406 protein-coding genes, 3 tRNA genes and 24 pseudogenes (2 of these 433 cut by a window edge) are annotated in these 456,030 nt (G+C 69.9%); 182 read left to right on the top strand and 251 right to left on the bottom strand.

What is annotated here, in order from left to right:
* On the bottom strand, positions 1 to 3,688 hold the 5' portion of the coding sequence (locus PBV52_RS27265) for a BTAD domain-containing putative transcriptional regulator (RefSeq protein WP_274249604.1). Its footprint begins 572 nt before the window's first position; the window shows 3,688 of its 4,260 coding nt (coding positions 1-3,688); the start codon lies at positions 3,686 to 3,688; its stop codon lies off the left edge, out of view.
* A gap of 475 nt (positions 3,689 to 4,163) precedes the next feature.
* Complete coding sequence (locus tag PBV52_RS27260; RefSeq protein WP_274241715.1) at positions 4,164 to 4,565, bottom strand: DUF3052 domain-containing protein; 402 nt, start codon at positions 4,563 to 4,565, stop codon at positions 4,164 to 4,166.
* Positions 4,566 to 4,797: 232 nt separating this feature from the next.
* On the opposite strand from PBV52_RS27260, the gene PBV52_RS27255 reads away from it, so the two are divergent.
* From PBV52_RS27255 to PBV52_RS27235, 5 genes are all read left to right on the top strand, one after another.
* Positions 4,798 to 7,170 carry a SpoIIE family protein phosphatase gene (locus tag PBV52_RS27255; protein WP_274241714.1) on the top strand — a complete coding sequence of 791 codons (2,373 nt, stop codon included), beginning with the start codon at positions 4,798 to 4,800 and terminating at the stop codon, positions 7,168 to 7,170.
* A gap of 2 nt (positions 7,171 to 7,172) precedes the next feature.
* On the top strand, positions 7,173 to 8,375 hold the full coding sequence (locus PBV52_RS27250; protein ID WP_274241713.1) for a LacI family DNA-binding transcriptional regulator: 1,203 nt from the start codon (positions 7,173 to 7,175) through the stop codon (positions 8,373 to 8,375).
* A gap of 62 nt (positions 8,376 to 8,437) precedes the next feature.
* Positions 8,438 to 9,673 carry a sugar ABC transporter substrate-binding protein gene (locus PBV52_RS27245; protein WP_274241711.1) on the top strand — a complete coding sequence of 412 codons (1,236 nt, stop codon included), beginning with the start codon at positions 8,438 to 8,440 and terminating at the stop codon, positions 9,671 to 9,673.
* The gene (locus tag PBV52_RS27240; RefSeq protein ID WP_274241709.1) at positions 9,673 to 10,656 is read left to right on the top strand and encodes a carbohydrate ABC transporter permease; all 984 of its coding nucleotides are present in this window, start codon (positions 9,673 to 9,675) and stop codon (positions 10,654 to 10,656) included. Before PBV52_RS27245 ends, PBV52_RS27240 begins: the two co-directional genes overlap by 1 nt.
* Positions 10,653 to 11,480, top strand: coding sequence for a carbohydrate ABC transporter permease (locus PBV52_RS27235; protein ID WP_274241707.1), 828 nt, complete (start codon positions 10,653 to 10,655; stop codon positions 11,478 to 11,480). Before PBV52_RS27240 ends, PBV52_RS27235 begins: the two co-directional genes overlap by 4 nt.
* Positions 11,481 to 11,695: 215 nt before the next feature.
* Here PBV52_RS27235 and PBV52_RS27230 read toward each other — a convergent pair whose 3' ends face one another.
* Entirely contained in the window at positions 11,696 to 13,117 is a 1,422-nt protein-coding gene (locus PBV52_RS27230) for a Tat pathway signal sequence domain protein (RefSeq protein WP_373922027.1), read from the bottom strand.
* A gap of 319 nt (positions 13,118 to 13,436) precedes the next feature.
* On the opposite strand from PBV52_RS27230, the gene PBV52_RS27225 reads away from it, so the two are divergent.
* Positions 13,437 to 15,401, top strand: coding sequence for a serine/threonine protein kinase (locus PBV52_RS27225; protein WP_274241704.1), 1,965 nt, complete (start codon positions 13,437 to 13,439; stop codon positions 15,399 to 15,401).
* A 79-nt stretch (positions 15,402 to 15,480) separates the two neighbouring features.
* Here PBV52_RS27225 and PBV52_RS27220 read toward each other — a convergent pair whose 3' ends face one another.
* From PBV52_RS27220 to PBV52_RS27195, 6 genes are all read right to left on the bottom strand, one after another.
* Positions 15,481 to 16,110 (bottom strand): LUD domain-containing protein, encoded by a 630-nt coding sequence (locus PBV52_RS27220; protein ID WP_274241702.1) that lies wholly within the window; start codon positions 16,108 to 16,110, stop codon positions 15,481 to 15,483.
* A gap of 219 nt (positions 16,111 to 16,329) precedes the next feature.
* Positions 16,330 to 18,024: a multicopper oxidase family protein gene (locus PBV52_RS27215; protein WP_274241700.1), complete on the bottom strand. Its 1,695-nt coding sequence runs from the start codon at positions 18,022 to 18,024 to the stop codon at positions 16,330 to 16,332.
* Positions 18,017 to 18,490: a hypothetical protein gene (locus tag PBV52_RS27210; RefSeq protein ID WP_274241699.1), complete on the bottom strand. Its 474-nt coding sequence runs from the start codon at positions 18,488 to 18,490 to the stop codon at positions 18,017 to 18,019. Before PBV52_RS27210 ends, PBV52_RS27215 begins: the two co-directional genes overlap by 8 nt.
* Before the next feature lie 90 nt (positions 18,491 to 18,580).
* Positions 18,581 to 18,952: a hypothetical protein gene (locus PBV52_RS27205; RefSeq protein WP_274241698.1), complete on the bottom strand. Its 372-nt coding sequence runs from the start codon at positions 18,950 to 18,952 to the stop codon at positions 18,581 to 18,583.
* A gap of 12 nt (positions 18,953 to 18,964) precedes the next feature.
* Complete coding sequence (locus PBV52_RS27200) at positions 18,965 to 19,423, bottom strand: SDR family oxidoreductase (protein WP_274241697.1); 459 nt, start codon at positions 19,421 to 19,423, stop codon at positions 18,965 to 18,967.
* Positions 19,424 to 19,446: 23 nt separating this feature from the next.
* Complete coding sequence (locus PBV52_RS27195) at positions 19,447 to 19,878, bottom strand: SgcJ/EcaC family oxidoreductase (RefSeq protein WP_274241696.1); 432 nt, start codon at positions 19,876 to 19,878, stop codon at positions 19,447 to 19,449.
* Positions 19,879 to 19,950: 72 nt separating this feature from the next.
* Between PBV52_RS27195 and PBV52_RS27190 the strand changes: the two genes are divergently transcribed.
* Positions 19,951 to 20,862 (top strand): LysR substrate-binding domain-containing protein, encoded by a 912-nt coding sequence (locus PBV52_RS27190; RefSeq protein WP_274241694.1) that lies wholly within the window; start codon positions 19,951 to 19,953, stop codon positions 20,860 to 20,862.
* A 267-nt stretch (positions 20,863 to 21,129) separates the two neighbouring features.
* On the opposite strand, the gene PBV52_RS27185 is transcribed toward PBV52_RS27190, so the two are convergent.
* From PBV52_RS27185 to bldG, 12 genes are all read right to left on the bottom strand, one after another.
* Positions 21,130 to 21,206: transfer RNA gene (locus PBV52_RS27185), tRNA-Thr, on the bottom strand.
* 170 nt (positions 21,207 to 21,376) lie between these two features.
* Positions 21,377 to 23,002 carry an alpha/beta hydrolase gene (locus PBV52_RS27180; RefSeq protein WP_274241693.1) on the bottom strand — a complete coding sequence of 542 codons (1,626 nt, stop codon included), beginning with the start codon at positions 23,000 to 23,002 and terminating at the stop codon, positions 21,377 to 21,379.
* A 132-nt stretch (positions 23,003 to 23,134) separates the two neighbouring features.
* Positions 23,135 to 24,340, bottom strand: coding sequence for a DNA polymerase III subunit delta' (locus PBV52_RS27175; RefSeq protein ID WP_274241691.1), 1,206 nt, complete (start codon positions 24,338 to 24,340; stop codon positions 23,135 to 23,137).
* 290 nt (positions 24,341 to 24,630) lie between these two features.
* Entirely contained in the window at positions 24,631 to 27,933 is a 3,303-nt protein-coding gene (gene tmk / locus PBV52_RS27170) for a dTMP kinase (RefSeq protein ID WP_274241689.1), read from the bottom strand.
* Between the two features lie 167 nt (positions 27,934 to 28,100).
* Positions 28,101 to 30,950, bottom strand: coding sequence for a type I DNA topoisomerase (gene topA, locus PBV52_RS27165; protein ID WP_274241688.1), 2,850 nt, complete (start codon positions 30,948 to 30,950; stop codon positions 28,101 to 28,103).
* A 248-nt stretch (positions 30,951 to 31,198) separates the two neighbouring features.
* Positions 31,199 to 31,396 (bottom strand): hypothetical protein, encoded by a 198-nt coding sequence (locus PBV52_RS27160; RefSeq protein WP_274241686.1) that lies wholly within the window; start codon positions 31,394 to 31,396, stop codon positions 31,199 to 31,201.
* 176 nt (positions 31,397 to 31,572) lie between these two features.
* The gene (locus PBV52_RS27155; RefSeq protein ID WP_274241685.1) at positions 31,573 to 31,743 is read right to left on the bottom strand and encodes a hypothetical protein; all 171 of its coding nucleotides are present in this window, start codon (positions 31,741 to 31,743) and stop codon (positions 31,573 to 31,575) included.
* A gap of 176 nt (positions 31,744 to 31,919) precedes the next feature.
* On the bottom strand, positions 31,920 to 33,449 hold the full coding sequence (locus tag PBV52_RS27150) for a class I SAM-dependent methyltransferase (RefSeq protein WP_274241684.1): 1,530 nt from the start codon (positions 33,447 to 33,449) through the stop codon (positions 31,920 to 31,922).
* A 37-nt stretch (positions 33,450 to 33,486) separates the two neighbouring features.
* On the bottom strand, positions 33,487 to 34,083 hold the full coding sequence (locus PBV52_RS27145; RefSeq protein ID WP_274241682.1) for a small secreted protein: 597 nt from the start codon (positions 34,081 to 34,083) through the stop codon (positions 33,487 to 33,489).
* 212 nt (positions 34,084 to 34,295) lie between these two features.
* Positions 34,296 to 36,701 (bottom strand): sodium-translocating pyrophosphatase, encoded by a 2,406-nt coding sequence (locus PBV52_RS27140; RefSeq protein ID WP_274241681.1) that lies wholly within the window; start codon positions 36,699 to 36,701, stop codon positions 34,296 to 34,298.
* Between the two features lie 307 nt (positions 36,702 to 37,008).
* The gene (locus tag PBV52_RS27135) at positions 37,009 to 37,446 is read right to left on the bottom strand and encodes an ATP-binding protein (protein WP_274241680.1); all 438 of its coding nucleotides are present in this window, start codon (positions 37,444 to 37,446) and stop codon (positions 37,009 to 37,011) included.
* A 121-nt stretch (positions 37,447 to 37,567) separates the two neighbouring features.
* Entirely contained in the window at positions 37,568 to 37,909 is a 342-nt protein-coding gene (gene bldG, locus PBV52_RS27130) for an anti-sigma factor antagonist BldG (RefSeq protein WP_003975386.1), read from the bottom strand.
* A gap of 81 nt (positions 37,910 to 37,990) precedes the next feature.
* Between bldG and PBV52_RS27125 the strand changes: the two genes are divergently transcribed.
* Positions 37,991 to 40,594, top strand: coding sequence for a DEAD/DEAH box helicase (locus PBV52_RS27125; protein WP_274241671.1), 2,604 nt, complete (start codon positions 37,991 to 37,993; stop codon positions 40,592 to 40,594).
* Between the two features lie 403 nt (positions 40,595 to 40,997).
* On the opposite strand, the gene PBV52_RS27120 is transcribed toward PBV52_RS27125, so the two are convergent.
* From PBV52_RS27120 to PBV52_RS27095, 6 genes are all read right to left on the bottom strand, one after another.
* Positions 40,998 to 41,402: an Rv3654c family TadE-like protein gene (locus tag PBV52_RS27120; protein WP_274249602.1), complete on the bottom strand. Its 405-nt coding sequence runs from the start codon at positions 41,400 to 41,402 to the stop codon at positions 40,998 to 41,000.
* A gap of 482 nt (positions 41,403 to 41,884) precedes the next feature.
* Positions 41,885 to 42,313: a TadE family type IV pilus minor pilin gene (locus tag PBV52_RS27115; protein ID WP_274241670.1), complete on the bottom strand. Its 429-nt coding sequence runs from the start codon at positions 42,311 to 42,313 to the stop codon at positions 41,885 to 41,887.
* The gene (locus tag PBV52_RS27110; protein WP_274241669.1) at positions 42,300 to 42,509 is read right to left on the bottom strand and encodes a DUF4244 domain-containing protein; all 210 of its coding nucleotides are present in this window, start codon (positions 42,507 to 42,509) and stop codon (positions 42,300 to 42,302) included. Before PBV52_RS27110 ends, PBV52_RS27115 begins: the two co-directional genes overlap by 14 nt.
* 105 nt (positions 42,510 to 42,614) lie before the next feature.
* On the bottom strand, positions 42,615 to 43,403 hold the full coding sequence (locus PBV52_RS27105; RefSeq protein ID WP_274241668.1) for a type II secretion system F family protein: 789 nt from the start codon (positions 43,401 to 43,403) through the stop codon (positions 42,615 to 42,617).
* A gap of 119 nt (positions 43,404 to 43,522) precedes the next feature.
* Positions 43,523 to 44,389 (bottom strand): type II secretion system F family protein, encoded by an 867-nt coding sequence (locus PBV52_RS27100; RefSeq protein WP_274241667.1) that lies wholly within the window; start codon positions 44,387 to 44,389, stop codon positions 43,523 to 43,525.
* 164 nt (positions 44,390 to 44,553) lie between these two features.
* A complete protein-coding gene (locus tag PBV52_RS27095; protein ID WP_274241666.1) occupies positions 44,554 to 45,765 on the bottom strand; it encodes a TadA family conjugal transfer-associated ATPase in 1,212 nt (403 codons plus the stop codon).
* Between the two features lie 76 nt (positions 45,766 to 45,841).
* On the opposite strand from PBV52_RS27095, the gene PBV52_RS27090 reads away from it, so the two are divergent.
* The gene (locus tag PBV52_RS27090; protein WP_274241665.1) at positions 45,842 to 46,141 is read left to right on the top strand and encodes a hypothetical protein; all 300 of its coding nucleotides are present in this window, start codon (positions 45,842 to 45,844) and stop codon (positions 46,139 to 46,141) included.
* Positions 46,142 to 46,190: 49 nt separating this feature from the next.
* Here the strand turns inward: PBV52_RS27090 and ssd are convergent, their stop codons facing one another.
* Positions 46,191 to 47,303 (bottom strand): septum site-determining protein Ssd, encoded by a 1,113-nt coding sequence (gene ssd / locus PBV52_RS27085; protein ID WP_274241664.1) that lies wholly within the window; start codon positions 47,301 to 47,303, stop codon positions 46,191 to 46,193.
* A gap of 573 nt (positions 47,304 to 47,876) precedes the next feature.
* Between ssd and PBV52_RS27080 the strand changes: the two genes are divergently transcribed.
* Positions 47,877 to 48,710 (top strand): HAD family phosphatase, encoded by an 834-nt coding sequence (locus PBV52_RS27080; RefSeq protein ID WP_274241663.1) that lies wholly within the window; start codon positions 47,877 to 47,879, stop codon positions 48,708 to 48,710.
* A gap of 489 nt (positions 48,711 to 49,199) precedes the next feature.
* Here the strand turns inward: PBV52_RS27080 and PBV52_RS27075 are convergent, their stop codons facing one another.
* Positions 49,200 to 50,024 carry an oxidoreductase gene (locus PBV52_RS27075; RefSeq protein WP_274241662.1) on the bottom strand — a complete coding sequence of 275 codons (825 nt, stop codon included), beginning with the start codon at positions 50,022 to 50,024 and terminating at the stop codon, positions 49,200 to 49,202.
* Between the two features lie 101 nt (positions 50,025 to 50,125).
* Between PBV52_RS27075 and PBV52_RS27070 the strand changes: the two genes are divergently transcribed.
* On the top strand, positions 50,126 to 51,160 hold the full coding sequence (locus tag PBV52_RS27070) for an ATP-binding protein (RefSeq protein WP_274241661.1): 1,035 nt from the start codon (positions 50,126 to 50,128) through the stop codon (positions 51,158 to 51,160).
* Here the strand turns inward: PBV52_RS27070 and PBV52_RS27065 are convergent.
* Positions 51,150 to 52,424, bottom strand: coding sequence for a hypothetical protein (locus tag PBV52_RS27065; protein WP_274249599.1), 1,275 nt, complete (start codon positions 52,422 to 52,424; stop codon positions 51,150 to 51,152). The two genes, PBV52_RS27070 and PBV52_RS27065, sit on opposite strands and share 11 nt — an antisense overlap.
* 370 nt (positions 52,425 to 52,794) lie before the next feature.
* Between PBV52_RS27065 and PBV52_RS27060 the strand changes: the two genes are divergently transcribed.
* The 6 genes from PBV52_RS27060 (at position 52,795) to PBV52_RS27035 (ending at position 61,209) form a co-directional block, all read left to right on the top strand.
* Positions 52,795 to 55,377, top strand: a complete 2,583-nt coding sequence (locus PBV52_RS27060; protein ID WP_274241660.1) for a bifunctional SulP family inorganic anion transporter/carbonic anhydrase — start codon at positions 52,795 to 52,797, stop codon at positions 55,375 to 55,377.
* Positions 55,378 to 55,661: 284 nt separating this feature from the next.
* Complete coding sequence (acs, locus tag PBV52_RS27055) at positions 55,662 to 57,662, top strand: acetate--CoA ligase (protein ID WP_274241659.1); 2,001 nt, start codon at positions 55,662 to 55,664, stop codon at positions 57,660 to 57,662.
* 281 nt (positions 57,663 to 57,943) lie between these two features.
* Positions 57,944 to 59,383: a Na+/H+ antiporter NhaA gene (gene nhaA / locus PBV52_RS27050; RefSeq protein ID WP_274241658.1), complete on the top strand. Its 1,440-nt coding sequence runs from the start codon at positions 57,944 to 57,946 to the stop codon at positions 59,381 to 59,383.
* Positions 59,384 to 59,460: 77 nt separating this feature from the next.
* Entirely contained in the window at positions 59,461 to 59,964 is a 504-nt protein-coding gene (locus PBV52_RS27045; protein WP_274241656.1) for a phage holin family protein, read from the top strand.
* Positions 59,961 to 60,899 carry an alpha/beta fold hydrolase gene (locus tag PBV52_RS27040; RefSeq protein WP_274241655.1) on the top strand — a complete coding sequence of 313 codons (939 nt, stop codon included), beginning with the start codon at positions 59,961 to 59,963 and terminating at the stop codon, positions 60,897 to 60,899. The genes PBV52_RS27045 and PBV52_RS27040 overlap by 4 nt, the downstream gene beginning before the upstream one ends.
* Positions 60,900 to 61,026: 127 nt before the next feature.
* Complete coding sequence (locus tag PBV52_RS27035; protein ID WP_274241654.1) at positions 61,027 to 61,209, top strand: hypothetical protein; 183 nt, start codon at positions 61,027 to 61,029, stop codon at positions 61,207 to 61,209.
* Positions 61,210 to 61,222: 13 nt separating this feature from the next.
* Here the strand turns inward: PBV52_RS27035 and PBV52_RS27030 are convergent, their stop codons facing one another.
* The 3 genes from PBV52_RS27030 to nth form a co-directional block, all read right to left on the bottom strand.
* Positions 61,223 to 62,422 (bottom strand): MarP family serine protease, encoded by a 1,200-nt coding sequence (locus PBV52_RS27030; protein WP_274241653.1) that lies wholly within the window; start codon positions 62,420 to 62,422, stop codon positions 61,223 to 61,225.
* A gap of 99 nt (positions 62,423 to 62,521) precedes the next feature.
* Positions 62,522 to 63,217: a CoA pyrophosphatase gene (locus PBV52_RS27025; protein WP_274241651.1), complete on the bottom strand. Its 696-nt coding sequence runs from the start codon at positions 63,215 to 63,217 to the stop codon at positions 62,522 to 62,524.
* Positions 63,218 to 63,368: 151 nt separating this feature from the next.
* Complete coding sequence (gene nth / locus PBV52_RS27020) at positions 63,369 to 64,352, bottom strand: endonuclease III (protein WP_274241650.1); 984 nt, start codon at positions 64,350 to 64,352, stop codon at positions 63,369 to 63,371.
* Between the two features lie 366 nt (positions 64,353 to 64,718).
* Between nth and PBV52_RS27015 the strand changes: the two genes are divergently transcribed.
* From PBV52_RS27015 to PBV52_RS27005, 3 genes are all read left to right on the top strand, one after another.
* A complete protein-coding gene (locus PBV52_RS27015; protein WP_015658871.1) occupies positions 64,719 to 65,393 on the top strand; it encodes a Crp/Fnr family transcriptional regulator in 675 nt (224 codons plus the stop codon).
* A gap of 130 nt (positions 65,394 to 65,523) precedes the next feature.
* On the top strand, positions 65,524 to 66,390 hold the full coding sequence (locus tag PBV52_RS27010; protein WP_274241647.1) for an NUDIX domain-containing protein: 867 nt from the start codon (positions 65,524 to 65,526) through the stop codon (positions 66,388 to 66,390).
* A 148-nt stretch (positions 66,391 to 66,538) separates the two neighbouring features.
* Positions 66,539 to 67,369, top strand: coding sequence for an MBL fold metallo-hydrolase (locus tag PBV52_RS27005; RefSeq protein WP_274241645.1), 831 nt, complete (start codon positions 66,539 to 66,541; stop codon positions 67,367 to 67,369).
* Positions 67,370 to 67,376: 7 nt separating this feature from the next.
* On the opposite strand, the gene PBV52_RS27000 is transcribed toward PBV52_RS27005, so the two are convergent.
* The 3 genes from PBV52_RS27000 to PBV52_RS26990 all read right to left on the bottom strand — a co-directional run bounded on the left by PBV52_RS27000 (position 67,377) and on the right by PBV52_RS26990 (position 68,913).
* The gene (locus PBV52_RS27000) at positions 67,377 to 68,204 is read right to left on the bottom strand and encodes a nucleotidyltransferase domain-containing protein (protein WP_274241644.1); all 828 of its coding nucleotides are present in this window, start codon (positions 68,202 to 68,204) and stop codon (positions 67,377 to 67,379) included.
* A gap of 83 nt (positions 68,205 to 68,287) precedes the next feature.
* Complete coding sequence (locus PBV52_RS26995; protein WP_274241643.1) at positions 68,288 to 68,755, bottom strand: RidA family protein; 468 nt, start codon at positions 68,753 to 68,755, stop codon at positions 68,288 to 68,290.
* Entirely contained in the window at positions 68,752 to 68,913 is a 162-nt protein-coding gene (locus PBV52_RS26990) for a DUF4177 domain-containing protein (RefSeq protein WP_010986011.1), read from the bottom strand. Before PBV52_RS26990 ends, PBV52_RS26995 begins: the two co-directional genes overlap by 4 nt.
* A gap of 74 nt (positions 68,914 to 68,987) precedes the next feature.
* On the opposite strand from PBV52_RS26990, the gene PBV52_RS26985 reads away from it, so the two are divergent.
* The 3 genes from PBV52_RS26985 to PBV52_RS26975 all read left to right on the top strand — a co-directional run bounded on the left by PBV52_RS26985 (position 68,988) and on the right by PBV52_RS26975 (position 71,853).
* Entirely contained in the window at positions 68,988 to 69,215 is a 228-nt protein-coding gene (locus tag PBV52_RS26985) for a hypothetical protein (RefSeq protein ID WP_274241641.1), read from the top strand.
* Between the two features lie 153 nt (positions 69,216 to 69,368).
* On the top strand, positions 69,369 to 70,346 hold the full coding sequence (locus PBV52_RS26980; RefSeq protein ID WP_274241639.1) for an ArsA-related P-loop ATPase: 978 nt from the start codon (positions 69,369 to 69,371) through the stop codon (positions 70,344 to 70,346).
* 109 nt (positions 70,347 to 70,455) lie between these two features.
* Complete coding sequence (locus PBV52_RS26975; protein ID WP_274241637.1) at positions 70,456 to 71,853, top strand: ArsA family ATPase; 1,398 nt, start codon at positions 70,456 to 70,458, stop codon at positions 71,851 to 71,853.
* A 68-nt stretch (positions 71,854 to 71,921) separates the two neighbouring features.
* Here the strand turns inward: PBV52_RS26975 and wblA are convergent, their stop codons facing one another.
* Positions 71,922 to 72,260: a transcriptional regulator WblA gene (gene wblA, locus PBV52_RS26970; protein WP_274241636.1), complete on the bottom strand. Its 339-nt coding sequence runs from the start codon at positions 72,258 to 72,260 to the stop codon at positions 71,922 to 71,924.
* A 505-nt stretch (positions 72,261 to 72,765) separates the two neighbouring features.
* Here wblA and PBV52_RS26965 point away from each other — a divergent pair.
* Positions 72,766 to 75,054, top strand: coding sequence for a transglycosylase domain-containing protein (locus tag PBV52_RS26965; RefSeq protein WP_274241635.1), 2,289 nt, complete (start codon positions 72,766 to 72,768; stop codon positions 75,052 to 75,054).
* Between the two features lie 170 nt (positions 75,055 to 75,224).
* Here PBV52_RS26965 and PBV52_RS26960 read toward each other — a convergent pair whose 3' ends face one another.
* Positions 75,225 to 75,689, bottom strand: a complete 465-nt coding sequence (locus PBV52_RS26960) for a GatB/YqeY domain-containing protein (protein WP_274241634.1) — start codon at positions 75,687 to 75,689, stop codon at positions 75,225 to 75,227.
* A gap of 132 nt (positions 75,690 to 75,821) precedes the next feature.
* On the opposite strand from PBV52_RS26960, the gene PBV52_RS26955 reads away from it, so the two are divergent.
* The 3 genes from PBV52_RS26955 (at position 75,822) to PBV52_RS26945 (ending at position 77,855) form a co-directional block, all read left to right on the top strand.
* On the top strand, positions 75,822 to 76,748 hold the full coding sequence (locus PBV52_RS26955) for a metallophosphoesterase (RefSeq protein WP_274241633.1): 927 nt from the start codon (positions 75,822 to 75,824) through the stop codon (positions 76,746 to 76,748).
* A gap of 190 nt (positions 76,749 to 76,938) precedes the next feature.
* Positions 76,939 to 77,748, top strand: coding sequence for a Pr6Pr family membrane protein (locus tag PBV52_RS26950; RefSeq protein ID WP_274241631.1), 810 nt, complete (start codon positions 76,939 to 76,941; stop codon positions 77,746 to 77,748).
* 33 nt (positions 77,749 to 77,781) lie between these two features.
* Positions 77,782 to 77,855: transfer RNA gene (locus PBV52_RS26945), tRNA-Pro, on the top strand.
* Positions 77,856 to 77,937: 82 nt separating this feature from the next.
* Here PBV52_RS26945 and xerC read toward each other — a convergent pair.
* The 16 genes from xerC to PBV52_RS26865 all read right to left on the bottom strand — a co-directional run bounded on the left by xerC (position 77,938) and on the right by PBV52_RS26865 (position 89,801).
* A complete protein-coding gene (gene xerC, locus PBV52_RS26940; protein ID WP_274241630.1) occupies positions 77,938 to 79,140 on the bottom strand; it encodes a tyrosine recombinase XerC in 1,203 nt (400 codons plus the stop codon).
* A 74-nt stretch (positions 79,141 to 79,214) separates the two neighbouring features.
* Positions 79,215 to 79,424, bottom strand: coding sequence for a helix-turn-helix domain-containing protein (locus PBV52_RS26935; protein WP_274241628.1), 210 nt, complete (start codon positions 79,422 to 79,424; stop codon positions 79,215 to 79,217).
* A 469-nt stretch (positions 79,425 to 79,893) separates the two neighbouring features.
* Positions 79,894 to 81,369: an ATP-binding protein gene (locus PBV52_RS26930; protein WP_274241627.1), complete on the bottom strand. Its 1,476-nt coding sequence runs from the start codon at positions 81,367 to 81,369 to the stop codon at positions 79,894 to 79,896.
* A 2-nt stretch (positions 81,370 to 81,371) separates the two neighbouring features.
* A complete protein-coding gene (locus PBV52_RS26925) occupies positions 81,372 to 82,238 on the bottom strand; it encodes a bifunctional DNA primase/polymerase (RefSeq protein ID WP_274249597.1) in 867 nt (288 codons plus the stop codon).
* 136 nt (positions 82,239 to 82,374) lie between these two features.
* Positions 82,375 to 82,824 (bottom strand): hypothetical protein, encoded by a 450-nt coding sequence (locus PBV52_RS26920; protein WP_274241626.1) that lies wholly within the window; start codon positions 82,822 to 82,824, stop codon positions 82,375 to 82,377.
* 15 nt (positions 82,825 to 82,839) lie between these two features.
* Positions 82,840 to 83,133, bottom strand: coding sequence for a hypothetical protein (locus tag PBV52_RS26915; RefSeq protein ID WP_274241625.1), 294 nt, complete (start codon positions 83,131 to 83,133; stop codon positions 82,840 to 82,842).
* Positions 83,130 to 83,732, bottom strand: a complete 603-nt coding sequence (locus PBV52_RS26910) for a hypothetical protein (protein WP_274241624.1) — start codon at positions 83,730 to 83,732, stop codon at positions 83,130 to 83,132. The genes PBV52_RS26915 and PBV52_RS26910 overlap by 4 nt, the downstream gene beginning before the upstream one ends.
* 14 nt (positions 83,733 to 83,746) lie before the next feature.
* Positions 83,747 to 83,941 carry a hypothetical protein gene (locus tag PBV52_RS26905; RefSeq protein WP_274241623.1) on the bottom strand — a complete coding sequence of 65 codons (195 nt, stop codon included), beginning with the start codon at positions 83,939 to 83,941 and terminating at the stop codon, positions 83,747 to 83,749.
* 15 nt (positions 83,942 to 83,956) lie between these two features.
* Complete coding sequence (locus PBV52_RS26900; RefSeq protein ID WP_274241622.1) at positions 83,957 to 84,214, bottom strand: hypothetical protein; 258 nt, start codon at positions 84,212 to 84,214, stop codon at positions 83,957 to 83,959.
* A 141-nt stretch (positions 84,215 to 84,355) separates the two neighbouring features.
* Positions 84,356 to 86,584, bottom strand: coding sequence for a cell division protein FtsK (locus PBV52_RS26895; protein WP_274241620.1), 2,229 nt, complete (start codon positions 86,582 to 86,584; stop codon positions 84,356 to 84,358).
* Positions 86,585 to 86,899: 315 nt separating this feature from the next.
* The gene (locus PBV52_RS26890) at positions 86,900 to 87,217 is read right to left on the bottom strand and encodes a hypothetical protein (protein ID WP_274241619.1); all 318 of its coding nucleotides are present in this window, start codon (positions 87,215 to 87,217) and stop codon (positions 86,900 to 86,902) included.
* A gap of 2 nt (positions 87,218 to 87,219) precedes the next feature.
* Complete coding sequence (locus tag PBV52_RS26885; RefSeq protein ID WP_274241618.1) at positions 87,220 to 87,621, bottom strand: RRQRL motif-containing zinc-binding protein; 402 nt, start codon at positions 87,619 to 87,621, stop codon at positions 87,220 to 87,222.
* A complete protein-coding gene (locus PBV52_RS26880) occupies positions 87,621 to 88,628 on the bottom strand; it encodes a DUF2637 domain-containing protein (RefSeq protein WP_274241617.1) in 1,008 nt (335 codons plus the stop codon). Before PBV52_RS26880 ends, PBV52_RS26885 begins: the two co-directional genes overlap by 1 nt.
* Positions 88,625 to 88,915, bottom strand: coding sequence for a hypothetical protein (locus tag PBV52_RS26875; protein ID WP_274241616.1), 291 nt, complete (start codon positions 88,913 to 88,915; stop codon positions 88,625 to 88,627). Before PBV52_RS26875 ends, PBV52_RS26880 begins: the two co-directional genes overlap by 4 nt.
* 230 nt (positions 88,916 to 89,145) lie before the next feature.
* Positions 89,146 to 89,328, bottom strand: coding sequence for a hypothetical protein (locus tag PBV52_RS26870; RefSeq protein WP_274241615.1), 183 nt, complete (start codon positions 89,326 to 89,328; stop codon positions 89,146 to 89,148).
* Between the two features lie 92 nt (positions 89,329 to 89,420).
* Entirely contained in the window at positions 89,421 to 89,801 is a 381-nt protein-coding gene (locus PBV52_RS26865) for an RNase adapter RapZ (RefSeq protein WP_274241613.1), read from the bottom strand.
* Between the two features lie 519 nt (positions 89,802 to 90,320).
* On the opposite strand from PBV52_RS26865, the gene PBV52_RS26860 reads away from it, so the two are divergent.
* From PBV52_RS26860 to PBV52_RS26845, 4 genes are all read left to right on the top strand, one after another.
* Complete coding sequence (locus PBV52_RS26860; RefSeq protein ID WP_274241611.1) at positions 90,321 to 90,671, top strand: GntR family transcriptional regulator; 351 nt, start codon at positions 90,321 to 90,323, stop codon at positions 90,669 to 90,671.
* A 234-nt stretch (positions 90,672 to 90,905) separates the two neighbouring features.
* Positions 90,906 to 91,922 (top strand): AAA family ATPase, encoded by a 1,017-nt coding sequence (locus PBV52_RS26855; protein WP_274241609.1) that lies wholly within the window; start codon positions 90,906 to 90,908, stop codon positions 91,920 to 91,922.
* A complete protein-coding gene (locus tag PBV52_RS26850) occupies positions 91,919 to 92,506 on the top strand; it encodes a guanylate kinase (RefSeq protein WP_274241608.1) in 588 nt (195 codons plus the stop codon). The genes PBV52_RS26855 and PBV52_RS26850 overlap by 4 nt, the downstream gene beginning before the upstream one ends.
* On the top strand, positions 92,503 to 93,354 hold the full coding sequence (locus tag PBV52_RS26845; RefSeq protein ID WP_274241607.1) for a DUF1932 domain-containing protein: 852 nt from the start codon (positions 92,503 to 92,505) through the stop codon (positions 93,352 to 93,354). The genes PBV52_RS26850 and PBV52_RS26845 overlap by 4 nt, the downstream gene beginning before the upstream one ends.
* Here the strand turns inward: PBV52_RS26845 and PBV52_RS26840 are convergent.
* The 4 genes from PBV52_RS26840 to PBV52_RS26825 form a co-directional block, all read right to left on the bottom strand.
* On the bottom strand, positions 93,351 to 93,992 hold the full coding sequence (locus tag PBV52_RS26840; protein WP_274241606.1) for an HAD family hydrolase: 642 nt from the start codon (positions 93,990 to 93,992) through the stop codon (positions 93,351 to 93,353). The genes PBV52_RS26845 and PBV52_RS26840 overlap by 4 nt on opposite strands.
* 44 nt (positions 93,993 to 94,036) lie before the next feature.
* Entirely contained in the window at positions 94,037 to 95,158 is a 1,122-nt protein-coding gene (locus PBV52_RS26835; RefSeq protein WP_274241605.1) for a macro domain-containing protein, read from the bottom strand.
* The gene (locus PBV52_RS26830) at positions 95,142 to 95,735 is read right to left on the bottom strand and encodes a DUF4433 domain-containing protein (protein ID WP_274241604.1); all 594 of its coding nucleotides are present in this window, start codon (positions 95,733 to 95,735) and stop codon (positions 95,142 to 95,144) included. The genes PBV52_RS26835 and PBV52_RS26830 overlap by 17 nt, the downstream gene beginning before the upstream one ends.
* Before the next feature lie 750 nt (positions 95,736 to 96,485).
* Positions 96,486 to 97,382, bottom strand: a complete 897-nt coding sequence (locus tag PBV52_RS26825) for a LysR family transcriptional regulator (protein ID WP_274241603.1) — start codon at positions 97,380 to 97,382, stop codon at positions 96,486 to 96,488.
* Between the two features lie 104 nt (positions 97,383 to 97,486).
* On the opposite strand from PBV52_RS26825, the gene PBV52_RS26820 reads away from it, so the two are divergent.
* From PBV52_RS26820 to PBV52_RS26780, 9 genes are all read left to right on the top strand, one after another.
* Entirely contained in the window at positions 97,487 to 98,020 is a 534-nt protein-coding gene (locus PBV52_RS26820; RefSeq protein WP_274241602.1) for a nuclear transport factor 2 family protein, read from the top strand.
* A 2-nt stretch (positions 98,021 to 98,022) separates the two neighbouring features.
* Positions 98,023 to 98,442 (top strand): VOC family protein, encoded by a 420-nt coding sequence (locus PBV52_RS26815; RefSeq protein WP_346283440.1) that lies wholly within the window; start codon positions 98,023 to 98,025, stop codon positions 98,440 to 98,442.
* A gap of 192 nt (positions 98,443 to 98,634) precedes the next feature.
* Positions 98,635 to 99,132, top strand: a complete 498-nt coding sequence (locus PBV52_RS26810) for a cupin domain-containing protein (RefSeq protein ID WP_274241600.1) — start codon at positions 98,635 to 98,637, stop codon at positions 99,130 to 99,132.
* A gap of 264 nt (positions 99,133 to 99,396) precedes the next feature.
* Positions 99,397 to 99,954 (top strand): DUF5994 family protein, encoded by a 558-nt coding sequence (locus tag PBV52_RS26805; RefSeq protein WP_274241599.1) that lies wholly within the window; start codon positions 99,397 to 99,399, stop codon positions 99,952 to 99,954.
* A 4-nt stretch (positions 99,955 to 99,958) separates the two neighbouring features.
* Positions 99,959 to 100,162 carry a hypothetical protein gene (locus PBV52_RS26800; protein WP_274241598.1) on the top strand — a complete coding sequence of 68 codons (204 nt, stop codon included), beginning with the start codon at positions 99,959 to 99,961 and terminating at the stop codon, positions 100,160 to 100,162.
* A gap of 162 nt (positions 100,163 to 100,324) precedes the next feature.
* Positions 100,325 to 100,570, top strand: coding sequence for a hypothetical protein (locus PBV52_RS26795; protein WP_274241597.1), 246 nt, complete (start codon positions 100,325 to 100,327; stop codon positions 100,568 to 100,570).
* Positions 100,571 to 100,615: 45 nt separating this feature from the next.
* Positions 100,616 to 100,885, top strand: coding sequence for a hypothetical protein (locus tag PBV52_RS26790; protein WP_274241595.1), 270 nt, complete (start codon positions 100,616 to 100,618; stop codon positions 100,883 to 100,885).
* A 256-nt stretch (positions 100,886 to 101,141) separates the two neighbouring features.
* Complete coding sequence (locus PBV52_RS26785; RefSeq protein ID WP_274241594.1) at positions 101,142 to 102,110, top strand: STAS domain-containing protein; 969 nt, start codon at positions 101,142 to 101,144, stop codon at positions 102,108 to 102,110.
* A 159-nt stretch (positions 102,111 to 102,269) separates the two neighbouring features.
* A complete protein-coding gene (locus PBV52_RS26780; RefSeq protein ID WP_274241593.1) occupies positions 102,270 to 102,722 on the top strand; it encodes a DUF5994 family protein in 453 nt (150 codons plus the stop codon).
* A gap of 81 nt (positions 102,723 to 102,803) precedes the next feature.
* Here PBV52_RS26780 and ectB read toward each other — a convergent pair whose 3' ends face one another.
* From ectB to PBV52_RS26705, 15 genes are all read right to left on the bottom strand, one after another.
* Positions 102,804 to 104,054, bottom strand: coding sequence for a diaminobutyrate--2-oxoglutarate transaminase (gene ectB / locus PBV52_RS26775; RefSeq protein ID WP_274241592.1), 1,251 nt, complete (start codon positions 104,052 to 104,054; stop codon positions 102,804 to 102,806).
* A 104-nt stretch (positions 104,055 to 104,158) separates the two neighbouring features.
* Entirely contained in the window at positions 104,159 to 105,385 is a 1,227-nt protein-coding gene (locus PBV52_RS26770) for an amino acid:polyamine antiporter (RefSeq protein ID WP_274241591.1), read from the bottom strand.
* Positions 105,385 to 106,686 carry a lysine N(6)-hydroxylase/L-ornithine N(5)-oxygenase family protein gene (locus PBV52_RS26765; RefSeq protein ID WP_274241590.1) on the bottom strand — a complete coding sequence of 434 codons (1,302 nt, stop codon included), beginning with the start codon at positions 106,684 to 106,686 and terminating at the stop codon, positions 105,385 to 105,387. Before PBV52_RS26765 ends, PBV52_RS26770 begins: the two co-directional genes overlap by 1 nt.
* Entirely contained in the window at positions 106,683 to 106,880 is a 198-nt protein-coding gene (locus tag PBV52_RS26760) for a hypothetical protein (protein WP_274241589.1), read from the bottom strand. The genes PBV52_RS26765 and PBV52_RS26760 overlap by 4 nt, the downstream gene beginning before the upstream one ends.
* A gap of 79 nt (positions 106,881 to 106,959) precedes the next feature.
* Complete coding sequence (locus PBV52_RS26755) at positions 106,960 to 108,084, bottom strand: FAD-binding oxidoreductase (RefSeq protein ID WP_274241588.1); 1,125 nt, start codon at positions 108,082 to 108,084, stop codon at positions 106,960 to 106,962.
* Positions 108,081 to 109,991: a class I tRNA ligase family protein gene (locus PBV52_RS26750; RefSeq protein ID WP_274241587.1), complete on the bottom strand. Its 1,911-nt coding sequence runs from the start codon at positions 109,989 to 109,991 to the stop codon at positions 108,081 to 108,083. Before PBV52_RS26750 ends, PBV52_RS26755 begins: the two co-directional genes overlap by 4 nt.
* A 398-nt stretch (positions 109,992 to 110,389) precedes the next feature.
* On the bottom strand, positions 110,390 to 110,944 hold the full coding sequence (locus tag PBV52_RS26745; RefSeq protein WP_274241586.1) for a DUF3291 domain-containing protein: 555 nt from the start codon (positions 110,942 to 110,944) through the stop codon (positions 110,390 to 110,392).
* An 81-nt stretch (positions 110,945 to 111,025) separates the two neighbouring features.
* On the bottom strand, positions 111,026 to 112,012 hold the full coding sequence (locus PBV52_RS26740; protein WP_274241584.1) for a DMT family transporter: 987 nt from the start codon (positions 112,010 to 112,012) through the stop codon (positions 111,026 to 111,028).
* A gap of 41 nt (positions 112,013 to 112,053) precedes the next feature.
* The gene (locus PBV52_RS26735) at positions 112,054 to 113,277 is read right to left on the bottom strand and encodes an NAD(P)/FAD-dependent oxidoreductase (RefSeq protein WP_274241583.1); all 1,224 of its coding nucleotides are present in this window, start codon (positions 113,275 to 113,277) and stop codon (positions 112,054 to 112,056) included.
* Positions 113,278 to 113,358: 81 nt separating this feature from the next.
* Positions 113,359 to 114,054 (bottom strand): rhodanese-like domain-containing protein, encoded by a 696-nt coding sequence (locus tag PBV52_RS26730; RefSeq protein ID WP_274241582.1) that lies wholly within the window; start codon positions 114,052 to 114,054, stop codon positions 113,359 to 113,361.
* Between the two features lie 2 nt (positions 114,055 to 114,056).
* The gene (locus tag PBV52_RS26725) at positions 114,057 to 115,670 is read right to left on the bottom strand and encodes an AMP-binding protein (RefSeq protein ID WP_306801494.1); all 1,614 of its coding nucleotides are present in this window, start codon (positions 115,668 to 115,670) and stop codon (positions 114,057 to 114,059) included.
* A gap of 111 nt (positions 115,671 to 115,781) precedes the next feature.
* On the bottom strand, positions 115,782 to 116,678 hold the full coding sequence (locus tag PBV52_RS26720; RefSeq protein WP_274241579.1) for an alpha/beta hydrolase fold domain-containing protein: 897 nt from the start codon (positions 116,676 to 116,678) through the stop codon (positions 115,782 to 115,784).
* Positions 116,671 to 118,332, bottom strand: coding sequence for an amino acid adenylation domain-containing protein (locus PBV52_RS26715; RefSeq protein WP_274241578.1), 1,662 nt, complete (start codon positions 118,330 to 118,332; stop codon positions 116,671 to 116,673). Before PBV52_RS26715 ends, PBV52_RS26720 begins: the two co-directional genes overlap by 8 nt.
* Positions 118,329 to 118,802, bottom strand: a complete 474-nt coding sequence (locus PBV52_RS26710) for a GNAT family N-acetyltransferase (RefSeq protein WP_274241577.1) — start codon at positions 118,800 to 118,802, stop codon at positions 118,329 to 118,331. Before PBV52_RS26710 ends, PBV52_RS26715 begins: the two co-directional genes overlap by 4 nt.
* The gene (locus PBV52_RS26705) at positions 118,799 to 119,275 is read right to left on the bottom strand and encodes a hypothetical protein (RefSeq protein WP_274241576.1); all 477 of its coding nucleotides are present in this window, start codon (positions 119,273 to 119,275) and stop codon (positions 118,799 to 118,801) included. Before PBV52_RS26705 ends, PBV52_RS26710 begins: the two co-directional genes overlap by 4 nt.
* Before the next feature lie 1,748 nt (positions 119,276 to 121,023).
* Between PBV52_RS26705 and PBV52_RS26700 the strand changes: the two genes are divergently transcribed.
* The 3 genes from PBV52_RS26700 (at position 121,024) to PBV52_RS26690 (ending at position 126,813) form a co-directional block, all read left to right on the top strand.
* Positions 121,024 to 125,061, top strand: a complete 4,038-nt coding sequence (locus PBV52_RS26700) for an AAA family ATPase (RefSeq protein ID WP_274241574.1) — start codon at positions 121,024 to 121,026, stop codon at positions 125,059 to 125,061.
* A gap of 415 nt (positions 125,062 to 125,476) precedes the next feature.
* Entirely contained in the window at positions 125,477 to 126,046 is a 570-nt protein-coding gene (locus PBV52_RS26695) for a GntR family transcriptional regulator (protein WP_274249595.1), read from the top strand.
* Positions 126,043 to 126,813 (top strand): glycosyltransferase, encoded by a 771-nt coding sequence (locus PBV52_RS26690; protein ID WP_274241572.1) that lies wholly within the window; start codon positions 126,043 to 126,045, stop codon positions 126,811 to 126,813. Before PBV52_RS26695 ends, PBV52_RS26690 begins: the two co-directional genes overlap by 4 nt.
* A gap of 22 nt (positions 126,814 to 126,835) precedes the next feature.
* On the opposite strand, the gene PBV52_RS26685 is transcribed toward PBV52_RS26690, so the two are convergent.
* From PBV52_RS26685 to PBV52_RS26675, 3 genes are all read right to left on the bottom strand, one after another.
* Positions 126,836 to 128,065, bottom strand: coding sequence for an amidohydrolase family protein (locus tag PBV52_RS26685; protein WP_274241571.1), 1,230 nt, complete (start codon positions 128,063 to 128,065; stop codon positions 126,836 to 126,838).
* A 514-nt stretch (positions 128,066 to 128,579) separates the two neighbouring features.
* Positions 128,580 to 129,311 carry a TIGR03943 family protein gene (locus PBV52_RS26680; protein WP_274241569.1) on the bottom strand — a complete coding sequence of 244 codons (732 nt, stop codon included), beginning with the start codon at positions 129,309 to 129,311 and terminating at the stop codon, positions 128,580 to 128,582.
* A complete protein-coding gene (locus tag PBV52_RS26675; protein ID WP_274241567.1) occupies positions 129,308 to 130,345 on the bottom strand; it encodes a permease in 1,038 nt (345 codons plus the stop codon). The genes PBV52_RS26680 and PBV52_RS26675 overlap by 4 nt, the downstream gene beginning before the upstream one ends.
* 168 nt (positions 130,346 to 130,513) lie before the next feature.
* Here PBV52_RS26675 and fxsT point away from each other — a divergent pair, with 168 nt between their 5' ends.
* Complete coding sequence (gene fxsT, locus PBV52_RS26670) at positions 130,514 to 133,171, top strand: FxSxx-COOH system tetratricopeptide repeat protein (RefSeq protein WP_274241565.1); 2,658 nt, start codon at positions 130,514 to 130,516, stop codon at positions 133,169 to 133,171.
* A 126-nt stretch (positions 133,172 to 133,297) separates the two neighbouring features.
* Positions 133,298 to 135,232: an NAD-binding protein gene (locus tag PBV52_RS26665; protein WP_274241563.1), complete on the top strand. Its 1,935-nt coding sequence runs from the start codon at positions 133,298 to 133,300 to the stop codon at positions 135,230 to 135,232.
* Positions 135,233 to 135,320: 88 nt separating this feature from the next.
* On the opposite strand, the gene PBV52_RS26660 is transcribed toward PBV52_RS26665, so the two are convergent.
* A complete protein-coding gene (locus tag PBV52_RS26660; RefSeq protein ID WP_274241561.1) occupies positions 135,321 to 137,159 on the bottom strand; it encodes a prolyl oligopeptidase family serine peptidase in 1,839 nt (612 codons plus the stop codon).
* 70 nt (positions 137,160 to 137,229) lie between these two features.
* Here PBV52_RS26660 and PBV52_RS26655 point away from each other — a divergent pair, with 70 nt between their 5' ends.
* Positions 137,230 to 138,054: a bifunctional 2-polyprenyl-6-hydroxyphenol methylase/3-demethylubiquinol 3-O-methyltransferase UbiG gene (locus tag PBV52_RS26655; protein WP_274241560.1), complete on the top strand. Its 825-nt coding sequence runs from the start codon at positions 137,230 to 137,232 to the stop codon at positions 138,052 to 138,054.
* Positions 138,055 to 138,153: 99 nt separating this feature from the next.
* The gene (locus PBV52_RS26650; protein ID WP_274241559.1) at positions 138,154 to 138,990 is read left to right on the top strand and encodes an SURF1 family protein; all 837 of its coding nucleotides are present in this window, start codon (positions 138,154 to 138,156) and stop codon (positions 138,988 to 138,990) included.
* A 54-nt stretch (positions 138,991 to 139,044) separates the two neighbouring features.
* On the opposite strand, the gene PBV52_RS26645 is transcribed toward PBV52_RS26650, so the two are convergent.
* The 4 genes from PBV52_RS26645 to PBV52_RS26630 form a co-directional block, all read right to left on the bottom strand.
* Entirely contained in the window at positions 139,045 to 140,091 is a 1,047-nt protein-coding gene (locus PBV52_RS26645) for a hypothetical protein (RefSeq protein WP_274249593.1), read from the bottom strand.
* Between the two features lie 119 nt (positions 140,092 to 140,210).
* Positions 140,211 to 140,894, bottom strand: coding sequence for a SigE family RNA polymerase sigma factor (locus PBV52_RS26640; RefSeq protein WP_274241558.1), 684 nt, complete (start codon positions 140,892 to 140,894; stop codon positions 140,211 to 140,213).
* A gap of 399 nt (positions 140,895 to 141,293) precedes the next feature.
* Positions 141,294 to 142,358 (bottom strand): aspartate-semialdehyde dehydrogenase, encoded by a 1,065-nt coding sequence (locus tag PBV52_RS26635; RefSeq protein ID WP_274241557.1) that lies wholly within the window; start codon positions 142,356 to 142,358, stop codon positions 141,294 to 141,296.
* Complete coding sequence (locus PBV52_RS26630; RefSeq protein WP_128433729.1) at positions 142,358 to 143,635, bottom strand: aspartate kinase; 1,278 nt, start codon at positions 143,633 to 143,635, stop codon at positions 142,358 to 142,360. Before PBV52_RS26630 ends, PBV52_RS26635 begins: the two co-directional genes overlap by 1 nt.
* A 324-nt stretch (positions 143,636 to 143,959) precedes the next feature.
* On the opposite strand from PBV52_RS26630, the gene PBV52_RS26625 reads away from it, so the two are divergent.
* The 4 genes from PBV52_RS26625 to PBV52_RS26610 all read left to right on the top strand — a co-directional run bounded on the left by PBV52_RS26625 (position 143,960) and on the right by PBV52_RS26610 (position 148,021).
* A complete protein-coding gene (locus tag PBV52_RS26625) occupies positions 143,960 to 144,697 on the top strand; it encodes a tRNA-dependent cyclodipeptide synthase (protein ID WP_274249592.1) in 738 nt (245 codons plus the stop codon).
* A complete protein-coding gene (locus tag PBV52_RS26620; RefSeq protein ID WP_274241556.1) occupies positions 144,687 to 145,883 on the top strand; it encodes a cytochrome P450 in 1,197 nt (398 codons plus the stop codon). The genes PBV52_RS26625 and PBV52_RS26620 overlap by 11 nt, the downstream gene beginning before the upstream one ends.
* 90 nt (positions 145,884 to 145,973) lie before the next feature.
* On the top strand, positions 145,974 to 146,672 hold the full coding sequence (locus tag PBV52_RS26615; protein WP_274241555.1) for a response regulator transcription factor: 699 nt from the start codon (positions 145,974 to 145,976) through the stop codon (positions 146,670 to 146,672).
* The gene (locus tag PBV52_RS26610) at positions 146,669 to 148,021 is read left to right on the top strand and encodes a HAMP domain-containing sensor histidine kinase (RefSeq protein ID WP_274241554.1); all 1,353 of its coding nucleotides are present in this window, start codon (positions 146,669 to 146,671) and stop codon (positions 148,019 to 148,021) included. Before PBV52_RS26615 ends, PBV52_RS26610 begins: the two co-directional genes overlap by 4 nt.
* On the opposite strand, the gene PBV52_RS26605 is transcribed toward PBV52_RS26610, so the two are convergent.
* Together PBV52_RS26605 and PBV52_RS26600 are read right to left on the bottom strand one after the other, a co-directional pair.
* Positions 147,987 to 148,487 (bottom strand): SgcJ/EcaC family oxidoreductase, encoded by a 501-nt coding sequence (locus PBV52_RS26605; protein WP_274241553.1) that lies wholly within the window; start codon positions 148,485 to 148,487, stop codon positions 147,987 to 147,989. The genes PBV52_RS26610 and PBV52_RS26605 overlap by 35 nt on opposite strands.
* Before the next feature lie 162 nt (positions 148,488 to 148,649).
* Positions 148,650 to 148,835, bottom strand: a complete 186-nt coding sequence (locus tag PBV52_RS26600) for a hypothetical protein (RefSeq protein WP_274241552.1) — start codon at positions 148,833 to 148,835, stop codon at positions 148,650 to 148,652.
* A 179-nt stretch (positions 148,836 to 149,014) separates the two neighbouring features.
* Between PBV52_RS26600 and PBV52_RS26595 the strand changes: the two are divergent.
* A pseudogene (locus PBV52_RS26595) lies at positions 149,015 to 149,124 on the top strand (sulfite exporter TauE/SafE family protein); the annotation flags it as partial.
* A gap of 31 nt (positions 149,125 to 149,155) precedes the next feature.
* Here PBV52_RS26595 and PBV52_RS26590 read toward each other — a convergent pair.
* The 6 genes from PBV52_RS26590 to PBV52_RS26565 all read right to left on the bottom strand — a co-directional run bounded on the left by PBV52_RS26590 (position 149,156) and on the right by PBV52_RS26565 (position 152,844).
* Positions 149,156 to 149,566 carry an SsgA family sporulation/cell division regulator gene (locus PBV52_RS26590; protein WP_274241551.1) on the bottom strand — a complete coding sequence of 137 codons (411 nt, stop codon included), beginning with the start codon at positions 149,564 to 149,566 and terminating at the stop codon, positions 149,156 to 149,158.
* A 133-nt stretch (positions 149,567 to 149,699) separates the two neighbouring features.
* Positions 149,700 to 150,278: a Uma2 family endonuclease gene (locus PBV52_RS26585; RefSeq protein WP_274241550.1), complete on the bottom strand. Its 579-nt coding sequence runs from the start codon at positions 150,276 to 150,278 to the stop codon at positions 149,700 to 149,702.
* 50 nt (positions 150,279 to 150,328) lie between these two features.
* On the bottom strand, positions 150,329 to 151,324 hold the full coding sequence (locus tag PBV52_RS26580) for a hypothetical protein (protein WP_274241549.1): 996 nt from the start codon (positions 151,322 to 151,324) through the stop codon (positions 150,329 to 150,331).
* Positions 151,325 to 151,588: 264 nt separating this feature from the next.
* The gene (locus PBV52_RS26575) at positions 151,589 to 151,771 is read right to left on the bottom strand and encodes a DUF397 domain-containing protein (RefSeq protein WP_274241548.1); all 183 of its coding nucleotides are present in this window, start codon (positions 151,769 to 151,771) and stop codon (positions 151,589 to 151,591) included.
* Positions 151,764 to 152,519 carry a helix-turn-helix transcriptional regulator gene (locus PBV52_RS26570; RefSeq protein ID WP_274249590.1) on the bottom strand — a complete coding sequence of 252 codons (756 nt, stop codon included), beginning with the start codon at positions 152,517 to 152,519 and terminating at the stop codon, positions 151,764 to 151,766. The genes PBV52_RS26575 and PBV52_RS26570 overlap by 8 nt, the downstream gene beginning before the upstream one ends.
* A gap of 154 nt (positions 152,520 to 152,673) precedes the next feature.
* Positions 152,674 to 152,844 carry a hypothetical protein gene (locus tag PBV52_RS26565; protein WP_274241547.1) on the bottom strand — a complete coding sequence of 57 codons (171 nt, stop codon included), beginning with the start codon at positions 152,842 to 152,844 and terminating at the stop codon, positions 152,674 to 152,676.
* A gap of 186 nt (positions 152,845 to 153,030) precedes the next feature.
* Here PBV52_RS26565 and PBV52_RS26560 point away from each other — a divergent pair, with 186 nt between their 5' ends.
* Positions 153,031 to 157,653 (top strand): hypothetical protein, encoded by a 4,623-nt coding sequence (locus PBV52_RS26560; RefSeq protein ID WP_274241545.1) that lies wholly within the window; start codon positions 153,031 to 153,033, stop codon positions 157,651 to 157,653.
* Here the strand turns inward: PBV52_RS26560 and PBV52_RS26555 are convergent.
* The 3 genes from PBV52_RS26555 to PBV52_RS26545 all read right to left on the bottom strand — a co-directional run bounded on the left by PBV52_RS26555 (position 157,604) and on the right by PBV52_RS26545 (position 159,314).
* Positions 157,604 to 158,266: a DUF5063 domain-containing protein gene (locus PBV52_RS26555; protein WP_274241544.1), complete on the bottom strand. Its 663-nt coding sequence runs from the start codon at positions 158,264 to 158,266 to the stop codon at positions 157,604 to 157,606. The two genes, PBV52_RS26560 and PBV52_RS26555, sit on opposite strands and share 50 nt — an antisense overlap.
* Positions 158,259 to 158,858, bottom strand: a complete 600-nt coding sequence (gene recR, locus PBV52_RS26550) for a recombination mediator RecR (RefSeq protein WP_274241543.1) — start codon at positions 158,856 to 158,858, stop codon at positions 158,259 to 158,261. Before recR ends, PBV52_RS26555 begins: the two co-directional genes overlap by 8 nt.
* 93 nt (positions 158,859 to 158,951) lie before the next feature.
* The gene (locus PBV52_RS26545; protein ID WP_274241542.1) at positions 158,952 to 159,314 is read right to left on the bottom strand and encodes a YbaB/EbfC family nucleoid-associated protein; all 363 of its coding nucleotides are present in this window, start codon (positions 159,312 to 159,314) and stop codon (positions 158,952 to 158,954) included.
* A 299-nt stretch (positions 159,315 to 159,613) separates the two neighbouring features.
* Here PBV52_RS26545 and PBV52_RS26540 point away from each other — a divergent pair, with 299 nt between their 5' ends.
* Entirely contained in the window at positions 159,614 to 160,375 is a 762-nt protein-coding gene (locus PBV52_RS26540; RefSeq protein WP_274241541.1) for an SLATT domain-containing protein, read from the top strand.
* Positions 160,376 to 160,429: 54 nt separating this feature from the next.
* Here the strand turns inward: PBV52_RS26540 and PBV52_RS26535 are convergent, their stop codons facing one another.
* The 4 genes from PBV52_RS26535 to PBV52_RS26520 form a co-directional block, all read right to left on the bottom strand.
* The gene (locus PBV52_RS26535; RefSeq protein WP_274241540.1) at positions 160,430 to 161,833 is read right to left on the bottom strand and encodes a M20/M25/M40 family metallo-hydrolase; all 1,404 of its coding nucleotides are present in this window, start codon (positions 161,831 to 161,833) and stop codon (positions 160,430 to 160,432) included.
* Positions 161,834 to 161,952: 119 nt separating this feature from the next.
* Positions 161,953 to 163,932 (bottom strand): serine/threonine-protein kinase, encoded by a 1,980-nt coding sequence (locus PBV52_RS26530; protein ID WP_274241539.1) that lies wholly within the window; start codon positions 163,930 to 163,932, stop codon positions 161,953 to 161,955.
* Between the two features lie 90 nt (positions 163,933 to 164,022).
* On the bottom strand, positions 164,023 to 164,481 hold the full coding sequence (locus tag PBV52_RS26525; RefSeq protein ID WP_274241537.1) for a MarR family winged helix-turn-helix transcriptional regulator: 459 nt from the start codon (positions 164,479 to 164,481) through the stop codon (positions 164,023 to 164,025).
* On the bottom strand, positions 164,478 to 165,119 hold the full coding sequence (locus tag PBV52_RS26520; RefSeq protein WP_274241535.1) for a type 1 glutamine amidotransferase family protein: 642 nt from the start codon (positions 165,117 to 165,119) through the stop codon (positions 164,478 to 164,480). The genes PBV52_RS26525 and PBV52_RS26520 overlap by 4 nt, the downstream gene beginning before the upstream one ends.
* A gap of 158 nt (positions 165,120 to 165,277) precedes the next feature.
* On the opposite strand from PBV52_RS26520, the gene PBV52_RS26515 reads away from it, so the two are divergent.
* The 4 genes from PBV52_RS26515 (at position 165,278) to PBV52_RS26500 (ending at position 170,868) form a co-directional block, all read left to right on the top strand.
* Complete coding sequence (locus PBV52_RS26515) at positions 165,278 to 166,633, top strand: aspartate aminotransferase family protein (protein WP_274241534.1); 1,356 nt, start codon at positions 165,278 to 165,280, stop codon at positions 166,631 to 166,633.
* A 274-nt stretch (positions 166,634 to 166,907) separates the two neighbouring features.
* Entirely contained in the window at positions 166,908 to 167,609 is a 702-nt protein-coding gene (locus PBV52_RS26510; RefSeq protein ID WP_274241532.1) for a GntR family transcriptional regulator, read from the top strand.
* Between the two features lie 26 nt (positions 167,610 to 167,635).
* Positions 167,636 to 170,152: a dolichyl-phosphate beta-glucosyltransferase gene (locus PBV52_RS26505; protein WP_274241531.1), complete on the top strand. Its 2,517-nt coding sequence runs from the start codon at positions 167,636 to 167,638 to the stop codon at positions 170,150 to 170,152.
* A gap of 65 nt (positions 170,153 to 170,217) precedes the next feature.
* Entirely contained in the window at positions 170,218 to 170,868 is a 651-nt protein-coding gene (locus tag PBV52_RS26500; protein ID WP_274241529.1) for a hypothetical protein, read from the top strand.
* Between the two features lie 19 nt (positions 170,869 to 170,887).
* Here the strand turns inward: PBV52_RS26500 and PBV52_RS26495 are convergent, their stop codons facing one another.
* Together PBV52_RS26495 and PBV52_RS26490 are read right to left on the bottom strand one after the other, a co-directional pair.
* On the bottom strand, positions 170,888 to 171,178 hold the full coding sequence (locus PBV52_RS26495; RefSeq protein WP_274241527.1) for a hypothetical protein: 291 nt from the start codon (positions 171,176 to 171,178) through the stop codon (positions 170,888 to 170,890).
* 93 nt (positions 171,179 to 171,271) lie between these two features.
* On the bottom strand, positions 171,272 to 171,658 hold the full coding sequence (locus PBV52_RS26490) for a hypothetical protein (RefSeq protein ID WP_274241526.1): 387 nt from the start codon (positions 171,656 to 171,658) through the stop codon (positions 171,272 to 171,274).
* A gap of 235 nt (positions 171,659 to 171,893) precedes the next feature.
* Here PBV52_RS26490 and PBV52_RS26485 point away from each other — a divergent pair.
* Positions 171,894 to 172,613: pseudogene (locus PBV52_RS26485) on the top strand (DUF5753 domain-containing protein); the annotation flags it as partial.
* Entirely contained in the window at positions 172,610 to 172,807 is a 198-nt protein-coding gene (locus tag PBV52_RS26480) for a DUF397 domain-containing protein (RefSeq protein WP_274241524.1), read from the top strand. The pseudogene PBV52_RS26485 and the gene PBV52_RS26480, both read left to right, overlap by 4 nt.
* Before the next feature lie 16 nt (positions 172,808 to 172,823).
* On the opposite strand, the gene PBV52_RS26475 is transcribed toward PBV52_RS26480, so the two are convergent.
* Positions 172,824 to 173,276: a hypothetical protein gene (locus PBV52_RS26475; RefSeq protein ID WP_274241523.1), complete on the bottom strand. Its 453-nt coding sequence runs from the start codon at positions 173,274 to 173,276 to the stop codon at positions 172,824 to 172,826.
* Positions 173,277 to 173,554: 278 nt separating this feature from the next.
* Here PBV52_RS26475 and PBV52_RS26470 point away from each other — a divergent pair, with 278 nt between their 5' ends.
* On the top strand, positions 173,555 to 174,172 hold the full coding sequence (locus PBV52_RS26470; RefSeq protein WP_274241521.1) for a CDP-alcohol phosphatidyltransferase family protein: 618 nt from the start codon (positions 173,555 to 173,557) through the stop codon (positions 174,170 to 174,172).
* Positions 174,173 to 174,268: 96 nt separating this feature from the next.
* Here PBV52_RS26470 and PBV52_RS26465 read toward each other — a convergent pair whose 3' ends face one another.
* Positions 174,269 to 175,552, bottom strand: a complete 1,284-nt coding sequence (locus PBV52_RS26465; RefSeq protein ID WP_274241520.1) for an adenylosuccinate synthase — start codon at positions 175,550 to 175,552, stop codon at positions 174,269 to 174,271.
* Between the two features lie 196 nt (positions 175,553 to 175,748).
* Here PBV52_RS26465 and PBV52_RS26460 point away from each other — a divergent pair, with 196 nt between their 5' ends.
* Positions 175,749 to 176,651, top strand: coding sequence for a diacylglycerol kinase family protein (locus tag PBV52_RS26460; RefSeq protein ID WP_274241518.1), 903 nt, complete (start codon positions 175,749 to 175,751; stop codon positions 176,649 to 176,651).
* A gap of 101 nt (positions 176,652 to 176,752) precedes the next feature.
* Here the strand turns inward: PBV52_RS26460 and PBV52_RS26455 are convergent, their stop codons facing one another.
* Complete coding sequence (locus tag PBV52_RS26455) at positions 176,753 to 177,250, bottom strand: GbsR/MarR family transcriptional regulator (RefSeq protein WP_274241516.1); 498 nt, start codon at positions 177,248 to 177,250, stop codon at positions 176,753 to 176,755.
* Between the two features lie 74 nt (positions 177,251 to 177,324).
* Between PBV52_RS26455 and PBV52_RS26450 the strand changes: the two genes are divergently transcribed.
* Together PBV52_RS26450 and PBV52_RS26445 are read left to right on the top strand one after the other, a co-directional pair.
* Positions 177,325 to 178,221, top strand: coding sequence for an ABC transporter ATP-binding protein (locus PBV52_RS26450; RefSeq protein WP_274241514.1), 897 nt, complete (start codon positions 177,325 to 177,327; stop codon positions 178,219 to 178,221).
* Entirely contained in the window at positions 178,218 to 179,813 is a 1,596-nt protein-coding gene (locus tag PBV52_RS26445) for an ABC transporter permease (protein WP_274241513.1), read from the top strand. The genes PBV52_RS26450 and PBV52_RS26445 overlap by 4 nt, the downstream gene beginning before the upstream one ends.
* A gap of 94 nt (positions 179,814 to 179,907) precedes the next feature.
* On the opposite strand, the gene PBV52_RS26440 is transcribed toward PBV52_RS26445, so the two are convergent.
* The 9 genes from PBV52_RS26440 to PBV52_RS26400 form a co-directional block, all read right to left on the bottom strand.
* On the bottom strand, positions 179,908 to 181,113 hold the full coding sequence (locus tag PBV52_RS26440) for a cytochrome P450 (RefSeq protein ID WP_274241512.1): 1,206 nt from the start codon (positions 181,111 to 181,113) through the stop codon (positions 179,908 to 179,910).
* A gap of 66 nt (positions 181,114 to 181,179) precedes the next feature.
* Positions 181,180 to 181,614, bottom strand: a complete 435-nt coding sequence (locus PBV52_RS26435; RefSeq protein WP_274241511.1) for a VOC family protein — start codon at positions 181,612 to 181,614, stop codon at positions 181,180 to 181,182.
* A 24-nt stretch (positions 181,615 to 181,638) separates the two neighbouring features.
* Entirely contained in the window at positions 181,639 to 182,304 is a 666-nt protein-coding gene (locus PBV52_RS26430) for a response regulator transcription factor (protein WP_274241510.1), read from the bottom strand.
* A complete protein-coding gene (locus PBV52_RS26425; RefSeq protein WP_373921909.1) occupies positions 182,301 to 183,638 on the bottom strand; it encodes a sensor histidine kinase in 1,338 nt (445 codons plus the stop codon). Before PBV52_RS26425 ends, PBV52_RS26430 begins: the two co-directional genes overlap by 4 nt.
* A gap of 128 nt (positions 183,639 to 183,766) precedes the next feature.
* Positions 183,767 to 184,441 (bottom strand): response regulator transcription factor, encoded by a 675-nt coding sequence (locus tag PBV52_RS26420; RefSeq protein ID WP_274241509.1) that lies wholly within the window; start codon positions 184,439 to 184,441, stop codon positions 183,767 to 183,769.
* Between the two features lie 16 nt (positions 184,442 to 184,457).
* On the bottom strand, positions 184,458 to 185,804 hold the full coding sequence (locus tag PBV52_RS26415; RefSeq protein WP_274241507.1) for a sensor histidine kinase: 1,347 nt from the start codon (positions 185,802 to 185,804) through the stop codon (positions 184,458 to 184,460).
* The gene (locus tag PBV52_RS26410) at positions 185,797 to 187,014 is read right to left on the bottom strand and encodes an acyltransferase (protein ID WP_274241505.1); all 1,218 of its coding nucleotides are present in this window, start codon (positions 187,012 to 187,014) and stop codon (positions 185,797 to 185,799) included. The genes PBV52_RS26415 and PBV52_RS26410 overlap by 8 nt, the downstream gene beginning before the upstream one ends.
* The gene (locus tag PBV52_RS26405; RefSeq protein WP_274241504.1) at positions 187,007 to 188,050 is read right to left on the bottom strand and encodes an alpha/beta hydrolase; all 1,044 of its coding nucleotides are present in this window, start codon (positions 188,048 to 188,050) and stop codon (positions 187,007 to 187,009) included. Before PBV52_RS26405 ends, PBV52_RS26410 begins: the two co-directional genes overlap by 8 nt.
* 179 nt (positions 188,051 to 188,229) lie before the next feature.
* Positions 188,230 to 189,156 carry an alpha/beta hydrolase gene (locus tag PBV52_RS26400; protein WP_274241503.1) on the bottom strand — a complete coding sequence of 309 codons (927 nt, stop codon included), beginning with the start codon at positions 189,154 to 189,156 and terminating at the stop codon, positions 188,230 to 188,232.
* A 256-nt stretch (positions 189,157 to 189,412) separates the two neighbouring features.
* Between PBV52_RS26400 and PBV52_RS26395 the strand changes: the two genes are divergently transcribed.
* Entirely contained in the window at positions 189,413 to 190,027 is a 615-nt protein-coding gene (locus PBV52_RS26395; RefSeq protein WP_274241502.1) for a TetR/AcrR family transcriptional regulator, read from the top strand.
* Here the strand turns inward: PBV52_RS26395 and kynU are convergent.
* The 10 genes from kynU to PBV52_RS26345 all read right to left on the bottom strand — a co-directional run bounded on the left by kynU (position 190,024) and on the right by PBV52_RS26345 (position 200,374).
* Positions 190,024 to 191,232 (bottom strand): kynureninase, encoded by a 1,209-nt coding sequence (gene kynU / locus PBV52_RS26390; protein ID WP_274241501.1) that lies wholly within the window; start codon positions 191,230 to 191,232, stop codon positions 190,024 to 190,026. The genes PBV52_RS26395 and kynU overlap by 4 nt on opposite strands.
* The gene (locus PBV52_RS26385) at positions 191,225 to 192,055 is read right to left on the bottom strand and encodes a tryptophan 2,3-dioxygenase family protein (RefSeq protein ID WP_274241500.1); all 831 of its coding nucleotides are present in this window, start codon (positions 192,053 to 192,055) and stop codon (positions 191,225 to 191,227) included. Before PBV52_RS26385 ends, kynU begins: the two co-directional genes overlap by 8 nt.
* 169 nt (positions 192,056 to 192,224) lie before the next feature.
* Complete coding sequence (locus tag PBV52_RS26380; protein WP_274241499.1) at positions 192,225 to 192,638, bottom strand: DUF3151 domain-containing protein; 414 nt, start codon at positions 192,636 to 192,638, stop codon at positions 192,225 to 192,227.
* A 222-nt stretch (positions 192,639 to 192,860) separates the two neighbouring features.
* Positions 192,861 to 194,342 carry an MFS transporter gene (locus PBV52_RS26375; RefSeq protein ID WP_274241498.1) on the bottom strand — a complete coding sequence of 494 codons (1,482 nt, stop codon included), beginning with the start codon at positions 194,340 to 194,342 and terminating at the stop codon, positions 192,861 to 192,863.
* Between the two features lie 92 nt (positions 194,343 to 194,434).
* Complete coding sequence (gene fbaA / locus PBV52_RS26370) at positions 194,435 to 195,457, bottom strand: class II fructose-bisphosphate aldolase (RefSeq protein WP_274241496.1); 1,023 nt, start codon at positions 195,455 to 195,457, stop codon at positions 194,435 to 194,437.
* A 184-nt stretch (positions 195,458 to 195,641) separates the two neighbouring features.
* Positions 195,642 to 196,190 (bottom strand): orotate phosphoribosyltransferase, encoded by a 549-nt coding sequence (pyrE, locus tag PBV52_RS26365; protein WP_274241495.1) that lies wholly within the window; start codon positions 196,188 to 196,190, stop codon positions 195,642 to 195,644.
* Between the two features lie 10 nt (positions 196,191 to 196,200).
* A complete protein-coding gene (locus tag PBV52_RS26360) occupies positions 196,201 to 196,998 on the bottom strand; it encodes an aldose 1-epimerase (protein ID WP_274241494.1) in 798 nt (265 codons plus the stop codon).
* A 73-nt stretch (positions 196,999 to 197,071) separates the two neighbouring features.
* Positions 197,072 to 197,977, bottom strand: a complete 906-nt coding sequence (locus PBV52_RS26355) for an SRPBCC domain-containing protein (RefSeq protein WP_274241492.1) — start codon at positions 197,975 to 197,977, stop codon at positions 197,072 to 197,074.
* 99 nt (positions 197,978 to 198,076) lie between these two features.
* Complete coding sequence (locus tag PBV52_RS26350; protein WP_274241490.1) at positions 198,077 to 199,720, bottom strand: polyamine aminopropyltransferase; 1,644 nt, start codon at positions 199,718 to 199,720, stop codon at positions 198,077 to 198,079.
* Between the two features lie 78 nt (positions 199,721 to 199,798).
* On the bottom strand, positions 199,799 to 200,374 hold the full coding sequence (locus PBV52_RS26345; protein ID WP_274241488.1) for a DUF2617 family protein: 576 nt from the start codon (positions 200,372 to 200,374) through the stop codon (positions 199,799 to 199,801).
* A gap of 810 nt (positions 200,375 to 201,184) precedes the next feature.
* On the opposite strand from PBV52_RS26345, the gene PBV52_RS26340 reads away from it, so the two are divergent.
* Positions 201,185 to 202,384: a pyridoxal phosphate-dependent aminotransferase gene (locus PBV52_RS26340; RefSeq protein WP_274241487.1), complete on the top strand. Its 1,200-nt coding sequence runs from the start codon at positions 201,185 to 201,187 to the stop codon at positions 202,382 to 202,384.
* A 188-nt stretch (positions 202,385 to 202,572) separates the two neighbouring features.
* Here the strand turns inward: PBV52_RS26340 and PBV52_RS26335 are convergent, their stop codons facing one another.
* Positions 202,573 to 203,106, bottom strand: coding sequence for a YbjN domain-containing protein (locus PBV52_RS26335; RefSeq protein WP_274241486.1), 534 nt, complete (start codon positions 203,104 to 203,106; stop codon positions 202,573 to 202,575).
* A 158-nt stretch (positions 203,107 to 203,264) separates the two neighbouring features.
* The gene (gene clpB, locus PBV52_RS26330) at positions 203,265 to 205,862 is read right to left on the bottom strand and encodes an ATP-dependent chaperone ClpB (protein WP_274241485.1); all 2,598 of its coding nucleotides are present in this window, start codon (positions 205,860 to 205,862) and stop codon (positions 203,265 to 203,267) included.
* 120 nt (positions 205,863 to 205,982) lie between these two features.
* Between clpB and PBV52_RS26325 the strand changes: the two genes are divergently transcribed.
* Entirely contained in the window at positions 205,983 to 206,396 is a 414-nt protein-coding gene (locus tag PBV52_RS26325; protein ID WP_274241484.1) for a pyridoxamine 5'-phosphate oxidase family protein, read from the top strand.
* Between the two features lie 182 nt (positions 206,397 to 206,578).
* Here PBV52_RS26325 and PBV52_RS26320 read toward each other — a convergent pair whose 3' ends face one another.
* Positions 206,579 to 206,914 carry a hypothetical protein gene (locus tag PBV52_RS26320; RefSeq protein ID WP_274241483.1) on the bottom strand — a complete coding sequence of 112 codons (336 nt, stop codon included), beginning with the start codon at positions 206,912 to 206,914 and terminating at the stop codon, positions 206,579 to 206,581.
* Between the two features lie 295 nt (positions 206,915 to 207,209).
* Between PBV52_RS26320 and PBV52_RS26310 the strand changes: the two genes are divergently transcribed.
* From PBV52_RS26310 to PBV52_RS26300, 3 genes and pseudogenes are all read left to right on the top strand, one after another.
* Positions 207,210 to 208,247, top strand: a complete 1,038-nt coding sequence (locus tag PBV52_RS26310; protein WP_274241481.1) for a helix-turn-helix transcriptional regulator — start codon at positions 207,210 to 207,212, stop codon at positions 208,245 to 208,247.
* Positions 208,244 to 209,213 (top strand): annotated as a pseudogene (locus PBV52_RS26305) (LuxR C-terminal-related transcriptional regulator). Before PBV52_RS26310 ends, PBV52_RS26305 begins: the two are co-directional and overlap by 4 nt.
* Positions 209,210 to 210,181, top strand: coding sequence for a helix-turn-helix transcriptional regulator (locus PBV52_RS26300; RefSeq protein ID WP_274241480.1), 972 nt, complete (start codon positions 209,210 to 209,212; stop codon positions 210,179 to 210,181). The pseudogene PBV52_RS26305 and the gene PBV52_RS26300 overlap by 4 nt, the downstream one beginning before the upstream one ends.
* On the opposite strand, the gene PBV52_RS26295 is transcribed toward PBV52_RS26300, so the two are convergent.
* Positions 210,153 to 211,199 carry a LuxR C-terminal-related transcriptional regulator gene (locus tag PBV52_RS26295; protein WP_274241479.1) on the bottom strand — a complete coding sequence of 349 codons (1,047 nt, stop codon included), beginning with the start codon at positions 211,197 to 211,199 and terminating at the stop codon, positions 210,153 to 210,155. The genes PBV52_RS26300 and PBV52_RS26295 overlap by 29 nt on opposite strands.
* Positions 211,200 to 211,553: 354 nt before the next feature.
* Between PBV52_RS26295 and PBV52_RS26290 the strand changes: the two genes are divergently transcribed.
* Positions 211,554 to 211,970, top strand: coding sequence for a hypothetical protein (locus tag PBV52_RS26290; protein WP_274241478.1), 417 nt, complete (start codon positions 211,554 to 211,556; stop codon positions 211,968 to 211,970).
* 79 nt (positions 211,971 to 212,049) lie between these two features.
* Positions 212,050 to 213,474, top strand: coding sequence for a VanZ family protein (locus tag PBV52_RS26285; protein ID WP_274241477.1), 1,425 nt, complete (start codon positions 212,050 to 212,052; stop codon positions 213,472 to 213,474).
* Between the two features lie 234 nt (positions 213,475 to 213,708).
* Here PBV52_RS26285 and PBV52_RS26280 read toward each other — a convergent pair whose 3' ends face one another.
* Complete coding sequence (locus PBV52_RS26280) at positions 213,709 to 213,894, bottom strand: DUF397 domain-containing protein (RefSeq protein ID WP_274241476.1); 186 nt, start codon at positions 213,892 to 213,894, stop codon at positions 213,709 to 213,711.
* 5 nt (positions 213,895 to 213,899) lie between these two features.
* Entirely contained in the window at positions 213,900 to 214,781 is an 882-nt protein-coding gene (locus PBV52_RS26275) for a DUF5753 domain-containing protein (protein ID WP_274241475.1), read from the bottom strand.
* Positions 214,782 to 215,046: 265 nt separating this feature from the next.
* On the opposite strand from PBV52_RS26275, the gene PBV52_RS26270 reads away from it, so the two are divergent.
* The 6 genes from PBV52_RS26270 to PBV52_RS26245 all read left to right on the top strand — a co-directional run bounded on the left by PBV52_RS26270 (position 215,047) and on the right by PBV52_RS26245 (position 219,648).
* Complete coding sequence (locus PBV52_RS26270; protein ID WP_274241474.1) at positions 215,047 to 215,493, top strand: ATP-binding protein; 447 nt, start codon at positions 215,047 to 215,049, stop codon at positions 215,491 to 215,493.
* A 64-nt stretch (positions 215,494 to 215,557) separates the two neighbouring features.
* On the top strand, positions 215,558 to 215,905 hold the full coding sequence (locus tag PBV52_RS26265) for a hypothetical protein (RefSeq protein ID WP_274241473.1): 348 nt from the start codon (positions 215,558 to 215,560) through the stop codon (positions 215,903 to 215,905).
* Complete coding sequence (locus PBV52_RS26260; RefSeq protein WP_274241472.1) at positions 215,902 to 216,156, top strand: type II toxin-antitoxin system RelE/ParE family toxin; 255 nt, start codon at positions 215,902 to 215,904, stop codon at positions 216,154 to 216,156. Before PBV52_RS26265 ends, PBV52_RS26260 begins: the two co-directional genes overlap by 4 nt.
* A gap of 162 nt (positions 216,157 to 216,318) precedes the next feature.
* Entirely contained in the window at positions 216,319 to 217,863 is a 1,545-nt protein-coding gene (locus PBV52_RS26255) for a circularly permuted type 2 ATP-grasp protein (RefSeq protein ID WP_274241470.1), read from the top strand.
* The gene (locus PBV52_RS26250; RefSeq protein WP_274241469.1) at positions 217,860 to 218,792 is read left to right on the top strand and encodes an alpha-E domain-containing protein; all 933 of its coding nucleotides are present in this window, start codon (positions 217,860 to 217,862) and stop codon (positions 218,790 to 218,792) included. The genes PBV52_RS26255 and PBV52_RS26250 overlap by 4 nt, the downstream gene beginning before the upstream one ends.
* 1 nt (position 218,793) lies before the next feature.
* Complete coding sequence (locus PBV52_RS26245; protein WP_274241468.1) at positions 218,794 to 219,648, top strand: transglutaminase family protein; 855 nt, start codon at positions 218,794 to 218,796, stop codon at positions 219,646 to 219,648.
* Positions 219,649 to 219,784: 136 nt separating this feature from the next.
* On the opposite strand, the gene PBV52_RS26240 is transcribed toward PBV52_RS26245, so the two are convergent.
* Entirely contained in the window at positions 219,785 to 220,903 is a 1,119-nt protein-coding gene (locus PBV52_RS26240; protein ID WP_373922026.1) for a sugar ABC transporter substrate-binding protein, read from the bottom strand.
* A gap of 304 nt (positions 220,904 to 221,207) precedes the next feature.
* Here PBV52_RS26240 and PBV52_RS26235 point away from each other — a divergent pair, with 304 nt between their 5' ends.
* The 3 genes from PBV52_RS26235 to PBV52_RS26225 all read left to right on the top strand — a co-directional run bounded on the left by PBV52_RS26235 (position 221,208) and on the right by PBV52_RS26225 (position 225,665).
* Entirely contained in the window at positions 221,208 to 222,950 is a 1,743-nt protein-coding gene (locus PBV52_RS26235) for a PA14 domain-containing protein (protein ID WP_274241464.1), read from the top strand.
* 30 nt (positions 222,951 to 222,980) lie between these two features.
* Entirely contained in the window at positions 222,981 to 223,517 is a 537-nt protein-coding gene (locus tag PBV52_RS26230) for a hypothetical protein (RefSeq protein ID WP_274241463.1), read from the top strand.
* Between the two features lie 105 nt (positions 223,518 to 223,622).
* Positions 223,623 to 225,665 (top strand): PA14 domain-containing protein, encoded by a 2,043-nt coding sequence (locus tag PBV52_RS26225; protein WP_274241462.1) that lies wholly within the window; start codon positions 223,623 to 223,625, stop codon positions 225,663 to 225,665.
* 95 nt (positions 225,666 to 225,760) lie between these two features.
* Here PBV52_RS26225 and PBV52_RS26220 read toward each other — a convergent pair whose 3' ends face one another.
* The 5 genes from PBV52_RS26220 to PBV52_RS26200 form a co-directional block, all read right to left on the bottom strand.
* Positions 225,761 to 226,207, bottom strand: a complete 447-nt coding sequence (locus PBV52_RS26220; RefSeq protein WP_274241460.1) for a heat shock protein transcriptional repressor HspR — start codon at positions 226,205 to 226,207, stop codon at positions 225,761 to 225,763.
* A gap of 5 nt (positions 226,208 to 226,212) precedes the next feature.
* Positions 226,213 to 227,394 (bottom strand): molecular chaperone DnaJ, encoded by a 1,182-nt coding sequence (gene dnaJ, locus PBV52_RS26215; RefSeq protein WP_274241459.1) that lies wholly within the window; start codon positions 227,392 to 227,394, stop codon positions 226,213 to 226,215.
* Between the two features lie 33 nt (positions 227,395 to 227,427).
* Positions 227,428 to 228,078 carry a nucleotide exchange factor GrpE gene (grpE, locus tag PBV52_RS26210; protein WP_274241458.1) on the bottom strand — a complete coding sequence of 217 codons (651 nt, stop codon included), beginning with the start codon at positions 228,076 to 228,078 and terminating at the stop codon, positions 227,428 to 227,430.
* Positions 228,075 to 229,931, bottom strand: a complete 1,857-nt coding sequence (gene dnaK / locus PBV52_RS26205) for a molecular chaperone DnaK (protein ID WP_274241457.1) — start codon at positions 229,929 to 229,931, stop codon at positions 228,075 to 228,077. Before dnaK ends, grpE begins: the two co-directional genes overlap by 4 nt.
* 94 nt (positions 229,932 to 230,025) lie before the next feature.
* On the bottom strand, positions 230,026 to 231,090 hold the full coding sequence (locus PBV52_RS26200) for an MraY family glycosyltransferase (protein ID WP_274241456.1): 1,065 nt from the start codon (positions 231,088 to 231,090) through the stop codon (positions 230,026 to 230,028).
* 218 nt (positions 231,091 to 231,308) lie between these two features.
* Between PBV52_RS26200 and PBV52_RS26195 the strand changes: the two genes are divergently transcribed.
* Positions 231,309 to 233,591 carry a (Fe-S)-binding protein gene (locus tag PBV52_RS26195; RefSeq protein WP_274241455.1) on the top strand — a complete coding sequence of 761 codons (2,283 nt, stop codon included), beginning with the start codon at positions 231,309 to 231,311 and terminating at the stop codon, positions 233,589 to 233,591.
* Between the two features lie 142 nt (positions 233,592 to 233,733).
* On the top strand, positions 233,734 to 234,030 hold the full coding sequence (locus tag PBV52_RS26190; RefSeq protein ID WP_274241453.1) for a zinc-ribbon domain-containing protein: 297 nt from the start codon (positions 233,734 to 233,736) through the stop codon (positions 234,028 to 234,030).
* 11 nt (positions 234,031 to 234,041) lie between these two features.
* Here the strand turns inward: PBV52_RS26190 and PBV52_RS26185 are convergent, their stop codons facing one another.
* From PBV52_RS26185 to PBV52_RS26175, 3 genes are all read right to left on the bottom strand, one after another.
* Positions 234,042 to 234,779 (bottom strand): DUF2637 domain-containing protein, encoded by a 738-nt coding sequence (locus tag PBV52_RS26185; RefSeq protein WP_274241452.1) that lies wholly within the window; start codon positions 234,777 to 234,779, stop codon positions 234,042 to 234,044.
* 310 nt (positions 234,780 to 235,089) lie between these two features.
* A complete protein-coding gene (locus PBV52_RS26180; protein WP_274249586.1) occupies positions 235,090 to 236,232 on the bottom strand; it encodes an MFS transporter in 1,143 nt (380 codons plus the stop codon).
* Positions 236,233 to 236,288: 56 nt separating this feature from the next.
* Positions 236,289 to 236,462: a Chromate resistance protein ChrB gene (locus tag PBV52_RS26175; RefSeq protein WP_274241451.1), complete on the bottom strand. Its 174-nt coding sequence runs from the start codon at positions 236,460 to 236,462 to the stop codon at positions 236,289 to 236,291.
* A 104-nt stretch (positions 236,463 to 236,566) separates the two neighbouring features.
* Here PBV52_RS26175 and PBV52_RS26170 point away from each other — a divergent pair, with 104 nt between their 5' ends.
* The gene (locus tag PBV52_RS26170; protein WP_274249584.1) at positions 236,567 to 237,007 is read left to right on the top strand and encodes a GNAT family N-acetyltransferase; all 441 of its coding nucleotides are present in this window, start codon (positions 236,567 to 236,569) and stop codon (positions 237,005 to 237,007) included.
* A gap of 31 nt (positions 237,008 to 237,038) precedes the next feature.
* On the opposite strand, the gene PBV52_RS26165 is transcribed toward PBV52_RS26170, so the two are convergent.
* Complete coding sequence (locus PBV52_RS26165) at positions 237,039 to 237,371, bottom strand: hypothetical protein (RefSeq protein ID WP_274241449.1); 333 nt, start codon at positions 237,369 to 237,371, stop codon at positions 237,039 to 237,041.
* 12 nt (positions 237,372 to 237,383) lie between these two features.
* A complete protein-coding gene (locus PBV52_RS26160; protein ID WP_274241448.1) occupies positions 237,384 to 238,112 on the bottom strand; it encodes an SDR family oxidoreductase in 729 nt (242 codons plus the stop codon).
* Positions 238,113 to 238,347: 235 nt separating this feature from the next.
* On the opposite strand from PBV52_RS26160, the gene PBV52_RS26155 reads away from it, so the two are divergent.
* A complete protein-coding gene (locus PBV52_RS26155; protein ID WP_274249582.1) occupies positions 238,348 to 238,827 on the top strand; it encodes an Rrf2 family transcriptional regulator in 480 nt (159 codons plus the stop codon).
* A 74-nt stretch (positions 238,828 to 238,901) separates the two neighbouring features.
* On the opposite strand, the gene PBV52_RS26150 is transcribed toward PBV52_RS26155, so the two are convergent.
* Positions 238,902 to 239,567: a DUF5701 family protein gene (locus tag PBV52_RS26150; RefSeq protein WP_274241447.1), complete on the bottom strand. Its 666-nt coding sequence runs from the start codon at positions 239,565 to 239,567 to the stop codon at positions 238,902 to 238,904.
* A 256-nt stretch (positions 239,568 to 239,823) separates the two neighbouring features.
* On the opposite strand from PBV52_RS26150, the gene PBV52_RS26145 reads away from it, so the two are divergent.
* Both PBV52_RS26145 and PBV52_RS26140 read left to right on the top strand, forming a co-directional pair.
* Positions 239,824 to 241,158 (top strand): FG-GAP repeat domain-containing protein, encoded by a 1,335-nt coding sequence (locus PBV52_RS26145; RefSeq protein WP_373921908.1) that lies wholly within the window; start codon positions 239,824 to 239,826, stop codon positions 241,156 to 241,158.
* 141 nt (positions 241,159 to 241,299) lie between these two features.
* Complete coding sequence (locus PBV52_RS26140) at positions 241,300 to 241,977, top strand: HNH endonuclease family protein (protein ID WP_274241444.1); 678 nt, start codon at positions 241,300 to 241,302, stop codon at positions 241,975 to 241,977.
* A 136-nt stretch (positions 241,978 to 242,113) separates the two neighbouring features.
* On the opposite strand, the gene PBV52_RS26135 is transcribed toward PBV52_RS26140, so the two are convergent.
* Positions 242,114 to 243,148 (bottom strand): glycoside hydrolase family 5 protein, encoded by a 1,035-nt coding sequence (locus PBV52_RS26135; RefSeq protein WP_274241442.1) that lies wholly within the window; start codon positions 243,146 to 243,148, stop codon positions 242,114 to 242,116.
* A 212-nt stretch (positions 243,149 to 243,360) separates the two neighbouring features.
* Here PBV52_RS26135 and PBV52_RS26130 point away from each other — a divergent pair, with 212 nt between their 5' ends.
* Positions 243,361 to 243,927, top strand: coding sequence for a hypothetical protein (locus tag PBV52_RS26130; protein WP_274241441.1), 567 nt, complete (start codon positions 243,361 to 243,363; stop codon positions 243,925 to 243,927).
* Positions 243,928 to 243,943: 16 nt separating this feature from the next.
* Positions 243,944 to 244,202, top strand: a pseudogene (locus PBV52_RS26125) (IS110 family transposase); the annotation flags it as partial.
* Here the strand turns inward: PBV52_RS26125 and PBV52_RS26120 are convergent.
* Positions 244,175 to 245,059, bottom strand: a complete 885-nt coding sequence (locus PBV52_RS26120; RefSeq protein ID WP_274241439.1) for an esterase family protein — start codon at positions 245,057 to 245,059, stop codon at positions 244,175 to 244,177. The pseudogene PBV52_RS26125 and the gene PBV52_RS26120 overlap by 28 nt on opposite strands.
* A 308-nt stretch (positions 245,060 to 245,367) precedes the next feature.
* On the opposite strand from PBV52_RS26120, the gene PBV52_RS26115 reads away from it, so the two are divergent.
* Together PBV52_RS26115 and PBV52_RS26110 are read left to right on the top strand one after the other, a co-directional pair.
* The gene (locus PBV52_RS26115) at positions 245,368 to 246,006 is read left to right on the top strand and encodes a hypothetical protein (RefSeq protein ID WP_274241438.1); all 639 of its coding nucleotides are present in this window, start codon (positions 245,368 to 245,370) and stop codon (positions 246,004 to 246,006) included.
* A 407-nt stretch (positions 246,007 to 246,413) separates the two neighbouring features.
* Positions 246,414 to 247,031: a hypothetical protein gene (locus PBV52_RS26110; RefSeq protein ID WP_274250025.1), complete on the top strand. Its 618-nt coding sequence runs from the start codon at positions 246,414 to 246,416 to the stop codon at positions 247,029 to 247,031.
* Positions 247,032 to 247,084: 53 nt separating this feature from the next.
* Here PBV52_RS26110 and PBV52_RS51830 read toward each other — a convergent pair.
* The 3 genes and pseudogenes from PBV52_RS51830 to PBV52_RS26100 all read right to left on the bottom strand — a co-directional run.
* Positions 247,085 to 247,411 (bottom strand): annotated as a pseudogene (locus PBV52_RS51830) (transposase); the annotation flags it as partial.
* 31 nt (positions 247,412 to 247,442) lie between these two features.
* Positions 247,443 to 247,505: pseudogene (locus PBV52_RS51825) on the bottom strand (hypothetical protein); the annotation flags it as partial.
* Positions 247,506 to 247,652: 147 nt separating this feature from the next.
* Positions 247,653 to 248,810, bottom strand: a complete 1,158-nt coding sequence (locus PBV52_RS26100; protein ID WP_274241437.1) for an FAD-dependent monooxygenase — start codon at positions 248,808 to 248,810, stop codon at positions 247,653 to 247,655.
* Positions 248,811 to 248,887: 77 nt separating this feature from the next.
* Between PBV52_RS26100 and PBV52_RS26095 the strand changes: the two genes are divergently transcribed.
* Positions 248,888 to 249,520 carry a TetR/AcrR family transcriptional regulator gene (locus PBV52_RS26095; protein WP_274241436.1) on the top strand — a complete coding sequence of 211 codons (633 nt, stop codon included), beginning with the start codon at positions 248,888 to 248,890 and terminating at the stop codon, positions 249,518 to 249,520.
* 23 nt (positions 249,521 to 249,543) lie between these two features.
* Here the strand turns inward: PBV52_RS26095 and PBV52_RS26090 are convergent, their stop codons facing one another.
* Both PBV52_RS26090 and PBV52_RS26085 read right to left on the bottom strand, forming a co-directional pair.
* Positions 249,544 to 249,726 carry a DUF397 domain-containing protein gene (locus tag PBV52_RS26090; protein ID WP_274241434.1) on the bottom strand — a complete coding sequence of 61 codons (183 nt, stop codon included), beginning with the start codon at positions 249,724 to 249,726 and terminating at the stop codon, positions 249,544 to 249,546.
* An 11-nt stretch (positions 249,727 to 249,737) separates the two neighbouring features.
* On the bottom strand, positions 249,738 to 250,580 hold the full coding sequence (locus PBV52_RS26085) for a Scr1 family TA system antitoxin-like transcriptional regulator (protein ID WP_274241433.1): 843 nt from the start codon (positions 250,578 to 250,580) through the stop codon (positions 249,738 to 249,740).
* Between the two features lie 179 nt (positions 250,581 to 250,759).
* Here PBV52_RS26085 and PBV52_RS26080 point away from each other — a divergent pair, with 179 nt between their 5' ends.
* The 6 genes from PBV52_RS26080 to PBV52_RS26055 all read left to right on the top strand — a co-directional run bounded on the left by PBV52_RS26080 (position 250,760) and on the right by PBV52_RS26055 (position 257,273).
* A complete protein-coding gene (locus PBV52_RS26080; protein WP_274241431.1) occupies positions 250,760 to 251,155 on the top strand; it encodes an ATP-binding protein in 396 nt (131 codons plus the stop codon).
* A gap of 209 nt (positions 251,156 to 251,364) precedes the next feature.
* Positions 251,365 to 252,852 (top strand): VCBS repeat-containing protein, encoded by a 1,488-nt coding sequence (locus PBV52_RS26075; RefSeq protein ID WP_274241429.1) that lies wholly within the window; start codon positions 251,365 to 251,367, stop codon positions 252,850 to 252,852.
* A gap of 132 nt (positions 252,853 to 252,984) precedes the next feature.
* Positions 252,985 to 254,421, top strand: a complete 1,437-nt coding sequence (locus PBV52_RS26070) for an FG-GAP-like repeat-containing protein (RefSeq protein WP_274241428.1) — start codon at positions 252,985 to 252,987, stop codon at positions 254,419 to 254,421.
* A gap of 91 nt (positions 254,422 to 254,512) precedes the next feature.
* Complete coding sequence (locus tag PBV52_RS26065) at positions 254,513 to 255,538, top strand: Yip1 family protein (RefSeq protein ID WP_274241427.1); 1,026 nt, start codon at positions 254,513 to 254,515, stop codon at positions 255,536 to 255,538.
* A 173-nt stretch (positions 255,539 to 255,711) separates the two neighbouring features.
* Positions 255,712 to 256,119, top strand: coding sequence for a YciI family protein (locus tag PBV52_RS26060; protein ID WP_274241426.1), 408 nt, complete (start codon positions 255,712 to 255,714; stop codon positions 256,117 to 256,119).
* An 8-nt stretch (positions 256,120 to 256,127) separates the two neighbouring features.
* The gene (locus PBV52_RS26055; RefSeq protein WP_274249578.1) at positions 256,128 to 257,273 is read left to right on the top strand and encodes an RNA polymerase sigma factor; all 1,146 of its coding nucleotides are present in this window, start codon (positions 256,128 to 256,130) and stop codon (positions 257,271 to 257,273) included.
* Positions 257,274 to 257,299: 26 nt separating this feature from the next.
* On the opposite strand, the gene PBV52_RS26050 is transcribed toward PBV52_RS26055, so the two are convergent.
* Together PBV52_RS26050 and dcd are read right to left on the bottom strand one after the other, a co-directional pair.
* The gene (locus PBV52_RS26050; RefSeq protein ID WP_274241425.1) at positions 257,300 to 257,842 is read right to left on the bottom strand and encodes a phosphoribosyltransferase; all 543 of its coding nucleotides are present in this window, start codon (positions 257,840 to 257,842) and stop codon (positions 257,300 to 257,302) included.
* Between the two features lie 20 nt (positions 257,843 to 257,862).
* Positions 257,863 to 258,438, bottom strand: a complete 576-nt coding sequence (gene dcd, locus PBV52_RS26045) for a dCTP deaminase (protein ID WP_274241424.1) — start codon at positions 258,436 to 258,438, stop codon at positions 257,863 to 257,865.
* 561 nt (positions 258,439 to 258,999) lie between these two features.
* Between dcd and PBV52_RS26040 the strand changes: the two genes are divergently transcribed.
* Positions 259,000 to 259,073, top strand: a tRNA-Gly gene (locus PBV52_RS26040).
* Positions 259,074 to 260,536: 1,463 nt separating this feature from the next.
* Here PBV52_RS26040 and PBV52_RS26035 read toward each other — a convergent pair.
* The 5 genes from PBV52_RS26035 to PBV52_RS26015 form a co-directional block, all read right to left on the bottom strand.
* Positions 260,537 to 261,016: an ASCH domain-containing protein gene (locus PBV52_RS26035; protein WP_246890211.1), complete on the bottom strand. Its 480-nt coding sequence runs from the start codon at positions 261,014 to 261,016 to the stop codon at positions 260,537 to 260,539.
* A complete protein-coding gene (locus PBV52_RS26030; protein ID WP_274241423.1) occupies positions 261,013 to 263,070 on the bottom strand; it encodes a GNAT family N-acetyltransferase in 2,058 nt (685 codons plus the stop codon). Before PBV52_RS26030 ends, PBV52_RS26035 begins: the two co-directional genes overlap by 4 nt.
* A 199-nt stretch (positions 263,071 to 263,269) precedes the next feature.
* Positions 263,270 to 264,421 carry a site-specific integrase gene (locus PBV52_RS26025; RefSeq protein ID WP_274241421.1) on the bottom strand — a complete coding sequence of 384 codons (1,152 nt, stop codon included), beginning with the start codon at positions 264,419 to 264,421 and terminating at the stop codon, positions 263,270 to 263,272.
* The gene (locus PBV52_RS26020; RefSeq protein ID WP_210551118.1) at positions 264,421 to 264,633 is read right to left on the bottom strand and encodes a helix-turn-helix domain-containing protein; all 213 of its coding nucleotides are present in this window, start codon (positions 264,631 to 264,633) and stop codon (positions 264,421 to 264,423) included. Before PBV52_RS26020 ends, PBV52_RS26025 begins: the two co-directional genes overlap by 1 nt.
* 141 nt (positions 264,634 to 264,774) lie before the next feature.
* Positions 264,775 to 265,032, bottom strand: a complete 258-nt coding sequence (locus tag PBV52_RS26015) for a helix-turn-helix domain-containing protein (protein WP_274241419.1) — start codon at positions 265,030 to 265,032, stop codon at positions 264,775 to 264,777.
* A gap of 479 nt (positions 265,033 to 265,511) precedes the next feature.
* Here PBV52_RS26015 and PBV52_RS26010 point away from each other — a divergent pair, with 479 nt between their 5' ends.
* From PBV52_RS26010 to PBV52_RS25995, 4 genes and pseudogenes are all read left to right on the top strand, one after another.
* Positions 265,512 to 266,387, top strand: coding sequence for a helix-turn-helix domain-containing protein (locus tag PBV52_RS26010; RefSeq protein ID WP_274241417.1), 876 nt, complete (start codon positions 265,512 to 265,514; stop codon positions 266,385 to 266,387).
* A pseudogene (locus tag PBV52_RS26005) lies at positions 266,374 to 267,063 on the top strand (hypothetical protein). Before PBV52_RS26010 ends, PBV52_RS26005 begins: the two are co-directional and overlap by 14 nt.
* A gap of 639 nt (positions 267,064 to 267,702) precedes the next feature.
* Positions 267,703 to 268,203: a plasmid mobilization relaxosome protein MobC gene (locus PBV52_RS26000; protein ID WP_274241415.1), complete on the top strand. Its 501-nt coding sequence runs from the start codon at positions 267,703 to 267,705 to the stop codon at positions 268,201 to 268,203.
* Positions 268,200 to 269,873, top strand: a complete 1,674-nt coding sequence (locus PBV52_RS25995) for a mobilization protein (RefSeq protein ID WP_274241414.1) — start codon at positions 268,200 to 268,202, stop codon at positions 269,871 to 269,873. The genes PBV52_RS26000 and PBV52_RS25995 overlap by 4 nt, the downstream gene beginning before the upstream one ends.
* A 48-nt stretch (positions 269,874 to 269,921) precedes the next feature.
* Here PBV52_RS25995 and PBV52_RS25990 read toward each other — a convergent pair.
* From PBV52_RS25990 to PBV52_RS25970, 5 genes and pseudogenes are all read right to left on the bottom strand, one after another.
* A pseudogene (locus tag PBV52_RS25990) lies at positions 269,922 to 270,113 on the bottom strand (flavoprotein); the annotation flags it as partial.
* Positions 270,114 to 270,336: 223 nt separating this feature from the next.
* Positions 270,337 to 271,038, bottom strand: a complete 702-nt coding sequence (locus PBV52_RS25985; RefSeq protein WP_274241413.1) for an SDR family oxidoreductase — start codon at positions 271,036 to 271,038, stop codon at positions 270,337 to 270,339.
* Positions 271,039 to 271,094: 56 nt separating this feature from the next.
* A complete protein-coding gene (locus tag PBV52_RS25980) occupies positions 271,095 to 271,757 on the bottom strand; it encodes an NAD(P)-dependent oxidoreductase (protein WP_120051525.1) in 663 nt (220 codons plus the stop codon).
* A gap of 25 nt (positions 271,758 to 271,782) precedes the next feature.
* Positions 271,783 to 272,427, bottom strand: coding sequence for an FMN-dependent NADH-azoreductase (locus tag PBV52_RS25975; RefSeq protein ID WP_274249577.1), 645 nt, complete (start codon positions 272,425 to 272,427; stop codon positions 271,783 to 271,785).
* Positions 272,428 to 272,468: 41 nt separating this feature from the next.
* The gene (locus tag PBV52_RS25970; RefSeq protein WP_274241411.1) at positions 272,469 to 273,182 is read right to left on the bottom strand and encodes a DsbA family protein; all 714 of its coding nucleotides are present in this window, start codon (positions 273,180 to 273,182) and stop codon (positions 272,469 to 272,471) included.
* 107 nt (positions 273,183 to 273,289) lie between these two features.
* Between PBV52_RS25970 and PBV52_RS25965 the strand changes: the two genes are divergently transcribed.
* The gene (locus PBV52_RS25965; protein WP_162952060.1) at positions 273,290 to 273,706 is read left to right on the top strand and encodes a helix-turn-helix domain-containing protein; all 417 of its coding nucleotides are present in this window, start codon (positions 273,290 to 273,292) and stop codon (positions 273,704 to 273,706) included.
* A 33-nt stretch (positions 273,707 to 273,739) separates the two neighbouring features.
* Here the strand turns inward: PBV52_RS25965 and PBV52_RS25960 are convergent, their stop codons facing one another.
* The 5 genes from PBV52_RS25960 to PBV52_RS25940 form a co-directional block, all read right to left on the bottom strand.
* Complete coding sequence (locus PBV52_RS25960; protein ID WP_274241410.1) at positions 273,740 to 273,889, bottom strand: hypothetical protein; 150 nt, start codon at positions 273,887 to 273,889, stop codon at positions 273,740 to 273,742.
* 111 nt (positions 273,890 to 274,000) lie between these two features.
* The gene (locus tag PBV52_RS25955; RefSeq protein ID WP_274241409.1) at positions 274,001 to 274,750 is read right to left on the bottom strand and encodes a trans-aconitate 2-methyltransferase; all 750 of its coding nucleotides are present in this window, start codon (positions 274,748 to 274,750) and stop codon (positions 274,001 to 274,003) included.
* Entirely contained in the window at positions 274,747 to 276,219 is a 1,473-nt protein-coding gene (locus PBV52_RS25950; protein WP_274241408.1) for an asparagine synthase-related protein, read from the bottom strand. Before PBV52_RS25950 ends, PBV52_RS25955 begins: the two co-directional genes overlap by 4 nt.
* A gap of 443 nt (positions 276,220 to 276,662) precedes the next feature.
* Complete coding sequence (locus tag PBV52_RS25945) at positions 276,663 to 276,791, bottom strand: hypothetical protein (RefSeq protein WP_274241407.1); 129 nt, start codon at positions 276,789 to 276,791, stop codon at positions 276,663 to 276,665.
* Between the two features lie 135 nt (positions 276,792 to 276,926).
* Positions 276,927 to 277,298, bottom strand: coding sequence for a hypothetical protein (locus PBV52_RS25940; protein WP_274241406.1), 372 nt, complete (start codon positions 277,296 to 277,298; stop codon positions 276,927 to 276,929).
* Positions 277,299 to 277,464: 166 nt separating this feature from the next.
* Between PBV52_RS25940 and PBV52_RS25935 the strand changes: the two genes are divergently transcribed.
* Positions 277,465 to 278,721 (top strand): helix-turn-helix transcriptional regulator, encoded by a 1,257-nt coding sequence (locus PBV52_RS25935; protein WP_274241405.1) that lies wholly within the window; start codon positions 277,465 to 277,467, stop codon positions 278,719 to 278,721.
* Between the two features lie 14 nt (positions 278,722 to 278,735).
* Entirely contained in the window at positions 278,736 to 279,101 is a 366-nt protein-coding gene (locus tag PBV52_RS25930) for a hypothetical protein (RefSeq protein WP_274241404.1), read from the top strand.
* 620 nt (positions 279,102 to 279,721) lie between these two features.
* Here the strand turns inward: PBV52_RS25930 and PBV52_RS25925 are convergent.
* The 3 genes from PBV52_RS25925 to PBV52_RS25915 all read right to left on the bottom strand — a co-directional run bounded on the left by PBV52_RS25925 (position 279,722) and on the right by PBV52_RS25915 (position 282,419).
* Positions 279,722 to 280,081, bottom strand: a complete 360-nt coding sequence (locus PBV52_RS25925) for a hypothetical protein (RefSeq protein WP_274241403.1) — start codon at positions 280,079 to 280,081, stop codon at positions 279,722 to 279,724.
* Between the two features lie 408 nt (positions 280,082 to 280,489).
* Entirely contained in the window at positions 280,490 to 281,476 is a 987-nt protein-coding gene (locus PBV52_RS25920; protein ID WP_274241402.1) for an NAD-dependent epimerase/dehydratase family protein, read from the bottom strand.
* Between the two features lie 286 nt (positions 281,477 to 281,762).
* Positions 281,763 to 282,419: a TetR/AcrR family transcriptional regulator gene (locus PBV52_RS25915; protein ID WP_274241401.1), complete on the bottom strand. Its 657-nt coding sequence runs from the start codon at positions 282,417 to 282,419 to the stop codon at positions 281,763 to 281,765.
* 117 nt (positions 282,420 to 282,536) lie between these two features.
* Between PBV52_RS25915 and PBV52_RS25910 the strand changes: the two genes are divergently transcribed.
* Positions 282,537 to 283,547, top strand: a complete 1,011-nt coding sequence (locus PBV52_RS25910) for a hypothetical protein (protein ID WP_274249575.1) — start codon at positions 282,537 to 282,539, stop codon at positions 283,545 to 283,547.
* Positions 283,548 to 283,613: 66 nt separating this feature from the next.
* Here PBV52_RS25910 and PBV52_RS25905 read toward each other — a convergent pair whose 3' ends face one another.
* A complete protein-coding gene (locus PBV52_RS25905) occupies positions 283,614 to 284,231 on the bottom strand; it encodes an HAD family hydrolase (RefSeq protein ID WP_274241399.1) in 618 nt (205 codons plus the stop codon).
* 820 nt (positions 284,232 to 285,051) lie between these two features.
* Between PBV52_RS25905 and PBV52_RS25900 the strand changes: the two genes are divergently transcribed.
* Entirely contained in the window at positions 285,052 to 286,923 is a 1,872-nt protein-coding gene (locus PBV52_RS25900; protein WP_373921907.1) for an RICIN domain-containing protein, read from the top strand.
* A gap of 357 nt (positions 286,924 to 287,280) precedes the next feature.
* Here the strand turns inward: PBV52_RS25900 and PBV52_RS25895 are convergent.
* From PBV52_RS25895 to PBV52_RS25885, 3 genes and pseudogenes are all read right to left on the bottom strand, one after another.
* Positions 287,281 to 287,787 (bottom strand): annotated as a pseudogene (locus tag PBV52_RS25895) (non-reducing end alpha-L-arabinofuranosidase family hydrolase); the annotation flags it as partial.
* A gap of 20 nt (positions 287,788 to 287,807) precedes the next feature.
* Complete coding sequence (locus PBV52_RS25890; protein ID WP_274241398.1) at positions 287,808 to 288,590, bottom strand: hypothetical protein; 783 nt, start codon at positions 288,588 to 288,590, stop codon at positions 287,808 to 287,810.
* On the bottom strand, positions 288,587 to 289,117 hold the full coding sequence (locus PBV52_RS25885) for a SigE family RNA polymerase sigma factor (protein WP_274241397.1): 531 nt from the start codon (positions 289,115 to 289,117) through the stop codon (positions 288,587 to 288,589). Before PBV52_RS25885 ends, PBV52_RS25890 begins: the two co-directional genes overlap by 4 nt.
* A 514-nt stretch (positions 289,118 to 289,631) precedes the next feature.
* Between PBV52_RS25885 and PBV52_RS25880 the strand changes: the two genes are divergently transcribed.
* Positions 289,632 to 289,931 (top strand): hypothetical protein, encoded by a 300-nt coding sequence (locus PBV52_RS25880; protein WP_274241396.1) that lies wholly within the window; start codon positions 289,632 to 289,634, stop codon positions 289,929 to 289,931.
* Between the two features lie 789 nt (positions 289,932 to 290,720).
* On the opposite strand, the pseudogene PBV52_RS25875 reads toward PBV52_RS25880, so the two are convergent.
* Positions 290,721 to 290,863 (bottom strand): annotated as a pseudogene (locus PBV52_RS25875) (site-specific integrase); the annotation flags it as partial.
* A 280-nt stretch (positions 290,864 to 291,143) separates the two neighbouring features.
* Between PBV52_RS25875 and PBV52_RS51820 the strand changes: the two are divergent.
* A pseudogene (locus tag PBV52_RS51820) lies at positions 291,144 to 291,310 on the top strand (RICIN domain-containing protein); the annotation flags it as partial.
* A 23-nt stretch (positions 291,311 to 291,333) separates the two neighbouring features.
* Positions 291,334 to 292,779, top strand: a complete 1,446-nt coding sequence (locus PBV52_RS25870; RefSeq protein ID WP_274241395.1) for a family 43 glycosylhydrolase — start codon at positions 291,334 to 291,336, stop codon at positions 292,777 to 292,779.
* A gap of 559 nt (positions 292,780 to 293,338) precedes the next feature.
* On the opposite strand, the pseudogene PBV52_RS25865 reads toward PBV52_RS25870, so the two are convergent.
* The 5 genes and pseudogenes from PBV52_RS25865 to PBV52_RS25850 form a co-directional block, all read right to left on the bottom strand.
* Positions 293,339 to 294,115 (bottom strand): annotated as a pseudogene (locus PBV52_RS25865) (LysR family transcriptional regulator); the annotation flags it as partial.
* Positions 294,116 to 294,144: 29 nt separating this feature from the next.
* The gene (locus PBV52_RS25860) at positions 294,145 to 295,284 is read right to left on the bottom strand and encodes an ABC transporter substrate-binding protein (protein ID WP_274241394.1); all 1,140 of its coding nucleotides are present in this window, start codon (positions 295,282 to 295,284) and stop codon (positions 294,145 to 294,147) included.
* A gap of 178 nt (positions 295,285 to 295,462) precedes the next feature.
* Positions 295,463 to 295,957, bottom strand: a complete 495-nt coding sequence (locus PBV52_RS25855) for a MarR family winged helix-turn-helix transcriptional regulator (protein ID WP_274241393.1) — start codon at positions 295,955 to 295,957, stop codon at positions 295,463 to 295,465.
* Between the two features lie 298 nt (positions 295,958 to 296,255).
* Positions 296,256 to 296,346 (bottom strand): annotated as a pseudogene (locus tag PBV52_RS51445) (VapC toxin family PIN domain ribonuclease); the annotation flags it as partial.
* Between the two features lie 15 nt (positions 296,347 to 296,361).
* Complete coding sequence (locus PBV52_RS25850; protein WP_274241392.1) at positions 296,362 to 296,604, bottom strand: hypothetical protein; 243 nt, start codon at positions 296,602 to 296,604, stop codon at positions 296,362 to 296,364.
* 398 nt (positions 296,605 to 297,002) lie between these two features.
* Here PBV52_RS25850 and PBV52_RS25845 point away from each other — a divergent pair, with 398 nt between their 5' ends.
* The 7 genes from PBV52_RS25845 to PBV52_RS25815 all read left to right on the top strand — a co-directional run bounded on the left by PBV52_RS25845 (position 297,003) and on the right by PBV52_RS25815 (position 305,462).
* The gene (locus PBV52_RS25845; RefSeq protein WP_274241391.1) at positions 297,003 to 298,247 is read left to right on the top strand and encodes a sensor histidine kinase; all 1,245 of its coding nucleotides are present in this window, start codon (positions 297,003 to 297,005) and stop codon (positions 298,245 to 298,247) included.
* A 518-nt stretch (positions 298,248 to 298,765) separates the two neighbouring features.
* A complete protein-coding gene (locus tag PBV52_RS25840; RefSeq protein ID WP_274241390.1) occupies positions 298,766 to 299,431 on the top strand; it encodes a (2Fe-2S)-binding protein in 666 nt (221 codons plus the stop codon).
* A gap of 12 nt (positions 299,432 to 299,443) precedes the next feature.
* Positions 299,444 to 300,424 (top strand): xanthine dehydrogenase family protein subunit M, encoded by a 981-nt coding sequence (locus PBV52_RS25835; RefSeq protein ID WP_274241388.1) that lies wholly within the window; start codon positions 299,444 to 299,446, stop codon positions 300,422 to 300,424.
* Complete coding sequence (locus tag PBV52_RS25830; RefSeq protein ID WP_274241387.1) at positions 300,421 to 302,670, top strand: xanthine dehydrogenase family protein molybdopterin-binding subunit; 2,250 nt, start codon at positions 300,421 to 300,423, stop codon at positions 302,668 to 302,670. Before PBV52_RS25835 ends, PBV52_RS25830 begins: the two co-directional genes overlap by 4 nt.
* Positions 302,671 to 302,810: 140 nt before the next feature.
* A complete protein-coding gene (locus tag PBV52_RS25825; protein ID WP_274241386.1) occupies positions 302,811 to 303,965 on the top strand; it encodes an XdhC family protein in 1,155 nt (384 codons plus the stop codon).
* Positions 303,966 to 303,973: 8 nt separating this feature from the next.
* Complete coding sequence (gene moaA / locus PBV52_RS25820) at positions 303,974 to 304,963, top strand: GTP 3',8-cyclase MoaA (protein ID WP_274249571.1); 990 nt, start codon at positions 303,974 to 303,976, stop codon at positions 304,961 to 304,963.
* A gap of 34 nt (positions 304,964 to 304,997) precedes the next feature.
* Positions 304,998 to 305,462 carry a molybdenum cofactor biosynthesis protein MoaE gene (locus tag PBV52_RS25815; protein ID WP_274241385.1) on the top strand — a complete coding sequence of 155 codons (465 nt, stop codon included), beginning with the start codon at positions 304,998 to 305,000 and terminating at the stop codon, positions 305,460 to 305,462.
* A gap of 31 nt (positions 305,463 to 305,493) precedes the next feature.
* Here PBV52_RS25815 and PBV52_RS25810 read toward each other — a convergent pair whose 3' ends face one another.
* Positions 305,494 to 306,381 (bottom strand): helix-turn-helix domain-containing protein, encoded by an 888-nt coding sequence (locus tag PBV52_RS25810; RefSeq protein ID WP_274241383.1) that lies wholly within the window; start codon positions 306,379 to 306,381, stop codon positions 305,494 to 305,496.
* A 138-nt stretch (positions 306,382 to 306,519) separates the two neighbouring features.
* Here PBV52_RS25810 and PBV52_RS25805 point away from each other — a divergent pair, with 138 nt between their 5' ends.
* Together PBV52_RS25805 and PBV52_RS25800 are read left to right on the top strand one after the other, a co-directional pair.
* Positions 306,520 to 307,344 carry an SDR family oxidoreductase gene (locus tag PBV52_RS25805; RefSeq protein WP_274241382.1) on the top strand — a complete coding sequence of 275 codons (825 nt, stop codon included), beginning with the start codon at positions 306,520 to 306,522 and terminating at the stop codon, positions 307,342 to 307,344.
* 357 nt (positions 307,345 to 307,701) lie between these two features.
* The gene (locus PBV52_RS25800; RefSeq protein ID WP_274241381.1) at positions 307,702 to 308,328 is read left to right on the top strand and encodes a TetR family transcriptional regulator; all 627 of its coding nucleotides are present in this window, start codon (positions 307,702 to 307,704) and stop codon (positions 308,326 to 308,328) included.
* A 548-nt stretch (positions 308,329 to 308,876) separates the two neighbouring features.
* On the opposite strand, the gene PBV52_RS25795 is transcribed toward PBV52_RS25800, so the two are convergent.
* Complete coding sequence (locus tag PBV52_RS25795; RefSeq protein WP_274249569.1) at positions 308,877 to 310,013, bottom strand: sensor histidine kinase; 1,137 nt, start codon at positions 310,011 to 310,013, stop codon at positions 308,877 to 308,879.
* Entirely contained in the window at positions 310,013 to 310,690 is a 678-nt protein-coding gene (locus PBV52_RS25790) for a response regulator transcription factor (protein WP_274241380.1), read from the bottom strand. Before PBV52_RS25790 ends, PBV52_RS25795 begins: the two co-directional genes overlap by 1 nt.
* A 326-nt stretch (positions 310,691 to 311,016) precedes the next feature.
* On the opposite strand from PBV52_RS25790, the gene PBV52_RS25785 reads away from it, so the two are divergent.
* Complete coding sequence (locus tag PBV52_RS25785; RefSeq protein WP_274241379.1) at positions 311,017 to 311,544, top strand: hypothetical protein; 528 nt, start codon at positions 311,017 to 311,019, stop codon at positions 311,542 to 311,544.
* A 142-nt stretch (positions 311,545 to 311,686) separates the two neighbouring features.
* Positions 311,687 to 312,937, top strand: a complete 1,251-nt coding sequence (locus tag PBV52_RS25780; RefSeq protein WP_274241378.1) for a DUF418 domain-containing protein — start codon at positions 311,687 to 311,689, stop codon at positions 312,935 to 312,937.
* Between the two features lie 636 nt (positions 312,938 to 313,573).
* Here the strand turns inward: PBV52_RS25780 and PBV52_RS25775 are convergent.
* From PBV52_RS25775 to PBV52_RS25720, 12 genes are all read right to left on the bottom strand, one after another.
* A complete protein-coding gene (locus PBV52_RS25775) occupies positions 313,574 to 315,379 on the bottom strand; it encodes an ABC transporter ATP-binding protein (protein WP_274241377.1) in 1,806 nt (601 codons plus the stop codon).
* Positions 315,380 to 315,532: 153 nt separating this feature from the next.
* Positions 315,533 to 315,715 carry a hypothetical protein gene (locus PBV52_RS25770; RefSeq protein WP_159029287.1) on the bottom strand — a complete coding sequence of 61 codons (183 nt, stop codon included), beginning with the start codon at positions 315,713 to 315,715 and terminating at the stop codon, positions 315,533 to 315,535.
* A gap of 103 nt (positions 315,716 to 315,818) precedes the next feature.
* Positions 315,819 to 317,114, bottom strand: coding sequence for a sodium:proton antiporter (locus tag PBV52_RS25765; protein ID WP_274241376.1), 1,296 nt, complete (start codon positions 317,112 to 317,114; stop codon positions 315,819 to 315,821).
* Between the two features lie 127 nt (positions 317,115 to 317,241).
* The gene (locus PBV52_RS25760; protein ID WP_274241375.1) at positions 317,242 to 318,102 is read right to left on the bottom strand and encodes an NlpC/P60 family protein; all 861 of its coding nucleotides are present in this window, start codon (positions 318,100 to 318,102) and stop codon (positions 317,242 to 317,244) included.
* A 313-nt stretch (positions 318,103 to 318,415) separates the two neighbouring features.
* Entirely contained in the window at positions 318,416 to 318,898 is a 483-nt protein-coding gene (locus PBV52_RS25755) for a poly-gamma-glutamate biosynthesis protein PgsC/CapC (RefSeq protein ID WP_274241374.1), read from the bottom strand.
* The gene (gene pgsB, locus PBV52_RS25750) at positions 318,895 to 320,154 is read right to left on the bottom strand and encodes a poly-gamma-glutamate synthase PgsB (RefSeq protein WP_274241373.1); all 1,260 of its coding nucleotides are present in this window, start codon (positions 320,152 to 320,154) and stop codon (positions 318,895 to 318,897) included. Before pgsB ends, PBV52_RS25755 begins: the two co-directional genes overlap by 4 nt.
* Before the next feature lie 6 nt (positions 320,155 to 320,160).
* Complete coding sequence (locus tag PBV52_RS25745) at positions 320,161 to 322,407, bottom strand: HAMP domain-containing protein (protein WP_274241372.1); 2,247 nt, start codon at positions 322,405 to 322,407, stop codon at positions 320,161 to 320,163.
* Positions 322,408 to 322,744: 337 nt separating this feature from the next.
* Positions 322,745 to 324,661: a glycosyltransferase family 39 protein gene (locus tag PBV52_RS25740; protein ID WP_274241371.1), complete on the bottom strand. Its 1,917-nt coding sequence runs from the start codon at positions 324,659 to 324,661 to the stop codon at positions 322,745 to 322,747.
* Between the two features lie 232 nt (positions 324,662 to 324,893).
* Positions 324,894 to 326,162, bottom strand: a complete 1,269-nt coding sequence (locus tag PBV52_RS25735; protein ID WP_274241370.1) for a DUF418 domain-containing protein — start codon at positions 326,160 to 326,162, stop codon at positions 324,894 to 324,896.
* A gap of 493 nt (positions 326,163 to 326,655) precedes the next feature.
* Entirely contained in the window at positions 326,656 to 326,871 is a 216-nt protein-coding gene (locus PBV52_RS25730) for a hypothetical protein (RefSeq protein WP_274241369.1), read from the bottom strand.
* A 174-nt stretch (positions 326,872 to 327,045) separates the two neighbouring features.
* Positions 327,046 to 327,936: an XRE family transcriptional regulator gene (locus PBV52_RS25725; protein ID WP_274241368.1), complete on the bottom strand. Its 891-nt coding sequence runs from the start codon at positions 327,934 to 327,936 to the stop codon at positions 327,046 to 327,048.
* Positions 327,933 to 328,730 (bottom strand): peptidoglycan-binding protein, encoded by a 798-nt coding sequence (locus PBV52_RS25720; RefSeq protein WP_274241367.1) that lies wholly within the window; start codon positions 328,728 to 328,730, stop codon positions 327,933 to 327,935. The genes PBV52_RS25725 and PBV52_RS25720 overlap by 4 nt, the downstream gene beginning before the upstream one ends.
* Before the next feature lie 323 nt (positions 328,731 to 329,053).
* Between PBV52_RS25720 and PBV52_RS25715 the strand changes: the two genes are divergently transcribed.
* Positions 329,054 to 329,500, top strand: a complete 447-nt coding sequence (locus PBV52_RS25715; protein ID WP_274241366.1) for a peptidoglycan-binding protein — start codon at positions 329,054 to 329,056, stop codon at positions 329,498 to 329,500.
* A 223-nt stretch (positions 329,501 to 329,723) separates the two neighbouring features.
* On the top strand, positions 329,724 to 330,812 hold the full coding sequence (locus tag PBV52_RS25710; protein ID WP_274241365.1) for a peptidoglycan-binding protein: 1,089 nt from the start codon (positions 329,724 to 329,726) through the stop codon (positions 330,810 to 330,812).
* A gap of 694 nt (positions 330,813 to 331,506) precedes the next feature.
* Here PBV52_RS25710 and PBV52_RS25705 read toward each other — a convergent pair.
* Positions 331,507 to 332,385 (bottom strand): alpha/beta fold hydrolase, encoded by an 879-nt coding sequence (locus PBV52_RS25705; RefSeq protein ID WP_274241363.1) that lies wholly within the window; start codon positions 332,383 to 332,385, stop codon positions 331,507 to 331,509.
* Between the two features lie 28 nt (positions 332,386 to 332,413).
* Positions 332,414 to 333,115 (bottom strand): SDR family oxidoreductase, encoded by a 702-nt coding sequence (locus PBV52_RS25700; RefSeq protein ID WP_274241362.1) that lies wholly within the window; start codon positions 333,113 to 333,115, stop codon positions 332,414 to 332,416.
* Between the two features lie 550 nt (positions 333,116 to 333,665).
* Between PBV52_RS25700 and PBV52_RS25695 the strand changes: the two genes are divergently transcribed.
* From PBV52_RS25695 to PBV52_RS25685, 3 genes are all read left to right on the top strand, one after another.
* Positions 333,666 to 334,790, top strand: coding sequence for a 4Fe-4S binding protein (locus PBV52_RS25695; RefSeq protein ID WP_274241361.1), 1,125 nt, complete (start codon positions 333,666 to 333,668; stop codon positions 334,788 to 334,790).
* The gene (locus tag PBV52_RS25690) at positions 334,787 to 336,085 is read left to right on the top strand and encodes an SNG1 family protein (protein WP_274241360.1); all 1,299 of its coding nucleotides are present in this window, start codon (positions 334,787 to 334,789) and stop codon (positions 336,083 to 336,085) included. Before PBV52_RS25695 ends, PBV52_RS25690 begins: the two co-directional genes overlap by 4 nt.
* Before the next feature lie 190 nt (positions 336,086 to 336,275).
* Complete coding sequence (locus PBV52_RS25685) at positions 336,276 to 336,845, top strand: TetR/AcrR family transcriptional regulator (RefSeq protein WP_274241359.1); 570 nt, start codon at positions 336,276 to 336,278, stop codon at positions 336,843 to 336,845.
* 25 nt (positions 336,846 to 336,870) lie between these two features.
* Here PBV52_RS25685 and PBV52_RS25680 read toward each other — a convergent pair whose 3' ends face one another.
* Complete coding sequence (locus PBV52_RS25680) at positions 336,871 to 337,395, bottom strand: TetR/AcrR family transcriptional regulator (protein ID WP_274241358.1); 525 nt, start codon at positions 337,393 to 337,395, stop codon at positions 336,871 to 336,873.
* 93 nt (positions 337,396 to 337,488) lie between these two features.
* Between PBV52_RS25680 and PBV52_RS25675 the strand changes: the two genes are divergently transcribed.
* Positions 337,489 to 338,304: an oxidoreductase gene (locus PBV52_RS25675; protein ID WP_274241357.1), complete on the top strand. Its 816-nt coding sequence runs from the start codon at positions 337,489 to 337,491 to the stop codon at positions 338,302 to 338,304.
* Positions 338,305 to 338,368: 64 nt separating this feature from the next.
* Positions 338,369 to 339,343, top strand: coding sequence for an NmrA family NAD(P)-binding protein (locus PBV52_RS25670; protein ID WP_274241355.1), 975 nt, complete (start codon positions 338,369 to 338,371; stop codon positions 339,341 to 339,343).
* A 451-nt stretch (positions 339,344 to 339,794) separates the two neighbouring features.
* Here PBV52_RS25670 and PBV52_RS25665 read toward each other — a convergent pair.
* The 3 genes and pseudogenes from PBV52_RS25665 to PBV52_RS25655 all read right to left on the bottom strand — a co-directional run.
* A pseudogene (locus PBV52_RS25665) lies at positions 339,795 to 339,938 on the bottom strand (site-specific integrase); the annotation flags it as partial.
* Positions 339,910 to 340,170: a transposase gene (locus tag PBV52_RS51815; RefSeq protein ID WP_373921906.1), complete on the bottom strand. Its 261-nt coding sequence runs from the start codon at positions 340,168 to 340,170 to the stop codon at positions 339,910 to 339,912. The pseudogene PBV52_RS25665 and the gene PBV52_RS51815, both read right to left, overlap by 29 nt.
* Positions 340,171 to 340,214: 44 nt before the next feature.
* Complete coding sequence (locus PBV52_RS25655; protein ID WP_274241354.1) at positions 340,215 to 341,408, bottom strand: helix-turn-helix transcriptional regulator; 1,194 nt, start codon at positions 341,406 to 341,408, stop codon at positions 340,215 to 340,217.
* Between the two features lie 124 nt (positions 341,409 to 341,532).
* On the opposite strand from PBV52_RS25655, the gene PBV52_RS25650 reads away from it, so the two are divergent.
* From PBV52_RS25650 to PBV52_RS25635, 4 genes are read left to right on the top strand one after another with little or no spacing between them, the layout of a single operon-like run.
* A complete protein-coding gene (locus PBV52_RS25650) occupies positions 341,533 to 342,159 on the top strand; it encodes a toll/interleukin-1 receptor domain-containing protein (RefSeq protein WP_274241353.1) in 627 nt (208 codons plus the stop codon).
* A 14-nt stretch (positions 342,160 to 342,173) separates the two neighbouring features.
* Positions 342,174 to 344,408, top strand: a complete 2,235-nt coding sequence (locus tag PBV52_RS25645) for a PQQ-binding-like beta-propeller repeat protein (RefSeq protein WP_274241352.1) — start codon at positions 342,174 to 342,176, stop codon at positions 344,406 to 344,408.
* 16 nt (positions 344,409 to 344,424) lie between these two features.
* On the top strand, positions 344,425 to 344,856 hold the full coding sequence (locus PBV52_RS25640) for a hypothetical protein (protein WP_274241351.1): 432 nt from the start codon (positions 344,425 to 344,427) through the stop codon (positions 344,854 to 344,856).
* On the top strand, positions 344,853 to 348,809 hold the full coding sequence (locus PBV52_RS25635) for an NACHT and WD repeat domain-containing protein (RefSeq protein ID WP_274241350.1): 3,957 nt from the start codon (positions 344,853 to 344,855) through the stop codon (positions 348,807 to 348,809). The genes PBV52_RS25640 and PBV52_RS25635 overlap by 4 nt, the downstream gene beginning before the upstream one ends.
* A 204-nt stretch (positions 348,810 to 349,013) precedes the next feature.
* Here the strand turns inward: PBV52_RS25635 and PBV52_RS25630 are convergent, their stop codons facing one another.
* Entirely contained in the window at positions 349,014 to 349,502 is a 489-nt protein-coding gene (locus PBV52_RS25630) for an Lrp/AsnC family transcriptional regulator (protein WP_274241349.1), read from the bottom strand.
* Positions 349,503 to 349,720: 218 nt separating this feature from the next.
* Between PBV52_RS25630 and PBV52_RS25625 the strand changes: the two genes are divergently transcribed.
* Positions 349,721 to 350,017 carry a hypothetical protein gene (locus PBV52_RS25625; protein WP_274241348.1) on the top strand — a complete coding sequence of 99 codons (297 nt, stop codon included), beginning with the start codon at positions 349,721 to 349,723 and terminating at the stop codon, positions 350,015 to 350,017.
* A gap of 98 nt (positions 350,018 to 350,115) precedes the next feature.
* Here the strand turns inward: PBV52_RS25625 and PBV52_RS25620 are convergent.
* A pseudogene (locus tag PBV52_RS25620) lies at positions 350,116 to 350,316 on the bottom strand (hypothetical protein); the annotation flags it as partial.
* A gap of 83 nt (positions 350,317 to 350,399) precedes the next feature.
* Between PBV52_RS25620 and PBV52_RS25615 the strand changes: the two are divergent.
* The 4 genes from PBV52_RS25615 to PBV52_RS25600 all read left to right on the top strand — a co-directional run bounded on the left by PBV52_RS25615 (position 350,400) and on the right by PBV52_RS25600 (position 355,850).
* Positions 350,400 to 351,281: a LysR family transcriptional regulator gene (locus PBV52_RS25615; RefSeq protein WP_274241347.1), complete on the top strand. Its 882-nt coding sequence runs from the start codon at positions 350,400 to 350,402 to the stop codon at positions 351,279 to 351,281.
* A gap of 234 nt (positions 351,282 to 351,515) precedes the next feature.
* Entirely contained in the window at positions 351,516 to 353,888 is a 2,373-nt protein-coding gene (locus tag PBV52_RS25610; RefSeq protein WP_274241346.1) for an arylsulfatase, read from the top strand.
* Between the two features lie 86 nt (positions 353,889 to 353,974).
* Positions 353,975 to 354,805 (top strand): formylglycine-generating enzyme family protein, encoded by an 831-nt coding sequence (locus PBV52_RS25605; protein ID WP_274249567.1) that lies wholly within the window; start codon positions 353,975 to 353,977, stop codon positions 354,803 to 354,805.
* 73 nt (positions 354,806 to 354,878) lie between these two features.
* Positions 354,879 to 355,850: an ABC transporter substrate-binding protein gene (locus PBV52_RS25600; protein ID WP_274241345.1), complete on the top strand. Its 972-nt coding sequence runs from the start codon at positions 354,879 to 354,881 to the stop codon at positions 355,848 to 355,850.
* A 22-nt stretch (positions 355,851 to 355,872) separates the two neighbouring features.
* Here PBV52_RS25600 and PBV52_RS25595 read toward each other — a convergent pair.
* Positions 355,873 to 355,986 (bottom strand): annotated as a pseudogene (locus PBV52_RS25595) (FMN-binding protein); the annotation flags it as partial.
* 13 nt (positions 355,987 to 355,999) lie between these two features.
* On the opposite strand from PBV52_RS25595, the pseudogene PBV52_RS25590 reads away from it, so the two are divergent.
* The 3 genes and pseudogenes from PBV52_RS25590 to PBV52_RS25580 form a co-directional block, all read left to right on the top strand.
* Positions 356,000 to 356,446 (top strand): annotated as a pseudogene (locus tag PBV52_RS25590) (Tn3 family transposase); the annotation flags it as partial.
* A 205-nt stretch (positions 356,447 to 356,651) separates the two neighbouring features.
* Entirely contained in the window at positions 356,652 to 357,164 is a 513-nt protein-coding gene (locus tag PBV52_RS25585) for a DUF6232 family protein (protein ID WP_274241344.1), read from the top strand.
* A complete protein-coding gene (locus PBV52_RS25580; protein ID WP_274241343.1) occupies positions 357,161 to 357,511 on the top strand; it encodes a hypothetical protein in 351 nt (116 codons plus the stop codon). Before PBV52_RS25585 ends, PBV52_RS25580 begins: the two co-directional genes overlap by 4 nt.
* Positions 357,512 to 357,617: 106 nt before the next feature.
* On the opposite strand, the pseudogene PBV52_RS25575 reads toward PBV52_RS25580, so the two are convergent.
* Together PBV52_RS25575 and PBV52_RS25570 are read right to left on the bottom strand one after the other, a co-directional pair.
* Positions 357,618 to 358,501 (bottom strand): annotated as a pseudogene (locus PBV52_RS25575) (tyrosine-type recombinase/integrase).
* 389 nt (positions 358,502 to 358,890) lie between these two features.
* Positions 358,891 to 359,379 (bottom strand): annotated as a pseudogene (locus tag PBV52_RS25570) (ferric reductase-like transmembrane domain-containing protein); the annotation flags it as partial.
* Between the two features lie 569 nt (positions 359,380 to 359,948).
* Between PBV52_RS25570 and PBV52_RS25565 the strand changes: the two are divergent.
* Positions 359,949 to 362,048 carry a bifunctional polysaccharide deacetylase/glycosyltransferase family 2 protein gene (locus PBV52_RS25565; RefSeq protein ID WP_274241341.1) on the top strand — a complete coding sequence of 700 codons (2,100 nt, stop codon included), beginning with the start codon at positions 359,949 to 359,951 and terminating at the stop codon, positions 362,046 to 362,048.
* Positions 362,049 to 362,062: 14 nt separating this feature from the next.
* Positions 362,063 to 363,241, top strand: coding sequence for an LCP family protein (locus tag PBV52_RS25560; protein ID WP_274241340.1), 1,179 nt, complete (start codon positions 362,063 to 362,065; stop codon positions 363,239 to 363,241).
* A 382-nt stretch (positions 363,242 to 363,623) separates the two neighbouring features.
* On the opposite strand, the gene PBV52_RS25555 is transcribed toward PBV52_RS25560, so the two are convergent.
* Together PBV52_RS25555 and PBV52_RS25550 are read right to left on the bottom strand one after the other, a co-directional pair.
* Positions 363,624 to 364,775 carry a Glu/Leu/Phe/Val dehydrogenase gene (locus PBV52_RS25555; RefSeq protein ID WP_274241339.1) on the bottom strand — a complete coding sequence of 384 codons (1,152 nt, stop codon included), beginning with the start codon at positions 364,773 to 364,775 and terminating at the stop codon, positions 363,624 to 363,626.
* Positions 364,768 to 367,710, bottom strand: coding sequence for an FAD-binding and (Fe-S)-binding domain-containing protein (locus tag PBV52_RS25550; RefSeq protein ID WP_274241338.1), 2,943 nt, complete (start codon positions 367,708 to 367,710; stop codon positions 364,768 to 364,770). Before PBV52_RS25550 ends, PBV52_RS25555 begins: the two co-directional genes overlap by 8 nt.
* Positions 367,711 to 367,864: 154 nt before the next feature.
* Between PBV52_RS25550 and PBV52_RS25545 the strand changes: the two genes are divergently transcribed.
* Positions 367,865 to 368,788 carry a LysR family transcriptional regulator gene (locus PBV52_RS25545; RefSeq protein ID WP_274241337.1) on the top strand — a complete coding sequence of 308 codons (924 nt, stop codon included), beginning with the start codon at positions 367,865 to 367,867 and terminating at the stop codon, positions 368,786 to 368,788.
* A 72-nt stretch (positions 368,789 to 368,860) separates the two neighbouring features.
* Here PBV52_RS25545 and PBV52_RS25540 read toward each other — a convergent pair whose 3' ends face one another.
* Complete coding sequence (locus PBV52_RS25540; protein ID WP_274249565.1) at positions 368,861 to 370,261, bottom strand: amino acid permease; 1,401 nt, start codon at positions 370,259 to 370,261, stop codon at positions 368,861 to 368,863.
* Between the two features lie 298 nt (positions 370,262 to 370,559).
* Complete coding sequence (locus PBV52_RS25535) at positions 370,560 to 371,474, bottom strand: LysR family transcriptional regulator (protein WP_274241336.1); 915 nt, start codon at positions 371,472 to 371,474, stop codon at positions 370,560 to 370,562.
* A 132-nt stretch (positions 371,475 to 371,606) separates the two neighbouring features.
* Here PBV52_RS25535 and PBV52_RS25530 point away from each other — a divergent pair, with 132 nt between their 5' ends.
* From PBV52_RS25530 to PBV52_RS25515, 4 genes are all read left to right on the top strand, one after another.
* Positions 371,607 to 372,806, top strand: a complete 1,200-nt coding sequence (locus tag PBV52_RS25530; protein WP_274241335.1) for an FAD-binding oxidoreductase — start codon at positions 371,607 to 371,609, stop codon at positions 372,804 to 372,806.
* 26 nt (positions 372,807 to 372,832) lie between these two features.
* A complete protein-coding gene (locus PBV52_RS25525; RefSeq protein ID WP_274241334.1) occupies positions 372,833 to 374,242 on the top strand; it encodes a 2-oxoadipate dioxygenase/decarboxylase family protein in 1,410 nt (469 codons plus the stop codon).
* A complete protein-coding gene (locus PBV52_RS25520; protein ID WP_274241333.1) occupies positions 374,239 to 375,771 on the top strand; it encodes an aldehyde dehydrogenase family protein in 1,533 nt (510 codons plus the stop codon). The genes PBV52_RS25525 and PBV52_RS25520 overlap by 4 nt, the downstream gene beginning before the upstream one ends.
* A 369-nt stretch (positions 375,772 to 376,140) precedes the next feature.
* Positions 376,141 to 377,049 carry an aminoglycoside phosphotransferase family protein gene (locus PBV52_RS25515; RefSeq protein ID WP_274241332.1) on the top strand — a complete coding sequence of 303 codons (909 nt, stop codon included), beginning with the start codon at positions 376,141 to 376,143 and terminating at the stop codon, positions 377,047 to 377,049.
* A gap of 242 nt (positions 377,050 to 377,291) precedes the next feature.
* On the opposite strand, the pseudogene PBV52_RS25510 reads toward PBV52_RS25515, so the two are convergent.
* Both PBV52_RS25510 and PBV52_RS51810 read right to left on the bottom strand, forming a co-directional pair.
* Positions 377,292 to 377,576: pseudogene (locus tag PBV52_RS25510) on the bottom strand (VOC family protein); the annotation flags it as partial.
* 19 nt (positions 377,577 to 377,595) lie between these two features.
* Entirely contained in the window at positions 377,596 to 377,829 is a 234-nt protein-coding gene (locus PBV52_RS51810) for a hypothetical protein (RefSeq protein ID WP_373921905.1), read from the bottom strand.
* Between the two features lie 27 nt (positions 377,830 to 377,856).
* Between PBV52_RS51810 and PBV52_RS51805 the strand changes: the two genes are divergently transcribed.
* On the top strand, positions 377,857 to 378,183 hold the full coding sequence (locus tag PBV52_RS51805) for a hypothetical protein (RefSeq protein ID WP_373921904.1): 327 nt from the start codon (positions 377,857 to 377,859) through the stop codon (positions 378,181 to 378,183).
* A complete protein-coding gene (locus PBV52_RS25500) occupies positions 378,180 to 378,530 on the top strand; it encodes an ASCH domain-containing protein (protein WP_274241331.1) in 351 nt (116 codons plus the stop codon). The genes PBV52_RS51805 and PBV52_RS25500 overlap by 4 nt, the downstream gene beginning before the upstream one ends.
* A gap of 142 nt (positions 378,531 to 378,672) precedes the next feature.
* On the opposite strand, the gene PBV52_RS25495 is transcribed toward PBV52_RS25500, so the two are convergent.
* On the bottom strand, positions 378,673 to 380,022 hold the full coding sequence (locus tag PBV52_RS25495) for an NAD(P)-binding domain-containing protein (protein ID WP_274241330.1): 1,350 nt from the start codon (positions 380,020 to 380,022) through the stop codon (positions 378,673 to 378,675).
* Positions 380,023 to 380,131: 109 nt separating this feature from the next.
* Here PBV52_RS25495 and PBV52_RS25490 point away from each other — a divergent pair, with 109 nt between their 5' ends.
* Positions 380,132 to 380,500 (top strand): helix-turn-helix transcriptional regulator, encoded by a 369-nt coding sequence (locus tag PBV52_RS25490; protein ID WP_274241329.1) that lies wholly within the window; start codon positions 380,132 to 380,134, stop codon positions 380,498 to 380,500.
* A gap of 341 nt (positions 380,501 to 380,841) precedes the next feature.
* On the opposite strand, the gene PBV52_RS25485 is transcribed toward PBV52_RS25490, so the two are convergent.
* From PBV52_RS25485 to PBV52_RS25475, 3 genes are read right to left on the bottom strand one after another with little or no spacing between them, the layout of a single operon-like run.
* Positions 380,842 to 381,897 (bottom strand): ArsO family NAD(P)H-dependent flavin-containing monooxygenase, encoded by a 1,056-nt coding sequence (locus tag PBV52_RS25485; RefSeq protein ID WP_274241328.1) that lies wholly within the window; start codon positions 381,895 to 381,897, stop codon positions 380,842 to 380,844.
* Positions 381,894 to 382,670: an MIP/aquaporin family protein gene (locus tag PBV52_RS25480; protein WP_274241327.1), complete on the bottom strand. Its 777-nt coding sequence runs from the start codon at positions 382,668 to 382,670 to the stop codon at positions 381,894 to 381,896. Before PBV52_RS25480 ends, PBV52_RS25485 begins: the two co-directional genes overlap by 4 nt.
* A 56-nt stretch (positions 382,671 to 382,726) precedes the next feature.
* A complete protein-coding gene (locus PBV52_RS25475) occupies positions 382,727 to 383,041 on the bottom strand; it encodes a helix-turn-helix transcriptional regulator (protein ID WP_274241326.1) in 315 nt (104 codons plus the stop codon).
* A 99-nt stretch (positions 383,042 to 383,140) separates the two neighbouring features.
* Here PBV52_RS25475 and PBV52_RS25470 point away from each other — a divergent pair, with 99 nt between their 5' ends.
* Together PBV52_RS25470 and trxB are read left to right on the top strand one after the other, a co-directional pair.
* Positions 383,141 to 383,572, top strand: a complete 432-nt coding sequence (locus tag PBV52_RS25470; RefSeq protein ID WP_274241325.1) for an arsenate reductase ArsC — start codon at positions 383,141 to 383,143, stop codon at positions 383,570 to 383,572.
* A gap of 7 nt (positions 383,573 to 383,579) precedes the next feature.
* Positions 383,580 to 384,581 carry a thioredoxin-disulfide reductase gene (gene trxB, locus PBV52_RS25465; protein WP_274241324.1) on the top strand — a complete coding sequence of 334 codons (1,002 nt, stop codon included), beginning with the start codon at positions 383,580 to 383,582 and terminating at the stop codon, positions 384,579 to 384,581.
* Positions 384,582 to 384,646: 65 nt separating this feature from the next.
* Here the strand turns inward: trxB and PBV52_RS25460 are convergent, their stop codons facing one another.
* From PBV52_RS25460 to PBV52_RS25450, 3 genes are all read right to left on the bottom strand, one after another.
* Entirely contained in the window at positions 384,647 to 385,321 is a 675-nt protein-coding gene (locus PBV52_RS25460; RefSeq protein ID WP_274241323.1) for an ATP-binding cassette domain-containing protein, read from the bottom strand.
* Complete coding sequence (pstC, locus tag PBV52_RS25455) at positions 385,309 to 387,033, bottom strand: phosphate ABC transporter permease subunit PstC (RefSeq protein ID WP_373922025.1); 1,725 nt, start codon at positions 387,031 to 387,033, stop codon at positions 385,309 to 385,311. The genes PBV52_RS25460 and pstC overlap by 13 nt, the downstream gene beginning before the upstream one ends.
* A gap of 137 nt (positions 387,034 to 387,170) precedes the next feature.
* Positions 387,171 to 388,094, bottom strand: coding sequence for a phosphate ABC transporter substrate-binding protein (locus tag PBV52_RS25450; protein ID WP_274241321.1), 924 nt, complete (start codon positions 388,092 to 388,094; stop codon positions 387,171 to 387,173).
* Positions 388,095 to 388,337: 243 nt separating this feature from the next.
* Here PBV52_RS25450 and PBV52_RS25445 point away from each other — a divergent pair, with 243 nt between their 5' ends.
* Entirely contained in the window at positions 388,338 to 388,748 is a 411-nt protein-coding gene (locus PBV52_RS25445) for a metalloregulator ArsR/SmtB family transcription factor (protein WP_274241320.1), read from the top strand.
* 45 nt (positions 388,749 to 388,793) lie between these two features.
* Here PBV52_RS25445 and PBV52_RS25440 read toward each other — a convergent pair whose 3' ends face one another.
* The 5 genes from PBV52_RS25440 to PBV52_RS25420 are packed head-to-tail and all read right to left on the bottom strand — an operon-like array spanning position 388,794 to position 393,204.
* On the bottom strand, positions 388,794 to 389,501 hold the full coding sequence (locus PBV52_RS25440) for a hypothetical protein (protein ID WP_274241319.1): 708 nt from the start codon (positions 389,499 to 389,501) through the stop codon (positions 388,794 to 388,796).
* Positions 389,498 to 389,842 carry a hypothetical protein gene (locus tag PBV52_RS25435; RefSeq protein WP_274241318.1) on the bottom strand — a complete coding sequence of 115 codons (345 nt, stop codon included), beginning with the start codon at positions 389,840 to 389,842 and terminating at the stop codon, positions 389,498 to 389,500. The genes PBV52_RS25440 and PBV52_RS25435 overlap by 4 nt, the downstream gene beginning before the upstream one ends.
* A complete protein-coding gene (gene gpmI, locus PBV52_RS25430) occupies positions 389,839 to 391,362 on the bottom strand; it encodes a 2,3-bisphosphoglycerate-independent phosphoglycerate mutase (RefSeq protein WP_274241317.1) in 1,524 nt (507 codons plus the stop codon). Before gpmI ends, PBV52_RS25435 begins: the two co-directional genes overlap by 4 nt.
* Entirely contained in the window at positions 391,359 to 392,660 is a 1,302-nt protein-coding gene (gene aroA, locus PBV52_RS25425) for a 3-phosphoshikimate 1-carboxyvinyltransferase (protein WP_274241316.1), read from the bottom strand. Before aroA ends, gpmI begins: the two co-directional genes overlap by 4 nt.
* Positions 392,661 to 392,694: 34 nt before the next feature.
* Positions 392,695 to 393,204 (bottom strand): hypothetical protein, encoded by a 510-nt coding sequence (locus tag PBV52_RS25420; protein WP_274241314.1) that lies wholly within the window; start codon positions 393,202 to 393,204, stop codon positions 392,695 to 392,697.
* Positions 393,205 to 393,554: 350 nt separating this feature from the next.
* Between PBV52_RS25420 and PBV52_RS25415 the strand changes: the two genes are divergently transcribed.
* Positions 393,555 to 394,526 carry a helix-turn-helix transcriptional regulator gene (locus PBV52_RS25415; protein ID WP_306801447.1) on the top strand — a complete coding sequence of 324 codons (972 nt, stop codon included), beginning with the start codon at positions 393,555 to 393,557 and terminating at the stop codon, positions 394,524 to 394,526.
* A 103-nt stretch (positions 394,527 to 394,629) separates the two neighbouring features.
* On the opposite strand, the gene PBV52_RS25410 is transcribed toward PBV52_RS25415, so the two are convergent.
* The 3 genes from PBV52_RS25410 to PBV52_RS25400 form a co-directional block, all read right to left on the bottom strand.
* Positions 394,630 to 396,210 (bottom strand): GNAT family N-acetyltransferase, encoded by a 1,581-nt coding sequence (locus PBV52_RS25410; protein WP_274241312.1) that lies wholly within the window; start codon positions 396,208 to 396,210, stop codon positions 394,630 to 394,632.
* A 56-nt stretch (positions 396,211 to 396,266) separates the two neighbouring features.
* On the bottom strand, positions 396,267 to 396,521 hold the full coding sequence (locus PBV52_RS25405) for a hypothetical protein (RefSeq protein WP_274241311.1): 255 nt from the start codon (positions 396,519 to 396,521) through the stop codon (positions 396,267 to 396,269).
* A gap of 234 nt (positions 396,522 to 396,755) precedes the next feature.
* Positions 396,756 to 397,124, bottom strand: coding sequence for a metalloregulator ArsR/SmtB family transcription factor (locus PBV52_RS25400; RefSeq protein WP_274241310.1), 369 nt, complete (start codon positions 397,122 to 397,124; stop codon positions 396,756 to 396,758).
* A gap of 89 nt (positions 397,125 to 397,213) precedes the next feature.
* On the opposite strand from PBV52_RS25400, the gene PBV52_RS25395 reads away from it, so the two are divergent.
* Entirely contained in the window at positions 397,214 to 398,302 is a 1,089-nt protein-coding gene (locus PBV52_RS25395; protein ID WP_274241309.1) for a permease, read from the top strand.
* A gap of 87 nt (positions 398,303 to 398,389) precedes the next feature.
* Here the strand turns inward: PBV52_RS25395 and PBV52_RS25390 are convergent, their stop codons facing one another.
* The gene (locus PBV52_RS25390; RefSeq protein ID WP_274241307.1) at positions 398,390 to 398,740 is read right to left on the bottom strand and encodes a helix-turn-helix transcriptional regulator; all 351 of its coding nucleotides are present in this window, start codon (positions 398,738 to 398,740) and stop codon (positions 398,390 to 398,392) included.
* A gap of 131 nt (positions 398,741 to 398,871) precedes the next feature.
* Here PBV52_RS25390 and PBV52_RS25385 point away from each other — a divergent pair, with 131 nt between their 5' ends.
* Both PBV52_RS25385 and PBV52_RS25380 read left to right on the top strand, forming a co-directional pair.
* Positions 398,872 to 399,042, top strand: a complete 171-nt coding sequence (locus PBV52_RS25385) for a hypothetical protein (protein WP_274241306.1) — start codon at positions 398,872 to 398,874, stop codon at positions 399,040 to 399,042.
* Positions 399,043 to 399,047: 5 nt separating this feature from the next.
* The gene (locus tag PBV52_RS25380; protein WP_274241305.1) at positions 399,048 to 400,274 is read left to right on the top strand and encodes a pyridoxal phosphate-dependent aminotransferase; all 1,227 of its coding nucleotides are present in this window, start codon (positions 399,048 to 399,050) and stop codon (positions 400,272 to 400,274) included.
* A 254-nt stretch (positions 400,275 to 400,528) separates the two neighbouring features.
* Here PBV52_RS25380 and PBV52_RS25375 read toward each other — a convergent pair whose 3' ends face one another.
* Both PBV52_RS25375 and PBV52_RS25370 read right to left on the bottom strand, forming a co-directional pair.
* A complete protein-coding gene (locus PBV52_RS25375) occupies positions 400,529 to 401,062 on the bottom strand; it encodes a hypothetical protein (RefSeq protein ID WP_274241304.1) in 534 nt (177 codons plus the stop codon).
* 587 nt (positions 401,063 to 401,649) lie between these two features.
* Entirely contained in the window at positions 401,650 to 402,468 is an 819-nt protein-coding gene (locus PBV52_RS25370) for a hypothetical protein (RefSeq protein ID WP_274241303.1), read from the bottom strand.
* Positions 402,469 to 402,757: 289 nt separating this feature from the next.
* Between PBV52_RS25370 and PBV52_RS25365 the strand changes: the two genes are divergently transcribed.
* Positions 402,758 to 403,360 (top strand): peptidase inhibitor family I36 protein, encoded by a 603-nt coding sequence (locus PBV52_RS25365; RefSeq protein ID WP_274241302.1) that lies wholly within the window; start codon positions 402,758 to 402,760, stop codon positions 403,358 to 403,360.
* Between the two features lie 60 nt (positions 403,361 to 403,420).
* On the opposite strand, the gene PBV52_RS25360 is transcribed toward PBV52_RS25365, so the two are convergent.
* The 3 genes from PBV52_RS25360 to PBV52_RS25350 all read right to left on the bottom strand — a co-directional run bounded on the left by PBV52_RS25360 (position 403,421) and on the right by PBV52_RS25350 (position 405,600).
* Positions 403,421 to 404,398, bottom strand: coding sequence for a CU044_5270 family protein (locus PBV52_RS25360; RefSeq protein ID WP_274249563.1), 978 nt, complete (start codon positions 404,396 to 404,398; stop codon positions 403,421 to 403,423).
* Positions 404,399 to 404,432: 34 nt separating this feature from the next.
* The gene (locus PBV52_RS25355; protein WP_274241301.1) at positions 404,433 to 405,005 is read right to left on the bottom strand and encodes an RNA polymerase sigma factor; all 573 of its coding nucleotides are present in this window, start codon (positions 405,003 to 405,005) and stop codon (positions 404,433 to 404,435) included.
* A gap of 268 nt (positions 405,006 to 405,273) precedes the next feature.
* Complete coding sequence (locus tag PBV52_RS25350; protein WP_274241300.1) at positions 405,274 to 405,600, bottom strand: hypothetical protein; 327 nt, start codon at positions 405,598 to 405,600, stop codon at positions 405,274 to 405,276.
* 108 nt (positions 405,601 to 405,708) lie between these two features.
* Between PBV52_RS25350 and PBV52_RS25345 the strand changes: the two genes are divergently transcribed.
* From PBV52_RS25345 to PBV52_RS25335, 3 genes are all read left to right on the top strand, one after another.
* A complete protein-coding gene (locus PBV52_RS25345) occupies positions 405,709 to 409,035 on the top strand; it encodes a BTAD domain-containing putative transcriptional regulator (protein ID WP_274241299.1) in 3,327 nt (1,108 codons plus the stop codon).
* 311 nt (positions 409,036 to 409,346) lie between these two features.
* A complete protein-coding gene (locus tag PBV52_RS25340) occupies positions 409,347 to 411,410 on the top strand; it encodes a BTAD domain-containing putative transcriptional regulator (RefSeq protein WP_274241297.1) in 2,064 nt (687 codons plus the stop codon).
* A 73-nt stretch (positions 411,411 to 411,483) separates the two neighbouring features.
* The gene (locus tag PBV52_RS25335) at positions 411,484 to 412,407 is read left to right on the top strand and encodes a peptidoglycan-binding protein (RefSeq protein WP_274241296.1); all 924 of its coding nucleotides are present in this window, start codon (positions 411,484 to 411,486) and stop codon (positions 412,405 to 412,407) included.
* A gap of 906 nt (positions 412,408 to 413,313) precedes the next feature.
* Here the strand turns inward: PBV52_RS25335 and PBV52_RS25330 are convergent.
* Positions 413,314 to 414,432, bottom strand: coding sequence for a hypothetical protein (locus tag PBV52_RS25330; protein ID WP_274249561.1), 1,119 nt, complete (start codon positions 414,430 to 414,432; stop codon positions 413,314 to 413,316).
* Between the two features lie 262 nt (positions 414,433 to 414,694).
* Between PBV52_RS25330 and PBV52_RS25325 the strand changes: the two genes are divergently transcribed.
* Positions 414,695 to 415,489 (top strand): polysaccharide deacetylase family protein, encoded by a 795-nt coding sequence (locus tag PBV52_RS25325; protein WP_274241295.1) that lies wholly within the window; start codon positions 414,695 to 414,697, stop codon positions 415,487 to 415,489.
* A gap of 60 nt (positions 415,490 to 415,549) precedes the next feature.
* On the opposite strand, the gene PBV52_RS25320 is transcribed toward PBV52_RS25325, so the two are convergent.
* From PBV52_RS25320 to PBV52_RS25310, 3 genes are all read right to left on the bottom strand, one after another.
* The gene (locus PBV52_RS25320; RefSeq protein WP_274241294.1) at positions 415,550 to 416,353 is read right to left on the bottom strand and encodes a calcium-binding protein; all 804 of its coding nucleotides are present in this window, start codon (positions 416,351 to 416,353) and stop codon (positions 415,550 to 415,552) included.
* An 88-nt stretch (positions 416,354 to 416,441) separates the two neighbouring features.
* On the bottom strand, positions 416,442 to 417,737 hold the full coding sequence (locus PBV52_RS25315; RefSeq protein ID WP_274241293.1) for a hypothetical protein: 1,296 nt from the start codon (positions 417,735 to 417,737) through the stop codon (positions 416,442 to 416,444).
* Between the two features lie 176 nt (positions 417,738 to 417,913).
* A complete protein-coding gene (locus PBV52_RS25310; protein ID WP_274241292.1) occupies positions 417,914 to 418,186 on the bottom strand; it encodes a hypothetical protein in 273 nt (90 codons plus the stop codon).
* Positions 418,187 to 418,401: 215 nt separating this feature from the next.
* Between PBV52_RS25310 and PBV52_RS25305 the strand changes: the two are divergent.
* Positions 418,402 to 418,641 (top strand): annotated as a pseudogene (locus tag PBV52_RS25305) (hypothetical protein); the annotation flags it as partial.
* A gap of 112 nt (positions 418,642 to 418,753) precedes the next feature.
* Here PBV52_RS25305 and PBV52_RS25300 read toward each other — a convergent pair.
* The 7 genes and pseudogenes from PBV52_RS25300 to PBV52_RS25275 form a co-directional block, all read right to left on the bottom strand.
* A pseudogene (locus PBV52_RS25300) lies at positions 418,754 to 418,909 on the bottom strand (GNAT family N-acetyltransferase); the annotation flags it as partial.
* Positions 418,910 to 418,980: 71 nt separating this feature from the next.
* Entirely contained in the window at positions 418,981 to 419,856 is an 876-nt protein-coding gene (locus tag PBV52_RS25295; RefSeq protein ID WP_274241291.1) for a geranyl diphosphate 2-C-methyltransferase, read from the bottom strand.
* Positions 419,857 to 419,929: 73 nt separating this feature from the next.
* Positions 419,930 to 421,225 carry a family 2 encapsulin nanocompartment cargo protein terpene cyclase gene (locus PBV52_RS25290; RefSeq protein WP_274241290.1) on the bottom strand — a complete coding sequence of 432 codons (1,296 nt, stop codon included), beginning with the start codon at positions 421,223 to 421,225 and terminating at the stop codon, positions 419,930 to 419,932.
* A 5-nt stretch (positions 421,226 to 421,230) separates the two neighbouring features.
* Entirely contained in the window at positions 421,231 to 422,661 is a 1,431-nt protein-coding gene (locus PBV52_RS25285) for a family 2B encapsulin nanocompartment shell protein (RefSeq protein WP_274241288.1), read from the bottom strand.
* A 459-nt stretch (positions 422,662 to 423,120) separates the two neighbouring features.
* Positions 423,121 to 423,345: a zinc finger domain-containing protein gene (locus PBV52_RS51800; protein ID WP_373921903.1), complete on the bottom strand. Its 225-nt coding sequence runs from the start codon at positions 423,343 to 423,345 to the stop codon at positions 423,121 to 423,123.
* A gap of 202 nt (positions 423,346 to 423,547) precedes the next feature.
* Positions 423,548 to 423,721: pseudogene (locus tag PBV52_RS51795) on the bottom strand (DNA-formamidopyrimidine glycosylase family protein); the annotation flags it as partial.
* Between the two features lie 27 nt (positions 423,722 to 423,748).
* Positions 423,749 to 425,146 carry a M1 family metallopeptidase gene (locus PBV52_RS25275; protein WP_274241287.1) on the bottom strand — a complete coding sequence of 466 codons (1,398 nt, stop codon included), beginning with the start codon at positions 425,144 to 425,146 and terminating at the stop codon, positions 423,749 to 423,751.
* Positions 425,147 to 425,566: 420 nt separating this feature from the next.
* Between PBV52_RS25275 and PBV52_RS25270 the strand changes: the two genes are divergently transcribed.
* The 4 genes from PBV52_RS25270 (at position 425,567) to PBV52_RS25255 (ending at position 431,577) form a co-directional block, all read left to right on the top strand.
* Positions 425,567 to 426,901 (top strand): phosphatase PAP2 family protein, encoded by a 1,335-nt coding sequence (locus tag PBV52_RS25270; protein WP_274241286.1) that lies wholly within the window; start codon positions 425,567 to 425,569, stop codon positions 426,899 to 426,901.
* A 190-nt stretch (positions 426,902 to 427,091) separates the two neighbouring features.
* Positions 427,092 to 430,145 (top strand): FG-GAP-like repeat-containing protein, encoded by a 3,054-nt coding sequence (locus tag PBV52_RS25265; RefSeq protein WP_274241285.1) that lies wholly within the window; start codon positions 427,092 to 427,094, stop codon positions 430,143 to 430,145.
* A 103-nt stretch (positions 430,146 to 430,248) separates the two neighbouring features.
* Positions 430,249 to 430,602 carry a VOC family protein gene (locus tag PBV52_RS25260; RefSeq protein ID WP_274241284.1) on the top strand — a complete coding sequence of 118 codons (354 nt, stop codon included), beginning with the start codon at positions 430,249 to 430,251 and terminating at the stop codon, positions 430,600 to 430,602.
* Between the two features lie 201 nt (positions 430,603 to 430,803).
* Positions 430,804 to 431,577: a polysaccharide deacetylase family protein gene (locus PBV52_RS25255; protein ID WP_274241283.1), complete on the top strand. Its 774-nt coding sequence runs from the start codon at positions 430,804 to 430,806 to the stop codon at positions 431,575 to 431,577.
* On the opposite strand, the gene PBV52_RS25250 is transcribed toward PBV52_RS25255, so the two are convergent.
* The 5 genes from PBV52_RS25250 to PBV52_RS25230 are packed head-to-tail and all read right to left on the bottom strand — an operon-like array spanning position 431,550 to position 437,239.
* On the bottom strand, positions 431,550 to 432,227 hold the full coding sequence (locus PBV52_RS25250) for a hypothetical protein (protein WP_274241282.1): 678 nt from the start codon (positions 432,225 to 432,227) through the stop codon (positions 431,550 to 431,552). The two genes, PBV52_RS25255 and PBV52_RS25250, sit on opposite strands and share 28 nt — an antisense overlap.
* The gene (locus PBV52_RS25245) at positions 432,224 to 433,702 is read right to left on the bottom strand and encodes a HAMP domain-containing sensor histidine kinase (protein WP_274241281.1); all 1,479 of its coding nucleotides are present in this window, start codon (positions 433,700 to 433,702) and stop codon (positions 432,224 to 432,226) included. Before PBV52_RS25245 ends, PBV52_RS25250 begins: the two co-directional genes overlap by 4 nt.
* Positions 433,699 to 434,382: a response regulator transcription factor gene (locus tag PBV52_RS25240; protein ID WP_274241280.1), complete on the bottom strand. Its 684-nt coding sequence runs from the start codon at positions 434,380 to 434,382 to the stop codon at positions 433,699 to 433,701. The genes PBV52_RS25245 and PBV52_RS25240 overlap by 4 nt, the downstream gene beginning before the upstream one ends.
* A 32-nt stretch (positions 434,383 to 434,414) precedes the next feature.
* Positions 434,415 to 436,019, bottom strand: a complete 1,605-nt coding sequence (gene murJ, locus PBV52_RS25235; RefSeq protein ID WP_274241279.1) for a murein biosynthesis integral membrane protein MurJ — start codon at positions 436,017 to 436,019, stop codon at positions 434,415 to 434,417.
* Positions 436,020 to 436,027: 8 nt separating this feature from the next.
* A complete protein-coding gene (locus PBV52_RS25230) occupies positions 436,028 to 437,239 on the bottom strand; it encodes a peptidoglycan bridge formation glycyltransferase FemA/FemB family protein (protein ID WP_274241278.1) in 1,212 nt (403 codons plus the stop codon).
* A 214-nt stretch (positions 437,240 to 437,453) separates the two neighbouring features.
* Here PBV52_RS25230 and PBV52_RS25225 point away from each other — a divergent pair, with 214 nt between their 5' ends.
* The 6 genes from PBV52_RS25225 (at position 437,454) to PBV52_RS25200 (ending at position 442,518) form a co-directional block, all read left to right on the top strand.
* Positions 437,454 to 438,671, top strand: a complete 1,218-nt coding sequence (locus tag PBV52_RS25225; RefSeq protein ID WP_274241277.1) for an Ig-like domain-containing protein — start codon at positions 437,454 to 437,456, stop codon at positions 438,669 to 438,671.
* Between the two features lie 421 nt (positions 438,672 to 439,092).
* Positions 439,093 to 439,296 carry a cold-shock protein gene (locus PBV52_RS25220; protein WP_030939356.1) on the top strand — a complete coding sequence of 68 codons (204 nt, stop codon included), beginning with the start codon at positions 439,093 to 439,095 and terminating at the stop codon, positions 439,294 to 439,296.
* 176 nt (positions 439,297 to 439,472) lie between these two features.
* Positions 439,473 to 440,963 (top strand): DEAD/DEAH box helicase, encoded by a 1,491-nt coding sequence (locus PBV52_RS25215; protein ID WP_274241276.1) that lies wholly within the window; start codon positions 439,473 to 439,475, stop codon positions 440,961 to 440,963.
* Positions 440,964 to 441,037: 74 nt separating this feature from the next.
* Positions 441,038 to 441,313, top strand: coding sequence for a CBS domain-containing protein (locus PBV52_RS25210; RefSeq protein WP_373921902.1), 276 nt, complete (start codon positions 441,038 to 441,040; stop codon positions 441,311 to 441,313).
* A gap of 47 nt (positions 441,314 to 441,360) precedes the next feature.
* On the top strand, positions 441,361 to 441,684 hold the full coding sequence (locus PBV52_RS25205) for an SCO5918 family protein (protein WP_274241275.1): 324 nt from the start codon (positions 441,361 to 441,363) through the stop codon (positions 441,682 to 441,684).
* Positions 441,685 to 442,167: 483 nt separating this feature from the next.
* Entirely contained in the window at positions 442,168 to 442,518 is a 351-nt protein-coding gene (locus tag PBV52_RS25200) for a helix-turn-helix domain-containing protein (RefSeq protein ID WP_274241274.1), read from the top strand.
* 24 nt (positions 442,519 to 442,542) lie between these two features.
* On the opposite strand, the gene PBV52_RS25195 is transcribed toward PBV52_RS25200, so the two are convergent.
* On the bottom strand, positions 442,543 to 445,551 hold the full coding sequence (locus tag PBV52_RS25195; RefSeq protein ID WP_274241273.1) for a hypothetical protein: 3,009 nt from the start codon (positions 445,549 to 445,551) through the stop codon (positions 442,543 to 442,545).
* Positions 445,552 to 445,607: 56 nt separating this feature from the next.
* Between PBV52_RS25195 and PBV52_RS25190 the strand changes: the two genes are divergently transcribed.
* Together PBV52_RS25190 and PBV52_RS25185 are read left to right on the top strand one after the other, a co-directional pair.
* Positions 445,608 to 445,775 carry a hypothetical protein gene (locus PBV52_RS25190; RefSeq protein WP_274241272.1) on the top strand — a complete coding sequence of 56 codons (168 nt, stop codon included), beginning with the start codon at positions 445,608 to 445,610 and terminating at the stop codon, positions 445,773 to 445,775.
* Between the two features lie 41 nt (positions 445,776 to 445,816).
* Entirely contained in the window at positions 445,817 to 446,614 is a 798-nt protein-coding gene (locus tag PBV52_RS25185; protein WP_274241271.1) for a maleylpyruvate isomerase family mycothiol-dependent enzyme, read from the top strand.
* 54 nt (positions 446,615 to 446,668) lie between these two features.
* Here the strand turns inward: PBV52_RS25185 and PBV52_RS25180 are convergent, their stop codons facing one another.
* Together PBV52_RS25180 and PBV52_RS25175 are read right to left on the bottom strand one after the other, a co-directional pair.
* The gene (locus tag PBV52_RS25180; protein ID WP_274241270.1) at positions 446,669 to 447,313 is read right to left on the bottom strand and encodes a response regulator transcription factor; all 645 of its coding nucleotides are present in this window, start codon (positions 447,311 to 447,313) and stop codon (positions 446,669 to 446,671) included.
* Entirely contained in the window at positions 447,301 to 448,551 is a 1,251-nt protein-coding gene (locus PBV52_RS25175; protein ID WP_274241269.1) for a sensor histidine kinase, read from the bottom strand. The genes PBV52_RS25180 and PBV52_RS25175 overlap by 13 nt, the downstream gene beginning before the upstream one ends.
* Positions 448,552 to 448,684: 133 nt before the next feature.
* Here PBV52_RS25175 and PBV52_RS25170 point away from each other — a divergent pair, with 133 nt between their 5' ends.
* Both PBV52_RS25170 and PBV52_RS25165 read left to right on the top strand, forming a co-directional pair.
* Positions 448,685 to 449,158: a hypothetical protein gene (locus PBV52_RS25170; protein WP_274241268.1), complete on the top strand. Its 474-nt coding sequence runs from the start codon at positions 448,685 to 448,687 to the stop codon at positions 449,156 to 449,158.
* Positions 449,159 to 449,330: 172 nt separating this feature from the next.
* Positions 449,331 to 450,440, top strand: coding sequence for a sugar ABC transporter substrate-binding protein (locus PBV52_RS25165; protein ID WP_274241267.1), 1,110 nt, complete (start codon positions 449,331 to 449,333; stop codon positions 450,438 to 450,440).
* A gap of 102 nt (positions 450,441 to 450,542) precedes the next feature.
* Here the strand turns inward: PBV52_RS25165 and PBV52_RS25160 are convergent, their stop codons facing one another.
* On the bottom strand, positions 450,543 to 451,019 hold the full coding sequence (locus PBV52_RS25160) for an SRPBCC family protein (RefSeq protein WP_274241265.1): 477 nt from the start codon (positions 451,017 to 451,019) through the stop codon (positions 450,543 to 450,545).
* A gap of 122 nt (positions 451,020 to 451,141) precedes the next feature.
* Here PBV52_RS25160 and PBV52_RS25155 point away from each other — a divergent pair.
* The 3 genes and pseudogenes from PBV52_RS25155 to PBV52_RS25145 all read left to right on the top strand — a co-directional run.
* A pseudogene (locus tag PBV52_RS25155) lies at positions 451,142 to 451,531 on the top strand (ornithine decarboxylase); the annotation flags it as partial.
* Between the two features lie 133 nt (positions 451,532 to 451,664).
* Positions 451,665 to 452,219 (top strand): cysteine hydrolase family protein, encoded by a 555-nt coding sequence (locus PBV52_RS25150; protein ID WP_274241263.1) that lies wholly within the window; start codon positions 451,665 to 451,667, stop codon positions 452,217 to 452,219.
* 152 nt (positions 452,220 to 452,371) lie between these two features.
* Complete coding sequence (locus tag PBV52_RS25145; RefSeq protein WP_274241261.1) at positions 452,372 to 453,238, top strand: hypothetical protein; 867 nt, start codon at positions 452,372 to 452,374, stop codon at positions 453,236 to 453,238.
* A 134-nt stretch (positions 453,239 to 453,372) separates the two neighbouring features.
* On the opposite strand, the gene PBV52_RS25140 is transcribed toward PBV52_RS25145, so the two are convergent.
* Together PBV52_RS25140 and PBV52_RS25135 are read right to left on the bottom strand one after the other, a co-directional pair.
* Positions 453,373 to 454,248 carry an MOSC domain-containing protein gene (locus tag PBV52_RS25140; protein WP_274241260.1) on the bottom strand — a complete coding sequence of 292 codons (876 nt, stop codon included), beginning with the start codon at positions 454,246 to 454,248 and terminating at the stop codon, positions 453,373 to 453,375.
* A gap of 19 nt (positions 454,249 to 454,267) precedes the next feature.
* Entirely contained in the window at positions 454,268 to 454,936 is a 669-nt protein-coding gene (locus PBV52_RS25135; protein WP_274241259.1) for an O-methyltransferase, read from the bottom strand.
* A gap of 92 nt (positions 454,937 to 455,028) precedes the next feature.
* Here PBV52_RS25135 and PBV52_RS25130 point away from each other — a divergent pair, with 92 nt between their 5' ends.
* Positions 455,029 to 455,922: a winged helix-turn-helix transcriptional regulator gene (locus PBV52_RS25130; RefSeq protein ID WP_274241258.1), complete on the top strand. Its 894-nt coding sequence runs from the start codon at positions 455,029 to 455,031 to the stop codon at positions 455,920 to 455,922.
* Here the strand turns inward: PBV52_RS25130 and PBV52_RS25125 are convergent.
* Positions 455,919 to 456,030: the 3' end of an ABC transporter ATP-binding protein gene (locus tag PBV52_RS25125; protein WP_274241256.1), read on the bottom strand. 1,688 nt of this gene lie beyond the right edge of the window; only the last 112 of its 1,800 coding nucleotides appear in the window; its start codon lies beyond the right edge, outside the window — the gene reads right to left on this strand; its stop codon occupies positions 455,919 to 455,921. The two genes, PBV52_RS25130 and PBV52_RS25125, sit on opposite strands and share 4 nt — an antisense overlap.

Raw genomic sequence — 456,030 nt, 5'->3', positions numbered from 1 at the left:
CCCGGGGGTCGGTGTGCTCGTACAGGTTGCCGAGGTGCTGGTACGTCACGGCCTCGCCGTAGGGGTCGTCCAGCTGCCGTGAGTACTCCAGGCTCTGGTGCAGCGCCTGCCCGGACTCGGAGTACCGGCCGAGGTTCTCGAGCAGCAGGCCCCGGTTGTTGAGGCAGCGCCAGATCCGGGAGGCCACATCGAGGCGCCGCCAGATCGCCAGGGACCGGTCGTTGAGGGTGAGGGCCTCGTTGTTTCGGCCGGTCAGGAAGTGCAGGCCGGCGAGGTCGCCCAGCGCGTACGCCTCGGCGGCCTCGTCTCCGAGCCGTCGCGCCACGCGCAGGGCGGCCCGGCCGAGCACCTCCATCTCGGCGACGCGGCCGGCGCGTTGGACGCAGGGGAAGAGGAGGCGGATGAGGGTGGAGACGTGGGCGGCGGTGCCGTCGCCGACGGCGTTCGCATACCGCTCGACCAGCACGACGACGTTCTCCAGCTCCAGGTCGCCCCAGGCGAAGGCCTCTTCGGCACTGTCGAAGGGAGCGGCGGTGAGCACATGGGCCGTGTGCTCCGGCGGCTGTGCGGACGTCGGCCTGCAGCGGTCGTCCTGGTCGAGGCCGGGTTCGACGATGGCGGTGAGGGTGCGTTCGGCGACGGCGGCGTACCAGCGCAGGGCGGTTTCCGCGGTGTCCGTCTCACCGTCCGTTCCCACGGTATCCGTCTCACCGTCCGTTCCCGCGAGTTCACGGGCGAAGTCGCGCACCAGGTCGTGAGGGGCGTAGCGGCCGTACGCGATCTCCTCCAGGAGGGCCACGTCGACGAGTCGGTCGAGGGCGGCCTCGGCACGGCGCTCGTTGGTGCCGGTCAGGCGGGCCAGCAGGGGTGCGCCGTACGCGGGCAGGTCGACGGCGCCGATGCGGCGCAGGGCGAGCGCCGCGTCCCGGTCGGCCTCGTGGTCGGAGGCGGCGAGGGCGTCGTGGGCGACGGCGAGGGAGCGGCGGACGCTGAGGTCGTCGTACTCCAGGTGGTGCAACCGGCTCTCGGCGGCGGCCAGTTGATCGGCGAGCACGTCGAGGGTGAGGGCACGGCGGGCGGCCAGGCGGGCGGCGACGACGCGGAGGGCGAGCGGGAGGCGGCCGGTGAGCTCGATGAGGGGGTGGGTGGCGTCGAGGCCGTCGTGATCGGCACGGGGGTCTGGTCCTGTGTGGGGGTCTCGTTCGTCGGGGTGGTGCTGTGCGCGGGGGTGGTGCTGTGCGCGGGGGTGGTGGTGCTCTGCGCCGGGGTGGTGCTGTGCGCCCTGCTCGTCCTGTCGGGTCCGTCCGCTCTGCCGGCCCCGCGTGTTCAGCACGTCCGGGCCATCCTGCCCGTCTCGCATGTCGCGTCCCGACGCCGCCCTCAGCAGGGCCGCGCTGTCCTCCGCGGTCAGGGGCGTGAGCGGGAAGCGGCGGGCGCCGTCCAGGGCCGTCAGCGGGGAGCGGCTGGTGACGATCACGGCGCAGCCGGGGCCTGCCGGGAGCAGCGGGCGTACCTGAGCGGCGTTCGCGGCGTCGTCCAGGACCATGAGGGTGCGGGTCGGGGCGAGCAGCGAGCGCAGCAAGGCGGCGGCCGCGTCCGGGTGTTCGGGGATGGAGCGGGGGTCGGCGCCGAGGTCACGGAGCAGTGCGGCGAGCGCCTGGCCGGGGGTGAGCGGGGGCATGCCGGGAGTGGCGCCGTGCAGGTTGACGTAGAGCTGACCGTCGAGGAAACGATTCGCCAGCCCGTGCGCGGCCTGCAGCGCGAGCGCGCTCTTGCCGACGCCGGCCATGCCGCTGATCACGGCGACCGCGACGGTGGGTTGACGCGTGGGAGCGAGGGCGAGGGTACGGCGCAGGTCGGTGAGTACTGCGGTACGGCCGGTGAAGTAGGCCGGGGGTGGGGGGAGTTGGGCGGGGCGGGGTGGTGGTGGCGGCGCGGGCTGCTGGGGTGGGGTGGGTGGTGTGTCCTCCGCTTGGTGGGGGGCTGGGGTGGAGGGAGCGGCGGGGGTGGCGGGGATGGCGGGGGCGCCGGGGGTGGCGGGGGCGCCGGAAGTGGCGAGGGCGCCGGAAGTGGCGAGGGCGCCGGAAGTGGCGAGGGCGCCGGGAGTGGCGGGTGTGGCGGGCGCGGGAAGTTCCTGGAGGGGTGGGGTGGTCGACGTATCCGTCGCGCGGAGGGCTGGGGCTGGGCCTGCGGCTGCGGCTGCGGCCGCGGCCAGCGGGGGCGATTCCCGGAGGGCCTGGGCAGGCAGGGCGTCCGTGTCGCGGAGGGCCGAGGTCGCGGGCCCGTCCGATTCCGGGACCGGCCGGGCAGCGAGGACGTTCGTCTCGCGAGGGGCCGAGCCGACGGGCGCATCCGAATCCCGGACGACCGCAGCAGCCAGGGTGTCCGGCTCACGTAGGCCCGGAACGGCCGACGCGTCAGTCTCGCGGAAGGCGTCGGCGGGCGTGGGGCGCCGGAGGGCGTCGTCATCGCGCGTAGCTTCAGGGGCGGCGGTGCTGCGGAGCGCGTCGCCTGCGGGGGAGGTGGCGGCGTGGGCGGTGCCCCGGAGGGCGTCATCGTCACGGCCGGCTGAGCCCTCCGAGGGCCTTTGCAACTCAGGGTCGGCCGAGCCGAACGTCTGCCTCGCCAGCTCAGGGTCGGCCGAGCCGACCGCGTGCCTCGGCAGCTCAAGGTCGGCCGAGCCCATCGCGGCCTGCTGCAGCCCGCGATCAACCGCCCCCTCCTCAGCCCCACGCACCTCGCGCCCGCCAGAGCCCGCAGCTACACCACGCACCCCACGACCGGCCCCGTCCCCCGCGACCGACCCCACGGCGCGCTCCGCACCACCGACATCCCCCGCCCCCCGCAACACCTCCATATGCGCCTCTCGCACCCCAACCCCCGGCTCCACACCAAGCTCCTCGACCAGGCGCGTACGCAGATCGCGGTGGACGGCCAAGGCCTCGGCGCGTCGGCCCGTTCGGTGCAGGGCGAGCATCAGGTGGCGTTGGAAGGACTCCCGTAGGGGGTGCTCGGCGGCGAGTGCGGCCAGTTCGGGTACGAGGGCGTCAAGTCGTGGGCCGGCCACGGTCAGCTCGGCGTCGTAGCGCCACTCCAGGAGCAGCAGCCGGGCCTCGTGCAGGCGCTGTACCAGCGCGTAACCGCCCACCTCGGCGGGCAGGCCGGACAGGGGCGTGCCCCGCCACAGCGCGAGCGCTGCCGTGCACTCGCGCACCGTGCGCTCCCAGTCCCGCGCGACGTGCGCGGCGCGGGCCGCAGCGACGCGGCTCACGAAGACGTCGACGTCCAGCTCGCCTTCGTCGACGCGCAGCACATAGCCGGGCGGCACCGCCCGCAGCCGTTCGGGGTCGTCGAGCAGTCGCCGCAGCCGGGCCACGTGGTTGTGCAGCGAGGCACGCGCGGACGCGGGCGGCGCCCCGCCCCACAGCACGTCCGTCAGCGATTCCACGGAGACGACCCGGCCGCCTTCGAGCAGCAGCGCGGCGAGCAGGGCACGCACCTTGGGGCTGCGGATGGTCCGGACAGCGCGGTCGGTCGCCGCCGACGAAGCACCGTGGGAGTCCCGGCCGTCGAAGTCCCGGCCGTCAGGGTCCTGACCGTCAGAGTCCCGGCCGTCGCAGGACCCGCTCTCGACCTCGTACACAACCGGCGGCCCCAGCAGTCCGAACCGCAGCCCGCACCGCTTCACGCCGCCCACTGCCTTCCCTCGCGGCGGGCCCGCACTCGCACCCACCCTCGCGCTCCACGACGAACATCCACACGGCACGGAAAAACGCCGCGCCTGGCGGAGATACGCCCCTTGCACGACGGTTTCCCGCCACCCTTCTCGACGCCCCTGACGGGAAAACCGTTCCCCGCCGGGCCATTTCCCGTTATCGTCCGTCGACTTCGCGCCAACCGAACGACCTCGAAACGGAGCGCCGTTGGCCACATGTTAGCGATCCGTTGGTGCGACCTGATGTGATCACTTCATCGGATCTGGCCCGACGGCGCGCGCGTACAACGCGTAACTCGGGGGAGTGTCGCCGCCGCGGCCGGATCCGGGGACGCATGCGGGTCCCGGTCGGCGGAGGTGAGCGACCGGGACCCGCGTCCCTTCCCTCCTCCCCCTCCTCCCCCCTCCTCCCTTGTTCTCCCTCCCCTCCCCCTCTCCCCCCGACGGGTTATGCGCGGCGGTTCTCCCTGCGCCGTACGAACTTCAGGCCCGACCAGCTCTCCCCCAGCGCCGCGACCTTCACGTCGACCACGCCGAGCGGGAGGAAGAGGTCCCGCAGCGCGTTCTCGGTGATGTCGCTGACGTGGCCGGCCGCCCGGCGGGGCCAGGCGATCCAGAGCATGGCGTCGTCGGCGAGTTCGCCGACCAGCCCCGGGCCTTCGGCAACGAGATCGCCGTACGACCGATAGAACGCGACGGCGACGTCCGCGCCCCGCGGGCTTCCCTCAGCCACGTCGCAGCCCTCCGGCAACCCGGGAATGTCCCAGCGTGCGGGCGCGTGACAGAGCCGGACCCGGTGGCCCGGCTTGATGCCGATCTTCCTGGCGAGCGGCGTACCGGAATAACCCATCGCGAACTCCTCCACCCGTCTCCGCACCATCTCCGCGCCGTCTTCCCGCGGTCCTCCCGCAGTCTTCCCACCGCCGTCCAGCGGCCTTCCCACCGTCGTCCAGCTGTCGTCCCGCCGTCTCCGCCCCGGCCCTCAGGGCAGAAATTCATGCACGGGAATCCGACTTGTCCGATTCTCGCGCAACGCGCACGCTGGAACCGTGAGTAACATCACCACCGCGAATTGAGCCATAATGACCACTTTTGATCAGAACCTCGGTCACTACGGGTGGTCACCAGATGCCGCGACAGCCACCATCGGCGTCGAGGGCATCCTCACGGGGTGGAGCGAGGGTGCCCGGCGGCTGCTGGGGTACCGCGCCTCCGAGGTCGTGGGGCGGGCCGCGGCCGACCTCCTCGTGGACCGGGGGGCGACCGGCTTCTCCCCCGTCGGCTCCCAGGAGTGGAGCGGCACGGCGGCGCTGAGGCACCGCGACGGCCACCACGTCGAACTGACCCTGCACGCCCAGCCCTCCCTGGACGGCGACGGCGCGACCCAGGCGTTCGTCGTCACCGCCACCACCGGAACGCCCGCGTCGCAGCGCGACCGGTGGATGGTGGAGTGGGCCTTCGCCCAGTCCTCGATCGCCCTGTCCACCTACAGCGCCGCGTCGGGATCGTGGCGGCTGAACGCCGGCGCGGAGGCCGACCCGCTCGGCGAGGCCCGCTCCGACGAAGGATTCCTCAGGTGTGTCCGGCGGGTCGCCGAGGAGGCCATGCCGATGCGGTACGAGGGGTTCGCCCCGGCGCCGGCCGCGGCCGCCCGGCAGCGCTCCTGGATCGTCGAGCTGTGGCCCGTGCGGGACCCCGAGTCCGGCGAGGTCGCCGGGGTCGGCACCGCCGCCTTCGACAGCAGCGAGCAGTACGCCGCCCGGCAGCGGCTGGCCCTGCTGAACGAGGCGGGCACCCGCATCGGCACCACCCTGAACGTCAGCCGCACCGCCCAGGAGCTCGCCGATCTGGCCGTCCCGCGGCTCGCCGACTTCGCCAGCGTGGACCTGCTCGACTCGGTGATCCGCGGGGAGGAGCCGGTGCCGGGGCCGGTCGACGCCGCCGTGGTGCTGCGCCGGGTCGCCCACCAGTCGGCCGCCGAGGGCGGGGGCGTTCCGGAGGCAGCCGTCGAACTCGGCGGGATCGACACCTATCCCCCGTTCTCGCCGCCCGCCCGCTCCCTGACCAGCGGGCGACCGGTCCTCAGCGGCAAGGGGGACCCCGACTTCCAACGGTGGGTCACCGAGCACGAGGCGCGGGGTGCCATCGTCCGGGAACACGGCTTCCACTCGGTCATGGCCACCCCGCTGCGGGCCCGCGGCATCACCCTCGGGGTCGCGGTCTTCGTCCGCAGCAAGAACTCCCCGCCCTTCCAGCAGGACGACCTGATCCTCGCCGAGGAACTCGCGGGCCGGGCGGCCGTCGGCGTGGACAACGCCCGTCGCTACACCCGCGAGCGCACCAACGCGCTCACCCTCCAGCGCAGCCTGCTCCCCCGCGACCTGCCGAAACAGGCGGCCGTCGAGGTGGCGTACCGCTATCTGCCGGCCGGCACGGGGGCCGGCGTGGGCGGCGACTGGTTCGATGTCGTCCCGCTGTCGGGCACCCGTGTCGCGCTGGTCGTCGGCGATGTCGTCGGGCACGGCATCCACGCCTCCGCCACCATGGGCCGGCTGCGTACCGCCGTGCGCACCCTCGCCGACGTGGACCTCCCCCCGGACGAGCTGCTCACCCACCTCGACGACCTGGTCACCCACCTCACCTCGGACGACGACAGCACCGTCCGCGACCTGCCGTACACCGGTGGGATCGGCGCGACCTGCCTGTACGGCGTCTACGACCCCGTCTCCCGGATCTGCACCCTCGCCAGCGCCGGCCACGTCCCGCCCGCCGTGCTGCTGCCCGACGGGTCGGTCAGCGTGGTCCACCTGACGCCCGGTCCGCTGCTCGGCGTCGGCGGGCTGCCCTTCGAGGCGACCGAGCTGGAGCTGCCCGAGGGCAGCCTGCTCGCCTTCTACACCGACGGTCTGATCGCCCGTGAGCGCGATGTCGGCGTCGGCCTGGAACGGCTCTGCGCGGCCCTGGCCTCCCCGGTGCCGTCGCTGGAGGTCACCTGCGACGCCATCCTCAAGACCATGCTCCCGGAGAGCCCCTCCGACGACGTGGCCCTCCTGCTCGCCCGCACCCGCGCCCTGCACGCCGACCAGGTCGCCGCCTGGGCCCTGCCGTCCGACCCCGCGATCGTGGCCGACGCCCGCGCGCAGGCCTCCCGGCAGCTCGCCGCCTGGGGCCTTCAGGAGGCGGCGTTCGTCACCGAGCTGGTGGTGAGCGAGCTGGTCACCAACGCCATCCGCTACGGCGACGTACCGATCGGGCTGCGCCTGATCCGGGACCGCACCCTGATCTGCGAGGTGTCCGACGCCAGCAGCACGGCCCCCCATCTGCGCCGGGCCCGGACCTACGACGAGGGCGGCCGAGGGCTGCACATGGTCGCCCAGCTCACCCAGGGCTGGGGCACCCGCCAGACCCCCACCGGCAAGACGATCTGGGCCGAACAGCCCCTCCCCGTCGGCTGACCATGACCGAGCGCACGGGCGAGGCGACGACACCGCCGACCGGGGGCGGGGCCACCACACACACGCTCGGGCTGCTCTACCCCCCGGCCGGGCGGGGCCGGGTCTACACCACCATGCAGCTCGCGTTCATCGGCGGCGTCGCCGAGGCCGCGACGCCGTACGGCTACGACGTGCTGCTCTCCCCCGCCGGCACGGACGCCGACGCCTCGTTCCGGCGGATGGTCGGGGAGCGGCCGGTGGAAGGGGAGGGGCCCGTGGATGGGGAGCGGCCGGTGGACGGGGGGCGGCCGCTGGACGGGGGGCGGCCGGTGGAAGGGGAGGGGCCGGTGGAAGGGGAGGGGCCGGTGGACAGGAAGCGGCGCGAGGACGGCCGGCCTCGTGCGGGCGGCGAACGGCCCGGGACCGGCGAACAGCGTGCGGGCGGCGAACGGCGCGGCGACAGCCGACCCCGTGTGGACGACGAACGGCGCGGCGACAGCCGACCCCGTGTGGACGGCGTGATCGTGATGGAGATCCGCCGCGAGGACGACCGGGTGGAGCATCTGGCCGAGGCGGGCTTCCCGTTCGTGGCCATCGGCCGCAACCACCGCGCCGACGAGGTGGGCTGGGTCGATCTGGACTTCGCCGGGCTGGCGATCGGATGCGTACGGCACCTCGCCGACCTGGGGCATCGCCACATCGCCTTCGTCAACCGGTCGGAGCAGCTCTACAACAGCGGTTACGGGTTCGCCCGGCTCGGCCACGAGGGCTACGTCACCGCGATGACGGACCTGGGCCACGAGCCGCACGCCTACCTCTGCGGCGACGACCTCGCCTCGGGCGAGGAGGTCGTGGCACGGATCCTGGCCGACGAGCCGGCCACCACCTCGCTGGTCACCATGAACGAGGCGGCCCTGGAGGGCGTCTACCGCGGGCTGACTCGCCACGGCCGCAGCGTGCCGCGCGACTTCTCGGTCGTCGGCGTGGCGGCGAGTCCCTGGGCCGAGCGGGTGACGCCACAGCTCACCGCCGCCGAGATCCCCGCCAAGGAGATGAGCCGGGTCGCCGTCGAGCTGATGGTGGAACGTCTGCGCTCGCCCGGTTCGACACCCCGGCACGTCCTGCTGAAACCCCTGATCACCCTGCGCTCCAGCACGGGACGGTGCCTTCCGGTGCCAGGTTCGGAACCCGAGCCGGAATTCCCCGATTTCGACGTGAATTTCTGATACGCCGGTTCCGCCACGCCCGCTGATTCCACGTCCCCCGATCACACCCCCGGGAGGGGAGCATGCCGTACCCGCTCGACCGCCGCGGCTTCCTGCGTACCGCCGGCGCGGGAGTCGCTGCCCTCGGCCTCGGCGGGGCCCTGGCCTCCTGCGGCTCCGACGAGCCGAGCACGACCACCCTCACCTGGTGGGACTACTTCACGCTGGACAACTTCCAGGAGGGCATGACCCGTCTGATCAAGGACATCGAGGCCGGGGTGCCCGATGTGAAGATCGAGCGGCGGACGTTCCCGTTCGCGGAGCTCGAACGGCAGATCACCCTGGGCGCGATCTCCGGCGACCTGCCCGACATCGCGATCGTCGACAACGTCTCCATGAACACGCTCGGCGGCAGCGATCTGCTCGCCGACCTCACCGACCGGGTCGAGCAGTGGGGCCAGGCCGACCAGTACTACAAGGGCCCCTGGGACGGCTGCCAGGTCGACGGCAGGACCCTGGGCATCCCCAACCAGAGCAACTGCCTGGCCCTGTACTACAACACCCGGATGCTCCAGGACGCCGGCGTGCGACCGCCCACCACCTGGGACGAGCTGGCCTCCGCGGCCGAGCGGCTGACCAGCGGGGACCGGTTCGGCCTTGCGCTGAGCGCGATCAGGACGGAGGAGGGCGTCTTCCAGTTCCTGCCGTTCCTGTGGCAGGCGGGCGGTGACCTGGACACCTTCGCGACGGACGGCGCCACCGCCCTGTCGTTCCTGGACGACCTGATCGCCAAGGGCTCCCTGTCCGAGCAGTGCGTGGGCTGGACGCAGCAGGACGTCAACACCCGGTTCCTCAACCAGCGCGCCGCCATGCAGATCAACGGTCCCTGGCAGATCCCCGCGCTGAAGGAGGCCGACTTCGACTGGGCCGTCGTCGCCCTGCCCCGCGACAAGGAGGCGGCCACCTGTCTGGGCGGGGAGAACTGGGTGGTGATGGCGAGCAGCGACCATCTGGACAAGGCGTGGGAGGTGCTGGAGTACACCCAGCGCCCGTCGGTCCTGACGCCGTACCTCGTCTCCTTCGGCAACCTGCCCGCCCGCAAGGACCTCGCGGACCGGGGCACCTGGGCGTCCGACCCGGCGCTGCGGCTCTTCCTGAGCCAACTCCCCCTGGCCCGTCCACGCCAGTACGGCGCACACTACGCCGACGCCTCCCAGGCCGTCGCGGAGGCGGAACAGGCCGTACTGACCGGCTCCGCGTCCCCCTCGGCGGCGGCGAAGACGGCGGCCGGCAAGATCGACAAGGCGCTGAGCGGGTGATGCGAGGGCGCCAGGGCCTCGCGTTGGAGGTCCACCGCAGAAGGGACCGCCGCAGAAGGGACCGCCGCCCGCCGGCCCGTCTCTCCCCCTCCGCGCGCCGCGGCCGCGCCGGCTATCTCTTCTGCCTCCCGGGGCTGGCCTTCCTCGCCCTCTTCCTGGCCTACCCGCTCTTCTACAACGTCTGGACGTCCGTCCACGACGTGCGGCTGAGCGGCCTGCTCGGCGGGGCCGAACGCTTCAACGGCCTCGACAACTACCGGGCGGTGCTCGACGACCCGGCGTTCTGGCACTCCGTACGCCTGTCGCTGGTGTTCACCCTGGGCTCCCTGGCGTGCCAGTTCGTGCTCGGCTTCGCCCTGGCCCTGCTCTTCGCCCGCCCCTTCCCCCTGAACGGCCTCCTGCGGTCCCTGCTCCTGGTGGCCTGGCTGCTGCCTCCCATCATCAGCGGCACCCTCTTCCGCTGGCTGCTGGACGCGGAGTCCGGTGCCTACAACGCCCTGTTGCAGGCGGTCGGCCCGGACAGCCTCTCCCACGACTGGCTCACCGACCCCTCCACCTCCCTGGCCGGGGTGATCCTCGCCAACGTCTGGGTCGGCGTGCCCTTCAACATGCTGCTGCTCCTGGTCGGCCTGCACACCATCGATCCCGAGCTGCACGAGGCCGCCGCGATCGACGGCGCGAGCGCCTGGCAGCGCTTTTGCCGCATCACCCTGCCCCTCATGCGCCCGGTCTCCGTGACGGTCCTCCTGCTCGGCCTCATCTACACCTTCAAGGTCTTCGACCTCGTCTTCGTGATGACGGGCGGCGGCCCGGTCGACGCCACCCTCGTGCTCTCGCTCTACGTCTACGAGGTCTTCTTCCGGTTCTTCCGGTTCGGCGAGGGCGCCGCGGCCGGCCTGCTGCTGCTCGTCGTACCGCTGCTCACGGGTGTGTTCTACGTACGACGGCTGCACCGCGAGGACGCGGTGGGAGGTTCCACGTGAGACATCCCCAACGCCCCTGGCTGCTCACGGCGTTCGCCGCACTGATCACCGCGGCCTTCCTGCTGCCGGTGTACTGGATGGCCAAGACCAGCCTCACCCGCCCGGACCGGATCCTCACCCCGACCCCGCAGTGGCTGCCCGCCCCGCTCACCGGCGAGAACTACCGGGCGGCGCTGGACTACGAAGGCCTGCCCCGAGCCCTCCTCAACAGTGTGGTGATCTCCAGCGGAGTCGTGGCCCTCACGCTCCTGCTCGGCGTCCCGCTCGCCTACGCGCTCGCCCGCGTCCGGATGCGCGGCTCGGGAGCGATGGTGCTCGCCCTGCTGGTCGCCCAACTCCCGCCCGCCATCGTGCTGGCGGCACCGCTGTTCATCCTCGAACGCCGGGCCGGTCTCGACGACACCTACCTCGGCCTGATCGCCGCCGACACCACCCTCACCCTCCCCTTCGCGGTGATCGTGCTGCGCCCCGTGCTGCGGTCCTTCCCGCCGGAGTTGGAGGAGGCCGCGCTGGTCGACGGCTGCGGGCTGCCCGGCGTACTGCTGCGGGTCGTCCTGCCCCTCACCGCGCCGAGCCTGGTCGCCACGGCCGGGCTGTGCTTCCTGATCGGCTGGGGCGAGTTCCTGTTCGGCCTGACGCTGGCCGAGGGTCCGGACGTCCAGCCCGTCACCGTCCTGCTGAACGCCTTCGTCGGCCAGCACGGCACGGCGTGGGGCGCCCTGATGGCGACGGCCACCCTCATCAGCGTCCCGGTGGTCTGCGTGTTCGCCCTGTTCCAGCGCTTCATCGTCGGCGGGCTGACCGCGGGGAGCGTGCGGGGCTGAGCAGCCGGCAGTGTGTCGGGCTGAGTAGCCGGCAGTGTGTCGGGCTGAGCAGCCGTCTGCCTGCGGAGCTGGGAGCGGTCTGCGGGCGGGGATGAGACGTCGGCAGTGCCGGGCTGAGCAGCCCGGAGAAGCCCTGTCCCCCTCACTTCGCCGTGGCCACGTCGTTGGCTGGGCGAAGCCGGCCCGCGATCGGCACCTTCGGCGCGACCGCCCTTTCAGACCCCGAGCGGATTGGAGCGCGTCGCCGCCATCAGGTACCAGGCGGTCGCCCCCGTATGCCGATAGGGGTAGTAGCCGAACCCGAACCCGGTGTCGAGCGGACTGCTGGCCGCCACCACCCCCGCCCGCTCGGGCAGCGCCTGCCCACCGACGGTCTGCCCGCCCCCGAGCAGATCCTGAGCCCGCTCGATGGAGTCGATCAGCCGCCGGGCCTGCGCCTCGTCACCCCGCCCGTGCCGCTTCCGCAGGGCGAGCGCGAGATGAGCGGTCCCCTCGAACCACACACCGTTGCGGTCCGGCTTTGGCTGGGAGTCGGCGATCGGCGCGTCCTCGTTCGCGAGAACACTGGCCGAGCTGAAGGTGACACCTTCGTACGACTGCCCGGCCGGCACCGTGCTGTTGCGCCGCTCGGCATGGTCGAGAACGGCCAGCCCACGCGCCGCCCAGTCCAACGAACCGGCGTGGGCACGGGAGTCGAGGGCGAGGTGGGTCCAGGTCTGGGTGTCCTCGGGGATGGGTGAGGTGTTGATCGTCACCCCGTCATTGGTCCCGGTGTAGAAGAAACCACCGTCCACGTCCCACATCTTCTCGACAAAGTCCCGGGCACGAGCACGCCGCTCCAGCCACACCGCGTCTCCCGTGAGCCGGGCGAGCCGCCCGAAGAGACAGACGAGATCGGTGTTGTGCTCGGTGGAGGTGAAGGGAAGCTTCTCGTTGGCTCCGTCGACCCCGAACTTGTACCCCCCAAGCGGTTCCTCGGTACGCCCGTTCCGCTCGATCCACTCCCCGATCCGCACGGCCCCGGCGAGGAACCGCCGCTCTCCGGTCCGCCGCGCGAGCGCACTGAGCGCGATCCCGGCCCAGGCCATGTCACCCACGGCCGTCCCCGTGAACCCGAACTGCGTCCCGACGTTGACGGTCCCGTCCGCCCGCACGAATCCGTCCGGCTGCCGCGAGCCGTCGTAGAAGGTGTACGGCCCCACGTTGTAGGCCTGCCGCAGCCGACCGTCGCCATGGACCGGGTCATGCTCCTGCGCGTACACCAGCGCATCCCCGAGCGCGACGGCCCGGGCGCGTCCGTCGGCGGTGCGGGTGGCGAGGAGGGCGAGGACCGCGAGGGCGTTGTCGTAGGTGAAGGCGGTACTGAACAGCCCCGCCTGGTCGCTGTAGCTCTGCGCGAGCCGGACGCTGCCATGCTCCGGGTAGGCATCCATGGCGGCGGCGAGGAAGGCGTGGGCGCGACGCTGGGCGGGGGCAGCGGAGGCGTAGGCGGATGCGGCGGAGGCATCACCTGCGGCCGCCCGAGCAGCACCGGCACCGGCCGCGGTGAAGCCAGCGACACCGATACCGATACCGAGACCGAAACCGGCACCGATGAGAGTGCGACGGGTCAGCGCCGGACCTTGCTTGCCGGTCATGCCGGTCGTGCCGCTCATGCCGCCGGTCATGGGTCTCCCTCGGTCTTGAGAGCGCTCTCACGAATGCGCGCTCATTCTGATGGCACACATGGGTCGGGTCAACAACCTTGAGATGTACAGCAGTTGATGACAAGTCGACGAGCACCTGACTCGGGAACGAAAACCCCAGTTAGGGACCGGTGCCCAGGGCCAGATGGCTCGTCGCCGGTTCACCGAGCCGCGGCATGGAGGTGCGGGGACCCGTCAACTCACCAGTCTCGAATAGCCCGTTAGGCTGCCATTCGCACAAGTGAAACCAACCTCGAGGCGGGCAGTGGCAGTGACGGGGGAGAGTCGTGCGAACGGTGACGGCAGGCTGATCGCCGGCCGCTACCGCACAGTGGAGCGGCTGGGACGCGGTGGCATGGGCACCGTATGGCGGGCCGTCGACGAAACCCTCGGCCGTCAGGTCGCGGTGAAGGAACTCCGTGACTTCGCCGACGAGCACGACGGAGACAGACTGGCCGGGCTGCGGTTGCGCATGCAGCGCGAGGCCCGTGCGGCGGCGCGGATCCATCACCCCGGAGTGGTGGCCGTGCACGACGTCACCGATCACGACGGCCACCCTGTCATCGTCATGGAGCTGATCGAGGGCGCTTCGCTGGACGACGTGATGCGCCGGCAAGGCGCTCTCGACCCCCGGCACGCGGCCGAGATCGGCGCCAAGGTCCTCGAGGCCCTGGCCGCCGCACACCGGGCCGGCGTACTCCACCGCGATGTGAAGCCCGCCAACATCCTGCTCGAACACGGCGGTCGGGTGGTGCTGACCGACTTCGGCATCGCGGCCATCGACGACCCCGGCGACGACGCCGACACCAACCTCACGCGCAGCGGTGAACTCGTCGGCTCCCTCGACTACCTCGCGCCCGAACGGGCCCGCGGAGAGCAGCCGGGCCCCCCTTCGGACGTCTGGTCGCTGGGCGCCACCCTCTACGCCGCCGTCGAGGGCGGTACCCCCTTCCGCCGCACCTCCACCTGGTCGACCATCACCGCGATCGTCACCGAACCGCTGCCCGAGCCGCGCCAGGCCGGCCCGCTCACCCCTGTCCTGCGCGCGCTGCTGGCCAAGGACCCCACGTCCCGTCCGGACGCGGCGCAGGCGGCACAGCTCCTCACCGCGATTGCCACGGACCAGCCCCTGCCCATGCCCCCCGACGCCCCCGGCACCGTGCGGCGCGACCCAGCAGGCACGGTGCGCCTCGGCCGCCCGGCCCCGTCGGCACACACCCCCGCGACACCCGAGACGCCCACGGCACCGCCCGCGCCTCCGACGCCTGAGCGGGACCTCCGTCCTCCGGCACCGGCGGGAGCGTTCGGCCCGCCGCCCGCCCTGAACCGAGATGCCGCGCCGTTCCCGGCACAACCCCAGGGGCAACCGCAGGGGCACCCCCAGGCAGCGAACGCCGACGAACGATCCTCCGCCGCCCCTCGGTCGCGCCGCAGCCGCACACTGACGATCGCCGCGGCCGCAGTTGCGGTGCTCCTCATCGGTGGCGGCGTCACCTACCTGACCATCGGCGCCGACTCCGACGACAACGGCGGCAAGGGCACGGCCGCCGCCTCCGCGTCCGACGGCGCATCGTCCCAGGGAGACGACAACACCCCGTCGCAGCAGCCCAGCAGCGCTCGCGCAAGCAAGTCCGGCGACAAGGACGACAAGGAGGGGAAGGAAGGGAAGGAGGCGGGAGACCAAGGCAAGTCAGCGACAGACCCCGCGCAGAGCCAGGTCCCTCCGGCCAATTCCCCTGCCCCCTCCGCCTCCCCCGACGGGACGGAGGCAGCCCCGAGCGCCTCGGCCTCCGGGTCGACGGGGAGCGGACCCACGTACCGGCTCATCAACACGAAGAGCGGGAAGTGCCTGTCCCTCGACAACGGCGGCAGCGCTGCCAACGGCACCCGCGCCGTCCAGTGGGCCTGCAACGGGGGTGACGAGCAGCGGTGGTACTGGTCCGGCCCCTCGTCCAACATGCTCAAGAACGTCAAGACCGGTAAGTGCCTGTCCATCGAAGGCGGCGGCAGCACCGCCAACGGCGCGCAGGCCGTCCAGTCCACCTGCGTCACCGAATGGGACGCCCCCGAACAGCGATGGGCCCATGCCACGGCCGGCCAGCTCAAGAACGCCAAGAGCTCCAGGTGCCTGTCGATCGAAGGCGGCGGCAGCACCGCCAACGGCGCGGGGGCCATCCAGTCCACCTGCATCACCGAATGGACCGCCCCGGAACAACAGTGGAAGCTGACCAGCTGACCACGCCCAGGAACCACCCACCTGATCGCCGCAGGCTCCCCGCTCACACCGCCGGGGACTGCGTTTTGTCCGGGAGGCCTCAGAATCCGATGGCCTCGCGGAGCAGCAGCACGGTGCCGCGCCCGGGTTCGGTTTCGGCGTTGAGGATGAGCACGCGGTTGAGGGCGCTGGGCTTCCCGTATGCCTTCTTGGCGCGCTCGTTTTCCAGCGGGAGGCAGTGCTCCTCGACGCGGCGCAGCGCGGCGGGCAGGTCGGGAACGATCTTTTGCGCCCCGACGACCCAGATCGCGCGGGCGGCGGCGCCGGCGTAGCCGGGCAGCTGGCTCCCGCTGGCGGAGCCGGCCACCAGGGAGCCGGTTTCGGTGACCGCAGCGACGCTGCCCACGATGAAATCGGGGACCGACAGCGCTCGCCAGATGTCATTTCGTTGGGTGGCCCGGTCCATGCGCACCCCGCGTGCCTTGACGGAGTCGTACCGCCCGCTGGTGTTGATGTCGTCATCGATGCCGGACAGGCGAAGCGTCTCGCTGGCCCCGGTGAATACGGCGGCACCCTCGGGGATCAGCTCTTGGATGCGGGCCCGCGCGGCGGGGACGTCGTCGAGGATCTCGACGACGAAGCCGTGTTCCGTCAGCGCGGCGGCCGCCCGCTCCAGGCGCTGCGCGGGCGCCGGGTCGGTGGACAGCGGCGTCGGGATCGGGGTGGTCATGGTGTCTCCTGTTCGCTGGATGGCGTGCTGGGGTCTTCATCAGCAGGAAGGGGAGGGACGAAACGGCAGGCGCTGTTCTGGGACGGCCAGCGGGTCGACGCGCACCTCGTGGCGATACTCGCCAACGCCTGGTGGGAATCGACGGAATCGGGACCCTGGAATGTCAGCCCTTCATCCTCAGTAGCGGTCTACAACTCCCGCCGAGGGCACGCCGGCGGGTCAGCTGATCTCGAGGTTGGCCATCATCCCCATGTCCTCGTGTTCCGCGTTGTGGCAGTGGAAGAGGTAGCGGCCGCGGTAGCCGTCGAAGCGGGAGATGATCTCCGCCGATTCGCCGGGCCGCAGCGAGATGGTGTCCTTCAGGCCCGCGTCGTGCGCGAGCGGTTGCCTCCCGCCGCGGGAGAGCACCTGGAAGCCGACCAAGTGCAGGTGGACGGGGTGGTGGACGTCGGCGATCAGTCGCCATACCTCGATGTCGCCCAGGCGGACGGTCACGTCGGTGCGGGCCGGGTCGAACGGCCGGCCACCGATCAGCCAGCCGTGGCGGCCGTGCATCTGCCCGGCCCGGAAGGCGAACTCGCGTACCCGGACCGCATCCGACCGGCGCAAGGACGGCAGGTCGCGGGCGAGGACGGGCGGGATGCGGCTGTCGTCGGCGGCTTTGCGGACGACGCGGAAGGCCATCACGTCGCGGGTGCGGCCGGAGCCTAGCCGGTTGCGCAGGCGCACGAGGCCGCCGACGGGGACCTGCGCGAAGTCGACGATCAGGTCGTAGCGCTCGGCGGGGGCGATCGGCAGGGACCGGTGGGTGACCGGCGCCGCCAACAGGCCCTGGTCGGCGCCGATCTGGACGAGGCCCAGTCGGCGTCCGTCATCGGTGACGGCCTCGAGCTCATAGTGCCTGGCGTTGGAGGCGTTCAGGACGCGCAGCCGGTACCGGGCGGCGTCGACCTCGTGCAGCGGCCAGGGGGCGCCGTTGACCAGGATCACGTCGCCGAGGACTCCGGCGAGGAAGGGCTCGCGGACTCCCGGCCGGTCCCGCAGGGCGGGGTCGAGGGCGGGGTATCGAAGGTTGCCGGAACCGTCGAACGCGCGGTCGGCGATCATCAGCGGCAGCTCACGTGGACCGGCGGGCAGGCCGAGCGCCTCTTCCGCGTCGTCACGCACGAAGTGCAACCCGGCCAGTCCCCGCCAGATCGCGGGTGCGGTGAAGTCCATCCGGTGGTCGTGGTACCAGAGCATCGTCGGCCGCTGGTCCGTCGGGAACGTGTAGTCCCGGGTCAGCCTGCTCACCACCGCTCGCGGGTCGCGCATCCCGGCCATCTCAGTCATGCCGGTCATGCCGGTCATGCCGGTCATGCCGGTCACGCTCGGGCCGGCCATGGAGTCCACGCCGTTCATCCCTGGCATGTCAGGCATCTGATGTGTGGCCGACGTCCCTCCGGCCGGGTCCGGCCAGCCATCGGGCAGGACGAGATCGGTCGGATACCCGTCGGAGCTCGGCGTGTTCCGTCCGCCGTGCAGGTGCACGACCGTGGGGACGGGGAGTTCGTTGCGGTGCGTAATAGTGATCGGCCGACCGCGCCGCGCCTCGATCGTCGGCCCGGGGAACGTCCCCTCGTATGTCCACATCGGTGTCCTGACACCGGACAGGATCTCCACCTTCGTCTCGCGCTGCGTCACCTGATACCGGTCGACGCCGTCGGCCGTACTCACCGGCTTCAACACCGAGGGAAGCGGCAACGGCGCGCGGTACGCGGGCGGCAGCGGAACGGCGCTGCGCAACTCGGCGCCGGTGGCCGCCGGTCGGTGCGACAGCGCGGCCGCGGTCGACAGCCCGGCGGCCGCTGTCAGCCCGAGCGCGCCGCCGATACCCAGCAGCCGGCGCCTGGATATTCCAGGGTGCTCACTCACTGTCGCCCTCCTCACTGGTGGTCGGCGTGGCCGGCCCGGTCGATATGGTCGGCCCGATCGGCCGGATCCACACGGCGATGAACTGCACGACGATCCCGACGATGGTCATCACCCCCAGCGGAAGGTGCAGCCACAGCGCCCCGTCCATCCCGGCGAAGTACTGCACCGTCTCGGCCGCCACCAAGGTCAGCGTGGACAGACACGGCCAGGCCAGACGCAGCCGGACCCAGACCACGATCGCCGCGATCAGCTGCAGGTAGCCGAGGGAGGTGACGATGTCAGCGCCGACCTGATGCCAGAGCAGGCCGTCGAAGTTGCCGCTGAGATAGATGCCGGCGAACACGGGTTGCCCGAAGATCGCCACCACGTGCGCGCTGACGATGCCCCGCAGGACCCGCCCGCCAGGGCTCATCCGGCGCGCGGCATCGGCGCGGGCCGGGCCGACGTGCTCGGCTGTGGTCGCCATGAGGCGGCCTCCTGATTCCGTTCTCGATTCGGTCGATGGGACGATCGCCCCCGGGAGGGTGAGCCAGGGCGCGATCCGCTGCGGTGGCCGTCAGACCAGTGCCGGGCCGAAGGCCGCCGCGCGGTGGGTGGCCCACTGCGCGTAGGTAAACGCCCGTCGCCCGGTGATCTCCTCGACCGCTGGTGAGATGTCCGCGGCCTTGCCGTCCCGGTCGGCCAACCCGACGATGAGCTGGTCGATCACGGAGGCGAGCATGCCGTGGTGCAGCATCTGCTCCCGGTACTGCTCCGGGGGCACCTCCTCGAACCGCAGCGGGCGCCCGATCGCGTCGGCGATGGTTTGCACGCGCTCGATCTGGGTCAGCGACTGCGGCCCGGTGAGCTCAGGGGCCTCGCCGACGCGCTGTTCGAGAAGGGCGCGGACGGCGACCGCGGCGATATCGCGCGGATCGACCGGCGCCATTGCGGCGTTCCCCTACACACCGCGGACGACTGCGCCGTTGCTGATCTGCGGCGCCCAGGCCAGGTCGTTGGTCATGAACGCGCCGGGCCGCACGAAGGTCCACGGCAGCCCGGAGTCCAGGACGGCCTTCTCCAGGCGCTGGTGCTGTTCGCCGATGAATCCGGCGGTCTCGGCCAGGACGCTCGCCGAGGACAACAACACGACATGCCGCAGACCAGCTCGCCGCGCCGCGTCGAGGAAACCGCCGACGCCGACGAAGGCCGGGGACATCAGGAACGCCCGCTCGACGCCGAACAGCGCCGCCGGCAGGGACTCCGGCCGGGTCAGGTCGCCGGGCACGGCCTCGACACCATCCGGGAAGGAGCGGTCGCCGGGTGCGCGGCGCAGAACACGTACGTCCTCGCCCGTGCCGAGAAGTTCGCGAACGACGTTGGCGCCGACGTTTCCGGTGCCGCCGGTGACAAGGATCATGATGCCAGTCCGCCCCTCCTGGCTCAGGGCTCCAGGTCGACGACGCCGTTGCCGCTGCGGATGTCGAGCGGCACGGAGACGTGGTCGTGCGTGATGAGCCAGGCGCCGTCGGTCTTGCGGAAGCAGTAGGTGACGCGGACCCACATGCCATTCGTCGTCGGCCCGTTCTTCAGCGTTCCGCTGAGGCGGCCGAAGGCGTGTCCGAACGCGAGGTCGTCGCCGAGCACGACGGCCACATCGCGGATTTCGTACCTCACGCGGTCGAATACCGAGAACACGTTCGCCCAGTTCTTGAGCTTCGCCTCGATCCCGACGTGCTGAAGCGGCGGGTCGATGTCGTAGGACACGACATCCACGGCGTAGATCTGCCTCAGGCCCTCAAGATCCTTGGCTCCGACCGCCTCGACCAGCGTGTCGATCTGGCGGCGGATCGCATCTTCTTCGTGGTTTCCCATGCCAGGAACACTATGACTCCGAAGTTATGCTGTCTAAGATTAATATTGCTATGACGTTATGTCAGTGGGGGCATGATGGACCTGAACTCGCTTCGGCAGTTCCTGGTGGTGGCGCGGCTGGAGCACCTGAGTCGGGCGGCCGACGAGCTGCGCGTGGCCCAGCCGTCGCTGAGCCGCACCATCGCCCGCCTGGAGAGCGACCTGGGTGCGCCGCTGTTCGATCGGAGCGGACGGCTCCGGTTGAACGACACCGGCAGGCTCTTCCGCGATCACGTCGAACGCGCCCTCGGCGAACTCGACGCCGGTCGACGCGCCGTCGCCGAGGCCACCAGCGAGGGCCTGGGCGCCGTGCGACTCGCGTCGGAGACCTTCCTCACGCTCACCGGTCCGCTGGCGGCGTTCAAGCGCGAGCATCCGGCCATCGAGATCGAGCTCCACTGGTCGTCGTCGGAGGACATGGGCCGCCGCCTGCGCGCCCAGGACGTCGATCTGTGCATTGCCTCGCAGCCGATCCACGCCGAGGGCCTGGAATCGGCGCACCTGTTCGACGAACCGGTGTCAGTGGTCGTACCGCTCGGCCATCCGCTCGCGGGCCGCACGACGGTGACCGTCGAGGAACTCGCCGACCAGCCCTTCATCACCGCCCGCCAGGGACATTGGCTGCGTCGGCTGCTCGACCGCCTGTTCGCCGCCCATGGCCTCACCCCCCACATCGTGTGCGAAAGCGACGAACACAGCGCCATCGCCAGCCTGATCAGCGCCGGACTCGGTATCGGCCTGGTCCCTGCCTTCGCCCGCCACACCGCCCCGCACGCCGCCGTCTCCTGGATCACCGTCGACAGCGCCGACTGCCGCCGCACCGTCACGCTCTACTGGGGCGCCGACAGCCACCTGCCGGCCGCCGCCCACTTGATGCGCACCACGATCACCCGCTGGGACTGGACAACCGGCGCACCCCAAGGCGAACAATCCAGCGTCGGCTAGTGCCGTGGCGTGGAGCGTCGGCGTGCTCGGGCGCCGCATCCCCAAAGCCCGGCCCCTGCCGCGCCTGTGACGCGCCTTGCCGTTGCCGGAACGGCACAGCCCCACCGCACGCGTACGCAGTCCCGCGATCAACCAAGAGATCACAGCTTCCGAGGGCGACGAGAAAGCAACTGACAAGGCGTCACGCACAGCTGTCCGATTGGCCCGAGTTCCAAGACCACCGAACGAAAGAAACCCCAGGTCAGAGTTCCGACCTGGGGTTCACCATGGAGCCGCCTTCGGGATTCGAACCCGAGACCTACGCATTACGAGTGCGTTGCTCTGGCCATCTGAGCTAAGGCGGCACGCCGTCCGCACTATGGTGCGATCAGCAACGTCGGTAAGTCTACACAGTTTCCGGGAGTGCTCCGTACCACCCCCGTTCCGCCCTGCCCAGGCCCCCTCCGGGCCCGGAGCAGGGCCAGAGCAGGGCCAGAGCAGGGCCGGGGCAGGCCGGGGCAGGCCCGGCGAGAGGCTACGAGCAGCGCTTGTCGCGGGTGGGCGGCGTTCCCCGGAGGAGATACGCGTTGATCGTGTTGTCGATGCACCTGCTGCCCCGCCCATACGCCGTGTGGCCGTCGCCGTCATAGGTGAGCAGCCGGGCCGAGGAGAGCTGGCCGGTGAGGGCGCGGGCCCAGCGGTAGGGGGTCGCCGGGTCGCGGGTGGTGCCGACCACGATGATCGGGGCCGCGCCCCTCGCCTCGATGCGGCGCGGCTCACCGGTGGGCGCCACCGGCCAGTACGCGCAGTTCAGGGTGGCCCAGGCGAGGCCCTCACCAAAGACGGGGGACGCCTTTTCGAAGGCGGGGAGGGCTTCACGGACATCGTCGGGGGTGGCGAAGGCCGCCGGGAGGTCCAGGCAGTTCACGGCCGCGTTGGCGAACATCAGGTTCGTGTAGCGGCCGTCGGCGTCGCGCTCGTAGTAGCTGTCGGAGAGGGCGAGGAGACCCGCACCGTCGTTCTCCTTCATCGCCGCGGACAGCGCGTCCCGCAGTTGCGCCCAGGCACCCTCGTCGTACATCGCCGCGATCACGCCGGTGGTGGCGAGGGACTCGCCCAGTGCGCGGCCGTCCGGATCGCCCGTCGGAATGGGTCGCGCGTCGAGCTTCCGGAAGAAGGCCTTGAGGTTCTTGCCGACGCCGCTCGCCTTCGTGCCGAGCGGGCAGTCCCGCTGCCGCACGCAGTCCCTCGCGAACGCCTGGAACGCCGTCTCGAAGCCCGCCGTCTGATCGAGGTTCATCCGGCGGGCCGGCAGGGAGGGGTCCATCGCTCCGTCCAGGACCAGCCTGCCCACCCGGTCCGGGAAGAGCCCGGCGTACGTCGCCCCGAGGAAGGTGCCGTACGACGCCCCCACGTAGGTCAGCTTCTTGTCGCCCAGCGCCGCCCGCAGGATGTCCATGTCCCGGGCGGCCTCGGCGGTGGAGACGTGGCGCAGGAGGCTGGGCGCATCCGCTCCGCACCCTTCCGCGAACCTCTTGTAGGTGGCGACGAGTTCGCGGGCCTCGTTCTCGTCGTCCGGCGTGAAGTCCGTCTGCGTGTACCTGTCCATCTGGCGGCCGTTGAGGCATTCGACGGGCTCGCTGCGGGCGACTCCGCGCGGGTCGACCGCGACCATGTCGTACCGGGCGCGCACGCCGGCCGGGTAACCGATGCCCGCGTACTGCTGGAGGTAGGCGATCGCCGAGCCGCCCGGGCCGCCCGGGTTCACGAGCAGCGACCCGAGCTGCCTGCCCGGCCCCGTCGCCTTCTTGCGGGCCACGGCGAGCCTGATGTCCCCGGCGCCCGGCTCCGCGTAGTCGAGCGGCGCCTTCATCGTGGCGCACTGGAAGCCGGGCGTCCCGCAGCTGCGCCAGGTCAGCTTCTGCCCGTAGTACGGCGTGAGCGCGGCCGGCGTCGACCGCGGGAGCGCGGCCAGCGCCGCCTCGGCCGCCGGGTTCCCCGCGCGCGTCGACGTACCGGAGGTGCAGGCGGAGACGAGCAGTGCGGTGGCGGCGAGGAGGGTGCCGACCGCGCGGGCTCGCCGGGGGTTCGGGCGGCGGGTGCGTGGGCCGTGCCCGGTCGGGCTCGGGTCTGTGCTGACTGGAGTGCGCCTGGTGTGCATCTGGCGAGCGTAACTGTGCGCAGTGACTCGGATGCAGTGCGTGCACGCCACAGCTCGTACGAGTTACATGGTCGCCCTCCTGTTGATCACTTGCGGGTGAGAGGGGTGGGACGAGTGGACGCGGGCGACCGGTCAGCCGGCTCTGAGTGCCATGGTCATCGCTTCCACCGCCAGCAGCGGCGCCACATTGCGGTCGAGGGCGTCACGGCAGGCGGCGATCGCCTCGATCCGGCGCAGCGTGGACTCGGGGGCGCTGTCGCGGGCAAGGCGCTCCAGGGCGTCCTCGGCATCAGTGTTGGCGAGGGCGACGCGGGAGCCGAGCTGGAGGGCGAGGACATCGCGATAGAAGGCGGTGAGGTCGGTCAGCGCAAGGTCGAGGCTGTCGCGCTGCGTCCGCGTACGGCGCCGCTTCTGCTTGTCCTCCAGCTCCTTCATCACGCCCGCCGTGCCGCGCGGCATCCTGCCGCCCTGGCCCGCGCCCAGCGCCGCCTTCAGCTCCTCGGTCTCCTTGCCGTCCGTCTCCTCGGCGAGCTGCTTGGCGTCCTCGGCGGCGGCGTCGACGAGCTCCTGGGCGGCCCTGAGGCAACCGCCGACGTCGCCGACCCGGAGGGGCAGCTTGAGGACGGCGGCCCGGCGCTCACGGGCGGCCGGGTCGGTGGCCAGGCGCCGGGCCCGGTCGACGTGCCCCTGCGTGGCGCGGGACACGGCGACGGCGACCTCAGGCTCGATACCTTCCCGCCGTACGAGCATGTCGGCGACGGCGTCGACCGAGGGCGTGCTCAGGTTCAGGTGGCGGCAGCGGGAGCGGATGGTGGGCAGCACGTCCTCGATGGAGGGGGCGCAGAGCAGCCAGACCGTGCGGGGGGCGGGCTCCTCCACGGCCTTCAGGACGGCGTTGGCGGACTTCTCGTTCAGCCGCTCGGCGTCCTCGACGAGGATGACCTGCCAGCGGCCGTTCGCCGGCGAGGTGAACGACTTGCGGACGGTGTCCCGCATGTCGTCGGCGAGGATCTGGGTGCCGACGGCGGCAACGGTGGTGACGTCGGCATGCGTGCCGACGAGCGCCGTATGGCAGCCGTCGCAGAACCCGCATCCGGGGGCGCCACCCAGCGCCCGATCAGGGCTGACGCACTGCAGCGCGGCGGCGAAGGCCCGCGCCGCCTGATTGCGCCCCGCCCCGGGCGGGCCCGTGAACAACCAGGCATGCGTCATCTTGGACGCCTCGGGCGGTGGTGCGTCGGCAGCGGCGGCGGTGACGAGGGCATCGGCGTCCCGAGCGGCAGCACCCAGCTGCTCGCTCACCCTCTCCTGCCCCACCAGGTCGTCCCACACGCTCATGGGTCCCGCCGCCCTTCCGTCACATCTCGCGTCGCGGATTCCATTGTGAGGGGCGGCACTGACAACGGGCTCCGGCCGGCCAGGCAGTCACGCGCCGGACAGCTGATCCACGGCCGACCGCACCGACTGGCCGGACAAACCCGCAGATGCCGCGGCCAACAGCGACGCAGCCCAGCTCGTCAAGCCATGCTCGAAGAGCTGGGGCGGCACCCCACAAGCGCGGGCCAGTGACCCAACCCCGCGCCGACCAGAGCACCGCGCGCCTCAGCGGCCGACCTCAGTGACCGGCCTCAGCGCCGCCGGCCCCGCCCTCGGCCGCCCTCGTCGTCGTACTCGTCCTCATGCGGACCCAACAGCTCATCCGCCAGCGTCGGCAGATCATCCAGCGGCGTCTCCTCGGCCCAGTCGGACCGCGCCCTGCGCCGGGGCGCACCCGACTCGTCGACCTGGGGCATCTCGCGCGTACGTTCCTCGTCCCGGAAGTACCCCGGCGGAACCCGATGCGCAGACTCCTCGCCCGCCCCCGATCCCGACCCCGAGACGGGAGGCAGCACCGCCGTCTCCTCCACGGTCCCCGGCACCACCGGCGGAAGCACCGCAGTCTCATCGGCCGCACCAGGCGTCACCGGCGGGAGCACAGCGGTCTCGTCCGCCGCACCAGGCGTCACCGGCGGAAGCACCGCCGTCTCGTCCGCCGCCCCCGAAGGCACCGGCGGCTGGGGCAGCTTCGCCGTCACCTCGGAGTCGGACTCCCCGGAAGCACGGGAGCCGGAAGCCCGGTCACCGGAAGCGCGCTCACCGGCAGGGCCGTCATCGGAAGCACGGTCACCGCCGCGCTCCTCACCCCGCACCGGCCGCAACACAGTCGTCTCGTCCGAAGCCCGGCCCGAGGCCTGCCCCGGCGTCACCACCGGCGTAGGAACCGTCACCGCGTCCCCGGGGGCAGCCCCGGCCGCAGGCCCGGTCGGCCTCGGCCCCGCCTGCGCCGACGCCGCCGCCTGCTCGGCCAGCCGCCGCGCCTCCTCGGCACGCAGCAGAGCCTCCTCGGCCTTGCGCTGCTTCTCCAGGCGGAGCGCCTCCGCCTCCGCACGCAGCCGGGCCTCTTCCTCGGCCTGCTTGCGGCGCCGTTCCTCGTCGGCCTTGCGGCGCGCTTCCTCCTCGGCGCGCACCTTCTCCTCCGCGAGGAGCCGCTGGCGCTCCTCCTCGGCACGCCGACGCGCTTCCTCGGCCCGCTGCCGGGCCTCCTCCGCCTGCCGTTCGGCCTCGCGCCGCTGCGCCTCCTCCAGCTCGCGCCGCTTGCGCTCCTCCTCCTCGGCGCGCAGCCGGGCGAGCTGCTCCTGGCGCTCACGCTCCAGGCGCTCCTCCTCGGCCTTGCGGGCGGCCTCTTCCTCGGCCTTGCGCCGGGCCTCCTCCTCGGCCTTGCGCCGAGCCTCCTCCTGCGCCTGGATCTCCGCCTCGGACAGCGGCAGCATCTGGTCGAGCCGGTGCCGGACGACCGTCGTCACCGCCTCGGGTTCCTGGCCCGCGTCCACCACCAGGTACCGCCCGGGGTCGGCCGCGGCCAGCGTCAGGAATCCGGAGCGCACGCGCGCGTGGAACTCGGCCGGCTCCGACTCCAGCCGGTCCGGCGCCTCGGTGAACCGCTCGCGGGCGATCTCCGGCGAGACGTCCAGCAGCACGGTCAGATGCGGCGCGAGTCCGTTCGTCGCCCAGCGGTTGATGCGGGCGATCTCCGTCGGGGACAGATCCCGGCCGGCCCCCTGGTAGGCGACCGAGGAGTCGACGTAGCGGTCCGAGATCACGACCGCGCCGCGCTCCAGCGCGGGCCGGACCACCGTGTCCACGTGCTCGGCGCGGTCCGCCGCGTACAGCAGTGCCTCGGCCCGGTGCGACAGCCCGGCGCTCGACACGTCCAGCAGGATCGACCGCAGCCGCTTGCCGACCGGCGTCGCCCCCGGCTCGCGCGTGACGACGACCTCGTGGCCCTTGCCCCGGATCCACTCGGCGAGCGCCTCGGCCTGGGTGGACTTCCCGGCGCCGTCGCCGCCCTCCAGGGCGATGAAGAAGCCGGACGTCGCGGGCACCTGCTCCGGGTCGTCCCCGCCGAGCAGCGCATCCCGCAGGTCCTGCCGCAGTGGCACGCCGGAACGGTCGTCGACCTTGGCCAGCACCAGCACGGCCACCGGCAGCAGCAGCGCCCCGACCAGCATCAGCGTGAACGCGGCACCGCCGTGCGCGAAGACGAACTTGCCGCTCTCCAGCCGGTGCGGCCCGATGAGCGCGGCCACCAGCGGCGCGATCACCGCGCCGAGCGCCACACAGACCCGTACGACCGCGTGCAGATGCTCGGTCGTCCGCGGCCGCCGGAATTCCTCGGCCTCCTGGTCGAGCAGCGTGTGCCCGCTGTTGGCGGCCACGCCCGCGCCGACCCCGGCCAGCGCGACGATCAACAGCACGGTGGTGACGTCCGGGACGAGTCCCGCGGCCAGCAGCGCGACGCCGGTGAAGGCGATCGCCAGCGCCAGCAGCCGGCGCCGCGACAGGGCGGGCAGCACGGAGGGCGCCGTACGGATGCCGACGACCACTCCTCCGGTCAGCGCGAGCACGAGCAGGCCGTACAGCACCGGCCCGCCGCCCAGGTCCTTGGCGTGCAGGACGGCCACGGCGACCGCGGCGGACACCGCCCCGGCGACAGCCGCGCATGCCGTCACCAGCAGCGGGATGGCACCGGTACGGCCCTTGTCGACGCCCGAGCCCGTCTTGGGGCGGCGCAGCCCCTCCAGCGGCGACCGCGCGCGCGGGGTGCGCGTGTCGGGCAGCTCCAGGAAGGTCAGCACGGACAGGGACGCGGCGAACAGACCGGCCGCGACATACGACGCGAGAGCCGCCTGGTGCTGGTCGAACCAGTCGAGTCCGGCACCGAGCAGGTTGTTGAGCAGAGCGGCGACGACCAGTGCGGCGGCGGCCAGGGGGACCGCCACGAAGCCCGTACGCAGTGACAGGCGGCGCAGGGCGTCCAGGTGATCCGGCAGCGGTCGTACCGTCGCGCCCTCCGGGGGCGGGGGCGGCAGCAGGGCGGGCGCCGCGCTCTCCCGGCACACCGTCCAGAAACGCTCGGCGACGCCGGTCACGAAGGCGGTGACCAGGAGGACGGCCAGCGCGTTGTCCGGCATCCAGTCGATCCACAGGGGCGCGACGATCAGCAGAGCGACCCGCAGGCCGTCCGCGCCGACCATGGTCCAGCGCCGGTCGAGCGGGCCTTCCTGGGAGGTCAGCGACGTCAGAGGGCCGAGGAGGACGGCGCCGAAGAGCAGCGTCGCCAGGATGCGCACGCCGAAGACGGTCGCCACTGCGAACGCCACGCCCCGGTACCCACCGCCGAACGACCCCTCGGCGATCGCCGCCTGAAGGGCCAGCAGGACCAGGACCAGGAGGGCGAGCATGTCGCCGACACCGCCCACCAACTGCGCGCTCCACAAGCGCTTGAGCTGCGGTCGCCGCAGCAGGGCGCGGACGGCACGCTCGCGGGAGTCCGCGGCAAGGGCGTCGTCGGAGGCGGGGTGGGGGGCCGTTGGCTGCTCGGCTCGCGTCATGCTTTCAGCCTATCGGGACCCACCGACAGCCCGACGCGCGCGCCCGAACGTACGCCCGCCCCGACACCAAACTGATGCCGAGGCGTTCGTTTTGCGAACCGGACGTGAAGAACCGGACCCTCAACCGGGCTCAGAAAGAGCCCCGTTGCGAGTCCGGTCCTCCTGGCTCAGTCCTCGCTCGCCGACTTCGAAGCCGTCGCCTTCTTCGCGGTCGTCTTCTTCGCCGTCGTTTTCGCGGCCGTCGTCGTCTTCTTCGCCGCGGTCTTCTTGGCGGCCGTCTTCTTGGCGGGGGCGGCCTTCTTGGCGGTCGTCTTCTTCGCGGGAGCCTTCTTCGCCGTCTTCTTGGCGGGCGCCTTCGCGCGCTTCTCCGCGAGCAGCTCGAAGCCGCGCTCCGGGGTGATCGTCTCAACGCTGTCGCCGGAGCGCAGGGTCGCGTTGGTCTCCCCGTCGGTGACGTACGGCCCGAAGCGACCGTCCTTGACCACGACCGGCTTCTCGCTGACCGGGTCGACGCCCAGCTCCTTCAGCGGCGGCTTGGCGGCGGCCCGGCCGCGCTGCTTGGGCTGGGAGTAGATCTCCAGCGCCTCTTCGAGGGTGATCGTGAAGAGCTGGTCCTCGGTCTGCAGCGAGCGCGAGTCCGTGCCCTTCTTCAGATACGGCCCGTAGCGGCCGTTCTGCGCGGTGATCTCCTGGCCCTCGGCGTCGGTGCCCACGACACGCGGCAACGACATCAGCTTGAGCGCGTCCGCGAGCGTCACCGTGTCCAGGGACATCGACTTGAACAGGGAGGCCGTACGCGGCTTGACGGCGTTCTTGCCGGTCTTCGGGGTGCCCTCGGGGAGCACCTCGGTGACGTACGGGCCGTAGCGGCCGTCGCGGGCGATGATCTGGTGGCCGGTCTGCGGGTCGGCGCCGAGTTCGAAGTCGCCGCTCGGCTTGGCGAGCAGTTCCTCCGCGAGCTCGACGGACAGCTCGTCCGGGGCCAGGTCCTCGGGCACGTCCGCCCGCTGGTGGTTCTCGGAGTCCTTCTCGCCGCGCTCGATGTACGGGCCGTAGCGGCCGACCCTGAGCACGATGTCGTTGCCCACCGGGAACGACGACACCTCGCGCGCGTCGATCGCGCCCAGGTCGGTCACCAGTTCCTTGAGGCCGCCGAGGTGGTCCCCGTCGCCGTTGCCGGCGTCGGCCGCGCCGCCCGCGGCGGCGCCGCTGTCCGGCAACGTCGCACCGAAGTAGAAGCGCCTCAGCCACGGCACGGACTGTGCCTGACCGGCCGCGATGCGGTCGAGGTCGTCCTCCATCTTGGCGGTGAAGTCGTAGTCGACGAGCCGCCCGAAGTGCTTCTCCAGGAGGTTGACCACGGCGAAGGACAGGAAGGACGGGACGAGTGCCGTGCCCTTCTTGAACACATAGCCGCGGTCGAGGATCGTGCCGATGATCGACGCGTACGTCGACGGGCGGCCGATCTCGCGCTCTTCCAGCTCCTTGACCAGCGAGGCCTCGGTGTAGCGGGCCGGGGGCTTGGTGGCGTGCCCGTCGACCGTGATCTCCTCGGCGCTCAGGGCGTCGCCCTGGCCCACCTGCGGCAGCCGGCGCTCGCGGTCGTCCAGCTCGGCGTTCGGGTCGTCGGCACCCTCGACGTAGGCCTTCAGGAAGCCGTGGAAGGTGATCGTCTTGCCGGACGCGCTGAACTCGACGTCCCGGCCGTCGGCCGCCGTGCCGCCGATCTTGACCGTGACCGAGTTACCGGTCGCGTCCTTCATCTGGGAGGCGACGGTCCGCTTCCAGATCAGCTCGTAGAGCTTGAACTGGTCGCCGGTCAGCCCGGTCTCGGCAGGCGTGCGGAAGCGGTCGCCGGAGGGGCGGATCGCCTCGTGCGCCTCCTGCGCGTTCTTGACCTTCCCGGCGTACGTCCGCGGGGACGGCGGCAGGTAGTCGGCGCCGTACAGCTGCGTGACCTGGGCGCGGGCGGCCGCGACGGCGGTGTCGCTCAGTGTCGTGGAGTCCGTACGCATGTAGGTGATGTAGCCGTTCTCGTACAGCTTCTGCGCGACCTGCATGGTGGCCTTCGCGCCGAAGCCGAGCTTGCGGCTCGCCTCCTGCTGCAGCGTCGTCGTACGGAACGGGGCGTACGGCGAGCGGCGGTACGGCTTGGACTCGACGGACCGGACGGAGAACTGCGTCTGCTCCAGGGCGGCGGCCAGGGCGCGGGCGTTCGCCTCGTCGAGGTGGAGGGTGTTCGCGCTCTTGAGTTGTCCCAGGGAGTCGAAGTCGCGGCCCTGCGCGACCCGCCTGCCGTCGACGGTCTGCAGGCGGGCGACCAGCGACGACGGGTCCGACGGATCTCCCGCGCGGCCGGTCGCGAAGGTGCCCGTCAGGTCCCAGTACTCAGCAGAACGAAACGCGATGCGCTCGCGTTCCCGCTCCACGACGAGTCGTGTGGCGACCGACTGGACACGGCCGGCCGACAGGCGCGGCATGACCTTCTTCCACAGGACCGGCGAGACCTCGTAGCCGTAGAGGCGGTCGAGGATGCGGCGGGTCTCCTGGGCGTCGACGAGCTTCTGGTTGAGCTGGCGCGGGTTGGCGACAGCGGCCTGGATCGCGGCCTTGGTGATCTCGTGGAAGACCATCCGCTTGACCGGGACCTTGGGCTTGAGCACCTCCTGGAGGTGCCAGGCGATCGCCTCGCCCTCGCGGTCCTCATCGGTGGCGAGGTAGAGCTCGTCGGAATCCTTCAGCAGGTCCTTGAGCTTCTTGACCTGGGCCTTCTTGTCGGCGTTGACGACGTAGATCGGCTCGAAGTCGTGCTCGACGTCCACGCCGAGGCGGCGGACCTCGCCGGTGTACTTCTCCGGCACCTCCGCGGCACCGTTGGGGAGGTCGCGGATGTGCCCGACGCTCGCTTCGACTACGTAGCCGGGGCCCAGGTAGCCCTTGATCGTCTTCGCCTTGGCAGGCGACTCGACGATGACGAGTCGGCGGCCGCCCTGTGCGGTCTCGCTGGTCGGGGACAACTTCGCTCTTCTCTCCGGTCGACGCTGGGGCCTCCCCAGGGTCGATTGGGCCCGGGGTCGGGTGGTGGTGACGCTGCGGAGTGTGACGGTACATCCCGCCCTGTTGTCAAACGGGAAAAGCCCGCAACGGCCACTCGAACGGTAACCCGACTTCCGCCATTCCTGCCGCCCGGAGTGCCCACCGGCCTTTTCGAGCCTTTCCGGAAGAGGGGCTCCCAATTATCCGCCGCGCAGCTCGTGGGCCGTTCTCAGAGGCGGGAGAAGCACCACGTTCCGAAGATCAACGCGATCACCGAGACAAGGCCCGCAAGCGTCGCCGATGCGACGGGGCTCACACTGTGGGCGACAGGCTGGCGCTGCCGCACCCGGACCGCGGTCCACACGAGCAGCCCACCTCCGAACAGGGCGAACACGACCCCAGCGAAGATCGCCGGTCCCCTTTCCATGGTTCCGCTTGCCCCTTTTCTCCCGTCAGCGAGTGCCCAGCCCGGCGAGGCTGACACGCGCGGACGGCGCACAGGCGAACCTCAGGTGAACGCGGGGCCGACGCGGCTGTGGACTCCCGGACCGTGCGGACCCAGCTGCCACGCAGGCCCCACCGGACCCGCCGCCCTCACCGCCTTCACCACCCTCGTACCGCCTCGCCTGCCTCGCCCGCCTCAGCCACCTCGGAGCTCGCCCGGCCGCGAGTATCTTTCCGGTCGTCTTCTGTCGTGGGCCTGATGACCGTGATCGACTCGAATTTGTCGCCGCACGGCTCGGTGACGTTGTCGGCGCCCTTCTTGTGGCTCATTTCACCGTGTGCCTGAACAGTGCCCAGGACCTGGTCGGTGCGCGGTTCGGCACAGTCGATCGACGGGTGTTGTAACCGTCGTCATCGCCTCCTCTTCCCCGCAGACGCAGCAGTGGCTTGAACGGGTGTCAGCGGCCCCGAACGCCGTACGACCGCTGGAGATCAACCCGTCGGGTTCACCGCGCCGGTTCGAGGAATCCCTGCTCCACCAGCAGCCGGATCTGCGCGGGCGTGCGGTCGCGCAGCAACACCGGATCCTCGCCCATCAGTTGGGCGATCGCGTCCAGAATGCGGCCCGCGCTCAGCGAACCGTCGCACACGCCCGCGAACCCCGCGCCGACCGTGTCCACCCGAGTGGCCCGGCGCATTCCGCGGTGCTGGCGCAGTACGACGTGCTCCGGGTCCTCGGCGCCGGGCATTCCGACCTGCTCCTGCACGACCTCGCCGACGAGCTTGAAGTGGTCCTCCAGCAGGGCCGCGTCGTCGCGGGCGCGCAGGTAGTCGAGCCGGCCGAAGTGCGCCCGGACCGTGTCGCCGAGCGGCTGCTCGACCGGATGCGGCCACTCCTCCACCGTGATCGAGGGCACGGCCGCCGACGCCTTCCGCAACGTGATCCACCCGAAGCCCACGGCCTTCACCTTGCGCGCCTCGAACTCGTCCAGCCACGCGTCGTACCGCGCCTGGTACTCGGCCACGTCACCCCGGTGGTCACCGGCGTCCCTGAGCCACAGCTCGGCGTATTGCGTGATGTCCTGGACCTCGCGCTGCACGATCCACGCGTCGCACCCGCGCGGCACCCACGACCGCAGCCGGTCCTGCCAGTCCTCCCCTTCCACGTGCTGCCAGTTGGCGAGGAACTGCGCGAACCCGCCCTCGTTCAGCCGCTCCCCCGCCCCCTGAACGATCGACCGGCACAGATCGTCCCCGCCCATCCCGCCGTCGCGGTACGTCAGCCGCGCGCCCGGCGAGATCACAAAGGGCGGGTTCGACACGATCAGGTCGTACGTCTCGCCGTTCTTGAGCGGCTCGAACAGCGAGCCCTCCCGCAGGTCCACGGCCGGGGAGCCGGACAGCGCGAGCGTCAGGGCGGTGATGTGCAGCGCGCGCGGGTTGAGATCGGTCGCCGTCACGCGCGTGGCGTGCTGTGCGGCGTGCAGCGCCTGGATGCCGGAGCCGGTGCCGAGGTCGAGGGCGGAGGCGACGGGCGTACGGACCGTGATGCCGGCGAGGGTCGTGGAGGCGCCGCCGACGCCGAGGACGACGGCTGTATCTGCCTGGCGGCCATTGCTGCCGCTGCCGCCCGCCCCGCCGACCGCGCAGCCCAGGTCGGACACGATGAACCAGTCCTCGCCCTCGGGCCCGCCGTACGGCCGCACGTCCACGGTCGCCGCGAGGTCGTCGCCGACCCGGACCAGCCACCCGCTCTCCAGGCATGCGTCGACGGGCAGAACGCCCGCCACGCGCGCGTGCGGCACGGGTTGCTGCAACAGGAACAGCCTGACGAGCGCCTCTAGCGGCGTGTCTCCGCGGGTCGCCCGGAGCGCGGGCACGGTCTCGCTCCGGGCGAGCGCCGTGTACGCGGGCGCGCCGAGCAGCTCTAGCAGCCCGTCGGCGGTGAAGGAGGCCCCGAGCAGGGCATCCCTCAGCCGGGCGGCGACATCGGGACGGTCGGAGGCGGGCAGGGCAGACAGGCTGGAGTCACTCACGCCCTCATTGTGACCCGCGCCCGCCCCTGAGGGTGGTTCAGCTGTCGGTGGCCGCGGCCGACGTGGACGCCGAAGCGGCCGCCTTGCAGCCCTCCTGCGACGTCAGCGCCTTCTTGGTGTCGCCCGACTCCAGCTTCTTCAGCGCCTTGATCGCGCTCTTGCGCTGGGTCTCCACCTGCTTCATCTCGGCCGACACGTCCTTCAGGCCGGACGCGAACTTCGCCTGGTCCTTCGTGTTCAGCCCGTCGACCCGCTTCTTCAGGTCGCCGTATGCCGCGGAGAGGGCGGTGAGCTTCTTGACGACGTCCTGCTGGACCTGCGCGCCGTTCTCGACCCCCGGAGGCGCCCCGGCGTCGCCGATGAGGCTCGCGCGCGCCTTGTAGCCGTCGGCCAGGTCCTGGAAGGCCTTGGAGTCGGCCTGCTGGAGCTCCTTGGGCGTGCTGGTGGTGTCCTTGGCAGCCTTCGTGATCGCGACGTAGGCCGCCGAGATCTTCGCGTTCTGGGCGGGCACGGCGTCGCAGACCTGCTTGGCCCAGGCGTCCAGCTCCGGGTTGCCCTCGTCGCTCGTGCATCCCGTCAGCGCCAGTACCAGTACCGCACCGCCGGACAGTGCGGCCGCGAGCTTCTTGTTCACCGGTTCGGTCCCTTCCGTGGCTCTCGGCCACCGGACCTTACACGTCGGGCGGCGGACGGCCATGCCCCCAATGGCATATATGCGGCTCTTAGTGCGATTTACACCAAGTGAGAGAAGGGTCACGGCCCGGCGTGAACAAGCACGAGGCGGGCGGGCGGCACGTCAATGCGCGCCGCCCGCCCGCCTCTTGAGCTGGGCTGTCGTAAGACCGCCTACGAAACCACCGCGGGATCGACCGGTTTGGCCACCCTGTCGGCGTTGCCTTCGTCACCCATGGCGATGCCTCGCCGCTTGGAGACGTAGACCGCGCCGACGATCACGAGGAGCGACAGCACGGCGATCGTGACCCGTACGCCGACGTTCTTGTCCTCGCCGTAGCTGAACTGGATGACCGCGGGCGCGATGAGCAGCGACACCAGGTTCATCACCTTCAGCAGCGGGTTGATCGCGGGACCGGCGGTGTCCTTGAAGGGGTCACCGACCGTATCGCCGATCACCGTGGCGGCGTGGGCCTCGCTGCCCTTGCCGCCGTGGTGGCCGTCCTCGACGAGCTTCTTGGCGTTGTCCCAGGCGCCGCCGGAGTTGGCGAGGAACACCGCCATCAGCGTGCCGGCGCCGATGGCACCCGCCAGGAACGCGCCGAGGGCGCCGACGCCGAGCGTGAACCCGATGAAGATCGGCGCCATCACGGCCAGCAGACCAGGAGTCGCCAGTTCCCTGAGCGCGTCCTTCGTGCAGATGTCGACGACCTTGCCGTACTCCGGCGTCTCGCTGTAGTCCATGATCCCGGGCTTCTCACGGAACTGCCGCCGCACCTCGTACACCACGGAACCCGCCGACCGCGACACGGCGTTGATCGCGAGCCCCGAGAAGAGGAAGACGACCGCCGCGCCCGCGATGAGGCCGACGAGGTTGTTGGGCTGCGAGATGTCCATGATCAGGCTCATCGGCGCTCCTTCGCCGCTGAGTTTCTCGCCCACGTCCCGCGCGCCGGTGGTGATGGCGTCGCGGTACGACCCGAAGAGCGCCGCTGCCGCCAAGACGGCGGTGGCGATGGCGATGCCCTTGGTGATGGCCTTGGTGGTGTTGCCGACCGCGTCCAGGTTGGTGAGCACCTGGGCGCCCGCACCCGTGACGTCGCCGGACATCTCGGCGATGCCCTGCGCGTTGTCGGAGACCGGCCCGAAGGTGTCCATGGCGACGATCACGCCGACCGTGGTGAGCAGGCCGGTGCCGGCCAGCGCCACCGCGAACAGCGCCAGCATGATCGACGTACCGCCGAGCAGGAACGCCCCATAGACGCCGAGGCCGATCAACAGGGCGGTGTAGACGGCCGATTCGAGACCGACCGAGATACCGGCGAGGACGACGGTGGCCGGGCCGGTCAGCGAGGTCTTGCCGATGTCCATGACCGGGCGCCGGTTGGTCTCGGTGAAGTAGCCGGTCAGCTGCTGGATGACGGCGGCCAGCAGGATGCCGATGCCCACGGCGACGAGCGCCAGGATCCGCGGGTCGCCGTCCTTGCCCGCGATGGCGGCGTCGGTGACGCCGTCGAGGTCGGCGTAGGACGACGGCAGGTAGATGAACACCGCGATCGCGACCAGCACGATCGAGATCACCGCGGAGATGAAGAACCCACGGTTGATCGCCGTCATGCCGCTTCGGTCGGAGCGGCGCGGGGCCACTGCGAAGATGCCGATCATCGCGGTGATCACGCCGATCGCGGGCACGATCAGCGGGAAGGCGAGCCCGGAGTCACCGAACGCCGCCGACCCGAGGATCAGCGCGGCGACCAGGGTCACGGCGTACGACTCGAACAGGTCGGCCGCCATGCCCGCGCAGTCGCCGACGTTGTCGCCCACGTTGTCGGCGATGGTCGCGGCATTGCGCGGGTCGTCCTCCGGAATGCCCTGTTCGACCTTGCCGACCAGGTCGGCGCCGACGTCGGCAGCCTTGGTGAAGATGCCGCCGCCGACACGCATGAACATCGCGATCAGCGCGGCACCGAGACCGAATCCTTCGAGCACCTTCGGCGCGTCGGCCGCGTACACCAGCACCACACAGGAGGCGCCCAGCAGACCGAGCCCCACCGTGAACATGCCGACGACGCCACCCGTTCGGAAAGCGATCTTCATTGCTTTGTGCGAGACGGCGGTGAGATCCCTTTCCGGCTCTCCAGGCGCCGGGGTCGCTTCGCGTGCGGCCGCGGCGACGCGCACATTGCTGCGTACGGCGAGCCACATGCCGATATAACCGGTGGCCGCCGAGAACGCGGCGCCGATCAAGAAGAACACCGATCGGCCGATGCGCTGATTCCAGTCGTCCGCGGGCAGCAGCATGAGCAGGAAGAACACGACGACGGCGAACACGCCGAGCGTGCGCATCTGCCGTCCCAGATAGGCGTTCGCGCCTTCCTGGATCGCCGACGCAATCTTCTTCATGCTCTCGGTGCCCTCGCCCGCCGCGAGCACCTGGCGCACCAGGACGCCGGCGACCACGAGCGCTGCCAGTGCCACGACGCCGATGACCGTGATGATGATCCGGTTGTCGTCGGTCAGCACTGCCGCTGCGAGGGTTGTGGGATGGTCCAACTGATGAGGGGTAGAAAGCCCCGCCATTCGTCCTCCTTGACGCTTGGGCTGAGCTCAAGATGTGGACGGATTCTAGGTACCGGAACCTGATCAAAACAGAGCGCGGTAAACGGAATTGGCCTTCACATGCCGTTCAGCAAATGATCGACGTCAAGCCACTGAACCCGAAAGTGCTAATGCCTCAAAACCATTGACGTGAGCATTGGCTCTTGATCGAATTATCGGGAGATTGATCGTGAATTGCTTCACGAATTCTCCGGCGCCGACCCAGGAAACGCGAAAGGGCCCTGCTGAGCAGGGCCCTTTCGCGATGAGGTCGCCTTGGCGGGGTCGTTCAGGGAAGCACCACGGCCGGCGGCGTGGTCGGCCAGGTCATACGGATCAGCCCACCGTGTTCCCCTGCGGAGACCTCCACGTCGTCGACGAGACCGCTGATGACCGCGAGGCCCATTTCGTCCTCTTCGGCCTCGATCTCGCCGTCGTCGCCCGCGGCACCGGCTGCCCGATCGCCGGGGGCGGAGTGCGGCGCCTCGTCGCCGACCTCGATGGAGAACTGTTTCTCCTCCTCGATCAGCGCGACCTTCACCGGCGCCGTGATGCCGACGCTCTGGTGCAGTCCGACGGCACGGGTGCAGGCCTCGCCGACAGCGAGTCTGACCTCGTCGAGTACGGCCTCGTCCACTCCGGCCCTGCGCGCCACCGCTGCCGCCACCAGCCGGGCGGTCCTGACGTGCTCGGGCAGCGCGCTGAAGCGGAGTTCAACGGTGGCCATGCATCCCCCTCGGAACTACGGGCGTGCTGTCCGGAGGGCCGGGCTGCCGAAAGCCCGGTCCCCCTTCTCTTTCAACTTCCGCCGCCCCGGGCACGCTCAGCGGCGGGCCCGGGTCCGGTGATCAGTCGGTCGCCGCAACCGCTTCCTCGACCGAGGTGTGGATCGGGAACACCTTGGTGAGGCCGGTGATGCGGAAGATCTTCAGAATGCGCTCCTGGTTGCAGACCAGGCGCAGTGAGCCCTCATGGGCACGCACACGCTTCAGGCCGCCGACCAGCACGCCGAGCCCGGTGGAGTCGAGGAAGTCCACGCCCTCCATGTCGACGACGAGGTGGAAACTCCCGTCGTTCACCAGCTCGACCAGCTGCTCGCGCAGCTTGGGCGCGGTATATACGTCGATTTCGCCACCGACCTCGACGACCGTACGATCGCCGACGGTACGGGTCGACAGGGACAGGTCCACGGATCCTCCAGCACCTTGCTATCGAGCGGTCGCCCCTCGGGGACCTCGGCTTGCAGCCCCTTGGACGGTTCGCCAGCCGCGATGGCATTCAATCACTTACCGGCAGGCGTGCACGACGCCTTGGTCCCATTGTCCGTCACGCCAGTGACACACTCGGTGCCGATGGCCAAGAATCACCGATCCGATCGATCCCCGACGGGCCCCGTTTCCCGGGTGGACCCGGGCACGGTGCTGGGCCGACTCGCCTCGGGGCCGAGCCGGGCTTCGCGCATCACTCATACGGAGCATGTGCCCCCGCGGGAGGGTCGCCATGCCGTCTGGCCTGACCGGATCCGCGCGGAGGTCATCGCCGCAGTGCAGACGGCAGGAATCGAACACCCCTGGGCCCACCAGGCACGCGCCGCCGAGCACGCGCTCGACGGCGAGTCGGTGGTCGTCGCGACGGGCACGGCGTCCGGCAAGTCGCTGGCCTACCTCGTGCCGGTCCTCTCGACGCTCCTGGACGGCTCCGAGGCCCCGAACGGCCGTGGTGCCACCGCGCTCTACCTGGCCCCCACCAAGGCCCTTGCGGCGGACCAGTGCCGTTCGGTGAAGGAACTTTCACATCCGCTGGGCAATTCCGTACGCCCAGCTGTGTACGACGGCGATACTCCGTTCGAGGAACGCGAGTGGATCCGCCAGTACGCCAACTACGTCCTCACCAACCCCGACATGCTGCATCGCGGCATACTCCCGTCCCACCCCCGCTGGTCCTCCTTCCTGAAGGCGCTGAAGTACGTCGTCATCGACGAGTGCCACACCTACCGCGGTGTCTTCGGCTCCCACGTGGCCCAGGTCCTGCGCCGTCTGCGCCGCCTGTGCGCCCGCTACGGCGCCTCTCCGGTCTTCCTGCTGGCCTCCGCGACCGCCGCCGAGCCCGCGGTGGCCGCAGGCCGCCTCACGGGCCTGCCGGTGGTGGAGGTCGCCGACGACGCCTCCCCGCGCGGGGAACTGGTCTTCGCCCTCTGGGAGCCCCCGCTCACCGAGCTCCAGGGCGAGAAGGGCGCCCCCGTCCGCCGTACGGCAACCGCCGAGACTGCGGACCTCCTGACGGATCTGGCGGTGCAGGGTGTGCGGTCGGTCGCCTTCGTACGCTCCCGGCGCGGCGCCGAGCTGATCTCGGTCATCGCCCAGGAGCGCCTCGCCGAGGTCGACCGCTCCCTCGCCCGGCGTGTCGCGGCCTACCGCGGCGGCTACCTCCCCGAGGAGCGCCGTGCCCTGGAACAGGCCCTCCACTCCGGCGAACTCCTCGGCCTGGCCGCCACCACCGCCCTGGAACTCGGCATCGACGTCTCCGGCCTGGACGCCGTACTCATCGCCGGCTACCCGGGCACGCGCGCGTCCCTGTGGCAGCAGGCGGGCCGGGCCGGCCGCTCCGGGCAGGGCGCGCTGGCCGTCCTGGTCGCCCGGGACGATCCGCTGGACACCTACCTCGTCCACCACCCCGAGGCCCTGTTCGACCGGCCGGTGGAGTCGACGGTCCTCGACCCCGACAACCCGTACGTCCTGGCTCCGCACCTGTGCGCGGCAGCCGCGGAAGTCCCGCTGACCGACGAGGATTTGGCGCTTTTCGGTCCCGAGACCGAGGGACTGTTGCCGCAACTGGAGGCCGCGAAACTGCTGCGCCGCCGCACGAAGGCCTGGCACTGGACGCGCCGGGAACGGGCCGCCGACCTGACCGACATCCGCGGCGGGGGCGGCCGCCCTGTCCAGATCGTCGAGTCCGGCACCGGCCGCCTGCTCGGCACGGTCGACGCGGGCGCCGCACACACCACCGTCCACGAGGGCGCGGTCCATCTCCACCAGGGCCGCACGTATCTCGTCCGCACCCTCGACCTGGAGGACTCGGTCGCCCTTGTCGAGGAGGCCGTACCGCCGTATTCGACGGTCGCCCGCGACACCACGTCCATCTCCGTCCTGGAAACGGACATCGAGGTCCCGTGGGGCGACGGCCGCCTGTGCTACGGCTCCGTCGAGGTCACCAACCAGGTGGTCTCCTTCCTGCGCCGCCGACTGATCACCGGCGAAGTACTGGGCGAGACGAAACTCGACCTCCCTCCTCGTACGCTGCGCACACGCGCGGTGTGGTGGACGGTCACCGAGGACCAGCTGGACGAGGCCCGCATCAACCCCGAGATCCTCGGCGGCGCCCTGCACGCCGCCGAGCACGCCTCGATCGGCCTGCTGCCCCTCTTCGCAACCTGCGACCGCTGGGACATCGGCGGCGTCTCGATCCCGCTCCACCCCGACACACTGCTCCCGACGGTCTTCGTCTACGACGGCCACCCGGGCGGCGCGGGCTTCGCGGAGCGCGCCTTCCACACCGCCCGCGCCTGGCTCACCGCCACCCGCCAGGCCATCGCCTCCTGCGAGTGCGACGCCGGCTGCCCGTCCTGCATCCAGTCCCCCAAGTGCGGCAACGGCAACGATCCGCTGCACAAGCGGGGGGCGGTGCGGTTGCTGACGGTGCTGTTGCGGGGGGCGCCGGAGGAGGCGGGGGAGGTTGCCGTGGGCGGAGCGGGGGAGGTTGGTGCGGGTGGGCAGGGGGATCTTGGTGCGGCTGGAGAGGGGGAGCCTGTCCCTGCGAGGAGTGGGGGGCATGGCCCAGCTGGGGACGGCGCCCCGGCGAACGACGTCGGGCACTGACCCAGCTGGGGACGGCTCGCGCGCCTGGGCGGGGAATGGAGGGCTTGCCCTGGCCGGGAAGGGGAGACTGCCCCGGTGGGCGACGGAGAGCTTGCCGCGGCCGGGGAGGGGAGCGGTGGGGAGCATCGCTCCGGCAGGCAACGGAGAGCGTGCCGCGGCTGGGGAGGGGGAGCATTGCCCTGGCTGGCGACGGAAAGCGTGCCGCCAGCGGAGAAGGAAGCTGCCCGGCTGGGATGGGGGAAACTTCCCTGGCTGAGGACGGCGAAGAGAAGCCGCCGTCGGCCGCAAACGGTCACGGAGCCGACGTCAACTGCAAACGGTCATGGTGCCGCCGTCAGCGCGAACGGTCATGGTGTCGGCATCTGCCGTAACCGGTCACGGAGCCGGAGTCAGCCGCAACCGCTCATGGAGCCGGCGTCGGCCGGTCCGTCCCCGCAGCGCCGCCCGACGGAGGCCCCGTCGGCAGGGTCGCCCCCTCCGGGCCAGCAGGCCCCGCCCGCGCCCTGACCTCCGCGGCGAACGGCCCCCGGCCCGACGCCGCCGTCACGTCCGAGATCTCGCCCACCACCACGCATCGCACCAGACGCACGCCCTGCGCCCCGGCCACCCGTTCCGCACGGGCGCAGGCCGCCGTACCGCCCTCCGCCCAGTGATCGGCCGCCGCGAGCGCCGCGAGATCCGCGCCGCCGGCCGCACGGTGCCGGGCTACGACGGCTTGCCCCAGGGCGAGTACGACGCCGAAGACGACGCAGAGCACAGCGATGGCGCCGAGGCTCCAGACGGTGGCGGAACCGCGGTCGGAGCGCAGGCCGACGGCAAGTACCCGGGCCGTATGCCGGGCGTCGACGGGTCGGCTGGCCGTATGCCGCTCGATGACGGGACTGCGTCCGGAGCTCCGACCGGCGATGGGCGCGCGGCCAGGTTCTCGGCCAGTGGCGGACCTGTGACCGGTTCCCCAGTCGGTGGTGGGCGCGCGGCCAGACTCTGCGCCAGTGGCGGACCTGCGGCCAGATCGCCGGTCGGCGACGGGCTTGGGGACAGATCCTCGCCCAGCGACAGGCTCGGGCCCAGACCCCCGCCCAGCGACAGGCTCGGGATCAGACCCTCGCCCAGCGACGGGCTCGGGCCCAGACCGCCGACCAGCGATCGGCCTGCGGCCAGTACTCCAGCCCCTGAGAGAGCTACAGCCCCAGCCAGCGACAGAGGCGCGGGCAGAAGAACGGCCGCCTGCCGTCTCGCACCCAGATCGTCGACCGGTGATAAACCCGAGCCCCCCTGCGATACCCCCGCTCATGTCCCCGCCCCCACCATCGCGCCCACCATCTCCTCCGCCGACGCCACGGCTTCTTCCCGTACCTCGAAAGGAAGCCCGCGCAGCACCGGCGGCTTGGCCACGACGACCACGCGGACTTCGTCTCCCTCCCGGCCGACCGTGACCGTCGCGCCGCGCGGTGCCGCCTCACGGGTCACCTCGATGACCGCGTCGGCCGGATCCTGCCGGGCTGCGGCGCGGGCGCCCGTCCGGGCCGCGTCCACGCACTGGATCTGCGCGGCCACCACGAGCAGCCCCCACACCAGCGCCATCGCGAACATCACCAGCACGGGCAACACGACAGCCGATTCCGCCGTTACGAACCCTTGGTCCGATCCCCGACGGGGCCCCCGACCGGCACCCCGGTCCGACCACCCCAGCTCAATGTCCCGCTCACATCCGCGCATCGAGCGCCTGCTTCACGATGGCCTGCAACTCCGCGCTGACCTGCCCGCTCGTCACGACCTTGTAGAGCACCACGGCGAACGCCACCGCCGCGACGATCCCCATCGCGTACTCGGAGGTGACCATCCCCGCGTCCCTCCGCGCCGCCCGCATCCTGCACACCAGGGCACGCATCCGTGCCCGTACCGCCTTGCACATCTCAACCCCCGTAAGGCTCAGTCCTGTTGAAACCAGCTGTTGAACGTCTCGCTGCCGAACTCCCACTCGTCTACCGACCGACGGCCGTCGCCGCCCCTCACCCCGTCATCCGCCACCCCCTCCCAGCACCCCGCCCGCAAGCCCGATCACCACAGGCGCCACGCCCACCGCGATGAACGCGGGCAGGAAGCACAGCCCCACCGGCGCGGTGACCATGACAGCCGCCCGCCTGGCCCGTTCCGTCGCGGTGCGCCCCCAGTCGGCGCGAGCCTCCGCGGCGAGCCGCGCGACCGGTCCGGCCGCAGGAAGCCCCGACACATCTGCCCTTTCGAGCAACCGCGCCAGCGCGCCGGCCCTCGGCATCGACGCCAGCCGCTGCCACGCCTCGCCCGGTTCACCGCCGAGCCGCACCTCCGCCGCCCCTCGCGCCAGCCCGTCCCCAACGGGGCCGCCCAGGGCCTCGCCCACAGCCTGCGCCGCGATCACCGGACCGGCTCCCGCCGCGATGCAGGCCGCCAACAGATCGGCGGCGAGCGGCAGCTGGCGAGCCACCTCACTGGCATCGGGCAGCTCCTCCGCGCCAACGGCCGCCTGCCGACGCCGCCACATCCACAGCCCGCCCGCGACGATCAGCCCCACCGCCAGGCCGACGACGCCGCCGACCAGCGCCCAACCGGCGCCCACGACCGCCGCCGAGGGCAGCCCCTGCCGCATGCCCTGCCGGACGTCGAACCGTCGGCTTATCGGCGTCACCACGGCGGTCGTCATCAACTCGGCCAGACGTCGCCGCACCCTCCGCTCGTGCCGCACCGCCACGGGCCACCGCAACAGCCACCCGACGACCAGCGCCGCCCCCACGGCCGCCCCCAGCCTGTGGACAACCTCCGCACTCACGCCGTCACCTCCCCCTCACGACCCAGACCCGCCCGAGTCCTCACGCCGCCACCTCCTTCGCACGTCCCGGCCCACCCCACGTCCTCACGCCGCCCCTCACGCCCTCGCCGCCCAATTCCTCACGCCGCTTCCGCTCCCCGCACGATCCGCAGCGCCCACCACATCCCCAGCGCCTCCAGCACCCCGCCGACCAGCACGCACCCGAGCCCCGCCCCGGTATGCAGCAGCACATGCAGCGGGTCGGCCCCCATCGCGGCACCGAGCAGCAGGCCCAGGACCGGCAACCCGGCGAGCATCACCACCGTCGACCGAGCTCCCGCCAACTGGGCGCGTAGATCGGCGCGTTGGTCCCGCTCGGCGCGCAACGCCCCTTCCAGCCGGTCGAGTCCGGCCGCGAGCCCCGCGCCCTGGTCCACGGCCACCCGCCAGCAAGCCGCCAGGCCCGACAGCCCCTCGGCACCCGGCTGCCGTGCCGCGGAGGTGAGCGCGCCCGGCACATCCCCGCCGAACCGCGCCGCCGCCAGCACCGCGGCCTGCGCTTCCCCGAGCCCACCGGAGTCCCGCGCCACCCGCAGCAACGCCTCACCCGGCTGCCGCCCGGCCCGCACTTCCCCGGCCAGCGCCCCGCACAGCGCGATCACCGCGTCCCCGCAACGCTCCCGCGTCCGGCGCGCCTCCCGGGCCAGCCGCACCCTCCGCAGCAACGGCACCCCGGCCGCCCCCGCGACGACCGGCAGTAACGACGCCCCCAGCACAGCCAGCACCAGCCCGACGGCCGGCGCCCACCACTCGGCCCGCAACCGCCCCCGGAGCCGACGCAGCTCCCCGGCCATCTGCCGCCAGTCGGGCGGCCCGGCTCCCACCACCCCACCACCCGCAAGCAGCAACTGCGCCCGTCGAGTCCCGGAGTTGCGCCCGCCCACCAACCAGACCGCCGCCCCGAGACACGCAACTGCCGCGCCCGACGACAACGACATCTCACCCATTCAGACCACCGAACCCCTCACGTCACCGATTCCTGACGTCACCGATTCCTCACGTCGCCGATTCCTCACCGCTCCGGAACCCACCACGTCACCGCACCGCCACGTCACCGCACCGCCACGTCACCGCACCGCCACGTCACCGCACCGCCACGTCACCGACTCCCTCACGTCACCGGACCCCTCGCCCCCTCGCGATCCCGGCACGCCCCCTCATCGCCCGCACCCCGTAGCAGCCCCCGCAGCCGCTCCCACCCCCGCTCATACGCGAACGCCTCCGCGCCCCAGCGCAGCGCCGGCACCGTCCGCACCAGGCCCGACGGGTCCCGCTCCAGCACATGCACCTCCGAGATCCGCCGCCGTCCGGTCCGGTCGCGCGCGAGATGGAGTACGACCGACAACGCGGCCGCCAACTGGCTGTGCAGCGCGGCCCGGTCGAGCCCGGCCGCCGTGCCGAGCGCCTCCAGCCGGGCCGGCACGTCGGCCGCCGCATTCGCGTGGACGGTCCCGCAGCCTCCTTCGTGACCGGTGTTCAAGGCGGCCAGCAGATGGACCACTTCGGATCCGCGCACCTCGCCCACGACCAGCCGGTCCGGCCGCATCCGCAGCGCCTGCCGCACCAGGTCCTCGAGAGTGACGAGCCCGGCCCCCTCCTGGTTGGCGGGTCTGCTCTCCAGCCGTACGACATGCGGATGGTCCGGCCTGAGCTCCGCCGAGTCCTCAGCGAGCACGATCCGCTCGCCCGGCCCGGCCAGCCCGAGCAACGCGCTCAACAACGTGGTCTTGCCGCTTCCGGTCCCGCCGCTGATGAGGAAGGACAGCCGCGCGTCGACCAGTGCCCGCAACACCCGGTCCCCGCCCGGCGGCACCGTGCCCGCCGCGACCAGCTCGTCGAGCGTGAACGCCCGCGGCCGTACAACTCGCAGCGACAGGCAGGCACAGCCGACGGCGACCGGGGGCAGCACGGCGTGCAGCCGGGTCCCGTCGGGCAGCCGGGCGTCCACCCAGGGCCGCGCGTCGTCCAGGCGCCGCCCGGCGACCGTGGCGAGGCGCTGGGCAAGGCGTCGTACGGCCGCCGCGTCCGGGAAGGACACGGAGGTCAGCTGCAGGCCGCCGCCCCGGTCCACCCAGACCCGGTCCGGCGCCGACACCAACACATCCGTCACCGAAGGATCGGCGAGCAGTGGCTCCAGCGGGCCGCTCCCGACCAGCTCGGACCGCAACTGCTCGGCCGCTCCGAGGACTTCGGCATCCCCCAGCACCCTGCCCTGCTCCCGCAGGGCTTGCGCAACGCGCGCGGGCGTGGGCTCGGCCCCGCTCTCGGCCAGCCACTGCCGCACCCCGTCGAGCAGCCCCGTCGGCATAACCGCCTCGGCCATCCCTCCGGCCATCGCTCCGGCCGAGGACCACCGTCCAGCCGACGGACCGGCCCGGTCGACCGGCGCCCACCGCCCAATGGCCGTGCTCCCAGCGCCCTCCACCACCCGCGACACCACAGCGGCGCTCGCCGAGCCGTCCGACACTCGCGCGACACCAGCACCCACCGAAGCGTCTGACACCCGCCGCACCACACCGGCACTCGCCGAACCGTCCAACGCCCATCGCGGCGTGGCCCTACGCACCCTCCCGTCCGCCGTCCCGCTCGACCGCCACCGCTCAGGGGACGCCCGCACCGAACCACCCGCGCCACCACTCACCCGGTCGATCCCCGAAGCCGTACCGACGCCGTCACTCACGCCCCTGCGCACGCCGTAACTCATGCCACTGCGCATACCGTCACTCGTGCCACTGTTCCCGCCGTCACTCATGCCGCCCTCGCCTCAACCAACGCGCGCTCCCAGAACTCCCGGCAGAACCGCGCCAGCGGCCCCCGCCCCACCGTCCCCGGCGGAGCCTTGGTCTCGTGCGGTCGCAGCAGCCCCGACTCGACCGGCACCTCGCCCACGAGCGGCAGCTCCAGCAACCGGGCCACCTCGCGGTCGTCGAGCCCGGGCGCGTACGGCCCGCGTACAGCCACCCGCAGATCCCGCAGGACCATCCGGACCGCTGAGGCCACCTGCCGAGCGGCAGTGAGGGCGCGCAGTTCGGCGGGGACCACGAGGATCCCCACGTCGAGCTGGGCGAGGGCCTCCGCGACGCCGTCGTCGATACGGCGGGGCAGGTCGACGACGACGGCGCCTCCCCGTCGCCGGGCCGCCGCGAGCACCGCTCGCATCGCCGGCGGCGGGACGGCGAGGCAGTCGCCGCGATCCCAGCTCAGGACCCGTAGGGAGTGCAGCTTCGGCAAGGACTCCTCCAAGGCTCCGCTCCCGAGCCGCCCGCGCGAACCGGCGAAGGAGGGCCAGCGCAGACCCTCGGCGGCCTCGCCGCCGAGGAGGACATCGAGTCCGCCGCCCAGCGGATCGGCGTCCACGAGCAGCGTGCGCAGCCCTTCACGCGCGGCGGTGACGGCGAGGGCACACGCGAGCGTGGACGCTCCGGCCCCGCCGCGGCCGCCGATGACCCCGACGGTGAGGGCGGGCCTGCCGACACCCTCGGCGACGTCGGCGATGCGGTCGACCAACCACTGTTCGCCGTCGGGCAGCATCAGGACGTGGTCGGCGCCGATCTCGACGGCCCGGCGCCAGACGCCCGAGTCGTCCTGGTCCCGGCCGACCAGCACCACTCCACGTCTGCGTCCGGCCCCGCGCACGCGGCGCGCGGCGTCGTCGCCGACCAGGACGAGCGGCGCGGCCTCCCAGCTGCCTCGGGGCTCGGGCACCCCGTGGTGGACCTCCGGTGTGGCGCCGGCCGCCGCGCACAGGCGCAGCAGGTCGTCGAGCAGATCGGCGTCCTCCGTGACGATCAACGGTTTGCCCGGCCGCCCGGAGGCTGCGGGCGGCGGATCGTGTGTGACGGCTGCGGTCACGGTTTCCATCCCCCTTCGCTGCATCACTCGCGCAGCCCTGCGGCCCCGCGATTCCCAAACGTGTGAAGAACCGGCAACCGGCCTCCATATGAACGGCCGATACGAACCGGCCAAACACGCCCGACTAACCAGAACCGGCCATGAAGTCGGCCCGAGCGGGACGTGCTGGAATCACGGTGCAGCGATCCCGGAAATCGTGTGGATCTTGGTCGATAACTGTGGACAACTCGGCGGTTGTGAATATGGCCTTCACCCATACCGGTGACCCCCGCACCGACCTCTGTGCGACTTCCGCAGAGCAGCGCGACAGCTACACACAGTCACGGATCATGAACATGCGGAAGAGGCGGCCGCAGCCGCCTCGCCTCGGCCTCGCGGCCGCGTTCAGAAGAGGAAAACCCACCCGGACATGCGACGACCCCCGCCGGGGGGGAGAGCGGGGGTCGTCTCCACGGCCGACTCGGGGGGGGAGGAGTCGGACCGGGTTAGCACGGTCGCGAACGATCCGTGACTTCCATGGTGTACCCGAGAGCCCTCTCAGGCAAACCCACGCGCCCACCTTACGCCGAATGGGCTGCCCCTATGCTCAGGGTTGTGGAAAACCACTCCTTGCCCCGCACAGCGGCCTTCTTTGACCTGGACAAGACGGTCATTGCGAAGTCGAGCACGCTCACGTTCAGCAAGTCCTTCTACCAAGGCGGTCTGATCAACCGCAGGGCCGCCTTGCGGACCGCATACGCCCAGTTCGTCTTCCGCCTGGGCGGTATGGACCATGACCAGATGGAGCGCACGCGCGAGTACCTCTCCGCGCTCGTCCGCGGCTGGAACGTCCAGCAGGTCAAGGAGATCGTCGCCGAGACGCTGCACGACCTGATCGACCCGATCATCTACGACGAGGCCGCCTCCCTCATCGAGGAGCACCACGCCGCCGGCCGCGACGTCGTGATCGTTTCCACGTCGGGTGCCGAGGTGGTCGAGCCGATCGGGGAGTTGCTCGGCGCCGACCGCGTGGTGGCCACGCGCATGGTCGTGGGCGAGGACGGCTGCTTCACCGGGGAGGTGGAGTACTACGCCTACGGCCCGACGAAGGCCGAGGCGATCAAGGAGCTGGCCGAGTCCGAGGGCTACGACCTCTCCCGTTGCTACGCCTACAGCGACTCAGCCACCGATCTGCCGATGCTTCAGTCCGTAGGCAACCCGCACGCCGTGAACCCCGACCGCACGCTGCGCCGCGAGGCACTCGCGCGCGGGTGGCCGATTCTCGACTTCCACCGCCCGGTCCGACTCAAGCAACGGATTCCCTCCTTCTCCGTGCCGCCGCGACCCGCTCTTGTCGCGGCGGCGGCCATAGGAGCCGCCGCGGCCACCGCAGGGCTGGTCTGGTACGCGAGTCGACGCCGTACGGCTCTCGCCTGACCTGCGCCCTTCGGATTCCGTGCGCCCAGTTCGCCCCATCGACGCCCGTTTGACGCAGTTTTGAGAGTAAAAGTAAAGAACTGCAGCCAGGCCTTCCGCTTGGTTGGGTCCTGGAGTACAAAGGACTCAACGGCCCGCGAGACCAAGGACATCCGCGAGGATCACCTTTAATACGCATTTGGCCCCACGGACCGAGCATGAACATCGAGCACCCACGCGACGTCGACCCGTCGATTACGGGCCAGCCGCACCAGGTGACGGGCAGAGTTCCCGACCTGATGGGCAATATATCGAGGACGCTTGGTAACCCGGTGAACATGCCAGCGGCGGTACGAATCCTCGTACCGCCGCAACTTATATGAGCCCCGCGCGCGGGGCCTTTTCGTGCCCTACGACTCCCGAGCCGCGGCATGACGCTTCACACACGCGCGCGCCTTCACACGCGCGCGGCTTCACGCACGCGCTACGGCTGATCCGCACTCGCGCGCGTTACGCCGCCCCGCGCTGCAGCGCCTCGCACACCGCCGTCGACTCGCGTGCGCCGAGCTCGATCGCCTTGCCGCAGTGGGCGATCCATGCGGCCATGCCCTCGGGGGTGCCGGAGACGTAGCCGTCGAGCGCCGCCAGATAGGCCGCGCGGCCCAGTTCGCCGTGACCGACCTCCGCCGGGCAGACGGACTTCGGGTCGAGGCCGCTGCCGACCAGGACGATGCGCTCGGCCGCGCGCGCGACGAGGCCGTTGCGGGACGTGAAGGGGCGCAGCGCGAGGATTTCGCCGTGCACGACGGCGGCCGTCACCAGGGCGGGCGCCGACCCGCCGGCGATGATCAGCTCGGACAGCCCCTCCAGACGGCCGTGCACCTCCGCCGCGCTCGGCAGCGGCAACTCGACCAGGGGCTCGTCGACGGGCTCGCCCTCCTGGCGCGGTCGCCCGACCGTGTCGTCCTTGCTCGCCGCCGCCACCAGGTGCAGCCGGGCCAGCACCCGAAGCGGTGACTGCCGCCAGATGGACAGCAGTTGGCCCGCTTCGGCCGTGAGCCGCAGGGCCGCACCCACGACGCGTGCCTCGTCGTCACCGCTGAAGTCGGTGCGCCGACGCACCTCTTCGAGCGCCCAGTCGGCACCCGACAGCGCCGCGGAGCCGCGGGCGCCGCGCAGGGCCGCCTCGGAGGTGATCTCGTTGCTGCGACGCCGCATGATCCGGTGCCCGTAGACCCGGTCCACGGCCTTGCGCACGGACTCCACGGACTCGGGCACACCGGGCAGTGAACCGAGGGCTGCGAGCGGATCGGCGGTCGCACCTGTCGTACTCATGAGTACGACATTACGCACCCCGGCCCCGCACCCCACGATCGAGTGGCCTTCTTCACGCACGCCTGCCACATACAGCAACCGTCCGACTACTCTTCGTGAACATGAAAATTGCTTTCGTCGGGAAGGGCGGCAGCGGCAAGACCACCCTGTCCTCCCTGTTCGTCCGCCACCTCGCCGCCACCGGCGCGCCGGTCCTCGCCGTCGACGCCGACATCAACCAGCATCTGGGAGCCGCGCTCGGCCTCGACGAGGGGGAGGCCGCCGCACTGCCCGCGATGGGTGAGCGGCTGCCGCTGATCAAGGACTACCTGCGCGGCTCCAATCCGCGGATCGCCTCCGCCCAGACGATGATCAAGACGACGCCGCCCGGCGAGGGTTCGCGGCTGCTGCGGGTGCGCGAGAACAATCCGGTGTACGACGCCTGCGCCCGGCCGGTGGAACTCGACGGCGACGCCGTCCGTTTGATGGTCACCGGCCCCTTCACGGACTCCGATCTGGGAGTCGCCTGCTACCACTCCAAGACGGGGGCGGTGGAGCTGTTCCTGAACCACCTGGTGGACGGCCCCGACGAGTACGTCGTGGTCGACATGACGGCGGGCTCGGACTCCTTCGCCTCCGGCATGTTCACCCGCTTCGACATCACGTTCCTCGTCGCCGAGCCGACCCGGAAGGGGGTCTCCGTCTATCGCCAGTACAAGGAGTACGCCCGCGACTTCGGAGTCGTCCTGAAGGTCGTCGGCAACAAGGTGCAGGGACAGGACGACCTCGACTTCCTCCGCGCCGAGGTCGGGGACGACCTGCTGGCGACCGTCGGGCACTCGGACTGGGTGCGCGCCATGGAGAAGGACCGCCCGCCCCGGTTCGAGCTCCTGGAGGACGCGGGCCACCTCGCCCTGCGCCGGCTGCGCACGGCCGTGGACGCGACGTACGAGCTGCGGGACTGGGAGCGCTACACGCGCCAGATGGTGCACTTCCATCTGAAGAACGCCCGGTCCTGGGGAAACGAACGCACCGGGGCCGACCTGACGGCTCAGATCGACCCCGGGTTCGTGCTCGGTGAGGTACGCGGTGAGGTGCGCGGCGAGAGCGTCACCGGCCTGCGTGAGGGCAACTCGCCTCTGACTCCTACCGCTTGATCGCCGGCGCCCCGGGAACCCCCTTCGGGGCCGGGGCCGGGCGCCCGGAGAGGAAGGACGTCCAGCCCTGCTTCGGGGCCTCGCCGACCCCTAGCGTGCGCAGCTTCTTCAGGGCCGCCGGGTCCTGGGCGTCCAGCCAGTCGGCGAGCTGACGGAAGGAGACGCAGCGCACGTCGGGTTTGTTGCAGACGGCCTCGACGACGTCCTCGACGGCGCGCATGTAGGTGCCGCCGTTCCAGGACTCGAAGTGGTTGCCGATGATCAGGGGTGCCCGGTTGCCGTCGTAGGCCCGGCGAAAGCCCATCAGCAGGCCGTCCCGCATCTGGTCGCCCCAGAAGGCGTGCTTGGCGGGGTCGCCCTGGCTCGTGGTGCCCGACTGGTTGACCATGAAGTTGTAGTCCATGGTGAGCTGCTCGTAGGAGTGCCCGGGGAACGGCACGAGCTGCATCGACAGATCCCACAAGCCCCCCTTCTTCGCGGGCCAGAGCTGGTTGTTGACGCCGCTCGAGTCATAACGGAAGCCCATCTCGCGGGCGGCCCTGACGAAGTTCTTCCGGCCTTCCAGACAGGGCGTGCGGGCGCCGATGAGCTCCTTGTCGTAGTCGAAGGGCAGGGGGGCCGCCTCCGTCAGGCCGGTATTGGTCTTCCAGGACTTCACGAACCTCTTCGCCTGGGTGATCTCGTCCTTCCACTCCTCCACCGACCATTCGCCGACTCCGCCGCCGCTGCCGCAGAAGTGGCCGTTGAAGTGGGTGCCGATCTCATTGCCCTCGAGCCATGCCAGACGCAGTTGCTTCGCGGTGTCGGCGATGCCCTCCGCGTCGTTGAAGCCGATGTCCGAGCGGCCCGGGGAGTGCTGCGGGGGGCGATACAGGTCGCGCTTGTGGTCCGGCAGCATGTACACGCCGCTGAGGAAGTACGTCATCGTCGCGTTGTTCGCCTTGGCGACCTGGCGGAAGTGGGAGAACAGCTTCTGGCCGTCCTCGCCGGCGCCGTCCCAGGAGAACACCACGAACTGCGGGGGCTTCTGACCTGGCTTCAGGCGTTCGGGTCTGGCCAGGTGCGGCTGCACCCCCGTGTACGCGGTGGACCCGTCGCCGATCAGGCGGACCACGCTCTGCGGCGCGGGCGCCGCCGGCTGCGGCTTCTGCGGTCCGGACGCCCCGTGCCGGATCGGGTCGGTACCGGTCGCGCAACCGGCGAGCGATACGGCGCAGACCGCGGCGATCGCGGTACCCGCGGCGATCCGGTGCGTCACAACGATCCGGTGCGTCACGACGATCCGGTGCGTCACGGAAATCCTGCGGGGGGCGGCGAACCTGCGGGTGGCGGCCATCTTCCGTCCACCTTCTTCCTTCTCTCGGGTGCCGACGGCGCCGCCAAGGTCGCACGGGACCGAGAAGGAATTAGTACGACAAGCCGACTAATCAACCACTTCACTCTTCAGAGGGATTTATTAGTCCATTTGCTCGGAAAATCTATTCCGGTCCTTTACTCTGCATTACGATCCGTTTACCTACTGTTGATGCATCCCGCCGCTGCATGCCGTGACCACACGGCCGCGACCCGACCCTCGCCCCTGAGCGGGGGACCGCCAGATCCGCGACCGCGCTGCCCCGGAGGAGACGGGAATCATGTCTGCCTGCACCCCCACCCGCGCCGACGACCCACGTCGAGAGACGCGCATCCACGAGCCCCACAGCCCGCCCCCGGCCCGGCCACGCCGCTACCGCATCGCGGGCGCCGACCTATCGGCATCGATCGCGGTCTTCCTGATCGCGCTCCCCCTGTCCCTCGGCATCGCCCTGGCCACCGGCGCACCCCTCCAGGCCGGCCTGGTCGCCGCCGCCGTCGGGGGAATCGTCGCCGGATGGCTCGGCGGCTCCCCCCTCCAGGTCAGCGGCCCCGCCGCCGGGCTCACCGTCGTCACCGCCGACCTCATCCACCGCTACGGCTGGCGGACGACCTGCGCCATCACCGTCCTGGCCGGCCTCGCCCAACTGGGCCTGGGCTGCCTGCGCGTGGCCCGCAGCGCCCTCGCCGTCAGCCCCGCCATCGTGCACGGCATGCTCGCCGGCATCGGCGTCACCATCGCCGTGGCGCAGCTGCACATCGTCCTGGGCAGCACCCCGCAGAGCGCGGTCCTCGACAACCTCCGGGCGTTGCCCGCCCAGTTGGCGAACGTGCACCCGGCCGCCGTGTCGATGAGCGCGCTGACGCTGGCCCTGCTGCTGCTCTGGCCGCGGATCCCCGGCCGCGTCGGACGCCTCCTGCACAAGGTCCCCGCCGCACTCGTCGCCGTCACCGGCGCCACCGTCACCGCCTCGCTCACCGGGCTCACCCTGCCCAAGGTCGACCTGCCGTCCTGGAGCAGCCACGCCCTGGCCGGGCTCCCCGAGGGCCCGGTGCTCGGGCTCGCCGCCGCCGTGCTCACCATCACGCTGGTGTGCAGCGTGCAGTCACTGCTCGGCGCGGTCGCGGTGGACAAGCTGGTCGCCTCGCGCCCCGATCTGGTCGCCCCCCGCCCCGGCCAGCCCGCTCGCGTCAGCCGCTCCAATCTGGACTGCGAACTGCTCGGACAGGGCGCCGCGAACGTCGTCTCGGGCACGCTCGGAGGACTGCCCGTGGCCGGTGTGGCGGTGCGAAGTTCGGCGAATGTGCAAGCCGGTGCCGTGAGCCGGAACTCCACGATGCTGCACGGCGTTTTCGTAGTAGTCGCCGCACTGCTGATGGTCCCGATTCTGGAGCTCATCCCGCTGGCCTCACTCGCCGCCCTGGTGATGGCCGTCGGCATCCAGATGGTGTCCCTGCACCACATCCGCACGGTGACCCGCCACCGAGAGGTGCTGGTGTACGCCGTCACCACCCTCGGCGTGGTGCTCTTCGGCGTCCTGGAGGGCGTGGCGCTGGGGATCGCCATGGCCGTCACCGTCGCCCTGCACCGCCTCACCCGCACCCGGATCACACATGACGAGAAGGAAGGAGTCCATCACGTACATGTACGAGGACAGTTGACGTTCCTCGCGGTGCCACGGCTCAGCCGGACCCTGCATCTCGTACCCCAAGGCGCCGACGTCGTCGTGGAGTTGGACGGGTCGTTCATGGACCACGCGGCGTACGAGTCACTGCAGGACTGGCAGAACACGCACACCGCGCACGGCGGCTCCGTCGAGCTGATCGGCCGCAGGGCCGGGGTCCGGATCGGCGAGCCGACGGGACCGGTCGGCCTCCATCTCGACGCCGGGACGAGCACGGCCGAGTCGGCCGACTGCCGGTGCCACCCCTGGACGCCCTGGCGCAACCACCAGTGCGAGATCCCGGAGTCCGTCACATCCCAGGACGGACGCCCCGGCGAGGCGCGGGCGACCGCGTCCGGCGACGGCGAGACCGACAGGACCGGCGACACGCCCTTCGACACCGACGCCTCCAGCACCACGGGCGAGCTGGACACGGTAGGCGAGTCCGGCGGAGTCGACGGGCCCACCGGGTCCGGCCGCCCCGGCGGTAGCAGAGCCGACGGGTCCGGCGGAGCCGAGGGGAGCCGACCGAGCTCGCATCAACTGGCCCGCGGCATCAGCGCGTTCCAGCGCAACACCGCGCCGCTGATGCGGAGCGAGCTGGCGCGGCTGGCGCGGGAGGGGCAGCAGCCTTCCCAGCTGTTCCTGACCTGCGCAGACTCGCGGGTGGTCACGTCGATGATTACCTCCAGTGGTCCGGGCGACCTGTTCGTGGTGCGCAACGTCGGCAACCTCGTTCCGCTGCCCGGCCAGGAGAGCGGGGACGACTCGGTGGCGGCGGCGATCGAGTACGCGGTGGACGTGCTGCAGGTGCGGTCCATCACGGTGTGCGGGCACTCCGGGTGCGGGGCCATGCAGGCGCTGCTCAACTCCGAGCCCGGTGGTCCGCAGACCCCGCTGCGGCGGTGGCTGCGGCACGGGCTGCCGAGCCTGGAGCGGATGTCCGACGAGAGCCGGCCCTGGGCCAGACTCGCAGGGCGGGCGCCGGCCGACGCGGTCGAGCAGCTCTGCCTGACCAACGTGGTCCAGCAGTTGGAGCACCTGCGGGCCCACGAGTCCGTGGCCCAGGCCCTGCGGGCGGGGGCGCTGGAGCTGCACGGGATGTACTTCCACGTGGGCGAGGCACAGGCGTACCTGCTCGGGGAGGGGGACGAGGACGAGGTGTTCGACGACGTGGGAGTGGCGGATCTGTCGGCGTGACGCGGAGAGGTGCGCGCGGCCCCGTTCGGCGCGGGGCCGCGCTTCGTGTGCGGGGCCCGACAGCCCTGAACATGAGGAACGGCGTTTCACCTGCGCCGGGTCGGAGTGCGGAAGGGAATGTGAAAGGGATTACAGACCTGAACCGCGTCCGTCCGGCGTCCGTGGGAACGGATGACCCCGGCGTCGTAAGCGCCTCCGGGTCGCCCCCGGGGCCCACCCCCGCCGACAGGTCTAAACCAATTTTCCGTCGACCCTTGTCATCGGACCCCCGGGTCTGATGAGCTGTGGCCTGGGACACAACGGACACCCTGGGAAAGGGAGATGTCGTGAGCAACGAAAGCCTGGCCAACCTGCTGAAGGAAGAGCGCAGGTTCGCACCCCCCGCCGACCTGGCCTCCGACGCCAATGTCACGGCGGAGGCGTATGAGCAGGCCAAGGCTGACAGGCTCGGCTTCTGGGCCGAGCAGGCCCGTCGGCTGACCTGGGCCAAGGAGCCGACGGAGACGCTGGACTGGTCGAACCCGCCGTTCGCCAAGTGGTTCAAGGACGGCGAGCTGAACGTCGCGTACAACTGCGTGGACCGGCATGTGGAGGCAGGGCTCGGCGACCGGGTCGCCATCCACTTCGAGGGCGAGCCCGGTGACAGCCGCGCCCTCACCTACGCCGAGCTCAAGGACGAGGTCTCCAAGGCCGCCAACGCCCTGCTGGAGCTGGGCGTTCAGAAGGGCGACCGGGTCGCCGTCTACATGCCGATGATCCCCGAGACGGCGGTCGCGATGCTGGCCTGCGCCCGCATCGGCGCCGCGCACTCCGTCGTCTTCGGCGGCTTCTCGGCGGACGCCCTGGCCACCCGTATCCAGGACGCGGACGCCAAGGTCGTCATCACCTCCGACGGCGGCTACCGGCGCGGCAAGCCGGCCGCGCTCAAGCCGGCCGTCGACGAGGCGATCGGCAAGGTGGACAACGTCGAGCACGTGCTCGTCGTACGGCGCACCGGCCAGGACGTCGCCTGGGACGACAGCCGTGACGTGTGGTGGCACGAGATCGTCGAGCGGCAGTCCGCAGAGCACACCCCCGAGGCCTTCAACGCCGAGCAGCCGCTGTTCATCCTCTACACGTCCGGGACGACGGGTAAGCCGAAGGGCATCCTGCACACCTCCGGCGGCTACCTCACGCAGGCCGCGTACACCCACCACGCGGTCTTCGACCTCAAGCCGGAGACCGACGTCTACTGGTGCACCGCCGACGTCGGCTGGGTCACCGGCCACTCGTACATCGTGTACGGGCCGCTGGCGAACGGCGCGACGCAGGTCATGTACGAGGGCACGCCGGACACGCCGCACCAGGGCCGCTTCTGGGAGATCGTGCAGAAGTACGGGGTGACCATCCTGTACACGGCGCCGACCGCGATCCGTACGTTCATGAAGTGGGGCGACGACATCCCCGCGAAGTTCGACCTCAGCAGCCTGCGGGTGCTGGGTTCCGTGGGCGAGCCGATCAACCCCGAGGCGTGGATCTGGTATCGCAAGCACATCGGGGCCGACCGGACGCCGATCGTGGACACCTGGTGGCAGACCGAGACGGGCGCGATGATGATCTCCCCGCTCCCGGGCGTCACCGCGACCAAGCCGGGTTCCGCGCAGACGCCGCTGCCCGGCATCGCCGCGACCGTCGTCGACGACGAGGCGAACGAGGTGCCCAACGGCGGTGGCGGCTACCTGGTCCTGACCGAGCCGTGGCCGTCGATGCTGCGCACCATCTGGGGCGACGACCAGCGGTTCCTCGACACCTACTGGTCACGCTTCGAGGGCAAGTACTTCGCCGGTGACGGGGCGAAGAAGGACGAGGACGGCGACATCTGGCTGCTGGGCCGCGTCGACGACGTCATGCTCGTGTCGGGGCACAACATCTCCACCACGGAGGTCGAGTCGGCCCTGGTCTCCCACCCGTCCGTCGCCGAGGCGGCCGTGGTCGGCGCCGCCGACGAGACCACCGGGCAGGCCATCGTCGCCTTCGTCATCCTGCGCGGCACAGCGAACGCCGAGGACGAGGGCCTCGTCAACGAGCTGCGAGGCCACGTCGGCGCCACCCTCGGCCCGATCGCCAAGCCCAAGCGGATCCTGCCGGTGGCCGAGCTGCCCAAGACCCGCTCCGGCAAGATCATGCGCCGTCTGCTGCGGGACGTCGCCGAGAACCGCCAGCTCGGTGACGTGACGACGCTGACCGACTCGACGGTCATGGACCTCATCCAGGCCAAGCTCCCCGCCGCACCCAGCGAGGACTGATTACGGCCGAGACTGAGTACGGCCGAGACTGAATTCGGCCGAGACTGAATTCGGCCGAGACTGAATTCGGCCGAGACTGAATTCGGCCGAGACTGAATTCGGCCATCGAGGGCACCCGGCGACCAGCGCGCCGGGTGCCCTTCGCTTACGTACGGTGGAGATCGACGGATGCAGCCCGGCGCGTTCTTAGGTAAACTAATCAAAACAACTTCACCCTGAGGTGCGCCGGGAAGTCTGGTCGGCATGTGCTTTGTCCTGCCCACCGACCGGAGGTCTCCCCCGTGGCCGCGCCCCGCACCACCACCCCCGCCCGCAAGGTCTTCGGACGGCTGTCCCTGCCCGAGCGGAACTTCGTCGCGGAGGCGCTGCGCACCGAGACCGTCGGTGGCGTGCTCCTACTCATCGCCGCGATCGCCGCGCTGGTCTGGGCGAACGTACCCGCACTGCACGACAGCTACGAGAGCGTCGGCCACTTCCACCTCGGCCCCGAGGCCCTCGGCCTGAACCTGTCCATCGAGCACTGGGCCGCCGACGGGCTCCTCGCGATCTTCTTCTTCGTCGCCGGGATCGAGCTCAAGCGTGAGCTGGTCGCCGGCGATCTCAAGGACCCCAAGGCGGCCGCACTGCCGGTCGTGGCCGCGCTGTGCGGGATGGCGGTGCCCGCGCTCGTCTACACGCTGACCAATGTCACCGGGGGTGGTTCGTCGGCGGGCTGGGCCGTCCCGACCGCCACCGACATCGCCTTCGCGCTCGCCGTCCTGGCCGTCATCGGCACCTCCCTGCCCAGCGCCCTGCGCGCCTTCCTGCTCACGCTCGCCGTCGTCGACGACCTCTTCGCGATCCTGATCATCGCGATCTTCTTCACCGACCGGATCAACTTCGCCGCGCTAGGCGGCGCGGTCGTCGGCCTCGCCGTCTTCTGGCTGCTGCTGAGGAAGGGCGTACGGGGGTGGTACGTGTACGTCCCGCTCGCCCTCGTCATCTGGGGGCTGATGTACAACAGCGGCGTCCACGCCACCATCGCCGGCGTGGCGATGGGTCTGATGCTGCGCTGCACTCGGCACGAGGACGAGCCGCACTCCCCCGGTGAGCACATCGAGCACCTCGTACGTCCCCTGTCGGCGGGCCTGGCCGTGCCGCTGTTCGCGCTGTTCAGCGCCGGTGTGGCCATCTCCGGCAGCGCGCTCGGCGATGTGTTCGCCCAGCCGGAGACGCTCGGTGTCGTCCTCGGCCTTCTCGTCGGCAAGACGGTCGGCATCTTCGGCGGTACGTGGCTGACGGCACGTTTCACCAGGGCCTCGCTCAGCGACGACCTGGAGTGGGCGGACGTGTTCGCCGTCGCGACCCTCGCCGGCATCGGCTTCACCGTCTCGCTGCTCATCGGCGAGCTCGCCTTCGAGGGCGACGCCGCGATGACCGACGAGATCAAGGCGGCCGTACTCGTCGGCTCCCTCGCCGCGGCGACCCTGGCGACGGTGCTGCTGAAGATACGGAACGCCAAGTACCGCAGGATGGTCGAGGCCGAGGAGCGCGACGAGGACGCGGACGGCATTCCGGACATCTACGAGGAGGACACGCCGGAGTACCACCTGCGGATGGCCGCCATCCACGAGCGCAAGGCCGCCGAGCACCGCCGTATCGCCGAGGAGCAGACCGCAGCACGCCACGCGCTTGCCGAAGTGGCGGGCGGGGCAAGCGAGGAGGAGCACCGTCGGGCATGATCTGACGGGACGGTACAAAAGACGGAACCGTACGCAGTCAGGCAGAAGACGGAACCGTAACTACGAGGGAGACCGCGATGAGCGCACCCGACGGCAGCCCGGTCGGCGCCGAACGCAGCATCGGCCAGCTGTTCGCCTCGGCGACGACCGAGATGTCGGCACTGGTGCACGACGAGATCGCACTGGCGAAAGCGCAGCTCAAGCAGGACGTCAAGCGCGGCGCGACGAGCGGCGGCGCGTTCACGCTGGCCGGCGCGGTGCTGGTGTTCTCCCTGCCGATGCTGAACTTCGCCCTGGCGTACGGCATTCGGACGTGGACCGACTGGAACCTCGCGATCTGCTTCGTTCTGTCCTTCGCGGCGAACGTCCTCGTCGCCGGGGTCCTCGCGCTGATCGGCGTCGTCTTCGCGAAGAAGGCCAAGAAGAGCAAGGGTCCGCAGAAGGTCGCCGCCTCGGTGAAGGAGACGGCGGGCGTCCTGCAGAAGGCCAAGCCGCATCCCCGTCCGGCCCCGGCGACGAGGCCGGAGCTGGAGGACCGGGCGCCCGCGGCCATCGAGGCTGTGGCACGCTCGTCGTCATGACGGATCCCGCCACCCCTTCGGCCCAACCTGCCTCAGTCGTACGACTGGATGGTCCCTGGACACACAGGGACGTGGCCGCCAATGGTGCGCGCTTCCACATCACGGAGATGGGCGACGGCCCGCTGGTGCTGCTGCTGCACGGCTTCCCGCAGTTCTGGTGGACCTGGCGGCACCAGCTCGTCGCCCTCTCCGACGCGGGCTTCAGGGCCGTCGCGATGGACCTCAGGGGCGTCGGCGGCAGCGACCGTACGCCGCGCGGTTACGACCCGGCCAACCTCGCCCTCGACATCACCGGCGTGATCCGCTCGCTCGGCGAGCCCGATGCCGCACTGGTCGGCCACGACCTGGGCGGATACCTGGCGTGGACGGCGGCCGTGATGCGCCCCAAGCTCGTACGGCGGCTCGCGGTCGCGTCCATGCCGCACCCCCGGCGCTGGCGCTCGGCGATGCTCTCGGACGTCAAGCAGACGGGTGCGAGTTCCTATATCTGGGGGTTTCAGCGGCCCTGGATTCCCGAGCGGCAGCTGACGGCGGACGACGGGGCACTCGTCGGCCGCCTGGTCCGCGACTGGTCGGGCCCGCGCCTGCCGGACGACGAGGCCGTGGAGACGTACCGCCGCGCGATGTGCATCCCGTCGACGGCGCACTGCTCGATCGAGCCGTACCGCTGGATGGTGCGCTCGCTGGCCCGCCCCGACGGCATCCAGTTCAACCGCCGCATGAAGCGACCGGTGCGCGTCCCGACGCTGCACTTGCACGGCTCCCTCGACCCCGTGATGCGCACGCGCAGCGCGGCCGGCTCGGGCGAGTACGTCGAAGCGCCGTACCGCTGGCGGCTGTTCGACGGGCTCGGGCACTTCCCGCACGAGGAAGACCCGGTCGCTTTCTCCACGGAACTGATCAACTGGCTGAAAGACCCCGAACCCGATCGGTGACCGCGCCGATGCGCCCGGTATCCGGAACTGAACACGTGTCCCACGAACAGCCAATTGCCCGGCGCATAGGCCAATTGGGGGCCCTGGGGGCGGTTATCGACCTTGGGGCAGGGGCAGACGTCGGGGTATGGGCTGGACGCACGACTACAGTGACGCAGCACGCAATCGCCGCTCGGCCGGCGGGCTGAGCTCCCACCAGCGAGGCAGCGCCCCGCAGATGCAGGGCGAAGACCCCCGGGTGGGCATTCCGCGCATTCTGCGCCGCCGGGCCCGCTGGGTCTCGGTGCGCCTGCGCCACCCGCGCGGCTGACCTCGACCGACCGTCAGAGCGCGCAGCTGTCGCTGTCCACCTGCTGGTTGGCGGTACGCCCCTTGACGATGTCCTCCTGGATCTCGTCCGCGGTGAGCGCGTAGCCGGTGTCGGCGTCGTCGAGGGACTTGGCGAAGACCACGCCGTACACCTTGCCCTCGGGCGTGAGCAGCGGGCCGCCGGAGTTGCCCTGGCGGACGGTCGCGTACAGCGAGTAGACATCACGGTGCACGGTGCCGCGGTGATAGATGTCCGGGCCGTTGGCCGGCAGGCGCCCGCGCACTCGCGCGGCACGCACGTCGTACGAGCCGTTCTCCGGGAAGCCCGCGATGATCGCGCTGTCGCCGCTCTCGGCGTCGGTCGCCGTGAACTGCAGAGCGGGCGCCTTCAGGTTCGGCACGTCGAGCACGGCGATGTCGCGCTCCCAGTCGTACAGGACGACCGTCGCGTCGTACCTCTTGCCCTCACCGCCTATCTGGACGGTGGGTTCGTCGACGCCGCCGACGACATGGGCGTTGGTCATGACGCGGCGGTCGGCGAAGACGAAGCCGGTGCCCTCCAGGACCTTGCCGCAACTCGTCGCCGTGCCCATGACCTTGACGATGGAGCGCTGGGCGCGGGTCGCCACCGGACTGTTGGCCAGGGCCGGGTCGGGCGGCGCGACCTCCTTGATCGGCTCGTTGGCGAACGGGCTGAAGACCTGAGGGAAGCCGTTCTGCGCCAGGAACGAGGTGTAGTCCTTGAACCAGGTGTCGGCCTCGTCGGGCAGGGCCTCGGAAACGCCCAGCAGCACCTTGGAGCTGCGGACCTCCTTGCCCATCCCCGGCAGTGTGGTCTGCCCGAGGGCGGAGCCGATGAGCCAGGCCACCAGCAGCATGGCGAGGACGTTGACGAGGGCGCCGCCGGTCGCGTCCAGGGCGCGGGCCGGGGACCAAGTGATGTAACGGCGCAGCTTGTTGCCGAGGTGGGTGGTCAGGGCCTGGCCGACGGAGGCGCAGATGATGACGACGACGACCGCGACCACGGCGGCGGCCGTGCTCACCTCCGCGTTGTCGGTCAGGGCGTCCCAGATGACCGGAAGGAGGTACACGGCCACGAGGCCACCGCCGAGAAAACCGATCACCGAGAGGATGCCGACGACGAAGCCCTGGCGATAGCCCACGATCGCGAACCACAAGGCGGCGACCAGCAACAGGATGTCCACCACGTTCACTGCTTCAGGCCTCGCCTCGTCACTTTCCGATCACCACAGAACGGCCGGGGGGACCCAGGTCAGGCGCACCCCGGCCAACACAGCACGGCAGACACCCTGTCATGACCGCCAGTCGAGCGGGACCTGCTTCCCCCGGTCCCAAGGTCGCTCCCAGCCCGAGAAATGGAGCAGACGGTCGATGATCCCGGCCGTGAAGCCCCAGACCAGGGCCGATTCGACCAGAAATGCCGGACCTCGGTGGCCGCTGGGGTGGACGGTCGTGGCGCGGTTGTCCGGATTCGTGAGATCCGCCACGGGGACGGTGAAGACGCGCGCCGTCTCGTTCTGATCGACGGCGTCGACCGGACTCGGCTCGCGCCACCAGCCCAGCACGGGCGTCACGACGAAGCCGCTGACCGGGATGTACAGCTTGGGCAGCACGCCGAAGAGCTGGACGCCGCCCGGATCGAGCCCGGTCTCCTCCTCGGCCTCGCGCAGAGCGGCCCGCAGCGGCCCGTCGGCCTTCGGGTCACCGTCCTCGGGGTCGAGGGCGCCGCCCGGGAAGGAGGGCTGGCCGGCGTGCGAACGCAGTGAGCTGGCCCGCTCCATGAGCAGCAGCTCGGGCCCGCGCTCACCCTCGCCGAAGAGGATCAGTACGGCGGACTGGCGCCCCGCGCCGCTCTCCGGCGGCAGGAAGCGGCTCAGCTGCAGTGGCTCGACCGTCTCCACGACCCGCACCACCGGCTCCAGCCAGGCCGGCAGCCCGTCCTTGCTCAGCACCACCGGCCCGTCCTGCGTACCACTCGCGCGCGTCATCGCCACCCCCGTCGTCCTGCCGATTCCAACGCCCGACGACACCTGGATCGTTCCGCCCCGGCTGTACGACCACACGCTGACCAGCACCCGGACCGTTCCGCCCGGACCGTACGGCCGCGTCGCGGCGCCCCGGCCACTCCGGTTCCCACCGTCATCCGGCCCCCAGGGGCGGGGCCGGCTTGCCGCCCGCGTCCAGGTAGGACTGCGGAGGCTTGAGGCGTTGGCCGGGGAAGCCGCCCTTCTCGTACTTGAGGAGCTTCTTCGCCTTCTCCGGGTCCGTCTCGCCCTCGCCGTACGCCGGGCAGAGCGGCGCGATGGGGCAGGCGCCGCACGCGGGCTTGCGGGCGTGGCAGATACGGCGGCCGTGCCAGATCACGTGGTGCGAGAGATCCGTCCAGTCGCTCTTGGGGAACAGCGCGCCGATCTCGGCCTCGATCTTGTCGGGGTCGGTCTGCTCGGTCCACTGCCAGCGCCGCACCAGCCGCTGGAAGTGCGTGTCCACGGTGATGCCGGGGTGGCCGAAGGCGTTGCCGAGGACGACGAAGGCCGTCTTGCGGCCGACGCCGGGCAGCTTGACCAGGTCCTCGAGGCGGCCCGGGACCTCACCGCCGTGGTTCTCCACCAGCGACTTCGACAGGCCCATGACCGACTTGGTCTTGGCCCGGAAGAAACCGCACGGACGGAGGATCTCCTCGACCTCCTCGGGGTTGGCGGCGGCCAGGTCCTCGGGAGTGGGGTACTTGCCGAACAGCGCGGGAGTCGTCTGGTTGACGCGCAGGTCGGTGGTCTGGGCGGACAGGACGGTGGCGACCAGGAGCTGGAAGGGGTTGTCGAAGTCCAGCTCGGGGTGGGCGTACGGGAAGACCTCGGCAAGCTCGCGGTTGATACGGCGGGCTCGGCGCACGAGGGCGGTGCGGGACTCGGCCGTGGGGGGCTTCGGAGTGACGGTTTTGACGGGGGAAGCGCCCTTTACTGCGGCGGTGGCCTTTATCGGGGCGATGGCAGGTTTCTTGGTGATCGCCTTCTTTGTGGACACCTTTTGCGCAACCGCCGACTTCTTCGCAGGCGAGGCCTTCTTCCCGGCCGCCGTCTTCTTCACAGGCGTCGTCTTCTTCGCGGCCACCGACTTCTTCACCGCCGCTTTCTCGCCACTCGCCGACGCCTCACCCGGCGCCCCTTTCGCCGCTTTTGCCGTTTTCCCTCCGCCACCGGGGACCTGTTCGCCCACAGCGGAATCGCGACGTACAACCACCCGCCCAGCCCCCTTGGCCTGTGCTCTCACCGGCGATTTGGACACCCGGCCAGCCTAAAGCCCGACACTGACATCCGCCCCGGACCCTGAAGATCGGCCCCCAATTGGACCCCTGCCGCTTACCTCGGGACACCTGTGCGGCATCCTTGTGACAGATCACACTGTTTGGACCGTCCGGCAAAATGGGGAACACGGTCCCCTGGTACGCGGGGGAGCCATCCCCTGAGCAGGTCGACAAGGAGAGAACTCGTGGACGACGTTCTGCGGCGCAACCCGCTCTTCGCGGCGCTCGATGACGAGCAGTCCGCGGAGCTCCGCGCCTCCATGAGTGAGGTGACCCTCGCACGCGGTGACTCCCTGTTCCACGAGGGCGACCCCGGTGACCGGCTCTACGTCGTCACCGAGGGCAAGGTGAAGCTCCACCGCACCTCACCCGACGGCCGCGAGAACATGCTGGCCGTCGTCGGCCCCGGCGAGCTCATCGGCGAGCTGTCCCTCTTCGACCCGGGCCCGCGCACGGCGACCGCCACCGCGCTGACCGAGGTCAAGCTGCTGGGCCTCGGCCACGGCGACCTCCAGCCCTGGCTGAACGCCCGCCCCGAGGTGGCCACCGCGCTGCTGCGCGCCGTCGCGCGCCGTCTGCGCCGCACCAACGACGCGATGTCCGACCTCGTCTTCTCGGACGTCCCCGGTCGTGTGGCCCGCGCGCTCCTCGACCTCTCCCGCCGCTTCGGCGTGCAGTCCGAAGAGGGCATCCACGTCGTCCACGACCTCACCCAGGAGGAGCTGGCCCAGCTGGTCGGCGCCTCCCGCGAGACGGTCAACAAGGCGCTGGCCGACTTCGCGCAGCGTGGGTGGCTCCGCCTGGAGGCGCGTGCGGTGATCCTGCTCGACGTGGAGCGGCTGGCCAAGCGGTCGCGCTAGGCGCTTTCCAGCCACGCGTCCGGTCAGCGTCCAGTCATACGACGCCGGGGTCCCGTCTCACTGCGAGGCGGGACCCCGCTGCGTTCGGCCACCCCTCGAACATCCACGCACCAAGAGATAGCCTCCGCCCATGGCAAACGGGCAGTGGTACCCACCGGAGTGGCCGGACCGCATCCGTGCGCTCGCGGAAGGAAGCCTCACCCCCGTCGTTCCGAAGCGGGCGGCGACGGTCATGCTGCTCAGGGACACCGGCTCCGGCCCGGCCGTGCACATGCTGCGCCGCCGCGCCTCCATGGCCTTCGCCGGCGGGGCCTACGCCTACCCGGGCGGCGGCGTCGATCCCCGCGACGAGCATCGGATCCGCTGGGCGGGCCCCACGCGCGCGTGGTGGGCGCAGAGGCTCGGCGTCGATGAGGCGGCGGCGCAGGCGATCGTCTGTGCGGCCGTACGGGAGACGTACGAGGAGGCGGGTGTCCTGCTCGCCGGGCCCACCGACGATTCCGTCGTCGGCGACACCACCGGCGAGGACTGGGAGGCCGACCGCGCCGGCTTGGTCGCCCGGGACCTGTCGTTCGCCGAGTTCCTGGACCGTCGGGGGCTGGCCCTCCGCTCGGACCTCCTGGGCGCCTGGACCCGCTGGATCACCCCGGAGTTCGAGCCCCGCCGCTACGACACGTGGTTCTTCGTCGCCGCCCTCCCGGAGGGTCAGCGCACCCGCAACGCCTCCACCGAGGCCGACCGTACGGTGTGGATCCGGCCCGCCGACGCCGCCGCCTCGTACGACAAGGGCGAGCTGCTGATGATGCCGCCCACCATCGCGACCCTGCGCCAGCTGACCTCCTACGACAGCGCCGCCCACGCCCTCGCCGCCGCCCCCGACCGGGACCTGACCGCCGTACTGGCCCAGGCCCGCCTCGATGACGGCGCGATCGTGCTCTCCTGGCCGGGACACGACGAGTTCACCAAGCACATCCCGTCCGGCGGAGCCCCCGCATGACCCTCCCCGCCGTCCCCGCCGTCCCCGCCGTCCCCGCCGTCCCCGCAGTCCCCGCAGTCCCCGCAGTCCCCGCAGTCCCCGCAGTCCCCGCAGTCCCCGCAGTCCCCGCAGTCCCCGCAACGCCCTCAGCCCCGGAAGGCCCCTTCGTATGACGGACGCAGCAGCCCTCCCCGGCCAGCCGCGAGGCGGGGTCCTCTCCGGCCCCGCCACCCCCCGCGCCGTCAACGTCCTCGCGCCCAACCCCTCCGCGATGACCCTGGACGGCACCAACACCTGGCTCCTGGCCGAGCCGGACTCCGACCTCGCCGTCGTCGTCGACCCGGGCCCGCTGGACGAGGGACACCTGCGCAACGTCATCGACACGGCCGAGAAGTCCGGCAAGCGCGTCGCCCTGACCCTGCTCACACACGGCCACCCGGACCACGCCGAGGGCGCCGTCCGCTTCGCCGAGCTGACCGGCACGCGCGTGCGTGCCCTCGACCCGGCGCTACGGCTGGGCGACGAGGGGCTGGCTGCCGGGGACGTGGTGACCGTCGGCGGCCTGGAGCTGCGGGTCGTACCGACCCCCGGCCACACCGCCGACTCCCTCTCCTTCCACCTCCCGGCCGACCGCGCCGTCCTGACCGGCGACACGATCCTGGGCCGCGGCACGACGGTCGTGGCGCACCCCGACGGCCGCCTGGGCGACTACCTGGACTCGCTGCGGCGGCTCAGGTCGCTCACGGTCGACGACGGCGTGCACACCGTCCTCCCCGGCCACGGCCCGGTCCTGGAGGACGCCCAGGGCGCCGTCGAGTTCTACCTCGCCCACCGTGCCCACCGCCTCGCCCAGGTCGAGACGGCCGTCGAGGACGGCTACGGCACGCCGGCCGAGGTCGTCGCCCACGTGTACGCGGACGTGGACCGCTCCTTGTGGCCGGCGGCGGAACTGTCGGTGCGGGCGCAGCTGGACTACCTGGAGGAGCACGGCCTCATCTAGCCCGTGACTACGCCTCCCGGGGCCGCGGCGCTTTGACCCCGTGCACGCGCGCGTACTCGTCCACGAGCCACGGCCCGAGGTCCTCGACGTACGACCGGAGGATGCCCGCGTCGCCCGTCGGCTCGTACCCGAGCCCGGCCGCCACCCGCATCTGCTCGGCCTGTGCCGGGTAGTACGACGCGAAGGCCCCCGCCATCTCCCGCAGATCGCTGGTCCACCCGCCCCAGCGGGGCATGACGAGGGTGAACCCTGTCCGCACCAGACGCCGCGACATGAACCGCACGAGCGGCCTTCGTGCGTCCTCGCTGTCGTCGGCGTCGGCGATCCGCTCGCGCCACCGAGGCAGCAGGAGGCCAAGATCGCCGTTGGTCTCGCGCGCGAGCAGCGTGTCGGGGCGGTAGCGCGGCAGATATTCGGCGAGGTCCTCCCCCAGCAGAGGCGTACAGAGGCAGGCGACGAACCACCCGAGGTCGTACGTCTCCAGGTCGCTCAGCAGCCTCCTGCGACTGTCCAGCAGCGTCCCGGCCCCGTCGATCTGCGCGAACTCCTTGTCCAGCGCCTCGTCGAGCACGCGCGCGTCCGCCCGGTCCGCCTCGGTCGGCTCCGCGCGCAGGGCGACCAGCAGATCCAGGTCGCTGCGCCCCACGCGCGCGGTGCCGCGCGGAATCGAGCCGTAGAGGTAGGCGCTGTGCATCCGCGCCCCGAACACATCCAGCAGGCCGTCGCGCGCGGCGGCGACGACCGGCCGGAAGTCGTGGGGAACGCGCGCGAGGGAGCCTTCGCGCGCGATGTACCCCTGAGCGTCGAGCCCTCTGCGGAGAGCGATTTCGGCCATGGGGCCACTGTGCCCTGCCGGGAGGCACGGGGGCGGCTCATTTTTTACGGCTGGGACAGGCCGCCGCCCCCACCACCAAAGGCCTACGCCTCCGTCAGCTCCACCTGGACCTCGACCTCCACCGGCGCGTCCAGCGGAAGCACGGCCACGCCCACCGCGCTGCGCGCGTGGACGCCCTTGTCGCCGAGGACCTCGGCCAGGAGTTCGCTCGCGCCGTTGATGACGCCCGGTTGGCCGGTGAAGTCCGAGGCCGAGGCCACGAAGCCCACCACCTTCACCACGCGCGCGATGCGGTCCAGGTCGCCCGCGACGGACTTGACGGCGGCCAGTGCGTTCAGCGCGCACGTACGCGCCAGTTCCTTGGCCTCCTCCGGCGTCACCTCCGCGCCCACCTTGCCGGTGACCGGAAGCTTGCCCTGCACCATGGGGAGCTGGCCGGCGGTGTAGACGTACACGCCCGACTGCACGGCCGGCTGGTACGCGGCCAGCGGAGGCACGACCTCCGGGAGCGTCAGGCCCAGCTCGGCAAGCTTCGCCTCGACGGCGCTCATGCCTGCCTCTCCCGCTTCAGGTAGGCCACGAGCTGCTCGGGGTTGTTCGGCCCGGGCACGACCTGGACGAGCTCCCAGCCGTCCTCGCCCCAGGTGTCCAAAATCTGCTTCGTGGCGTGGACGAGCAGCGGCACGGTTGCGTATTCCCACTTGGTCATGTGGCCGACTTTATCCGCTGCCGGCCGGGCGCCTAGCTTTGCCGGCTGTTCGATTGCGGGCGCAAGGAGCTTCGGTGGACGTGGTGCGGGTCATGGAGTCGTTGGCCGAGCAGGGGGTCACGGTCCTGTTCAAGGCTGATGCCGAACGCATGCGCGAGGGCAGGAAGCCATGGACGTTCGTCGCGAGCGGAGCCCCGTTCCACGAGGACCTGCTCGTGCGCACGGACGCTGTCTCCGTCCAGGCATGCCTGGACGTCTGCTTGCCACGGCTGCGCGAGTTCGGCCTGGTTGTCCCGGAATGAGGGCTCGGGCTTCTGCGACTACGCGGCGGCCGACTTGAGTTTTCCCGGCGCCCACAAGACCGCCACCACGCGTCACGGGCCTCACCACTCGAACACCCCGGTGATCCCACCCGGAGCCACCGGTGTGCCCAAGAAGGAATTAGGCTCGAAGGCGTGAGCAGGCTCCAGGTCGTCAGCGGCAAGGGCGGGACCGGAAAGACCACGGTCGCCGCCGCGCTCGCGCTCGCTCTCGCCACCGAGGGGAAGCGGACGCTTCTCGTCGAGGTCGAGGGCAGGCAGGGCATCGCGCAGCTCTTCGAGACAGAGGCGCTGCCCTATGAGGAGCGGAAGATCGCCGTCGCTCCAGGGGGCGGGGAGGTGTACGCCCTCGCCATCGACCCCGAACTGGCCCTTCTGGACTACCTCCAGATGTTCTACAAGATGGGCGGCGCCGGCCGGGCACTGAAGAAGCTCGGCGCCATCGACTTCGCCACCACCATCGCGCCGGGGCTGAGGGACGTCCTTCTGACCGGCAAGGCGTGTGAGGCCGTGCGGCGCAAGGAGAAGAGCGGGCGGTTCGTCTACGACTACGTCGTGATGGACGCGCCGCCCACCGGGCGCATCACGCGCTTCCTGAACGTCAACGACGAGGTGGCGGGGCTCGCCAGGATCGGGCCGATACACAATCAGGCGCAGGCCGTGATGCGGGTGCTGAAGTCGGCGGAGACGGCCGTGCACCTGGTGACGCTGCTGGAGGAGATGCCCGTCCAGGAGACCGCGGACGGGATCGCCGAGCTGCGCGGGGCGCGGCTGCCGGTGGGGCGGATCATCGTGAACATGGTGCGGCCCGAGGTGTTGGACGCGACCGACCTGGAACTCGTCCGCAGTGTGCCGCGCGCCGCCGTGGCCAAGTCGCTGTCCTCGGCCGGGCTCGGCGGGGCGCGGCGCGGCGGGAACGCCGCGCGGCTGGTGGACCCGCTGCGGGCGCAGGCCGACGAGTACGCCGAGCGGCACGCGCTGGAGTACGAGCAGCGGGCGGTCCTTCAGGAGTTGGGGCTGCCGGTGCACGAACTGCCCCTGCTGTCCGAGGGCATGGATCTGGCGGGCCTGTACGAACTCGCGGGCGAACTGCGGGAACAGGGCCAGTCATGAGTCCGTTCTCAAGGCAGGGGCAGTGCGCGGCACGCCGGGAGCGGCCCGTCGTACGGCGGGACCGGCGCGCCGTACGTCAAGAGCGTCAGCGTCGGAAGCAGGGGATGTCATGAGCCGTCCGGAAGCCGCCCACGCGCACGACGCCGCACGTCAGCATCCCCCTCACCTCTCCCCCGCGCGCGTGCTCGACCTCGACCCGCTGCTCGACGACCCGGGCACCCGCATCGTGGTGTGCTGCGGCTCGGGCGGCGTCGGCAAGACCACGACCGCGGCGGCGCTGGGGCTGCGGGCCGCCGAGCGGGGGCGGAAAGTGGTCGTGCTGACCATCGACCCGGCCCGCCGGCTCGCCCAGTCCATGGGCATCGACTCGCTGGACAACACCCCGCGCCGGGTGAAGGGCGTCGAGGGCGTCGGCGAGCTGCACGCGATGATGCTCGACATGAAGCGCACCTTCGACGAGATCGTCGAGGCGCACGCGGACCCCGAGCGGGCGGCCGCGATCCTGGGCAACCCCTTCTACCAGTCGCTCTCGGCGGGCTTCGCGGGCACGCAGGAGTACATGGCGATGGAGAAGCTGGGGCAGCTGCGGGCCAGGGACGAGTGGGACCTCATCGTCGTCGACACGCCCCCGTCCCGCTCGGCGCTGGACTTCCTGGACGCGCCCAAGCGGCTCGGGTCGTTCCTGGACGGCAAGCTGATCCGCGTACTGCTGGCCCCGGCGAAGGTCGGCGGGCGCGCGGGGATGAAGTTCCTGAACGTCGGCATGTCGATGATGACGGGAGCGCTCGGCAAGCTGCTCGGCGGGCAGTTGCTGAAGGACGTACAGACCTTCGTGGCGGCCATGGACTCGATGTTCGGCGGTTTCCGTACGCGCGCGGACGCGACGTACAAGCTGCTGCAGGCGCCCGGCACGGCGTTCCTGGTGGTGGCGGCGCCGGAGCGGGACGCGCTGCGCGAGGCCGCGTACTTCGTGGAGCGGCTGGCCGCCGAGGACATGCCGCTCGCCGGTCTGGTGCTCAACCGGGTCCACGGCAGCGGCGCCGACCGGCTGTCCGCCGAGCGGGCGCTCGCCGCCGCGGAAAATCTTGAAGAGCCCCGCATTGTGGATCAGGACGGCGGGAAAGCTGGACTTCGTAACTCCCCCGACACGTACGACAGTTCAGAATCGGCCGCTTCCGAGGCACCGGCTCCTGACGAAGGCTCCCCCGCCGTCACGGACACGGAGCGAACCGCAGCCACGGACGAGCCACAGCCCGACACCCCGCATCTGGAGCGGTCCGTGGACCAGCTCACGGCAGGCCTGTTGAGGCTGCACGCCGAGCGGATGCAGTTGCTCTCCCGCGAGCAGCGCACGCGTGACCGCTTCACCGCGCTCCACCCCGAGGTGGCGGTGGCCGAAGTGGCCGCGCTGCCCGGCGATGTGCATGACCTCATGGGCCTGCGGGACATCGGAAACCGGCTCGCGGCCAATCGGCCGGAGCTGCCTGATCCCGCGGTCGGCGCCTGAGGGAGTCCTCTCGGGCCCGCCCGAGGGCAGACCCTGTCCGCAGTGTGCGGGAGACCTCGTGGGCCCCCTCAGCTCACCGCCGCGAAGTTCTCGTACACCTCGTCGTCGTCGAGCGGCAGGATGCCCGCCCCGCGCTCGTACTCCGTACGCGCCGTCTCCAGCAGCCGGCGCCACGAGGTGACGGTCGGCCGCCTGCGCAGCAGTGCGCGGCGCTCCCGCTCCGTCATGCCTCCCCACACGCCGAACTCGACGCGGTTGTCCAGCGCGTCGGCCAGGCACTCCGTGCGCACCGGGCATCCGGTGCACACCGCCTTGGCCCTGTTCTGCGCTGCTCCCTGAACGAACAGTTCATCCGGATCGGTAGTGCGGCAGGCCGCCTGCGCACTCCAGTCGACTACCCAGCCCATACCGGCGCCGTCCTCTCCCGAATCGAGGCTCCCCCACGGCGGCAGCGGCATATTCACCGCCGCCAGTTGAGGACGTTACGGAAGGTGGGCACAGCGCAACACCCCCTTCGGGCCCAATCTTGAATGGCCCGAACGGACTATGCGTAAGCGGCAGATCACCCGGGGGAGTGAGCTGGCGACATGCGTGACTTTCCCGGCAAACCGGGACAGTTCAGTTGAGTCACAACGGACGCCGGATGACACACAAGGCGGATTCGGACACGCGCCCACCAAAAAAGTGGGGAACCTCCGCAACGATTCGGGGTCGCCGGACGTATTGATACGTGGCCGCACTGCTGTGACAGTTGAGAGCAGCTTAGGCCAAGGCCTGCGCGCCTGTCCGGGAAACGGGAAGGTGGACGCCTGACTTTGCCGTGCCATGGCTCACGTCGGCTCACCGTGCCCATCGCACGCTCCCGCACGGTCGGCCCTCGGTTCGCTCATCTCTACGGTTTAGGCTGCCCCCATGCCAAACAAGCGCTCAGGCGGTGGTCTGTCGGCCACTCAGCAGGCCGCCAAGTTCCTCGGTGTCAGTGTGCTCGCGGGAGCCGTGCTGGCCGGCATCGCGCTGCCCGCCGTCGGCGCGCTGGGACTTGCCGCCAAGGGATCGGTCGAGAGTTTCGACGAGCTCCCGGCCAACCTCAAGACCCCGCCGCTGAGCCAGCGCACCACGATCCTGGACGCCAAGGGCGGCACGATCGCCACGGTGTACTCGCGCGACCGCACGGTGGTCGACCTCAAGGACATCTCGCCGTACATGCAGAAGGCGATCGTCGCGATCGAGGACGCCCGCTTCTACCAGCACGGCGCGGTCGACCTGAAGGGCGTCCTGCGTGCCCTCAACCGCAACGCCCAGAGCGGCGGCGTCAGCGAGGGCGCGTCCACGCTCACGCAGCAGTACGTGAAGAACGTCTTCGTCGAGGAGGCCGGCGACGACCCGACGAAGGTCGCGCAGGCCACCCAGCAGACCATCGGCCGCAAGATCAAGGAGCTGAAGTACGCGATCCAGGTCGAGGAGGAGCTCGGCAAGAAGAAGATCCTCGAGAACTACCTGAACATCACGTTCTTCGGCCAGCAGGCGTACGGCGTCGAGGCCGCCGCCCACCGCTACTTCTCCAAGTCCGCCAAGGACCTCAAGCTCCAGGAAGCCGCGCTGCTCGCCGGCATCGTCCAGTCGCCCAGCCGCTACGACCCGGTCAACGACGAGGCCGAGGCCACCAAGCGGCGCAACACCGTCCTGCAGCGCATGGCCGACCTCGGCGACGTCTCCCAGGCGGAGGCCGACAAGGCCAAGGAGACCCCGCTCGGTCTGAAGGTCAGCAAGCCCAAGAACGGCTGCATCACCGCGGCCAAGGGCGCCAGCTTCTTCTGCAAGTACGTCGAGAAGGTCTTCAAGAGCGACCCGGTCTTCGGCAAGAACCGTGAGGCCCGCGCCAAGATCTGGAACCAGGGCGGCCTGACCATCACGACGACCCTCGACCCGCAGGCCCAGGACTCGGTCCAGGCCTCGCTCAAGGACCACGTCAACCAGACGGACAAGGTCGCGGCCGCGGCCACCCTGGTCGAGCCCGGCACCGGCAAGATCCTCGGCATGGGCCAGTCGAAGCCGTACGGCTACGGCAAGAACGAGACCGAGCTCAACTACTCGGTCGACTCGGCGTACGGCGGTTCCAACTTCGGCTTCCCGACCGGTTCGACGTTCAAGCCGTTCGTGGCGGCGGCCGCGCTGGAGGAGGGCCGGCCGCCGACGCAGGAGTACTCGTCACCGTACGAGATGGCGTACCCGAGCCCGGTCCAGACGTGCGAGAGCACGCCGTGGACCAACCGCAACAACGAGAAGCTGGAGAACGAGAGCAAGTCGGAGCACGGCCCCTACCGCCTGAAGAAGGCGATGGAGCTGTCGGTCAACACCTACTTCGTGCAGATGATCGCCGACATCGGTCTGTGCCCGGTGGTCAACATCACCGACAAGCTCCAGGTCCGCCAGGGCAACGGCACCAAGCTCCCCGAGCGCCCCGCCATCGCCCTCGGCTCGGTCGGCCTCTCCCCCCTGACAATGGCGAGCGCGTACGCCGCCTTCGCCTCCCGCGGCATGTACTGCACGCCGATCGCCATCGAGTCGATCTCGCAGAAGGTCGGCGGCAAGCAGCAGTCGCTGGAGGTGCCGAAGTCGACGTGCTCGCGGGCGATGTCCGAGCAGACCGCGGACACCATCAACAACCTGCTGCAGGGCGTGGTCGACTCCGGTACGGGCAAGGAGGCCGGTCTCACCGACCGCGACAGCGCCGGTAAGACGGGTACGACGGACGAGCGCCGCAACGCCTGGTTCGTCGGCTACACGCCGAACCTCTCGGGCGCCGTCTGGGTCGGCAGTGCCACCCAGAAGGTCAAGATGCGCAACATCTACATCGGCGGCGAGTTCCACGACCTGGTCTACGGCGGCCGGGTCCCCGGCCCGATCTGGCGGGACGCCATGACCGGCGCCCTCGAGGGCAAGCCCGTCGAGCAGTTCAACTTCGTCCGCATCCCCGACGACGAAGACCGTGACCGGGGTGACGGAGACGGCGACGACAACGGGAACCAGAACGGCGGCAACGACGGGGACAACGGCGACGACAACCTGATCGGCGGCCTGGTCGGCGGCGGAAACACCGGCGGCACGGACGGCGGCACGTTCCCGAGTCCGACCTTCTCGATCCCCGAGGGCTGGTGGCAGGGCCAGACGAACGGGAACGGCAACGGCGGACGCGGCTGACGCGGTGCCCCCTTGAGACAGGGACGGTCCCTGTCCCTTCGTACGAAGACTTCGTGTCGGTCGTACGAAGGGACAGGGACCGTCTGTCGTATGGGGGCCGGTCGCACCGGGCGTTCACACGGGGCGTTCACACGGGCGTTCGCTGGCGTCGGCTGCCCGTGCCGAGGGTCTCAGCCGGCCAGCAGCTTCTTGACCGCCGCTGCCACGCGGCCGCCCTCCGCCTGACCCGCGACCTTCGGGTTCACGATCTTCATGACGGCGCCCATGGCCCGCGGGCCCTCGGCGCCGGCCGACTTGGCCTCTTCCACGGCCTGGGCGACGATCTGGTTCAGCTCGTCGTCGCTGAGCTGCTTCGGCAGGTACGTGGCGAGGACCTCGCCCTCCGCCTTCTCCCGCTCGGCCTGCTCGGGACGACCACCCTGCGCGAAGGCGTCGGCCGCCTCACGGCGCTTCTTCGCCTCGCGGGTGATCACCTTCTGCACCTCGTCGTCGGAGAGCTCGCGCTTCTCCTTGCCCGCGACCTCCTCCTTGGTGATCGCGGCGAGCGTCAGCCGGAGCGTCGAGGAGCGGAGCTCGTCGCGCTCCTTGATCGCGGCGTTGAGGTCTTCCTGCAGCTTCGACTTGAGCGTGGTCATGGTGTTGATTGTCGCAGGTGTGGGGCGCGGAACGCCCGTTGATTTCAAGGGACCTGCGCGCCGACGTCGTACCGGAAGCGGTCGAGGACGGCCCGTCAGGTGACACTCCCCCGGTCTGACACGATGGGTGGCATGCACGCGCGATACGGAGTACCCCTGGGCATCGCGGCGGTCGGCGCCGCCGGTCTGCTGTATTCGGCGGGATTCGAGGCCCGTTCCTTCCGCCTGCGACGGGTGACGATCCCCGTCCTGCCGGCCGGCATGCGTCCGCTGCGCGTGCTCCAGGTCTCCGACATCCATATGGTCGGCGGCCAGCGCAAGAAGCAGCGCTGGCTGCGCTCGCTGGCCGGCCTGCGCCCCGACTTCGTGATCAACACCGGCGACAACCTCTCCGACCCGGAGGCCGTGCCGGAGGTCCTGGACGCGCTGGGCCCGCTGCTGGAGTTCCCGGGCGCGTACGTCTTCGGCTCGAACGACTACTACGGCCCCACGCCGCGCAACCCCGCCCGCTACCTCCTCGAGAAGGCCCAGGGCCGCCACGGCCTGAACGGCAACCCGCCCGTCGTCGGCGCGATCCACAACCCGTGGGAAGACCTGCGCGACGGCTTCGACGCCGCGGGCTGGCTCAACCTGACGAACACGCGGGGGACGCTGAAGGTCGAGGGCGTGTCCGTGGAGCTCACCGGCCTGGACGACCCGCACATCAAGAGGGACCGCTACGAGCAGGTGGCCGGCGGCCCGTCCGGCACCGCCGACTTCGCGATGGGCGTGGTCCACGCGCCGTACCTGCGCGTCCTGGACGCCTACACGGCCGACGACTACTCCCTGATCCTCGCCGGCCACACCCACGGCGGCCAGCTCTGCATCCCCTTCTACGGCGCCCTGGTCACCAACTGCGACCTGGACACGGACCGCGTGAAGGGCCTGTCCACGCACACGGCGGAGGGCCGTACGGCGTACCTGCACGTGTCGGCGGGCTGCGGCACGAACCGCTACACCCCGTTCCGCTTCGCTTGCCCGCCGGAGGCGACGTTGCTGACGTTGGTGGGGCGGGAGTAGGTCGTAACCAGTAAGGCGGGAGTACGGGAGTCGGTAGTGCAGGAGTAGGGGAGTGCAGGAGTAGGGAGGCGGCGAGGAGAGGCAGCGCGGAGCCCCAGGCGGAAGCTGCGCGATATAACCCGCGTAGTCCACATAACCCGCATGGACCAGCCATATCGCCCATTCCGCCCACGCTCCTTAGCGTGAGGGCATGACCGCCCCGATACCCAGGGACATCCCGGACCTCCCCGCGATACCGGGCATCCCCGCGCTGCTGCCCTCCCACGTCCCCGCCACGGCCGTGATGCCCCCCGTACGCCGCCCCTGGGCCGCCGTGTACCGCCTGCTGGTCGCCCTGGCCGCGGGCGCGGCGGTGGCCGTGGAACTGACCCTCGGCAGCCCACTGCGCACCCTGAGCCACTTCGCGATCCAGGCCAACATCCTGCTGGTCCTGGTCTTCACCCTCGCGGCCCGCCGCGCCTGGACCGCACGTCGCCCCCTCCCATCGGCACTGACGGGCGCCACGCTGCTCTACGCCCTGGTCACGGGCCTGGTCTACCACCTGCTCCTGGCGAACGAGTCGAGCCCCTTCGCGCTGCCCGGCGTACTGACGGGCGAGGCCACCGACCCGACAGGCTGGCACGCGCTCACCACCCAGGTCCTGCACACGGCGACCCCCGTCGCGGCCCTGCTGGACTGGCTGCTCCTGACGACCCCCGGCCTGCTGCACCTGCGCCAGGCGGCGACCTGGCTGCTCTACCCCCTCACCTACCTGGCGCTCACCCTCGCCCGAGGCGAGCTCCTCGTCCCCGGCACGCCGGCCCGCTACCTCTACCCGTTCCTCGACGTGGGCCGGCACGGCTACCGCAGCGTCCTGGGCAACGCCCTCCTCATCGGCCTCGCCATCTACGCCCTGGCCATCCTCCTCGTGGCCCTCGACCACGCCCGCCCCAACCCGATCCGCCACCGCGCACACCACCGCGCGAAAACCGGATTTCGTCTCCAGCCACCGGTGGGCTAAAGTAAACGTCGTCGCCGCGACAAGCAGCGACATCGGGGTGTAGCGCAGCTTGGCAGCGCGCTTCGTTCGGGACGAAGAGGTCGTGGGTTCAAATCCCGCCACCCCGACGCTGGTCAGAGGGCAGGTACGAGTTTCGTACCTGCCCTCTGTCGTGCCTGGGGGGCCAAACGGGGGGCCAAACGAATTTGATCAGGCCACCGCGTCGCCCTCTTCGTCGTCCTCCACGGCCTCCCCTTCCTGATCCTCGGCAAAGATGTCATCCATCGCTTCGGCACCCTGCGTGATCACAGGCCGGAGCTGCTTGCGGTAGACCGCCTCCGTGGTCGCCTGACTGCTGTGACCGACCAAGAGCGCGATCCGCTCCAAGGGGATGCCATGGTCGGAGAGCAGGGACACGAAGCTGTGCCGGAGCTCCCGCGGCGTCCACTCAGGCTTCAGTCCGGCCTTCTTCACGATGGCCTTGAAGTCTCGCCGGACGTTGGCTGCGTCCAGCGGCTCACCGCTCCGAGTCGTGAAGACACGGCCGGTCGGGCTCCACTCCATCCCTCTCGATGCCCGCTCCTGCTTCTGCCACCGCATGTGTTCTTCGAGGACGTCGACCACTTGCTTCGGCAGAGCTATGGTCCGGCGGCTCTTCCTGGTCTTGGTCTCACCGTGCTTGCGCACCGAACGCCACACCGCGACGTGAGGCGGGATGCCGTCCGTCGTCTCCAGGAAGACGTGATCCCAGGTGAGGGGCCGCGCCTCTTCCGTGCGCACACCGCTGAGGAGCGAAAGCACGAGGTAGGCGTAGAGCCGTGACGGACGCGCGGCGGTGAGCACGGCTTTCGCCTGGTCCAAATTCAGCGCCTTGCTCGGACGGCCGGGGCGTCCCTCCGGTGCGATGACGAGTAGGGCGACGTTCCGCGCCGCCTTGTCCCTGCGCTGAGCGTGCTCGATGGAACGGCGCAGAATGGCGAGCAGGTCACGCAGGCTCCGGGTCGCGAGCACTTCGGCCCGGTCGTCCAACCAGTCGTCGACATCGTCCGCGCTGAGCTCCTTCAGCTTGGCCTTGCCGATGAACGGGATCAGGTGCTTGTTCGCCATCGAGCGGTTCTTGCCGATGGTGGCCTTCTCGTCGCGCCCCTTGAGTCCACGCTCCAACCAGTCGTTCACCGCGTCGGCCACGGTGTAGTTGGCCGGCGCTTTGACGCCGGTCTGCATCTCCTTCTTAAGATCCCGGATCTTCTGGCGGACTTCGGTCTTCGTCTTGCCGTACACCTTCGGTCGACGGCGCTTGCCGTTTGGGGCGTACCCCAAGGAGACGGCTCCCACGTAGCTCTTCTTGACGGGGTCCCAATAGATCGTGTCCGCGCCGTGACCAGCCCGGGTGCGCTTCGGAGTCTCGCTCATCTTCTGTTGTGCCTCCATAGGACAGGGCCGCGCCCTGGTGGGCGCGGCCCTGTGGAACTGGGGTGATCGGGAGTTCAGGCGGTGGCCTCTGCCTCGTACTTGAGGAGTTCGACGTACTGCGCGATGTACTCAGGCGGCACGAGTCGGCGTCGGCCGATGCGGACGGTCTGGAGACGTCCGAGGCGTATCTCCTCGTAGACCATCGAGCGTCCGATCCTGAGGGCCTTGGCCGCCTCTTCAGGGCGGTAGAGGAGTTGTCCGGCAGCTTCAGCAACGGTGGTCATGCGGTGGTGCCTCCTAGGCAGGGTTCCGGGGGCCCTTTTCGGGAGTCCGCGTGTGTCCGAGGTGCGGATTTCTGCGTCATCGCGTCACGCACGTCATTTGGGGCTCTGACCAGCGGTTGTGCGGTGACGCGGGCAGCTCGGGGCGTGTCACAGGGCGGGGCGAAGTTCTGTCACCTGTGACGCGGGTGACGCGGGATGACGCAGGTTTGGCCGTCTGCGTCACCGCTGTAGCCGCAGGTCAGGGGCCGCGTTCGGGTGGCTGCTGACGTGGGTGACGCAGGATCTCTTCTCTTAGGAAAAAGAGAAGGGGTGGTGTCTGTGGTCGTGCGGTGCGGCTCAGGACATGAAGAAGGAGCCGCTTCGCGGCGCGTCCTCGGGCGGCGGCAAGCCGCCGGAACAGCAAGAGGAGCACCGCGTGGGCGCGGGGTGCTCCTCTTGCTTGTTCGGTGTGGCTGCGTGGTGGCGCGGGTCAGAACGCCGCTTCCTGCTCGCTTGATGGCGGGAGCGGGGGGCGGGTCATCTCGATGTAGCGGGCGGCGCTGGTGCGGCCCCAGTCGATGAGGACACCGCGGGCGGCGAGGGTCGGCTGTAGCCGCTTGAGCCGGTCGGAGAGGACCCTGCCGGTGGTGGGCCAGCCCTTGGGCAGGGGACGGCACTCCTCGCCGCTGTAGAGGCCGGTGAGGCAGTGCAGCCACTCCGAGGACGCCATACGGACTTCCGCGCCCGCGTCGAGTCCGGCAGCGTGCTTCAGGACCGTCTGCGCCAGCAGGTCTCCTTCGATGACGTCGTCGTTGAGGTCATCGAGACAGGCCCGGTACGCGGCCAGCGAGCCGAAGCCGGTCGCCGCATCCAGCTGCGCGCACAGGTGGGCGAAGTCGGCCATCCGCAGATCGGTGGGAGTCTCCGCCTCGGCGGCCCGCACCTTCACGGTCAGGTCCAGCAGGGAGCCGAGCACGACCGGCAGGATCTCCGCGTATTCCCTCCACAGCTCTGCCTCGGTCCGCCGCACCCGGGGCCGCACCAGACGGAGCGGGAGGAGCCGTTCGGCAAGGTCGGGCCGGATGACGCCGACGTCGATGCCGGTCAGCAGCATGGGGCGCCGGTAGCGGGAGCGGACGACGTCGCCGTCGGTGAAGAGCGCGCGTTTGATGCTCTCGGCGCCGGTCACGATGCAGCACATGAGGTCGGACAGGTCCGGGGGCAGGTGGGAGAGGTTGTCCAGGGCGGTGACCCACCCGGCGGCGACCGCCGTGATCATGTTCTCTTCGTCCTTCGGCGCCCGGCGCAGGTCGCCGCTCATCCCCTCGATGATCCGCACCAGCATGCGGCCACCGGTGGACTTGCCCGCCCCCTGTGGGCCGGTGAGGAACGGGGCGGGCACGGGCACGGACGGCTCCAGGCAGCCGATCAGCCAGGCGATAGCCAGGCACTCGGTTTCGGCGCTGGCGAAGTTGCACAGGCGGAGCAGGAGGTCGATGCCCTTGCCGTTGGTGTCCTTGGCCGGCAGGGGAAGTTCGCCGGTGAGCTGGGTGCGCCGCCAGCACACTTCCTGCGGGTCGGGGGTGAGGATGTCCCAACCAGTGGGGTGGATGCGGACGGACGTGCCGTCGTCACGGCCCAAGTCGAGCCAGGTCGCCCCGTCGAACCCGGGGGCGACGCGGATGTGGGTGGGCTGTACTGCCTCGGTCAGCGCGAGTGCTTCGATCAAGTCCAACGCCTCCTTGAGTGCCGTGCCGTTGAACACGCCGACCCCGTCCTTGAACAGGCCGACCATGAGTTCCTGCCGGTGGCTGCCCGTCGTGCCCTGGGAGCGGATGGGCCGGGCGACGGGGTGACCGTTCCGCTGCGCGTAGACGGTCCCGTCGATGGTGCGGAAGTACCGGAAGTGCGCTTGCGCGTAGTCGGTGATGATCTGGCGAGCCGGTGTCTTCTCGTCCTCGGACACGGCTACATCCCCAGTGCGGCGCGGGCGTTGGCCCACGCGTCGGTGCAGTGCCGGGGCGATTCGCCCTTGGCTTGCGCGGCGGTGAACAGGCGCGCGATGTGGGCGTCGGTGAGGCAGCCGCACCGGCCGTGGGCGGACAGCACGGCGAGGAAGGTGCGGTACACCGTGGTGTGCACCGCGCTGCGGGCTTCGGTGATGCGCTGTTCGGCCATGGCGATGCCACGTTCCAGGTAGGCGGGCGTGCCGTGACGGCACTCCCCGCCACCGGCCAATGCGGGCGCGGTGAGGGACTGCGTCACCGGCCGGACCGGGGAGGGCTTGCTCACGGCCAGCGCGCGCACGGCATCCGGCAGGTAGGCCATGGTGCCGGTACCGAACCCGCGCCAGCGGGCGTAGGCCATCGTGGACTTGATGTCCACGCCGGGGCGGACCGCGTTCGCAGACTGCATCCGACCGAGGTAGAGCCAGTGCTCACCCCGGGTGGTGGGTACGGTCTGCGTGGTCGGCAGGTTCTCGCGAGCCCACGTGATCGCGTCGGCGTTGTCCAGGTCCACGACCGTCAGCCCCGCCCCGCCCGGGTGATAGGCGACCGCGCTCGCGCACAGCCATGCCCGGCGCCAGATACCGGAGTTGATGACGTCCGGGTCGGTGGTCGCTGCGGCCCATGCGTGGCAGGGCCCGGGGCAGGTGCACGGTCCTGCGTTCTTCATGTTCGGTCGGCCGCCGCACACGTTGTCCGCGCAGCGGCGGCAGTTGCCGAACGGGATCTTTCCTGCCCGCAGAGGCAGGACGGGGATCTGTGAGGCGGCGAGTTCGAGGGCGGTGCGCAGGTGCTCGCTCAGGCGCGGCCGGGGGCCACCGTGCCTCATGGGAGTGGCGTGGGACGGGTGGCCCTCGCCGAATGACGCTCGTTGGGTCATGCTGGATGTCTCCTGCTCTCTTGGAGGGACGGGAGAACCGGGGCGGGCGCGGCTTGTGGTGAGACGGCGCCCGCCTCGGGCGTGGCTACTGGTTGTTGATCCAGTGGGCGTACTGCTGACGGACGTAGTGCCGCGGCTCGCAGATGACGCCGGCGTCGTCCAGGCTCATCAGCCGCTCTGCCTCCCAGGTCGCCGCCTCGGCTGCGTCGTCGCTGACGTCCTGGAGGGCGATGCGGTCCAGCAACGCCGCCTTGCGGAGCCAGAAGTCACGCGGCGCCCGGCCGTACGGCTGGTTGGCGGCTTGCCCGCCGGTCCATCCGATCTCGCTGAGGATGCTCGGTGCGAGCGCGTAGGCCTCTTCCGGGCTGGGCCACGGGCCGGTGTTGCTGTGGTGATCGGCCGTGACGTACAGGCGTAGCCGCTCGCTGCCGCGGGTGGGGTACTTGTGGACGGGGCCGATGGTGAAGGCCTGCGACAGCGCGTCGGTGATGCGGTCGGTGTCGGACCGGTCGCAGATGATGCGGATCTCGAACATGGTTTCCTCTCCGGTTCAGAAGGGGGGTTCGTCGCTGTAGCCGGACGGCCCCCACGAGCGGAAGCCGCGGCGCAGCCAGCGGGGGCGGTGGGGCAGGGGCAGCAGCAGCCAACGGCGCTGTTCGTTCCAGCAGGTGCAGGGCTCCCAGTCGGTGCCGGCGTACTCGCCGTTGTGGTCGCCGTAGTCGTGCCCGATCCCGCCGTCGCCCTCGCAGTCCGGGCAGTCGGGGTCGGGGGTGTCGGTCAGAACCAGCGCATAGCGCGGCCAGCAGGTGACCTGGATGCGCAGGCGGGGAAGCGTGCGCGTCATAGGGACTTCCTGTCTGCGGTGGGGAGTTCGGGCAGTCCCGCGGATTCCAGGGCGGTGGGGTCGAAGCCGGGCAGTGCGGCGCGGTGGACCAGGGCGGCGGCGAGCTGTTCGGCGTAGGCGGCGCCGGTGCGGGCCACCTCGATTTGGGTGGTGGCGCGGAGGGTTTCGACGCGTTCGATGTGGGCGTACTCCTCGCGCCGCTCGCTCGTCTGCCGCTCGAACGCCACGGTTTCACGGCGGTCGTGGCGCCAGTAGCGGGCAGCGAGTCCGTAGGCGCCGGCGGTGGCAAGGGACCACAGCAGCAGGGGCAGGGACAGTCCGTCGGAGTATCCGGCGACCCCGGCGAAGGCGAGCGCGCCGGAGGCGGCGAAGGCGGTGCCGACGATGACGGAGTCGCTGGTTGCGTTGCCCGCGGCCACGCCCGCCGCGGCGGCCCCGAGGGACAGGGCGGCCATCAGGACGGCGTTGCCGACGGAGTGTTCGGCGCCGTTTGCGTTCCAGATCCGGGCGAGGGCGAGCACTGTCGTGGTGGCGATGGCGGGTGCGGCCTTGGGCGCGGTGGCAGCGAGCCAGTGCCGGGCGGTGGTGGGGTCGTTCACGAGGATCTCTCCCGTCACTTGCCGAGCGCGGAGAGGGCGTCGGCGGACGCCTGCACGAGGTTGTGGATGGGCTCGTACGCGCCGGTCCCGGCGGCGAAGAACCCGAACAGGAACAGCACCACGGCGGCGCCGCCCCCGGCGGACCCGCTCTTGACGGCGAGGACGGACGCGGCGCCGAACAGCAGCACGGCGGAGATGCTGAGGACCATCGGGAAGCCTTTCGGTCAGGGGGTGTTGGTGCCTGCGCGGTAGATGCGGGCGAAGCGGTTGTAGAGCCAGCGGCCGATGCGTATGCGCTTGCCGGTCGCGTGGCAGCGTCGGCAGTCCTTGCCGCGCTTCATGCGGCCCTTGCGGTCGGTCTTGAACGCGAAGCCCCAGCCGGAGCACTTGCGGCAGGTGCCGAACGGCGAGGCAGCACACACGGCGACGTAACACAACGTGACGCAAACGAGCAGGGTGATAGCGAGCAGGGTCAGGGGCATGAGGGGCCCTTCGAGGCGGGTTTCAGGGGTTTCCGCAGGTGGGCCGCTATCCGCTAGCGGCCTGATCAGACCGGGTTTGGGGCGCTAGCGGGGCCGCTAACGTTAGCGGGGTGTGCCGCTAGCGCTAGCGGCCCCGGATACTCATCCCGCGTCCCGGTTTCCGTCACGCTCCGCAATCGCTGCGGTGATGTGGGAGCGGTCAATGCCGCGCCGGTTGACGACCTTGCCGTTGACCCGGCGGCCCACCTGGATGGTGGAGATGCCGTGCGGCTTCAACGCTGCGGCGAGCCCTTCGGGGTCCCAGCCGTCGTAGACGTCCTCACGCAGGTCGGCGAGCCGGGCGACGACCGTCTCGGACCACACCTTGGGCTCGTCGGCGGGGACGACGGCGAGGATGTCGCGCAGCAGGTCATACGCGCTGGACTCGTCTGCCTCGGGCTCTTCCCCGAGTGCGTGCCCGGTGAGGGTGCCGGCGAGTTCGCGGGCCTTGCGGGCGCGGGCGCCGATGGCTTCGGCGGCCGGGGCGTCCACGTAGACGGAGCCCACGATGCGGGCGTCCGCGCCCTCACCGACGAAGTAGTGGATGCCCTTGTCACCCCAGCTGAACATGGTGGCCCGCACGCCGCGCTTGTAGGCGGACGTACCGAGGACCATGTCGTTCTCCAACTGGCCCATGACCTTCAGGCAGAACCGGGCCGACGCGTTCGCGGAGATGCCGGTGGGCAGCGCCTTCGCGTCCGGGCGCTGCGTGGCGAGCAGCAGCACGATCCCGGTAGCCGGACCGCGTTTGACCAGGTCAGTGCAGATCTCTTCGAGTTCCTTGCCGTACTTGTCGTGCTCGAACCAGACCTGGCACTCATCCACCCCGACCACGATCGGGTGCAGCCCCAGCTGCTTCATGTCCGCGAGCTGGGAGGTCACCTTGGACTCGGGGCAGATGTCCCGCGGCAGGGTGCGGATCATCTTCGCCCGGCGGCGCAGTTCCTCGCGCAGCGCGCGCAGGTCCCGCACCGCGTACTCGATGTCCTCCTCTTCGTCCCCGGCGCGGTGCCGGTGCGAGACGGCGTTACCGACCGGGTCCAGGTCGCCGGTGCCCTTCAGGTCGTAGGTGTGCAGCTCAGCGCGCGGATCCAGAGCGGCAATAAGCAACAGCAGCCTGAGCAGGAAGGTCTTGCCCATGCGCGGGATCGCGCCGATCACGGCCGCGATGTACATGAGCGTGATCTCGACCCAGCGTCCGCGCTGGTCGGTGCCGAACGCGACCGGCTTGAACAGGTCCGTGCTGCCGGACTTCAGCAGCGGCCATGCGGGCTTCTTCGCCTGGGACATGTCCTGGTCGCCGACCCACAGCACGAGGTGACCGGTGTGCTCGTTCGGCACCGCCTCGGGCCACACACAGCCCAGCGGACGGCGCAGACCCGAGGCGAGCCGCTCGCGCCGCTCGATGATGTCCGTCACCGTCACGCCGTACGGCAGGTTGCCCTCCGCGCGCCAGCCGGGTCCGTCACGGGTGATGGGGGCGGTGAACTCGAACCCGTCACGGCCCTTGCCCTGCGCCTGGTTGATGGCGGGGATGCCGAGCGAGCCGAGCGCCCGCAGCACGATGTCCGAGGTGAGCTTGACAGCCGCGGGCAGTTCCACCGCCCGGTGGATGACCGGGTCGTCCGCCTTGCGGCCGGCGGCCCCGAGCGCGAGCACGACCGCCCCGACCGACAGGTCCTGAAGCCAGTCGGGGGCGAGCACGTAGACGGCGAGCGCGGAGCCCAGCCCGACGAACATCGCCAGCACGGCGACCAGGGTCCGGAGTCGGACCCGACCATCGCGCTGCCGGGACAGCTTCAGGTACTCGGCAGCGTCCTCGCGGCGGACCGCGGCGAGCCGGACCGGCTCGCCCTCACGGTCGGCCACCCACCGCATGGCGCCGCCCACGAACTTCGCGGCACCCGACGGGGCTTGCAGGGTCAGGCGGAGGGCGTAGACCGGGGAGCGCAGCGCGTGGTAGCCGAGCGAGTGGGCGTAGTGGCGGGCCACCCACGCCGACGCGGTCTTCAGCTCGCCCACGGACTTCAGCCACACAGGGACGACCGGGCGGCGCTTCGCGGCGAGCAGCCGACCGAGGTAGCCCGGACCGGACGCGGTTGGGGCCGACTGGTCGACCATCACGCGCGCGGTCGGGTCGCCCGACTCACCACCCGACCGGTCCGCGCCGGAGTCGGCAGGCCCGTCGGAGTCGGGTCGGGTGCTCGGGTCGGCCGACTCCGCGCGGGCCGACCGCGCCTTGTCGAGGTCGACTACCTCGCCCCCGGAGTCGGCGTTCATCTCGGCTTCCAGCCGGTTGAACAGTTCGTTGTCGTCGTCGGGGTGCTTCACTGAGGGTCCTTCCACTTTTCGGGTGTGAGGGAGAGCGGGTCCGGCCGAACGCTGTAGGAGGTGAGCGGCCGGGCCCGTGGGCTTACATGCCGGGCGGGAGTGTGCTGATCCGTTTCAGGTGCATGCCTGAATTCCTTCTCGCGGGGCGGTCACCGCCAGCGGGACGGCTTCTTGGGCACGACGTTCGGGCAGCCGTTGCGCATGTGGTCCACGCACTGCGGGCAGTCCCCTCGGAGGTTGCGGGGGCGCGCCGATCGTGCGCGTGCTGCCAGCACTGCGGGCACTCGCCGGGCGGCGTGTCTGTGCGGGGCATGGTCACCACCACCCGGAGGACTTCTTGGAGGCCTTGGCGGTGGCGGCCTCGCTCACGATCCGCTGCCGCTCCGTCTGCAGGGCGGTGAGATCCGAGCTCAGTCGGGTCTGGACCGAGGTCCACAGCGTCTCCAGCTTGCGTTCGGCGCGGCCGGGGCTCTTGCCCCGGGCGACCTTGTACGAGCCGCCCGCCAGAGCCCGGACTACCGCCCGCTTCTCGGCACCGGTCAGGGGCCACATCTCGCCCTTACGGGCCGCTTCGAGCTTGCGGGTCGCCTGCTGGATTTCGCGGTCCAGACGGCGGGTGTTGGGCTTGCCCATGGTCAGGTACTCCTCGGGGTGTCGTGCACGGTGGTGGGGGTGTCAGGGAAGGCGCAGGGCACACACATGCCGAGCGAGCTGGGGATGACGTAGCCCGCGTCGGTGCGGCAGTTCGGGCAGGTGCGGCGGGCGCGCATCGCCTTGGCGAGCGCGGCCCGCTTGCCCGGCGTCATCGGCCGTACGGGCTTGGCGCGGTCGACGCGGTAGAGGTAGGCGACCAGCGGGCCGCGCCGGTAGCGCGGGCGCAGCACCTGAGCCGCGATCGACTGTCCGCCCGGACGTAAGCCGCGGGCACGGAGCTGGCGGCGCGTGGCGAGCCCTTCGGGGGCGTAGCGCCACGGGTAGGTGGGGATGCCGTACTGGCTGCCGGAAGGGTCGAAGCACTTGCCGAATGCGCCGGGCATCAGGCGGCCTCAGCCTCGGGCTCCTGGCCTTCCGGGGCGTCCACCGCGTGCAGCGGGCGGCCCTCAGCGCGCTCGCCCTTCAGGGTGTCGCGCAGCTTTCGGGCATTGGCCTGCGAGACATGCAGCGTGGTGCGCAGACGGTCCGCGGTCAGCTCCCCGTCCGTCCAGTCCACGGTGACCTTGCGGGCCTCGGTCAGCGCGTCCTCGAAGGTGCGCTGAGCCTTGCCCTTGCCCTTGCCCTTGGCCGGAGTGCGGCGGGGCGGGCGCGGCTTCGGGTCGACCGAGGGCTCCGGCGGAATCTTCGCCGGCGGCTCAGCGGGCGTCTCCTGCTCGGTGGCGGGTGCGAGTTCGCCCATGCGCAGCATCACGCGATCACGCCGTGGCGTCTTCCAACGCCACTTCCAGCCGTACGTCTCGTGCAGGTCCGCACGAGCCAACAGTCGTTCCCGCTCGCAGGTGAGCGCCAGGCTGTAGGAGGTGACCTCCCACAGCGTCATACGCCGCCACAGCGCGAACGTGGACAGCGGAGCCATCAGCCAGCGGGACCAGCGGATCTTCTCCATGCGGCGGCCGGTGGCGGCGCCGATGCGGACGGCGTAGATGTGCGCGCCGATCTCGGAGAAGACGACCCACAGCAGCGGCATCGTGCCGTGCGCGACCTTGGCCCACACGCCGTGTCCGGCGGCGACGTTCAACCCGCAGGTGACCAGGGTGAGCAGCCAGGGCACGAACCGCACCCACGCCAGCGCCATATCCATCCGGATCAGCAGCAGGTTGGCGACGGTGAACACCGGGATGGCCACATCGATACCGACCGGCAACATCCACGGCTCACCGAAACCCCAGCGGGCCGCGGCCTCGGACACGGCATCGAAGGAGGCAATCAGACCGAGCGCGCCGACACCGGCCGCGGCGAGCGCGCCGACTCCCGCAAGACCCATCTCCGGCTTCGTCAGCGGCGGCACCGCGGACGCAGGCGCCTGCGGTGCGGGGGTCGTGGTGGTCATGCCGCGACCCCCTTGCGTGCCGGGCGGCGGCGCCGGGCGGGGCGGGTGAGCGGGGTGACGTTGAACAGGTCCGGGTGCTCCTCGATGACCTGCGCGGCCATGCGGACCAGGTCGTCGGGCATCTCGGGGTTGTCGGCGAGGATGTCGCGGGCCGCGTCCTCACGGGCCGCGCGCTCTTCGTCGCTCTCGCCCTCCACCCCGAGCCACAGCTCAACCGGGGTACCGAGCGCCAGTTCCGCGAAGTCTTCGACAGAGACGGCCTGTTGGCGACCGATGTACGCACGCATGAATGCTCCTGAAGTGGGAGGGACGGGAGCCGGAGCAGCCGCAGGCGTGTTGGTGAGACGACGGCTGCTCCGGAAGAACCCGAGCCGCGAGCGCGGCAAGGGAGAGTGCCCCGGGCCGGATTCGATCCGGCGCCCTTCACGGCTGGATGCCGGGGCGATGCTGCGGGAGTACTGGGTGTCCAGGCCGTAGATGGCCCCCGGCGGTGCGAGACGGGTGCGGCGGGCGGAGATCAGAAGGTCTGCTGGATGCCGCCGTGGTTGTCGCCGTTGACCACGATGCTGCCGGGGCCCTGGACGACCGTGTGGGTCTCCGTGTGGGTGCGGCCGTTGGCGTCGGTGGTGGTGTGGCTGGAGTGGATGACGGTCTCGCCGGACGTGGTGGTGCCGTTGGTGTCGCTGTTGTGCTTGCCCATGAACGGCGCTCCTTGGGTCGGTGAGTTGGGCCGGCCGCTCTGGCCGACTCCCCTTGCCGCAGGCACTCGGGGTCCTGCGGCGCGGGCAGTCGTCAGCGCTGGACGACGTCCTTGGCCATGTCGCGGTGGGAGACCGTGACGCTGTGCCCGGCGGCGGCGAGCCGCTCCGCGAGGAGGCGGGCGAAGGTCGGGGCGCGGTGGCGTCCGCCGGCGCATCCGTCGGCGACGGTCACGGTCCCGGCGCTGGGACCGGACGCGAACGCGGCGACCGCCGTGGCCGTGGCCGCGACCAGGTCCGTGATGCCGGGGGTGTTCTCCACGGCGGTGCGTACCGGCTCGTCGTCGGCGGTCATGTACCGCAGTTCCGGCGACATGTGCGGGTCCCGGAAGTGGTGACGCAAGTCGATGATCAGGTGCGCGGCGGGCGGTGCGTCGTGCAGGTAGCCGAACGAAACGATCTCAACAGCAGCCATAAAGCGCTCCTAGGAAGCGAAGGGGTGTTCCGGCTCCCCTCAGCGCTGCTCGTACGCGACGAGCAGCGGAGGCAGCCGGCCGCCGCGACAAGCACGGCGGAGGGTGAGATTCGAAGCGCGGCAGATGCCGCGGAAGGTTCTGTGGATGTCAGATCACGCAGTGCCAGTCACCGCCCCGTAGGGCGGATCCGGGCAGGTCACCCGGCCCGACATGGGCGGTCGGGGTGGTGACCCGCACCCATCGACCACCCGTGTTCAGGTGGCTGGGTCGGCACTCTGTTGAGTTCTTCGTAGCGCTTGCTCCGGGCCATACATCCGGGCGCTATTCGTGCAGGTCAAACGGGTTGTTCCAGCGCTCCGCCCTTTCGGGGGTGAGCCGCTTTTTCAACTCTGCCTCAGAGTGCACTGTGAGGCACAGTGCGTCAAGTCCCCTTGCGGAGCAAGCAGCCTGGAACCCTGGTTCTACCTCTGCGGCTGAGGCACTATGAGGCAGAGACCGAGACGAGACTTGAGGTGCAGATGGTCGAGTGGACCGGCAAGCCGGCCTATCAGCAGGTGGCCGATGACCTGCGACGACGTATCGCGGATGGTGAGTTCGCCGACACGAGACAACTCCCCTCGCTCGCACAGCTCCAGGAGACGTACGAGGTCACGGTGACCGTCGCTCGCGACGCCATCCGTCAGTTGAAGACGGACGGCCTCGCAGTGAGCCACCAGGGCAAGGGAGCCTTCCTGACCCCCAATGCGGACCGCGCCGCACAGCTCGCCGATCCGATCGGGATCGTGGCCGAACTGCGCGAGGAAGTCGCCCAACTGCGGAACGAGGTCGGGGAGCTGCGCCAACGCGTCGCGACCCTGGAAGGGAAGTGACCTTCCGGCAAGCTGGTGTGGGGCCTGAATCATCGCGCCGCGGGGCATCTGAACCTCCTCGTTCGGTGTGTGCACTACTTCACAGCCACGGCACGAAAACCGGTATCACGTCCCGCTACCTGAGAAAGTCCAAGCGGTTTTATACATCCGCTTACACATGCACTATCACGAATTTCCATAGGCCTAGCCGAGCCGCTACACTCGCGGCTCCGTCTAGCTATCTAGGAGGGGCAGATGGCTCGGAAGCACCCAGATTGGAAGCCTGATCTCCTGCGAATGCATCGCGAGGAAATAGGGCTCACCCTGGAAGACACGGGGGAGAAGCTCCGAGAAATCGCGGAGCGTCACGGCTTCAACATTGCCGCAAACTTCCAAACGATCTGGGGCCACGAAAAGGGTTCGGTATATCCCGGTCCGCATTACCGCCGGGCGTACTGCCGTCTCTATCGTCGCAACGAAGCTCAACTTGGCTTCCGCAAGGCACTGCCCGGAGAGGATGCCCCTGTGGAATCCGTACCGGCGCCCGATTCCGCTGAGCGAAAGCTCCCCAACCAACCGGACGCAGTACGTCAAGCGCTCAGCAGCATCCGCGAAGGCACTGACAACGTGGACAGTGAGGCTCTGCGCAATCGCGTGGTCGACGCATGGCGTCGCCACACCGCAGGGGGAAACGTCGACGGGCCCACCGTGATCCTGGTCGGAGGGTATGCGGGGTCGGGAAAGTCGGAGTTCGCAAAGTTCCTCGGAGGGCTCACCGGCTGGCCCATCCTGGACAAGGACTCACTGACACGTCCGTTGGTGGACCAACTCTTGGTCGCATTGGGCGGAGAAGCTCACGACCGAAGTTCGGCACTTTACCGCGAAAAGGTTCGACCGCTCGAATATCGATGCCTCATGGAAGCCGCATGGGACAACGTAGATTGCGGAATCTCAACGATCCTGGACGCCCCATTCATCACCGAATTCTCTCAAGCCGAATGGATGCAGCGCTTCCAGAACCGCTGCCGATCAAAGCGCGTATCCGTCGCGACCATATGGGTTGAGTGCGACCCTGAGTCCATGCGCGAGTACATTGAATTCCGCGGGGCGGCACGCGACGCCTGGAAGATGGAGTCCTGGGATGAATACGTGTTGGGGCTTGACTTGAAGATGCGGCCACAGGGCCCGCACTTCGTGGTCGACAACCGGCTTGGCGCCGCCGTGGCCCTGGTCGATGAAGCCCGCGACGTACTGAGTGGAGGCGGACTATGAGCCCTTCCGGCGTCATCCTCTACGGTCCTCCGGGGTCTGGCAAGGACACGATCACAGCCGAACTATCCGCCCTGAGGCCGGAGTTCGTTCTCTTTCAGCGGCTCAAAGCGGGCCCCGGACGGACTGCCGGGTACCGGCTCACGACAGCCGAGCACGTCGAGGAACTGGCACAGGCCGGAGAGATCCTTTACCGCAACAGCCGGTACGACGCGGAGTACGCCATCGACCGCGGCGAGGTTTCCGCGCTTGTCGACGCGGGACGTATCCCCGTCCTCCACGTGGGCCAGGTCACCGGAGCCCACGCCGTCGCGGCCCACCCAATCAACTGGGCGCGGGTGCTCCTGTGGTGCCCCGAAGACGTGACGCGTCAGCGCTGCCAGGGCCGCGGAGACAAGGACTTGGACACTCGTCTCAAGGTCTGGCACGAGACCCGGCAAGATCTCTTGGACCATGCCGCGGAGCCCTGGTCACTCGTCATCCGAACCGACCAGCTCAGCGCAGCTCAGGCAGCACAGGCCATCGACAAAGCGCGGTTGGCCGGCGCGCCACCCGAAGTGCGCGATATCCCCGGGCTCGTCGGATGACCGTCGTCGGAGTCCTGCACCCGGGCAGCATGGGCGCCGCGGTGGCAGCACAGGTCCGGCTCAGCGGAGCCGAGGTTCTGTGGTGCCCGACCGGGCGCAGCTCCGCGACGAAAGAGCGGGCTCTCAGATATGGACTGACCTCAGCGACCGATCTGCGGGAGCTGGTCGACGCGGCGGACGTGATCCTCAGCATCTGCCCGCCGGCGTACGCGGAGGATGTCGCAACAGAGGTCGCGGCTCACGCGTTCGCGGGGATCTACCTGGATTGCAACGCGATTTCTCCGGCCACGATGGCACGCGTCTACGCCATCGTGGCTCGTGGCGGGGCGATCGTGGTGGACGGGTCCATCATCGGCTCGCCTCCGTCCGACTCGAAGTCTCCCCGCCTCTACCTGTCCGGGCCGAAGGGTGCACTGGCGTCTGTGGCGCCGCTCTTCTCTGGGTCGGCGGTTCACGCGCACGCACTCTCCGGCGGAGTCGGCCGCGCCTCCGCGCTCAAGCTCTCGTACAGCAGCTTCCAGAAGACGAGTCGCGTACTCGCTGCGGTCTCGTACGCCCTGGCCCGTGACTACGGAGTGGAGGAGGAGCTACTCGACATCGCGCAGGGGCGCACCATCAGCTACCTCGCGGAGACCAACTACATCCCCAAGGTGGCCGCGCGGTCATGGCGCTGGGGCCCCGAGCTGGAAGAGGCCGCGGCCACCCTGCGGGAAGCCGGGCTTCCCGCAGAACTCGCGGAGGCAGCGGCCACGATCATGAGCCGGTGGGACGACCTCAGGGATTCGTCCCTGGGCACCCCCGAGGTGCTTGAGCATCTGCACGATGCTCCCGAGCGGCAACCTGACTAGGCCATCGCCTGCCGCATCGCCACTATGGCCTTCACGACGTCTGGCGCCGCGATGTCGGGTTCGCGAAGGCCATCGGTCCATGTACGGCCATTGGTCACCCACGCCGTACGAAGCCCTGCCGCGCGGGCTCCTTCCATGTCCGTCTCGGGGCTATCTCCGACCATCCACCCTCCAGCGCTCGGTCGGAGGCCGCACAGGGCAACGGCAGCCTCGAAGTGCTCGCGCGCCGGTTTCCTGGCTCCGACCTCCTCTGAGACACAGATGCCATCGACGTACGCCGCGAGTCCAGACGCGGCGAGCTTGGCCCGTTGGATGTCCCCGGCGCCGTTCGTCGCGATGCCGAGCGTCCACCCCTCGCCGCGCAGCGCTTCTAGACCCTTCCGTACCCCCGGGAAGCAGCGCACCGACCGAGCGACGCCATCGACGTACTCGCGCCAGAGGTCACCCGGGTCATCGCGGAGCCCGAGCGCCTCCCGCAGATGAACGAAGTCCGCCGGGTAGGCCCGCGCCCGGAGCCGCTCGCAGATGACGGCCTGCGCTCCCCCTGGCAGTCGCCGCGACCGCACAAAGCCGCGGGCCCACTCCTCCAGGCCCCCGCGCCGGTCAACCAAGGTGTTATCGAGATCGAAGAGTGCCATCACACAGCGACGCTACATGACGGATAGCGGGGGCCTCACGGTCGCTAAATCAGGCTCAGCTCCTCAGCAGCTTCCTGGATAGATTCATCAGGAAGTACCCGAATCCATTGCCGTGTTGCGAGGTTAGCGATAGCGCGAAGAATATCTTCACGCTTCAACGGGGGCACGCGCCTAACCTTCCAAGCCTCCACCGCATTCAGAACTTCCGTAGCAGTCGGAAGATCACCATTCCTGCGGTAGAGATGATAGGCCGTGTAATGGACGGTAGCCGCGATCTCTGCTTGTGTCGTATCGAATCGCGCGACCAGGTCGCACGTCGAATCGATGACTTGATCCCACTTCTCAATTTGGGAAGTGAATTCCTTGCGAGCAGCCTCGTAGGCGTCACCCACTCGAACTTCGAACATCCTCCCGCGCTGCCGTTCATCGAGCAAACCGTTATTTTGAAGCTTCGCGATTGCTGGCTTCAATTGCGATGAGAACGGCCCAAAGCTAGCTCGCTCATACTCGAACCCTGTCGGCAATCCGGCCACCGTTGCAAAGTACGCGAGCTTCTGAAGCATTACGCGACCGACTGGCCATCGGTACGGCTGATCTTCAAGGCGATGCAGGATTTCGACCAGCGCAATCAGCGAAGGATCAATTTTCCTCTGCGGCTCATCTCTCTGCTCATCATCCCAGAGATTGAGTTGGCCGCCCGCTACGTCAACTCCATGCGGAGCGTAAAGCTCCACAGGAATGTTGAGCTGCGCAAGGTGGTCGATCAGGATAGGACCAACTACCGCCCATTCAAGCTGACCATTGCCGCAGCCCAGGGGCGGTACAGCGATGGAACGCAAGCCCCACGCACGGTAGTTCGCCTTGAGGTATTCGAGGCCGTCAACGATGTCCGATAGCTTGCTCACACTACGCCAGTGAGCTTTCGTCGGGAAGTTGATAACTACATGCCCATCAACCTCAAACGGGTACGGCTGCCCTAGGTGAACTTCTTTCGCATCACACCGGCGAACATAGTCCGCAAACATGTCCGGATATCGCTTCTTGAAGGCAAGGGCGATCCCCTTGCCCATCACTCCAACAGTGTTGACCGTGTTCACGAGTCCATGCATAGAAGATTTCAGCAAATCACCTTGAACGATCCGCACGTTGTCAGCGGAAGTAGACACGTTTATTCACCTCCACCTTCCAATGAGGCTGTGCAGCCCTGCAGATTTCCGCATGCTCGCTATTCGAAGTATAACAGCCGACGATGTAATTAGGCAATACAGAATTAGGCACCAGAACTTCGGCACACCGCGCACGCTTCTGCTCAACATACTGCCAGTAGTCGTTGCTATTCCAGCTGTCAGAATATACAAGCTTGGCTTCCAAGAAGGACAAACCTGACGGCGAGGCAAGGAAGCGGGTCGTATCGGCAGCCGCATTCCCATCCGTTACAACGGCACCCGAAATATCCAAAACGCTCGGAGCAACTCTCACAACAATCAGGTCATCGTGCCCGTGTCGCGTCAAGTAATACATCATCGGATTTCGCGCATCGAAGTACAGGTTTGCGTAAGAGTGCAGCGGCCCGCCATTCGGAACGACTTTGCGTGCACGCCTGTCCTGTACATCAGGTAAGGCAACCGACAGGTGGTCTACAGCCTCCGCAGCGTGGTGGCTCAACAGGCCATGAGTTCCTATGGAGGCGAGATTAGAAATGGGGGTAATGTAATGAAGCTCAGCGACCCTCTCACGCTCCACCTTCGCTCCTATCTGCGGAGACGTCTCCGTGTCCCAGCCGCAGAGAGCTACGCCAGGACCCCGGCGGCTCGTCAGCGGATGCCATAGGAACATCATGCAGGCTGGCACTGACATCGACCCCAGACATGCTCAGTTGCCGCACCAGACGCCCGGCGGACTCGGCAGGGCATGCGCTGTCAGCTCTCTGTACCGCGAGGGTCATGCGGTTGCTCGCCGACGACAGCGCACCAACACGATCGGTTCAGTACGTGCTCCCCGCAGCAAGCCCACTACCAGCCCAGACGCGGCCTGAGTGGTGGACACTCGGGGGCCAAACGGGGGGCCAAACGCAGCAGCCGACCCGAAACTGTCGCGGACTGTAGTGGACAGTGCCGGAGCCGAACGAGCAAGTCAGTTAGCCGGAACCCAAGGTCACAAAGGGGCCTGATCGCGTTCGGGACGAAGAGGTCGTGGGTTCAAATCCCGCCACCCCGACAGTGAAGTACCAGGTCAGGGGCCTGATCCGTGAGAGCGGGTCGGGCCCCTGACTCGTTCCCCGGCCCTCTTGGGAGCCAATTGGGAGCCAACTTCGGAATCCGGCTCCCGGGCGGCTTCCCATCCCTCCCCCCACAGAGGCAGCGCGCGCTCACCGCGGGGAAGCGGTCGAGCACAGGCTCCAACCCCCAGATCAGCACGTGCTGGAGATGCCCGCGCCGGTCGTCGCGGAGGCTAGAGCTACCACCGGGTCACCACGGACCGCACGAAACGGGCTCAGCGGTGGCTGCGGGTCAGGTTGAACGCGGCCTGGCTGAAAGCTCGCACGCGGGCGGTTTCCGCATCCACGCGCCACAGCAGACCCCACTCCACCGGCGGGGCGTCATGGAACGGCAGGTACGTCACATCGGGGCGTGCGTGGTAGCGCCTGGCATGCGCACCGACGGGGAATGCGCCCTGGTCGGCGCCGACGAGGGTCAGGGCCTCCTGGAAGGTCACGGCCGACGGGCCGGGCTCGATCGGCCGTCCGGCGGGTGTCGTATCCGGGGTGTGCACATCGCGCCAGGAATCCGGCACCGCACCGGTGACCCGCAGGATCCTGATCCGGGCCATGTCCTCGACGGAGACGGACTCCTGACGGGCGAGGCGATGCCCGGCGGGGAGGGCCAGGAAGCGGGCTTCGCGCACCAGCACCGGTCCCATGGCAATGCCTGGATCTTGGACGGGAAAGCCGGCCAGTACGACGTCCACCTCGGCGTCGCGCAGCCACCGTACGACGTCGGACATCCGCGCCTCCCGGATGTGCACATCGCAGTCGGGATGGCGGACGCGGAACACTTCACTGGCCCCGACCAGCAGCTGCCCTCCGGCCGCGTCGACGAACCCGACGCGCAGCAGGCCGGTGATGCCCCGCCCGGCGTCGATCGCCCGTTCAAGGGCCGCCGTGATCCGGGCCCACGTGGGCCTCAGGTCTTCGTCGAGTTGCCGCCCGATCGCGGTCAGTTCCACTCGTCGGCTGGTGCGGTTGAAGAGCGGAGCCCCGACGCGTCGCTCCAGGTTCCTGATCGTCTGGCTGACCCGGGCCGTGGACAGGTGCAGCCGCTCGGCCGTGCGGCCGAAATGCAGCTCTTCGGCGAGCGTCAGAAACGCCTCGAACTCGTGCCGCTCCAGCATGCCCCCTCCATCGTTAAGTGTGGGTTCACGATCCTTGCACAAGCTCTCGTTGATCAGGCAGTCGGCCGGGCGGAGGCTGAAGGTGCTCGAACACCACGGTCTGCATGGGGAGTTCACACACGATGTACGTCACCGACGACCACGCCCTGTCCGCCCCGGCCTCGGACATCGCGGCAGTCACCAAGGAGCTGCGGGACCGCACGGAGATCACGGATGCGCTGTACCGATTCGCCCTCGGCCAGGACCTCAAGAACCGGGAATTGTTCGCCTCGGCCTTTGCCGAGGACGCCGAACTGGACTTCCGGCCCGCGGCCGCGAAGTGGGGCGCCAAGCCCCCGCTGATGGCCGGCCGCGAGACGATCGTGACCACGATCCTGGGCCTGTTCACCGGCCAGGTCGACACCACCCACCAGATCACCAACCCGCGCGTCGCCGTCGACGGCGACACCGCCCGCCTGACCGCCCTCGTCGAGGCCCAGCACCTGCTCACCGCCGACCACAGCAAGCACGCCCTGCTGAAGAACCACTACGCCGTCGACCTCGTCCGCCACGGCGACTCCTGGGTCATCCAGCACCTGCACATCGACACCGCCTGGTACACCGGCGACCCCGCCGCCATCTTCGGCAGCGGAGACTGAGCATGGTCGGCGCTCCTCATCCGATAGGCACAAACACGCGGATCCGCATCGCACGACCTTCCAGGGATCTCGCCGCCGCCATGCGCTTCTACGTCGAAGGGCTCGGCCTCGAGGTGCTCTGGCGCACCACCGAGCACGCTCCGGGGGAGCACGACCTGCTCATGATCGGTCCGCGCGGCGGAGTCTGGCACCTCGAACTCACTCACGACCCCGAGCAGCCGCTCGAACCCGCCCCGACCGTCGACGATCTCTTCGTCGTCTACCTGGGGGAGGCCGTCGGCGAGGATCTGGTGAGCCGTCTGCTCGCCGTCGGTGGCACCCGCGTGGCCGCCCACAACCCGTACTGGGACGAGCACGGCGTGACCGTCGCGGATCCCGACGGCTACCTTCTCGTCCTTTGTTCCCGCACCTGGAGCGAGTGAAATCCGAGGCTGCGAGCCTGCCCCGCCGGACCGTCCGCGCCGGTCAGGGCCAGCCCCTGCACACCAGACGCCGGCTCCGGCGCTCTCCAGGACCTGCTCCCCCGTCGAATCCGTGCCCGCGTCCCGTGGGCACCGGCAAACGCATCGGCCGGCCATCTCCGGGCGGCCCCCCTTCCCTGCAGGAGAACAGTCATGTCATCGCACGTCTCACGGTCCGCGCTGCTCGTCCGTGCCTCCGAAGCGGAGCGCCTGGCCGACGGTCCTTCCAGCCTCATCACGCTCTTCGCCGACTCGGACGACACACACGGCGCGCTGACGGCCAATCGCGCGACACTCCAGACGGGCTCTCCCGGAGCCCCCGCCCACTTCCACACCCTCGCCAGCGAACTCCTCTTCGTCCTCGGCGGCTCCATGATGGTTCTGGCCGGAGAGGAGGTGCATACCTTGGAGGAGGGTGACTTCTTCCTGGTTCCTCCGAGGGTTCCCCATGCTTTCGCCCCTGCCTCGGGCCGGGACGCCGACGCGCTGGTGCTCTTCACGCCGGGGCTGGCCAGGTTCGACTACTACCGGCTGCTGGAGCGTGTCGCCAAGGGCGAGGCCAGCGTGCAGGAGATCCGCGACTCCTCGGAGCACTACGACAACCACTACGTCGACAGCCCCGCATGGCGGGAGGCACTGGCCGCCCGCTGACATCGCCCACCAAAGAGCAGATCGTCCAGTTCCGCCCGCACAGCCCTGGCCGTCGCAGCACGGGCCGTACCGGTGCCGCTCACCAGCGGCACCGGGCCCGCCTTCTCGGGAAAATGCCTGGTCACGTGCGCGTCCGGGGGCCTCGCAACGGCGTAGAGTGAAAGCACCAGGAGTACTTCGCGCACCGGCCGCCATGTCGGTGTCGTTCCTGGCGAGCAACAACACCGGGACGTCGAAGACCAGCCCCGGGGACGGGTCCGCGTCATGACCGCGACCATCGACCGTACGATCACCAAAGAGCGCCTGTCCTCAGCGCCGGCCCGGCTGTCCCTGACCCCGTCGGCCTCGCAGGCCTCGGCTTCAGGTCTCCTGGACGGTGCCTGGTGGCCCCGTTCCCGCGATCTCCTCCGGGAGATCCCCGCTCTGACGGACGCGCTGGACGCGTGCTGGGGGCGGATCACCCGCGTCATCGTGAACCCGGCGCACTGGCCCGTCATCCCGCGCAAGGTGCCTGTCACCGGGCACATCGTGCACGTCGGCTGGTTCGCCGCCGAGCAGGACCCGAACAAACTGATCGTCCTCTCCTACACGGTGGGCCGCCTGGACCTGCTGGTGATCCCGCCGGAGACGGAGACGGCCACCGCCGCCCGGCTGATGGCGGCAGCAGCCGTTCCGGGAGGCCTGCGCACCGCCAGCGCTCTGATGGCCGACGAGGCCATGAGCCGCGACGCGGCCGAGGTCCGGGACCGGGAAGAGGAATGGGAGACCGACGGCGGAGCCGCTTCGGCAGCTGGGCCCGTGAGTTCCGCCCCGAGGAGGTGAGGACGTGGAGACAGTCGTCACGGCCGCCGTGATCATCGTTGCGATCGTCGCGGGAATGTTCCTGATCCACCGGCTCAACGCGCAGCATGACGAAAGGATCGGGGCGTTCCCCTACAGCGACGCCCTACCGGGAATCCGTCGGCGGAACCGGAAGAGGCCGGGGACGGCCGCCTCGGATGAGCCCCCTTGGCGACGCCACACTCCGTGAGGATCGAGAGGGCGAACGCCGAGGACGCAGACCTTCTTCCGGTCGAGCGCGGTGGGTGTGAGGCGGCGGCCGTCACACCCATCGACGCATTGCCCATCGACGCACCGTCCCATCGCCCTATCGCCCCTGATGCACGTCGTCCCGAATGAACGAGGCAGCACCATGAAGTCACCGGAACTGCCGCCGAGCGGGCACGCGCAGGTCCACATCATCGCCGCGAGCCCGGAGGCGGCTCGCCATGTCGCGGAGGTCCTCCGCCGTTGCTTCGACGCCACCGAGCAGCGCAGTTACCCGGCAGGCGCCGACGGCGGAACACGTCTCGACCTCACCGTGGACACCACGCACATGCCGGAGCCGGCGCGCTCCTGGCTGGTGACCAGCCAGTCCGCCCCGGGCGATCACGCTTAGCCGGACGGTGTGCGGAGGTGCCGGCGCGCAGAAAGGCAGGCGGCCATGGCGACACTGCACGAGCGGAAGCACTACCGCGAGGCGATCATGCAGACCCTGTACGAGGCCGTGGAAGGCAATCGTCTCCTCGGCATCACCGGGGCGAAGCTGTGCCACGATCTGTCCATCCCCGCGGAGGACTTGGCAGCGGCCTGCACGTACTTGGCGGTCGAGGGGCTGATCGAGGTCGACTGGGCACGCGGAAACACACCCGCGATGGTCACACTGACGCACAAGGGGATCCAGTTCATGGAAGCCGACGAGGCGCGGGGCTGACGCGGCACTCGGTGCGCGCAGCAGGTCGAGGAGGGCTGCGGGCGGCGTACGGTGGAGGTACCGAGGGCATCGCGCATTCCGGCCGCCACGCCGGGTCGTCCTCGGCGAGAGAAGAGCCCGGGCCGTCCGATCGGTCGGTGCGGAGACGGGTCGACATCATGTCCGCCGCGGTCGAAGCAGGTTCGCGCAGGTTCATCACGGCTGCGCTCGCTCCGCGTGCCCTTGTCGGTCTGCGCTCCCGCCGAGGGGAGGCGTGATGGTCCTTTCCCGGCTGGACATCCACCGGCGGAACCGAGGGGAGCAGACGCTCGTCACGCTCGTCGGTACGATCGGACCGGCCACGGTGCCGCTGCTGCGGGCCGCACTGGAGCAGTGTCTGCGCGACGGCGTCACCGTCATCGACGTCGACCTGGCCACGGTCGGCTCCTGCGATGCCAAGGGCCTGGACGTTTTCCTGGGCGCGTCCCGGCGCGCCGACCGGGTCCACGCCTCCCTGCGGCTGCACCACCCGTGCGCGCAGATCACCCGGCTCCTCTCCGCCACCGGCTCCACCCCCGCGCTCCTCGCGGCCCCCACGAGTCCCGCGCCGCCCGAGCTGTTCGGCGACCTCAGGCGTACCGGGACACGGACGCCTGATGAGCCCGTTCGTGGGTCGGATCAGCCGGTCCTCAAGGACGGGATCCGTCTGCGCCGACTGAGCCGTTGGCAGGTCGAGGGGGTGCGGGAGGACATCGCGGACCTGGCCATGGCGTCCGTCGCGGGCACCCCCGGCGAGGCGTTCCACGACCGTGCGGACTTCGTGCGCCGCCTGGCGGTCAGCGCCCACCGTCCCGGCTTCGCGCTGCTGGTCGCCGAGACGACGGTGCTGGTCGGCTGCGCCTACGGCTTTCCGGTGGGCCCTGACGGCTCCGGCCGCCGGGGGTTCGACCGAACGCTGCAGGAGAGCATCCAACGGCTCACCGCCTGCGCACGGTTCGTCGTACTCACTCAGGTCGTGGCCCATCCGCACGCTCAGCACCGCGACATCGCCCGCCGCCTGCAGCAGCGTCTGCTCACCGACCGGCGCGCCGTCCTGGGGGTCGCCCTGCTCCATCCGTTCGACCAGGCCGGGCAAGCCGCCTTCGAGTCCTGGGGCTGGCAGAACTTCGGAGAGATCATCGGGCTGCCCGGCCCGGTCGCCCCCTGCGTGCTGGTCCTGCCGTCTGCCACGGCCGGAGTAGGCTGATGTGTGCCGAGAGCTGTTCGGCCGCGCGACCACGGCGGAGCCGTTCCCGGCGAGCGACAGACACGGGCAACCGCAGGCCGCCCGGGACGGGATCGCACGATGGACCCCATCAGCAAACCCGCCGAAGGTACGCCACCGGGTGACGCGCATACCTATCGGATGCCCTTGCCCCGGCTGAGTGTCACGCCGAATGTCAGCCACGGCCCGCTGGACGGTGCGTGGTGGCCGCGCTGTGACGCGCTGGAGCTGGAGTTGCCCGCGCTGGTCGGCTGCTTGGACCCGGCTGTCGGCACCGTCACCCGCGTCACCGTGGACACCGCGTCCTGGCCCGATGCCCCGCAGAAGGTGATGGCGCCCGGTCACACGATCGAGGTGGTCCGGACCGACCTCGACGCCAAGGCGCATGCCATCACCCTGGACTGTGGCACCACGGGACGCTGGGAGCTGCTGGTCATCCCACCCGACGAGCCGGCCGCGACAGCCGCCCGCCTGCTCACCGCGGCCGCCGACCCCGAGAACCCGCTGTCGGCTCCGCGCATCCTGGCCCTCGCCGAGAACGGCTCCGCCGGAGAAGCCGCAGGGGAGTCGGAGGGGCGACCCGGGCTCAGGTGAGAGCCGCGGTCCGACCCTCCGGTAGGAGCCATCGGCGGCGGATGTCGGCGACAGCCCCCGCCCATGGCTCTGGGGGCGTGCTCAGCCGCCCACGGCTGATGTCACCGAGTCCCGCAGGATGCCGAACCCCTCGTCCAGCTCTTCGTCCGTGGAGGTCAGGGCCGGCATGAGCTTGACCACCTCGTCGTAGGAGCCCGCCGTCTCCACCAGGAGCCCGCGGGCGAAGGCCGCGTCAGCGACCTGCCTGGCCATGCTCGGCTCCCGGAAGGCCAGACCCCACACCAGGCCACGGCCGCGCGAGTCCGCTACATGCGCCGCGTGCCGATCGGCGAGCTCGGCCAGCCTCTCCTCGAACAGCAGGCCCCGTTCTTGGGTCCGCTTCTCCAGGGTGCTGTCCGCCCAGAACTCCCGCAGGGCGGCGGCTGCCGTCACGAAGGCCGGGTTGTTGCCGCGGAACGTGCCGTTGTGCTCGCCCGGTTGCCACACGTCCAACTCGGTGCGGAAGAGCGTGAGGGACATCGGCAGGCCGTATCCGCTGAGGGACTTGGACAGGCAGACGATGTCCGGGGTGATCCCGGCGGCCTCGAAGCTGAAGAAGGGCCCCGTGCGGCCGCAGCCCATCTGGATGTCGTCGATGATCAGGAGGATGTCTCGGCGGCTGCACAGCTCCGCGAGGTCGGCGAGCCAGGTCAAGCCGGCCGGGTTGACGCCGCCCTCACCCTGCACGGTCTCCACGATGACGGCCGCGGGGAGGTCCAGGCCGCTGCTGCTGTCGGCCAGCATGCTGTCCAGCAGCGTCAGCCCGGACACCTGGCCGCCGGAGAACCCGTCGTAGGGGATGCGCACGGTGTGTCCGAGCGGAACGCCGGCACCCGCGCGCTTGGCGGCGTTTCCCGTGGCGGCCAGTGACCCCAGCGACATGCCGTGGAAGGCACCGGTGAAGGCGACGATCGTCTGACGTCCCGTCACCTTGCGGGCCAGCTTGAGCGCGGCCTCCACGCTGTTGGTCCCGGTGGGGCCGGGGAACTGCACCCGGTAGTCCAGCTGGCGAGGGCCGAGCACCCGCGCCGCGAACTCGGTGAGGAAGTTCTCCTTGGCGGCGGTCAGCATGTCCAGGCTGTGGGTGACCCCGTCCTGCTCCAGGTAGTCGAGCAGGGCCCGTTTGAGGACGGGGTGGTTGTGGCCGTAGTTCAGGGCGCTGGCACCCGCGAAGAAGTCCAGATAGACGCGGCCGTCGCGGTCGTACATGCGGCTGCCGCGCCCCTGGTCGAACACCACGGGCCAGTTCCTGCAGTAGCTGCGGACTTCGGACTCGATTGTGGGGGCGATCATGATGTCTCCTCGGAGCTGGAGATGAGCTGGAGATGGAGCTGGAAAAGGGAGCCGTGGTGGAACGCCGGATCTGGCGGACAACTGCGTAAGTGCCTGGCCATCGCTCATTCACCGAGCAGGTAAGGCACGGCGAGGACCGCCATGCCCACGAGCACGAGCAGTGCCGAGGCCCCGGCCCACCGCAGGAGCGGCCCGCCGCGGCGGACGGCAGCGGCGGCTGCCAGGGCGTAGCCGATCAGTGCGGCCGCGGCCGGTCCCAGCAGCAGGAGGGGGACGGCACCGTCCCGAGCCGCCCCCGCACAGGCGAAGGCGCAGCAGGCGATGCCGACGGCCGCGATGAGGGCCTTGCCGGGGCCTCGTTCGGAGGGACCCCGCTCGCCGGGGCGCAGGCGCGCGGCGATCCGGGCGGCGGTGCGCACGTTGGTGAAGCAGTAAGAGGTCAGTACGGCAGCTGTCGCGACGGCGAGCACCCAGCGCAGGGGTGCGGAGACCGGGTCCTGGGCTGCTGGTGCCCCGGCGGCCAGACCGTAGACCGCGGCCAGCCCCAGGTAGACGACGGCCACCGCGGCCACCCCCAGGGCCACGCCCGCGGCCGTGCGCCTCGGCCCGGCAGCGGCCGCGGGGACGACGGTGGTGACCGCTTCCCATCCGACACCGGCGAAGAACAACGCCGCGAGGGCCAGCCAGTGAGCACCCTCGGCAGAGAGACCGGACGGCGCGAACGGCGTGTGCGAACCCGCCGCGGGTGCGGCGGGCCAGCCCCATGCGGCGCAGGCCAGCGCCACCGCCCCGGTGGCCCACAGACGCAGCCGGAGCACCGTGGCCGGAAGCGACAGCGGACTCAGCGCCGCGAGTACGGCCACCGCGAGAATGCCGAGGGCGAGCAGGAGACCGTCCGTCCCCGGACGCGGCAGCGAACCGTCCGCGGCCGTCAACAGGCAGGTCGCGGCGAACCATGCGATCGCCGCCTGCCCGGCGGTGAAGGCGATGGCGAAGGCGCCGTCCACCGCCCGTTGCGCCCATAAGCCCAGCAGGGCCCCGACGGCACCCGCCAACCCGGTCGACCGCACCCTCGCGCGGACCAACATGGCCAGCATGAGGCTGACCGATCCACCGAGCAGGATGTGGGCCGACCAGACCAGGAGGCTGTGTCCGCCCGTCAACGCTGCGACGACGGGCGGCATGACCAGCATCCCGGCTCCGAGGACACCGCCGGAGAGGTGTGCGGCGATCTGCAGCTGCGGCCTTCGCGCCGTCCGGTCGCCCGTATCCGTTCCCGCTTCGCGCGGCGCGACCGCCGCGCCGGGGACAGAGGTGGCTGCCGGCTCCATTACGGCAGACGCTTCCGGAGGCTCTCCGCGATGACCTTGGCCCTGAGCGACAGAAGGCTGAACGAACCCGCGTCACCGATTCCGTGGCTGGACTCGCACAGGCCGTTGAGGAAGAGCGTGGGCGTGTCGGCGCCCAGCGTCTGCACCTCGTAGTCCGGGCCGACGGCCAGGTAGCCGTGGCTGTCGAAGAGGAAGTCGTCGGCGATGCCACGCATGAGAGCGGGGACGCGCTCCTGGTGGGCAGCCGGGCCGAGATCGCGGAATCCGGTGGCCAGGACGACGAAGTCGGCCTGGTGCTCCTCGGACTGACCGGTGTTCAGCTCCTCGACACCGAGGTGGACGCCGTCGTCCAGCACCTTGAGCTCACGCACCTGGCGGCTGCCGCTGACGAACACCTTCTGGTCGCCGTCCAGGCGCTGCTCGTAGATGAGCCGGTACAGCTCGCGCAGCACGTCGCCGTCGGCGGACGAGTAGTTCGTCAGGCGCATGAACGAGTCGATGTCCTGCTTGCGCTCGCGGGAAGCCCGGTAGTAGTAGTCGGTGAAGTCGGGGAAGTACCCCTCCTCGCTGAACGGACTGGTGTCCTTCTGACGGAGCGTCAGCGAGCGTACGAGGGTGGTCACCTGGGTGCGGGGGAAGCGCCGCGCGAGGTCGAGGGTGAGTTCGACGGCGCTCTGGCTGCCCCCGATGACCGTCACGGCGCGCGGCGACTTCTCGCCCTCGCCGGCCACGCCCAGCTCCTCCAGCTGCTGCAGAGCCGGCAGGTAGCGCGTCAGGTGGAAGACGCGCGGGGAGTCCACCGTGTCGAACGGTTCCGGGATGAAGGGGGCCCGCCCGGTGCCGATCACGAGAGCGCGCGCCTGGAGGGTGTCCCCGGTGGAGGTGGTGACGGTGTAGAGCGGGCCGCCCTCGGCATCGCGGTCGACGGCGACGCCGGTGACATGCACGCCGTAGTCGACCAGGGGGCTGAAGTGACCCGCGGCCCAGGAGACGTACTGCGCGTACTCCTTGCGCAGCGGGAACTCCATCGGGACGTTGAGGTGATCGAGCAGCCGCCCGGTCTCGAAGAGGAAGTTGATGAAGCTGTAGCGACTGCGCGGGTTGCGCAGGGACACGAGGTCCCGCACGGGGTGGTTCTGGATGTCCGACCCGGGGAGCATCATGGCGCTCTGCCAGGACGGGCCCGGCCTGGCTTCCAGGAAGCGTACGTCGAGGTCGTGGCCCTCTTCCTCGAGTGCGATGGCCAGAGCCAGGTTGGCCGGACCGAAACCTATGCCCAGCAGATCGTGGCAGCGAGTCATTGTTCCCCCTTGATGGAAAGCGGACGGTCGTACAGTGCTTGCGCCGACAGTTCTCCGAAGAACCGTCGGTTTGCGGAGTCGTCGGGCTCTCGGCCGTAGAACTTCTGGTATTCGGCGATGAGCGGCAGGGTCGCTTCGAAAGTGGACGCGTCCACGCGCTCGATGAGGAGCGGTGGAGCGGCTGCGTCCGGCATGGAGCACCTCACTGCTGTGTTGAGGGGGCGGCGTGGGGAGGGGCGCCAGGGGGTGTTGGTCCCGCTGGGCGGGCGGCTGTCAGGCGGCGTCGGAGAAGGCGTCGGCCATACACGCCTCCGCGATACGGCGGCCGGCCTCCGGTGCCGTCTTGACGCCGCCGCCGTTCCAGCCCCGCACCGACCACACGTGCGGCACGCCGGTGCCCTCCAGCAGCCCGGACGCCGGCCCGCCGCCCCCGGGTGAGCCGTATGCGTCCGCGGCGCGGACCGAGCTGAGGTGCACCGCTGTCGTGAGCCACGGGAAGTGGGCGGTGAGCGCGGCAACGGTGGCCTCGGCGTGCTCGGGATCCGGCTGCGCGTCGAAGGCGGAGTCCCACACGAGGTGCGGCATGCCGATCAGCGTCCGGTCCGAGCCGACCGGCTTGGCGTACAGCCCGGTGCGCAGGTCGATGAAGGTCGCGTGGGAGGGCGCGGGAGGGCGGCGCTCAACGATGCTCACCTGGATCGATCGCGATCGGACCGGTGAAGCCGGCCGCAGGCCGGGCACCGGGTCGGCCGCCCAGGGCCCGACCGCCGCGACCACGGCCCCGGCGCTGATCACACCCGCGTCCGTGAGCACCGCCGGACGTCCGCCGCGTGCCTGCACTTCACGCACGCGCACCCCGTGGCAGACCACGGCACCGTCGACACGTGCCTGCACCAGCCAGTCCGCGGTGACCTCCGTCGGTGCCACCCAGCCCGCCTCCGGCTCGACAAGGGCGACGCCGCCGGCCAGGCGTATCCCCGCCGCCTCCGCACGCTCGGCCACCACATGCGCCGAGGCCCGCAGAGCGCCGTTGATCCGCCCGGCGGCCTCCCGCAGGGCGGACTCCTGGGCAGGGTCGGCCGCGGTCACGGCCCCGACGGCGTGCAGCGGAGCCCGCCCCGACGCCCAGCACCCGGGGTCCCGGTACGTGGCCAGGCTCGACAGCGCCAGTTCCGCGATCGCCGGGTCGAGGTCGTAGGCACGCACCATGCCGCCGGAGGCGCCGGTGGCCCCGGCAGCCGACTGCGGCGACTGCTCGACCACGACGACCGACACACCCCGGCGGGCCAGGTGGTGCGCGATGGAGGCGCCGGTGATCCCGGCGCCCACCACCACGACGTCCGCACTGGCGGGCAGGTCCCCGCCAGGAGGGGACACTGTCGTGCCGACCTGGCTCACGACCGCTCGCCCGCGGCAGGGGCGGCCGCCGCCCCGAGGTCGGGCGCGGCCGACACGTACCGCGTGCCGGACGGCAGGAAGGACCAGTCGGCCTCGCGAACCGGCTGGGCGGGCAGGCCCAGCCAGTCCCAGACCCGCTGGGCCAGCTCAGGGACGACCGGCCAGGCCAGCGCGGCGAACACCTTGGCCGCCAGGTACTCCAGGGCCAGGCTCGTGCGCGCCTCCTCCGCCAGTGACGGGACCCGGCGCAGCGCCTCCTCCGTCGCGCGGAACTCGGCGGCGCGTGCCACGAAGGACTCCAGCAGGCGGACGTATCCACGCGCGCTGAACGACTCCGGGAGCAGCAGACCGTCGAGCTGCTGGGTGGTCAGGTTGAGGTAGCGGTAGAACTCGCGGTGCGCGTCCGTCCAGGCACCGGTACCCGGCACCTGGCCGCCGGACTGCTCGGTCAGGGCCGCGAAGCCGGCCAGCCACTCCTGAGCGTCGAGGTACAGCGGGTCCTGCGCGAGTTGGCCGGCGCGCTCCTGGGTGATCGACGTGACGCGCCCTTCCGGGGCGTTGCGCAGCAGGGCCAGGCGTACGGCGTCCGGTCCCGCCGCGGCGAGCGCGTCGTCGGCCCAGACCGCGTGGCCCCGGCTGGTGGAGAACTTCGCGTCCTCCAGGTGCAGGAACTGGTTGGTGACGAACGCGGCGGGCAGGTGCTCGGTGAGGTCGGCCGCGATGGCCAGGATCGGCAGGAGCACCGCGTAGTAGAAGCTGTTGTCGTAGCCGAGGAAGAGCGTGATCTTCGCCGGGCCCCCCTGCTCGGACTCGGTCCGGGCCGCGTCCAGGAATGTCAGCGCGAGGTCCGCCCAGGCGTCGATGGCCTGGCCGTCCCCGACGGCGACGCCCCACTCGGTGCTTCGGGCGAGCCGGTACGGGGGCAGCCCCTCCTCCAGCAGCCGCTCCACCAGGGTCTGCAGGTCGGGCGAGGTGTAGGCGCTGCGCAGGTAGTCCCGCAGCTGGTCGGCGTAGGCGTTGAGGTCCAGCCACAGCGCCTGCTCCGGGCGGGTGACGGCCGCGGTGCCGCAGATCCGGCACTGCAGGCCGGTGAGCTCCCGGGCCTCGTTGGGCCGGCCGCAGGCCTCGCAGATCTCCCCGTCGCTGGCCGCGCCGCAGTGCGCGCAGGCCCCGCGCGCGAACGCCTGGTGCAGCGACAGGTCGCAGGTCGGGCAGTAGGCCGTCTCCCGCTTCTCCTCCGTGACGGAGGGCGCCGACGCGACCCGGGCGAACAGCTCCCGCATCCGGTCGGCGTGCTCGGGGTCCCCGGCGGGACGAGTGAGCCGGTCGCAGCCGACGCCCGCCGCGCGCAGGGTCGCGAGGATGGCGTCGCCTTCGGCCGTGGCCACCTCGGCCGGGTCCGTACCGCGCAGTCGCGCGGCGGTGGCGACATACGACTGGTGGTCATCGGTGCCGGTCACGTACCGGGCGTCGCGGCCCATGCTGCGCAGCGCCCGCACCAGCATGTCGGCCCGGACGTAGGGGCCCGCGAGGTGGCCCAGGTGCAAGCCGCCGTTGGGCGTGGGCGGGGGGCAGAAGACGAGCGACCGCGCGGGGAGCGCGCCGCGCGGAGGGGCTTCTTCGAGAGCCTTGACGGCGCTCGGTATGTGCTCCCAGTAGATCGAGACGATGTCGAACGGCTCGTCGGACTCGTTGCGGATCTCGTGGTAGCCGAAGGGCGACAGGTAGACGACCCCGCCGGGTGCCAGCTCACGCTCCTCGTCGCCGAGCACCACGAAGGCCTTGCCGGCCAGGACGATGAACATCTCGCCGTCCTGGTGGGCGTGTCGCTTCGAGACGGTGTGCGCGGGGACGCTGCCGAAGACGGACCCGAACGGCAGCCCCTCGATGTCGGCTGCGGACAGCATGGATTGAAGGTGCATCTCATAGGACCAGCTCATCGCCGACCTGTCGAAGGCACGCGTGATCACAGAAGAATCCCTGGGTGGTGTGGAGTGGATGAGGGGGCTCAGCGCGCCGGCGAGGAAGACTCCCGGCCCGCTGGGCGAGCGGACGGCCTGTTCAGGCGGTCGGGATGAGCCGTGCGGTCTTCGAGGCCGGCTCTTGTGGCGAGGTGCGACATGGACTCGGCGGGTGGGCAGCGCGGCTCGGTGCCCGCCCACGCCGACGGCAGTGCGGGCGCCGAGGCGGGCCGCCTCGGCGTCGCGCTTCGATCACCACCGGTCCGCCGGAGGTGAACTCGGGCTCCGCGTACGTCACTTCGTGAGGGAGCCGAGCGTCCTACGGGCGCGGCCCAAGAGGCCGATCAGGCGTCGGCCCCGCGCCGCTCGGCCATGCCGCGCAGCTGAGTCGGAGTGCCGTCGGGGGCGAAGGGCTGGCGGAGGGTGAACGAGACGGCAGTCGCACCGTTGTCGTGCAGGTGCTCCAGCCGATGACAGGCGTCCGACCAGGTGGGGATGGTGTCATCGGAAACCCACCACACCGCGTAGGTGGGCCACTCGGGCTTGAGGAACCACTCGTGCCGCCTGCGCAAGGTGCTGCGATGCAGGCCGGAGTAGACGAAGGAGAAGACGGACTCCAGATCGCTCCACAGCGACAGAGTGGAGGCACGGCTGTCGGTCTCGTTGGTCCGGCCGCCCGTGTAGAAGCGCGGTACGTCGAACTTGCCCCACTCCCCCCAGTCCCGCTCGAAGTTGGTTATGTGACTCTGGCCAGGGTCTTCCTTCGCCCGAGCGATGAATCCCGGGCTGCCTTCCGCTTCTTCGAACGTGGGCGGCGTCAGGTCGTCGAACTCCTGGACTTCAGGATTCCCGTACGGCTTCTTCAGGATCGCGAAAGTCGTGAACGCAACGCGTGGCATCAGTGCCTGTCCTCCCCTTGTGTATACCCTGTCGGGTTTCGGCCCTAAAGGTCGCTCTTTACCGTCGTAGCGCCCCGCGATTCATGAACTCACCTCGGCCTTTTCGGTGAGTGAGGCTCGGGTGGCCGGCGGAGTTTTGCGGGTACGTCGCAGGGCCAGCAGCACGCCACCGATGAGCAGTGCGATTCCGGCCAGCTCCAGCGGCGGTGGCATACGGCCGTCCCACGTGAAGACGTAGATCAGTCCGGAGATCACCTGGATGACGACGAGTTGCCCCGCGATGGAAATAGGCACCAGTCCCGAGGAACGGTTCCACAGCACCGTTCCGACCCAGGAGACGAGCAGCCCGAGAACCACGCTGCCGATGAGCAGCGGGACGAGCGAGTCCGCTCCGTCGATGTGCACTCCGCCGGACATGGCGGCGATCGGCAGGGCGAGCAGTGAAAGTGCCAGGTTGCACACGCCCATGAGCGTGGACCAGGTGGACGGCTGGATCTCCGGGTGCCTTCTGAGGAAGGCGGCATTGGATACCGCGTACCACGTCCACAGTCCGAGCGCCGTCAGCGCCGACGCGAGGCCGATCGCCCAAGTCGTTCCGTCGTGGCCGCTGAGGGCCGTGTCCCAGTCGACCTCCATGAGATTGACCAGGACCAGACCCACCGTGATGAATCCGAGAGGGACCAGCAGGCGCGAGAACGGAAACTCCTTGCGGACCAGGTTTCCCGTCACCGCAACGGTCACGGGGAGCGTCCCGATGATCACGGTGGTGATGGGCGCCCCGGTGTGCCTGATCCCTTGCACCAGGAAGAAGTAGTAGCCCACGTGGCCGGCGAAGGCGAACGCCAGGCCCGTGAACCATATGTGCCGGTCCAGGCCGCGCATCCCGGCGCCGCGTGTGAAGATCACGATGCTGAGCGATACCAGTCCGAAGACCAGGTACCGCCCCAGCGCAAGTGTGACTGCGTCCGCGTCGGGGAGCAGCACCGGCATCAGAAATGCCAGACCCCAGATCAGGTTGGCGCTGACGCCGCACAGCACCCCGATGAGAAGTGACGGAGCTTGTTTCATACGCATATCACTGTTTCTTGACTCGCGGCACATGGGTCGGGCTAGCGTTTGAGACCAGCCGCACCTCTGGACATCAGCGCACGCACGAGGTCTCTTTGGAATTCGTTCGGCATCAGCATGCGGCCGCTGAGGGCCAGATACTTCTGGCTCAGTTCCTCATTGCCGCTGATGACCTGGAACATCCTCTGCCGGGACGCCTCGTTCTTCTCGACGAGGGAGTCCCCGCATATGGTCTCGACGTGCGGGAGGAGGACGTCTTCGAAGCGCTGCCGGTATTCGGCCAATCCATCGGCGAGATCAGCCTTGTCCAGCGATCGCTCGGCGAAGGAACGAGCCAGCAGATCGGCCGACACCAACGCGAATCCACAGCCGACGCCACTCATGGCATCCACGGACAGGGCCGCGTCTCCGACGAAGGGGACCGAGCCCACCACCGGCTGACGAACCTGGCTCGGATAGTCGTTGTAGCCCAGCAGGCCCGTCTCCAGGACCGCGTCGGACATCGAGGGCGCGTCCGGCAGGTCATGGAAGTAGTTCAAGAACTGCTGGAGCCGGCCCTCCGCCCCCTGCCAGCCCTCGACCCGCGACTTCTCCGCGAAGAGGACCAGCTGAGTCCTGCCCTCGACGAGCGGATATACGCAGGCCAGGTCCCGTTCGTTCATGATGAAGACCGAGCGGTTGTCCTCTCGGGTCTTGATCCCCGAGAAGTAACCGAAGAGGGCTGCGCGCTCGTTGGGGTGTTCTTCGGTCGTGTTGCCGAGTTCCTTGGCCAGCCGCGAACGGCGCCCGTCCGCGGCCACTACCAGCCGGGCCCGGAAGCGTTGGGATTCACTCTCCCCGCGGGTATGGAGGATCCAGCCGGACTCGTCTTCTTCGATGCTCTCCACGGCGGTGGAGTCGATGTACTGAACGCCTTGCTTCTGCGCGGCTGTTCGCAGTGCGGGGTCGAGCACGCGCCGTTCCAGATTGAGCGCGTACGAATCCGGCGGCCCGGGGACATAGCCTCCGGGTCCCTCGACCAGGCCCCCGGGCGTGACGAAGATGGCCTTGGTGGGCACAGACCAGGCGGGCTCGTACAGGTGGGCCAGCCCGAGATCGGCCAGGAGCGGCACCGCGTGCGGCTGAATGAAATGGGTGCAGAGCCGTTTGTGGGACTGGTCGTTCATCGCCTTCTTGTCGAAGATCCCGACCCGATATCCCATCTGGCTGAAGCGGATCGCGGTGGCACAGCCGGCGATGCTGCCACCCACCACCGCGACATCCAACTGCGACTCGTCGAACTTCGGAGTACTCACAGGTTGACTACCATCTCTCTGCTCTGCTCGGGCTGACTGTCTCCCTGCTGCCTAGCCGGCACACCCGCAGTCGACGTGGGCGTGGACATCGCATTGAGAGGCGTGCGTCCCTTCGGTGGCGTAGCCGTCCCGCTTCCACCAGTCCAGACCGCCGAGCAGTTCCTTGACCCGGAAGCCCGCGGTCGCCAGCTTGATCGCCGTCTTGGTGGAGGCGTTGCAGCCGATGCCGTCGCAGTAGGCGACGTACAGCGGGGACTTGGAGAGACCGGCCAGCGAATCCTGAGAGATCGAGCGATGAGGAATGCTGATCGCGCCGGGGATGTGCTCCCTCTCGTACGCCTCGCTGCTGCGGCCGTCGACAACGACCAGGTCCTGGCCGTCTTCGAGAGCCGCCTTCAGGTCCGCGGCGTCGGTCTCGTAGGCCAGCTTCTCCTGGTAGTAGTCCAACTGCGATCGTTGTTCCCGGGACATGCCGCTGTCGTCCGGGGTCGCGTCCTCGTCTGCCATGAACCGGGCGGCGACGGCGTAGAGATCGCCGAGGGTGCTCGGAGTGACCAGCGAGTCCGCGTGCTCTCCCAGGTCCACGCCGCAGTCCTCGAGGAGCGTGACCAGGACACTGATGGTCAAGAGGGAGTCCAGACCAAGGGTGTTGAGTGGTGTGTCGTCGGGCAGCGGGTCCAGGTCCACCGGCTTGCCCGTCGCCGTCTCCAGGTATTCGGCGACCTTATCCTTCACCGCTTCAGACATGGCTATACCTTTTCCATAGGCTCGACGGCGCCATCGGCCGACAGTGCGAAATAGTTGGAGTTCGACTGCTGAGCTGCTGTCGTGAGCCGCTCGATCAGTTGGCGTTCAGCGGTCTTCGCAGTCGATGGGGCTGATACGGGGGGCGACCAGGCGATCAGGGTCGGACGCATGTAGTCGGGGAGCAGGTCGCGCAGGTGCGCCTCCACGTCGGCCACCGCCTGTCGTTCCTCCGACGTGACGACGAGCGCGACCACGTCGCGTTGGCCGCGCCGGATCACGGCGACAACCGCCCGCTCGACGCCGGTACAACTCAGGGCAGCCCGACGGACCTCACTCAGGTGGGTACGGCGGCCCGCCAACCACCTGATCTCCTCGTCGCCGTGACGGTGGAACACGAGGTTGCCGTCCTCCGCGAAGCTGCAGATGTCCCCGGTCCGGAAGTAGGGCGTCCCCTCCAGATCGACGACGAGGCGCGCGGTTTCCTCGGGGTGGTCGAAGTAGCCGCGCATGACCTGGTCGCCGCCGATCCACAGCTCCCCCTGCGCACCGGGCTGCTGGAGTTCGACCCCGTCCTTCATGATCTTCGCGTCCATGCCCCGCAGAGGCCGGCCGATGGGATACGCGGTCGTGCGCTCCGTATCCGCGTGCTCGATCTCGTAGGTCAAGGAGAAGATCGTGGCCTCGGGCGGGCCGAAGGCGTGGATGACCCGGGTCTCCGGCAGCTGCTGCTTCCAGATGTTCATGACGGCGGGGTCGCAGACCTGGGCGCCCGTCATCACCGTTTCCAGGCTGGGCAGCTTGGCCCGGGTGAGCTGACGCCCATCCCCGGTGATCATGGCCAGGAGCATCGAGACCGCGATCAGATGCGTGATGCGCTCACGGCCGAGTACGGCGCGCATGACGGCACCGGCGGGCAGACTGCGGAATTGATGGACGAAGGCTCCCAGCGACAGGGGGAGCAGCGTGTCCTCAATCGAGACATCCACATTGAATGGCGACAGGCTCAGCACGCGGGATTCCGATGTGAATCGGAGGACCTGGTTGTGGTTGCCGAAATAGGCGACCAGGCTGGCGGCGCTGTTCTCGACCCCTTGCGGCTCGCCCGTCGAACCGGACGCGAAAATAATGTATGCGGCCTGTTCCGGTCCATGGGCCACAGTGGAATGAGTCGCCGCCGGCCCGGAAAGAATCTTGGCCAGTTGTTCCCTGTCCAGCCGGCAGCCGGCCGGAGCGACCGGGTCCCGGTCGTCCAGCGCGATGACCGCCACCGGCTGCAGTCGCGTGAGGAGTCCTCGCAGCCGGCCCGCCGGCTCGGCGGCGTCGAGGGGGACGTAGACGGCCCCGCACTTCCAGATGGCGAGGGCGAGTATCGGCATGACCGCGCGTTTCTCGGTCAGGACCGCCACGCGATCCCCCGCGCCGACCCCCTGCTCGGTCAGCCAGGCCGCGACCGTCTGGGCGCCCTGCTCGAGTTCGGCGAACGTGTAGGCGACGTCTCCGTCGTCGATCGCGACGCGATCCGGCCACTTGCGGGCGGGAGCCGCCAGGAGATCACCGAGAGCGGGTGCCGGGTTGGCCTGGTGGGCAGGATCGATAGACCATGGAGGTAATGCCATCGCTTCAGCTTTGACTACCACTCTTCTTAATCCTGCCTTTCCGTTCGCATTTCCGTTGCCGATGTTATTGAACGGTAACATTGACCGTCAACCCATTTCAGCGACTCCATTTCAGCCACTAAAAGCGGTCCTGGCGATCTCAGTGACGGCATTTTTGGCTGAATTCAGCTTGCCGGTATACAGACAGAAGTCATGCGGGAGATCCGGGAAGTGCTGATGCCGCAGTCCGGCCGGCCGATCGGCCAGCTGCTCCGCCCAGGCGAGTCCTTCGTCACGGAGTACGTCGCAGCCGGCCGTCACGATCGAGCAGGCCGGCAGCCGGGCCAGGTCGCTGTCCGACAGGGCGAACGGATCGAAGTCGCGCCCCGAGAAGAAAGGTTTCAGTATCGACTTGAACAGCCGCATGCTGTCGCTGTCGAGGAAGTAGCCCTCACCGTACGTCCGGTAGGACTCGCGCTCCGTCCCGAGTTCGAGGACCGGGTAGATCAGCACGATGCGCGAGAAGACCCCGGGCAGGACGCGCAAGCTGAGGTAGAGCGAGAGCAGTCCGCCGACGCTGTCACCGGCGAGGACGAGCGGCCGGTCGCCCAACGTGCGGCACCGTTCGGTGATGTGCCTCCCCAGCCGCTCCACCGCCTCCTCGACGGTGTGTTCCGGCGCCTTCGGATACTCGAACGCCTCCACGGGCGCGTGCAGGGTGTTCGCCAAGTCCCGCAGGAAGGGCCGGAAGACGGCCGTCGAGTAGTAGACCATCCCGCCGCCGTGGATATACAGGACATACGGTCCTGCCGCGTCCTCCTGCGCCGGGCGGATGATCACCGAGTCCTCGCTCGCGTCGATCGACGCGTCGTCAGGCTCCTCCGTGCTTCCGAAGCGCGCGATCCAGCGCTCGGCGTTCACCCGGTCGTCCGCGAGCGAGCCGGTGGACCCCCGCACCGCCATGATCTTCCTGGCGGCGGCCAGGCGCCCGAACTCGACGTTCAGGGACCGCACTTCCACGTCAGACATCGCCGTCCCCGTCGACGGGCTCGACGTCCCCGGCGGGCGTGAACGCGAAGTGGGTCGCGCTCGACTCCCGAGCCGCCTCGGCGAGCCGTCGCATCAGCAGCTTCTCGTCCGTCTTGCCGGTCGAGGACACCGTGAGCTCGGGTGACCAGGCGACGACGGTCGGGCGCATGTATGTGGGCAGCAGGTCCGCCAGCCGCTTCTCGACATCCGCCACCACCGCCCGGTCCGGCGCCATCACCACGAGGGCGATCACGTCGTGGCCGCTTCGCGCGACCAGCGCGACGGCCGCCCGCTCGACGCCCGGGGAGCCCAGCACGAGCTGTCGGATCTCGCCCAGGTGGATCCGACGGCCGGCCAGTTTCACCTCGTCGTCGTTGCGGCCGCGGAAGACGATGTTGCCGTCCTCGTCGTAGCTGCACATGTCGCCGGTGCGGTAGTAGCGGACGCCGTCCACCTCGATCACCCGGCGGGCGGTCTCCTCCGGCTGGTCGAAGTAGCCGAGCATCACCTGCTCGCCGCCGATCCACAACTCGCCGATCCGGCCCTGCTCGTGGATCTCGGCCCCGTCCTCCACGAGCCGTGCCGCCACGCCGCGCAGGGGCCGGCCGATCGGGTAGGAGCTCACCCGCTCCGGGTCGGCCCGTTCGATCTCATGGGCGACGCAGACGATCGTCGCCTCGGTCGGCCCGTAGACGTTGATGACGCGCACCTCGGGCAGGCCGTTCTTCCAGACGTTGATGACACCGGGGTCGCAGACCTCCGCGCCCGTCATCACCATCTCCAGGGCGGGGAAGTTCTCCCTGGTGACGTGGCGCCCGTCCTCCGTGATCATGGTCAGGAGCGTGGACACCGCGATCAGGTGCGTGATCCGCTCGCGCTTGATGATCGCGCGCATGATCGCGCCGGCGTGGACGCCGCGGAACTGGTGGACGAACGCGCCCAGCGACAGCGGCAGCAGCGTGTCCTCGATCGACACGTCGAAGTGGAACGGGGACAGACTGAAGACCCGTGACTCCGGCGTGAACCGGAGCACCTCGTTGTGGTTCCCGAAGTACGCGACCAGGTTGGCGACGCTGATCTCGACGCCCTTCGGCTCTCCCGTCGACCCCGACGTGAAGATGATGTACGCCGTGTCCTCGGGCCGATGCGCCACGGTGGGCTGTTCCGGAGCCGGCCACGAAAGGATCGCGTCCAGCCGCGCCCGGTCCACCCAGCTGACGTCGGCGACCGCCGGCTCCCGGTCGTCCAGCGCGATCACGACACTCGGCCGCAGGCGGCCGAGCAGGCTGCGCAGGCGGGGAACCGGCTGCGCGGCGTCGAGCGGGACGTAGACCGCGCCGCACTTCCAGATCCCGATGGCCAGGACGGGCATGATCGCGCACTTCTCGGCCAGGATCGCGACCCGGTCCCCGCGACCGATGCCCTGCTCGCGCAGCCAGCCCGCGAGCGCTCGGGCCTGCCGCTCCAGTTCGGCGAAGGTGAGGCCGATGCGTCCGTCGTGCAGCGCCGGGCGGTCCGGCCAGTTGCTCGCGGCCGCTCGGACGATGTCGCCGAGCGCCGGCGGTGGGACGGCCTGGTCGGCGGGGTCGAGCGACCAGGGAGGCAGCGATGTCAGCGATGGCGGCGACGCCACCGGTATCGAAGTCTCCGTCACTGGACGCCCTTCCCTTCAACCTCGTAGTGGAAGCGAACCTTGGGCTTGGCCCCGGCGCCCATGCGCCGGTAGAAGCCGATGCCGAGCTCGTTGTGCGGAGGGGTCTGCCACTCGGCCCAGCCGCAGCCATGGGCGACGGCGAACTCCCGCAGCCGCTCGAAGAACGTGCGGCCGAGCCCCATCCCGCGATACGGCTCCTGGAGGTAGAGGCAGTCCATGTAGACGAACGGTTCGGCGCCCCAGGTGGCGAAGTCGATGGTGACGGTCATGAAGCCGCAGGGCTCCCCGTCGTCCGTCGCGATCCAGCCGTACAGCGCCGGCTGCTCCGAGAACAACGCCGAACGCCAGCGCTCGACCTGGCCGTTCTCACGGAAGTCCGCCTTCTCGTACGCCGCGTGCTCGCGGCACAACGCCAGCAGTGCCTCCAGGTGGCCCGGCTCGATCGGCTGCACCTTGATGTCGCGGCTCATACCCACCCCGAGAAGGTCGTGGCCAGGTAGGCGTCGAGCGAGGCCTGGTCGAGCCGGCCTTGCGCCAGCACGGTGTTGACCCAGGCGTCGCGTTCGAAGTTGATGACCTCGAGCTCCCAGACACAGGCGATCAGGTCACGCTGGGCAAGGGGGGCGACCGTGGTGTTCCCCTCGGCGTCGACCGTCGTGCCGCGCACCCAGTGCTTGAGCATGTTGGCGTCGTACCACTGGCTCACCAGCAGGTAGTCGCCTTCCTCTCCGTAGTGCAGGATCAGGAAGCCGACGGGGTGGTCTCCCCCTTGCGGAGGCTCGCGCAGCACCGAGGCGGCCTGCTCCCGCAGCCATTCGGGCGCCGGGAGGGTGGAGGAGCGCTCCGGCTCCGCGAACATCCCGTACACCTTCAGAATTCGGCCGCACACATCCACCGGCGGGAGCGCCTTGACCAGGCGCGGCGAGTACGTCAGCGGGTTCATGTAAGTGCTTTCCCCGCCCGCAAGTAATTGGCCAATTTCCATCATGCGCTCGTTCGCCTCCGAACTGCCCTCAGATCGTCGATGCGGAAGGCATCCATCCGCTTCACGGCTCGTGCGGTATTCAATCTGGCCTCTCTTGGCTGTACCCAGAGCGGCGATCCATGGGTAACTACTCTTCTGTCCGTTTCGGCACTAATGGCTTGGACTGTCAAAGTATTTGGTCGCCGTTAACCTGAATCGCTCAGGCGCCTTGAGGTCTGGTCACGGTCACCGATCGCACCGGAGGCCGGACTTCCGGCCATGCCGGGGCGCCCCCCTCCTGTCACACGTGTCATTACTGCTGGTCAGACGGTTATTGGCAGGGCGATGCGCCGCTGCCGACAGACGAGGTCGGCCTCGGTGGAAATGTGCGTCAGATGGCCTTGCGTCGGCCATGACGAGACATAAAAACAACCCCAGAGGGGCGGAAGCTCTCGGCGTTCATCCCGGCGAGAAGCTACAGAGTTCAACATTCAGCGGACGCCGCGGTAGAACCGCGCCACGCGCCCCGTAATTCGCTCAAGGCGTCCAAAAAAGCTCCCCCCGTATATCAAGCAGTGATCGTCCGGCCGTCGTGGCCAGATGAACACCCTTGCGGCTCTCAACAATTCGAGGATGCCTACTGACGTTCGATCATGTCAAGGGGAGTCCGAGTGTTGATCCGCCCCAATTGGGCCGAAAGTCGACCATGAATGACAGAGGTCCGACATTGGCCGTGCCGAGCCCGGTTCGCATATCACCTTTCCCTGAAGTCCTTCTAGTCTCCTGGGCAAAATTTTGCCGCTTGACGCCCGCTGATGATCATTGGCAGCATCCTGGGCGGACGCTCAGCGCACTGCGGGGAGTCCCGGCACAGCGAGAGCTACACGGACTCGCCGGCTCAAACGGGGGAATGAAATGGGATGCGGCGTTTCTGCCGAATGCGTCAGGCAATTGGTTGAATGTGGGACTGGCTTGGCCCGTTCGGGCTGTTAGGCCGGCGTCGGTGCCCCATCTCTGACGCGGGCCCTGCCAACCATCCGTCGGGCCGGCGGCTTCCCCGCGCCCCACGGCCTGTGGAACTCCCTGATGACGCTCCAGATCGTGCTGTTCGCCCACCAGGGCGTGGAACTCGTCGGAGTCACCGCGGGCCAGACCAACGCGGCATCCGCGACGTGGCGTAGAGACCGCCCGCGTTGCAGGAGGAGAGTGCCGAGGTAGAACAGTGCCGTGGGCCTCAACGGCGACGGCCCCCGGGCGCTGGCCCGCCTCTCCGCCCGGGGTGTTCCGCGGACGGCGCCGACACCGGCAGGCTGCGCCTTTGTGACGGTGCTCGTCGGGTGGGACGCCTCGACGCGCGTAGCCCTCTACGCCCCAGGACAGCAAAAACGCATCGGGCCCGGTTTCCGGAGACGGAGACCGGGCCTGATGGGTTTGGTGGGTGTCACGGATACCGCGTCGTCCGGAACCGGTCCCTCCCCTCGTGGGGACCGGTGCCGGACAACGGGGGTGGTGTCGATCCGGTGCCTGCCGTGGCGGGTCGGTGCGGATCGAGCTCTGGGCTGGTGGCCTGCCTGAGCGACGCGCGAGGATGCGCATTTGCGTCGTGATCCTGCCAGTCGAGGGTGCCGGGGAGGAGCATCCGGTCTCCGGAACCCGCCTTTACCGCAGGTCAGCCGTATAAAGTGAGTTTTCCGGTCCGGATGTCCAGGTGCGGCGGAGGTAAGGGAGTGGAGGCCTTGAGTTCCCATGCGGGGGCGCGCACAGCCTTCGCGGAACGGCTCGCGCTGCTCTACAAGGAGGCCGGCAATCCTCCGCTGAAGAGTGTGGCCGAGGCGGTCGTCCGGCTTCAGCGGGTCGACGAGCGCGGGCGGCCCGTACGGGTGTCCGCCCAGCGGATCAGTGACTGGCGCCGGGCCAAGAACGTGCCTGCCCAGTTCGCCGCCCTGCAAGCCGTACTGCATGTCCTGATCCCCCAGGCCCGGCGCGCCCGGCCTGTGCCGGTGTCCGCCGGGCTGTACGACCTGGGCCAGTGGCAGCGGCTGTGGGAGCGGGCGACCGCCGGGGAAGAGGAGGAGCAGACTCCGGTCGAGGCCCCCGCGGTTGCCGGTGCGGTGTGTCCGTATCGGGGGCTGGCCTCGTACCGGCAGCAGGACGCCGGGTGGTTCTTCGGCCGGGAGCGGAGTACGGATTCCCTGGTGGCCCAGCTCCGCGCGGCAGGGCGGACGGGCGGTCTCGTCATGCTCGTCGGTGCCTCGGGCGCCGGTAAGTCCTCCCTGCTGAACGCCGGCCTGGTGCCTGCCCTGCAGAACGGTGCGCTGAGCGGTGAGAGTGGCCGGTCGAGCGCGGTGGTGCAGCTCGTACCGGGCGCCGATCCGCTCGCCGAGCTGACCCGCTGCATTCCGGAACTCGCGGACGTCGTCTCCTCCGACTCCGACGTGGAGGGGCCGGGCCGCCCGGAGGAGGCGGAGGAATCCGGCGCGCAAGAACTCGGCACGGACTTCGTGCAGGCCGCACGTGACGCCGTCCTCGCCTGGGCCCGGCGTGAAGCCTCCTCCGCCTCCAGCACTCCCGTCCCTCCCGTCCCTCCCGTCCTCATCGTCGACCAGTTCGAAGAGACCTTCACCCTCTGCGCCGACGAAGCGGACCGCCGTACCTTCATCCAGCTCCTGCACGCCGCCTGCACGCCCGTGGAACCCGGCGGACCGGCTCCCGTGCTCGTCGTCCTCGGTATACGCGCCGACTTCTACGAGCAGTGCCTGGGGCATCCGGAGCTGGCCGACGCGTTGCAGCACCGGCACATGGTGCTCGGACCGCTCACCACCGCGGAGTTGCGGGAGGCGGTGACCGGGCCGGCCAAGGCTGTGGGGCTGGAGTTGGAGCCGGGGCTGGCGGAGCTGATCGTGCGGGAGGTGAGTGCGGACGGGCCGCGTGGGACACATCACGCGGGGGTGTTGCCGTTGCTGTCGCACGCGCTGCTCGCGACCTGGCAGCGGCGGAAGGCGGGGCGGCTGACGCTGGCCGGGTACCGCGCGGCCGGGGGGATTCAGGGGGCCGTCGCCGCTACCGCCGAGCGTGCCTGGTCCGGGCTCGATCCGGCGGCGCGTACGGCCGCGCGGCTGCTGCTGCTCAGGCTGGTGCGGCTGGGCGAGGACACACAGGCGACGCGGCGGCGCGGGACGCGGCGGCAGCTGGCGTCGGAGTCGACGGATCCGGGCAAGACGGAGGAGTCGCTCGAGGCGCTGGTGCGGGCCCGGTTGGTGACGCTGGACGCGGAGACCGTGGAGATCACGCACGAGGCGCTGCTCCATGCCTGGCCGCGGCTGCGGGACTGGATCGACGAGGACCGGCAGGGCAACCTGCTGCGTCAGCGGCTGGAGGAGGACGGCCGGGCCTGGGAGGAGTCGGGGCGTGACTCGTCGCTGCTCTACCGGGGCTCCCGGCTGGGGCAGGCCCACAGCTGGGCGCGGTCGGCCGGGGACATCTTTCTGACCCGGAGCGCGGTGGAGTTCCTGGCCGCCGCGGTCCGGCTGCGCAGGCGCACGGTCTGGATCATGCGCGGCGCGGTCGCGGCGCTGGTCGCGCTGGCGATGCTGGCCGTCGGTGCCGCGGTGGTCGCCTGGCAGCAGCGGGACGACGCCGTGTTCGCGCAGGTGCTCGCGGAGGCCGACCGCTTCCAGTACTCGGACCCGTCGCTGTCCGCCCAGCTCGACCTGGTGGCACACCGGCTGCGCCCGGACGACGAGGACACCAACAGCCGGCTGATCTCGATCGTGAACGCCCCGCTGGCCACGCCTCTGCGCGGCCACTCCGGCGCCGTCTACCTCACCACCTTCAGCCCGAACGGACGGCTCCTGGCCACCGCCAGCTACGACCGGACCGTACGGCTGTGGGACGTCGCCGACCGGGCGCGGCCCAAGCCCCTGGGCAAGCCCCTGACCGGGCACAAGAGCTGGGTGAGCAGTGCGGTCTTCAGCCCGGACGGCCACACCCTCGCGAGCGCCTCGGACGACGGCACGGTCCGGCTGTGGGACGTACGGGACCCGAGCCGGCCGCGTCCCCTCGCCGCGCCCCTGACCGGACACGACGGCACGATCTACCTGGTCGCCTTCAGCCCGGACGGCCGCACGCTGGCCTCCGTCAGCGAGGACCGCACCGTGCGGTTGTGGGACGTGGCCGACCCCGAGCGGCCCAAGGCGCTGGCCACGCTGAAGGGTGCCGAAGCCGCCGTGCGGTCGGTGGCGTTCAGCCCCGACGGCAGGACGCTGGCGGCCGGGGGTGACGACGAGACCATCCGGCTGTGGGACGTGGCCGACCGGGGCCGGCCGAAGGAACTCTCCGAGCTGACCGGACACACCGCCCTGGTGCACTCCGTCGCCTTCAGCCCGGACGGCCGCACCCTCGCCAGCGGCAGCTCGGACGACACGATCCGGCTGTGGGACGTCTCCGATCCCCGCCACGGCACCCAGCTCGGCGCCCCGCTCACCGGGCACACCGGCCCCATCTGGTCGGTGGCCTTCAACCCCGCCGGCACCATGCTCGCCGCCGCCAGCGCCGACAGCACGGCGAGCCTGTGGAACGTCAGGGATCCGGCGTACGCCTCGCAGGTCGGCGAGCCCCTCGCGGGTGCCAGCGGGGAGATGTACGCGCTCGGGTTCAGCCCCGACGGCCGTACGCTCGCCACGGGCAGCGGCGACAGCAAGGTGCGGCTGTGGTCGATCCCGACGTCGGACATGATCGGCGGCAACGGGGCGTTCCGCCCGGACGGCAAGGTGCTCGCCACGGCCGCGCGCGACGGACAGATCCGGCTGTGGGACGTACGGGATCCCGCCCGGCCGGTGGCGCTGAGCAAGCCGTTCCTGCCCGGGGACACCGGCCAGCGCTCCCAGGTGTTCTCCCCCGACGGCCACACGCTCGCGGTGACGACGGGCGAGCAGAGCGTGCGCCTGTGGAACGTCAGCGACCCGGCGCACCCGGTCTCCTACGACTCCCCCATCCTGCTGCGCACCCGGTTCATGGGCCCCGACGCGCTGGCGTACAGCCCGGACGGGCGCACGCTGGCCACCGCCTGGGACGACCGCACCATCCGGCTGTGGAACGTCAGCGACCCCGCCCATGTCGTGCCGCTCGGCCCGCCCATCACCGGGCACACCGGCTACATCAACTCCCTCACCTTCAGCCCGGACGGCCGCACCCTGGCCAGCGGCAGCGCGGACGCCACCATCCGGCTGTGGAAGGTGACCGACCCCCGCCGTCCCACCCTGCTCGGCGCCCCGCTCACCGGTCACACCGGGCCCGTCAACGCGCTCGCCTTCAGTCCGGACGGCCATTCGCTGGCCAGCGGCAGCGACGACGACACCGTACGGCTCTGGGACGTCACCGACCCGCACGAGGCGACGTCGCACGGCGAACCCCTCACCGGCCACACCGAAGCGGTCGTCTCGCTGACGTTCAGCGAGGGCGGGCACTACCTGGCCAGCGGCGGCAACGACAACACGGTCCGGCTGTGGAACGTCACCAACCCGGCCGACGCCTCCGCCATCGGCCAGGCGATGAGCCCCAACGCCAAGACGGGCAACTTCCTGTCGTTCAGCCCGACGAGCCACATGCTCGGCGTCTCCAGCGGCACCGACACCATCCGGCTGTGGAACCTGGACGTCGACCAGGCGATCCGCCGCGTCTGCTCAAGCACCCAGGACGTGCTGACACGGGAGAAGTGGCATGAGTATCTGCCTCGGCTGTCCTACGAGCCGCCGTGCACGAGGTAGCAGCGAGCACGCGTGAGTCCTCTCAAGTCCCTCGGTGAGTCCCTCGGTAGGCCTCTCGGTAAGCCCCCGGTAAGTCCGTGCACCCGTGGCTCCATGCGCTCAGTGACGGGCCGGAGACGCAAGTGGCATGACGGGGGTTCGACGGACAGCGGTTTCCGTGATCCCGATCACAACCCCGCGTCACAGCCGATCGGGCGGCTCCCGCAAGGCAGACAGCCTTGTTACTGTGGGGCTCAGCCCGATCGCTGGTGCATCCCCCGTCGCCAGCGATCGGGCCTTCTCATGTCCGCGGCGCCACCGTCCCGGCCCGCGCGGCCCGCCCGGCCCGGCGAGGCCTGTGGAGGAGTCGTACGCTGATCCTGTGCCAAAGGCGTACGAAGTGATCGCGGACGACCTGCGACACCCCCGCACGCCCATGCTCCGCGACAACAACCGGCACCAGTGGGAGAAGGACCGGGCCCGCCGCCCGCTCGCCGCGCGGGCCGCGACCGGGGCCACGGAGCACGAGACCGGCCTTCAGGTGCGGGACCTCGTCTTCCATGCGCGCTACCGGGAGGTCGCCGCACCCCCCGAACTGGCGGACGCGTTCGGCGTGCCGGAGGGGACCGTGCTCCTGGAGCGCACCTACCGGACGCGGTGCTCGGCCGAGAGCGCCCCGTTCAGCCTCGTCACCTCCTACCTCGTCCGCGCCATGATCGCCGCGAACCCCGATCTGCTGGACGACTCCAACGAGCCCTGGCCGGGCGGCACACAGAACCAGCTCCACACGGTCGGCATCGAGGTGAGCCGGGTCCAGGAGCGGGTCACCGCGCGGCCGCCGACGCCTCGGCAGGCGCGGGAGCTGGACCTGCCGCCGGGGGCGCCGGTGATCCTGCTGCGCAAGACGTCGTACGACATCACCGACCGCGTCGTGGAGATCTCCGAGGTCACGCTGCCCGGCGACCGCGCGGAGCTGGTCTTCACCACTTCCCTGGAAAGGTGGTGAGTGCCGCAGTGGGTCGGCGCGTCATCATCGTCACCGCTGTCCACGGCCCTTCGGCGGCGTTCCTGCCGGATGCCCACAAGTCGCTGCGCGAACAGGAGTTGCCGGCGGGCTGGGAGTGGCACTGGGTGATCCAGGAGGACGGGAAGACGGACGAGGTCCGCCCGTACGTCCCCGATGACGCACGCGTGACCTTCCGTCAGGGCCGGCCCGGGGGCCCCGGCGTGGCGCGCACCATCGCGCTCGCGCACGCCGAGGGCGAGTACGTGAAGATCCTGGACGCCGACGACCAGCTCACGCCGGGTGTCCTCGCCCGTGACCTGGCGGTCCTCGAAGCCGACCGCACCATGGGCTGGACGACCTCCCGGGTGCTGGACCTCCTGCCGGACGGCACGACGGCCGGATTCCCCGGCGACCCCGACGACGGGCCGATCGAGCGGGGCGCCGTACTCGACTTCTGGAAGGCGAACGACTTCCGTGCCCCGGTCCACCCGGCGACCCTCTGCGTGCGCCGGGACCTCCTGCTCGCCCTCGGCGGCTGGATGGCGCTCCCCGCGTCCGAGGACACGGGCCTGCTGCTCGCGCTCAACTCCGTGAGCCGGGGCTGGTTCTCGGCGGAGGTGGGGCTGCTCTACCGCAAGTGGGAGGGCCAGGCGACCGGTCAGTCGGCCCACCTGGACCCGGCGGAGCGGGCGGCGCGCATGGCGGTGGCGGAGGCCAGGGCGCGGGCGCTGGGCTCCTTCGGCTGGCGGTACCCGTCGGGCCGTTGACCGCCGCTACCCGGTGAGGCCCTCACTGATCGAAGGACAGGTCGAGCATCCGGATCGCGTTGCCCCGCAGCAGCTTGTAGGCCACCTCGTCGGAGAGCCCGCCCACATGCTCCGCGGCCACCCGCTTCGTCTCCGGCCAGGTCGAGTCGACGTGCGGGTAGTCCGTCTCGAAGGTCGCGTTGTCGACGCCGACCGTCTCGATCGCCTCGATGCCGTGCTTGTCCCGGAAGAAGCAGCAGAAGATCTGGCGGTAGTAGTACGTCGACGGCGGCTCCGGGATCAGGTCCTTCACGCCGCCCCAGGCCCGGTGCTCCTCCCACACGTCGTCCGCGCGCTCCAGGGCGTACGGGATCCAGCCCATCTGGCCCTCGCTGTACGCGAGTTTCAGCCGCGGGAACTTCACCAGCACCCCGGAGAAGAGGAAGTCCATCATCGACGCCATGGCGTTGTTGAAGCTCAGCGAGGCCTGGACGGCGGGCGGGGCGTCCGGGGACGCGGCCGGCATCTGGGAGGAGGACCCGATGTGCATGTTGACGACGGTGCCGGTCTCCTCGCAGGCCGCGAAGAACGGGTCCCAGTAGCCGGAGTGGATGGAGGGCAGCCCCAGATACGTCGGGATCTCGCTGAACGTCACCGCGCGCACCCCGCGTGCCGCGTTCCGGTGGATCTCGGCGACCGCGAGGTCGATGTCCCACAGCGGGATGAGGCACAGCGGGATCAGCCGGCCGCCGCTGTCGCCGCACCACTCCTCGACCATCCAGTCGTTGTAGGCGCGCACGCAGGCCAGCCCGACCTCCTTGTCCTTGGCCTCGGCGAAGGTCTGGCCGCAAAAGCGCGGGAAGGTGGGGAAGCAGAGCGAGGCCTCGACATGGTTGATGTCCATGTCCTCCAGCCGCGCCTTCGGATCCCAGCAGCCGCGCCGCATCTGCTCGCGGGTGATGCCGTCGAGCGTCATCTCGTCCCGGGAGAAGCCGACGGCCGCGATGATGCGCTTGTACGGGAAGAGGTCGCCCTCGTACTCCCACCAGTCGGTGATCTGGCCGTCCGGGTCGGTGGTGAACCGGTACTTCCCGCCGATGTACTCGAGTTCGCCGATACCGGCGGTGAGGGGCTTCGGGCCCCGGTCCCGGTACTTGGCCGGAAGCCAGGTCTCGAAGAGGTGCGCGGGCTCGATCACGTGATCGTCCACGCTGATGACCTTGGGCAGATCCTTGGTGCTGCTGTCGGTGGTACTGCGGTTGGCGGTCGCCACGTCTGGCCCCCTCGTGCCTGCCGGCGGACCGCCGGAAGTGAATCTGACGGTCCATCAGATTTGTGGTTCACAGTAGGGGGACTCCCCGGCGACGGCAAGGGGCCATCCGGTCAGCGGTGAGGCGAGTGGCGCGCAGGCGGAGTCGTCACGAACCCATCGGATCAGCCTCACCCTGCAGCCCGGACTGGTCGCACCGGACGGAACGCGGCGCACGGTGCTGGTCTCCGCCGGCGGGACCGGGACAACGACGTGGGACGCCGCCTTGCGATCTGTGGTTCCGTACCGGGCCGGACGTGTACCGCGTACGCATCCGCGCCCCGCACGCCTGGCCGGCCACCCTGGACTGGGAGTGGGAGTGGGAGGAGCGCGAGGTCCCGGCCGGATTACGGGACGCCGACGAGTCCGAGGCCGACGCCGTGGTCGTCCCCGTTCTCGCCCTGACCCACCGTTCGGCGGAGTCCCTGGTCCGACTGGTGGCCGCGGCGGCGCCCGAATGGCGGGATCTGTCCGCGACTCAGTTGTTCCAGCTCTCGTCGTACGGGTCCGTCGGCTCCGCCACCGGTTTCGCCTCCGTGACCTCGATGAAGGGGATCGGGCCGCCGTTGACCGGGTCCTTGGTGCGGCGCGGGCTGTAGGTGCCGGTGATCCGGAGCCAGGTGTCCGGCTGGAGGACCGGGGGGATCCGGCCAGTGAGGGCGACCTTGACCGGCTGGGCGTCGGCGGCACAGCAGTTGAGGGCCATGCGGACGAGGTAGGGGGTGCCGTCACGGTCCAGGGCCAGGAAGCCGGTGAGCTGGACGCGGCGGTCGTGGAGGGTGCGGCCGTGGTCGTAGACGGCGCGGCCCGCGTAGTCGACCACGCTGAGGGGCAGGGGGTCGGCGGCGGGGAGGGACGGGTAGGCGAGGGGTTCCTGGAGGGCCGTGCCGGCGCGGGTCGCGCTGTAGGAGCCGAGGGCGGGCGGGGCTACCAGGATCAGGGCGAAGAGGGGGAGGACGAGGAGCCAGGCGACTCGGGGTTCGCGGTGGGCGTGGGCATCCTGATCGGCCGCGCGCTGCTTCTGCGCCCGCGTCCGCTTCCGCTCGTACCAGACCGTCGCCGTCGCCGCCGCGATCAGCACCGCGCCGGACACCAGCACCAGCGGGCGCAGTCCCTGTTTGACGTAGCGCAGATAGAGGTCGGTCGTGGCGGCGTGCAGGAGGGACGCTCCCAGCAGGAACAGGACCGCGGCCTGGGCCTGACGGTTCACAGGATCACCGCCCCTGTGAGCGCCGACACGGCCACGGCCAGCGCGAACGTGGCCGGTGCGAAGCGCAGGGCGAAGGCGCGGCCGAAGGTGCCCGCCTGCATGGCGAACAGCTTCAGGTCGATCATCGGGCCCACGACCAGGAAGGTGAGCCGGGCCGTGAGCGAGAACTGCGACAGCGACGCCGCCACGAACGCGTCCGCCTCCGAGCAGATCGACAGCACCACGGCGAGGACCGCGAGGGCGAGGACCGCCAGCACCGGGTTGCCGGCCGCCGTACGCAACCAGCTCTCCGGGGCCACCGCCTTGAGGGTCGCCGCCGCCATCGCGCCGACCACCAGGAAGCCGCCCGCGTGCATCACGTCGTGCCGGACGGAGCCCCAGAAGGCCTCGCCCTTGCTCTGGCCGTCGTAGGACAGGTGGGAGGGCGGTCGCAGCCAGTCGGTACGGCCGAGGCGCAGCCACAGCCAGCCCATCGCGCAGGCCACCAGCAGGCTGGCGACCAGGCGGGCGAGGACCATCTCCGGATGGCCGGGGAAGGCCACGGCCGTCGCCGTCAGCACGATCGGGTTGATGGCGGGGGCGGACAGCAGGAATGTCAGCGCCGCGGCCGGGGTGACTCCGCGCCGCACCAGCGCTCCGGCCACCGGCACCGACGCGCACTCGCAGCCGGGCAGCACCGCGCCCGCCGCGCCGGCGACCGGGACGGCGAGGGCGGGGTGGCGGGGCAGGGCGCGGGCGAAGAAGGACGGCGGCACGAACACCGCGATCGCCGCCGACAGCAGCACGCCCAGCACCAGGAACGGCAGCGCCTGGACCATCACCGCGACGAACACCGTCGTCCAGCTCTGCATCACGGGTGCGGCGAGGGCGCGGCGGATCGGGCTCTGGAGCAGCACCAGCACGAGCATGAGCATGGTGAGGAGGAGGGGGGAGTTGAGGTGCCGGCCCTCGTCCCCATCCCCGGCCCGCTCCCCCGATGTCCGGCGGTCTTCGCGGTCGTCGGTCCCCTGCGGGGCCGCTTTGGTGATCGCCACGGGCGAGGTACCTCCGGGCCTGCTGGTCATTGCCTTCCCTCTCATACGCCGGTTCCGGCGCCGCCGTTCACACCGTCTTCGGCAATCGGCTGTCACGCCTGTGCTCCGCGCAGGATCATTGCCGCACAATGTCAGGCACGGGGTGAATCGTGACTCGGGGGGCGCGGGATGAGCGACGACGACACCACGCATCGGTTCTTCATCAGCTACGCGGGCGTGGACCGGCCCTGGGCGGAGTGGGTGGCCTGGTATCTGCGGGAGGCCGGGCACGAGGCCATGCTCGACGTGTGGGACTGGCGTGCCGGGGACGACTTCGTCGAGCGCATGGAGGAGGGTCTCGACCGGGCCGACGCTGTCGTGGCCCTCTTGTCCAAGTCGTACTTCGATCCCGGGCGTTGGACGAAGGAGGAGAAGAACTCCACGATCGCCCGCCGTGGACGCGTCGTCCCTCTCGCGGTCGAGCCGCTCACAAACGCCGACGTCTCACCGCTCCTGGCGGCGCTGGTCCGCACGGAGATCCACGGCATGGACGAGGCGGACGCGCTCGCCGCGCTGCTGAAGGCAGTCACCGGAAGCGCAGGACAGCCGAACACCCCGCCGACGTACCCGGACGCAGCCGCCAAGGAGGCGCCGCCGGAGGACGGTTCGAAGCCCAGGCTTCCCGGAAGCGGCGTCAGGCGCGACCTCGTCTCCAACTTGCCCCGCCGCAACCCCGACTTCTCCGGACGCGAGACCGAGCTGGTCCGCCTGCGCGACGGCCTGGTCAGCGGCCGGCAGGCCGTGGTGCACGCCGTGCACGGCATGGGCGGCATCGGCAAGACGCAGATCGCCTTGGAGTACGCGCACCGGTTCGCCGAGCAGTACGACGTGGTGTGGTGGATCGACGCCGAGCAGGCCGGCCAGATACCCGTCCACTACACCGAGTTGGCCGCGCGTCTCGGCATCGCCAGGCCGGAGGCGGGCACCGAGCACGGCGCGCGTGCCCTGCTGGACCACCTGCGCGACCGGCAACGCTGGCTGATCGTCCTCGACAACGCCGAGGATCCCGAGGACATCAAACCCTGGCTGCCAGAGGGACCCGGCCATGCCCTGATCACCTCCCGCAACCCCGAGTGGCGCGGTGTCGCCCACCGGACGGGGCTGGACGTCTTCGACCGGGCCGACTCCGTCTCGTATCTCACCGAACACATCCCGACCCTCACGGCCGAGGACGCGGACCTCCTCGCGACGGACCTCGGGGACCTTCCGCTGGCGCTGGCGCAGGCAGTGGGCGTCATCGGCAGCGGAACGACGTTCGACCTCTATCGAGAGCTCCTCACCACGAACACCGGGCAGGTTCTGGACGGCGGCTCCACTCCTGGATATCCGGCGTCGTTCCCCGCGGCGGTGGAAATCGCGACGAACCGGCTGGAGGACGAACATCCGGACGCGGCAGCCGTGTTACGGCTCGGCGCCTTCTTCGGGCCCAATCCGATTCCCACGAAGTGGCTGGAGAGGGCACGGGCTCGGCTCACCACGGTGGGTGGCGATTCGGGCGACGTGATGTGGCCGGGGAGCGCGCTGCAGCCGCTGAGTCGTTTCGGGCTTGCGCGTATCGGCCATGAGACCTTTCAGATCCACCGGCTCACTCAGGCGGTGCTGCGCGACCGGATCCGAGGGGAGGAGGCCGAGGCCATCCGGGCGGACACCGCGACCGTCCTCACCGGTGCCGTCCCGGGAGACCTGAACTCGCCGGAGAACTGGCCTGCCTGGGCCGCACTGGCCTCGCACCTCGTCACCGCCAGCGTCGATCGCACTGAGCACCCCGAGTTGCGGTCGACGCTGCTCAAGGCTGGTCGGTTCCTCCTCGGCAGAGGTCAGGCGCACACCGCCAGAAGACTGGCCGATGCGTTGAGCACGTCGTGGGCCGTCTCGTTGGGAGAAGACCACGCCGACACCCTCAGCTGCAAGGCCCTCCACGGGCGCGCCGTATTCCATACCGGCAATGTCAACGAAGGTCTGAGCATTCTCCAGGACACGTTTGTCCGTCGCCGAAGCGTCTTCGGTGACGATCACGTGAGCACCCTTGATTCCGCCAACAGTCTGGGAGCCGTTCTGGCGGATCTGGGGAGGCTGCCAGAAGCGCTCAACGTCATCGAGGACGCCCTGCGGCGCAGCAGGCGTGTGCTCGGCGAGAGCCATTGGCAGACCATTCAGATCTCCGCCAATCTCGCCACCGTCCTGGGCCAACTCGGGGATTACGAGGAAGCCCGCCGCATGCACGACGAGCTTCTCCAGCACCAAAGACGCGCCCACGGTGACGACCACCCGGAGTGTCTGCACTCCGAATACGGTGTCGCCACCGCCCTGTTCGAGCTCGGCAGGTACGAACAGGCACGTCGTATGTTCGAGGACATTCTCCCGCGCCAGCGACGGATCCTCGGCGACAACCACCGGAGCACACTCGCCACCGCCCACAACTACGCCTCCGCCCTGACCAAGCTCGGCGAGCACGAGCAATCTCGCCGCATCCACGAAGACGCCCTCCGCCGCAGGCAGAACACCTTGGGCCCGCACCATCCGGACACGCTCGGTTCGGCGCACGGCCTGGCGCTCAGCCTTTTCAAGCTCCGCAGGTATCCAGAAGCGGTCGAACTCTTCGAGAGCGTATGCCGCACCGCAGGAGAGGTGCTCGACGACGACGCCCCGCTCATGGCGACCGCCACCCGGAACCTGGCCGCGGCTTTGATCGCCATGGGCAAACCCTTCGAGGCCCACCGGCTGCTCAAGAACCAGCGAAAGACACCCAAGCGCCCGTCCAACAAGAAGAAGAGGAGGCGGCACTGACCCACCGGCCACCGGCCAGCCGGTCGTGGGACCACCCGGTCATGGAACCACCCGTCACATGAGGCAGTCTTTCCCCTTGTGGCGAGCGTTCCGAATCAGGGCTTAGGGAGTGACACGGCCGCGCACATGGTCGTGTGCGGCGACGACGGGCTCGCGCACCGGCTGGCCGCCGAGTTGCGCGGGGTGTACGGCGAACAGGTCACGCTCGTCGTGCCGCCCTCCGAGCGTACGGTCCGGCCGCCGGTCGTGGGCCGGGCCCGGGCCGCTTCGGCGGCGCTGCTGGACCGGGTGGTGACCGCGGCCGTCAACCGGGCGGGCGGCGGGGTCGGCGGCGTCGGCGAACCCGCCGGGAGCGTACGGGTGGTGGAGGCCGCCGAGGCCACCGAGGAGGCGTTCGCCGACGCGGGCGTGGAACGGGCCGCCGCGCTCGCCCTCGTCTATGACGACGACGAGACCAACATCCGCGCCGCGCTCACCGCCCGCCGCCTCAACCCCCGCCTCCGGCTCGTCCTGCGTCTCTACAACCGCCGGTTGGGCCAGCACATCGAGGAACTCCTCGACCAGGCGGCCACGTTGGCGACGGGTATCGGCGACGCCGGTCTGGACGCCTCCACGACCGTCCTGTCCGACGCCGATACGGCCGCCCCGGCACTGGCCGCCTCCGCCGTCGCCGGCACCACCAAGGTCGTGCAGACGGACGGCCTGCTGCTGCGCGCGGTCGAACGCCCGCCGCTGCGGCCCGGTCAGGCGTCTCCTGCCGGGCTGGCCACGCTGGCCCTGCTGTCCACGACCGGCAACGACCCGGCCGGAGCGGACGGTTCGGAGGGCAACGGCGAGCAGGGCCCGCTGCTGCTGCCGGACGCGGCTGCGGTGCAGGGGGTCAGGGGGCGTGGGACGGTCGTCCTGGAGCAGGTGTCGTACGCCGGCCCGTCGATGCCGTCGAACCGCGGAGGGCGGGGCGTCGTACCGTCGTTCGCGTCGCTGTTCTCGCGGCGGTTGCGGTGGTCGCTGGCCGGACTGGTGGGGTGTGTGGCGGCGCTGGCCGTGGCGCTGATGGTGGTGACCGGGGAACACCCGCTGTACGCCACCTACATGACCCTCCTCGACCTCTTCGCCATCAACGAACCCGCGCTTCACCAGAGCCTGGCCCGCCAGATCCTCCAGCTCCTGTCCGGGCTGATGGGTCTGCTGCTGCTTCCGGTACTGCTGGCGGCGGTGCTGGAGGCCCTGGGCACGTTCCGTACCGCGTCCGCCCTGCGCAAACCGCCGCGCGGGCTGGGCGGCCACGTGGTTCTGCTCGGACTGGGCAAGATCGGCACCCGGGTGCTGACGCGGCTGCGGGAACTGCACATCCCCGTGGTGTGCGTCGAGGCCGACCCCGACGCGCGCGGGCTGGCGACGGCGCGGCGGCTGCGGGTACCGGTGGTGCTCGGGGACGTCACTCAGGAAGGCGTCCTGGAGGCGGCCAAGATCCACCGTGCGCACGCGCTGCTGGCCGTGACCAGCGCGGATACGACCAACCTCGAAGCCGCCCTGTACGCGCGCTCCGTCCGCCCCGACCTCCGCGTGGTCCTGCGCCTGTACGACGACGACTTCGCCACCGCCGTCTACCGCACCCTGCGTGCCGCGCACCCCTACGCGTCCACCCGCAGCCGGAGCGTGACGCACCTGGCCGCGCCCGCGTTCGCCGGGGCGATGATGGGGCGCCAGATCCTGGGTGCCATTCCGGTCGAGCGGCGGGTGCTGCTGTTCGCGGCGATGGACGTGGCCGGTCATCCGCAGCTGGAGGACAAGACCGTCGGCCAGGCCTTCCGGGCGGGTGCCTGGCGGGTGCTGGCGCTGGACCGGACCGGGCGGGACGAACGCCGCGACGATCGCCGGGAGGAACCGGCGGTGGAGGAGGCGTACGACGACGGCCGGGTGGGTGGTGCGTCGGGGTGGGTGTGGGACCTGTCCGACAACTACGTCCTCCAGAAGGAGGATCGGGTGGTACTGGCCGCCACGCGGCGGGGGTTGGCGGAGCTGCTGGGGAGGCGGTCGCGGGAGCGGGCGGGGGCTTAGGCCGGGGGCCCGCGGCGGAGCCGCTGATGGATGCAGCGCCCCCTGGGGGCCTGCGGCCCCCAGGCCCCCGCTTCGGCCCTGAACCGGGCTAGGGCTGGTGCGGAGCCTTCAAGTGGCGCTCCGCGAAGTCCAGTTCCAGCCGCACCTGCTTGATCCGCTCGTCCACCACCAGCGAGCCGTGCCCGGCGTCGTAGCGGTACACCTCGTGGACCGCTTCCCGGGCCTCCAGCCGCCTCACATAGTTGTCGATCTGCCGGATCGGGCAGCGCGGGTCGTTCACGCCTGCCGAGATGTAGACCGGTGCCGTGACGTGGTCGACGTACGTCAGCGGTGACGACGCCTCGAAGCGCTCCGGCACCTCCTCCGGTGTGCCGCCCAGCAGCGTGCGGTCCAGGGCCTTCAGTGACTCCATCTCGTCGTGGTACGCCGTGACGTAGTCGGCGACCGGGACCGCCGCGATGCCCAGAGTCCACGCGTTCGGCTGGGTGCCGATGCCGAGGAGGGTGAGGTAGCCGCCCCACGAACCGCCGGTCAGGATCAGCCGGGACGGGTCGGCCAGGCCGGAGGTCACCGCCCATTCCCGGACCGCCGCGATGTCCTCCAGCTCGATCAGCCCGACCCGGTGCTTGAGCGCGTCCGTCCACGCGCGCCCGTAGCCCGTCGAGCCTCGGTAGTTGACCCGCACCACCGCGTACCCGTGGTCCACCCAGGCCGCCGGGCCCGCCGCGAACGAGTCGCTGTCGTGCCAGGTCGGGCCGCCGTGGATGTCGAACACCGTCGGGAGCGGGCCCTCGGCGCCCGCAGGCCGCTGCACGAGGGCGTGGATGCGGCCGCCCGGGCCCTCCACCCACACATCCTCCACCGGAACCGAGCCGGGCGACTTCATGCCGGGCGGGTCCAGCACCACGCGCCCGTTCGTCGACCGCACCGCCGACGGCTGCGCCGCCGACGACCACAGGTACTCCACACTGCCGTCCGGACGGGCCGACGCCCCCGACACCGAGCCCGCCGGGGTCGGGATCCGCACCAGCTCGCGCCGGGCCAGGTCGTAGCGGAACAGCTCGCTGCGGGCCTCGAAGCTGTGCGCGATCAGCAGACCGGCGCCGTCGGGATACCACTCGGCGCTCACGTCACCGGGAAGCTCCAGCGCGAGGTCCGTCTCCTCCCCCGTCGCCACGTCCCACACCAGCGGCTCCCAGCGGCCGCGCCTCTGGTGACCGATGAGCAGGCGCGCGTCGCCCTCCACCGGGGCGAAGCCCAGGACCTCCAGGCCCAGTTCCTTCGCGCCGCCCTTGGTGTCGTCGAGTTCCGCGACCGTCGTGCCGTCGGGGCGCACCACGCGCAGCGCCGAGTGCATCGCGTCGCCGTGCTCGGTGTGCTCGACGGCGATCAGCGTGCCGTCGTGCGAGAGGTCGCCGACGCCCGCGGACTCGCGGTGGCGGTAGATCTCCAGCGGAGGCTCGCCGGTGCGGGCCAGGTGGATCGTCGTGCCGTCCTCGTCCGTCGAGCGGCCCACGATCGCCGTACGGCCGTCCCGGCCCAGGGCGAGGCCCGCCGGGTACGACGGGTCCAGGCCCGGCGCCGCGAGCTCGTCCTCGCCGCCGCCGAACCGCTGGCGGCGCCAGACGCCGAACTCGTCGCCGTCCTTGTCGTCGAACCACCAGATCCACGCGCCGTCCGGGGTGAGCACGCCGTCCGTCGTGCCGTTCGGCCGGTCCGTCACCTGGCGCTGCTCGCCCGTCGACCGGTCCCAGGCGTACAGCTCGTACGTCCCTGTGGCGTTCGACACGAACAAGGAGCGGTCCGGGGCGTCCTCCGCCCAGTCGGGCAGCGACACCCGAGGCGCCCTGAAGCGCTTCTCCCAGTCCGGCATGTCCTTGTCGTGCTTGTGGTGATCCCGCGAATCGGACCCGTGGCTCTCAGTCATGGCCCCATAGTGCCTGGCCCGGCCGACAATTCGCTGGCGAGGTCCCCAGCCTGTGGATAACTTCGCGACCATGCACTCCGCCATACCCACAGACTGGAATGATGCCAACCGCGCGCTCTGGGACGAACGTGTCCCCCTGCACGCGGCCGGCTCCTTCTACGACCTCGACGGCTTCCGCGCCGGCGCCGACGCCCTGCGCGACTTCGAACGGGCCGAGGTGGGGGACGTCACGGGCAGATCGCTGCTGCATCTGCAGTGCCACATGGGCCTCGACACCCTGTCCTGGGCCCGGCACGGCGCCGCCCGCGTCGTCGGCCTCGACTTCTCCGAACCCGCGGTGGACGTGGCCCGCTCCCTCGCCGCCGACCTCGGCCTCGGTCAGGACCGGGCGGCCTTCGTCGCGGCCGACGTGTACGACGCGGTGGAGGCGGTTCCGGACCCCGCGTACGACATCGTGTACACCGGCGGGGGCGCCCTGTGCTGGCTGCCCGACATCCGCCGCTGGGCCGAGACGGCGGCCTCGCTCGTCGCGCCGGGCGGGTTCCTCTACCTCGCCGAGTTCCACCCCTTCACCGACGTCCTCGACGACGAGACGGGCTCCCGGATCGTCCGCGACTACTTCGACCGCGACGCCCAGGTGTACGACTTCCCCGGCACGTACGGGTCCGACAGAACCGACACGGTCAACAACCGCAGCGTCGAGTGGCAGCACCCGGTCGGCGAGGTCGTGACCGCGCTCGCGGCGGCCGGGCTGCGCATCGAGTTCCTGCACGAGCACGACGTCTCGATGTTCCGCCGGTTCGAGATCTTCGAGGCGCGGGACGGCTACTACCGCTTCCCGGCGGACCGGCCGCGGATTCCGCTGATGTATTCGCTGAAAGCCTCCCGGAACTGATGTTTTCCACAGTCGGGGGACGAGCGGCCGCATATCCACCGTCACGGGCACCGGACCCCGCGGCCAGGCCCGCCGCAGGAGCCCCGTACCGTTGAGGGCGTGTACCGGTTTCTGCTGACGCCCCGTTGGTGGGGAATCAACGTCTTCGTGCTGCTCGCCATCCCCTTCTGCGTGTTCATGGGGTCGTGGCAGCTGAGCCGGTTCGAGGCGCGGGTCGCGGACCATCGCAGCGCCGGTGAGCAGGCCGCGGAGAACAAGCACGAGGCGGCCCGTCCGCTCACCGAGCTGCTGCCCGTGGACAAGGCGACGGTGGGCAAGAAGGTCACCGCGAGCGGCCGGTACGGCAAGCAGTTGCTCGTCCCCGACCGGGAGCTGGACGGCAAGCAGGGCTACTACGTCCTGACGCTGCTGCACACCGACGAGGACAAGGCCCTGCCGGTCGTGCGGGGCTGGCTGCCCGGTGACGCCGACCGCGCCGAGGCCCCCGCCGCACCCACCGGCGAGGTCACAGTCACGGGCTCGCTCCAGGCGTCCGAGGTGCCCGGCGAGAACGGCGTGCCCGCACAGGGCGGCCTGCCGTCCGGCCAGACGGCGGCGATCAGCGCGGCGTCGCTGGTGAACCTGGTGCCGTACGACGTCTACGACGCCTGGGTCACCCTCGGCAAAGCCGACTCCGGCATGAAGCCCGTGCCGGTGGCCACCGCCAACGACACCGGCCTCGACCTGAAGGCGTTCCAGAACCTCGGCTACACCGGCGAGTGGTTCGTCTTCGCGGGCTTCGTGGTCTTCATGTGGTTCCGCCTGCTCCGCCGCGAGGTGGAGTTCGTACGGGACGCGGAGCTGGGCCTGGTACCGGACGGAGCGGCCGACGGGGGCGAGTCGGCCCGGCCCGAGGAACCGAGCGAGGGTCCGACGCAGGAGAAGGCGAACGCCTAGAGGGGACGGCACCACCGCGGCAAGCGCCCGCTCCGCCGCGGGCGCCGCCCGCCGCTACGCCCCTGCCAGCACGCCCGTCCAGTACACGATCCCGGCGCAGGCGTTGGACACCGTCACCGAGGCCGTAGGCCCTGCCGCCTCCGTCGTGTTGGAGACGGTGACGCTTCCCTCCGCCGTGGTGTCCTCGGTCATCAGCTGGGTGGTGGTGCCGGTGTCGCCGCCGGTGGACGTGCCGTCGGTCGTGCCGGCGTTGTCCTCGGTCGGGGTCGGGGTGGGTGAGGGGTCGTTGCCGCCCGTGCCGCCGCTGCTGGGGTCACTCGTCGTGGGGCAGGTCTCCGAGGGGACCCAGGCGAACTTCACCTGGTACGAGTCGCCCGGCTTGAGGACGAGGGAGGTGAGCTCCTGGGCCGGGTCGGGCAGGCCGGCCGCCGCGTCGCCGGCGACATGCCGAGCGTCGGTGACCTTGCCGTCCGCCGCTCCTGCCGTGGCCAGGGTCACCGAGCCGGGGCTGCTCACCGTGCAGTCGGCGGTGGAGACGTTGCTGAAGGTGAAGGTGCCGTAGACCGCGCCGGACGGGTCGGGGAGGTTCGTGGTCCCGCCCGATGTGCCGAGCTGGTCGGCGGTACACGCGGCTGTGCCGACCGGGCTGGTCGCCAAGGGGTCGGCGGAGCTTCCGGAGCCGGTACCCGGACCGGTGCCGGTGCCCTTGTCCTCGTCCTTCTCGCCCCCCTTGCCCTGGTCCTCGGTCTTGCCGGAGGAGCCGCCGGAGGTGCTCTCGCCGCCTTCGGTCTCCTTGCCCTGACCGGATCCGCCCTGCGCCTGCTCGCCGTGGCCGGCGACAGACGGGTTGACGTCGGAGCCGGTGGAGTTGGACACGTGCACCAGGGCCGGGACGGCGGTGCCGACGAAGAGGGCCGCGGCCGCCACGCCGACGAGGGCCTGCCGCTTGCGCGCCCGCCGCGCGGGCACCGCCCGCCGCAGATGGTCCAGCGTGCCGTCGCGCGGCTCGATCTCCTCGACCGCGTGTTGCAGCATGCGGCGCAGTGCCAGCTCGTCCGAGTCGAGCCCCTCGGGGCCCTGGTCGTCGGGGCCGTGGTTCACAGTTCCGTTCCCAGCGTGCGATTGCTTCGACTGTTGCTTGCCCGGCCGCCCTGTCGGCTCACGCCAGTCATACGGCTCGTGGGGGACGCGCAGATGGCGCCGCCCCTCATGGTCCTCACTCATGCCGGCGCCTCCATGGCCACCCGCAGCGCCGCGATGCCGCGCGAGCCGTAGGCCTTCACCGAGCCCAGCGAGATGCCGAGCGTCTCGGCGACCTGCGCCTCGGTCATGTCCGCGAAGTAACGCAGGACCAGCACCTCGCGCTGCCGGCGCTGCAGGCCCTTCATCGCCTTGATGAGGGAGTCGCGCTCGAGCTGGTCGTACGCCCCCTCCTCCGCGCTCGCCATGTCGGGCATCGGCTTGGACAGCAGCTTCAGTCCGAGTATGCGGCGACGCAGGGCGGAGCGGGACAGGTTGACGACGGTCTGGCGCAGATAGGCCAGTGTCTTCTCCGGGTCCCGCACGCGCTTGCGCGCGGAGTGGACGCGGATGAACGCCTCCTGGACGACGTCCTCGCAGGAGGCGGTGTCGTCGAGGAGAAGTGCCGCGAGACCCAGCAGCGAGCGGTAGTGCGCCCGGTAGGTCTCGGTGAGGTGGTCGACGGTCGTGCCGGCCGCCGCGGTGTTCTCGGCGTGCTCGGAGCCGTCGCGCTGACTGGGAATGCGGGCGGGCCGCGCTGCGGGCATGGGCGCGATCACCGGCATGCCGCCGGGCGTGCCGGGCATGCGGGGTCGGACGGGCCGGCGGGGCGGCCGTAGGGCCGTACCGCGGGGCGCCGCACTGAAGTCGAGTACCTCTGCCACGCCAGTTGGACACGCTTCCCCCCGGGAGGGTTGTACGTGCCGGACGTCACTTTTGCGTCAGTCCCAACAGCCGACCCTCTCGTGCCAGGCAGCACAGCTGACCGTGCGTCAAACGCCCACATGCCTACCCGCTCTTCCCTTATGTCCAAAATGAACGGAGCGTCCCCACGCCCCGCTCATGGCGTCCCCACGCCAGAAAAACGCGTCTTCACGCCCCATAAGGGCGACCGCAAAGACGCTCCCCGCCCTGCAAGCGGTTGCAGGGCGGGGAGGAAAATCTTCGGCTGCCGCCGGGGCCTGGCTCAAGTGGTCCGGACCATCGATCGGCTCACACTTTTCACATAGATCCTACAAACGATTCAACCAAATCCCAGGAGTTTTCCGGCGCCAGGGGACGTCTCACGCAAACTCCGCCGCCACGAGCTCGGCGATCTGCGCGGTGTTGAGGGCCGCGCCCTTGCGCAGATTGTCGCCGCAGACGAAGAGTTCGAGCGCCGTCGGATCGTCGAGCGCGCGCCGCACCCGCCCGACCCAGGTCGGATCCGTGCCCACCACGTCGGCGGGCGTCGGGAACTCCCCGGCCTCCGGGTCGTCGTAGAGCACGACCCCCGGTGCCGTGGCCAGGATCTCGCGCGCCTTGGCGACCGTGACCTCGCCCTCGAAGCGGGCGTGCAGCGTCAGCGAGTGCCCGGTCAGCACCGGCACCCGCACACAGGTCACCGCGACCGGCAGCCGCGGCAGGCCGAGGATCTTGCGGGACTCGTCCCGCACCTTCATCTCCTCCGACGACCAGCCGTCCTCGCGCAGCGACCCGGCCCACGGCACGACGTTCAGTGCGACCGGCTCCGGGAACGGCCCGGTGTTCTCGCCGATGGCCCGCCGTACGTCACCGGGACTGTTCCCCAGATCCGTACCGGCGACCAGGGACAGCTGCTGCCTGAGCGTCTCCACACCGGCGCGGCCGGCCCCGCTCACCGCCTGGTACGAGGAGACCACCAAGGAGCGCAGCCCGAACTCGGCGTGCAGCGCGCCCAGCGCCACGATCATGGAGAGGGTGGTGCAGTTGGGGTTGGCGACGATGCCGCGCGGCCGCATCCGTACGGTATGCGGGTTGACCTCGGGAACGACCAGGGGCACATCCGGGTCCATCCGGAAGGCGCCCGAATTGTCCACCACCACCGTGCCCTTGGCGGCGGCGATCGGCGCCCATCGGGCGGCCACGTCGTCGGGGACGTCGAACATCGCGACGTCGACCCCGGCGAAGGCCTCCTCGGTGAGCGCCACCACCTCGACCTCCTCGCCGCGCACGGCCAGCTTGCGGCCGGCCGAACGCGGCGAGGCGACGAGACGGATCTCACCCCAGACGTCGGCACGCTGGGAGAGGATCTGGAGCATGACCGTGCCGACGGCCCCGGTCGCTCCCACGACCGCGAGCGTCGGGCGGCGGGACTCCCTCCCCGCCATCAGCGTCCGGTGCCTCCGTACACGACAGCCTCGTCGCTGTCGGAGTCGAGACCGAAGGCGCTGTGCACGGCGCGGACGGCCTCGTTGACGTCGTCGGCGCGGGTGACGACCGAGATACGGATCTCGGAGGTCGAGATCAGCTCGATGTTCACGCCGGCGTCGGACAGCGCGGTGAAGAAGTCGGCGGTGACGCCGGGGTTCGTCTTCATGCCCGCGCCGACCAGGGAGATCTTGCCGATCTGGTCGTCGTAGCGCAGCGAGTCGAAGCCGATGCCGCTCTTGTTCTTCTCCAGGGCGTCGATGGCCTTGCGGCCCTCGGCCTTGGGGAGCGTGAAGGAGATGTCCGTCAGGCCGGTGGAGGCCGCGGACACGTTCTGCACGATCATGTCGATGTTGATCTCGGCGTTCGAGATCGTCCGGAAGATCGCGGCGGCCTCGCCCGGCTTGTCCGGCACACCGACGACGGTGACCTTGGCCTCGGAGGTGTCGTGCGCGACACCGGAGATGATGGCCTGCTCCACCTGCTTGTCCCCTTGATCGATCGGCTCGCTGCTGACCCACGTGCCCTGCAGTCCGCTGAAGCTGGACCGGACGTGGATCGGGATGTTGTAGCGGCGGGCGTACTCCACACAGCGGTGGAGCAGCACCTTCGAGCCGGACGCAGCCAGCTCCAGCATGTCCTCGAAGGAGATCCAGTCGATCTTCTTCGCCTTCTTCACCACACGCGGGTCGGCGGTGAACACGCCGTCGACGTCGGTGTAGATCTCGCACACCTCGGCGTCGAGGGCGGCGGCCAGCGCCACGGCGGTCGTGTCCGACCCGCCGCGCCCCAGGGTGGTGATGTCCTTCGAGTCCTGGCTGACGCCCTGGAACCCGGCCACGATGGCGATGTTGCCCTCGTCCACCGAGGTGCGGATCCGGCCAGGCGTGACATCGATGATCCGGGCTTTGTTGTGGACCGAGTCGGTGATGACACCTGCCTGGCTGCCGGTGAAGCTCTGGGCCGAGTGGCCCAGGTTTTTGATCGCCATGGCCAGCAGTGCCATGGAGATCCGCTCTCCGGCGGTCAGCAGCATGTCGAGCTCGCGCCCGGCAGGCATCGGGGATACCTGCTCGGCGAGATCGATCAGCTCGTCCGTCGTGTCGCCCATCGCGGAAACCACGGCGACCACCTGGTGGCCGTTCTTCTTGGCTTCCACGATCCGCTTGGCGACGCGCTTGATGCCCTCGGCATCGGCTACGGAGGAGCCTCCGTACTTCTGCACGACAAGGCCCACGTGCGCTCCTCGCTCAGTCCGTGTGTGTCGGCTCAGTTTAACGAGCGTCCGAAAACGACCTTGGGGTTCCCAGATGGTGAGATTCCGGCGCTCCGGGATGGTGTCTGCCCCATCGAGGGTGGGGCAACCGGGTTAGTGGTGCAGGTCACTCGGGTCGACGCAGCCCACTCACGTGCCCGACGCCGACGAAGGAACCGCTGGTCGCGATCTTTGCCATTGACGCTCTCCGTAGTCGAACGCTAACTTCGCGTCGTCGTCGCCACACCAGGAGCACAAGGCTCCATCGGGACTCGCGACGCGAAGGAATCTCTTCCTTTGACGACTGTGACCGATTCAGAGATCCAGCACGTCACTCGAGCCGATACGGATTCCCCGGCCGGCCTCTTCAAGATCCAGCCCTTCACGCCGCACTGCGAAGTCATCCGCATCGCGGGCGACCACGCCGTCATCGGCGTCTCCCCCGGCAACAGCTACTTCTCCGCCCGCCGCGTCCACGACCTCGCCCGCTGGGGCCTCGCCCTCTTCGAGCGCGTGGACTTCGTCTACACGGACCTGTACGTGGCCGAGATGTACGCGGCGTCCGGCTATCCGCCCGACGACGCGCGCCGCAAGGCGGTGAAGAACCTGCGCGGCGTGCGCGCCAAGGTTCTCGGCGCCGTCGAAGCCGTCGACCCCGGCGGCACGCGCCTGCACGCCCACGCCATGTCCGACTTCCGCGGCAACACGGCGTACCGCGAGATCCACGACCGCCTGCAGGCCCGGCTCGCCACCGACGAGGAGTTCCGCACGACCTGCGAGAAGCTCGTCGACACCTTCCTGGCCGGCAAAGAGGGCCGCGTGACCGAGGCGCAGCGCGAGGTCTGCCTGGCCTACGTCTGTGCCGAGGCGCCCCTCTTCCTGGACACGCCCGCCATCCTCGGCGTCCCCTCCTCCCTCAACTGCTACCACCAGCTCCTGCCGATGGCCGAGCTCCTCTACTCCCGCGGTGCGGGCCTGCGCGCCTCCCGCAACCAGGGGCACGCCATCGTGACGCCGGCAGACAGGACCACCGATGCTCACTGAAGCCACTGAAGCCCCCCTCGACTTCCCCTTCTCCTGGCGCGGCGACCAGATCCCCGCCGAGGTGGAGGAGTTGCGCGTCGGTAGTCCCGTGCGTCGCGTCCGCACCATCGCCGGTGACGAGGCCTGGCTCGTGTCGTCGTACGAGCTGTGCAAGCAGGTGCTCGAAGAACCGCGCTTCAGCCTGAAGGACACCTCGGCCCCGGGCGTGCCCCGCCAGTACGCGCTGACGATCCCGCCCGAGGTCGTCAACAACATGGGCAACATCACCGGAGCGGGGCTGCGCAAAGCCGTACTGAAGGCGCTGAACCCGAAGAGCCCCGGCCTCGCGGAGTGGATGCGGTCCTACGCCGCCGAGCTGGTCGACGGGCTGATCGGCGAGGGCGCCCCGGCGGACCTGCGCGGCGGCTTCGCCGACCCGTACTCGGCGGGCATGCACTGCCGCATCCTCGGCATCCCGCAGGCGGACGCGCCCAGGCTGATGCGGAGTCTGGACATCGCGTTCATGAACTCGGCCTGCCCGGTCGCGGGGGCGCGGCTGAACTGGGACCGGGATATCGCGTACATGACGGAGCGGCTCGACGACCCGGCGACCACCGGCCTGATGGCGGAGCTCGCCGCCCTGCGCGCCGACCCCGACTACAGCCACCTCACCGACGAGATGCTCGCCACGGTGGGGGTGACGATGTTCGGCGCCGGTGTCATCTCCACGGCCGGCTTCCTGACCATGGCGCTGGTGTCGCTGATCCAGCACCCCGAGCTGCACGCCCGCCTCCTGGCCGACCGCACCCTGGTCCCGGCCGCCGTCGACGAGCTCCTGCGCATCAACCTGTCCATCGGCGACGGGCTGCCGAGGCTGGCGACGGAGGACGTACTCCTCGGAGATGTACAGATCAAAGCGGGTGAGCTGGTCCTCGTCCTGGTCGAGGGCGCGAACTTCGACGCGGCCGCCTTCCCCGACCCGTACACCGTCGACCTGACCCGCGAGAACAGCACCGCCCACCTCTCCTTCGGCGGCGGCCGCCACTACTGCCCCGCCACCGCCCTCGGCCGCAAACACGCGGAGATCGCCCTGGAGACCTTGCTGGAGCGGATGCCCGGGCTGCGGCTCGCGGTGCCGATCGAGCAGCTCGTGTGGCGGACCGGGTTCATGAAGCGGCTCCCGGAGCGGCTGCCGATCATGTGGTAGCGGCCGCATAAAAGCCCTTTCGCCCGCTTATCGCCTGCTCACGGGCTCGGCGACCGGCCGTCTTTAAAGTTCAACCACTATGGTTCGCCTGTGCGCGTACTGCTGGTGGAAGACGACGAACCGGTCGCCGAGTCGCTCCGGCGAGGACTCCTGCGTTACGGCTTCGAGGTGGCATGGGTCAGCACGGGTGCCGGGGCGCTGAGCCACGACGACCCCTACGACGTCGTACTCCTCGATCTCGGCCTGCCCGACACCGACGGTCTCGACGTCTGCAAGGCGCTGCGCGAGCGCGGTGACGTGCCGATCATCGTGATCAGCGCGCGCAGCGACGAGACGGACCGGGTGGTCGGGCTGGAGCTCGGCGCGGACGACTACGTGTCCAAGCCGTTCGGGGTCCGCGAGGTCATCGCGCGGATACGAGCGGTCATGCGCCGTATGCAGCCGCGCACTCCCGCCGCTGCCGCTGCCCCCGAGGCCGGCCCGGACCGGTACGGCCCCCGCCTGACCATCGACCGCAAGGCGGCCCGCGTCCGGCTGGACGGCGAGGAGGTCGCCCTCGCGCCCAAGGAGTACGACCTGCTGGCCTTCCTCACCGAGGAGCCCGGGGCGCTGATGTCGCGCGAGCAGATCATGGAAGCGGTCTGGGACGCGAACTGGTTCGGCCCGACGAAGACGCTGGACGTGCATGTGGCGGCGCTGCGGCGCAAGCTCGCCGGGGCGATCACGATCGAGGCGGTGCGGGGGGTCGGTTTCCGGTTGGAGATCGCCGGAAGCAGTGACGTCTCATGAACCGCCAGCTCATCCGCAGTTACATCCTGCTCGTCGCGGTCGCCGTGCTCCTGTTCACCGTGCCGGTCGCTTTCACGCTCACCAAACAGCTGCGGGACGACACCAAGCTGTCCGTGTTGCGCGAGGCCAACACGATGGCGCTGCTGCTGGGCAACGGCGACGACACCTCGTGCGACGCCTTGACGGAGGTGGCCAAGGCGTACAGCGAGAACACACCCGGCGACGTCGAGGTGACCCCCACCGGCAGCTGCGTTCCCGACCTGCCGACGCCCGCGGCGGACGCGGCGCTGACCCGGGCCGTGCAGAAGAACGAGTCGACGACCGACTGGGGTTCCGACTTCATCTGGGGCAAGCACCTGATGGTCACCGTCCCCGCCAAGGGGGACGCGGCCGTACGGATCGTGTACTCGACCTCGGACATGACCAGGCGGCTGTGGCAGATCTGGGGCTTCCGGGCCGGCCTGGCCGTGCTCGTACTGGCGGCGGCGGCCGCGATCGGCGCGTACGCCGCGCGCCGGATCACCGCACCGCTGCGCGAACTCAACGCCATGGCGAGCAAGTTCAGCGACGGCGATCTGACCGCGCGCTCCCCGGTGACGGGCCCGCCGGAGACCCAGACCCTGGCCCGCACCCTGAACCAGGGCGCGGAACGCCTGGACACGCTGGTCGCCTCGCAGCGGATCTTCGTGGCCGACGCCTCGCACCAACTCCGTACTCCCCTCACGGCGCTGCGCCTGTCCCTGGACAACATCGCGGACGGGGTGGACGACGAGTTCGTACGGGAGGACGTGGAGCAGGCGACGGCCGAGGTCGTCCGGATGAGCCGGCTCGTCAACGGCCTGCTGGTCCTCGCCCGGGCAGAGGCGAAGGTCACGGCCGCGGAGCCGCTGCCCCTCAGGGACATCGTGGACGAACGGCTGACGGTATGGAGGCCGGCCGCCGACGAGCGCGGAGTCACCATCGCGCTCAGGGGGAGTGCCGACGGCCGGCTGCTTGTGCTGACCAGCCCCGGTCATCTGGACCAGGTGCTGGACAACGTGCTCTCGAACGCCCTGGAGGTGTCACCGGACGGCGGCACGATCACGGTCCGGGTGGAGCCGAGGGGCGACGAGGTGATCCTGTCGGTGGACGACGAGGGCCCCGGCATGTCGGACGCGGAGAAGTCCCGCGCCTTCGACCGCTTCTGGCGCGGCCAGGGCCTGACCGGGAAGGCCGGCTCCGGCCTCGGCCTCGCCGTCGTCAAGCAGTTGGTGACCGACGACGGCGGGACGGTGGCCCTGGGCGACGCTCCCGGGGGCGGGCTGTCCGTGCGGATCAGCCTTCGGGCATCAACGAGGAGTGGTGGTTGACGATCTTCCACTCGCCGTCCCGCTTCTCCCACTCGTAGGTGTAGCGGGCCTTGGCGATGCTCTTCTTGCCCGTGTCGTGGTCGGTGAGCGCGAACTCGTAGAGACCCGCGTCCAGCACCGAGTTCGAGTCGAGGACGTTGATGTGCGTCTCGATCTTCTTGCCGACCGGCTTGTTCGCCAGGAAGTGCTCGAAGTAGTCGATGCGGCTCTCGCGGTCGGCACGGACCTGGTTGGAGAGGGTGGGCAGCAGGACCGCGTCGTCCCAGTAGAGGTCGGCGACCTTCTCCGGGTCCTGGGTCTTCAGCGCCGCGTTCCACTCGTCGAACAGGGCGGCCACCTGCTTCTCGGTGGGCTTCGCCGCCTTCTCCGACCCGGCGACGGCGCCGCCTGCGGCAAAGGTGCCGACGGCGACGAGGGCGGCGGCGGTGACGACGGCTACGCGCTTGCCTATGGAACGACGGGTCATCGCGAACTCCCAGTGCTGTGCGATCGGGTGGGTCTCCCTCCGCTTTCTGTGTTCTCTGCGGTGGAGGTGACTCCAGATTCGCGTGGCACCGGTTAGGGCCCGTACAAGGCAGATACAGGGCCGGGACAGCACATGCCCAATTCACGCCGGGCGACTGGGCGATTACGCCACGTTCGCATTCCGTCGGCGCAGCAGGGCGGAACCGGCCCCGAGGGAGACTACGCCCATGCCGACGCCGGTCGCGATGCCCTGGGCGCCGTCCACGGCGAAGGGGGCGGCTGCGGCGACGACGGCGTTGAAGAGGAACAGGAACCACAGGACGGGGCGGGAGGAGAGCAGGGCCTTCATGACGGTTTCCTTCGGGGCGGGGCCGCTGCGGCGGCCGTTGACCTGGCGAGATCAACGATCCCGTTTTCCGAGGTGGGCAACGAGGTAGTGAGCTCCCGAAGAGGCGGTGTAGCGGGCTACACCACCGACCTCACCGGGAAGGGCTTCGCCCTGGTCGCCGTACCCGCCCTGGTGCTGCTGCTCTGTACGCGGTCAACGCGGGGTGGGCGTACGGGAGTTCGTGCCGAACGCGCAGTTCTACGGGGTGGTCGTCAACGCGTTCTCGGTGGCGGCGAACGGGGTGCCACAGCCCACCCGGTGCCGCGTCGACGCCGGAGTCCTCACACCCCGAACAGCGCCACCAGACCGTGGTCCAGCTCGGCCCCCACGGTCTCCTCGCCCGGCGCGATCACGGTGTACGTGCGGGCCAGGAAGCGGATCAGATCCGCCGAGCCGAAGCGGAGCACCGCCGTGCCCTCCGGCGCGTGGAACTCCACATACGTGTGGGACGACCCGCACGGCCGGACGCGAACGCGGCCGAGCCCGGCCCGGGCACGCAGGCCCTCGCTCAGCAGCACACGGGCGAACGTCCAGGTCGTGACCTCGCCGTCGAGCGTGACATGCGGCGGGAAGTCGAGGTGCACCGCCAGCGGGTCGGCGGAGGTGTAGCGGAGGGTCGCGGGTATCGCGATCTCCTGGTCCGAGGCCGTGATCAGACGGGCGCCGGTCGGCTGCTCAAGGGTGACGTACATGGTGGGGGGCTCCGATTCGGGCGGGGCAACCGGCCGGGGTGACCGTTGTGCAGATGAGACCGCGCGAGGGGGCCGTGCATTACGCCGCTTCAGGAGCCTTCTTTTGTAACCCGCGTCACACCACCGCGTTGGCTCAGTCGGCCAGTTCCTTGAGAGACTCGGTGTCCAGAGTGAAGTTCACGGGATCCGGGAGCTTCACGGAGGCGCCGAAGGGCAGCTTCTCCTCGTGCCGGTACCGGCCGTCCTCCGGCTGATTGAAGACCACGACCGAGCAGTCGTCGCGGTCGATGAGGAGGTAGACGGGGATACCGGCGGCGGCGTAACCATCGGGCTTTTCGACTCGGTCACGCTGATGTGTATCGGAGTCGTACGAGGTGATCTCCACCGCCATCAAGGCACCATCGGCTTCAGACCACTCTCCCTGCCCCTTGAGGCCGCCCACTCGGACCAGCACCCCGTCGGCACGAGCGCGCCCCTTGCGGTACCGCTCGGTCTTCAGGCCGCTCTCGGCGTGCAACCACAGATCCGGGCGATGCTGCATGCACACCCGTTGCAGCCACGCGATCATCTCGCGGTGGTTGCCGTCCGCCATGGGCTTGACCACGACCTTCCCGTTGATGAACTCCAGCCACACGCTCTCCGGGGCATGGCGTTCCAGCTCCTCGAACTCCTCGACGGACATCTGTGGCCGGTCTTCGATCCTGGGGGTCATGGCGTCGCCTCCTCGACACCATGTTGCCCCGACCGGCGCCTCCTGCACGCTCACAACAGCCCCGCAGCCCGACGAAGAGCGTCGACGCGCTCGGTGACGTCGATGACCTCGTCCGCGCCGGGCAGGCCGCCGCCGTCGCGCGGACCAGGCAGGAAGGTGTCCGGGACGGGGCCGTACCCCAGCCCCTCCGCCTCGATCTCCGCCAGGCATTCCCGGCACAGGCCGCTCACGATCTCCGTCGTCCGCTCATCCGCGTCGCACAGACCGCAGGCCGTGATCACGCGGGTCACCCGGGCACGACGCGCGGCCTTCTGCCGGACCTTCGCCTTCTTCGGGGGCATCTTGTTCTCCAATCGGTTGCGGGCAAATCCGCCCGGGTTGGTGACGTCGGGCGGCAGCCCGTCGGTCAGGGCCTTGGTGATGTCGCGGGGCGTCGCGCCACGGGACATCCACTCGTTGGCGAGGGATTCGAGGGAACGGCAGTCCCTGTCGGAAAGCGGCATGCGGGCGTCGGCGGCGCGCAGTTCGGCGAGGGTCTGGTAGGCGGTGCTGGGCTGATCGGCAGGCTGCTCAGCGGGCTGCTCGTCCGGCACGGGCTCCGCAGTCGGCTCCTCGGCCTGCTCCTGCTCTTGCTCGGCACGAGCAAGGCCCGGCATGTGGTCCTCGGTGACGTCCTTGCCGTGGCGCTCCCGCGCGAAGTCCGCCCACCACTCCTCCGACCTCCGCGTACGCGACCAGTACGTCCGCGTGACCCACCGCATCGAGTTGTCCTCGACGGTGATGTGCTCTTTGATCCAGCGCAGGTGACCGGCGAGCGTGATGCGGCCCAGCGAAGTGCGCACGGCCTGCTGGCCGTAGCGGGGGTGCACCGCCGCGATCGACTTGTAGCCCATCGCGTGGCCGTCTTCGAGGTGGTCGACGAAGACGGCGATCTCGCGGTCTCGGGGGCTCAGATGTGCGAAGTCCGGGTCGGCGTGCGGGTCTTCGTCACCCGCGAAGCGTTTGCCGTAGCCCGTTTTGGCCACGGGGTGCTGCGGGGACGGCACGGCAGGGCTAGGGTAAGTGCAAGCCACGATCGAGTCTCTTTCGATCCGTAGGTCTAGGCCTCGGTGCCGGTGCTGGTAACACCGCCCGAGGCCGATCTATTTGCCGCGAACCTAAAGTGACTTTACGTTCCGACGCAAGCCGATCACGGAACGTCACCCATTCGGAGTACGCCGCCTCAACTCACGTTCAGACTTGGTTAGTTGGGTTGGATTTCAACCAAACCAAAACCCAAAAACCCATGGGAAGGGCTCGAAGCCCAAGGCTCAAGCCCCGGGCTGAACTGCGGAAATGAACGCCGCCCAGGCGGGGGCGGTGAGGTGGAGCTCGGGGCTCGCGGGGTTCTTGGAATCACGGACGTGAATGCCGGTGGAGAGCGCCACCTCGACGCAGGCGCCGCCCTCGTCGTCGCTGTGGCTCGACTTGAACCACTTCCGCTGGTCACTCACGGCTGTCCACCATCCGCTCGATGAAACGGGCCGACTCCTCGGGTCCGAGAGCCTGCGTCCGGATCATGCTAAGCCGCTCAGTGACACGGCTGACAACCCCCGGTTCGGCCGAAAGCTCGCTGGCGAACTGCCCTTCCATGAAGGCGAAACGCTCGTGGTCACGGGTCTCCAGCAGCACCATTGGGCCCATGAGTGCGGCAGGGATGGCCCGTTCGAAGGGGAGCACCTGCAACACGACATTCCGCAACCGCCCCACCTCCAGCAGGCGGCGCAGCTGTTCGGCATCCACCTGCGGGGCGCGCAGCACGGCCTCGTAGAGGACGAAGCTCAAACCCACCGGCGGCTTCCGTTCGGTGAGGATGGACTGCCGCTCCATGCGGCCCGCGATGCGCTCCTGCACCGTCTCCTCGTCCAGGGGCGGAATGCGGTTGTCGATGAGAGCGCGGGCGTACCCCTTCGTCTGCAACAGTCCCGGCACGACGGAGACGTCGTACCACCAGATGCTGGTCGCCTCCTTCTCCTGCTCCATAAAGTCCAGCGCCCTCGGCGAGTACCGCTCCCGGTCCAGGAACTCCTTTGCCGCGCTCAACATGCCCTGCGCACCGCACAGTTCGTCGGCCACGTCGACCACGCGTGGCGTCGGCCTGCGTACACCGCGCTCCATGGACGTGATGGTGTCCGGGGAGTAGTTCGTGGCGGAGGCCAGTTGCTCGCGGCTGACGTCCGCCTTGGTCCGCCAGCGTTTCATCTGGTCGCCGCTGTAACGCCACGCGACTGGCCGCTGGGAGTTGTTCTGGCTCGGCACCGCGGCCACCTCCGGTCGATACACCACGACGAGCATCACCTCAGCAATTACCGAGCGTAGCTCGACACCCCTCCCAGTGTGACCGGTTTCACGGCGTTCAACGCTTCCCCCGCAGCGCCCGGACCAGTTCGGCCGCGGCCACCAGAATGCGCGGCCTGTCCTCCGAGTCGGCCTCGTCGAGGGCGACTCGGGCGATCAGCACGGCGGCAGTGGCGACGATGAACAGGGACAGAACGCAGCACAGGGCAACAGCGAGAACCGGATCCATTGAGACTCCTTCGGGACGTCAGACGATGACGTCGACGACAGTGCCCGGGTCGGCATGGCTGCCGTCCCGTCCTGTCTCCGCAATCGGCGGTGGTTCCGCAGGTCAGAGCAGTAACTTGGGTCTTTACGAGTCGGCCGAGTCGGCCCGACTCGGGGCACGGGACCGAGGTCGCACGGGCGGGGAGCCATGGCGGAGAAGTACTGGACAGCGCTGAGCACGCTGCTGGAGCAGGCCGGACATCCCGAAGCGGCCGCCGTCCGCGCGGAGATGAGAAGGGATCTGCCACGCGGCGAAGAGCCACCGGCCGACAGCACCATCTCGGAATGGCTGGGTGGGACGATTCCCCGCCAGAACAAAACCCTGGACCCGTTCCTGTCCGCGCTGTACGGAATCGCGCGCAGACGCTCACAGTCGGTTCGACGACGTCCGAACCAGGAGTGGCACGACATGGCGACGCAGGCCCGGAAAGCCCGGCGCAGCGGAGGCACCGGACCGGACGCCGGCCTCGCCGCCTCCAGCTCGCCCCGCACTGCCCATCACCGCCTGGACTGGCGGAAGGAGGTCGCGAAGTCCTTGGCGTGGCAGTGTCTCGACTCCGATGAAGAGGGGCACGGCTCGTCCCTTCGGGAACAGGCGGAAGACGTCGCCGACCGTCTGGCGGAGTTGTACGACGAAGCACGGCGCACCCTCGCCGACGACCCCTGGCACGACGGACACCTGGCACGACGGATCTCCTCCAGTGCCAACAAGCTCATGCATCTGCTCCGCAAGGACAAGGAGCGTTTCCTCGCCCCGGGCGAGGCCGCGCTGATCGCGTTGCTGCCGTTCCTGTACCAGGTGCACCGGTCGCGCACGGCGGCTGAACTGTCCCACGTCGGCCCTACGGATCTTGGGCAGCGGACAGAGCCGGACGAGGAGCGTCGGATGTACGAGGTGCTGGTGCGGGGGCACGAACGGCTGGTCAGGCGTGTGGAGCTGGGCAGGCTGAAGGACCGTCGGGACGGGCGGCGGGAGATCGGATGGTGGCTGTACCACCAGTGGGCGGACCAGCAACCAGGACGGCTCGCGGAACTCCTGTCGGCCGTGGACACAGCTGGCGCCGGACTCAGCGACGTCGATGTCGTACTCGATCCGGAACTCCTGTCCCGGCTGCTGGCCTGTGCGCACGCAGGACCGGCGGAGCTCTACGATCCCGCGCGCGCCGAGCATCTGCGCGAGGAGGCCTTCCCCCTCGACTTCCACGGTCATGACTTCCAGGACATGCGGGAGCGGCTGGTGGGGTCGTTGTTCGCCATCGCCCACGGCATGGCGGCCGAGGTCACGAGTCTGCCCTCGGTGGTCGTCCGGCATGTCGGGATCCCGGAGGCGCTCGTTCCCGCCACGCTACTGGCCACGGTCGGCAAGGCGTCCTGGCGGTTCGGTCGGGGCAGCGTCGGGCTCAAGGCCGACTGCGACCACCCGGCCGTCGTCGCCGCCCTGACCGAACACAGCCGACGGGTCGAGTCACTGCTTCAGTCCGTACGGCACGTCGGCGCCCCCGAACTCGACGCCCTGCCGCTGTACACCCGTGCCGACGGCGTACGCGAGGTCGATGACAAGGGCAGCCCCGTTCCGGTCGGCGGGGTCATCCGCTTCCGGCTCGACGAGGAACGGGTCCAGGAACTCCTCATGGGCGAGAACCTCTACCGCGACCGCTCCCTCGCCATTCGTGAGCTCTACCAGAACGCCCTGGACGCCTGCCGCTACCGGCAAGCTCGCGCCCAGGCGGCCGACAGATTCAACTCGTACCTGGGGCGGATCGAGTTCGCCCAAGGATTCGACGAGGAGGAAGGCCGGTACTACCTGGAATGCCGGGACAACGGCGTCGGCATGGACGAGCTCACGCTGTCCGAGGTCTTCTCCCAGGCCGGGGTGCGCTTCACGGACCTGCCTCGCTACCAGGAGGAACGGCAGGAGTGGCAGGGCCGTGGCGTCACCATGCATCCGAACAGCCGGTTCGGCATCGGGGTGCTCAGCTACTTCATGCTCGCGGACGAAGTGCGGGTGACGACCTGTCACATGGACTCCGTCGACGGCCGGTTGCGGGAGATCACCGTCCTGATCACAGGGCCCGGGCATTACTTCCGGGTACGGCCCAGCGGCCGGGCGGGGACCATCGGCACCACGGTGCGGCTGTATCTGCGGGAGGGAGAGAAGGCGCCTTCCTGTGTCAGGGAGTTGCGGCGATTCCTGGGGATCGCGGAGTTCGGGACGACCGCCGTGCATGGGGCGCAGACCGCGGAGTGGGAGGCGGGTGTGCTGCGCCCGCGAGAGTCCCCGGGGCTGCAGGCCAACGGTTTCGAAGCTCATGGCCGTCTGGTTTCCTGGAACGCCGCCCCCCTGGGGAGGGACGGCCAGGTGGTCTGGTGCCGACACGGCGGAGGACTACTGGTCGATGGGATTCATGCCGAACCCCGCAGGCGAAATGGCGTCCTGAGCGGTCATGGTGACCTGCGCGAGCTTCGCGGCGTGGTGGTCAACCTCTCCGGAGCGACCCGCCCCCGCCGGCTGTCGGTGGACCGTACAGAAATCCTGGACGACGACGTGTGCGCGGACGTCGAACGGCTCGTAAGAGACGCACTGCCGGCGCTCCTGTCCGCCGATCCTCCCCTCCTGGACTACGAGTGGCTCTCTCACATCGCCGAGCAGAACCCCCGGCTCGCGGACATCGTGACAGAAGCGGCTGGATCCGCCGGGTACGAGCTGGAGTTATGTGACCGTTCCTCATCCATGGCGGTCACCGGATTCTTCGCGCCGGATGTCGAAATCATCCGAGGAAGCGACCTCGATGAGGGGTACCCCAAGACGAGCACATATGTCTCCCCAGACGATTCCACACGTCTTTGGAGATTGCTCGCCCACCGCCCCAACACCATGCTGACCGCCCTGGCCGAGATTGTTCCGGAATTGAGTCGGGTCGAGCGGGTCCTTCCGGCGCTCCCCTCTGACGCCCTCACTCGGGCCGCGCGCCGCAAGGCCGCCGGCCCCCCGCCCAGAGGAATGTCCCGTAAGGCGACGCTTCCGGGCCACGCACTCTTTGTGGCAGGAGTCTGCGGGATGCCATTCCGTGACGTCATGAGCCGTATGGCCGAACTGTGCTTCGAGTATCCGGACCTGCCCGAAGTCGATCCCCTCGTCGATGAGATCAACTTCGCGCTCCTGAGCAATGATCTGCACGGTGTGCGACTGGAGGATCCCAAGTCGATCCGGCGTTGCACTGACAGGGCTGTGCCTCCCGGACATCTACTCAAAGCCCACTTCGAGTTCGGCATCAGCCTCATCGAGGCCGCTCGAAGAATGAAGGCGTTTGGCTTTACTCTTCCGGAACTGGCCCCAGTGGCGGACGAAGCGGACGAGCTGGCACTCAAGCTGCTCAGCCGTCAATTGAACGGCCAGCAGCCGTGGTGCGATGTCAGTAGTCCGGTTCCTCCGGGCCACCTCCTCAGGGCCCACTTCCAGCTCGGCATCGACATCGGGTTGGCCATGCGGTGGATGAAGGCGTTCGGTTTCACTGTTGTGGGTGAGAACCAGCTGGTGAGCGCGACAAAGGAGACCCTTCACCTGGTGAGCCTCGGCGTGGGCCGCAGGCGATTGCTGAGCCTTGAGGAACCTGTCTCGGCAGGCCATGTACTCAAGACCAGTGCCGAGTTGGGGCGCTCGGTGTCAGATGTAGTGCGAGAGCTACGCGCACTCGGCTTCCGCGTGGACACCGCCCCCGTTCACGAACGGTTGACCAACGCAGCGCTCGCCGAAAGTACGGGATGGGGCTGGAACCACAACGACTGGGAGAAGCTCCGCGATGACAAAGCGATTCCTCCCCGCCTGCTCGTCCGAGGCTCGTCCCGTCTGGGTATTTCCCTCCACGAGATGGCCGAGCGCATCAGGGCCCTGGCACTCACTCCTCCCTCCACGCTGCCGGAACATGCGGAGGACACGGACGCGGTGATCCTCGACACCGTCCCGGCGCATTCCTCGATCTCCGTTGCTGACGTGGTGGTGGCATCTCTGGACAGCGGGCTCTCACCATGTGCGGTGGCCTCTCGGCTCCGTGCTTATGGCCTTGTACCACCGGACACGAAGCTTCCTTCCGTGGTCGAGGACAATGACGTGAGCCTCTTGGAGTGGCTGAGGTCCGGCAGTATCCGTCTGTCGCCGGACCAGCCGGTACCCGTGAGCCATGTACTTGAGGTTGCCGATCGCCTCCGGGTTCTCCCGAGTGCGGTACTGGACCGCTTGGCCCAGTACGGTCTGGCCACCCGGTTCGAAGCAGCCCCCGAGGAACTGGACACGTTCGATCTTCGTCTCGTCGACGAAGTCTTTGTGCGTCTCGCTGACGAAACCCCTGTGCCGCTCCACAAGTTGGCGGCGGCCTCGTGGAGGTTCTCCAAGGACCTGGGCGAGCTTGCGAAGCAATGCACGGCGCTCGGCTTCCAGATCCGCGGCGACGGCGTGAGCCACCTGGACGACATCGACTACCGCCTGAGTGAGTGGCGCAGCCGGACCTCTTCGGGGTACCACACCCCGCTTTCCCTCAACGCGCCCATCGCCGACTTCCTGCGCATCGTCAGGTCCGAAATACCTGCCGACGGACTCCCTCAAAGGCTGGAACGCCTCGGCGTAGACCTGGACCGCGTCCGCGAAGCCGTCCGGACCGCCCTCCCCAAGGTGCCCGGGCTCGTCATGAAGCCCGAGCACGCTTCCACAGCGGACAAGCCGGAGGCTACTTCGCCGGCCGCATCCCCAGCGGCTCCCCGATCTCCTGCTCCATGACCCTGCCGGCCTCGAACTCCAGCGTCTCGTCGCCCATCATGCCCTGGTCCGTGTCCAGGCCGTCCAGCTCCTCCAGGGGCTGGTTCAGGCGGACGTGGGCCAGGACCGAGTGCAGGGCGCGCAGGGTCGCCGAGGCCGTCGTACCCCAGTTGGAGAAGTACGAGAACTGCCACCACCACAGGGCCTCCGTGGTGCGGCCGGCGCGGTAGTGGGCCATGCCGTGGCGGAGGTCGGTGATGACGTCGGCGAGGTCGTCGGAGATACGGGCCGGGACCGGGGCCTTGCGGGGCTCGTAGGGGTCGAAGACCTCGGAGTAGACGTCCACCGGGTCCAGCAGGCGGGCGAGGTTCTCGCGGAGTTCGTCGACGTCGGGCTCCGGGCCCAGGTCGGGCTCGTAGCGCTCGTCGGGGACGATGTCCTCGTGGGCGCCCAGGCGGCCGCCGGCCAGGAGGAGTTGGGAGACCTCCAGGAGGAGGAAGGGCACGGTCGAGCCCGGCTCGTCGCCCTTCGCGACCTCCGTGACGGCGACCAGGAAGCTCTCGATCTGGTCCGAGATCTGGACCGCGAAGTCGTCCGGGTCCGGCTCGGTCGCGTGCAGCGTGGCGTCAGACATCTAGGAGTCGTCTCCCCTCGAAGGCGCGGCCGAGGGTGACCTCGTCCGCGTATTCCAGGTCGCCACCCACCGGGAGGCCGCTGGCCAGGCGGGTGACCTTCAGGCCCATGGGCTTGATCATGCGTGCGAGGTACGTGGCCGTGGCCTCGCCCTCCAGGTTCGGGTCGGTGGCCAGGATCAGCTCCGTGACCGTCCCGTCGGCCAACCGCGCGAGAAGTTCTCGTATACGCAGGTCGTCCGGCCCGACACCCTCGATCGGGCTGATCGCGCCGCCGAGGACGTGGTAACGGCCGCGGAACTCGCGGGTCCGCTCGATCGCCACGACGTCCTTCGGCTCCTCGACCACGCAGATCACCGCCGGGTCACGGCGCGTGTCCCGGCAGATGTTGCACAGCTCCTCCTGCGCGATGTTCCCGCACGTCGCGCAGAAGCGGACCTTCGCCTTGACCTCCATCAGGGCCTGGGCGAGGCGCCGTACGTCCGTCGGCTCCGCCTGCAGGATGTGGAAGGCGATCCGCTGCGCGCTCTTGGGACCGACGCCGGGCAGCCGTCCCAGCTCGTCGATGAGGTCCTGGACCACGCCTTCGTACAACGGACTGCCGTCCCTTCCTGGGGTTCCTTACGGTACGTACGGTAGTTGGCCGCGGCCCGTCTTAGAAAGGCAAGCCGGAGAACGCCGGGAATGTCAGAAGGGCAGGCCCGGGATGCCGCTGCCGCCGCCCAGGCCCTGGGCCAGCGGGCCCAGCTTCTGCTGCTGGAGGTTCTGCGCGTTCTCGTTGGCCGCCTGTACGGCCGCGATGACCAGGTCGGCGAGGGTCTCGGCCGTCTCTTCAATGGATGCAGTCTCCGGGTCCACCGCCTTCGGGTCGATCTTGAGCGCCCTGAGTTCGCCGGAGCCCGTCACGGTGGCCTTCACCAGACCGCCGCCCGCCTGGCCCTCGACCTCTGTCTGAGCCAGTTCCTCCTGCGCCCTCGCCAGGTCCTGCTGCATCTTCTGGGCCTGCTGGAGCAGCTGCTGCATGTTGGGCTGGCCACCACCGGGGATCACGATCAGCTCCTTGTGTTCGTACGGGGATTTCCGCTCGGATTTCCCGTTCAGCACGAGCCTACGTGGTCGGCGCAGCCGTCGCCCCAGCACTCTTTCGAGTGAGAGGAACTGGAGTCCGATACCTGATCAAGACCCTCTTCCGGGCGGAAAAGAGGCGAAAGGCATCTCTTCGTCACCCATGGGGCGCTAGGAAGGGTCCGGCGCGTCAGCCTCAGGTGCTGCGTGACGTTCCGTGCGGCGTGGGGGTCGTACCCGGGTCGTACGTGGTGTCACGCACCGTGATCAGTAGGGAGTGCCGGGTGGGTCAGCCGGAGATGCAGCCCGAGAGGTCGTCTCAGCACGGGCGGGGCGTCGGGGGCGGCGAAGGGGCGGCCGGGATCCGGCCGGGCGATCTGAGGGGGCGGGCGTTTCCGCTCGGGGACTGGGGGGAGCCCGCGGTGCGGTTGCACGAGTTGTACCGGTGGGTGGAGCGGGGGGCGCTGGACACGGCCGCGTGGTATCTCGCGGATCGCGTGTGGAAGCGGCGGGGGGCTCGGGCGTTGCGGGGTGGGGCCGCGGTGGGGGCGGTGGTGGGGGCCGCGCTGCCGCTGCTGGATCTGACGGGGGTCGCGAGCGGGGTGGCGCCGTGGGGGTATCTGGCGCTGCTGCTGGCGGTGGCGTGTATGGCGGTCGATCGGTTCTTCGGGGTGACGTCCGGGTGGATAAGGGACGTCGCCACGGCTCAGGCGGTGCAGCGGCGGCTTCAGGTGTTGCAGTTCGACTGGGCGACGGAGAGTGTGCGGGAGGTTCTGGGACCGGCCGAGGGGACCGCGAGTGAGGCGGCGGAGCGGTGTCTGGGGGTGCTGCGGCGGTTCTCGGAGGACGTGACGGAGCTGGTGCGGGCGGAGACGGCGGACTGGATGGTGGAGTTCCGGACGGGGTCGGCGCCGATGGGAATTCAGTCGGCTGTGGCCGGCGGGGCTCGGCAGGACGTGGGGGTGGGGCAGGGGCGGCTCGCTGTGCCACCGGGGAACGGGGCGCGACCGAACATGCCCAGGCAGCGCCCGCCCGAGCCTCGGTAGGGGCCCGCGGCCCCCGGACGGGCCGGACAATGGGCACTGGCGATGCGGACCGGCTTACGACTGCGGGGCCGGGAAAGCCACCGGCCCCCGCAGGCCCGCTGTGTTCACCGCTCTCACCCCGACGAACACGTTGTCCTTCGACAGGTCCACCTCGTGTGTCGTCACGTCGCCCGCCGGCACCACATGGGTCCACTCGGGGGCCGTCGTCTCGCGCCAGACGATCTCGTAGCCGGCGAGGTCCGGTTCCGGGCCCCTCGTCCACACCAGTTGCGTGGTGTTCGTGAGGGTGGTCGTGATGATCTTGGCGCCGGTCGGGGCTCCGGGGGCCTGGGACAGGGTCCACAACGCCGCCGCGTTGACCTTCGCCACCCGCGCCGTGAAGTCGAAGTCGCAGAACTGCGGCAGGTCGCCGTACTGCTTGCCGGTCTCGTCGACGCGGACGTCCTGGTGCTGGTGGGCGAAGTCCTCGGCCGGCTCGGTGAAGCGGGCGGCCGGGTAGCCGCGTTCGAGGAAGGGGATGTGGTCGCCGCCCCGGCGGTAGCGGTCGCGGCGGTAGACCACGCGGATCCGCATGCCGGTGGCGTCGTTCTCGGCCACGTCCCTGACGAATCTCGCCAGTTGGCGGGTCGCGGAGTCGTTCTCGCCGCCCACCGAGCGGCGGATCGCCGCCTGTTCGGGGGTTTCCGAGGAGGGGACCCCCTCCGCGAACAGGCGGATCGTGTACGGGTCGCGTGTGCCGTCGTCCGCGGTCGAGCTGCCGACTATGTCGTTCGTGAACATGGCCTGGACGTCCGCGCCCGCCGCCTTCAGCTGCTGTGCCATGTACGCCGATCCGTACAGGCCCTGCTCCTCCCCCGCCACCGCCGCGAACACGACCGTCGACGCAGGGCGGCGCTTCGCCATCACCCGGGCCAGTTCCAGCACGACGGCCACACCCGAGGCGTCGTCGTCCGCGCCCGGCGCGTCGGAGGTGGCGTCCATGACGTCCGTGACGCGGGAGTCGTAGTGGCCCGAGACGACGTAGACGCGCTCCGGCGTGAGCGAGCCGCGGAGGGTCGCGACGACGTTCGTGATGCGGGTCGCGGTGGGGATGCGCGGGGCGGGTTCCTGGACGTACGACTGGAGTTCGACCGTCATCCGGCCGCCGGAGGCCGCCGCGTACGACCTCAGCTCCGCGGCCAGCCAGTCGCGGGCGGCGCCGATGCCGCGCGCCGGGTCGTCCTGGACGGAGAGGGTGTGGCGGGTACCGAAGGAGACCAGTTTGCGGGTCGTGGCCTCGATGCGGGCGGGGTCGATCTCGCGGAGGAGGGCGCGCAGTTCGCGGGTGGGGCGCTGGGCGGTTGCCGGGGGGCGGTTCGCCGACGCGGGCGCCGCCTCGGCCGTACCGGTTGCCGTCATCGCCGCCGCGGTCGCCGCCGTAGCCGTGAGGACCGTTCTCCTGGTGGGGCTGCGACGCATGGGTCCTCCCGGGGCTGCCGATGCCGGCCGACCCCGCCATGGTTGTGGACATGGCAACCGACGGCAAGGGCGCCTCAGTTGCCGGCGTCAGGCGGTCGCCTGCGCTCAGCCACTTGGGGTTACTGCCTGGTGTACGTCAGCTTCTCCCCGCTGCTCGTGTTCACCCGCTCCAGCCTGCCGTCCGACAGCACCGTGACCTCGGTGGCGTCCCCCGGCGAGCAGGCGGTGGCCGGCTCGCCGGCCGTCACGGTGGACGGGCCCATCGCCAACGGGCCGTTCTCGCCGGGCTCTTCGGTCAGTTCCGCATCGAACTCGCAGTGGTAGGTGCCGGTGCCGGCGGGGCCCTCGGCGACCAGGGTCAGGACAGTGTCGCCCACGTCGCCCTGCCGGATGGTCAGCCGACGCGTGTTCTCGCCGCCGCCGTTGTCGATCGAGGCCGTCCAGGTGCCCAGGTAGTCCGCCGGGATCACGCCGTCCGACGCGGACGGAGACGGGGACGGGGAAGCGGAGGGGGCGGTCGGGTCGCCGGTGGGGGGCTCGGTGGTGGCGGTCTTGGCGGTCGGGTTGGCGGTCGGATCACCGCCGGTTCTGTCGTCGCCGCCCCCGTTCATGAGGGCGTACACCGAGCCACCGGCGGCGAGCGCCACGACCAGCGCGACGACGACGAGCGCCGCCGTGGAACGGCCGCTTCGGCGGGGCTCTTCGGGTGGGGTGGTGGGGAGGTAGGGCAGGGGTGGGTCGTACGCCGGGGTGGGGGCGTACGGCGAGTTCGGGCCGTAGGGCGGAGTCGGGCCGTAGGGCGGAGTCGGGCCGTAGGGCGGGTTCGCGGAGTACGGGGGTGGCGAGGTCGGGCCGGGTGGCGGGTAGCCGTACGCCGGCTGCTGCGGGTGCTGTTGTGGGGTGCCGTACGCCGGGTGGGGCGGGGTGGCCGGTGTCTGCGGCGCAGGCCGGCCGCCGCTCTGCGTCGCGGCCACGGTGGGGAGTTGGTCCGGCGGCGTCGCTCCGGCGGCCGGGGCGTGTTCGGGGGAGGCCGCGGGAGTCGGCTCCACGGGGGCCGGGGCACCCGAGCCCAGCTCCGGCGAACCCACCGGCGCCGGGCCACCCGGATCCACCGGTCCGCCAGCCGAAGCCTCAGGCCCCGCCGAATCCGCCGGACCCGCCGGACCCGTCGGCCCCGCCACCGGATCCTCCGCATCCAGCAACCGCACCGCATGCCGCCCCAGCTGCGCCACCAGCGCACCCGGCAGCCACGGATCCCGGGACCGCCCCCCGGAGACGGTGCCCTCGGCCCCCGTGCGCTCCAGGATGCGGTCCAGCGTCGGCCTGGCACCCGGGTCCTTGCGCAAGCAGTCCCGTACCAGGTCGGCGATCGTCTCGGGCACCCCCTCCAGGTCGGGTTCCTCCTGGGCGATCCGGAACATCACGGCGTGGGCGCCGCTGTCGACGGAGCCGAAGGGCAGCGTGCCGGTCGCGGCGTACGAGAGCACCGAGCCCAGGCAGAACACGTCGCACGCGGGCGTGATCCGGTCCCCGCGCACCTGCTCGGGCGCCATGAACCCCGGCGACCCTATGAGCGCGCCGGTGCGCGTGAGCCCGCTCTCGCCCACCGTCTCCAGCGCGCGGGCGATCCCGAAGTCGATGACGCGGGGACCGTCGATGGTGATCAGGACATTGGACGGTTTCAGATCCCGGTGCACTATCCCCGCGGCGTGGACATCCTTGAGCGCATGCGCGAGGCCGGCCGCCAGGATCCGTACCGACCGCTCGGGCAACGCCCCGTGGTCGCGCCCGACGACCCGCTGGAGGCTGGGCCCGGCCACATACCCGGTGGCGACCCAGGGCACGTCGGCCTCGGTGTCCGCGTCGAGCACCGGCGCGGTCCAGAACCCGCCTACCTGCCGCGCGGCCTGCACCTCCTGCCGGAACCGGGCCCGGAACTCCTCCTGGGCGGCCAGCTCCCGCCGTACGAGTTTGACGGCGACGGTACGGCCTCGGTCCGACCGGGCGAGATACACGTCCCCCATGCCGCCCGCGCCCAGCCGCGCCAGCAGCCGATAAGCCCCGATCTGCTGCGGATCGCCCGGCCCCAGCTTCTCCATCGCACGCCCCCAACCCCGCCTACGCAAACCCCCGCTTACGCGAACGGCCCCACGATAGTGCGGCATATGGCGAGGTGAGCGGGGCTGCGTCTACGGTTCCGTAACAGGAAGGGCGATCTGGTCGAGCACCTTCGACAACCGTTCCAGGACCCGTACCGCATCGGCGAGCTCCGCCTCCCCGAGGGCCTGCGCCAACCGGTCCGCGAAGGCCGCGTGGCCGGGGTTGATCCGGGAGATCGCCGCGCGCCCCTCCTCCGTCGGCGCGAGAAGCTTGGCCCGCCGGTGGGCCGGGTTGGGCCGGTACTCGGCGAGGCCCTTGTCCACCAGCAGATCGGCGATGCGCTGCACGCTCTGCCGGGTGATGCCCATGGCGCGGGCGATGCCGGAGACGGGGAGGGGTTCGCCGAGCACCGCGCCCAGCACCTGCCACCACGCCGCCGTCAGCCCGGACGGACGGGCCAGTTCCTCGGCGACCGCGAGGAACTGGCCGTTGAGCCGGAAGACACCGAGCGCGCTGCGGCTGAGCAGATCCTGGCGTTCGCGGCTCACAGAACGCCGGCCTTCTCGAGTACGGCGTACGCCTCGGCGTCGGAGTCGTGGAACAGGCGGTACCAGGCGTCGACGGCCTCGTCGTCGTACACCTTCAGCAGCCGCAGGATCTCCCGGGCGAAGGCGACGGGTTCGGTGGGGCCGGCGGTGACGAGCCCGGCGTCGGTGACGGCGTCGGCCTCGACGTACCGCTCGCCGCCGCCGTACCCGGTCGCGGCCAGGTAGAAGGAGACCGCGCTGGTGTGGTCCCGGTCGTCGAGCAGGCCTTCGCGGGCCACCCCGGCCGTCGCCCCGCAGATCGCGGCCACCGGCACGCCGACGTCCAGGAAGGCGCGGGCCAGGCGGGCGAAGGGGGCGAGTTCGTCGCCTGCGTCCCAGAGATCGGCGCCCGGGAGGATCAGCAGGGACGCGTCGGACGGCCGTACGTCGTCCAGGGCCAGGTCGGGCTGGATGCGCAGGCCGCCGACGGTGGTGACGGGCTCGCGGGTGGGGCCGACGGTGCGGATCTCGTATCCGGCGCGAGCAAGCTGCGCGGTGGCGTGGCCCGGCTCCCAGTCGGCCAGGGTGTCGTAGACGGCGAGGTACACGGGCTTGCGGGCAGTGCCGGTGCCGATGCTGGCGCTGGTCTCGGTGCTCATCGCTCCTCCTGAAGACCCGAAGATGACAATATGCTGTCACTTAGACAGCTTGCTGTCAACCTGCCCATACGGCTGTCGACAGGTTGTCGCGGAAACCCCCCGACGACAGACATGACGCCGCTACCTCGCCCACACCGCCGACTCCTACGCTCGCCCGCATGACCCCTCAGCCAAATCCCGAGATCGGCGCAGCCGTGAAGGCCGCGGACCGTGCGCATGTCTTTCACTCATGGTCCGCTCAGGAGCTCATCGACCCGCTCGCCGTCGCCGGCGCGGAGGGGTCGTACTTCTGGGACTACGACGGCAAGCGCTACCTCGACTTCAGCAGCGGGCTCGTCTACACGAACATCGGCTACCAGCACCCGAAGGTCGTCGCCGCGATACAGGAGCAGGCCGCACACCTGACCACCTTCGCGCCCGCCTTCGCCATCGAGGCACGGTCGGAGGCGGCGCGGCTGATCGCCGAGCGGACGCCGGGTGACCTGGACAAGATCTTCTTCACCAACGGCGGCGCGGACGCCGTGGAGCACGCCGTACGGATGGCGCGGCTGCACACGGGACGGCCCAAGGTGCTCTCGGCGTACCGGTCGTACCACGGGGGCACGCAGCAGGCCGTGAACCTCACCGGCGACCCGCGCCGCTGGGCCTCCGACAGTGCCGCGGCCGGTGTCGTGCACTTCTGGGCGCCCTTCCTCTACCGCTCCCGCTTCTACGCGGAGACCGAGGAGCAGGAGTGCGCGCGGGCGCTGGAGCACCTGGAGACGACGATCGCCTTCGAGGGGCCGTCGACCGTCGCCGCGATCATCCTGGAGACGATCCCCGGGACGGCCGGGATCATGGTGCCGCCGCCCGGCTACCTCGCCGGCGTTCGCGAGCTCTGCGACAAGTACGGGATCGTCTTCGTCCTGGACGAGGTCATGGCGGGGTTCGGGCGGACCGGTGAGTGGTTCGCGGCGGATCTCTTCGACGTGACCCCGGACCTGATGACCTTCGCGAAGGGCGTGAACTCCGGTTACGTGCCCCTGGGCGGCGTGGCCATCTCCGGGGCCATCGCCGAGACCTTCGCGAAGCGCCCGTACCCCGGCGGTCTGACCTACTCCGGTCACCCGCTGGCCTGCGCGGCCGCCGTCGCGACGATCAACGTCATGGCCGAGGAGGGCATCGTCGAGAACGCCGCCCGGCTGGGCACCGACGTGGTCGAACCGGGGCTGCGTGAGCTGGCCGAGCGGCACCCCTGCGTCGGCGAGGTGCGCGGTACCGGCATGTTCTGGGCGGTCGAACTGGTGCGGAACCGGGAGACCCGTGAGCCGCTGGTGCCGTACAACGCGGCCGGCGAGGCGAACGCCCCCATGGCGGCGTTCGGCTCCGCCGCGAAGGCCGCGGGCATCTGGCCGTTCGTGAACATGAACCGCACGCATGTCGTCCCCCCGCTCAACGTGAGCGACGCCGAGCTGAAGGAGGGGCTGGCGGCGCTGGACGCCGCGCTGACGGTGGCGGACGAGTACACGGAGTAACAGAGCCGCCGTCCGTCCCGCCGCATCTCAGCCTGTCCGGCGTTTGAGGACGAGGCCCGTTCAGGGCCGAAGCGGGGTCTGGGGGCCGCAGGCCCCCAGGGAGCGGGGTCGAAGGGGCGGCAGCCCCTGGAGGACGGGACGGGTAGGGGCGGCGGGGGCGAGGAAGCGGTGTTCCCCGCAGAAACATCGCTCGGCACCCGAACGCGTAAGGTGGCGTGCTCGTAGACATATACGTGCACGCCACCTCATCGCGACGACGGGAGACGCCCTGACCATGCCCGGCATCGGCAGCAACGGCTCCGTTACCCGGAGCACCCTGCGGCAGCAGATCGCGGACGCGCTGCGGGACGAGGTGCTGGCCGGGCGGTTGCAGGCGGGCCGGGAGTTCACGGTCAAGGAGATCGCCGAGCAGTACGGCGTCTCCGCGACGCCCGTCCGCGAGGCACTCGTCGATCTCTCCGCGCAAGGGCTCCTGGAGGCCGACCAGCACCGCGGCTTCCGTGTCCACAAGTACTCCGTCGAGGACTACCGCGGCATCATCGAGGCCCGCAGCCTGGTCACCACCGGCATGTTCCGGGTCCTGGCCACCGAAACCGCCCGCCACCGGGACCCCGACGACCCCCGCGTCCACGCCGCCGTGGTCGGGGTACGCCGCCGTGCCGAGGAGGCGCAGCGCGCCGCCACCGCAGGCGACCTCACCGTGCTCATCGGCTACGACCTGCGCTTCTGGCGCGAGCTCGGCACCCTCTTCGGCAACGCCTACCTCGCCGACTTCCTGCACCGGCTGCGCGTGCAGTCCTGGGTCTGCACGGTCCAGCATCTGCGCCGCCTCGACGATCTGCGCGGCCACCTGTGGTCCCGGCACACCGAACTGGTCGACGCCCTGATGCGCCGCGACCTGTCGACGGCCCGCTCGATCATCGCCGCCCACGACGCGGACTCCCTCGCCCTGATCGAGCGGCTGGCGTCCGGATGAGCCAGGAGCGGGAGTTACCGGAGGCCATGGAGCTACCGGGCGCACCCGAACCACCGGACGCACCCGAACCACCGGACGCCCCCGCGCTACCGAACACCCCCGAACCCACCCCCTCCCCCGGCACCCCCGCCTACGACCTCTCCGTCGTCATCCCCGCCTACAACGAGGAACACCGCCTCACCCCCACCCTCGACGCCATCACCGACCACCTGGCCGCCCACCACGCCCGCTGGCCCGAGTGGGAGATCGTGGTCGCCGACGACGGTTCCACCGACGCCACCGGCGATCTGGTCACCGCCCGCCAGAACCCCCGTATCCGCCTGGTCGGCTCTCCCCGCAACCGCGGCAAGGGCCACGCCCTCCGCCTGGGCGTCGCCGCCTCCCTCGGTCGCCGCGTCCTCGTCACGGACGCCGATCTCGCGACGCCGATCGAGGAGCTGGAGCGGCTCGACAAGGCGCTCGCCGAGGGCAACTCCGCGGCGATCGGCTCCCGTTCGGTCCCCGGCGCCACGATCGGCGACCGCCAGCACCGGATGCGTGAACTCCTGGGCCGCGCAGGGAACTTACTGATCCGCCGGACGGCCGTGCCCGGCATCCGCGACACCCAGTGCGGCTTCAAGCTCTACGACGGCGACCGCGCCCGCGAGGCCTACGCCGCCTCCCGCGTCAACGGCTGGGGCACAGACGTCGAGGTCTTACGCCACTTCCACCGTGCGGGCCTGCCCGTCACCGAGGTCCCGGTCCGCTGGTCCCACCAGCCCGGCTCGAAGGTCGGCCCCCTCGACTACGCCCGCGTCCTCACCGAGATAGCCCGCATCGCCCTGCGCTCCCTGCGCCCCGCAGACCTCTTCGCCCTCTTCCTCTTCCTCCTCATGTCGGTGGCCCTCTACTCCGGCCGCTTCTTCGACCCGGCCCACCGCTACCTCCCCGACTCCCTGCGCGACCAGAACCAGTGGGAGTGGTTCTTCGCGGTCACGGCCGACAACGTCGCCCACTTGCGCAACCCCCTCTTCTCCGACCTCCAGGGCTTCCCCGACGGCGTGAACCTGATGGCCAACACGGTCATGCTCGGCCTCTCCGTCCCCCTCACACCGCTGACCCTGCTCGCCGGCCCCGCGGTCACCCTCAGCCTGGTGATGACGCTGGGCCTCGCCGCCACCGCGGCCGCCTGGTACCGGCTGATCGTCAAGTACGTCGTACAGGGCCGGATCGCGGCCTTCCTCGGCGCGTTGCTCGCCGCCTTCGCCCCGCCCATGGTCAGCCACGCCCACGCGCACCCGAACTTCGTGGTCCTCTTCATGATCCCGCTGATCATCGACCGCGCCCTGCGCCTGTGCACGGGCACCCGGGTCGTACGGGACGGAGTGGTGCTGGGCCTGATGGCCGCGTACCAGATCTTCCTCGGCGAGGAGCCGTTGCTGCTGGCGGCGCTGGGCATGCTGCTGTTCGCCGCCGCGTACGCCGTCGTACGCCCGGATGCGGCACGGCAGTCCTGGCGCCCGCTGCTCACAGGCCTGCTCATCGGCGCCTCCGTCTGCCTGCCGCTGGTCGTGTACCCACTCGTCTGGCAGTTCGCCGGCCCGCAGAGCTACACGGACATCGAGCACAACCCCCGCTCGTTCAACAGCCCCCTCGCCCTGCTCTCCTTCGCCGAGCGGTCCTGGCTCGCGGGCGACGCGGACACGGCGAACGCCCTGGCCTTCAACACCACCGAACAGAACGCCTTCTACGGCTGGCCGCTGGTCCTCCTCGCCTTCGCGATTCTCGTACGGCTGTGGGAGCAGGCCCTGGTCAAGGCGCTGGCGTTCACGGCGGTGGCCGCCGCGTTCCTGTCCCTGGGGCGGGAGCTGCGCATTCCGCTGACGGACATCGCCGTGCCCGGGCCGTGGAGACTCCTCGCCGACCAGCCGTTGTTCGAGGCGGTCATCGAGGGCCGCGTCGCGATGATCTGCGCCCCCGCGCTGGGCATGCTGCTCGCGCTCGCCCTGGAGCGGCTGCTCGCGGTGCGTGCGCCGAGCACGCGGTACGTCGGACTGCTGGGCGTCGGCCTCGCCCTGCTCCCGCTCGTCCCGGCCCCGCTGAAGGCCGTCGACCGCGTCGACGTGCCCGCCTTCGTCGCGGACGGGACCTGGACGTCGTACGTCCGCGAGGGCGAGTCTCTCGTGGCGGTGCCGCTGCCCGACCCGGGCAACGCGGAGGCGCTGCACTGGCAGACCGAGGCCGGCCTCGGCTTCAAGCTCGCGGGCGGCTACTTCAACGGGCCCTACGGCGACGAACGCGTCGGCATCTACGGCGCCGAGCCCCGCTTCACCTCCAACCTGCTGCGCGACGTCCGCGACTCGGGCCGGGTCCCGCCGATCAACGAGTCCTGGCGGGAGCAGGCCCGGGCGGATCTGGCGTACTGGCGGGCGGGCGTACTGGTGCTGGCGCCGCAGCCGAACGACGGGGCGCTGCGGGAGACCGTGGCGAAGCTGGTGGGCGGCTCGGGTAGGTGGGTCGACGGAGTGTGGGTATGGGACCTGCACGAGCGGGGACTTGCATGAGGGGATCCGTCCCGGCGTCGCACCGATTACCCTTCCCTGACCACCGTGCTGTGAGGAGCCCTCTTTTGGCCTGTGACCTGTGGCTGGTACCGCTCGTCGACGTGTTGTGCCACACCCCCGACAACCCCTTCGCCGAGGAACTCGCGCAATACAACAAGGTGCTCGCCGAGGCCGGCCTGCCGCCGGTGCCGGTGTACCAGTACATGCCGGGCCTGTCCGGCGACGTCGCCCCGGTCGCGGGCTTCGACTACGACGCGCTGCACTTCCTGCGCCGCGCGTACCTGCTCCAGGTGTGCCAGCTGCCGGTGACGCCGGTCGACGAGCTGGGCGGCGACTACGAGCAGCTTTTGGAGATGTTCGAGACGACGGCCCAGCAGTCGCACCTGGTCTGGCACTACGACCACGCGGGCGCGTACGTCCCCGTCGACTTCCCGAACCCGCTCTCCAGCGAAGAACTCCTCGCGGGCGGCGGCCCCTTGGGCTCCTCCCAGTCGCTGCTGCGGGAGCTGGAGTTCGTGGCCCCGGTCATCGGCATCGACCCGGCCAACCCTCCGATGGCCCCCCAGCCCCCCCTCGTACCCACGGACCTGGAGGAACCGGCGGTCCCCGCCCCCTACGACCCGAGCCCCTTCGCCCGCGAACGGCATGTGTGGCTGGGGCTGCACGCGGCGGCGACGCGGAGCCTGGCGCAGGGTTCGATGATCGTGTTCAGCTGACCTGCTTCCCTCAGCCGGCCTACTTCAGCTGGGACAGCCCCTTCTGCACGTCGTCGAGGTTCATCACCGGCGTGTAATCCACCTCGGCGCCGAACTTCTCGAAGAGCGGCTCGGTGAGCGGGGGCATCTGGGCGGGGTCCTGCATGTCGAAGAACACGAACATCGTGCGGACCCCGTGGTCAGCGGTGAAGTAGGACGCCTCCGGCTTGAAAGCCTCCATGATCTCCTGCATCACCTGGGGCATCTTGCCACTGCGGATGACGTCGTTCGTCTTCTCGGTGTCGAGATGGGCCTGGAGCAGCACGCGCATGACACTCACCTTCTCTTCTGATCGCCCCCTATAGACCGCACGCTAGGGGCGCCGCGCGCACTTCGCCCGTTCACAGCTCCATCGGGTGTACCGCTAGCCGCCGAACGTGAGGGGCCCGTTGATGTCCCGCGCCTGGACGACGGGCCCCTGGAACGTCCCCCCGGAGATCTCGTTGCGCACGTCGCCCGCGCCGGTCCGCGCGTCGTCCCACGCCTCGGCCTGACGGCGCCAGGTTTCCAGGGCCTGGGCGAAAGCCGGATCCTGCCCGGCCCGCTGCGCCAGCACCCGGGCAAGCTCCCTGGCCCGTTCCCCGTCGCCCGCCGCCGCGCCGAGGGCCGTCAACTCGGCTTCCCCGTCAGGGGTTTGCCCGGACGGCCGACGCCTGACGAGGTCCCGCAACGAGGCCCAGATCTGCTGGCCGGCGGCACCGGCGGTGCCTCCGGCGAGGGCCATGAGCAGTTCAGGTGCGATCTGGTCCATGCGCACACTCCCCCATCGCTCCAGTGGTGCACATCGGGCATCGAGCGTAGACGTATACGGGCGTCGGTCCGCGGTCTTGTACCGGGCGCGTCAGTTCCGCTCGACGATACGGATGGTGCGGATGCCTGTACCCCGATAGCGCGTCGGCGTCCTGGTCAGGACGGGACGTCCGCGCGGCCACCCGACAGTGGGCAGCGCGAGGTGCAGCACATGTACGCCGCTCCAGTCCGGCTCTGGCTACACGGCAGCGGCGATCAGTGCCATGGAGACATGCGCGCAGCCCGCGAGCGATCAGATGCTGATGGGGTTGGAGCAGGCGATCGGGGGCGGGCTGGGTGTCTTCGAGGAGGCGCGCAAGTGGATGCTGCTGGAGAAGTATCCGGCTCGGTTCCGTGGGTTCTCTGGGCTTGAGGCCGGAGCGATCACGTTGTGCTCGTACCAAACACTGATCGTCGACGGCCTGTTCCAGACCGAGGATTACGCTCGGGCGCTGATCGGCGGCAGTTATCCGCCGGTGTCGGAGCAGAGGCGCGAGGAACTGGTGGAGGCCCGCCTCGCCCGCCGGGCGCTCTTCGACCGGCAGCCGAGCCCATTGATCGAGCTGATCCTCGAAGAGAGCGTGCTGCGGCGGCCGTTCGGCAGCTGGGAGATCACGCGCGGGCAGTTGCGCTCGCTCGCGGAGGACGCCCGGAGGGACAATGTCTTCGTACAGGTGCTGCCCCTGGATCGTGGGCTGCGCGGCACGTACGCGGGCGATCGCGGCGCCATGCAACTCGTGGAGACCAGCGACCACCAACACGTCGCCTACATGGAGATCGAAGACCAGGGCATTCTGATCAGCGACCCGGCGGAGGTGTCCCATCTGTCGCACCGCCATGCGAGGATCCGTGCACAGGCCCTGAGCCCCGACGAATCGCTGGGCCTCATCGAACAGTTGGCAGGAGAGGAACGATGAGCGGCACCGGAACCCTCCGCTGGTTCAAGTCGAGCTACAGCGACAGCGGTGGCGGAGCCTGCGTCGAAGTCGCCCCCTGCCCCCAAGCCCCCACCACCATCCACATCCGCGACTCCAAAAACCCCGGCGGCCCAAACCTCACCGTCTCCGGCAACGCCTGGGCCGCTTTCATCGCGCTATCGACGGGGGCTTAAAGCAAGCCCCTGGAGGTCAGCTCCAACGCTGGTACTTACCGCCGTTGTCGGGCTTCGTGTAGACAGACCCGGATGCATTGCTGTCCAGGATGCGTCCGGTCGCCTTGTTCTTCAGGCGCCACCCGGTAGCGGTCTTCGTTTCGATCCACTTCTGGTTGTTTCCGCCATTGCAGGAAATCCCGTAAACGGATCCCGAAGCGTTACTGTCCAGGCAGTGGGATCCCGTGCTGTAGCCGTCCCACTCAAGCGTGAACGAGCCGTCGGAGTTCTTGGACTCGTTCCATCCGCCGGCGTTCCGATTACCCGTGAGCACCTTGGTTCCGGTGCCGGTGATTCCGGTGTCCATACCGAGCCAGCGGCCGGTCGCTACGTTTTTCCACGTGACTTCCCGGTCGGCGGCGACGGCGCTGCCCGAAGTGGCCAGCAGGACGGCGGAAGTAAGCGCGGTGGTCGACAGGACCACAGTCAAGCGCCTCATGTTCATTAAAAATCCCCCTAGGAAAGATCCGGCCCCTGCCCCTTCCCTTGCGGCAGGCAGACCGTCGCGTCGCTGGTCAGGCGGCGCATGAGCAACCTAACAGAGGGTAATTGCATGCCGCTAGATCATAAACTATGCCCAGCAATGTCCCAGAATGTCTGGTCGCGACCTAAATGCTCGAATGATGTGGAGGCTCTGGTAAGATCAGGTGTTGTCTATTTTTAGAATCAAAATTCCGGGCTTCGGGCGCCCCGGTTGGAGGCAGGGAAGTGGAAAGGGAAGTGGGAAAGGATCACCTTGACAAGGTGTTGACCATCCCGAACGCTTTGAGCGCCCTACGCGTCGCCGGGGTTCCGGTATTTCTGTGGCTCGTTCTCCAGCCCTATTTCGGCAACCCCAGTCTTGATGGGTGGGCGATTGCCCTTCTGGTGGTCAGCGGTATCACCGACTACCTTGACGGGAAACTGGCCCGCCGGTGGAATCAGATAACCCGCCTCGGCCAAATACTGGATCCCGCAGCTGACCGACTGTACACGATTTCTACGCTGCTCGCGCTGGTCCTGCGGGACATCATCCCTTGGTGGTTCCTGGCCCTGCTTCTCGCACGTGACGTATTCATGGCACTCAATATCGCCACGCTACGGAGAATGGGATACGGCCCCCTCAAGGTGAATTTCATCGGGAAAGCGGCCACCTTCAACCTCATGTACGCATTCCCTCTGCTCCTTTTGGCCGACGGCGGGGATTCGTTGGCGCACTTTGCCGGCGTATGTGGATGGGCGCTGGCGATCTGGGGGGCCGGGTTGTACTGGTGGTCCGCGGCGCTCTACACGACTCAGGTGCGCGGGCTGAGGTCGTCCGGCGTCCGCGTGGGCGAGAAGGCGTAGCGAACTGCGCCGCGCCCGGGAGCCGGACGCGGCGCAGTTTTCGAACTACCCGGATTACCGGGACTATCAGGCCTACGGGCCTACGGGCCTACGGGCCTAGAGGAACGAGTTGATCTCGATCGTCTCGTCCCGGCCCGGCCCCACGCCGATCGCGGAGATCGGCGCGCCGGACATCTCCTCCAGCGCCTTGACGTATGCCTGGGCGTTCTTCGGCAGGTCGGAGAAGGACTTGGCCTTGCTGATGTCCTCGCTCCAGCCCGGCAGCATCTCGTAGACCGGCTTCGCGTGGTGGAAGTCGGTCTGGGAGTACGGGAGCTCCTCGACGCGCTTGCCGTCGATCTCGTACGCCACGCAGACCGGGATCTGCTCCCAGCCGGTCAGGACGTCCAGCTTGGTGAGGAAGAAGTCGGTCAGGCCGTTCACACGGGTCGCGTACCGGGCGATCACCGCGTCGAACCAGCCGCAGCGGCGGTCACGGCCGGTCGTCACGCCCCGCTCGCCACCGATGCGGCGCAGCGCAGCGCCGTCCTCGTCGAAGAGCTCGGTCGGGAACGGGCCGGCGCCGACGCGGGTCGTGTACGCCTTGAGGATGCCGATCACGCGGCTGATCTTCGTCGGGCCCACGCCCGCACCCGTGCAGGCGCCGCCCGCGGTCGGGTTCGAGGAGGTGACGAAGGGGTACGTGCCGTGGTCGATGTCGAGGAGGGTGCCCTGGCCGCCCTCGAAGAGGACCACCTTGTCGTCCTCCAGCGCCTGGTTGAGGATCAGGACCGTGTCGGCGACGTACGGCTTGATCTTGTCGGCGTAGTCCAGCAGCTCCTCGACGACCTGGTCGGCGGCGATCGCACGGCGGTTGTAGAGCTTGCTGAGGATCTGGTTCTTGGCGTCGAGAGCCGCCTCGACCTTCTGGGTGAGGATCGACTCGTCGTACAGGTCCTGGACGCGGATACCGACGCGGTTGATCTTGTCGGCGTAGGTCGGGCCGATGCCGCGACCGGTGGTCCCGATCTTCCGCTTACCGAGGAAGCGTTCCGTCACCTTGTCCACCGTCACGTTGTAAGGCGTGATGATGTGCGCGTTTCCGCTGATGAGGAGCTTGGACGTGTCGACGCCGCGCTCGTTCAGACCGCTCAGCTCGGAGAGCAGGACCGACGGGTCGACGACGACACCGTTGCCGATGACCGGGGTACACCCCGGCGAGAGGATTCCGGAAGGGAGCAGGTGCAGGGCGTACTTCTGATCACCCACGACTACCGTGTGGCCGGCGTTGTTGCCGCCCTGGTAGCGCACCACATAGTCGACGGATCCGCCTAGCAGGTCCGTCGCCTTTCCCTTGCCTTCGTCACCCCACTGAGCACCGAGCAGCACAAGTGCGGGCACGCGCGTACACCCCTTCCGGGCGGGGCATGTCCAAGGTCAGGGGTGTACACGGAGGGTCTTAACCGTGTACACCACGACAGGTCGCGACCGTCGTTGGCCGTGAACCGTCGGACCGGATGGCCCCGGAATAGACGAAGCCCCTGGCGCAATAGCGCAAGGGGCTCTTGCACAAAGATGCTACCCGAGGAAGCGAGGCATGGCCGAGGTGGCGACTTTCGCGATGTCCGATCAGCTGCTGGTGGTGATCGATCCGGTCGCCCTGAGGACGGACGGGGAATCTGTCAGGATCGCGAAAGACGTGCTCAGCGCGGGTGCGGCGACGAAAGTGTGCCTGCCGGAGGGGCCGGAGGAATTTGCCCGGGCACTGGCTCGGCGCGGGTCCCGACGGCCCGTGGTCATCGGCGACGACCGGGCGCTGATGCAGGCCGTGTCGCTGCTGCACCGGCAGCGGCAGCTGGCCGAATGTGTGCTGTCGGTGGTGCCGGTCGGAGCCGCGCTGTCGCTGGCCGGATCCCTCGGGGTGCCGACGGGGGCGGTGGCGGCGGCCCGGGCGGTGCTGGACGGGGAGGAGCGGCGGCTGGATCTGCTCGTCGACGACAGCGACGGAGTGGTCCTGGGCGCGCTGCGGATCCCGCCGATACGGGACCCTGCCTCGGAGGCCGGGACGAACGGGATGAACGGCGCGACCGGAGCGAACGGGGCGAACGGGGCGACCGCGGTGGGGCCGTTCGCAGGGCGGCCTTGGCTGCGGACGTGCCAGTCGCTGGTACGGACGCTGGTGCCGGTGCGGGGCACACCCGCTGCCGAGTCCGGCCCGTCGCGGCTGCGGGTCGAGGTCGACGGAACAACGCTGGTGGACCTCGACCAGCCGGTGGAGGCGGTGTCGGTGGCGCCGGGGATCGCCGGTGTGGCCGAGGTGGAGGTACGGCCGGCCTCGGTGGGCGCGGAGGCCACGCCCCTGCGGGCCGAGGGGCGGACGGTGACCGTCTCGGGGGCGCACTTCCGGTACCGGGCGGATGAGGTGGTGTCGGGGCCGGTGCGCAGGAAGACGTGGACCGTGGGGGAAGGCGGGCTGCGGCTGGTGCTGCCGGGGCGGTGAGCGGGGAGCGGTGAGCAGCGAGCGGGAGCGGTTGATCCGGGCGCCTTCGGGCAGGCCCGGTTACGCTGCCCAGCTGCTGCTGGACTCCGTGAGGCCCGGGGTCAGCCCTGGCCGAAGGTCTTCTCGCGGTGCTCCCGCCAGCGCTCCATCATGGCCGCGACCTCGCCCTCGACGAACTCGAAGAAGGCGAGCGTCTCGGCCAGGCGGCGCCCTGCCGGGGTGTCCCCGCCGAGGCTGTTGACGCCCTCGCGCAGAGCCGCCTCCCACCGCTTGAGGACGGCCTCGCGGTTGGTCAGGGCCTCGTACCACTGGTCGCCGTGCACCCGGTAGCGCTCCCGGCGCGAGCCCGGCTCCCGCTCGCGCGAGACCATGTGCGTCTGGGCCAGGTAGCGCACCGCGCCGGAGACGGCGGCGGGGCTGATCTGCAGCTGTTCGCTCAGTTCGGCGGAGGTCAGCACGCCCTTGTCGGAGGCGAGGAGCGCGGCGAAGACGCGGGCTGCCATGCGCTGCATCCCGGCCTCGACGAGCTGCGCCGCGAACGACTCCACGAACTTCGACACGGACTCCGCGTCACGGCCGGCCCCGACTGATTCCGTCATGTCGCCCATCCTAAAGGGCCTTCATAGACTTCCTTAACTTCACAAATTTCTGAAAGAAGCGTACGTTCTGAACCATGACGAAGGCAATCACCGTCTCCGGACTGCACAAGTCGTTCGGCAAGACGCACGCGCTCGACGGCCTCGACCTGGACGTCGAGACCGGCGAGGTCCACGGCTTCCTCGGCCCCAACGGCGCCGGCAAGTCCACCACCATCCGCGTCCTGCTCGGCCTGCTGCGCGCCGACACGGGCGCCGCGCAGGTGCTCGGCCGCGACCCCTGGACGGACGCGGTGGAGGTGCACCGCCGCATCGCCTACGTGCCGGGTGACGTGACCCTGTGGCGGAACCTGTCCGGCGGTGAGGTCATCGACCTCTACGGCCGTCTGCGGGGCGGCCTCGACGCCGGGCGCCGTGCCGAACTGATCGAGCGGTTCGAGCTGGACCCGACGAAGAAGGGCCGCACCTACTCCAAGGGCAACCGCCAGAAGGTCGCCCTCGTCGCCGCGTTCGCCTCGGACGTGGACCTGCTGATCCTCGACGAGCCGACCTCGGGCCTGGACCCGCTGATGGAGGAGGTCTTCCAGCGCTGCGTCGAGGAGGAACGCGAGCGCGGCCGTACGATCCTGCTCTCCTCGCACATCCTCAGCGAGGTCGAGGAACTCTGCGACCGGGTCAGCATCATCCGCAGGGGCCGCACGGTCGAGAGCGGTTCGCTCGCCGACCTGCGCCACCTGACGCGGACGAGCGTCACGGCCGAACTGGCCGGTCCGCCCAACGGGTTGTCCCGTCTTCCGGGCGTCCACGACCTCGACGTACAGGGCCGCCGCGTCCGGCTCCAGGTCGAGACCGACAAACTCGACGCCGTACTGCGCTCGCTCAGCGAGTCGGGCGTGCGGTCGCTGACGTCGACGCCGCCGACGCTGGAGGAGCTGTTCCTGCGGCACTACCAGCAGGAGGCGGCGGCCCGATGACGACGCTCGCGGTACCGAGGTCCGGCCGCCAACTCGCGGGCACCGGCACGCTGTTGCGCTTCGCGCTGCGCCGGGACCGGGTGATGATCCCGGTCTGGGTCGGGGTCAACGCGCTCATGGTCCTCTCCATGCCGAACACGCTGAAGAACTTGTACGGAACCCCGGCCGAACGCGCCGACCTGATCCACCAGGTGGCGACCAACGCCTCCTTCCGCGCCCTGATCGGCCCGGTCTTCGACACCTCGATCGGCGCCCTGACGGCCTGGCGCGTGGGTGTGTACGCGGGCGCGCTCGCCGCGGTGACAAGCCTGCTCGTCGTCGTACGGCACACCCGGGACGAGGAGGAGAGCGGCCGGCAGGAACTGGTGGCGTCCGGCATGGTAGGCCGCCGGGCCTCCCTGACGGCGGCGCTGCTGGCGGCGGGGGTCGCGAACGCCGTACTGGCTCTGCTCGTGACGGCGGGCCTGGCCGCCCGGGGCGCCGTGGGCGCCCTCGCCCTCGGCCTCGGCCTCGCGGCCGTCGGCATGGTCTTCGCCACGATGGCGGCGATCGTCGCCCAGCTGACGGAGAGCGCGCGGCTGGCCCGCGGCCTGACGGCCGGGGTGCTGGGCGCGGCCTTCGTCCTTCGCGCGGCGGGCGACTCGGCGACGGACGACGGCTCGTCCGCCCTGACGTGGCTGTCCCCGCTGGGCTGGCTGGAGAACCTGCGGCCTTACGCCGACGAACGCTGGTGGGTGTTGCCGCTGTTCGCGGCGGCGATCCTGCTCCAGGGCGCGGTGGCCTACGAGCTGGCGGGCCGCCGGGACGTCGGCATGAGCTTCCTGCCGACCCGCCCGGGACCCGCCTCGGGCCGCCTGCGCACGGCGGGCTCGCTGGCCTGGCGGCTGCAGCGGGGCAGCGTGTACGGCTGGAGCATCGCCTTCTTCGTCGTCGGCGTCGTCTACGGCGGTCTGGCGGACGGCGTGACCGACCTGGTCGGCGACAACGACAACGCCCGGAAGATCTTCGAGCGGATGGGCGGCCAGAGCGGTCTGACGGACGCGTTCCTTGCGTCGATGGTCGGGATGATGGGCCTGATCGCGGCGCTGTATGTCGTCGGCTCGGTGCTGCGCCTGCACGGCGAGGAGACGTCCGGCCGGGCGGAACCGGTGCTGGCGAACGCGGTCGGCCGCCTGCGCTGGGCCGCCGGACACCTGGTCATCGCCTTCGGCGGCGCCGTCCTGATCATGCTCCTGACCGGCCTCGGCTTCATCGTCGGCTACGGCAAGGAGGCCGGGCCCCTCCTGGGGGCGTGCCTGGTGCAGCTCCCCGCGGTGTGGGTGATCGGCGGGCTGGCGGTGCTGCTGTACGGGGTACTGCCCCGGGCCGCGATGGCGGCATGGGGCGTCGCGGGCGCGGTGCTGCTCATCGGCTGGGTGGGGCCTGCGCTGGACGCTCCGCAGGCGGTGCTGGATCTCTCGCCGTTCGGGCATCTGCCGAAGCTGCCGGGCGGGTCGATGGAGTGGGGCCCGGTGTCGGTGCTGCTCGGGCTGGCGGTGGCGCTGGTGGCGGCCGGCCTGGCGGGGGTGCGGCGGCGGGACATGACGACGTGAGCGGCGGTGCGGTCGCCGCCGCGTGCGACTCGCCCCCGCCGCCCCTACCCGTCCCCTCCTGAAGGGGCTCCGCCCCTTCGACCCCGGCCCTGGGCTACGCCGGCTCGACCCTCAGCCCCTCCAACCCCCGGATCACAAAGTTCGGCTTCCGATCCGGCTCCGTCGCCAGGCGCAGGATCGGGGCCCGTTCCAGCAGGGCCGTCATCGATGCGGCCAGTTCGATGCGGGCCAGGGGGGCGCCGATGCAGTAGTGGATGCCGGCGCTGAAGGAGATGTGCGGGTTTTCCTTGCGGGTGAGGTCGAGCCGGTCGGGGTTCTGGAAGACCTCTGGGTCGTGGTTCGCGGAGCCGAAGAGCATCGCGATCTCCGCGCCCCGCGGAATCGTCGTGCCGTCGATCTCGATCTCGTCCAGGACCCAGCGCTCGAAGAGCTGGAGCGGGGTGTCGTAGCGCATCAGCTCCTCGATCGCGGACGGGATCAGGGAGTGGTCGGCGCGCAGGGCGGCCAACTGCCCCGGGTTGCGGAACAGGGCGTACCAGCCGTTGACCGTAGCGTTGACGGTCGCCTCGTGGCCCGCGTTGAGCAGCAGGACGGCCGTCGAGATCATCTCCTGCTCGGTCAGCCGGTCGCCTTCGTCGTGCGCGGCGATGAGCCCGGAGATGAGGTCCTCGCCCGGCTCCTTGCGCCGCTCGGCGATCAGCTCCCGCAGGTAGTCCGAGAACTCGACCGAGGCCTGCACCGCCTTGCGTGCCGTCTCCTGCGAGGGGTTCAGCTCGTACATCCCGCAGATGTCCGCCGACCAGGGGCGCAGAGGGGCCCGGTCGGACTCCGGGATGCCCAGCATCTCGGCGATGACGGCCACGGGCAGCGGCTCGGCGACATCCGCGAGCAGGTCCCCGCCGCCGGCCTCGACGAGCCGGTCCACCAGCTCCCCGGCCAGCTGGGCCACGTACGGCTTGAGCTGCTCGACCGTACGCGGCGTGAACGCCTTCGACACCAGCCGCCGGATCCGGGTGTGGTCCGGCGGCTCCAGGTCGAGCATCCCGTGGTCGTTGAGGGTCTGGAACGGCTCGTGCTCCGGCGGCGGCGCGGTCCGTCCGAAGTCCTCGTGCGTGAACCGGTGCTGATAGGTCCGGCCGAGGCGGCGGTCGCGCAGCAGCGCGGATACGTCCGCGTGGTGCGGGACGAGCCACTGGTTGGTGGGCTCGAAGTAGTGCACGCGGCCCTTGGCGCGCAGCTCGGCATAGGCCGGGTAGGGGTCGGCGAGGAACGCCGGGTCCCAGGGGTCGAAGGCTGCCATGCACGGACGCTAGCCCGGCGTCCCCCTGTCTGACCAGGGGTGTCTGACCGGCCCGCCGGGAAGGTCCTAGTCCTTGCCGAAGTCGGGAAGCGTGATCGAGCCGTCCTCGGCGAGGGGGAACCCGGGGTTGTGGGCGACCTCCCAGGCGTGGCCGTCGGGGTCGACGAAGGCACTGGAGTAGAACCCGATCGCGTTCACCGCCGCCGGTTTGGTGACCGTCCCGCCGGCCCGCTCCACGGCCGCGAGCAGCGCGTCGACCTCCGCCTCGGACCGGACGTTGTGCGCGAGGACGATCCCACCGAAACCGTCCGCCTGCCCGGGCTCCAGACCGCAGTCCCGCGCCAGCTTGTCCCGGCCCCACAACACCAGTCCCAGGCCGCCCGCCTGGAAGAAGACGGTCTCCTCGACCTCTTGCCCCCGCCAGCCCAGGGCCTCGTAGAAGGCCTTGGACCGGGCGAGGTCGGCCACTCCCAGCGTGATCAGAGTGATGCGCTGTTCCATGCCCTCACCGTAGCCCCGGCGCCCTCAGCCCGGCGTGACCAGCCGCGCCTCGTACGCGAACACCGCCGCCTGCGTACGGTCCCGCAGCCCCAGCTTCACCAGGATCCTGCTGACGTGGGTCTTGATCGTCGACTCGGCGACCACCAGCCGCTCGGCCATCTCCGCGTTCGACAGGCCCTGCGCGATCAGCACCAGCACCTCCGTCTCCCGCTCGGTCAGTTCCCCGTACGCCGCGTGCGCGGAGGACATCAGGCGCGGGGAGTCGGACAGCTTCGAGAACTCCGTGATGAGCCGCCGGGTGACGGAGGGGGCGAGGAGGGCCTCGCCGGCCGCCACCACCCTTACTCCGTCGGCGAGTTGGCGTGCCGAGGCGTCCTTCAGCAGGAAGCCCGAGGCTCCCGCGCGCAGCGCCTGGTACACGTACTCGTCGAGGTCGAAGGTGGTCAGCACCAGCACCTTGGACGTGCTGTCGGCCGCGACGATCTCCCGGGTCGCCTCGATGCCGTTCAGCTCCGGCATGCGGATGTCCATCAGCACGACGTCCGGGGTGAGGTCGCGGACCCGGTCCACCGCTTCCCGTCCGTTGACGGCCTCGCCGACGACCTCGATGTCCGGCATCGCGTTCAGCAGGACCGAGAAGCCTTCGCGCACCATCATCTGGTCGTCCGCGATCAGCACGCGGATGGTCATGAGCCGTCCTCTGTCGTCGTGGTGGCCGGCAGGAACACCGTCACCTCGTAGCCGCCCTCGTCCGTCGGGCCCGCCGTCATCTCGCCGTTCAGCATGGTGACGCGCTCCCGCATGCCGGTGATGCCGTGCCCGGCGCCGGGCGAGGGCTTCACCAGGGCCGGCGCGGGCGGCGGGCCGTTGACTATGCGCAGGCCGAGGCCGCCCAAGACGTACCCGATCTCCACTCCGGCGCTCGCGCCGGGCGCGTGGCGCAGGCTGTTGCTGAGCGCCTCCTGCACGATGCGGTACGCCGACAGCTCCACGCCCTGCGGAAGTGCGCGCACCGCTCCCGTCACCGTCTTCTGAACGTTCAGGCCCGTGTCCCGCACGTTCGCCAGCAGCGCGTCCAGGTCGGCGAGCGTCGGCTGCGGGGCGTCCGGCGCTTCGTAGTCCTCGGCGCGCACGACGCCCAGCACGCGGCGCAGCTCGGTCAGGGCCGCCACCGCGTTCTCCCGGATGGTGGCGAAGGCCCGCTCCAGCTCCGGCGGCGGGTTCTCCACCCGGTAGGGCGCGGCCTCGGCCTGGATGGCGACGACCGACATGTGGTGGGCGACCACGTCGTGCAACTCGCGGGCGATGTTCGTGCGCTCTTCCAGCAGGGTGCGCCGGGAGCGCTCGTGCGCGGTCACTGTCTGCTGCGCGGTCACCTCCTGCCGGGCCTCCTTGCGGGTGTGCCAGACGGCGACGACGAGCAGGATCAGCGCGGAGAAGACCAGCATGGGGGCGGTGTCGTCGCCGTAGTAGTGCCCCGGGCCGAACAGCACGGTCGCCACGAAGCCGTACGCCGCGGTGACGGCCCACATGTACCCGGCCGTGCGCGGCCTGGTGCGTATGGCCACGACCGTCAGCACGGTCAGATGGCAGGCGAAGCTGGCGGGCAGCCAGGGCCAGCCGTCCCAGGAGCTGCCGAAGACCTGGCTGACCGGGGTGGCCGCCATGGACAGCCAGAACGCTCCGACCGGCCGGATCATGGTCAGCAGGATCGGGATCACGGCGAGCGGACCGAGCAGCACGACCGCGCGTTCGTTGTCGACGGTGGCCATGAGCAGCGTGAACAGGGCGGCCGCGGTGATCACGGCGTGCGGTGTCCAGGCCGCGTACTCCCGCAGGCGGCCCGGCAGCCGGCGGGTCAGCGGGCCGTCGACGCTCATCCGCGGCAGCGGGCGGTAGGCGAAGGCGTCATGGGACAGGTCCTGCCGCAGCCCGCGCAGGGCGCCCGCGGCCAGCCGGAGCTCCGGGCTGCGCTGCTTGGCCGCGTCCCCCGGCGGGGTCGGCATCTGAGTCGTCTCGGTCACATACAGAACGGTAGGCGCAGGGCCCTGTCGCGGTCGTCCCCATGGAGAGGGGTTCCCGCAGGTCCATCTCAGGTACTACGGGTATCCCCGCTGGTCGTGCCCGGCGCGGGTGCCGCCAGGACCCGCGTTCAATACCCGGCGGGCCGCACCAGTCCCGACTCGTAGGCGAACACCGCCGCCTGCGTCCGGTCCCGCAGCCCCAGCTTCACCAGGATGCGGCCCACGTGGGTCTTCACGGTCTGCTCGGCCACGACGAGGCGGTCGGCGATCTCCGCGTTCGACAGGCCCTGGGCGATCAGGGCTAGGACCTCCGTCTCCCGTTCGGTGAGGTCGCCGACGCGTGCCTTGAGCGGGGCACGGGGCCGTTTGTCCAGGCGGGAGAACTCGGAGATGAGCCGGCGGGTGATCCCGGGCGCGAGCAGCGCGTCGCCGGCCGCCACGACCCGTACCGCCTCGGCCAGCTGATCGACGGAGGCGTCCTTGAGGAGGAAGCCCGAGGCTCCCGCGCGCAGCGCCTCGTACACGTACTCGTCGAGGTCGAAGGTGGTCAGCACCAGCACCTTGATCTGCGGTGACTCGGCGGTGATGCGGCGGGTGGCCTCGATGCCGCCGAGTTCGGGCATGCGGATGTCCATCAGGACGACGTCGGGGGTGAGTTCGGCGACCTTCGCGACCGCGTCCAGGCCGTCGACCGCCTGGCCGATCACGTCGATGTCGGGCTTGGTGTTGAGCAGCACGGTGAATCCCTGCCGGACCATCTGCTGGTCGTCGGCGATGACTACGCGGATGGGGCTGCTCGTCATGGGGTCGGTTCTCCTGTCAGGGGTGGGCAGTCGGCGGGGTGTCGCCCCGCGGGAGGAAGGCCGAGACCGCGAAACCGCCGTGCTGGGTGGGGGCCGCGGTGAGGTGGCCCCCGAGCATCGTCGCCCGCTCGCGCATGCCTAGCAGACCGTGTCCCGCGCCGGGGGAGGGCGGAACAGGTTGCTGCGGGCGGGAGTTGACGACGCCCAGGTGCAGGCCGTGGAAGTCGTGGGAGACCTCGACGCGCACTTCCGAGCCCGGCGCGTGCCGCAGGGCGTTGCTGAGCGCCTCCTGGATGATCCGGTACGCGGACAGCTCCACGCCCGTGGCGTACTGGGGAGCCTCGCCCCTGATGTCGGTGACGACGTCCAGTCCGGCGGCACGGGTGTTCTCGATGAGGGCGTCGAGCCGGTCGAGCATGGGCTGGGGGGCGTCGGGGGCGGCTCCGGTGCCGGGTTCGCCGAGGCCGTAGGGGTCTTCCCGGTTCTCGGAGCGCAGGACGCCCAGCACGTGGCGCAGTTCGGTGAGCGCGTCCAGGGCGTTCTGCCGGATGCCCGCGAGGTTCTCCTTCAGCTCCTGCGAGGGGTTCTCCACCAGATGCGGGGCCACCTGGGCCTGGATGGAGATCACCGACATGTGGTGGGCGACCACGTCGTGCAGCTCGCGGGCGATGTTCGTGCGCTCCTCCAGCAGGGTGCGCCGGGCCCGCTCCTCGGCGGTGATCGTGGTCTGCCGGCCGAGTTCGGCACGGGCTTCCCTGCGGCCCCGCAGCGCCATGCCGAGCACCACGACGACCGCGAACAGGGTGATCGCGAGCACTCCGGTGGGCTGGTAGTCGCGCGCCCCCCACAGCCCCTGGATGACGTAGGTGACGAGCACGGTCAGCGCCAGCGTCTCAAGGGACACCCGAGCGCGTACCCGCAGGGCGAGCAGCAGCATCACGGCCATCTGGCCGATGATCCCGGCCGCGCTCCAGGGCCAGACGAAGTCGTGCGCGCCACCGGCCAGCAGGTGGCGACGCACCTCGACGGCACCCGCCACCATGGCTGCCGTCGACAGCCACCACCCGGCGACGGGCCGCCACAGCGCGAGGACCACCGCGCCCCCCTGGGCGAGCCCGATCAGGAAGGCCACCTGGGCGCCCGCCCCGCCGTTGTCCCGCAGTTGAGCCACGGCGCCGATGGTGACGCCGAACGCGACCAGGGACAGCACGCCGTGCGGCAGCCAGCGCAACCACACGGAGGGCGGCAGCGGGTCCGCCCCGAAGGTCCACAGGTCCTCGCGCAGCACGCGCAGCCAGCGGCGCACTCGGCTCGCGAACGAGTGCTGGATCCCCGTCTCCGTCACGCGGCCAACCCTAGGCATGGTGGTGTTCCTTCGCTGCACTGCTCCGAGATGCCGAGTGGGACCGGACGACCCTGGACCGGCGGCCGGTCGAGCGGCGAGGGCCCTGTTCATAGACGCGGAACGTCGTCCAGCACAGGGCCAGGGCCAGGGTGAACAAAGGGAGCCAGGCCAGGCGGGCCGCCACCCAGCCGAGGTTGTCGGGGAGGGTGTGCAGGCCGGGGAGGTGGCCTGCCGTCAGGCCCGTGGCCGTGGTCGCCATCAGGGCCGTCTGGTGCCAGAGGAAGACCGTCATCGCCGAGAGGTTGAGCAGGGCCACCGCCGCCCAGGCCAGGGGGCGGCGCATCGTGCGGCGCAACGGCCCGCGCAGGAGCAGGGCCAGGCCGCACTGGGCCAGACCGAAGGTGACGGCGGCCAGCGTGGGTGGGTTGAGGTTGGAGACTCCTTCGCCGGGGACGCCGACCATGGACGCCGGGTAGCCCGCCCAGGCGACCAGTGCGGCCGTCGCCGACGCGCCGCCCGTCAGCAGGATCCAGCCCGCGCGGCGGCGCTCCAGCTCGCCCCGGGTCCAGGCCGCGCCCAGGGTGTACGGCACCAGCCAGCCGGCCGCCACGTTCACCCAGCCGAGCCACGCGGGGCCGCCCAGGCCGAAGCGGATGAGGTCCACATGGAGGACGACCGCGAGCGGCCAGAGCGGGTTGAGCCGGAGCAGCAGGGGCGTCGCCGCCGTCAGCGCGGCGAAGACCAGGAGGAACCACAGGGGGGACAGGGCCAGTTTGACCAGGGTGTGGACGGTGTCGGCGTCCGTGCCGGACAGGAGCAGCAGGACCGACGCCACCGTCCACAGGCTGAGGACCGCCGCCACCGGCTTGAACAGGCGGGACAGACGGGACGTCAGCCATTGGCCGTACGTCGTGCCGCGCGCTCGGGCCGAGGCGTAGCCGCGGGTTGCCACGTGGCCGCCGACCAGGAAGAACACGGCGAGGGTCTGGAAGGCCCACGAGATCGGGGCCAGCCAGGGCATGTAGTGGAGCGGGCTCGCGGTGCGCAGGCCGGCCCCGCCGTCCGCCACCAGGGCCGTCACCAGCCAGTGGCCGAGGACGACACCGACGATGGCGAGGGCCCGCAGCGCGTCGACGGCCCGGTCCCGGTCGGCGGGGGTGACGGCCTCGACGCGGGCGGCGCCCCGGCGTATGCCCTTCCACGCGCCGCGCATGCTGACGTCAGCCATGGCTCACCTCCGGCCTCTCGCCCAGGACGATGCGGGTCAGGTTCGTCAGGGACGTCGAGCCCGGCCTGAAGTAGTCGCTGTGGCCGCCGTCGCCCGCCGCGAAGACCCGGGCGCCGAAGGACGGGGACATCGGGTCGGTGCCGAAGCCGACGGTCGTGCCGAGCAGGTCGAGCCTGACGTGCGGCACCTCCGCGACCCAGTCGTCACTGCCGCGGGCCGCCCAGACGCGGGCCGGGGTGTGCAGGGCCGTCGCGCTGTCCGCGCCGGTGCCGGGGCTGCCGACCAGGGCGATGTCGTCCACGTCCAGGTGGGGGGCGGCACGGCCGCAGACCACCGAGCCGTAGGAGTGGCAGAGGAGGGAGATGTGCGGCTTGCTCGGCTTCCTGCCGGCCGACCCGTTCGACTCGGTATCCGCGAGGGCGCGCAGCTGCCGTATGAACTCCCGCAGCTTCGGGGCCGCCTCCTCGGCTCGGCCCGCCGTCGTGACCGTGGTGCTGACCGTGGCCGGGGTTTCGTAGCCGAGCCAGGCGACCACCGCGGTGCCGGTGCCCTGCGGGGCCTCCCGGGTGAGGCGGTCGTGCAGGGCCCAGGCGGCGTCACGGAAGCGGCCGTAGGTGTCGATGGATGTGTCGGAGCCCGGCACCAGGACCGCGATGCGGTCGGCGTGGGCCAGGTCGCCGAAGACCTCCGTCGCGAGACCGGGGCCGCTGCCGTCGAAGGAGAGGAAGCGGCGGGACGGGTCGGCCATCGCGCGGTCCGCGGCGGCCCGTTCGCGGTTGCCGTGGGCCGCGGCCATGCGGGACGCCTCGGCGGCGTTGGCCCGGTTGGCCGCGTATGCCTCGTCCAGGGTCGCCGCCGTCACCGGTGCGAGGGCGGCCGGGGCCGGGGCCGGGATCTCAGGGCGGGCGGCGCCGGACAGCGGGACGACCACGGCAGCGGTGATCAGGCTGGCGAGCACAGCTCGGCGCCATCGGTGAGTGCGCTGGGTCTTCTTCTTCGGCTCGCTCGCCCCGGCTGCCCCCGTGGTACGCCCCATGGTCGTCTTCCCTTCCAGTCCGCCCGGCCATCGGGCTTGTCTGGAGGGGAAATTACGGATCCGGCTGCGTCGTCCGCGTCCCGCCAGGGAGCTCACCTGCGACGTAGCTCTCAGGTATTACGGGTATTAAGGGGGCGGGTGTCAAAGGGGCGGGTGTCAAAGGGGCGGGACGAAACGTCTCACCACGCCAGCTGCGCGATCTCCTCCACCACCACCGCGCACGCGTCCGCCGCCGGATCGATCAGCGGAAAGTGCCCGACGTCCTCCAGCAGCGTCAGACCGATCACCTCTCCCGCCTTCGCCGCCGCATCGGCGTACGCCTCGGCGACCGCCTGCGGGACCACGACGTCCGCGCGGCCCTGCACGAGCGTCGTGGCGATGCCGGTCGGGAGCAGGAGCGCGGGGTCGGCGTAGGGCTGGCGCTCGGCGAACTCCACAGCGCCGCCCAGGAGTTGCCGCGCGGCACCCCCGCAGACGTCCAGCTTGTCGGCGACCGTGAAGTCGGCGATCGGGGCCAGGGCGACCACGCCCCGCAGAGGCACGGGACGGGCGGTGCGCCAGGGGGCGTCCGCGGGGAGGACATGGCGGGCGGCCGCCCAGAGGGCCAGGTGGCCGCCGGCCGAGTGGCCGGTGAGCACCATGCGGCGCGGATCGGCCTGCGGGAGGGCCTCCCGTACGAGCGCGGGCAGCGCGTCCAGCGCGGCGGCCACGTCGTCGAAGGTGTCCGGCCAGCGTCCGGCGACCGGACCGCCGCCCGCACGCGAATCCGCCGCGCTGCCAGCGCCCTGCGCACCTTCCGCCTCATCCGCCTCATCCGCCCCCCGCCGATACTCCACATTGGCCACGGCGAACCCCCGCCGAGCCATGAAGTCCGCGAACGGCGTGACATGCCGCCGGTCGTACGGAGCCCGCCACGCACCGCCGTGCAGGACGACGACCAGCGGGGCCGGGCCGCCCGGACCGGCCTCGCCGCGCGGCGCGTAGAAGTCGATCACCTGGTCGGGGTGGTCGCCGTACGAGGCGATGGCGTCGGGATCGACGGGCGGGTGCGAGAAGGCCGACTGCTCTTCGGCGACGGCCCGGGCTGCTGCGACGTCGTCCGGCATGCTCCAACCTCTCAGCGACGGAACGGATTTGAACGAATGCGGGGTGACGGGTGGGGACAAGGCAGGGTGGGGGGGTGGGAACAAAGCGAGGTGACGGACCAGGGGGGAATTCGGCCGTTGGCGGGGACGGTATCAGGCTGGTGACGTGCGCCAACACACGGATGTCACGCTCGGTGAGGGTTAAACGGTTCTGTCGTTTCGTTACGCTGGCAGCGCGCATCGCACCGCACCCCGTACGTGCACCAAGGAGGCCGATATGTCCGCCGAACCCGGCACCGTACGTCCCGGAGGGCGCACCGCGCGTGTCCGTGCGGCCGTTCTGCGGGCGGCCGGAGATGTGCTCGCGGAGCAGGGTTTCGACGGCCTCGACCTCGCGGACGTCGCCCGGCGCGCCGAGGTGGGCAAGACGACCGTGTACCGGCGGTGGGGCTCGGTGACGGGGCTGGTGGCCGACCTGCTCGCCGACATGGCCGAACAGTCGCTGCCACGCGAGGAGACCGGGTCCGTGCTCGGGGACCTGCGGGCCAACGCGGCGTTGGTGCGGCGGACGTTGGCGGACGCCCGGCAGGGCGCCCTGTTCCGCGCCGTCATCGCCGCGGCGACCTGCGACGAACGTACGGCGCAGGCGCTGCGGCGGTTCTACGAGGCGAGGGTCGCGGAGTGGGCGCCGTGTGTCGAACAGGGCGTCGCCCGAGGGGAGTTGCCCGCCGGGACGGACGCGGAGGCGGTCGTACGGGCGGTGTCGGCGCCCCTGTACTACCAGTTGCTGACGACCGGGGTGATCCCCGACGCCCCCGCCGCGGAGCGCGCCGCGCGGGCCGCGCATGCGGCTGCCGTGGCGGGGGTGTACGTCACCGGGGATGAGCCCTAAGGGGCTGGCGCCAGCACCTCCGCGAGCACCCGCGCCGCCCGCTCCACGTCCGCGAACCCGACGTACAGCGGCGTGAACCCGAAGCGCAGTACGTCCGGGCGGCGGAAGTCGCCGACCACGCCCCGTTCAATGAGCGCCTTCATCACGTCCCCGGCGCCCTCGCAGCGCAGCGCCACCTGGCTGCCCCGCTCCGCGTGGGCCGGCGGAGTCACCGACTCCACGCGTCCCTGCCCCACATAGGCCCCGACGCACTCCAGGAAGAAGTCGGTCAGCGCGAGCGACTTGGCCCGCACCGCCTCGATCGACACGCCTTCCCAGACCTCCAGCGCGGCCTCCAGGGCGAGCATGGAGAGGATGTCCGGCGTGCCGACACGCCCACGCAGCGCGCCCGCCGCCGGTTCGAACTCGCCCCGCATGCCGAAGGGATCGGCGTGGGAGTTCCAGCCGGGCAGGGGTGAGTCGAATCGGTCCTGCAGGTCATGCCGTACATACAGGTACGCCGGTGAACCCGGCCCGCCGTTCAGGTACTTGTACGTGCAGCCGACCGCCAGGTCGACCCCGTGCTCGTCCAGCCCCACCGGCAGCGCGCCCGCGCTGTGGCAGAGGTCCCAGACGGCGTACGCCCCCGCCGCGTGCACCGCGGCCGTGAGCGAGGGCAGGTCGTGCAGCCGGCCGGTGCGGTAGTCGACGTGGTTCAGCAGGACGGCGGCCGTACGGCCGGACAGCGCGTCCGGCACCTGCTCCGGGGTCACCGGCCGTAGCGCACACCCCGTCATCCGCGCCGCCGACTCGGCGATGTAGCCGTCCGTGGGGAAGGTCGTCGCGTCGACCAGGATCTCGTCCCGGGCCTCCCCGCCTCCCACGGCGTTCGCCATCCGCACGGCCGCCACAACCGCCTTGAAAACATTGACACTTGTCGAGTCGCCGACCACGATCTGGCCGGGCGCCGCGCCGACCAGGGGAGCGATCCGGTCGCCGATCCGCTCGGGCGCGTCCCACCAGCCGCTCTCGTCCCAGGAGCGGATGCGCAGCTCGCCCCACTGCCGCCGTACGACGTCCTCGACCCGCCCCGGCACGTTCGCCGGCAGGGCGCCCAGGGAGTTGCCGTCGAGGTAGACCACGTCGTCGAGTACGAACTGCTTGCGGGCGCCGGCCAGTTCGTCGGCCGCGTCCAGCATCCCCGCCTTGGCTGCGAGCTCAGACATGGGACCTCGCCGTCCACAGCTCCGGGAACACGTTCTTCTGTGCCCGCTTCTCCAGCCAGGCCACCCCGGCCGAACCGCCCGTACCGGCCTTGGCGCCCATCGCGCGCCGGGTGGCGACCAGGTGGTCGTTGCGCCAGCGCCACACCAGCTCGGCCACGTCGGTCAGCGCCTCGCCGAGGCGGGCGAGTTCGGAGTTCTGGTCGCCGGCGTAGATCGCGGTCCAGGCGGCCTCGACCGCGTCCGACGGCTCGTACCGCTGCGAGACGTCGCGCCCCAGCACCGCCTCGGGGATCGAGCAGCCGTGCCGGGCGAGGAAGCGCAGCACCTCGTCGTACAGGCTCGGCTCGTGCAGCGCCTTCTCCAGTTCCGCGTGGACGCGCGGGGCGCCGCGGTGCGGGACGAGCATGGACGCGGACTTCTCGGCGAGCAGGAACTCCATGCGGCGGTACATCGCCGACTGGAAGCCGGAGCCCTCACCGAGGGCGCTGCGGTACGCGTTGAACTGGGCCGGCGTGAGCTGGCCGAGCGGCTTCCAGGAGGCGTTCAGCGCCTCCAGTTCCCGTACGGAACGCTTGAGCGCGTCGATCGCCACCGGCACCCGGTCCTCGCGCAGCGCGTTCGCCGCCGTCTCCCACTCGTGGACGATGACCGTGAACCACAGCTCCATCACCTGGGTCGTGACCAGGAAGACCATCTCTCCGGGGTCGTCGGAGAGGGTGTGCTGGAGGTGGGTGAGGACGTCCGCCTGTACGTAGTCCTCGTACGGCGTGGTGCCTGCGAAGTCGAGATGCGGGGTCTCGGGCTCGTGAGCCTCGTCGGACATCGCTGTCTCCTGTTGTAACTCCGGGTAGCGGTCCGCCCCTGCCGTTATCGACACGGGGGCCCCGGTCCCCGCCGGGCATCTTCTTCGATGGTCCGCCGAAAAGGCAAGGCCCGCCTGATCACACAGGCGGGCCCGAGGGGGGGAGGTGGAGCTGATTCCCCCACGACGACTAACCCAGGGTCTGGGCCGCCGTCGGCGAGGAGTCCTTCAGGAACTGCGTGCAGCGCTCGTACTCCTCCTGCTCGCCGATCGCTCCGGCGGCGCGGGCGAGGCCGTGCAGGGCGCGCAGGAAGCCGCGGTTCGGCTCGTGCTCCCAGGGAACGGGGCCGTGGCCCTTCCAGCCGTTCCGGCGCAGGGAGTCCAGGCCGCGGTGGTAGCCCGTACGGGCATAGGCGTACGACTCCACGACGCTGCCCCGCTCGAACGCGTCGTCGGCCAGCTGTGCCCAGGCCAGCGAGGAGGTCGGGTACTTCGCGGCGACGTCGGCGGGCGCGGTGCCGCCGGCGAGCAGCTCACGCGGCTCGGGGTCGTCGGGGAGGTGGGTCGGGGGCGGGCCCCCGAGGAGGTTCTCGTGAATCGTCATGGGTTCCAGTCTGAGGCATCGGAGGCCGCGACCACGGGCCCAGGTCCCACCGCCACCCGCCCGCGCGCCACCCCACCGGGATGCCTACGCCGCCAACCTCCGGCGGCCGTGTGCCGAACAGCCCCCGACCATCTGGGAAGAGCCCCTTCAGGATGGGACAGGTAAGAGCAGCGGGGGCGAGAAGCCTCCCGTCGCGCACCCGGCCCCCGTCGCGCACCCGGCCTAGGAGCCCCCGCCCTCAGGCACCCGCCCCCGCACCGGCCGGCCCTCCAGTGGTGGCGCCGTGATGCCGCCGTGTGTGCGGCACTCGGGGTGGGTGCACTCCGGGGGCAGGCGGCGTACGGACGCGAAGGCGATCACCGCGCCGGCCGCGAGCAGGCCCGCGCACAGGACCATCGCCTGGCCGAAGGCGTCGTCGAAGGCGGTCGGCGAGCGGTACGCCTCCTGGCCCATCCCGGTCAGCAGGGGCAGCGCGGCCACGGCGACGAGGCCGGCCGCGCGGGCCGCCGCGTTGTTGATGCCGCTGGCCAGGCCCGCCCGCGCGACGTCCACGGAGGCGAGGACGGTGGCGGTCAGCGGGGCGACCAGGGTGACCAGGCCGAAGCCGAGGACGAGGACGGCCGGCAGGACGTCGGCGGCGTACGAGGCGTCCGGCCCGACGCGCAGCATCAGCAGCATGCCGACCGCGCACAGCAGGGGCCCCACGGTGAGCGGGATGCGCGGCCCGATCCGGTCGGCGAGGGCGCCGGAGCGGGCGGAGAGCAGCAGCATCAGCACGGTCGTCGGCAGCAGTGCCGTACCGGCGCCGAGGGCCGAGTAACCGGCGACGACCTGGAGCTGGAGGGCGGCGAGGAAGAAGAACCCGCCGAGGGCCGCGTACACGCACAGGGTGACGACGTTGACCGCGGTGAACTGGCGGGACGCGAAGATGTCGAGCGGCATCATCGGGTCGGGGCGCCGCTTCTCGACGAGCACGAAGGCGATGCCGGCGGCCACCCCGGCGACCGCGGACACGGCGACGACCACCGAGCCCTCACGGGCCTCGATCAGCGCATACGTCACCAGGGCGAGGGACAGCGCACCGAGCGCCGCGCCGAGCACGTCGAAGCGGCCGTGCTTACGGCCGTCCCCCGACTCGGGGACATGCCGCAGGGCCACCGGCACACACAGCAGGGCCAGCGGGACGTTGAGCAGGAACACCCACCGCCAGCCCGGCCCGTCGACCAGCCACCCGCCCACAAACGGCCCGACCGCCGCGCCGACGCCCCCGAAACCCGACCAGAGCCCGACCGCCCGCCCCCGGTCGTCGGGGTGGAAGGACGCCTGGATGAGTGCGAGCGACCCCGGCGTGAGGAGGGCCCCGCCGATCCCCTGCAACGCCCTGGCGGCGATGAGCACCCCGGCGTTCGGGGCGATCCCGCACAGCAGCGAGGCCACCGCGAACCACACGACCCCCACGACGAAGACCTTGCGGCGCCCGTACCGGTCCCCCAGCGACCCGCCGAGCAGGATCAGCCCGGCCAGCGTCAGCATGTACGCGTTGACGGTCCACTGGAGCGCCGCGAGGTCGGCGTCGAGGTCGCGGCCGATGCGCGGGAGGGCGACGTTGACGACGGTCGAGTCCAGCAGGGCCATGCTGGAGCCGAGGACGGTGGTGAGCAGGATCCACTTGCCCTGCGGGGAGGCCAGCCGGACGTCGGGCATGCCCCCAGGTATACAGCGAGCCCGGCGCCGTAGACAGGCGCCGGGCTCGGAAGTTCCCTGAGGGATACCCGCAGAACTGCAGAACCGCAGGGCTACTTGATCTTCGTACCCGTGGAGCGCAGGTTCGAGCAGGCCTCCGTCACCCGCGCGGCCATGCTCGCCTCGGCGAGCTTGCCCCAGGTCCGCGGGTCGTAGGTCTTCTTGTTGCCGACCTCGCCGTCGACCTTCAGGACACCGTCGTAGTTCTGGAACATGTGGGCCGCCACCGGACGCGTGAAGGCGTACTGCGTGTCGGTGTCGATGTTCATCTTGACGACGCCGTTGTCCAGCGCGGTCGCGATCTCCTGCTCGGAGGAACCGGAGCCGCCGTGGAAGACGAAGTCGAACGGGGACGCCTTGCCGTACTTGGCGGCGACGCCCTCGTTCAGCTCCTTGAGCAGCTCGGGGCGGAGCACGACGTTGCCCGGCTTGTAGACACCGTGGACGTTGCCGAAGGAGGCGGCCAGCAGGTAGCGCCCCTTCTCGCCGAGACCGAGGGCCTCGACCGTACGGATGGCGTCGTCGACCGTGGTGTACAGCGAGTCGTTGATCTCGTGCGAGACGCCGTCCTCCTCGCCACCGGTCGGGGTGATCTCGACCTCGAGGATGATCTTCGCGGCGCGGGCGCGCTCCAGCAGTTCCTGCGCGATGGACAGGTTGTCGGCGAGGGTCTCGGCCGAGCCGTCCCACATGTGCGACTGGAACAGCGGGTTCTCGCCGCGCGCGACGCGCTCCTCCGACACCGCGAGCAGCGGCCGTACGTACCCGTCGAGCTTGTCCTTCGGGCAGTGGTCCGTGTGCAGGGCGACGGTGATGTCGTACTTCTTGGCGACGATGTGCGCGAACTCGGCCAGGGCGACCGCACCGGTCACCATGTCCTTGTTGTGCTGACCGCCCAGGAACTCGGCGCCACCCGTCGAGATCTGGATGATGCCGTCGCTCTCCGCCTCCGCGAAACCGCGCAGGGCCGCGTGCAGGGTCTGGGTCGACGTCACGTTGATGGCCGGGTAGGCGAACTTGCCTGCCTTCGCCCGGTCGAGCATCTCGTTGTAGACCTCGGGGGTTGCGATGGGCATCTGTCCGCTCCTTGGAGTGTGCGGGTTGACGTACTGCGTACGTAACTGCGTACGGCGTTCTTCTTACGGCCCTGACCTAGACCTTGGGGGGTTGCGACGTCGTCGTCGGCCCCATCTTTCCAGACGAACCGGGATGGTCCGAGCGTCTGTCATCAGCCGAGACGGCTGTCATTCGGGACCGCGGTCAGTCCAGCCCGAGCTCGTCCTTGGAGTACGCGAAGAGGTACGGCACCCCCGCACCCGCCTGGATCTTCTCGGCGGCGCCGGTGGCCCGGTCGACGATGGTCGCGACGGCGACGACCTCGGCGCCCGCCTCACGCACGGCCTCGACGGCGGCGAGCGGCGAACCGCCGGTGGTGGAGGTGTCCTCGACGACGAGAACCCGCCGCCCCGCGATGTCCGGCCCCTCGACCCGCCGCTGGAGCCCGTGCGCCTTGGCTGCCTTGCGCACGACGAAGGCGTCGAGGCGCCTGCCGCGCGCGGCGGCGGCGTGCAGCATCGCGGCGGCGACGGGGTCGGCGCCCATGGTGAGCCCGCCGACCGCGTCGAACTGAAGCTCCGCGGTCAGGTCGAGCAGCACCTGCCCGACCAGCGGAGCCGCCTCCCCGTCGAGGGTGATCCGCCGAAGGTCGACGTAGTAGTCGGCTTCCAGCCCCGACGAAAGGGTCACCTTGCCGTGCACCACGGCCTTGTCCTTGATCTGCTGCAGCAGCTCGCCACGTACGTCAGTCATGCCGCCCAGCTTAGAGGCGCCGCCAGCTCCAGACGGTGGTGGCTTCGAGCGGCTCCAGGGGCGTGACCAGGCGAGGCAGGCTGTTGAGCCCGTTGGGCGGCCCGGTCTGCGGCTCGACACACACGGCGGCGTCCTGCTCGTCGTACACGACGACCCACTCCTCCCGGCTGGCCACCTTCAGCTCCAACTGCCCCGGCCAGGTGAGCGTGACGTCGACGCCGCCGGGCATGCCGAAGCAGTCGTCCCAGGGCCCCGGCTTCGGCTCGATGCGATGGCCGGTGGGGAGGTGGTCGTCGCCGCGCTCCTCCTGCCAGGCCGGGCTGAAGTCGAGCCGGACGTCCTGGGCGCCGTCGCCGCCGAGGTTCCGGTTGAACCAGGGGTGCCAGCCGATCTGGGCCGGGAAGGACGCCTCGTACGTCTCCACGGACATGGTGAGGCTGAGGCTGTCCGGGGTGAGCGCGACGACCTGCGTGACGCGGCCGGCGTAGGGCCAGGGCTCGACCAGGTCGTACGTGATGACCGCCTCGCCGTCGGCGACCCGGGCGACGCGCCAGGCGCCGTCCCGTACGGTGCCGTGGATGGCGTTCGGCGGGGCGTTGAGCGGCATCTGCCGCACCACGGCCCCGTCCAGGAACCGCCCGTCCCGGACCCGCCCGCACCAGGGAACCATCGGGAAACACCCGAACCGCTCCCCCTGCCGCAACAACTCGGTTCCCCCGACGCGCAGCCCCCCGACCCGCCCGCCGTTCCCCGGCAGCACGTCCACCTCCGCGTCACCCGCGGTCAGCGTGATGTGTTCGTTACTCACGGGACGACCCTACTGGGGCGATCAAGGGCGCCTGAAGAGGTCACTCTCCCACCCACCCGCAGGGGGCTTCGCCTCACCGGCGCCGACGAAGCATCCGGCCCACCACGATCGCCGACGCCACCACCAGCGCCGCCGCCGGAGCCGCCCACCGCAGCGCAGAACTCGGCGCCACCGTCTGCGGCGCCGGAACCGGCGCATAACGCCCCCGCGGCGGGGCATGGTCCACTTCTTCCGCACTACGCCCGATCATCGTCCGCCGGGCATGAGCCGCCTCAGCGACGGCAGCCTCCCCGGCCCCGGCATCCCCGTCCTCGGTGTCCGGGACACCCTCGGCGCCCTCGGGCTCATCGGCCACCGGCTCGACCGGCTCCGGCGCCGGCTCCGGCGTCGGCGTCGGCGTCGGCGCCGCAGCGTCATCCGCGTCCGGCGTCGTCTCGAAGTCACTGGTGACCCGCGTTTCGAACTCCCCAGGAGCCAGGGTCTCCAAGGTCTCCAAGGTCTCCAGGGTCTCCCCGGCGTCCCCCGCCTCTTCCTGCCCGACCGTCGCGGAGGTCTCCCCCGCCACCACCCCGAGCTGCTCCCCGAACCGGCTCAGCAGCCGAGTCACAGCCGAACCGACCGCCTCCGCCGAGAACTCCGCGATCCGGCCGTCCGCCGAAGCAGTCCCCTCGAAGGTCACGGCGGAGCCACCGTCGGCCTCCCGGACCCGCACCGTCAACGCGAGTTTCACGGAACCGCTGCCCCGCGCCTCGGTCGCGTCGCCCGCCACGGCGTACGAACCGTCCTCGTGCCCGGACACCCGCACAGCACCCCGGTAGGTGATGGTGTGACCGCCGACGCGCACTTTCAGCCGCCCGGCGACAGGCTCGGCCCCGGCGTCCTGCTGGAGCCCGGGGACCGCCCGGGCAACCCGTACGGGATCGGCCAGCACCTCCCTGAGCCGCTCGGCCGCAACCGGAACGAACACCTCATGCTCCATGAGGCCCGAGCCTACCCAGCATGGCGTGAAGCGCACCCACACATCCGGGGATTCTCACCGGGCGCCCTCCCGCCGGGCGTATCCTCCCGGCCCCGCCCCTCAATACCGCGGATGCACCAACGTCGACACCCCGAGCCCCCCGACCCGAGTCCCCTCCGCCGCCCACGCGTCCGCCGCCAGCCCCTCCTGCGTCAACGTCCCCAGACGCGGCGCCCCCTCCCCCGCCCCGAGCCGCAGCGCCGGCCGCTCCCCCCGCGCCGCCAGGATCAACCCCCAGTCGTGCGGTGCCCGCGTCGGGCCTGCCGAGCGGTCGGGGCCCGGGGCGAAGCCGGACTCGCGGCCCCTGACGCGGTACGGGGCCGTGCGCAGGCCCGCCGCGCGGAGTGTGGTGTCGACCGTCCAGAACAGGCGGGGGCGGGAGGAGACCGGGCCGGCGTGGACCGCGAGGCGTCCGCGTGGGGTCAGGGCGCGGCGGACGAGGCCGTAGAACTCCTGTGAGTACAGCTTCGTGCTGGCCGTGATGCCGGGGTCGGGCAGGTCCGAGATGACGACGTCGTACGTCGCCGGCGGCGCCGCCCGCAGCCGGCAAAAGGCGTCGCCCGTCATGACGTGGAGGCGGGGGTCGTCGTAGGCGTGGCGGTTGAGCTTGGACAGGGGCGGGTCCCGGCGCGCCAACCGCACCACCCCGGCGTCGGCCTCGACCAGGTCGATCCGCCGCACCCCGGCATAGCGCAGCACCTCGCGCGCCGCCAGCCCGTCCCCGCCGCCGAGGATCAGTACGCGTGTGTGCTCGCCGTTCATCGCGGGGTGGACCAGCGCCTCGTGGTAGCGGCGTTCGTCGCGGCCGCTGACCCGCAGGCGGCCGTCGAGGAAGAGGTCGAGGGGGCGGCCGTGCGTGCCGCCGGTGATGACGACCTCCTGGACGTCCGTCTGGAGCGCCACGCGTACGTCCCGCCCGTACACCGCGTGCCGGGCTGCCCGTTCGAAGTCGTCGACGAGTACGGCGGCCGCGGCGAGGATGCCGAGCACCGTGAGGTTGGCGATCACCAGCAGCCAGCGGGCGCGGCGGGTCAGGTCCCCGCGGAACAGGCCGAGGACCAGCGCGCCGCCCGCGACGGCGTTGACGGCGCCGGTGATCAGGGTCGCGGTCAACTGGCCCAGCAGGGGCAGGAGAAGGAAGGGGAAGGCGAGGCCGCCGACGAGGGCGCCGACGTAGTCCGCGGCGAACAGGTCGGCCACCGCGCCGCCGGCGTCCTGGCGCCGGATGCGCTGGATCAGCTCCATCAGCAGCGGCACTTCGGCGCCGATCAGCAGGCCGATGGTGAGGGAGAAGGCGACGAGGAGACAGCGGGGGCCGTTGGCCCACAGGCCGCCCCAGTCGCCGGTCCAGGCGAAGACGGCGTACAGGGCGAGTGCGCTGCAGCCGCCGACGAGGGCGAGTACGGCCTCGACGGCCCCGAAGCCGGCCGCGGCCAGCGGGCGCAGGCGCTTGGCGCAGAGGGAGCCGATGCCCATCGCGAAGACCATGACGGACAGCACGACGGAGGCCTGGGTGACCGAGTCGCCGATCAAGTACGAGGCGAGGGCGACGAGTTCGAGTTCGTACACGAGTCCGCAGGCGGCGCAGACGAAGACGCCCGCGAGGACCAGGAACCGCCCCGTGCCCGGCCGGACCGGAAGCCGCGCGCAGCCGGCCCGGGACGGCGCTGTGCCGGGTGGGGCGGGGGCGTGCGGCTCGATCACGTTGCCGACGGTACGTTACGCCTGCGGCACGCTGGGTCACCCACACGTGTGTTGTTGATGCGGGGGACGTTTGCGTCCTCAATCTCCTCCAGAGGGGGCGCCCCCGGACGGGCTGAAGGATCCTGACCGGCGCCGAGGTGCGCCCGTGACCACCCGCACCCCCACCCGCGTCCGCGTGGCCACCAACTGCCCGTCCTGCGGATACGCGTGCCACGTCCGCCAGTGCATCTGGCCTTCGTGGTGCTGGGCCAGCAGCGCGGTGAAGGCGTGCGGGCTGCCGGGGAACACGCCGGCGAGGCCGTGCGGGTGGTCGGCCACCAGTGCCAGCAACTCCTGGGCACGGCCCGCGAACTGACCCGGTGACAGGACCTCCACCCGGGCCGCGAACTCGTACTCCCAGTCGCCCACCCGCTTGGCCACGCCGAGCGGAAGCGGCGTGCTGCTGCCCGGCATGCATGCCACGGTCTCCGAGCAGATGCCCCGCTCCTCCTGCAGAAGGACCTGGTGGGACGCGCCGAGCAGTCGCAACTCAAGCTTTGCGCCGGTCAGTTCGAGGTCGAGTGTGGCCAGTGCGGGCAGCGGGTCCCGCCCCAGGGCCCAGGCGAGGTCGGCCGCGCGCGTGTCGGTATAGGCGGTGTTCAGGGTCGTGAGCATGGATGGGCTCCGCTAGCACGCAAAGAAAGGGAGGTTTCGGTCTCCGGCGCACCCCCGGCCGACACCGGGAGGTCGGCCGGGTCAGCCCAGTCGGCCGGTCAGAAGGGGTGTCCGCGGGACGTCCGAGGGGCTGCGTTGGTGAATTTCACTGAATCATGAACGGTGGCGCTACCACAGCGTTTTTACCCAAGTTCGTAGGGTTTCCATCCCTCAGAGGGCTTATCAGCTCAACTGTTCAACTCCGGCGTGCGCCGGGGCGCACCTTCCCTCGCCGAAAGCCGTGCGAAAGCCGTGCGAAAGCCGTGCGAAAACAGCAAAGCGGGGCCGGTCCAGGCACCGGCCCCGCTCCCTGCGGATGCGGTTCCCCCTCGGGGAACTCAGCTGCCCCGTGTCAGCTGCCTCCGCCACCGCATCCGCCCCCGCCCCCGCCCCCTCCGCAGGACGACCCGCCTCCGCAGGACGAGCCGCCTCCACACGACGAGCCGCCGCCCCCACAGGACGACCCACCGCTGCTTCCCCCGCCGGCCCACCAGCTGCCGCTTGAGCTGCCGTGCGAGCCGCTCCTCCGGCTGTGCGTGCGGTGGGCCGTACCTCCGCCGGCGCGTGCGACGGTCACGACGATCACTACGAACACCACTGCGACCAGCGCCCCCACGATGACTGTGGTCATGGCGTCAGCCTCCTTCCGTTCCCCCGAAGCGGACCGAGGCGTCCCCCCGTGGGCGCCTCCCGCTCGGTGCGTGGGAGTCAGATGCCCGGCCGTCTCACGTCCCAAAGCAGAGTTGAGCAACTCCAGAGCTTGGGCGCAGGATGACCGGCATGACCTCCACCTCCCGCCCCCTGCTCAATCGCCGACTCGCCGAGTTCGGGACGACGATCTTCGCCGAGATGTCCGCACTGGCCCTGCGGACCGGGTCCATCAACCTGGGCCAGGGCTTCCCCGACACCGACGGCCCCGAGGAGGTCCGCGAGGCGGCCGTACGGGCCCTGCGGGACGGGCGCGGCAACCAGTACCCGCCGGGTCCCGGCGTCCCCGAGCTGCGCGGCGCCGTCGCCGCCCACCAGGAGCGGCGCTACGGGCTGTCGTACGACCCGGACACGGAGGTCCTGGTCACCGCTGGCGCCACCGAGGCCATCGCGGCCACCCTGCTCGCGCTGCTGGAGCCCGGCGACGAGGTGATCGCCTTCGAGCCGTACTACGACTCCTACGCGGCCTGCATCGCCATGGCGGGTGGCACGCGCGTGCCGGTCACCCTGCGTCCGCACGTCGACGAGGGCGCGAGCTTCCGGCTCGACCTCGACGAGCTGCGCGCCGCCGTCACCGACCGCACCCGGCTGCTGCTCGTCAACACCCCGCACAACCCCACCGGCACGGTCCTCACCCGCGAGGAGCTGGCCGCGATCGCCGAGCTGGCCGTCGAGCGGGACCTGCTCGTGGTGACCGACGAGGTGTACGAGCACCTGGTCTTCGACGACGCCGAGCACCTGCCGCTCGCCGGCTTCCCGGGCATGCGGGAGCGGACGGTGACCATCGGGTCGGCGGGCAAGACGTTCTCCTTCACCGGCTGGAAGGTCGGCTGGGTGACCGCGCCGTCCGGCCTGGTCACGGCGGTGCGGTCGGCGAAGCAGTTCCTGACGTACGTCTCGTCGGGGCCGTTCCAGTACGCGGTCGCCGAGGCCCTCGCCCTTCCCGACAGCTACTTCGCGGCCTTCCGCGCGGACATGCTGGCCAAGCGGGACCTGCTGGCGGCGGGTCTGACGGAGGCGGGGTTCGAGGTCTTCAAGCCCGCGGGCACCTACTTCATCACCACCGACATCCGGCCCCTCGGCGAATCGGACGGCTTCGCCTTCTGCCGCGCGCTGCCGGAGCGGGCCGGGGTGGTGGCCATCCCGAACGCGGTCTTCTACGACCACCGGGAGGCGGGGGCGCCGTTCGTGCGGTTCGCGTTCTGCAAGCAGACGGCGGTCCTGGAGGAGGCGGTGCGGCGGCTCAAGTCCCTGGCGGGCTGATCCCTCCTTGCCGGGAGGTTCACCGGTTTACCCACAGCCTGTGGACAGACCCCGGCACGGACGGCGAGAGCCCGGCCCCGGCACGCGGCCGTGGTGGCCGGTGCCCTGGCCGGGCTCTCCCACACCCACGGCGCGTATCCGGTCGTGATCGCCGGTACGCCGCCGTAGGCCACGCCTGCTGTCGCGGCTTACTCGCCGTCTTCTTCCTCGGGCTTCTCCGCCTCGTTGATCTCCTGCTCCAGGCCGAGCTGCTCGACGAGCCACTTGTCGAACTCGATCGCGGCCCGCACCCAGCTGACCGTCGACGAGACGAAGTGCTCCAGGGCCACGCCCGTGCCGATCAGCATCTGCGCCTCGCCGATCAGGCGGACGGTGCCGTCGTCGTGCGTGTGGCTGTAGACCTTCGGCCACAGCGTCCGGCGGTTCCAGTCGTCGATCGACTCCAGAAGCAGGGGCTTCTCGTCGATCTTGTGGGGCCGGTCGTAGAACGTCCGCACCGAGAAGACCTGCTGGTCACCCTCACCACGGAACATGAAATACGTACGGAACTGCTCCCACGGCGCCGCGAGGTCACCCTCGTCGTCGACGACGTACTTCAGCTCCATCTGGTCCAGGAGCTGCTTCACGAGGTCCTGATCCGGGACAACGGGGCCGGGCGGCGGGCCGGGCTGCGGCTGCTGCTGACCCCCGAAGTTCGGAATCGAGGACGGGTCGATGCTCACCGTGATTTTCCCTTCGTACGGATTCCGCCATCCTCCCCCATCCGGGGAGGGGGGTGGCAAGCCCCGCCGGGGCTGTCAGCCCTCGGCTGACTCGATCCGGTCACTCCTGACGGGGACCCGGACCTACCGGGTACCCGCGAGCACGGCTTCTTTCCGGGTCAGAGCGTCTTTCCGGTCACCGGCCCCACGATCAGGCCGTCCCCGAAGGCGTCCACCCGGACCGTGTCGCCGTCCTTGACCTCGCCGGAGAGGATCTCCTTGGCCAGGCGGTCGCCGATCGCGGTCTGGATGAGGCGGCGCAGGGGGCGGGCGCCGTAGGCCGGGTCGTTGCCCTCGTCGGCGAGCCAGGCCAGGGCCGCGGGGGTGACCTCCAGGGACAGCCGGCGCTCGGCCAGCCGCCCCGCGAGGCGGTCGATCTGGAGCTGCGCGATCCGCGCCAGCTCGTCCTTCGCCAGGGCCGAGAAGACCACCAGGTCGTCCAGGCGGTTGAGGAACTCCGGCTTGAAGGAGGTCCGGACCACCTCCAGCACCTGCTCCTTCTTCTCCTCCTCGCTGGGGATCGGGTCGACCAGGAACTGGCTGCCCAGGTTCGACGTCAGCACCAGGATCGCGTTGCGGAAGTCGACCGTACGTCCCTGACCGTCCGTCAGCCGCCCGTCGTCCAGCACCTGCAGCAGGATGTCGAAGACCTCGGGGTGCGCCTTCTCCACCTCGTCGAGCAGCACGACGCTGTACGGCCGCCTGCGCACCGCCTCCGTCAGCTGGCCGCCCTCCTCGTAGCCGACGTAACCGGGGGGCGCGCCGACCAGCCGGGCCACGGTGTGCTTCTCGCCGTACTCCGACATGTCGATGCGGACCATGGCCCGCTCGTCGTCGAAGAGGAAGTCGGCGAGGGCCTTGGCGAGTTCGGTCTTGCCGACGCCGGTTGGGCCGAGGAAGAGGAAGGAGCCGGTCGGGCGGTCGGGGTCGGCGATGCCGGCGCGGGTGCGCCGTACGGCGTCGGACACGGCCCGCACGGCCTCGGTCTGGCCGATGAGCCGCTTGCCCAGCTCCTCCTCCATACGCAGGAGCTTCTGGGTCTCGCCCTCCAGGAGGCGGCCCGCGGGGATGCCGGTCCAGGCGGCGACGGTGTCGGCGATGTCGTCCGAGCCGACCTCCTCCTTGACCATCGTGCTCTTGGCGGCTTCCTCCTCGGCCTGCGAGGCCTCCTCCAGGTCCCGCTCCAGGGCCGGGATCTCGCCGTAGAGCAGCTTGCTGGCGGTGTCGAAGTCGCCGTCGCGCTGGGCGCGTTCGGCCTGGCCGCGCGCCTCGTCGAGCCGTTCCTTGAGCTCGCCGACGCGGTTGAGGGACTGCTTCTCCTTCTCCCAGCGGGCGGTCAGGCCCCGCAGCTCCTCCTCCTTGTCGGCGAGATCGCGGCGCAGTCGCTCCAGGCGCTCACGGGAGGCCGGGTCGGTCTCCTTCTCCAGGGCCAGCTCCTCCATCTTCAACCGGTCGACGGCACGCTGGAGTTCGTCGATCTCGACGGGGGACGAGTCGATCTCCATACGGAGGCGGGAGGCCGCCTCGTCGACGAGGTCGATGGCCTTGTCCGGGAGGAACCGGGAGGTGATGTAACGGTCGGAGAGCGTCGCGGCCGCGACCAGCGCGCTGTCCGCGATCTGCACCTTGTGGTGCGCCTCGTAGCGCCCCTTGAGCCCGCGAAGAATCGCGATGGTGTCCTCCACCGTGGGCTCGGCGACCAGCACCTGCTGGAAGCGCCGCTCCAGCGCGGGGTCCTTCTCGATCCGCTCGCGGTACTCGTCGAGCGTCGTGGCACCGACCATGCGCAGCTCACCGCGGGCGAGCATGGGCTTGAGCATGTTCCCGGCGTCCATGGCGGAGTCGCCGCCGGCACCGGCGCCCACGACCGTGTGCAGCTCGTCGATGAAGGTGATGATCTGCCCGTCGGAGTCCTTGATCTCCGCGAGCACGGTCTTCAGCCGCTCCTCGAACTCGCCCCGGTACTTGGCCCCGGCGACCATGGCACTGAGGTCGAGCGCGACGAGCCGCTTGTCCTTGAGGGACTCGGGCACGTCCCCCTTGACGATCCGCTGGGCGAGCCCTTCCACGACGGCGGTCTTGCCGACGCCGGGCTCACCGATGAGGACGGGGTTGTTCTTGGTCCGGCGGGACAGCACCTGCACGACGCGCCGGATCTCCTGATCCCGCCCGATGACGGGATCGAGCTTTCCTTCCCGCGCGGCGGCCGTGAAGTCGGTGCCGAACTTCTCCAGCGCCTTGTACTGCCCCTCGGGGTCGGCGGTGGTCACCCGGCGCCCGCCGCGCGCCTTGCGGAAGGCGTCCAGCAGCTTCTTCGCACTGGCGCCCTGCTGGGCGAGCACGTCACCCGCCTGGCCGCCCTTGGCGGCGATGCCGATGAGGAGGTGCTCGGTGGAGAGGTACTCGTCCCCGAGCTCCCTGGCCCGCTCCTGGGCGTCCGCGATCACGGCGAGCAGCTCACGGTTGGGCTGCGGGGGCGCGACGGTGGACCCGGTCACGCTGGGCAGCGAGGCGAGCACCTTCTCGGCGCCGATGCGCACGGCCGCCTGATCGGCATCCACGGCGGCCAGCAGATCGACGATGTTCTCGTTGTCCTGCCCCTGGAGCAGAGCAAGGAGCAGGTGGGCAGGGGTGAGGTCCGCGTGCCCCCCGGTGAGGGCCCGGTTGCTGGCCGCGTTGATCGCGTCCCGGCTCCTGTTGGTCAGCTCGGCGTCCACGTTGGCTTTCTCCTCCTGGCGTCAGCGTCTCCCAGTGCTGACTGAGTCAGCGTACACAAAGTTGAGTCTATTCCACTCAAGGTGGTCGAGGGAGGCTTGCGGCGGCTAGGTTTCCCGACCATGGCCGCATACCCCCAGGATCCGGGCGCGCCGGACGCGCCGTACCTCACCTTCTGGCAGGAGAGGCACCTGTGCACCCTGACGACCCTGCGCCCGGACGGCACCCCGCATGTCGTACCCGTCGGCGTCACATACGACCCCGAGGCGCGACTTGCTCGGGTGATCACCAACAAGTCGAGCGCGAAGGTGGGCCACGTCCTGGCCGCCGGCCCGGAGGGGGCGCGGGTCGCGGTGTGCCAGGTGGACGGGCGGCGGTGGGCGACGCTGGAAGGGGCGGCCTACGTCCGCAGCGAGCCCGAGCGGGTCGCGGAGGCGGAGCGGCGGTACGCGCAGCGGTACGGGCGGACGCCGGCGCCGAATCCCGACCGGGTGGTGATCGAGATCGAGCTGCGGCGGGCGATGGGGCGGGGGTGACCCGAGGGTGAGCGGGGCGCCGGGTTGGCCGGATACCGGGCGCCCGGTTTCAGCCACCGCCGGAACAGGCGGATACGGGGAAATGTCCCCCGAAAACTGCAGCGGCGTCACCGTGTTCAGGTCACGGTGACGCCGCTGCGGGGGGAAGCACCTGAGCGATGTGTTACGACGGGGGAATCGCGTCAGGCACTGCGGGGGGTGGCTGAGATGGTCGTTTGGGCCGGGGCCTCCGGCTCCACCAGGCGGTGGTCGCGCTGATCAAGGTTGACGAAGATCATTCCGTACCGGATGGCACACCGCACGGGCTGCGGCGCCCCCCGAGGCCGCCGCAGACACCGGTAAGCCCGTACGTCCTCATCCTCGTCCCGCGTGACGACGACCGGCTCACCGAAGACGGTCACCATCAACGAGTCACCGGGGTGGGGGATCGCGGTGACCAAGTCGATGAAGTGCCAGCCGGAGCGGTAGGCGGTGGCCATTTCCCTGCGGAAGGAGCGGTCGTCGGGTGGGGTGGTCACATCCGCTCCCCCGAGTCACCGTCCGCGGAGGTCACCGACACATCCGCGCTGCTGGAACTCACGGCGGTGCTCGGCCAGTGAGTGTCAGCGCTGACGACACTCTCCGCGTCGGACTGCCCGCTTAGCGCTCCGAAGGTCACGACGACGGAGAAGGCGGCGACAAGTACCGAGCGAAGCATTCTCTTGCGCATAGTCGGCTTCGTCCTCACTTGAAAGTCTCCTCTTCCCCCGTCGGATAAGACGATGGCTCATTCAGGCACGTGCTGGCCACACAATCGGTGCATCATGTTCCTGCATGTTCAGGACCCTGGGGGGTGGAGATTTCGTGGCAAATCCGACTAAGGCGACGCATCCCCATGCGGAGACCGAACTGTGTGACGAGGGTGGCCGACTATATGCGCATGCCCTGCGCACCGGGCGTATCGCTCGCGTGGACGTGGAGTCGGCTCCCTGCCTGCTGGAGTTCGCCCTCCTCCACCCCGACCCCGACGACGCGAACTGGTTGCGCCCGGTTCCCCCGTCCGTCGCCCTGGCCGAGCGACTCCATCCCATAGAGCGCGACATCGCGGATCGCCGGCGGTTGTCCATCAGACTCACTGACATCTTCGAGCCGTTCTTGGCTCTCGCGCACGACGGCGAGACCGATCACTCGATCACTGTGCTGGAGGGCAGCGCCCGGATCAACGCGGCACTCAACCTGGCCACGGCCCAGTGCCAGACCGATGTGCTCACGGTCCAACCCAGCGACGACCGCTACTCGGAGCGCAGCCTGCTCCAAGGGCTGGAACGGGACAAGCCGCTGATCGAACGCGGTGTGCGCATCCGGACGCTCTATCAGCACACCGCCCGGTACAGCCCCGAGAAGCTGGCGTACGTGGCCCAGCTCTCGAAAGGCAAGGCGGAGTACCGGACGATCGACGAGCTTGTGGAGCGCCTCATAGTCTGCGACGAGGCCGTCGCCTTCATCCCCACCCGCGACGACCAGCAGGTAGCTCTGGAGCTACGCCATCCCGGCCTCGTTCGGTACCTGATCAAGGTCTTCGAGTTCATGTGGGTGCGATCCGTCCCGTTGAGCGCCGGCGCCCCGTACGAGGCGGCCGCAGGCGGCATCACGGATATTCAGCACTCCATCGCGAAGCTCCTCGTCGAGGGACACGTCGACGAGGCCATCGCCCGGCGCCTCGGGATGAACGTCCGGACGTGCCGCGCCCACATAGCCAAGCTCGCCGCGACCCTTGGCAGCGGCAGCCGCGCCCAGCTCGGCTACCTCATAGCCCAGTCAGGGATCCTGGAAAAGGACCACACGCCAACGGGAGGAGACAGCCAACCGTGACCAAGGGGCACACGCATGGACTGGGCGAGCTGTGCGAGGCAGGTAAGAGCTTGTACGCCCAGGCCCTGCGTGAAGAGCGCGCGTGGGCGAAGGATGCCAACGACGTTCCGTGTCGGGCTGCTGCAGCCCATGGTCGAGGACCTGGACTGGATGGAGCTGGTCTCGCCGAATGTCGCACTGCATCGGCTGCTGCGAGCGTCTGAGGAACGTATCGCGACGGAACGGCGGCACGAAGAGCGGCTGGCGGCCGCATTCGAACCACTGGTGAGGCTCGGCACCCCGCAGACGACTACGGACTCATCGGCGATCAGCGTCGTCAGCGGGCTCGACCAGATCGGGCTCAGTGTCGCCCAAGCCATGGCCACTGCTTCCCAGGAACTCCTCGCCATCCAGCCCTACTACGGCCAGGCCATCTCATCGCGTATGTCGGAGTCCTTCGAACGCGACCAGGCCCTGCTGGACAGAGGTGGCCGTATCCGCACCCTCTACCAGCACACCCTGCGCCACTCGCCCGCGGTGATCGCCCGTTACGAGCAGCTGACGGGCGATGCGGAGGTTCGTGCCCTCGACGAGGTTCCCGAGCGCCTTCTCGTCATCGACCAGACCGTCGCCTTCATCCCTGCCAGCAAGGACCGCACGCTCGCCCTGGAAATCCGCCACCCGAGCCTGATCACCTACCTGGTCACCAACTTCGACCGCCTCTGGCGCCTCGCCTCTCCCGTGTACCCCGAGGCGGTCCAGAAAGCCTCCGTCAACGGCATCACCCCCCGCCAACGCGCCATCGCCGGCCTCCTCATCGAAGGCCATACGGACGCCGTCATAGCCGACCGCCTCGGCATGAACATCCGCACCGTCCGCGTCCACATCGCCAAACTCGCCGCCACACTCGGAAGCGAAAGCCGCGCCCAACTCGGCTACCTCATCGCGGGGTCAGGAATCCTCAAGCAGGAGACACCCAATCCATGAGCATGACGTCGCATCGGGAGCACGGCGCCGAAGACCTGTGCCCGGAAGGCATGCAGCTGTACGAACAAGCCCTGCGTGAGGAGCGCGTGGATGCGCGCAACGCCGACGACGCACCGTGTCTCGTCAGGCTCGGGCTACTCCAGCCTGACCTCAGCGACCTGCGCTGGCTGGAACCGGTCGCCCCGGCCTACGCCCTCCAGCGTTTGCTCCGCACTGCCGAGGAACGCATCGCAGACGAGCGGCGACGTGAGGAACGGCTGGCGGCGGTGTTCGAGCCGTTGATACGCATACACCGCCAGCCGACGGCTTCGGTGAGTCATCCATCGATCAGCGTCCACAGCGGTCTCGGCCAAATCAACCGTGCCATCAGCGAGTCGATGGCGGACGCCACCACGGAAGCCCTCGCTATCCAGCCCCATAAACCCAAGGCGGTCATCGCCGTCCGAGATGCCTCCGTGGTGCGAGACCAGGCTCTGCTCGACCGTGGCGGCTGCATTCGCACCCTCTACCAGCACACCTTCCGTCATTTGCCCGAGCTGATGGCCCGCTATGAACACCTCCAAGGCGACGTAGAAGCTCGCACCCTCGACGAGGTCACCGAACGCCTCCTCATAATCGACCGCACCGTCGCGTTCATCCCCGCGAACAGGGACCGCACCCTCGCCGTCGAGATCCGCCACCCGGCCATCGTCGACTACTTCGTCACTACCTTCGACCGCCTCTGGCACCTGGCCACCCCCATGTACCCGGAGGCTGTCCAACAACCTTCATTGAACGGCGTCACCCCCCGCCAACGTGCCATCGCCACACTCCTCATCGAAGGCCACACCGACGCCGTCATAGCCAACCGCCTCGGCATGAACATCCGCACCGCCCGCGCCCACATCGCAAAACTCGCCGCCACACTCGGAAGCGAAAGCCGAGCCCAACTCGGCTATCTCATCGGGCAGTCGGGGATCCTTGATTAGGCAGGCTGAGTGATGCTGGCGACGCGGCGCGCGTAGCCTGCGGCGGGCCGTCCAAGCCCACTTGGGCGATGCGGACGCCCAGTTGCGTACGACTCGCCGCCCCCAGCGTCTCCGAAAGCCGCGCGATGTGGGCACGGCACGTGCGGACACTTATGCCGAGCCGTTCCGCAATCACCGCGTCCTGGTGTCCCTCCGCCAGAAGCGCGGCGATGGACCGCTCCCGGTGGGAGATGCCCTCGATACCGGTGTCAGGGAGGGGAGCCGTGAGTGGGATCGCCAGGCGCCAGAAGCGTTCGAAGACTGTCAGCAAGTACTGGACCAGAGCCGGGTGGCGCAGTTCCAGCGCCACCGTGCGGTCCGCGTTCGCCGGGATGAAGGCCACCGTACGGTCGAAGAGGATCAGCCGGTCGATCACCTCGTCCAGCGTGCGCGCTTCCACCGACTCACCCATCAACTCCAGGTAGTTGAGCAAGCCCTGGCCGTGCCGGGCCACGTGTGTGTACAGGTCTCGCATCCGCACGCCTCGGCCCCGTAGCGCCAGCGCCCGGTGCAGCCCCTCCGTCAGCTCGTGCTCGGGACGAATGCCGCCGGGCTGCACGGTGAGCACCTCCGTCGTGCACGCCTGAGTCGCCTCGTCCAGCGCTGCCTGGATGCGGTGATCACCATCCAGGACTCGAATCGCCGAGCCCTCCGCGCCGGGCGCCTGGGGCTGCAGCCCGAGCCGGGTGTACCACTCGAACGCCGCCACCGCTGAGCCCATCCGCCGCTGGCTCGCGCTGACTTCGTCGTACACCCCGCGCAGCAGCCGCGTCATGACCTCCTGCGGCGACGTCGGCACCAGCCAGTCCATGTCGTCAGGATCCGGATGCAGCAGGGCAAGTTCCAAGAGGCAGGGCACCTCATCGGCATCCCGGCGCGGCACTCTGCCCCGCCGTACGGCCCGGGAATACACGCGATCCCCGACCTCGCACAGGCGGTCGGCACCGTGTGGATGCTCGCCCACTCCGCGCTCGGTCATCTTCCACCCCCGGCTACCGTCCCTGCCGCACACGACCGGTACGCCCGCGCAGCACGCTCACAGCATCAACGGGCATCAGCCCATGACTTCCGCAGCGCAACTATGCGCAGTGGGACCTGTCACCGCAACACGGCCCGGATTCCGCCTCCGCGCGGCCTTGCCAGCTTCATGAGCCAAGAGAGCCCATAAACATACGGTTGTGCACCTTTTCACCCCCCTCCGCTTCAGGCAGGAGCAGCATCATGAGGCTACCTACACGTATGCATGCCACGCAGGATTGATCAAGCGGCAGCAAATACAAGCTTCATGAGCAGGCCGCATTCTTCTGCAGTCCTCGACTAATGGGGGTTTCCTATGCGCACCAAGACCAGTGCTGCGCTGATCGCTTGCGCCATCGCGGCTGGTTCCGTCATGTTCAGCGCGCCCGCCGCCTCAGCCGCCGCCTACTGCGACTCCTCCGGCTACACCGCGATCGGCCTGCCCATTGAGCGGTGCACCAGCCTGTCCAACGGGGTCCTGGTCCACAAGAAGGACTACAACAACCCGACCAAACTGTGGACCCATTACGGCAAGACGGGCGGATCCACCGTCAGTGTCCGCCTTGGCTACAGCCTGTCCGGCTCTACCACCTACTCCTCCTACTTCTCCATCAGCTCCGGCCAGACCGTGACGAAATATTGGGAAAAGTCGGGAAGTTACATGTGTTACAACAGCGTCGGCGTGCTGAACTACAGCGGCGGCACCGACCAGACGCCGGCCGCGCACTGCTGAGGCCAGCAGCATGATGGCCCCGTCCGCCAGGGCGGGGCCCCTGTTGTGCCATCTAGCCTGACCCTGTCAAGGACCTCCCGTGTTTACCGCGATCTTCGAAAACCATTACGACTACCTGGTCGCATGTACGTTGACCGCCCTCGTTCTGGGCGGCGCGGCATGGCTGGTTTCCCGCCGCCTCGGCAGCCCGTACGGCGTGTGGTGGGCCGGGCTGGCCGGCGCGCTCACCGGCGTGCTGGGCGTCACCTTCATGGGCAGCGGCCCGGCCACCGGCCAGTGCGTCATCAACCACAACCTCGCCGAGCCGTTTCACACCACGCAGGGCCTGTGGAACCTCCTCATGACGGTGCCGCTCGGGCTGTTTACCCTGCTGGCCCTGCGTCGCTTGCTCCCCGCGCTCGTCGGCGTCGTTGCGCTGCCCTTGGCCATCGAGTTCACCCAGGCCACGGCAAACGGGCTGGGACGTGTATGCGACAGCGCGGACGCTGAAATGAATATCCTCGGCGGCCTGGCTGGGCTCGCCATTGCTGCGGGGGTACTTGCCAGGCGCGGTGCGCTCCACTTGCAGGCCGGTGCCAAGGCGTCAATGATCGCGTTCGCGGTGCTGCTGATCCTGGGCACCGGCGTCGCTCGCCCGATGCTGAGCTTTACCAATTTGGACGGTACCGGCCTGTCGGCCGCAGGATCTTCGGAGCGCGAGGCCGTCGAACAAGTGGTGCAGGAGGCGTTCGGAGACCGGTACAAGCTGGGACACGTTTATGTGCAACCGTGTGTGGGAGCGCCATGTACCAATATCGCCTTCACCCTGCTCAGCCGTGACGGAGGACATCCGGAGGCATTCAGCAACGGCAGCCTGTCGTGGCCGGACAAGAAGCATTTGAATGTGCTCTTGGAAGACAGCGACCGTCCCAGCGTCATGGGGTATCCCGTGGCTGGAGCGAAGGCGCCGTCTACGGAGCAGGAGGCGTACAGGATTGCGCAGACGTACATGAACGAGCACTACCCCTGGGCCAAAGACGCGGTCACGCACCGGACATATCAGGTGGGGGAGAAAGCAGAACTGGGGTGGATGACCAGCTGGCGCTGGCTCAACGACGACGTGCTGATGCCCAGGATGCTGGATGTGCAGGTCGACAGGGCCGGACGCGTATCGCAGGTGGATGTGACCCTCGGTCCGAAGCGCATGAAAACCACGAAGGCCAAACTGGACGCCGGTCAGGCCGAGGAGGCGGTGCGAGAGGGATTGGTCGCGCAGAACCGGGCCAATGGAGGTGGTGATCTGGACAGGTCGGAGGTGAAAGCGAAGTACCAGATCGATGCTTTCACCCTCAAAGCGGTTGAGAGGGAAGGCGCTTGGAGGCCTGAGTGGCTGGTGAACGTGTCGATGCGCGCCGAGAAACCGGGAGCCGATCCGCAGGAGTCAGGCGGGGCGGACATGTGGCGGGTGGATGCGGTGAACGGACAGGTCTACGACGGCACCGATGCGCCGGTGAAGGCCGACTGACGCAGTGGCTGCTTGCCTGCAGAAGGCCCTTTGAACCGAAGGCTCATCGATCTTGAGCGGAATCCAGGCATCTGCAGCCTCACCGTGTGACGCAGCGTGTGCGTGGGCGCTGGTTGGCGGCATTGACGAAGCCGTGGGCGCATCGGGTAGTGAGCCTGACGACACGCCCACATCCCGCGAAGCGCGACCTACGGCCATCACGTGTCGATGGTGCGAGTGGGGCTTGCCGTCGGGCTAACGCCTTCCTACGAACGCGGCGAACTCCACCCACGTCACCGCAGTGAGCCGAAGTATCGGACCGTCCACGACCTTGGAATCACGGACGGCGACGGTGCCGGGGACGTTGCAGGCGACTTCGACGCATTCGCCGTGGGCGTCGCCGCTGCTGTGCGTGGACTTCTGGAAGTCGAACTCGAACACTCGGCCTACATCTCCTTGCGGATGCTGTCGATGAGGTTGAGGGAGTCGCGCTGCGCCAACCCCAGCCGCGTGATGCGCTCGAAGATCGCATTGTGGCGTGCGGCATCGGCCTCGCTCTCCAGCCACACCTTGGTCGAGAGAGTATCCGCCTGCACGAGATCCAGGGCGCCTGGCTCGGCGAAAGAGACCACGGTGAAAGCACTGGTCATCCCGGGATGGGCGCCCGCACCGAACGGAACAACCTGCACGCACACGTTGGAGAGCCGAGCCGCTTCGAGAACGTGGTCCAACTGGGCCCGCATGACGTCCCGTCCACCAACCAGCTGGCGCAGCACCCCCTCGTGCAGCACCGCCACGAGCGACAACGGGCGCTCACCGGTCAACCGCGCCTGACGGGCAATCCTCGCCTCCACGAAGGGCTCGATCGCCTCGGGATCTTCCCAGGTTCCATTGCCCACCGCGAGGGCGCGGGCGTAGTCGGCGGTTTGCAGCAGGCCTGGGACGAAGGAGAGTTGCCAGGTGCGGAGCTGCGTGGCGATGTCCTCCAGCGCGACGTACTCCATCTGCGCCTTCAGCTGGGGGTACTGATGCCACCATCCCTGGACCTTGCGTCGATCTCGGTCGGCTTTCGCAAGAGCCAGCAACTTCTCGATCACGGCTTCATCGGTCTCGGCGTACAGATGACATAGCGCCCTGATATCAGGGTCACGCAACGGCACCTGCCCGCGCTCGATCTTCGCCACCTTCGCGGTCGACGCCGTGAGCGCCTCAGCGGCATGTGATTGAAGGAGGGAACACGACTCCCGCATCCGCAGCAATTCTCCGCCCAGCCTGCGGCCCAGAACCGTTGTGACCGTCTTCCCGCGGTTCGGGTCTCTGCCTGCCATGTCGCACTCCCTCCCGATGAGCTGCCCCAGTCTGAGGGCCGGACGCAGTCAACCTCAACTCTAGGGCCAGTATATTTTCTGGCCGAATCAGTTGCTGGCCATCACCTCAGGACGCTACGTTCGGTACTCAATCGCCCACCCAGCGACACCAGCTGGCGGAAGTGCACCATGCTGCCCAAACCAGGGCCGTACAGCAGAGCCACCTCCCCCACCCACCTGGCGTCCACCCCGGGCACTCCGGCCTCGCTCAAGGAGGTGCGCTCCTGTGACCGATTCCTGTCCTCCCCACCACGCCAAAGCCCTCAAGACGTACGACCGTTACGACGCCGTCAGCTACACCCCGTTCCCCCTCAACGTCCCCCTCGCCCGCAGACACGTCGCCCGACTCGCCGTGGACTGGGGACACCCTCACGCCGCCGGCGACGCGGCCCTGCTGGCGAGCGAGTTGTGCACGAACGCCCTGCTGCACGGGTGTCTGCGGGACCGCCTGTTCCGGGTGGAGACGTCCCTCACCGGCACTGCCCTGCGCGTCGCCGTGACCGACCCGCGAGGCGAGCGGCTCCCGTACTCCCACCCCTCCACCACCGATGACCAGTTCGGCCGGGGCCTGCTCATCGTCCGCACGCTCGCCGACCGCTGGTCCGTGGAGAAGCTCACCGTGGGCAAGACGGTTTGGGCGGAGCTGGACGTTCGGGGAGCGGCGGATGCGTAGTCTGCTCAGCCGTCTGCGAAGGTGCCGCAGCGGTACCTTGGCCGCACGGCGAAAGGAGACGCACATGGCGATCGAGTGGCGGGAAGCGGTGGCCGAGGCTCGGGACGCCATCGGCTTCACGGGCGAGGTCGTCCAGCGGACCGTCGACGGAATCGGGGCTGCCCTGCGCCTTGACCATCGCGCCGACTTCTACACGGAGCTGGGCGCCCTGGCCGACTCCAGCGGCTTCGACGCGTTCCTCAACCACTGGTGGATCCAGGCACTCGCTGACTCGGCGGTGGACGGGGACGCACGCGAGCAAGCGATCGACTTCGCCGACGTGGCCGTGTCCCTGTACGCACGAGCAACGGGCGGCCCCACGTCCACCCAGGCCGAGATCGAAGCCCTCGTCAACGGAGCGAAAGCCTCTTGAGCCACACCATCATCTGGGAAAGGCCCGCTTCCGACGGCCTCAAGCGGCTCAGGACCCGTGACGGGGACGCCGTGAAGCCACTCCTCAAAGCGATCAACGCGCTCGCCGACGATCCGGAGCCCGCCGCGAGCAGCAAGCTCGGCGGCACCAGCCTTCGGCGGTTACGCGTCGGTGTCTACCGGGCCACGTACGAGATCGACGGCTTCACGGTGTCGATCAAAATCCTCATGGTCGGCAGCACACCTCTCTGAACACACCAGGGCACGGGCTCCCCACCGCGAGAGTTGAACCGGGGGCAGCCCTCACATCAAGCCCGACAGCGGCGCTCCGCTTCCCTGGACGTGCACAACCGCGCGACATCCCGGAAATCCCAGGGTGATCGCCGTGTTACACACCCCACTTAACGTCAGGTCATGGCGGACATATTTGACGCGTACGCGTTGGCCGACGCGTGGGACGAGATGTTTGAGCGGCCGGGTGAGGTCAGGACCGCCTATGAGCCGGTGCTGGCTGCACTTCAGCCGATCGAGCCGAGTGAACTGCGCTTCCGGGCCGACCAGATGGCCCGGGCGTTCACCGACAGGGGCGTGACGTACGCCTTCGCGGGCGAGGAGCGGCCCTGGCCGCTGGATCTCGTGCCCAGGATCCTCGACGCGCTCGAGTGGGATCTCATACAACGCGGGGTGAGTCAGCGGGTCAGAGCGCTGGAGGCCTACCTCGCCGACGCCTACGGGCCCGCCCGCGCCTTCGAGGACGGCGTCGTGCCCTGGCGGCTGCTGCTCAACTCCCCGCACTTCCACAGAGCGGCCCATGGGGTCGAGCCACCGGGCGGGGTTCGGATTCATGTCGCCGGGATCGACCTCGTACGCGACGAGGCCGGGGACTTCCGGGTGCTGGAAGACAATGTGCGCGTCCCCAGCGGGGTTTCGTACGTCATCGAGAACCGGCGGGCGATGACCCGGATCTTCCCCTCCCTCTTCGCCGAGCAGCACGTCCTGCCCGTCGACGGTTACGCCCAGCGGCTCCTTGCCGCACTGCGCGCCGCCGCGCCCGACGGGGCCGACGATCCGCGCGTCGTCGTCCTCACCCCGGGCCCCAGCAACGCCGCCTACTTCGAACACGCCCTGCTCGCCCGGCTGATGGGCGTGCAGCTCGTCGAGGGGCACGACCTCGTGTGCCGCAACAACCGCGTGTGGATGCGGACGACGCGCGGCGAGGTGCCCGTCCACGTCGTATACCGGCGCCTCGACGACGACTTCCTCGATCCCCTCCACTTCCGGCCCGACTCGGTGATCGGCTGCCCGGGGATCATGGGCGCCGCCATGGCGGGCACCGTCACACTCGCGAACGCGGTGGGGAACGGCATCGCCGACGACAAGCTCCTCTATACCTACGTCCCCGCTCTCATCCGGTACTACCTCGGCGAGGAGCCGATCCTCCCGAACGTCGAGTCCTACCGGCCCGACGAGCCGGGGCAGTTGGACGCGGTCCTCGACCAGATCGAGCAGCTCGTCATCAAGCCCGTCGACGGCGCAGGCGGCCAGGGCATCGTCATCGGCCCCAAGGCAGACCGCGAGACGATCGAACGCACTCGCAAAGCCGTCATCGCCGACCCGCGCGGCTTCATCGCCCAGCGGCCCGTCGCCCTGTCCACCTCCCCCACCCTCGCGGGCGAGCGCATGGCACCGCGCCACATCGATCTGCGGCCCTTCGCCGTCAACGACGGCAACGATGTCTGGGTGCTGCCCGGCGGCCTCACGCGAGTCGCCCTCCAGGAGGGCAACCTGATCGTCAACTCCAGCCAGGGCGGCGGCTCCAAGGACACCTGGGTGCTGGCCGAGGGGCCGGCGGAGTCGCCCGTACCGCTGAGCGCCGGCGATCCGCTCGCCGTCGCGCCGCGTCAGCTCGGACCCGACGGCACCCCCACCGTCGTACAGGAAGGGACGCAGCAGCAGTGAACGACGTGATCCTCTCCCGTATCGCCGAGGCCCTGACGTGGACCGGACGGTATGTCGAGCGTGCCGACGCCACGGGCCGCATCCTCGACGCCTATCTCCACCGCATGCTGGAGGACCCCTGGCGCGACGAGGACGTGGCCTGCCGGTCGTTGTACGCGATCCTCGGCATGGACGCCGGCGGTGCGCCCGTCGACATGCAGCAGGTCCTCGACCAGCTGGCCTTCGACGCCCGCTCGACGGGCTCGATCGAGGGCGCCCTCGGCGCCGCCCGGCTGAACGCGCGCAGCGCCCGCGAGGCGGTGTCGTCGGAGATGTGGGAGTGCCTCAACTCCACCTGGCACGCCCTCGCCGACCAGCGGCTCGCGGCCCGGCGGACCGGCCCGTACGCGTATCTGGAGCTGGTGCGCAGGCGCGCGGCGCTGTTCTTCGGGCTGGCCGACTCCACCATGAGCCGGGACGACAGCTGGCGTTTCGTCGTGCTGGGCCGCAGCCTTGAGCGGGTGGACATGACCGTACGGCTGCTGTCGGTGCGGGTGCTGGACGCCGCGCACGCGCCCGACTGGCCGACCCTGCTGAGCGCGTCCGGCGCGGACGAGGCGTACGCGCGCGTGTACGGCGGCTTCGGGGACACGCCGCGGGTGGCCGAATTCCTTCTGCTGGACCGCGACTTCCCGCGCTCGGCGCTGCACGCGCTGACCACGGCGGAGGAGTGTCTCACGGCGCTGGGCCGCCCCCGCCAGGACCCGGCCCGGCGCCCGATCGGCCGGATGCGCACCCGCCTCGAATACCTGGACACACACACGCTCGAAGACCAACTGCCCCTGCTGCTGGAGGACTTGCGGCAGGCCTGCATGGCCTCGATGGACGCGGTGGCCGACCGGTTCTTCCCGTACCAGGGGCCCGTCGAGTGGGCCCAGGAAGGAGCGTGAGATGACCGCCCAGGGAACTCGCCGTCTCCGTATCAAGCACACCACGCACGTCTCGTACGCCCAGCCGGCCGCGTCCTCGCACAACGAGGTCCGCATGACCCCGCTGACGCTGCCCGGCCAGACCACGCTGGACGCCCGGGTCACCGTCAGCCCGACGGCCACCACCTGGGCGTACTGGGACTACTGGGGCACCCAGGTCACCGGCTTCGACCTGATGGACCCGCACGCCGACCTCACCATCACGGCCTCCAGCCTGGTGGAGACCCACCCCCCGGGCCCGCTCCCCGAGGCGCCCACGTGGCGGGTGCTGGCGGAGGAGGTGGCGTCCTCCCGTCTGCTGGAGTTCGCCGGCCCGACCTCCCGTACGACCGTCCCCGACCTGCTCCTCGAAAAGGCGCGGGAAGCGGCGGCCGGTCTCGATCCGCACGAGACGGCGCTCGCGGTGTCTACGCTGGTCGCCGACCGGGTGTCGTACCTCCCCGGCACCACGAGCGTGAACACGTCCGCCGCCGAGGCCTGGGAGCAGGGCGCGGGCGTCTGCCAGGACATCACCCACCTCACGATCGCGCTGCTGCGCTCAGTGGGCCTGCCCGCCCGCTACGTCTCCGGCTATCTCCACCCCGAGCGGGAGGCGGAGCTGCACCGGCCGGTCGCGGGGCAGAGCCACGCCTGGATCGAGTACTGGGCGGGCGACTGGTGCGGCTACGACCCCACCAACCGGACGCGGGCCGACGAGTCCCACGTCGTCGTCGGCCGCGGCCGCGACTACGACGACGTCACCCCGCACAAGGGCATCTACCGCGGCGTGCCCGGCGGGCCGCCGGAGGTGACGGTGGAGTTCACGCGGGTGGCGTGAACGAAGCGGTGCAGAGGCAGCGGCCGGGAGGGGGCCGGCGGAGTGCCGGCCCCCTCCCGGCCGTTTCGTGTGCCTGTCAGCGGGCGACCATGAACTCCAGCGAGGAGCTCTGCTCGCCGACCCGCCCGTAGGGGCCTTACTTCAGCCCGATGGACGTGCAGTCCGCCTTGTACTTGGCGGTGCAGATCTCGGACAGCTGGTAGATCCCGTCGGCGACGACGGTCTCCTCGATGTTGTCCTGGGTCAGGGCGACCACGGGGACCAGCAGCGCCCGGATGTCCTGGTCGGTCGGGCTGTCGACCTGGTCCTGGGTGAGGGAGTCGAACTGGATGTCGTGGCCCTGGACCTTGGCCACGGCCATCTCCGCGGCGCTCTCCGCCTCCTGCGGGTACGACTTGTACACGCTCATGTACTGCTCGCCGCTCACGATCCGCTGGACGCCGTCCAGTTCGGCGTCCTGCCCGGTAATCGGCGGCAGTTCGGTCACGCCCGCTGCCTTCAGGGCCTTGATGACGCCGCCGGCCATGCCGTCGTTGGCGGAGTAGACGCCCTTGATGTTGTTCACGCCGATGGACTTGATCGCCTGGGCCATGTTGGCCTGGGCGTTCTCCGGCTTCCAGTCCTTGGTGTCGTAGGACTTGGCGACGTCCACCGAGCCGTTGAGCTCGGAGAGGGCGCCCGCCTTGAACTGCTTGGCGTTCGGGTCGGTGGGCGAGCCGTTCATCATCACGATCTTGTCGGACGAGTCGACGTCCGGGCCCATGGCCTCCAGCAGGGTGCGGCCCTGCACCTCACCGACCAGTTCGTTGTCGAAGGAGACGTAGGCGTCGATCGGTCCCTCGGCCAGGCGGTCGTAGGCGATGACCGGGATCCCGGCGTCCTTGGCCTTCTGCACGCCGTCGGCGATGGCGTGCGCGTCGACGGCGTCCAGCAGGATCACGTCGACCTGGTCGTCGATCATCTTCTGCAGCTGGCTCGCCTGCTTCTTCGCGTCCGCGTCGGCGTTCAGGTAGACGACCTGGCCCTGCTTGTCCGTGAGCTCCTGGACCTTGCTCCTGATGATGGGGTAGTCGAACTTGTCGTAGCGCGTGTTCGCCGTCTCCGGCAGCAGCAGCCCCACGGTGATGTCGTTGCCCTTGGTCGGGCTCGCCTCACTGCTGTCCCCGGTGACGCCCAGTGCCCCGCACGCGGCCAGCGAAAGGGTCATCGTCGACGCGGCGGCCACGGCTGTGGCGGTACGGCGCAGGGGGCGCATGGGACGCATAGAGGAGCTCACTTCTGGTGCCTTCGGGACACGGACGCGCCATTGCGCCCAGATGTCTGAAAAGACAACGCGGCGACGACCCTCAGCGTCAAGCGGAACTACTTAACGAGTGCGCAACACCACGCTCCGCTGAGCATGTGAAGACATCACGGATCGCCTCCAAACGGCCATTACACCCCCTCCACCGAACCTTGGTCGAAGAGTCGACCAAGATCCGTACAACCAACGCCATTCCTCGCGAGTCGTGATCAGGACAGCTCCCTGACCGCTGTTCCGCACCCGACCAGAGGATCGAATGAACCCAGCCAGACGTACGACCGCCGCTGCTGCCACGACGGTCGTGCTCGCCACCGCGGGCACCCTGCTCGCGACGGTCCCCGCGTCCGCCGCCGTGACCTGCGCCTCACCCGTCTTCAAGCGGCAGTTCTTCGCGAATACGACCCTTTCCGGCACCGCGAAGAAAACGGACTGCGACAGCGCCATCGACCAGAGCTGGAGCGGGGCTCCCGTCACCGGTCTGCCGAAGGACAACTTCTCCGTCCGCTGGACCGTGACGCGGGACTTCGGCTCCGGCGGCCCCTTCTCCTTCGCGGCCTCGGCCCAGGACGGCATCCGCGTCTACCTCGACGGCATCCGCAAGATCGACCTGTGGAAGAACGTCTCCTCCACGGTGTCCAAGACGGTCAACGTCACGATCCCGTCCGGCCAGCACACCCTGCGCGTCGACTTCGCCAACTGGACCGGCACGGCCAACGTCAGGTTCGGCTACACGCCCCGCACCACGGCGTCCGTCGACACGGTCAAGCCCCTTGCCCCGACCGGCACTTCGGTGGCGTACGACCAGGCGACCGGCAAGGCCAAGCTGACCTGGGCGAAGAACAAGGAGATGGACCTCGCGGGATACCGCGTCTACCGCCGCCTCAAGGGCGCCGCCTTCCCCGGCACGCCCCTCGCGACGACCGCCTCCACCACCTATACCGACAGCACCCTGCCGGTGACCGGCGCGACGTACTACTACGAGATCCGCGCCCACGACAAGGCCGGCAACGAGTCGGCCGGTACGGCGGACCAGGCCGTCACCACCGTCGACCGGGTCGCGCCCGGCGTGCCCACCATCACGAGCGCGACGGGCGAGGTGACCCCGACCGGGGGTACCGGCGGGCTGCTGGTCGGCTGGGACAAGGTCGCGGACGCGGCGACGTACCGCGTCTTCCGGGCGGCGAGCGAGAACGGCACGTACACCGAGGTCGCGAGCACGGACCAGCTCTCCTACCTGGACACCTCGGCCGTCGAGAGCACCGTGTACTACTACCGGGTGTCGGCCGTCGACGCGGCGGGCAACGAGTCCGCCCGGACCGAGCCCCAGCGGGGCAGGATCTGGGACAACGATCCGCCGCCGCTCGTCACCGGCCTGAGCGTCACCCCGACCGAGTACGGCTTCCAGCTGGACTGGGACAAGAGCCCGGCCCAGGACTTGCGGCACTACACGATCCACTGGGGCGAGCTGTGGGGCGATGAGGGCGAACAGGTCTGCGCCGCAAGCCTGGTGGACTACGTCTCCCCCGACGAGACCTCCTACGCGTACACCACGCTCCCGGACGGCGACGAGGTCTGCTTCTTCGTCGACGCCGTGGACGACGAGGGGAACTCCGCCAACAAGTGGAGCGACGATCCGGTCGAGGCCGTGCGGGTCACCGAGCTCGACATGACGCCGAGCGTGGCGACGCCCGAGGGCTCACCGCTGCGCCTGACGGCCACGGGCGCGGAGGGCGACGAGGGCAACCAGCTTGAGTGGTCCGGGCTCGGCGCGGGCGAGGAGGAGTCCGCCGACCCCGCGGAGAGCTTCCGCGTCTACCGGTGGAACCCGGCCTCCTCGACGTACGAGAAGATCGCCGAACTCCCGGCCGCCGCGTTCACGTACTTCGACACCGGCGCGCGGCGTGGCACCACGTCCTACTACTGGGTGACCGGTGTGCAGGCCGACGGCACCGAGTCCGTGCCCGCGGGCGACTGGACGGTCACCGCACCCGCCGCCTGACCCGGCCGGCGGCCTGCGAGGATCATCCGCATGACCGTCACCGAAACCCCTGTCGAGGACAGCCTGTTCGGCCCGCTGACCGTCCGCCTGGACACCGAGCGCGGCGAAGTCGTCGTCGAGGGCGAGGCGATCCCGCTGATCGTGCTGAGCCGTGCCGCCGGTACCGAGACCGACGACCACATCCCCGTCGGTACCCGGGACGGCGGCCGGCTCACCCTCACCGTCGCCGGCGAGGAAGCCTCCGTGTACCCCGCCAAGGGCCGGCTGACCCGGCGTTCGTTCCGGGTCGACGTCCGGCATGCGGGCCACGTCTGGCGGCTGGTGCCCGACTCGTTGCCGGGGAGCCGATTCCTGCGGGACGGGCGCCGATTGGGGGACTTCTTCTCCGAGGGCGACGGGGAAGTGACCGCCGAATGGCGTCCGGAAACCGGGCCGGACATCGAGCCGGGCATCGAGCCGGACTCCACGGACGCCGCCCTGGGCTACGCCCTCGCCGCGGCGTTCGGCACGGGCGCACAGCCGATGTGGATGCTGGTCGGCGATGCGATCGGTGACCTGATTCCCTGACACCGGTACAGCCGACGACATGGGCCGTACAACCAATCGGCGTTCCGGCCGGTCTGTTCGGCGACGGTTGATCACCGCCGTCGCCGAACAGGACTGAAGGACCGCATGAACCCAGCCAGACGCACGACCGCGGCCACCGCGACCGCCCTCGTGCTCGCCACCGCGGGCGGCCTGCTCACGGCCCTCGCGACCCCCGCCTCAGCCGCCGTGACCTGTACCTCGCCGGTCTTCAAACGCCAGTTCTTCGCGAACACCACCTTCTCCGGTACGCCGAAGAAGACCGACTGCGACAGCGTCATCGACCAGAACTGGGGGACGGGCGCCCCGGCATCCGGTCTCCCCGGCAACTATTTCGGCGTCCGCTGGACCGTCGCCCGCGACTTCGGCTCCGGCGGCCCCTTCACCTTCACCGCCTCCGGTCTGGACGGCATCCGCGTCTACCTCGACGGCGTCCGCAAGATCGACCTGTGGAAGAACACCTCCACCACGGTCTCCAAGACGCTCAACCTCACCATCCCGCAGGGCAAGCACACCCTGCGCGTCGACTACGTCAACTGGACCGGCACGGCCAACGTCAAGTTCGCCTACACGCCGCGCACTTCGGCGACCTACGACAAGGTGGCGCCGCTGGCGCCGACCGGGGCCACCTGGAAGTACGTCTCAGGCACCACCGGCAACACGGCTGCCCTCAGCTGGGCGGCCAACAAGGAGATGGACCTCGCGGGTTACCGCGTCCACCGGGCGCCGGCGGGCACCGGCACCTGGACCCGCGTCGGTACGACCACCAGCCGCACCTTCTCCGACACGCCGCCGTCGACCGGGCAGTCGTACGTCTACCAGATCCGCGCCTACGACAAGGCGGGCAACGAGTCGGCGGGCACCGCCGCCCTGGGCCCGGTGCCCACGCCCGACTTCACCGCGCCGGCCGCGCCGGTGCTGACGGTCACGAGCACCGCGGACGCCAACAACCTGTCCTGGACGGCCCCCGCGGACGCCGTCGCCTTCTCCGTCTTCAGCAAGAAGAGCTCGGAGACCGCCTGGACCGAGCACCCCGAGACCACCGAGACGAACTGGTCCGACACCTCGGCGCTGTACGGCGTGTCGTACGACTACAAGGTCCTCGCCTACGACGCGGCCTGGAACCAGACCTACTCCACCGTCGTGAGCGGTGTCCCGACCATCGCCCCGCCGCAGAAGGTCACCGCCACCACCCCGTCGTACGGCGCGGTGATCAGCTGGAGCGAGCCCGCGGACAACGACACCGAGACCTACGCGGTCCTGCGCTCGCCCGCCCCGGCCGACGGCACCCGCACCTGGACGGGCGTCAACTGCCGCGACCGCGCCACGAGCACCGACGCCGCCGGCAACACGGTCCGCAGCTGCACCGACTACGACGGCGAGCAGGGCGCCACCTACGCCTACGTGGTGAAACGGAAGGACATCCACGGCCGCTGGTCCGTCGCCTCCCAGGAGATCCTCGTCACCCGCCCGGGCGACGAGATCGCCCCGCCGGCCGTGACCAACCTGACCGCGCAGGCCCTGGAGTACGGCGTCAAGCTCGACTGGGACCCGAGCCCGGTGGAGGACCTGGCCGAGTACCGGATCTACGAGCAGTCGCATCCGTCCCAGCACCCCGACTACATCGGCACGGTGGACGCCACCAAGTCGGAGACGCTGCTGCGCATGCCGGCGGACGGCGAGGAGAAGTACTACGTCGTCGTCGCCGTGGACCGCTACGGCAATGTCGCGGAGTTCATCGGCGACCCCGAGGGCGACGGGACCTACTGGAGCGACCCGGTCTCCACGGTCTCCGTCACCGAGCTCGACCTCCGCCCGACGACCGCCGCCCCCGCGGCCACGGCGTGCGATCTGGGCTCTTTCGTCGACCAGTCGGGCCACGTCCAGGTGGACCCGTACTGCTACGGCACGTCCTTCACCGAGGCCGACGGCTACCACGTCCACCGCTGGGACCGCGCGACGAACACCTGGGTCCGTCTGACTCAGACGCCCGCGACGACCCCGTACTGGACCGACACCACCGCGCCGGCCGGGACCACCGTCTACTACCTGGCCTCCTTCACCAAGGAGGACGGCACTCAGGCGTACACGGACGTGGCCACCGCCGTCACCCTGCCCAGCGGCAGCTGAGTCGAGGCAACCCGCAGGCCGCCGATGCCTGACGGCATGCCGAGGGGCCCGGAGGTTCACGCCGAACCTCCGGGCCCCTTCGCCTGAGTGCCTGCCTAGTCCTTGGACTTCTTCGGCCGCCACACCACCAGCGCGCTGGTCTGCTGGACCTCCTGGTACGGCACCAGATCCCGGCGGTACGACGCGTGCACCGCCGCCTCGCGCTGCTGCATCGCCGCCGCGGCCCCTTCGACGGCGGCCTGAAGCTCGGCCACTCGGGACTGCAGCGCGGCGACCTGGTTCTCCAGTTCGATGATGCGCTTGATGCCGGCCAGGTTGATGCCCTCGTCCTGCGACAACTGCTGGACCGTGCGCAGCAGTTCGATGTCGCGGGCCGAGTAGCGGCGGCCCCGGCCGGCCGTGCGGTCCGGAGACACCAGGCCCAGACGGTCGTACTGGCGCAGCGTCTGCGGGTGCAGGCCGGAGAGCTGGGCCGCCACCGAGATGACGTAGACCGGGGTCTCCTCGGTCAGTTCATACGGGTTGCGTCGACGACCGTCCATCTGACTCATGCTCCCTTCGCGGCCTGGAACAGCTCCGCCCGCGGGTCCTCGCCCGCGGTCGCCTCGCGATACGCCTCGAGTGCGTCACGAGCCTTCCCCGTCAGGTCCGTCGGAACACTCACCTCGACGGTGACCAGGAGGTCGCCGCGGGTGCCGTCCTTGCGGACCGCGCCCTTGCCCCGCGCCCGCATGGTGCGGCCGTTGGGCGTGCCGGGCGGCAGTTTCAGGGTGACCGGCGGTCCGCCCAGGGTGGGGACCCTGACCTCGCCGCCGAGGGCCGCCTCCGTGAAGGTCACGGGGACGGTCACCGTGAGGTTGTCCTCCTTGCGGCCGAACACCGGGTGCGCTTCGACGTGCACGGTCACGTACAGGTCGCCGGCCGGGCCGCCGCGCTCACCGGGTGCGCCCTTGCCGCGCAGGCGGATGCGCTGGCCGTCCGACACCCCGGCCGGGATGCGGACCTGCATGGTCCTGGACGACTTCGCGCGGCCGCTGCCCTTGCACTCCAGGCACGGGTGCTCGGCCATCAGACCGCGCCCCTTGCAGTCCGGGCAGGGGTCGGTGAGGGAGAAGCCGCCACCGGAACCCCGGGCCACCTGGCCGGTGCCGACGCAGGTCGGGCACACCCTCGGCGTGCCGTTCTTGTCGCCGGTGCCCGCGCACGCCTTGCACGGCGACTGCGAGGACATGCGCAGCGGGACCGTCGCGCCCTCGATCGCCTCGGTGAAGCTGAGGCTGACCTCGGTGTCGATGTCCTGGCCGCGCCGGGGCTGGGTCCGGGTCGTGCCCGTACCGCCGCGATTGAACAGGCCCCCGAAGACGTCACCGAGTCCGCCGCCGAAGCCGCCGGCTCCCCCTTGGCCGCCCTGGGCGCCGCCTCCGAAGAGGTCGCCCAGGTCGAAGTTGAAGGAGCCGCCCGCGCCGCCCGGCCCCGGACGGAAGCCGCCGTTGCCGAAGAGGGCGCGTGCCTCGTCGTACTCCTTGCGCTTCTTGGGGTCACCGAGGACGTCGTTCGCCTCGGAGATCTCCTTGAAGCGCTCCTCCGCCTTGGCGTTGCCCTTGTTGGCGTCCGGGTGGTACTCGCGAGCGAGTTTGCGATACGCCTTCTTGATCTCGGCCTCGGTGGCGTCCTTGGGGACGCCGAGGACCTTGTAGAAGTCCTTCTCGATGAAGTCCTTGGTGCTCATCCTCGACGCCCCTCCTCTCTCCTCGGTTCAACGTCAGCCCTCGTCCGGGCCACCGCTCTCCTTGTCGTCGGCCGCCTCGGTCGCCTCGTCGGCCTTGACCGTCTGCGCGCCCGGCTGGGGCTCGGCGACGGCCACCCGCGCGGGGCGGATGGTGCGCTCGCCGATGCGATACCCGGGCTGCAGGATCGCCACGCAGGTCGTCTCGGTGACGTCCGGCGCGTATGAGTGCATCAGGGCCTCGTGGATCGTCGGGTCGAAGGGCTCGCCCTCCTTGCCGAACTGCTGCAGACCCATCTTCGCCGCGACGGTCTCCAGCGACTCCCCGACGGACTTGAATCCGCCGACGAGTTCGCCGTGGTCCCGCGCGCGGCCGATGTCGTCGAGCACGGGCAGGAGCTCGGTCAGGAGGTTCGCGATGGCGATCTCCTTGACCGTGATCCGGTCGCGCTCGACGCGGCGGCGGTAGTTCTGGAACTCGGCCTGGAGCCGCTGGAGGTCCGCGGTGCGCTCTTCGAGCGCCTTGCGCACCTGGTCCAGCTGGGCCGTCAGACCGGTGATCTGCGCTGATGCGTCCCCGGCCGGGGCCGCCCCCTCCTGGGGAGCGGCCGCCGGCTCGGCGTCTTCAGAGGTGGCGCCGGAGGGGACGTCAGGCTTCTCGTCGAAGCCCGGGGTCTCCTCCGTCACGCGGCACCGTCCTTGCGCTCGTCGTCCACGATCTCGGCGTCCACGACGTCGTCGTCAGCGGCCTTGGCACCGGCACCACCCTGGGTGGCGCCCTCCGGACCGCCGGCGGCCTGCGCGCCCTGGGCGTCGGCGTACATGGCCTGGCCGACCTTCTGCGAGACCGCGGCGACCTTCTCGGTGGCCGTGCGGATCTCGGCGGTGTCCTCGCCCTTGAGCGCGGTCTTCAGCTCCTCGACGGCGGCCTCGACCTCGGTCTTGACCTCGCCGGGGACCTTGTCCTCGTTGTCCTTGAGGAACTTCTCCGTCTGGTAGACGAGCTGCTCGCCCTGGTTGCGGGTCTCGGCGGCCTCGCGGCGGCGGTGGTCCTCGTCCGCGTACTGCTCGGCCTCCTGGCGCATGCGGTCGACCTCGTCCTTCGGCAGCGAGGAGCCGCCGGTGACGGTCATCTTCTGCTCCTTGCCCGTGCCCAGGTCCTTGGCGGTCACGTGCATGATGCCGTTGGCGTCGATGTCGAAGGACACCTCGATCTGCGGGACGCCACGCGGCGCCGGCGGCAGACCGGTCAGCTCGAACATCCCGAGCTTCTTGTTGTACGCCGCGATCTCGCGCTCGCCCTGGTAGACCTGGATCTGCACGGACGGCTGGTTGTCCTCGGCCGTGGTGAAGATCTCGGACCGCTTGGTCGGGATCGTGGTGTTGCGCTCGATGAGCTTGGTCATGATGCCGCCCTTGGTCTCGATACCGAGGGACAGCGGGGTCACGTCGAGGAGCAGGACGTCCTTGACCTCACCCTTGAGGACACCGGCCTGGAGCGAGGCGCCGATGGCGACGACCTCGTCCGGGTTCACACCCTTGTTGGCGTCCTTGCCGCCGGTCAGCTCGCGCACGAGCTCGGCGACGGCGGGCATACGGGTGGAGCCACCGACGAGGACGACGTGGTCGATCTCGTTGATGGAGACGCCGGCGTCCTTCATGACGTTGAAGAACGGGGTCTTGCAGCGCTCCAGCAGGTCGGCCGTCAGCTGCTGGAACTGAGCCCGGGTGAGCTTCTCGTCCAGGTGCAGCGGGCCCTCGGCGGAGGCGGTGATGTACGGAAGGTTGATCGAGGTCTCGGTGGAGGAGGACAGCTCGATCTTGGCCTTCTCGGCGGCCTCGCGGAGGCGCTGGAGGGCCATCTTGTCCTTGGCGAGGTCCACGCCGTGACCGGACTTGAACTGCTGCACCAGGTAGTCGACGACGCGCTGGTCCCAGTCGTCACCACCGAGGTGGTTGTCACCGTTGGTGGCCTTCACCTCGACGACGCCGTCGCCGATCTCCAGCAGGGACACGTCGAAGGTGCCGCCACCAAGGTCGAAGACGAGGATCGTCTGGTCGTCCTTGTCGAGGCCGTACGCGAGCGCGGCCGCGGTGGGCTCGTTGACGATGCGCAGGACGTTCAGACCGGCGATCTCGCCGGCCTCCTTCGTCGCCTGACGCTCGGAGTCGTTGAAGTACGCCGGGACGGTGATGACCGCGTCGGTCACCTTCTCGCCCAGGTAGGACTCGGCGTCCCGCTTCAGCTTCTGGAGGATGAAGGCGGAGATCTGCTGCGGGTTGAAGGGCTTCCCGTCGAGCTCCATCTTCCAGTCGGTGCCCATGTGGCGCTTCACGGACCGGATGGTCCGGTCCACGTTGGTGACCGCCTGACGCTTGGCCACCTCGCCGACGAGCACCTCGCCGTTCTTGGCGAAGGCGACGACGGACGGCGTGGTCCTGGCGCCCTCTGCGTTGGTGATGACGGTGGGCTCGCCGCCTTCAAGAACGCTGACGACGGAGTTAGTCGTGCCCAGGTCGATGCCGACCGCACGTGCCATGGTGAATTCCTCCAGCTGACTTGAGTGGAACGGACTCAAGTGTGCATGACGGCCCCCGCCCGGTCAACAGAGCTGAGTCGACCCCACTCAACTCTTATCCGTTCCTTACACGCAACTGGGCTCTGACCTGCGTAGATGTGGCCTGTGTCGGCGGCCGAACAGAACCCCCTACGGGAAAAGAGGGTTGACGGCGAGGCGCGTACGGCTTGATGAGCAGGAGTCCGAATACGGCGATGAGGGCACCCGCCCCCACCCAGAACACCCCCGACTCGGCAATCCATCCCATGTGCACGAGGACGCCGACGAGCACCCCGGCGAAGGCCGCCAGACCCAGGAGGGCCGTCGCGGCCGGCGGGGTGAGGCCGACCCGGCGCAGGCGATGAGCGAGATGGTCGGGCCCGCCCCGCAGCAGCGGCCGCCCGGCCAGCCGACGGGACAGCGCCACCAGGAGGACGTCGGCGGTGGCCAGCGCGGTGACCGCGTAGAGCACGCCCGCGCTCGACACCGGATCGTGTCCGGTACGGGTCATCACGGCCGTCGACGCCAGCACGAACCCGACGAACAGGGACCCGCACGCCCCGAGCCCGATCCGCGCGGGGTGCCAGTTGTGCATGAGGAAACCGGTCAGGGCGGCGGCCAGCACGCTGAGCAGCACGGCCAGTTCGTCCATCACCTCGGCCGCCGCCAGCAGCCCGACACCGAAGGCGGTGACGACCCCGACGGTGCCGGCCAGCCCGTCCGCATGGTCGAGCGCCTTGAAGCCGACGGCGACGAGGACGATCCAGCCGACGGCCGGCAGGCCCAACAGGAAGCCCGTCTCGGCGTACGGCACCACGCAGGCCGCCGCCACGGCCGTACCGCCGACCAGGAACCGCGCCTTCACCCGCCGCACGTCGGCGACCAGCCCGAGCACGGCGACGGCGCCGGCGGCCATCAGCAGCCGCTCGATCTCGGGACCCAGCGGGGCGAAGCCCGTCCACTCCCCCGCGGCGACGACCAGGCAGGTCACGAGCACGACGCCGGCACCACCGAGCAACGGCAGCGGCCGCTGGCGCCGACGGTCGACGATGCCGAGGCGCAGGGCGGGCAGCCGGAGCAGCGCCGCGAGGAAGGCGGCGAGGAGAAGAGAGGTGGTGGCGGCTGCGATCCCGTAAAGCACCAGGCTAGGTTAGTGCCGTATATACCATTTCGGGACGAATAACACGATCGGTTCTTAAGGCAACCCTCAGCGACTCACATCACTCCGCACCTGGCTACAGTGCGACAGAGGATGCGGGTAGTCTCAGACGGACTGATTAAGTTACCGCTTAGTAATGTCCGCTCAGTAATGTCGAGGACCCCCTCGAACCACCCCTCGCAGGCCCGAGGAGCCCCGAAATGCAACTCGCCGCGATCATCGTGTCGCTGGTGCTGACCGTGGTCGGCGTTGCGCTGCTCGCACGCGCCATCGGCCAGTTCGTCCGGTACTTCAAGCTCGGCCAGCCCGTGCCCGCCGGCACCCGGACCGACAACCCCTACCAGCGCAGTGTGACCCTGGTGCGGGAGTTCCTCGGCCACACCCGGATGAACAGGTGGGGCATCGTCGGCTTCGCCCACTGGTTCGTGGCCGTCGGCTTCCTGACGCTGCCGCCGACGATCATCACCGCGTACGGCCAGCTCTTCGAGGCCGACTGGACGCTGCCGGTCATCGGCGGCTTCCTGCCGTACGAGCTGTACATCGAGTTCATCGCCGCGATGACGACCCTCGGCATCGTCACACTGATGGTGATCCGCCTGCTGAGCCTGCCGTCGCGGGCGGGCCGCAAGTCGCGGTTCGCGGGCTCGAAGATGGGCCAGGCGTACTTCGTCGAGTACGTCATCTTCACCATCGGCCTCGCCATCTACGCCCTGCGCGGGCTCGAGGGCGCGCTGCACCACGTGGACCACTTCGAGGCCGCGTACTTCGCCTCGTACCCGCTGGTCCTCGCCTTCAAGGGCCTGAGCGTCGCCACGCTCCAGAACCTCGTCTACCTGTTCGCGATGATCAAGCTGAGCACGACGATGATCTGGATGATCACGGTCTCGCTCAACACCAACATGGGTGTGGCCTGGCACCGCTTCCTGGCCTTCCCGAACATCTGGTTCAAGCGCAACGCGACGGGTGAGACGGCCCTCGGCGCCCTCCAGCCCATGACCTCCGGCGGCAAGCCGATCGACTTCACCGACCCCGGTGACGACGACGTCTTCGGTGTCTCCCAGGTCGAGCAGTTCTCCTGGAAGGGCCTGCTGGACTTCTCCACCTGCACCGAGTGCGGCCGCTGCCAGTCGCAGTGCCCCGCCTGGAACACCGGAAAGCCGCTCTCCCCCAAGCTCCTGATCATGTCGCTGCGCGACCACGCGCACGCCAAGGCGCCGTACCTGCTGGCCGGTGGCGGCAAGACGATGGAGGGCGAGGAGAAGGCGTCCGAGGAGCAGCTCAAGGACGTCCCCGCGGCCGCCCTCGCGGAGGCCGAGCGCCCGCTGATCGGCACCGTGGAAGAGAACGGCGTCATCGACCCGGACGTGCTGTGGTCCTGCACCACCTGCGGCGCCTGCGTCGAGCAGTGCCCCGTCGACATCGAGCACATCGACCACATCGTCGACATGCGCCGCTACCAGGTGATGATCGAGTCCGCGTTCCCGTCCGAGGCGGGCACGATGCTCAAGAACCTGGAGAAGAAGGGCAACCCCTGGGGCCTGGCCAAGAAGCAGCGCCTGGAGTGGCTCAAGGAACTCGACTTCGAGGTCCCGGTCGTCGGCAAGGACATCGAGGACCTCACCGAGGTCGAGTACCTGTACTGGGTCGGCTGCGCCGGCGCCCTGGAGGACCGGGCCAAGAAGACCACCAAGGCCTTCGCCGAGCTGCTGCACATCGCGGGCGTGAAGTTCGCGATCATGGGCGGCGACGAGAAGTGCACCGGTGACTCCGCCCGCCGCCTCGGCAACGAGCCCCTGTTCCAGGAGCTCGGCATGGAGAACGTCATGGCTCTGAACATGGCGTTCGGCGAGGAGATGGACGACGAGGGCAACGTCACGCCCGAGTCGAAGAAGCCGAAGTCGGCGAAGAAGATCGTCGCCACCTGCCCGCACTGCCTCAACACGATCGGCAACGAGTACCCGCAGATCGGCGGCGACTACGAGGTCATCCACCACACCCAGCTGCTCCAGCACCTGGTGGACGAGGGCAAGCTGGTCCCGGTGACCCCGGTCGAGGGCATCATCACCTACCACGACCCCTGCTACCTGGGCCGCCACAACAAGATCTACACGCCCCCGCGCGAGATCATCGCCAGCGTCCCGGGCATCCGCAACGAGGAGATGCACCGCCACAAGGAGCGCGGCTTCTGCTGTGGCGCCGGTGGTGCGCGGATGTGGATGGAGGAGCGGATCGGCAAGCGCATCAACAACGAGCGTGTTGATGAGGCTCTCTCGGTCAACCCGGACATCGTCTCGACGGCCTGCCCGTTCTGCCTCGTCATGCTGACCGACTCGGTCAACGGCAAGAAGAACGACGGCAAGGCCAAGGAGTCCATCCAGGTCGTCGACGTCGCCCAGCTGCTGCTGGACTCGGTCAAGACGCCGGTCGACCCCGAGGACGCGGCGGAGGCGGAGAGCGAGCCGGAGCCCGAGCCGGTGAAGTAGCCCTACGGCCGCCCCGGCGCCCCCTGTCCACATCGGGCAGGGGGCGCCGTCGCGTTCCACCCCGCCGTCGCATTCCACCCCGCCGGCGCGCACAGCCGTACGATCCACTACACGGCAGGAACTGATCAGGAAGGACCCAGGCGTGATCATTTTCGGTACCAAGGGCTACCTCTACCAGCTGGCGATACTCACGCTGGTGTGCGGCCACTGCGGGAACCCCTCCGCGCACACACTCAGGAAGCGCGTCACGAAGTTCACGCTGTTCTTCGTGCCGCTGTTCCCGATCTCGACGAAGTACGCGACGCAGTGCACCTTCTGCGGCGCCGAGCAGAAGGTGACCAAGGAGCAGGCGGAGCAGCTCCAGACGCAGGCCGTCGCCGGCGGCGGTCACGGCGGTCAGCAGCAGTACGGGCAGCCGCAGCAGCCGTACCAGTCCTGACCCCTGCGCGGTTACGACCTCGGCTGCTTGGGCCCGTTCACCGTGTCAGCGGCATGCCGGGGGCCGGGCCGCGACGAGAACTGGCCGACGAGCTCGCGAAAGCAGACCAGGGCGGTGATCGGCGGAATTCCGACGACCACCATCGCGAGCAGAGAATGCGGCGACTGGCCGATGCACAGAGCCACCGCCGTGCCGGAGGAAACGAGCATGACAGCCCAGGACCGGCGAGCGGTTCGGCGCTGAACGGATGCTCGCAGAATGGAAAGCCCTGCCAGCAGCCACGGCCCGTACACCGTCAACGGCCACCAATGGGCCAGCTTCGGGGAGACCACGAGCAGCGCAATGGAACGCAGCTGATCGTACGAATACGAAATTGACCAGGTGAGCATCGTGCCCGCACACAGGGTGATGAGTGTGACCAGGACCGCGACGGTGATGATCTTCGGGTTTCTGGGAAGGACGTGAGCGCTGGGCTGAGGCCGCCGTCGATGGACCGGGCGGGGCAGGGGCCGGTCACTGTCCGGCGAGGGTGGGGCGGGAGCCGGAGCAGGAGCAGGATCCAGGCCCTGCGCCGACAGCCCCGGAATCGTCAGGCCCTGCGTCGTGTTCAGCATCTGGGCCAGCTCTTCGTCCAGATCCCAGCCGCCCGACGACGAGATCGTCGAATCAGGGACGTGCCAGAGGTTCTGCATGTCGAGCTGCTGCGTGTAATGAGGCTGTTCGTCGACCGCCTCGTAGTCGGTGCGCATTCCTAGAACCTCTCCCCCTCCATCGCCGCCCGAAGATATTCACTCTCCATACGGCTGATGGTTCTGAGAAAGTCATCGAGCAGATCAGAGCAGTGCGTGATGCCTTCCGCAGCGGTCTGATCAACTGCCTGCCGCAAGCGGAACGGATGATCCTCATCTACATGTGTTTCCCGCCAAGTCACGCCACATCAACGAGCGCCACGCCGTGCAGGACATCTGGCATTCGGGGGAATATCCGTCAACGGTGATTATCTGGAATATCCAACGACAGGGCCCGGACGATGAAATTCGGAATATGTGTGATGCGCTGTTATTGATATCCGGCAGTTCGGTTCCGGCGGGCCACGGCGAGGGCGGGGCCGGTGGCGAGGAGGACGGCAAGGGCGGCGTAGCCCCAGGTGAGGGTGGCCGCCGAGGCGACGGCGGCGACCAGCAGCGGGCCGCCCGCGTCGCCGAGTTCGCGGCCCAGTTCGGCGGAGCCCATGGTCTGGCCGAGCCGCTCGGCAGGGGTGGAGGCGGCCAGGGCGGCGAAGCCGAGCGGGGTGATCAGGCCGGTGCCGATGCCGATCAGGACGGCGGCGAGGAGGACGCCCGCCAGGCCGGGCAGCATCGCGCAGGCCAGCCCCGCCGCCGTGATCAGCAGCCCGGCGGTCAGGCCGGCTCGGGCGGTGAGGCGGCCGTCGTCCAGGGCCCGCCCGGCCTTCGGCTGTACGACGGCCGCGCAGGCCGCCAGCACCGACACCGCGGCGCCGGTCGCGACCGTGCCGAGCCCGGCGGTGGCGCCGGAGACCGGCAGGAAGCCGACGCCGACGGAGAGCGCGGCGGTGGCGCCGGCCAGGGCGGCCGTGGGCCGCAGGAAGGCCGGGTCGGCCAGGCGCCGGGCCAGGTCCAGTACCGTCTGCCGCTGCTTGGGCAGCGGGGGTACGTGCGGGACGGCGAGCGCGGCCCAGAGTGCGACCGCCGCGCCGAGCACCGCCAGCACCGTGAACAGCAGCCGCAGGCCACCGGCCCAGACCAGGACGCCGCCGAGCAGCGGGCCCAGGGTGTAGCCGATGGACTTGTAGAAGCCGTAACCGCCGAACGCCCGCCCGTGCTTGGCCGCCGGGTTCAGCCGGGCGACCAGTGCGGACGCGGACGGCGAGAACGCGGAGGCCGCGGCGCCCTGACCGAGACGGGCGGCCCAGAGCCAGCCGGGGCTGTCGGCGACGACGTACGCGGCGGAGGCCACGGCGAACGCGACGAGGCCGCCGAGCAGCACGGGACGCGCCCCGATCCGGTCGGCGAGCGTGCCGAAGAGCGGTTTGAGCACCACCTCGGCCCCGTCGTACAGGGCGAGCAGGCCGCCGAGGACGAGGAGGGAGGTCACGGCGTCCTCGGAGTACCCACCGAGGTTGGCGGCGATGCCGTGCGCACCGAAGGCGGTGGTGAATCCGGCGGCGTAGAGGGGCCACATCTGGGACGCGGGGGCGGGGGCTGGGGCGGGGGCGGCTTGCCGGTCGGGCGTTGCGGTCATCTGTCCTCGCCGTCCTTGGGGGCTGGGTTGGCGGGGGCTCTGCCCAGCTCACGCTCGAACTTGCCGCAGTCGGCGAGGAACTCGCCCCAGTCCGCGGAGCGGGCAGCCGTGAACATCGCCCGCAACCGCCACCCGTCCTGCGCCCCACGCCCGGTCGCCGCCGACGACACCGCCTCGCCCCGGCCCGCACACAGGAGAACGTAGCAACCGTCGCATCCGCCACGGTAGGAGGCGGCCGGGCAGGAGCCCTCGCGTGCGCGCTAGCGTGGTGATCATGGCGGACTGGGGCATTCGGCAGGCATCGGTGGCGGACGTCGAGGCGGTGGCCGAGTTGCGTGCCGTGGTGCTGCGGGCGGATCTGCAACGGCTCGGCCGGTACGACGAGCAGCGGGTGCGGCAGCGGCTGCGGGACGGCTTCGATCCGTCCCACACCTGGGTGATAGAGGTGGGCGGTGCGTTCGCCGGCTGTGTGGCGCTGCGACCGGCCGAGGACGCCCACTGGCTGGAGCACTTCTATCTGGCCCCGCACCTTCAGGGCAGCGGCATCGGCTCGGGCGTGCTGCGCGAGCTGCTGGAGCGGTGCGACCGCCGCGGCGTCCTCGTCCGGTTGAACGTGCTGCGGGGCAGCGCGGCCCGACGGCTGTACGAGCGGCACGGGTTCACCGTCGAGACCGAGGACCCGGTGGACGTGTTCATGGTGCGTGAGCGGGGCTGATGGGCGGCAACGGGGCCGAGCAGTGGTGCCGTCAGGTCAGTTCCCACATCGCGAAGATGTACAGCGCCGCCTCGATCTGTGCCTTGGTGCGGTCGTCGGGCTCTCCTGCGAACCTGACGAAGACCACGCTGGATCCCGGGTCGGCCGCGACGAACAGGGTCAGCGGCACCCGGCCCGACAACGGGCAGTCGTACCAGTCGGACCGCTCGACGTCCGTCCCCGGCAGGGCGGTCTCGACGGCCTGCCAGTCCGAGTCGTCGAACTCGTATCCCGCGAACCCGGCGACCGATTCACACAACGGCCGCAGATTGACGTCGATGATCCAGCCGCCGTCGAACGCGCTGTCAGGATCCGGAGCAGTCATCTGTGAGCGCCCTCAGGAGAGCCAGTCGGCGTAGCGCGTGGGGGCGAGTCGGGCGTCCTTGTCGGTGAGGACGTCGCCCTGGACGGCGGCGAACATGCCGGCGGTGGGGTCGGTGACGACCGTACGGCTGTCGCCCTTGTGGGACAGGGTGATCCGGCCCAGCTCGTCCAGGGGGAAGATCTCGGGGCCGCCGATGTTGCGGATGCCGTTCAGCGGGGCGCCCGCGGCGACCTCCGTCACCGCCTGGGCCACGTCCGCGGCGGCGATGGGCTGGATCGGCGTGGCGGGCAACCGGACGGTGTCGCCGTCGGCGGTCCAGGACAGCACGGCGTCCATGAACTCCATGAACTGCGTCGCCCGGACGATCGAGTAGGGGATCGGCCCGGCCGCGAGGATCTCCTCCTGGAGCGTCTTGGCCCGGTAGTAGTCCAGCTCCGGCACCTGGTCCACGCCGACGATCGAGAGGACGACGAAGTGGCCGACGCCCCCCTTCCGGGCCGCGGCCAGCAGGTTCTCCATCGAGGTCTGGAAGAAGGCCGGGGAGGCGTCGTCGAAGGTCGGGGAGTTCGTCAGGTTGACGACGACGTCCGCTCCCGCCACCGCCTCGTCCAGTCCCTGGCCGGTGATGACGTCGACTCCGGTGGACTGCGAGTGCGGTACCGCCTCGTGCCCGGCGGCGTTCAGATTCCTGACGACTTGCGACCCGATGAGTCCGGTACCGCCGATGACCGCGAACTTCATGACATGCCTTTCGTCGGTGGGATATCCGCAATGTGGCATATGAACCACCGCATGGGTGCGGCATCCACCACCAAACTCGGACACGCTCTATCCGAGACTATACTCGGACATCACCTGTCCGAGTCAACCGGTCGGGAGGAGAGAGCCTGGTGGAGAGCCTGGTGGAGAGCCTGACGGCGGGGCCCGGCCACGGGAGAGCCTCGCGGGAGAGCCTGATTAGAGTGGTCGAGTGAAGATGTCCGGCGGAGTCGAGTGGGCCCTGCATTGCTGCGTCGTGCTCACGTCGGTCGACGAGCCCGTCCCGGCGACCAAGCTGGCGGAGCTGCACGACGTGTCGCCGAGCTACCTGGCCAAACAGCTCCAGGCCCTCTCCCGGGCCGGGCTCGTCCGCTCGGTCCAGGGCAAGGCGGGCGGCTACGTGCTCACCCGGGAGGCCGCCTCGATCACCGTGCTCGACGTGGTCGAAGCGGTCGACGGCCCCGGCCCTGCGTTCACCTGCACGGAGATCCGCCAGCGCGGCCCGCTGGCCACCCCGGCCGAGGCGTGCACCACGCCTTGCCCCATCGCCCGAGCGATGGCCGGGGCGGACGCGGCCTGGCGAGAAGCGCTGCGGGCCGTCTCGATCGCCGACCTGGTCCAGGACGTCGGCGCCACGTCCGGCCCCGCCGCACTGCCCCGCGTCGGCGCGTGGCTGACCACGGCGTCGCAGGGCTGAGAGCGCGGGCGGAGACCGAGGTAGTAGCTGGGAGCAGCTGGTAGTAGCCAGTACCTACTGGTAGTGGCTACTACCTAGGAGCTACGGCCCGTACCGGACGCGAAGCCCAGCCACGTGTGGCGGTTGCCCCACCAACACCAGCCGACCTTCGGGGCGTTGCGCCGCTCGCGGCCGTCGCGGCCAGTGCCGTTGCTGATCCAGATCGCCGGGGTACGGGCGTCCAGGGCGCCGTTCGTCTTGCGCAGCCGGGAGCCGATGGTCATGAAGCAGCGGTTGCGCTCAAGGATCGGCGGCTGCTGGAGCACCCAGTGGATGCCTTCGGTGAGCAGCAGCGGGGTGCGGTCCTCTTGGGCCAGGGCGGGCAGCGCCTCTTCCGGGCTCCAGTTGGCCATGCGGTCGCCGCGGTCGAGGCCGGTGACGACGTAGAGCGGGGCGTCGGAGGCGTCGGGCAGCTCGACGGTGTCGGGCGCGAAACCGTCGACGTCGGGCATGTCGACGACCACGAAACCGGGCTTGCCGTCGTGACGGAGCAGCGGGGCGAGGGCGGACGCGGGGGCGCGGTCCGGATGGACGGCGAGCAGCGTGTCGCCGCCTCCGCCACCGGCGTCCTGCGCGAAGGTGCGCAGCTCGTCGGCGGGTATCCCCGCGAGCTCGTGCACCCCGAGCTCGATCAGGCGCTCTGCCTGGGTGGTGAGCGGCGGGAGCGAGGTCACGGTGGCGTGGGACGAACTGTCGGTCACAGGACTCCTCGGTTCACGGTTCGCGGTTCGCGGTTCGCGGTTCGCGGTTCGCGGTTCGCGGTTCGCGGTTCGCGGTTCGCGGTTCGCGGTTCGCGGTTCGCGGCAGCGGGTGGACCTGAGGTCAACGGGTCGTTCTGCCGGAATGTTCCCGTTGGCCACACCCGCACATCACTCATCCCGGCACAGGGACTGTCGCCCCCTCTCGAACGCGTGCATGATTACCCAGTTGTTGACCCTGGTGCTGGCGAGGTGAGCGGTGCGCGCGCGAAGAAGCGGGAAGTGTACGGCGGCCAGGACCAGCACGCTCGGCACTCTCGGCGCCGTCGGCATCCTCGCCCTGGCCGCCTGCGGCCCCACCCAGCACAGCGACAACGCCGAGCCGACTCCGCACACTTCCGTCCAGATAGCCGACGCCCCCGCCCGACTCCCCGTCCCCCACGGCAAGGGCAGCAAGACCGCCGACGACTTCAACGGCGACGGCCACCGCGACCTCGTCCTCAACGACCTGGTCAAGTCCCAGGCCCACGCCGACGACCCGGGCATCGGCATCGTCTACGGCGGCGAGCGCGGACTCACCCCGGGCGCACGGCAGTTGCTCAGCCCGCAGCGGCAGGCGGCCCCGACGAAGGGCCAACTCCCCGCCGTCTTCGACGCGGAGGCGACCTGCGACCTGAACGGCGACGGCTTCACGGACCTGGTCATCTCCACCGACCCGCCCTACGACGGCCAGGGCCAACCCCCGGTCCCTCTCCAACTCCTCTTCGGCTCCCCGAACGGCCTCACCGGCAAGGCGGTCAAACTCACCATCCCCGCCGCCGCCCGCGCCGGCAACGACTGGCCCGACCAGCCGGTGTGCGGCGACTTCGACGGCGACGGCGCGCAGGACCTGGTCGTCCACGCGTCGGACGTCCAACTGTCCTTCCTCCAGGGCCCGTTCACCCGCAAGGGCAAGCCCAAGGCAGCAGCCGCCCCCATCCCGGCACCCGGCAACGCCCCCACGGGCCCGGCGGCCGACGTCGACCGCGACGGATACGACGACCTGGTGGTCCGTACGGCACAGGGCACAGGAAAATCAGCGGTGGTCCTCGGCGGCCCGGCCGGACCCACCCGCACCGGAGTCGTCCTCCCCGCCGGCATCGACGTAGCCCTCGGCGCCTTCGGCAAGGGCAAGGGCGCCCTCGACGCGGCGATCGGCACGATGGACGGAACATCCCTGCGCTACGACCTCCCGGCAACGGCCGCACGCGGAACCCTCGCAGTCCCCGGCTCCGTGCTCGACGCCGCCGACTTCGACGGCGACGGGCTGAGCGAACTCGTCTCCAGCGGCTCGCAGTTGCGTGTCTTCCGAGGCCGTACGACAGGGATCGCGGCGGCGGGCATGGTGACCGTGCAGCCGCCCGCACAGGGCACCACGCGCGTCGTGGCGGTCGGCGACTACGACGGGGACGGGCGGGCGGACCTGGTGGTGCGGACGTTCGCCGGCGAGACGAAGGACACGGTGGCCGTGTACCCGGGGACGGCGCGGGAGGAGGGACTGGTGGCGGCAAAGCCGTCGGTCAGGTTCTCCAGCTCGGAGTTCCTGGCGCGGTAGCCCCCGCCGAACACATGTACAACCATGTCCCCCCATTGGATGCCCCATGGCACACCTGTCCGGTGAACTAAGACATCCACTTGGCTCATTCGTTCGAGTCGAATCCCTCGAACGAGTTATGTGCAGTCAATTCTGCGATGCGTGATCAAGAAACTCAGACGAGCCGCCACCGCGGCCGCACTCCTCCTCGCGCCCCTCGCAGCACCCGCACCGGCTCATGCACATGACCGCGCCCTGGAGACCTCCACGCTCCCGATGGCGGCCTCCGTCCACCTCCTCCCGCTCGCGGCAGAGGTGCGGGACGGCTACCAGCGCACGAGCTTCAAGCACTGGAACGCGGGCCAGAACCCCACCGACGGCTGCAACACCCGAGCGGAGGTGCTGCTCGCCGAGGCGGTCGAACGCCCCCAGGTCCTCCCCGGCTGCAAGCTCTCCGGAGGCCGCTGGTGGTCGTACTACGACGCCAAGTGGCTCACCTCGGCCTCCGCCCTGGACGTCGACCACATGGTTCCGCTCGCCGAGGCCTGGGACTCCGGAGCATCCCAATGGACCGCCCAGCGGCGTGAGGCATACGCCAACGACCTCGCCGTCCACCCCTCCCTCGTCGCCGTCTCCGCGGCCTCGAACCGCAGCAAGGCCGACCAGGACCCGGCCCAATGGCTGCCGCCGGCCGTCGAGGTCACGTGCCGCTACACCTCGGAGTGGATCGCGACCAAGCTCCGCTGGGGACTGACCGCCGACGCCGCCGAACTCGAAGCACTCACCCAGCTCGCGGAAGCGTGCCCCAGCACGACCGTGACCTACCAACCCGCGGCGTAGAGCCCAGAGCTCGGGAAGCCCGTGCCGCGCGCCGGGACTGGCTGACCATCCGCTCTCCCCACGCCGGAGCGCCCTCGCGGCTCAACCACGAGGGCGCTCCTGGGGGTCCCTGGACCCGGGACTCGGGACCCGCCGGTTACTGCCTCCAGGCCCAGTGCAGGCGGTCCAGCCCGCTCTGGTTGTTCAGCTGCAGGCTGAGGTTGGTGCCCGTGCCCTGGAGGGTGGTGAGGGAGTAGGTGTCTCCGCTGCGCAGGCCGGGCCAGTAGACCGAGCCGAGGCCCAGTTCACGGATGGTGTCGGTCGCCGCCTGGATGTAGGCGATCTCGCTGGAGCCGTTGATCGGCCCGGTGTAGTTCAGGCCGGAGGTCATGGTGGCGCCGAACTCATCCAGGATGGTGCGCGAAGCGCAGTCGCCGATACGCGCCTTGAAGTCCTGCTTCCACTGGTCGGAGCTGGTCCAGTCGGTGTGCCAGAAGCCGTAGTTGTGCAGGGCCAGCCGCGTGCCGTTCAGCCGGCTGTCGGCGCACACGGGCTTGACGTCCTCGCTGTACTTGACCCCTCCGACGAGGATCCGGTCGCGGGGCACGGCACGGTGGGTCGTCACCCAGCGGGCGGCGATGTCGCGCCACTCCTGGGAGGTGTAGCCGAACGGCTCGTTCATCGGCTCGAAGTACACCCGGGAGTTGCCCACGTAGGCGGAGGTGATCCGCGCCCACATCTGGTCGTAGGCGGCCTGGTTGTCGATCTTGCCGTCCTTGGCGTTGTCGGCCTCCCAGTAGCCCAGGATGACCTTGAACCCCTTGTCGGTGGCGGCGTCGATCGCTCCCTTGTACGACTTCCAGAAGGGGCCGTTGACGGAGGTCGGGTTGACCGGCAGCCGGACCGTGTTGGCCCCCAGCTTGGCGAACCCGCCGATGATCGCCTTGGACTTGGCGTAGGTGGTGGCGTAGCTGTCGGAGGTCGACAGCCCCGAAGGCACGACGGCGTCATCGGCGTAGTTGTCGCGCGGATCCGCCCAGTTGACCCCGTGGAAGTCACTGACGGGGATCACGGCCGCCGCGCCGGACGTGGCGGAGGCGGACGCGGGGGAGGCGAGTGCTCCCCCGAACGCCGTGGCGCAGGCCAGCAATGCACCGAGGCAAGCTGTCCGGCGGTGGTTCTTTCGTGACACGGCGTCCCCTTCTGATCGGTTGCGTTCGCGAAAACTCGCAGACACGGTCGATGGCTGGATAGCTCCCGCAAACTAGAAGATGATCCGAACAGAGGTCAACACATCTGCACACAAAGTTTCAACATGAATCTCGACGACCGCGCCAGGACCGTCGACGTCGACGGTCCTGGCGCGGGTATGGAGTCCCCAGATGTCTCAGGACTGGGGGGCGTATGAGCGGGATCCTTGATCAACTACCCACGCTGCTGGGCGTAGTGGTGGGTGGCCTGATGTCCTATGTGGTGGGGGCACTCGCCGAACGCAGCCGTTGGCGCAGGCAGCAGGAGATCCGCTGGGACAGCCAGCTCCTGCAGGCGTACAGCGAATACGGGTACGCGGTGAAGGAGTGCGCTACGCGCTACCAACGGCTTGCCGCCCACCGCGGACTCACCAACCATCCGGCACCTGTGGAACCGACCGAGGCGGAGTTGGAGCAAGCCGCGAATGCCGAAGGCCGTCGGGCGGCCATGGTGGAGGGCCTCACTCTCCTGACCAACGCTGCGACCGCTGAGGCGGTGCAAAAGCTCAACAGGTGTGTGTGGCACCTTGAGTGGCTCGCTCGTGGTCAGTTGGCAGGCACCCCCTCATCGTGGGCTCTGGCTTTCAACGACTACCGAGCTGCCCGGGCCGAGTTCTACCAGCATGCTCGGCGGAGCCTGCAGATAGCCGAGCTGGGTCCCGTGCGCGAGGCGCCTTGGCCTCCGCCGTGGCGGCCTGCTCAGGAGCCTTCTGATCCGTAGCTCTACAGAACTGCACGATTCCGGGAAGCGGAACGGCAACCTGCACCCGCCGCGCCGCTACCACCTGGGGCTCCAGCGCGTCTTCTACATGTCCGCCCTGCCGAGCGTGCGCTACGACCCCAACTCCCGGACGTATGACGACCACAAGCGCGCCGAGCACAAACGCCATATGCCATTCCCAGGCCGTGTTCGCCCTTGCCCGCCGCAGAGTCAACGTCCTGTGGGCCCTGATCCCGGACGGCCGCTTCTACGAAGTCGCTCCGCCCAAGCCCACCGGCTGGTTCGGGCGATCATCAGACCGCCACAACCAGCGCAGGGCATCGGGGAGCAGGACACCACCGTGGTTGGGGCTGTGGCCGCCATCACCCAGGACGAGGCGGAAGTCGTATCCGGCTTCTGCGAGCGCTGCCGCGACCCGCAAGTTGTCGGCGAGCCAGTTCGCCTCGGGCTCGTTCCAGCGCAGGTCACGATGGCCCGCCTGCAGGAAAATCCGCAGCGGCTTGCGGGGAACGCGGGGAATGACTTCGGGGTACGGGTTGCCGTCCGGCATCTGCGCGAAGCTGGACAGGTACCCGATGACGCGGCGGAACTTGTCCGGGCGCAGCCACGCCGCGGTAAAGGCGCAGTTGCCGCCGCTACTGCCACCGCAGATGCCCCACTGATCGGGGTCCTCGGCGATCGAGTAGTGCTTCCTGACCTCGGGGATGATCTCGTTCAGGAGGAAGCCGACATACGAGTCGTCGTATGCGTCGTACTCGGTGTTGCGGTTCTTCGGATCCTCAGCGTCGGGGAAGACGCCGGGATCGACGAACACGCCGATGGTCACCGGGATGTCCCCGCGGTGGACGAGGTTGTCCAGGACTATCGCGCCGCGGACCTCCCCACCGGGGTCCAGGTACCACCATCCGTCCTGGAACACCATCAGCGACGCCGGCTCGGCGGGGTCGTACCGCGCGGGCACATGGACCCAGAACTTCCGTGACGTGCCCGGGTAGATCGCGCTGTCGTTCCAGTCGAACTCGATCGTCTTCCCGACAGGTACGCCCGGTTGTAGAGCCGAGTCGGGGCCGTGGGCGTAGCGAACGTCCGACTGGTCAACCGGAATTGGCTGGTAGGGCACCTCGATCGTCACCCGGGCCAACCTAGGAGAGATCGCGAACCGTCTCAAAGGGGTTTAGGGCCTATCCCAGACGGCCTGACTTCTCCATTGGGAAGCCACCTGAGCATCCCAATGAGCATCCCAACTGGCCACGATAAGCTCTCGCCTCGCGTCCTGTGCGGCAAAGCGCTGGCGCCGAGTCTTGTGCGAACGGGGCCGTAATGAGAAGAGGCTGCTTACCCTGGGTGGTGATCGGGTTTCTGATCATCCTTACCTATGGGGCGTACACGGTCCTGCAGGAGGAGGACGACGGGTGTGGCGCGTGTGTGGAAGGGCCGCCCATGCGCGCGCAGGAAGCCTACGTCGAAGAGATTGAGCTGGCGCGCCAGGACCTATATGAGGTCGCCGTTGTCCATACGAACCCGCTGGTCCTGGATCTCAGAGCGGACACGCGACCCCGCGAGTTCAAAGTCACGATCCCGCATGGACGGGTCCGGCCCCGGGCCGGTGAGTCGCAGTCCGTGGTGGACGCGGGTGCGCAGATCGGAATGAAGCTCCGTTGCTCGGGTGGCGGCGTGCGGTGCGCGCCGCTGTCGTCGGAGCGACAGAACGTCCTCTCCAAGGGCGACCAGGCCACCTGGGTGTGGGAGGTGAGCGCCCAGCGTCCAGGGCTGATCAGCATGGCTCTCACCATGACCTCCTACTTCCGCGACAGCGACACTGTGCTCGCCGAGAGACCGCCCTTGACATGGCAGGTCGACGTGAATGCACCGCCGGCCAGTGACAGCGGCTGGTCTTCCTGGGCCAAGGATCTGTGGCAACGGGTGACCAGCGCAGTCAACGGGTTGGGCGGGCTGGCCGTATCCGTCAGCGCCATCGCTGCCGTGATTGCCATGGTGGTGCGCCGCAGGCTTCCATCTGGCGACGCGGATGCCTCGGGGGATACGGAGCCTGTGGGCGACGACCGCCGACGACAGTGAGCACGACTGTGTGGGCCCATGAGCAGGGTGCTTGTCGGCTGTCCGAACGAGTGTCGTGTGCGCCAGTGCTGGCATGCCTCCCGCAGTGAACAGGTGATCCACGACCAACCGTTGGGTCAAGCAGACATACTCGATCGCCACCGGGTCGCGGAGCGGACAGTAAACGTCAGCGGGAGATTGAGGTTCTCAGCTTGGGAAGCTGAGGCGACTCGTAGCGGTTCACTGGCTGAGCTGCGGCAGGGCAGTGCTGGCGCTTGGCGGGCGGCGGGCTGGTTCCCCGGTGTTCCCCGTGAGCCCAGGCCCGTTCTGGCACGAGAGTGGCACGGTCCTACGGTGGCGGTGAGGCAACTGACTCTTGTCGCACCCGGGCGGGGCTTTCGCTGTCCGGCCTGGAGTTCACTAGGCGCATGACAGTCGGTTCAGAGCAGCACCCCTTGAGAAGTGCGATCTCTGCCCTCAGCGATGCTGTCCCCGGAGATCTTCGACGGTCTCCCCTCGGCTGGGCTGGCGTACGGGCGTGGGAAGCCGCTCACGGCATCGAGCTACCAGAGCCCTACCGTACGTTCGCCGCGGAGGTTTCCAACGGTTCGTCGGAGGGTGCATCCATGGCTCACCGGCTCCTTCCGTTGGGAAACCTGCCTGAGAACTGGCAGAGCTGGAAGGCCGATTGTTGGCTCAGCCCCGAACCATTCGATGGAACGACTGAGCGCAATTTCACCGAGCCGTTCCCGCTGGCGGAGGAGTGGCAGTGGGAGTACGACTACTACGACCACGATGAGCACTCACCTCTACTCCACGGCATCTACCAGAACGGCTCGGTTCTCCTGGGTGGCAACCGCGACTGCGAGTTCTGGGTACTCGTGGTCACGGGGTCTCAGCGAGGCCGGGTCTGGTGGCTAGGGGATGGATGCGCGGCTCCGTACGCGGATGTGGGGCAGGAAAACGAGCCTGAGGCCGACTTCGTGGCCTGGTTCCAGGAGTGGCAAGCCGACCGAGGCTGGTGGTCCGAGCACGTCGACGGGTAGGTCTCATCGGGCGGTTGCCTGATCTGATCGGCCGAAGGGCCTGCTCTGCCCCGGTCCGCGTACAGGCGCCGGGGCTTGCGGCGGGGCCGTCCTCGCAGGCCCCGGACCGGTGGGACCGAGTCCAGCAGCGGCATGAGCTGGGTGACGTCGTGGCGGTTGCCGCCGGTGAGTGTGACGGCAGGCGGGGTCCCGTGGCGGTCGACGATCAGATGGTGTTTGGAGCCGGCACGAGCGCGGTCGACAGGTGAGGGGCCGACGTGATCCCCCCTTGAGGGCCCGGACGTGCGACCCGTCCACGGCACAGTCGTCCAGGTCCAGCCGGCCGGCGCCTCGCAACTCGGCCAGCAGGGCCGCGTGCAGACGCGGCCAGACGCCGGCATTGGTCCAGTCCCGCAGCCGGCGCCACGCCGTCATCCCGGAGCAACCTACGGTCTCCGTCGGGACGTTGCGCCATGCGACACCACTCCGCAGCACGTACACATGACGCCAGCGAGCGCCGTCCGGTCGGGAACACGCAGGCGACCGGGACAGCGGTAACTGCGTTCGGGAGCACGCGGCAACAGTGAAGCCACCCGCTCCCACAGGTCGTCCGGAACGAGATCAATACGCACTTGGACCGGATCAGCTCAGTTGTGGTGGGACCCAGGTGTGGTGCCGCAGGATCATGCGCGTTGCGGCGCGGGAGGGGGTCAGCCGCATTGCCGTGTTCCGCAGGGCGACGGCCAGTGGGTGGGAGAGCTGCTGACCCATCCGCCCTGCCTGCCGGGCGGCCCGCGCGACGGCCTGGCTGCGCGGTCGGCGCTCGGCGTCGTAGCGGGCGAGTGCGGCCTCGACGGTGGGCTCGGTGGCGAGCGCGGCGGCCAGGGTGACCGCGTCCTCCAGTGCCTGGCAGGCGCCTTGTCCGAGATTGGGGGTCATCGCGTGTGCCGCATCGCCGAGCAGCGCGGTCCGGCCGACCGTGTATGAGGGGAGCGGCGTGCGGAGTTCGTTCACGTCGTGGTGCAGCACGGCGGCGGGCCGGGTCGCGTCGAGCAGGGCGGGGATCGGGTCGTGCCAGGCGTGGAATCGTCTGCGCAGTTCGGCCAGCGGGTCGGCGAACCGCGTCCTGGCGGGGAGGCTGAGGACGGCGTGCCACTCGGCCCGCCCGTCGCGGAAGGCGATGTGCCCGAACTCGGCCCCGTGCCCCCAGGCCAGCTCGAAGTCTGTGCGCAGGTCGACCGCCTGCTCGGTGATGGCGCGCAGCACCGTGGAGCCGCTGTAGACCGGGCCGGGGTGGGCTGGGAAGAGATGGCTGCGCACTGTGCTGCCGACGCCATCGGCCGCCACCACCAGATCGGCATCCAGGACCGTGTCGCCGCAGCGGACTCGAACCGTCCCGGGGCCGAGTTGCTTGACCGAGTCCGCCTCGGAGCCGGTCAGCAGTGACTCGGCGGGCAGGGAGTCGCGAAGCAGTCGGTGCAAGGTGAAGCGGGGGATGCCCATGATCGGCGTGCCCACCGCCTTCTCCAGCGCCGAGCCGTCCATCCTGGCCAGCCAACCACCCTGTGGCGTGCGGGTGCCGCCGCTGTACTGGCCTCGCGAGGCACCCCGGACCACCTCGCCGACGCCGAGTTCGTCCAGTGCCCGCAGGCCGTTGGCTGCCAGCGAGATGCCCGCTCCCGCGTCCTCAAGCATGGCCGCACGCTCGACGACCGTTACTTCCCATCCGATGCGGCGCAGGCCGATCGCCGCAGCCAGCCCGCCGATGCCCCCTCCGACCACCACTGCCGTGTTGCCCATACCGAAGCCCCCATCCCTTCTACACCTGTAGAAGGCGTAAACCCTACCCCGAGGCTCTACAGGTGTAGAAAGGAGCCATGACTTCCGATCGGCGCACCCTCCTCGCGGACGCGGCTCTCGACGTACTCGCCGACGAAGGGATCCGCGGCCTGACCCACCGTGCAGTCGATCGCAAAGCGGCCATGCCGCCCGGCACCACGTCGGCCTACTTCCGCACCCGTGCCGCACTGCTCACCGCACTGGTCACACGCCTGGTCCAAGTCGACCAGGCAGAACTGCAAACGATGGCCGAAGAACTTCCACCCCTGCGCACCGTCGAGGAACTCGTGGACGGCATCGCGCTACTCACCCGGCAGCGACTCACCGGCGAGGGCCGCCGCCGCTCGCTCGCCCGCTACGCCTGCGCCGTCGAGAGCGTGCGCGACCCTGAGCTGCGCGAGATCCTCGTACCTCGCGAGAACGCCGGCCGCGAGGCCGTCCGGCTGTTCCTCACCGCGCATGGGGTGACAGACGTCGAGAATCGCACCCACATCCTGCTGACCTGCATTGACGGACTGGTCTTCGACCAGCTGGTGAACGGCGGCGAAGTACCGCGCGAGGCCCTCGAAGGACTGGTCGGCGCTGCGCTACGTGAAGACCCGGGCGTCCACGGTCCCGCTCGAACCGGCCTGCGGCCTCATCTGCCCGCGCCGCCCACGCCCTCATTCTGAAACGATCAGTCAGGAACGACCGGTCACGCAGTGCGCAGGTGGCGTATGAGGGCCGTGACTTGGGGACGGGAGGCTTCGAGTACGGTCCCGGGATCGTCGCTCTCCCGGAGGAGGACGGCGCCTTGGCGCGCGGCGAGTTCGACGCAGTCGGAGGAGTCACCGCCGCCGGAGAAAGAGGACTTCTGCCAGACGGTGTCCTGTGCCATGTCGGGACCTTTCACATCTGCTGAGCGAGGCGATGGATGAAGTCCCTCGACTCTACGACGCCCAGAGCCACCTCCTCGATCGCGCCGAGGATCGCCCGATACCGGTTGAGCTGCGCCTCCGCGTCCAGCAATGCACCGCCATGGGGCGTGTCCGCGAGGACCGTGTCCAACTGGGGAACAGGACCTCTCGCATACACCAACGGCGTGTCGATCCCAGCGAATCCGTCCACATCGAACGGGACCACGCGGACGGTGACTTGTTGCCGCTCGGACTGCTCCAGGATGTGCAGCAGCTGAGCGCGGGCGACCTTCTCATCAGCCGCTCGGATCCGCAGTGCGGCCTCGTGAACTACGGCCAGGTAGCCGATCCCGCCCAGGACGCCCTGGCGCCGCAGCCGGAAGCGCGTCCGCACGTCGATCTCCTCCGGAGACAGCTTCGGCACCGTTGAGGTGAAGATCGCCCGGATCTGTTCCTCGGTCTGCAACAGCGCAGGAATGAGCACACTCTGGAAGGTCCTCAACTCGAGGGAGTGATGCTCCAGTTCGGCTACGTCCAGGTAGCCCGACGGCACTCGCCCCCGGTACTCCTCCCACCAACCCCGCCCGCGCTCCGTTGCCATGGCCGCCAGGGCGTCGACAAGAGCGGCGTCAGCACACGCGTACCGGCTGGCCCAGTGCCGTACGCGCTCAGCACTCACCCCAACCCGCGCAACCTCCGTCGCGGAGAGCTTGCTCTCGGCGATCCCCAACGTACGGGCCGCCTCCCGGCCGCTGAGCCCTGCCCTCTCTCGGAGTTTGCGCAGCTCAGCGCCAAGCCGCTCCTGGCGAGCCGTGATGACGCTCCGTGCCGGCATATCCCCGTCTCCTTCTGAGAGTTGAGGACCCCAGTATCCCGTTGCGCTTGACGGGGTTCAATTGAACCCCCTACCGTCAGTGACGCACCAACCACTCCCCGGAACGGAAGTGCATCACCGCGCCCTGCCTCCGCGCGGCTGACGGAGCCACCGCCCGGCCCCACACCACAGGGAGAACCATGCCCCCCACCTGGGAATACACCCTCTACATCCCCCACGACCCCCGAGCCGTAGCCATCTCCCGCCGCACCCTCACCGACATCCTCACCACCCACCACCTCCCCACCCTCGTCGAGCCGGCCCAGCTCCTCGCCTCCGAGCTCCTCGGCAACGCCATCAGACACACCAAGGGCCCCGCCGCTCTGAAACTCCGCCAGTCCGGCCCCTCCTTCCGCCTCGGCGCCTGGGACACCGACCCCACACCACCGACCCAAGCCCCCGCAGACGACGAAGCCGGCCGCGGCCTCCAGCTCATCCACGCCTACGCCGACGACTGGGGCTGGTTCCAGGTCAACGGCGCTCAAGGCGGAGAAGGCAAATACGTCTGGTGCGAACTGGACGCCAAGCCACGATGAGCAGAGGAGCAGATGCGCAGACGAGCAGCCCCCAGCGAACCCAAAGATTTACCGAACTCACGTACAACCCTTGAGCCCCACCACCGGTCTCCTGATCGCCGACCGCCACGTGAACCCGAGGACAACTCCCGGCGAACACGAAACGGTCCGCACCCCACCGAACTGCGGATGCCCCGCCAGGCATCCCCGCATGCAGCAGGAGAACCCGCATGCACAAGCACCACCCGCGCCGCACCGCACGACTCGCCCTCGCGACGGCCACCGCGGCCGCGCTCACCGGCGGTCTGCTCTCGTTCGCGGCGTCCACGGCGACCGCCGCCGACTCCACCACCGTCCCGCACGCCGACTTCAACGGCGACGGCATCGGCGACGTGGCCTTCTCCGCCGACGGCGCCTATGTGAGCGGCAAGAAGGAGGCCGGCCAGCTCGTCGTCCTCTACGGCACCGCGACCGGCGTCTCGTCCGCCAAGCGCCACACGATCAGCCAGAACACCACCGGATCGCCCGGTACCGCCGAAGCCGGGGACCACTTCGGCTACGACACCGCCTACGCCGACTTCAACGGCGACGGCTACGACGACATCGCCGTGGGCGCGGCGGGCGAGGACGTCGGCAGCGACGTCGACGGCGGTGGCCTGGCCATCCTGTGGGGCTCCGCCTCCGGCATCACCGGCAAGGGCGTCACGATCGCCGACCCGGCCCCCTCCTCGCACGACCGCTGGGGCAAGAACCTCGCGGCCGGCGACTTCGACGGCGACGGCAAGGCCGACCTGGCCGTCGGCAGCAACAACGCCACCCTCTACGTCTTCAAGGGCGGCTTCAACTCCTCCGGCGTCGCGGGCGGCCGCTACACCATCAAGCCCCCGATCATGGGCTCGGACGCGAACGGCCCGCTGAACCTGAGCGCCGGTGACGTCAACGGCGACGGCCGCACCGACCTGGTCGTCGACGGCTACGAGTACCAGACCGACTACGGCTGGAACCAGAACTACTACATCCCCGGCGCCTCCAGCGGCCTGGCCATGGCCAACATCCAGACCATCAAGCCCGGTGTGATCACCGCGATCGGCGACATCAACGGCGACGGCTTCGGCGACATCGTCAGCGGCGCCCAGTGGAACGCCACCACCAGCGACGGCACCTCCATCCCGGACTCCGCCAAGGGCGGCAAGGTCTGGGTGACGTACGGCACGGTGAACGGCCCCGGCTCGGTCACCGGCATCACCCAGGACACCGGCAACGTCCCCGGCGCCTCGGAGACCAACGACTGGTTCGGCTACGAGCTCGACCTCGGCGACATCAACGGCGACGGCTTCCTCGACCTCGCCATCGGCGTCGCCGGCGAGAACATCGGCAGCGCCGCGAACACCGGCGCCGTCACCGTCCTGTACGGCAGCGCGAGCGGTCTGAACACCTCCGCCGGCGCGCAGTCCTTCGCGCAGAGCACCGCGGGCGTCCCCGGCGACGACGAGGACGACGACATGTTCGGCATCGACCTCAAGCTCGACGACGTCACCGGCGACGGCAAGGCCGACCTGATCGCGGGCTCCGCCGAGAACGACGGCAACGGCGGGGTCACCTACCTGCCCTCCGACGGCTCGAAGATCACCACCACCGGCTCCCGTTCCATCGCCCCGAGCACCTCGGGCGTCTCGACGACGGGCACGCCGTACTTCGGCGCCAACTTCGCGGACTGAGCGCACCGAGACGCCGTACTGCTCGGTCGTACGGCTCGGTCGTACGGCCGGTCGTACAGCTCGACCGGCCGGGCCCGTTCGTCCCCACGGGCCCGGCCCCAGTCCGCCGCCCCCCTTCCCAGGAGCACCACCTTGCGCAAGCGCCCCCTCCTCCTCGCCGCCGCCCTCACCACCGGCCTGCTCACCGCCCTCCCGGCCGCCTCCGCCTCCGCCGCCCCCTCGGGCCTGTCCGGCGACTTCAACGGCGACGGCTACCGCGATGTCGCCATCGCCGCCCCCATCGCCAAGGTCGGCGGCAAGACGGGCGCCGGTTACGTCGCCGTCGTCTACGGCACCGCGAGCGGCCTCGACACCGGCAAGCGGCAGATCATCAGCCAGGCCACCGACGGCATCCCGGGCGTCCCGGAGTCGTACGACTACTTCGGCGACCGTCTGACCACCGGCGACCTGGACGCCGACGGCTACACCGACCTGATCGTGGGCGTGCACGCCGAGCGGATCGGCTCGACCGGCGACTCCGGAGTGCTGACGGTGATCTGGGGCGGCTCCACCGGCCTGAAGACCGCCACAGACATCTCCTCGCCCCTCCCCGAGAACCGCAACGAGCTCGGCTGGTCCATCGCCACCGGCGACTTCGACGGCGACGGGGACACCGACCTGGCGGCCGCGAACATCGCCTACCCGGACCTGAACATCTTCCACGGCCCCATCTCCCGTACCGGCGCGGCCAGTTACGCCGAGTCCATCGGTGCGTCCGCCGAGGCGGGCATGGGCGTCGACAAGATCGTCGCGGGCAGGGTCAACGGCGACGGCGCCACCGACCTCCTCATCATGGGCCAGGAGGACACCGACTCCGGCTACTACCGCACCCGCAGCGCCCTCTTCATCGGCGGGGCGGACGGTCTGCAGCTGCGCGGCGAGCTCGCGGGCGGCTACGACGCGGTGATCGCCGACGTGAACAAGGACGGCTACGGCGACATCGTCACCGGCAACTTCATGGAGAAGTCGCCGGCCGAGCCCGACGGCGGCCTCGGCGGCGCGGTCACGGTGACGTACGGCGCCGACACGGGCCTGTCCACCCGCACCCCGGTCAAGATCACCCAGGACACGACGGGCGTCCCGGGCGCCGCCGAGAAGGGCGACGGCTTCGGCTGGAGCCTCGCGGCGGGCGACACCAACGGCGACGGGTACGCGGACATCGCGGTCGGCATCGAGAACGAGGCCGTCGGCTCGGTCTACAAGGCGGGCTCGTTCGCGGTCCTGCGCGGTTCGGCGTCCGGTCTGACGGGCAGCGGCGCCAAGGTCTTCAGCCAGGACAGCTCGGGTGTCCCCGGTACGGCCGAGCGGCTGGACAACTTCGGCAGCGCGGTCCACCTCACGGACATCGACGGCAACGGCCGCGCGGAGCTCGTCGCGAGCGCGGTGAACGAGAACACCGGTGACGGCGCCGTCTGGCTCTTCAAGTCCAGCACCTCCGGTATCACCGCCACCGGCGCCAGGACCTTCGGCGCCGCCACGGTGGGCGGCCCGGCGGGCGACGCGTACTTCGGCGACGTACTGGCGGGCTGACCCGCGCATTCAGCCCTGGCGGCGTTTCCCCGACCGCTCCCCGACCGCTCCCTGACCGTTCCCTGAGCTGTCCCCCGGCTTCCCTTAGGGGATGTCACAGCTCGGCCGCAAAGCCGGGCCCGAACCGGAGGGCCCGGCACGCGATTCTCCGGGACCAGGTACGTTCGAAGACGTGGCTGGATTCAGGATCGGACGGGGCAGCCGGAACAACGGCACCCCGCAAACGCGCCCCCAACAACCTCCGTACGGGCAGCAGGCGCCCCAGGGACCGTCGTACGGCTATCCCCCGCCGCCGCAGCAGCCGTACGGCGGCTCGGGCGGCGGCGCAGGCGGTTGGCCGCAGGCGAACGGCGGCGCAGGCCACGGCGGTTACGGCGCCGGCGGCCACGGTGGTCAGGGTGGTCACGGCGAGCCGGAGTACTTCGGCGACGGCGGCTACCCGCACGGCCAGGGCGGCGCCCCGGACCCGTACGCGGCGAACAACCCGGGCCACACCCAGGCCTTCTCGGTCGGCGAGGACCCCTACACCCAGGGCGAGACCTACCAGGCGGGCGCGGCCCCGGCCGGCCCGGTCGGCCCCCGACTGCACTGGAAGGCCCTGCTGCGGGGCATCGTCCTCTCCCCCGGCCAGACCTTCCTCCAGATGCGGGACTACACGATGTGGGGCCCCGCCCTCGTCGTGACCTTCCTGTACGGCCTGCTGGCGGTCTTCGGCTTCGACGGCGCGCGGAACGACGCGATCAACGCGACCCTGTCGAACGCGGTCCCGATCGTCCTGACGACGGCCGTGGCGATGGTCCTGTCGTCCTTCGTCCTGGGCGTGGTCACCCACACCCTGGCCCGCCAGCTGGGCGGCGACGGGGCCTGGCAGCCCACGGTCGGCCTGTCCATGCTGATCATGTCCCTGACCGACGCGCCCCGCCTGGTCTTCGCGATGTTCGCCGGCGGCGACGCGACGTTCGTCCAGGCCCTGGGCTGGGCGACGTGGGTGGCGGCGGGCACCCTGCTCACCCTGATGGTCTCCAAGTCCCACGACCTGCCCTGGCCGAAGGCGCTGGGCGCGAGCGCGATCCAGCTGGTCGCGCTGCTGTCGATCGTGAAGCTGGGCACGTTCTAGAGCCCACCGGGTACGTTCCAGATCCCATCGACATACGTAAGGGCCCCCGGCGTCCGCGCCGGGGGCCCTTCGTTTCAAAAAATCTTGGACGACGATGTCGAGAACCCGCACCTGGCTCCGTCCCCGGGGTGAACGCGACCACAATGGGTCGCACCAGACCGAGGAGAACCCCGATGGCCAAGTACCTGCTGCTGAAGCACTACCGCGGCGCTCCGGCTCCGGTGAACAACGTGCCGATGGACCAGTGGACGCCCGAGGAGATCTCGGCGCACATGCAGTACATGAACGACTTCGCGGCCCGGCTCGAGAAGACCGGCGAGTTCGTCGACGGTCAGGCGCTCGCTCCCGAGGGGACGTGGGTCCGGTACGACGGTGAGGGGCGCCCGCCGGTCACCGACGGCCCGTTCGCCGAGACCAAGGACCTCATCGCCGGCTGGATGGTGATCGACGTCGACAGCTACGAGCGCGCGGTCGAACTGGCCGGGGAGCTGTCGGCCGCCCCCGGGGCGGGCGGGAAGCCGATCCACGAGTGGCTCGAGCTGCGCCCGTTCTACGGCGTGTCGCCCACCATCACGGAGTGACCTCTGCGATGAACGAGGTCCTGCTCCGGAGCCTCACGCCCAGCGTGCTCGCCATCCTCGTCCGCCGCGGAGCCGACTTCGCGGCGGCCGAGGACGCCGTGCAGGACGCGCTGGTCGAGGCGGTCCGCGTCTGGCCGGCCGACCCGCCGCGCGACCCGAAGGGCTGGCTGGTCACCGTGGCCTGGCGCAAGTTCCTCGACCAGGCCCGGGCGGACACCGCCCGCCGACGGCGCGAGGACCTCGTCGACGAGGAACCTGCGCCCGGACCCGCACCCGCCGTCGACGACACACTCCAGCTCTACTTCCTGTGCGCCCACCCGTCGCTGACGCCGTCGTCCGCCGTCGCGCTCACCCTGCGTGCCGTCGGCGGACTCACCACCCGCCAGATCGCCCAGGCCTACCTGGTGCCCGAGGCGACCATGGCGCAACGCATCAGCCGGGCCAAGCGCACCGTCTCCGGCGTACGGTTCGACCGGCCCGGCGACGTCGCCACCGTGCTGCGCGTCCTCTACCTGGTCTTCAACGAGGGCTACTCCGGTGACGTCGACCTCGCCGCCGAGGCCATCCGGCTCACCCGGCAGCTCGCGGCCGCGATCGACCACCCCGAGGTGGCGGGGCTGCTCGCCCTCATGCTGCTCCACCACGCCCGGCGCGCGGCCCGGACCGCGCCCGACGGCAGCCTGGTGCCGCTGGCCGAGCAGGACCGCGGCCGCTGGGACACGAAGTTGATCGCCGAGGGCATCGAGATCCTCCAGTCGGCCCTGGCCCGGGACCGGCTGGGCGAGTTCCAGGCCCAGGCCGCCATAGCGGCCCTCCACGCCGACGCGCCCGCCGCCGAGGAGACCGACTGGGTGCAGATCGTCGAGTGGTACGACGAGCTCACGCGCCTGACGGACAGCCCGGTCGTCCGGCTCAACCGCGCGGTAGCCGTCGGCGAGGCCGACGGACCCCGCGCCGGCCTTGCGGCACTCGCGGAGCTGGACGCCTCACTGCCCCGCCACGCGGCAGTGGCGGCGTACCTGCACGAGCGCGACGGCGACCTGACGACGGCGGCACGTCTGTACACCGAGGCGGCCCACAAGGCCCCCAACCTCGCCGAACGCAACCACCTGACCCGCGAGGCCGCCCGCCTCAACGCCCGCCGGCACCACTGACCATGCCCCGGGCGCGGGTCAGAGGGTCAGATGGCTTCCTTGTTCTCCCTGAGCGCCTCTCCCGGCTTCTGCACGGGAGGCAGCACACTCCACGGGAAGTTGATCCACTCATCGGTGCGCTTCCACACGTACTCGCACTTCACGAGGGAGTGGGACTTCTCATAGATCACGGCGGACCGCACCTCGGCGACATGGTCGAGGCAGAAGTCGTGCACGAGCTTCAGCGTCTTGCCGGTGTCGGCGACGTCGTCGGCGATCAGGACCTTCTTGTCGGTGAAGTCGATCGCGTTGGGGACGGGAGCGAGCATGACGGGCATGTCGAGGGTGGTCCCCACGCCCGTATAGAACTCCACGTTCACGAGGTGGAGGTTCTTGCAGTCGAGGGCGTAGGCGAGACCGCCGGCGACGAACACGCCACCGCGGGCGATGCTGAGCACGATGTCCGGCTCGTACCCGTCGTCGGCGATGGTCTGCGCGAGCTCGCGGACGGCGACACCGAACCGCTCGTAGGTCAGATTCTCCCGCACACCCACGGCATCGCTCGTACCGCTGCTCATCTCGCTGCTCATCCCGCCACTCCTACCGCCGCTCACACCTGAGTCCGATGGAAGTTCTTGAAGGACCGGGAGGCGGTCGGCCCGCGCTGCCCCTGGTACCGGGACCCGTACCGCTCGCTCCCGTACGGGAACTCGGCGGGCGAGCTGAGCCGGAACATGCACAGCTGGCCGATCTTCATGCCGGGCCAGAGCTTGATCGGCAGGGTGGCGAGGTTGGAGAGCTCGAGGGTGACATGGCCACTGAACCCCGGGTCGATGAACCCGGCGGTGGAGTGGGTGACCAGCCCGAGCCGCCCGAGCGAGGACTTCCCCTCCAGCCGGGAGGCAAGATCATCGGGGAGCGTGATGACCTCGTACGTAGAGGCCAGAACGAACTCCCCGGGGTGCAGGATGAACGGCTCGTCGCCCTCGGGCTCCACGAGCCGGGTCAGGTCAGCCTGCTCGACGGAGGGGTCGATGTGCGGGTACCGGTGGTTCTCGAACACCCGGAAGTAGCGGTCCAGCCGCACATCGACGCTCGACGGCTGCACCATGGATTCGTCGTAGGGATCGATCCGTACCCGCCCGGCGTCGATCTCGGCCCGGATGTCCTTGTCTGAGAGAAGCACGCCCCGAGGATACGCAAGGCGCGCGGAACGGCCACAATCGTGACCGCCCGCGCGCCCGGCACTGCACCTGCTGTTACTGCTGCGGCACCTGCTCCCGCTGCCGCTCCCGTTACCGTTACCGCTTCTCCAGCGTCACCGGCACCACACTGCGGAGCCGAGCACACCGGGGACACCGGAGGAGCCGGCCCGGGCCGAGTCGCTCGGCCTGCTGCATCGGGAACGAAGTGGTGCTGAACACGTGCCCATCGGCACAACGGACGACGGTGCGCTCCATCAAGTCCTAGAGTCCCTTCCCCAAGAGCCGCGTCGGCTGCTACCTGCCTGACGACGAGAGGCCACATTACGGGATCAAAGGGACGGCCCTCCAGGCGGCACTCCGCCCCCGCCGAGACCCTCTCCCACCCCTCCACCGTACGCCCCAACTCCGTTCCCCCGCAGCCACATCCCGCCCCCCTGAAACGCACTCAGGCCCCACGGCGTCAGCGCCGGGGGCCGGTGATGGGGTACAGTGACCAGGCGATCGGACACCGCCTCCGGATGATCACGGGGCGGGCGTCTTACGCGGGTGTAGTTTAATGGTAGAACATCAGCTTCCCAAGCTGAGAGCGCGAGTTCGATTCTCGTCACCCGCTCCATGATGAAACCCCAGGTCAGTGGCCTGGGGTTTGTTTGTTGCATAGACCAATTTTAGGGCGGCGTGCCCTCTGCGCGCCCTAAGTCGAGGTGAAACGCCCATTCCGGGACCTCCAGGTTCGAATTCAGGGCCTATGGTGCCGCCGCGTCTCAAATAGCGAGATCCATTTTCGGTGATCTGAGTCACACGTTGAGCAAACGGCGGCCAAGTCGCACGCGCAAAGGGCGACTTGATGAGCGGTGAACATCCCTAGCTTTGGCCGCGTTCGGTCCGGGGCCTGAGCCGGTGCCTCACAATGCGCGCCATGTCCACCAGGTACGGCCGCTCTCGAAGACCGCGGGCGGAAGCAACGGACGGTCCGCGCCGGCCTTGCGCTTGCGCCCTGGCCTCTATTGACCGGCTTGGATTCGTGCGCCTGGAACACCTGACAGGAAGACCAGGACGAGGCCACGTGCCGGTCCAACCGGACAGAGGCCCTCGCGCTGAGCGACCAGGCTCGCGCAGTGCGCGTTCCTCGGGCCCTCGTCGGAGACCCGAGCATCCCGCAGCGCGGGAAGCCCGTCCCCGATGATCTCGGAGACCTCAGCGCCACGCCCGCCACCGAGTTGGACCGATCTACGGCGTACTCCGAGAAGGGCGACCTCGTCGGACAGGCCGCACGAGTCGCCCCCGAATACCGGGAGTGCTTCGACGACGACTTCATCGCCGAGGCTTCTCGCGTAGAACAGGCGCCTACGGAAGCCAGCCGGCGGACATGCCCTCAGCCGCTCACTGCAGTGACAGCTGGCCGTCGACCTCCATCGGCCGACAAGGCACATGCGCCCACCACGGAGACGTGGTGGCTGCACAGCCCTGGGCCACCCTGATTTTCGACTGAGCGTGGCATGGAGCGCCTCGGCGGACACGCCTTAGCGGACCCCGGCCATGACACCGCCGACTTCCAGCCAAGCCGATGCGCACGATTCTTCCGTTTCGCGTCGACCGCCCGGTACAACCTTCCAGTCGACAGGGATATCCCTCTGTCATATGCCACAGCATAGACGTATCCCATGACGAGGTGGGGTGTCGGCCAAGTATGGCAGCTGGAGCACCCCGATGTGAGCCGGAATCAATTCCGCCTGGAAACGGGCTAGTCAGAGGGTTGCTAGGTTCCCGCCCGGAGCAAGGCCCTGCGCTTTTCCGACTGCCATGGGCCTACCTGAAGCCGCCACCAGCAGCCGTTACGGCTGCAGCGCACAGCGAAGGACCACCATGACACTTCCCGACCCACCTGAGAGCGAGCCTGGTGACGAAACCCACCGCAAGGTCAGCATGTGGCTGTCCGGAATCACCGCAGTCGCAGGCTTGATTGCGGCAATAGCCGCCGTGATCTCTGCGGTTCGCGGGTGACGTGATCAGACCGGCAGACCATCCATTGACCCCTGTGCCCCGGACGATCGAATAGGACGGAGGCCGACCTTCGCGTTACGCAGGCACCAGGTCTCCCAGCGCCTCGCGCAGGGCGATGCCTGCGACAGGCCCCGCCACAGCCACCTGCCGCAGGTCATCACTCTTCATGTAGCGGTAGCTCTGCGGAGGGTGGAAGGTGCCCGCAGCACGCAGGGCACTGAGGGGCACGGGTTGCTCGAAGGACACGGGGGCCTCCAGTGTGAGGCCGCTCGCCTGAGTGGCGCCGCTCATATAGGCGTCGTACTCGCGCCGGGTGATTCCCGTCTGGGTGCGATGGGCCGACCAGACATCCTTCGGGGAGGCGACATGTACCGCGGCGATGCGCGCCATGCCCACCAGGGCCATGGTGGGCGCGGTCGCGTAGAGCAGAACTGGGGTTCCGGGAGGCGCGGCGACGCGTTGGCGGCGGACCTCCACCGTCTTGCTGCCGGCCAGGATCGCGGTGGCGAAGCGCGGGTGGACGGACAGCAGCATCGCGCGTTCCGGATCGTTCACGTCGTTCGGTGCCCCTCTTTGTAGACCGCCTGGAACAGCTCGTTGCTGATCTTCGACAGCGAGATCAGCGACAACGGTAGTCCCAGCTCCTTGGTGAGGGAGGTCAATCGCCGCAGCGTCACCGGCTTGGGGAAGATCTCGGTATCCGAGAACCTCAGCGCCATGGCTCGGCCCGAGGCGTCAGCGGCTGCTTTAACCTCACCCCGACCATATACGCCCAGGTGTTCGAATTTCGAGAAGAGGGTGTCAGGTGTGTCGATGAGCACCTCGTCGAGACGCGAACTGCCCACCACCATCTGGCCGTCCACACCTGCAGTGCCCTTGCTGACGTACCAAAGCAGACGGGCGGGAACGCTCTCGCCTCGGTGCCCGGAAGACCGGTAGTAGACGTGCTCCCGACTGATCCCCAGTACGTCGCTGCGAGGCAGCAGCATGGCCGGGACGTTGAACAGTTCAGTGGACCAGCGCGGTTCAATCGGCACCAGGAAGGACGGCAGCTCTGAATCGATGACCTTCGCCGGCCACCAAGCGCGCTCCACCACAGAGGCCACCTCGGCCGGCATCCCAGCGTGAAGTGAGGCCGCTTCCACGGTCAGTTCGCGGGCGAGTCCGCCGGCCACCGCCTCCACCTCGGCTGCCGTACCGCACACGTTCACCAGGAGGGCCACGAACTTGCCGTCATGCTCGAAGAAGCCGTCGTCCCCAGCGGCAGCCTTGGCTGCGGCGGAGAGGTGCGGGTCGCTGATGCGCATGATCTCCGCCCCGCAGTCGCGCCCATGGCGCTTCAGCAGGAAAAGAAGCTGCCTGGCCAGGGTCTCTTCCAGCGGATAGCCTGCGGTGCGCAGTACGGGGACGATCAGAGTCCGACCGTCCAACGCCCATGCGTAGAGGGCGACCGGATGGCCCTGCCCGTCCCTCAGCAGCTCTCGACGCCACACGACTGTGTCATCGGTCAGCGACCGAAGACGCTCGGCGAAAGCCGAGCCGTCGTCGCCGCCCGACTGGTTGAAGAAGGCGACCAGCTCGTCCTCCCCACCTGGTGCCACCTCGCTCGACCGGAACTCCGTGCCCATCAGATCGGCCGGGCGATACACCTGGGCTTGCCGCAACTCGTCCACGTGGAGCGTCACGGTGGAGGGCGATACGACGCGGACTCGGGCGACTTCCCAAGCCACGTCGGCGAGACGGGACAGGAGCGGGTTCCGGGTGGCCAGGACTTGGAGGCCGGCGCACGATGTCTCGGCCACGTAGTGCAGGCAGCGTCGGAGTGTCGCGTCGACGGGGAGGTCTGCAAGTGACTCCGCGGCTGCCTTCAGCAACTCAGCCGTTCGTTCGGCCACAGCCTCGGAGGCAGGGGTGAGCTGGCGTAGGCCGTGGAGCGCTGCCCGCTGGTGCTGACGCTCGGCGGTATCGCCGACGTCCCGGATCTGGTGGACCAGTTGGGGCGTGTAGGCGAGTTCGACGAGGTCCGTCATCCAGCCCGCCTCCAGCGCGCGGGACTCCTCCGCATCGGCCGTTTCCGCGAGTCCGCGCAGATCGGCGAAGACACCGTGGTCGACGGTCACCACCAGCAGCGCGTCGCTCTCCACCTCTGTGAACAGGTCCGGGTGCCCGAGGTCCAGCCACCATCCGTCGAGGATCTCTCCATCCCGGCCGCGTCCGCGCACCTCACCGTTCGGGACGAACCCCAGGCTCGTCCACATGTCGCTGAGTTCGTAGTCCCGTCGGCATTTGGCCTTGATGCCGAGCCGTTGGGGATAGCGCTGCTTGATGGCCTCCACCAGCAGTCGGGCGATACCCCGGCCGCGCTGTTCCTCCGCCACGCACAAGTGGGCAAGACGTATATGGGCACTCCTCTTGGGGAGCCCGAACAGCGCGTAGCCGATCACTTCGTCCGCTTCGATGGCGACCAGGAGCCCTCCGTTCTCCGCCGCCTGTCGATACGCGGGAGGCGTCAGCAGCCCCAGCGTCTTTGTGTAGCGATCACCCAGCGCCACGGCCTTGTCGATCAACTCGACCTGCGCAGGCGACGCGGGAAGAACCTTGACCGCCATCGTTCCCCCTCCAGAAAGGTCGGCCAAGGCCGACCTCAACTCCCCTGTCAGTACATACAGGGAAAGCTGATCTCAACCGAGGCCAACCCTCAAGGGGGCACGAGGGGCGCACGGTACTGCAGAGGCTGTCACGGAGCGGCTACTGCCGTACGGACCCCGGCCAGGACCTGTCCAACCGGGATCCGTACGGTCACGGTTGTCACGCTTCCTCGGCGTGCTGCCCCTCAGCGTCAGGGCTTCGCAACTGCTGCCGTACCTCGGCGTCGATGCCTTGTGCCAGCCTCCGCTGGTGCTTCACCGTCGAGTGCTGATAGATCAGCTGGGCCCGCTCCGAGGACTGGCCGGCGCGGACCATGAGGTCCTTCAGCTTGGCGCCGGTGTCGGCGGCCAAGGTGTTGCCGGTGTGGCGCAGGTCGTAGAAGCGGAAGTTGTCCGGCATGCCGACCCTGGTCCTCGCCTTGCGCCATTTGCGGCCGAAGGTCGAGCGGCGGAAGGGAGCGCCCTTCTCGCCGATGAAGAGGAGGCCGTCCGGTCCCTTCTCGGCGAACCACTGCAGGTGGCGACGCAGTTCCGGGAGCAGGAAGTCCGGCAGGTAGACGGTGCGCTTGCCCGCCCGGGTCTTGGGGTCACCGGTAACGCGCCTGCCGTTGGTCAGCTCCGGCGAAGCCTGTGTCACACGCAGGGAGCATTCGTCGAGATCGACACTGTGACGGCGGAGTTCGGCCAGTTCCTCCGGGCGGAGGGAGGCGAAGGCTCCGAGCAGGACCATCAGACGCCAGCGTGGGCCCATGGCATCGGCGAGGTCGAAGACCTGCTCGATGGCGGCGGTGGGACGTTCGTCGGCCTCCTCCTTGCCTGCGCCCTTGATGCGGCATGGGTTGCTGCGGAGCATGTCGTCGTCGACCGCCGTCTGCAGGATGGCTTTCAGCAGCCGGTACGACTTGGCGACCGTGGTGGCGCCAGTCGCCTTCAGGCGGTCGGCTCGCCATGTGCGGACGGAGGGCGGGGTGATCTCGTCCAGGTTCTTGCCGCCGAAGGTCGGCAGGATGTGGAGACGGAGAAGCCCGTCGTAGCGGTCGACGGTGGTGGGAGCCAGGCCGCGTTCCTCCAGCCAACGGAGTGCGTACTTCTCGAAGTTGACCGCGCCGGCGTCCGGGTCACGCCATGTGCTGCGCTCGATGTCCGCGCGGACGAGGTTGAGCCAGTCCTGGGCGTCAGACTTGGTCTCGAACGTCTCCGGTGCTTTGTGCCGTTGGCCGTCCGGTCCGAGGTAGCGGGCCTGCCATCGGCCGGAGGCGAGCTTGCGTACCGTGCCGAACTCGCGCCGCCGCTGCGGCTTGCGTGCCGCCATCAGGCCGCCTTGCCGTAGCGGGCACGGATGCGGCGGACTGGCTCGACGGTGCGCGCCTCGACGTACTCGGTGATCGCGCTCTCGGGGATGCGTACCGGGCGGCCGAGCTTCACGTAGCGGATGCGGCGCTCGGCGATCAAGCGGCGGACGAAGCGCTCGCCCGTGCCGAGCATGTCGCCGGCCTCGGCCACGGTCAGGAGGCGGTCAGCCATGAGCGGTCACCTCCTGCGCGGTGTACGCGGTGCGCTGGGAGCGGGGAAGGGCAGGGGGTATTGCGGGTCGGCGCAAGGGCGTTGGGTCCTTTACTCGGGGTGGTGCGGTGTGGCAGGCCGCTCGGTGGGCGTCGCCTGGGACTACGCGGCGCGGATGCCGTGGAGGAGGGTCAGGGGCGGGACCCGAAGAGCCTGGGCGAGGGCGACGAGGTCGTCGATGTCGCAGCGGCGTTGGGCACGTTCGATGCGGGACAGCATCGTGTTGGTCATCGGACGGCCGAGGGCGGTGACGCGGGCGGCGAGCTCGCGCTGGGCGAGGCCGCGTTCGGTGCGGAGGATTTCGATGGTCCGAGCGGCCCGTATTCCGGCCGGTCCGATTTCCAGGGATCGTGCTGCCATGGCTCCATTTGTAGCTTCCATTCGCCGGTTTGGTTAACCGGCGATCGTCGGCTATGTTGCGCCGGCGAACGGGCGGGGCTTACCTCTGGGCTGGGTTCCGAGTATCCGGTTGGCGGTGTCTTCGCCAGCTCGATTACATGCTCTGACGTGGGATGTTGTGTTGTAGCTTGCACTCTCAGCGGGAGTCAACGGGTTCCCGATGTGATGCTTCTGGCTTCACCTGACGGAGCATTATTTCGGCAACCGGCGATCCGGGTTTATGGTTTTGTTCCTGCCTCGCAGCACACGTTCGCCGTCAGCTGTCTGATTTCCCGGTGGAATGCTGGACTTGTGTGGCACGGGTGTGGCTGTCTTGGCCATACGACGCCACCAGCCCTCCCCCGCGCCTTCGGACCGGGGCTGTGTGCAACCCCCTCCCTGTGCACCGCCCGACGAGGGCCGATCGCACCTCCCCGTCCTGACCTAGGAGCCGCCGCCCGATGAGCTACGACGCCCGCGAATGGGTGTGGGACCACAGCCGCAGCAAGGGAACCGCCCGTATGGTCCTCGCCCTGATCGCCGACCGGTGCCGTGACCGGCGCTGCGTCGCGTACGCGTCCGTGCCCACCCTCATGAAGCGCGCCAACGCCTCCCGCACCGCCGTACGCGACGCCCTGGCCAAGTTGATCGCCAGCGGCGAGCTGGTGCAGCTCCCCGACCGCAAGGGGCCACGGGGAGAGACGTACTACGTCCTCCCGGTCGCCGCCCGATTCCTCGCCGATCAGGCCGAGGAGGGGGACCAGAATGCGGCCCCGCGGGGGGATCGGATTCCGGCCCTCTGGGGGCCGGAATCCGACCCTGCCGAGCATGTCGAGGGGGAAACGGATTCCGACCCCGGGGAACGGAATCCGGCCCCCAGGGGGTACGGAAACCGACCCGGTGGGGGTTCGGATTCCGACCCCCAGAACAGAAGAGAACCGAAGGTGAACGGTAAGAGCAGCAGCAGCTCTGCCCCACTCATCTCCGCGCTCGAATGGCAGATCGACGACGATGCCCGTGCCTGGCTCCAGCACCACGGCCACCTTGACCGACTCGGCGAGCACGCCCTGCACGCCGCCGACGGGAAGTGGCGCGCCTACCGGACTCCGTGGGCGCCCCGCACCGCCGCCGCGTGGGCCACCGACTGGCGCGCGTGGATCGCCCGGGAACACACCCCCGCCCCTGGCCGCCCCACCCTCTACGCCCTACCCGGCGGCACCCACCGCACCCACACCGCAGCCACCGGCATGACGCGCTCCGAAGCGCACATGGCCGCCCTGCTCGCCGCCCTCGACGAACCGACCGGAACGGAGTATCCCGCCCTTGGACCGACGTGAAGTCGCCGCCGTCCTCGCCTACATCGGGCGCCTCGACCCCCGCACCATCCGCACCGGCACGGGAGAGGCCCGTGACCAGATCGCCCAGTGGCAGGAGCTGCTCGACGACGTGCCCTTCGCCACCGACCACGGCTGGGACGTCCGCGAGGCGATACGGTCGCACGTCCTCGACTCGCCGTACCCGATCCTGCCCGTGGACGTCGTCCGTAGATGGCGTGCCCACCGACGCGACCGTCTCGATCGGCACACCGACCCCACTCCTGACGCCGACCCGGACGACCCTGTCGCCTGGCGTGCCGAGCTGCTCCGGTCCCGGAACGCTGTCGCGACCGGGGTGACCGCCCCTTCGACGTACCGGCACATCACCAGCGGTGGCCGGCCTCGCGACGTCGAGGAGCGCCTGCGCGAGGTCGGGTCGTGCATCCCGCCGGCCGTACGCGCCGACCTGGCCCGCTACCGTCCGGCCCGCGCCGCGCGCGAGACCGCCGTCGCCGCGGGCGTCCCGGACGCGCTCGGCGTGCGGTGCGACTGATGCCACGCGGCCGTGGGCTCCCCGTGCCGTCAGCGCAGGGCGAGCCCTGACGGAACCGCCCGGGGCAATGCCGTACGTGCCACTCCCCATCCGTCGCGCGTCGACCTCGCCGCTGCCCGGATGGACCGACACCGAGCAGCGTGACGCCGTCCCGTTTCACTCCTCGCGGCAGTTGCGTGGGCTGGGACCGGCTCGGTCCCCAACCGGTCGTACACGGTCCCGACGTTGCGCTGGGGGACCATGTCCCGGGGACCGCGTTTTGAGGACCGTGCCGACGGCTGCCGGGGACCGGTCCCGCTGAACATGCAGCTCAGAGGGCCTTTATGCCGGTCCCCTGAGGCGTCCCGGTAACCGGGACCGTCCCCACGGCAGCCTCTTCGGTCCCCGCGGGGACCGGGACCGTGCAGCGGAACGGGACGGTCCCCGTGACGGCGTGTCAGGGGGACCGTCCCCGATGAGCGTCGCATCCCGTCCCCCGTTGTCTGGGGACCGTATGCCTCAGCGCTTGGGGACCGGTCCCCGTTGCGCTCCTCGCAACCACAGCCCTGCCCCTGACGGCACCTACCGCAGCTCCCGCGACCGTCGAACCGCTCGGCCACTGGCCTCATCTGCCATCGCTCGGCGCTTCGGCGGCTCAGCTCCTCTACCGACCACACCCCCGGAGAACCACACGTGCACGACCGACGCCACGAAGACACCAACCAGCAGGAGACGCCCGTCGCCCCGGACAACCGCGCAGCAAGTTGTCGGGTAAGGAGTCCTTACCCGGCCTCCGCCCCTGGGGTGGCGGAGGCACCCGGCGCCGAGGGGGCGCCGGGTGCGGTCGGCCCGGGGGTGCCGACCGATACGGGAGACACCAGACCGTCGCCCCACGCCGCACAGACGCCGACGCCGCAGCGCCGTCTGCGTCAGCCGCGCCTGCGTGAGCGCCGCGTCCACCCCCGTTACAGCGACAGCGAGTTCACCGACCTCGCCCACGCCGCCGCGCTCAGCCGTATGCAGATCGGCGGATACGTCGCCGAGGCGTCGCTCGCCGCAGCCCGCGCCGAGGACCCCACCGCCGCGATCGCCGACTACCGCGCCACGGTGAAGGCACTGATGGCCGCCAACCGCCAGCTGGGCATGATTGGCAACAATCTCAACCAGCTCACCTGGCACCTGAACAAGGACGACGCCTGGCCCGAGCCGGACGCCGTCCACCGGCTCCTGGCCCGTGTCGAAGCGTCGATCGACGACGTGGACACTGCCGTCGCCCAGGTCACCGAGGGAAGGCAGGGCCGGTGATACCGAAGATCATTACGGGCAAGGGCAGCACCCGCCGCCTGATCGCCTACCTCTTCGGCAAGGGCGACGCCAACGAGCACGTCGACCCCCACCTGCTCGCGTCCTGGAACGACTTCGCCCCCGACCCCGGCCGCAGCCCACACCGCGACCCCAAGGAGGTGGAGAAACAGCTCTACACCCAGCTCGACCAGCCGGTGGCCATGCTCGGCCGCCGAGCTCCCCAGACCACGGTCTGGCACTGCCCGGTCCGCGCCGCCCCCGAGGACCCCATCCTGTCCGACGCCCAGTGGGCGGAGATCGCCCGCCGGATCGTGGCCGCCGCCGGCATCGCCCCCGCCGGAGATAACGAAGCCTGCCGCTGGGTGGCCGTACGCCACGCCGACGACCACATCCACATAGCCGCCACCCTCGTCCGCCAAGACGGCCGCCGCCCCCGCCGGGACTACGACATCCGGGCCGTCCAACGCGAAGCCCGCCAGATCGAAATCGACTACGGGCTGAGGCGGTTGAAGCCCGGCGACGGCACCGCCGCCAAACGCCCCACCAGCAAGGAACACTTCAAGGCCAAGCGCCTGGGCCAGGACGCCACCGCCCGCGAGATCCTGCGCCGACGCGTCCGCCGCGCCATGGCCGCCGCCCCTACGGAGACCGAGTTCTTCGCCTTCCTAGAGGCGTCCGGCGTGGTGGTGCGGTCGAAGACAGAGCCGTCGGGAGATGTGTCCGGCTATAGCGTCAGCCTGCCCGGCGACGTCAACAAGCAGGGCGAACCCATCTGGTACGCCGGTTCCACTCTCTCCGGCGACCTCTCCCTGCCCCAGATCCGCAAGCGCCTCGCAACGACCGCTCCTGAAGCGGTCGCCGTCCGACCGGGCAACCCGTGGCACCAGGCCACCGCCGCCACCGAACGCATCCCCCACCACCTCACCCACAGCGGCGACGGCATGGCCCAGGGACACCTTTCAGCGCTCGGCGGAGCGCTCGACCTGCTCTCCCTCACCGCCCCGGCCGCAGCACGGGCCGAGCTGGAACGAGCCGCCGCGGCTTTCGAGCGGGCCACTCGCTCCCGCATCGCCGCCGACCACGCCAGTGCCCGTGCCCTGCGCCGCAGCGTCCAGGCGATCTGGAACGACCCCGTACTCCACGGCGACGGCACAGGACTGGCGATGCTGATCGACGCCGCGCTCACCGCCGTCGCCTACGCCGTGCACTGGCACCGCACCCGCCGGCACGCCCAGCAGGAGGCCGCAGCAGAACAGGCCCTGGTCCATCTGCAAGCGGCGTACGCGCAGGTCGCGGAACCCGTCTTGGTGGGGCTGGCCCACCGCTCACCGGGTTTGCAGAGCAAGCGCCGCTATGCCCGCCACCTCCAGCAGGCGGTTCCCGAGCACGCCGAGCGCATCCTCAACGACCGTGCCTGGGATGCCCTGGCCACTGTGCTCGCTGAAGCGGAGGCGGCAGGCCACAATGCCTCCGCCCTCCTCGACCAGGCCGTCCGCCAACGCACGTTGGACGACGCCCGCAGCCCCGCCCGCGCCCTGACCTGGCGCATCCATCGCCTCGGCCAGCGCCACGCACCCGGCCCACAGGCACAGGCAGCCAACGCCCGCCACACCGTGCAGCGCCCGGCCGCGCCCTCGCTCTTTCCGGAGGCCAAGGGACGACAGCGCTGATCACGTCGCCACGGACACCACAGGGTCGAGGAGTTCCGATGCCTCCTCTCACCGGTACCGGTCGGCTCCGCCGCCGGCCTTGGGCTTGTGGGGCTCGTACGCGCCGATCAGAACGCCCATCTCGCGCAGATGCTCCAGACTCCGGCGGTAGGGGGGGTGGGCGGCCTGGGCCGAGTTCAGGTACGGCAGGACAGCGGTCAGGATGCCCATGCCGTACGCCTCGCACAGGATGCCCAGAGCGGGTTCTCGTCTCGGTTGGCTGGGATCAGCGAGAACGGCCAGGGTGCTGCCGGTTGGTGAGGTCCGGGGCGCGGCGCAGCAGGCCCCGTTTCTCCAACCTGGCCGCGACCGTCGCGGTGCCGTGCGGGCCAGCGGGTTTTCACCGCCACGCCGCGCAGCTATGCGGTGTTGCAGTCGGTGTCAGGAATGTGTTTCCAGATCGGCGGCCCACCGCGGAGCGGGGTTACGCCTGTGGGTAGACCTCCTCGACCCGGTCGCGCTTGGTGTACATCTCCCAGTAGAGCGAGGCGAGGTCGGCCGGGTCTACGACCGGGAACTCGCTCGCGGCCCCCGACGCCCCGGCAGCCTTCGCAGCCTCGCTACCGCCGATGAACGCGGCGACCGACAGGGTGCCCGCGTAGACCCCGGACTCGGCGAGTTCGCCGTTGAGGGAGTACAGCCAGTTGCGGGCGGCGGCCATCAGCGGGCCGACGCCGCTGGCGTTGGCCATGGGGTGGACCGCGGTCGCTCCGGTGGTCATCAGCAGGGCGCCGTCGCCGCGCTCGGTCCACTCGGGCAGCACGGCCTGGACGATGGCCAGCGGGGTGAGCACGAGCAGCGGCATGTCTTGGATCAGGGTGGCCGGTTCGAGCCGCGCGGCCGGGGTGAAGCCAACGCTGGGGATGGGGCCGTACTCGATGACATCGATCCGGCCGAACCGCTCGCGGATGGACTCGATCACCGTGGGGATCTCCTCCGGCGCGGACAGGTCGGCGGTGAAGCCTGCCGCCTCGATGCCCTCGCCGCCCAGCTGGTCGACCAGCGCGTCGAGGCGGTCCTTGCGCCGGGCCACCAGAGCGACGCGGAAGCCCTCGCCGGCGAATCGACGGGCGACGGAGGCGCCGAGGCCGGGGCCGGCACCGAAGATCACGATCACTTTGGGCATGGGTACTCCTCCAAGTGCCGTCACAGTGACGGTGGATGACGGATGAGGTGGTTGGGTCAGCCCTTGGCGTTCCACACCAACGGCGCCTTGCGAATCCAGGTGGCCTGCTCGATGGCATCGAGAAGGAAGCCGGCGAGATCGGCGCGGTTGATCCGGGGCCCCGGCTTGGTCTTGCCGGTCTCGGCGGCCTTCAGCGGGCCGCTGGCGGGCTTGTCGGTCAGTGCGACGGCCCGTGCGAGGGTCCAGTCGGCGCCGGAGGCTCGGACCAGGCGGTCGACGCCGTCGTGGTCGGCGAAGCTGACCTTGAGGTTGGACAGCTTGATCGCGGCCTTGACCGCGGGGTTGAGCCGGTCCCAATCGTCTCCGGCGCCCTGGGTGGAGGTCAGGACGATCCGGCGGATGCCCTGCTCGCCCATCACGGTCAAGGTGTCGCGGGCCGCGTCGCTCATGAAGTGCGGCGGGCTGATCGGCTTGGCCCAGGGGTTGTCGGAGGCCCGGGCGTTGTTCAGGACGCTGATGACCGCGGTCGTGCCTTGGGCGGCCTTGCGCAGGTCGTCGATGTTGGCGGGTGTGCCCTGGATCAGCTCGACGCCGTCCGGGGCCTGGACGGCGCCGGGGTTGCGCACCAGAGCGCGGACACGGTGCCCACGCTCGGCGGCTTGGGCGAGCACGTGCGTTCCGGTGCGGCCGCTGCCGCCGAGCACGAGCAGGTCAGTCATGGGAATCACCTGGAGTGAAGAGAGGTCAGGCGGCACTCGGGGTGCCGAGGGCGGCGGCAAGACGGCGGGCCTGGTCGTGGGCGTCGGCCAGGGATGCCTCGTGCAGCGGGATGAGCGAGGCCAGCGCCGGGGCGTGGGGCGCCATGGTCAGGTCGGCTGTCACCGCGGTCACGTCCAGGCCGAGGAGGTTGGGGTTGCCCAGGACCGCTTCCAGCGCGGGCACCACGTAGTCCAGGCCGTGATTGGGTGTGCCAGGCCCGTAGCCGCCGCCTCGGGCGGAGATCAGCACGGCCGGCCGTCCCTCGGCGGGAGAGGGACCGGCGTGGTTCAGGGTGCGGCCGTCGACGATGATCTGGTCCAGCCACGCCTTGAACACCGATGGCATCGAGAGGTTGTACATCGGCACCGTGAACAGGTAGGCGTCGGCGCCGAGGAACTCCGCGATCAGCTCGTCCTGGAGCGCAGCCGCCTTCGCCTGCTCGGGGGTGTGCTGGGCCGGGTCGGTGATGCGGGCCGTGATGCCCGCGGCGCTCAGGTGGGGCACCGGCGAGACGGCGAGGTCGCGGTGGACGACCGGGCCCTGCCACTGGTCGCGGAAGGACTGGGCGACCTGGCGGGAGACGGAGGCTTCGCCAAGCGAGGACGAGTCGATGTGCAGCAGATACGACATGGTGGTGGTGCCTTTCAACGAGACGGGGGAATGGTGAGGGGTCAGGGACGGGCGGGGACGGCGCAGCCGTCGGGGCCGCAGCCCGGGGCGTCGCCCACGGGGGTGAGGATGATGGGGTGGGTTTCGTCCCAGGCCGTTTGCAGCAGGTCGAGCAGGGTGTCGCTGTCCTGCGCGCCGGGGACGCCGTAGCGGCCGTCGACGACGATGAACGGAGCGCCGGTGGCGCCCAAGCCCTGAGCGCGGCGGGCGTCGTCCTTCACCTGGGTGCGGTAGCGGCGGTCGGTGAGGACCTGGCGCGTCAGGCTGCGGTCGAGGCCCAGCTCGTCGGAGAGGTGGAGCAGGTCGTCCAGGGCGAAGACCGGCTCGGCCTTGCCGAAATAGGTACGGAAGATCGTGTCCCAGGCTTCGCGGTTCTTGCCCTCGGCGGAGGCGTGGGCCAGGAACTCGTGGGCCAGCTCGGTGTTGCCGACGACGTTGTCCAGCACCCGGTAGGGGCTCAGGCCCTCGGCGCCGGCGAGCGTCTCGATCTGCCGGGTCGCCGCCTTGGCCTGCGTGCCGCTGATGCCGTGCTTGCTCAGCAGGGCCTCGCTGACGCTGACCGTGCGGTCGGCGGGAAAGCCGCCAGCCAGCGGGAAGGAGCGGTGGACCACGTCCACTTGGTCGCTGTGCTCGAATCGCTCCACGGCCCGGTCCAGACGGTGGCTGCCAAGCCCGCACCAGGGGCAGGTGACCTCGGCCCAGATCTCTACTTTCATAGCCCCGACCTCCAATTCCTCTTATTTGTTCGTAACGCCATGATGCGCCAGTATGGAAGGCGGTACAAAAGGCACATCGGTGTGCGTGACAGAGAGGAATGGGCGCCATGCAGGACAGCGCGGAGACCGGGATGGCGGCGGCGGTCGGGCCGTGCGCGAGCATCCCCGCCGATCACATGGCCTTCATCCGCCAGGTCCTCGACCGCGTGGGTGACAAGTGGAGCATGTTGATCATCGCCGTCCTGGAGGTCGGCCCGATGCGTTACACCGACTTGCAGCGCCAGATCCCGGGCATCTCCCAGCGGATGCTGACCCACACCCTGCGCCAGCTCACCGAGGACGGCCTGATCAGCCGCACCGCCTACGCCGAGGTGCCGCCGCGCGTCGAGTACGCCCTCACCCCGCTAGGCGGCGGTCTGAACGAGATCGTCAAGCAGCTGATCGGCTGGGCGGCCCACCACCACGACGAGATCCGCGCCAACCGCTCCCGCCCGGGCGCCGCAGCATCCCCGTCACGGTCCTGAACCGCGGCGCCCACCGCCTCGGCCGGCTCGGCGTCAGCAGGCCGTGGCCGAGGGGGCCACGGTCCAGCCGTTGCCACCGACGGTGGGGCTGCCGCCGCTGAAGACCACGACCGGAAAGAAGCCGACTTGCTCGTCGGTGATCTGGCACTTTTCGTTGTGCGGCACCGGCACTCTTTGGCTCATACCGCTGGTCCTTTTCGGATGCCCTCGATGCTGTGCGGTTGGGGGTTCAGCACGTGCTGGAGGGCGGCCCCGTCTCCTTCCCGCCATGTCGCGGCGGCATTGGCCGGAGCCTTACCCCTGATAGCGAGCCACCGTGTAGGCGCCTGGACCCAGGACAGGCAGTGCGCCAGCTTCGTTGACGATCTCAAAGACCTCGAAACCGGCGAGGAGCGCATGCAGCTCCAGTTCGCGAGGGCCGAGAACACGCCGCCGGATGGCATCGTGGCACTCCTCGCCCGAGTCGAATACCCAGTGTCGGCGCATGGTGTTGATCTGTGTTCGCAGGTCCCACTCGTAGCTGATGGTCACCGTGGCGGCCCCGAGGCGGGTGTCGACGCGGGCCTGTTGAGAGCTGCGGGACTCGATCGGGGCCACTGGAGAGCACAAGACGAGCAGGGTGTCCGGGTGCGCGTGCGCGGCGAAGGTCTGGAACGCTGCCCGGACGTCCGCGTTGTCGTGCACGTAGGCGAGCGAGTTGCCCAGGCACACCAGGACGTCGGCGGTGTGGCCGAGTCGGACGGAGCGCATGTCCCCGACCCGGACGTCGAGTCCGGGGCGCGTGCGGCGGGCGTAGTCGACCAGGCCGGGCTGGAGATCAACGCCGACGCAGTCGAAGCGCCGGGCAAGCAGCTCCAGGTCTCTTCCGGTGCCGCAGCCGAAGTCCAGCAGCGTCCGGGCTTCCGGGCAGTGCCGGTAGATGAGTTCCCGGCAGATGCTCGCACTGTCGCTGGCGGACTGCACGTCGTCGTACAGCGCGGGGTCCCGGTAGAAAAGGTTCGACGCTTCGAGGCGTTCTGCCTCCACGATGTCCAGGCTGCTCATGCAAGGCTCCGGAGTCCGACTTCCAGGGCGAGTGTGTCGCACAGCAGGTCAGGCACCACGGGGGCTCGCTCGGCGTGCTCCCGGGCTCGGGCCAGGGCGACGGGATCAACGTAGCCGAGGTCGACCAGCAGCGACTCGCGGAGCATGTCGTCCAGGAGCGGAAGGCCGTAGCTTCGCAGGCCCGACTCCATGACCGCGAGGAAGTTCTCCGGTTCGGTCGGGGCCGCGACGGACTCGGGCAGTCCCGCGCGCCGCAGGCGGTCGCGGAACATCACCTTGCCCCGCTTGTGCTCCTGCGGCAGCTGCTCCATGAAGCGGACGACTCGGGGGTGGACGAGTGGAGCGACGGGCCAGATTCCGAGCCCTAGGTAGGCAGGGTTGTGCAGGCCGAATGCCATGAGCGTGGGTACCGGGAGCACGGGGATCGGGGCGAGGTCCTCGTCCACCTGGGGCAGGGCTTCGGTTGCCGTATCCCCGAGCCACGGGACGGGCTCCGCCGCGGGGAGTTCGGCGCCTGTACGGGAGTGACAGGCATTGACTTCGTCTCCACCACCCCCCGTGAAGATCACCTCGCAACCGTGGGCGGCCACGTGCCCGCGCAAGACGTCGAACGCCTCCTGATAGAAGGCTCCCGCCGGGTCGTGCGGCAATCCGCGCTCCCGTACTCCACCGGGCACGAACGGCGGGTACTGCATGGCCGGGACAGCGGTGTCCCACAGCCCGAAGTGATCCACCAACCTGCGGCGACGGTCCTGCTGAAGCCGACCGATTCGTCCGCCTATGAGCAGCCCGAACGTGTGGACGGAGCCGAAGCCGGCCGCGGCGGCCGAGAGAGCCACGTTGCCCGAGTCGGCCCCGCCGGACACCTCCACGCCGACGCAGCTCACCGTAGAACGCCACCCGGCCACGGCCTCGGTCAGCAGCGCATCGAACGCCTCCACCGGGTCAACACCCGCGCGCAGCCTTCGAGGCTCCAGCACGTGCTGCGCGGGCTCGGGGTAGAGGAGCGTGAGTCCCGCGGTCGTGAAGAGGGCCGTGGCGCGTTCCGTGAGCCGGTACACGCCGTCAAAGAGGGTGTCGGGGCTGTAGCGATGTCGGCGAGTCAAGGTGCGCGCCATGGCCCGGGGATTGAGTCGGTCGGGTCGCAGGTGGGGTCGTAGGTCAGCTAAGTCCCATGAGCCGTACAGGTCTTCTCCGGCCGCGACGAGGTACAGCGGCGCGGTGCCGAACACACCCGCTGAAACCTGAACCTCGTCCGGGCGCAGGAACAGGGACGTGAAGTCCACCTCCCCGCCCTTGTCCTCCCTCACCAGCGCGTGGACGCCGGATCCATCGCCCGGCACAAGTTCGGCTTCCAGGGCGGCTACGTGAGCGGGTCTGATCCAGCTCTGCCCGTTGACCCACCGGTCTGTGTCCCAGCGCCAGGCTGTGCTTCGGGTGTCGGCCAGCCGCACACGAAACGAAAGCACCTGCTTCCCCCTCGGTCATGGGGCGGTGGAGCAGGGTGCTCAACCCTGCTCCACCGCGTTCATGGGCTGATCAGCTGCAGTGGTCGCCGTTGTTGTCGCCACCGCCGGGCATCTTGTCGAGCAGCGCTGCGTCCATGCTGGGGACGCCGGTGATCAGGTGGCCGGTGAACAGGTCGTCGATGTTCATGGTCGTTCCTCTCCTACGGAGTGAGTGGATGAGCCCCGCGAAGTGCGGAGCCCTGGACCCGTCCCGGCCGCGGGCAGACCCGGCGGCCAAGACGGGGGTTCATCGGGTGCTGCTGCCACGGCGGCAGGGCGCCGGTGTGCCGTGGTGGGATCCCGCCCTGGCCGCTGGGGAGTTGTTGAGCCCGCCCCGGTGGGGAGCCGGGTCTCCCTGAGGGCTCGCGCAGCCAGAGCGGGAGTCAGTGAGTGCCCGTCGAGGGCTAGGAGCGGTCGAAGTACCAGAAGGCCCAGGCGACCGGTGCGGTGGAGGCGATGATCAGAGCTGACAGCAGCCACTGGCGCCAGCCATAGGGGCCACGGCGCCGGTTGCTGCGCTGGCTGTTCTTCATTGTTCGCGGTGACCCTTCTCGGGTTGCCGGACGACGGGCGGGAGGCCGGGTGAACTGATGAAGAGGCGCCTTGCCCGCTTCTGGTCAGGCAGGGTCGCTCCGGGTGGACGCATGGGCAGTTCGATGGGGGCTTCGTCAGGCATCGGCTTCGTCCTGTTCCTGCGACTCGCGGTAGACGTCGGCGAAGCGCCTGGTGAGCAGGCCGACTTCACGCATGTACTGGTAGGCACCGAAGTGAGTGGACTCCGCGGTGGGCCGGCGCGTCAGGTCGAGAACCCGGTAGCCCTCCCGGAACAGCGCCTGCACGGCCGGGTCCTCGTCGAAGCCCAGGTCCTCGGCCATCAGCGCTCTGAGGTGACCAACCAGATCCCGGGTCGTCGCGTCGATCATCGGGCGCTCGGGCATCGCCAGCCCGACGGCAAGCGCGGTGGCCACGCTCTCGTCGACCGCCTCCATGACGATCGGGAGCTGCGCAGCCTCGGACGACATGGCGCTCTGTGTTCCCATGCCCGCACCCCTTCTCCGGTGTCCACCGTTGTCGTGGCTGACAACGTCCAGAAAACCGGAGCGGGTTGGCGCGGACCACGGCATCCATGAGGCACTCCTGGGACACTCATGGGACAGATCAGCGCCGCCAGGGTAGACACGGACGGGAACGTGGAAAGGGGGTGGCATGGGGCTTGCGGAGCGGCGCAGGGCGCTGGGCTACAGTCAGGAAGAGCTCGCGCACGCCCTCGGCGTCGACCGGCGCACGATCGGCCGCTGGGAGACCCGGACCACCACACCCCAGCCGCCCTTACGGCCACGGCTGGCCGAGCTGCTGCACCTCGACCTTGATGAACTCGACGCCCTGGTGGGACAGCCACAAGCAGCCCGTCCGGAGTCGGCAGGGTCGCCGCCTCGCGACCACCACGGCTCAGGGGACCCCGACGACATGATCCGACGCCAGTTTCTGCGCGCCATAGCCGTCACCAGCGCCCTCGTGGCCCTGCCCGCCGACGACAGCGCCGCCCTCACCGACGGAGCCCACCGCGGGACGTCCGAGGACTTCCTGCGCATGAACGGCCACCTGTGGCAGGTGTATCAACTCGCCCGCGCCAAGGGCTCCGTGTACCCGATCGTCCGCGACCAGCTCACCACGCTCAACGACACCCTCGACGGCCAGCCGGCATCTGAATCCCAGGCCCTGTGCGGCGCGGCCGGCGACCTCTTCCAGCTCGCCGGTGAGCTGGCCTTCGACGGCAACCGCTACACCGACGCAGCGGCGTCCTACACGCTCGCCGCCTCCGCGAGCAAGGAAGCCCAGTCGTACGACCTCTGGGCATGCGCCCTGGTCCGACACGCATACGTCGATCTGTACGAACGGCGTTACGCCGAGGCCGCCACCGCACTCTCGGCGGCTGAGCGGGTGGCGCGGCGAGGAGACAGCTCCCTGTCCACCCGCCACTGGGTCGCCTCCGTTCAAGCCGAGGCGTATGCCGGACTCGGGAACCTGTCCGCCTGCGAGCGCGCCTTGGACGAGGCGGAGAAGGTCACGGACCTGGGCGGCCCGTTCCACAACGGCGGCTGGCTCCGCTTCGACGGCTCCCGCCTCGCCGAGGAACGCGGCGCCCGCTACCTCCAACTCGGCCGCCTCGACCTCGCCGAGAAGGCCCTCACCGCTGCTTTGCGCCAGGACGTACTCGCCTCCGGGCAGTCCTTCCGGCGCCGCGGCGCCGTCCTGACCGACCTCGCGTCCATCGGCGCCAAGCGGCACGACCCGGACCAGGTCCTCACCTACGGCCGCGAGGCCCTGCAACTCGCCCGAGCGACGTCCTCCGGCTACGTCGCCCGTAAACTCCAGGGGCTACGAACCGACCTCGGCCCCCTCGCCCGCGACGCTCGTGTGGTCGAACTGGGCGCCGAGATCGACGCACTGTGCACGACGTGACGAGAGGGGAAGGCATGTCGCAGATCGAGGGCGCACGCGTGTTCCGCGAGGCTTGGATCACCGGCGTTCGAAAGCACTTCCCTGGCGAACCGAAGCCCGGCTACATCACCCCCTGGGAAGAGACACCGGAGTGGGAGCGCCAGGCCGCCGGGGCCGTGTACGAGCAGGTGCGCCAGTTCCTCGACCTCAGCGACCGCCACGCCTCCCGGCTTACCCGCGAGCAGAAGAGCCGCTTCGTCGCGACCTGCTGGACCGCGCAGATGTACAAGCACTTCGACGACCCCAAGCCCGGCTACGTGGCCGACTGGCCCGACCTGCCCGACTGGCAGAAGGAAACCGACGCCGACATCTTCGAGGCCATCGAAGACGCCTCGAAGTAGCCCCGCACTCGCTGGAGGGGAATCGCCCCTGGGTGCGCTGCCTGCGATGGTGCTGGTGCCGACCCTTCGTCCCGTGGCCTAGGACATGAGCGCCCGACCGCAGTCACCGGATTCTGCTGGCGCATCAGGTCGCCGTCGCGGCAGATGCTGTCCGGCTGGCCAGCGTTGACGGCGAAGACGAAGGTGCGCATGCAGAAGATCCCGGCTCCTGCGCCCGGGCAGACGGTTAACGGAGTCGTTGTGCCGGAGTAGCAGACCTCTCAGCCACTCTTGACCCGCCACGCACGACCGGGACATCGATGATTCCATGTGCTCCTGCAACGGCACCTTGCCGACCGAGGCTCGTCTCCGGAAGCCGGCTTTCCGTCAGCCCGTGAGAAGCGCTCCCCGCACCTCCGAGCCAACCGCGTGCCCATAGCGTGCCCATAAGACCGGTAAACCACGGTCAACAGCGGTGCGATCCCGCACCCTCGGACGTCACGTCACAGCACATACACCCAGGTCAGAAGCTATTCGCCTCCGCAAGCGCCGTCGCTTCCCAAGCTGAGAGCGCGAGTTCGATTCTCGTCACCCGCTCCATGATGAAACCCCAGGTCAGTGGCCTGGGGTTTGTTTGTTGTCTAGTCCAATTTGGGCGTTGCGTGCCCTCCGCGGGCACCGGCGACGCGGACCAGTTCGGACAGGGGCACTTCGGTGGGTGACCAGCACAGGTGGAAGGCGAGTTCGCCGGTGGTCTGGTTGCGTCGGATCAGCAGGTGGTGGTGGCTGTCGGTGCCGGTGTGGATCCAGGCCCAGTCGTGGTACCGCGGCCCCTTCGTGCCGTTGCCGGCGCTGTGCCGCTGCCAGGCCGTGGCGGGCAGTCGGGCGGCGACGGTGTCCGCGCGGACGGCAGTGCGGCCGTGGTTGATTCCCACTCGCATCGAGCAGGCGACGGCCAGCACGTAGCCGGTGCCGCCTGCCGCGTGCCTCGAGGGCAGCACCGATCACCTCCAGGGCAAACGGGGCTTGGTGGCGAATTGCACCGCCTCGGGTATCCCAGCCGCGCTGCGGCGTTCGGGGTCATGGGACCAGGTGGGCCACGCCGTTGCCTCTGCACCCCGCCGAGGACTGGCCCTTCGCCCGAGCAGGTAGGAACAGGCCGCGGCCCGGGGCTCAACTCGCCCGAACCGGCCCGCGATTCGGGCCATAACCTGGTCGAACATCGCCCGCCAGCGGGCAGGGTCCACGCTATGGCCTGTGAGCACCGCACGATCTTCAGGAGTCCACACAACCCTCGATGATCACGCGGTGGCCGTACCGGTTCTCGGCCGGGCCCACCACGAGATCGGGAAGTCAGAACGGAAGGCGCCTGTACAGACGCTCGGGTGTGCGAGACCGGTCCAGCGCCGTCAGCCGAGGGCGTCGAGCAACTCGCGCTCGCGCTGCGCGCTGAGGCCTGCGCGCCTTTCCCGGTCCAGCCCCTGCTCGCGTTCCCAGCGCAGCGTGTCGGCCAGCATCTCCGCCGGGGGCCGGTGACGCAGCCCCGCGGCGCGCGCCGAGGACCCGTCCCGGGCCGACCACCCTTCCCAGCCCGGCTCAACCAGCCACATCGCCAGCGATTCGGACCCCATGTACTGGGCCACGCCGTTGGCGAGCAGCCACGCCGATTCGGCGGTGACCACCGGACCGGTGTGCCCGCCGGCGGCGCGGGACAGCTCGATCCACTCTTCGAACGGAACGACCGGGCCGACAGCGTTGTATGTGCCGGTGGTTCCCGTCTCCGCGGAGTCGAGCAGCCAGGAGGTGAGGTCCCGCACGTCGACCACCTGGGTGGGCACGGCCGGTGTGTCGGGGACCAGCATCGGCCCTCGCGGATCGCGTGCGGCGCGGGCGACCCAGTAGCCGGAACGCCCGCTGTGATCGCCCGGGCCGCCGATGAGCCCGGCTCGTGCGATGAGGAGGCGGTCGCCCACAGCGGCCGTCGACGCCTGCTCGCAGGCGACCTTCGCCTCGCCGTACAACTCGCGGTCGACCTCGCCCTGGTCGGTCGGGGTGAGCAGGGCCGCGGACTCGTCCGCCCCCAGCGTGGCGTGGGAGGCGTAGGCGTTGCCGGACGAGACATACGCCCAGTGCCCGGCCTTGCTGCCCAGCACGTCGAGCGCTCCACGAACGAAGCCCGGCTGCCATGACACCTCGACGACCGCGTCCCATACGCGGTCGAGCAGGGGCTCGTACGCCGACGGATCGCGCCGGTCGGCGGCGACCAGTGTCGCTCCGTCCGCGACTTCTCCGCTCTCGCCACGCGCGAGGCAGGTCACCCGATGGCCGCGTTCGATCGCCTGCCGCGACAGCTCCCGAGCCACCCATGCCGTTCCGCCCAGAACCAGGATCTCCATACCGACACACAAGCACCGGGATCACCGCCCGGCCAGGCGGATTCGCTGACAGCAGATGGTCAGCCGTCAGATCGATCTCAACCCTCGGGCAATAACGTCGCCCCCGCCGAGGCATCCAAACACCCGATCACGAAGTCGCACTGGAGTACTGGTACTTCAGTCGTAGATCGCGAGCTGACGCATCGTCATCTACGGTTGCATCGGCTGACGAGGATGATGACGGCCGGGCGCATCGGCATGTTCCGGATCTACTGTTTGTCCAGCAGATGCCCCAGTCGGGTCGACTTCACGGCTGGGCGCGTCGCTCGGCGGCGTCGAACGCGGGCGTGAGCGGGGACAGTGCCGCGCGGAGCTGGTCGGGCAGTGAGCCGGAGGGCACGACCAGTCCTCCGGCACCGAGACTCCCGGCGGCCTCTGCGTTCTCGGCCGGCTGGAGCCAGCCTTCCAGCGCGATGCGCACCGCTGCGGCCACGCTTGCCGCGAGAACGCGGGCTGTGTGCGCTCCGGCGTCACCGATGCGTTCGGCGATCACCGCCGTGAGAGGGGGCTCGATGCCGGCGGTGGCGTCGAGGAACGCGTCGAGCAGCGCGGTCCGGGTGGTGATCAGCAGCAGCGCCCGGTGTTCGTGCTCACCGGTGTTCGTGTACTGCTCGACCACTGCTTCGGTGACGGCGTCAGCCAGGCGCACTTCTGCGGGCCGGGCCGCCACCGCCGCCGCGATCTGCGCCTCCCGGTCCGCGGTGACAGCGGAGACGATCGCCTGCTCGCGGCTGGCGAAGTAGTTGTTGTAGGTGCGCGGCGAGACCCCGGCCGCCTCGGCGATGTCCTCGACCCGCACCTGGTCCGGTCCGCGCTCCACGGCCAGGCGCAGGGCCGCCTCGCGTAGCGCCTCGCGCGTGGCCTGCTTCTTCCGCTCCCGCAGCCCGGGTGGTGGCGTCGTCACGGTGTCAGCGTTCCACACTGGTGCGTGCACGCAAACTTGCGTGCACGCACTTTTCCTGTCAGCGTCGGCCCGACCGAGACCGACAGGGAGGACGTCACCACGATGCGAGCAAGAGGAATGACCTACGACACCGGATTCGTCGTGCACGGCCGGATATCCCGCGAGCACTTCGACCCCGCGGTGGTCCGGCGCGAGCTCGCCGTCATCCGCGACGACCTGCACTGCAACGCGGTCCAGATCATCGGCGGTGCCCCGGACCGCTTGGAGCTGGCCGCCGGTGCCGCCGCCGGGCTCGGCCTGGAGGTCTGGTTCTCGCCCTATCCGCTGGAGCTGGACCCGGAGCGGATCCTCACGCTGCTCCGCGACTGCGCCGAGCGAGCGGAACGGCTCCGGCAGCAGGGGGCCACAGTCGTGTTCGTCGCAGGGGTCGAGCTGAGCGTGATGAACCGCGGGTTCCTGCCCGGGGAGAGCCCCGAGGAACGGGTCGAGCAGCTGATGAGCCAACCCGAGCGGCGGGCCGAAGCGATGCGTGAGCTGGGCGTGCGCATCAACGCATTCCTCGGCGACGCCGCGGCCACGGTCCGCGCGTGCTTCCAGGGCGAGCTCACCTACGCATCCATCCAGTTCGAGCAGGTCGACTGGACTCCCTTCGACCTGGTGACGTTCGAGCTGATCCGCTCCGCCGGGGTCGCCGACCGGTTCCGGGACGCGGTGCGCTCCCTGGCCCAAGGCCCGAAGCCGCTCGCCATCACCGGGTTCGGCACCGCGGCCTACCGCGGCGCGGGAGACCGCGGTGGGCGGGTGCTGGAAGTGGTCGAGTACGACCCGGAAACCAAGGCACCAGTACGGCTGAACGGCATATACGAGCGTGACGAGGCCGGCCAGGCCGCATATCTGAGCGAACTGCTGGAGATCTTCGAGACCGAGGGCGTGGACAGCGCGTTCGTGTTCCTGTTCGCCTTGCCCGGCTACCCGCACCGCCCCGACGGCGATCCCCGGGACGACTTGGACCGGGCCGGCCTGGGCATCGTCAAACTCCTCGAAGGGCGCCGGGGGCAGACCTACCCCGACATGGAATGGGAACCCAAGGCCGCCTTCGCGGCAGTGGCGCAGCGGTACCGGAGATGACAGGTGGTTGTGTCGGTGAGGAGCAGCAACACTCGAAGCCAGCGTCGTAGGGGGGCGGGTGGCCGGTCAGTCCAGTAGCGGTGCGGCCGCGGCGCGCAGTTGCTTGATGTGCTGGTAGTGCACGCCGGTCGCCCCTGCCGCCTGTGTTGCGGTGACATGGGCGGCGGTGTCATCGACGAACAGACAACGCTTGAGATCGGCTCCGACCCGCTGGGCGGCTATGTCGAAGACGCGCCGGTCGGGCTTGGCCACCCCGATCCGGGCTGTGTTGATCACTACGTCGAACGCCTCGTCCAACCCGATCGCGGAAAGATATGCCTCCAGCCGGGTCGTCGCGTTGGAGACCAGGACCACCGGCACCCTCGTGCGGAGCACGGCGAGCAGATCCACAACGTCAGGGTCGACCCGGCCGGTGAGCCCGCTCCATGCCTCGACGAGCCCCCGGGCCCGTTCCGGTGATCCGCAGACCGGGGCCAGGGCCTGGGCGACCTGGCCCCGCCACTGTTCGTCGCTCAGACGTCCCGTGACGGCTGCCTGCAGAAGCTCGCCATCGAACGCTGCTGCTGCGAGCGTGCCCTCGGTCAGGCCCCAGGCCCGGTCCAGCGAGGCCATCCCGTCGGGATCCCACAGGTGCACGACTCCGTCGAAGTCGCACAGCACCGCGTCGAACGGCAGCGTGTCCATGAACGGCGATCATGCCATCTGTCAGATCAACCGCCAACGCTGTTCGAGTTGTTCGGTCGCCGCTGAGCCGTCCTTCATGTGCTCCTGCAACGCGCTCTTCCGGCCAACGCTCGCTTTCAAGGCACGGCCGCTCGCCAGCCACCAAGAGGGGCCTTCCACGCCTTCGAGTCGACGGCGTGCCCATAGCGTGCCCGTAAGACCGGTAAACCACGGTCAACAGCGGTGCGATCCTGCGCTCCCGAGCCCCACAGCAGAGCGCATATGCCCAGGCCAGAAGCTATCCGACTCCCCAAGCGCCGTCGCTTGCCAAGCTGAGAGCGCGAGTTCGATTCTCGTCACCCGCTCCATGACTAAGGCCCAGGTCAGAGACCCGGGCCTTTTTGCTGTGTGGGGTGATCAGCGGTCGCGTTTCCAGTACATGCCGTACCCCTCGCACAGGATGCCCAGGGCGAGGGTGTCGGAGATGCCGGCGGTCACGGGTGGGGTCCAGGATGGTGGGCTTCTCGTTGGGCGGCCAGGTGGTCCACAAGCGCATTGGGTGTGGAAGGGCAGCACGGGAATGCCCTGCCGCAAGGTCGGCGAGGCGCTCGGAGCGGCCTTGCCGGGTCGGGATCGCGCTGCTGTCCCCCACCTTCCCCGACCAGCCATCAGGCGTTCGCCACCACCGGCGTCAGGCGTGCCGTGCTCCGCAGCGAACGGGAAGCGGTCAAGGCGAAAAAATCTGTGGATCTTCGCGGCAACCTTTTCGGCCTCTCGGACCACTAAGCGTTGTCCGGCCAAGTGGTCCGGTCAGATGCAACGGCTGAAAGAGAGCACAGGCATGTCCCTGGAACGAGAGCACAGACATGTCCCCGGCCCACCCACGTCATCGGTGGCGTCCCGCGTCGGCGGCCACCGTGCCGACGGCGGCGCGCGCGGTGACCGCCCGAAGCATCGTGGCCGTCGGTTGCTCGCGCGTCGGGGTTTCTGGGCGGGTCTCGCCATGGTGGTCGTGGCCGGCTCGGCTGTCGTGGTCAACCAGGCTTCGGCGCAGCAGAAAACCCTGGATCTGAAGAAGTGGTACGTGCTGGTCAACCGCAACAGCGGCAAGGTGCTGGACGACCGCGGCTCCGCCAAGAACGACGGCGCGGCGGTGGTGCAGTGGAGCCGTCACGGCGGGGCCAACCAGCAGTGGCGGTTCGTCGACTCGGGTGACGGGTACTACCGGCTGCAGAACCGGACCTCCGGCAAGGTGCTGGACGACTTCGGCTGGTCGAAGACCGTCGGCTCCGCCATCGTGCAGTGGAAAGACCTGAACGCCACCAACCAGCAGTTCAAACTGGCCAAGTCGTCGGACGGCTACGTGCGTTTGGTCAATCGCTTCAGTGGCATGGCTGTCGGTGTCAAGAACGCCACCAAGGCCAACGGGGGCGACGTCGTCCAGAACCGCGACCGGGGCGGTGCCAACCAGCAGTGGAAGCTCGTCGCGGCCGGTAGCGTCGCCGGCGGCACCGGGAAGCCGGGGAACTCCGGCAGCACGCCCGCGCCCGGCGGCAGCACTCCGGCGAGCCCGGCTCCGAGCGGCAGCGCTCCGGCGTCGCCGCCGACGTCTCCGACCCCCACCAACGGCAGCTCGACGACACGTTTCATGGGCAGCGACAAGGTGTTCATCGGCGGTTCGATGACTGACGCCTCGGCGAACGCCGCGCCGTTCGACGTGCGCTACGCCTATATACACAGCCAGCCCGCGCCCACGTCGGCCGCCTATACGGCGTCGCGTTGCAAGGATGAGTGGTCGGGCTGGTGGGGCTGCTGGGGCGGCAGCAGCACGGCGCCCGGAAACCAGGTGACCTGGCAGGACAGCGTGGCGGCCAAGGCGACGTACCAGGGCAAGTCGCGACCGCAGAAGTATCTTTGGACCTGGTACTCGTTGCGCGACCTCGGGGACATGGCAGGCGAGGGTGACGGCCCGGGCGAGGTCAAGGCCATCAACAGGCGTGACCTGCTCACCATGTACCTGAACGACTACCGGTTCTTCCTCCAGAAGATCGGCAAGTCCCACGACATGATCGACCTGGAGCCCGACTTCTGGGGCTTCGCCCGGTCGCTCGGCAATCTGCACCAGGTTCCCTCGCAGGTCTCGGGCGCCAACCCGACGGACTGCGGATCGCAGGAGAACAGCGCCGCCGGACTCGCCCAGTGCCTGATTCACATGGCGCACAAGTACGCGCCGAACGCCGCCGTGGGGCTGCACCTCTCCTGCTTCGACTGGGAGAGCAACCTCCAGAAGTGCGTCAAGGACTACGCGGACCTCGGGGCGAAGAACGCCGACTTCCTGGTCACCGATGTGTCGGACCGCGACGCGGGCTGGTACGCACAGCCGGCCCACGGCAGCCGTGACACCTTCTGGACCGACCAGAAGGCCGCCGCCTCGCTGAAGTTCTGGAAGACGATGGCCGAGTCCGTGGGCAAGCCGGTGGTCCTGTGGCAGATCCCCGTGGGCAACATGGCGGGGAACAACACTCCCGGCCACTTCAAGGACGACAAGGTGGACTGGCTCTTCGGCCACATGGACCAGGTGGCGAACGCCCACATCGCCGGCCTGCTGTTCGGTGCGGGGTGGACGGAGCAGACGACGCCTGAGACCGACGGCGGAAACCTGATCCGCAAGACGATCGCGTATCACAACTCGGGTGGTACACGACTCAAGTAGGCGAAGCCGGCGAATGCGCCCCCATCTCTTCGATGGGGGCGCATTTCGTCGTCTGCGTCGGGCTGAGGCCTTCTCCCGTCGGCGCCGGCCATGCCGCCGTCGGTGCGGGCGCCGATCGAGGCAGCCTTGGCGAAGGGGATGATCGTGCTGACGCAGGACCAGGAGCCCACCCATCAGCCCGACAAGCCTCGCCGAGCCTCCGCCTGGTCCCCAAACGATTGGAACCCCAGCCGGCGCACGGCTGGGGTTCCTCGAGGCGGTGAGCAGCGGTCAGCGGGTGGAGGTGCCCACGCCGTAGACCGCTCGTCTACGCGCCGGTGCACCGCACCCGATCGCCATCACCGTGGATCAGGCGGGTCAGCGCTGCAGGGTGAGGACACCCGGCCGCCACGGCAGTCGGTCGTAGGGGCCGATCGCGGTGGGGGACTTGCCCTGGTAGAGGAACTGCAGGTGGCAGGGGTCGATGGTCATGGTCTGGTCGGGGTTGTTGCGGACCAGGTCGCCGTGGCTGATGTCGTTGGTCCAGGTGGCACCGCTGTTGGCCTTGCCCGCGAAGGGTTTGCTCTCGCCGGCGGCCTGCGGGGTCCAGGAACCACTCAGGCTGGAGGCGGTGAACGAGCGGAAGTAGCGCTGCTCGTTCGCACCCCGAGCCTCGACGATCATGAGGTACTGGTTCTGGCCCTGAACCTTGTAGACCTGCGGCGCCTCGAACAGGTTCTTCGTCGAATCGCTCATGACCGTCGTGTACGACGAGCCGAAGTTGCCCGGGAAGTTCCCGATCGGCATGCTCGCCCGGTAGATCTTGCCGTTGTCGCCGGCGAAGAACAGGTACATGTTCTGGCCGTCAGCGATCAGGGTCTCGTCCCCTTGCCGCACAGCGGCGTTCACCGGGTCGGGACGAACCCTCCCCGGACCGACACGGAGCCGCCCGAACCCTGCGCGTCGACGCGGTAGCCGTCGCGCGCGGCACTGCGCACGCCGGTGCCGTTGTCGAACTGGGCGGCAAACTCATAGCTCCCGGCTGGCACGGTCAGGCCCGGTTTGAGGACCCAGCGGTAGACCAGCGTGCCGTCGGCCTCCTGGGCGGTGACGGTGAAGTCACCACTCGGCGAGGTCTGCCAGGTGCCGGTGTTCTTCACCCCGCCGGTCTGCACGATCCGCATCTCGATCGTGAGCGAGGTGAGCGGCCGGGTCGTCTTGAGGGCGAGGTTGTTCTGCGTCCAGTAGACGGTGCTGTGCGGGTCCACCGAGCCGGCCGACCACAGCGGCCCGTTCTGGCTCTCGCCGGCGGTCGGCAATGGACTGGTGGCCGGCGGAGTCGGGCGCGCCCTGCCCGGGGTGGCCGGGGCCGGCGCAACAGGGGTGGGGCGGCCCGATGTCGGGTGCGGGGAGCTGACGGTCGGGGACGGGGTGGCAGGCGTGGTCACGGTGGCCGACGGCGACGGGGTCACGACGATGGCGGCGACGGCGAGGCCGCCGGTCGCCAGGATGCCGACGGTGGCGAGCCCGGCGAGCGCGACCCTGGTCCCAGACCTCGCGAACGGCCGCGCGCGGTGACGGACGGCGGGGCCGGCCATGCCGCGTTGCACCCGGGCCAGCATCCTCGCGCGGTCGGGCCGGTGCGCCTCGGCGGCCTCGCGCAGCCGACGTGCGATCTCGTCGTTCACCGGTTCCTCCTCCCTGCCACCAGGTCCCCGACCGCTCGTGCGCCCAGTATCCTTTCCAGCTCGGCCATTCCCTTCGAGGTCTGGCTCTTCACCGTGCCGACCGATATGCCCAGCGCTGCCGCCGTGTCCTTCTCCGACAGGTCGAAGGCGTGCCGCAGCACCACGCAGGCACGCTTGCGGAACGGCAGCCGGGCGAGCGCCGCGCGGACGTCCAGCACGGCCGCCATGTCCGGCCCGTCCACCTTCTCGGGGCTGCGGGACCAGAACAGCGTGATCCGGCGTCGCTCGCGCACCGCGCTGCGGATCCGTCCGCGCGCCAGGTTGGCCACCACACCGCGGGCGTAGGCGAGCGGGTGGTCGGCCTGCCGCAACCGGTCCCAGCGCTGCCACAGGGCGACCAGGGCATCCGCCGCGAGGTCGTCCGCCGCGTCGGTCTCGCCGGTCAGGAGGTGTGCCAGACGGGCGAGTTCGGCATAGTGGCGTTCGAAGAATTCGTGGAACTCCGCGGACGCGCCGTCGACGAGCATCCCTCCGTCGCCCTCTCCTGGCGATGATGTGCGCGTTAGTTGCATGTTTAACAACAGGGGGCGCAGCCTAACAGTGCGCGGCCCGGGATTCGAACGGCGGTCGTGCTCGGTTGCGGACCGGTGAAGGCTGTCCGGCGGGCTGGTCAATGCCGGGCGAACTGGACGCCCGTCGGCTGCGCGACGTCCGGCTGCACGGCGGTGCCGTCGACGGTCAGCCGCTCCCCGTAGATGTCGGTGATCATGACACCGGTCCCGCTCCCGGGGGGACGGCACGCCGGCACCCGACGACCAGCAGCGCCAAGGGAATGCCCGTGACCAGTCCGCGCCTACGGTTGCGGCGCGGCGTGCTTCGTTTGCCCTCATGCCCGTCCATCCGGTAGTTCGACTCGGCCTTCCGGCTCCCAGTTGCCGGCCGCTTGCGCCTGTGCTCTCCCGCAGTTGGCGATCGCTGCGACATGGTGATCGGCCGTGCTGCTGCGACTGGCACCATTTCGGCGTCACGAACGCGTTCGCCATGCTGCGTCTGCTGGTGATGAGCGACAGGGACAAGGACGTCGAGATCCTCGTCCTGCGCCATCAGATCACCGTCCTGGACCGCCGACTCGGCAAGAAGAGGGTGCGGTTCCACCCGGGTGATCGGGCATTCATGGCGGCGCCGCTGCACCAGCTCCCGAAGGACGTGCCGCCCAGGCTGCGGTTGCTGATGCGTCCGGACACGGTGCTGCGGTGGCACCGCGACCTGCTCGCGCGCCGCCACGCCGCCGCCTCCCAGCCGCCTCATGGGGCTTATCGGGTCGTGAGTGAGACTCGATGAGTGGCCGCCAGCAGGTGAGCACTCCTGATCAGTCCCGAACCCCCAGACGAACATTTGGACAGCGTGTTGAGGGTTGCCCCTTGCTGCCGAGGCGTCCGCGACGGAGCGTCATGCGCGGGATTGAGTGCACGGCCCGCATGTTGCTGACCAGGGAAAACAACATCAGATAGCACCGACGAGCGCACCCGGCAAGGATTCGATCCCACTCCCAAAGCGGGTGTCGAACTCTGTCGAGGCATTGGATGAGGGCAGCGCAGAGGATCTTCGACGCCTCCGCACTGACCCGGCTGCTCTGCTCGGCCGAACGTGGCCGCCCACTGGGCCACCGCTGCCCTCGGACCGCATACGCTGTCACAGGAGTGTGCATCTGCAATGCCAACACGTCAGGCACATCCCGCACCCGCAGGTGCAGTACCGCAACTGAGCGGTCGAGCCCCCGCACACCGTCCCCCTGTGGGTCCGTGCCCAAAGCGTGCCCATAAGACCGGGCAACAACGGTAAACAGCGGCACGAAGCCAGCCCTCCGAAGCCGCTTTGCGGCAACATAACTGCAGGTCAGAAGCAGTACCACCATCCAAGCGCCGTCGCTTCCCAAGCTGAGAGCGCGAGTTCGATTCTCGTCACCCGCTCCATGCGAAACCCCCAGGCCAGCGGCCCGGGGGTTCTTTGTTGTCTAGATCGGTGGGTGAGTGGCGCACCACAACCGCGCCATTAGCTCTTGGCAGCCTCCTCGTTGCGGTGCGCGGGTAGGGATGCGGGGTCGTCGTGGTTCGCACGCTCCGCGCGCACCAGGCCGTCGAGGCCGACGTCCCGGCGGCGAAGACCGGCGAGTTCCTCGGGTCGCGTCGGGCCATACACGCCGAGGTAGACCATGAGGCGCCAGCGGATACCGATCGCTCGGCGAGGGCATCGACCTGGGCAACGGTGGCAATATCTGTTCCGGCGCCGGCAGCAGTTTGAAGCGGCCCTGGTCCGTCCGGGTCCCGCGGCAGGGGCCGGGCAGGCCGCGCAAGCGCCCGGACCGGGTTCGGGCCGACCAAGCGTACGACTCGCCGCGGGGCGCGGCCTGGGCTTGTCGTGTGGCTGACAATGGTTTTTCGGGTGGTCGGCGGCGTTCGGGATATCGGTTTCATTCGCCCCATTGACGCCGCCCCTGAGCCGCCTTTACGTTTCGTCCGCAGTTCCGCACGCCGTTCGTAGCGTCGAACACCATTCGGCCTGGTCTGCCTCGGCGGCGACTACGCCCGCATCGTCAACGCCTCCACCGGCAAGGTCATGGACGTCGCCGACCGCGGCACGCCAACGGTACCGACGTACGCCGGTGGAGCTGGCTCAGCACCACCTGCCAGCAGTGGCGGCTCGTCCCCACGGCCGCCTGATCCCGAAGGGCCGCAACAGAAACATGAGACATCTCGCCAGACGGGTTCTGGTGGCTGCGGCGGCCGCGCTCGCCGTGCTCACCACCGTGACCACCCCTGCCCAGGCTGCCGTGCCCGCGTCCCCCGCCGTCACCTTCACCAACCCGATAGCCGAGCAGCGCGCCGACCCGCACATCTTCAAGCACACCGACGGCTTCTACTACTTCACCGCCACGGTCCCCGCGTACGACAGGATCGTGATGCGCCGGGCCACCACCCTCCAGGGCCTCGCCACGGCCCCGGAGACCACGATCTGGACCAAGCACCCCACCGGTGAGATGGGCGCCCACATCTGGGCCCCGGAGATCCACTTCATCGACGGCAAGTGGTACATCTACTTCACGGCCGGCTGGTCCAACGACATCTGGCGGATCCGCCCGTACGTCCTGGAGACCAGCGCCGCCAACCCGATCACCGGCACCTGGACCGAGAAGGGCAGGATCAGCCTGCCCATGGACACCTTCTCGCTGGACGCCACCACCTTCACGCACAACGGCACCCGCTACCTGAGCTGGGCCCAGGAAGACCCGGCGTTCGGCAAGGGCACGCAAATTTACCTGGCGAAGATGGCCAACCCCTGGACCATCGAGGGCAGCCCGGTCATGATCTCCAAGCCCCAGTACGCCTGGGAGACCGCCGGCGCCCGCGTCAACGAGGGCCCGGCCGTGATCCAGAAGAACGGCAAGGTCTTCATGACCTTCTCGGCCAGCGCCACCAACGCCAACTACTGCCTCGGCCTGCTGACCGCCGACGCCACCGCCGACCTGATGAACCCGGCCTCCTGGAGCAAGACTCCCACGCCGGTCCTCAAGAGCAACGACAAGACCAGCCAGTACGGCCCCGGCCACAACACGTTCACGGTCTCCGAGGACGGCAAGTCGGACATCCTCGTCTACCACGCCCGCAACTACAGGGACATCGTCGGCGACCCGCTCAAGGACCCCAACCGCCGCACCCGCTACCAGAAGATCTACTGGAACGCCGACGGCACACCCAACTTCGGCATCCCCGTCGCCGACGGTGTCACCCCCGTCCGCTTCTCCTCGTACAACTACCCGGACAAGTTCATCCGGCACTGGGAGTTCCGGGCCAAGACCGAGTCCAACGTCACCGAACTCGCCGACTCGCAGTTCCGCGTCGTCCCCGGCCTGGCCGGCAACGGCACCGTCTCCCTCGAATCGGCCAACTTCCCCGGCTACTACCTGCGCCACAAGAACAACGAGGTGTGGGTGGAGAAGGACGACGGCACCACCCTGTTCGACAATGACGCCTCGTTCCACGAGCGGGCCGGTCTCGCCGACCCCGCGGCTGTGTCGTACGAGTCGTACAACTTCCCCGGCCGGTACATCCGGCACTACAACCACCTGCTCTACACCCAGCCGGTGACCACCACCGTCGGCCAGCAGGACGCCACCTTCTACAAGGAGTAGGACCGGCCGGACGCACCGATCCGGTTTCAGTGAGGGACCGGAACCGGGCGACCGGGCTACGCGAAGAGCTATGTGATCAGTGAGCCATCGGCGCGTCACCTCAGGGCGGCGCGCGGGTGGCTCACTGTCATGAATCGGCGCCCCTTTCGCAACAGACCCTCATCAGGGGCATGGGAGGTACCCCCAGGTCGCCCGCTTTCGCTCCGCGTCCGGGCGGCACGCATCTGGTGCGTGGTCCAGGAATGCGGGGGCGGCCCGCGGCTGGAGGCCGCTGATGGGCAGAGCCTCACGCCCCTGGGGTGTCCGGTCGGGCCTGGACAGTCCGATGCCCGTACCCCCCTTCCGAGATTCCGTGACCTCCACGTGCCCGTAAGAACGGAAAACCACGGTCAGCAGCGGTGCGAGCCAGTCAGCAGCGGTGCGAGCCAGCCCACACGACCACCCCAAGGTCCACGTAACTGTGCCGGTCAGAGCCGTGGAGCCTGTGCAAGCGCCGTCGCTTCCCAAGCTGAGAGCGCGAGTTCGATTCTCGTCACCCGCTCCACGATGAAACCCCAGGTCAGTGGCCTGGGGTTTGTTTTTTGTCCAGGCCAATTTGGGGGTGGCGTGCAGGGCACAGCCCAACGCTCATTTCGGCGGACCGGAGATCGTGGGCCGACCGGCCTTCCCGCAGCCACATGTGCGCCGCGTCGTGCATGTGGACCGGATGCCACCACAGGGCCTGCTGGATCGGCACGGCGTCATAGGGCGGTTCCATGATGCGGACGGGTGCGAGTCCGTCCAGCTCGTCGGCGAGACGCCTTTGAAGGAGAGCTACCCGGCGGGTGCCCGCGACCAGGAGTGGCATCAGCTGGAAACTGTCGATGGAGACCGCCACGCGCGGCTCGATGCCGAGCATGGCGATCTGGCGGGCGGCGGGGGCGTCGTAGGCTCGTTGGTACGTCACCCATGGCAGTCGGGCCAGGTCGTCGAGGGTGAGCTGCCCGTCCACAGTGCTGAGCAGCGACCCGGTGTCGTCGATGATTTCGTTCGGTACCTGTTTGAACCTGAGCCGGATGCCCGGCGCCTCGGCTTGGATGGTGCGGGCGAGTTCGGTGCCGAAGACGGCAACCGCGTAGTCCGAGGCGATCAGCGTGAACTCATGTTCCTCGCGGGAGGGGTTGAATTCGGCCTGACTGGCGAAGACGCGCTCCAGCAGGTCGCACGCGGTGGTGGTCCGGTCGAGGAGGGCCCGCCCGAGGGCGGTCAGTTCGTACCCTCCGCCCACCCGGGCGAGCAGGTCATCGTCGAAGTGGCGGCGCAGCCGGGCCAGGGCCGCGCTCATCGCGGGTTGACTGGTGGGGAGCAGAGGGGTGGAAAGGGCCGTCAGCCCTGGGTGCCGTCCTGGTTGACGGGGTACAGGCCGAGCACGCCCTGCGGGTCGGAGGGGTTCGCGCCCTTGACGTCGCCGACATAGAGGTTGATGCGGGCCTTGTAGCGGTCGAGGGCGGTGCGGTTGCCCATGAACTCGCCGAGACCGAGCGGGTTCATGTTCTCGTAGTCGAAGATGCCCTTGCGGCCCGCCGGCGCGGCGACGTCGGTGCGGGCGCTCCAGGTGCCTATGGAGTCGTGTTGGGCATCCTTGGACAGCAGCCAGCTCAGGTAGAGCTTGGCGGCGGCCTTGTGCGGGGCGTTCTTGAGAATGGCGCCGGTCTGCGGCCAGGCGACCCATGGCGACTTCTTCGGCAGGGTGGTCTCAGCGACACCCGGGACGCCTCCGCTTGTGCCGAAGCTCGCCACGTAGTCACCGGAGCCGACCAGGTCGGCGGAGTCCTGGGTGCCGCGGACGAACTTCGGGTTCTGGGCGAGCAGCTTCTTCAGGTAGTCGAAGCCGTACTTGTCGGTGAGCTGTTTGAAGTAGTAGAGGACGGCGTCGTCGTCGTTCGGGTAGGTGAAGACGAGCTTGTTCTTGAACTCGGGCTTGAGGAAGTCCTTGGCCTCGACGGGCGCGTCGTCGCCGAGCTTGGTGGCCGTGACGTTGGAGAAGGCGAAGAAGAACAGGCCGGTGTAGTAGCCGTCCTTGTCCTTGATCTGGTCGAAGACCTTGTCCCAGCCGACCGGCTTGTACTTCTGCAGCACGCCTTCCTTCTTCCAGCGCGGGAAGTCGTCGACGGTCTGGAGGTGGACGACGTCGGCAACCACGTGGTGCTCGGCGATCTGGTTGTCGACGCGGGCGTCGTGGTTCTTGCTGAAGTCGACGACGATGTCGACCTTCATCTTGGGGAACTTCTTGACGAACGCGTCCTTGAGGTAGTCCGCCTGGCCCGGCTTGTCACCGCCGGCGTAGACGACCAGACGGCCGCCCTCGGCCACGGCCTCCTGGTACAGCTTCTGCAGCTGGTCTTCTTCACTCGTGGGCTTGGGGGCGGACTTCGGGGAAGGCGTGGCGGCGGCGACGGTGGCACCGCTCGCGGCCAGGACGCCCAGGGCGACGGCGACGGCCCATGCCTTGTGGGGGGACTTCACACTCGACTCCTTCGTGGTGGGGCAAGAAGGGGAAGGTTGACACTTCAACCATCTGCTTTCACCCTAGGACAGGTATTGCAAATCTGCAAGATATTGGGATGAGTGCCTGGGGTGGTCGCGCAGAGAAGTCGGGGGGGTGTGGGAGTTCGGCAGGCTCGCCTCTGCCTCTGGAGGGAGGTCAGCGGCGCCAGGGGAGGTCGGCGGGGAAGGCCGGGCGGTCCGGGCCCGTGAGGCCGGCGAGGATGATCTCGCATGCTTCACCGAAGGCGCGCGCCTGCTCGGGCGTCAGCCGGTCGAAGACGGCAGCCCGGACGGTGGCGACGTGACTGGGGGCGGCCTGCTCAAGGGCGGTCATCCCCTCCTCCGTCAGCACGGCGAGCTGGGCCCGCCCGTCCCCCGGCGCGTCCTCGCGGCGCACCCAGCCGCGCTCCTCCATGCGGCTGACGGTGTAGGAGAGCCGTGTCCGGGCGATCTTCAGCTGTTCGGCGAGGTCTGTCATGCGCAGCCGTCGCTCGGGGGCCTCCGAGAGGAACACCATCACCGAGTAGTACAGGTGGCTGAGGTCGGCCTTGTGTCGCAGTTGCTGGTCGAGAGCGTCTTCCAGTACCAGGCTGAGGTCGCGGTAGGCGCGCCAGGCGCGCTGCTCCTCGGGGGAGAGCCAACGGGGTTCCATGGATCGCACTCTAGTGAGAGCTGCTTCGAGGGCCGTCTCTCCGACCGGGTTCCGGGGGCCTCACAGCGCCAGCAGTCAGCCAGCAGTCAGGTGGTCTCCGTAGTGAATGAGGCGAGTCGGCGACCAGCGCGCGGCTTTGAGAGGCAGGCGGTGCCTACTGGGTACTGCTGCCATCACCCGGCAAGGGCCCTACGTCGCCCGTCCCGAACGGCGCCGGACACCTACCGCGCATCGCATCTCGGCAGGAGGGGGCCAAGCCCCTTGCGGGAGAGGATGCTTGGCCACGGAGGATCTCGTGTCAGAGCGGGAGGTCGTCGGGGAGAACCCGGAAATGCCTTGTGCCGGCCCAAAAGGCGTACGGCGCGGAAGTCCCGTCGGTCGAGGGTGATGGTGGGTGTGAGGGCTCACGGGAGAAGGTGCCGCGTGTCGGCCTCTGACGTTTTCGCGATGGTGCTGGTGTGCGGTACGGCCGCCGGCGCCTCCGGGTGCGCGTACGCCCGGAGGGCGTGGATGATCGCGGTGGCGACGTTCATCGCACGACGACGGTCGGTCCCGGCTGCCCCCGTTGGCCGGACCAGGAAGGCGCCGGGGAGTGATTGCCGGAACGCGCGGAAGAGCCGGATCTTGTCGTCGGATGCTTGGCCCACACCTGCCGGGTGACTCGGCCGGACCCTGCCTCGTACCGAGCCGCCGCCGTGCGAGCCAGGCCTGAGTGGCCTGCCGCGGCCGACGACGTCACGTCCTGGGTGGCCGGCCTGCTCCAGCAGCGCCTGAGCACACACCGCTCGGGCCGTGCGGACGGCCTGCCGGAGCACCAGGGGAGCCGGGTGCGACAGGCGGTGCGGTCGGTACGGTGGCTGCGCCCTGCCGGACGGCGAGCAGTACCAGCGCGCGGAGGACCGCACCTGAGACGGACATCGCCCGCCTTCCTCGCGGGATCCCGCGCGCGCCTCGGTCATTCGGCCACTGTTGAGGCGGCCCCGCTCGGGCGGCGATGGCCGTTCGGCCGAATCCTGCCGGGCCGCAGGATGCTTACTCTGGCGCCGTGAACCTTGTGCCCGTGATCGACGGACCGGCCGTGCCAGGCGGCCGTCGGCGCAGAGGGCTGCGTGCGGTCGGCGTGGCCCTGATGATCCTGGCGGCCGGCACGGACCTGCTGGAAGCGGGCCTCATGGCGGCACTGGGACCGCAGGACGGGTATGGCGTGACGCCGTGGCTGCAGCCCGCCACCGTGCTGCCGCTGTGCCTGGCCGCGGTGCTCTGGCCCATGGCCAGGCGGCCTGCGTGGGTCAGCCCCGCCCTGCGCATCGCCGTACCCGCCGGGGCCTCGGTGGCGTTGACGGTGGTCGCTGTCCTGACCGACTGGCCGATGGCGTTCGGCCTGGGGGAAATCGCGACACTGCTGTACCTGTTGCTGGTTGCCGTCCGTTCCTGCCCCGGGTGGTGGGCGACGGCGTTCGTGGGGCTGTGCGGCGTGGCCGTCGTCATCCTGCCTGCCAGGATTCCCGTCCCCGACGTGCCTGCCGGAGGAGTCGGGCTGGGGCTCCTGTTTCCGGTCATGGTGGCCGCCGGACTGGGCGGCTACCTGCGCTTCCTCGATCACCGCCGCCGCGCGATGGTCGACAGGACCCGCCGGAGCGAACGCCTCGCGATGGCCGCCGACCTGCACGACTTCGTCGCCCATCACGTCACGGGGATCCTGGTGCAGACGCAGATGGCCCAGATGATGGCGACCGACCCGGACCAACTGCGCCCCGTGCTGCGGAACATCGAAACCTCCGCCACCGAGGCCCTGGCCTCCATGCGGCGCACCGTCGGCCTGCTGCGCGAGGCCCCGGACCACACCACCGCAGCCGACGGCACGAGCCGTCCGCTCGGCGATCTGGCGGCGCTCCCGAGCCTGGTCGAGGGCTTCAGCGGTCCCGTCGGCCCGAAGGTCGTCGTGTGCCGCGACCCCGCCGTACCCGACGACCTCCCGCCCGAGGTGCAGACAGCCGCATACCGCGTCGTCCAGGAGGCCCTGACCAACGTCCGCCGCCACGCCGCCGACGCCGACGAGGTCACCGTGGACCTGGTCCACGACGGCCGCGCCCTGACGGTGACCGTGCGCGACGACGGCCGCGGCGGCACCCGGATCCCGCAGGCCGCGCGGGGCGGCGGCTTCGGTCTCGTCGGCCTCACCGAACGCGTCACCGCCCTCGGCGGCGAACTGCGCACCGGCCCCCGTCCCACCGGCCAGGGCTGGGAGGTCACGGCGGTGCTGCCGACGGCTTGGCCGACCAGGGCGTGACGTGTCGGCGGCCCGATTGACGTGACGCGGGCTGGGGGGGTGCGGGGAAAAGGGGGCATGACCGGGGCGGACTTCCGTCGCGTGCGCGGTTCATGCCACGCACCTTGTTCTTTGAGCTCCGGGCTGAACAGGCAGTCACGCAGAGGCCTTTCGTTTGTGGCACCCGCGTCGCGCAAGACGACATCAGCGCCGCCGACGGGTGGACCGCTGCGGCTGCCACGGGACGACCGCTCTGACTGCTACTGCCAGACGTACCAACGGCAGTCGTAGCTACCGGAGTCGTCCCAAAACTGCTTGCTCGTTGTATCGCGCCGCATGCAGCACAGTGGATGCCATGCCGCACCGAGGGCCTGGTGAGGCGGCTGCCGACCGTGTTCGACCCCCGGTCGCCACCATCCTCGCGGGCCGAGGGCCCGGCTCGTCCACCGCGGCGTGAACCGTCTCCCGTACTCACGCCGATTCGTGCACATGACGGTGGTCGGTACGCCATCCGTCTTCCGTCGACCAAGAGAGTGGGCATGTCCATCGAACCCCCCGAGTCAACTGTTTCTCCCTCCGAAGGATATTCGGAGGGAGATTCCGAGGGATCTTCGTCCGCCCCGTCCCGGCGCACGTTCATCGCGACCACGGCCGTCGGCGGTGCTGTCGTGGCGGGTGGCCTGATAGGCGGGCCGTCCGTGTTCGGCGTCGAGCCGGCGGACGCCGCCACCCAGGCGCCGCCCACCAGCAGCGTCTCCGTGACCGTCAACGGCGAGCGCCGCACCGTCACGGTCGACAACCGGACCTCGCTGCTGGACCTGCTGCGCGAACACATGGGGCTGACCGGATCGAAGAAGGGCTGCAACGCCGGTGCCTGCGGCGCCTGCACCGTCCTGGTCGACGGACAGCGGGTCAACTCCTGCCTGACGCTGGCGGTCCGGCTGGACGGCGCCGAGGTCACCACCATCGAGGGCCTGGCCAAGGGCGAACGGCTGCACCCGCTGCAGCAGGCGTTCATCGACCAGGACGCCTTCCAGTGCGGTTTCTGCACCTCCGGCCAGATCATGTCCGGCGTCGGCTGCATCAAGGAGGGCCACACCGGCTCACCGGAGGAGATCCGGGAGTTCATGAGCGGCAACATCTGCCGCTGCGGCTGCTACGTGAAGATCGTGCGCGCGGTCGAGCAGACCGCGCACGGGAAATGAGGCACGGCCCCCATGCATCCCTTCTCCTACACCAGGGCCACCGACACCCGGCAAGCCCTCCACGCCGGCCGCGACGGCGGCCGTTACATCGCCGGCGGCACCACGCTGGTCGACCTGATGCGCGAGACCGTCGAACGCCCCCGCACGCTGGTCGACATCAGCGCCCTGCCGCTGCGCGACATCATGGTCACCCGGCGCGGGGGCCTGCGCATCGGCGCACTGGTGCGGATGTCCGAGGCCGCCGCCCACCGGGGCGTGCGCGCCCTGTACCCGGTGATCTCGCAGGCCCTGGAGCTGAGCGCGTCCGCGCAGCTGCGGAACATGGCGACCATCGGCGGCAACATCATGCAGCGCACCCGGTGCACGTACTTCCGCGATGTGACGGCCGCCTGCAACAAGCGGGAGCCGGGCTCCGGTTGCGCGGCCCTGCACGGCGTCAACCGCACCCACGCGATCCTCGGCACCTCCGACGACTGCGTGGCCACGCATCCCTCCGACGTGGCCGTGGCCTTCGCCGCCCTGGAAGCGAGCGTGCACCTGATGGGGGCGGACGGCGAGCGCACCGTGCCCTTCGCCGACTTCCTGCTCAAGCCGGGCAGCACCCCGAACCGTGAACAGGCCCTGCGCCCAGGCGAGTTGATCACCGCGGTCGAGCTTCCGGCCCTTCCGCGCCCGCTGAGGTCGGGCTATCTGAAGGTCCGCGACCGGCAGTCCTACGAGTTCGCGCTGACCTCGGCGGCCGTCGCCCTGCACATCCGGCACGGGGTGATCCGCGAGGCGAAGGTGGCTGCCGGAGGCGTGGGCACCGTGCCCTGGAAGCTCACCGCCGTCGAACGGCAGCTGATCGGGCGGCGGCCGTCCGACGCCCTGTGGACCACGGCCGCCGAACACGCCGCCGACGGGGCACGGCCCCTCCAACACAACCGTTTCAAGGTCGAGTTGCTCAAACGGACCGTCGAGCGCCAGCTGCGCATCGTGGGAGGTGGCAAGTGAGCCCGCAGCCGCAGGCAGCCGTCGGCGCCCCGCTGTCCCGGGTGGACGGACGGCTGAAGGTGACCGGCCAGGCCAAGTACACCGCCGACCTCCCCCACGCTCGAACAACCTCGCGCGGGGGGACCCCCATCATCGACGGAGTCGTGCACGCCGTCATCGTCGACAGCAGTGTCGCGCGCGGACGGATCACCGGCATCGACACCCGCGCCGCCGACGCCCAGCCCGGCGTCCTGGGCGTCATCAGCCACCTCGACAAACCCGCGCTGGCCTACCGCGACAACCCGGGCGCCTGGTTGGACCCCTTCGTCGGCGAACGGCTGCACGTCTTCCAGGACGACAAGGTCCGCTTCCTGGGGCAGCCCGTCGCCGTGGTCGTCGCCCGCACACTGGAGGTCGCCCAGCACGCCGCGGACCTGGTGAAGGTCACCTACGACGCCGACAAGCCGTCGACCGACATGTCGGCACCCGGAGTCCGGGAGAACGACCCCCTGCCGCCGCAGAACTACGTGCGCGGCAACCCCGAAGACGCGCTGGCGTCGGCGGAGGTCAAACTGGAGGGCACCTACCGGCTCACCCGTAACCACCACAACGCGCTGGAGCCGCACGCCACCATCGCCCGCTGGGACGGCGACAAGCTCACCGTGTGGGACAAGAGCCAGTGGGTGGTGGGCGCGCGGGACGAACTCGCCGCCGTGTTCGGCATGCCGGCAGAGAACGTGCGCGTCATCTCGCCGTTCGTCGGCGGCGCGTTCGGCAACGCGCTGCGTACCTGGCCGCACACCACCATCGCGGCCCTCGCCGCCCGCCAGATCCGCCGCCCGGTCAAGCTGGTACTGACCCGCGAGCAGCTGTACTACGGGGTGGGCTACCGGCCCGCCTACGAGTACGAGCTGCGTCTGGGCAGCACCCGAGGCGGACGCCTGACCGCGGCGCTCCACCGGATACGGGCCGAGACGTCCTCGTACGAGCACTACGTCGAGGGCGTGATGAACCCGGGGCAGATGCTCTACGCCACGCCCCACGTCCGCCAGGCGCTTCGGACCGTGCCGCTGGACGTGAACACACCGACGTTCATGCGGGGCCCCGGCTGGTCCAGCGCCGCCTTCGCCATCGAGTCGTCCATGGACGAACTCGCCCACGAGACCGGCATCGACCCGATTGAGCTGCGGCTGCGCAACGAACCGCAGGAGGACCCTGCCAACGGGCTGCCCTGGTCCACCCGGCGCCTGAGCGAGTGCCTGCGGACCGGAGCCCGCGAGTTCGGCTGGCACCGGCGCAACCCCAAGCCCCGCTCCCGGCGGGACGGCGACTGGCTGATCGGCATGGGCATGGCCAGCGGTATCTACGACACCCTGCGCATGCGGTCCGAGGCACGGGTCAGGCTGGACGCCGACGGCACGGCCCTGGTCCAGGCGTCGACCAGCGACATGGGCCCCGGAACCTACACCTCCATGACCCAGGTCGCCGCCGACGCCCTCGGCCTGACCATGCGTACGGTCCGCTTCGAACTCGGTGACTCCACCTTCCCGCCGTCCCCGCCGCACGGCGGATCGCAGACCATGGCCGGCGTCGGCTCCGCCGTCCAGGACGGCTGCGACAAGCTGCGACAGGAGGCGATCAAACTCGCCGTCGAGGACGAGCGGTCACCGCTGCACGGCGTCGACGCCGCCGACATCGTGGTCCGCGGCGGCCGGCTGCACGTCAAGGGCAACCCCGCGCGCGGGGAGACCTACCGGCAACTGCTGGCCCGTAACAGCCGTACGCACCTGGAGACGCGCGGGATCTTCACCCCGAGCGGCGACGACCGGTACTCCATGAACGCCTACAGCGTGACGTTCGCCGAGGTGGCCGTCGACCAGCGGCTGGGCCTGGTGCGGATGCGGCGCATGCTGGGCGTCTACGACGTCGGGCGGATCATCAGTCCCAAGCTCGCCGACAGCCAGGCCCTCGGCGCCATGGTGGGCGGCGTCGGGCAGGCCCTGCTGGAGCACACGGTCACCGACCACCGCGACGGCCGGATCGTCAATGCCAACCTCGCCGACTACCTCGTGCCCGTCAACGCCGACATCCCCGACATCAAGGCGATCTACCTGGACGGGGAGGACCTCCACGCCGACCCCATCGGCGTCAAGGGCCTCGGCGAGATCGTGAAGGTCGGGGTCGCGCCTGCCATCGCGAACGCGGTCTTCAACGCCACCGGCCGCCGCGTCCGCGACCTGCCCATCACCGCCGAAGCCCTGCTCTGAACCCCGGGCGGCAGGGCCCCTCCCGCCACCCGGGCGGGGCTCTGAGAGCCGTCCCACTGATCGGCCCGCCGCCGTGTCTCCGATCCCCCGATGCCGGCGCGGCGGCGGGCTTCCCAACCACCCACCGAAGGACACCTCTCATGCTGAACATCGCGGACACGCTGCACCGCTGGTGCCGCGAGGACCGCCCCTTCGCCCTCGCCACCGTGATCCGGGTCAGCGGCAGCGCACCCCTGCCACCCGGCACCGCACTGGCCGTGGGCACCGGCGGCGAGGCGGTCGGCAGCATCTCCGGAGGATGTGTGGAAGGCGCCGTCTACGAGCTGTGCCGACAGGTGCTGGAGACGGGCGAACCCCCGATACGGGCCTCGTTCGGCTACTCCGACGACGACGCCTTCGCCGTGGGCCTGACCTGCGGCGGCGAGATCGAGGTCCTGGTCCAGCGGGTCGACCCCGCCGACCAGTCCCACCTCACCACCGCCCTGGAACACGTGTCGGCCGGTGTGCCCGTCGCCGTGGCACAGGTGATCGACGGGCCGCAGCGCCTTCTCGGCCGCACCCTGTCCGTTCTCGGGGGCGGCAGCGCGTACGACGGGACCCTGGGCAGTCGACAGCAGGACCGTACGGTGGCCACCCAGGTCCGCGCGCTGCTGCGGGCAGGCCGGACCGCCCACGTCGAAGTCGGCGGGGACGCCGACACCTGCCCTCAGAAGCTGACACTCCTGGTCCACACCCACGCAGCGCCGCCCCGCATGCTGATCTTCGGCGCCGTCGACTTCGCCGCCGCCCTCAGCCAGGCCGGACGCTTCCTCGGCTACCGGGTCACCGTCTGCGACGCCCGCCCCGTCTTCGCCACCCCGGCCCGCTTTCCGTACGCCGACGAGGTCGTCGCCGACTGGCCGCACCGCTACCTGGAGCGCGCCGAGGTCGACGCCCGTACCGCGATCTGCGTCCTCACCCACGACGCCAAGTTCGACATCCCCCTGCTCCGCCTGGCCCTCGACCTTCCGGTCGGCTACATCGGCGCGATGGGCTCCCGCCGCACCCACGAACACCGCCTGGAACGTCTGCGTGAGGCCGGCGTGCCCGAGGAACACCTCGCCCGCCTGCGCTCACCGATCGGACTCGACCTCGGCGCCCACACCCCCGAAGAGACGGCGATCTCCATCACCGCCGAGATCATCGCCCACATCAACGACGGCACCGGCCTGCCCCTGTCCCACATCCCGGGCCCCATCCACCGTTCCGGCCCCATGGCCCAGGTGTCGTCGCCGGCCGAACTCCTGGCCGTATGAGGCCCCACGTGCTCATCGACACCTACGGCCGAGTGGCCACCGACCTGAGGGTCTCACTGACCGACCGCTGCAATCTGCGGTGCACGTACTGCATGCCCGAGGAGGGTCTGCAGTGGCTGGCCAAGCCAGACCTGCTCACGGACGACGAGATCGTCCGCCTGATCGACATCGCCGTCGCCTCCCTCGGCATCGAGGAAGCCCGCTTCACCGGCGGCGAGCCCCTGCTGCGGCCCGGCCTGGTCGGCATCGTCGAGCGCATCGCCGCCCTCGACCCGCGCCCCCAGATGTCGCTGACCACCAACGGCATCGGCCTCAGGCGCACCGCGCCCGCCCTGAAGGCGGCGGGCCTGGACCGGGTCAACGTCTCCCTGGACACCCTCCGCCCGGACGTCTTCGAGGCCCTCACCCGCCGTGACCGCCACGAGGACGTCATCGAGGGCCTCGACGCCGCCCGCGAGGCCGGCCTGACGCCCGTCAAGGTCAACTCCGTCCTGATGCCGGGCCTGAACGACGACGAGGCCCCGGACCTGCTCGCCTGGGCGGTGGCGCACGACTACGAACTGCGCTTCATCGAGCAGATGCCCCTGGACGCCCAGCACGGCTGGAAGCGCGACGGCATGATCACCGCCGGGGACATCCTGACCTCCCTGCGCACCCGCTTCGACCTCACCCCCGAGGGTGAGCAGAAGCGCGGCTCGGCCCCCGCCGAACGCTGGCTGGTCGACGGCGGCCCTCATGTCGTCGGCGTCATCGCCTCCGTCACCCGCCCCTTCTGCGCGGCCTGCGACCGCACCCGCCTCACCGCCGACGGCCAGATCCGCACGTGCCTGTTCGCCCAGGAGGAGACCGACCTCCGCGCCGTCCTGCGCGCCGGAGCCCCCGACGAGGAGATCGCCCGCATCTGGCGCCTGGCGATGTGGGGCAAGAAGGCGGGAGCGGGCCTGGACGACCCGTCCTTCGTGCAGCCGGACAGGCCGATGTCGGCGATCGGAGGCTGACGCTGTGACAGGCAGGTCAGGAAGGTATGGAGGCGTGGCAGCTGACCGAGCCCGCGAGCACCGCGGTGAGCGGGCGCATCCGCAGCCGGTCAGGCTGCTCGCGATACGGCGGACACCGCTCTCCCTGGAGGAGGTCTTCCAGGCCGTCGGCGACGAAGCGGCAGGCGGGATCGCGCTGTTCGTCGGCACGGTGCGCAACCATGACGCGGGCGCGGACGTGAACGGACTGGGGTATTCGTGCCACCCGACAGCCGAGGCCGAGCTGCGGCGGATCGCGCAGAAGGTCGTGGCGAACCACCCGGTGCGCGCCCTCGCCGCGGTGCACCGGGTCGGAGAACTGGCGGTGGGCGACACAGCGGTCGTGGTCGCCGTGGCATGTCCCCACCGGGGAGATGCCTTCGCAGCCTGCAGGCAACTGATCGACGACCTCAAGCACGAAGTGCCCATCTGGAAACACCAGAAGTTCTCGGACGGGACCGATGAATGGGTCGGCGCGTGATGCCGTCACAGGCCCTGGCCGGACCCGCGTCTCAGCGCTGCGGCTCCAGCTCCCAACTGGCCAGCATCCGCAGGGCCTCCTCCGACCGGGAGCCCGGCTCGGCGTGGTAGGTGACCAGCCGCATCGGGGCGCCCCCGCGCAACGCCATGGGCTCGTGGACGAGGTCGAACTCTCCCACCAGCGGGTGCCGCATCCGCACGATGTCGCCAACGGTCCCGCAGCTCACCTCATGCCGTGCCCACAACCGCCGGAACTCCTCGCTCTTCTGCGACAACTCCTCGAACAGCGAAGAGAGGTAGGAATCCTCGGGGCTTTTACCGGCGTTCATGCGCAGAGCGCCGACGGCTGTCAGAGCCGTCCGTTCCGGGTCGGCGAACCGGTCGCGTGTCTCAGGCGAGAGGAAGATCAGCCGGACGATGTTGCGCTCCTCGGGCATCAGTTGGGCCCAGTCCCCGAAGACGGTGGCGGCGAGCCGGTTCCACCCCAGGATGTCCAGGCGCCGGCTGACAACGTAGGCGGGCACGCCGAGCCCGTCGAGCAGATGCTGGACGCTGGGCCGCAGCCGCTGCGGCGGAGGCGCGGCCTGCGGGGTGCCCTGCCGTTCGGGCTGGGCCAGCCGGACCAGATGCTCCCGCTCCTCCTCGCTCAGGCTCAGGGCGTGGGCGACGGCGTCCAGCACATCGGCCGACATCGTCTCGCCGTGTCCCTGCTCCAGGCGCGCGTAGTACGCGTACGACACCCCCGCAAGCTGCGCCAGCTCCTCGCGCCGCAGTCCGGGAACCCGCCGCCGCCCGTACGACGGCAGGCCCACGTCCTCGGGCCTGAGCCGGGCCCTGCGCGACCGCAGGAACTCCCTCAGCTCGCTACGCCGGTCAAGTCCGGACGTCGCTTGGTCATCGGGCGCCACATGTGAAGACATCTCTGTCCTCCAGTTGTCCAACGTGCCTCGCCGTTGCAGGGCAGCGTACAGCATCGACCCCATGGCTCATCTTGATACTGAATCTCATATCGGTGTAGAGTCTCCCCATAAGACTTCACCTCGAACGGGAGTGTTCTCGTGCGCAAGATCTGGTTCATCACCGGCTCATCCCGCGGCTTCGGCCGCCAGTTCGCCCAGGCGGCCCTGGAGCGCGGCGACAAGGTCGCGGCCACCGCCCGCGACACCGACTCCCTCGCGGACCTGGTGGCCGCCCACGGCGAGGCGATCCTTCCCCTCACCCTGGACGTCACCGACAAGGCCGCCGTCACCGAGGCCGTCCAGCGGGCGCACGACCACTTCGGCCGCCTGGACGTCGTCGTCAACAACGCCGGCTACGGACTGTTCGGCGCCGTCGAGGAACTGACGGAACAGCAGGTCCGCAACCAGATGGAGACCAACTTCTACGGCGCCCTGTGGGTCACCCAGGCCGCCCTGCCCCTCCTGCGGGCCCAGGGCAGCGGCCACATCGTGCAGATCTCCAGCGTCGGCGGCGTCACCGCCTTCCCCAACCTCGGCGTCTACAACGCCTCCAAGTGGGCCCTGGAGGCACTGAGCGAGGCCCTCTCCCAGGAGGTCGCCGGATTCGGCATCAAGGTCACCCTCGTCGAGCCCGGCGGCTTCGCCACCGACTGGTCCGGCCCCTCCGCCACCTTCGCCGAGCAGCTCCCCGCCTACGACGACCTGCGCACGGCCCTCGCCGCCTACTGGAGCACCACCCAGCCCGGCGACCCTGCCGCCACCGGCGCGGCCCTGCTGAAGATCGTGGACGCCGACAACCCGCCCCTGCGGGTCTTCTTCGGCACCTCCCCGCTCCAGCTCGTCCCCCAGGTCTACGCCGAACGCCTGAAGACCTGGGAGGAATGGGCCGACGTCGCCACCGAGGCCCATGGCAGCGCCGCGTAACCGTAGGGCACAGGCGTCGGCCAGAGCCGGCGCTCGTCGCAGCAGCCCCGGGAACACTTCGATCAGCGACTCGACCGCAGCGTCCACGATCTGTGCCCTCGTGGCGTCGCGCTGTTCGTCACGCCTGTTCATGGCCGCCTCCACCTCTTCACAGTCAGCATTGACTGCGACGGCGGTGAGGCGCCTCGGGTCCGCCTTCCTCGTCGTGGACACGGAGGACGACCTGCGGTGAAGGCCGTGCACCCGGCATCGATGCCTGCTCGCGGCGCTTACCGTCGGCGGCGTAGAAGGATGGGTAACTGCGCTCCACACAATGATACTCGGTATCAGATTGAGTCTTTGCTGTACCCTCCTGGTATGTCCGAGAGCGCCCGTACCGCCGACCAGTCCGCACGCAAGCCGCCCGGCCTGCGCGAGCGTGTGCGTGCGACGGTTCAGGCGGAAGTGGTCGAGGTGGCGCACCGGCTCTTCACCGAGCAGGGGTTCGACAAGACGACCGTCGACCAGATCGCCGCCGAGGTGGGCCTGTCACGCGCCAGCCTGTTCAGGTACTTCGGCACCAAGGAAGACATCGTCCTGGGACGCCTGGAGGAATCCGGCCGCCGAATCGCGGAGGCACTCGCCGCCCGCCCCGACGACGAGCAGCCCTGGGAGGCACTGCGCCGGGCCTTCGACGTCCTGACGCGGATGAACGAGGCAGCGCCGCCCGAGCAGGTACTCAGCTATCTGCGCATGCTCCAGGAGACCCCGTCCCTGCGCGCCCGGCACTACGAGAAGCAGCTGAGCTGGCAGAAGCTGTTGGTGCCGGAGATCGCCCGGCGGCTGGGGGCAAGCCAGGACCGGCCCGAGGACACCAGGCCGAGCGCTCTGGCCGCCGCCGCGCTCGCCTGCCTGGACGTGGCCTCCACGGCGTGGGTGGCCTGTGAGGGCACTGTCCCGCTGGCCGTGCTGCTCGACCGGGCGATGGGCGCGTTGACGAAGTGACGTACGTGACATCCAGCGTCAGGACTCACACGGCGTTTCCGTAGATTCCCGTTCCGCCACTCGATTCCGGACACAGGGCGGCGAGCACTGCGCTCTTGACCACCGTCGTCCCGGCCGGCGAGGGTGGTCGCCGTGCTGACCGGGATGTCGCGGTCAGTCCTGCGCGATGGACATCCGGCCACGCCGACCGACGGACGCGTCACCGAGAGCTTCCAGGACCCACTGACTTTCCGCCGGTCGTGCCCATAGCGTGCCGTTAAGAGCGGTCAACCACGGTCAACAGCGGCGCGAACTCGCACCCTCAGGCGGCACGCCAGCGCACATAAGGTCAGGTCAGCAGCTATCCGGCTCCGCAAGCGCCATCGCTTCCCAAGCTGAGAGCGCGAGTTCGATTCTCGTCACCCGCTCCATGCGAACCCCAGGTCAGCGGCCTGGGGTTTGTCGCGTCTGGGCCATTCTGAGGGCTTCATGCCCTCTGGGTGCCCCAAGTCGAGGCGAAATGGCCACCTCAGGGGTATTCACGCCGATCCGCGTCGGACGGGTTGTGCTCAGGCGGGCCGAGTGGAGGCCCGTAGTTCGATCTTGTATCCGCCCTGTGGGACGGGCTCGGCGGTGAGGGTGCCGTCGAGCAGTTCGGCGCGTTCTCTCAGGCCGATCAGGCCGTGCCGGGCGCTGGGCAGGGCGACGGACGGGCGGGTGGCGGCGGTGTTGGTGACGGTGACGCCGAAGTGCTGCGCGTCATGCCACAGGCGCACCTCCGCGCGGGCGCCCGGGGCGTGCTTGCGGACGTTCGTGAGGGCTTCTTGGACCGTTCGGTAGACGGTGCGTTGGGCGGTTGTGCTGATGCTGGGCGGGAGCTCCCCGGTCAGGGTGGTCTCGATGCCGCTGTTGGCGATCAGCTGCTGGAGGTCGGCGAGGGTGGGCTGCGGGGTGAGTTCGGTGTCGTTGCCGCCGGAGGCGCGCAGCAGGGTGACCATGTGGCGGAGTTCGTCGAGGGTGTTCACGCTCAGGGTGCGGATGGTGCGGGCGGCGTCGCGGGCGTCGGGGTCCTTGGCGGCGACCTGCAGGGCTCCGGCCTGCACGGCGATGAGGCTGACCTGGTGGGAGACCACATCGTGCATCTCGCGGGCCAGTTGGGCGCGTTCGCGGGCGAGGACGGTCTGGGCGTACAGGGCGCGTTCGTGTTCGCGGGCCACTTCGACCTCGACGAGCTGGCGGGCCACGTCGTGTCTGGCCTGCACGAGCTGGCCGAACAGGATCGGGGCGAAGGCCGTGGCCAGCGTGTAGACGAACTGGATGAGCGTCCAGGTGCGGTCGCCGGGAAACGTGTCGCCGGAAAACGTGTCGGACAGGGGCCAGGCGAGGGTGCCCGCCGCCGCGTTCAGCAGGGCGCAGCCGGCCAGCAGGGGGCGGTTGCGGGTGCGCGTGGCCAGTGTGTACAGGGCGGCGATCGGCGCGACCGCCACGTCCATGAACAGGGTCATGGGCAGGGTCAACAGGAAGACGGTCAGTGGAAAGCGCCTGCGCAGGAGCAGTCCGGCGCAGCCGAGGGCGGCGCAGGCCCATATGAACGGTGTCGCCTCGCCGTAGAGGTTGATCCAGGCGTCGAGGGCGGCCAGCACGACGAGGCCCGCGTCGACGGCCCAGGGCGGCACCCGCCGCCACCGTTCCTGAGCCGTGCTCATCATCCGTTGCCCCCTGCCTTGTTGGCGCCGTCGTCGCCGAGCAGCCCGGCCCGCTCCGCGAGGAGCGCCGCCTGGACGCGGCTGGAGACCCGGAGCTTGGTCAGGATCGAGCTGACGTGGTCCTTGACGGTGCCCGCGCTCAGGTGGATGCGGGTGCCGATGTCGGCGTTGGACAGTCCTTCCGCGATCAGGACGAGGACGTCACGTTCGCGGTCGGTGAGCAGGTTCACGCGCGCCACGTCCGCGTCCTGGGGCGCGTTCGCCCCCGGATGGCCGCGCAGCAGAGCCCGCGAGGCTTTCGGGGACATCACCACCCCGCCCGCGGCCAGGGTGCGTACGAGTTGGGCGAGCTGTTCGGGCTCGGTGTCCTTGAGCAGGAAGCCCGCGGCTCCCGTGCGCAGCGCGGTCAGGATGTACTCGTCGGTGTCGAAGGTGGTCAGCATGGCCACCGTCGGCGGCTCGGGCAGCGTCTGGATCTCCCTCAGGACGGTCAGGCCGTCCACGTCCGGCATGCGGATGTCGAGGAGCACGACGTCCGGATGCTCGCGCCGGATCGCGTCGGCGGCCTGCGCTCCTTCCGCGGTCGCCACGACCTGGATGCCGTCGGACGCGTTCAGGATCAGCTCGAACCCGGACCGCACCAGCGCCTCGTCGTCCACCACCACTACCCGGATCACCGGCGTTCCGCCTCACACTCGTCTGCTCTGTCCAGCTTCTCGGCGACCAGTACACCCCGCATCGGGGCGTCCACGTTCCCGCACGGTGATCGCTCGCTGTCGACAGTACGTCCGGCCAGGTGCGCGACGGTGCGGCCGTTGTGGACTCCCGCCACCCGGCAGGCCGGTTCCAGCCGTTCGGGGGGAGCGCTCCGGCCCGGCGGCGGGCGGGTGGGCGAGGCTCGGCGGATGGTGTCGGCGGCTCTCGTCCGGTGGGATCGCTCCGCGGGCCCGACCGGGTCTGCCGGCCGCCGTCGTTTTCCGCACCGTTCGAGGATCACCCAGCCATGCCCGAGTTGTACCTTCGTCAGCCTGTCCGTGCTCTGCGCCGCTGTGCGGCGCGGCCCCATGTGCTGTTCGGGGGCGTGTACGGGGCGGTACTGGCCAGCTCCATGGTGGCCGCCCTGACGGAGCAGGGTGAGACTGCGCCCGCCGACCGGTTCAGCAGCGCCCAGTGGCTCCTGGTCACGGCCGCCGCATCGGCCTTGGCGCACGGTTACGCACATCTGATCGCCCTGCGCGGCGACCGGACCCATCACGGTGTGCGCGCCGCGTTGCGGCTGTTGCTGGCCGAGTGGCCGTTGGTGGTGGCGACGGTGCCGACAGTGGTCCTGCTGCTCGGCGCGGGCTGGGGGTGGTGGCCCTCGGAGGGCGTCGAGTACGTGGCCTTCGCCGTGAACGTGGTGCTGCTGTTCGCCTGGGGCCTGCTCGCGGCCCGCGCCGCAGGTCGCACGTGGGGCTCCGCCTTGAAGATCGGCACAGTGGACGCGTTGCTCGGGCTGGCGGTCGTGGTGGCCAACGCCCTCATCAAGTAGGGCAGTTGGCCGTCCGGGGCCCGCCGAACGGCCGACGCGGCGCTGTTCCGCCGGTCGGCGGGGCAGACCCGGCCGGTCGGCGGGGGTGCTACCGAAGCCTGCCGGATGGTCCGCCTCCTGACGGCACCGAAGGATTTTCCGTATGACACAGATACAGCCGCCCCAGGAGACACCGGCTCCGCAGGAGAGCGCGCCTGCACGGTCCCGAACCTCGCCCGACTCCGCCGGGCAGACCCCCGGCGGTCCCTCGATGGGACGCCTGGTCGGGGTGGACCTGGCCCGCGCGCTGGCGGTGTTCGGCATGTACGTCGTGCACATCGGCCCGCCGCTGTCGGCCACACACGGCGTCGGCAGCTGGGTCCGGTACATCGCGGACGGCCACTCGTCGGTCCTGTTCGCCACCCTCGCCGGGTTCTCGCTGATGCTGATCGCGGGCCGCTTCGAGCCGAAGACCGGCCTGGCGGGCCGGCAGGCGAAGGCCCGGATCGCGATCCGCGCCGTGATCCTCCTGGCGCTGGGCACCGTGATGGCGATGGAGTACGGGGGCGTGATCATCCTCGGCTTCTACGGCGTCTACTTCCTCCTCGCCCTGCCCCTGGTGCGACTGAGCGCGGGGACCCTCGCGATGATCGCGGCGGGGCTCGCGCTCGTCATGCCGCAGCTGGCGTTCGTCCTGACCACGGGGCTGAGCGAATCCGTCCAGCAGAGCATCAACGCCTACGACCCGCTCCGCCACCTCAGCGAGGTGGGAGTGCTCGATCTGCTGCTCACCGGTTTCTACCCGGCGCTCACCTGGATGCCGTTCGTGATCGCCGGCATGGCGCTGGGTCGCATGGACCTGTCGGCGGCCGCCGTCCAGCGGCGCCTGGCGGCGATCGGCGCCGGCCTCGTCGTGGGGGCTTACGGCTTGTCCCTGCTGCTGGCGGGCAAGAACGCGTTGAGGAGCATGGCGGAGGACGGGGCGTCGTCCAGTGGCTCCGGGTCGGCGTCCATGGGCAGTGGGTCCATGAAGCCCCAGCTGTCGTTCTCGGATCTGTTGTCCGCCGGGCCGCACAGCGGCACCACGTTCGACATCATCGGCAGCGTGGGCGTCGCGATCCTCGTGATCGTGGGCGCGACGGTGGTGATGGACCGCCTGCCGCGGCTGCGGCGCCTGGCGAAGCCGGTCATCGCCGTGGGCACCATGTCCCTGACCGCCTACGTCGGCCACTTCGTCGCGCAGTCCGTGCTGTCCACGCCCGCCGGGACAGGGACCCAGCAGTCCTGGGTGCCGCTGCTCATGTACGTCCTCGGGGCGATCGTGTTCGCCACCGTCTGGTCCCGCTTCTTCCGCCGCGGCCCTCTGGAGCACGTGCTCAACACCGCCACCAAGCCCGCCAAGTACGTCCGGTGAGGTCCGGCCGGGGTGGCTCGGCTTCCTGCCCCATCCCGGCCTGAACGGTCTGCCGAAGCCCGCAGGGGGATCGCCCCTGCGGGCTTCGGCTGTTGTTCTTGACCGACTGATGTCGGGGACATGCGTGGGCAGGGTGCCGGCGCGGCCCGGGGGCGATCGTCAGTACTGGCAGGCGCGCAGGGAGCGTTGATCACGACGTGGCGTACGTGTGCGTCGGCTCGCGCCTGGCGCACGGTGCACCGCGCGCACGATCCCCTTCGCCCGAGGGTGTACTCCACCCTGAGAGCCTGTGTCATATCTCCGGTCGGATCAGCGCGCGGCGTCTGGTGCGTGCGATCGCAAGGCGCCGGAGCGCCCTCGTGGCGGAGCCACGTGGGCGGTTCGGCAACGCGGCTGGGGGTCCCCCCTCTGGGGGAGTGCGTGCCAGGCGCCGCGCGCCCGGCCGGGGATATGACACAGGCTCTGAGGCCGGCGATGTGCTCGACGGGCTCGTCCGGGTCGCGGGGCTGTCGGCGAGCAGAACGTCGAGGAACCGGCCGTGGCGGTACAGCACGGCGTATCCGGCAGATGCCCGACGCCACCATCCCGCCACCCGGTACGACCGACGACACCGGCGAGCCCATGGTCAGGCCCGTCTCAGTCGCGGGGGCGTCCCGCCGTGGTCAGGAGCTGCGTCGCCGCGAGCTGCGCGTACAGCTCGTCCTTGGCCACCAGTTCCTCATGAGTGCCGACCGCGCGGACCGTGCCCGCGTCCATGACGACGATGCGGTCGGCGTCCGTGACCGTCGACAGGCGGTGGGCCACCACCAGCACGGTCGTCTCGCGTGCCGTCTCGGCGATGACGTCCCGCAGTGCCAGCTCGTTGACGGCGTCGAGCTGCGAGGTCGCCTCGTCAAGGAGCAGCAGCCGGGGCCTGCGCAGCAGCGCGCGGGCGATCGCGACGCGCTGGCGCTCGCCACCGGACAGTTTCGTGCCGCGGTGCCCGACCGGGGTGTCCAGGCCGTGCGGGAGGCGCTCGACGAGGGCGTCGAGCCTGGTTCGGGCGAGGACCGCGCGTATGTCGTCGTCGGTCGCGCCGGGCGCGGCGAAGACCAGGTTCTCCCGCAGCGTGCCGGCCAGCACCGGCGCGTCCTGCTCGACGTACCCGATGACGGACCGCAGCTCGGGCAGCGGCCACTTGGTCACGTCCTTGCCGTCGACCAGGACACGGCCGCCGGTCGCTTCGTAGAACCGCTCGACGAGCGCGAAGACCGTCGACTTGCCCGCGCCCGAGGGGCCGACGAACGCCGTCATCCCGCCTCCCGGCACCTCGAAGTCCACCCGCTGGTGGATGTCCGGCAGCCGGGGCCCGTACCGGAAGGACACCTCCTCGAAGCGAACCGACGCCGGACGCGGCCGCACCGCCGGGGTCGCCGCGGGCCGCACCGACCGGTGCCGGTCCTGCTTCTCTGTCGCCAGGTCGTCCACCTGCGCGATACGGGCGATCGCGGCCGCGCCCTCCTGGTAGTGGGACGCTGCCTCGACCAGCTTGTACACCGGCTCCATCAGGTAGAAGAGGTACAGCAGGAACGCGATCAGCGTGGAAACGGGCATGTCGCCGGACGCCACCCGCGCCCCGCCGACGGCGAGTACCGCGAGGAACGCCAGCTCGACGGCGAGGTTGTCCGCCGAGCCCAGCACGGCCTCCCACTTCGCGCTGCGCACGCCGTGGCGCCACGCCCTGCGTGCCGCCGCCTCGACGCGAGCGGTCTCCCGCTCCTCGGCGCCGGACGCCTTCACCGTACGGAACGCGCCGAAGACCCGCTCCAGGCCCGTGGACATCTCCCCGACAGCCGCCTGCGCACGCTCGGCGGCCTGCCCGATCTTCGGCATCACCAGCACGGCACCCACACCGACGACCGCGACCACGCCGAGCGTGACGCCCAGAAGGACGGCATCGAGGAACGCCATCACCACGACCGCCGCGACCAGTGTCACCGCCCCCGTCGCCGCGGAGACCACCGCCTGGGTACTGACCGCCCGCAACAGCGTGGTGTCGGAGGTCACCCGCGACATCAGATCGCCCGGCTGCATCCGGTCCACCTCCGCGAGGCGCAGCCGCAGCAACCGTCCGATGAGGCTGCGGCGGGCGGCGAGCACCACCGACTCCGCCGTCCGTTCCAGCACATAGGCACCGAACGCCTCGGCCACCATGCTCAGCAGGACCAGAACGGTCATCGCCAGCAGGACGGTGCCGATCGTGCCACCGGACGAGAGCCGGTCGACCAGCGTCTTCGTCGCCAGCGGCTGCAGCAGCCCGCCGGCGGCCCCGGCCAGCGCGCACAGCAGACCGAGCGCGACGGCCCACCGGTGCGGACGGACGTACCCGTACAGCGCTTTGAGCGTCTCGCGGGCGCGCAGGGACTCGGCACCCGTCGCCTCCGGGGCGGATGCGGTGTTCACAGGGTTCCTTTCCTATGTGTTCGGCCGCGCACCGCGTCAGCGGTTACGGGCATCGGCCCGCCGGGGGCCTTGGGGCGCGGAGATCAGGCGTACGACGGCCAGAGAGAGGCCGCCCGTCAGCAACGCCCGCCAAAGAGATGTGCGATCGCAGGCTCAGTGGACCAGTGAGGCCGCCCGCGAGGCGAAGAGGTGCACCCCTGCTTCGTAGAACTCAGGACGGACGACGAACAGGACACCGGCGCCCGCCATCAGCGTCAGGCAGAGAAGTTCCAGCAACCGGCCTCTGCCAGGCTCGACGGCGGTCTCGGGCTCCTTGTCACGAACGTGCTGTGTCATGCCTTCAGCCTGGACGCCCGGCCGCTCGCCGCACATCCGGCGGCTGTCGGGCCCTCCCCCGCCGAGTGGCTGGAGAAGACCGGCCTGAGGTAGGAGGGGCACATCAACCCTGCATGGCGACGACCCGTGAGTCCGGCTCGTCGGTCCCCGGGGAGCCGGGGCCGCCGGCAGCCGACGGGGGCGGGCCGGTCAGGGACCGGGCGATGACCACCGAGCCGCCGCCGTGGAGCAGAACGCTGCCGAGCACCACCAGGGTCATGGCGTACAGGGCGGTGTCGGCGTACCGCCCGTCCGGCAGAGCGTTGAACGCGAGCAGGCCGAACACGATGGAGGTGGTGCCGCGTGGTCCGAGCGCGCCGACCATGAGCCGTTCTCGCCAGGTGAACGTCGAGCCGAGGAAGGCGAGCATGATCGGAAGGATGCGCACGACGGTGAGCGCGGCGACGCAGAGCACGACGGTGGGCCAGTGGACGCCCTCCCCCACGGCGAGCACCACGGCGTTGCCGAAGAAGAACCACATGCACATCGTCATCATCGAGTTGGTGTCCTCGATGAGCTGGAAGTCCGAGGCGTGGGGAGCCGAAGCGCCCCGTCGGCGGACCGGTGCCTGCCTGATGTAGCGGAAGGCGATCCCGCACACGAACGAGGCCACGAAACCGTTGCCGTCCATCGCCGTGGTCACGGTGTAGGCGAGCAGCGGTGTGACCAGCACGACGATCCGCCGGGACTGCTCCGTCATCCACTCGGCGCGGTCGGCCAGATTGATCAGCCACGCCACCAGCGCCCCCACCACGAAGCCGGCCACGAGGGCCTTCAGCGCGAACGGCACGGCCGTGCCGAGGGCCTGCATGGGCGTTCGGGTGACGGAGTTGGTGCCGACGAGGATCAGGGCGAACAGGAAGAGGGGCGACACGATGCCGTCGTTGTAGCCGCTCTCCACGTTGAGCACGCTGCGCACCCTCGACGGGATACGCCGGTCGCGGACCAGCGTCTCGGCCGGAGCGAAGTCGGTCGGGACGACGATGCACGCGATGAGCAGCAGCAGCGCGACCGGCAGTCCGGGCAACAGCAGCGTTCCCAGCAGGACCATCGTGATCAGGCTCAGCGGCAGGGCCACCAGCAGGGCCCGCGCGGCGGAGCCGGGGTCGTTGCCGAACAGTCGCCCGCCCGGCAGCTCGGTGGCGTCGACGAACAGCAGGACGGCCAGGATGACCTCGGCCACATGCTGAGCGACCTGGGAGTTCAGGGTGACAGCGATATGACTGTGGGTGAACACCCCCGTGACCACGCCCGCGAGCACCAGCACCAGAGGAGCCCGCACATGCCGTTGCTCCAGCCGGCCGGCGACCAGCGACCACCCGGCCACCACCGTGGTGATCACAATCAGGACAAAGATCATGTGAATCCGCTTCAGAACTCGGAACCGTCGCCCTTCTCATCCCAGCGCACCGCTCACCGCAAGTCACTCCGCCGATCAGCGGGATCCGCCCCGCCGACAGGCCGGCGTCGGCCCGGGCGGAGCGCCGTCAGAGGCGCCGGGCCCCGCGCAGCCCCTGGGCGTAGTAGCCGTCGCCGTCGAGCCGTGAGGTGCCGCCCTTGTCACCCATGGTGGGGCCGCCCGCGTTCTTCCGGCTGGAGATGAAGCGCGGGTGGTCGGCGGTGTCCAGGCCGAGGTAGACACCGATGTGGCCGATCCGTTTGCCGGGCAGCTCCCGTGTTCTGAAGAAGACCAGGTCGCCGGGCTGGAGCTGCTGGATGACGGCGGGGCGGCGGTCGGTGAGGGGGATGACGGGTACGCCGAGCCGCCCGTGGGCGATCGCGTCGGGGGTCCGCTGCAGCCCGCTGCCCGCCGCGCTGTCCCGGCTGCTCAGCGGGAACTTGGCGCGGTATCCGTACACCAGCCGGACATAGCCGGAGCTGTCGACGGAGCGCGCGCGGTCCTTCTCGGGGCGGCGGGTGACCGCGTCGGGGAAGGTCCAGGGGATGCCCAGGTAGTCGTAGAAGTCCGAGCCCGTGCGCGGCTTCGGCTTCCCTTGCGCAGCACGCCCGGAGCCGCTGGTGGTGTCGGGTGTGTAGCGGGCGGCACCGCTGTATTTGACTCCCGCTGCCGTCGTCCGGGCCGGGGCACCGGCGACGTAGTCGAAGGCCGTGGCGAGGATGTCGGGGTCGCGGCTGCCGAGCCGGGACCTGAGCCAGGTCCTGAACCAGCCGCTCCGCTCCGCGCCTCGGGCCCAGGGCTTGGGCAGCAACCGCACCCAGCTCTTGGTGACGACCTTGGCATCCGTCGTACGCGGCTCCGCGAAGGTCCTGCTGGGCCCGGTCAGTACGGCCGTACGGGCGCCGTCGGTGAACGTGGCGACGACGGTGCCGCGCGGGTCGCGTGCCACCGTGCGGGCGGGGTTGCCGATCCGCTCGAAGTGCAGCGGGCCGCTCCTGACCCGGATTCCGTCACCCAGTGATGCTTGCGATGCCTGTGATGCCCTTGATGTCTGTGTTGCCGGTGAGGTATCCGGTTTGTCAGTACGGTGCTTGAGCTGCAGGGACAGCTCGCAGCTCGCCGCGAGCAGAACGGCTGTCACCAGGAACAGGACCGTGTTCCTGGTCAGGGAGAACCTACGGATTCTGGGCAGGAGGCGTTTCACTGGTCAACTCCGATGGGGGGGAAGGGGAGATGGCGCCGCAGGTCGGTGCGGGGGCGGCTCATTTCGTGGGCAGGGCGCCCAGCAGCAGCCCGGAAACCAAGATCACGTAGGTGGCGAAGGTGACCGCGCCGGTGGAGAGGACCGTCGCTGTCTTGGGCTGCCTCTCGAGCTGGTAGGCGATGAGACCGGGGACGATGAACCCGAGGGCCTGATGGGCGAACAGCAGCGGGAACTGCTGTTGGAGCAACAGGGAGAGCCCGGCCTGGAGCAGGACACCGGTGAGCACGACGGCGGCGAACAGCCGCTTGCCGTAGAGGATGACGAAGCGCTGCAGCAGCTTGGTCAGCAGGTAGGTCAGGCCTGCCACGGCCGCGACCATGGCGGCGCGCCGCAGATCGTCGACGAGGGTGAGGGCGAGCCAGCCGGGGGTGATCATGCCGCCCGGTGAGAGGTTCGTGGTCAGGTAGCACAGGAGGGAGAAGACCAGACCGAGGGCGATGCCGATCGCGGCGATCTGCGGGGTGACTACTGCGGGGATCAACGGGATGCTCCGTGGGAGGAGTTGTGGTGGGCGCCGGGCGATGTGAGGGCGTCGCTCGGGTCGGCGGGGTCGAGGTGGTCGGGTGCGAGTGCCGCGAGCCGCTCCAGGAAGAGTTCGCCCTGGCCGTGGATGTTGCCGATGGCGACGAGCGAGGAGTCCGGCCCCAGGTGAGCCAGCAGATCGGTGGTGAGCCGGTCGGGGTCGCGGCGGTCGCCGCCGAGATCGACGACGTTCCCGGTCCAGTGGGCGGGTATGGCGTCGGCGGCCGACTTGGTGGGGTGGCCGATGAGGAACACCGTCTCCGGGTCGAGCTGGGGGATGAGCGCGCCCATCTGCCCGTTGCGCTCCACACGGTCGGGACGGCAGTTGATGACGACGTGCAACGGACGGTGGATCGCGCCCAGTTCGAGCAGCTGGTTGATGTTCATCAGCGTCGACTCGGGGTCGTTGGCGGCGAAGACGTTCGCGAAGCCCAGCCGCTTTCCGTCAGGGGTGCGGTACCGCTCGACGGACAGCACACCCGGGTCCGGTGGCGCCTCGTACATTCCCTTCAGCGCGGTCGCGCGGTCGACGCCGAGCAGTTCGGCGACCGCGAGTGCGATGGCGACGTTCTCCTTGAAGGTGAACCAGCTGAAGCCGCGCAGTTCCTCGTCGGTGACGGTTTCCGGGTCGGCGTAGACCAGCTCGCAGTTCCGGGCGTCGGCCTCCTCCTGAAGGATGTGGAAGCGCTCCTTCTCGGCGGTGACACAGACGCCGCCCTCCGGCAGGGACCGGCACAGGGAGCGGGCCACGTCGTCCAGCGTCGGGCCCATCTCGGCGAGATGGTCCTCGCGGACGTTGCACAGCACGCCGATGGTGGAGCGGATCAGCTTGGACTGGTTGATCTCCTGGAGTGCCGGCATGACGGCCATGCACTCCATGACCAGGACATCGGGCCGGTAGCCGGCGGCCCGCCGGACGATGCCGATCTGCTCCACGACGTTGGCGATGCCGAACTTGCGGTAGACCGGCTCCTCGGTGGCATCGGGGTGGATGAACCGGGCCGCGGTGCCCGTGGTCTTGGCGACGGTCACCAGGCCGCTGCCGCGCAGCGCGCCCGCGCACAGCCGGGTGATGGAGGACTTGCCGCGAATGCCGTTGACCAGCACTCGGGTGGGTATGGCGGCGAGATTCGCGTCGTGGCGGCGCTGTTCGACGATGCCTGCGACGAGCAGGCCGACGCAGCACGCCGCGAGGACGCAGTACAGGAAGAGCATGGCAGGTCAGCTCCTGGGACCGGGGCCTGACGGGGAAGTGGAGGGGGTGTGCGGGGTGTGCGCCCCGTCCGGGGAACCGGGCACGGGCGGTGTGTCGGTGCGGAGAAGTCGCTGTCTGGTCAGTTCGAGGCTGCGGGCGATGGATCCCACCTCGTCGTGGTAGCGCGGGTAGAGCACCGTTCTGCGGTTCCCGGCTGCCAACGCCTCGGCGCCCTGGGCGACTTCACGCAGCGGACGTACGACGACGAGGTACAGCCAGCTGATGCAGAGGGCGCCCGTGGTCACCCCCAGCAGACCGACGAGCATGATCCGCCGCTGTGCCTCGTACTCAGGCAGGCCGATCCAGAACACCGGCCTGATCGAGGCGACCTTCCAGCCGAGTGCGCCCGCGACGCCCAGCTTGTCGTTGAACGGCGCCACGGCGGCGACCGCAGGATCCCTCCAGCCGAGCAGCAGCTCTGTGGAGCCCTTGGTCGTGCGGACGGCCTTCATCTGGGCCCGCAGCCGGCTGTCGGAGACCCGCCCGAAGGCCACGAACCCCTTGTTGGACGCGATGACCCGGTGCGCGGAGTCCACCAGCCACACCGAGCCGAGACCGGGTCGGTTGAGGATGCCGGTCAGGTACTGGACCTTGAACTCGCCCACGACATAGTGGCGTCCGGATGCCGCCGTCCCACCCTTGACCGGCTGAGCGGCCACGGCGGCGAGCACCGGCTCCGTGCCGGAGGTGTTCGTCTGCCTGACCCCGGGCCTGATGCGGACCTTCGTCGGGGTACGGGGTTCATCACCGGCGCGGGCGAGGATCTTGCCGGCGCCGTCGACGACGTACAGGGACCGGTACCGGCCGTGCTGCTCCAGGGACCTGTCGAGGACCTTGCGCGCCTCCTCCGACCGGGAAGCGTCGATCACGGTGGCCAGATGGGTGAGGTCCGCGTATCCGTCGTTGATCCCCCTGCGCACGCGATCCGCCGTCGTCTCGGTGCGTTGCCGCTGGTCGTCGGAGATCACCCGCGGTACGACCGCAGCCGGGTGCGGCAAGGTGCTGCCGAGCGTCAGCAGCATCGACGCGGGCCAGGCCAGCAGAGCGAACGCGCACACCACAAGGACGGTGCGCAGTCCGAGCCGGCGCCGGCCCTTGCCGGTCCCGCGCGGAACACGCCCCTTGGCCGGTGGCTGCGCGACCGTCTCCTGCGACGGCCCGCCCCTGCCGCGGAGTTGAAGGCGCAGCGCCTCCAGTGCGGCGCCGATCCGGGCGGGTTCTCCGAAGCGGGACACGTGGACGGGAGCCGTGAGGTCACCCGAGCCGAGCCTCTGCGCGTCGCGGCGCAACCGCAGCACAGGCCGCTGCACCAGCATGTGGAGGGCGGCGGTGACCCCGGCCGCGAAGGCCAGGAGCACGGCCGCGGCGAGGAGGGCGAGACGCAGGTCACCGGTCCCGGCCCCATGGCGCTCGGTCTGCACCGTCGTGACGACCGTCAGTCCGAGTCCGCTGCTCGGACTCTCCTTCGAGGCAAGCCCCCGAGCCACTGCGGCGTACCCGACGGCGGTACGGGTGTTGCCGTCCGCTGCCCGGACGAGGCTGCCGCTCGGACCGTCGAAGCCGCCGGCGGCGGTGTCCGACGGTCCCCTGCTCTGCGCCTGGCGGGCGGCGGTGCCGGCCAGCGACTTGGCCTGCTCGGTGCCGGATCCCGGCCCGGCCGAGGTGAGGGTGGCCCCGTCACGGTCCACGACGTTGAGCGTGTGCTGCTTGCCGACGGAGATGCCCGGCAGCTTCACGCTCTGGGAGGCGACGAGCAACTCCTGCCTGCCGCCTTGCGACAGCGTCGCAAAGGCCAGCAGCCGGGTTACGCCCGAGTCGTCCCGCACCAGTCTCGGTGGCGGGTTCGCCGGCAGTCCACGAAGGTTCACCTTCCCGAGCGGTAGGGCCTCGCCCTGCGCGGCGAGCAGCCGACCGGTGGACTGGTCGACGACGGCGGTACCGCGCCACTTGGGGTAGGTCCGGTTGAGGCGGGTCAGCATTCCGTCCGCCGTTACGGACTTGGAGCCCGCGAAGTCCGCGGCCGCTGTCCGCAGATCGGTGACGCTCTGGTCGACGGCGCCCTGCAGCGCGACCGCCCCGTCCTCGGCGATGTGCTGCTGGGAGCTGAGGACGGCCTCGGGAACGCCGCGTTCGGCATCGCTCCCGACGGCGAACACCGTCAGGCCCGCGACGAGCGCCAACAGAACCGGCAGGGCCGCCAGTGGCGGCCGCACACCTCCTAACACCGCCATGTCCGCGCGACGCCGAGCGGAGCGCAATTTGGATATCGGGGATCGATTGATGGTCAAGAAGAATCCTTTCCAGGAAAGAAGTTCTCGACCTGTCTGACGACGGGAATGCTTCGCCGGTTTATCGGGGAGGTGTGACGGTGCTCACCGAAAGAATGTAGCAGCCATCATGACCTGCTGGTTTGCATACCCGTGAGCATGGTGAATTTGGGCTTCACGAAATGCGAACAATCGCGATGGACCAACCCGTGAACGGGACGACAATTACCCGCAAGGATTATTTTGCATTTCTTCTTCCTCGCCCATCCCGCAGTCGGCTGTTTCACCCCCGCCGATCGGCGGGGGTGCGGCAGTCGTAGAGGCCGAAGTTGCCCCTGGTGCGCCAGCCGTAGGCCCCGGAGCGGATGCGCTCGCAGTGGGACTTCACCCACGTCGTGGCGGGGGTGGTGGGTCGCAGGTGGGTGAGCAGAACGTAGCGGAGTTGGTGGGTGGCGATCAGGTTGCCGAGCTGCGGGGCGCTGGGGAAGGGGGTCTTCCCGGTGAACCCGCCCATGACGAGCACGGGTTGGGACTGAGCGCGCAGCAGACGTTCCGCGGGGTAGGCGGCCTGGGTCGCGAGCAGGTACTTCTCGCCCTTGCGGTGGGCGATGAGGTAGTCCAGCAGCGCGGCGTCGCGGGCGCTGGGCCGGCCGAGCTCGGCCCGGCGCAGGGCGCGCGGGTCGTGGAGGGCTCTGTGGTGGAACTCGCCGACCGGACCGGCTGTCGGGGACGTGGAGGCGCCCGCGTAGCGCGGGTCGAGGGACGAGACGGCCCAGCCGGCGGGTACGAGCAGAGTGGCCGCGATTCCGGCGGCCAGAGAGCCTTGGACCAGCCGCCGGGAGGCGCGTGACCCGCTGGGCCACAGGCCGAACGTCCCGCACACCGCGAAGATCACGGCGAACACCAGCAGCCGGGAGGCGAACCAGGTCGGCCCGTCGAGTACGAGCGCCCAGGCCACCGTCAGCACGATCGCCGACGGCAGCCACAGCCGTCGCCGGCCGCCCGCCTCGTAAGCGGACCGAAAGAGCGCGAGCCCGCCTCCGGCCAGCGCGGCGATCGCCGGTGCGAGCACGGCCGTGTAGTAGACGTGATTGGCGTTGGAGACGCTGAACACCACGGCATGGATGACGAGCCAGCCGCCCCAGAGGAGGAAACCCGCACGCAGCGGGTCGGTCCGCGGCTCACGGGCTCTCCAGATGAGGGCCGTGACGACGGCGAGCACGGCGAGCGGCAGGAACCAGGCGATCTGCGGGCCGACGGTGTGGTTGAGGAGCATCCCCCATCCGGTGTTCCCGGTCATACGGCTGGCGGCGGTGGCCGGGACGGCGCCGAACGCGGTGGCGTCGTCGCTGAAGCGGCTCAGGCCGTTGTAGCCGAAGACCAGGCTGAAGGGGTTGTTGTTCGACGTAGCGTCGATGTACGGGCGGCTGTCCGCGCGAGTCATCCACGCGATCAGCGCCCACGAGCAGGAGACGGCCAGCGTGACCGCACCGCTGAGCAGCAGGCGCAGAGCCCTCTGCAACGGCGAGTTGGGCGCGGTGAGTTGATGGACCACGGCGAATACCGGCAGGACGAGCCAGGCTTGCAGCATCTTCGTCTGGAAAGCGAGCCCGGCCCAGACGCCACACATGATCAGCGGGAGCAGCCGCCCGGTCCGCACCGCCTTCTGCAGGGCTCCGGCGGCTGCCACCAGCAGCAGGGTGAGGGCGGTGTCCGGGATGGTGGCCCTGTTCAGTACCACGGTGACCGGAGTGAAGGTGAGCGCCAGCGAGGCGATCAGTGCGGCGAACGGCCCGGCCCAGGCCCGTACGATCCGGTGCAGCAGCCATACCGTGAGCACGCCCTCGATCACATGGGGCAGCGCGGCCGCCCACGTGTGCGGCCCGAAGATCCATACGGAGAGGGCATCGGGCCAGAAGGCGCCGGGCACCTTGTCGAGGGTGATCGAACCGCTGGTGTCGAGACCGCCGAAGAAGAAGGCCCGCCAGCTGGTGGCCATCGACCGTATCGCCGCGCTGTAGTAGGGGTGGATCGCGGCGTGCCCCATGCCCCAGGCGTACAGCAGTGCGGCGACGCCCAACACCGCGGCCAGCGCCGGGCGTTCCCAGCGCGCCGGAGCTTCCGGCCGGTCGGCGCGGCGGTGCGATTCCTGGCGGAGGCCATGGGAGCCGGTGCTCTGGGCGGTGGGGGTGGCGGCCACGGTGAAGGTCCCTGGATCAGTGGTGAGGCGGAATGGCAGGTGAGAGGCGGAAGGCTGCGCGGGAGCCGCGGGCACCGCACGTGCGTGCCGTCCGGCGGTACGCCGCCCGACAGACCGGCGATGCGCGTCGAGAGACGGCTCCGGCTTCCGGCTCCCGCACGCCGGAGGCCAGCGGTGATCCCGAGCAGCAGTCACTTCTTTGTACGGACTTCCCGGGGTGCCCGCCCGAGGCTCAGCGGACGCGATTCGCCAGTTTGGTGGCGCTGTTGAGCAGGTACTCCAGCGGTCCGCGTCGGAAGAAGCGGGACCAGATCGCCGCGAACAGGGTGGCCCCGAGGATGAAGCAGAGCAGCAGCGCGGCGGAGGCGGACTGCGGCGGGGTGGCCGCTTCGCCGGGCAGGGCGAGGATGACCAGGATGTGGCCGACGTAGAGGGTCAGGGACATGGTGCCGACGGCGATGATCGGAGTTGCCAGTCGGCGCAGCCAGGGCAGTCGGTCCAGCGCCACCGTCAGGCACAGGAGCGTGGTGATGGCGATCCCGATGCTGCCGATGAGGTCGAACGTGGAACCGGTGTGCGGCTCGGCTGCCAGTAGCCCCCATGCGTCGGGGCCCCACAGCTCACCACCGACCGGCGCGTCGAAGGATCCCGCTGCCATGCCGGGGTCCTTCAGGGCACCGGGGTTCTTCAGGGCAGGCATCCCGGCCATGATCTTCTCAGCGCCGCCGGTCAACCGGAGCGCCAGCCACGAGACGCCGTATCCGAACGCGACCAGCGCGGGACCGACCACGGCCAGCCGCCGCCGTACCGCGCCGGAGGTCAGATCCAGTCGGCCCAACGCCATGCCGGTGACCACGAATGTCATCCAGGTGATCGCCGGGTAGAGGCCGGTGAGGAGAAGGTCGAGCACGCCCACGCCGGAGAGTCGCGCGATCGGGTCCCAGAAGTCGATGGTGTTCACGATCGACTCGGTGAGCAGTGCCCGGATCACGTACGCCAGCTGCGGCGTGACGACCGCGAGCGCGACCGCGATGATCGCGAGCGTCCTGGCCCGCAGCCGCAGCAGGGGCAGGGCCAGCAGGAAGTACACCGCGTAGAAGTTGAGGATCCCGGCGCCGCCGAAGTTGGTCATCGCCAACGCGCTGCCCAGCACCAGCAGGATCACGGCCCGGATCACGATCCGGGCCCTCGCCTGCCGGCCGGCCAGTCCGGTTTTCGGCTCAAGGCGACCGGCGATCAGCATCAACGAGAACCCGGCGAGGGTGGCGAACAGCGCCGACGCCCGGCCGCTCGCCAGGCCCAGGAACCAGTCGCCGACGCCGCCGCCTGGCGTGGGGGCGGGGCCGACGTGCACGGTGAACATTCCGAACACGGCCAGTGCACGGGCGAGGTCCACCCCGACCAGCCGCGCCATCGGCGCGGGGCGTTCCGTCGCCGTGGCGGACTCGGGTGAGGGTAAGGGCCGGGGAGGCGTCTTGTTGGCGCTTTCGATCTCGGTCACCGGGACAACCTTGCCGAGGCGGGGGGCGGTCGACCATCCGCCGGGCTTCGGAAGGTGCCCCGCCGCTCGGCCAACTGCCCCCCCTCCGATTGGCGGGGGTCGGTCTCGGCCGTACACGAACGACTGTGGTCGCCGACCTGGTCGCCGGGACGCCGCGGGTCAGCAGGCTCACCACGCCCCGCGTTCTTCGGCACCGCCGCATCGGGACAGAGGTCGGTGAACATCCCCGCGCTCTCGTCGTACTCGCGTCCGTTCCGGGCGCTGTTGCCGGATCTGCCATCGCAACGGCCACTCCGGATCAGTCCGGCAGGCGATGCCCGCTGGTCGGTGCGAAGTGCCGCGCGCCGTATGGCTCAGCCGCTGGTGGTTCGCGTGCCCAGAGCGTGCCCGTAAGAACGGACAACCACGGTCAACACCGGTGCGATCGGGCCCGCGCAACGGTACCGAAACGACGAATCCGCGCAGGTCAGTGGCTTTTTGCTGTCCGTGGTGATCAGCGGTCGCGTGCCAGATTCGTGCCAGAAGGCTCGTCGGGCTTCTTCCGGACGGCAGCGTCCCGGGCGGCCCGAGCCCTGCGGACCGTGGCGTCCAGCCCGGCGGCGACCTCCTCCTGTCGTAGAACCGGACGGCCGACGCTCGCGGCGCAAAAGGCGTCGAACTCGTGCTCGTCCGCACCCTGGCCGCCGCGCGGTTCATCTGGTGGTCGCATGCCTCTCTTGTCACCCTCGCATCGGCTCCCTCGAACCACAAGAAGTCAGCGACTCACGCGCAACCCCCGGGCCCCGACGCCGAGCTCTTCCGACCACCACCGACGGCCTCCCCACCCGCCCACCCCCCACTGGGAATTCCCGACTCCGGCATCGACACGTCCGAGGGCCGGACGCTACTCGCGAGAGCCTGACGCCACTGGAGGTGAGGGCAGCCGGGTCTTGGTGGCGGCCCCACCCACGCGGGCCTCGAAGCACTCCCGTTCGCCGTCGGCCGACGCGGGCCGGAAGCAGGCCCGGACGGTGCTGCCGGGACGGACTTCGGTCATCTCGGTGTAGATGAAGGTTGCCGCGTCGTCCTTGTTCCTGATGCGCACGCTGTGGGTCGGGCCGCCTGCCGTGACGTCCACCCGGTCGCCGATCTCGGTCCCCCAGGTCCGGGCCCAGCTCGCACCGCACTTCTTGCTGTGGCGCAGCTCGACGTGGGCGCCGGTGGCCGTGCGGTACGAGGCGAGGGTGTCGGGGCCGAGGCCGCAGATCAGGCGCATCGGGTCCCGGCCCTCGCAGGCGGCTCCGTGGCATTGGGGAGCGAGGGAGAACGGGACGGAGGCCGGCAGCGGTTCGTCCTCCTGAGCCTCCGAGTCCGGCAGCAGGAGGAACAGCAGGGCCGCAGCACCACCGACGATCACTGTGTACGCCGACGCCAGCACCACCAGGAGCCTGCTCCCGCCAAGTCGCCGCCGCCCGGTCCCGGCGGGTGGTGGCGCCTCCTGAGGTTGTGGCCGCGGCGACTCGTCCGCGGGAGGGGCGGGTGCGGGGGCCACCGCGCGTCCGCTCCAGTGTGACTCGGCGATCTCCCACAGGGCCAGCAGCCGCCCGTCCGGTTCGTTCGCGAGCCGGCACAGTTCCCGTACGGCCTGGCGAGGAGGCAGGCTCTTGCCGTTGAGGTAACGCTCCCACGAGGACTTGCTGTACGGCGTTCGCTCAGCCAGCGCCGCCAGGCTCAGCCCCGCACCGGCCCGCAGCTCCCGCAGCGCCGCGACCAGCCGGGTGTGTTCCGCGGTCACTTCGGATCCGCCTCCCGCAGGGCCTGCCAGGTGGGCGGGTCGATGACTCCGTTCACGATCAGCCCGTTCTGCTTCTGCATGCGCTCGACCGCTCGGCGCGTCTTGGGGCCGAAGACGCCGTCGATCTCCCCCGGCGCGGTGCCCGCCCGGCTCAGCAGGCACTGCGCCTCGGCCACTTCGAGCCCCACGTGGGTGTTGGACAGGAGGATGTCCGTGGTCCGGCTCAGGCCCGCGTACCAGCGGCCGTCACGCTGCTCCAGCCGGCAGGTGTAGATGACCGGCACCATGGACTCCGACACGGTGGCCAGGGCCGTCGCGACAGCATCGCTGCGGTCGTGCGCGAGCTGGGCACGGGCCTCGGTGAGCCGCACGGCCAACAGGAGTGCGGCGGAGACGGACAGCGCCGTGACCACGGCTCCCGCCGTGAGCGCGACGCGCAGGTGACGCCCGTACGGCTGCTGCTCCGTGGGGGTGTGTTCCGGTGTCGCGGAGAAGTCCTCGGGGGTGTCGGTGGTGAACGCCCGTCCCTCCGCCCAGCGTTGGGCGGCGATCTCGTGCATCACCAGCAGCCGGTGCGGATCGTCACCGCCGACGCGGGCCATCGCCTCGACGGCCTCCCGGGGCGGCAGAGACCTGCCGTTCAGATATCGCTGCCACGACTTCGCGCTGTACCCGGTCTTCGCGGCCAGTTGACGGGCGCTCAGTTCGCTGCGGTCCTTCAGTTTGCGCAATCGCACGATCAGCTGGTGAACGTGTGGATGCAGTTCAGCAGGCAGCTCTTTCCAACGCGACATGTTCCCCCCGCTCGCGTCAGAGGCCGCTGGTCCGGCCCCCGTGTCCCGGTCTCATTCTGCATCAGCTGTCACGGGGATCACAGAGCGGGCACGACGCCCTGGTGCGACCCAGCCCTGGCGCGGAATCAGCCATTCCCTCTCGCCGCAGTCCCGCCGCAAGGACTCAGCCGGCGACATCTCCGCAGGTCAGTGCACGGGACGTCCCGGGATGAGGTCACTTCTGCGTCAGCTGTGGCCGAACATCACGCCGAACCCGCAGTCTCGTTGCGAAGCCGGCCGGTGCGGTCGGCTCCGACCAACGCACGTCAACGGAGGGGAACAGCATGCGAGCTCTCACCAAGGCACTCGTCAGTGTCACCACCGCCGTCGGGATCGCCGCCGGCGGCCTGGCCACCGCAGGCACGGCCATGGCGGCTCCCGCGCCGGCCCAGCAGCAGGCGGCGAGCGCCAAGGCCGTCACGCCGCTCGCGGTGCAGAACCTGGGGCTGACCCAGGCGGAGGCCCGGAACGTCCAGCGCTGGCTGGCGACGCACTGGGGCTACAACGACGCGATCGACGGGTACCTCGGCACCAACAGCTGGAAGGCGTTCCAGCGCTGCCTGGCGACGTACTGGGGCTACAACGACGCGATCGACGGAATCGTCGGCCCCAACACGATCAAGGCGCTGCAGCGCCTGCTGAAGGCCAACGGCTACTACAACGGCGCGATCGACGGCATCGCCGGCGACGGGACCAGGTCGGCGTTCAAGACGTGGGCCAACAGGCTCTGACGGACCAGCCGTCCCACGAACCCACCGCGGCCCGTCCCCTCATGCAGGAAGGGACGGGCCGCGCGTGTCCCTCCGGTCCGCCCGGTGATCCGGACGAAACGCCTGGCCGGGTCCGGTCCTTCGCCATCACTCCTGCAAGTGAAGATCCGCTGACGACAAGCATTCCAAGCCCTGGTCGGCCCACTCGGCTCGGCGTGCCACAACAAAAGGAATACGGGGAATCATGTCTCTTCGCAGCCGACTCACGCGCCGCGCGCGGGTCACGCTCATAGGCGTCGCCGCCGGAGGTGTCGCGGCCGCAATCGCCGTCGTACCGTCGCTCGCCGACAGCGACTCCTCGAAGCTGGCGACGGTCGCCGCCCAGAAGGAGACCGACTACGGGCCCGAGCCCGAGGCCGACAGCAAGCTCGTCACCCAGGTCAGCGAGCTGACGACCATGGCCACGGCCACGCTCTCGCCCGACACGATGATCAACCGGGCCCGTACCTGGCTCACGGCCGACAACGGAGCCCCAGTCCCCTACAGCATGGAGCGCACTTGGAAGGACGGCTACCGCCAGGACTGCTCCGGCTATGTCTCCATGGCGCTCGGGCTGGGGAAGCCCGGCCTGAACACCGTCGGGCTGGCCGACTCGCGCGTCACCACGCGGCTCAGCAGCACGAGTCAGCTCAAGAAGGGTGACCTGCTGCTCGACTACAGCACCACTGACGGCGATTTCCGTCATGTAGTGATCTTCGAGAAGTGGGCCGACACGTCGCACAGCGCCTACTGGGCGTACGAACAGCGCGGTACGTACGGCACGACCCACCGGCAGCTCAGTTACGGAATCGGCAGTGACAACTACGACCCCTTCCGCCCGGTCAATCTGGGTGATGGCGGTGGCGGCGGGCAGCTCCCGTCCCCGGGTGTCTCCTGGCCGATCCTCCAGAGCGGTTCCAAGGGTGCGGACGTGCAGTCCGCCCAGCAGCTGCTGACCGCGCGGGGCTACACGCTCGAGGCCGACGGCATCTTCGGCCCGAACACCCGCTCCGCGGTGATCCAGTTCCAGAAGTCCCAGTCCCTGGCCGCTGACGGCGTCATCGGCCCGAACACCTGGTCAAAGCTGACCACGACGGTGCAGTACGGCTCGTCCGGCCAGGCGGTGAAGGCAGCGCAGACGCAGCTGAACGTCTACGGCTACGGCCTCGCAGTCGACGGCGGGTTCGGCTCGAAGACGAAGTCGGCGGCGGTCGCCTTCCAGCAGAACCACCACTTGCAGGTCGACGGCGTCATCGGCCCGGAGACCTGGCGCGCCCTGCTCGGCACCCGCTGACGCGAGCGGTCCCGGCGGCCGGCCGACGGCTCCTTCCCACTGCGCCCGCAGCAGGAAGGAGCCGTCGCTGTACATCCGTGGAGCCGATGGAGGCGTGGCAGCGTCCCGAGGGCTACTGGCTGGGCACGGCACGCTCGTACGCCGACTCGCCGGGCTGGTCGGAGCAGGACCGATCGGGGGCGCACGGTGGTGCGACTGAACGCGGATGCGCTGGAAACGGCGCGCGTGGGACCCCGCGGATATGTGAGCGCTCCCCGGACCGGTGTGACTGAGCGCCTCAGTTGGCGAGTTTCGCCGACCCGGACGCTCAGAGTTCAGCTTGGGGACGTTGAGGAGCCGCCTCGGCACGCATGGGAACGGCTGCGCGACCGACCGGACGTCCAAGGATCGGCAGTCCGCCGGCCCCGGACGCGGGCTCCCAGCGGCCCCGTCCGCACGGTGTGCCCTTGGCGTGCCCGTAAGAGCGGTAAACCACGGTCAACAGCGGTGCGATCCCGCACCTTCGGGCCCTGGACCGAGAGACATTTGCCCAGGTCAGAAGCTATCTGGCCGCGCAAGCGCCGTCGCTTCCCAAGCTGAGAGCGCGAGTTCGATTCTCGTCACCCGCTCCAATACGAACCCCCAGGTCATCGACCCGGGGGTTACTTGTTGTCTAGTCCAATTCGGGGATGATTTATGTCAGTGGTCCCGGGGGTCAGGCCACCGCGTTCAACAGGTCGGCCAGCACGTCGGGCCGTTCCAGGGCGATGAAGTGGCCGGTCTTGGGGACCTGCGTGAAGTCGGCGGCCGGCAGCAACTCCTTGTTGGCCTGCCGGTCCGAAGGACGGGACCAGTCCTTCTCCCCGTAGACGAGGTGGATGGGCGCCTTGACCTCGCGGTAGCGCGAGCGGGCGGCGATGAGACTGGGCATGCTCTGATACACGGCCCGGGCGACGCTCGGGTAGCCGGGGCGGCGGCCCACCTGGAGGAGTTCGTCGACGTAGTCCTCCCGCAGCGCAGTTTTGTCGACCAGCCCGCCCTGCAGGATCCTGCGGACGACAGGCTTGGGCTCCACCCCGGCGACCACCGGGCCCACCCCCGGAGTGAGGACACCGCCGACCACCACACGGGCGAGAAGACTGGACCGGGCGATACCGCCGCGGAAGTCGTACGCGTTCACCGCGACGACGCGCCGGACCCGCTCGGGCAAGTCGGCCGCGGCGGTCAGGGCGAGCACCGCCCCCATGGACTCCCCCACCAACGTCACGTCGTGGAGGTCGAGTTCGGTCAGGAGCCGCTCGACGCCCGCGCGCATGGCCGGCTCGTCGTACGACGCCCCGGGCACGATCTCGGAGTAGCCCATCCCCGGCAGATCGAGGGCATACACGGTGTACTGGTCCGAGATCAGCGGGATGAGGGAGCGGAAGTGCTCGGCCTGCGTGCGCACGGTGTGCAGCAGGACCACGGGAGCACCGGTGCCCGCCTTGAGGTAGCGCAGGGTTCCCTCACGGCCGTCGAGCCCCGCGCGCGGGGCGATGGTGTGGCTGGTGGTCCCCGGAATGTGAATCGTGGGACGTGACTTGTGGCTGGGCATCTCGCCGACTCCTCGGATGTAAAGGGGGTTACTTCGCCAGCTGGGCGTACAGGCCGGCCAGTTCGCCGGCCAGGCCGGCCTTGACCTGCCGCGAGATGTCGTCGGCGAGCACCTCGTACGCGCCCGCCTCGACGCCGTCGAGGGCGAGTGCGGCGACGTCACGCGGGTCGGACTTGGGCGCCTCGACGTCCGCCGCCAGGTCCGTGTCGACGTAGCCGACGTGAAGTCCGGTGACGGCGATGCCGCGCGGCTGCAGCTCCAGGCGCAGGGAGTTGGTCTGCGACCACAGGGCGGCCTTGGATGCGCTGTAGGAGCCGCCGAGGGCCAGCCAGGAGAGCACGGAGTGCACGTTGAGGAGGTGGCCGCCGCCGTTGCGCTCGATGAGGGGCACGAAGGCGCGGGTGAGAAGCAGCGGGCCGTAGAAGTTGGTCTCGAACTCCCGGCGTACGTCGTCGACCGGGGAGTCGAGGAAGGACGCGCCGACCGAGGCACCGGCGTTGTTGATCAGCACGGTCACGTCTTGCGCCTGCGCCGCGGCGGCCGCCACGGAAGCCGGGTCGGTGACCTCCAGCGCCACCGGTACCGCGTCGGGGTGCGTCACCGTGCGCGGGTCGCGGGCCGTGGCGTAGACCTTGCCGGCACCGCGCGCGTACAGCTCTTCCACCAGGGCCTTGCCAATGCCTCGGCTGCCGCCGGTGACGAAGACGTTGGCGCCCTTGAGTGCGGTCATGACTGCCTCCACAGAATGAGAAACCGATCGGTTTCCATTAAGGTAAACCGATCGGTTTCCAAGCGCAAGCCCAACAGGCTCCCCGGGTTCACCGGGGCGTTCCGTACCCCTGGATCCCCGGGATGACGAGCTCTCCACCTGTCCGACCGGCCTGGTCGATGTCGGCGTCGCCCAAGTCGACTCGGAGTCTGGGCCGAGTTTCCCGACCATGCCGTAGAGCCACTCCGGGACGGTGTCGGGCGTGAGGTGGAGGCGGAGGACTGAGGGCAGGGGGATGCCTTCGATGCCGGAGAGGGTGCCCGTCAGGCTCTCGACGTACATGGTGGTGCGGTCGCCTCGCAGCATGGACGTCGGCCCGGACCAATTCGCGGGGCTGAGCCCTGATCACCTGGCGATCGATCACCAACGTCCGCAAGGAACTTGATCGACGGTCCGAGGAAGAGGCTCGCCGCTTGGGCTTGCGCGCAGAAACCGATCAGTTTACGGTGGTGAAACTGGTCGGTTTCTCGCCGTGATGGCAAGCCTGGAACCCGCATCCCTAGGAGCACGGATGACTGCCGCGCGCGACACCGAGGGGCAACCCACTCCTCCCAGGCTTCCGGCGAAACTGGCGGCCCACCCGTCGGTGCAGGCCGTACTCGCCCGGCGCAGGACCGGCGGCATCGCACGTCCGTCGGCGGTGATCGACGCGGAATGGCTGCGCGAGCTGTGCCTCGCGGCCGGCGCGGACGACGCGGCCGCGGTCAGCCTGGATCACCCCGATCTGGCCGGCGAACGCGAGCACGTACAGTCCGCGCTGCCCGGCACCCGCACCCTGATCGCGATGGCGGTGCGGATGAACCGCGACAACTGCCGCTCCCCGGCCCGCAGCGTGGCCAACCAGGAGTTCCACCAGGCCGACGAACAGGCCAACCACGCCGCCCGCAGCGTCACCCAGGCGCTCCAGGACGCCGGCTACCGCGCCCTCAACCCGTCCGTCGGCTTCCCCCAGGAGATGGACCGCTTCCCCAGCGAGCGGATCTGGGTGGTGGCGCACAAGACGGTCGCGGTGGCCGCCGGACTCGGCGTGATGGGCCTGCACCGCAACGTCATCCACCCGAAGTTCGGCAGCTTCGTCCTGCTGGTCACCGTCCTGGTGGACACGGAGGTGAGCGAGTACGGGCAGGCGCTGGACTACAACCCCTGCATCGACTGCAAGTTGTGCGTCGCCGCCTGTCCGGTCGGCGCCATCGCCAAGGACGGCGCCTTCGACGCGCTGGCCTGCACCACGCACAACTACCGCGAGTTCATGAGCGGGTTCACCGACTGGGCGCAGACGGTGGCCGACAGCGAGGACGCCGCCGACTACCGCTCCCGCGTCACTGATTCCGAGAGCGCCTCCATGTGGCAGAGCCTCAGCTCGCCGCCCGGCTACAAGTCCGGCTACTGCCTTGCCGTCTGCCCCGCCGGCGAGGACGTCCTGGGCCCGTACCTGGACGACCGCAAGACGTTTATGGACACCGTGCTGCGCCCGCTCCAGGACAAGAAGGAAACCCTGTACGTCCTGCCGGGCTCGCACGCGCAGGAGTACGCCCGGCGTCGCTTCCCCCACAAGCCCGTCAAGGAAGTCACCGGCGGCTGGCAGCCCCCGGCGAAACGCTCCGCGTCCACCGACCGAGAGACACGTACATCATGAGTGGCATTCCCCCCTTCCGCGTCCTGCGCGCCAAGCCTCTGTGGATCGCGAACGGCGTCATCACGGGCGTACTCGCGCTGCTGTTCGCCGTGTTCTACGTCGGCGCCAACATCGATCCGGCCGATCACCTGACCAAGCTGCCCGTCGGCCTGGTCAACGCCGACAAGGGAGCCACTGTCGGCGGCAAGGAGGTCGACCTCGGGGCTCAGATCACCGAGTCGATCAAGAAGTCGACCACGAGCGGGGACAGGATCGACTGGAAGGTGATGGACGAGAAGGAGATGAAGGAGGAACTCGGCAAGGGCAAGCTGTTCGGCGCGCTCGTCGTGCCCGCCGACTTCACCTCAGCCACCACCGCACTGACCGGCACCGCGCCCGCCGGGCCCCCGGCCCGCCCGACGCTGACAGTGCTGACCAACCAGTCCGCCGGCAGCCTGGGCTCCGGCCTGGCCCGGACGGTGACGACCCAGGCGGCCGAGAATGCCTCGCTCCAGGTGGGCAAGGAGCTGACCGCCCAGATCGGGACCGCGCAGGCGAAGTTGCCCGCAGCGGCACGCGTCCTGCTCGCCGACCCGGCTGCCGTCACGGTTGAGGACGGCCACCCCCTCGACTCACACAGCGGCCTGGGCCTGACGGCGTTCTACTACGCGCTCGTCCTCGTGGTCTGCGGCATGCTCTCCGCCAATGTCATCAGCAGCCAGGTCGACCACGCCCTCGGCTACACCCACAACGACGTGGGACCGCTGCGCCTGCACCGCCCGCTGATACGGGCCACCCGGGTGCAGACCCTCACCATCAGCAGCACCCTCATGGCCGGACTGTCCCTGCTGATGGGCACCCTGGTCATGGCCGGCGCGGTCGGCATCATGGGCATGGACGCCTCCCACCTGCCGCTCCTCTGGCTGTACTCGGTGTGCGCCATCGCGGTCTCGGGGATCGGCGCACTCACCCTCCTCGCGGTCTTCGGCACGCCCGGCATGCTGGTGGTCACGCTGGTCTTCATCGGGATGGCGGTACCCACGGCCGGTGCCACCACCCCCATCGAGGCGCTGCCCGGCTTCTACCGCTTCCTCGCCGAGTTCGAGCCGCTGCGGCAGATCACCGGCGGCATCCGCTCGATCCTCTACTACGACGCCCAGGGCGACGCGGGTCTGACGCGGGGCTGGGTCATGATGGCGGCCGGCCTCGTGGCGGCCGCGCTGTTCGGCTTCGGCGTACTGGGGTGGTACGACCGCAAGGGGCTGCATCGCATCCCGGTGGAGACGAAGCCCGAGAAGACCGCCGTCCCGGCGTGACGGCAGGTCACCCAAGACGGGCCATTACTCGGGGTGGCCCCGGTGTGTGTGGCCCCGCCGTGGACGACAGGCGCGCGCACCGTCATGGCTCGGCGACGGCCCTTTCCCCAGGCCGTCGCCGAGCCTCTCCCTCAGGACCCCAGGAAACCGATCGGTTTTTATTTCGTCCGCTTCGGGTTAACCTCGCGGTATGACCACCGAAGTGAAACTGAGCCCCAGGGAGCGGTTGCTGGAGGCGGCGGCCACGCTCACCTACCGAGACGGCGTCAGCATCGGCGTCGAGGCGCTGTGCAAGGCGGCCGGGGTGTCGAAGCGCTCCATGTACCAGCTGTTCGAGAGCAAGGACGAACTCCTGGCAGCAAGCCTGAAGGAGCGCTCCTCCGCCTACGTGGCGACTCTCCTGCCTGCGGCGGACGACAACCGTTCACCCCGCGAGCGGATCCTGCACGTCTTCGAGCAGGTGGAATCACAGTCCAGCGCCCCCGAGTTCCGCGGCTGCCGGTACCTGGCCGTGCAGGTCGAACTCAAGGACCAGAGTCACCCCGCGAGCCGGGTCGCCCATCAGGTCAAGGCGAACCTGACCGCCTTCTTCCGCGCCGAGGCCGAGCAGGGCGGGGCGGGCGATCCCGATCTGCTGGCCCGGCAGCTCAGCCTGGTCTTCGACGGCGCCAGCGCCCGCGCGGGAATCCAGGCCGACAACCTGACCGGGCTCATCGCACCCACGGTGACCACCTTGCTCGACGCGGCAGGCGTGCGCTGACGCGTCGGCCGTCCAGAAGACTCCCTCACCTCCCGGTGCTCGCGGGAAGCCCGATGGCCGTAAGCGTGTTGCCGAGCATGCCGCAAGCGAAGAAGCTTGCGGTCTCGTCGGCATCGGCGCCCAGCGACAGGTGCACGGTTTCCCAGATCCTCATCCAGCCGGCCCGGACGACCTCACCGATCAGGTCATCGCCCTGCGCCTCGGTGGCCGCCACGGCGGCATATCCCTGCATCTGCATCAGGAGCGTCTCGGGTCGCGTCGAGATCAGCTGCGCGTAAGCGTTCGCCATGGCTTGAAGAACCCGCTCGCCGCCCTCCGCCCCGTCGGCCGCCGTCTCGAAAGCCAGGCGGGTGTCGTCCATGCTCCGCACCAGAGCGGCGACGAAGATCGCCCTCTTGTCCGGGAAGAGCCGGAAGAGATACGGCTGCGTGACGCCGACCCGCTTGGCGATCGCCGCGGTGGAGGTGCCGTGGTAGCCGGCGATCGCGAACTCGGTGATCGCCGCGCGGGTGACGCTCTCACGCCTCTCCGGCGCACTGATCCTGCCCATGGCGACATTCTCCCTGCTTGAACTTGCACGCGGAAACCGATCAGTTTACTGTAGGGGAAACCGATCGGTTTCGAGTGAGCGCGGGAGTCCATGATGACGACAGATCAGCCGGTGGCACTCGTGACGGGTGCGTCATCCGGCATCGGGAAGGAAACCGCGCTCGCCCTGGTCGCAGCCGGATTCAACGTGGTCGGCACAAGCCGTGACACCTCACGCGTCACCCCGCTCGACGGCGTGACGTTCCTCGGACTCGACGTCGCCAGTGACACCTCGGTCGCCGCCACGGTCCAGGAGGTGAGCGAGCGGTTCGGGCGGATCGACGTCCTGGTCAACAACGCCGGCGTCGGCTCGATGGGTGCGGCGGAGGAGACCTCCGTCGAGGAGGCCCAGTCCGTCTTCGACACCAACGTCTTCGGGGTCATGCGCATGGTGAACGAGGTCCTGCCGCACATGCGCGCTCAGCGACGCGGGCGCATCATCAACATCTCGTCCGTGCTCGGGTTCCTGCCCCAGCCCTACATGGCCGCTTACGCCGCCTCCAAGCATGCGATCGAGGGCTACACCGAGTCCCTCGACCACGAGATCCGTGACCACGGCGTCCGGGCACTCATCGTCGAACCCGCCTACACCAGGACCGGATTCGAGGCCAACAGCGCGAAGCCCGACACCCCCCTGCACGCGTACGGGAAGCAGCGGCAGGCCGTCGACCGCGTCATGGCGGAGGCCGTCAGGGGCGGCGACGCCCCCGCCGTCGTCGCCCAGGCGATCGTCACGGCAGCGACCGACCCGAAGCCGAAGGCGCGCTACACCGCCGGCCCCCTGGCCGGACGCGCACGCGTACTGCGCCGTCTCGCTCCCGCCGGAGTCTTCGACAAGCAGATCCGCAAGATGAACCAGCTGGCCGACTGACGCGCACGCGCTGCCTGGGCTTTCCGGACAGCCGCCCCACCTCCACCAGACAGACGACACCTTGATGCCAGAGCGCAATCCCATCCTGATCACCGGTGCCGCCGACGAGATCGGTGGTGTGAGCCGGACGATGGTCGACATGCTGCTCGAACAAGGGCACCCGGTACGGGCATTCGTGCGCCAGGACGACGAACGCGCCCACTCGCTCCGCCAGGCCGGCGCCGAGGTCTTCGTCGGTGACCTGCTGACCGTCGCCGACGTGACCGCCATGCTGAAGGGGGTGCGGCGCATCTACTTCAGCATGAGCCTGTCGCCGTACTACACCGACGCCGTGAGCCTGATGGCCGCGGCGGCGCGGGCCCAGGGCGACATCGAGGTGTTCGTCAACATCTCCGAGTACGAGCAGTCGTTCATGACGTTCGACAAGATGACCGCACCGGAGGAAGAACGGCGCGCGTGGCTCGGCGGACTCATCGCCAACTGGTCGCCGCAGCAACGGGCCCACTGGGTCGCCGAGCAGGTGCTGGACTGGTCCGGCCTCCCGACCGTCAACATCCGCGGAGCCATGTTCGTCGAGAACCCCCTGATGACCTGGCTGGCACTGGATCCGCTGAGCAGAGGTGAACTGCGCCTGCCCTTCGGTGACCACCGGCTCGCACCCATCGCGGGCTACGACGTGGCCGAACTGTGCGTGAAGATCCTGATGGACCCGGCGCCGCACATCTCGAAGTCCTACGACCTCAACGGCCCGGAGCTGAAGGACATGCACGGGTTCGCGGAGGACTACGCCGCCGTCCTGGGCCGCCCGGTCACCTACGTTCCCGAAGACGTCGAGACCTGGAACGAGACCTACGTGGACCCCGCCCTGGCCGCGCTCCCACACACCGCGGAGCACCTGAAGACCCTGACCCGGCTGATGGGCGGCGGCGGGTACCGCGGCACCACCGACCAACTGGAGACCCTGCTCGGACGCCCGCCGAAGACCGTGCGCAGGGCGTTGGAGAACCATCCGCGCATCCGGAAACTGGCGGCTGCCTGAGCCGCTGAGAGACCCGGAGCAGGAGATGGACACCACACCGGAGCCCATAGGCCGAAGACGAGTCCATGTGCACTCGCAAGGACGCCGCGTGGTCGGCCTCGGCACCGGCAGACTCCGTGTAGAAAGCGGGCCACTTCAGCCCGACACCTGCCCGTCCTGGAGCGCCGTGCCCATAGCGTGCCCCTAAGGACGGACAACCACGGTCAACAACGGGGCCACCAAGCCCCCACACCAGCAGCGACTGTACGCATCTGCGCAGGTCAGACGGTGTGAGGCTCTGCAAGCGCCGTCGCTTCCCAAGCTGAGAGCGCGAGTTCGATTCTCGTCACCCGCTCCATGCGAAACCCCCAGGTCAAAGACCCGGGGGTTTCTTTGTTGTCTCGACCGGTGGGCGGGTGGCGCACCACAACCGCACCATTAGCCCCGGTCCACCTGCAACTGAGAGCCCATGCAGCGCGGCTTTCCCGGAGGACTGCCCGGCTCGGACCGTCGTGTCCTTGAGGGTCGCTCCTGAGCGGGTCGAAAGTGTGTGTCCGGTGTGACGAAGGTCGTAGAAGCGGAAGCCCTCAGGGAGGCCGACGGCTACGCGGGGGCGTAACGGCGGAAGCGGGCGGGGACGGTCTGCCATGGGCCGTAGCGGTCCGGCAGGTCACGCCAGGAATCCCCGTCCGGATCTTGTAAACCGTCCCGTTGATGACTTGCCGGTCCGACACCCGCGGCCGGCCCGTCGCAGCCCGCGGTATCAGAGGAGCCGGTAAGGCCCACTCCTGATCGGTGAGTTCATGACGACGTATCACCCCACCGTGATCCACCACCCGATGATCCATGAAGACGGAGCCTGGAACTGTCCGTTGCCGGCCGATCGCGACTGTCAGCCGATCGCGAGGGCGGCCGATGCATCGATGAGGGCGAGTTGGCCCGGGCCGGCTCTCCGGGTCCGGGCCTGTTCCACGAACCGGCCCAGCTCCGCACGGACGGTGGCCGAGTCGATGCGCTTGATCACGGGCAGCGTGACCTCGACGATCTGACAGGCGTCGTCGAGGCGGCCGACACCGGCCAGGGCTGTCGCCTGCCGAACCGCGAAGCGGGCCTGGGAGTTGCTGTCCGCCGGGACGGCCGGCCGGTGCCGGAGCTCGGCGGTGAAAAGGGCGGCGGCCGGCTCGAAGCGACGGAGGCTGAGCATGCAGGACGCCTCGATGAGCCGAGGGTTGCCGTTCTCGATGCGCGGGCCCCAGTGAGGGGTCCGGTCGCCGATGACCTCGGCGGCGTGGCTTCTGAACCGCTCCAGTGCCTCCCCGCAGGCCCCGGCATCGCCACGGCGCGCATGCCCCTGGGCCGCGCGCCGCGCGGCGTGCGCGCGGATCACCGGGTTGGCCGCAGGGTGCCCGGCCGCCTGGTCGGCGAATGTGATCGCCGCATCGGTGTCACCACGGTGCTGGGCGATGAACGCCTTGCGGACCAGGGCATACGCGGCCACCGTTTCGTCCCCGCCGCGTGCGCCCCAGCGGACCGCGAGATTCGTCCAGCGCAACGCCTCCGCGGGATTTCCCGCCTCTTGTGCCATCCACCCCGTGTATTCGGCGAACCTCGAGGCCAGCAGCCAGATCTCGGCACGCTGCTCGCCAACGGCGTGCGGACCGGCGTCCGTCAGGATCCGCGTGATCGACTTCATCGAAGCGGTGACGAACCTCGGTCCAGTGGATCTGCCGATGTCCTTCAGCTCCCCCAGGACCCGCTCGTAACCGGCGACCACGGGGCCGGCCTCGACGACGCCCTCGGCCCGGGCGCCGCGGCGGCCGGCCCCGGCCAGCTCGACAAGTTCCCCGCCGGTGCCGAAGGCCGCGTCGCATGCCGACGCCACAGCGGGCGTCGGGTTGCGCAACCCGCTCTCCAGATTGCAGATCTGCCCTTCGGATACGTTCGCACGCCGGGCGAACTCGCGCACGCTCCACCCCCGACGTGCCCGGAGTGTGGCCAGGACGACGCCGAAGTCGCCCGGCGGCAGACGCGTGCTGGTCGATCTCCCTGCCGGGACTATCCCTGCCGCACTGTCCGCCGGGTCCATACCGGCCAGCGTACGGAGCCTTGCGGCTGCTATTCAATCCCCGGCGAATAGCTACCGAGCGTGTACTCCACCCCTAGGGTGAGCACGATTCTTGGCGTCAACGCTTGCCACAGAGGGGGCAATTGTGCCGCGCATCTTCCTCAGCTTTCGCAAACCGGACTCCCGGTGGATGCGAGACCGCGTCTACCGCGCGCTGTCCGACCGCTTAGGTGCCAACGAGATCTTCAAGTCGGGCCAGTCGATACCGCCCGGGGCCGATTTCGCCGAGATCCTGCGGCGGCAGGCCGCCGAGTGCGAGCTCATGTGCGTACTGATCGGGCCAAGGTGGCTCGACGCGCGGGGCGAGGACGGTGTGCGGCTCCTGGACCGGGCTCACGACTGGGTCCGCCTGGAGATCGCGACAGCTCTGCGGGCGGGAAACCGCGTCGTCCCGGTCCTTCTGGGTGACGCGACGATGCTGCCCGACGCCTCGGCGCTGCCGGCCGAGATCGCGGAGCTGGCGCGCCTGCAGTTCCTCCGCGTTCCGGAGACCCATCTGCCGGACGGGCTGGCGCACTTGGGCGACGAGCTGACCGCCCTCCTGTCCGACGCCGGTACCGACACCGATGTCGATGCCGGTACCGCTCTCGAACCCGGGAACGGCACGGCGCCGGCCGTCGATCCGGAGCCGTCGGTGACCATGACGGCCCATGTGTCCGGCGGTGGCAGCGCATACCAGGCGGCCCGTGATCAGACGATCAGGCTGGCGTGAGGGGCGGGCGGACGATGGATCATCCCGGAGCAGACGGTGCTCATCGGATCGGACCGTATGCGCTGCTCGGAAGGCAGAGCACGGTCGGCGGGGGTGAAGTGTTCGCGGCCCGCACGGACGAGGGGCGACTCGTCACGGTCACGGTCGTGGCGCCCGAACTCGCCGCGGACCCGGGTTTCCGGGACCGGTTCCGAGCCGCGGTAGAGGCGGCACGGACGCTGTCCGGTGCCTTCCTCATGCCGGTGGTGGATGCCGACGCCGACGCGCCGGTTCCCTGGCTGGCTACCGAGTTCACCGCCGGACTGCCGCTCCGGCAGGCGGTGGACCGGCACGGCCCGCTGTCCGAACCGGCTCTGCGGGTGCTCGCCGACGGCCTCGCCCGGGCGCTGGCCGCGCTCCACGCGGCCGGGAGGGTCCACGGCGAGGTGAGCCCGGACTCCGTGCTGCTGACCATGAACGGGCCCCGCATCACCGCCCTGGGGATCGTGGGAGCCACCGGCAGTCCGGCGCCCTCACCGACGGACGACATGTTCGACCTCGGGTCGACCGTGCTGTTCGCGGCTTCCGAAGGCGAGCCGGACACGGACGCCCTCCCCGTGTCACTTCGCGAGGTGATCGGCGGCTGCCTGTACCCGGACCCGCCGGACCGTCCCACCGCCGAGCAACTCGTCGACTACCTGAGACGTCAGAACCTGCCGGACCTGGAGGGCAGTTGGCTGCCGCCGGCGGTGACCGCCGACATGGCCGCCGCGGCCGCGGCGGTGGGGTCGGCGTCCGCCGGGGGTGGTGGCCGGGGCCCCTTTCCTCCGCCGCCGGTGAGCGCCGCCGGGACAGGTGTCAGCCGCCGCAAGCTGATCATCGGTCTGGCCGGAGGCGCGGCCGTACTCGGCGGATCCGCGGCGGCAGTCGCCTTCTCCGGCGACTCGTCGCCGACACCCGGCGGCCGGGCCGACGGGTCCGGGTCCGGGTCCGGGTCCGGGTCCACTGCGCGGCCTACCGCTCCGTCAGGCGTGCGCTCGACGTCGGCCTCCGCGTCGCCGTCCTCGACGGACGGACCGGAAGCGATCGTTCTGGCCGGACCCGACGCCGCCAAGGCATGGTCGGGCGCCGGAAAGAACCGCCCCAAATGCCTGGAAGCGTCCGACAAGGTGGTCATGGTGGTCACGGACGCCGCCACGTCCTTCCTGGACACCACGACCGGAAAATCCGTGTTCTCCCCGCTGAACACGACCGTCTTCTTAGGCACGAGTTCCGACAGGTACCTGACGGCGTACGCGGACGGAGTGTTCTACCTGCTCTGCGACACACCGAGTCAGACAGGCTTGCTGGCGGCGTTCGACGCCGCCAGCGGGAAGACGAAGTGGGCGACCGTGATGGCCGACGTCGATCCCGGCGGCGGCTCGGATGCGCCGATGTACATCAGCCACTACGTGGCAGTCGCAGGGAACACGGTCTATGTATGCGGGACGTTGTCTCAGCGGAATTACTCCGCCGAGTCTCCGACCACCGGCTACATCCGTGCGTTCAACGCCGCGAACGGCAAGCGACTCTGGCAGGTCAAGGGCACGGACATCAACAACGTGCTCGTGCCGCCCTCCGGTTCTCACCTGCTGGCCACCTCGGCCGTTCCGAGCAAGGAACCCGGCCGCGTCCAGATGATCGACGCCGGCAGGAAAGGCGCCCGCGGCTGGAAGGTATCCGTCCCGGACGCCGCGTACTACTTCTCCACCGGCTGGCCGCTGACGTGCTACGCCGCCGGGCTGTTCCTGTTCGCCGGCGGCAACGGCGACACACTGTTCGCTGTCGACGCGGCCACGGGCAGCGAGAAGTGGCATCAGCGCTTCGCTGCGAAGAGCGGGGACCAGGTCCAGATCGGCACCCCGTTCTCCAGCCTGGACGGTGCGACCGTCTACGTACCGGTCGGCAGCGACCTGGTTGCCCTGGCCGCGGCCGACGGCACGATCCAGTGGGTCGCGAAGCTCGACGGGGCCAGCGACATAGGCACTTCCAACATGTTCAAAGCCTCCAGCAGGATTTCCGGCAGGAGCGCGCAGTGTTCGGCCGACACCGTCTTCGCCACCGACAACGCCAAGACGCTGTGGGCCATCGACGCGGCCACCGGCAGGGCCCGGTGGAAATACCGCGACCCCGGGCAGCCGGACTGGGGGTTTTTGTGGACGGTGGGCGGCGACCGCGTGTTCATCGCCTCCCACCTGACCATGACCGCGATCGCGGCCCACGGTCGGTAAGGGACAAGGAGAAGACATGGAGACGAGTGTGGAACTCGCCGGCCTGGCATCGGTGGCCGCGGCGCGCCTGATCGATCTGCTGGCGACGGACGGCTGGGCCGCGGTCAAGTCCTCGGTCCTGTCGCTGTGGCGGTCCGCGCACCCGGAGCGCGTCGATGAGGAACTCGCCGATGCGCGCGGCGAGTTGCTTCAGGCACAGCGGACGGGCGACGGCCAGGAGCTCCAGGGGCTGCTGGTCGCCGAGTGGCAGGCCCGCATCATCCGGCTGATGGCCACGCGGCCGGACGCCGTCGACGAGCTCCGCGCGCTGCTGGGCGGGGAACTGCGCACCGCCGAAACCCCGGAACAGCAGATCACGGGCTCGATGACGCTGGAGGCACACGTCTTTGGCGGCGACGCGTTCCTGGCCGGCCGGGACATGACCGTCACCAGAGGCGGACAGGCGTGACGGAACACGACACCGGGGCCGCGCCCCTCGACGGGCCCACCCCCGACGAGCCCACCCCCGACGAGCCACCCACCGACGGGCCCACCCCTGACGGTCCGCCCCCCTGGCAGCCGAAAGGGCTAAAGGCGACCGTGATGGGAGGGGGCAGCGCCTTCATGGCCGGCCGCGACATCCACGTTCGCTACGGCGACGAGGGACGCAGAACCGTGCCCGGCCCCGGCGCCGACCAAGTGCTGTGCCCGTACCCGGGCTTGGCCCCGTTCGGCGCGCAGGAGAAGCAGTGGTTCTACGGCCGTGAGCGAATGGTTCACCTCGTGTGCGAGCGGATGGACGCCCGGGTGCGTGAGGGCGGCCCGCTGGTGCTGATCGGCCCCTCGGGGGCCGGGAAGTCGTCCCTGCTCGCGGCCGGAGTGCTGCCGGCCCTGGACGACGGCCGGCTTCCCGTGGCGGGTTCGAGCACCTGGCCCCGGCTGCTGCTGACCCCGACGGCGTCCCCGGCCCTGGCACTGGCGGCCGCCGCCGGGCTCGACGCCGAGACCGCCCGGCGCACGGCACCACAGTGGCGGGCCGATCCCGCACAGTGCCTTGCCGAGCTGCGCGAGATCACCGTAGCCGGCGATCCGGCGCCGGCCGGGGAGTCCCCCTCCGCGGGCCTGGTCGTCGTGGTCGACCAGTTCGAGGAGGTCTTCACGGCCTGCGGCGACGAGACCGAACGGCAGTGGTTCATCGACGTACTGGACCGTCTGGCCCGGCCCGCGGGCGGTGCGGTCGTGGTGCTGGGAGTGCGCGCGGACTTCTATGCCGCGTGCACGGCCCATCCGCAGCTCCGGGCGGCGCTCCGGGCCGGACCGGTCCTGCTGGAGCCGATGACGGAGGACGAACTCAAGGAGGCGATCCGCCGCCCGGCCGACAACGTGGGACTCGACGTCGAAGACGGCCTGGTAGAAGTGCTGCTGGCGGACCTGGGCGCGGTCGGGGGACCGGTCGGTACGAGCACCACGGGCCGGCTGCCGCTGCTCGCACACGCGCTGCGGGCCACCTGGCAGCAGCGCCACGGCCACACGCTCACCGTGGACGGATACCGCGTCACCGGCGGCATCCAGGGCGCCATCGCCACCACGGCGAACAGGCTCTACGACACCCTGCCGCCGCCCTGCCGCGAGGCCGCACGGTGGGTGTTCCTGCGGCTCGTCATCGTGGGACGCGACGCCGACGACAGCCGCCGCCGCGTCCGGTACGACGAGCTGCTGCGCCACGCGCCGGACCGGGAAGCGGCCGAAAGAGTCCTGGACGACTTCACCCGTGGCCGGCTGCTGACCCGGGACCAGGACGACACGGTGGTGATGACCCATGAGGTGCTCATCCGCGCCTGGCCCCGGCTGCGGGACTGGATCGAGCACGACCGCAACGGGAACCTCGTACGACAGGATCTGGAGGAGGCGGCCGGGCTCTGGGAACAGGCCGGCCGGGAGGCAGCCGCGCTGTACCGTGGCAACCGCCTGGAGGCCGCCCTCGCCTGGGCCGAGACGCACGGGCCGGAACTCAGCGGCGCCGCCCGGGCGTTCCTGGCAGCCGCCCGCCACCACCAGCGGCGCGGGCAACGGCTCCGGCGCGGCGCGGTCGCCGCCATCACCGCGCTGGCCGTGGTCGCCTCGCTGGCCGCGGTGTTCGCCTTCCGGCAGGAGGCCAACGCCCGGGCCGCCGCCGACCGGGCCCTGCGAGCCCGCAACCAGGCCATCAACGCCGCCGTCACTTCCGCGTCCGTGCAACTGGCGCCGACCGATCCCTCGCTGTCCGCTCAACTCGCGCTGACCGCCTACCGCATGGACCCGACCCCGGAGGCGGCGTCCCGGCTCATCTCGACCGAGAACACACCGCTGGCCACCCGGCTTCCCGGCCCGCCCGGCGCGGTGTACACCGTGGCCTACAGCCCCGACGGGCACATGCTGGCCGCCGGGAACGTTTACCAGAGGCTCGTCCGGCTGTGGGACGTCTCCGATCCCAGCCGTCCGCTGGCGCTGGGCAAACCCGTGCCCGTGGACCGTTCCGTCGATTCGATCCTTTCGCTCGCGTTCAGCCCGGACGGCCGGGTGCTGGCCATCGGCGGCCACACCAACCACAACGGCGACGCCGGTTCCGGCGGATTCGTCGACCTGTGGAGCCTGACCAGCCCCAGCCACCCAGACCTGCTCGGCCGGCTGAAGAGTCCCGCCATCAAGGGCTGGGACGCCGCGGTCTCCATCGAATCGCTGGCGTTCAGCCCCGACGGCCGTACCCTGGCCGCCGGACGGCGCAACGGACTCGTCAGCCTGTGGAACGTCACCCGCCCCGACGACGTCGACCCCGCGCGAGCGCCCCTGAACCTCGACTGCTCCGACGGCTTCTCCCACAGCATCGCGTTCAGCCCCGACGGGCACACCCTGGCCGCCGCATGCGACGACGACGCCGGCACCATCAGGCTGTGGAACACCACCGACCCGGCCCACCCCGGCCGCGGCCGCTCCCTGAAGGCCGGGCATCCCGTCACCTCCCTGGCGTTCAGCCCCGACAGCCGCACCATGGCCGCCGGATCCAGCGACAGCAAGGTCCACCTGTGGGAGGTCGCGGACCCCGGCCACCCCGCCCCCCTGGGCAAGCCGCTGACGGGTCCCGCGCAGCCCGTCATGTCGGTGGCGTTCAGCCCGGACGGGCACACCCTGGCGGCCGGCAGCGCCGACCACAGCATCTATCTGTGGAACGTCACCCACCCCAAGACCATCGGCCCTCTGGGCCGGCCGCTGACCGGTCCCGGCGACGGGGTGACCGACGTGGCGTTCAGCCCGGACAGCCGCACCCTCGCCGCCGGGAACAGCGACGGCAACGTCGATCTGTGGAATCTGCCGCCGACCCGGATCGCCGGCGCCGGCGGCAATGTGGCATCCGTGGCGTTCAGCCCCGACGGGCGCACCCTGGCCGCCGGAAACCAGAACAAGACCGTCTCGCTGTGGAACACCGCCGACCCCCGCCATCCCGTTCCCCGCGGTGATCCGCTCACCGGTCCCAAGGCCCCGGTCAACGCCGTGGCGTTCAGCCCGGACGGGCGCACCCTGGCCGCCGGCGACAGCGACGGCACCGTCACGTTGTGGAGCACCGTCGACCCCAGCCGTCCCGTTCGCCTCCGTGAGACCCTCACCGGGGCGGACGGGCTCATCTTCTCCCTGGCGTTCAGCCCGGACGGCCACACCCTGGCCGCGGCCGGCGACAACGCGCTTGGCAGCATCGCCCTGTGGGACGTCAGCGACCCCGCGAGCCCCGAGTCCATGGCCACCACCATCTCCAATTCCGACACGTCGTCCGTCCAATCCCTGGCGTTCAGCCGCGACGGCACGATGCTGGCTGCCGGCGGCGACGGCAGCAACGGCAAGGTCGGCCTGTGGAGTACGACGGACCCCGGGGTCCGCATCGGAAAGCCGATCGACCAGCCGGCCGGCACCAGCACCTGGGTGGCGTTCAGCCCGGACGGCCGCACGCTCGCCACCGGGAACAGCCGCGGCACCGTCACCCTGTGGGATGCCACGGACCCCAACGACCTCACGCGCAGGGGCAGTCCCCTGACGGTACCCGGCGGCAGCCTGTGGTCGGTGGCGTTCAGCCCGGACGGGCACACCCTCGCAGCGGCCGGCCACACCGACAACGGCACCATCAACCTGTGGAACGTCACCGATCCCGACCACCCCGCCCCCATCGGCCGACCGCTGACCGTGGAGACCGGATTCGTCGCCGTTCTCGCGTTCAGCCCGGACGGTCGCACCCTGGCCGCCACCACCGACGACGGCGTGGCCACGCTCTGGGACCTGAACGTCGAGTCCGCCATCAGCCGTATCTGCGCCGGGAGTTCCGGCGCCCTGAGCCGACAGCAATGGAGCCGATACCTTTTCAAACTGCCGTACGACCCACCCTGTGTGACCACCTAGGACCCGTCTTCGAACGGATCTTGACGTGCTGACCGGATGCCCTGGCGCCTGATGGCCCTTCTGCAGGCATCCTGCCGGTGCTGGACGGGTTCGATGAACTCGGTGCCAGCGGGAGATCACGGGCAGTGGTCGTTCCTCAGACGGCCGTTCGAGCAGCCTCAGCCTGCTCCGCGACTTCAGAACCCTTGAAGCCATGTGGTCCGGTCATGCACGCGGGGCGGGCCAGGAGTCGAGGGGGAGCGGGCCGCGGTCGATGACGGTGCGGATGCAGAAGGTGCTGCGGGCGTCGCGAACGGGACCGATGGCCAGGATCTGGTCGGTGAGCACCTTTTCGAAGGTGCGCAGGTCCGGCACGGCCAGCTCGACGAGGAAGTCGGCGTCGCCGGAGACCACATGGCAGGCGACCACGTGGTCGATCGCCTTCAGTGCCTCTTCGACCACCTGGGAGGTGGTGCGGGAGTGCTCGACCTTGAGGGAGAGGAACACCGTCAGCCCGAGGCCGAGACGCTCGCGGTCCAGATCGGCCCGGTAGCCGGCCAGGACCCCGTCCTCCTCCAGCGCCTTGGTGCGGCGCAGGCAGGACGAGGGTGACAGGCGTACGGCCTCGGCGAGGTCGACGTTGGGGGTGCGTCCCTGGCGCTGGAGGTGGTCCAGGATCGCCCGGTCGATACGGTCGTACAAGGGTCGTGGCATGAAATGCGACATAACGGCCACTTCGACGAACAATCCTCCGCCACAGGGCCGTCTGGGCACTTACTACGCCATCGCATGCCGGGCTCGGCGGCGCATTCTGGTCACGCGCCGCGGCCGCGAAGTCGGTCCCGCTGCCACCTCCGTACCCCCTCTCACCGCCTTCGGACTGCCTCATGCACCCCTTCCCCCTGGAACCCGACCGCGCCACGATGACTGAAATGGGCCGTCTCGTCCTGAACCGTGTCGTCGACCGCACCGAGACCCTCGCGGCACGCCCCGCGACCAGCCCCCTGTCCCCGCGGGCCGAGGCCGAGCTCGTGGAGTCCTTCAAAGTCGACCTGGACCAGCCTGTGCACCGCTACCTGCCCGAGTTCACCATGGCCGACCGGCGCTCCCAGGAGCGCACGACGTTCTCCCGTGCGCACCCCCGCTGGTTCACCGCCGGCGGCCACGGTGTCGTCACCACCGCGGACGACCTCTCCCAGTGGCTGATCGCCCAGAACAACCGAGGGTGACAAACCACTCGGCACAGGGGGCGAGCACGAGGTCCTCCGCCCCGTCTGACGCCCAAGCGCTCCAACCGATCGCACATGCGATATCGCCGATGCGCGCCTCACCGAGGAAGCATCTGAGGCACCTCTCCACGGCCGGCCGCATCACGGACCTCGGCCTTGGACGGCGTACGGCCTGCTCCCTCGAAGGTCCGCGAGAACAGCAGCTCGTCTCGGACACGGTTCGTCACCGCCGCGAGATGGATCCCCTGGCGGATGATCTCGGCCTCGCTCATCCCTCGACGTTTGGCCGCTTCCTTGAGGCATGGGTGGACACTGTTCCTGCCACTCGCCCGACCGGGGCGTGCGGTAGACCTGGGATGCTCGGAGACTCGACGGAGACCCGATGGAACGACGCCAGCTGGAATACTTCATAGCCGTCGTCGAGCACGGCGGATTTACCGCCGCGGCCATTGCGCTCCATGTCGCCCAGCCCTCGCTGTCGCATGCGATCCGGTCCCTGGAGCGCGAATTCGGCGGCAGGCTGTTTCACCGTCTCCCGCACGGCGTCGCCCTCACCGCGGCCGGTGAGGCGCTGGTCCGGCCGGCCCAGCAGGTCCTGCGCGACCTGTCCACGGCCAGTTCCCTGGTCCGGGAAGTCCTCGGGCTCAGCGGCGGCCGACTCGACATCGTGTCGCAGACGACCCTTTCGGTCGACCCGCTGGCCGGGATGCTGGGGCGCTTCCATCGCGCGCATCCGAAGGTCTCCGTGCGTGTGGTCGACCCGGAGCAGGGACCTGCCGTGGCGCAGATGGTCGCGGCCGGGCAGTGCGAACTCGGTCTGGTGGACGCCTCGGTGACCACGGCGGACCTGCGCGGTATCGACCTCCCGGAGCAGGAGATGCATGTCGTGCTGCCCGCGGACCATCCGCATCCGGCGGGCGACACCATCACCTCGCGTGAACTGGCCGCGCTGGACCTGATCGTGACACCGCCGGGCACCGAGACCCGGGCTGCGGTGGACGACGTGTGCACCGCGCTGGGCGTGGCTCCGCGGATCGCGGTGGAGACCGCGCACCGCGCGATGATCGTGCCGCTGGTCCTCTCCGGCGTGGGCGCCGCCCTGCTGCCGGCCTCCATGGCCCGGGACGCTGCCCTGCACGGGGCCCGGATGCTGTCCCATCGGCCCCGGTTGCTGCGCCACGGCCGGCTGGTCTGGCGGTCGGGCCCGCTGTCTCCCGCCGCCCAGGCGTTCGTGGACCTGGCGTCCTCGCCCGCCCGGGACTGACACCTGCTGCCCACACCTGCTGCGGGTATAGAAGCCTTCTATTGCCTTCATTCAAAACCGGTTCACGAGAATTCAGGGCGCCTTGTTGACCGGCGTCGGCGGCGGCTGACATTTTTACTGCATCGCGGGCAGAGATATTCCGGAGGTCGCTGAAGGCAGCTGTGTTACGCCGGTAGTTCGGCCGCGAAAAGAAGGCGTCACATTTCCCCGCCGGGCCCCGAATCGGAGAAATACATGACTGAGTTCGACGCCGGCCGGCACATACTTCCGCGGCCGGACACCCGCCGGCCCCTGACGACCGCGATGGACGTCCACGACCAGGAGACCGCCTTCACCGCCTTCACCCCCATCGGCCCGGTCCCTCCGCCCGAGGGCGCGCCGAACGTGGTGATCGTGCTCGTCGACGACCTCGGGTTCGGCACGTCCGGTGCGTTCGGCGGACCGTGTGAGATGCCGGCCGCGCAGCGGCTCGCGGACAACGGGCTGCGCTACACCCGCTTTCACGTGACGGCCCTGTGCTCGCCGACCCGGCAGGCCCTGCTGACCGGACGCAACCACCACTCGGTGGGCATGGGCGGCACCACCGAGATGACCACCGCGGCCCCCGGGTACAACGGGTTCCGGCCGCGCAGCGCGGCGACCATGGCCCAGATCCTGCAGGGCAACGGCTACAGTACGGCCGCCTTCGGCAAATGGCACCAGACACCCCCGCGGGAGATCAGCGCGGTCGGGCCCTTCGACCGCTGGCCGACCGGGGAGGGGTTCGACACCTTCTACGGGTTCATGGGCGCCGAGATGAACCACTGGTACCCGCTGCTGTACCAGGGCACCACCCCCGTCGAGCCGGATCGCCGGCCCGAGGACGGCTACCACCTGTCCGAGGACCTCGTCGACCACGCCATCGACTGGGTGCGCACCCAACGCACGCTCACTCCGGACCGGCCGTTCTTCACCTACCTCGCGCTGGGTGCCGCACACGCTCCGCTGCACGTCGGCCGGGAGTGGCAGGAGGAGTACCGGGGACGGTTCGACCACGGCTGGGACCGCCAGCGCGAACTGACCCTGGAGCGGCAGAAGGAACTCGGAGTGGTTCCCGAGGACGCGGAACTCGCGCCCTGGGCCGAGGGCGTGCCGCACTGGGACGAACTCACCGACAACCAGCGCCGGTTGGCGGCCAGGTTCATGGAGACCTTCGCGGGCTTCACCGAGCACGCCGACGTACAGGTCGGCAGGTTCCTCGACGCACTGGAGGAACTCGGCGAGCTGGACGACACGATCGTCCTCTACATCCTCGGTGACAACGGCGCCTCGGGCGAGGGAGGCATCGAGGGGACGATCGTCGAGCACCGGCTGGGGCACGGCATCGTGGACGACCCGGACGAGATGATCGACCACCTCGACGAGATCGGCGGCCCGCTCAGCTACCCGATCGCCCCGGCGGGCTGGGCGCTGGCACTGAACACTCCCTACCAGTGGACCAAGCAGGTGGCCTCGCACTTCGGCGGCACCCGGGACGGCATGATCCTGCACTGGCCGCGGGGAGTCCCCGAGCGCGGCGGGTTGCGTCACCAGTTCTCGCACGTGATCGACGTACTGCCGACGATCCTGGACTGCGTGGGAGTCCCGGCGCCGTTCAGCGTGGACGGGGTGCCGCAGCAGCCCATCGAGGGGGCGAGCATGCGGCGGACGCTCGCCGACGCCCGGGCGCCCGAGCACCGCCGTACCCAGTACTTCGAGATGTGCGGCAACCGGGGCATCTACCACGGCGGCTGGATGGCGGTCACCCGGCACGGCATCCCCTGGGAGATGGTGCCGGACAAGGACAGGAGGTTCGCCGACGACGTCTGGGAGCTCTACGACATCGACCGCGACTGGAGCCAGGCCCGCGACCTCGCCGCCGAACACCCCGAGAAGTTGCGCCAGTTGCAGGACCTGTTCCTGATCGAGGCGGCGAAGTACCAGGTGTTCCCCCTGGACGACCGGGTCACCGAGCGGGAGAACCCGGCCGTGGCCGGCCGCATCGATCTGCTCGGCGACCGGACGTCCGTCACCTACCGCGCGGGAATGCGGCGGTTCACCGAGGAGACGACCCTCAACGTCAAGAACCGCTCGCACAGCATCACGGCTGACGTCGAGCTGCCGGAGGGCGCGGCCGCCGAGGGCGTGCTCATCGCGCAGGGCGGCCGGTTCGGCGGCTGGGCCCTGTACTTCACCGGGGGCAGGCCGGCCTACGCCTACAACTACTTCGGCATGAGCCTGTACACCGTGCGCGGCGGCGAGCCCCTGGCACCCGGACGGCACGAGATCCGGCTCGAGTTCGACTACGACGGCGGAGGACTCGGCAAGGGCGGGACCGCCGTGCTCCTGGTGGACGGTGAGAAGCACGCGACCGGACGGGTCGAGCGGACCATTCCGTACTACTTCTCCTTCGACGAGACGCTCGACGTAGGGGTGGACCTGAGTACACCGGTGACCGACGACTATCCGGTCCTCGACAACGAGTTCACCGGGATCCTGCACACGGTGCGCATCGATCTGGACGACCGGAGCACCGAGTCGTCCGAGTTCGACGGCGGACTGCACCGGCGCGTCATGGGGGCCCAGTGAGCTGCTGCACGCCGTCCGGCGGCCGGGCCGCGGACCGGGCACCGGGACCTGGGCAGTCCACCGTCCGCCCGGCGGCCACCGAGGGCATGGTGGCCGTCCCCGCCGGCGAGTTCCTCATGGGCAGCGAGGACGCACTCGCCTACCCGGCCGACGGGGAAGGCCCGGTGCGGACGGTGTACGTCGACGCGTTCTGGATGGACGCCTGCACGGTGTCCAACGCACAGTTCGCGTGCTTCGCCGCCGAAACCGGGTACCGCACCTCGGCCGAGCGGATCGGCTGGTCGTTCGTCTTCGCCGGTCTGCTCCCGGACGACTTCCCGCCGACCCGGGGCGTGGTGGGCGCGCCCTGGTGGCGGCAGGTCGAGGGCGCCGACTGGCGCCACCCCGACGGGCCGCACTCCACCTGGGAGGACCGGGCGGATCACCCAGTCGTCCATGTCGACTGGGACGACGCCCGCGCCTACTGCGCCTGGGCAGGCAAACGCCTGCCCTCCGAGGCGGAATGGGAACGCGCCGCCCGAGGGGGACTGCACGCGAAGGTGTTCCCCTGGGGCGACGAGTTCGAGCCGGGCGGCCGCCCCCGGATGAACGTGTGGCAGGGCGACTTCCCGAACCGGCACCCGACGGCCGACGGCTGGTACGGCACCTGTCCGGTCACCGCCTTCGAGCCGGGCGGCTTCGGTCTGTACAACGCCACCGGCAACGTCTGGGAATGGTGCGAGGACCCGTTCTCCCCTTCCTCCGGCGCCCCCGGCGCCCCCGGTGTCCCCGGTGGACAGCAGCGCGTCACGAAGGGCGGCTCCTATCTCTGCCACGCGTCCTACTGCCGCCGCTACCGGGTCGCCGCGCGGCAGGGCCTGTTCCCGGACTCGGCAACCGGCAACGTGGGGTTCCGGTGCGCCCTGGACATGACGTGACCCCTTTCGACTCCATCTTCGACTCCATCGCTCGGACAACGGCGCGATACACCCGCGCACAAGGAGCAGGACCATGGCAAAGCGAGCAAGACTGTGGCGTCCCGGTGCGGCGGGGATGGCCGTACTCGGTCTCACCCTGACCGCCTGCGGTGGGGCGAAGGTCGGTGACGACTCCGCCGCGGCGGACGGCAGTTCGGGCAAGTGCGGCACCTTCGACCTCGCGGTCAGCCCGTGGGTGGGCTACGAGGCCAACGCGGCCGTCATCGCCTACGTCGCGGAGCAGGAACTCGGCTGCAAGGTGGTCAAGAAGGACCTGAAGGCGGAGATCGGCTGGCAGGGGTTCGAGACGGGCGAGGTCGACGCCATCGTGGAGAACTGGGGCCACGACGACCTGAGGAAGAAGTACATCACCGAGCAGAAGACCGCCGTCGCCCTCGGCCCGACCGGCAACAAGGGGATCATCGGCTGGTACATCCCTCCGTGGATCGCGAAGAAGTACCCGGACATCACCAACTGGAAGAACCTCGACAAGTACGCCGCGAACTTCAAGACCTCCGAGTCGGGAAGCAAGGGCCAGCTCCTCGACGGCGACCCGTCGTACCAGACCAACGACGAGGCCCTGGTGGAGAACCTGAAGCTGGACTTCAAGGTGGTGTACGCGGGCAGCGAGACCGCGCTGATCCAGGCCTTCCGGGACGCCGAGAAGAACAAGAAGTGGGTGATCGGCTACTTCTACGAGCCACAGTGGTTCTTCTCGGAGGTGCCGCTGGCCCACGTCGAGCTGCCCAAGCACACGGAGGGCTGCGACGCGGACCCGGCGAAGGTCGCCTGCGACTATCCCGTGTTCGACCTCGACAAGATCGTCAGCACCCGGTTCGCGAAATCGGGCAGCCCGGCCTACGACCTGGTGAAGAACTTCACGTGGACCAATGACGACCAGAACACCGTCGCCAAGTACATCGCGCTCGACAAGATGACACCGGAGGCGGCGGCGAAGAAGTGGGTCGAGGCCCACCCCGACAAGGTGAAGGCGTGGCTCGGCTAGTGCCGGTCGAGAAGTCGATGTATCAGACGCCGGCCCGGTCCAGGGCGCTCTGCAAGGACTGTCTGTAGCCCGCGCTGGTGTACGTGGCGCCCGACACCGTGTCGATGACCGCGCTCTGTGCCTGGAGCGTCTCCTTTGTCGCGGGACGGGCGCCCGACCCGCTCGGTGACGCGATCGCGCATTACGGGCGGATCGCCAAGACCCTGCACATCCTGCGCCTGGCCGACGAGCCCGGCTACCGCCGCCAGATCAAGAGCCAGGCCAACCTCCAGGAGGGCCGCCACTCCCTCGCCCGCAAGATCTTCCACGGCCGGCACGGACAGCTCTACCAGCGCTACCAGGACGGCTTGGAAGACCAGATCGGCGCCCTGGGCCTGGTCCTCAACGCCCTCGTGCTCTTCAACACCCGGTACATGGACGCCGCGGTGCACCAACTACGGGCGGACGGCTTCGACATCCGTGACGAGGACGTCGCCCGCCTCTCACCGTTCGTACGGCACCACATCAACATGCTGGGCCGGTACTCCTTCCAGCTCCCCGACCTGCCCGGCGTCCTGCGGCCGCTGCGGGACCCGGACGCCGCCGACGACGAGTGACGATGACATTGGCCGTATCTCGTCTGCCGTCCCACGACCCCGCACAGGCTTAATGATGCTCCCGCGCCACGCACTGAGCGGGTGGTTGTGACGACAGCACGGGGGGACCATGGATCACACAGGCGGCATCGGCGTACCACCTCCCGGGCCTCCGCCACAGCTTCCGCCCCGGCCCCCGTCTCAGCCGCCTCCTCAGGTACAGCCGATGCCGCTGCCTCCCCGCAGGGGAAAGCCGCTGGAACTCCGGGTCCAGCGGCAGATCCTGTGGGTGGGGTCGGCGGCGGTTCCGTTGCGCAATGTCAGCTGGGTCGAAGTGTTCAGGCTGAAGCCCGCCTGGGGCAAGGCCGGCGTCTACTTCCTGCTGTTGGTGGTCGTCGCCTTCTTGGTCTCCGCCCGGCTCGACTCCACGGACGGGGGCGGCGGGGGCGGCGGCCCTGCCCCGGGCGTCCTGACCCTGTTCACCCTGGTCATTGTCTGCGCCGTCCTGCTCTGGTCGAGGAAGCCGGTGCTGGTCGTCGAGCTGAACAGCGGTTCCAGGGTGGTCTTGACCCTGCCGACCATGGATGAACTGCGGGCGATCGCCGGGCAGATCGTGTACGCGATCGACCACCCGGAATACGAGTTCTCCGCCGTCCTCGAGCAGTACAACACGACGAACAACTTCGGTTCTGTCGTCAACATGAACGGCGGCAGGGGAAACACGGGGATCAAACTGTGAGCGACACATCGAACTACTACGGAGACGTCGTCAACGTGAACGGCGGCGAAAGGGTCATCGGCATCAACCACGGCACCGTCGTCCAGAACGACGGCACCGCTCAGGACACCGAGCTCCAAGCCGCCGTGACGGACCTCACCCGCCTCCTCAACGACCTGCGCCCGGTGCTCACCCCGGACCAGGCCCAGACCGTGGAGAACGCGCTGCCCGCGCTCACCCCCGACCGGGCCGCCCTGCGTGAGCGCGGCATGATCCTGGCGTCCGTCTCGCAGATCGCGGCGACCGTGGGCGAGGTGGGCAGGCCCGTCTTGGAGGCACTGGGGCGGCTGTTCGCGCTGCTGGGCTGACGGGCCTGCCCTGGTGGATACGGTCTGGCCTACGCCGTAGGCAAAGGAGCGAACCCGGGCCTTGAGACAGCGGCCGAGTTCCCACGGCGTCCCGGTCTGTAGAGCCTCACCGTCTGCTGTCCCCCGGCGCGAGCAGACTCGTGACCTCGGCGATCGCCTCCGCCGAGAGTGGAAGTACTTCCGTACGTTCTCCGGCTTCTTGTGCCGGGACTTCGCCATCAGCATCGGCAGGCTGGCCCCGGCCTCACCCAGGTGCGTAGGGCCCGAATGCCGGTACTCGTGCAGGTCCCAGCCCGTGCCCGGCGCCCCGCCGACCGAGGTGTGGGCATCCAGCAGGGCACGGGCCTGCCCGTACGACAGCCGCACCAGCCCGGTGTCCGGGCAGACGTCACGGGAGCTGAGAACCTTGCCGGGGCCCGGCCTGCGGTGGGTGACGAATACCGGCCCCCGGGTACGGCCCTTGATCAGCCGGGGCAGCAGGCGGGCGGTGCCGGCGTCCCAGAAGACGGTCTCCAGCACGAACTCCTCACGCGGGGCGCCCCGGCGCCGGGTCCGCGGCCGGGCCCCCTTCGCCTTCACCGGGGCCCTGCGCCCGGCCAGGTCCAGCTCCTCGATGTTGACGCCGAGGATCTCCTCCGCCCGCGCGCAGGTCTCATACAGCATCCGCCACAGCGTCTTCTCCCGCAGGTGGACGTCGCGGCGGGCGATCAACCGGTCGACCGCCATCTTCGAACGGGCGGGGGTCTCGGAGTCCGGCGGGGTGAGCCGCTTCACCCATGCCGGAACCGCCGGGCCGTCATAGCCGCGCTCGGCACACCAGCCCAGCCACGACAGCACCCCTGCCCGACGGGCGTTCCACGTGTTGACCGCGGAGGTGCCCCACAGCAGTTCAAGGGCCTCACCGATCTCGTCGTCCATGCCGTACGAGCGCGGGGTGTTCGGGTTGTCGAGCGAGTCGAGGAACACGTCCGCCGCCGTGCGGACGTTCAACGCCTTCCCTGCGGGCAGCTCCGCGAACGTCGCCGCAGGTCGTGATCAGCGATCCCACCGGGAATAGGGCGTTATCTGCACAACGACTTCAAGAGGCCTCCGGAACCGATGCCCAGTCAGCCATCCACCAGGGCCGACTGATCCTTAGCGCCGGTTTTCGTTCTGATGTTCTTCGCCGGCACCGTGGGCGGCGCCCCGCTCTCCGTGGTCAAGCAGTACATCGAACAGCGGAACCGGCCCGTGTGAGCATCGCCCGACTCGCCGGGAAGCCCTTCGCGGCACTCCGTACCACGGGTGGCGACCATGCGATGTCCGGCTCCGCCGGACAGGGATCCGCGACTCTCCGCGTCGCCATCACCAGATTCGATTCACCACCGGCCAGAAGGCCGATGCACGGCGAATGAATCCCGGTAGCGCATACGACGGCGTACGGCACCGGCGGACACGAAACCGACGAGGAGCAGCAGGAGCGTGCCGACGGCCGCTTCGACCATCCTCGGGTATTCGGTGACGACGGAGACCGTCTGCGCCACGATGCCGGTGTCCGCCTGCAGCGCGTATCCGTACAGGATCAGCACGACATGGGCGAGGGTCAGGCAGAGCGCGTAGCGGCCGGTCCTCGCGTGCCATCGGACCACGCGGTCGGATCCGACCCGGCGTTCCAGGGCTGGGATGCGCGCCATCTGGGCGATCACCAGAGCGATCACATAGCCGGCCAGCAGTCCGGTGATCCGGCCCGCGTTCACCAGCCGGTCGGCGGTGGTCGCGGCGACGGCCGGGGTGCCCCGCCACCACAGCCACAGCACGGCGGCGGCGCCCGTCCAGGCGAGCCCCAGCAGCGGTGCCGCGGGGGGACGGCGGGGCCGGATCCGACGCATGGCCTGCCGTCTTCCCGCCCGGCTGTGCTGGATCGCCGTCACAAGGCTGTTCTTCCCTTTGCCGACTTCGGTGGCCCAGCACGTACACCGGCCGGGTGGCTGAAAACAGTCGATGAAGACGGGCCACGGCCTACAGGAGATCCACCGCCGGGGAGGGCGCACAAGGGCCCACTTCCCCACATCCACCTAGTCCAGCGCACCGGCAGGGCCGAGTGTCACACCCTCCGTGTCGCGGTGGACGACCTCCCCTTTCGGACACACCCGCGGCATCACTCGTGGCTACACTCGCCGCCCATGCAACAGCTCGGCCGGAAGACAAACCAGCAGATAACGCACGCGCCTTCATCGGGTGCCAACACCTTCGACAACTCTGTGAAGAGCACGTGGAGTGCCACCGCACTCACCGCTGTCCGCGCCGTCAGATCGACACCTCCCGCCGGTTCACGCGGTCTCGGACACGGGCTCGGCTCGCCCGTCCGCACCGCACTCGGAGCACTCACGGCCACCCCCGGCTCCCACCGAACAGCCCTCGATTCAGCTGTGATTAACGTCACTCCAAGGAGTGTGGCGTGAGCCGCTCGACACGACGCCGCCACGCCCGCTCCCGCGAGCCCCGCCGTCACTGGCGGCTGCTGGCCCTCACCCTGTCCGTCGTCTTCGCCGCCCTGCTCTTCGAGGGCTGGACCATCCATGAGGTCGACGCCGCCAAAACACGCCTCCCCTGCACCAGGCCCGTACCCGAGGCCGTGGACGAGAGCGGCCCGGTCCTGCGCCGTATCAGCGGGAACGACGTCGAGTCCTCGGCCGTGCCCGCCCGTACCGTCGCGCTCACCTACGACGGCGGACCCGATCCCTACTGGACCCCGCGCCTCCTCGACCTGCTGCGCAGGCATCACGCGCACGCGACCTTCTTCTTGTTGGGTGCCGAGGCGGCACGCCATCCGGAACTGGTACGGCGGATCCTCGACGAGGGCCACGAGATCGGCTCGCACACGTACACCGGCGCCGACCTCGGTTCCTCGTCGCGCGTGCGCACCGCGATGGAGCTGACGCTCACCGAAAAGACCCTCGCCGGTTCGGCGGGCATCCGCACCGACCTGCTGCGGATGCCGCTGACCACCCAGGTGGACACGCTGTGCGGCGCCGAGTGGTCGGCGGCCCGCCGCGCCGCCGCGAACGGCTACGTGGTGGTCGCCGCGGACCGGCCCGACCGCGATCCGAAGTACGGCATGGTCCGCCAGTTCAGCCAGACGGACCTGGCGTACGACGAGACGAAGGACCTGCTCGGCAACCCGCACGCCGACCGGTTCACCACCGTCACGGACGCGCTCGGCATGCCCTCGGCCGACACACGGGTGTCCACCGCCGAACGCTGGCAGGGCAAGGCGCTGATCTGGACCACGACCGCCGGTCACGCGTTCACGAACGCCATGACCTGGGTGCTGCTCGCGCTGGGCGCGCTGGGCGTGCTGCGGCTGGTGATGCTGACCGTGTTCGCCCGCGCCCACGTCCGGCGCCTGACCCGCTTCCGTCCCGGCTCGCCCCGGCTGCGGGAGGTCGACGCACCCGTGACGGTGCTCGTACCGGCGTACAACGAAGAGGCCGGCATCGAGTCCACGGTCCGTTCGCTGCTCGCGTCCACGCACTGGGGCCTCGAGGTCATCGTGATCGACGACGGGTCGACGGATCAGACCGCGGACCTCGCCACCTGGATCAACGACCCGCGCGTGCGGGTGATCCGGCAGCCCAATTCAGGCAAGGCGGCCGCGCTCAACACCGGCCTGGCGCACGCCTCGTACGACATCGTCGTGATGGTCGACGCCGACACCGTCTTCGAGCCCGACGCCCTGTACCGGCTCATCCAGCCGCTCGCGCACCCGGCCGTCGGCGCCGTCAGCGGCAACACCAAGGTCGGCAACCGGCGCGGGCTCCTGGGCAGATGGCAGCACCTGGAGTACGTCTTCGGCTTCAACCTCGACCGGCGGATGTTCGAGGTGCTGGAGTGCATGCCGACGGTGCCGGGAGCCATCGGCGCCTTCCGGCGGGACGCGCTGATGGGCGTCGGCGGGGTCAGCGAGGACACCCTCGCCGAGGACACCGACCTCACGATGGCCCTGTGGCGGGCCGGCTGGCGGGTGGTCTACGAGGAGTCGTCCATCGCCTGGACCGAAGTGCCCACCTCGCTACGGCAGTTGTGGCGGCAGCGCTACCGCTGGTGCTACGGCACGCTCCAGGCGATGTGGAAGCACCGCGGAGCCGTCCTCGAAGTGGGCACCGCCGGACGCTTCGCGCGCCGCGGGCTGACCTACCTGATGCTCTTTCAGGTGGTCATGCCGCTGATGGCCCCGGTCGTCGACCTGTTCGCGCTGTACGGCGCGCTCTTCACCGATCCCGCGCAGGCGCTGGGGGTGTGGCTCGCCTTCCTCGTCCTCCAACTGCTGTGTGCCGGTTACGCGTTGAGGCTCGACAGGGAGAAGCTGCGGGCCCTGTGGTCGATGCCGTTCCAGCTCTTCGTCTACCGGCAGCTGATGTATCTGGTCGTCATCCAGTCCGTGTTCGCCCTCCTGGGCGGCACCCGGCTGAAGTGGCACCGCATGCAGCGTGCGGGCACGGCCGCCACGGAGCAGCTGAGACAGCCGGTCGCCGCCCGGGAGCTGTCGTCGAGGTGATCAGGGGGGAACCCATGGAACCGATGGAACCCATGCAGCCCATGAGCGGCTGGAACGGGGAGACACAGGCGCCACGAGTGCTCACGGGACAGCTCATCGCACAGACGGAACAGATACGGCCGTACGAGGAACCCGTCCCGAGCCCGAACGGGGCGCAGCCCGGCGGTGGCCACACCCGCAGCACACGCCCCCCTTGGGTACGCCCCAGCCGGCGCCGCCGTATCGCACGCCTGCTGGCGCTGCTGCTCGGCGCGCTGCTCCTCACCGGCGGCGGCACGTACGCCTGGGCCGACTTCGAGCTCGACCGGGCGGTCGACCTCGGCGAGGCCGGTGACCGTCCGCCGCAGGGGAAGGGGACCACGTACCTCATCGTGGGCTCCGACAACCGTGACGGCCTGTCCGAGCAGGACAGGAAGGATCTGCACGCCGGCGGTGGCGGCGGCGGCCGTACCGACTCGATGATGCTGCTGCACACCGGCGCCCACGGCACCACGCTGGTGAGCCTGCCCCGCGACTCGTGGGTGACCCTCCCGTCGTACCTCGACCCCGACACCGGAAAGCGGCACCGCGCGGCGAAGAACAAGCTGAACGCGGCCTACTCCCTGGGCGGCGCCCGGCTGCTCGTGCGGACCGTCGAGCTCAACACGGGCCTGCGCGTCGACCACTACGCGGAGATCGGCTTCGGCGGCTTCGTCGGTGTCGTGGACGCCGTCGGCGGCGTGGACATGTGCGTGGACCGGGACATCAAGGACAAGAAGTCGGGTCTCGACCTGACGAAGGGCTGCCACACCCTGGACGGCGCCCAGGCACTCGCGTTCGTCCGCCAGCGGCACCAGGAGGCCCAGGGCGACCTGGGGCGCAGCAGGAACCAGCAGAAGTTCCTCGCCGCGCTCGCCCACAAGGCGGCCACACCGGGCACCGCGCTCAATCCGTTCCGGGCGTATCCCCTGCTGGGCGCGGCGCTGGACACCCTCGTGGTGGACAAGGACATGGAGCCGCGCACCCTCGTCTCGCTGTTCCAGGCGATGAGGAGCGTCTCGTCCGGGGACGGTCGGCAGCTCAGCGTCCCCGTGGCCGGAGTCGGCATCAGCACGTCGAAGGGCAGCGCCGTGAAATGGGACGCGGCGAAGGCGAAACGGCTCTTCACCGCGCTGCGGAACGACCGGCCGGTGAGCATCGCGGAGAAGGGCTGACCGGCCGCCGCCGGTCCGAAGGGTGTGTGGGGCGGCCGGGCCCCCGTGCGTGGCGGAGCCCCGGCCGCCCCGGCCCTCTCCGTGCCGCTCCCGGGGGGAGTCAAGGGCGGCGCGGAGAGAGGTTCGGGGAGTGGCCGCGTCACCGACGTCCGGCCGGGCGGTCGCCGTCGACCTGGGGCGCGGACTCGGTACTCACACAGCGCACGGCCGACGCGGAACGTCACCCAGAGGGCGCCGATCACGAGCAGGCTCCAGTTGCCGCCGACGCGGACCTGGGCGCCGGGTGCGGGGTCCTTGTCGCACGTCTCCAGGCGACCTGGGTGAACCTGGTACGGCGTGCGACCCGCGCCGACGGAAAGTGACCCAGGCTACCGCCGCGTCGTCAGTCGCGGGGCAGGCGCCCCTTGCTCCGCATCGCGGTACGGACGCGCTGCTCGGCCAGAGCGCGGCCGGCGGCGTGCGGGGTGACGTGACAGCGCTCGGCCTCGTCGAGGACGGTGACCGTGTTGGCGCGCAGCCTCGTCGAGATGGTCTCGAAGATGGCGGTGGTGTCGGGGCGGAAGCCGGAGTAGCGGGCGTCCATCGCGAAGGCGGCGGCGACGACACCTCCGGCGTTGGCGACGAAGTCGGGGACCACGGTGATGCCGCGCCGGTCGAGGATGTCCTGGGCGTCCACGGACGTGGGCAGGTTGGCACCTTCGACGACGAGCCGGGCCTTGATCTCGTGCGCGGTGCTGTGGTCGATGACGTCCTGAAGCGCCGCGGGCACCAGGATGTCGCAGTCCACGGTGAGTTCCGCGCCGGAGGCGAGCGTGGTGCCCCGGACCGGGCGGCGGGTAACGAAGTGGTCGCCGTGCTCCTCGCGGGCCGTCAGGAGGTCGTCGACGTCGAGTCCGGTGGGGTCGTGCAGGGCCCCGTGGGCGGTGGAGACCGCCACGACGGTGGCCCCGAGTTCGGAGAACCGCCGGGCCGCCGCGCTGCCGACGGCGCCGAAACCCTGGATGGCGACGCGTGCCCCGCCGAGGGGCAGGCCCAGGCGCTGGGCTGCGGCATCGGTGCTCTCGGCGACCCCGTAGCCGGTGACGCCGAGCTTGTCGTACGCGACTCCGCCGAGGTGCTCGGGGGTGCCCACGGCGGCCCCGCGGTCGCCCAGTTCGTCCTGGATGATCGCGGCGTCGCTCTCGGTCAGCCCCATGTCGAGCCCCATCACGTACTCGCGGGGCACCTCGTTGGACAGGGCGCGGGCGAAGGCGCGCAGGATCGCCTCCTTGTCCGGGGAGGCCGGGGCGGCGACGATGCCGGCCTTGGCGCCGCCGTAGAAGAGATCGGCGCTCGCCCACTTCCACGTCATGACCCGGGCGAGGCGCGCCACCTCGTCGACGGTCACCGTGGGGCTCATACGGGTTCCGCCCTTGCCGATGCCCCGGGCGGTGTTGTCGATGACCAGGACGCCCTTCATGCCGGTACGGCGGTGGGAGACGACGACGATCTTCTCGGGGCCCCAGTCGTCGACGAGGGAGAGTGCGTCAGTCACGGATGTGTTCCTTGTCGGTAGCGGGAAGCTCGGTGGCGGGAGGCAGGGCTCGCGCGATGAGCTGCGCGAGGTGGGTGCCGGTGCGGTCGGTCTGCTGGGCGATCTGGGTGCGGCAGCTGAATCCGTCGGCGAGGACGTGTGTGCCGGGGGCGGCGGAGCGTACGGCGGGGAGCAGGACCTGCTCGCCCGCGGCGACGGAGACGTCGTAGTGGCCGCGTTCGAAGCCGAAGTTGCCGGCCAGGCCGCAACACCCGGATGCGATCGTGGTGTTGTCGACGCCCATGCGGTGCAGCAGTGCGCTGTCGGCGCCGAAGCCGGAGGTGGCGTGCTGGTGGCAGTGGGTCTGGCTGATCGACCGGGCGTCGATACGCGGGGGCTGCCAGTCGGGTGCGTGCCGGACCAGGAGTTCGGCGAGTGTGACGGTGGCTGCGGCCAGGGCGCGGGCACGGTCGTCGCCGTCCAGCAGTTCGGGCAGGTCGGTCTTGAGGGCCGCTGTGCAGCTGGGTTCGAGACCGACGACCGGAGTTCCCGAATCGGCGGCTGAGGCAAGGGCGTTGACGGTGCGCCGCGCCATGCGTCGGGCGATGCCCAGCTGGCCGGTGGTGATCCAGGTCAGTCCGCAGCACTGGGTGCCGTCGGGGACCTGGACCCGGAAGCCGGCGTCCTCCAGTACCGCGACCCCGGCTTCGAGGACCTCGGGTGTGAAGTGGTTGTTGAAGGAGTCGACCCACAGCATGACCGGGCCCCGGTGGCCGTCCCCCTTCGGTGTGCGGCGGCGGAACCGGGCGAGGAAGGTCTCGTCGGCGAAGCGCGGGATCTCGCGCCGGCCGTCGATGCCGCCGAGCCGCTTGAGGAGCGGGGCCAGTCGGGAGGAGGTCAGGGCGTTGACCAGGCGCGGCATCCGGGCGGCGGCGCGGGACAGCAGCGGCAGCCAGCCCATCGTGTAGTGCGAGGCGGGCCGGACTCGCCCCTTGTAGTGGTGGTACAGGAACTCCGACTTGTACGTGGCCATGTCCACCTCCACCGGGCAGTCAGCGCTGCACCCCTTGCAGGACAGGCACAGGTCGAGGGCGTCGCGGACCTCGGTCGACCGCCAGCCGTCGGTGATCACCTCGCCCTGGGTCATCTCGTACAGCAGGCGGGCCCGGCCCCGGGTGGAGTCCTTCTCGTCGAGGGTGACCCGGTAGCTGGGGCACATGACGTCGCCGCGGTGGGCGGCGGTACGGCACTTGCCGACGCCGACACAGCGGCGGGTGGCCTTGGCGAAGTCGCCGTCGTCGGCGTGGAAGGCGAAGCCTCTTGAGGAGGAAACCAGCGGCAGCGGAGTGCGGTGCGCGCTGACACGCAGGTTGCCGTCGACCGGCAGCGGCCGCACGATCATGCCGGGGTTCAGGCCGTTGTCGGGGTCCCAGATCTCCTTGAACTCCTCGAACAGGGCGATGACTTCGGGCCCGTACATCAGCGGCAGCAGCTCGGAGCGGGCCTGGCCGTCGCCGTGTTCGCCGGACAGGGAGCCGCCGTGCGCGGTGACGAGCTTGGCCGCGTCGGTGACGAAGGCGCGAAAGACGGCGGTGCCCTGTTCGGTGGTGAAGTCGAAGTCGATACGGACGTGCAGGCAGCCCTCGCCGAAGTGGCCGTATACCGCGCCCCGCAGGTCGTGCTGGTCCAGCAGCCGGGTGAACTGGCGGAGGTAGGAGCCGAGTTGACCGGGCGGGACGGCCGCGTCCTCCCAGCCGGGCCAGGCTTCCGAGCCGTCGGGCATGCGGGTCGCCAGGCCCGCTCCGTCCTCGCGGATCCGCCACAGCCGTCGGGCACGGGCCGGATCGGTGACGATCTCGCTTCCGGTGCAGCCCGCGGCCTGCCGGGCGGTCTCGGTGAGTTCGTTGGCGCGGCGGGACAACTCCTCTGCCGTACCGCCGAGTTCGGCGAACAGCCAGGCCCGGGCGGTGGGCAGGGTGTCGATCGTCGCGCGGGTCTCGGGGCGGGTGACGATATCGGTCAGCGCCTGGTCGAGTCCCTCAAGGGCCAGCAACTCGTGGTCCAGCAGGGCGGGTACGGCGTCGGCCGCGGCGCCGGCGTCCTGGAAGCCGAGGACGACCAGGGCCCGGGCGGGGGGCGGGGAGATCAGGCGGACGGTCGCCGACAGGACGACGGCGAGCGTGCCCTCGCTGCCGACCAGGGCGCGGGCGAGGTTGAAGCGGCGTTCCGGCAGCAGGTGTTCCAGCGCGTAGCCCGAGACCTGCCGCGGGAATTGGCCCAGCTTGGTACGCAGCGCCGCCAGGTTGTCCTGGGCGAGCCGGTGCAGGGACGCGATCAGCTGTCCGCGGTCGTCGCCGGCGGCGATGGCCTCGTCGATCTCCCGCTGGGTCATCTCGCCGAGCCGGACCACCGTGCCCCGGTAGGTGACCACTTCGAGTTCCAGGACGTTGTCGGCGGTGCGTCCCCAGGCCAGGGAGTGCGATCCGCAGGCGTTGTTGCCGATCATGCCGCCGAGCGTGCAGCGGCTGTGGGTGGACGGGTCGGCGCCGAAGAGGAGTCCGTGGGCAAAGGCCGCGCTCTGCAGATCGTCCAGGACGATGCCCGGCTGCACCGTGGCGGTCCGTTCCTGCGGGTCCAGCGCGAGCAGCCGGTTGAAGTGACGGGAGAAGTCCAGCACCACGCCCGCGCCCACCGCCTGGCCGGAGGTGCTGGTGCCGGCCCCGCGCGAGGTGACCGGCACGCCCAGGCGGCGGCACACGGCGAGGGCGTTGAGGACGTGCCGCCGCTCGCAGGGGAAGACCACGGCGAGCGGGATCTGCCGGTAGTTGGAGGCGTCGGCCGAGTACTGTGCCCGGCGGCCCGCGTCACCGGCGACCTCTCCGCAGTCCTCTCCGGCGAGGGCCGCGGCCACAGCCGCCGCGTCGAGGCCGGGCCGGCCCGGCGCTGTCGTGGTCACTGTGCTCGCTCCTCCTTGCCCACCAGGCGCGTTCGCCCTGGTCCTCACCACGATGTGGGCCGGGCGGGGTCACCCACAAGGGCCAGCAGAGCGAAAGAATTGACGCTTGAGGGCAAGCACTGCTTACGCTTGACCCCATCAATGAGGAGGCCGTGTGCTGAAGCCCCTGCACCTGCTCACACTGAAGGCCGTCGTCCGCAGCGGGTCGTTCGCGATCGCGGCCCGCGACCTCGGCTACACCGCGTCCGCGATCTCCCAGCAGATCTCCGCCCTGGAGAAGGAGACCGGCCTCGTCCTGTTCGAGCGCGAGGCCCATGGGATCCGTCCGACGGCCGCCGCCTACCGCCTGGTCGACCTCAGTGACCGGGTGCTGGCCGCCCTGGACGACCTCGATCACCACGTACAGGAGCTGGCCACCGGTGTCACCGGCCGGCTGCGGCTGGGCAGCTTTCCCACCGCCGGCGTCCGGCTCGTACCGTCCGCCCTGTCGGCGTTCGTCGACAGCCACCCCCGCGCCCAGATCCAGCTGGAGGAGGGCGAGCCCGAGGAACTGGTCGCCGCACTCGGCGACGGCGACCTGGACGTCGCTTTGGTGTACGAGTACGGACTCAGCCCCCACCCCTGGCCCGATGGTCTGACCCACCACCGGCTGCTGAGGGAGGACCTCGTGCTGCTCCGCGCCCGGGGCAGCGGCCTGAGCGCGCAACTCCCCCACCTGTCCCGGGCCCGCTGGATCACCAGCCGCGAGGGCACCGCCGGCGCCCGGTCGACCGTACGGCTGTGTGCGGCGGCCGGGTTCGAGGCCGCGGTCGCCTGCCGCAGCAACAACTACGACGTCGTACGGGAGTTGGTGTCCGCGGGACTCGGAGTGGCGGTGGTGCCGGCACTCGGCCACGCGCCGAAGGACACCATCGAGGCCACGCGGGTCACCCAGCGCTCCGCGCACCGCACCGTGATGGCCCTGCACCGCAGCGAGAACAGCAATCCGCTGCTGGCCACGATGCTGGAGTCGCTGCGGCGTGCGGTCCCTGTGGACGAGCCGTTTCTGCAACCAGCCGAGCCGCAGGAAGCACCGTAGTGAACCTGCGGGCCGGTGGGGGGCCGGTCGCGCCCACGCGGCGGAGCCGCATATCGATACAGCCCCGCACCCCTAAAGGGGCGCGAGCCGCGCATCCGGTTCGTCCGAGTCCGACATCTCATTGAGCGCGTCGAGGTCCACCGACCCGCCCGGCATGACCTGGCGCGTACGCCGGTAGCCGTAGGCGGCGTAGATGACCAGGCCCACGACCAGCCAGATGCCCAGCCGGAACCAGGTCTCCCACTCCAGGAACGACATCAGCCAGACGGAGAAGACCATGCCGAGGATCGGCACGAACGGCATGCCCGGACAGCGGAAGCCGCGCTTGAGGTCCGGCTTCCTGTAGCGCAGGACCAGGACGGCCGCGGAGACGACCACGAAGGCCAACAGGACGCCGATGTTGGTGAGTTCGGCCACGGCGTTGATGGGCAGCACGCCCGCCAGCACCGCGGACACGACGCCGATGACCCAGGTCGCGCGGTGCGGGACCTTGCGCTTGGGGTGGATGGCACCGAACCAGGCCGGCATCAGGCCGTCCCGGCTGAGGGCGTACCACAGGCGGGAGGCGCCCATCATGAAGGAGAAGGTCACGGTGACGATGCCGATGACGGCGCCGACGGCGATGACGTTGGCGAACCCGTTCAGCCCGACGCTCGCGAAAGCGCTGGAGATGCCGCTGTTCGGGTTGAGATCGCTGTAGTGCTGGATGCCGGTGAGCACGATGCAGACCAGGACGTAGAGGCCCATGGAGACCGCCAGCGAGATCATCATCGCCTTCGGCAGCTTCTTCCGCGCCTCCACCGACTCCTCTGCGGCGGTGCTGAGCGCGTCGTAGCCGAAGACCGCGAAGAAGACCGTCGCCGCCCCGGTGAACGCCCCGTTGAGACCGAAGGGCGCGAAGGGGGACAGGTTGTCGGCGTTGATCTTGGTGAAGCCGACCACGATGACGAGCAGCACGATGGCGATCTTGACGATGGTCAGCACCGTCTCCACCCGGGCCGAGGTGCGAGTGCCGCGGGTCAGCAGCCAGGCCACCCCGAGGCAGATCACGATGGCGAGCAGGTCGACCTTGTGCCCGTCTCCGGTGCCGGGGGCGCCCATGGCCCAGGTCGGCAGGTCGATGCCGACCGCGTTCAACAAGAAGCCGAGATAGCCGGACATGCCGATCGCGACGACGGCGACGATGGCCGTGTACTCCAGGAGCAGGTCCCAGCCGACGATCCAGCCGACGAGTTCGCCGAGGACTGCCGCGCAGTAGGTGTACGACGAGCCGGCCTTCGGGACCATCCCGGCGAACTCGGCGTAGGCGAAGGCGGCGCACAGCGACGCGGCCCCGGCCACCAGGAACGAGATGAGTACGGCCGGACCGGCGTCCTCCTTGGCCACGGCCGCGGCGAGGCTGAAGATGCCCGCCCCGATGATGGCGCCGATGCCGATCATCGTCAGCTGGAGGAGGCCGAGCGTGCGCACCATGCGCTCGCCGGTGGGCTGTTCGGAGGGGAGGGTGCGCCGGAAGACGCCCTGCGGGCCTCTTCCCAGCAACGGCGGAAGAGCGGATTTCGGGGTGGAGTCGGGGGACATCGCTCGCTCCCTGTCAGGCAACGGCGGCCTCGCCGGCCGCTGTCGTGGCGGGGGTCACCACTGGCCTGAAACCATCACGCAGGATCCCGGTCCGCAGAAGGCACTGGAGCGCGACAACTTGCGTCCCTGAGGGCAAGCAAATCTGGTGCACCCCCGCCGAAGAGCAAGCGAAACCTCGGCGAAACCCGTGCTACCCCGAGGTGTCACGCCGGGATTCGGCCACCGCCCGCAGCACGTCGAGGAGCGCCGCCACCGTCGGCCGGCGCTCAGCGGAGGAGCGGAACACCACGACGATGTGCCGCTCGACCGTCTCGCGCAGCCGCACCACGTCGAAGCGCGAGGCGCGCAGCCTGAGCATCAGATCCGTCACCGTGCTCACCCCGATGCCCGCCTCGACCAGCGCCAGGGTGGCCGCGGTGTCGATCACCTCATGCCGTACGTCCGGCTCGACGCCCGCCCGCCGGCAGGCGGTGCGCACGGCACGGCCGTAGTAGCTGTCGGCCCACGGCAGGATCCAGCGCAGGTGCTGGGTGTCGGCCAGGGAGATCTCCTCGACGCCGGCCATCGACCCGGTGGGCACGGCGAGGGCGAACCGCTCCCGGTACAGCTGCGTCACCCGCAGGGCGGGGTCGCGCGGGATGGGTACGTCGGGGTAGTCCAGGCCGAGAGCCAGGTCCACGGCGCCGGAGGCGACGGCGTCGTACACCTCGTCGACGTCCATGTCGCGGCTGTGCACGTCGAGCCCGGGATGGGTCTCGTTAACGCGCCGCAGGGCGAGCGGCAGGATCTCGGCGGCGGCCGTGGCGAACAGACCGACCCGCAGCACCCCGGAGATTTCGCCGCGGCTGCGCTCCAGTGCCTCCACGGCCTCGGCCTCCGTGGACAGGATCCGCTCGGCGTGCAGGGCCAGCGTCCTCCCGGCGTCGGTCAGCTCGACCCGCCGGCCCACCCGCCGCAGCAGCTCCATGCCGGTGGCCTTCTCCAGCGCGGCGATCTGCTGCGAGACCCCGCCGGGGGTGTACCCGAGGGCCTGGGCGACCGCGGTGATGGTGCCGCGCCGGGTCAGTTCGACCAGGGAACGCAGCTGGGAACTCGTCCAGTCCATAGAGAGAAACTTATAGAGAAGCTAATAGATCAGCAGCAAGAACTGTTCATGGACGTCAACGGTTGGGTTGCGCCACGATGACGGACAGCTAGCTGATCAGCGTCTTTCTCCCTCCCTCCGGAAGGACGACCCTTGTCCAGCTCCTCCCCCTCCCCCTCTCCTTCCTCCTCCGCCTTTGGCACCGTTCCGTCCACCGCCGATGTCGTGATCACCGGGGGCGGGGTGATGGGCGCCAGCATCGCCTTCCACCTCGCCGAAGCGGGCGTGACCGACGTCGTCGTGGTCGAGCGCGACGAACTGTGCAGCGGCAGTTCGGGCAAGCCGATCGGCGGAGTGCGCGCCCAGTTCTCCGATCCGCTCAACATCGAGCTGGGTGACCGGAGCCTGCGCGCCTTCCAGGACTTCCCGCACCGCCCCGGCGCCGACATCCGCCTGGACAGCGTCGGCTACCTCTTCCTGCTCACCACCGAACAGCAGGCCATCGACTTCGAGGCGAGCGTCGGCATCCAGAACAGCCTGGGCGTCCCCACCCGCATGATCGGCCCGGACGAGGCACACCGCCTCTGCCCCTACATCAGCACCGACGGCCTCCTGGCCGCCGCCTTCTCCCCCACCGACGGCCACGCCCGCCCCGCACTCGTCGTCCAGGGGTACGCCGACGCCGCCGCCCGGGCCGGCGTCGCCTTCGCCACCCACACCAGCGTGACCGGCATCGACACCGCCGGCGACCGCGTCACCGCCGTCCACACCGACCGCGGCCGCATCGCCTGCGCCACCGTCATCTGTACGGCGGGCGCCTGGTCCGGACGGATCGGCGCCATGGCCGGCGTCGACCTCCCCGTACGGCCGGTGCGCCGCCAGCTCGCCTTCACCGAGCCCCTCACTCCCCCGGCGCCCCGCATCCCCTTCACCATCGACTTCGCGTCCTCGGCCTACTTCCACAACAGCGACGACGGCCTGCTGTTCGGCCTCGCCGACCCCGCCCAGCCGGACGGCTTCGACACCACCTGGACCCCGGAGTGGCTGGAGCTGTTCCGGGACGTCGCCCGGGACAGGGCCCCGGCCCTGGCCGACATGGCGATCGCCGACGGCTGGGCCGGCCTGTACGAGGTCACCCCCGACCACAACGCCCTGATCGGCCGCTCCGGCGAACTCCCCAACTTCCTCTACGCCACCGGCTTCTCGGGCCACGGCTTCCTCCAGGCCCCCGCCGTCGGCGAGATCGTCCGCGACCTCCACCTCGGCCGCGCCCCCTTCGTCGACATCTCCCCGCTCAGCGCCGACCGCTTCCGGACCGGAGCGGAGATCCGCCCCGAAGCCCACGTGGTGTGAACTCCCCGACAGGAAGGGCCCCTTCGATGGTCAGCCAGACGATCAGCCAGTGGCAGCTACGCGCCGCCTTCGCCGCGCGGCTCTCCGAGATGTACGGCCGTGAGGTCCCCGCCTACAACACGCTCGTGGACGTCTCGCGCGAGGTGAACGAGGACGTCCTGCGCGCCCAGGGCGCCGACGCCGAACGCCTCGGCTCCATCAGCCGCGTGACCGCGGAACGCCACGGCGCCATCCGCGTCGGCACCCCCGCCGAACTCTCCCAGGTCGCCCGCGTGTTCGGCGCCCTGGGCATGCGCCCGGTCGGCTTCTACGACCTGCGCGAGGCCGCCGCCAGCGCGGTACCGGTCGTATCGACCGCGTTCCGTCCCGTCGACGGGGAGGAGCTGGCCCGCAACCCGTTCCGCGTCTTCACGTCCATGCTCACCCCCGCCGACCCGCGCTTCTTCGACGCCGACCTGCGCGCCCGCTTGGAGACGTTCCTCGCCGGCCGCGAACTGTTCCCGCCGGAGCTGCTGGCCCTGGCCGACCGGGCGGAGGCGGAGCAGGAACTGCCCGAGGACGACGCCGAGCGGTTCCTCCAACTGGCCGTCGCCGCCTTCGAGTTGTCGACCGAACCGATCGGCAAGGCCTGGTACGAGACCCTGGAGCGGGTCTCCGCCGTCGCCGCGGACATCGGCGGCGTCCGCAGCACCCACATCAACCACCTCACCCCGCGCGTCCTGGACATCGACGAGCTGTACCGCCGTATGACCGAACGCGGCATCGAGATGATCGACACCATCCAGGGCCCGCCGGCCTGGAAGGGCCCCGACATCCTCCTGCGCCAGACGTCCTTCCGGGCCCTGGCCGAACCCCGCGCCCTGCGCCTCACGGACGGCAGCGTCACCAGCGGCGCCCTGCGCGTGCGGTTCGGCGAGGTCGAGGCGCGCGGTATCGCCGTGACGCGCGAGGGCCGGGCGCTCTACGACCGGCTGCTCACCCTCGTCGACCAGCAGGCGAGTGCGCACCCCGGTGCCGACCGGGCCGAACTCGCCCGCACCCTGTGGGCGGAGCACGTCCCCGGCACCGAACGCGAGCTCGCTGCCCAGGAGTTGGCGTACTTCACCTACAGCGTCGCGCCCGACCGCCCCCGCGACGGCAGCCGCCCGCCCGAGGCCCTCGGCGACCTGCTGACCCAGGGCTGGGTACGGGCCGAGCCCATCGTCTACGAGGACTTCCTGCCCCGCTCGGCGGCGGGCATCTTCCAGTCCAACCTCAGCGACGCGGGCTCCCGCGACAACGAACAGCAAGGCGCCGCCTACGACAGCGACTGGCTCTCCGGCGCCATCGACCGCGAAGTCCTCGACCCCTTCGCCCTGTACGAGCGGCAGCAGAACGAGTCCCTCGCGCAGGTCGCCGGGGAACTGCACCTCACCACCCTCAAGGGAGCATCATGACCGGCACGACCGCCCTGCCCACCACCGAGGACCTGCGCGCCCGCGCCCTGGCGAGCCTGGAGCGCATCGGCGCGAGCGTGGCGGAGGGCACCGACTTCCAGGCCCGTACGCCCATCACCGGCGATGACCTGTTCGGCCTGGCCGCCGCGACCGCCGACGACGTAGAGGAGGCCCTGGCCGCCACCCGCGAGGCGTTCCTCACCTGGCGCACCACGCCCGCTCCCCGACGAGGCGAACTCGTGCGTCGCCTGGGCGAGTTGCTGCGCGAGCACAAGAGCGACCTCGCCGACCTCATCACCATCGAGGCGGGCAAGATCCGCTCGGAGGCGCTGGGCGAGGTCCAGGAGATGATCGACATCTGCGAGTTCGCGGTCGGTCTGTCCCGCCAGCTCTACGGCCGCACCATCGCCTCCGAGCGCCCCGGCCACCGCCTCGCCGAGACCTGGCACCCGCTCGGGGTCGTCGGGGTCATCTCCGCGTTCAACTTCCCGGCCGCAGTGTGGTCGTGGAACACGGCAGTGGCGCTGGCCTGCGGTGACACGGTGATCTGGAAGCCGTCGGAACTCACCCCGCTGATCTCCGTGGCCTGCGACCGGCTGCTGGCCCAGGCGGTCGAAGAGGTCGGCGCTCCCCGGGACGTGCACCGCCTCCTCCTCGGCGACCGCGCCATCGGTGAGAAGCTCGTGGACGACCCGCGCGTCGCGCTCGTCAGCGCCACCGGCTCCACCCGCATGGGCCGCGAGGTCGGCCCCCGGGTCGCGGCCCGCTTCGGACGCAGCCTGCTGGAGCTCGGCGGCAACAACGCCGCCGTCGTCGCCCCCTCGGCCGACCTCGACCTCGCCGTGCAGGGCATCGTCTTCGCCGCGGCGGGCACGGCGGGGCAGCGCTGCACCACCCTGCGCCGTCTGATCGTCCACCGCGACATCGCGGACACGCTGGTCGCCCGCCTGACCGCGGCGTACGCCAAGCTCCCCATCGGCGACCCGTTCGACGAGGGCACGCTGGTCGGCCCCCTCATCTCCACCACCGCGTTCGACGCCATGCAGGACTCGGTCGCCCGCGCGCAGGCGCAGGGCGGCAAGGTGCTCGTGGGCGGCGGGCGCCGCCTGACCGAAACGGCACCCCGGGCCGCCTACGCCGAGCCGGTCATCGTCCGTGTCGACGAACAGACCGACGTCGTACGGCAGGAGACCTTCGCCCCCATCCTCTACGTGCTGACCTACGACACCTTCGAGGAGGCCGTCGCGCTGCACAACGACGTCCCCCAGGGCCTGTCCTCCAGCATCTTCACCCGCGACCAGCAGGAGGCCGAGCGCTTCCTCTCCTCCGAGGGCTCCGACTGCGGTATCGCCAACGTCAACATCGGTACCTCCGGAGCGGAGATCGGCGGTGCCTTCGGCGGTGAGAAGGAGACCGGCGGCGGTCGCGAGTCCGGCTCCGACGCCTGGCGGGCCTACATGCGCCCGGCCACCAACACCATCAACTATTCGAGCCGCCTCGCGCTCGCCCAGAACGTCAGCTTCCTCTGACGAGCCGGCACCGGGTGGCTCGGCCGGGTCGCCGTTCATCGCGGGGCGCGGCCCGGGCCACCGCTTGGCAAGGGCACGCAGCAGCCGACGGTTGGCCTCGCGTGGCGGCCAGAAGTTCGGCTTCACACGCAGGTCAACATCGTGGTCGCGTCTCCAACCGCCGGATGCGCGCTACAGACCGGGCCTCCCCCGGCAGCGGTCGTTTGCCATCCAAGTTAGTCGCTGCACGTCACGGTGCTGCCAGCGACCGACCCTGTTGGGGTTGGCCACGGGGACCGACACGTTCGCCTCATCGCCCGCGGCTCGGCCAGCGGGGCCAGGCCGGGAAAATTGATTGCAGTTGAAGATCGTGGCATTGATGCTTCCACCGTGAAGATGCACGCCAACCAGCTGACGGTGTCGCCTGAGACAGTGCGCATACTGGTGGATCAGCAGTTTCCTGAATGGCGGAGCCTGCCGATCAGGAGCATCACCTCCTTCGGGACGGTCAACGCCATCTTCCGCATTGGCGATCGGTTCACAGCTCGATTCCCTCTTGAGTCCGCGGACGTCGAGTCGATGCGGCGCCAACTGGAATCCGAGGTCGAAGCGGCTCGCGAGTTGGCGGGGCGTACGCGTTTCCCCACGCCCGAGCCCGTCGCGCTGGGCAGACCCGGGGCGGACTATCCCCTTCCGTGGTCGGTACAGACGTGGCTGCCCGGGATCGTGGCCGACGACGAGGATCCAGGCGAATCGCTCGCGTTCGCCCACGACTTGGCCGATCTCATCAGCGACCTACGCGCAATCGACACACGTGGTCGCACCTTTGCCGGCCCAGGCCGGGGAGGCGACCTGCGATCCCACGACGCGTGGATGGAGACCTGCTTCGAACGCAGCGAGCAGCTCCTGGATGTTCCCCGGCTTCGCCACCTCTGGGCAACGCTGCGCGAACTGCCGCGCGGTGCCACGGAGGACGTGATGACACACGGTGACCTGATTCCCGGCAACGTGCTCGTGTCCGCCGGCCGGCTAGCGGGGATCCTTGATGTCGGCGGCTTCGGGCCGGCTGATCCTTCTCTGGATCTCGTGAGCGCATGGCATTTGCTCGATGCCGGGCCGCGGCGGGTTCTCCGCGATCGCCTGGGGTGCGACGACGTTGAATGGGAGCGGGGCAGGGCGTGGGCCTTCGCCCAAGCCATGGGGTTGGTCTGGTACTACATCGAAAGCAACCCGCCCATGAGTCGTATGGGCCGACGCTCCTTGGAACGCATCGTGGCGGAGCATCCACCACTCCCGTAGGGGGCGCCGGGGCACCTACTGCCTTGCCTCCACCCAGCGTTCCGCGAGTTCGCGCCCCCTTCGGCGCACCCGAGCTAAAGCGAGAGAATCGTTGAACGCGGCGAAGAGGCGGCCACAGGAAAAGAAGGATGGCGAGTTCCTCGGCGAGTCGCGCGCGCTGGAGCGCGGGCCACTCACACGGCTGGGCATCCGCGTACGCGTCAAGCAGTACTCAAGGAGTACGCGCACCGTCGCAACGGCCCTCAGACGACGTCGAATTCGTTGCCCTCGGGGTCCATGGCGGCGGCGTAGAGCCCCGTGTCCGGCTCAGCCTTGATCCGCAGCACGGTGGCACCAGCTTTGACCAGCCGCTCCACCGCAGCCTTGACTCGCTGTGTGCGGACGTCCAGTGGGACGTCACGGCCCCCACCGACCTTCAAGTCGAGGTGCCACCGGGTCTTGGCGACCTTCGCCTCCGGAACCTGCTGGAACCACACCCTCGGTCCACGTCCCACGGGGTCGATGTGATCTGGCGCTGCTGATGCTCCGGCACTGGCACTCCTTGGCTCATCCCTGCTTGCCCTTTCGGATGCACGGGCATACGCCCAGGCCGTCGACGCACAGGCCCTGACCGACCTCGTCGACGCCCTCTACCAGCCCCTGTTCACCGCCCTGTCCCGACGCCTGCGCATCCCCTGCCCGCACGCGGGATGCGGCTGGGCCGAGAAGCACGCCGAACGCACCCACGCCCACCTCACCGACCGCGACACCGCCACCGTCGCCGCCGTTTGCCTCCACCATGGCCCGTACCGGACCACCGTCACGCCCATGTCCGGCGCCTATCTCGACCTGGCCACCCTGTACCGCAATCTCGTCAAGGAGCTCGCTCTGACCAACCCGCGAGAGGGCGGCATCCTGCACGTCATGGTCAAAGGTGGCGACTGGGTCTTCGGCTCGCTCCTCATCGACGAGGCTCTGCAGGCGGTCGGCCTTACCCGCGCTCAGCCCGGCAGCATCACCGAGTACGCCGACCAGTTGCTGGCCCTGACCACGACGTTACTGTCCGACCCCCGCCATTTCTTCCGCTCGTATTCGGCCTCCGAGGTCGGACGCATGATGACCGCACCAGCACCCAGGAGCGTTCCCGCGCCATGACCGACGCCACCGCCCGCGTTCGCGAACTCAACCTCTACCGCCAGTACTTCGACCTCGTCGCCGCGGGCACCAAGACCATCGAGGTACGGGTGAAATACCCGCACCTCACCGATCTCGCCGCTGGCGACACCATCCGCTTCCGCATCAAGGGCACCGACGAAACCTGCAAGGTGAAGGTCGTTCGGGTCACCGAGTACACCGACTTCGAAGCCCTCCTCGACGGGGAGGGGCCGGCCAACGTCAACCCGACCGCCACCCGCGACGAGCAACTGGCCGACATCCGCGCCATCTACCCCCCTGCGAAGGAATCGCTCGGCGCTCTCGCCATCGAGATCAGCCTGCCCTAGCCCTCAGTCCTTGGGCATGGCTCATGAGAATGGACCTGCCGCGCCTCTTCAGACATGTAGGCGATGGATGCGTCGAGATCCGGGACGCGTAGGGCTAGCTGTACGCGGGACATGGCGAACCTCCTTGGGTTGGGTGGGGTGTTCAGCAGCCGCCAGACGTGGTGGTCGGGGCGGCAGCGCCGATCTGGAGGGTGGTGGGGGCAGCGCAGCATCCGCCGCCGGACTGCTCGGTGCTCTCCGGCTCGTCGAACAGGCCCGCGCCGCCGCAGACGCCGGTCTCCGGGAGGGTGAGTTCGACTCGTTCGGCGGACTCCTGGTCGCCGGCGATCGCGGCCGCGATGGAGCGGACCTGCTCGTAGCCGGTCATGGCGAGGAACGTCGGGGCGCGGCCGTAGGACTTCATGCCGACCAGGTAGACGCCCTGCTCGGGGTGGGAGAGCTCCTTCACGCCGTGCGGGTAGACCGTGCCACAGGAGTGCACGTTCGGGTCGATCAGCGAGGCGAGTGCGGTCGGGGCCTGGAGGCGTTCGTCGAGGCCGAGGCGGAGCTCGGAGAGGAAGGAGAGGTCGGGCCGGAGGCCGGTCAGGACGATGACCTCGTCGACCGGGGCAAGGCGTCGGCCGTCCTCCGCGACGAGGACCAGCCGGTCGTCGTCGCGTTCCACAGCCTGTGTACGGAAGCCCGTCGTCGCGCTCGCGTGGCCGGCCTCGACGGCGGCCTTGGCCCGCAGGCCCAGCCCTCCTCGCGCGGGGAGCTGGTCGGCCTCGCCGCCGCCGTACGTGTTCGCGCCGATGCCCCGGCGCAGGATCCACACCGCGTGGGTGCCCTCTTCCTCCTTTGCCAGGTCGGCGAGAAGGGCGAGGGCGGTGAAGGCGGAGGCGCCGGAGCCGACGACGGCGGTGCGTCTGCCCGCGTAACGGGCGCGTACGGCCGGGTCGTCGAGGTCGGGCACGCGGTAGGTGATGCGGGCGGCGGCCGTCTTCTCGCCGAGCGCGGGGAGGCCGTCCGCGCCCATCGGCGAAGGGGTCGCCCAAGTGCCGGAGGCATCGATGACGGCGCGGGCGGTGAGCCGTTCCTCGCGACCGTCCGAGGTCGTGATGTGCACGGTGAAGGGCTGCTCAGCGCGGCCCGCGTCGACGATGCGGTCACGGCCGGTGCGGGCGACGCCGGTCACCGTCGCGCCGTAGCGGACCTTGTCGCCGAGGGCGTCGGCGAGCGGCTGAAGGTAGCGCTCGGCCCAGTCGCCGCCCGTCGGGTACGCGGTGGCATCGGGGCGGATCCAGCCAGTCGGAGCCAGCAGCTTCTCCGCCGCGGGGTCGATAACCTCGCCCCACGTGGAGAACAGCCGAACGTGCGACCACTCGCGCACGGCGCTCCCCGCGGTCGGGCCGGCATCCAGGACCAGAGGTTCGAGGCCACGCTCGACGAGGTGGGCGGCGGCAGCCAGGCCGATGGGGCCGGCGCCGATGACCACGACGGGCAGGTCGTCCATGGAGTCCTCCAGAAGCGAGCGAGTGTTTCGACATTCGTCGATACAGGATGCAGTCAGCATCACTCTTAAATCGATGGATGTCAACATAGACATGTGTCAAACTGAAGGCATGTCCAACGTGAAGGCGCTGCCGCTGCTGGAACCCGAGGCCCCCGAGGTCGTGGCGCCATGCTGCCCGCCACTGACCGAACGGCCCCTGACAGCCGACGAGGCCGAGACGACCGCCCGGATGTTCAAGGCTCTGGGCGATCCGGTGCGGCTGCGGTTGTTCTCGCTGGTCGCCTCGCACGAGGGCGGCGAGGCGTGCGTCTGCGACATCTCCGACGTCGGCGTCTCGCAGCCGACCGTGTCCCACCATCTGAAGAAGCTCAGGGAAGCCGGGCTGCTGACCTGCGAGCGGCGCGGGACGTGGGTGTACTACCGGGTGCAGCCGTCGGTGATCGCCGCGATGGGGCAGATGCTGAAGACCTCGGACTGAACCCACCCGCCCCTCGCCGGCGCCCACGTGGTGGAGCAGATCCTCGACCGGGTGCTGCCGCGGTGGCGCACGGAGATCGACAGCTCGGCGAACACCCGAGTAAACCGCTGGTCTCAGCATCGGGAGGCCGCCCAAAGGGCCGATGCGGCCCTCCAGCGGGACGCGGAAGTCCGCGCCCGTCTCGGGGACGATCGGGCGGCGTGACGTGGGGGAGACGAAGCTCTTCCAGCGCGTGTTCTCGCTGGACGCCCCGAAGGCGGACCAGCCTCGGCTCCGGCTGATGCCGGACGACGGGAGCGACACCTTCCGCAGCGTCCACCGAGGGGCCATGGCCTTGGAGATCAGCGGACGAGATCCGCGATCGCGCGTGCCGCCTCGCGTGCCGGACGCCCGACGCCGATCAGGGTCGCCGAGGCCGGACCGGCCCAGTCCCCGTAACCCAGCAAGTGCAGGCGGGGCTCATCGACCGCACGGGTGCCCTCCACGGCGATGTGTCCGTGCCGGCCTCGGAGTTGGAGCGGGGCCAGGTGGGACAGGGCGGGACGGAAGCCCGTACACCAGATGATCGCGTCGGCCTCGGAGCGGGTGCCGTCGGGCCACTCGACACCGCCCGGCACGAGGCGGGCGAACATCGGGCTCGCCTTGAGCAGGCCCCGGTCGCGGGCCTCGCGCACGGGCGGTACGGCCACGATGTCGCCCAGCGAAGCGACGCCGCCCGTGTCCGTGCGGCCCTCGTCGAGGGCGCGGCGGCGGGCGGTGGCGGCATCGAAGAGGGCTCGGCCGTCGATGTCGTCGGCCAGGTAGCGGGGCGGGCGTGGGGTGGCCCAGGTCAGCTGGGTGTCGTAGGCGAGGTCGGCGGCGATCTGGGCGCCGGAGTTGCCGCCGCCGATCACCACCACGCGTTGCCCGGCGAAGTCGTGCGGACTGCGGTACTCCACCGTGTGCAGCTGACGGCCCTCGAAGACCTCGCGCCCCGGGACGGCGGGGAGGAAAGGGCGCCACCAGGTGCCGGTCGCGCTGATCACCGCACGGGCGTGCCACATCCCGGAGTCGGTGTCCACGCGCAGGAGTTCACCGTCCCGGTGCACGCCGAGCACCCGCACCGGGCGCTCGATCGGCAGCTCGTAGCGCTTCTCGTAGTCCCGCAGGTACGACACCACATGCCCGGCATCCGGGTACTCCTCCCCCGACTGCGGCGGCATCAGCCGGCCCGGCAGGGAGGAGAAAGCCGCCGGCGAGAACAGGTGCAGCGAGTCCCAGGTGTGCTGCCAGGCGCCGCCCGCCGCGGTCTGGGCGTCGAGGATGACGAAGTCCAGGCCGAGGCGGCGCAGGTGGTACCCCGCGGCGATGCCGGACTGGCCGCCGCCGATCACCACCACCTGTGTCCTGCGCGTCATTCGGCCGGCCGCCCCGGCATGAAGATGACCGCCACCAGCGCCAGGCCGACCACCCCGCCGGCGAGCTGAGCGCCCACGAATCCCAGCACCGAACCCGGCGCGATACCCGCGAAGGTGTCGGTGAAGGCCCGGCCGATGGTCACCGCAGGGTTGGCGAAGGACGTCGACGACGTGAACCAGTACGCCGCGCCGATGTACGAGGCCACGGCCACCGGCGCGAACCGCAGCCGGTCCGTCCGCGCCAGGCCGAAGATCAGCAGGATGAGCCCGGCGGTCGCCACCACCTCGCCCAGCAGCAGATGACCTGCCGAGCGGTCGTGCGTGGACCACTTCACCAGAGGCTCGCCGAACATCGCGTCCGCCAGCACCGCGCCCGCGATCGCACCGACGACCTGCGCGGGAACGTACGCGGCGACCTCGCGAGCCGTGACGCCGTCGCCGCCCCGCCGCGCCGTCCACCACTCCGCCAGCGTGACCACCGGATTGAAGTGCGCCCCGGACACCGGGCCCAGCAGCAGGATCAGGATCCCCAAGCCGAAGACAGTGGCGAGCGAGTTCGCCAACAACTGCACCCCGACGTCCCGCGTCAGCTCGGTCGCCTGGATGCCGGAGCCGACCACGATCGCCACGAGCAGCGCGGTGCCGAGCAGTTCGGCCGCGGCCCGGGCGGTCAGCGGGGTACGGGGCGGGGTGGCGCCCGGCGCGGGCTGCGGCTCAGTGGCTATCGCGGTCTCACCGGCTCTGTCGTGCTCGGCGGCCTCAGTGGCGGTCAACAGGACTCCTTCATTGCAGTCGCCTTCATGGCAGTCGCCGTAGGGACGGACGGTCGTCAGGGGCAGGACCGCTTGACGTTGTTCTCGGCAGTGGCGCGCGCGGTCTCCGCGAGCTCGGTGAACTGGCCGGCCAGCGTGGCGATGACCTCCGGCTTGAGCCGGTAGTAGGTGAACCGACCGCACGGTTCCGTCTCCACCACACCCGCCTCTCTCAGCACCTTCAGATGGTTGGAGAGGTTGGTCTGCTTCGCCCCCGTCTCCTCAATCAGGTGCGTGGAGCAGAGCGTCTCCTTGGCGAGCAGGGTGACGATCTGGAGGCGGAGCGGGTCTGCCAGAACCCGCATCAGATCAGTGTCGACTGACGTCAGCATGGACTGATACTGTCACATCACCAAGGACTGATACCAGTCCGGGCTGAGCCGTGGCTGCCGCACATGTCACGAGGCCCGCCTGCCACAAAGGAAGAACCGATGTCCGACACCCCGCTCGCGTCCGTGCTCTTCGTCTGCGTCCACAACGCGGGCCGCTCCCAGATGGCCGCCGGGTTCCTCCGTCACCTGGCGGGCGACCGAGTCGAGGTCCGCTCTGCCGGCTCGCTCCCCGGCGACCAGGTCAACCCCTCCGCCGTGGCTGCCATGGGCGAGCTGGGCATCGACATCTCCGACCAGGAGCCGAAGGTCCTCACCCCCGAGGCCGTCCAGGCGTCGGACTACGTCATCACCATGGGCTGCGGCGACGCCTGCCCGTACTTCCCCGGCAAGACCTACCTCGACTGGCAGCTGGACGACCCGGCCGGGCAGGGCGTGGAAGCCGTACGCCCCATCCGGGACGAGATCAAGGGCCTCATCGAGGGGCTCGTCGCCGAGATCGACGCCAAGAATCAGAAGACGCAGGAGAGCTGACCGCGCCATGACGACCACCACGACGACCACCCCGTCCGACGCCGAGGACGTGCGCGAGGTCATCATCATCGGGTCCGGACCGGCCGGGTACACCGCGGCTCTCTACACCGCCCGCGCCCAGCTCAAGCCCCTGCTGTTCGGCAGCTCCATATTCGTCGGCGGCTCGCTCACCACGACCACCGAGGTCGAGAACTTCCCCGGCTTTCCCGACGGGATCGACGGCCCGGCCCTCATGGACAACATGCGGGCCCAGGCGGAGAAGTTCGGCGCCGAGATGATCGACGACGACATCGTCTCCGTGGACCTGACCGGTGACATCAAGCTGCTGACCGACTCCGCCGGAACCGTGCACCGCGCCAAGGCCGTGATCATCGCCACCGGCTCCGGCTACCGGAAGCTCGGGCTGGCCAAGGAGGACGAGCTGTCCGGGCGGGGCGTGTCCTGGTGCGCCACCTGCGACGGGTTCTTCTTCCGCGACCGCGACATCGTCGTGGTCGGCGGCGGCGACACCGCCATGGAGGAGGCCACCTTCCTCACCCGCTTCGCCCGCTCCGTCACCGTCGTCCACCGCCGTTCCACTCTGCGCGCCTCCAAGGCCATGCAGAACCGCGCCTTCGCCGACGAGAAGATCGCCTTCGCCTTCGACAGCGAGGTCGCCGAGATCAGGGAGAGCGGCGGGATGCTCTCCGGCGTCGTCCTGCGTGACGTGAACACCGGCGCCACTCGCGAGCTGGACGTGACGGGGCTGTTCATCGCCATCGGCCATGACCCGCGTACCGAACTCATCGCCGACCAGTTGGAGTTGGACGACGAGGGTTACCTCAAGACCCAGGCCCCGACCACCCGGACGAGCCTCCCGGGCGTCTTCGGTGCCGGCGACGTGGTCGACCACATCTACCGGCAGGCCATCACCGCGGCCGGCTCCGGGTGCTCGGCGGCGCTGGACGCCGAGCGGTACCTGGCCGCGCTGGCCGACGTACGAGCGGAAGTCCTCACACCCGTCGCATGACAGACCCCGGGCCCGGCCCGTCGTGTTTGCTCCACGACGGACCAGGCCCGGTTCCCTTTCCCCGCTCAGACCGCCACCGCCTCCGGCAGCTCCAGCCGCACCGTCCGGTCACACAGCCGCTCCACCTGCCCCGGATCGTGCGATACGAGGAGAACCGTGCGGTTGCCTCTCAGCGCGGCCACCGACTCCTCCACCGTGTCCCGGCTCCGCTCGTCCAGAGCACTGGTGGGTTCGTCCAGCAACAGCGCCGCCGGTTCCAGAGCCAAGGCACGTGCGAGGCACAGCCGTTGACGCTGACCGTTGGAGAGCGAGTGAGCCGAGTCGTCCAGCCTCCCCCGGACCTCGCTCCACAACCCCGCCTCCTTCAGCGCCTGTTCTACCCTGTCACGCAGCTCCGACCGCGACGCGCGCACCAAGTGCCGCAGGCCGAACAGGGCGTTGTCCTGGATGCTCCCGCCGAAGACGACCGGTGTCTGCGGCACCAGCACGACCGTGCTCCGCAGACCGGAGTCGCCCTTGCGGTAGCGGATGGTCTGCCCCTGGACCTCCACCTCGCCGTCCCGCCTCAAGCCGTGGGGCAGCAGGTCGACCAGAGCGCGCAGCACCGTGGACTTGCCGGCGCCGGAGGGACCGCACAGGCCGGTGGTCGAGCCGGCGGGCAGCTCGAAGGTGACCGGTCCCACCAGAGTCTTACGGCCGTCCAGAACCCGCAGGTCGCGGACTGCTATCACGTTGTCCATCGTCGTGCTCCTTCGAAGCGGTTGCGCAGTGCCACCGCCAGGCTGAGAAGTACCGCGGTGATCAGGACCAGGACCAGCGCGCTGCCCCATGCCTGGGTGATCGCCTCCGGGGCGCCCGAGTCCTGGGACAGGGTGAAGATGTGCGTCGGCAGCGCCTGCACCGGCGCGTCGACGATCCCGCTCGGCAGGGCGGGCGCCCCGAAGAACACCGTGGCGGTGAAGATCAGGGGAGCCGTCTCCCCCGCGGCTCGGGCCAGGCCGAGCAGCAGACCGGTCAAAGTGGCCGGCCAGGTATAGGGGATGACCACAGAACGGATGTACTGCGTACGGGACAGGCCGAGTGCCAGGGCCGCCTCGGTGAGTTCACCCGGCATGCTCCGGATGCGGCCCGCCGTCGTAAGGGCGATCACCGGTACGACCACCGGGACCAGCACTATCGCCCCGGCCAGCCAGGACCGGCCCCACCCCATGGCCGTGGAGAAGAGGACATATCCGGCCAGGCCCAGCAGAATCGTCGGGGTTCCGCCGACCGCGACCGTGAGGGTCTCCAGCACACGTGCCGTCTTCGGAGAGGCATGGGCGCCGATCAGCACACCCGCGCCATAGCCAAGGGGCAGCGCGATCAGGGCAGTTGTGGCCAGCAACAGGAGCGTGCCGAGAATCTGGTCACGCACACCGCCCCCGGCGGCACCGGTCGACGACGAGAACCAGAACGCCGGGTGGAGCGCGGAGCTGCCCCGTGTCACGAGGATGGTGAGCATCCCGACGAGGAGCGTCGCCGGCAGCAGCAGGGCACCCAGCCGGAACGCCGTCGCGAGCCGGTCCCGCTCGGTGCGCAGCCACACACTGGGCCGATGCCCACGCTTCACACCCCCACCGGCACCCGCACCCGCACCCGCTCTCCGTGTACCCCACGCCGTCGCCGCCGCCACCAACGCGAGCAGGATGATGCCCAGCGCGCACAGCGCGGCGAAGTGAGGGCCGGACGTACCCACGAGCGTCGGCTCCGGGCCCGCCAGCTTGGTGGTCAGGGTCTGACCGGGGTGCACCAGGGACGAGAAGAAGTCCCCTGGCGACTGCGGAAGCCTTCCGTCGGCGCGGCCCACGACCAGGAAGACCGCAATCGCCTCGCCGAGTGCCCGGGCCAGGCCGAGCAGGACGCCGGCGCGCAGACCCGATCGCGCCTGGGGCAGTACGGCCGACCGTACGACCTCACGGCGGGTCAGGCCGAGCGCGTAGGCGGCCTCCCGGTAGCGGGCAGGGACGGCGGCCAGGGCATCCACGCTGACCGCCACGATCGTCGGCATGATCATCACGGCGAGGACGATGCCCGCGGCCAGCAGGCTGTCGCCGCCCGGCACGTCACCGAGCGCCGCGACGAACGGGCGGATCATCATGATGCCGATGAGGCCGTAGACGATGGAGGGGACCGCCGCGAGGAGTTCGACGCTCAGCCGCAGGGGCTTGGCCAGCCGGGGTGGCAGGTACTCCGACAGCGCGATCGCCGCCGACCAGCCGACCGGAACGGCCAGCACCAGAGCGAGGACGGCCACGACGGCCGAGCCGTAGATCATGGCCAGGGCGCCGAAGGCGCCGTTCGTCGGGCTCCACGTCCGGTCGCCGATCAGTGCGAGCCAGTCGACGTCACCGCTCGCGACACCGATCGCGAGGTATCCGGTCAGCACTGCCAGGGCGATGACCACCGAGAACATCCCGGTGTACGTCCATGCCCAGACCCATCTCGCTCGCCCGGGCCGGCGGCCGCCCTCGACGGGCGGCCGTGACTCGGCGGATCCGGGAGGCGCCGTGGACTGGCGCGCCCGGCCACGCTCCAGAGTGAGGCTCACGGTCAGAGCCCCATCTGCTCGCGGGTCAGGTAGCCGTGCGCGGGCAGCAGCTTCTGGCCCGCCGGCGACAGGACGTAGTCGATGTACTTCTCGGCGGCGCCCTGCGGCTTGCCGTCGGTGATCATGAACAGCGGCCGGGTCATGGCGTACTTGCCGGACGCCACGTTCTCCTCGGTGGGCTCGACCCCTTCCAGAGCCACGGCCACCAGGTCGTCATGCCCCTCGATGAAGCCGGTCGACAGCGGCCCGACGGAACCCGGGGTGGACTCCAGCTTGTTGCGGGTCTCCAGGTTGCCGCCGACGATCGCGTAGTTGTCGGACTGCGGGGGCGCCGGGGCCTTCCCCTCCTCGCCGTAGATGAACTTGTCGAGCACCTCGCGGGTGCCGCGGCCGGGCTCCTTGTCGTAGACGAAGACGTCCAGGTCCGGGCCGCCGACCTGCTTCCAGTTGGTGACCTTGCCCTCGAACAGGCCCCTCACCTGCGCCTTGGTGAGGCTCTTGACGCCGCCGTCGGCGACCTCCTTGGTGACGATGATGCCGACCGCGTCCGCGCCGATCTGCGTCGGGACGAAGTCGGTCTTCGGGTAAGCCTTGCGGTCCTCGTCGGAGATGGGCTTCGAGCTCAGCGCCACCTCGATCTGCCCCGAGCCGAGCTGGGAGATACCGCCGGACGAACCGCCCTGGGTGGCCACGGTGATCTTCAGGCCCTTGGACTTGAGGGCCTCGGCGGCGTCCGACGCAACCGGGGCAACGGTGGTGGATCCGCTGGCCTGGAGCGCGGTGGAGGAGTCGGCCTTGGCGGAGCCCGCGCAGCCCGTCAGCAGGGCTCCGAAGAGCAGCGCGGAGGCAGCGGCGACACCGCGCTGCGTGCGCTTTCCGGCAAGCAGGGACGAGGCATGGCGGGGCTGTGCGATGACGACAGACATGGGTGTGCCTTTGCTGGTGAATAGGGAATTGACTGAGGGTTGAGGGCAGGTGAAGCACCCTGACGATCACGAGTCTGCTCAGCGGAAGGCCGGCGGAGAAGGGGTTCCGGGTGGCAGCAACCGCACCCGGCACCCACCTGCCTCGCGGGAGGCCCGTCGCCCGGCTTAAGGCCAGGCAAACAATCGGTGAACAGGCTGAAATGGGGCGCCTGACGCCCTGTTGAGCGGACGTAGGGTGATCACATGCCCGCAGAACAGGTGACCGACCAACCCTCGGGGCTCCTGCCCTTCATCGACGAGGATCCGACCTGCGGGCCGCCCCTGAACGTGGATCCACTGCCCAGGGCACGGGCGGAGGCCCTCGCCCGGAATCTGAAGGGCATCTCCGATCCGACCCGGCTGCAAATTCTCAGCATCTTGCTGGCGGCCCCGGAAGGCGAGGCGTGCGTCTGCGACCTGACGCCGCTTCTGGGACTGGCCCAGCCCACCGTCAGCGGCCACATGAAGGTCCTTCTGGACGCCGGCCTGGTGAGCCGCAGGAAGCGCGGTACGTGGGCCTGGTACTCCGTCAGCCCCGAGCGGCGAACCGTACTCGACGCCCTGATCTGGGACGAGCAAGCAGACAAGCCCGGGCGGGCCATACCTGAGGCATGACCCGCCCGGGCGGCGGAAGAAGCGGAAAAAGCGGAGAACGGCGCGTCAGACGGTGGCCGTCGCGTGCGCGAGCACCTCGGCCGCGAACGCCTTGATCAGCGGATGGATTTCACCAGGTCCGGAGACCAACTCCGGCTGGAACAACGTCCCGATGAAGAACGGGTGACCGGGCACCTCGGCCGCCCGCGGCGCGCCTTCCGTGTCCCAGCCGCTGAACAGCACCCCCGCGTCGCTGAGTCGCTCGACGAATGCCGCGTTCAGGCCGTACTTGCAGTGGTACGTCTCCGTCGTGCGCTCGGCGCCGTCGTAGACGGCCGCGAGCCGGCTGTCCGCCGTGAGCAGCAGCGGCGCCTGCTCGCCCGCGAGGCAGCAGGTCAGCGGCACGATCAGCGGCGTGGGCGCCTCGGGGTCGTACTGGACGTCGTCGGCGTCGGTGAGACCAACAACCGTGCGGGCGTACTCGATCAGCGCGTGCTGGAAGCCGCCGCAGGTGCCCAGGTACGGGATGCCTCTCTCGCGGGCATGGCGTACGGCGGCCAGAACGCCGTTCTTGTTCTCGTACGGGGAGCCGGGGACGACCCAGATGCCGTGGAAGGCATCGAGTGACTCCGGGCCGGTGATCGTCTCGGTGGGCACCCACTCGGTGTCCACGTCGAGTTCGGCGCGGAAGCGGTCGAGCCGGGCGTGGGCCGGGGACTTGCCGTGGTCCCCGATCAGGGCCACGCGCGGGCGCGGGACGGTGGTTGTGCTCATGCGGGCTGCTCCTGGGAGGGGTCGAGGGCGCGTCCGAGCTGGACGAAGCCGTGCGGGTCGAGGCGGGCGACGAGACGGCCGTCGCGCTCAGCGGTGGTGGAGGCGCCGCCGAGGAACAGCAGCGGTCCGTCGCCGTGCGGCAGGAGGGACTCGGGGAGTACCTCCTGCGTTTCGGCCGTGATGTTGGTGACGGTCAGGACATGGGCCGAGCCGTCGGTGCTGGTGCGGAGGTCGGCCGTCAGGGCCGGTCCGGCGGGCAGCTCGCGGCGGGTGGCGTCGGTGGCGAAGGCGCCGGCGAAGAGTGCGCCGCCGGGTGTCGTGGTCGTTTCGAGAGTGGTCACAGCAGGCTCCGTCCGGTCATGGTGGGGCTGTTCGGTCGGCCCAGCAGGGCAAGCACGGTGGGGGCGATGTCGGCGAGGCTGCCGCCGTCACGGAGGGTGTCGGGCAGGAGCTGCCCGGGCGCGGGGACGACGACCGCCGGGACCGGGTTGGTGGTGTGACCGCCGTACGCGAGCGGTGTGCCGTCCGGGCCGGGCTTGGTCATCCGCTCGGCGTTGCCGTGGTCCCCGACGAGGAGGACCCAGCGTCCGGTCGCCGCGGCGGCGGTCAGGATCCGGTTCACCTGGCCGTCCGTGAACTCGGCGGCCCTGACGGTGGCGTCGTGATCGCCGGTGTGGCCGACGACGTCGATGTTGGCGAGGTTGGCCACGACCAGGGCGACGTCGTCCCGCCCGGCGGCCTCGACGACCGCGTCGGCGACTCGGTCGAGGTTCATCTCGGGCCGGGCGGTGTAGTCGGGCGCCTCGTCCGCGACGATCCGGACGTGCTCCTCGACCTCCCGGCGCCGCTCGTCACGCCCGTTCAGGTAGTAGGTGACGTGCTCGAACTTCTCCTGCTCCGCGATCCGTACGGACTTCAGCCCCTCGGCCTCCAGCCGGTCCGCGAGTCCGCCGGAGGCGTCGGCGCGGCCCACCAGGGCGGGGATGTCCGCCGTGGTGTCGTACTGGGTGAGGGAGAGGATCCGTACGTCGTTCTCGGCGAGGTGCTTGACCAGGTCGTCGGCAAGCTGCTGGATGCGGTCACTGCGGAAGTTGGTGAAGAGGATCGCGTCGCCGTCCTGCACGGTCGCCAGCGGTTCGCCGGCGGCGTCGGTGAGGACGGTCGGGGTGACCCAGACGTCGCCGTCGCCGGCGCCTGCCAGGACCTGGCCGCGGTCGCGGGCGCGGGCTCCGCGTCCGTCGGCCATGGCCAGGGTGACCTTGGCGGTCAGCTCCAGGTCGCCGCTCTTGTCGAGTGCGTAGCCGCGGCCGGAAACCGTGGCGAGGCGGCCGACGCCGGTCGTGGCGAAGAACTCCTCGACGCGACCGAGGTAGTGACCGGCCGTCCGGTCGGCGACGTCGCGCCCGTCGGTCACGGCGTGCACCCAGACCCGCTCGACGCCACGCGCGGCGGCGATCGAGAGCAGCTCCTGGAGGTGGTCGACGTGGGCGTGGATCTGCCCGTCGGAGACCAGCCCGATCAGGTGCAGGGCGCCGCCGCCGGCCGCGAGCGCGTCCAGCGCCTCGGTCAGACGCGGGTTGTCCCGCAGGCCGCCGGTATCGATCTGCCGCTGCACGAGGACGCTGTCGTAATCCAGCGGCCGGCCTGCGCCGATGACCATGTGGCCGATCTCGGAGTTGCCGACCGTGCCGGGCAGCAGGCCGACGTGCTCCCCGGACGCCTCGACGAGCGTGGCCGGGTGCTTGGTGCGGATGCCGTCCAGGACAGGGATGTCCGCGACCGCCAAGGCGTTGCCGGGTCCGGGCTCCGCGTGCCCCCATCCGTCGAGGACGAGAAGGATTCCGTTGGTCGCCTCGCTCATCGCAGGGCGTCCAGGGTCTGCCAGAAGGCCGGGAAGGACTTGGCGACGCAGCCCGGGTCCTTGATGACAACGCCGGGGGCGCGCAGGCCCATCACCGCGAAGGTCATGGCGATGCGGTGGTCGTCGTAGGTGTCGATGACGGCGGCGTGCGGGGTGCCGCCGTGGATGGTCATGGCGTCGTCGTACTCGTCGACGGTGATGCCCATCTTGCGCAGCTCGGTGGTTACGGCGGCGATGCGGTCGCACTCCTTGACCCGGAGGCTCGCGATGTTGGTGATGCGGGTCGGGCCCTCGGCGAAGGCGGCGACAGCGGCGAGGGACGGGACGACGTCCGGCATGGCCTCCATGTCGACGTCGATGCCGTGCAGGGCCCCGCCCTTGACCGTGACCGAGTTCTCGGTCACCTCGGTGAAGGCGCCCATCCGGCCGAGCACTTCGACCAGACCGACGTCGCCCTGGTGGGAAGCGGAGCCGATGCCGGGGATGGTGACCCGGCCGCCGAGGATCGCGGCGGCGGCGATGAAGTACGACAGACCCGAGGCGTCCGGCTCGACGACCGCGTGGCCGCCCTTGAAGGACTGGCCGGCCGCCACCTTGAACCAGCGGTATCCGTCGCGCTCGACGGTGATGCCGTGCTCGGCGAGGGTGGCCAGCGTCATCTCGACGTACGGCTTGGAAACCAGCTCGTCGACGATCTCGATCTCGGTGTCCCGCTGCGCGAGCACGGAGCTGATCAGCAGCGAGGAAGTGTACTGCGAGGAGACCGCGCCGGAGATCTTCGTCTTCCCGCCGACGAAGTTGCCGCCGGTGACGCGGATCGGCGGGGAGCCGTTGCCGCGTACCGCGACCGCGTCGACGCCGAGGGCGGGCAGCGCGGCCAGCAGGTCGCCGAACGGCCGTTCCTGCATACGGGAGTTGCCGGTGATGGTGGTGGTTCCCTCGGCCAGGCCCGCCAGGGAGATGAGGAAGCGCAGCGGTGTGCCGGCGCCGCCGACGTAGATCTCCTCCTGCGGGGCCGTCATGGGCTTGCCGGTCGGGGTGAACGTGATGCGGTAGGCGTCGTAGTCGATCTCGGCGCTGACGTGGCCGAACGACTCGACGGCTCGGGTGAAGTAGACGGTGTCGTCGGAGATGAGCGCTCCGTCGATCACGCCCTCCTTGCCGGACAGCGCGGCCACGGCGATCTGCCGGTTCGTGTAGCTCTTGGAGCCGAGGACCTGCACGTCATGGTCGATGCCGGCCAGCGTCTCGACGGTGAGCTCTTCGGCCTTCAGGCGGGGGTCGTTGATGCCGCTCATGGGGTGGATCTCCTCAGTGGATGCGTGATCTGGGTCACGCGGGAAGGGGGCCCGAGCCGGGCAGGGCGTCGGGAAGCTGGGGGGCGGCGATGATCCGCCAATGCGCAAGCGACGGGCTGGAATTCAGCGCGCGCAGGCAGATCTCCCCCGCGGCGGAAATCGCCTCGGCGGGGTTGCGTGTGCGGTGAAAGAACGTCAGCTCGATTCGGCCCGGAGCGGCTTGGGCGTGAACATGCTCGAGATCGTCGGCGGGCTTTGCTGACGCCCACACGATGTCGGTGACCACCGTCGCCTCCAGCTTTCTCTGCTTGGCGCCCTCGGTCGCGACGAGGGTGGCGGTGGCCATGAGCATGGGTCCTCCCGGCCGGGCGGCGAGTCCTGGTAGCGACCACACGTGCTGGTCGGCCTCGGCCCGGGTGACCTCGCTGTACAGCTCGGCATGACGGCACTTCGGGCCGCAGCCGTGCCCGCCGGCGGGCGAGAAGCCCAAGGCGATCGCGGCAGCCCTGTTGGCCAGGCGCAGCACTTTCCGCGCAGCGGACATGACTGTCCTCCGTGTGGTGGGTGGATGGATTCCCTTGCGGAAAAGGGCGGGACGAGGCGTGGAATTCGTTGCGCCGGATTCCCGAACACCTCGTGATCACCAGTCTGGTGAGTCGGTGCGAGCGGTGGAAGGGATATCCGCTGGCATGAACCGCGCCCGGCAACCACCTGCCTGGGAGGGGTAATTTCCAGCCGTACGACGGTCAGGCAGAGCGGTGACCGCGCATGACCGCAGTGTGAACAGCCCTTGTCGACAACTCTCTGACCTGTAAAGATCGGCGCTCGCCGATGAACTGCCGAGGTCATCTCGGCCTTTGAGACACAGACCGGGGGGTCGCTGTGCTGGCGAGTTTGGGACTGAGTGCGGACGCTGAGGCCGTCTACCGCGTGATGCTCACGCACCAGGACTGGGGAGTCGCCGAGATCGCGGCCCACCTGTCCCGATGCGAGTCGGACGTACGCGAGGCCCTGGACCGGCTGGCCGAACTCAACCTCCTGCGCCGATCGTTGCAGGCCCCGGGCGGACTCCGTCCGGTCAGCCCCGACCTGGGCTTCCAGCTCCTGCTCCAGCGGCAGCAGGCGGAACTGCTCGCCCAGCAGCAGCAGTTCGCCGAATCGCAGGCCGCCATCAGCAAGCTGCTCGGCGAGTACGCCGAGTTGCGCACCGGCGAGCGGCACGGTGTCGAGTACCTCAACGGCATCGACGCCATTCAGGCCCGACTCGAGGAACTGGCCCACCGCTCCACGAGCGAGTGCTTGTCCTTCATGCCCGGCGGCGCCCAGTCCGCGGCAAGCCTGGAGGCCAGCCGACCACTCGACGACGGCCTGATGCGCCGCGGCGTCCGCGTCCTGACCGTCTACCTGGACAGCGTGCGCAACGACAACCCCACGGTCGAATACGCGCATTGGCTGCACGACAACGGCGGCGAGGTACGCACCGTCCCCGCCCTCCCCCTCCGGATGGTCCTCTTCGACCGCGAGGTCGCCCTGCTGCCGGTCGACCCGGACAACACCAAGAAGGGTGCCGTTCAGTTGACCGGCCCCGGCCTGATGACCGCCCTGGTGGCCCTGTTCGACCAGGTCTGGGGGTGCGCGGCCCCGCTCGGCAGCGCCCGTGACCGCGACGACGCCGGCCTGACCGCGCAGGAACGGGAACTCCTGCGTCAGCTCACGCAGGGCGCGACGGACGAGATCGCGGCGAAGAAGCTCGGCATAGGGCTGCGCACGGAGCGCCGGATCGTGTCCGAGCTCATGGGACGGCTGGGCGCGCGCAGCCGGTTCGAGGCGGGTGTTCTCGCGAGCAAGGCCGGCTGGACGGACTGAACGTCCGCCCATGGCAGAGGCCGGCCCGGTGCGCAGGGGCGCACCGGACCGGCTCTTCGAGGGTGTGGATTCGAGGGTGTGGAGTTGTAGTTCGGTCTTCGGATCAGCCGCAGCAACCGCCCTCGGGCTGAAGGGGCTTGACGGGCTCGTACGCGGTGTTGCCCCGCAGCTTCGCCTTCAGCCGGCCGATCGCGGTCGTCGGCTCCTGGTCGGCGGACGCGCCCAGCGCCTCGCGGCGGGCCTCGGCGTAGGCGGTGTGCAGCTGGGCGACCTGGTCACGGAGCGACGCGTCGGAGACGAACACCGCGGACCGGATGCGGGCCGGCTGGAACCCACGCAGCCGCTTGGCCTGGTCGGCGCCGGGCCCGGCCTGGATGACCTGGACGTCCTCGGCGTACGCGTCCCGCAGGGGGCGGTCGAGGACCAGCTCGAAGTACAGCCCGCTGCGCTCGCCGATGGCCTCGTAGTCGAAGCCCGCCCACTTGATGATCAGCAGCTTCCCCTGACGGAGGGTCACGAGCGAGGCGACCACCTCCTCGTCCAGGAAGGCGAGATAGGCGCGTACGTCGACTCCGCCGTCGAGCATGCCCGTGAGCAGCGCCGCGATGTGCGCGGAGTCCTCGCCGCCGTCGTACTTCTGCCGGTTGAGGGAGGTCAGTTCGGCGATACGGCCCACCAGCGGCCGCAGCTGCTCGCCGTCGAGGCGCTCGATGCGGGCCGGGGAGGCGGCGGCACGGTCGCGGTCCTCCTTGATACGGCGCCGCTTACGGGCGGGCAGGGAGGCGAGGTAGGCGTCGTAGCTGTCGTGGGCCAGCTGGAGCTGGTTGTCCTCTCCGTGGAAGGCGATGTCTGCGCCGTACGCCTGCAGGGCCAGCGCGAGCGTCTCGCTGAGCGCGTCGTCCCGCAGCCACGGCGCGACGATCGAGCGCGCACCGGCCTCGAGGGCGGCGGGTACGACACGGTCGACGAGGTCGGCGACGAGCAGCGGGTCCTCGACGGACGCGGCCGTCTCGCTGCGGTAGCCGAGCGGTGAGCCGAGCAGCAGCGCGGGGAAGAAGGGCTCGGTACCCAGTGCCTCGACCTGGCTCACGGTGTCGGTGCAGCAGGAGGTGACGCTGCAGCAGGCGGTCTCGCCGCTCTTCGGCTGCCAGCCGAGGTAGGTGCGGGGGTCCACGTCGACCAGCGGGTCGGCGTCGAAGAGGTAGCCGGGCAGGAACGCGGTCTCGGCGCCCTCGCCCCCGCCGCGCCGGGCGACCGTGTGCCAGGGCTTGGCACCGTCCATGCTGACCTCGGTGGCCCTGAGCCAGCTCGGGTGCAGGTACGGGGAGGGGTTGGTTGCGTGCGGGACGGAGCCGCCCAAGTGGTCGAGGGCTTCGTCGAGGGTCAGGCCGGCGAGGACGGTCGCCGGGGCCTCGGCAGGTTCCTGCGCGGTGCCGCAGCAGGAGACGGCCACGGGTTCGGGGGTGCCGCAGCAGGAGTCGGCCTCCGGCTCGGGCTCGGCCGCCTGGGAGGTGCAGCAACCGGAGGACTCCGGCTCGGCCTCGGCGACCTCGGCGATGCAGCAGCCAGTGGTCTCCGGCTCAGGCGCGGGCCCGCAGCAGCCGGAGGACTCGGGTTCGGGGGCCAGGACGACGATCGCGGGCGCCTCGACCTCGGCGACGGTCCCGCAGCAGCTGCTGCTCATCTCTCGTAACTCCTTTTCCTACGTGGGTAAGTGGGTGGTGTGCTGCGGCGGTTCGGCTAGTCCCAGGCCGCACCGTCGGTGGACGCGCCGGCCACGACGGAGTCCCAGCCGGCGCCCTGGGCGAGCGTGACGGTGGACGCCTCGGAGTCCCAGCCGGCACCGGCGAGGGTCGAGGCCGGCGCACTGTCCCATCCGGCACCGGTGCCCTGGACCGAGGTGGCGGCGCCGCCGAAGGCGGCACTCGCGGCCAGGCCGAGCCCGGCGAACAGACGGACGGCGGTAACTCGCTTCGAGGTACACGAAACAGACATGGCTCTCCCCCAAGACATGGCAGGTGGCTTCAGTACCGGGAGGCGCTCCGTGCGTCCTTCCCGCGTCCCGGGGGGCTTGCCGCCCTCCCGGTGGTCATGAGTTTTCCCGAGCCGGAACCGGTGCGGAAGAGATCACCGCAGGCAGGAAACGCGCCTGGCACACACCTGCCTGCGGGCAAGCGAAAGGGCCGCCGGCAGAAGCTGCCGACGGCCCTCGACGTACGCGCTGGTCTGCTACGACACCTGCAACACGCTCGGATCCAGCACCTGGCACAGCACGCTGAGACTGTCCGGCGCGATCCTGTACCAGGTCTGGCGCCCGCGCTTCTCGCGCTCCAGGAAGCCCGCCTCGAACAGCACCTTCAGATGGTGGGACACAGTCGGCTGACTGAGCCCCAGCGGCTCGGTGAGGTCGCAGGTGCACGCCTCCCCCTCCGGCTGACTGCGGATCATCCCCAGCAGCCGCAGACGGGCGGGATCGGCCAGCACCTTCAGGGCGGTGGCTAGGTCCTCTGCGGCCTCGGGCGTGAGCGGTCCGGCCAGGACCGGCGAGCAACAGAGCTCGGAGACGGGTGTCGGCATACCCGACCCAACGATGGCCATCGATGAATAATTCCCAAAACCCATTGACAGTCATCGATAGATCAATAACCTTTAATCCATCGACAGCCGTCAATGAGTTGGAGTGCATCGTGCTGGAAACAGTGCTGGACGTCCTGAGGCGCACAGCCCTCGACGTATGGGGTTCGTTCACCGACAACTGGCCGTACCTGCTGATCAGCGTCGTGGTCGCGTCGGCCATCCCGGTCTACGTCGGCGCCGACCGCCTCTCGTCCTGGCTCCGCCGCCGGACCTGGCTCGCGATCGGCGGCGCGATCCTGCTGGCGACCCTGACGCCGTTCTGCTCCTGCGGTACGACAGCGGTCGTGCTCGGCGCGCTCGCGTCCAGCGTCCCCTGGGCGCCGGTCGTGGCCTTCATGGTCTCCTCGCCCCTGACCAGCCCCGAGGAGTACGTCTACTCGACCGGCCTGTTCGGCTTCTCCTTCGCCACCACCTTCTTCGTGGCCGCGATAGTGATCGGCGTCTTCGCAGGCGCCCTCACCTGGCTGATCGAGAAGACCGGCTGGCTGGCGAACCAGGCCCGTATGACGTCGGGCGAGGTGTCGTGCTGCGGCACGGTCGAGGAGACGAAGCCGAAGGACCAGGCCGACGAAGGCGGTTGCTGCGGCTCGACCTCCGACGAGGGCCCTGCGGGCGGCGGCGGTTCAGTACCCCTCCCCACCCCCGGCCTCGCCCGCACCGCACTGCTGACCCGCCCTGCGCCGACCAAGCCCACCACCCCCGCCCCGGTCGAGGTGAGCTGGGTCAAGCGCTACAAGCTGGCGGAGTTCGCAAGCGAACTGAAGACGACCTCGCGTCGCCTCGCCCTGTACTTCTTCGGCTTCGCCGCCATCGGCTGGCTGATCATCGAGGCCATCCCCACCAGCACCCTCACCTCACTCCTCGGCGGCGACTCCCTGCTCGCCGTGCCGGTCTCCGCCCTCCTCGGCATCCCGATCTACCTCAACTCCGAGGGCTCCCTTCCCTTGGTCGCCGCCCTGATGCACGGCGGCCTGGGCCCGGGACCCGCTCTCGCCTTCCTGATCACCGGCGCGGGCACCAGCATCGGCGCCATCAGCGGCATGCTCCTCATCGCCCGCATCCGCGTCGTCGCCCTGGTGGTCGGCATCCTGCTCACCGGCGCAATCGCGACCGGCTACCTCGCGCCGCTCTGGCTCTGACGATCACGACAGCACCACACGCACGCTGACGGCAACGGCCCGCCTCTCGAATGAGGGGCGGGCCGCAGTCGTATGCGACTCCGCCGCTCAGGCCAACCCCAGGCTCGCCAACTGCCCCATGACGGTCCCCAGTCGCTCAGGTCGCACCGAGTAGTACACCTCGGTGGCCCTGCGCTCAGAGGCGAGCACGCCGGCCTCCCGCAGCTTGCGCAGGTGATGGCTGATGGTCGGCCCGGAGACGTCGAACTCCGCCGCGATGTCGCCCATACAGATCTCACCGACCTCGCAGCACGCCACGATGCTCGCGATCCGCAGCCGTACGGGATCGGAGAGCGCCTTCAGCACGACGGCCATCTCCGCGGCCTGATCCGGGGTCAGAGGTACGCCGCAGCAGGAGGCGGCGGAGACATCGGAGACAGGGGGCGGCGACTCGATCATGCGCCCCAATCTGGCGGATCGGCCGGGCTTTCGTCCATAGCGGGCAGGCTCCAGCCATGAACCCATTGACGCTCATCGATATGTCATGGGAGACTCGATCCATCGACAGTCATCGATGAAAGGGGTTCGTCATGCCGAAGCTTCTCCGCTCGGTCCGCCACTCGCTGAGCGCCCTCCGGGGCTCGCGCTCCGCCCGCGTCGAGTTCTGTGACTCGTGCTCCCAGGTCACCGACGCCACCACACGGGCCGTAGAGCACCGCCGTGCGGTCGAGGCCCACGTAGCACTGCTCCCGCGAGGCTGAGTGCGATGACGACCGAAGCCCCCACCATCCGCCTGGCCCGGCGCGCGGCCCAAGTCCCGCCATCCGCCACAGCCGCCCTGGACGCCCACGCCAAGGCCCTCATCGCGTCCGGGGTGGACGTGATCAACCTGACCAGCGGCGAACCGGCCTTCCCCACGGTCGAACCGGCGGCCCAGGCGGCGATCGCCGCGATCCAGGAGGACTTCACCCGCTACACCCCGGCCGCCGGCATCCCGGATCTGCGCACGGCCGTCGCCACGCACCTGAACCGCCACGGCACGACGTACACACGCGACGAGATCGTCGTGACGGCGGGCGCCAAGCAGGCCCTGCACTACGCCTTCACCGTGCTCCTGGAGCCGGGGGACGAGGTCCTCATCCCGGCGCCGTACTGGGTGAGTTACCCCCACATGGTGCGCCTCGCCGGCGGCACCCCGGTCGCGGTGCACCCCGCGCCGGACGCCCGCCTGAAGATCGCCCCCGACCGCATCCGGGCGGCACTCACACCTCGTACCCGGGTCCTGCTCCTGAACAGCCCGGCAAACCCCTCCGGCGTGGTCTACAGCAAGGCCGAACTGACAGAACTGGCCCAACTCGCCGTCGAGCACGACCTGACCATCATCAGCGACGAGATCTGCGACCACTGGGTGTACGGCGACACGCCTTTCACGAGCGTCGCGGCGCTGGGCCCGGAGATAGCGGCTCGCACGCTGACGATCGGCGGGGTCTCGAAGACGTACGCGATGACGGGATGGCGTATCGGCTGGGTCGCGGCACCGGTCGCCGTGGCGTCGACGATCGCCTCCGTCCAGAGCCACACCGCCTCGGCCCCGTCCTCCGTCTCCCAACGGGCCGCGCTCGGGGCCCTGGCGGCAGACCTGGACGCCGAACTCGCCAAGCGGCGCGAGGAGCTCGACCACCGTCGCGGCCTCACCCTCGACGCCCTCGCCGAAATCCCCGGCGTGACGGTCGACGCGGACGCCCACGGCGCCTTCTTCCTCTTCGCCGACGTCTCGGGCACGTACGGATCGGCTATCGATGGCCAAGTCATCGACTCCGCTGCCGACTTCGCAGCGCTGGTGCTGCGTCGCGCCAACGTGGCGGTGGTCCCCGGCTCGGACTTCGCGGCCCCGGATCACGTACGGATCTCGTACACGGTGCCGACGGAACGGCTGGTCGAGGCGTTGGGGCGGGTCAAGGACTTCGTAGCGACGCTGGCCCCACATAAGTGATGGCGCTGATACACCAAGCCCCCTTCTCGCAGCACTCGCACTGGGGGCCATGCCTGCATCCACATCGCCACATCGCCACATCGCCACGTCGCCGAGTTCTGTCGCGTATCCGCCTGGCGCTGCGCAAGCTCCTCCTAGGCGAGCCCTCGCCCTTCATGACCCCCTGGCCCGGGCAGGTCTGGCCACCCCGCGCATCTGGAGGCACGAGGACTGTCGCCCCAGTCACGCATGAAGCTGCCTCCAAGCCGCGATCGTCAGTCGTTGGGCGCGCTGTCCTGCAGGAAGCGCTCCACCTCGCGAGCGACACCGGACTCAGCCGTCGACGCACGGGATCCCGCACTCGTCGAGCCCTCGTGAACACCGAGGCCGCCGACCCATACGTACCCGAACGCAGGCTCCCCGTCGATCTCCGGGCTGATCTGAATGTCCATCTGCTTGAGCCGGGCAGCGGGCGCGGCGACGTAGATCGTGGCCGTGGCCCGGCGCTGCGGGTAGAGGTTGAAGTCCCGAATGCCGTCGGAGCCACGCTCGTCCACGAACGCCCCGTGCCCGTCACGCCCCACGCGCACTTCGACGTGGCGAAGGTGTTCGTACAGGTCGATGGAAAAGTGTGTGGAGCTGCGGTTCTCGAACGTGACTTGGAAGACGACATACGTCAGCCCCTTCGCCTCGCTGTTGCGCCCACGTGCCGGCTCGCCCTTCTTGAGGCTGTGCACCCGCACGCGCAGACCGAGCCAGTTCTTGGACCGATACTCCTGCCAGTCCCCGACGACGTACGGTACGTCCACGACCCCCACCCTCTGTTCGATTCAGCGCCAGACTACGAGCTGTCCGGTTCGACAGGATGTTCCGAAACTGCAGCAGGCCCGCGTTGCGGGGGCCGCTCCAAGCCACCTCCGCCCCGAGTTGTTCGGTCGCCGCTGAGCCTCCTCTATGTGCTCCTGCAACGGCACCCTCCCGACGAACGCCCGCTCCCAGAGCGCGTCCGCTCGCCAGCCACCAAGAGGGACCCTCCACGCCTTCGAGTCGACGGCGTGCATAGCATGCCCGTAAGACCGGTAAACCACGGTCAACAGCGGTGCGATCCTGCGCTCCCGAGCTCCACACCGGAGCACATATGCCCAGGTCAGAAGCTATCCGACTCCCCAAGCGCCGTCGCTTCCCAAGCTGAGAGCGCGAGTTCGATTCTCGTCACCCGCTCCATGGCTAAGGCCCAGGTCAGAGACCTGGGCCTAGTTGCTGTGTGCCGTGATCATTCGCCGCGTGCCAGATGCGCGCCAGAACGCTTCTCGGCGGCTTCTGGGCAGGGGGACCGCCCGGCACGGACCAACGTGTCCTGGAGAGCGGCGCAATGGGCCATGCTCAGGACGGCAACTCAGGAACCGGACGAAGACGGGTCGACAGCAGCCAGAGCCTCGTTGAGGGCAGCAGCCTCGTCCTTGAGACGAGCCAGTTCCTCAGCGGCCGGCTCCCGACGCCAGCGCGCGTATCTGGCTTCCGCCTTCAGGACCTCGTGAGCGTAGCGTTCCAGCTGCTCGACTTCCCGCTCGATGTCGTTCCGCAGGGCTTCGATGTCCTGAACGTGCTGCTCCTGTCCTCCAGGGGACTCTGGAACCGCCCGCTCAAGCCGCGTGTACTCCGCCAGGGACTTGGCTATGTCCCACTCCTGCGCCGGCAACGCCAGTTCGTTGCGCCGCCGGTCGATCAGGTCCTCCGCGAGAACCGATGAGGTCAGAACGGCCTTGACGGCTCGTTGGGCGCGGGCCAGCAGAACCTGCCCCTCAGCGGTGAGCTGATCCGGGCGGACGAAGCGGTCACGGTACTCGTCAGCAGTGGCCCTGGGACGCCTTCCCGGTCGGCGGTCCGCCCGGCGACCAAGTCGTCGAAGCCGGAAGGCGGTGGCCAGTGCGGGGATGGGCAGGGACAGGGAAAACAGCGCGTGGAGAACCTCCACGGGCTGCTCGGCGACACCGTCGACGGCAAAGCCGGTGACGGCCCAGCCGCCGAGAAGACCAAGCGTCGTCAGAGCACCTCGTGCAACCACCGAACCGGGTTTCGGTTCCTCGGATTCCTCTGCCGGGACGCGTGACTGAGCTGGTTCTCTACGAATGGATTCAGCCACCGGGGCAGGGATCTCCGGGTCGACAGCCGTATGCACCTCGAGCCGGGACGACTCATTCGAGGCGTTGGACATATCCAACCTTTCAAACGAAGTAAGTGCTCGGCCACCCTCTACACGCCGACAATACCCGCACCAACGGCCCGGCAGCCACAATTCCGGATCGAGCGCGAGGCGACAAAGTGATCCAAATCACACTGCCAGAAATTGAGTTGCCCTCGGGAATCGGCCAGTGATCCTCTGGCCAAAGCTGTTCGGTCTTTCGCCGATACCATCCGGACAGCCGCAAGGAAGTCTGACCAACTCCTTACGTCAACAAAACAGGGGGAAATCGGTGCGTAGAGCATTACGGATCGGCCTCGGTGTGGCCGCGCTCGCCATGACGGCAGCCGCCACCCCGGCAAGTGCCCAGACCGCGCCTGACAGCCTGCAACGAGAAATCGACCAGGTCATCGCGGAGAAGGGCGGCGTACAGATCAGCCGCTATGGAATTGCCTGGAAGGACGACGGCGTCATCCTGGCGTTCCCTCTCCCCGGAGAGGAGGCAGCGCCACCGCCCAGCAACGCCGCGCAGGAAATCCAGGTGAAGGCCGCCGAACAAGAGGCCGCCGAACGCGGCCTTCCCCGGTCCGCCGCCAGGATCGAGCCCCGGGCCACCCGAGTGGGCGGCTGCCCCACCGAGACCTTCGGCAATGACTGGTACTGCTTCTACGACGGCACCAACTACGGAGGCCGCCGTCTGCAGTGGAACGCGACGCACAGCAAGCGCGTCGACTTCAACCCGTATGACTTCCGGGACAAGACAACCTCGTGGGTGAACGGTGGCGGGCTCACCGTGCGTGTCTACAACTACAACAACGCCTGCTCGAATGGCGTGTGCCGCTTGTGGACCGAAAACGCGCACAGCAGCTCGACAGGAGTGGCCACCAGCCTGAACAACAAGGCGGACTTCTTCACCGCCACCTAGGCTGCCAAAAAGTCCACATCGGGTGGGGCCGGGGAAATTCCACCGGCCCCACCTCTGTGTTCATTCCTGCCCGTGGACCAGGTAGGTCACGTACGCGATCACGGCGGGAGTCCTGACATTCAGCTTCCCGGCAGATCCCGTGAGCTCCTCCTCGTAAGACAGCAGATCTCCCGATGCCTCGTCGAACACCAGCGAGTAGCGGGTGGGCAGACCGCCGTATTCGGAATTCACCGAAAAAGCTGCTCCGGCACGCCCTGCGCGGTCTTTCACCTCGCCTCGGTACTCGATTCCCGGGGCCTGCTTCAGAGCACGAAGCAAGGCGGCGCGCTGTCCAGGTGTGAAGGAGTGGGTCAGATTCCTCTCCGACACGGAGCTGAAGAGTTGGCCGGCTCCCGACGTCTCGTGCCCCAGACGGAGCCAGCTTGCCATGCCCTCCGGATCGGTCGGCGGCTCCTGGTTGACCGGGTCAGCCGGGTCGGCCGGGCCGGAGGAGTCCGACCACGTCTCCGGCTCCTCGCCAACCGCTCCCGCCTCCTCCCACGCCTTGCGCTGCTCGCTCGACTGGAAACCGGGCTTCTCTGTGCGTACGGTCCACTTCATCGAACCGTCCGGCTGCTTCCATGTCTCACGGTGCTCGGGAATGACGGCGGACGTCACTTGCTGACCGTCCACCCGGGTGGCCAGTGACCAGCTCTCCTGAATGAAGTGCTCATCGCTACGAGCGTCCGAAGACTGCTCACGTAGTTTCTCGACCCGACTCGCGATCTTCTCCAGCACGTCCGTCGCCGACTCCGCTCCCCTGTCGTAGGCGAGGGGAGCAGGCGTAACCGCGTACGCCGGCTGTGCAGTGGTACCGAGGACGTTCGTCATCACAAGGGCGCCCGCCGCAGCCACGGCCACCGCCACACTCGTCAGTGCCCACCGGCGCGACAGCACGCGGGAGGACGCCGCCGCCCGCGACACCTGACGGGGTGACCTCAGGATCCTCGCCAAGTCGGCTTCCCGCTCCGGTGCGGACACGGTGTCCGCCGTCCTCATGACCGGGTCGAGGGCTCGAAAGTTCTCTTCCAGGTCACGCATCGGAACCACTCCAATTCATCGGCATCGCTCCCAGTCCGGGGGCGCTTCGTGCATTCGACTCGTGTTCGGGGACGTCGGCCGCACCTCGCAGCAGGCGCTTTCGAGCGCGGTGGAGGCGCACCCGAAAGGTGGCGACTCGGCATCCGAGCACCTTCGCCGCCTGATCAGGCGGCAGTTGTTCCCACAGGGCCAACCGGAGCACCTCCTGGTCGGCGTGGCTCAGGCCGTCGAACGCCGCCGCCAGCGCCAGCTGTTCGGACACCGTGTCCGCGTGATCGGTGACCGTGCCTGTCGGCTGACCGGCGAGAACCTGGACCAGGTTCTGCCGCCGTGCCTCTGAGCGACGGGAGTTGGCCAGTGTCCGCCGTGCCACGCCGTAGAGCCAGGGAAGTGCGTCGAGGGATCCGGGAACCTCCTCGATCCTGCGCCAGGCGGTCAGGAACACATCGGCCACCACGTCGCGCACGGCGTCTGGATGAACCCGCCGCCGCACGTAGGCCTCGATGCTGCCGTAGTGCCGCTGGTACAGGTCCGTGAAGTGCTGCTCGTCAGTTTCGGTGTTCACATCCCCTCCGTCGTGTCTGTGTCCGGCAAGGGCGATGCGTTACAGCGGAGAAGGAAGAGTTTTCCTCTGACACTCGCGCATTCGGCCGCAGCCTTGGGCGCAGCGGACGCCTCCGGGCGAGGTGGCCCAGGAGAAGGTTCCCTCAGGTGACCGCCGGGCTCATCGGAACCCCAGGTCTGCGTGCCCAGCCTGCGCACCATCGAAGTCCTCCTCGATCGCGAGGCGGTCGAGTCGGGCGCGGCAGCAGTCGGCGCGACGGGCGGCTTGGTCAAGGACGAACCAGACGCCCCGTCCGACGCTCGGCGCGGAGTACGGCGCGGGCCGCCGCGAGGATTTCCTCGTCCGTTTCCACGCCGGAGCCCGTCAGGACGTGGATCAGCCGGGTGCGCCACACATCGGGGTCCGTCTCGTACGCGTCCAGTACGCGTACGGCGTAGCCGCCCACACCGTTGCCGCCGCCGGCCCCGCGCAGCCGTCGGCGGACCGCCTCTCTGAGCACGGTGTACAGGTCGTGGATGGCTCCGCGTGCGGAATCCGTGAGCCCGGGCGCCGCCCCTGTGGCCAGCGCGACGGCGACCAACTCCACTTCGGTCACGGGACCCCCTTCAGTTGTGCGGGTTGTGCGATGTCATGTCCCTCACCATGGCCAGAGGTGCTGCAATGACGATGAATTTCCGATGATGTGCGCAGGCGGAGGCTTCAGGTGGACGGCGGATCTCCAGGGCTGCTGCGGTTCGAGGTGCTCGGACCGTTACGGGCACGGCGGGGCGGGGCTCCACTGGATCTGGGGCCCGTCAAGCGCCAGGCCGTGCTGGCCGCGTTGCTGCTCCGCCAAGGGGCCGTGGTCAGCCATGACCAACTGCTCGACTCGGTGTGGGGTTCGGAGCCGCCGGCGGGCGGTCGCAAGGTGCTGCCCACTCACGTCAACTCGCTGCGCAGGGCCCTGGATCCGGAAGGCACCCAGCCCACGGAGTCGGTGATCCGCAGCGGCAAGGGCTGGTACCGCTTCGTCGCCGAGGGCGTCCGGCTCGACACGGCGGACCTGGCCGAGCGGGCCGACGAGGCGCTGCACACCCTGGCATCCGGCGACCTGGCCACCGCGACCGACCAATTCGCCGCGGCCGTCGCACTGTTCCGGGGAGAGCCCCTGGCCAACCTGACGGGGCCGTTCGCGCAGGGCGAGCGGCGGCGGTTGCTGGAGCGTCGGCGGATGCTCCGGCAGGAGCGGCTCAAGTGCCTTCTTCTACTACGGCGGTTCGGCGACGCCCTCGACGACTTCGACGGCCTGTCGGCGCCCTCGGCGGCTGACCTCTACGACGAGTCCCTGGTGGCCCTGCGCATGCGGGCCCTGTACGGCTGTGGACGTCCGGCGGAAGCGCTCCAGGTCTATGAGGAGATGCGCCGACGACTTCGCGACGAACTCGGAACCAGTCCCCGTGAGGAACTCCGCCGAGTGCACGAAGCGGTGCTGCGCCAGGACGACACCTACCTCCTCCCCCCTCCGCCTCCTCCGGCTCCTCCCCCCAAGCCGCGCGAAAGCAATGCGACCACTTCGGCCGCACCTGCCGAACTGCCCCATGACGCCGCAGGGTTCGCCGGCCGTACCGACGAACTCGCCAGACTCCACCGGCTGCTTCCATCCGAGCGGGAGCAGGGACCGGCGGGCACCGTGGTCATCTCCGCCATCGGCGGCGCCGCCGGCATCGGCAAGACCGCGCTGGCCGTGCACTGGGCACATCAGGTACGCGACCGTTTCCCAGATGGCCAGCTCTACATCAACCTGCACGGCTTCGACCACGACCGCAGCCCCCTCGAACCCGGCGAGGCCCTTGAACTGCTGCTGCGCAGCCTGGGACTCGCGGCGTCGGAGATCCCCGCGAACCACGAGGCTCAGGGCCGTGTGTTCCGGACCCTGCTGGCGGACCGGCGCATGCTCGTCCTGCTGGACAATGCGGCGTCGGCCGAGCAGGTACGTCCGCTGCTCCCGGGCAGCGCGACCTGCTGCGTCGTCGTCACCAGCCGCAACCGCCTCGGCGACCTCATCGCCCGCGACGGGGCCCACGCCCTACGCCTGGACCTTCTTCAGCCGGACGAGGCCCGCGCACTGCTGAGCCGGGCCCTCGGTGCGGACCGGGTCGACGCCGACGACATCGCCGTAAGCGAGCTGATCCGGCTGTGCGGCAGTCTTCCGCTGGCCCTGCGCGTGGCCGCTGCCAGGCTCGCGGGCGATCCGGCCCTGCGGACGGCTGACCTCGTCGCCGAGATGACCGAGGGCAACAGGCTGGAGGCACTGGAGCCGGACGGTGACGCCAGTTCTCCCTTGCGTACGGCCTTTTCGGTGTCGTATCGCGTCCTGGCACCCGGTGCGCGCCGGCTGTTCCGGCTGCTCGGCCTGTTCCCGGGGGCGGAGTTCACGGTCGAGGCCGCGGCGGCTCTTCTTGACGTATCGCTGTCGCAGGCCCGGCGGCTGCTCGGTGCGCTGGCCGCGGCGCATCTGATCGAAGCCCCGACGGCGGGCCGGTACCGGTTCCATGATCTGCTTCGTGAGTACGCGCAGGAGCGTGCGCAGGTGGAAGAGACGGTGGCGGATCGTGACGCCGCGTTGAAACGCGTCCTGCTCCGGTACCTGCACACCACTCGTGCCGCCGCCGGCACCTGGCACTTCCCGGAACTGCCAGGCGACCTCGCATCCGGTGATCAAGCGGGCTCGTTGTCGGCCACCGAAGCCGGACGGTGGCTGGAGGCCGAGCGGGCGAATCTGCTCGCCGTCATCAACCATGCCGCCCACTACGGTCCCCGCCCCGTCGCCTGGCACCTGGTCTCCGCACTGTTCGGCTACTTCTGGCTTCATCTGCCACGGGCGACGTGGCAGGCCCTTGCACGGACTGCGCTGGACGCGGCCGTGGCCGAGGGCGACCTGTTCGGTCAGGCAGCCATGCACCACAGCCTCGCGGTGATCCAGTGGGACTGGGGTCATGTCAGGGAGGCGGCGGGTCACAACGCGCGCGAACTGGACATCAGTCGGGAGCTCGACTGGCGGACAGGAAAGGCCGGTGCTCTGGGCGTCGGAGGCTTCTTGGAATGGAGCATGGCGCGTCTCGACAGAGCGCACGAGAGTCTCACCGCCGGTCTGCTGATCACCAGTGAAACCGGGAACCGCTACCTCGAAGCGTTCGGGCTGAACGGCCTCGGTATGGTCTCCCGGGACCTGGGCCGGCTGCGGGATGCCGCGGACCACCTCGAACTGGTCATCCGCCGCAATGCGGGAATCAGCTGGTGGGACGACAGCATGGCGCTGCAGATTCTGGGCTGGGTCTACTGGGAACTCGGCCGTCTCAGTGACGGGCTGCACGTCCTGCGCCCCAAGGTGGCCACTGACGACCGGGGCGGATACCGCAACGGCCGCGCGATGATGCTCGATGCCGTCGCGAAGATCAACGTCGAACTCGGGCACCACGACGAGGCGTTGGCACAGACCGACCGCGCCCTCGCCATGGTCAGGGACCTGGGACGGCCCTGGATTCAGTCCAGCATCCTCAACACGGTCGCCGCTGCCCACCGGCGTCTGGCTCACTTCGACCGCGCCCTCGATGCCGACACACAGGCCCTCGCGCTGGCCCAGAAGGCAAGATTCAGACGAGCCGAGGCGGACAGCGTCCTGGGGCTGTCCCTCACCCACCAGCGGCTGGGCCATCGTGACGAGGCCCGCAGTCATGCCGAGCAAGCACTGAGCCTGGCCCGTGAGTACGGGTTCGGTGTGGTGGAGGGCCAGGCCCTGACCGTCCTGTGTCGCACGGCGGAGGCCGGGTCCGCGGACGCCGCAGCCGCAGCCGTCGCCCTCGGTCGAGAGGCCCTGGCCGTACACCGCGAAACCGGACACCGCCTCGGTGAAGCCCGCACCCTGATGGCCCTCGCCCGCGCCCACCGGAAGACCGACCCCGCTGCCGCGGAACCGATGAAGCGGCAGGCACGGGACATCTTCTCGGACGTCGGCGTACCCGAGACGGAGTACGAGGACCTCGACCGGTGACGCCAAGGAGCACTTCAAGGCCAAGCGCCTGACGGCACTCCCCCCACCCAGGCTGCTGGTCTCGTCGGGCGGCCGGGTGGTCCGCCAGCTGATGGACATCACGTTGTTGTCCGGCAGCACGAGCAGGGCGAGCCTCGAAACGACGAGATGGCGTGCGCGCGTTGCGAACAACACTGCGAACAACACGGGGACAACAGCAGAGCATCGAACCATTGGTTGACTGCGCAAAAAGTGACAGCTGTCCGAGCTCGCCGTCGCATCCATCGCGTAGCGTGCAAAAACCTGATGTCGCCCAGGAGGTGGCCCGCCCGTTGAACTCACGTCATGGACACGCGATGCGGTTCGGCGTGCTCGGCCCCGTCGAAGTCATCAAGGGCGGAGCCTCCCTCGATCTGGGCCCCCGCCAGCGCCGGTTGGTTCTCGTCCGCCTGCTCATCGAGGACGGCCGCCCCGTCTCGCAGCACACCCTCTGCCGCGACCTGTGGCCGACGGACCGTCCGACGGGTGCCGCCTCCTCCGTGCGCGCCCACATCAGCCGACTGCGCGCGGTCCTCGATCCGGTACGGCAGGGCCGGTCCGCCCTGCTGGTCAGCGGTCCGGCCGGCTACGCCCTGAAGGTTCCCCGCGAGGCACGGGACACGACGCTCTTCGAGGAGTCCGTGACCAGGGCCCGCGAGGCGCTGCGGAGCCGGCAACTCCCCGCCGCCCGGCAGGAGATCGACGCGGCGCTCGCACTGTGGCGGGGTGAGGCGCTGGCCGAGGCCGCCGAGCACGCCTTCGCGATACGCGAGCGCACCAGGCTCGACGGCGCCCTCCACGACGCCAGGGAGCTGCAGGCCGCCGTCCTCGTCCAGCAGGGCGAGACGGAACCGGCGATCGGCGTCGCCGAGGGCCTCGTACTCAAGGCACCGCTGCGTGAGACGTCCTGGGCGCTGCTGATGCGGGCGCTGTACGCGGCGGGACGGCCGGTCGAGGCGCTGCGGCAGTACGAGCGGTTCCGCCACATGCTGGCCACGGAGCTCGGCCTGGACCCCAGCCCCCAGCTGAGGGACCTGCACACCGCGATCCTGCGGCACGATGTCGGCGTACTCGGCACGCCTGCCGCGCCTCCCACGGCCTCGTCCGGGGCGAGCCTTTCCCCTGGTCTTCCTCCTGGTCTTCCTCCTGGTCCTCCTCCTGGCCTTCCTGCGGCCCCCGACTTCACCGCCGCGCGTGTGCAACCGGACCCAGGACCTGCCGCCCCCACCCCCTTCGTGGGCCGCGGCGAGCAGACCGCGCAACTGGTCGGCCTGCTGTCGGCCGCGGCCGCGGGGCGCCCCCAGTGGGCCGTGGTCAACGGGGAGCAGGGGTACGGCAAGACCCGGCTGGTGGAGGAGCTGTCCGCCCGGGCCGCGGCGGCCGGGTTCACCGTCGCCCGCACCAAGGGAGGTCAGGCGCTCAGCGGGAACCGCGGGGTCTTCCAGACCTGCCCGACCGTCCAGCTCCTGGACGCGCTGCGGCAGGACGGCACCGACTCCGCTCAGGACGAGGTCGCGCAGAAGGACCCGCTCGGCACGGTCGTCCATGAGCTCACGCAGGCACCCACGCTGTGTGTCGTCGACGACCTCGACCAGGCACCGCAGGGCTTCCACCGCCTGCTCAGGCGGCTCGCCAACGTGGTGCGGGAGGCGCCCGTCCTCTTCGTCTGCACCCTGCGCAACCCCGACGCCCCCGTGTCCAGCATGCTGCTCGCGGACCTGGCCCTGCTCGGCGCGACCTGGCTGACCCTGGAGCCGCTGACCGCAGACGGCGTGGCCGAGCTGCTCGCGGCGCGCGGCGAGGATGTCCCGCCCGAGGAGGTGGCAGCGCTGCACCGGCGTGCCGAGGGGCACCCGTTCGCCCTGGCCGAGCTGCTCAAGCTGCCACCCGGCGAGCGCACCGGGCCGCAGGCACAGGTACCGGCCGCGGTGCGCAATCTCCTGCACGCGAGGCTGGTCGAGCTGCCCGATGCGGCCCGGACCATGCTCACCTACGCCGCCGCCGACGGCGAATGGCTCGACGTCGCTCTCCTAGCCGACGTCCAGGGTCTGGCACCGGACGAGCTGCTGCCGTTGATCGACGCCGCCGTCACCGCCCGGATCCTGGTCTGGGACGCGGACCCCCTCGCGGGTGGCACCGGCCGCTACCGGTTGCCCGAGCTGCCCCGCGACGTGGTACTGAGCACCCAGACCCCGTCCTCCCGACAGCTTCGGCACGCCGCACTCGCCCGCGAGCTGGCGGGACGTGACGGTGCCGACCCGGCGCGCCTGACCCGGCACCTGCGCGCGGCAGGCCCGATGGCCCCGGCCGCGGCCCCCGCCCGGAGCCGCCCATCCGCCCTGGGACAAGGGCACTGACTCTCACTTCTCCCCCACCTCCACCTCCGCCTCGCCGAACCGAGCGGGCCCACACTCGACCCAGGAGTATGCGATGGCCACCAAGACGGGCCCCCAGAGATATCCCGGCGCAAGCCGGGCGAACTGGTACCAGGACGACTTCGGCGGTGACCCGATGCAGGTCAATGTCGTCGTCCTGCACACCACGGAGGGCCGCACCCTTCCCGGATACGGCGGCGGCTCCTCCGCACCGAACCTGACGGCGGTCCCCGACCTCGCCGCCAAGAAGCTGAAGTGGTACCAGCACTTCGACATAGAGACCTCCTCCCGGGCGCTGGTCAATCTGCGGGGCGGCGTCGAGACGAACACCATGAACGTGTGCCAGGTCGAGCTGGTCGGCACCTGCGACCCGAAGACCCACGCGAAGTGGAAGACCGCGGGCCAGGCGCACATCTACTGGCCGGACGCCCCCGACTGGGCACTGCAGGGCGTCGCCCGCTTCCTGGCCTGGGTGCACGAGGAACACGGCGTACCGCTGTCCGGCCCGAAGTCGTGGCCCGCGTACCCCACGTCGTACGGGAGCGGCGGCCAGCGGCTGACGGGCGCGCAGTGGGCGGACTTCAGGGGAGTCTGCGGGCACATGCACGTGCCCGAGAACGTCCATGGCGACCCCGGCGCGATCGACTTCGCCAGGATCACCAAGTACGCGAAGGCCGAGCTGGACGTGGACGACGACACCCCGGAGACGACCACACCCGCCACACCCGCCAAGCCGAAGGTTCCCGCGTTCCCGGGACGCAAGTACTTCGTGGCCGGGGCCTCGAACGCGTACGTCCTGCAGCTCGGCAAGCAGCTGGTCAAGCGCGGCTTCGGCGACCATTACAAGGTCGGCCCGAGCAGGACCTGGGGCGAGGCGGACCGGCTGAACGTACGGGACTTCCAGAAGTCACGAAAGGAACTGCGCGGCGACGCCGACGGCAACCCCGGCCCGCTGACCTGGCGCCTGCTGTTCTCCTGAAACCACGAGGTGCGTACCTCCGGAAGGTACGGCCGCTCACGCCCCGCCGTCGGCGCAGGAGGGCATGTCGCCGGTGTCGTGGTCGACCCGAGTTGTAGTAGGCGATCGTCTTGTTGATCAGGTTTCCGCCGTCGGTCTCGACCGATGTCTGTTCCCCATGCCCTGCGCCGAACAGCAGGCCGGCGATATGCGCGTTCGCCACCTGGTCCATGTGCGCGAAGAACCAGTCCACCTTGTCGTCCTTGTAATGGTTGAGGGTGTTGTTCTGCGCCATGTTGCCGACGGGGATCTGCCACAAGACCACCGGCTTGCCCACGGACTCGGCCATCGTCTTGTAAAACCCCAGCTGGGCAGTGGCCTTCTGGTCGGTCCAGAAGTTGTCATAGCCGCCGTGGGCCGGCTGTGCGTACCAGCCCGCATCGCGGTCCGACACATCGGCGACCAGGAAGTCGGCGTCCTTCGCCCCGAGGTTCGCGTAGTCCTTGGCGCATCCCTGTGTGTTGTTCTGCCAGTCCCAGCAGGAAAGGTGGAACCCCACGGTGGTGTTCGGCGCATATTTGTGCGCCATCGCCATCAGGCAGCGGGAGAGTCCGGCGGCGCTGTTCTCCTGCGATCCGCAATCCGTCGGATTTGCGCTCGAGACCTTCGCGGCAACCTGGTGCGGATCGCCGAGCGACCGAACATAGCCCCAGAAATCAGGCTCAAGGTCGATCATGTCCTGCGAGTTGCCGATCTTCTGGAGGAAGAAACGGTAGTCGTTCATGTACCGGGTGAGCAGGTCAACCCTGTTGATGGCCTCGACCTCGCCCGGACCGTCGCCATGGCCTGCCAGATCCCCGAGGTCGCGCAATGAGTACCAGGTCCACCAGCCTTCAACGAACAGCCACTGGAACATAGGATGTATAGCTACTTTCGGGGGCCAAGCTGCCGCCCGAGCAGCAGCAGTCGTCGCCGGCGCCGGTCTCGTACGGGCCACAAAAGGACATACGCGGTGGATACGACGACGAAGCCCAGGCGGATCAGGCCACGGGTCGCATCATCGGGAACGACGAAGACCGCGCCGTACAGGGTGATCAGCCCGATCCAGCTCCACCAGGGCACCAGGCGCCGCTGCCCGATCACGTCCCACAGCAGTGTGCCCAGCAGGACGGAGGCGGTGTAGTACGTGTAGACGCTGGGATCCAGGGCGATCCGGGCGTTGGCGCCGAGCAGGACGACGGCGGGCCAGCGGCCTCGCCAGACCGCGACGCACCCCAGCGCCAGCCCCACCGCGGCCTGTGCGGGCCGGTCCCAGGGAGGGGTCTGCGGATCGTCGACGCCGAGCCAGCGCAGCGCGGACGCGGGCTGGTTGGGGATGGTGAACTCGGCCGCGGCGAACGACTGCGGGGCACCGAGGAGGAACGGCAGCCAGACGAGCGCGACCAGACCCGCGCACCACAGACCCGCGCGCAGCCACTGCCCTCGCGGCAGTGCGAGCAGCAGCGGCAGGAAGGCCAGCGCGGTCGGTTTGGAGTCCATGGCCAGGGCCAGGAAGATGCCCGTCGCAGCAGCGTTGCCGCGGGTGAGGGCGCGTACGGCCAGGGCCGTGAAGAAGAGTGCCAGAACGTCGTCGAGGTGGCCGAAACGGACGGCGACCTCGATCCACATCGGGATGAAGGCGAGGCCCGCGATCAGCACCCGCTGCCGCAGCCGCTGGTGATTGGTGCCGGTGCCCAGGAAGTGCCAGGCGGCGCTGCGTCCTGCCACCACCAGGATCACCAGGCCGAGCAGGGACATCACGCCGACGGCCAGGAACTGCCCGACGGACTCGGGGAAGGGGTTGAACAGGCCCGCCGCCAGGAAGCTGACGGGGCCCATCTGCAGTTCGGGGTGGTGGGCGTACAGGTTCAGACCGCCATCCGGCCTGCCCGAGCCCGCATAGAGCAACTCCCCACCCGTACGCAGATAGTGCCAGGAGAAGCCCCCGTGCGGCTGGACCACGGCGAACCACAGGAGGGTCCAGGCGGCAAGCAGCACCAGGTGCATCCGCTTGCTGATGGCCGACACGCTTTCTCCCCTTGGTTCTTGTCACCTCGCACGGTCCCCACACGTCATGCGCCCCTCCTTGAGATGTCTGGAAGGCGATGCAGGTTCGTTCCGCCCCCTTCGTTCCGCCCCCGTTGTGCCACCGGCCTGACGACGCGTCCTGGCGGAATTGTCCGTAATCGGTAACAGACGGATCCCTCAGCCGCTTTCCCCCCTCTTGCCGGACGCACAGGCCCCACAGGAACGGCAAGGAACACAAGACATGGTGCGAAGTGGCGGACGGGGACGGTACGGCAAGGTGCTCGCATCGGCGCTCGGGGTGACCGCGGTGGCTGCCATGGCCTCGTTCTGGAACGCGCAACTCGGTTCCACCGGCGGACAGCCCGCCCAAGCAGGTGTCTCGGCGCCTCCCGCCAAGTCGCACACTCAGCCGCAGGGCCGAAAGACGGCGCCTGTATCGGCGGAGATCGTGCATGCCTCGGATGGGGGCGGCCGTAGCGTCAACATCACCATCGACGACGGGCCGGACCCGGTCTGGACACCGCAGGTGCTGCGGGTGCTGCGGGACAACGGTGTGAAGGCCACGTTCTGCATGGTGGGAACGCAGGCTCAAGCCCACCCGGACCTGGTCAAGGCGGTGGTGGCGGCCGGGCACCGGCTCTGTGACCACACCGTTTCGCACGACGTCACCATGGACCGCAAGGCCGAGGCCTACCAGTCACAGCAGATCCTGGACGCCGAACGCATGATCACCGAGGCGTCCGGGGGCGTCCGCCCGCTGTACTACCGGGCCCCGGGTGGTGCCTTCACCCCCTACAGCCGGCACCTCGCCGCGTCCCGTGGAATGCGGCCGCTCGGCTGGAACATCGACTCCAAGGACTTCGAGCGCGCCGGCACGAACGCCATCGTCGCCACCGTCAAGAGCGAGATATCCAACGGGCCGACCCTGCTCTTCCACGACGGGGGTGGAGACCGCTCCCAGACCGTGGCCGCCCTGCGCGAGCTCCTGCCGTGGCTGAAAGAGCAGGGGCACTCCTTCGGCTTCCCGCTGCGCTGATGTGGTCGCCGTGCGATCGGGCGAGCGGGCGAGCGTGAGTTGTCGAGTGCGACGTTCGGGCTATTGCACGTCCACGAAGTCGCCGGTCGCCTTGACGGCCGGGGTGGTGGAGGTGCCTGCGAAGTCCCAGCGCCAGTAGCCGTCTTCGGACGCGGCGATCGTGGTCGTCAGGGTGCCGGTGCTGGAGGTGTACACGGTCTTGATGGTCGTGTAGGTCGTAGTGCCGGCCTTGCGGAACTGCAGTCTGACCGGCTGGTTGGTGTAACCCCGGTAGTCGAGGTTGTCCCAGTCGGCCCGGGTGAGCTTGCCGGTGACAGTGAGGGTCTTGCCCTTGGCCACCGGCTCCGGGCCAGCGTTCACGGTGAGCTTGGACTGCCGCTGCAGACGGGTCGTGGAGTAGTTCGGCGTGTGCGTCCAGCTGTCGTCATTGGCCACCCCCTGCACACTGACCTTCCAGGTGCCGGCGTGGGCGTTGGTGAGCGCGGTGCCGCCGTACTTCCAGTCCGGTTCGAGGGGGATCGTCTGCGAGCAGGTGGAGGTGGTGGCACTCGAGGCGACGCAGTCCGCATGGGAGTAGTACTGGTCCGACACGATGCGGTCGTCGTACGTCTCGTAGGGGTTCGCGCCGTCCGGTCCGCGCCACAGGACGAAATCCGCGTCCTGGATGCCCGAGGGGTGGGTGAAGGTCCCGGAGACGGTGACCGTCTTGGCGTAGAGACCGACCACGATGTTCTTGCCACCGTCGAAGGTGACGTTGCTGATCTGGACGTCGGTCTGGGTCTCGTCGCCGTAGGCACCGGGGGCGGCGAAGCCGGCCAGCGCGGCGACCGCACCGAGCAGAGCAAAGGCAGCGCGCTTGCGCATGTGTCTCCTTCACGGAGGGAAGAGTGGGAACCCGCCGAGCGGAAGCAGCGGGGCAGTTGAGGCCGGTCAGGGACCGGTCAGGGACCGGTCAGGGACCGGTGACCGACTTGATCGTGTACGGGAAGCTCTCCTGCTGCCAGATCACCGTGAACCGGGACGTCGGGCGGGTGTCGACCTGGGGTACCCGGCCGTCCGACGTGAGTGTCTTCGTGGTGCCGAAGGTGCCGGAACGGCTGATCAGGCGGGCGCTGGTCTTGGTGTAGCTGTACGGGGGCGTCGATTTGGGGACGACCGTGTGGAAGACCAGCATGCCGTCGCCGTCGTCGTCGAGGGCCAGATCGGGGCGGTCGCCCAGCCCCAGGCCGGTGACGGCGCCCCGGGCACCGGCCGCGGACAGGCGGCGGCCGAGCAACTCGAGCTTGCCGGTGCTGTTGTAGCGGGTCCACACGATCATCGAGTCGCCGTCGAGGTCGGTCGCCAGGGCGTGGTGGAAGCCCACGTTGTCCGTGGAGGCCGAAATGCGCAGGGGAGACCCCAGGGTGCCGGTGCGGCTCCAGCGGGAGGCCCAGACCTGCGAGCGGGCGCCGCCGCCGGAGTGGTAGGTGATGACGGCGTCGCCGTCCCGGTCCACGCCGACCCGCACCATGCCGAAACCGCCGTACGACGCGATCGGCGAGGTGAGCACCTTCGTCGAGGAGACGGACGTCGACGTGATCCGCCTGGCCACGACGTCCGAGGCGCGCGCCCAGGCGACGACGAACTGGCCGCTGCGGTCCACGCCGATGGCCGGCTTCTCCGCCGAGCCCGAGCCGAGCGTGATGGGCGTGCCGAGCGTGCCGTCGAGCTTGATACGGCGGGCGACCGCGTACCAGCTTCCGTCGCGGATCTCCGTCCAGGCCGCCATCGCGGTGCCGCCCGGGGTCACGGCGACCACCGGGGTCGTCGCGGGCGCCGACGTGGACAGCTTCTGCAGCGGTCCGACGAGGCTGCCGGAGGCCGCGACCCGGCGGCCCACGACCTGGCTGTCCTGCTGCCAGACCACCGCCGAGTCGCCGGTGTCGTCGGAGGCGGCCTCCGGCCAGGACGGCGCGGCACCGTCGGGTGACAGGGTGCGGATCGCCGTCACCGTACCGCTCGCGGTCTTCACTCTGGTCTGGATCCGGTAGTAGCAGCCCGGCGTCGACAGGTCGCAGGCATTCCAGGCCAGCAGGGCGTCGCCCTGCCGGTCGACCGACACCGTGGGGGAATCGTCAGGGGTCCAGCCGGAGGCCGACACGTTCCACGTCGACGTCCACGCAGCCTCGGCGTTCATGGCCATCGTCGCGGTGACCGCGATCCCGGCAGCCGCGGCGGCGGAAACCCCGGCAAGAACACGACGCTTCACCGCACGCCGATGACGTGCTGCACGCGGAGCCATCCTCATCCCCCAGTTCATTCCCATGACTCAGGCACAGCCGTCACACAGGCTGCCCGCAATACCCAGCGCACCTGCATGCTCAAACGTCACATGCGGCACGGACGGGCCGACCGAGGCGCCCTTGTGGTGTCGGGCTGCGAGCGCTATCGGCGTCGGTGCGACAGCCGGCTGCGGGTTCGGGTGGCGGCCACGATGCCGATGATCGCGGCGGCTGCGATGAGGAGTGCCGAGTAGCCGGTTCCGATCACCACAGGCGACTTGGCCAACTGCACGCAGCCGAGGATGAGCGACACGACCGCCACGGTGGTGGTGAAGAAGACGGCGATCTCCAGCGGGATCATCCAGGAGGGAACCGTGCCGGAGCACACGGCTCGGCTCTCGGTCGTCTCCTCCGTCACCGGACGATGTCGATGCATGTCACTGCCCTTCGCTTGCGGCGTGGTGGAAGTCGACTCGCCAGTTGCAGAACTTGGTGGAGATCGAGGCGGGAGGGTAGCAGTCGGCGCTGCCGTCCTGGTAGGCGACGTGCGCCGAGCGTCAGAAGCGTGCAGCGTGCAGCGTGCAGCGGGCTTCGGGCTTCCATTCCATCAGCAAATGTTCCCTCGCACGCGAATATTTGGGTGTGGGCAACATCGACGACATCGCGGCAGGTTTGCTTGGCCTCTGGATTCTGCTGTTCCTGCTCGATGCGAACCGGGCGAATTTATTCGTCGAATTCGTGCGAGGAACAGCGGATTTGCTGGCCTGGTGGTCGCAGGACATTTTCACGATGGACACAGAGGGCCTACGCGTTGTCCTCAACTATGGCCTCTCGGCCGTCACGTATTTGCTGATCGGCCATGGGATCGCCGCACGACTCAACCGCGCCTGACGGCGCATGCGGAACCGGACGGTGTGACCGAGACCACACGCCGAACCACTGCTCGGCGCCGTACTCCTCGAACCGCTCCACCTCGCTGAACCCCAGCTTCGCCGCGAGGCGCATCGCGCGGTCGAGCGCCACCGACGTAGGTGCCCACCTCTGGCGAGGCGAACAGCTCGATGAACGCCGCACGGTCCCGGGCCTCGGACTCGCGGAGCACAAGCCGTTCGGTCCTGATCGGGGCAGGTGGCCAGGCGACGGGTCCGAGTCCAGTCATGCAGTGATCCGCGTTCCCCGAACGGCGTTCGGCCCGGGCTCCGAGAGTGGCCCGGGCCGAACGCCGACGGATCAGATGCGGTCGGCAGCGATCAGGAGGTAGTGGAAGCTGCCCTCCTTGTAGGCGGTGAGGAAGGGGTCCTCGACACCGGTGGCGACCGAGGACTTCGCGCGCAGTTCCCAGTACGGGATCGTGTCGGGGGTCAGGTCGATGACCTCGATGGGGACGAGGTTGTTGGCCGCGAGGGCCTTGAAGTACTCGCTACGGGGGTGGATGTTGCAGGTGTAGTGCTCGTCGATCTTGCTGACGGCCTTGGAGCGCATGCCGGTGACGTCGTTGGAGCAGCCGGTGATGCACACGTACCGGCCGCCGTACTCCAGCAGGCGGGAGAACTCGGCGAACAGTTCGAAGAGATCGACGTACATCGTCGTCTCGTTGGTCCAGATCGCGCGCCGCGATCCGGTGTCCAGGCGGGTGTCGAGCATGTTGCGGAAGTGGAAGCGGACCTTGTCGGCCACGCCCCGCTTCGCGGCCTGATCGCTCGCGAAGGCGACCTGCTGCTCGGAGATGCTCACGCCGTCCACGTGGCAGCCGAACCGGGCGTTCGCCATGAAGCTGGTGCCGCCGCGGCCGGAGCCGGCGTCCAGGAGGCGGTCGCCGGAGGTGATGTCGCCGAGGTGGTCGAGGAGTACCTCCGCCTGGGCGGTTTCCAGGCGGTGCATCTCCTCGATGATGCGCTGCTCGCGGGTCTCGGGGTCTCCCTCCAGCACGGAGGGGTCGTAGTCGCCGATGCCGTAGTGGTGGTGGTAGAGGCCGTCGACCTCGCCGAGACGGATGTTGACCGGGTCCTTCTCGGCGTTCCAGTAGGCGGCCACGGACTTCTGGTAGTCGGTGCGCAGGACGTCGCCCATGGCGATGTCCTCCATCTGCGTAGAGATACGGGGCATGGGTGGGGGCCTTCTACTCGTGGGCGTGGGGGGGGGAGGGTGAGGGTGAGGGGGGTGAGGAACTGGCCAGTGCTCAGGCGGCGTTCGTGTCGTCGCCGTGGTAGCGGGCGCTGCTCGCGTGCCATTCGCGGCTGCCGCCGACCCAGGCCCAGGTGCTCGCAAAGAACCGGCGCAGCTCGGGGGAGCCGGTCAGGCTGAGGGCGGCGGCCTCGGCCTCGAAGGTGTGCATGAGCTCGTTGTGGATGTCGACCGTCCGGTCGACGGCCTCCTCCAGGGAGCAGTCGTCCTCGGCGGCGATCAGCCGGGGCAGGCTGAAGTCCGTCGGGTTCTCCTTGCCCATGGAGTAGAGGTCGTTGACGATCACGGTCGCCGAGCCCGCCAGGGTGAACGCGCGGCGCACCCGAGGGTCGGCGAACTCGCCCTGCGGCAGCTCGTATCCGGCGATCGCGTCGACGAGCACCATGCACGGGATGAAGCTGTTCTCGTGCCGGTGCATCAGGAACTCCCAGACGGGCGGTGTCTGTCCGGTGTTCTGCCAGACGCCTTCCTGGTTGTAGGCGACGAACATGATGCCCAGCTCGTGGCGGAGCCGGCGCACTTGTGTGGTGGTGGCGATCCGGGCGAGGTTGTCCAGGCCGGAACGCAGGGCCCGCATGACCGGGTCGGCGCTTACGACCTCCTCCAGTTGGGGCGCGTAGGCCCGCGGGAGGTGGGCCTGGTCGATCACCGAGTGGGCGATCGCGAGGCGCTGCCCGAGCAGTTCGGGGCGGGCCTCCTCCACCTCGCCGTCCATGTAGTGGTCGTCGACGGACCACTCGGACAGCCCGCACTTCGCCGCCGCCAGCAGCCGGTCGGGGTCGTCCGTCTCGGGATGGGCGAGCATCATGAGGCGTCCGAAGCCGGCCTTGCGGACCATGTCGAGCTTGCCGGGATAGATCCCGACCTCCTCGGCCCACTCGACCAGCCGTTCGTTGACGGTCTCGCCGAGCGCGGGGTCGTCTCGTACGGCGGGCGGGCAGTACAGCCTGCGGTCCAGGTCGGAGGATGCCGAGGGCTGCGCCGGTTCCTGACGGGGGGCGGGAGGCCGTGGCCGGGCGGCCGCCGTGCCGAGGCCGGTCGGACCGGTGGGCAGTACGGGGGCCGGTGGCCGTACGGCTTCGGGCGCGGCGGGCGCGAGCGGGTGCCGGGGAATCCGGGCCGCCGACGTGCCCAGCCCGGTGGGGGCGGACGGCAGTCGGGGGCCGCGCGCTGCCACCGGTGCGGCCGACAGCAACGGCGGTGCCGATGCCCGCGCCGACAGCAGGGTCCGTACCAGCCCCGCCACGTCGTGGGACGCCGCGGGCGCGAGGGCCCGGGAGATCAACGACACGGCTGTCAGTTCCCGTTCGTACGGGTCACCTGGACGTTCTCCAGGACGCCGAGCGCGTCCGGCACCAGCACCGCCGCCGAGTAGTAGTTGCTGACCAGGTACGAGATGATCGCCTTCTCGTCGATGCCCATGAAGCGCACGTTCAGGCCCGGCTCGACCTCGTCCGGGATGCCCGTCTGGTACAGGCCGATCACGCCCTGGTCGTCCTCGCCGGTGCGCATCGCGATGATCGACGACGTGCCCTGCTTGCTGATCGGGATCTTGCCGCACGGCAGCAGCGGCACGCCGCGCCAGGCGGGCAGGTGGTTGCCGTGCAGCTCCACGCCGCCGAAGTAGATGCCCCGCTTGTTGCACTCGCGGCCGAACGCGGCGATCGCCTTGGGGTGGGCGAGGAAACAGCGGGTCTTGCGCCGCATGGACAGCAGCTCGTCCATGTCGTCCGGGGTCGGCGGGCCCGAGAACGTGGAGATGCGCTGGTCGAAGTCGGCGTTGTGCAGCATGCCAAAGTCCTGGTTGTTGACCAGCTCGTACTCCTGCCGCTCGCGCAGCGCCTCGATGGTCAGCCGGAGTTGCTGCTCGGTCTGGTTCATCGGCTGGTTGTAGAGGTCGGCGACGCGGCTGTGCACCCGCAGCACGGTCTGCGCCACGCTCAACTCGTACTCGCGCGGGGTGAGTTCGTAGTCGGCGAAGGTCTGCGAGAGGGTCTCCTCGCCGACGTGGCCCGAGCTCAGCGCGATCTCCGCCTCGCCGGCCCTGTTCAGCTTCCGGTGGCCGTTGGAGCTGATCATGTGCACATGCGCGCGCAGCCCGTCGTGCCGCTCGGCGATCGCCTTGTACGCCGTCAACGGCAGCGCGAGGATCGTCGTGGCGGTCAACGTACGCGCCGTGAACTCCCACTTCTTGCCGGGCTCGGCCAGCACCTGGCCGCCGAAGGCGTCCCCGTCGGCCAGCAGCCCGGTGACCGACTCGTCGCCGTAGTGGCCCTCGACGATCTTCTCCACCTTGCCGTGCGCGACCAGGTACACGTGATCGGCTTTCCGGCCGGCCTGCACGATGACCTGGCCCGGCTCGTACTCCTTCTGCACGAACTTCTCGGCCAGCGCGCCGAGCGCGTCGTCGTCGGTGAAGCCGCGCAGCGGCGGCAGTTCACCGAGCTCGGCCGGTACGACCTGGACCTTCGCGCCGGTCTTCACGAAGGAGACCCGTCCGTCGCCCAGGGTGTACGACAGCCGGCGGTTGACCCGGTAGGTCGCGCCCGGCACGTTCACCCACGGCAGCATCCGGGTCAGCCAGCGCGAGCTGATGCCCTGCATCTGGGGTTCGGACTTGGTGGTCGTGGCCAGATTGCGCGCTGCTGCGGTGCTGAGGCTCTGCTGCTCCTGTTGCTGCGTCGCCTCGGCCCCTGACGCCGGCGCTGTCGCGGTCTCGAGCCGCATCGCGTACCTCTTTCTGTTCGCTTGCGTTCGCTTGAGTGATCGACGCGACGACCCATTGATCGTCACGCTCCGCATATAACTAGCAGGCGATCAATTACTTTCAGTGACCGAACAGATAGGCGCTCGAAGCTCGAATCTCCGCCGCATGCACCCCCTTCACGCCCCCACCCGGAATGAACCCCCTGGCCAGGAGGGGTGTCTGTCAGCAGACGGTGACGCCGATGCGTCAACAGAGCGTGCGCGCCGCCACCGGGAGGATGTGCACTCGCCAAAAGCTCAGGTGCTCCAGACGCCCCGTCGGGCGGCGATGTCGGCGTACTCGGAGAACTTGCCCCGACACTTCACCGCCCTGGTCGGCCGGCCGCCCATGACCTACCTGCGGGAACGACGCCTCGCCCTGGCCGCCGACCTGCGTCCGACTCCGTCGGGCGTAGGCGCGCCGGAGTCCTTCGGTCCGTATTACTGGCACTGCGGACACCACACCGTGCCGCGGCCTGCCATACGGGACCGGCGTAGGGAGTTGCCGCAGCGCGGGCAGGTGGGGGCGGGGTCGTCGCGGTGACCGGTGAGCCAGGAGTCCCGCGGCGGGACGCAGCCGGCGGTGACCGCGGAGCGCAGGGTGCGGCGCATGTGCGTATACAGGCGACGGCCGTCGGCCTCGGTGAGATCGCTCGCCTGGTTCATGGGGCGCAGTGAGGGCCGTTTTGACACTGCCGCGGCGTGCGCAGGGCGCGGCCTCGAACTCCTTTCGGTTCACCGCCATCGCGTCGGGTCCCTGGCGTTCCAGGAGCCGTGCGACCTCCGACTCGTCGTCGGCCGGCCAGAGGCGCTGGAGCTTGCGCTGGTCGCGGTAGCGGAGCTGACGGTCGCGGGCGACAGTGAACAGGACGCGGTCGTGCGCCTCGGCCGCGTCGTCGGGGTGGCTGCACACCAATCGGCCGGTCATACCGAAGTGGAACACCAGGGTGGGGCCGCCGGTGCGCGCGAGCAGCCACTTCCCGTACCGCTCCGGCTCGGTGAACGTCTGGCAGCTCAGGCACGGGGGTGCGTCCTCTCTCACGCGAAGATCCACGCGCTCGGATCGCTCTCATTGCATCCGGGACGGCTTCTTCTTGTTGAAGAGCCAGGCGTCGAAGAGCTTCGTCAGGTTCTTCCCGGACTTGTCCTCGCACAGGGCGATGAACTGTGCGGTGTCGGCGTTGCCGTGACGGTGCTGTCGGGTCCAGGTGCGGAGGATGTCGAAGAAGGTCTCGTCGCCGACGGCCTCACGCACCTTGTGCACGACCATGGCGCCGCGTCCATAGACGGGCGGGTCGGAGACGCGTGCCGCGCTGGGAGGATCGGCCGGAGGGAAGGCCCAGATGTACTCGCTCTCGGAGTCCGTGCCGTCGTAGAAGTCCTCGAAGATCTCGTCGGTGGTCCTGCCGCCCCGCTCCTCCTCCCAGAGCCACTCCGCGTAGGTGGCCATGCCCTCGTTGAGCCACATGTCCTTCCACTTGCGCGGGGTGACGGAGTTGCCGAACCACTGGTGCGCCAGCTCGTGCACGAGCAGCGTCTCGTCCGGCGCCTCATCGAAGTAGGGCTTGGTCTGGGTCTCCAGGGCGTAGTCGAGCTCGGGCAGGTGGTCGACGATGGCGCCGGTGGAGGAGAAGGGGTAGGGACCGAAGCGTTCGCTCGCCCAGCCGACGATCTCGGGCACCAGGTCTTTGACGTCTGCGGCGCCTTCGGCGTCTTCGGCGCCTTCGGACTCGTCGGGGTCGATGGCGACGTAGACGGGCAGGTCGGCGTCGGTCCGGCCCTTGTGGACCTCGAAGTAGCCGACGGAGACGTTCGCGAGGTAGCTGGCCATGGGCTCTTCGGTGCGCCAGTGCCGGGTCACCGTCTCACCCTTGTCCTCCTCCTTGGTCAGTTCGCCGTTGCTGACCACGTCGTAGGGGTCGCCGTCCTCGTCTTTGGGCACGGTGACCGTGATGTCGTACGTGGCCTTGTCCGAGGGGTGGTGGTTGCCCGGGAACCAGGTCATGGAACCGGCAGGCTGGCCGAGGGCGGTCGCGCCGTCATCGGTCTCGATCCAGCCTTCCAGGCTTCCGTCGTCGTTCTCGATCGTGCGGGGGGTGCCGTCGTAGGTGACGACCGTCCTGAAGATCTCGCCGTCCTTGACCGGCTTCGCCGGTGTCACCAGCAACTCGTCCTTCTCCCGCGCATATCGGGCCTTCGCGCCCTGCACCGTGGCCAGGCGTACCCGCAGCCCTGACAGGTCGAGGTTGAAGCGGCTCAGGTCCTGCGTGGCGCGCGCCGTGATGACAGCCGTGCCCTTCAGACGGTTGGTCTCGGGCACGTAGTCCAGGGTCAGCCCGTAATGCGCCACGTCGTAGCCGCCATTGCCGAGTGCGGGAAACAGCCGATCACCCAACCCGGCCGCGCCGGGCTTCGAGTCCGCGGCGGCACCGTCCACCGACGAGGAGCTGGTGCAGGAGGTCGTCATGGCCAGGAGAAGTGCCGCAGCCGGAACCCAGCCGGACAGACGCATCTCGTGTCTCCAATCGATCGGGGGACGCGGGACGTCAGAAACCCTGCGTTGCCTCTTGGTTGCCCCATAGTTGGTAAAAGTTTCTTTACACTTCTTCCGGCTGACATGGTCACGGCCGTGATCAATGATGGTGGAGCGCGCGGGCCGCGCTGGTCACCGGCCTTCGGCTGCGAGCGGGGACAGCAGGGACAGCGGGGACAGCAGGGACAGCAGGGACAGCAGGGACAGCGGGAAACAGAAAACCATGCCATCCAGCGCGAAAAGTGGCCTGGTTGACTACAAATCGGCGCCAGGCAATTGACATCCATACCATCGCGGGCATTTTCGCGAATAAGTAACAGAATTACGCTCGCCGCACGGCGTCAACCACGGGCGATGCTGTGGGGCACGGCGGGTGTGGTGGCACTCGGCCTCCTCATCGCGCTGGAGATCGGCGCGCGTCGCTGCTGCGGCATACCGGGGCCGCTGACCAGTCAGGCGAAAGACCTGATATTCGCCCCCAAGCCGGGTCCGCTGTATGCCGGTATGGCGTTGATGATGGTGGTGCTCACCTGGCGGCAACGGTTCATCGCGGCCGGTGTCGCGATCGGCATCGACCTCGTCTTCCTACTGGGACGGTGGGCGGTCGACGCCAAGGTGCCCGACGGCCATTTCTTCGGCAGCGGCGCGTTGTGGGTGATGTTGGGGTGTGTGGTCCTCGCTATCACACGCCGCACCGGCCAGGAACGTGTCCTGCTGCTGAAGGGCGTCGGGCTGGGCCTGCTGCTCGTGGCCGGCCGCAAGACGGGCGACACCTGGCTGCTGATCACGTCGAAGACCCGCCCGGCGGTGCTCGACCCGTACGTGGCAACCGCCGACCAGGCACTGGGCAACCCGTCATGGCTGGCGGGCCGGATCCTCGCGGCCACCGGCCCGATCGGCACCCATGTCCTCCAGTACGTCTACGCCCAGCTCGCGGTGGCCGCCGTCGTCGTCGCGCTGTACCAGCTGCGCAACGTGGCGGCCGAGCTCCGCTTCCCGAGCCATCACCTGGTGCGTCCCTTTCTGGTCATCGGCCTCCTCGGACCGGCCTTCTACATGATCTTCCCGGTGGTCGGACCGGTCTTCGCCTACGGCCCCGGCGCCTCCGGAACCGGCGGCGTGCACTGGGCGCTGGCCAACCTGTGGCCCCACACACCCCCGCCGATCAATGTCCCGCACCCGATGCCGTACGACGAGATCACCCCCCGCAACTGCATGCCCAGCCTGCACACGGCGTGGGCCACCGCGATCTTCGTCCATACCCGCAAGGGCCCACGGCTTCTGCGCTACGCCGGCACGTTCTGGCTGGTCGCCACGCTCGCCGCGACACTCGGCTTCGGCTACCACTACGGCGTGGATCTCGTTGCCGGCGTGGTCTTCGCGCTCACGATCGAGGCAGCGCTGCGCTCGCACCAACACGGCTGGGACCGGTCAGGAATTCAGCTGGTCACCCACGGCACAGTGGTCTTCGCTTCGCTCTTGGTGTGCTATCGCTATGTGCCGATGGAGATGGCCGCACATCCGCGGGTTTTCGGACCACTTCTCATTCTGGCGATGGCCTCGGTGGTCTACGGCTACGTACGCGCCGCCAAACTCTGGGAACCGAAGGCCGCACCAGCGCGGCAACCGGAACCGCACCCTCCCGGCCCAGCTCGGGAAGCGCACAGCCCGCAACCTGACGCAGCATGACGAACCAGTTCGGGCGCGGTCTTCTTGCGGGCCATCCATAAGTCATGCGCAGGCAAAATGCTAGGATCCCGCCACTCGCCTGGGGGGGCTGTCCGAACGTCATATGTGCCGTGGGTCCATGACCCGCGGCTCGACCGCGTGCGCACATGTCTCTCCAAGCCTTCGCCTACCGCCCCCGGAGAGGTCCTGCATGGGCAGACGTGCGCTCGTACGAGGCGCCACCGCCGCCGCTGTTTCCTTCACGCTCGCCCTCGGGTTCGGCCCGCTGACGGCCGGCAGTGCGTATGGGGAGACGGTCACCGGAGAGGTGGTCGTGCCGGCCACCACGTCCATGGTTCCCCGGACGGGTCTGCTGAGCGCGGGGCCCTCGGGGTTCCTCCGTTACGAGGAGGGGCGGGGCCAGCTGTGGACGACGTACGACGGTGTCGACACGGTCGTCGACGCCTCGGCCACGGACTCCTACGGCGTCACGAGTGCCGGCGCGGGCTCGGACGTCGTGTCCCGCTTCGACAGCTCCGCCATGACCGTGACACTGCGGAACATGACGTCCGGTCAGGTCAGCACGGTCGCGCTGCCCGAGGGGCACTGGTACTTCAGCACGCTCGGGTCGACGGTCGTCACCACGACGGGAACCCCGGGCACCGACCCCGCGTGGCATCTGCTGGACGCCCAGGCGGACGGTTCCGTCACCGACCGCACGGTCGAGGGCGTCCCCTCCGGCGTCAACCTGTGGACCGCCTCGGGGCTGGGTGACGCGCGCGGACAGGTCGTGCGGTACAGCCAGGGCGACGACTGGATCACCGGATGGCTCGACATCGAGCAGGCTCGCTTCACCCCCCTGCCGTACACCGTGCAGTCGTGGTACTACCTGGTCGCGCTCAGCCCCACCCACCTGGTGTGGTTCTACGACGGCACCCTGCACGTCGCCTCCCGCCAGGACCCGGCCGCCGCCGTGCGGACCGTACAGGTCGGCGACATCGCGCAGGTGCTGGGCCTGGTCGGCGACACCGTCATCGTGTCCCGGTACGACTCCTCCCTGGGCCGCTACGACAACAGCCGCGCGGTCTCGCGGGTCGAGGCCGTCCCCCTCGACGGCTCCGCGCCGCGGACGCTGCTGGCCAGGACGTCACGGGAGGCCGTGGCGACCCCGGACGGCGGGCTCCTGGTCGCGGGCGGCGCCGACACGGACCACTGGGGCGTCTCCCTCATCGAGGCCGCCGCAGGCGGTGGGGTCACCGTGCGCAGGATCGCGGACGCGTACCCCGCGAAGGCCGCCCACAAGGTCTCCCAACTCGCCCTCGCCCAGGGCCGGTTGACCACCGTGGAGCTGGACCCGGTGGGTGACTGGACGTATCTCCACACCCGTGAGACCGGCGTGGCCGACTCCCCCACGGCGGGGACCCGCACCACCCGCGGCCGGTTCGCGCTGGAGAACTACTCCGAGGGCCGCCCGCGTCTCCTCGACACCGGCGACGGCCGGACGGTCGTCTCCGGCTTCGGCACGAGCGCCGCCCAGCAGCCGCAGCTTCTCGCGTCCGGCCAGTCGCTGCCCGGCACCAGGATCGACAGCTCCCGCACCTACCAGACCGCCGTCGCCGCGAACGGCCGTTTCGCCGCCCTGATGAGGCCGTGGGACAGCACCGGCAAGGCCGAGACCCGGATCGTCGACCTCGACTCCGGGCGGACGGTGTACACGACGACGGAGACCGTGCGGGCGATATGGGGCACCACCCTGTGGGTGATGTCCGGCAACAACGCCGTGGTCGCCGTCGACCTGCTGACCGGAAAGGAGGTCGACTGGGTGTCGTTCGGGCGCGGCTGCCTGCTGAACGACTTCCAGGCGGTCGGCCGGTGGCTGCTGTGGAGCTGCGTCCTCGACTCCGAGGGCATGGGCGTCTACGACACCGTCACCGATCGCAACCTGACGCTCGTGTCGGGCGACGACTTCGGGCAGCCGCAGCTCGGCGACGGCTTCGTCGCGAACGTCGAGGACGGGCAGCTCAAGGTGATCGACGTGCGCGGCGGGACGCCCGTGGCGCACACCGCCGGGACGTTCGAGGGCAACGCCTGGGACGTCGACCCGTACACCGGCGTGATCGCCCAGCTCCGCTCCGACAACAGCATCCGTCTGACCGCCGGCGACGTCCCGGTCTCCGCCCTCGTCCAGCGCGACGCCACCGTCGCCGCCTCGGTCGACGTCAAGGGCGGTGCCGCGCAGTGGAGCCCGAAGTGGTGGCTGAACAAGCCCGCGGCCTCCTCGACGCTCGTGATCACCAACAAGGCCGGCAAAGCCGTGCGCACGCTCTCCGGCGGTCTGGCGCGCGGTGTGGTGGCCCCGAGCTGGAACGGCAAGGACGGCTCCGGCCGCCTGGTGCCCAACGGCGCGTACACCTGGAAGCTGACCGTCACCCCGGCGGACGGGCAGGGCGCGGCGCTGGCGAAGACGGGGACGGTGAAGGTCACCGGCGCGGCAGCGGCGTGGCGGGACTTCGTCGGGTCGGACGGCTTCGGCGAGCTGGTGACGCTGAACGGCTCGGGCGGGCTGACGTACCAGTACGGGACGGGGCAGGGAACGTTCACCGGGAAGCGGACGGGCTCCGGCTGGCCGACGACCGTGAAGGCGGTGCCCTTCGGCGACCTGAGCGGGGACCGGTGCAACGACGTGCTCGTACGGTTCAGCAGCGGCGCGTTGCGCGCCTACCGGCCCGCGTGCGGGGCGGCGGTGACGCCTTCCACCGCGTACACCTCCCTGGGCACGGGCTGGAACCAGTACGACGTGCTGACCTCGCCCGGGGACATCAGCGGTGACGGCCGGGCCGACCTGATCGCCCGCCAGTCCTCGACCGGCGACGTCTACCTCTACAAGGCGACGAGCACGGGCAAGCTCGCCACCAAGGTGAAGATCGCCTCCGCGTGGACGGGTTACAAGAAGATCGTGGGCGCGGGTGACCTCAACGGCGACGGTTACGGCGACCTGCTGGCGCAGGACAAGTCGAACGAGCTGTGGCGCTACGACGGCACCGCGACCGGCACGTTCAAGAGCCGCGTGAAGCTCTTCAACGACTGGGGCCCGTCGTACAACGTGGTCGTGGGCGTGGGCGACATCACCGGCGACGGCAGAGCCGACATCGTCGCCCGCGACACCTCCGGCACCGTCTGGCGCAACAACGGCGATGGCAAGGGCTCCTTCGGCGGCCGTACGAAGATCGCCACCGGCTGGCAGGGGTACAAGGGCCTGTTCTGAGCCTGCCTTCGCCACCGCCCCGCGGGCCCGGACGCCGTGGTTCGTCCGGGCCCGTGCCGACGACACCCTTCGACGCGAGCCCTGGCAGCTCTAGGATCGGCCGATGACCTTGGAATGGCGACACGTAATCGTTCACTCGGCAGATCCGGCGGCCCTGGGCCGGTGGTGGGCCGAGGCTCTTGGCTGGATTGTGGTCTATACCTCTGATGTGGAGTTCGCGATCCGCCCGGAGCAGGATCGCGGGCCGGGGTTGGAGTTCGTCCTGCTGGAGGAGAGCAAGCAGGGCAAGAGCCGGCTGCATCTCGACTTCGTACCCGATGACCAGGCGGCCGAGGTGGCCCGCCTTGAGGCTCATGGCGCGAAGCGTGTCGACATCGGCCAGGGTGACCAGCCGTGGGTTGTCATGGCAGACCCCGAGGGCAACGAGTTCTGCATCCTTGGCCAACGGAGCCAGTAACGCTCCCTGAGACACCGGCACAGCAGCAAAAGGCCCGGAGCCGAGTGTCCGACTGACGCTGCTCGCCGAGTTGTCCGCGAACGCCCCCGGGATTGTCCGTGATCGGTAACGGGCGCATCCCGTGGCCGCCGCCCCTCGTCCTGCCAGGTGATCGCAAGGCGATCGAGGATCGGCGAGGAACTGCGCGAAGGCGGGGCGGACATGGCACGGCACGGCGGCGGGCGGGGCTGGTACGGCAAGGTGGTCGGGGCGGCGCTCGGGGTGACGATGCTCGCCGCCGGTGCCTCGGTGTGGGCCGCGCAGGCGGGTGCCGTGGGCGGCTCGTCGCCGAAGGCGGCGGCGTCGGCCACGCCTGGCAGTGACGTCAAGCCGGTCGCGGTGACCATCGTGCATGCGTCGGACGCGGGGGCGCGCGGCGTCAACATCACCATCGACGACGGGCCCGACCCCGTGTGGACCCCCCAAGTGCTCGACGTGCTGCGGGAGTACGGGGTGAAGGCCACGTTCTGCATGGTGGGGACGCAGGCCCAGGCCCACCCGGACCTCGTGAAGAAGGTGGTCGCGGCCGGGCACCGGCTGTGCGACCACTCGGTGTCGCACGACACCACCATGGACAAGAAGTCCCAGGCCTACCAGTCGCAGCAGATACTCGACGCCGAGCGGATGATCACCGAGGCGTCCGGGGGCGTACGGCCGATGTACTACCGGGCGCCCGGCGGGGCCTTCACCCCCTACAGCCGCACGCTCGCCGCCTCCCGGGGCATGCGCCCGCTGGGCTGGAACGTGGACACCAAGGACTTCGAACAGCCGGGCACGGACGCCATCGTCGCCACCGTCGAGCGCGAGCTGCCGGGCGGGCCGACGCTCCTCTTCCACGACGCGGGAGGCGACCGCTCACAGACCGTCGAGGCCCTGCGCCGAATCCTCCCCCGGCTCAAGGAGCAGGGCTACTCCTTCGGCTTCCCGGTGCGCTGAGCCCCGGCCATGCCCCGGGTCTCGGTCTGCGTGCCTGTGGTCCCGGTGTTGCCGGGGGCGAGGCCGCAGGTGCCGGATCTCGATGCCCCGTCCTGTCCCGTGAGCTCCACGACGACCTGGCCGTCGGCGTCCTGGCTGTAGGCGATCGTGCAGGTCAGCTGGCGCAGGGCAGTGCTGTCCAGGCCCGCCAGGGCGAGGGGCAGGCGGGTCGTGACCCTGCCGCCCGGGGAGCGCTCGACCTCGACGGTCCCGCCGGGGCGGGCGGCGGGAAGGGAGGTGCCCAGGCCGGCGGCTCGGTCTTCCTTCCGTGGGCCGTGGAGCAACGCCATGACGACCTTCTCCGTCGGCACCGGTCCAGCCGTGTCGCCGGGCTTCTGGTCTCCGGAGCCCGACTCGACGTATCCGGGACCGAACGCGGACGAGGGCCCGGTCGTCCGGATCACGGGGCTCAGGCCTCCGTCGGGGGAACGGAAGAAGAGCAGCATGTCGTAGTCGCGGTCGAGGAAGGCCTGGATGGAGGCGGGACCGCCCGCCTCGATGACGTCGGTCTCCTGGATACCGCAGCCACCGAGCAGCGGTACGGTCACCGCCGCGACGGCGACGGCAACGGCAACGGCGGCCGCACGTCGGCGCGTCCGCGCACGCCTCATCCGCCGGCCTCCTCCGCGTGAAGCGGTATCTCGACGGTGAAGACGGCACCGCCCCCGGGCTGGTTCCCCGCGCGGATCGTTCCGCCGTGCAGCTTCACGTTCTCCTGTGTGATCGCCAGTCCCAGGCCGCTGCCCGCCGAGCGGGTGCGGGCCGCGTCGGCCTTGTAGAAGCGGTCGAAGATGTGCGGGAGCGCTTCGGGGCGGATGCCGGGGCCGCTGTCCATGACCTCGCTGATCAGCACGGGCGTGCCCGGGGAGCGTGCCTCGGTGCGCAGGCGTACGGTGACGGGCGCGCTGCCGTGCCGCAGGGCGTTGCCCACGAGGTTGGCGATCACGATGTCGAAGCGGCGGGGGTCCAGCCGGGCGCGGATGCCGTCGGGGAGTTCGGTGCGGACCCGGTCGTCGGTCCAGTGCCGGTTGTGGAGGGTCTTGCGGATCGCCTCGGCCACGTCGACCTCGTCGGCGTTCAGTTCGGCCGCGCGTGCGTCGAAGCGGGAGATCTCCATCAGGTCCTCGACGAGCACGGCGAGCTTTCCGGTCTCCGCGCTGACCAGCCGCACGGCCCGCGCGGTGTCGGCGTCCAGGCCGTCGGCGTCCTCGTCGAGGACCTCGGTGACGGCGAGCATTCCGGCGAGGGGGGTGCGCAGTTCGTGCGAGACGTCGGAGGCGAAACGGCGAGCGCGCTCCTCGGCCTCGCGCAGTTCCCGCACGGAGCGCTCCAGTTGGCCCGCGGACTCGTTGAAGGTGCGTGCCAGGTCCGCGAGTTCGTCGCTGCCCCGCACCGGGATCCGGGTGTCGAGTCTGCCACTGCCCATGCTCCGGGCCGCCTGGCGCAGTTCCCGCACCGGGCGCAGCACGCTGCGTGCGGCGAGCAGGGCGGGTATCAGCGCGACGGCGAGGCCGGGCAGGGCGCCGTCCCGGGCGGCCATGAGGAGGGCGTCGACGTTGACCTGCTCGTCGGTCATCCGCATGACGGCGTAGAGGACGAGTCCGCTGGGCAGCAGGCTGTCCGGGCTCGCCTTGAAGACGGTGGGCATGGCGATGGTCAGGTAGGGGACGCCGTCCTTGACGACCCGCTCGAAGCTGCCGTGGGGGTTGGCCCGCGCGGCGCGGCGCAGTTCGGGTGTGATGACGGTGGAGACGGGGTTCTCGCCCGAGGAGGCGCGGATCGAACCGTACTCGGCGAACACCACCCAGGGGTGCGGCTTGCCCTTGCGGGCGATGTCCCGCAGGACCTCCTCCAGGCCCTCCCCCTGCACGGGCAGGGAGAAGCCCGTCTGCTGGACGTGGTCACGGAATGACGAGACCGCCGTGTCCTGGGCGGTCTCCAGCATCGCGTTGCGGGCCTCACGGTAGGTCAGCGCGGCCGTCGTGCCGGCGCTGACGCCGGCGACCAGCAGGAAGGCGAGCAACAGCCGCGTACGCAGCCCGAACGCCCTGACCCGCGACCGGCCCGGGGCGGGGTCCGAGCTCACAGCGGCCCGAAGCGGTAGCCGAAGCCCCGCAGCGTCTGGACGTAGCGGGGGCCGCCGGCCTCGTCCTCGATCTTGCCGCGCAGACGGGCGACGCACGCGTCGACCAGCCGGGCGTCGGCGTGGTAGCTGTGGTCCCAGACGTGCTCCAGCAGTTGCTGCCTGCTGAACACCTGCTCAGGGGCGGCGGAGAGGTGCAGCAGGAGCTTGAGCTCCGAGGGAGCGAGCGCGAGCGGCCGGCCGGCTTTGGTGACGGTCAGTCCGACCCGGTCGATGGTGAGTGCGCCGTAGACCTCGATGGCCGGGCGGCCCGCGCCGCCGTCGTCCAGGCGGCGCAGTACGGCACGGATCCGGGCCTCGATCACCTCGGTGCGGGCGGGCTTGACGATGTAGTCGTCGGCACCGGCTTCCAGGCCGATGACCACGTCGAAGTCGTCGCCGCGCGCGGTGAGCATGATGATCGGCAGCTGGCTGCGCTCGCGGACCTGCCGGCAGACCTGCACGCCGTTCATTCCGGGCAGCATCAGGTCCAACAACAGCAGATCGGGGCGGAATTCGGCCAGCGCGGCGAGGCCGGCCTCGCCGGTCGCGGCCACCCGTACCTCGTGGCCACGGCGGCGCAGACCGAGTTCGACCCCCTCGCGTACGGACGGGTCGTCCTCGATGAGGAGCACGCGGGGCATCGGCGGTTCTCCCTCGGTGATGGTCAGGTCGGTCAGGTCCGGGACACTCGCCGGCGCACGCCGGAGAGCAGCGCGTCGAGTTCGGCGAGTCGCAGCGGACGGGCGAGCAGGGCGAAGGTGAGGACGACGGCGGCCGCGCCGGCAGTTGCGGCGGCCAGGGCGCCCGCCCGTCCCGCGCCCAGAGCCGCGAGGTGGCCCAGCGCGGTGGCGGGGACGGCAGCGAGCAGCAGCCGCGCGTGAGCGCCGACGGCGGACGAGCGCAGGGGGCGGGCGACGGCGAGCCGGCGGCTCAGCACCCGCCCGGTCACCGCCCAGCCCGCGCACAGCGCCAGCGAGTACGCCGCCGCCATGCCCGTCACGGCCCAGCGCGCCGGCAGCAGGTGCGCGGCGGCCAGGGACGCTCCCGCGTTGAGGGCGACGATCACGAGGTTGAGCAGGAACGGCGTACGGGTGTCGGAGAGCGCGTAGAAGGCGCGGGACAGGACGTACTGGCCCGACAGGGCGATGAGTCCCGGCGCGAAGGCCATCAGGATCCCGGCCATGGCGGCCGTGTCGGCGGCGCTGGTTCTGCCGTATCCGAAGACGAGGGCCATCACCGGATGGGCGAGGGCGAGCAGCGCGCAGGCGGCGGGTACGACCGCCGAGGCGCAGACGCGCAGGGCGTGCGAGACGTCGCGCCGTACGGCGGCGGTGTCCCCGTCGGCGGCGGCCGCGCTCATCCGGGGCATCAGCGCGGTCACCACGGAGACCGTGATGATGCCGTGCGGTACGACCCACAGGGCATACGCGTTGTTGTACGCGCCGTATCCGGGGCCGCCGTCGAGGCCCGCGGTCGTCGCCAGCCGGGTGGTGACCCAGTAGGCGGCCTGGTTGGCCAGCACCAGCAGCACCAGCCAGCCGGCCGAGCGCAGGGGGCGGGTCAGTCCGCTGCCGCGCCAGTCGAAGCGGGGCCGCCAGCGGAAGCGGGCGGCGCGCAGTGCGGGGACGAGGGCGAGGGCCTGGACGGCGATACCGGCGGTCGTGCCCCAGCCGAGCACGGCGGTCTCGGTCGCGGTGAGGGTGTCCCCTCGCCCCATGGCCAGGGCCAGGTAGAGACCGAAGACGGTCATGACGACGACGTTGTTCAGGACCGGCGCCCACATCATCGCGCCGAACCGGCCCCGTGCGTTGAGTACCTGCCCGAGCAGCGTGAACAGGCCGAGGAAGAAGATCTGGGGCAGGCAGTAGCGGGCGAACGCGGTGGTCATGGCCGCCTGCGGGCCGGTGTAGTCGGTGTACGCGTCGACGATCGCGGGGGCCGCCCACACCGCGGTCGCGGTGATCGCCAGCAGGGCGACCACGCAGACGGTGACGAGCCGGTCGGTGTACGCGGCACCGCCGTCGTCGTGCTCCTTGGCGGCCTTGACCAGCTCGGGCACGAAGACGGCGTTCAACGCGCCGCCGAGGAGCAGCATGTAGACGATGGTGGGCAGGGCGTTGCCGACGGCGTAGCCGTCGGCGGTCGGCCCGATGGTGCCCACCGCTGCCGCGACCACGGCGGAGCGGGCGAAACCGGTGGCCCGGCCGACGATGGATCCGGCGGCCATGACGGCAGTGCCGCGCGCCGCGGAGGAAGCCGCAGAGGCCTCCTTCGTCATCTGCTGCTTCATCGGCGGTTCAGGTACGCCTGGAAGGCGCGGTAAAGCGTGTGGTTGGCGCTGCCGCCCAAGGCTCTCTCCCATTCCCCCAACGTCTCGACGACCTGTCCTCCGGTGCCGAGCTTCCACCGCAGCAGTCCGAACGCACGTTCTTCAGGATCGAGAGTGGAGGGTACCCCGCGCATGTCGTAGACGTCGGCGCCGAGGGCGTGGGCGTCCAACAGCATCCGCCACTGCAGGGCGTTGGAGGGCCGGACCTCGCGACGGTGGTCGGCCGAGGCGCCGGTCTGGTACCAGGCCCGGCGGCCCACCGTGATCATCGTGTGGGCGGCCAGGATCTCTCCTTGGTGACGGGCGAGGTACAGCTTCATCCGGCCCGGTTCCTCGGCGTTGAGCGCCGCGTACTGACGCTCGTAGTAGGCGAGCGAGCGGCCGAGCCGGAACCCGTCGCGTCGCTCGGTGATGCCCAGCAGCCGGTAGAACTCGGGGAGTTCGGCCGCGCTGCCCACCACCACCTCGACGCCCTCCTTCTGGGCTCGGCGGACATTGCGCCGCCATTCCTGGTTGAGCCCGGACCACAGGTCCTCGGTGGTGCGTCCGGCGAGCGGCACGTGGAAGACGTGCCGGGGCTGGGCGTCCCCGTCCCCTCCGGTCCCGCCCCCTCCGGTCCCGTCACCACCGCAGCGGCGCCAGCCCCGGGCCCGCAGCCGCTCGGATACGGCGGTGCCGAGCGGGTCGACCTCACTGGCGAGGACGTCGCCCAGGCGTCGGCCCGGGCCGGTGAGCGGCTTGAGCAGGGCGGCGTCCCAGCGCCGGTAGGCGGGCGACGGGCCGATGCGCACGGCGAAGGCGCCCGCGCGGCGCAGGTGTTCAAGGAGCGGACCGAGCCAGCCGTCGATATCGGGGTCGCTCCAGTCGGCGACGGGCCCTTCGGGGAGGTAGGCGAAGTACTTGCGGGTGCCGGGCAGTTGCCGCAGCAGCACCAGGGCCACGCCCCTCAGTGCGCCCGCCTCCGGATCCGGCCCCCAGCCGAGCAGTTGGGCGCGCCAGCCCTCCTTGACGTCGGCCCAGGACGGGCACTGCAGGAAACCGGCGCCGAGCGCGGCGCCGTCGGGGGTGGCGAGGAAGGCGCGGTAGGTCTCCGCGGTGATGGGGCGCAGGGCCACGCCCCGGTCCCGTGCTTGGCACACGCGGCTGGGCGGCACGAGCAGCGCTGACACAGTCTGAGCCTCTCCTTCTCCCCGGGCTGTCGCGGGGACACAAAGGAGGCTCACAGCGGTCCATGACCGCTCCGTCCGGCGAATGTGACCGGACCATGACCGTTCCTCACCAGTCGCCGTCACATAGCTCCATAGCGGCTGACCTCGGGTTTTCCGGCTCTACAGTCACGACATCGCCGACTCGCCCACCCCACTCTCGTCCTTCTCGGAGGTCATGTTGTCGCGCATCCGTGTACTCGCCCATGCCCGTGTCCGGGCCGCCGTCATGGCCGCCGCCGCGGCCGCCCTGCTGGCGCCGCTCGCCGCCTGCTCGTCGAGCGGCTCCACCGGCGCCCCGGACGCCAAGGTGAAGCCCAGCGCCGACGACCGTCCTGTCACGGTCACCGTCACGCCCACGGGAGAACGGGTCCCGGCGGGCGAGCCCGTGAAGGTCACGGCCTCGGGCGGCAGGCTCACCTCGGTGACCGTCACCGACGCCGAGGGCCACCGGCTCGCCGGCAAGGTCGCCGCCGACGGCCGGTCGTGGGTCTCCGACCGCAAGGCCGTACCCGGCGTGTCGTACAAGGTGACGGCGGCGACCCGGACCGAGGGCGGAACCGCAAAAAACACCAAGGCCGCCTTCAGCACGGCTCCGGCGGACAAGGTCAACAAGGTCGACTGGCGACCGGGCGCCGGCGCCACCGTCGGCGTCGCCCAGCCGATCTCCCTGGTCTTCGACAATCCGGTCAAGAACCGGGCCGAGGTCGAGAAGCAGCTCAAGATCACCACCTCGAACGGCACCGAGGGCTCCTGGGGCTGGATACGCGACTTCTCGGGCAGGGACCGGGTGGACTGGCGGCCCAAGGCGTACTTCAAGCCCGGAACCAAGGTCACGCTGAACGCCGAGCTGAACGGCACCGACTCGGGCCCGGACGGCGGCTGGTTCGTACGCGACTACACGACCACCTTCACCGTCGGCGCCCAGCAGATCGTCAAGGTCGACCTCGACAGCCACCAGCTCAGACTCGTACGGGACGGCGAGACGGTACGGCGCATACCGGTCTCCGGCGGCACGCCCGGCGGTGACAAGCGCTCCTGGCGCGGAACCGCCGTGCTCATGGCCAAGGAGGGCACGATCAACATGAACTCCGAGACGGTGGGCCTGGGCGACGCCTACGACAAGATGGTCGACTACTCGATGCGCCTGACCTGGTCGGGCATGTACGCGCACGCCGCCCCGTGGAACGCCCGCTACTTCGGCAACGCCAACCACAGTTCCGGATGCATAGGAATGAGCGACGCCAACGCGTCCTGGTTCTACGGGCAGGTGCGGCCGGGCGACCCGTTCGAGATCACCGGCAAGGACACCAAGGGCGTGGTCGCGCCGGGGAACGGCTTCGGTGCGTGGAACCTCTCGTGGACCGAGTGGCAGCACAAGAGCGCGCTGCGCTGAGCGGTCGTGGCGGGCGCCTCCCGTGCCGCCACGCTCGTCGCGGGAATGTGACCTTCCTCGCGGTAGTGGACTTTCGGGGCGTTCGCCACCGCGCCGTCCGCCGACGCCCGTGGCAGCGGTACATCTCCCGTCGCCGGAGGTCACAGGGCTGTGGAGGGAAGTGCACGGCTGGAAGGCGGCGCCCGCGGAGGGCAAAATCTGTGCCCGTGAAATGAGAAATAGACGCGGCGCCCGGCGAGTATTCCTCGATCGCCAGCCGGAGCGGAATTATCGACCGTGCAGGGCCGATCGCACCGTGCTACTGTCGATCTCAGTTGCAGGTGTGGTTGCCAGAAGGTTCATTTCCGACGGGTTAATCAGCACGGCGACACGGAATTCGCACAGGGTGAATTCCTGAAACCGCCTCCGAAGGAGAAATGACATGGCTACTGGCACCGTGAAGTGGTTCAACGCGGAAAAGGGCTTCGGCTTCATCGAGCAGGACGGCGGCGGCCCCGACGTCTTCGCCCACTACTCGAACATCGCCGCCCAGGGCTTCCGCGAGCTGCAGGAAGGCCAGAAGGTGTCCTTCGACATCGCGCAGGGCCAGAAGGGCCCGACGGCCGAGAACATCGTTCCCGCCTGACACCTGGCGCCGACGCGCATACTTCGCAGCTGGGGCCCGCACCTTGGGGTGCGGGCCCCAGCTCGCTGCATTTCAGGGCGCAGCACACATCGTCTTTGGCTCGTTCTCGCGATTCTCTGCGCCGCTCATCTGCTGCGGGAATTCCTTGATACGCGCCGCATCAAGGAAGGTTCCGCATGAATCGCACGCGCACAACCCATACCCGTGGCCGCTCCGGTGGAGGAGCTGCCGCCAACCGCTCCGGCGGTCCGCGCCGTTCCCAGAACCACGGAAATCGACAGACCGTACAGGGCGAGTTCGCACCGCCGAAGACGGTCACGCCCGCGCTGCCCGCCGTCGAGTCGTTCGCCGATCTCGCCATGCCCGCACGGCTGTTGGCCACGCTCGGCCATGAAGGTGTGACCGTGCCGTTCCCGATCCAGGCGGCGACCCTGCCGAACTCCCTGGCCGGCCGTGACGTACTCGGCCGTGGCCGCACCGGCTCGGGCAAGACCCTCGCTTTCGGCCTCGCCGCACTGGCCCGTACAGCCGGGCGGCGCGCCGAGCCGCGGCAGCCGCTCGCCCTCGTCCTCGTCCCCACCCGCGAGCTCGCCCAGCAGGTCACCGACGCGCTCACTCCGTACGCCCGCTCCGTGAGCCTGCGGCTGGCCACCGTCGTCGGCGGAATGTCCATCGGCCGGCAGGCCGGTGCGCTGCGCGCCGGTGCCGAGGTGGTCGTGGCGACGCCCGGGCGGCTCAAGGACCTCATCGACCGGGGCGACTGCCGGCTGAACGATGTCGCCATCACGGTCCTCGACGAGGCCGACCAGATGGCCGACATGGGCTTCATGCCCCAGGTCACCGCCCTGCTCGACCAGGTGCGCCCCGACGGGCAGCGGATGCTCTTCTCGGCCACCCTGGACCGCAACGTCGACCTGCTGGTCCGCCGCTATCTGACGGACCCGGTGGTCCACTCCGTCGACCCGTCGGCGGGCGCGGTCACCACGATGGAGCACCACGTACTCCATGTGCACGACGCGGACAAGCACCGGACGACCACCGAGATCGCGGCCCGGGACGGCCGAGTGATCATGTTCCTCGACACCAAGCACGCGGTGGACCGGCTGACCAAGCACCTGCTGAGCAGCGGTGTCCGTGCCGCGGCCCTGCACGGTGGCAAGTCCCAGCCGCAGCGCACGCGGACCCTGGCCCAGTTCAAGAGCGGGCATGTGACGGTGCTGGTGGCGACCAACGTGGCGGCGCGCGGGATCCACGTCGACAATCTCGACCTGGTCGTCAATGTGGATCCGCCCACCGACCACAAGGACTACCTGCACCGCGGCGGCCGTACGGCCCGTGCCGGCGAGTCCGGCAGCGTCGTCACCCTGGTGACCCGTGACCAGCGTCGCGAGGTGAGCCGGCTGATGGCTTCGGCGGGCATCACCCCCCGGATCGCCCAGGTGCGGTCGGGCGAGGCGGAGTTGAGCCGCATCACAGGCGCCCAGGCCCCTTCCGGTGTCCCGGTCGTCATCACCGCGCCCAACGTGGAACGTCCCCGCGCGGCGTCTTCCTCGTCCTCGTCCCGGGGCCGTCGGGGCCGCCGGGGCCAGGCCGGCCAGGGCCGACCCGTGGGCGAAGCGGCGCGCCGCAGGGCACCGCGGCGGACCGGTTTCGGCTCGGCTGCCTAGAGCCGCTGCGTGCACCAGCTGCACCAGCCCGCCCCTGCCCATCACAGGCCCACCCCTTCCCGTAGGAGGCACCTATGACGCCGGCTCAGATGCAGCACCATGGAGTGGACCCCTCCCCCAAGGCCGGGGGCGACGGCAGGGACGCGTGCGGACCCCGGGTCTGTGACGACATGACGGTCGAGGTGGCGCTGTCCCTCATGGCCGGTGCTCGTGTCGATCACCTCGTCCTGTGCGACGGGGACGAACAGAGCACGGGCCTGATCACCCTGGCCGGGCTCGCCGTTCTGCGCGGCAGCCCCACCTACACGGACCGCCTCCGTCTACGGGACGTCCTCACCCTCGCCCGCTGATCCACCTCGCCCGCTCAGCCGGTCCCCCTTCATCCCTGTGAGGCATCATGCGCTGTGTCATCGCCCGGTACCCGTTCGAGCTGACCAAGAGCGGGGTGCTGGCCTCGATGAAGGGCGTCAGGCCCGAGCTCGTCACGGGTGAGTCCGTGACCGTCGGCCGCCGCCGCTACCCGGTCAAGCAGGTGGGGCAGGTCATCACCCGTCAGGACCGCCGCGACTTCACCAGCGGCGAGGTCGTCCGGGCCCTGACCCGCCTCGGCTTCACCTGCCACGAGCACCCCGAGACCGCACCGGTGGGCGTCCCCACTGCGCTACGGACCGCATCGGCGCTGCTCGGCGGCACCGTCTCTGCGCAGATGCAGGAGATGTAAAGGACCGGCGGGGAAACCGCCATCACAGGCCCGAAGAGGGCCCTGCCGACGCGCGTCGGCAGGGCCCTCTTCGTCGTATCGCCGTCACCCGCTGCCGCAGGACCCAGGATGCCTGTGTCACCTGGATGCCAAAATCTACTCTTGCCAGAGTAGACATTGCCTCCTGGCGCAATTACGCTTTTTCTCGTTGACACGGTCAAGCGAGACCCGACAGACATGAACTGGCGGGTAGCAGTACCTGAAGTTCGCAGGTCAGTACCGCAGTACCCGTTCACCCCAGTGGTTGGGTACCGCACGACCCCGGAATGGATGGTGGTCCCCAGTCACGCAGCTGCGATCCCCGCACCCCTGCCCTCGTCGGGCCGGGTAGCGGAAACAGAAGGTCGGCACAGCATGAGGGCCGACAGATGGTGTTGAATTCCCTTCGGGGCCCTGGTGCCGTACGGCATCGGGGCCCCTCGACGCGTTGCACAACGAGGTGACATGGCAGCAGATAATCCACTCAGCGATCGCCTGGACGACGACGACTACCCCGCGTACACCATGGGCCGGGCCGCCGAAATGCTCGGCACCACCCCCGCCTTCCTCCGAGCCATCGGTGAGGCCCGTCTGATCACTCCGTTGCGCTCGGAGGGCGGACATCGCCGGTACTCCCGCTACCAACTGCGGATCGCCGCTCGCGCCCGCGAGCTCGTCGACAGGGGAACCCCGATCGAGGCTGCCTGCCGCATCGTCATCCTCGAGGACCAGCTGGAGGAAGCGCAGCGCATCAACGCCGAGTACCGCCGTGCCGCGAAGGCGGCGTCCGACAGTTCCGGTCCCGGTTCGAGCTGACCTCGCGGGCGCGGGCGGGTCGGCTCAGCGGGTGACCATGACGGCGTCCAGGGTGACGGTGGATCTTGCGGGTGTGCTGCCGGAGAGGATCCGCAACTGCACCTTGTGGGTGGTGATCGTGGTGCCGAGGGTGTAGGTGAACACCACCTGCCGGTAGGCGGTGTTCGCGGCGTAGGTGTTCACCGTGCCGACCGTCTTTCCGTCCACCACCACCGCGAAGCGCCCGCCGTTCGACTTCCGGGTCGCCACGATGCGCAGTTGGGTGCCGTCCGCCGAGAAGGAGACGTACGCCCCCTTGGTGGCGGAGGTACGTTCGGTGCCGGACCAGGCGGAGGTTGCCGCCACCGACTTCCACGTGCCCGTGTAGTGCAGTGCCGTCGCACGGTCGTCGACCGGGATGCCGGTGGTCGCCGCCCTGCTCCAGGAGCCGGTCTGGCCGGCGTCGTCGTGGGCGCGGGCGTAGAACCGGTAGGTGAGCCCCGGCCCGGGCGTCACGGGGCTGCCCGCTTTGCCGAAGACCGCGGAGGTGGCCGTGGTGGAGGTGCGCCAGGTGTGCAGCGGCCCGAGCTTCCAGACGCCCGCGCTGTCACGGGTGGCAACGCGCCAGCCGACGTCGTACGACTTCACGCCCGCGGTCTTCGCCGACCAGGCGACCGGCACCGCGGCGCTCGTCGCCGCGCTGCTCGCGAGGGTCGGCGCGGTGACGGCGGCGGCAGGGGCCACCCGGCGCAGGGTCACCTTGCCACTGACGTCGGCTGCCGCCCGGCCGGTGACGGTGTCGCGCACGGTCAGCGTCCAGGTGTACGCGCCCTCGGCGGCCGCTCCGCCCGTTTGCGTCGTTCCGTTCCACACCGCTGCGACCTTGCCGTCGGAGGCCGTACCGGTCAGGGAACGCACCTGTGTGGTGCCGGACTTGAGGGTGAGCGTCCAGCTCACCGGCCGGTTGTAGGTCCAGGTGGGGATCCAGGTGTCGGCCGAGCCGTCGCCGTTGGGGCTGAAGCCGGTCGGGGCTGCGGCCGAGGCGGTGGTGGGAACGCCCGCCCAGGTCACGTGGGTGACACCGGCGTCGTCCATCCAGGCCGCCCAGGGCGCGTCACGGTCGACCGCCCACCGTTCGGCGGCGGCGGAGTCGGCCTTCTCGGGGAGGGCGAACAGGGGCTGCGCCGCGGTCGTCGTCCCGAGCAGCGACTGGGCGTTCAGCGTGACGGCGCCGCCGTCCGAGGACTTGGTGAAGGTGTAGAGAACGTCCGTGCCGAGGATCGGCGTGCGGACGGAGGCGTCCACGGCGGTGCCGGCCGAGCTTCCCGCCTTGAGCAGCAGGCCAGTGGTGGAGGCGGCCCCGCAGGTGGTCAGCAGGATCCGGGAGCCGCGCACCTGGAGGCTGCCGGGAAGGCAGCTCACGGTGGCGACGGTGGTGGCGGTGCCGGTGGTCAGGTCGGTCCGGCGGATCGACCAGGTGGACGTGGTGCCGTTGCGCACCGAGGAGTACACGGCGCCGCCGTCCAGCGCGGAGCCGGCAGGCACCCTCTGCCTGGCGTCATCGGCGAAGGTGTCGAGGAGGAGAGTGCCGTCGGACGCGGTCGTCCTGTCCGCCAGCAGGACGTGCGCACCGTCGAAGTCCACGACCTTCACGTCCGAGGGGTCGGAGAAGTTCAGCTGTGTGCCGACCAGCTTGCCGTCCTCGTACACCTGGAGGTGGGCCTGCGCGGGGGGACCGCCCTGCACGACCAGGACGCGTCCCCCGGCGGCGGCCAGGGTCTGGTGGACCAGGCCGTCGGAGTAGTCCAGCACCCGGGACGGCGTGCTCGCCGAGGCCCCGGCCGGGCCGGCCGACAGGTTCGAGCGGAGCAGCACGCCCTGCTGACGGGAGGAGTCGTCGGCCGTGTAGAGCGCACCGCGGGACAGGGCCAGCGCGTCCAGCCTGGCGGGGCCGGCGGGGATCGTGGTGGCGTCACCGGCGGCGGTGGACACCCGGCCGTCGGCGAGAGTCTGGATCGCGGCGTCCACATCGGGCCGGTAGAGCGTCACGCGCATCTTGCCGTCGTCGCCGACCGAGAGGTCGGTGAAGGTTCCGCCGAGGTCCTTCGCCGCGGTGGAGCCGTCCCTGGCCATCGCGAACAGCTCGGACGCTCCGTCCGACGAGTCGAACTGGTACCAGGCGAGCGTGTCGTCGCTGATCCAGCGCGCCCCGCTGACGGGCAGGGTGACGGTGGACGGGCCGTCCCCGGGCGCCGAGCGCCGCCACTCGGTCAGGGTCGAGCCGTCGATGACTCCGACATGGCTCGGGGTGAACTCCAGGCCCTGCGGCAACTCGTCGGTCGTGGGCTCCGCCACGGTGACCGACGCGCCGGTGGCGAAGTCGACGTACACGATTTTGTGGTCCCAGCCGGGCGCGGTCCGCCGCAGCACCAGGGCGCCGTGTGCGTCCGAAGCGAGGACTTCGTACTGCTCGTCATCGGACAGCAGCGTCCGGTCCTCGCCGCCGGGTGTGCGCAGCAGCAGGCGTACGCGACGGGCGGCGTCGTCGGTGTCGTAGCTCTGCTGGACGAGGATGCCGTCGCCGGCCTGCGCGCGGTAACGCTCGTCCCCCGCGGCTCCCGAACTGTCGTAGGCGACCGGGAGATTGTCCACGTCACCGGAGTCGAGGTGGCGCAGCGTGACATGGTCGGCGAGATCACCGTTCGGGTTGGCGGAGGTGGCGACGGCCACCACTGCGTCCTGTACGGACACCGGGTCGACGTTCACCGTTTCGCCGGTGTCGGCGAGTCGGCCAAGGTCTTGGGGGATGCCTCCGGAGACGGCGAGCCAGCCGTGCGCCGCCGTGTCGGCGGAGGTCTTCTGACGCCAGACGACCGCCTGACCGGAACCGGATATCTCGTCTGCGGCGGGCACGGAAGTCGTCCGCGCGGCCAGCGTGGTCGACACCTCGGTCACCGGCACGGCGGTGGCCGTGACCGGGATGACGGCCTGGGCTGTGGCGAGCGCCGTGAGGGCTACCGGGACAGCGAGGAAGCGGCGTCTGTGCGAAGGCATGGCAGCCCGATCTCTGCTCGAACGTCAGGGCGAGGATCATGGCACGGAGGCCCGCTGTGCACAGCGGCGGGATTCCGTTTTCTCACCGAGCAGGGCACTTCTCTCACCAGGCAGAGGAATTTCGTGACCTGGTCGCACTCCGGGGCATGCCGCGCGAGCGGGGGCTGTTCCGGCTGTTCCGGCTGTTCCGGCTGTTCCGGCTGTTCCGGCTGTTCCGGCTGTGAAAATCGGCGGCGGTTGTCCGGGCGTGATGGTAAACAGCAGCGTGGCAAAGACACTTGAGTTCCCCGTTCTGCTGCGGCTGATAGACGAACGCTCGGTCGCGTTCCGTGCCGCGGTCTCCTCCGCTCCCAGCCTCGACGTGCAGGTGCCGACCTGCCCCGAGTGGACGCTGTTCGATCTGGCGCAGCACATCGGCGAGGGGCGCCGCGACTGGGCGGCCACCGTCGCCGCAGGGCCTGCTCCGGCCAAGTCCGCAGCGGAGGGCGCCCCGGCTGCGCCTCGGGAGCGCGAGGCCCTGCTGGCCTGGTTGGCGGAGTCCACGGAGCAACTGCTGGACGCATTGCGGAAGGCCGGCCCGGATCGCGGTTGCTGGACGTGGTGGGGCGCGTCGCAGTCGCCGCAGACCTGCGGTGCCGTAGCTCGGCACCAGCTCCAGCAGATGGCGGTGCACACGTACGACGCCCAGATCACCGTAGGTGCCCCGCAGCCGCTGCCGGACGAGGCGGCGCTCGACGGTGTCGACGAGTTCCTGTCCACCTGCGTCGCAACGACGGGTGCCTGGCCGCACAAGCCCACTGCCTTCGACTTCCACGCCACCGAGGGCCACTCCTGGCGCCTCACGGTCGACGGCGACGGCGCACGCTCCACCCGTGTCTCCGCGCCCGGCACGACGCCTGTCGCCGCTGCCGACGAGGGCCCGAACGCGGCTGGCGTCTCCGTTCGCGGCACGGCCAGTGAGCTGGTTCTCTTCGTGTACGACCGTATCCCGGCGGACTCCCTGCAGATCGAGGGAGACGCAGGTTTGTTCGACCTGCTCCAGGCCTGGGAGCCGGAGGAGTAGGACGGGACGACCGCGAGCAGGCCTTGATGGAGGCGGCCCCCACCGCCCCGGTCCTCAGGCCACGCCGAGAAAGCGCAGAACGGCGAGCACCCGGCGGTGGTCCGCATCGGCCTTCGGCAGGTCGAGTTTGGCGAGGATGCTGTTGATGTGTTTGGCCACCGCGCTCTCGCTGACGACGAGTTGCGCGGCTATCCCGGCGTTGGACCGACCGCCCGCCATCAGCTCCAGGACCTCGCGTTCTCGCGGGGTGAGCCGGTCCAGCGGGTCGCTGTGGCGGCGCGTCAGCAGTTGGGACACCACCTGGGGGTCCAGTGCGGTGCCGCCCTTGGCCACCTGGCGCAGGGCGTCGGCGAACTCCACGACGTCCGCGACCCGTTGCTTGAGCAGGTAGCCGATCCCCGACGTGTGGGCGGACAGCAGATCGGCCGCGTACCGCTCCTCCACGTACTGCGAGAGCAGCATGACGGCCGTTTCGGGCCACTGCTGCCTGATGACCAGCGCGGCGCGTACCCCCTCGTCCGTGAAGCCGGGAGGCATCCGGACATCCACCACCGCGATGTCCGGCCGGTGTTCCGCCACCGCCGCCAACAAGGCCGCAGCGTCGCCGACTTCGGCGACCACCTCGAAGCCGGCCATCTCCAGCACCTTGATCACGCCGACCCGGAGCAGGACGGAATCCTCGGCGATCACGGCACGCACGGCAACTCCACGGTCATGACGGTCGGCCCCCCGACGGGACTGTCGACCGACAGCCTGCCATCGACCGACGCGACCCGCTTGGCCAGCCCGGCCAGCCCGGTACCGCCGGCGGGTTCGGCGCCGCCCACACCGTCGTCGCTGACGACGAGAACCAGGGTCGCGCCGACGCACTCCACCGTGACCTCGGCCCGGGACGCCTGCGCGTGCTTCACCACGTTCGTCAGCGCTTCGGAGACGATGAAGTACGCGACGGCCTCGACCGCGGGCGACGGCCTCGACGGCAGGTTCACCGTCACCCCTACCGGAAGGGGCACCCGGGCCGCGATACCCGAGATCGCGGCGTCGAGGCCGCGGTCCTCCAGAACGGCCGGGTGCAGCCCGCGCACCAGATCGTTCAACTCCTCTATCGCCTCCTTCGCCTCCCGGTGCGCCTCGTCGATCACGCGGCGGACGTCCTCGGTCAGGTCACCGAGCGTCGCCCTGGCCAGCCCGAGGTTGACCGCCAACGAGACCAGCCGCTGCTGGGCGCCGTCATGCAGGTCCCGTTCGATGCGCCGCCGTTCGGCGTCGACGACGTCCACCAGGCCCGCCCGGCTCTCGGCCAGGTCCTCGACCCGGCGCGCCAACTGCTCCTCACGGCTGGGCCCGAGCCGGACCGTGGCGGTGCGGGTGTCGAGCCGGGTGAGGGCTCCGGACAGCCAGGATGCCGCGCAGAGCAGGGCGATTCCGGCGGCGGTGGCGTATGCCGCCCAGGTGGTGTAGCCGGCTTGGCCGAGGCGCCACTCCGGCGGAACGAGCCAGATCCATACGTAGATCGAGGCGGCCACGGCGGACGTGGCCCACATCAGAAGGACGAAGACCGCTGCGAGGGCGAGGAGCGGCCCGTACAGCAGGTGGTAACTGAGCTGCCGACGCCCCGCAGAGGACCGCAGCCACTCGGGCAGCCGGGGGCGCGGTCCCCCGTAGGGCGAGGGGATGTCCACGCCGAGACGAGTACGGAAGCGGGCGTGCTGGGCCTCGGTCAGCAACGGCCCGGCCAGCATGACGGCGGCGAGCGGGACGAGAACCGCGAGGAGGGTGGCCGCCAACGTTTCCGGGACGAAGAGGATCCACGGCAGAGCCATGACGACCAGGACGGCGAGCTGGATCAGGACCCCCGTGGCGATGAAGGCCACCGGGCGGCCGGCTCCCTGGAACGGCCACAGGATCACGCGCCGCAGGCGGGCGGTTATGTGCATGGGGGAACGGTAAGTGCCGAGGTCAGGGGTGGTCCATGGCGTAGGCGTCCGTCTTGGGGGTGTACCTGGTGCCACCCCGGAACGGACCTCTGCGTTACTGACTGTGATCGCCGCGCGGGCGAGGCTGGAGGCCATGAAAGAGAACCGCGAACGCGAGGAGGCCGACCGGATGAGCGCGCTGATCACCCGTCACCCACATGGTGTCGAGGGCGGGTCGACCGCGGGGCGGGTGCGCCGCTGGTGCCGGATGGAACACGTCCTGGTCGTCAGCGGGCTGGCTCTGCTGCCCTGGCTGGTCGTGTTGGCGGGCAGCCTGCCCGGAACGGCCGTTGCCTCGAACTGGCGCACGGTCTGGATCGGCCTGGACGCCGCGGAGGCACTGGGCCTGATCGCCACGGGGCTGCTGGCCGTACGAGGCCACCGCCTGCACGCGCTCACGGCCACCGCCGCCGCCACGCTGCTGGTGGTCGACGCCTGGTTCGACACGATGACGGCGGCACCGGGCGTGGATCAGGTCTCGGCGGCGGCGATGGCACTGGGCGCGGAGCTGCCGCTGGCGGTGATGTGCGTCGTACTGGCCGCAAGGGGGCAGGCCGGACGAGCGTGAGCCGGCAGTTTGCGGGCGTCTTCGTCGGGCGAGCCACGGCGACCACCGCGGCGGCCCCGCTGCTGGGGCAGCGGCACGGCACCGCCCCTTGAAGAAGCCCGGCCTATCCTGGCAGTGAGTGGCCGACGTGGACGGTCAGGGGGTTCCTCGGACGCGCCAGGGAGGTCCCCGGGTGAGTGCGTATCGGGCTCGTACCGCCATCGCCGCGGCCGCCGCGCTGTCGCTGGCCGTGTCCCTGGCTGCCTGCGGCGCGGGCGGGGAGTCCGCCGACTCGGGCGGGACTGCCTCCGGCGAGGGCGGCTTCACGGTCGGCCTGCTGTTCTCCCAGATCGTCCAGACTCGCTGGGAGCAGTTCGACAAGCCCCTGATCGAGAAGAAGCTCAAGGAGCTGTGCGCGGACTGCACGGTGGAGTACGGCAACGCCGAGGGGGACGTGGCCACCCAGCAACAACTGGTGGACACCTTGATCAACAAGGACGTCGAGGTCCTGATCCTCAGCGCCGTGAACTTCAGATCTCTGCGCTCCGCGGTCGACAGGGCACACGACGCGGGCATCCCGGTCATCGCCTACGACGGCCTCGTCGAGGGCCCGATCTCGGGCTACGTCTCCTTCGACAACGAACGGGTCGGCAGGCTCCAGGGCGAGGCGCTCCTCAAGGCCCTGGGCGACAAGGCGGACGACGGCCGGATCGTCATGATGAACGGTCCCCAGACCAGCCCGACCAACGTCGCCTTCAAGAAGGGCGCGCTGTCCGCCCTCGAGGGCAAGGTCGAGATCGGCAAGACGTACGACATCCAGGGCTGGAAGCAGGAGAGCGCCCACGCCAACATGGTCCGCGCCATCGCCGCCCTGGGCGCCGACGGCATCGACGGCGTCTACGCCGCCAACGACGGTCTCGCCTCCGGCGTCATCTCCGCCCTCAAGGCCTCCAGCATCGAGCCGTGGCCCCCGGTCACCGGCCAGGACGCCGACCTCGCGGCCGTGCAGCGCATCCTCAGCGGCGACCAGTACATGAGCGTCTACAAGCCCTTCAAGGCCGAAGCCGACGCGGCCGCCGAGATGGCCGTCGCCCTGGGCCGCGGCGAAAAGCTCGACGGGATCGCCGAGACCACGGTCGACACGGCCACCACCAAAGACATCCCCGCCGTCCTGCTCAAGCCCATCCCCGTGACCGTCGACGACATCAAGGACACCGTGGTCAAGGACGGCGTGTACACGACCGACCAGATCTGCACCCCGAAGGTCGCCTCCGCTTGCGAGAAGGCCGGACTCACCGAGTGACGTGGCGGCCCCGTACCCCGACGATGCGCCCTGCGGCGACGCCAGACCTCGCCGGGAACGCTGCCCGGCCGGCCTCGCTGGAGCACGGGACCGGCCGGGGCGTCAGAGGCTGGTGCCCGGGTCCTCCGGCCGGATGCGGCCGCGCCAGCCGCCGCTCGGGCCGCCGCCACTCTCGACGTAGTCCTTGAAGCGGCGCAGGTCGCCCTTCACCCGCCGGTCGATCATGCCCAGGGCGTCCGCGCCCTTCTCGGCGACTCCGGTCGGCTCGACGTCCATCGTGAGCTCCACCCGGGTGTGCGCGTCGTCAAGGCGCTCGAACCGGACCGAGCCGCGCTGCTTGGTGTCACCGCCGACGGAACGCCAGGTGATCCGGTCGTCCGCCATCTGGTCGACGATCTCCGTGTCGAACTCACGCCTGATCCCACCGATGCTGGTGGTCCAGTGATTGTGCCGGTCGTCGAGCTGGGTGACCTCGTCGACGCCTTCCATGAAGTTCGGGAACTCCTCGAACTGCGTCCACTGGTCGTATGCCCTGCGGAGCGAGACGTCCACGTCGACTGTTTCCTTGACCGTGCTCATTGATGCCTCCTTGTCCGCTCTTCACCGGGGTCGGCCGCGGTGGGTGTACCGACCTCCCGTGCGTGTGCGAAGCGCCGGGTACCCGGGAAACCCGACGTAAAAGACCACGGGCCACGTGGTCCGCGTCCGGTGCCCACGTCCGAACCTGTGGCAGTTCCCTGTCGGTGAAGGCCGCCATGCTGGCGGTGACCTGTCCCGGCCACCGGCTCCTCGTCGGGCGCGACGCGCACAAGTCGGTGGCGGCCGGACTCATCCTGTCCGGCGTCGAGCCGGTGTGGGTGGAGCCCCAGTGGGACGCCTCCCGGCACCTCGCCCACCCCCCGTCCACGGCCGCCTACGCCAAGGCGTTCGCGGAGCATCCGGACGCGGACGGGGCCCTGGTCACCAGTCCCACGCCGTACGGTGCCGCGGCCGACCTCAAGGGCATGGGCTCGGTGTTCGATCTCCAGGGCGACCTGATCGACCCCGCCGAACTGGCCTCGCGGGCCGACCTCCTCGGCACGACCGGACCGTACGGGTCGTCGCGGAGAGCTGACGGGCGCGCCCTGCCCCACACCCCGGGACGGGCTTCCCGTTGTTACGCCCGTCGAGCCACCGGGTACTCGCCAGCGCGTTCGCAGTGCAGCCGGACGGACGGTGGAGGGCGTGGACCGGCGTACGGATCCGACGGGGCTCGCTCTCGTCGTGGTCGACATGATCAACACCTACGACCACGAGGACGCCGAACTGCTCGTGCCGTCCGTCCGGCGTGTCGTGCCCGTCCTGGCGGAGCTGATCGACCGGGCCCGCAAGGCGGACGTACCGGTGATCTACGCGAACGACAACTTCGGGCTGTGGCGCTCCCACCACGGGGAACTCGTGGACACCGCGCTGGCCCGGCCGCACGCCGACCTGATCGAGCCGATACGGCCCGACGACGAGTCGCTCTTCGTGGTGAAGGCCCGCCATTCCGTCTTCTACGAGACGCCCCTGGCCTACCTCCTGTGGCGACTGGACGTCGGACAAGTGGTGCTGACCGGTCAGGTCACCGAGCAGTGCGTCCTCTACTCCGCCCTGGACGCGCACATCCGCCACCTGGAGGTCACGGTGCCCAGGGACGCCGTCGCCTCCATCCATCCCCATCTGGCCTCCGCCGCCCTGGAAATGATGGAGCGCAACATGGGCGCCCGGATCCTCACGGCGAAGGAAGTCGACTTCTGAGGCCGCTGTGACGCTTGTTGCAGCTCACGCGCTTCTCCAGTGGGGCCTGACGGCCTCCCAGAAGTCTGTTGAAACACTCCCTTGGGGGGACCTTGACGAGAAGTACCACGCCGAGACGCATACTGGCCCGGACCTTGGGCGTCGTCACGGCCATGACGGTCGCGCTCACGGCCGCGCCGCTGGTGGGCAGTGCGCAGGCGCACAGCGCGGCGTCGGGATCGCTGAGCTTCGGCGGCGAAGCGGGCGAGCCCATTTCAGGGGGTCAGTCGTACGCGTACACGGCTGGAGCGGTCCAGCTCTTCGACGTCCAGGGCAGCACGGACCAGAACGGCCTCACCGTCGCGGTGGACGCGCAGGAGGGCACGCTCTGGCGCCTGATCGTCGCCGCCCCCGACGGTCAGAAGCTGACCGAGGGCACCACGTACACCGGGGCGAAGCAGTGGCCCTACGCCCAGCCCCAGGATCCGGAACTCGTGTTCAGCGGGACCGACAACGGGACCGAGAAATGGTGCAACACCAGCTCCGGCTCCTTCACCATCGAGCACATTGCCTTCGGCCCCTACGGCTACGTCCGCGAACTCGACGCCACCTTCGAGCAGTACTGCAACGGATCGACGGTGCCGCTGCGCGGTGCGGTTCACGCGGTCATGCCCGAGCCTCCGGCTGAGCTCGCCCTGGAGGCGAACGTCGACCCCGGCGGCACGGTGGACGCCCCGGACGGCCGGATCACCGTCGGTGGCACCGTGACGTGCAACAAGCCCGCGAGCGTCTCGCTCACCGGCCAGGTCTTCCAGGTCCAGAAGAAGGCGACGCCCGGCGCGTCCTACCAGACGACCGTGGCCTGCACCCCGGGCGCGCCCGTCCCCTGGTCCGTCAGCCTCACCAGCCTGGAACCCGGCACCTCGTTCCAGCCCGGTACCGCGACGATGCGCAGCAGAGCCCGAGCGGATGACCGGGACTACCCGGTGACTGCCGACACCGGACAGCAGGAGTCCCAGGTCACGCTCTCCAAGGCCTGACCCGGCCCCGGCCGGCCGCGGGATCGGCAACGCGCGCGGGGCCGCACCCGAGTGGGTGCGGCCCTGCGCCATGACGCCGTGCTTCTGTGCGCAAGGCCCTTGCCTGCCGCTGGGGTGGTGCCTCGCGGGCGGCCTCAGCGTGGTGCGGCAGGCTCGGCTCCGTGCACACCGGACGGCGCCGAGCGCAGTTCGGAGTCACCCCAGGCCGTGACGGTCACGTCGTCGCCGACGCGAACTGTGCCGGGCCGGAGCACGGAGAGCTTCGTGCCGAAGGCGACTCCGCCCTCGGCCGCCCGCCGGTATCCGGCGAGGGTGCGCAGTGGTTCCGGGCCCGCTCTGTGCCCGGACTCCTGCTCGACCATGGTGACGGCGCAGCGGATCGCGAGCTTCGCGTAGCCCAGTTCGGCGGTCCCCACCCTGAGGCCGTGGGCCCGGTCCTCGGTGTGCGGGTCGTCCCAGCCGTCGATCACGATGTTCGGCCGGAAACGGTTCATGGGCAGGGGCGCGGCACCGCGTGCGGCCAGCTTGCCGTTGAGCAGGGCGAGGGTGGCGCGGGACAGGACGTGCAGCGCGCTGCTGTCGGCGTAGCCGGAGGTGCCCGGCGTGCGGCCGTCGGTCACTCGGTCGTGTTCCGGCGGGACCCGGACCAGGCGGCTGCGTGCGCTGAGCACGTCGGAGAGCCATGCGGCGGCCGTGTCGCCCTGGTCGATGCCCTGGTAGGCCGTCCCGAACAGGTTCACCGGCCGGCGGGCGCCCGATGTGTCCACGCGGAGCTCCAGCGCCTCGGCGTCCGGCGCGTGGAGGGTGAGTCGTCCGCCGTCGTCGCTGACGGCGGGTCGGATCAGGGCCAGTCGGGGATCGCGGCGCTGGGTGCGAAAGACGCCCTCCTCGCTGACGACCATGAAGCTCCGGTCGTGCGCGAGACCGGCGGGCGTCAGCGGCGCCTCGCGGGCCGACACCCCGGCACACCCCTTGACGGGGTAGTACGACAACTCGATGACGCGGGCCATGACGTGCCCTCCGGTTCCGCTAGGCAGTGACGAGGGCGAGGGTGAAGCCGTCGTAGCCCTTGGCGCCGACGGTCTGGACGGTGGTGGCGGTGAGGCGGGGGTGCTCCGCGATCAGCTCGGTGAAGCGGCGGACGCCCTGGACGCGAGGGTCGGCACTGGCGGGGTCGGTGACCGCGCCGTCGCGGACGACGTTGTCGCCGACGATGACGCTGCCGGGCCCGGTGAGCTTCAGCGCCCACTCCAGGTAGGCGGGATTGGAAGGCTTGTCGGCGTCGATGAAGACCAGGTCGAACGGGCCCGCCCCCTCCGCCGCCAGCCGGGGCAGCGAGTCCAGGGCCTTGCCCACGCGGAGGTCGACGGCGCGGTCGAGCCCGGCGCGGGAGACATTGGCGGCGGCTACGGCGGCGTACTTCTCGTCGGCCTCCAGCGTCACCAGGCGGCCGTCCTCGGGCAGGGCCCGGGCGAGCCAGATGGTGCTGTAGCCGCCGAGGGTGCCGATCTCCAGGATCGTGCGGGCGCCCCGGAGCGTGGCCAGCAGGTGCAGCAACTTGCCCTGGTTGGGGGCGACCTGGTGCGGCGGCAGCCCTGCCGCCTCGCTGTCCGCGGCGGCCGCGAGCAGGGCGTCGTCCTCCTCGACCAGCAGACCGTTGAAGTAGTCGTCGACAGCTGTCCAGGTCTGCTGAGACACAGTGAGTTCCCCTTCGATACGGACTACCGTTCCGAAAGGGAACCTACTATCGGTCTCCGACGGTCTGTCAAAGGTTTTGCTGGGGAGCGGCGATGAGTCCACGACGGGTGGCCGACGACGCCTGCGGAATCGCGCAGGCCGCGGCGGTGGTGGGCGACTGGTGGAGCCTGCTGGTGCTGCGGGAGATCGCACGCGGCCATGTGCGCTTCGACCGGCTCGCGGACGAACTGGCCGTCTCCCGCAAGGTCCTCGCCGAACGGCTGCGCACCCTGACCGACCACCATGTGCTGGAGCGGCGCCGCTACCAGGATCGTCCGCCGCGCTACGAGTACGTGCTCACCGAGCAGGGCCGCGGGCTGGTCCCCGTGCTGGTCTCGCTCCAGGACTGGGCCGACCGATGGCTGCTGGGCGACGGCACGCTCACCGGGCGGGCCCCCGACGAGGGAGCCGAGGCGCGCCGGGTCGCGGCCCTGGTGGGGGCACCCGTCCCGGTCGGGCTGCGGCTGCCGGGAACCGGCGGCCACGAGCACGACCCCGTGGCCGCCGACGCCCGGGCGACCGTCCTCTTCGCCTACCCCGCGACGGGCGTCCCCGGCGTCCCGGCCGACCTCTCGGGACCCCAGGTGCCCGGCAGCGCGGGTTGCACGCTGGAGAACCGGCAGTTCCGCGCCGCCTGGCCCCGGTTCCGGGCCGCCGGCATCGCCGTCCACGGGGTCAGCACCCAGTCGGTGTCGGAACAGGCCGCCTTCCAGCAGGCCGAGGACCTGCCGTTCCCCCTGCTGTCCGACGACCGGCTCCAGCTCACGGCGGCACTGCGGCTGCCGACGTTCCGCGCCGGACAGAACCTGCGCATCAAGCGGCTCATCCTCGTCGTCGGACCGGACCGGGTCGTACGGCACGCCCTCTTTCCCGTCAGCGACATCCCGGCCGCCGTCTCGGACGCCCTCGCGCTGGCTCTGGCCCTCGATCGGCCCCAGGGACCCTAGGCCGGCACCCGCTCGTCGGAGGTGTTCAGCCACTGCTGGCTGCGGACCAGGTCGCGGTAGTGGCTGCTGCGGTCCATCAGGTCGGGGTGCGAGCCGGTCGCCGCCACC

The sequence above is a fragment of the Streptomyces sp. T12 genome (genome assembly GCF_028736035.1).
Classification (GTDB): Bacteria; Actinomycetota; Actinomycetes; order Streptomycetales; family Streptomycetaceae; genus Streptomyces.
This window is presented reverse-complemented; position numbering and strand designations above follow the sequence as displayed.

Coding starts and splice junctions, on each gene's coding strand:
- PBV52_RS27260 (WP_274241715.1), bottom strand. CDS start 4,565: ATGGGTTATTCCGGTACGCCGCTCGCCAGGAAGATCGGCATCAAGCCG.
- PBV52_RS27255 (WP_274241714.1), top strand. CDS start 4,798: ATGACCACTTTTGATCAGAACCTCGGTCACTACGGGTGGTCACCAGAT.
- PBV52_RS27250 (WP_274241713.1), top strand. CDS start 7,173: ATGACCGAGCGCACGGGCGAGGCGACGACACCGCCGACCGGGGGCGGG.
- PBV52_RS27245 (WP_274241711.1), top strand. CDS start 8,438: ATGCCGTACCCGCTCGACCGCCGCGGCTTCCTGCGTACCGCCGGCGCG.
- PBV52_RS27240 (WP_274241709.1), top strand. CDS start 9,673: ATGCGAGGGCGCCAGGGCCTCGCGTTGGAGGTCCACCGCAGAAGGGAC.
- PBV52_RS27230 (WP_373922027.1), bottom strand. CDS start 13,117: ATGACCGGCAAGCAAGGTCCGGCGCTGACCCGTCGCACTCTCATCGGT.
- PBV52_RS27220 (WP_274241702.1), bottom strand. CDS start 16,110: ATGACCACCCCGATCCCGACGCCGCTGTCCACCGACCCGGCGCCCGCG.
- PBV52_RS27210 (WP_274241699.1), bottom strand. CDS start 18,490: ATGGCGACCACAGCCGAGCACGTCGGCCCGGCCCGCGCCGATGCCGCG.
- PBV52_RS27205 (WP_274241698.1), bottom strand. CDS start 18,952: ATGGCGCCGGTCGATCCGCGCGATATCGCCGCGGTCGCCGTCCGCGCC.
- PBV52_RS27200 (WP_274241697.1), bottom strand. CDS start 19,423: ATGATCCTTGTCACCGGCGGCACCGGAAACGTCGGCGCCAACGTCGTT.
- PBV52_RS27195 (WP_274241696.1), bottom strand. CDS start 19,878: ATGGGAAACCACGAAGAAGATGCGATCCGCCGCCAGATCGACACGCTG.
- PBV52_RS27190 (WP_274241694.1), top strand. CDS start 19,951: ATGATGGACCTGAACTCGCTTCGGCAGTTCCTGGTGGTGGCGCGGCTG.
- PBV52_RS27180 (WP_274241693.1), bottom strand. CDS start 23,002: ATGCACACCAGGCGCACTCCAGTCAGCACAGACCCGAGCCCGACCGGG.
- PBV52_RS27175 (WP_274241691.1), bottom strand. CDS start 24,340: ATGAGCGTGTGGGACGACCTGGTGGGGCAGGAGAGGGTGAGCGAGCAG.
- tmk (WP_274241689.1), bottom strand. CDS start 27,933: ATGACGCGAGCCGAGCAGCCAACGGCCCCCCACCCCGCCTCCGACGAC.
- PBV52_RS27160 (WP_274241686.1), bottom strand. CDS start 31,396: ATGGAAAGGGGACCGGCGATCTTCGCTGGGGTCGTGTTCGCCCTGTTC.
- PBV52_RS27155 (WP_274241685.1), bottom strand. CDS start 31,743: ATGAGCCACAAGAAGGGCGCCGACAACGTCACCGAGCCGTGCGGCGAC.
- PBV52_RS27140 (WP_274241681.1), bottom strand. CDS start 36,701: ATGGCGGGGCTTTCTACCCCTCATCAGTTGGACCATCCCACAACCCTC.
- PBV52_RS27135 (WP_274241680.1), bottom strand. CDS start 37,446: ATGGCCACCGTTGAACTCCGCTTCAGCGCGCTGCCCGAGCACGTCAGG.
- PBV52_RS27125 (WP_274241671.1), top strand. CDS start 37,991: ATGGCATTCAATCACTTACCGGCAGGCGTGCACGACGCCTTGGTCCCA.
- PBV52_RS27115 (WP_274241670.1), bottom strand. CDS start 42,313: ATGCGCGGATGTGAGCGGGACATTGAGCTGGGGTGGTCGGACCGGGGT.
- PBV52_RS27110 (WP_274241669.1), bottom strand. CDS start 42,509: ATGTGCAAGGCGGTACGGGCACGGATGCGTGCCCTGGTGTGCAGGATG.
- PBV52_RS27100 (WP_274241667.1), bottom strand. CDS start 44,389: ATGGGTGAGATGTCGTTGTCGTCGGGCGCGGCAGTTGCGTGTCTCGGG.
- PBV52_RS27095 (WP_274241666.1), bottom strand. CDS start 45,765: ATGGCCGAGGCGGTTATGCCGACGGGGCTGCTCGACGGGGTGCGGCAG.
- PBV52_RS27090 (WP_274241665.1), top strand. CDS start 45,842: ATGGCCGTGCTCCCAGCGCCCTCCACCACCCGCGACACCACAGCGGCG.
- ssd (WP_274241664.1), bottom strand. CDS start 47,303: ATGGAAACCGTGACCGCAGCCGTCACACACGATCCGCCGCCCGCAGCC.
- PBV52_RS27080 (WP_274241663.1), top strand. CDS start 47,877: ATGCTCAGGGTTGTGGAAAACCACTCCTTGCCCCGCACAGCGGCCTTC.
- PBV52_RS27075 (WP_274241662.1), bottom strand. CDS start 50,024: ATGAGTACGACAGGTGCGACCGCCGATCCGCTCGCAGCCCTCGGTTCA.
- PBV52_RS27070 (WP_274241661.1), top strand. CDS start 50,126: ATGAAAATTGCTTTCGTCGGGAAGGGCGGCAGCGGCAAGACCACCCTG.
- PBV52_RS27060 (WP_274241660.1), top strand. CDS start 52,795: ATGTCTGCCTGCACCCCCACCCGCGCCGACGACCCACGTCGAGAGACG.
- PBV52_RS27045 (WP_274241656.1), top strand. CDS start 59,461: ATGAGCGCACCCGACGGCAGCCCGGTCGGCGCCGAACGCAGCATCGGC.
- PBV52_RS27040 (WP_274241655.1), top strand. CDS start 59,961: ATGACGGATCCCGCCACCCCTTCGGCCCAACCTGCCTCAGTCGTACGA.
- PBV52_RS27035 (WP_274241654.1), top strand. CDS start 61,027: ATGGGCTGGACGCACGACTACAGTGACGCAGCACGCAATCGCCGCTCG.
- PBV52_RS27025 (WP_274241651.1), bottom strand. CDS start 63,217: ATGACGCGCGCGAGTGGTACGCAGGACGGGCCGGTGGTGCTGAGCAAG.
- PBV52_RS27010 (WP_274241647.1), top strand. CDS start 65,524: ATGGCAAACGGGCAGTGGTACCCACCGGAGTGGCCGGACCGCATCCGT.
- PBV52_RS27005 (WP_274241645.1), top strand. CDS start 66,539: ATGACGGACGCAGCAGCCCTCCCCGGCCAGCCGCGAGGCGGGGTCCTC.
- PBV52_RS27000 (WP_274241644.1), bottom strand. CDS start 68,204: ATGGCCGAAATCGCTCTCCGCAGAGGGCTCGACGCTCAGGGGTACATC.
- PBV52_RS26995 (WP_274241643.1), bottom strand. CDS start 68,755: ATGAGCGCCGTCGAGGCGAAGCTTGCCGAGCTGGGCCTGACGCTCCCG.
- PBV52_RS26990 (WP_010986011.1), bottom strand. CDS start 68,913: ATGACCAAGTGGGAATACGCAACCGTGCCGCTGCTCGTCCACGCCACG.
- PBV52_RS26975 (WP_274241637.1), top strand. CDS start 70,456: ATGAGCCGTCCGGAAGCCGCCCACGCGCACGACGCCGCACGTCAGCAT.
- wblA (WP_274241636.1), bottom strand. CDS start 72,260: ATGGGCTGGGTAGTCGACTGGAGTGCGCAGGCGGCCTGCCGCACTACC.
- PBV52_RS26965 (WP_274241635.1), top strand. CDS start 72,766: ATGCCAAACAAGCGCTCAGGCGGTGGTCTGTCGGCCACTCAGCAGGCC.
- PBV52_RS26960 (WP_274241634.1), bottom strand. CDS start 75,689: ATGACCACGCTCAAGTCGAAGCTGCAGGAAGACCTCAACGCCGCGATC.
- PBV52_RS26955 (WP_274241633.1), top strand. CDS start 75,822: ATGCACGCGCGATACGGAGTACCCCTGGGCATCGCGGCGGTCGGCGCC.
- PBV52_RS26950 (WP_274241631.1), top strand. CDS start 76,939: ATGACCGCCCCGATACCCAGGGACATCCCGGACCTCCCCGCGATACCG.
- xerC (WP_274241630.1), bottom strand. CDS start 79,140: ATGAGCGAGACTCCGAAGCGCACCCGGGCTGGTCACGGCGCGGACACG.
- PBV52_RS26935 (WP_274241628.1), bottom strand. CDS start 79,424: ATGACCACCGTTGCTGAAGCTGCCGGACAACTCCTCTACCGCCCTGAA.
- PBV52_RS26925 (WP_274249597.1), bottom strand. CDS start 82,238: ATGAGGCACGGTGGCCCCCGGCCGCGCCTGAGCGAGCACCTGCGCACC.
- PBV52_RS26920 (WP_274241626.1), bottom strand. CDS start 82,824: ATGTTCGAGATCCGCATCATCTGCGACCGGTCCGACACCGACCGCATC.
- PBV52_RS26915 (WP_274241625.1), bottom strand. CDS start 83,133: ATGACGCGCACGCTTCCCCGCCTGCGCATCCAGGTCACCTGCTGGCCG.
- PBV52_RS26905 (WP_274241623.1), bottom strand. CDS start 83,941: ATGGTCCTCAGCATCTCCGCCGTGCTGCTGTTCGGCGCCGCGTCCGTC.
- PBV52_RS26900 (WP_274241622.1), bottom strand. CDS start 84,214: ATGCCCCTGACCCTGCTCGCTATCACCCTGCTCGTTTGCGTCACGTTG.
- PBV52_RS26890 (WP_274241619.1), bottom strand. CDS start 87,217: ATGGGCAAGCCCAACACCCGCCGTCTGGACCGCGAAATCCAGCAGGCG.
- PBV52_RS26885 (WP_274241618.1), bottom strand. CDS start 87,621: ATGCCCGGCGCATTCGGCAAGTGCTTCGACCCTTCCGGCAGCCAGTAC.
- PBV52_RS26880 (WP_274241617.1), bottom strand. CDS start 88,628: ATGACCACCACGACCCCCGCACCGCAGGCGCCTGCGTCCGCGGTGCCG.
- PBV52_RS26875 (WP_274241616.1), bottom strand. CDS start 88,915: ATGCGTGCGTACATCGGTCGCCAACAGGCCGTCTCTGTCGAAGACTTC.
- PBV52_RS26870 (WP_274241615.1), bottom strand. CDS start 89,328: ATGGGCAAGCACAACAGCGACACCAACGGCACCACCACGTCCGGCGAG.
- PBV52_RS26865 (WP_274241613.1), bottom strand. CDS start 89,801: ATGGCTGCTGTTGAGATCGTTTCGTTCGGCTACCTGCACGACGCACCG.
- PBV52_RS26860 (WP_274241611.1), top strand. CDS start 90,321: ATGGTCGAGTGGACCGGCAAGCCGGCCTATCAGCAGGTGGCCGATGAC.
- PBV52_RS26855 (WP_274241609.1), top strand. CDS start 90,906: ATGGCTCGGAAGCACCCAGATTGGAAGCCTGATCTCCTGCGAATGCAT.
- PBV52_RS26850 (WP_274241608.1), top strand. CDS start 91,919: ATGAGCCCTTCCGGCGTCATCCTCTACGGTCCTCCGGGGTCTGGCAAG.
- PBV52_RS26845 (WP_274241607.1), top strand. CDS start 92,503: ATGACCGTCGTCGGAGTCCTGCACCCGGGCAGCATGGGCGCCGCGGTG.
- PBV52_RS26840 (WP_274241606.1), bottom strand. CDS start 93,992: ATGGCACTCTTCGATCTCGATAACACCTTGGTTGACCGGCGCGGGGGC.
- PBV52_RS26825 (WP_274241603.1), bottom strand. CDS start 97,382: ATGCTGGAGCGGCACGAGTTCGAGGCGTTTCTGACGCTCGCCGAAGAG.
- PBV52_RS26820 (WP_274241602.1), top strand. CDS start 97,487: ATGGGGAGTTCACACACGATGTACGTCACCGACGACCACGCCCTGTCC.
- PBV52_RS26815 (WP_346283440.1), top strand. CDS start 98,023: ATGGTCGGCGCTCCTCATCCGATAGGCACAAACACGCGGATCCGCATC.
- PBV52_RS26810 (WP_274241600.1), top strand. CDS start 98,635: ATGTCATCGCACGTCTCACGGTCCGCGCTGCTCGTCCGTGCCTCCGAA.
- PBV52_RS26805 (WP_274241599.1), top strand. CDS start 99,397: ATGACCGCGACCATCGACCGTACGATCACCAAAGAGCGCCTGTCCTCA.
- PBV52_RS26795 (WP_274241597.1), top strand. CDS start 100,325: ATGAAGTCACCGGAACTGCCGCCGAGCGGGCACGCGCAGGTCCACATC.
- PBV52_RS26790 (WP_274241595.1), top strand. CDS start 100,616: ATGGCGACACTGCACGAGCGGAAGCACTACCGCGAGGCGATCATGCAG.
- PBV52_RS26785 (WP_274241594.1), top strand. CDS start 101,142: ATGGTCCTTTCCCGGCTGGACATCCACCGGCGGAACCGAGGGGAGCAG.
- PBV52_RS26780 (WP_274241593.1), top strand. CDS start 102,270: ATGCCCTTGCCCCGGCTGAGTGTCACGCCGAATGTCAGCCACGGCCCG.
- ectB (WP_274241592.1), bottom strand. CDS start 104,054: ATGATCGCCCCCACAATCGAGTCCGAAGTCCGCAGCTACTGCAGGAAC.
- PBV52_RS26770 (WP_274241591.1), bottom strand. CDS start 105,385: ATGGAGCCGGCAGCCACCTCTGTCCCCGGCGCGGCGGTCGCGCCGCGC.
- PBV52_RS26765 (WP_274241590.1), bottom strand. CDS start 106,686: ATGACTCGCTGCCACGATCTGCTGGGCATAGGTTTCGGTCCGGCCAAC.
- PBV52_RS26760 (WP_274241589.1), bottom strand. CDS start 106,880: ATGCCGGACGCAGCCGCTCCACCGCTCCTCATCGAGCGCGTGGACGCG.
- PBV52_RS26750 (WP_274241587.1), bottom strand. CDS start 109,991: ATGCTGTCCGCAGCCGACATCGAGGGGCTGCCGTTCGGGTCCGTCTTC.
- PBV52_RS26745 (WP_274241586.1), bottom strand. CDS start 110,944: ATGCCACGCGTTGCGTTCACGACTTTCGCGATCCTGAAGAAGCCGTAC.
- PBV52_RS26740 (WP_274241584.1), bottom strand. CDS start 112,012: ATGAAACAAGCTCCGTCACTTCTCATCGGGGTGCTGTGCGGCGTCAGC.
- PBV52_RS26730 (WP_274241582.1), bottom strand. CDS start 114,054: ATGTCTGAAGCGGTGAAGGATAAGGTCGCCGAATACCTGGAGACGGCG.
- PBV52_RS26725 (WP_306801494.1), bottom strand. CDS start 115,670: ATGGCATTACCTCCATGGTCTATCGATCCTGCCCACCAGGCCAACCCG.
- PBV52_RS26720 (WP_274241579.1), bottom strand. CDS start 116,678: ATGTCTGACGTGGAAGTGCGGTCCCTGAACGTCGAGTTCGGGCGCCTG.
- PBV52_RS26710 (WP_274241577.1), bottom strand. CDS start 118,802: ATGAGCCGCGACATCAAGGTGCAGCCGATCGAGCCGGGCCACCTGGAG.
- PBV52_RS26705 (WP_274241576.1), bottom strand. CDS start 119,275: ATGAACCCGCTGACGTACTCGCCGCGCCTGGTCAAGGCGCTCCCGCCG.
- PBV52_RS26695 (WP_274249595.1), top strand. CDS start 125,477: ATGCTCCGCGACAACAACCGGCACCAGTGGGAGAAGGACCGGGCCCGC.
- fxsT (WP_274241565.1), top strand. CDS start 130,514: ATGAGCGACGACGACACCACGCATCGGTTCTTCATCAGCTACGCGGGC.
- PBV52_RS26665 (WP_274241563.1), top strand. CDS start 133,298: ATGGTCGTGTGCGGCGACGACGGGCTCGCGCACCGGCTGGCCGCCGAG.
- PBV52_RS26660 (WP_274241561.1), bottom strand. CDS start 137,159: ATGACTGAGAGCCACGGGTCCGATTCGCGGGATCACCACAAGCACGAC.
- PBV52_RS26655 (WP_274241560.1), top strand. CDS start 137,230: ATGCACTCCGCCATACCCACAGACTGGAATGATGCCAACCGCGCGCTC.
- PBV52_RS26635 (WP_274241557.1), bottom strand. CDS start 142,358: ATGGCGGGGAGGGAGTCCCGCCGCCCGACGCTCGCGGTCGTGGGAGCG.
- PBV52_RS26620 (WP_274241556.1), top strand. CDS start 144,687: ATGCTCACTGAAGCCACTGAAGCCCCCCTCGACTTCCCCTTCTCCTGG.
- PBV52_RS26610 (WP_274241554.1), top strand. CDS start 146,669: ATGAACCGCCAGCTCATCCGCAGTTACATCCTGCTCGTCGCGGTCGCC.
- PBV52_RS26605 (WP_274241553.1), bottom strand. CDS start 148,487: ATGACCCGTCGTTCCATAGGCAAGCGCGTAGCCGTCGTCACCGCCGCC.
- PBV52_RS26600 (WP_274241552.1), bottom strand. CDS start 148,835: ATGAAGGCCCTGCTCTCCTCCCGCCCCGTCCTGTGGTTCCTGTTCCTC.
- PBV52_RS26590 (WP_274241551.1), bottom strand. CDS start 149,566: ATGTACGTCACCCTTGAGCAGCCGACCGGCGCCCGTCTGATCACGGCC.
- PBV52_RS26585 (WP_274241550.1), bottom strand. CDS start 150,278: ATGACCCCCAGGATCGAAGACCGGCCACAGATGTCCGTCGAGGAGTTC.
- PBV52_RS26570 (WP_274249590.1), bottom strand. CDS start 152,519: ATGAAACGCTGGCGGACCAAGGCGGACGTCAGCCGCGAGCAACTGGCC.
- PBV52_RS26565 (WP_274241547.1), bottom strand. CDS start 152,844: ATGGATCCGGTTCTCGCTGTTGCCCTGTGCTGCGTTCTGTCCCTGTTC.
- PBV52_RS26560 (WP_274241545.1), top strand. CDS start 153,031: ATGGCGGAGAAGTACTGGACAGCGCTGAGCACGCTGCTGGAGCAGGCC.
- PBV52_RS26555 (WP_274241544.1), bottom strand. CDS start 158,266: ATGTCTGACGCCACGCTGCACGCGACCGAGCCGGACCCGGACGACTTC.
- PBV52_RS26535 (WP_274241540.1), bottom strand. CDS start 161,833: ATGCGTCGCAGCCCCACCAGGAGAACGGTCCTCACGGCTACGGCGGCG.
- PBV52_RS26530 (WP_274241539.1), bottom strand. CDS start 163,932: ATGGAGAAGCTGGGGCCGGGCGATCCGCAGCAGATCGGGGCTTATCGG.
- PBV52_RS26520 (WP_274241535.1), bottom strand. CDS start 165,119: ATGAGCACCGAGACCAGCGCCAGCATCGGCACCGGCACTGCCCGCAAG.
- PBV52_RS26515 (WP_274241534.1), top strand. CDS start 165,278: ATGACCCCTCAGCCAAATCCCGAGATCGGCGCAGCCGTGAAGGCCGCG.
- PBV52_RS26510 (WP_274241532.1), top strand. CDS start 166,908: ATGCCCGGCATCGGCAGCAACGGCTCCGTTACCCGGAGCACCCTGCGG.
- PBV52_RS26505 (WP_274241531.1), top strand. CDS start 167,636: ATGGAGCTACCGGGCGCACCCGAACCACCGGACGCACCCGAACCACCG.
- PBV52_RS26495 (WP_274241527.1), bottom strand. CDS start 171,178: ATGCGCGTGCTGCTCCAGGCCCATCTCGACACCGAGAAGACGAACGAC.
- PBV52_RS26490 (WP_274241526.1), bottom strand. CDS start 171,658: ATGGACCAGATCGCACCTGAACTGCTCATGGCCCTCGCCGGAGGCACC.
- PBV52_RS26480 (WP_274241524.1), top strand. CDS start 172,610: ATGAGCGGCACCGGAACCCTCCGCTGGTTCAAGTCGAGCTACAGCGAC.
- PBV52_RS26460 (WP_274241518.1), top strand. CDS start 175,749: ATGGCCGAGGTGGCGACTTTCGCGATGTCCGATCAGCTGCTGGTGGTG.
- PBV52_RS26455 (WP_274241516.1), bottom strand. CDS start 177,250: ATGACGGAATCAGTCGGGGCCGGCCGTGACGCGGAGTCCGTGTCGAAG.
- PBV52_RS26450 (WP_274241514.1), top strand. CDS start 177,325: ATGACGAAGGCAATCACCGTCTCCGGACTGCACAAGTCGTTCGGCAAG.
- PBV52_RS26445 (WP_274241513.1), top strand. CDS start 178,218: ATGACGACGCTCGCGGTACCGAGGTCCGGCCGCCAACTCGCGGGCACC.
- PBV52_RS26440 (WP_274241512.1), bottom strand. CDS start 181,113: ATGGCAGCCTTCGACCCCTGGGACCCGGCGTTCCTCGCCGACCCCTAC.
- PBV52_RS26435 (WP_274241511.1), bottom strand. CDS start 181,614: ATGGAACAGCGCATCACTCTGATCACGCTGGGAGTGGCCGACCTCGCC.
- PBV52_RS26430 (WP_274241510.1), bottom strand. CDS start 182,304: ATGACCATCCGCGTGCTGATCGCGGACGACCAGATGATGGTGCGCGAA.
- PBV52_RS26420 (WP_274241509.1), bottom strand. CDS start 184,441: ATGACGAGCAGCCCCATCCGCGTAGTCATCGCCGACGACCAGCAGATG.
- PBV52_RS26415 (WP_274241507.1), bottom strand. CDS start 185,804: ATGCCTAGGGTTGGCCGCGTGACGGAGACGGGGATCCAGCACTCGTTC.
- PBV52_RS26410 (WP_274241505.1), bottom strand. CDS start 187,014: ATGGCTGACGTCAGCATGCGCGGCGCGTGGAAGGGCATACGCCGGGGC.
- PBV52_RS26405 (WP_274241504.1), bottom strand. CDS start 188,050: ATGGGGCGTACCACGGGGGCAGCCGGGGCGAGCGAGCCGAAGAAGAAG.
- PBV52_RS26400 (WP_274241503.1), bottom strand. CDS start 189,156: ATGCCGGACGACGTCGCAGCAGCCCGGGCCGTCGCCGAAGAGCAGTCG.
- PBV52_RS26395 (WP_274241502.1), top strand. CDS start 189,413: ATGTCCGCCGAACCCGGCACCGTACGTCCCGGAGGGCGCACCGCGCGT.
- kynU (WP_274241501.1), bottom strand. CDS start 191,232: ATGTCTGAGCTCGCAGCCAAGGCGGGGATGCTGGACGCGGCCGACGAA.
- PBV52_RS26385 (WP_274241500.1), bottom strand. CDS start 192,055: ATGTCCGACGAGGCTCACGAGCCCGAGACCCCGCATCTCGACTTCGCA.
- PBV52_RS26380 (WP_274241499.1), bottom strand. CDS start 192,638: ATGACGATTCACGAGAACCTCCTCGGGGGCCCGCCCCCGACCCACCTC.
- PBV52_RS26375 (WP_274241498.1), bottom strand. CDS start 194,342: ATGCCCGACGTCCGGCTGGCCTCCCCGCAGGGCAAGTGGATCCTGCTC.
- fbaA (WP_274241496.1), bottom strand. CDS start 195,457: ATGCCCATCGCAACCCCCGAGGTCTACAACGAGATGCTCGACCGGGCG.
- pyrE (WP_274241495.1), bottom strand. CDS start 196,190: ATGACTGACGTACGTGGCGAGCTGCTGCAGCAGATCAAGGACAAGGCC.
- PBV52_RS26355 (WP_274241492.1), bottom strand. CDS start 197,977: ATGGAGCATGAGGTGTTCGTTCCGGTTGCGGCCGAGCGGCTCAGGGAG.
- PBV52_RS26345 (WP_274241488.1), bottom strand. CDS start 200,374: ATGCTCACGACCCTGAACACCGCCTATACCGACACGCGCGCGGCCGAC.
- PBV52_RS26340 (WP_274241487.1), top strand. CDS start 201,185: ATGACCGGCATGACCTCCACCTCCCGCCCCCTGCTCAATCGCCGACTC.
- PBV52_RS26325 (WP_274241484.1), top strand. CDS start 205,983: ATGGCCGCATACCCCCAGGATCCGGGCGCGCCGGACGCGCCGTACCTC.
- PBV52_RS26310 (WP_274241481.1), top strand. CDS start 207,210: ATGTTCAGGACCCTGGGGGGTGGAGATTTCGTGGCAAATCCGACTAAG.
- PBV52_RS26300 (WP_274241480.1), top strand. CDS start 209,210: ATGAGCATGACGTCGCATCGGGAGCACGGCGCCGAAGACCTGTGCCCG.
- PBV52_RS26295 (WP_274241479.1), bottom strand. CDS start 211,199: ATGACCGAGCGCGGAGTGGGCGAGCATCCACACGGTGCCGACCGCCTG.
- PBV52_RS26290 (WP_274241478.1), top strand. CDS start 211,554: ATGCGCACCAAGACCAGTGCTGCGCTGATCGCTTGCGCCATCGCGGCT.
- PBV52_RS26275 (WP_274241475.1), bottom strand. CDS start 214,781: ATGGCAGGCAGAGACCCGAACCGCGGGAAGACGGTCACAACGGTTCTG.
- PBV52_RS26265 (WP_274241473.1), top strand. CDS start 215,558: ATGGCGATCGAGTGGCGGGAAGCGGTGGCCGAGGCTCGGGACGCCATC.
- PBV52_RS26255 (WP_274241470.1), top strand. CDS start 216,319: ATGGCGGACATATTTGACGCGTACGCGTTGGCCGACGCGTGGGACGAG.
- PBV52_RS26245 (WP_274241468.1), top strand. CDS start 218,794: ATGACCGCCCAGGGAACTCGCCGTCTCCGTATCAAGCACACCACGCAC.
- PBV52_RS26240 (WP_373922026.1), bottom strand. CDS start 220,903: ATGCGCCCCCTGCGCCGTACCGCCACAGCCGTGGCCGCCGCGTCGACG.
- PBV52_RS26235 (WP_274241464.1), top strand. CDS start 221,208: ATGAACCCAGCCAGACGTACGACCGCCGCTGCTGCCACGACGGTCGTG.
- PBV52_RS26230 (WP_274241463.1), top strand. CDS start 222,981: ATGACCGTCACCGAAACCCCTGTCGAGGACAGCCTGTTCGGCCCGCTG.
- PBV52_RS26225 (WP_274241462.1), top strand. CDS start 223,623: ATGAACCCAGCCAGACGCACGACCGCGGCCACCGCGACCGCCCTCGTG.
- PBV52_RS26220 (WP_274241460.1), bottom strand. CDS start 226,207: ATGGACGGTCGTCGACGCAACCCGTATGAACTGACCGAGGAGACCCCG.
- dnaJ (WP_274241459.1), bottom strand. CDS start 227,394: ATGAGCACCAAGGACTTCATCGAGAAGGACTTCTACAAGGTCCTCGGC.
- dnaK (WP_274241457.1), bottom strand. CDS start 229,931: ATGGCACGTGCGGTCGGCATCGACCTGGGCACGACTAACTCCGTCGTC.
- PBV52_RS26195 (WP_274241455.1), top strand. CDS start 231,309: ATGCAACTCGCCGCGATCATCGTGTCGCTGGTGCTGACCGTGGTCGGC.
- PBV52_RS26185 (WP_274241452.1), bottom strand. CDS start 234,779: ATGCGCACCGACTACGAGGCGGTCGACGAACAGCCTCATTACACGCAG.
- PBV52_RS26180 (WP_274249586.1), bottom strand. CDS start 236,232: ATGTGGCCCCTCTACGCCGCCGGATTCACCACCGCCTTCGGTGCGCAC.
- PBV52_RS26170 (WP_274249584.1), top strand. CDS start 236,567: ATGGCGGACTGGGGCATTCGGCAGGCATCGGTGGCGGACGTCGAGGCG.
- PBV52_RS26165 (WP_274241449.1), bottom strand. CDS start 237,371: ATGACTGCTCCGGATCCTGACAGCGCGTTCGACGGCGGCTGGATCATC.
- PBV52_RS26160 (WP_274241448.1), bottom strand. CDS start 238,112: ATGAAGTTCGCGGTCATCGGCGGTACCGGACTCATCGGGTCGCAAGTC.
- PBV52_RS26155 (WP_274249582.1), top strand. CDS start 238,348: ATGTCCGGCGGAGTCGAGTGGGCCCTGCATTGCTGCGTCGTGCTCACG.
- PBV52_RS26130 (WP_274241441.1), top strand. CDS start 243,361: ATGAGCGGGATCCTTGATCAACTACCCACGCTGCTGGGCGTAGTGGTG.
- PBV52_RS26115 (WP_274241438.1), top strand. CDS start 245,368: ATGCGCGCGCAGGAAGCCTACGTCGAAGAGATTGAGCTGGCGCGCCAG.
- PBV52_RS26110 (WP_274250025.1), top strand. CDS start 246,414: ATGACAGTCGGTTCAGAGCAGCACCCCTTGAGAAGTGCGATCTCTGCC.
- PBV52_RS26100 (WP_274241437.1), bottom strand. CDS start 248,810: ATGGGCAACACGGCAGTGGTGGTCGGAGGGGGCATCGGCGGGCTGGCT.
- PBV52_RS26095 (WP_274241436.1), top strand. CDS start 248,888: ATGACTTCCGATCGGCGCACCCTCCTCGCGGACGCGGCTCTCGACGTA.
- PBV52_RS26090 (WP_274241434.1), bottom strand. CDS start 249,726: ATGGCACAGGACACCGTCTGGCAGAAGTCCTCTTTCTCCGGCGGCGGT.
- PBV52_RS26085 (WP_274241433.1), bottom strand. CDS start 250,580: ATGCCGGCACGGAGCGTCATCACGGCTCGCCAGGAGCGGCTTGGCGCT.
- PBV52_RS26080 (WP_274241431.1), top strand. CDS start 250,760: ATGCCCCCCACCTGGGAATACACCCTCTACATCCCCCACGACCCCCGA.
- PBV52_RS26075 (WP_274241429.1), top strand. CDS start 251,365: ATGCACAAGCACCACCCGCGCCGCACCGCACGACTCGCCCTCGCGACG.
- PBV52_RS26065 (WP_274241427.1), top strand. CDS start 254,513: ATGTCACAGCTCGGCCGCAAAGCCGGGCCCGAACCGGAGGGCCCGGCA.
- PBV52_RS26060 (WP_274241426.1), top strand. CDS start 255,712: ATGGCCAAGTACCTGCTGCTGAAGCACTACCGCGGCGCTCCGGCTCCG.
- PBV52_RS26055 (WP_274249578.1), top strand. CDS start 256,128: ATGAACGAGGTCCTGCTCCGGAGCCTCACGCCCAGCGTGCTCGCCATC.
- PBV52_RS26050 (WP_274241425.1), bottom strand. CDS start 257,842: ATGAGCAGCGAGATGAGCAGCGGTACGAGCGATGCCGTGGGTGTGCGG.
- PBV52_RS26030 (WP_274241423.1), bottom strand. CDS start 263,070: ATGGCGGTCAAGGTTCTTCCCGCGTCGCCTGCGCAGGTCGAGTTGATC.
- PBV52_RS26025 (WP_274241421.1), bottom strand. CDS start 264,421: ATGGCGGCACGCAAGCCGCAGCGGCGGCGCGAGTTCGGCACGGTACGC.
- PBV52_RS26020 (WP_210551118.1), bottom strand. CDS start 264,633: ATGGCTGACCGCCTCCTGACCGTGGCCGAGGCCGGCGACATGCTCGGC.
- PBV52_RS26015 (WP_274241419.1), bottom strand. CDS start 265,032: ATGGCAGCACGATCCCTGGAAATCGGACCGGCCGGAATACGGGCCGCT.
- PBV52_RS26010 (WP_274241417.1), top strand. CDS start 265,512: ATGAGCTACGACGCCCGCGAATGGGTGTGGGACCACAGCCGCAGCAAG.
- PBV52_RS25985 (WP_274241413.1), bottom strand. CDS start 271,038: ATGCCCAAAGTGATCGTGATCTTCGGTGCCGGCCCCGGCCTCGGCGCC.
- PBV52_RS25980 (WP_120051525.1), bottom strand. CDS start 271,757: ATGACTGACCTGCTCGTGCTCGGCGGCAGCGGCCGCACCGGAACGCAC.
- PBV52_RS25975 (WP_274249577.1), bottom strand. CDS start 272,427: ATGTCGTATCTGCTGCACATCGACTCGTCCTCGCTTGGCGAAGCCTCC.
- PBV52_RS25970 (WP_274241411.1), bottom strand. CDS start 273,182: ATGAAAGTAGAGATCTGGGCCGAGGTCACCTGCCCCTGGTGCGGGCTT.
- PBV52_RS25965 (WP_162952060.1), top strand. CDS start 273,290: ATGCAGGACAGCGCGGAGACCGGGATGGCGGCGGCGGTCGGGCCGTGC.
- PBV52_RS25960 (WP_274241410.1), bottom strand. CDS start 273,889: ATGAGCCAAAGAGTGCCGGTGCCGCACAACGAAAAGTGCCAGATCACC.
- PBV52_RS25955 (WP_274241409.1), bottom strand. CDS start 274,750: ATGAGCAGCCTGGACATCGTGGAGGCAGAACGCCTCGAAGCGTCGAAC.
- PBV52_RS25945 (WP_274241407.1), bottom strand. CDS start 276,791: ATGAAGAACAGCCAGCGCAGCAACCGGCGCCGTGGCCCCTATGGCTGG.
- PBV52_RS25940 (WP_274241406.1), bottom strand. CDS start 277,298: ATGGGAACACAGAGCGCCATGTCGTCCGAGGCTGCGCAGCTCCCGATC.
- PBV52_RS25935 (WP_274241405.1), top strand. CDS start 277,465: ATGGGGCTTGCGGAGCGGCGCAGGGCGCTGGGCTACAGTCAGGAAGAG.
- PBV52_RS25930 (WP_274241404.1), top strand. CDS start 278,736: ATGTCGCAGATCGAGGGCGCACGCGTGTTCCGCGAGGCTTGGATCACC.
- PBV52_RS25920 (WP_274241402.1), bottom strand. CDS start 281,476: ATGGAGATCCTGGTTCTGGGCGGAACGGCATGGGTGGCTCGGGAGCTG.
- PBV52_RS25910 (WP_274249575.1), top strand. CDS start 282,537: ATGACCTACGACACCGGATTCGTCGTGCACGGCCGGATATCCCGCGAG.
- PBV52_RS25905 (WP_274241399.1), bottom strand. CDS start 284,231: ATGGACACGCTGCCGTTCGACGCGGTGCTGTGCGACTTCGACGGAGTC.
- PBV52_RS25900 (WP_373921907.1), top strand. CDS start 285,052: ATGTCCCTGGAACGAGAGCACAGACATGTCCCCGGCCCACCCACGTCA.
- PBV52_RS25885 (WP_274241397.1), bottom strand. CDS start 289,117: ATGCTCGTCGACGGCGCGTCCGCGGAGTTCCACGAATTCTTCGAACGC.
- PBV52_RS25880 (WP_274241396.1), top strand. CDS start 289,632: ATGCTGCGTCTGCTGGTGATGAGCGACAGGGACAAGGACGTCGAGATC.
- PBV52_RS25870 (WP_274241395.1), top strand. CDS start 291,334: ATGAGACATCTCGCCAGACGGGTTCTGGTGGCTGCGGCGGCCGCGCTC.
- PBV52_RS25855 (WP_274241393.1), bottom strand. CDS start 295,957: ATGGAACCCCGTTGGCTCTCCCCCGAGGAGCAGCGCGCCTGGCGCGCC.
- PBV52_RS25840 (WP_274241390.1), top strand. CDS start 298,766: ATGTCCATCGAACCCCCCGAGTCAACTGTTTCTCCCTCCGAAGGATAT.
- PBV52_RS25835 (WP_274241388.1), top strand. CDS start 299,444: ATGCATCCCTTCTCCTACACCAGGGCCACCGACACCCGGCAAGCCCTC.
- PBV52_RS25825 (WP_274241386.1), top strand. CDS start 302,811: ATGCTGAACATCGCGGACACGCTGCACCGCTGGTGCCGCGAGGACCGC.
- PBV52_RS25810 (WP_274241383.1), bottom strand. CDS start 306,381: ATGTCTTCACATGTGGCGCCCGATGACCAAGCGACGTCCGGACTTGAC.
- PBV52_RS25800 (WP_274241381.1), top strand. CDS start 307,702: ATGTCCGAGAGCGCCCGTACCGCCGACCAGTCCGCACGCAAGCCGCCC.
- PBV52_RS25795 (WP_274249569.1), bottom strand. CDS start 310,013: ATGAGCACGGCTCAGGAACGGTGGCGGCGGGTGCCGCCCTGGGCCGTC.
- PBV52_RS25785 (WP_274241379.1), top strand. CDS start 311,017: ATGCCCGAGTTGTACCTTCGTCAGCCTGTCCGTGCTCTGCGCCGCTGT.
- PBV52_RS25780 (WP_274241378.1), top strand. CDS start 311,687: ATGACACAGATACAGCCGCCCCAGGAGACACCGGCTCCGCAGGAGAGC.
- PBV52_RS25770 (WP_159029287.1), bottom strand. CDS start 315,715: ATGACACAGCACGTTCGTGACAAGGAGCCCGAGACCGCCGTCGAGCCT.
- PBV52_RS25765 (WP_274241376.1), bottom strand. CDS start 317,114: ATGATCTTTGTCCTGATTGTGATCACCACGGTGGTGGCCGGGTGGTCG.
- pgsB (WP_274241373.1), bottom strand. CDS start 320,154: ATGCTCTTCCTGTACTGCGTCCTCGCGGCGTGCTGCGTCGGCCTGCTC.
- PBV52_RS25730 (WP_274241369.1), bottom strand. CDS start 326,871: ATGCGACCACCAGATGAACCGCGCGGCGGCCAGGGTGCGGACGAGCAC.
- PBV52_RS25720 (WP_274241367.1), bottom strand. CDS start 328,730: ATGTCGCGTTGGAAAGAGCTGCCTGCTGAACTGCATCCACACGTTCAC.
- PBV52_RS25715 (WP_274241366.1), top strand. CDS start 329,054: ATGCGAGCTCTCACCAAGGCACTCGTCAGTGTCACCACCGCCGTCGGG.
- PBV52_RS25710 (WP_274241365.1), top strand. CDS start 329,724: ATGTCTCTTCGCAGCCGACTCACGCGCCGCGCGCGGGTCACGCTCATA.
- PBV52_RS25705 (WP_274241363.1), bottom strand. CDS start 332,385: ATGCCCAGCCACAAGTCACGTCCCACGATTCACATTCCGGGGACCACC.
- PBV52_RS25700 (WP_274241362.1), bottom strand. CDS start 333,115: ATGACCGCACTCAAGGGCGCCAACGTCTTCGTCACCGGCGGCAGCCGA.
- PBV52_RS25695 (WP_274241361.1), top strand. CDS start 333,666: ATGACTGCCGCGCGCGACACCGAGGGGCAACCCACTCCTCCCAGGCTT.
- PBV52_RS25690 (WP_274241360.1), top strand. CDS start 334,787: ATGAGTGGCATTCCCCCCTTCCGCGTCCTGCGCGCCAAGCCTCTGTGG.
- PBV52_RS25685 (WP_274241359.1), top strand. CDS start 336,276: ATGACCACCGAAGTGAAACTGAGCCCCAGGGAGCGGTTGCTGGAGGCG.
- PBV52_RS25680 (WP_274241358.1), bottom strand. CDS start 337,395: ATGGGCAGGATCAGTGCGCCGGAGAGGCGTGAGAGCGTCACCCGCGCG.
- PBV52_RS25675 (WP_274241357.1), top strand. CDS start 337,489: ATGACGACAGATCAGCCGGTGGCACTCGTGACGGGTGCGTCATCCGGC.
- PBV52_RS25670 (WP_274241355.1), top strand. CDS start 338,369: ATGCCAGAGCGCAATCCCATCCTGATCACCGGTGCCGCCGACGAGATC.
- PBV52_RS51815 (WP_373921906.1), bottom strand. CDS start 340,170: ATGGATCATCGGGTGGTGGATCACGGTGGGGTGATACGTCGTCATGAA.
- PBV52_RS25655 (WP_274241354.1), bottom strand. CDS start 341,408: ATGGACCCGGCGGACAGTGCGGCAGGGATAGTCCCGGCAGGGAGATCG.
- PBV52_RS25645 (WP_274241352.1), top strand. CDS start 342,174: ATGGATCATCCCGGAGCAGACGGTGCTCATCGGATCGGACCGTATGCG.
- PBV52_RS25640 (WP_274241351.1), top strand. CDS start 344,425: ATGGAGACGAGTGTGGAACTCGCCGGCCTGGCATCGGTGGCCGCGGCG.
- PBV52_RS25630 (WP_274241349.1), bottom strand. CDS start 349,502: ATGCCACGACCCTTGTACGACCGTATCGACCGGGCGATCCTGGACCAC.
- PBV52_RS25625 (WP_274241348.1), top strand. CDS start 349,721: ATGGGCCGTCTCGTCCTGAACCGTGTCGTCGACCGCACCGAGACCCTC.
- PBV52_RS25615 (WP_274241347.1), top strand. CDS start 350,400: ATGGAACGACGCCAGCTGGAATACTTCATAGCCGTCGTCGAGCACGGC.
- PBV52_RS25610 (WP_274241346.1), top strand. CDS start 351,516: ATGACTGAGTTCGACGCCGGCCGGCACATACTTCCGCGGCCGGACACC.
- PBV52_RS25605 (WP_274249567.1), top strand. CDS start 353,975: ATGGTGGCCGTCCCCGCCGGCGAGTTCCTCATGGGCAGCGAGGACGCA.
- PBV52_RS25600 (WP_274241345.1), top strand. CDS start 354,879: ATGGCAAAGCGAGCAAGACTGTGGCGTCCCGGTGCGGCGGGGATGGCC.
- PBV52_RS25585 (WP_274241344.1), top strand. CDS start 356,652: ATGCCGCTGCCTCCCCGCAGGGGAAAGCCGCTGGAACTCCGGGTCCAG.
- PBV52_RS25560 (WP_274241340.1), top strand. CDS start 362,063: ATGGAACCGATGGAACCCATGCAGCCCATGAGCGGCTGGAACGGGGAG.
- PBV52_RS25540 (WP_274249565.1), bottom strand. CDS start 370,261: ATGGTGCGCACGCTCGGCCTCCTCCAGCTGACGATGATCGGCATCGGC.
- PBV52_RS25535 (WP_274241336.1), bottom strand. CDS start 371,474: ATGGACTGGACGAGTTCCCAGCTGCGTTCCCTGGTCGAACTGACCCGG.
- PBV52_RS25525 (WP_274241334.1), top strand. CDS start 372,833: ATGGTCAGCCAGACGATCAGCCAGTGGCAGCTACGCGCCGCCTTCGCC.
- PBV52_RS25520 (WP_274241333.1), top strand. CDS start 374,239: ATGACCGGCACGACCGCCCTGCCCACCACCGAGGACCTGCGCGCCCGC.
- PBV52_RS51810 (WP_373921905.1), bottom strand. CDS start 377,829: ATGGTGGAGGCAAACGGCGGCGACGGTGGCGGTGTCGCGGTCGGTGAG.
- PBV52_RS51805 (WP_373921904.1), top strand. CDS start 377,857: ATGTCCGGCGCCTATCTCGACCTGGCCACCCTGTACCGCAATCTCGTC.
- PBV52_RS25500 (WP_274241331.1), top strand. CDS start 378,180: ATGACCGACGCCACCGCCCGCGTTCGCGAACTCAACCTCTACCGCCAG.
- PBV52_RS25495 (WP_274241330.1), bottom strand. CDS start 380,022: ATGGACGACCTGCCCGTCGTGGTCATCGGCGCCGGCCCCATCGGCCTG.
- PBV52_RS25490 (WP_274241329.1), top strand. CDS start 380,132: ATGTCCAACGTGAAGGCGCTGCCGCTGCTGGAACCCGAGGCCCCCGAG.
- PBV52_RS25485 (WP_274241328.1), bottom strand. CDS start 381,897: ATGACGCGCAGGACACAGGTGGTGGTGATCGGCGGCGGCCAGTCCGGC.
- PBV52_RS25475 (WP_274241326.1), bottom strand. CDS start 383,041: ATGCTGACGTCAGTCGACACTGATCTGATGCGGGTTCTGGCAGACCCG.
- PBV52_RS25470 (WP_274241325.1), top strand. CDS start 383,141: ATGTCCGACACCCCGCTCGCGTCCGTGCTCTTCGTCTGCGTCCACAAC.
- trxB (WP_274241324.1), top strand. CDS start 383,580: ATGACGACCACCACGACGACCACCCCGTCCGACGCCGAGGACGTGCGC.
- PBV52_RS25460 (WP_274241323.1), bottom strand. CDS start 385,321: ATGGACAACGTGATAGCAGTCCGCGACCTGCGGGTTCTGGACGGCCGT.
- pstC (WP_373922025.1), bottom strand. CDS start 387,033: ATGTTCTCGGTGGTCATCGCCCTGGCAGTGCTGACCGGATACCTCGCG.
- PBV52_RS25450 (WP_274241321.1), bottom strand. CDS start 388,094: ATGTCTGTCGTCATCGCACAGCCCCGCCATGCCTCGTCCCTGCTTGCC.
- PBV52_RS25445 (WP_274241320.1), top strand. CDS start 388,338: ATGCCCGCAGAACAGGTGACCGACCAACCCTCGGGGCTCCTGCCCTTC.
- PBV52_RS25440 (WP_274241319.1), bottom strand. CDS start 389,501: ATGAGCACAACCACCGTCCCGCGCCCGCGCGTGGCCCTGATCGGGGAC.
- gpmI (WP_274241317.1), bottom strand. CDS start 391,362: ATGAGCGAGGCGACCAACGGAATCCTTCTCGTCCTCGACGGATGGGGG.
- aroA (WP_274241316.1), bottom strand. CDS start 392,660: ATGAGCGGCATCAACGACCCCCGCCTGAAGGCCGAAGAGCTCACCGTC.
- PBV52_RS25420 (WP_274241314.1), bottom strand. CDS start 393,204: ATGTCCGCTGCGCGGAAAGTGCTGCGCCTGGCCAACAGGGCTGCCGCG.
- PBV52_RS25410 (WP_274241312.1), bottom strand. CDS start 396,210: ATGAGCAGCAGCTGCTGCGGGACCGTCGCCGAGGTCGAGGCGCCCGCG.
- PBV52_RS25405 (WP_274241311.1), bottom strand. CDS start 396,521: ATGTCTGTTTCGTGTACCTCGAAGCGAGTTACCGCCGTCCGTCTGTTC.
- PBV52_RS25400 (WP_274241310.1), bottom strand. CDS start 397,124: ATGGCCATCGTTGGGTCGGGTATGCCGACACCCGTCTCCGAGCTCTGT.
- PBV52_RS25390 (WP_274241307.1), bottom strand. CDS start 398,740: ATGATCGAGTCGCCGCCCCCTGTCTCCGATGTCTCCGCCGCCTCCTGC.
- PBV52_RS25385 (WP_274241306.1), top strand. CDS start 398,872: ATGCCGAAGCTTCTCCGCTCGGTCCGCCACTCGCTGAGCGCCCTCCGG.
- PBV52_RS25380 (WP_274241305.1), top strand. CDS start 399,048: ATGACGACCGAAGCCCCCACCATCCGCCTGGCCCGGCGCGCGGCCCAA.
- PBV52_RS25370 (WP_274241303.1), bottom strand. CDS start 402,468: ATGTCCAACGCCTCGAATGAGTCGTCCCGGCTCGAGGTGCATACGGCT.
- PBV52_RS25360 (WP_274249563.1), bottom strand. CDS start 404,398: ATGAGGACGGCGGACACCGTGTCCGCACCGGAGCGGGAAGCCGACTTG.
- PBV52_RS25335 (WP_274241296.1), top strand. CDS start 411,484: ATGGCCACCAAGACGGGCCCCCAGAGATATCCCGGCGCAAGCCGGGCG.
- PBV52_RS25330 (WP_274249561.1), bottom strand. CDS start 414,432: ATGCACCTGGTGCTGCTTGCCGCCTGGACCCTCCTGTGGTTCGCCGTG.
- PBV52_RS25325 (WP_274241295.1), top strand. CDS start 414,695: ATGGTGCGAAGTGGCGGACGGGGACGGTACGGCAAGGTGCTCGCATCG.
- PBV52_RS25320 (WP_274241294.1), bottom strand. CDS start 416,353: ATGCGCAAGCGCGCTGCCTTTGCTCTGCTCGGTGCGGTCGCCGCGCTG.
- PBV52_RS25310 (WP_274241292.1), bottom strand. CDS start 418,186: ATGCATCGACATCGTCCGGTGACGGAGGAGACGACCGAGAGCCGAGCC.
- PBV52_RS25295 (WP_274241291.1), bottom strand. CDS start 419,856: ATGCCCCGTATCTCTACGCAGATGGAGGACATCGCCATGGGCGACGTC.
- PBV52_RS25285 (WP_274241288.1), bottom strand. CDS start 422,661: ATGCGGCTCGAGACCGCGACAGCGCCGGCGTCAGGGGCCGAGGCGACG.
- PBV52_RS51800 (WP_373921903.1), bottom strand. CDS start 423,345: ATGAACCAGGCGAGCGATCTCACCGAGGCCGACGGCCGTCGCCTGTAT.
- PBV52_RS25275 (WP_274241287.1), bottom strand. CDS start 425,146: ATGACGACCTCCTGCACCAGCTCCTCGTCGGTGGACGGTGCCGCCGCG.
- PBV52_RS25270 (WP_274241286.1), top strand. CDS start 425,567: ATGCTGTGGGGCACGGCGGGTGTGGTGGCACTCGGCCTCCTCATCGCG.
- PBV52_RS25265 (WP_274241285.1), top strand. CDS start 427,092: ATGGGCAGACGTGCGCTCGTACGAGGCGCCACCGCCGCCGCTGTTTCC.
- PBV52_RS25260 (WP_274241284.1), top strand. CDS start 430,249: ATGACCTTGGAATGGCGACACGTAATCGTTCACTCGGCAGATCCGGCG.
- PBV52_RS25255 (WP_274241283.1), top strand. CDS start 430,804: ATGGCACGGCACGGCGGCGGGCGGGGCTGGTACGGCAAGGTGGTCGGG.
- PBV52_RS25250 (WP_274241282.1), bottom strand. CDS start 432,227: ATGAGGCGTGCGCGGACGCGCCGACGTGCGGCCGCCGTTGCCGTTGCC.
- PBV52_RS25240 (WP_274241280.1), bottom strand. CDS start 434,382: ATGCCCCGCGTGCTCCTCATCGAGGACGACCCGTCCGTACGCGAGGGG.
- murJ (WP_274241279.1), bottom strand. CDS start 436,019: ATGACGAAGGAGGCCTCTGCGGCTTCCTCCGCGGCGCGCGGCACTGCC.
- PBV52_RS25225 (WP_274241277.1), top strand. CDS start 437,454: ATGTTGTCGCGCATCCGTGTACTCGCCCATGCCCGTGTCCGGGCCGCC.
- PBV52_RS25220 (WP_030939356.1), top strand. CDS start 439,093: ATGGCTACTGGCACCGTGAAGTGGTTCAACGCGGAAAAGGGCTTCGGC.
- PBV52_RS25215 (WP_274241276.1), top strand. CDS start 439,473: ATGAATCGCACGCGCACAACCCATACCCGTGGCCGCTCCGGTGGAGGA.
- PBV52_RS25210 (WP_373921902.1), top strand. CDS start 441,038: ATGACGCCGGCTCAGATGCAGCACCATGGAGTGGACCCCTCCCCCAAG.
- PBV52_RS25205 (WP_274241275.1), top strand. CDS start 441,361: ATGCGCTGTGTCATCGCCCGGTACCCGTTCGAGCTGACCAAGAGCGGG.
- PBV52_RS25200 (WP_274241274.1), top strand. CDS start 442,168: ATGGCAGCAGATAATCCACTCAGCGATCGCCTGGACGACGACGACTAC.
- PBV52_RS25195 (WP_274241273.1), bottom strand. CDS start 445,551: ATGCCTTCGCACAGACGCCGCTTCCTCGCTGTCCCGGTAGCCCTCACG.
- PBV52_RS25175 (WP_274241269.1), bottom strand. CDS start 448,551: ATGCACATAACCGCCCGCCTGCGGCGCGTGATCCTGTGGCCGTTCCAG.
- PBV52_RS25170 (WP_274241268.1), top strand. CDS start 448,685: ATGAAAGAGAACCGCGAACGCGAGGAGGCCGACCGGATGAGCGCGCTG.
- PBV52_RS25160 (WP_274241265.1), bottom strand. CDS start 451,019: ATGAGCACGGTCAAGGAAACAGTCGACGTGGACGTCTCGCTCCGCAGG.
- PBV52_RS25145 (WP_274241261.1), top strand. CDS start 452,372: ATGACGGTCGCGCTCACGGCCGCGCCGCTGGTGGGCAGTGCGCAGGCG.
- PBV52_RS25140 (WP_274241260.1), bottom strand. CDS start 454,248: ATGGCCCGCGTCATCGAGTTGTCGTACTACCCCGTCAAGGGGTGTGCC.
- PBV52_RS25130 (WP_274241258.1), top strand. CDS start 455,029: ATGAGTCCACGACGGGTGGCCGACGACGCCTGCGGAATCGCGCAGGCC.